The organism is Rhodopseudomonas boonkerdii (genome assembly GCF_021184025.1).
Taxonomy (GTDB): domain Bacteria; phylum Pseudomonadota; class Alphaproteobacteria; order Rhizobiales; family Xanthobacteraceae; genus Tardiphaga; species Tardiphaga boonkerdii.
Genome location: NZ_CP036537.1, coordinates 1431136 through 1882907 on the forward strand (window position 1 = coordinate 1431136; position 451772 = coordinate 1882907).

Genomic DNA, 451772 nt, shown 5'->3' on the forward strand with positions numbered 1-451772 from the left:
AATCACGCCGTAGGTGCGTTCGACCATCGGGCGGATGTCCTGGGGATCGACATCGCCGGCAATGATCAGCGTGGCGTTGTTCGGAGCATAGAAGCGCTTGTAGAAGGCGAGGGCGTCCTCGCGGTCAAGCTTCTCAATCTCCTGATGCCAGCCAATGATCGGGCGGCCATAGGGATGGTTGAGATAGAGCGCTGCCATGATCTGCTCGGTCAGCCGCGCTTCCGGGCTATTGGCGACGCGCATATTATATTCTTCGAGCACGACGTCGCGCTCGGGCAGCACGTTCTCGTCCTTCAGCACGAGGCCGGTCATGCGGTCGGCCTCGAATTCCATCATCTGGCCCAGCCTGTCCTTGGTGACGCGCTGGTAGTAGCCGGTGTAGTCGGTGGAGGTGAACGCATTCTCCTCGCCGCCGATGCGCTGTACGGTCTGGGAGAACTGGCCGGCCGGATGTTTCGCCGTGCCCTTGAACATCAGGTGTTCGAGGAAATGCGCGAGGCCGGATTTGCCGGGCGTCTCGTCGGCGGAGCCGACCTTGTACCAGATCATCTGCGTCACCACCGGCGTGCGGTGATCCTCGATGACGACGACCTGCATGCCGTTGTTGAGCTTGAACGTGGTCGGCGGCTTTGGGCTGTCGGTTTGGGCCCGCGCGACGGAAGTGCTGGTGGCGAAGAGCAGTGCGGCGACGGCAGCATAACGCGCGGCACGGACGAGTTTGGTTGTCATGACAGAACTGGCTGCTCCTCGGCGCAGGCGAGCGATCGCACCGGTTGCGCGGGTGCGCCGGTCGATGGCATCGAGATGATCCTCGAGAAATGGCGGCGCACGGTGTGCGCCGCAAGCAGTGACGGCTGCGACAAAGGCAACCGCGGCGCCGCGATCAATACTTACCCGTCATCGGGTTGATGAAGTATTCGTTGCGCATGACGTCCTTCGGGCCGGTGCCATAGGCATAGGCGCCCGACGGCGTTTGATAGCCGGCCGGTGGCTGCGTCAGCGAATCGCGAGTCGGTTCGCCCTTGAACTCGGCCGTTTCGCCCTTGTTGCCGCCGAACATGTTCTTGAACATGCCGCTGGAGACGCCGAGCTGGCTCGGGCTCAGCACGATGTTCTTGTTGGGGTCGCCGGGATGAGAGTGATCGACGTTAGATGACGAGACCCTGCCGCGCTTCGGCGCCATTTCGGACGGCGTCAGCGTGCGCGAAGCTTCGAGAACTTCCTCGGGACGGCCGGTCTTGGCGGCAGCGGCGGCCTCGCGGCGGCGCTGCACGTCCGGATCCTTCGGCCAGTTGGCGACATTGGCGGTGTTGCTCGCGGCGGCCGGGGTTGGCAGGTCGAGGCGCGGCGGCACCACCAGCGGCGAGCGCTCGCGATAGTCGATGCCGGAATTTTCCATATTGGTGCCGCCAAGACCGGTCATCAGCGACTTGATGGCTTTCTGCTCGAACGACAGGTTGTCATCGTCGTCGTCAGCGGCATGAGCCACCGTCACGGACATCGCAAGGCCGAGGCTGAGCGCCACCGTCGCCAGTCGCAGGGAGCGCTTCAGAGCGCCCGATGAAAGGTGCAGAGGCCAACCGGTCTCGGTCTCGCGCATCGTGTTCATCCTGTTCAAATCTCTGGCGGATCGCCGAAACCGGCGCAGTTCCACCCGCATCGCCCGTGGCCTCGCATATCGGCTGGGATCAGGGCGCTTTTACGGCGGGTGCTCCGAAGAAGGAGTCATACAGCAGAGCCGCCACACCGGCAACGATGGCGACATCCGCAAGGTTAAACACGTACCAGTTGTAGGTTTTTCCCCCGATTTCAGCGTGCAGCAGCGCGAAATCGACAACCGCACCATAGGCGAAGCGGTCGATGGCGTTGCCGATCGCGCCACCGACGATCAGCCCGAGTGCAATTGTCGCAACGCGCGTATGGGCCCGGACCATCCAGACGGTGAGGGCGATCACCGCCACGATCTTGAAACCGAGCAGGAGGATCTGGCCTGTCGGCCCGGAATCCGAGAACATGCCGTAGCTGATGCCGGTGTTCCAGGCGAGGATCAGGTCGAAGAAGGGCAGCACCTTCACCAATCCCCGCCGGCCGAGATCGAAGCTGTGGAGCAGCCACAGCTTGGTCGCCTGATCGAGGATCAGGGTGGTCGCGGCAACGATCAGGCCGGTGCGGGCGGCTGGGCTCACACGGTGACTCCCAGTGCCTTCCATTCGCGCAGCGCCTGGGCGTCGCGCGGGGTGACATCCGGATAGTCCTTATCCTCACCGACGGTGGGCAGGATCTTCCAGGAGCGGGCGCATTTGGTGCCGACGGCCTTTTCGACGACAACGGCGACGCCAGGCACGTCATGGAGCCTGAAGGCATCCGCGGGAGCTTCGCCTTCGCGGACTTCATAGCTCGACGTGATGCAGACCTCCGCAAGATCGATGTCGAACAGCGTCGCGATCAGCGCACGGTCTGCGACATAGATCACCGGCGAGGCTTCCAGCGACGAGCCGATCTTTTTGGCCGCACGCTCCAGCTCCAGCGCGCCGGTGACGACGCGGCGAACATCGCGGATCGTTTCCCACTTCGCGGCGAGCTCATCATTGCGCCAGGCCGCGAGCACATTCTGGAACGGTTGCAGATGGACCGAGGTCTCCGCGGCGCCATAACGCGACAGCCACGCTTCCTCCGCGGTGAAGCTGAGGATCGGTGCGAGCCATGTCACGATGGAGCGGAACAGATAATCGATCACCGTCAACGACGATTTGCGCGCCACCGAGGACGGCGGGTCGCAATACAGCATGTCCTTGCGGATATCGAAGTAGAACGCCGACAGTTCGGTGTTCATGAACGCCGCCAGCGTCGCCACCACGGTCTTGTAGTCGAACTCCGCATAAGCGCGGCGGACGATCGCATTGACCTCGACGAGTCGATGCAGCATCAGCCGCTCCAGCTCCGGCATGTCGTCGGCCTTGATGCGGTCCTCGTCGCGGAAATGCGCGAGGCTGCCCAGCATCCAGCGCACGCTGTTGCGCAGCTTGCGATAGGTCTCGATAGTGTTCTTGATGATCTCGGGGCCGATGCGCTGGTCGTCGGCATAGTCGGTGGCGCAGACCCACAGACGCAGGATGTCGGCGCCCGAATCCTTGATCACCTTCTGCGGCTCGATGGTGTTGCCGAGCGACTTCGACATCTTGCGGCCGTTCTCGTCCAGCGTGAAGCCGTGGGTGAGCACGACGTCATAAGGCGCGCGGCCGCGGGTGCCGCAGCTCTCCAGCAGCGACGAGTGGAACCAGCCGCGATGCTGGTCCGAACCTTCGAGATACATCACGGTGTCGGTGCCGCCATCGATCTTGCGCTTGATGCCGGCAAGGCCCGGGAAGTGCACGGGATCTTCCAGCACGAACGCATGGGTCGAACCCGAGTCGAACCAGACGTCGCAGATGTCGTCGACCTTCTTCCAGTCTTCGTTGGAGAGCGAGCCGAGAAAGCGCTCACGCGCCCCTTCGGCGTACCATGCGTCGGCACCTTCCTTCTCGAAAGCATCGGCGATGCGCGCGTTCACCGCTTCGTCCTGCAAAATCTCGGCGGAGCCGTCGCCATTCTCGCGCACGAATACGGCGATCGGCACGCCCCAGGCGCGCTGGCGCGAGATCACCCAGTCGGGGCGGCCGGCGATCATGCCGGTGATGCGGTTCTGGCCGGTGGCCGGCACCCATTGGGTCACCGAGATCGCCTGCAGCGAGCGGGCGCGCAGCGTATCGCCGGCTTTGGCTTTGCCGCCATCGACGATGTCCTTGTCCATCGCGATGAACCATTGCGGCGTGTTGCGATAGATCACCGGCTTCTTGGAGCGCCAGGAATGCGGATACTGATGTTTCAGGCGCGCACGCGCCACCAGCATACCGCGCGCGATCAGTTCCTTGATCACGGCCTCGTTGGCGTCGCCCTTTTCGCCCTTGTCGTTCAGCACGCGCGTGCCGGTAAAGCCCGGCGCCGCTTCGGTCAGCGTGCCGTTCTCATCGACGGTGTAGGGGATCGTGGTGGCAATGCCGCGCTCGGTGAGCTGACGGCCGTTCGAGGTCCAGATGTCGAAGTCATCGCGGCCATGGCTGGGCGCGGTATGCACGAAGCCGGTGCCGGCATCGTCGGTGACATGATCGCCGTCGAGCAGTGGTACGATGAAGTCATAGCCGCCGGCGAGGCCCTTCAGCGGATGGCGGCATTCGAGATCCTCGAGAATGTCGGACGACAGCTCGCCGCTCTTCTTCCACGACGTCACGCGGGCCTGCTTGAACACGCTTTCGGCCAGTGCATCGGCCAAAATGAGCAGGTCGCCTGTCTTCAGCCAGTTGTCCTCCGGCGCCTCGGCGACCTCGTAGAGGCCATAGGCGATCTTGCTGGAGAACGAGATGGCGCGGTTGGCGGGTAGCGTCCATGGCGTGGTGGTCCAGATGACCACCGATGCCTTGGCGAGGCGACCGAATTCGGCAGCCACCGGGAATTTCACCCACACCGCATCCGAGGTGTAGTCCTCATATTCCACTTCCGCTTCGGCCAGCGCGGTCTTCTCGACGACGCTCCACATCACCGGCTTGGAGCCGCGATACAACGTACCGTTGGCGGCGAATTTCATCAGCTCGCGCGCGATCTGCGCTTCGGCGAAGAAGTCCATCGTCGCATAGCGGCCGGCCCAGTCGCCGATGATGCCGAGGCGCTTGAATTCCTCGCGCTGGATGTCGAGCCACTTGCTGGCATAGGCGCGGCATTCCTGGCGGAACGCGATCATCGCCGCGCCGTCCTTGAAATTCGGCTTGGTCTTGCCCTTGGAACGGTAGTTCTCTTCCTCGATCTTCCACTCGATCGGCAGGCCGTGGCAGTCCCAGCCCGGCACATAGTTCGAGTCGAAGCCCAGCATCTGCTGGCTCTTGGTCACCACGTCCTTGAGGATCTTGTTGAGCGCATGGCCGATATGGATCTGGCCGTTGGCATAGGGCGGGCCGTCATGCAGCACGAATTTCGGCTTGCCCTTCGCGGTTTCGCGCAGCTTGCCGTAGAGATCGATCTCGTTCCAGCGCGCCAGCATCTTGGGCTCGCTCGTCGGCAGGCCGGCGCGCATCGGGAACTCGGTCTGCGGCAGGTAAAGGGTCTTGGAATAGTCGTTGGTCGCTGGCTTTTCGGACATGGAATAAGGGCTCGGGTGCTCTGGCTGGCTCGAATGGCGCAAAAACGCGTCGAAAACGCGATGAAACAGGTCGATCCCGGTCTTGCGCCGAGCGAAGCTCAGGCGGAAGCCGGGCCGATAATGCTTATGATGGGGCGCCGTGCAGACATCGCGCATTCCATAGCAGGGGGAACAGGGATCGCAAAGCGTCCGATTGCCCGGAAATCGGCGGGTCAGACCCGCGGAATGACCGGGCGGGCCGGATTGCCGACCACCGTGACACCCTCCGGCACGTTCCGGGTCACCACAGCCCCGGCACCGATCAGGGCTCCGTTGCCGATGGTCACCCCTGGCAGGATGATCGCCCCGCCGCCGATCCAGACATCCGCCCCGATGGTCACCGGCCGGCCAAACTCCAGCATCTTGCGCCGGGTGGCCGCATCGCGGGGGTGGTCCGCTGACAGGAGCTGAACGCCCGGTCCGATCTGGGTGCGATCGCCGATGGTCACGCTCATGATATCGAGGATGACACAGTTGAAGTTCATGAACACGCCATCGCCGACGCTGATATTGTAGCCGTAGTCGATGAAGAACGGCGGCCGGATCACCACATCTTTGCCGACGCGTGCCAGTTGCTCGACCAGCAGCGCATGGCGATCGGCATTCGGGTCATCCGTGGTCGCATTGTAACGCGTCATCCACGCCTCGGCGACGGCCTCGTCTGCGGCGAGTTCGGCATTGCCCGCGGGATTGTAGAGTTCGCCGGCGAGCATCTTCTGCTTTTCAGTCTTGGTCACGTGACGTCTCCGGGAGGCAGGGCGTTAAGCTGCGGTTGTATTTTGCGAGTAGCGGTATATTTTGTTGAGATCGTGGAGCGAAATCGATGAACCCGCGCACCCGTATCGAGCAATACCAGAATCTGGTGAACCTTCGGCGTCAGGGGCCCCTGCCGGCAGAAGCTCGAGCAGCCTTGAATGATGAGCGTTTGAGTATTCTGGAAATACGTGCGCTTGCAGATCGTGTTTTCGGGGACGAGGCCAAGGCCGAGGCGTGGCTACGCCATCCTAACAGGTCCATGGCGGGACAGACGCCGTTCGATGTGATGCAGGACGACGTCGGCGCTGCAGTCGTACGCGAAACGCTGGAACAGATAGATCACGGCATTTTCTCTTGAGCATCCAGGATGGAGCTCTGGCGGATCTCAAACTATGCCGATTTGTCGGGTGCCGGCGGTTTGCATGCCGGCGGCCGTTGGCATTCGAAAGGCAGACGCATCGTCTACCTTGCGGATCATCCGTCGAGCGCTCTTTTGGAAACGCTCGTTCATCTCGAACTGAACATGATGCCGGCGAACTACCAGCTGCTTCGCATTCGGTCCGAGAAGCCGATAAAGGCTGAGGAGATCGAGGCCGTTGATTTGCCAACGGATTGGTTCAAGCGGATCGATGTAACGAGGCAGATCGGCGATCGCTGGCTGGATCGAGAGTCGAGCGCTTTGCTGCAGGTCCCGTCTGCCCTGTCACCGCACGCAACGAATGTTTTGTTGAACCCTGAACACCGCGACGCGGTGTTGTTGAGTGTCGCCGAGATAATCGTTGCGCCTTTCGATTCTCGCTTGCTGAAAGCGCCATAAGCCTATCCGATTGTTCCCAGCCTCGGAAACGCATCCGGTGCCGCGGTCAGAGCTGCACGCGCCTTCGCGCTGTCGTCGTTCATTTGAACGATCAACGCCTCGACTCCGTCGAATTTAAGTTCGTCGCGAATGTATGCGATGAACGCCACGTCGAGCACCTGTCCATAGAGGTCGCCCCTGAAATCGAACAGAAACACTTCGAGCAGGGGGGCGCCGTTGTCGAAGGTCGGGCGGCGACCGAAGGAGGCGACGCCGTCGAAGCGCTCGCTGCCGCGGCCGACACGCACCGCGTAGATGCCGTGCCGCAGCCCGCAACTCGCGGGCAGGCGGATATTGGCGGTGGGGAAGCCAAGGTCGCGGCCGAGCTTCCTGCCGTGGATCACTTCGCCGGTGATGAACCATGGCCCCTGCAGCATCTCCGTCGCTTCTCTGATCTGGCCTTCGGCCAGCGCCATGCGGATGGCGGTGGATGAGACCGGGCGTTCGTCGATGTCCACATGGGGCTGGATATCGACCTCGATGCCGAGCCGCGGCGCCTCGGTTGCAAGCAGGCTGGGCGAGCCGGTCCGGCCCTTGCCGAAATGGAAATCGTAACCGACAGCGATGCCGCTGATGCCGAGTCGCTCGATAAGATCGTGGTGAATGAAATCATGCGCCGTGGTGCCGGCCCGGCCCTTGTCGAAGGTCATCACCACCGCGCCGGCCAGTCCGGTTCCGGCCAGCAGCCGCAGCTTGGCGGGCTCGTCGGACAGCCGAAACTGCGGGGTGTTCGGGCTGAAGAACAGCCGCGGATGCGGCTCGAAGGTCACTGCCAAAGCGCGGGTCTTGTGCAGTTCCGCCATGCGGAGCGCGGCGCCGATAACGGCACGATGGCCGAGATGCACACCGTCGAAATTACCCATCGCCACCACGCATCCTCTCGGGATGTCGCTTGCGGGGGTGGTGTCGCGGATCACGCTAAAGGCTGACGTCATGATTGGATTCGTTGGTGGTTTTCGGTCTGCGTGGACCGTGGCGCGAGGGCGGCATCCAGTCAAGCCGAGCGCAGGCCTGTCCCAATATGATCATTCCATTCCAATTTGACGGATTTGCCGCCGGCCCCCGGTTAACGGGAAAATAATCGGGACGCCCCGTAGCGCTTTGAAATCGCTGATGTCGATGCGACGTGTGCGCCGGTCTTCTTCCTTCGTTCTGTGCGGGCTTTTGAGAAGCGTCGCTGCACTTCGAGCGCGGCGCGATCGTAGACCTTTGCGGTGGTCTCGGAGCGCGCGCTGTGTCCGACAACCTTCTTGATGTCGTCGGTGAGCACATCTGCTTCGCGGCCCTCAATGACGCCAGATGACAGATTCATCATCGACAAATCTAATACCCGATACGAACTAGACGACCTCAACGTGAATGCTGGTCTTCCGCTGGGCGAGGGGCGGCGGCCTTTTTTCTGGCAACTATAGGCGAGGGTCAACTCAGCGAGAAATATATAGCTGGAGATCTAAACCGGCGTTGTCGACAATGAGTTTCCTATCATCCGTAGAGCTAAATTTTGTAGTATCAACATAAGACGGGGCGGCATCGACGTTGATAGACAAAAATTCTGATACAACAGCCCGAACCTCGCTTGCCATCTGTACCGCTTCATTTTGGAAGTAATAAATGCGAGCGCCTGGGCCCGTAACATCTCCAAGCGGGCCATATCCAGTATTATAAGGACCGCCGATTCCGAATATTCCTAACAGAGGCGTGTAACCTAGCTTCTTCAGTGCACCCAGCAGCTTGCCAAGCTGCTCTTGCGAAATATCACTGTAAATAGTCGGTTGGATGTAGATGTTGATCCACTTCTCGCCTGGGGCTTTCTCAGATTTGTCTTTCCACTTGCCATAATTGAACGTGACGAATTTTTGCTGTCCTAACGTAGGAAAAGCTTGTCGGATCGAGACGTCATCAACTTGCTTTGAGACAATTTGAACTCTCTGTTCGAGACTTTTTCCCATCTCTTCGAGCTTGCTCGAAACCTCGCTCGCTCGCATTTGATAGGCCTCGCCTTTCTTCTGTGCGTCGTTGGCGGCGACTTCAAGACTCGCAAGCTTTTGCGATATTTCACCGCTCCTCTCGCTCACGCGAATTCTTTGAGCTTCGACGTCGTTCGAGACCTGATCGAGTGTTGCTCTTATCGCATCTACCCTAGAAGCTGTCTCCTCGATAGCTTGTTTCGCTGCGACAGCTCTTTTCTCCGCGGCTTGGGCAACTGGTTCAACTCGATCTGCGATGTCGCGGAAAGATTTGATGCCTACGAAAGCAAGGCCCGCCACAAGCGCACCCAAAATTACGCCATACCGGGTCAATCGGTTCCAAAGAATATCCTCTGCTTTATCGCCGAGTTCTCTGACGAGGCTGCTTTGGTCCTTCAAACGGCCCGAAAGTTCGAGGTCCACTTTCTTGCGGAGGTAGTCATCGATGGCAGCGTTCGAAGAGGGCGGCAGGGCTTCGGCACCACAAAAAGGGCAGTAGTTTCCTCCTTCCACCATAGGCTTTGAACAAACTGCACATGACAAAATCTCGGAAATATTTGTCATCCGACACCTAATTATGAATTCTCGGCGCCTTCACAAAGCTGGTGCGAACCGCGTCAACTTTTGCGTCACGGGCCCCAGGCCTTACGGCCTCCATTGAAAGCGATGGCTGCGGCCTCTAGCTCTTCGCCTACTAAAATTGTCTCACCTTCATAACGGAGAGCAGTTGTAGGCACTCGGAGGATGTAATTCTCGATCGCTTGATCGAGAGCCGCTTCTTTTGAGTCGAACGTCTGGAGGCCTGAGAGTGATGCGCCGCTCACTAATTCCCAACTACTCATGTGTGGGTAAATCCCAGTTCGAGATCAGATAGACCACCCGGCCGTCAGAGACGACGCTGGCACGGGAGACGGTTCGGAAGATGGCGTTCGGGTGTTCTTTCCAAACCGCCAGTTCTTTGTGAGAGATCTGCAGGATGCCGTCGAGGTACGGAACCTTGGCAGGCTCTTCGATGTGATTGACATCAGCCCAAGTGATCACGGCGCTAACCCTTTATTCAAGCGCTCGACGGTAAATCCCGCTCAAATGCGTGGGTACAATGACACAAAGGTTAATGAAATCAACGGCCGATCTTTAACGGGAAATTTAACCGGCGCTGCTAAATCTCGACCGAAATCGGTTTGCCGCCCGGCAAACATCATTGCGATGCGCGTATCGTGCCTGAGGGGGACTGAAGATGGCGGTTGACTTGTCGATGTCGGTGCTGGTGGTGGACGATTACAACACCATGATCCGCATCATTCGCAATCTTCTGAAACAGCTCGGCTTCGAACATATCGACGATGCCAGCGACGGTTCGATGGCGCTCGAAAAGATGCGCGCCAAGAAATACGGCCTCGTGATCTCCGACTGGAACATGGAGCCGATGACCGGCTACGACCTGCTCAAGGAAGTCCGCGCCGACCCCAACCTGTCGCAGACCCCGTTCATCATGATCACGGCGGAATCGAAGACCGAGAACGTGATCGCCGCCAAGAAGGCCGGCGTGAACAACTACATCGTCAAGCCGTTCAACGCGGCGACGTTGAAGACGAAGATCGAAGCCGTATTCCCGGACGCCGTGCCGGCGTAAGCGGATCGCAGCTCAGAGAGTTTCGCGAATGCCCGGCCTTGCCGGGCATTTTGCGTTTTAACGACACGCCGATTGTCATCCCCGCGAAAGCGGGGACAGACGTGCTCCCTCCCTCAAGCGGCGAAGCCGCGCAGCGGGGAGGGAGAAGGCGCCTCATTCGCGGGGACGACAGCCTACCACTTCAATTCCCGCATCAGCGCCTTCGGTGGATGCCCGAACAATTCCTTCACTTCGGCCGCATTCATCTGCTCGACTCCGTCGAAATCCCCGGCATGGATGCCGCGGGTGATGAAGACGAGATCGATGCCGTAGCCGTGGGCGCCGGCCAGATCGGTACGCACGCTGTCGCCGATCGCCAGCACGCGCTCCAGCGGCGTGTCTTGACCGCGCCTGGCCTTTGCCAGAGCCATCGCCCGATCGTAGATCGGCTGGTGCGGCTTGCCGTAGAAAATTACCTCGCCGCCCATCTCGCGATAGAGTTCGGCAACGGCGCCTGCGCAATAGATCAGCCGGTCGCCGCGCTCGACGATGATGTCCGGATTGGCGCAGACCATGGTGAGTTTCTTCGCCAACGCCTGGCTCATCATCTCGCGATAGTCTTCCGCCGTCTCGGTCTCGTCGTCGAACAGGCCGCTGCAGACGATGTAGTCGCTCTCCAGGAGCGGGACGAGCTTCACGTCCAGCCCGCGATGGATCGACGAGTCGCGATCGGGGCCGATCAGATGCATGGCCTGACCGGGGCGTTCGGCAACGAAATGGCGGGTCAGGTCGCCGGACGAGACGATGGCGTCATAGCAATCGTCGGGCACGTTCAGCTTGCGGAGCTGCCGCTGCACCGAGTCTGCCGGGCGGGGCGCATTGGTGATCAGCACCACCGTGCCGCCATTCGAACGGAACGTATGCAGCGCTGCGCAGGCATCCGGAAACGACTCCAGCCCGTTATGCACGACGCCCCAGATATCGCTGAGAACGACATCGACGGAGCCGGTGAGGTCGCGCAGACGCTCGGCGAAACGCAATGTGGTCATGAGGTCGAATGCCGATCAGTTCGGGCCGGTGGCGCGGCGGGCCAAAGCAGCAAGGCCGCTATTGCGCGGCGGTTCACCGCGCGGGGCGATGCTGGCTGAGCGGGCCGGGCTCACGGTACCGGTTGGAGCCTTGTTGGACGAAGTGCTGGCGGAAGTCGCCGCGGCTCCGTTAGCAGCCGGGGTTTCCGGACGCAACGGCCGGGGCGCGGCGAACAGGAACCCCTGGCCGAAGCGGACGTCGAAATCGAGCAGATCGACCACCGCGCGCTCGCCCTCGATTCGGTCCGCGATCAGGTCGATGCCGAAGCGGCCGAGTAGGTCGGACAGGTCGGCGGCATGGATGTCGGCGAGCGCGGCCTGTTTCGGATCGAGCAGCAGCGCCGCCGGAACCTTGATGAAGCGCACGCCGCGATCCGCGAGTTCGCGCGCATCGATGCGGAGATCCGTCACGTGATCGATGGAGAAGCGATAGCCGCGCTGGGCGAGGGCGGCGAGATGCTCGCTTTCCACCGGGCCGAGATGGCGGAACGTGCTGTGCTTGAATTCGAGCACGAAAGACGGTGCCAGCGCACGATTGGCGTCGAGAAAGTCGATAAACTGCGCGAAGGCCGTTTTGTCCGACAGCGTGGACTTCGCCACATTGCAGAACACGCCCACATCCTTGTTGCGTACCATCAGGCGGCGCAGCACCTGCATGCTGCGCAGGAGCACGCTGTGGTCGATCTCCTGCATGAAGCCTGCGTCTTCGGCGGGACCGATGAAATCATCGGCCATGATGATTTGATCGTTGTCGTCGCGCAGGCGGGAGATCGCCTCATAGAACCGCACTTTCCGCTGCGGCAGCGTCACCACCGGCTGCAGATAGATATCGATGCGGCTCTCGTTGATGGCGCGGCGGATCGTGTTGACGAACTGCGCATCGTCCTTCGACGGGATGGTCTCTACCGGCGCGGCGGGCATTACGGGCGCCCCGGTGGCTTCCACCGCCGGCGGCGGCAGGTCCGGCATGGTGCTCACAACCTTGATGACGGGGGCCGACGCGACGGGCGCCGGCACAGGCGCCGGCGCTGGCGGAATTGCGGCCAGCATATCCTCATGGTTGGCGACCGAATGGGCGAGCTGCCGCATCATCGTGCCAAGCTCGCCGATCTCGCCGATCACGCCCTGGATGCGGTCCTGATGGGCCGCATTCGACGTGTTCAGCTTGGCTTCGAGGGCAGCGAGGCGACGGCCATATTCGGCGACCTGGCGTGCGAGATCGGTGGTGCCGCGGGAGAGATCGGAAATCTGGCCCGACGCCTCGGCGCGGTCTTTGATGCGCATCGACACCGCATTGTAGAGGATCATGATCGTCAGCGCGGCAAGGCTGACAATGGCCGCTTCCTGGCCGGGGATTTTCGCCACCAAATGGAGCGCCGCGCCGAGCGAGGCGGCGATCAAGATCATGCAGATGCCGATGAATATCGTAGAGATGCGGATCATGACGCGCGCGGGCACCCTGGAAGTCAAATTGTCGTTGCGGCACGGCGGGTTGCCGCCGCCGCTGCAATGCGCGCAAGCTTATCATCATTGCTGATTCGGGAATGCGCCCCCGGAACGATGCCCACCGGAGCTTTTGCGGCGATCGCGGCCGAGGCTTGCCTCAGGCCTTCGCTTTGGCGGGGGCACGCGCCGCGGCGCTCTTCGCCAGGTTGTGCCGGCGGGCCAGTGCCCAGCCGGCCAGCGTCGCTGCCAGCACGAGCCCGGCCTTCAGCGGCCCGTTGCTGCTGTCGGGGACGGCCGCACCCGGGCGCGGGGGCGGTTTGAAGGCCGGCGGCGGGGCTGGGCGCGACACAGCGCCGGAGACCGATGGGGATGGCGTGGCGCGGACTGCGACCCGCAGCCGGCTGCTCAGGCTCGGAAACGGCCGCGACGGCCTCTTCAGCCGCATCGCGGCCAACAAGGCAAAGACGATGGTCAGGAGCAGCAGCAGGCCGCCGGTGGCGCCGAAGGCGGGAAACAGGCCGTATTCCATCTCGATCCAGCGAAATAGCGCCGCGGCGCCGACCAGCAGCGCGGCGATCAGGAAAATCCCGGCCGCCGCATAGAGCCCGGCGGCGGTCGCATAGGCGACGGCGATGCCGGTGCCCTGCTCGCCGCGGTCGCGCAGATAGGAAGATGTCGCGCGTTTGACCTGGTCGAGCTTGAGCGCCAGGCCGGTGCGGGCAAGCGCGCTGACGAGCGGTGGCATGGACGGCCTCATTCCCTTTTCAAATGGAACGGGCGCCGAAAGGGATGGTTCCGCTGCGTGCCGCTCCTTGCCGGTTCCGGCCGGCGCTGGTACCACCCGCCCATGCGAGATACTTCTGAAAAATCGGCCAAACCCAAGAAACCGCAAAAACTGCGCGCACGCCTGCCGCGCGGCCTCGGCGACCGTGGCCCGGCCGACATCGCCGCCACCCGGGGCATGACCGACACCATCCGCGAGGTCTACGAGCGCTACGGCTTCGAGCCGGTCGAGACCCCGACCATGGAATTCACCGACGCGCTCGGCAAATTCCTGCCCGATCAGGACCGGCCGAACGAGGGTGTGTTCTCGTTCCAGGATGACGACGAGCAGTGGATTTCGCTGCGTTACGACCTCACCGCGCCGCTCGCCCGCTACGTCGCCGAACACTGGGACGCGCTGCCAAAACCGTATCGCAGCTACCGCGCCGGTTACGTCTATCGCAACGAAAAGCCCGGCCCCGGCCGCTTCCGCCAGTTCATGCAGTTCGACGCCGACACCGTCGGCTCCGGCTCGCCTGCGGCGGATGCCGAGATGTGCATGATGGCGGCCGACACGATGGAAGCCCTCGGTATTCCCCGCGGCAGCTATGTGGTGCGCGTCAACAACCGCAAGGTGCTCGATGGCGTGATGGAGAGCATAGGTCTCGGCGGTGACGATAATGCGGGCAGACGGCTCACGGTGCTGCGCGCCATCGACAAGATGGACAAGTTTCCGGAAGGCGAGATCAGGAAACTGCTCGGTCCCGGCCGTTGGGATGGCGGCGAAGAAGGGAAGGGCGACTTCACCAAGGGCGCCGGGCTCTCGCCGGACGACTCCGAGACCGTGTTGCGCAGCCTCGATGCCGCGAGCGAAGCAACGCCGAAGCTCAACAGCTCCGAGGCCTACAAGCAGGGACGCGCCGAACTCGACGAGATCGCGAAGCTGATCACGGCTGCCGGCTATGGTGAAGATCGCATCAAGATCGATCCCTCCGTCGTGCGCGGCCTCGAATACTACACCGGCCCCGTTTACGAAGTTGAACTCACGCTGGAGACCAAGGATGAGAAGGGCCGCCCCGTGCGGTTCGGTTCGGTTGGCGGCGGCGGTCGTTACGATGGCCTCGTCTCGCGCTTCCGCGGCGAGCCGGTGCCGGCCACCGGCTTCTCCATCGGTGTCTCGCGCCTGCAGGCGGCGCTGACGCTGCTCGGCAAGATCGATACGAAGCAGCAGGCCGGTCCCGTTGTCGTCACCGTGTTCGGCGGCGAGATCGCGGACTATCAGGCGATGGTCGCCAGGCTGCGCAATGCCGGAATTCGCGCCGAGCTCTATCTCGGCAATCCCAAGCATGCGCTCGGTCAGCAGATGAAATATGCCGACAAGCGCAATTCGCCGCTCGCCATCATCCAGGGCTCGGACGAGAGGGCCGGCGGCAGGCTCTTGATCAAGGATCTGATCGCCGGTGCCGGCCTCACCGAGATCAAGGACCGCGAGGAATATCTCAAGAAGCAGGCCGAGGCGCAGATCGAGATCGCGGAGACGGATCTGGTCGACGCGGTTCGTAAGCTTCTGGATAAGTATGGCGTGAGCTGGAGCGCGTAGGGCGGATTAGCCGACCTGTCCGCCATAGCTCGAAGAGCGACGGCGGAAGGCGTAATCCGCCGGCCGAGATTGTGTGACGAAGGACGGCGGATTACGCTGCGCTAATCCGCCCTACGATGAGCGTGAAAACACAAAAAGGGAAACACCGATGCCTGAGATTACCGTGAGCATGGCCGCCGGCCGCACCGATGAGCAGAAGAAGGGCATGATGCTCGACATCACCCAGGCGCTGGTGAAGAATCTCGGCGTCGCCGCCGATGCCGTCACCATCCAGATCAACGAAGCGCCGCTGCATCACAAGATGAAGGGCGGCAAGACGTTTGTAGAACGCGCTGCAGAAGCTGCGGCGGCCGCGAAGAAGTAGTTTTCTTTTTTCCCCTCTCCCGCTCTAGCGAAGCTTCGCGCGGCGGGAGAGGGGAAGGCCATCACCCGAACACAGCGACATTCTGCCGGCTCGCCATGATCGGCGTGCCCTTGCGATTCCACAGTGTCATCGCCTGGCTCGAATAGCCGCTGGCGATCTGTTCGGCGACATTGTGGATCAGCCACCAGCCATCATCGGTCGTGATCTCGTCGGTGAGCATGTCGATCGCCCAGGTCATGGTCGAGATCGGCGACGGCGTCTTGGAACGCGCAGACGCAGCTGGCGGCGGTGCATCGGCGAGCGCCAGCAAGGATACCAGCGAGGCCGCAATGCCCGGCTCCTTGTGACGCAGCCAAAGCGACATCTGCGGATCGTCGCTGCCGCTGAACGGCGGCGAGCCCGAGACGAAACGCCCGTCGATATGCTGGACAAAGCTCAGCATCGCCGGCGCATTGGCGAAGAAGTTCGGGCAGGTCTCAGGATCCTTCAGCTGGGGCGTGCCGATCGCCACGTGCTTGAATGCCGACTCCCGTGCCGCGCCAAAGCAGAACATCGCGCGTGTCGCGAGCCCGGCTTCGCCGACGAGATCGACATTGGCGAACAGCGTCGACTTGCCCTTGCGCAGCACGCTGGCCTTGATCTGCAGCTGGCCTGCGGCAGGTCCAACGAAAGCGATCTGCGCAGAGCGTAGCGGCGGCACTGCTCCGAATTCGTTCAGCGCAGCCTGCATGCACAGGGCCGATGCGAGGCCGCCATAGACGGTGCGCCCCTGCAACCAGTCGTCGCTGACGCTGACGGCCCAGCCGTCGCCACTGCGTGCCATGCCGGCCATCAATGCGGTGAATTCTGTCATGCCTCGCTTCCCCGAACGTTCCTTGTTGGATGATTAGCATCATCTATAGCGGGGAAAGCGGGGAGGGGGAATATGCGATGGCTGTAGGGCGGATGAGCGAAGCGTCATCCGCCGTTCTTCGTCACACACAGTCGGCCGGCGGATGACGGCTTCGCCTTATCCGCCCTACGGATCCGCAAGCCGCTTATTTCGGCTGCCCCGCCCGCATCTTCTGCATGTCGGTGATGTTCATCTTCATGCCGCCAGGCATCAGGATGTCGCCGGGCTTCTGGTCCGCCTTGCAGGCGCCGACCCACTTGGCCTGGATCGTCGTCACCATCTCCGGCGGCAGGTTGCCGCCGCTCGATTTCGCGGTGGTCTTCACCGAATAGGCGGAATTGAAATCGCCGGTGGCTTCTGAGTGGCTCGTCACTGTGGCGTCACCGATGGTGCAGACGCTGTCGCCGACGTAACTGTTGCCGGACTTCGTCATTTCCTGCTTCGAACACTTCATCGCATCCGACGACATCTTGTTCATCTGCCGGTCGACGCTCTCGTCGGTGCATTGCTGCATCACCATCGGCGGCGTCGCGGTCTTCGACACGCCGGAGATCTGCGTCGTCAATTCCCACAGGCCCGCTTTGCGGATCGGCATTTGAACATTGTCCGCGAGCGCCGGTACAGCGCCGCACAAGAGGGCGAAAGCGATCAGGCTTGCGCGCTGAATCATGTAGTGGCCTCCGATGTCGTGTCAGGAATAACGCGTTAGATGGTCGAGCGCTTGCGCGCTCGCTTCTCCTAGGACACCGGATTATGTCTTTTGTGTTATCGCGCGTTTGTCGATGACGATCGGCGCAGCGATGGCCCGTAGCGCGGTTGTTTAGTAACGAACGCTCAGCGGGCGTTCGTTTGCGCCATAGGGCACCCAGCGGCAGGAGAACGAGACATAACCGCCATATTCGTTCTGCGCGCCGAGGAATTTCACGACCTTGCCGTAACGCGCACAATGATCGATGGCGAGGGCGCGGATGTCGGTCTGGCCGATAAGCGACGTGGAGATGATGCCGCCCGTGTCGTTGCCCTTGAACGGGGGTACCCAGTCGGCCTTGGCTGCGGAGCTCATCGCCGCGCTCACACCCATCGCCAGAATTGCCAGCCGAATCGTCTGCATCACCGTCTCCTTATTCGCGAAGCGGCACCTTAGAGCGCGAAAACGACGCTGGAAAGAACGCACGGTGCGATCTGACGGAGTTGTGCGCGGGGTGTTGCCGCGGTGCACTTGACCCCGCACGGCCTTCGCGGCACGGTCCCGGAACCTTTTTCCAGCCGGCGGATTCCCCATGCGCACCCTCGTTTCATCCTTGAAGAAAGCCGCTTTCGCCGCCGTCGCCGGCTTGGCGCTGTTCAGCGCCGCGCCGAGCGCACAGGCCGCCAACCTGCTCGAACTGAATTTCGGCCTGTTCGGCCCGAATTACGAAGGTCGCGTCGGCTCCTGCGAATCCGCGCTCTGGAAGATCACCTACCAGTTCAAGGACAAGGAAGCGGATTTCTGGAATTCGTCGCTGCAGTTCACCGGCTTCAGCCACGTGCGCGAGACAGCCTTCCGCCCCTGGACCTCCGACAACATTCCGCGCCGCTACTGCAGCGCCGATGCGATGTTCACCGACGGCAAGCAGCGTCAGGTGCATTACTCGATCATCGAAGACGGCGGGTTGGCCGGCTATGGCGATGGCGTCGAATGGTGTGTCACCGGCCTCGATCGCAACTGGGCCTACGGTCCGAAGTGCCGCGCCGCGAAGTTCTGAGCGAGCGCCTTCCATAGCCCGGAACGACCGCATCGTCCGGGCTATTTCTTTCGCGACATTGTTCTTGAATTGTTCTTTGGGTCTGACTAGGCTCGCGCCGGTCAGGGGTGGGGCGCGTCATGGTTCAGGTATTCCGTTCGGTCGTCACGCTCGGTGTTATTCTCGCCGCGCTCATAGCCGCTCCCGCCGCCGCGCAGGACCGCAGGCAGAATGCGCCGGGTGAGTTCGACTTCTACGTGCTGTCGCTGTCATGGTCGCCATCCTTCTGCGCGGCGGCGCAGGAGCGCGGCAACGCATCGCGCAGTCAGCAGATCCAGTGCGGCGGTCGCCCCTATGCCTTCGTGGTGCATGGCCTGTGGCCGCAATATGATCGCGGCTTCCCGAATTACTGCGAGCGTCCGGCGCCGCGGCTGCCGCGCAACATCATGACCTCGATGCTGGATCTGATGCCGGCGCCAGGTCTGATCTTCAACGAATGGGACAAGCACGGCACCTGTTCGGGGCTCGGCCCGCGCGCCTATTTCGAAACCACGCGCAAGGCGCGCGCCGGCGTGAAAATTCCGGACGAGTTCATCGATCTTCAGCAGGCGAAGACCGTGTCGCCCGCGGCCGTGGAAGACGCATTCATCAGGGTCAATCCGGGCCTCAGCAACGCCGCCATTGCCGTGACTTGCGATCATAACCGCCTGAGCGAAGTGCGAATCTGCTTGAGCAAGGATCTGCAGTTCCGCGCCTGCGAGGAAATCGACCGCCGCGCCTGCCGGCGCGACAAGGTCGTGATGCCGCCGGTGAGGGGCGGGTAGTTTCGCCCTACACTTTGCTGCCATCGAGCTCCGCTGTCATCGCCCGACTTGATCGGGCGACCCAGTAGACACCGTCGCCAGTGCTTCAGCCAAGATACCAGTGTCTACTGGATCCCCCGCTTTCGCGGGGGATGACATTCGAAGCTGACCGGCGGCTTTGCGCCTTACGCCCGTTTGGCGTACTCCATCCCCATGAACTATCGCCACGCCTTCCATGCCGGTAATTTCGCCGACGTCATCAAGCATCTCGTGCTGGTCCGTATCCTGACCCATCTGCATGAGAAGCCGACGCCGTTTCGCATCATCGATACCCATGCCGGCGCCGGCCGATACGATCTCACCGGCGATGAGGCGACACGTTCGGCCGAATGGACCACCGGTATCGCCCGCATGATGCAGGCGCGCTTCACCGAAGCGACCGAGCCTTTGGTCGGCGCCTATCTCGACATCGTGCGCGCGTTCAATCCCGGCCGCGATCTCGTTGCCTATCCCGGCTCGCCGCTGATCGCGCGCGCGTTGATGCGCCCGCAAGATCGCATGGTGTGCTGCGAACTCGAGCCTGCAGCGCGCAAGCAGCTGATCTCTGCGCTGCGCAATGACGAGCAGGCGCGGGTGGTCGATATCGACGGCTGGGTCGGTCTGCCCGCCTATGTGCCGCCGAAGGAACGCCGCGGCCTGGTGCTGATCGATCCGCCCTTCGAAGCGAAGGACGAGTTTGCGCGTTTGGCGACGGTGTTCGCGCAGGCCTATGCGAAATGGCCGACCGGCATCTATATGCTGTGGTATCCGGCCAAGAGCCGCCGCGCCACCGACGATCTCGCGCGCAGCGTGGCCGCCGCCACGGCGTCGTCGGCGACGCCCGGCAAATGCCTGCGTCTCGAATTCAGCGTTGCACCGCAAAGTGCGGACGGCCCGCTGACGTCTACCGGGCTGCTGATCGTCAATCCGCCGTGGAAATTGCAGGATGAGCTGCGGGCGATCCTGCCGCAGCTGGAAAAGCCGCTGGGCCTCGGCGGTATGGCACGCTTCCGGCTTGAAAACGCCAGGGCGTAGCTGCCCGATCAACGACCGGTGCGGCAACTATCCGAACGCGTTTCCAAAAACGGTAGTCACCTCCAGGGAACCGTATTAAGCTGACCATCGTGACTGGCTTTACGTTCCGCTTCCGCGAATGGTTGCGGCGGAGTGACGAGGCCCGACCAACGACAAGAAGACTACAAAAAGAAACGGCCAAGCCTTCTGTGGAGTGAATGTCCGGTCGGTCGCGGTGCAAAGTGCGCCGCTGCGGAGCATTGCGGGGAGGGAGTTTCCCGATGGGCATGAGCGGTACGGTCAAGTTCTTCAATGGCGAGCGCGGCTACGGCTTCATCAAGCCGGATGATGGCGGACGGGACGTGTTCGTTCACATCACCGCCGTCGAACGCGCGGGATTGAAGGATCTGACCGAAGGACAGCGGATCACGTTCGAGGTCGAGCCCGACAAGAAGGGCAAGGGCCCAAAGGCCGTCAATCTGGTGATTACGGGATAGCGGCGCACGTGCGGCAGGAGGTATTGCCGCTCAAAATCACTGGGCGCCCGCAAAGAAAATCCCGGCCGCAGGGCGGCCGGGAGTGGGGTATCTCGGTTTCTTTTAACTTGGAGCCGGGTCTGACCCGATCGGATCAGAAGTGATAGTTCACGCCAACGCGGACGGTGCCGAAGGACAGCGCGCTGTCGGTGCCGGTGAGCGTGTAGGTGTTCCTGGACAGGTCAACGTAGAGATATTCGATCTTGGCGGTCCAGTTCTGGTAGATGCCGACTTCAGCGCCGACGCCCGCGGTCCAGCCGACCGATGTCTGCGATTGCTGCAAGCCATTGGCTTCCGCCTGCAGGCTGCCGAAGGACAGGCCGGCGGTGCCGTAGAGCAGCACATTGTTGAAGGCGTAACCGAGGCGGCCGCGCGCGGTGCCGAACCAGGGGTTCGAGAACTTGTAATTGGCGAAGCGGTCATCGGCGCCGGTGCCCGAAATGTCGCCTTCGATACCGAACACGATCGGTCCGCTCTGCCAGTTGTAGCCGGCGGTGATGCCGCCCACGATGCCCGTCGGCTTGACCGGAGTGTTGGAAACGCTGCCCCATTCGTAGCCAAGGGTGGCACCCAGATACGGGCCTGCCCAGCTATAGGCGTTCAGCGGCTGATTGACCGTATACGGCGCGCGCGACCGATAGGGCAAATCCGCCGCCTGGGCCGCCGTCGTGCCAGCCACCATGACCGCGACTGCCGCGAACGCATACTTGCTCATCTCAACTCTCCACAACGCGTTACTGCCGCTTCCCTGCGATGCGCTGCACAAAGGCTTAGGGTTACGGAATTTCATCATTAATCGGGAGGATTTATCGATAGTTTTAGATTAAGCGGTTCTTAACGCGCTGGGCCGGCGCCGTATTGACGTTAAAAGAGTCTTACTTGGGGCGGGCGCGGGCTTTTTCCGGACCGGATGTCCTCCGCAGGATCGCCGCAAGCCTGCCTCAAAGCTGCCGCACCGAATGCCGCCGAATGCTGGCAGCAAGCCGTCGTAACGCTTAGATTGGCGGCATGATTCAAGACCCTTCCGATCCCCGGACGGTGCCGGCCGAGGCGGCGACCGAGCCCGGTTCTGCACCCGTGACGAAGCCTCAAGTTCAGTCCGGCCTGCAGGCACCGCCGGATGTCGAACCCGATTTGCCGGACGACGAGGAAGAGCCAGGGCTTCCGGACCAAGTCGAGGATGTCGCCGAGGAAGTTCCCGAAGGCACGCTTGCGGTCGGCCGGGCGGCCATCGAACAGGCTGTGCGCCTCGCGCCGACCTCGCCGGGGGTCTACCGCATGCTGAATGCGGCGCATGACGTGCTCTATGTCGGCAAGGCCAAGAACGTCAAAAAGCGCCTGTCGTCCTATGCGCGCCCGACCGGGCAGGTGATGCGCATCGCGCGCATGATCGCGGCGACATCGGTGGTGGAGATCATCTCCACATCCACCGAAACCGAGGCGCTGTTGCTCGAAGCCAATCTCATCAAGCAGCTACGGCCGCGCTTCAATGTGCAACTGCGCGACGACAAGTCGTTTCCCTATATCCTGATCACCGGCGACCACTGGGCGCCGCAGATTCTCAAGCATCGCGGCGCGCAGTCGCGGCCGGGGCGCTACTTCGGTCCGTTCGCATCGGTGGGCGCTGTGAACCGCACCATCACGGCCTTGCAGCGCGCATTTCTGGTGCGCTCCTGCACGGACTCGTTTTTCGAAAGCCGCACGCGGCCGTGCCTGCTGTATCAAATCCGCCGCTGCTCCGGTCCGTGTACCAATGAAGTCGATTTTTCCGGCTACACCGAGCTCGTGCGCGAGGCGACGGATTTCCTGTCCGGCAAGAGCCGCGCCGTGAAGCAGCTGCTTGCCGACGAGATGGAGAAGGCAGCGGAAGAACTCGCCTTCGAGACCGCGGCGCTCTATCGCGACCGTCTTGCGGCGCTGTCAGCGATCCAGTCGCAGCAGGGCATCAATCCGCGCACGGTTGAAGAAGCCGATGTATTCGCCATCCATCAGGAAGGCGGCTATTCCTGCGTCGAAGTATTTTTCTTCCGCACCGGGCAGAACTGGGGCAATCGCGCCTATTTTCCGAAGGCGGAAAAGTCGTTCACTCCGGAGGAGGTCCTCGGTTCCTTCCTCGCCCAATTCTACGAGGACAAGCCACCGCCGAAGACGGTGCTGCTGTCGCATGCGATCGAGGAAAGAGAGCTGCTCGCCAGCGCGCTCAGCGTCAAGGCCGGCTCCAAGGTCGAGGTCATCACGCCGCAGCGCGGCGAGAAAAAAGAACTGATCCTCCACGCGCTGACCAATGCGCGCGAGGCGCTGGGCCGCAAGCTCGCCGACACCGCGACACAGACGCGCCTGCTCGAAGGCATGGTGACCACGCTCGGCCTGCCGAAGGTGCCACAACGCATCGAGGTCTATGATAACAGCCACATTCAGGGCAGCAATGCCGTCGGCGCAATGATCGTCGCCGGGCCGGATGGCTTCATCAAGAACCAGTACCGCAAGTTCAATATCAAGTCGGCCGAGACGACACCGGGCGATGACTTTGCCATGATGAAAGAGGTGCTGCAGCGCCGCTTCAAGCGCCTGCTCGCGCCGCCGGCTGAAGCCGAAGCGCCAAAGCGAAAGGACGACGAGGTGCCGCTGTGGCCCGACCTGGTCATCATCGATGGCGGCCGGGGCCAGCTCAATGCCGTGAAAGAGATTTTCGATGAGCTGAAACTGACCGACGTCACATTGATGTCGGTGGCCAAGGGGCCGGAGCGCAACGCGGGCCGCGAGACGCTGTTTCTGCCCGGCCGCGACGCCATCAAGCTCGAACCGCGCGATCCCGTGCTCTATTTCATCCAGCGGCTGCGTGATGAGGCGCATCGTTTCGTCATCGGCTCGCACCGCACCCTGCGCAAGAAGGACATCCGCGAGGCCGGTCTGCAGGAAATTCCAGGCATCGGGCCGACCCGCAAACGGGCGCTGTTGCATCACTTCGGTACACTGAAAGAGATCGAACGCGCCTCGGTCGGCGATCTCGGCAAGGTTCCGGGCATTTCCACCGAGAACGCACGCAAGATTTTCGACTTTTTCCATCCCCAGCCAGGCGCCCGATAAGCAGGGCGCCCAGTCCAGGACGTCGCATCTCGGGCGCCCGTTTTGAGGTAAACTGACTTAGACCGCTTCGCACCGGTTGACCTGCGGGCACCGGCAGTATTGGTAAGACGCATGACAGTGACCACACGACGGGCCGGGACTTCAGCAATGACCCTGCCGAATATCCTGACCTATGCCCGGATTGCCGCCGTCCCGGTGGTGGTTGGCTGCATCTACTGGCAATCGTCCATGGATGGCCCGCTATGGCTGCGCTGGGTGGCCGTTGCCGTGTTTCTCGCCGCGGCGATCACCGATTTCCTCGACGGCTATTATGCCCGCATCTGGAACCAGCAGTCGTCCTTCGGTCGCATGCTTGATCCCATCGCGGACAAGCTGCTGGTGGCGTCTTGCCTGCTCATGCTGGCCTCCGATGCCACCATCAATCGCTGGACGCTGTGGGCGGCCATCGTGATCCTGTGTCGTGAAATTCTCGTCTCGGGCCTGCGCGAATATCTTGCCGGTCTGCGCGTCAGCGTCCCGGTCACCAAGCTCGCCAAATGGAAGACGGCGGCCCAGCTCGTCGCCATTGGCTTCCTGCTCGCGGGCGAGGCGGGCGATGTGCTGTTCGGTTACGTGACCTTCACCGGCATCGTGTTGTTGTGGCTGTCGGCCATCGTGACCATCTATACAGGGTATGATTACTTCCGAGCCGGCGTCCGGCACCTCTTCGAGGAGGATGCATGAAGCTGATGTACTTTGCCTGGGTCCGCGAGCGGATCGGCAAGGCCGAGGAGACCATCGAGCCGCCGCCGACCGTGAGCACGGTCGGCGATCTGATCTCCTGGCTCTCCTCGCGCGGGGAGGAATATGCCCATGCTTTCGAGACGCCGAAGGTGATCCGAGCGGCGATCGATCATACCCATGTGCGGCCTGACACAGCGATTGCCGGCGCACGCGAAATCGCCTTCTTTCCGCCGATGACGGGCGGCTGAGATCATGTTGTTGTCTCTTGTCCCGGGCGCGATGCGGCGCGGAGTGCCGCTTCGCAGAACCGGGATCGCACAAAACTCCGGCGTCTGGCACGGCCCCGGCTCTGCGGAGCAGCGCAGCGTACACCGCGTCCGGGGCAAAAGAGATGAGTTATGAGCGATAACGTCACCATCCGGATTCAGACCGCTGATTTCGACATCAACAGCGAAATCGCAGCGCTGACGGCGAGCCGGACGGACATCGGCGCGGTCGTTACCTTCAGCGGCATCTGTCGCGGCGGCGACGGGAACGATGCGACGACGGCGCTGACGCTCGAACATTACCCAGGCATGGCTGAAGCCGAGATCGGCCGCCATGCGGAAGAGGCGATGACGCGCTGGCCGCTGACCGGCGTGACCATTATCCATCGTACCGGCCGTATCCTGCCGGGCGAGAACATCATGGTGGTGCTGACCGCCTCGGCACATCGGCAGGCGGCATTTCAGTCCGCCGAATTCCTGATGGACTATCTCAAGGCTCACGCGCCGTTCTGGAAGCGTGAGGAAACCGCCGCCGGTACCAGCTGGATCGCGGCAAAGAGTGACGACGACGACGCTGCGGCGCGCTGGGGCAAGTGATGGCAAAGAAGACTGTGAAGAGCGCCGCGAAGAAGGCGGGTAAGGCCTCTGTGAGCAAAACTCCGGCAGCCAAGTCAGGTTCTTCTGCGAAGACCAAGGCTTCCGTAAAGAAGCTCGCTGCGGCGAATTTGCCGAAGGTCGGACCGGGCGAACTGGTCTCGCTGCTGGACTATGTACGCTATGCCACAAGCCGCTTCATCGAGGCAAAGCTTGCCTTCGCGCATGGTACCACCGACCCCGTGGCCGAAGCGGCCTTTATCGTTTGCGAGCTGCTGCACCTGCATCCCGATCAATTCGAGAATTTCGCGACAGCACGTGTAACCGCCGCCGAGGGCCGCAAGATTCTCGACGTCATCCATCGCCGCGTCTCCACGCGGAAGCCGGCGGCCTATCTTGTCAATAAAATCTATATGCGGGGTCTGCCGTTCTATGTCGACGAGCGCACGATCGTGCCGCGTTCCTTCATCGGCGAATTGCTCGATACGCATTTTTCAGGCGATGACGGCGAGGGCGCTTCGCTGATCGACGATCCCATGGAGGTCGCAAGCGTGCTCGATCTCTGCACGGGCTCGGGCTGCATCGCGATCCTCGCAGCGCAATCGTTTCCCAATGCGCAGGTCGATGCCGTCGATCTTTCGCCCGCTGCGCTCGCAGTTGCGATGCGCAATGTCATCGACTACGGGCTCGACGAAAGGCTGACACTCTACAGAGGCGATCTCTTCGAGCCGCTCGGTGGCAACCGCTATGATCTGATCATCACCAATCCGCCCTATGTGGACGCGCAAGGGATGGCCGATCTGCCGGATGAATGCCTGGCCGAGCCGAGCATGGCGTTTGATGGCGGCGTCGATGGTCTCGATATCGTGCGGAGAATCATCGAGCAAGCAGGCGATCATCTCACCCCGCATGGTGGATTGCTGTGCGAGGTCGGCCGTGGTCGCGCCAATGTCGATGCCGCGTTCCCCGACCTTCCGCTCATCTGGCTGGATACGGAAGATTCCGAAGGCGAAGTGTTCTGGGTGTCCGCGGCTGCGCTGCAAGGTCGCAGCGGGATCTAGCCGCAAATCTGGCCAAATCGGCGCGCAACTACTAGGTCTCCAACTTGCGCGCTATCGCGCATGATTGCCTGACATTGTTGTCGGCACAAGCCGCTGCATCATGGATGCGCCGGCTTTCATAATTTTGTCAAAGGTGTCCCATGCTGCCGGCTAGCGAGCAGAATGCATCAACACGTGCCCTCTGGCTCGCCGAACTTCGTGCCACCCTCTTACTCGGCTGGCCGCTGATCCTGACCAACCTCGCGCAGATCGCGCTGACCACGACCGATGTGATCGTGCTCGGTCGCGTCAGTGCACAGGCACTGGCGGCGTCGGCGCTGGGCGTCAACGTCTATCTGGCCATCCTGATCTTTGCCATTGGCATCGTCACCGCGACGTCGCCGATGATGGCAGAGGCGATCGGGCGCAAGCTGCATGCGGTGCGCGATGTCCGCCGTACATTTCGACAAGGGCTGTGGTCGGCCGTGATCGTTTCGATTCCAGCCTGGATCGTGCTCTGGCACACGGAAGCGATTCTGCTGCTATTCGGTCAGGAGGCACAGGCGGCCGCAGACGCACAGAGCTTCATGCATATGCTGCAATGGGGCTTTCTGCCTGCGCTCGGCTTCATCGTGTTGCGCTCCTTCGTGGCTGCCGTGCAGCGACCGCTCTGGGCGCTGCTGGTGACAGCGGTTGCGATCCTGTTCAACGCCGCCGCAAATTGGGTGCTGGTATTCGGTCATCTCGGCTTTCCCGCAATGGGATTGGCCGGATCAGGCCTCGCGACGGCGTTGTCGAACACGTTTCTGTTCATCATCTTCGTCGCCGTGGTGTTGTGGCATCCAAAATTTCGACGCTACGCGCTGTTCGGTAATTTCTGGCGTGCGGACTGGCCGCGCTTCCTCAAAGTCTGGCAGATCGGCCTGCCGATCGGCGCGACGCTGGCCTTCGAGATCACGGTTTTCAACGCTGCAGTGTTTCTGATGGGGCAGTTCGGCACGGCAGCAATCGCAGCACATGCGATTGCGATCCAGATCGCGTCGATTTCCTTCATGGTGCCGATGGGATTGAGCCAGGCGGCGACAGTGCGTGTCGGTCTCGCCAAAGGCGCCGCGGATATCGATGGCATCACGCGTGCTGGCTGGACAGCTTTCTTGCTGGCGGTAGGCTTTATGGCATCGATGAGCGTGCTTCTGCTTGCCGCGCCGCGTCTCCTGATCGGCGCCTTCATCGATCTTGGCAACCCCGCCAATGCGCTTGTGATCGATACGGCGATGTCGTTCCTGTTTTGCGCGGCAGCGTTCCAGATCGCCGACGGCGCGCAGTCAGTGGGGGCGGGCATGCTGCGCGGGCTGCAGGATACGCGCGTGCCCATGATCATTGCCGGTCTCGGCTATTGGGGCTTTGGCATGGGGCTCAGCCTGCTGTTCGCATTCAAGCTCGGCTTCGGGGGCGTAGGAATCTGGATCGGGCTTGCGGCCGGTCTGGCAGTCGTTGCACCGGTGATGTTGTGGCGATGGACGCAGCGGGAGCGGCTTGGCTTGGTGCCAGCGACCTGATCAACCCCTGTCTGTCATCCCCGCAGAAGCGGGGATCGGGTACACGGCGGCGTTTCGCTTCTATCTCTGCTGCTGGGACACCCGGTCAAGCCGGGTGATGACAGGTGAGAGGCGTGCAAGCGTCCTAAGAGAAAGCCGCAGCTTCAGGCTGCGGCTTTCGTGTCTCAGAGCACTTTACGGATCCAGTTGTGTGGATCTGGCGCACGGCCGTACTGGATATCGACCAGCTGCTTGCGCAGGCTCATGGCGACCTTGCCGGCTTCGCCGCCATTGATCAGGAATTCGCCCGAGGTCGCGCGCACCTTGCCTATTGGCGAGATCACCGCAGCGGTGCCGCAGGCGAAGGCTTCCTTCAGCTTGCCGCTGGCGGCATCGGCACGCCACTGGTCGAGCGAGTAGAGCTCTTCGCGCACGGTCACGCCTGCAGTCTTCGCGAGCGTGATGATGGAATCGCGGGTGATACCCGGGAGGATGGTCCCGAGCGGCGGCGTCGAGAGCGAGCCATCATCGAACACGAAGAACACGTTCATGCCGCCAAGTTCTTCGATATATTTGCGCTCGACCGCATCGAGGAAGACGACCTGGTCGCAACCCTGCTCGATCGCTTCGGCCTGCGCGCGCAGGCTGGCGGCATAGTTGCCGCCGCACTTCACGGCACCGGTGCCGCCGATGGCAGCGCGGGTGTAATTCTCCGACGCGTAGATCGACACCGGAGCCGGGCCGCCCTTGAAGTAAGAGCCGACCGGCGAGGCGATCACGCCGAACATATATTCGGAGGACGGCTTCACACCGAGGAAAGTCTCGTTGGCGATCATGAAGGGGCGCAGATAGAGGCTGCCTTCGCCGCCGGGAATCCACGCACGGTCGATGCGGACGAGCTGCTCGACGGCCTCGATGAAGACGGGTTCGGGCAGCGGGGCCATGGCCATGCGAGTCGCCGAGTTCCAGAAGCGTTTGGCGTTCGCATCGGGGCGGAACAGGTTCACGCCGCCATCTTCGCGGACATAGGCCTTCAGGCCTTCGAAGATCTCCTGCGCGTAATGCAGGACGGCTGCCGCGGGATCGAGCTGGAAGTTCGAGCGGGCTTCGACGGTCGCGTTGTGCCAGCCCTCGCCGGCGCTGTAGCGCACGATTGCCATGTGATCGGTGAATACACGGCCGAAGCCGGGGTCCTTCAGCTTTGCCACGCGCTCCGCTTCCGGAACGGGGTGTTGGCTGTGGCGGATGTCGAAATCCAGCCAGACTGCGCCATCGACCTTGTCGAATGAAACGCCCATGGACCTATCTCCTGCTTAACTCGCGCCGTGCGTCGGCGACGGCGTCCTGTTCTACGTCGAGTCCGGATGGGCCGCAAAAGCTGACTGCAATGCGCGGCCAATTGCCCGATGGTGGGCTATGGCCGCCTGCCAAAGTCCGGTATGGTTCTCAAATCGGACCTATCGGCCCTTCCCGCGAAGGTTATAAAATTTCGCTGGGACGGCCAAGTTTGTAAGATTGAACCGAAAATATGTCAATATGGCTGACGTAAATTTCAATGCTGCCATGCCGCGACCGCTGGAGGTTGCTGCCCAGGCAGCCGCGCCGCTGCGATGGGAGATCATCGAGCTGTTATTCTTTGCCTATCGCGACTTCGTCGGCGATCCCGACCACGTGCTGGACCAATTCGGCTTCGGTCGGGCACATCATCGGGTCGTGCACTTCGTGCATCGTTATCCCGGACTGAAGGTGGCGGATTTGCTCGATGTGCTGCGGATCACGAAGCAGTCGCTCGGCCGCGTGCTGAAGCAATTGCTCGACGAGGGCTATATCGTGCAGAAATCCGGCGAGATCGACCGTCGCCAAAGGCTTCTTTTCGCCACGACCAAGGGGGAGGCTCTGGTCGCACAAATGGCGGGGTTGCAGACCACGCGCATCGATCGCGCGCTCAAGGATTTCACGCCAAACGAAATCGCAGCGATCACGCGCTTTCTGAGCGGCATGATCGATCGCGACGATCCGGACAAGGTGCTGCAGGTGATCCTGGGCACGGATAGCGGGACCAAGACATGATACTTGCCCAGGCCGCCAAGAAAGTGCCGGTGCAGCCGGCCGACGATGCGCCGCATCTCTTGCTGGTGGATGACGATCGCCGTATTCGCGATCTGCTCTCGCGCTTTCTCGCCAGTGAAGGCTATCGTGTGACGACTGCGCCGAGTGCGAAAGAGGCGCGGGCCAAATTGCTTGGGCTGCATTTCGATCTGCTCATCCTTGACGTGATGATGCCCGGTGAGACCGGTTTCGATCTTGCGCGCTTCATCCGCATCTCCTCGCACGTGCCGATCGTGATGCTGACCGCGCGTGCGGAGTCGAACGATCGCATCGAAGGCCTGCAGATCGGCGCCGACGACTATGTGTCGAAACCGTTCGAGCCGCGCGAACTGGCACTGCGGATCGCCAATATCCTCAAGCGCAGCGCACCGGTCGTCGTCGAACGTGCGGAGCAGTTGCAGTTCGGGCCTTATATCTATCACCTCGCCCGCGGTGAGCTGCGGCAGGGCGACGAGATCATCCACCTTACCGATCGCGAACGCGACATGCTGCGTATTCTCGCCGAGACTCCCGGAGAAACCGTGCCGCGCGGGGCGTTGACCGGCGACGGGACGGTCAATGAGCGCGCGGTCGACGTGCAGATCAACCGCCTGCGCCGCAAGATCGAGGTAGATCCGGCCAATCCGCTGTTCCTGCAGGCTGTGCGTGGTATCGGTTATCGGCTGGTGGCGTCGCCGTAGTGATGACGTTCAGCGCATGAGTAGTTTCGACACCGGTATGACCATGTTGCGCTCCGCATCCGAGCGGATGTCGGCGGCCAACCGCGTGATGGGCAGGCGCTTCAACGAGCTGATGCCGAAGGGCCTCTACGCTCGCGCGTTGCTGATCATGATCGTGCCGATGGTCGTGCTGCAGTCGGTGGTTGCCTTCGTGTTCATGGAGCGTCACTGGAACACGGTGACGCGGCGCCTGTCTGCGGCGGTGGTGCAGGACATCGCGGCGCTGATCGATGTCTACAAGACTTATCCGCAGGACAAGGACCGCACTCAGATCAAGGCGATCGCGCAGCAGCGCCTTGGCCTTGTCGTGGACTTCCTACCCCTCGGCGACATGCCGCCGCCCGGGCCAAAGCCGTTCTTTTCGCTGCTCGATCAGACATTGTCGGTCCAGATTGGTCGGCAAATCCCGCGGCCGTTCTGGATCGACACCGTCGGCCGCTCCAATCTCGTCGAGATCCGCATCCAGCTCGACGATGCTGTCATGCGTATCTTCGCGCAGCGCAGTGCGGCCTATGCGTCAAACTCCGAGATATTCCTGTTCTGGATGGTCGGCACGTCATCGATCCTGCTGATCGTCGCGATTCTGTTCCTGCGCAACCAGATACGGCCGATCCTCAAACTCGCCGACGCGGCGGAGAGTTTTGGTAAAGGCCGTGAGGTGCCCAATTTCCGGCCGCGTGGTGCGCGGGAGGTGCGGCGTGCGGCCAATTCCTTCATCGAGATGAAAGCGCGCATCGAGCGTGCCATGGAGCAGCGCACGGCGATGCTCGCGGGCGTCTCGCACGATCTGCGGACCATTCTCACGCGCTTCAAGCTCGAATTGGCTCTGCTCGAGGACGGGCCGGAAGTGGAGGGCATGCGCAAGGACATCGATGAGATGCAGGCGATGCTCGAGGCCTATCTTGCCTTCGCGCGCGGCGACAGCGGCGAACCGGCGCAGCCCACCGATATGTCCGCGGCGCTCGAAGAACTGCGTAGCGATGCCGAGCGTAACGGCCACAAGGCGACGGTGACGTTTCACGGCCTGCCGATCGTCACGGTGAAGCCCGCCGCTTTCAAGCGTTGCCTTGGCAATCTGGTTTCAAATGCGGCACGCCATGCCAACGACATCGCGATTACGGGGCACCGCGATCACCGCTATCTCACGGTGACCGTGGACGACGATGGGCCCGGAATTCCGACTGCGATGCGCGAGGAAGTGTTCAAACCGTTTCTGCGACTCGACGATGCGCGCAACCAGGACGAAGGGGGCACCGGCCTCGGCCTGGCGATCGCGCGCGATATCGCCCGCTCGCACGGCGGCGACATCACGCTGGCCGACAGTCCGATGGGCGGTCTCCGCGCGGTGGTGCGGGTACCAGTGTAGTTACTTCGCCAGTTCTTTCGAACGGGCCGTCGCGGCAGCGATCGCGCGCGTCAGCAGCGGTTCGAAACCATCGTCTGCCATCAGCACGCCGAGCGCCGCGGCCGTTGTGCCGCCGGGCGAGGTGACGTTCTTGCGCAGGGTTGCGGCGTCGAGATCGGATTGACGCAGCAATTCGCCGGAGCCGGAAACCGTTTCGCGGGCGAGTTTCATGGCAAGCTCTGGCGGCAGGCCAGCCGCAATGCCTGCGCGGGCCATTTCCTCGGCGAGCAGAAATACATAGGCCGGGCCAGAGCCGGAGACGGCGGTGACCGCGTCGATCAGGCCTTCGTCCTCGACCCATTCCACCGATCCGGTGGCGCGCAGCAGCGCATCGGTGAGGTCGCGCTGCTGCTTCGACACGTCGCTCGCGGCAACGGCGACGGTAATGCCGCGGCCGATGGCAGCCGGCGTGTTCGGCATCGCACGGACCACCTTGCCGCCGCAGGTCTTCGCAATCCCGGCGATGGTCGTGCCGGCCATGATCGAGACGATGAGCGCATCGCCGGCGACGGCGCGCAGCGTCGGGCCGACCTCGGCAAACATCTGCGGTTTCACGGCGAGGATCAGCGCCGAGACCGTACCGATGTCGTTGAGATCCGGATTGAGGCGAACGCCTTTGCCCGCCAGCGTCTTGATCTCATCGGAGAGATAGGGGTCGATGACGGCCACGCGTTCGGGATCGAGTCCGCCGGCCAGCCAACCCGTCAGCATCGCGCCGCCCATCTTGCCGGCACCGGCAAGGATGATATGGCCGTCGAGGGTCTGGAGGGCGGATGAGGTGGCGGTCATGGCGGAATCCCGGCTGGCTTGAGGCGCGGGACCTTAGCACTGTGTATCGGGGGCGCAATGCGGCGAGCGGGGTGCTCAAGCCTCGTTTTTCGTCGCCCGCGAAAGCGGGCGATCCAGTAAGCGTTGGCTTATCGGCTTGAAGCTTGGATGCAGCGTTTACTGGGTCACCCGGTCAAGCCGGGTGACGACAATGGTGTGTGGATCACACCAAGCTTTTCTTCAGAAAATAACGCGGGCCGCCGCGCGGATAGTCCGGCAGTTCTCCGAACACTTCGTAACCCTGCTTTTCGTAGAAACTCCGCGCCTGGAACCAGTAGGTATCGAGCCAGAGCCCGATGCAGCCGCGCTCGCGCGCGATGTCTTCGGCGAGTTTCAGGACCTTGGTGCCGACATCCTGACCGCGAAACTTCTCCGGCACGACGAACAGTTCGACGAAGCACCAGTTATAGGCGGTCTTGCCCCAGATGCCTCCGGCCGGCTCGCCGGTTTCGGGATCGTGGATCAGGATCGACAGCGGCTGGTAGTTATTCGGTCCGACGGACTCGTTGTTGTAGGCAAGCAGTGCGTTCCAGACCGCGAGGCGCTCGGTTTCACCGGGCGTATGGGGAACGCTGATCCGCGGCGCGCTGCTCACGCTTCGCCTGCGGTGTCGAACATCGCTGCGCTCATCGCCTGCTCGGCGGTCTTGCCCGCCCATACGACGAACTGCATGGCGGGGTAGTAACGTTCGCAGGCATGGATCGCGGAAACGAGCATCGACTCGCATTGTGCGGTGGAGGCCGTCATGCCGTCCGGTAGCGGGATCGCCTGTCGGTACATGATCATGCCGGATGCGGTCCAGATGTCGAAATGGCCGACCCACATCTGTTCGTTTACTGCAGCGATCAGGCGCTGCACCTCGCTGCGGCGCGCAGCGGGAATCTTCATGTCGAAGGCGCACGCCAGATGCAGTGCTTCGATCTCACCCATCCATGTGAAGGAGAGCTGATAGTCGGTCCAGTCACCTTTGGAAATGATCGTAACTTCGTCTTCGCCTGAACGCTCGAACGCCCAATTGTGATCGGTGGCAATGTCCTCGACGACTGCAAGCGGATTGGCGCGTGAATCGAGAGTGCCTTCGAGAAGTGACATGCTGTCGCGACCTTGCCTTGGAGAGTCATGGTGCAATCGACTGGCCGGGTACGCGAAATTTCGGGCGCCGTTGCAGGGCTTTAAATTCAAATCGTCCAGAACTTGCGAAACCGAAGTGATGTGATTTGCGGAATCGGCGCAACGTCGCCCCGACTCCGTCCACAGACAAACCGAAATTCATCCACAGTTGATCGTGTCGCGACGAGAACAAACCGGAATCGGATTCCCGGAATGCGAGTCCGGATGAATCCCGTGCGCGCAGGGAGAGTCCGGTGCCGGGGAGTTAATGCGCAGATCAGCGACATGTAATCCGCTGGCCGATTCCGTGCGGTGAGGAATGGCGGGTTACGGCTTCGTCCCGACCCCCGGCTGCCGGTCGGTGCTCTTGCTGGCGCCCGGGTGCTTCGGCATAGTTTGGGCAACACACGGAAACAGCAGCTATGACCGAAACATCTCAAGCCGTCAGTCATCCGCAATTCGCGAGGCCCCAGCGCGTGGCCTTCGTGCAATCGTCCTGGCACCGCGACATTGTCGCGCCGTGCTGGGAGTCGTTTCGTGCCGAGATCGCGGCGCGGCATGTCGATCCATCGCAAGTCGATCTGTTCGAGGTGCCGGGCTCGTTCGAAATTCCGCTGCATGTGCAGGTGCTGGCGAAGACGCGGCGTTACACGGCGATCGTGGCAGCGGGGCTGGTCGTCGATACCGGCGTGCACAGCTATGTGGCGGACACGGTGATCCGCGCGCTGATGGATGTCCAGTTGCGGACGGAGATCCCGGTTTTCTCTGCGGTGGTTACGCCGGGCGAATTCCGCGAGACGGATGAGGGCGCAGCGTTCTTCCGCCAGCATTTCGCCCAGAAAGGTCTTGAAGTCGCGGTCGCCTGCGCGGAAACGTTGCTCAGCCTCGAGCGGCTGCGTGGCCAGGTGGCGGCCGGAATAGTGTGAGGCCTCGAGGCCTTGGAGCATGATCCCGGAAATGGATTCCGGTTTCCGGATCGATCATGGGTCCAGCACAACAGGTTTCTGGATTCTGCTTTATCGATGTGAAGTTAGAGCAAATTCATTTTGAGATGAATCAGAAGCTTACACTCCGCCCTCATCCTGAGGAGCGGTCGTTTTCGACCGCGTCTCGAAGGATGGCCTCACGCGTAGAAGCTGAACATCTCATGGTTCGAGACGCGCGCCAAGCGGCGCGCTCCTCACCATGAGGGTAGTGGATCGCTTCAATATAAAAACGCTCTAGTCGAACAGGCTCGACACGGATTCTTCCGCCGCGGTGCGCTCGATGGCCTCACCGATCAGGGCGGCGATCGACAGCGTGCGGATGTTCGGCGTGTTGATCACGGCCTCGGTCGGCTGGATCGAGTCCGTAATCACCAGTTCTTTCAGCTTGGAGCCGCCGACGCGTGCGGCTGCGCCGCCGCTCAGCACGCCGTGGGTGAGGTAGGCGTAGACATCCTTCGCGCCGTTCTTGAGGAGGGCGTCTGCTGCGTTCACCAACGTGCCACCGGAATCGACGATGTCGTCGATCAGGATGCAAGTATAGCCGGCGACGTCGCCGATCACGTTCATCACTTCGGACTCGCCAGCGCGTTCACGGCGCTTGTCGACGATCGCGAGCGGCGTGTTGATGCGCTTGGCGAGGCCACGGGCGCGGACTACGCCGCCGACGTCAGGCGACACGACCATCACCTTGGTGAGATCGAATCTCTCCTTGATGTCGCGCACCATCACTGGTGACGCGAAAAGGTTGTCGACCGGAATATCGAAAAAGCCCTGAATCTGTCCGGCGTGCAGGTCAAGCGTCATGACGCGATCGACACCCGCATGGGTGATCAGGTTGGCGACCAGTTTGGCCGAGATCGGCGAGCGCGATCCGACCTTGCGGTCCTGTCGGGCGTAGCCGAAATAGGGGATCACGGCGGTGATGCGGCGCGCGGAGGCGCGGCGGAGCGCATCGGTGATGATCAGCAATTCCATCAGATGATCGTTCGTGGGGAACGAGGTCGACTGGATGACGAAGACGTCGGAGCCGCGGACATTTTCCTGGATCTCGACGAAGATCTCCATGTCGGCGAAGCGGCGCACGCTGGCCTTGGTCAGCGGCATCTTCAGCCAGTCGGAAATCTCTTTGGCGAGCGTCGGATTGGAATTGCCGGCGACGAGCTTGATGGAACCGTTTTTGCCCGACATCGACGCGTCTCCCCGCGGTTTGGTGGATACAACGTTCAGCATATCGGGTTACCCACAACAACTAGTCCAGCTGAGCGAGGTGATATCAAGCAGATGTCACAGTTTGCAACCCGCAGATGGCGGTTTTCCTGCGCAAAATCGGGACTGTGTCTTAAAGCGTACTGAACTTAGCGCACGTCGGCGAATGCAGTCGCCTGTGACGGCAACCCATCGGCGCCGGCCATGGCGGGTCCGCGCGCCGCGGGCGCGGGTTCGGGCGTGCTTTCCGCTGGCGCGGTGCCGTTGATCATACCGCCGAGACCGGAGAGGCCAGCTTGGGCGATCCGGCGCAGGGTGAGATCGTCGGCGGTGCCCCAGGCGTCGCGGCTACCTTTGCCGGTGGCTTCCTCGCCGCTGAGACGGAAGGCACGATTCTGGTCGCGGTCATAGACGTCCCAGACCCAGGCGATGGACGTATTGGGGCCGCGTACCTGCGCCGACAGATAACTACGGACGCGGAAGGCGGCGCTGTCCTTGCGAGAGACAACCGCAATGCTGCGCAGCTTCGCTTCGCTGTCGAGCACATTGACCATGCGCTCGAACACCTGCGGTGGCGGGCCGTCGATAGATTCGAAGGCCACGGTTGCACCGCCGGCGGGAGGCATGCTGGCCTGGGCGTTCATTGGTCCGCCGCCGGAGTTGCTGACGCAGCCGCCGAGACCGAGCGTCGCGCCGAACAGAACGATGGCCGGCAACAGCTTGGTTCGAGCGGCAAAAACGGCAGGAAATCGCATGCAGTATCGTCCGACGTGAAGCGGCGCGTGAGCGCCGCCGGATGGTCGAGCGATATCGTTAAAATGCGTTAAGGTCTAGGGCGGGAGCGTCGCAGTTCTTACCAAGGTGGATGGCTTGATGCCGGGTTTTTCGTAATTTTCTTTAAATTTAAATAGTTACGCGTTGCGTCGAATGCCCGATATGGTTAACGCGCGAGCACGATGGCGTGAATCTGACGGCCGTAGTCCGGCTCCTTGCGGTGAACCGTGCGGCGATAGGAAAACAGTTGTTCGTCCGGATAGGTATCGATGCCGGTGTCGTCGATGTCGACGATGCCGGCGCGCTGCAGTCGCATGCGGATGAAGCCGGCAAGGTCGAACATCGCGTGGCCCTCGCGTGCCGACGGAATGAAGAAGCGCGCGAAGGCGGGATCTGCCTCCGTAAAACGGGCGACGAATTCGGCGCCGACTTCATAGCTGGGCTGGCGGATCAGCGGGCCGATGGCAACGGTGATATCCGCGCGATTGGCGCCCAGCTTTTCCATCTCGTTGATCGTGTTTTCGAGAACGCCGGTAAAAGCGCCTTTCCAGCCGGCATGGGCTGCGCCGATCACCCGTGCCTTGGCGTCGGCAAACAGGATCGGTCCGCAATCGGCCGTGGTGACGCCGAGCGCGAGGCCGGGTGTCGCTGTCACCATCGCATCGACGCGGGGGCGGGCTTCCGGACTCCATGGCATGGTTGCCACGGCGACATCGGGGGAATGGATCTGATGTGCGGTCAGGAAATGAGCGACATCAACACCCATGGCCTCTGCCATGCGCCGGCGGTTCTCGGCGACGTCGGCGGGATCGTCATTGGAGCCGATGCCGCCATTGAGGCCGGCATAGATACCCTTGGAGACGCCGCCATCGCGGGTGAAGAACGCGTGGCGCAGACCGGGAAGGCCGGAGAGAGCAGGCGAGGTGAAGGTCTTCATGCGGGAATCTCCGGCGCATCGCTGAGCGCCACCAGCGTCTCGATCTTCGGGTCGGAAATGCCGATCACCTTGAACATCGAGCCCATGCCGCCGCGGCCCGAGTCGATCAGGCGCTTGAGCGCGCTTGAGACGGTTTCGGACGCTTCCGGCGTGGCCTTGGCCATCAATGTGAGAGCACGCGTCTCGATACCGAGGCGCTTGAGGAATTCGCCTTGCGTCACCGGGCCGTGCACGCGAGCGCCGACATCCTCGGCGGCGCGGGCGAGCGCCTGGAAATCCACGTGCGCCGTGATATCCGCCTGGCCGGGATTCTTCAGCGGGTCAGTATAGTTGTGTTTCGCGATGGCCTGAAACGTATCGCCGGCATCGCTGCGCACATGACCATAGTCGATGATCACGGCAGCGCCTCCCTGATCGCGGACGCGTCGTGCGATGGTCATGGCTTCGCTGTCCGGTCGCCATTCGAAGATGGCGCCAGTCGGCGCTGCACGTACCAGGGGCGGCAGCAGCAGTTCGAAGCGCGGGATCGGCTCGGCCGATGCGCCGAAGATCAGTTGTCCGTCGGCGCCGATATCGACGGTGCGTTCGTGCCAGCCGCCATCGCGCTTGATGGCCTGGTGGATCGGCAGCACGTCGAAATACTCGTTGGCGAAGATGACCGAGGGCCCCTCCGGGATGTTGGCAAGACTATCGTGCCAGCTCAGGTGGCGTAGCGCCGGCAGCGATGCCTTCTGCCTCTCACGCAGCACCGGATTGATTTCGACCAGATGCACATGCAGTGCCTGATAGAGATCCGGCAGCACCCGCATGGCGCGCAATGCGTCCGCCATCATGGTGCCGCGGCCGGGGCCGAGTTCGATCAGGTGCAGTTCCGCAGGCGAATCCATGCCGCGCCAGACGGAGGCCGCCCACAGGCCGAGCAATTCGCCGAACATCTGGCTCACTTCCGGCGAGGTCGTGAAGTCGCCCTCGCGGCCGAGCGGATCGCGCGCGATGTAGTAGCCATGGCGCGGATGTGTCAGGCACAGCTCCATGTATCGCCACACCGGCATCGGGCCGGTGGAGCGGATCAGGCGCTTGATCTCGTCGAGCAGCGGCGATGCTTGATCTGTCACGGTCAGGCCCCACCCGGATTGAGTGCGCTACGATCGGGCAGGCGCCACGCGCGCACGATCAGCACGAGGCCGATGACGATCATCGGGACTGACAGCAGTTGCCCCATGGTCACCTGACCGAAGACGAAGCCGGTCGGCGCGTCCGGCTCGCGGAACAGCTCGCCGACGATGCGCGCACAGCCATAGACGATCGTGAAGGCGCCCAAAATCATACCCTGCCGCTTCAGCGCGCCCATGCGAACCATGATGGCGAGGACGACGAACAGAAGCAGGCCTTCGAGGCCGGCTTCATACAGTTGACTCGGATGGCGTGGCTGCGGTCCGGCATGCGGGAAGATGACGGCCCATGGCAGGTCGCCGTCGGTGACGCGCCCCCACAACTCGCCGTTGACGAAATTGGCGACGCGGCCGAGGAAAATTCCGATCGGCGCCACCGCGCAAGTGAGGTCGCCGAGCGACAGGATCGAGATGCGCTGCGTCAGCGCGAATGCGATCACCGCGACCGCGCAGCCGAGATAACCGCCATGGAACGACATGCCGCCGTTCCAGAGCTGGAAGATTTCGAGAGGATGCGCGTAATAATAAGGGAAATTCCAGAACAGCACTTCACCCGTGCGACCGCCGATGATGATGCCGAGCGTCACCCACAGAATGAAGTCGTCGAACTGGATGAGCGAAACCGGTGCCGGGCCACCCCAAAGCCTCTCCCGCTTGATCAGCGCGCGCGCATAGATCCAGCCGAGCACGATACCGACGATATAGGCCAGCGCGTACCAGCGAATGACGATCGGGCCAATCGCAACGGCAACGGGATTGAAGTTGGGAAAATCGATCGCGAGGATGGGCATGGCGTGGACTTACGGCTCCCGATGATCGCAGTAAAGCACAAGGCTATGACGAATTAAGGGATATTCGCGTTTGTGACTGTGGAAGCCGGGCGAGGCTTGAACTAAACGGCGGGGATCGCCATTGTCGGTGCGGCCGCCCGATGCGGTTCTCAAGTTATTCGACCGGAGTTCTTGCCATGACCCAGACCAGCAATCGGTTATTCGACGAGATCGGCCGCTTGATGAACGAAGCCGCCGGCGCCGCCCAGGGCGTCAAGCGTGAGGTGGACACGGTCGTCCGCACGCAGGCTGAGAAGATTCTCCGTGACCTCGACCTCGTGAAGCGCGAGGAATTCGAGGCGGTGAAGGATATGGCGCGGCTTGCCCGCGAGGAGAACGAGGCGCTGAAGGCGCGAATTGCCGCGCTGGAGGCGAAGCAGGGCGGCTGAGGCTGGAGCCAAATCCGGGTTCCGTCGATGCCCGGGGGCCGAAAAGGCCTGACATTTCCTTGTCATTTCGGTCCGATGGCGCTAAAAGCCGGCCACGTCTGCGGCCCCCGCACCCCTGGAGGCTTGCCGTGACGTAACGATGAGGCCGCCGTGGCGGCCTTTAACTTTTTCAAAAACAAGGACTTAGACGATGGCGACCGTGAAGGAATTCAAGGCGACCGCACGTCCGGTGAGCGGCAAGGGGGCCGCACGGGCAGAGCGTCGCGCCGGCCGTATTCCGGCTGTGATCTATGGTGACAACAAGCCCCCGCTGGCGATCTCGGTGGACGACAAGGAACTGCGCCAGCGCATCAACGCCGGCCGCTTCCTGACCACCATTTTCGACATCGAACTCGACGGCAAGAAGCACCGCGTGATTCCGCGCGACTTCCACCTCGATCCGGTCAAGGATTTCCCGATCCATGTCGACTTCTTCCGCCTCGGCGAAGGCGCGACCATTCGCGTCAGCGTTCCGCTGCACGTGAATGGCGCTGAAGTCGCTCCGGGCGTGAAGCGCGGCGGCACCATCAACATCGTCGCCCACACGATCGAACTCGAAGCCGAAGCCGACAGCATTCCGCAGTATCTGGAAGTTGACGTCTCGACGCTCGACATCGGTTCGTCCCTGCACATCACCGACGTCAAGCTGCCGAAGGGCGTCAAGACGCTGGCCCGCGATGCCGATATGACCCTGGTTACCATCGTGCCGCCGTCGGGCTACGGCGAAGAAGCGCCGGCTGCGGGCGCTCCGGCTGCTGCCGCGGCTGCTCCCGCTGCTGGTGCCAAGGCGCCGGCCGCTGGTGCGAAGGCTCCGGCTGCTGCCGCCGCTCCGGCGAAGAAGAAGTAAGCCAGCGCGGGAGACCGCGTCATGCGCCTCTTTGTTGGCCTCGGAAACCCCGGTGCGAAATACCAGGGCAACCGGCACAATATCGGGTTCATGGTTCTCGACGAGATTGCACGGCGTCACGGTTTTGCACCGTGGCGCCGTCGCTTTCAGGGCGAGACCTCGGAAGGCACACTCGGTGGCGAGCGCGTCATTCTGCTGAAGCCGATGACCTTCATGAACGAGTCCGGCCGCTCCGTGCAGGAGGCCGCCGCGTTCTTCAAGATTTCGCTCGGCGATATCGCCGTGTTTCACGACGAGCTCGAACTGCCTTTCGCCAAAGTGCGTGTGAAGGTCGGCGGTGGTATCGCAGGTCATAACGGCCTGCGTTCGATCTCCGCCCATGTCGGCAATGACTATCGTCGCGTGCGCCTCGGTATCGGACATCCCGGCGCCAAGGAACTCGTGCATGGTCATGTGCTGAACGATTTCGCCAAGGCCGAACGCCAGCAGCTCGAGGCATTCAACGATGCGGTGTCCGATCATGCCGGGCTGCTCGTCGGTGGCAACGACTCGTCGTTCCAGAACAAGGTGCATCTGACGATGCAGGCCAAAGGTTTTACGTAAAAGCTGGGTTTCACGTCGAAGGACGACAACGGCTCCGCCGAGAAGCCGTCGAAGAATTAGGACAGGGTCATGGGATTCAAATGCGGTATCGTCGGGCTGCCGAATGTCGGCAAATCGACGCTGTTCAATGCGCTCACCGAAACCGCCGCGGCGCAGGCCGCGAACTATCCGTTCTGCACCATCGAGCCGAATGTCGGTGAGGTGGCGGTGCCCGACAAGCGGCTCGACAAGCTTGCCGAGATCGGCAAGTCGCAGCAGATCATCCCGACCCGTCTCACCTTTGTCGATATCGCCGGCCTCGTGAAAGGCGCGTCGAAAGGCGAAGGCCTCGGCAACCAGTTTCTAGCCACCATCCGTGAAGTCGATGCGGTCGCCCATGTGGTGCGCTGCTTCGAGGATGGTGACATTACCCATGTCGAAGGCAAGGTCGATCCGCTCGCCGATATCGAGATCATCGAGACCGAGCTGATGCTCGCCGACCTCGACAGTCTCGAGAAGCGTGTCGATAACCTGACCAAGAAGGCCAAGGGCAACGACAAGGATGCTAAGGAGCAGCTTGAGCTCGTGCAGCGTGCGCTGGTGCTGTTGCGCGACGGCAAACCGACCCGCGGTATGGAGCGCAAGCCGGAAGAAGAACGCGCATTCCGCATGCTGGGCCTGTTGACGTCGAAGCCCGTGCTCTATGTCTGCAATGTTGAGGAAGGCTCGGCGCAGAACGGCAACACGTTCTCCGAAAAGGTGTTCGAACACGCCAAGAAGGAAGGCGCTGAAGCCGTCGTCATTTCGGCGAAGATCGAATCCGAGATCGCCACGCTGTCACGTGAAGAACGCGCCGAATTCCTCGATACGCTCGGTCTCGAAGAAGCCGGCCTCGATCGGCTGATCCGCGCCGGTTACACGCTGCTGCAGCTGATCACCTATTTCACCGTCGGTCCGAAGGAAGCGCGCGCCTGGACGATCACGCGCGGCACCAAGGCGCCGCAGGCGGCCGCGGTCATTCACACCGACTTCGAAAAGGGATTTATCCGCGCTGAAACTATCGCTTATGACGATTACGTCAGGCTGAATGGTGAGGCTGGAGCCCGCGACGGTGGCAAATTGCGGCTGGAAGGCAAGGAATACGTCGTTGCCGATGGCGACGTGCTGCACTTCCGGTTTAATACGTAGTCGCCTCACACTTCGCCCTCATCCTGAGGAGCGCGCACGTCTCGAAGGATGGCGGCAGGGCTCCGAGCCCAGCCGTCTCATGGTTCGAGACGCGCGCAAGATGCGCGCTCCTCACCATGAGGGACCGGAGATCGGGAAGCGACGCAGCGATCCAACGGCGCCAATATTACAAGCCGCGCTGCTCACCCTGATCGCGGATCGCGCCGAGGTGCTCGTTGATCCGGAACACGATCAGCACGAACTCGGCGCTGATACGTGCGGCAATAACACCGACAACGACACTGGCAAGACTCGACAACAGCAGGATAAAGCCGCCAAACGGGCTGATCGCCATTGTGGCGAGGCCGGAGAAGATGCCGGAAATCCCGAACAGGATGATCAGGGCGATCACCAGCCAATAGAACGTCTTGATGATTGTGGGCGTGATGAAGCGGTCCCACTGAAACAGGTCGCGGAATTCGAACATTCGAAAATCTCCCCCAGTACTACGCGTGAAGTCTCAAGGTCGCTCGCATTATAGGCTCGTTCCCCCTCCCGTCAGTTACGGGCAAGCCATGCAGGTGACCGGGTTGAGATTGCCCCAAATAACGGCCACAATCAGGCTCCTTTGACGGCATTTCCCATCATGATCCTGACATTCGAAGATTTTCAGCCGGGCCATTTCGGCAGTTTCGGGCCCCGTCTGGTCACCCGCGACGAAATTGTCGCCTATGCCAAAGAATATGATCCGCAACCGATGCACCTTGACGAAGAGGCCGCCAAGGCCTCGATGCTGAAGGGGCTTGCCGGGTCGGGCTGGCACATGTGCTCGCTGATGATGCGCATGGTCTATGATGGCTTTCTGCACAAAACCGCATCTCTGGGATCTCCCGGTGTCACCGAGATGAAATGGCTGATGCCGTTTCGCCCCAACGACGAACTCGTGCTCGATGTCGAGGTGCTGGAGACGCGGCTATCGCAGTCTCGCCCCTCAATGGGCTTTGTGACCTTCCGGTTGACCACGCGAAACGCGAAGGGGCAGACCGTCTCCGAGATGACCGTGCCGATCATGATCAGCTGTCGTGCGACTGCGGAGCAGATGTAACATGCCGTTTCTCGAAGACATGAAAGTCGGTCGTCGCCGCGAACTCGGCACGTTCACGTTCACTGCGGAATCGATCGAGACATTTGCGCGCGAATTCGATCCGCAGCCGTTTCATCTCGATGAAGAAGCCGGCCGCAATTCGCTGTTCGGCGGGCTTGTCGCATCGGGCTGGCACGTCGCATCGGTCTGCATGAAGTTGATCGTTGCAGATGGCGTTCGCGCGCGTCAGGAAGCCGAAGCGCGCGGTGAGGAATTCGGAACCGGAGGCCCTTCGCCTGGCTTTCGCGATCTGCGCTGGCTCAAGCCCGTTCTTGCGGGAGACACGTTGAGTTATTCCAGTGAGATCGTTTCGGCGCGTGCTACGGCTTCGCGGCCCGGTTGGGGTATCGTTCAATCGAAGAACGTCGCCGTGAATCAGCGAGGCGAAGAAGTTTACTCTTTTCTCGGATCGGTATTCTTGCCCCAACGCAGCGGCCGCAATTAACCCAATCCAACTTTGCCGGTGGAACCGGCCCAACGTTAATGTGTTTTGAACTTTGTGAGGTTGATGTGCGACAGACGCACAACGCTCGGAAATGACTGGGGACTACTATGGCTGATCGCGCGGGATTGAAATTTGTCGGCTTTATCTTCGCGAGCGTCACGCTTGCGGTGATGTTCGGCACCTGCATGGTCGTGAAGGGTTATGCCGACGGTGCCTACACGCTGGAGAACAGCGCGTCCGTCAGCGAGTAATTCCGCCGCCCGAACACGGGCGGGAGGGTCGAGTTTCGACCTCAGACTTGCCGCTTAAATCAGCGGCTCCAGGCGAAGGCCAGCAGCGCCACGGCCACCAGAAGCAAAGCCGAAAATCGAACGATGATGGTGCCCATTTTGGGGGCGGTGGCGCGCGCCGGGATCGGCGCCGCCGTATTCGGTCGTATGGTTTGCACGGTTGTCTCCCCAGACCCCTGACAGTTTTCTGCCTTGGAGCATGATCCCGAAAGGCGAATGCCGATTTTCGGACGAAATCAGGCTCGGCAAGGAAAATCGCGAGAGCGAGATTCATCGAAGAGGAAATCTGCCCTTCGAACTTGGTCGGGGAGAGGTGGTTAAAGTTCAATTGAAATTGTGCCCAAGAAACTGAAATTTCAATGAAAAACGCCGCCCCGGACCGGAGCGGCGTTTGAAAACACTAGCTGTTTACCGATCAGTCGTGGCGGAGATTGTCTGCTGCGCGCTTCCACTGAGCGACATTGTCGGCAATCAGGCGGGTGGATTTCATGGCGGCCTGGCTGAGCTGGGCGTAGCCTGAGATCTCGCGCTGGACGCGCTGGCCTTCGGCATGCAGCAGGTCGCGGAGGCTTTCCAGTTCGCCGATCAACTTCTCGATTTCCGCCAGCGAGGTGCCGGCGACGCGCTGGATCAGCGAGTTGACGCTGTTCACCGTCGCTTCGGCCGAAGAATCGAGGGAGGCCTCGGAGGCGGCAGCCGTTTCGGCGGTCGAACCGTTCGCAGCGTTCGCGCCGGGGCGGCGGAGATAGGCGATGTCGTTGCGGACGAAGTCTCGGATCCCTGCTTCGACTTCCGAAACGGCAGCGAGGTTGCTGTCTTCGGCGGTGGTTTCGGTCTGTTCTGGGCGTGTCGCGTTCATAGGGTTCTCCTGATCGACGCATGACGCGCGGATTGTCCCCCGCACGGCGCAACAATATTGTCATCTGCGCAGTCGATTCTGACAGGATAGCGGCCAATCTGCGGCGTGCGCTCGTTCTTTGTCTGAAATTCGCAGACAAAGTGTATGTAAACTTAAATTACCAGCTGTGCTTAAACCCGGCGGTAAGGCTCTTATTGGTCACGCCAGTCGTAGTCTCGCTAAGGGCGCCGGTGACATTTATACCGCCGAACAGCTTCTGCTCCGCGCCCACCTTCCGGAGCCATTTGTCGTCGGTGGTCGCCAAAGACTGTCCAGCCATGAAGCTTGTGCCGGTTTCCGAGATATTGAAGCGCGCGAGTTGGTCGGTCTCGTAGGTTCGCGTTGGGCGGCCGTTATAGCCGACCATGGGAATAGCGCCTTGCTGGATCACATTGTAGCCGCTCTGCAGCGTCAGCGAATACTGGTTGCCGGCCAAAGGTACCGACTTGCTGATCGAGGTGCCAAATTTGGTCTGGTCGGCGTAGGGATCGACACGCGCTTCGATAGAGGTCTGATCCCAGATCGAGCCGACGCCCGGCGCCGTCATTGCAGCCCAGGCCGTGCCGTTGGACGTGGCCTGCGTCCCGTCGCCGAACTGGTTGCGATAGGCGTCCTGCGCGCTTCGTGCGACGTCCTGATGCGCGACGTTCATGTCGGCGCCGATGCGGGTATCCCAGAACGGCAGCACAGACTGTTTCACGGAGACGGCCGATGCGCCCTCACTGTCATGCACGGTCCAGGATGAAGTCTGTTTGCCGACGATCAGCGATGACTTCCTCTCGCGGAGCGAGCCTTTGGCCGTCGGCGAATCGTTCACGCTGAGCGAACTCCAGTCCGGCTCCGCCGGATCGTTCTTCGCAACAGGCGACGTATCGACCGGCTCGATCTTGCCGGGCGGCGGCGCAAGATCGTGGGTCTGGACATCATTGATGCCGGCCCACGGATTTTGCGCGCAGGCCGGCCACGTCGTCGCACCCGTACAGACCGCTACAATGAAGCCAAGTCGATAAAAATAAGCCGATATCGCAGCCATCATGCCCATGCCCAGCAGATCGCGTCGGTCCAAATTGTACCGTCGCGGCAGGCAAAATTATGGCACTGCAACATTGAGCGCCAGCTGCCTTGAAGGTCAAATGTCGTGCTGGGAGCGGAAGGCGGCGTGGTCGTTTTGCCGAAGATGCTCGGCGCTCAGCTTCTGCGGGCGGGCGGCGGCGATGCCGAACAAGATGGCTCCGGCAACGGCGCCGAGGAGAGCGCCGATGGGCATGAAGGTGAAAAACACCAGCATGGCGTTGTAGCCTTCGAAATTCGTTGTTTTGAACATTTCGACCCATGCGACCCCCGCCCCCAGCCCCAGAGCGCCACCGCCGAGGAGGCCGAGGAGGAGGCCTAGCAGAATTAACAAAATGACTTTCATGCGGAATTCCCCGACGACCTGAATGCGTCAGGCGAGGGCGTTCGAAGGTTCAATGATCCGCCGACATTCGCGCGAGGAAAACCGGAACGCGGGCCATGGCGCCGCGTTGGTCCAGCGCTGCACGCATGGAGGGCCTATGACCAAGCATATCCAGCCTGTCCCCGACCAGAACCGTAGCGACAAGGGGCCAGCGAACGTGCCGAAAGTGCCGCTCGACGATACCAAAGGCCATCGCGACGACGAGAAACACAATATCCGCGAACAGGCCGCGCACGGCAATCTCGTCCAGAATACATCCAGCCGCCGGTCCGGATGATCGCAACCGAGAGCCCGTGATCGCGCTTACGCCGCGGGCTTGACCGGCAATCCGTCCAGCGGCACGCGTTCCATCTCTTCGCCGAAGGCGATGGGGTGTGCCATGGCCTCATGCAGCTTGTGGCGGTCGAGTTCGCCTTCCCAGCGGCTGATGACAATGGTGGCGACGCCGTTGCCGATCAGATTGGTGAGGGCGCGGCATTCGCTCATGAACTTGTCGATGCCGACGATGATCGCGAGCGAAGTGATCGGAATGTCGGGAATGATCGACAGCGTCGCCGCCAGGGTCACGAAACCCGCGCCGGTAACGCCCGATGCGCCCTTCGAGGTCAGCATGGCGACGCCGAGCACCGCGGCCATCTGACCGATGGTGAGATGGGTGTTGGTCGCCTGCGCCAGGAACAGCGTGGCCAGGGTCATGTAGATATTGGTGCCGTCGAGATTGAAGCTGTAGCCGGTCGGAATAACGAGTCCGACCACGGGCTTCGATGCGCCGAGCGCTTCCATCTTGGTGATCATGCGCGGCAACACGGTTTCCGACGACGAGGTGCCGAGCACGATCAGCAGTTCATCCTTGATATAGGCGATGAAGCGCAGGATCGAGAAGCCGAAGGCGCGCGCGATGCCGCCGAGCACCAGCAGCACGAACAGCAGCGATGCCGCATAGAAGGTGACGATCAGGTAGCCGAGATTGACCAGTGCACCGAGACCGAACGAACCGATGGTGAAGGCCATCGCGCCAAAGGCGCCGATCGGCGCCACCCTCACGATCATGCCGATGATGCGGAAGAACATCTTGCCGGCGAGGTCGATGCCTTCGGCGATCTTTTCGCCGGGCTTGCCCATATGCGAGATCGCAAAGCCGGACAGGATCGCGACCAGCAGCACCTGCAGGAGATCGCCCTTGGCTAGCGAGTCGAAATAGGAGGTCGGAATGATCGCCAGCAGATGCGAGACGAAGCTCTCCTCCTTGGCGCGCGTCACATAAGTCGCGACCGACTTCGCGTCGAGCGTGGCCGGATCGATGTTGAAGCCGGCGCCGGGCTGCAGGACGTGTCCGACCACAAGTCCGATCAGCAACGCGGCAGTGGAGACCACTTCGAAGTAAAGTAGTGTCTTGCCGCCGATGCGGCCGACTTTGCTCATGTCGCCGATGGAGGCGATGCCATGCACCACGGTGCAGAAGATCGCCGGTGCGATCATCATCTTGATCAGCGCGATGAAGCCATCGCCGAGCGGCTTCAGCGCCTTGCCGGCATCGGGATAGAAGTAACCCAGCGCCACACCGATGATGATGGCGATGATCACCTGGATGTAGAGGACCTTGTACCAGGGTTGTTTGGTCATCGCTGTTTCCATCCCGTTGCGAGGTGCGTGCAGGCGGCCGGTGGCCGTCGAGACTATCCGACTTAACTGCGACGGAACATCGCAGCTTGTACAGTCCTGCGTTAAAAATCAGGTGCAGCCCGGCCATGTCCGATGCGCATACAGCACCGCCTACACCGACGGAACGGTGTCATTTGCGGATGTGGCGGTGCCGCAAATGTGAGTTGCTCAGGGAGCGGGGGTTTACGGGGCAGGCATCGCAGCAATGCGTCCGGCCCGCATTGCGGTTGAGGGCAACGCGATCGATCGCCCCGTCGAGCAAATGTGCCGGGAAGGGCTTCAATATGTGGGCGGTGTCAGCGCGCTCACGATCTCGCAGGGATCGCTGGCGATATTGCGGTAGCGATGCGGCAGGCGGCTGTCGAAATAGAAACCGTCGCCCTTGCGCAGGATCTGCTTTTCGCCATCCACCGTCAGTTCGATCGCGCCGCGAATGATCATGCCGGCTTCCTGCGCTGCATGGGTGATCGGCTGCGTGCCGCCTGCGCCTGGACCATAGGTCTCGTGGCACATCAGCAATTGGCGGTTCGGGAAACGGGCGCCGATCATACGATAGGAGATGGCGTTGCCGTCGCCGATCTCGACAAAGTCTGGCTTGCGGTAGAACGGACTCGACGTTTCCGCCTTCAGCTCGGAGAAAAAACCGATCAGCGTCGTCCCCAATGCGTCGAGCACTGCACTTAAAGTGTCCACGGACGGGCTCGTTCGGTCGCGCTCGATCAGCGAGATGGTCGAATGGGATGTGCCGGAGCGATCGGCCAGTTCACGCACGCCCAGCTTCCGGCGCAGGCGCAGTTCGCGGAGCTTTGATCCGATTTTGGTCACGCGGCGTCCTTTCAAGGAGCAATGCTGCGTCTATTATAATAGACGCAGTGGTTAGGCGCTATTGCCGCCGCAGCGCGAACCGGCAATCATCGCGGCTAGGCGTGTCATAGCCGGGGAGCGATCGCATGCAGGAGCAGTTTCGAGGTGGGGCCGCCTTTTCGCGCGGTGCGTTCGTGCCGGTCGCGGAGGCCAGTGTCTCTCCGCTGGACTGGGCGTTCACGCGCTCCGATGTCGTCTATGATGTGGTGCATGTGTTCGAGGGCGGTTTCTTCCGGCTTGCCGATCATCTCGACCGCTTCGAGGCGTCGATGCGCGCGCGCCGGCTGGCTCCGCCGGAGACGCGCAGCGAAATGGAAGCCATTCTGCATCGCTGCGTCGCGCTGGCCGGCCTCGACGATGCCTATGTGGCGATGGTGGCGCTGCGCGGCCGACCGCGCATTGCCGGTTCGCGCAGGATCGAGGATTGCGATAATCACTTCATGGCCTATGCGGTGCCGTGGATCGATGTCATCCCGAAGGATGCGCAGGCGCGCGGCGCGCATGTGTGGATCGCGACCAGGCCGCGGGTGCCCGATGTGTCGGTCGATCCCACCGTGAAGAACTATCAATGGAGCGATCTCACCAGCGGGCTGTTCGAGGCGCAGGATCACGGTGTCGATACGGCCATCGTCTGCGATGCCGACGGTTTCGTCACTGAGGGACCGGGCTTCAACGTGTTCATGGTGAAGGACGGCAAGGTAAGGACGCCCGATCGCGGCAGCCTGCATGGCATCACACGCAGGACGGTGCTCGAATTGTGTGGCCAGATGGGCATCGATGCAGCGGTGGCTCCGATCCGGCGCCATGAACTGGAAGACGCCGACGAGGTGTTTCTCGCCACCACGGCCGGCGGCGTCATGCCGGCCGCACGCGTCAATGGCACGATCCTCGGCAACGATCGTCCCGGTCCGATCTCGCTGCGGATCAAGGATGCCTACTGGCAGATGCACCGCGACGGCATTCATCGCACCGACGTCATCCGCGACGCATAGCGGGAAGCGCTTCCGAACCGACGCCGACTGGAGAACGCCATGGCAGATTCCGATTTCGACAATGCGCGTGGTCAGCGGCCGGGTGGCGACCGGCTGGCCTCGGTGATCTCCGGGCCACGCCGGGGCGCACGCGAGACGTGGGTCGAAATCCCGTCGCGCGACGGCGAGAAGGCTGCGTGGTGCTATTCGAACCGTCGTGCCTACAGTCCGGGCGACACCGTGACCCTGCATCTGTCGACGACGGTCGCGCGGGTCTCGCTGACGATTGCGCGCGATCCCGGCGGCGGCGACGCGGTGTTCGCTTCGGGCATCCAGCAGGCTGCGTTTCATCCAGTGCCGGAGCAGGTCTATGCGGCGGGCTGCGGCTGGCCGGTGTTTCTGAGCTGGACGATTCCGGACGATCTCGCATCCGGCGGCTATGTCGTGGAGATCCGCGACGAGACCACGGCGGCACGCGAGGCGATCGGCCATCATCTGTTCTTCAACCGCCGCCGCACGCGCACACCCGGCGCGCTGGCGCTGGTGGCGGCGACATCGACATGGTCGGCCTATAACGATTGGGGCGGCGCCAATCATTACTACGGCATCAACCCGGCCCTCCCGCGCGGCCGCTCCGCGCATCTGTCGGCGCTGCGGCCATGGGCACGCGGCCAGGTCGCGCTGCCCAAGGGCGCCCCGCGCTCGGTCAATCAGGTCCGCCCCGGCAAGCCCGGACCGGCGCGCTATGACAGCGTCGAATGGGCCTTCATCAACGGCTATACGCGCTATTACGCATTAGCCGGCTGGGCGTCGTATGAACGGCCGTTCCTGCAATGGGCCGAGGCCAACGGCTATGCGTTCGATGTGATCACGCAGGACGAGCTGCATGACGATCCCGACGTGCTGAAGGATTACCCGTGCGCGGTGTTCGTCGGTCATGACGAATACTGGTCGCGTGAGATGCGCGATGCTGTCGATGCCTATGTCGATGGCGGCGGCCGTGTCGCGCGCTTCGCCGGAAACTTCCTCTGGCAGATCCGGCTGGATCGCGCAGCCCAGACGCAGATCGCCTGGAAATACGACGCGCGGCGTCTCGATCCGGAAGCCGGCACGTCGCGCATGACGAGCGCGTGGGAAGATCCGCAGATCGATCATCCCGGCGCCAGAACCTTCGGGGTCAATGCCCTGCGCGGCATCTATGCGGCCTTCGGCGGCATGGCCCGCCGCGCGGCCCGCGGCTTCAACGTGTTCCGGCCGGAGCACTGGGCCTTTGCCGGCACCGGTCTCGGCTATGCCGACATGTTCGGTGACGAGGCCAACATCTTCGGCTTCGAGATGGACGGTGTCGAATACACATTCGCAGACGGCGTGCCGGTGCCGACCGGCGAAGACGGCGCACCTGCAGGGTTGACCATTCTCGCCATGGGTTTTGCGACGCTGGCGGAGAGCGGCCTGCCGGAATTCGACAGCTCGTTGATGCTGGGCGATGGCGATGCCCAGTTTCGTAATTCGCTGCTCGGCGAACCCGGTGCGGAAAGCCTCGAACGTCACAAACGCGGCAGCGGCATGGTCGTGCATTTCGCACGCGGCGCTGGCGAGGTGTTCACCGCCGGCACCTGCGAATGGGTCAATGGCCTGATCGAGGGCGATTGCTATACCCAGCAGATCACGCGCAACGTGCTCGACAGGTTCGGCAAGCGGAGCTGATGCTCGCTCGACCTGTTCCGGCTTCGCTTCAACGCTTGGGAGACTTCCTTGCGCAAAGCATTTTGGTCTTTAGTTGTTGTGTTGTCTTGCTTGGCTTCTTCCGCCGACGCTGCTGGCATTCAGCTTTTCAACCATGGCCCTAACTTAACGGGTGCGATCTGGTATCCGTGCGCGGCCAAACCGAAAGATGTGCAGCTCGGCGGCCTGGGGGTGGGCGTCGACTATGGTCTCATCGGGGTGAAGGATTGCCCTGTGACTGGCGCAAAGCTGCCGCTGGTCATCATTTCCCATGGCTATGTCGGATGGTTTGGCGGGCACCATGACACGGCAGCTGCGCTAGCGGATGCCGGATTCGTTGTCGCGGCAATCAATCATCCGGGCGATAACGCGAACGATTCCTCGAAAAAAGACGATCTGTCATCTTTCGTGCTGCGTCCGACAGACATGGTCCGTCTGCTCGACTTCATGCTTCAAGCCTGGACAGATCGGGCCGTCATCGATCCCGCGAAAATTGGTCTGTTCGGATTTTCCAAGGGAGGCTACACCGGTCTGGCACTGATCGGTGCTGCACCGGACTTCGGCCGTTATGCGCGCGGTTGCACGAATGCCTCGAAATTCTGTGAGCAACTGAGAGGCGGCGACATTCCTACTTTGGCGCAGGATGCGCGCATTCGCGCCGCTGTGATCGCTGATCCGATACCGGGCTTCTTTACGCAATCCAATCTGGCTGCGATCAGGATTCCGGTACAGTTCTGGCGAGCGGAGATCGGAATCGGGATTATTGATCCGGAGGGCACGGCGCGGGTTGCCCGTGCGCTACCGGGAAAGCCGGAGATTCGCAGCGTGCCTGCCAGCCACTTTGCGTTCCTAGCGCCATGCTCGCCGCAACTCAGGGCCGCGCTGCCTCGCATCTGCACCGACACGCCCGCGGAATTTGACAGGTTGGCGTTTCATCGCGAATTCAATGAGAGCGTTGCGCGGTTCTTCCTTGAGCGACTGGCCGACGATAACTGACGGCAACCGCCAAGGCTTTGGCGGATAAGTCGGGTTCTGGTCGATAGGCGCTGCCGCGGGAACTCGGTCGCTACAGGACCAGAGTGATCAGCGGTCATCGGTCCATGCCCTCGCTCGAGCGAGCCTCATCAGCTTACCTGGTAAGGCTTCAACTAGGTCGTGAATCCATAAATCGGAAACTGCCGAAATGGACGGGCAACGGTTAGCTCAAACATTGATTTTGAAACCCAAATCGATCTCGCTCGCAGGCTTTCCACGCAAGCCCCAATTGACGGGGTCGCTCTCTATAAGGACCGTTTTGATATCGGACGCAGGCACGTCGAAGGCAGAAAGCTCATCAACGATTGCTTGATAGAGCCGGCGCTTGGCCTCGACCGACCTGCCTGAGAATAGTTTGATTTCGATGACGATATAGCATGGCCCCTTGTTCGGCGGCGCAATCATCGCGTCGTCATCGAACTCTTGCAAGAATATGCATCTATCGTCGTCAGGGATCTGCAATCCTGCGATCAAGGCACGCTGAACGGCCTCAATCAGCTCGCGCCTTCTAACACCAATCCAGCCACGTCGTGTCTCTATCCGCGTCGATGGCATCTGCCTCTCCAACCTGGTCAGAGTATGACTTTGACTACAGCGGTGGGGTCCGCAATGGCTTGAGAGCCGCCTGACGACTTTCATGGTGCGCGACAAGCCATGATCTGATTCAGCATCGGTATGAGCCGATATGATCCGGACGCCATTAGAAGCGTGCAAGTGCCGGCGCGTCGCGTGCATGCAAGCGGGAATTCCATGCCTCGCAACTTTGTGATTGCCTCCGTGTTGACCTGCGTCAATCTGTCATGTGCAAGGTTGGAATGATTATAATTCGGAAAACCTGACGATGACCGACCGTCTCCGGGAAGTGCAGCTGTCCCGGCGCTCGCTGCTCGCATCCACAGCGGCGCTTCTCGTCGCAGGCGCAACATCTGCGCGTGCGCGTACGCTGTCCGGTGCAATGCCGTGGGAAAAAGGCACGGCATCGCCGCCTGTTCCGGTTCGTCCTGGCCCCTGGCAATTCTTCACTGCCGACGAAGCCGCTGCGGTCGAAGCGATCGTCGATCGCCTGATCCCGGCCGACGACCTCGGCCCTGGTGGAAAGGACGCTGGCTGCGCCGTCTATCTCGACCGCCAGCTCGCCGGTCCCTATGGCCGCAGCGAAGGCCTCTATATGCGGCCGCCATTCATGAACGGCACGCCCGGCCAGGGCTATCAGGGCGCCGATGCGCCGGCCACGCGCTATCGCAAGGGACTCGCCGCCATCGCCGATTACGTGAAAGCGAATTTCGGCGGCAAGGTGTTTCGCGATCTGTCACCCGCCGAGCAGGACAAGGTGCTCACCGATATCGAGAAAGGCACCGCGAAGCTCAAGGACGTCAATGGCGTCAGCTTCTTCTCGCTGCTGCTGCAGACGACGCAGGAAGGTTTCTTCGCGGATCCGATCTATGGCGGCAATCGCGACATGGCGGGCTGGAAGCTCGTCGGATTCCCGGGCGCCCGCTACGACTTCCGCGACTGGGTCGAACGCTACAACGAAAAATATCCCCTGCCGCCGGTGAGCATCATGGGCCGCGCCGACTGGACAGTGAAAGACTAAGCGATGGCACGCAAACTTCCCCGCAAAGACGTTGTCGTCGTCGGTCTCGGCTGGACCGGCTCGATCCTTTCCTACGAACTCGCCAAGCAGGGTCTCGATGTCGTCGCCATCGAGCGCGGCCCGTGGCGCGATACGGCCTCGGATTTCCCGCCGGGCTATGGACAGGACGAGCTGCGCTATGGCGTGCGCCTCGACATGTTCCTGCGGCCGGAGCAGGAGACGCTCACCGTTCGCAACAAGATGAGCGAGACGGCGCTGCCGGTGCGCAAGTTTGCCGGCTTTCTGCCGGGCAACGGCGTCGGCGGTGCAGGCCTGCACTGGAACGGACAGACCTGGCGCTTCCTGCCCAGCGACTTCAATCTGCGCACGCATATCACCGAGCGCTACGGCGCCAGCAAGATTCCGGAGGACATGACGATCCAGGACTGGCCCGTCACCTATGACGAGCTGGAGCCCTATTACGATCGCTTCGAGAAACTGGCCGGCATTTCCGGCAAGGCCGGCAATCTCAACGGCAAGATCCAGCCGGGCGGCAATCCGTTCGAAGGCTGGCGCAGTTCCGAATATCCGACGCCGCCGCTGAAGCAGAATTACGGTTCGGCGCTGTTTGCCGAAGCTGCGAAGAAGATGGGCTATGCGCCGTTCCCGCGCCCGTCCGGCAATATCAGCGAGGGCTACACCAATCCGCTCGGCGTCACCATGGGGCAGTGCACCTATTGCGGTTTCTGCGAGCGCTTCGGCTGCGGCAACTACTCGAAGTCCTCGCCGCAGGTCTGCGTGCTGCCGGCCTTGATGCGGCTCCCGAACTTTGCAGTGCAGACCGAGTCCGAAGTCACCCGGATCAATCTCGACAACACCGGCAAGAAAGCGACCGGCGTGACCTATGTGGATACGTCGGGCGAGGAGTGGGAGCAGCCCGCCGATCTCGTGCTGGTCTGCGCCTTCTCGCTGTTCAATGTCCGGCTGCTTCTGCTGTCCGGCATCGGAGCGCCTTACGACCCACAGTCAGGCAAAGGCGTCGTCGGACGCAACTACGCCTATCAGACCACCTCGGGCGTGTCCGTGATCCTGAAGGACAAGGTGCTCAACAATTTCATCGCCACCGGCTCGGGCGGCATGATGATCGACGAGTTCAACGGCGACAATTTCGATCATAAGGATCTCGACTTCATCGGTGGCGGCTATATCGGCTCGGGCCAGACAGGTGCGCGCCCGATCACCACGCGGCCGGTGCCGAAGGGCACGCCGCGCTGGGGTTCGCAGTGGAAGAAGGCCACCGCGGAGACCTATAACCGGGCCTACAACATCGGCACCCATGGCAGTTCCTACAGCTACAGGGACTGCTATCTCGATCTCGATCCGACCTATAAGGACCGGCTCGGCCGGCCGCTGATGCGCATGACGTTCGATTTCCACGACAACGAAATCAAGATGTCGCAGTTTCTCACCGACAAGACCGCCGAGATCATGAAGACGCTCGATCCGGTGGAACTGACGGCGAGCCCGCGCAAGGGACCGTGGAATTCCACCATCTACCAGACCACGCACAACACCGGCGGCACGGTGATGGGCAACGATCCGAAGGACTCGGTGGTCAATCGTTATTGCCAGAGCTGGGACGTGTCCAACGTGTTCGTGCCCGGCGGCGCTTCGGTGTTTCCGCAGAACGCCGGCTACAATCCGACGGGCACCGTCGGCGCGCTCGCTTACTGGACCGCGGATGCGATCAAGAATCGCTATCTGAAGAATCCCGGCCCGCTGGTTTGAGAGCGCACATGATGAAACGCTCCCTCCTTGTTTCCGTCGTCCTCTCGCTGTCCTTCGCCGGCGCCGCGCGCGCGCAGGAAGATCCCAAGGGCTATGACCGCGTCGAGAAGGGCCGCTATCTGTCGGTGCTCGGCGATTGCGCCGGTTGTCACACCGCACCCGGCGGCAAGCCATTTGCCGGCGGCCTCGCGCTGGACACGCCGTTCGGCAGATTGCTCGCGCCGAACATCACGCCCGATCCGGAAACCGGCATCGGCAGGATGAGCGACAGCGATTTCGTCGCCGCGCTGCATGAGGGCCGCGGTCATAACGGTCGCCGGCTTTACCCGGCGATGCCCTATCCGGCCTACACGAAAATGTCGCGCGACGACGTGCTGGCGCTGCGCTCCTATTTCAGGACGGTGCAGCCGGTGAGCAACGCGGTCGAGCCGAACCAGCTGCCGTTCCCGTTCAATATCCGCCTGTCGATGGCGTTCTGGAACTGGCTCAATTTCACGCCGGGCCGTTTCCAGCCAAACCCGCAAAAATCCGACGAATGGAATCGCGGCGCCTATCTCGTCGAAGGGCCCGCGCATTGCGGCACCTGCCACACGCCGAAGACGGCGCTCGGCGGCGACAAGACCAGCGTGGCGCTGTCCGGCGCGACGCTGCAGGGCTGGTTTGCGCCTGATATCACGGCCAACAATCACAAGGGCATCGGCGCGTGGACGAAAGAAGAGCTCGTCGCCTATCTGAAAACCGGCGCCAACAAACATACACTGGCCTCGGGGCCGATGGCCGAAGCGATCACGAATTCGACCTCGCAGATGTCGGATGAGGACCTCAACGCCATCGCCGCCTATCTGAAGGACAGCAGGCCGAGCGACGGCAGCAAGCCGCAGGCGCTTGCGGCCGGCGATGCAACGATGCGCGCCGGCGCCGCGATCTACAAGGATGCCTGCGCCGCCTGCCACAAGGATAACGGCTCCGGCGAGACGCATCTGTTTCCGAAGCTCGCGGGGAGCGCCATCGTGCAGTCCGACGATCCGGCGACGCTGGCGCATGTCGTGCTGAACGGCGCGCGTGCCGTCGGCACCGCCGGCGCTCCGACCGCGCCGGCGATGCCGGGCTTCGACTGGCGCCTGAGCGATGCGCAGATCGCCGCCGTGCTCACTTACATTCGCAACAGCTGGGGCAATGCCGCGCCGGCCGTCGCTGCGAGCGCGGTGAAAAGCCAGCGGGAATCGTCGGCGCATTGATCGTCGTTATTGTGACTCGATAGAACCGTGTCCCGGGCGCGCTGCAGCGTCAGGCGATGCGCCGCATCGCCGCCAACGCTGCTGCGCAGAACCGGGACCGTGCAAAGCTCGGTGTTTGTTGCGGTCCCGGCTCTGAAGCGGCACTTGCGGCGAAGCTTCGCTTCGCCTGAGCGCCGCATCGCGTCCGGGACACGATGTCATCGCTGCAAGGCGTCCGGCCTTTTGCATGATGCATGGGCTGGCTTCCTGAGGGGCAGTTATCTGATCGCCAACTGGAAGTCTAAACTGAGCAGTTTCTATGCTCGTCTTTCCGTTGAACGCCTCACTCCCATACCCCGCGCTCGCGGTGGCAGCATTCGAGGCCGTTGAGTTTGGCGGCTGTTCAATACTGACCACCATAGCGCCATGTTTTCGGGCATTCTTCCGTCCCGACGCGCGTTCTCGCTGCATATGGGGATCAGCGAGCGCCATGGCGGAGCGGCGGGTTCAGCCCCCGCCCGCCGTGGTCGCGTGGCCGAAGCTCGTTCCAGCGGATAGAACATGGCTCTTGTCCCGGGCGCGCTGCAGCGTGCAAACGCTGCTGCGCAGAACCGGGACCTTCATAAGCTTCGGAGTTCGATAAGGTCCCGGCTCTGCGAAGCAGCACGTCGCGCCGCATCGCGTCCGGGACAAGAATTCCGACTTTGCAGATCGATGTCTATCGTAAGCGAGCCGCCGTTCGGCTCACTTCTTCTTCCAGCCACCCCGCCGCCCCGGTGCGCCCGCGCTTGATCGCGGTGCGGGTCCGAATTCGGGGCCGGACTCGCGGCTGTTGGTCGGCTGGAAGATTTTGCTCTCCATGCCCGGGCCCATTTCATCCAGCGTCGGCTTGCGCGCCTTGCTGGCAAACTTGCCACGGGCCTTGCCTTGCGCGGCCTTGTCGAGACGGGCCGGCAGGTTTGCGGCATCGCCGTATTTCTTCGCGCCCTGATAGGCGCCGCCACGCGCGGCGACCCCGCGCTGCTTGATGGTGGGATCGTCCACGACGGCAAGCTCCGTGGCGCGCAGGCGTTTCACCTCGTCGCGGAGGCGGGCGGCTTCCTCGAAGTTCAGGTCGGCGGCGGCCTCGCGCATGCGGGTTTCGAGATCGGCCAGCACCGTCTCGAAATTATGGCCGATGGCGATGGCGTCGTCGGCCATGCCGCCGTCGCCGATCTCGACCAGCACGCGGTCGCCCTCATAGACGGAGTTGAGGATGTCGCCGATGGACTTCTTCACGCTCTCCGGCGTGATGCCGTTGGCGACATTGTATTCGACCTGCTTCTCGCGGCGCCGGTTGGTCTCGGCCATCGCGCGCTCCATGGAGCCGGTGACCTGATCGGCATAGAGGATGACGCGGCCGTCGACGTTGCGCGCGGCGCGGCCGATGGTCTGGATCAGCGAGGTTTCCGAACGCAGGAAGCCTTCCTTGTCGGCATCGAGAATGGCGACGAGGGCGCATTCGGGAATGTCGAGGCCTTCGCGGAGCAGGTTGATGCCGACCAGCGCGTCGAAGGCACCCAAGCGAAGATCGCGGATGATCTCGATGCGCTCGATGGTGTCGATGTCGCTGTGCATGTAGCGCACGCGAATGCCCTGTTCGTGCAGGAATTCGGTGAGGTCTTCGGCCATGCGCTTGGTCAGCACGGTGATCAGCGAGCGATAGCCCGCCGCCGCGGTGGCGCGGACTTCGCCGAGGAGATCGTCGACCTGCGTACGCGCGGGGCGGATGTCCACGGGCGGATCGACCAGGCCGGTGGGGCGAATGACCTGTTCGGCGAACACGCCGCCGCTTTCCTGCAGCTCCCAGCCGGACGGCGTTGCCGACACCGCCACGGTCTGCGGACGCATCATGTCCCATTCCTCGAAGCGGAGCGGTCGGTTGTCCATGCAGGAGGGCAGGCGGAAGCCGTATTCCGCCAGCGTCGCCTTGCGGCGGAAGTCGCCCTTGAACATGGCGCCGATCTGCGGAATCGAGACGTGGCTCTCGTCGGCGAAGACGAGGGCGTTGTCCGGGACATATTCGAACAGGGTCGGCGGCGGCTCGCCCGGCCGGCGGCCGGTGAGATAGCGCGAATAGTTCTCGATGCCGGCGCAGGAGCCGGTGGCTTCCATCATCTCGATGTCGAAGGTGGTGCGCTGTTCGAGGCGCTGGGCCTCGAGCAGGCGGCCCTGATTGTTGAGCTGGTCGAGCCGCCATTTCAGCTCGTCCTTGATGGACTTGATGGCCTGCAGCAGCGTCGGGCGCGGCGTCACATAGTGCGAATTCGCGTAGATCTTCACGAATTCCAGCTCGTCCTGCTTGTGGCCGGTGAGCGGGTCGAACTCCTCGATGTTCTCGACGGTGTCGCCGAACAGGTTGATGCGCCAGGCGCGGTCTTCATAGTGCGCGGGGAAGATGTCGATGACGTCGCCGCGGACGCGGAAGGTGCCGCGGGTGAAATCGTGCTGGGTGCGCTTGTACTGCAGGGCGACGAGATCGGCGATCAGCTGGCGCTGGTCGATGCGCTCGTTCTTCTTCAGCGCGAAGGTCATCGCCGTATAGGTCTCGACCGAGCCGATACCGTAGATGCAGGACACCGAGGCGACGATGATGACGTCGTCGCGCTCCAAGAGGGCGCGCGTGGCGGCGTGGCGCATGCGGTCGATCTGTTCGTTGATCGACGAGTCCTTCTCGATATAGGTGTCGGTGCGCGGGACGTAGGCTTCGGGCTGGTAGTAGTCGTAGTAAGAGACGAAATATTCGACGGCGTTGTCGGGGAAGAAGTTCTTGAACTCGCCATAGAGCTGCGCGGCGAGGGTCTTGTTCGGCGCGAGGATGATCGCGGGCCTTTGCGTGGCCTCGATCACTTTCGCCATCGTGTAGGTCTTGCCGGAGCCGGTGACGCCGAGCAGCACCTGCGTGCGCTCGTTACGGTCGATGCCCTCGACCAGCTCCTTGATCGCCGTCGGCTGGTCGCCTTTCGGCTCATAGGCCGATTTCAGCGCGAAGCGGACGCCGCCTTCGGATTTGTCCGGGCGCGGCGGGCGATGCGGCGTCCACACATGGCCGCTGCCGTCCTTCTTGCGGAATTCCGGTCGGCCGTCGCGGATCAGCGCTTCCAGCGCGTCGGCGGTGGCGCGGACCCCGAGCGCTTCCATCTTGTTGCGCACGGGGCGGGCGAGTGTCGTGTCCTCGTCGTCCTCCGCCGTGGGCAGGCCGAGCTGCTTCGCGAGTTCCGGATCGAGCGTCGGGATCGAGGCCGAGGTGCCGTAATTGGCCTGTGGCGCTTCCTCCAGACCTTTCTGCTCGCTCAACCGCGGCGCATAGGGCGCGACCACCGGCTGCGGATAAGGCTGCAGCGGCGTCGGGCGCGGCGTGTCGTCGCCCTCGAAACTTTTCGGGGTGGATTTGCGGGCGCGATGCACTGCGGCCTCGCCGCCGGAGCGGCGGTCGCGCGAATTGTCCGGCGGCGGCTGCAGGCCGGTGCCCGAGCCCATGCCGGCATCGCCGCGATTGATGGCGGGATTGAGCAGTTCCGCCAGCGCCGGCCCGATCGGCTTGACGTCGGGACGTCCCGCACCGGGCTTCGCCTTGGGAGTCTTGGTCGATCTTGCGGGCTTTTTCGGAGTGTCGGGTTTTTTCGCCATGGCCGGAATATGGGGCGAGTCCCGGGCGGATGAAAGGTCGGCCCGCTTGTCGGCGGGGGCTCGATAGCGACTAAGCACGTGTTTTGCTTCGCTGCGCGACCGCGCGAGCTGGACGATAGGCCTGCCGCTTGTTGCCTCCCGCGCAACGTTGCGGCGTAATCGATCGTCGCTTCCCGATTGATGTGGATAAGGTCTTAGAAAATTGCCGCCCGATAGAAAGCAACTTCTGGATGTTTCGGGAATCTGGCGAGTTCCGCTGATTACAAATCCAGAGATTGCTTGGGGGCGATCATGTTTTCAGGAATGGCAACGCGCATATTTGCGCGAATGATAGCGCTTTGTCTGGTGGCGTCGTTATTGGTCGGGTGTGCTGAGGTTGATCGGCGCGGCGGTGTCGCCGATCAAATTCAAGACTATCTTTTCAAGGCCGACAGCAAATCGCATCGTCTGTTGCGGTCATATCTTCTGGTCGGCGTATTGTTGGCGGTAGCGCAGCGCCAAGGCGTCAACGATGTCGACCGTACTGCCATTAAAGGTGCGCTGGAAGGCGCGCTAAGCGTGGCTAACGAGGCATTTAGTTGCCTGTATCCCGGCACCTTCGAGAGTAACTATGAAGGGCATCCGCCGGAACTGGAGATCATCGACTGGACGGTACAACCCGCGGTGCTGACATCGACCCATCAGTTACCGAAATGGTGCCAGTTCTTCGACGAGAAGATGGCGCGGCTTGACCATGCGATCTTTCGGCTTGCAACAGTGACGCTGTTCGGCGTTCGAGATCGAGACCAGTTCGTTGAAATTCGAGATCGCATGATCGGTCGGGTGCCGGTCCTGAGCGATACCCTGAAGGCTGCCATATCTGCCAATCGCGTCGTCAATCAGACCACCACATTGATCGACGACCTGCTTAATCTCAGTTTTGCGAGTCTTGGCCCGGTCACGACGTTGTTGCCGCTTTACCGCGACGCGCTCGAACTGAATTCGTGGATCATTGTCGACTCCATGGCGATGGCCTGCGTCGTGACGCGCGGCGAGACATCGATGGTGCTGCCTGCTGCTCCGGCGTCAGGAGTGCTCGATTTCGATCGCAACAATCCATGCGACGCTTATCGTTACGCGGTGCTGATGGCGGCGGAAGGAAATGCCGAGCCGGCCGCGCTCAGGGCTTTCATCACCTATATGTATCAGGTGCCCGTAAGGGTGGAGGCCTATCGGCCGCACTTCTACGTTGTCAGCCGGTTGATCGGCAGGTCGTGCCTTTCGGTTCTAGGCAAGGAACAGTGCGATACCGCGCTCACCTATGCCCTGGAGAAATCCGCGCTCTACATCAACAACGCCTACAGCCAGCCGCGCGGAAAGATCATCGCGTCGCTTTTCCCAGGTTCGATGATTGCGTCAAACCGGCCGAAACCCACGCGAACCGTGCGCCGTCCGGCGACCGACCCTGTAGCTACCGGTACCATCACGCCCGCGCCGGCCGCGCCCTCGGCGCGCTAGCCGTTGTCGCTGCCGACCATGTCGCGCGCCCGGCACATCATTCTCGGTGTGCAGGGCGGCGTTGCGTTTTGTCGTCCCGTGGCGATTGACTTGTCAGGAGCCTTCTGGCGGACTTGTGGTGAAACAGTCTATCAGCCACGCAGGGCCGCCGCATGATCGACCTCTACTACTGGTCCACCCCGAACGGTCACAAGATCACGATCTTTCTCGAAGAGACAGGGCTGCCCTACAAGATGATCCCGGTGAACATCGGCAAGGGCGATCAGTTCAAGCCGGAGTTCCTGGCGATCGCGCCGAACAACAGGATCCCGGCGTTGGTGGACCATGATCCGAAAGGTGGCGGCAAGCCGGTTTCGGTTTTCGAGTCCGGCGCCATGCTGCTCTATCTCGCCGAAAAGACCGGCCGGTTCCTGTCGGCCGATCTCCATGCGCGCTACGACACCATCCAGTGGGTGTTCTGGCAGATGGGTGGGCTCGGACCCATGGCCGGGCAGAACCACCACTTCCGCAACTACGCGCAGGAAAAGATCACCTACGCCATCGATCGCTATGTCAACGAGACCAACCGACTCTACGGTGTGCTCAACAAGCGGCTCGCGGATCGTGATTTCATCGCTGGCGAATATTCCATCGCCGACATGGCGAGCTATCCGTGGATCGTGCCGTTCAAGAATCAGGGGCAGGATATCGACGACTTTCCGCATCTCAAGCATTGGCTGGAGCGGATCGCGCAGCGCCCGGCGGTGCAGCGCGCTTATGCGGTGGCAAAACAGGTCAATCCGAATTTCGGTCAGCCGCCGGCCAAGACCGACGAGGAGCGCAAGATCCTGTTCGGGCAGACATCGCGTGTGGTGAAGGACTGATCGAACGGATCGGGCCAGCCTGTCCTCTCCCGCAAAAGCGAAAGTTTCCGTTGGCGCCGCGGCGTCGGTGCTGTCACTGCTGTCTGCGTCTGCCGGATCGCCCGACAAGCCAGGCGAGAACAACGGAGAGCGCAGCGAAGAACATCGATCGGAGAGCATATGACCCTGCAATTGTTCGAACTCGTCGGTACCGAGGAGAATCGGCCCTTTAGCCCCTATTGCTGGCGCACGCGCATGGCGCTCGCGCATAAGGAACTCGAGGCGATCTCGATTCCGTGGCGCTTTACCGAGAAGGAGGCGATCGCCCGGCACAAATCCGAGAAGGTGCCGGTGCTGCTCGATGGCGAGCGTGCGATCAACGACTCATGGAGCATCGCGACCTATCTCGAGGACGCTTATCCGGATCGCCCGTCGCTGTTTGGCGGTGACGGCGGTCGGGCTATGGGGCGAATGATCAACTGGTGGGGCGATGCCGTGATGATTCCCGGCATGGTCTCGCTCATCATCCTGGATATCTACAACCACCTGAGCCCCATCGATCAGGCGTATTTTCGGGAGACACGCGAAGCGCGGTTCAAAAAGACTCTGGAAGAAGCTTCCGCGACCCGCGACAGGGACGTGGAGACATTTCGCAAATCGCTCGATCCGGTCAGGCTCACGCTCCGCTCGCAGCCGTTTCTCGGCGGCGAGCAGCCGAACTATGCCGATTATATCGTGTTCGGTCCGTTCCAATGGGCGCGTGCGATCTCCGGATTTCAGCTTTTGCAGCCGAACGACGCGATCTATGTCTGGCGCGAGAAATTGCTTGATGCATTTGGTGGCATGGCGCGGAAGTCGGCAGGTTACGACGTATAGTCATTGCAATGATGCCGGCACTGTTGTTCCTTCGCAGGGGGAGTTGCATTAAAACGCACTGCTTGTTCACACGAATCCAATTGCCAGGTCGCCATGTCTTTTCAACCTATCGATGACGACTCCGCCATGTTCGATCTCGCGCCGGTGTCGTTGTGGATCGAGGATTTCAGCGATGTGAAGGCGCTGTTCCAGCAATGGCAGGAGCAGGGCGTCGACGACATGGAGACCTTCCTGCTGGCAAATCCGGAGCGGGTGCGTCAATGTTCGCAATCGATCCGCATCATCAAGGTCAACCAGAAGACGCTGTCGATGTTCGGCGCGCGCGACCTCAATCATCTGATGGTCAGTCTCGGTCTGGTGATGCGCGACGACACCTTCAAGAGCCACGTCTCCGAACTGTCGCAGCTGTGGAGCGGCAAGACCGACTTTTCCAGCCACACCGTCAATTACACGCTGAAAGGCGACCGTCTCGACGTCCAGCTGCACGGCCGGGTGCTGCCCGGCTACGAGGACAGCTGGAAGCGGGTAATGATCTCCATCGAGGACGTCACCGAGCGCGAGACTGCACGGCGACGCCTCGCCAAGAGCGAGAACTACGCTTTCGGCCTGTTCGCGCATTCGCCCGTGTCACTCTGGGTGGAGGACTTCAGCGGTGTGAAGCGGTTGATCGATGAGGTGCGCGCGCGCGGCGTCGAAGATTTTCGCGTTTTCACCGACGTCCACGAGGAGTTTGTCGAACGCTGCATGAGCGAGATTCGCGTGCTGGACGTCAACAGCCGCACGCTGGAGCTGTTCGGCGCACCCGACAAGCAAACGCTGCTGCTCAGCCTCGCCGAAGTGTTTCGTGACGAGATGGGGCCGCATTTTCGCGAGCAGCTGATCGATCTGTGGGAAGGGCGTCTGTTCCAGCAGCGCGAGGTCGTCAACTATGCGCTGGACGGCACGAAGCTGCATCTTCTCCTGCAATTCTCGGTGCTGCCGGGCTATGAGCGCGACTGGTCCCAGGTCCAGGTCGCGCTTACCGACATCACCGCGCGCAAGAAGGCCGAGGCGTATCTCGAATTTCTCGGCACCCATGACGTGCTCACACGGACCTATAACCGCGCCTTTTTCACCGAAGAGCTCAATCGGCTGGAGCGCAAGCGCAAGGCGTCGCATCCCGTCACCATCATCGTCGCCGATCTGAATGGGCTGAAAGCCGCCAACGACCAGCTCGGTCATGGTGCAGGCGATGCGCTGCTGCGCCGAGCCGGCGAGGTGTTCGGTTCGCTGGTGGAGAAGCCAGCCACCGTGGCGCGCGTCGGCGGCGATGAATTCGCCGTCATCCTGCCGCTGACGGATGAGGCCGGCGGCGATGCGGTGATCGCGACGCTGGAGGAGCTGATCGAGCTCAACAATCAATATTATCCGGACACGCAGCTCACGATGTCGGTAGGTGTTGCCACCAGCGCGACGGGCGAGCAGCTGGTGGATGTGGTGAAGCGCGCCGATATCGAGATGCTGCAGGCCAAGCGCAGCTATTACGAGCATCCGGAGCGCGACCGCCGCAGCCGGACGGCACGCAATCTGTAGCGCCGTCACACCGCGCAGCTGAGCTGTCGCCCAGCTCAGCCTCGCGATCAGTCTTGCGATCAGCTTTGGCGACCGCGCATGTCGGCCTCGATGGCCAGCACCGGGCTGCCGAAGCGGGAGCGATAGACCTGCAGGTTTTCCAGCACGCGCTGCACGTAGTTGCGCGTCTCCGCATAGGGAATGCGCTCGACCCAATCCACGACATCGACATCGGCCTGACGCGGATCGCCGTAGCGCGCGATCCACTGGCGTACGCGCCCGCGCCCGGCATTATAGCCGACAAAGGCAAGGACGTGGTTGCCGTCATAGTCGCTGAGCAGGTTCGCTATCTCGGCCGAACCGAGCTGCAGATTGTAAGCGGGGTCGTTGTGCAGACGCTCGTTGTTGAAGGTGAAGCCCATCCGCCGCGCCAGCGTCTGGCCGGCGGCGGGCGTCACCTGCATATAGCCGGTGGCAAGAGCGCCCGAGGTGATGCGCGGATTGAACGCGCTTTCGGTGCGGGTGATCGCATAGACCAGGCTCTTGTCGGTCTTCGCGCCGATCGGTGCGAAGTCGGGCAGGCCGGTGGCTGGGAAGGCATAGCTGTCGAAAGCGAGACCGCGATTGAGCGCGGCGCGTCCGACCGCCAGCATGGCGCCGGGGTCACGGTGTTTTCGCGCGGATTCGGCGACCATCGCGAGCAGGGCGGTGTCGTTGCTGCGGTGGAGGTCGCCGACGAACGGGACAACGAGGCGACGGTTGCCGCTGGCATAGAGAACTTCGACGGCCCGCACGAGGTCGCGGTTGGCGAGCGTCGTGCGTTGCGCCGGGCTCAGCGCTGGCGGCGTGCGCAGCCGGGTGTGGCGGCAGCCGATCCGGGCGCAAGCGAGCTGGCCGTAATAGGTGGTGCCATGCTGTGAGGCGAGGGCGTAATGCTGCTGCGCCGCCGCGCGATTGCGGCCCGCGTCGGCGGCGCGGCCGAGCCAGTATTGCGCACGCGCCAGCGCCGTGGGGCCGCGGGTGAGGCCGGGAATTTCGTTGAAATGACGTGTGGCCGTTTGCGGATCGCGCAGGAAACGGAGCGCGATCCAGCCCGCCATGAAAGAACGATCGACGCGATAGGTCTCCTTCTCCGGCGCTGCGTCATGCGCGAGACGATAGGCAAGCTTCGCTTGACCGTCGTCGAGGAGCGATCGCACCAACGCGCGGCGTTCCACCCACCAGATGTCAGGGCTGTTGATGACACTGGGATCGCGCGGCGCCGACAGCATCAGTTTGGCGGCTTCACTGTCGCGGCCGCTGCGGCGCAGCCACTGGATACGGGTGAACTGATAGGCGGGATCGCTGCGGACATTTGCCGGCACGGCGGCGAGCAGGGCCGCGGCTTTCGGTTTCTTGCCGATCACGGCGGCGCGTGCGGACACGATGGCGACGGCGCCCGGGCCGAGATGTTTTGCGGCGCGCATCGCGGTGTCGAAATCGTTGGCATAGAGACGGCTGTGCATACGCGCGGCGTGATCGGCTTGCGTCAATCGTGCGCCGAACAGTTTGAGCACCTCGGCCTCGGTGCTCGCCGAGAAGCCGTCGCTGCGCCAGGCGGCGCTGGCAAAGCGAATGGCCCTGCTATCGCCGAGGGAGGCGAGTGCGCGGGCCATCGCCAGCTGCCCGAGGGCCGTGCGCGGTTCACCGCCGGAGAAAAACGTGCGCACGGTCGCGGCATCGGCGCGCTCGATCCACAGCCGCGCCTCCGCGCGCCGCTGCAGCAGCGTCATGCCGGGCCAGGCGGGGTTGGCCCGGATGAATTCGGCGTAGCGCGCGAATTCGTTGTCGCCATCGGAGCGCAGGATCACCCATTCGGTAACCTTGCGGCCAAGCGGATCGCGGATGTGATCGCGTGTCCGCGTCGCGGCGTCGAGCTTGCCCGCGCCAGCGAGACGGGTTGCTTCAGAGATGGTCTTGAGATCGGCATGCGACAGCAGATGCTCTGCGGCATGCGATGCGCGCGCATGGGCGGCCAAGGGGTGGCTGACGACGATGACTGCGACGCTGGCCGGAAGCAGCACGCGCCGGATGGAAACGGGTAGATCGATCACAGGGCTTTCCGATGCAGGCGGACGACATCCGCATGTCTTGCTCTCGCTCAAAGTCGAGGGAAAACCTTCATGAAATGCAAAGCACCGATCGCCGCAGCGTGTGGTGAAGATGGCTGATCTGTAATGTCGCGGGTTGCGTGGAAGATATGGCCGCGTGCGGCGCCGCGGGACGCAACATTTTGCGGTGGTCCATTCGCGCGCAGCGTCGAAATGTCTCGAAGAAATGATGCGCGACGCCTGCTCACATCGACGTCGCGCGGGCGTGCGCCGCGGCGGCCCTGCGCAGGCAGTCGCGGCACAGGCAGTCGCCGCCGGCAGCGGGCATCGGCAGCTTCGCGGGTTCCTCGGCGCACCAGCAATTGCCGAACAGGTCGCAACCGAATTCGGTGCCGCAGGCCTGGCAGGTCAGGCAGCGGCTCTGCGATACCTCGCCGGGCAAGCGGTCCGTTCCTGTCCGATTTGTCATCCAGACGGCCTCAATTTCAGTTCGATCTTCATGCAGCGTTCATCTGCCGCAGTCGTATAGTCGCCCGATATCGCGCGGCCGCATCATAGGCCGGCGATGAAGCGAGGGAAACCCGATGGCCCGCGACCCGCAAGGCGCGCTGATCGCGCTGAATCGTTTCGGCTTTGGCGCCCGGGGCGGCGCATCGGGCGACATCGTCAACGCCGCGTCCGACCCCCGCGGCTATGTGAAGGCGGAGCTCGCGCGTCCGCAGGCGGTCATGCTGGAGCTGCCGGGCCTGCAGACGACACCGGAACTCGCCCAGGCCATGTTCGCCTATCAACTCGAGGTGAAGACGGCACGCGAAGCAGCCGCCAAGGCGCCTGTCGAGCCCGAGAAGAAACCGGAAGCGCCGGCTATGACGGGCAATACGATGATGACGGTGCAGCCCGACGCGGCCAAACCCGCGCCCGTCGCCCAGATGCCGCCGAATGTGGTGCAGAAGACCTTTCGCACGGAGGCGCTGGCACGGATCCAGCGGGCCACCATCGCGGAATGCGGCTTTGTCGAGCGGCTCGTCGTGTTCTGGTCGAATCACTTCTGCATTTCGGCGAACAAGGGCGAGCCGGCACGGATGTGGGCGGGCTCGTTCGAGCGGGAGGCGATCAGGCCGCATGTGCTCGGCAGATTCGCCGACATGGTGAAGGCGGTGGAGCAGCACCCGGCGATGCTGTTCTTCCTCGACAACCAGCAGTCCGTCGGCCCGAACTCGCGCGCCGGACAGAACGGCAAGCGCGGGCTCAACGAAAACCTCGCGCGCGAGATCATGGAACTGCATACGCTGGGTGTCGGCGGCGGTTATACGCAAGCCGATGTGACGTCGCTGGCGCGCATCATCACGGGCTGGACCTTTGCCGGACGCGAAGGAAAGATCGGCACGCCCGGCAGCTTCGCCTTCAATGCCAATGCGCATGAGCCCGGTCCGCAACAACTGCTCGGCAAGACCTATGACGATACCGGCGTCGCCCAGGGCGAGGCGGCGCTCGCCGACATCGCGCGGCATCCCTCGGCGGCGAAGTTCATCGCCCTCAAGCTGGCGCAGCATTTCGTATCGGATGCGCCACCGCCGGCGCTGCTGGCGCGTCTGGAAGGCGTGTTCAGGAAGACCGACGGCGATCTGAAGGCCGTCACGCTGGCGCTGCTGGATTCGAACGAGGCCTGGCAGGCGCCGATCAGTAAGCTGCGGACGCCCTACGAATACCTCATTGCTTCCGGGCGATTGCTTGCGCGCATCCCGGAGGATCCCGGCCGTTACTTCGCGGGCCTGCAGACGCTCGGACAACCGCTCTGGACTCCGTCGGGGCCGAACGGTTTCCCCGACGGCAACGCGGCATGGGCCGTACCGGAAGGCATGAAATTGCGGCTCGATATCGCGGCTCAGGTGTCGTCGCGCATTCCCGACAGCATCGATCCACGCGAATTGCTGGAGGTCGTGGCGGGCGAGGCTGCCTCCACCGAAACGCGCCAGACGATCGCACGCGCGGAGACGCGGCAGCAGGCTTTGGCGCTGCTGCTGATGTCCCCTGAATTCCAGAGGAGATGACGATGGATTGTTGTGAAAGCCGGACGCTCTCTCCGACACGCCGTTCGCTGCTGCTCTCCGGCGCAGCCTTTGCGGCATGGGCCTATCTGCCGAAATTCGCGCGTGCCGCCGACGGCCGCGATCCACGGCTGGTCGTGGTGATCCTGCGCGGCGCTCTCGACGGTCTCGCCACCGTCGCGCCGCTTGGCGATCCCGATTACGCGGGGCTGCATGGATCGATCGCGCTGCTGAAAGACGGACAGAATGCGGCGCTGCCGCTCGATGGTTTCTTCGGCCTGCATCCGGCGATGCCGGAATTCGCGCGGATGTATCGCGACCGGCAGGCGGCGATCGTCCATGCGGTGGCGACGTCCTATCGCGAGCGTTCGCATTTCGATGGGCAGGATGTGCTGGAAAGCGGCTATCCCGGTCCGGGCCGCGTGCAGTCCGGCTGGCTCAACCGGGCCATCGAGGCGCTGCCGCGCGGCGAGCGCGTGGCTGCGGGTCTCGCGGTCGGGCCGACCACGCCGCTGGTGCTGCGCGGTGCAGCGCCGACCGTCGGCTGGGCGCCGGTCGATCTGCCGAATGCAGCGGACGACACGGCGATGCGGCTGCTGCAGCTCTATCGGGATCGCGATCCTGCATTGGCGACCGCGCTGTCGCAGGGGCTGAAGCTCGATAAACTCGCGGTGGGCGACGACATGAAACCGAAAGGCGGCAACCCCATCGTGGCAATGCGCCAGGTCGCACGCGGTGCGGCCAAGCTGATGGCCGCCGATGACGGGCCGCGTGTTGCCGCGCTCGCTTTCGATGGCTGGGATACGCATGCGCAGGAAGGCGGGCCGGTCGGCCGCCTCGCGCAGCTGCTCGGCGGCCTCGATGGCGCGCTGGCCGAATTCCAGAACGGGCTCGGCGCACACTGGCGCGACACCATTGTGGTGGTCGCGACCGAATTCGGCCGTACGGCGAAGATCAACGGCACCGCGGGCACCGATCACGGCACCGGAACGATCGCGCTGCTCGCGGGTGGCGCGGTGAAGGGGGGCCGGGTGATTGCGGACTGGCCGGGACTCGCCAACGGCAAATTGTATGAGGGACGCGATCTCGCGCCGACGACGGATTTGCGCGCGGTGCTGAAGGGCGTGTTGCACGATCATCTCGGCGTCAACGAACGCGCGCTGGCGGAGCGGGTGTTCCCGGACAGCGCGCAGGTGAAGCCGGCGAAGGGATTGGTGGCTTAGTCCCTCCCCAGTCGCTTCGCTCCGGGGAGGGAGAAGAACCGTCCACTAGCCCAGTGTGATCCTGTCAATCTCCGCCATGTCCTCCGCGCTCAGCTTCCAGCTTGCGGCCTTCACATTCTGTTCGATCTGTTCCACGCGCGTCGCGCCGGCGATGACGCTCGCCACCTGCGGCCTCGCCGCGAGCCAGGAGAAGGCGAGTTCGAGCAGCGTGCGGCCGCGCTGCTGCGCGAACAGGTCGAGCTTCGTCGCGATCGCCTCGTTGCGCGGTGTCGCGGAGCGCTCGCGCAAGGCTGGCGCCTTGGCGAAGCGGCTGTCGGCCGGCGGTTCGGCGCCCGGCTTGTATTTGCCGGTGAGCAGGCCATTGGCGAGCGGGAAGAACGGCAGCAGGCCGAGATTGTACTGTTGCGCGGCAGGGAGCAGGTCGCATTCGATGTCGCGGACGACGAGGCTGTATTCGTCCTGAGAGGAGACGAAGGGCGTGACGCCCATCTGGCGCGCGGTGAATTCGGCCTCGGCGATGCGCCAGGCCGGAAAATTCGAATGGCCGATATAACGCACCTTGCCTTGGCGGACGAGATCGTCAAGCGCGCGCAGCGTTTCCTCGATCGGCGTGCGGTCGTCGAATTCGTGCTGCTGATAGAGGTCGATATAATCCGTCTTCAGCCGACGCAGGCTGGCTTCCACGGCGTTCATGATGTAGCGGCGCGAGGCGCCCTGTTTGGTGCCGTCGGTGCTCATCGGCTTGGCGTATTTGGTCGCCAGCACGATGTCCTTGCGGCGATCGCCCAGCACTTCGCCGAGCACCGTCTCTGAGCCGCCCATGCCGGCATAGATGTCCGCGGTGTCGAACAGCGTGATGCCGAGATCGATGGCCTTGTGGATTACCTTTCGCGAGGTCTCGAGATCGGTGCGTTGGCCAAAATTGTTGCAGCCAAGACCGACGGCCGAGACGCGCAGGCCGGAGCGGCCGAGATTGCGGATTTCCATGGGAGTTGCCTTGTGAACGAAGCGAGGGCGCGAACTATTGCGCGGCGCAGGCGAGGCTGCAAGCAGCGGTCGTAGGCGGATGAGACGTAGGGCGGATGAGCCAACGGGGCGCGCGAAGCGCGCCCGTTGATAAACTTCGCGTCATCCGTCGGCCGAGCATGTGTGGCGAAGACCTGCGGCGGATTACGGCTTCGCCTCATCTGCCCTACGGGAGTTCAGTCAGGCAATCGCCGGTGCAGCTTCGGTGGCGGGTGCGGTCTGCACCTTCTTTGGCGGACCGGCGCGTAGCGCCGCCGTGGTCATCTGGCGCACGGCGTTCTCTGCATCGCGGGCGATTCGCTTGCGATCGGCGGATATGTCGTAGGCGACGGCTTCGCCCCAGGTGACGGTGACATCGATGGCGCCGGAGGTCAGGATGCCGACCAGATGCGGGATGAGATCGACGTCGCCGTACCAGGCGATTCGCTGGTGCAGCGCGCGGCCGACCGGAAGGCCGCCAAAGCCGACATAAGCAAGGGACATCGGCTGCACCACGACCTCGTCGTGATGCATGGACTCGCCAAGCGCGTGATGCACGGAGCCGACCAGCGCCGAGCGGAACGGCAGCACGCGGATGCCGTCGCTCGACGTGCCTTCGGCGAACAGGACCACGGCATCACCGGAGACCATGCGGTCGCCGATCTCGCGCGCGGTGGCGCCGGTGCTCTGGCGGCGTTCGCGCTCGACGAAAATGGTACGTTGCATTCTGGCGAGCCAGCCGAACAGCGGCCACTTGGCAATCTCGCTCTTGGCGACGAAAACCACCGGCGTTTTCGCGCCGATGACAAGGATGTCGAGCCAGGAGGCGTGATTGGCGAGGATCAGCAGCGGGGCGGTCCTGCTGCGCTCGCCAACCTCGTGAATGCGGATGCCGATCACCGCGCAGAGCACGGTGTGGAAAATATGCGGGATGACCTGCTGCAGGCGCCAGCCAAAGGCAATGCTAATGAGCTGGAGCGGCGCCAGCAGCACGATCATCGTGAACATCGTGAGGGCGACGGCGACGAGACGGATCATGGACTGCTTATACCGGCGCTGGCTGCTTCAGGCAAAAAGAAGCGGTCCCGGTCAGCGCGGCAACTGACGGAGACCGCTGGGGAAGCAGCCCGTCGGCGACGGGGGGAAGCGACCGGCTGCGCGGAAAACCTAGCTGCAGCGGGTGACACCGCCATGACAGAGTTAACGATCCGCAGTCTGCAACTTGAGCTTATTCCGCCGCGTCCAGCCGGCTGTCGAACACGTCGCCGTCGCGCAGCGCGAGGTAATAGTCCCGGTCGGCCGTGTCGTCGTCATGGCGGATCAGGTCGTTCACCGGCGTGTAACTCAGCATCCGCCCGCCATCGGGCAGCACGGCGCAGCTCAGCCGCAGCACGCGGCCATTGGCGAGGCGCAACGTCTCCGGGGCCGGATTACCGGCGCGGATCTGCTCGATGCGACGGGCGATGAAGTGATCGATCTCGTCGTTGGGGATGGTGTAGGCGTTGGTGTCACGTGCATGATACATCAGCGCGATCAGCGGTGGCTTGCTGTCGGCCTTGGCGTCGGGCAGCGCGAAGTAATCGCGGAAGGCGCGGTTGATGAATTCGGCGCGGGTGTCGGCGTTGAGCAGCACGATACCGATATCGATGCGATCGAGCGCTGCGGTAAGGCGTTCGGCCGTGGCGTGCTGCTGCGCCGCTCGTTGCCGGGCCTGATAGCGTTGGCGGCGCAGGCGAACGGCCAGCGTAATGCCGAGGGCCGCGATCACGACGATTGCGGTCTCTGTTCCCGGACTGAGAAACATGGGCCAGTCGATCTGCATCGGGCTGCACCATTAGCCGTACGAAGGTACTAATCCCACAGTGACGTCTGGTTGCGCCAGCGCCCACCGTTTCCCTGTGTCATCGCTAAAGTGGTGTGGACGACGGCTACGGCATTTTCCCCGTGTTCGCTTCAAATGCTATCGAAGTCGTGGGAACCGGCGGCCGCCGCCGGATGTTAGCGCCGCGCTTCGACAAGGATAATCACCGGATGCCGACTTTCATTTCGCCGCTGCTGCTGCCGATCCTGATGCTGCTGGCTTCGAACATTTTCATGACCTTCGCCTGGTACGGGCATCTCAAGTTCAAGGATCACGGGCTGCCCCTGGTCATCATGGTGAGCTGGGGCATTGCCTTTTTCGAATACTGGCTGGCGGTGCCCGCCAACCGGTGGGGCAGCGAGGTCTATAACGCCGCGCAGCTGAAGACCATGCAGGAGGTGATCACGCTGGTCGTGTTCGCCGCCTTCTCGGTGCTCTATCTGAAGGAGCCGCTGGGCTGGAATCACGCGCTTGGCTTTGCGTTCATCGCGCTCGGGGCGTTTTTCATTTTTCACAAATGGTGAGTGCGCAGATGTAGGATGGGTAGAGCAAAGGCGCAAAGCGCCGGAGCGAAACCCATCATTCTGTCGTTGCGGTAAGCTCCGCCGATGGGTTTCGCTTCGCTCTACCCATCCTACGCGTCTGGAGTGTCACTTCCCCGCCGGCGTGATCCGCAGCACGCGCCCTGACGAACTGTCCGTCAGCAGCCATAGGGCGCCATCCGGCCCCTGCCTCACGTCGCGAATGCGCTCGCTGAGGTTCTGCAGGATGCGCTCTTCGGACGTCACGGCATTGCCGTTCAGCTGCAGGCGCACCAGAAACTGACCGGCGAGGGCACCGGTGAACAGACTGCCACGCCAGCGCGGGAAGAGGTCTCCGGTATAGAAGGCCATGCCCGATGGGGCGATCGACGGCACCCAGTATTTGACCGGCTGCTCCATGCCGGGCTTCGACGCGCTTTCATGAATCTTCGCGCCGGAATAGTCGACGCCATAGCCGATCACCGGCCATCCGTAATTCTTGCCCTTGCCGATGATATTGACCTCGTCGCCGCCGCGCGGGCCGTGCTCGATTTCCCACAGCTCGTCATTCGCGGGATTGATCGCGAGGCTCTGCGGATTGCGATGGCCGTAGCTCCAGATCTCGGGCCGGGCACCTTCGCGGCCGATGAAGGGGTTGTCCGGTGGAGCGGTGCCGTCAGTCGTGATGCGAACGATCTTGCCGAGATGATTGGCGAGATTCTGCGCCTCGTTGCGACCGCTATAGTGCTCGCCGAGCGTGACGAAGAGATTGCTGTCGCCGGCCTGGACGATGCGGCAGCCGTAGTGGTTGCCGGTGGAGAGCGGACCCTCCTGACGGAAGATGACCTTCAGCTCGTCGAGTCGGGGGGCGGCGTCATCGACGAGTTTGGCGCGCGCGACGGCGGTGCGGCCGCCGCTGCCGGCGCGCTCGGAATAGCAGAAGTAAATCGTGTTGTTCTGCGCAAAGCCCTTGTCGGCGATGACGTCGAGCAGGCCGCCCTGGCCGCTGGCCATCACCTCGGGGACGCCCTTGACTGCCGGAGAGAGCGGGCCCTCCGGAGCAACGATGCGCATGCGGCCCTGCCGCTCGGTGACGAGGACACGGCCTTGAGGCAGGAAGGCGAGGGCCCAGGGATAGGACAGGCCGGATGCGACGGTGTGCACCTCCAGCCGGCCGGCGGACGAGCCGAACGAGGTCGGTTCGCCGCGGCTGGTGGTGGCGATCAGGAATGTCGTCGTGACCAGGATCGCGATCGTCAGCGAGGTCGCGACCCAAACCACCGGCCTTTTCATCGGGCACTCTTCATCGCGCAGGCTCCATCACGGAGGGGTGTTGACGATGCGATGTATGACGGCATCGCGATAGGGACTATGGTTTTTGCGGCGATCAGAACGGCATCGCCGACGCACTCCGGATCGACAGCACGGCGAGCGTGAGCACGACGCAGAGCGACAGGCAGCCAACCGCCAGCGATGCCGCGACGGCGTGGGTCAACCGGTTAGATGCAACGGGCGCGGGGCGTGCCTGAAATCCAACTGCCCCGCGAAGCGACCGTATCATGGCCGTAAATCCTTCAAATCGCGGACGAATCAGCCGCGTACTAAAATTCAGGGTGCTCGCGGGCAAGATTGCGGCGCAAAACGCGGCAACTGTGGCGGGACGGTGGCTTTTCAGCCTTTTGTGCTCACGACTATGCGAGTTTAGGCCCCGGCGATAACGTCGATGGTATCATATTCCGACGATGTTGGATGCCAATCCATGGCGACGAAGCCGGACTGCTGCTCCACATGGCGTAACCAGCGGCGCACCGACGGGAAGCTGGACAGGTCGAAGTCACATTGCTCGGCCACATGCGTGTAGGCGTAGAGCGCGATATCGGCGACGGTGAGCTGGTTGGCGGCGAAGAATTCATGGGTCTTGAGGTGATTTTCCATCACCTGCAAGGCCGCATAGCCGCGCTCCATCCAGTCGTCGAGCGCATGGGTCTGCAGCTCGCGGCCGCCGCGCACCAGGCACAGCCAGAAATAGGCGGCGCCGAGATTGGGCTCCAGCGCATGCTGTTCGAAGAACATCCACTGCAGCGCTTCGGCGCGGTCCATGCGCGATTCCGGCGCCAGCGGCGTACCGACCGCGACATACCAGAGGATGGCGTTGGATTCGGCGAGATAGCGGCCCTCGGCGATTTCCAGCAGCGGCACCTGGCCGCTCGGATTCTTGGCGAGGAATTCCGGTGTCCGGCTCTCGCCCCGCAGAATGTCCACCTCGATCGCGCGATATGGCGCATCGATGAATGCCAGCGCAAGGCGGACCTTGTAGCTGTTGCCGGAGCGCTGCATCGAATAGAGCTTGTACATTCGCCGGGGTCGATCTTTCAGGTGATGCGGGGCGGCGACCTCAGCGTCGCATTGCGCCTAGACAATGATGCCGCAAGGAGGCGCTCGCAAGAGCCGGACACTGGAAAAAGTCGAAAACCACCAAGGACTTTTGACATCCGGCAAATTGAATCTGTGCAGCCCCGCCGATGTGGAAGATCACGTCGCTGCGAGATCGCCGTGATGGTGCGATGCGCTGAGATCGAGGACAGCGCGCCAGATCACGATCAGATAGAGCGCGATCATTGTGAGGAGGCCGAGAGGCAGGTGGATGAGGCCGGCCATACTGCGCGTCAGCAGCGGGGCGATCCAGGCAATAGCGAGGATGGTGATTTCGTAGCGCCTGAAGCCGTGCGTGAGGCCGTGCCGGGTGAACCAGGCGATAGTGATCGCCAGCACGACGAGGTCGTAGTCGAGGACATAGGGCGTCGCGAGCAGGCTTGCGATCGCCAGCGCCGCGGCTTTCAGTGCAAAGGCGGCGTTGCTGCGCCACAGCCAGATCAGGCTTACTGCGAGGCTTGCGGCGAGCAGGCCCTGCGCAGCGTAAGCGAGCGGAAGGTCCGCTCCCCACATCCGCGCCGCCGAGAAGATCGACTGGATCTTCGCCCAGCCGGTGCCGCCTTGCTCGAGCACGACGTCGCGTGTGAAAGCGGTCGATGCCATGAAAGCATGCCAAATTCCGGTGCCGAGCATCATGGTGCTGATCGCGACGAGCGCGAGCACCGTGAGCGCCGCGCCAGCAATACTGCGCCAGTGTCCACCGGCCATGAATGCGAGGGGGATCAGCACGCCGAATTGCGGTTTGTAGGCGATCAGGCCGATCAGGATGCCGGCAACCCATGGGCGTCGATGAAGTTGCAGCAAGGCGCCGCCAAGTAATGCGGTGGTGAGAAAGCCGTTATGGCCGTGGCCGACATTGATGAAGACGGCGGGGAAGGCGGATGCGACGAGCAGCGTCTCACGGCGTGGCAGGATTGCAACCATCGCAGCGCAGTAGGCGATGAAACCCGCGACCTGCCAGAGTGCCAGACCCCAGAGATAGGGGACCGCAGCCACCAATGCGGCGATGGCGAGGAAGAAGGGCGGATAGTGCCAGCCATAGAATGGCACGTCGCGGCCGCCAAACACGGCGATTTCGGCTGCATGCTGCAGCGGCGGATCATAGGCATCAGCGGCCTTGCTCTGCCGGACGAGTGTGCCGGCGGCATAGACATTGGAGAAGTCGGTGCCGAGCGGCTTGCCGTTGCGGTCGATTGCGCCATCTGCAAGCGCAACCCATGCCGCGATGGCCAGTACGGCCAGCGCAAGCACGATCGCGCTATAGATGCGGATGCGTTCCGCGGTGAGCCAGGCGCCGCTCTCGATCTGTTGCCGGATACCGGACATTTTCACTCGAAATCGTCGTTGGCGGCTGCCAGCTGACCTATCACGCTCACTTTAAATTTCCCTGAAATTGCATGGCTTCCAGATGCGTTTCCAGCCCAACCGCCTTGCGATGCAAGGTCGCACGCACTAGGGTGCGCCGATCCCGAGCAGGATCGTAATTTTATCGCCGCGGACCGCGGGTCTCCGGCTGTTGTCCTAAGGAGAAGATGATGTCGTTCTTGTCTACCGCTCTCGACCGCGTGAAGCCGTCCGCAACGATTGCGGTCACGGATAAAGCGCGCGCGCTGAAAGCGGCCGGCCGCAACGTCATCGGCCTTGGTTCGGGCGAACCCGATTTCGATACCCCGGCGAATATCAAGCTGGCGGCGATCCACGCCATCGAGGCGGGCAAGACCAAGTACACGGCGGTGGACGGTATCCCCGAGCTGAAGGACGCGATCATCGCGAAGTTTCAGCGTGAGAACGGCCTGACCTACAAGCCGAACCAGATCATTGTCGGCACCGGCGGCAAGCAGGTGCTGTACAACGCGCTGATGGCGACGCTGAACCCGGGTGACGAAGTTATCATCCCGGCGCCGTATTGGGTGAGCTATCCGGAAATGGTGTCGCTGGCCGGCGGCACGCCGGTGTCGGTGACCTGCACCGCGGAATTCGGCTTCAAACTGCAGGCCGCAGCGCTGGAGGCGGCGATCACGCCGAAGACCAAGTGGGTGATCCTGTGCTCGCCGTCGAATCCGACCGGCGCGGCCTACAAGAAGGCTGAGCTGAAGGCGCTCACCGACGTGCTCGTGAAGCACCCTCACGTTTGGGTGATGACCGACGATATGTATGAACATCTGGTCTATGACGATTTCGAGTTTACCACGGTCGCGCAGATCGAGCCCAAACTCTACGATCGCACGCTGACCGTGAATGGCGTGTCGAAGGCCTATTGCATGACGGGCTGGCGTATCGGTTATGCCGGTGGCCCGGCGAACCTGATCAAGGCGATGTCGACCATCCAGTCGCAGTCGACCTCGAATCCGTCGTCGATCGCGCAGTGGGCGGCCGTCGAAGCGCTGAACGGCCCCCAGGATTTCATCGCGAAGAACAATGCCGTGTTCAAGGAGCGCCGCGATCTCGTGGTTGCGATGCTGAACCAGGCCAGCGGCATCGAATGCCCGCGGCCGGAAGGCGCGTTCTATGTCTATCCGTCCTGCGCCGGTACCATCGGAAAGACTGCGCCATCGGGCAAGAAGATCGAGAATGACGAGGATTTCGTCACCGAATTGCTGGAGACCGAAGGTGTCGCGGTGGTGCAGGGCTCGGCCTTCGGCCTCGGTCCGGCGTTCCGCATCTCCTATGCGACCAAGACCTCCGACCTGGAGGATGCCTGCAAGCGCATCCAGCGCTTCTGCGGAAACCTCCGGTAACACACAGGCCTCGAAACTTTTGACAGTTTCGAGGCTTTATTCGGGAAGCGCCATGTTTTCGACACGGCGCTTCCTTCTTGTTCCCCGCACTATCAAAACCCCAGAGTGGAGTTAAGACTATGCGACTTTCCAAGATGTTCGGCCTCTCGGCCGTGGCGCTCGCGGCGTCGGTTGCGACCGCGAACGCCCAGCAGCCTCCGCGCGTACAGGCTGGCGTGCTCGAGTGCCGTGGCGGCCAGAACGTCGGCTTCGTGCTCGGCTCGAATGCGACGCTGCAGTGCGTCTTCCAGGGCGCCGGTGGCCGTCCGGAAGGTTACGTCGCCAACATCCGTCGTTTCGGCGTTGACCTCGGCTTCACCGACAACACCACCGTGCAGTGGGCGATCTTCGCGCCGTCCGTACGCGTGCCGCGCGGTGCGCTCGCCGGCAACTACGGCGGTGTCGGTTCGAACGCGGCGGTCGGTGTCGGCTTCGGCGGCAACTTCCTCGTTGGCGGTCCGGGCAACGCCTATGGTCTGCAGCCGGTCAGCGTTCAGGGGCAGGTCGGCCTGAACGTCGCTGCCGGTATCGTGCAGGTCGAGCTGACGCCTGCCGCGCCGCAGCGCCGCGCGCGTCGTCATCATCGTCACCACTAATCGCTGTCGATCGTTCAACGATCGGCAAGGTTAACGAAAGGGCTCGCGCAAGCGGGCCCTTTTTGTTGTATCGGGCGCGCGTTGGTCCGCTGTCATTAGGTGGTGTCATTGGCTATGGATAGTGGATCGACATCCTCGCTTCCGTTCATGACCCGGAGACCATCGATGATCCGCCTGTCCGCGCTTCTTCTCGGCATTGCCACCACTGCTGTTCTTTCCGCATCGCAGGCGCAATCGCAGCAGGGTGTGCAGCTCGGCGTGCTGAATTGCCGTGGCGGTGCCAGCACAGGTTTCGTCGTCGGCTCGGTGACCAATCTCGGTTGCGTGCTCACCGGCACCGGCCGGCCAGACCAGCCTTATGTGGCGACTATCCGCAAGGTCGGTCTCGATCTCGGCATCACCGAACAGACCGCGCTGTCCTGGGCGGTGTTCGCGCCGGTGAATTATACTGGCCCCGGCGACATCTCGGGCAACTATGCGGGCGCGCAGAGCAGCGCGTCGATCGGTGTCGGTGTTGGCGCCAATGTTCTCGTCGGCGGTTCGCAGAATGCGATCTCGCTGCAGCCGCTGAGCCTCCAGGGCTCGGTCGGGCTGAATGTTGCTGCGGGTCTGCAGAGCCTGGAGCTGCGCCCGGGGCGTTGATCCCGGCCGTCGAGCGGATTGGCTAACGTTCGCGCGAGGCGACTGCTGATAAACTCGGCGTCATCGGCCGTTCTTCGTTCCGCGCACTCCGCTGGTGGATGATGGCTTCCGCCCTCGCTCTTCGAGCGTTGGCGGACAAGTCGCCTCATCCGTCCTTCGGCTGCGTGCGCCGCAGCGCAGCGACGTTTTCGACTTGCCAAATTTACGAACCGGGCGGAGCATCCCTGCGCCGACCCAATCACGGGCCGAGCTCCAGATCAGGAGGCGGCGTATGGGACAAGACCTGAGAAGTCCCCCAATCCCTTTTAAACCTGGTGGTCCACGGTGTATTGCACTCGTGGGCCCTTTCCAGAGCGGGAAAACCACACTTCTTGAAGCGATTTTGGCGCGAACCGGGTCGATCCCGAAAGCCGGGACTGTCGAGGCTGGTACGACCGTCGGCGATGCGAGCGCCGAAGCCCGGGCACACAAGATGGGTGTCGGTCTCACCTCCGTGACGACCAGTTTCATGGGCGATCACTACACCTTTATCGATTGCCCAGGCTCCGTCGAATTCGTGCAGGACATGCGCGCGGCGCTGCCGGCGGTCGACGCCGCCGTGGTGGTCTGCGAGGCCGACGAGCGCAAGCTGCCGCAATTGCAACTTATTCTGCGCGAGCTCGAAGACCTGGGCATTCCGCGCTTCCTGTTTCTCAACAAGATCGATCGCGCCCACAAGCGCGTGCGCGAGACGCTGGCGACGTTGCAGCCGGCTTCGCGTGTGCCACTGGTGCTGCGACAGATCCCGATCTGGAACGGCGATCTCGTTGCCGGCTTCGTCGATCTCGCGCTGGAGCGCGCATTCGTCTATCGCGAACACAAGGCTTCCGAAGTCGTTGCGCTGGATGGCGGCAATCTCGATCGCGAGAAGGAAGCACGCTTCTCGATGCTGGAGAAACTTGCCGATCACGACGATGCCTTGATGGAGCAGTTGCTCGACGACATCGTGCCGCCGGCCGATGCTATATTCGACGATCTCGCCCGCGAGCTGCGCGAGGGGGTGATCTGTCCTGTGCTGATCGGTTCGGCGATCCGCGAGAACGGCGTGTTGCGGCTGATGAAGGCGCTGCGCCATGAAGCGCCGGATGTTCGCGCGACTGCGAAGCGCCTCGGAGTGGCGAGCGGGGATGCGCTGGCCTACATCTTCAAGACCAGTCATCTCCAGCATGGCGGCAAGCTGTCTTACGCGCGCGTGCTGCAGGGACGCATCGAGGACGGTGCGATGATCGTCGCCTCAACGGGCGAGGGCGCGCGCGTGTCCGGCATTTTCAGCCTGACGCCAACGAGCGAGAAGCGCTCCAGCGCCGAAGCTGGCGACGCCATTGCGCTGGGCAAGCTCGATCCCGTCAAAACCGGGGATATGTTTGCCGTCGGAAAGGCCGCACCCGAAATCCTGCATTTCGGCGAGCCGCTATCGCCGGTGCTGGCAGTGGCGCTGGCATCGATCGATCGAAAGGACGACGTCAAGCTCGGGCAGGCCCTGCAGCGGCTGACGGAGGAAGATCCGTCGCTGACGGCCGTCAACGATCCGCAGAGTCAGGGCGTCGTGCTATGGGGGCAGGGCGAGATGCATCTGCGCGTCGCCATGGAGCGGCTGCGCGACCGGTTCGGTATCAATGTGAAATCGCATCCTCCCGCAATCGGCTATCGGGAGACCATCCGTAAGCCGATCACGCAACGCGGCCGGCACAAGAAGCAGTCCGGCGGCCACGGCCAGTTCGGCGATGTCGTGCTGGAGATCGGTCCGCAATCGCGGGGTGAGGGGTTTGCATTTCGGGAAAAGGTGGTCGGCGGTGCCGTGCCGCGTAACTACATTCCCGCGGTGGAGGAAGGCGTCATCGACGGCCTCACGCGCGGGCCGCTCGGCTTCCCGGTCGTGGATGTCAGGGTGACGCTCACGGACGGCTCCTATCACAGCGTCGATTCGTCGGATCAGGCGTTTCGAACGGCGGCACGCATTGGCGTCAGTGAGGCTCTGCCGCAATGCCAGCCGGTGCTGCTGGAGCCGATCCATGCGGTGGAGATCGTCTGCCCCAGCGAGGCAACCGCGAAGGTCAATGCCATTCTCTCCGGCCGGCGAGGGCAGATCCTCGGCTTCGACACCCGCGAGGGCTGGACGGGATGGGATGTGGTCCGCGCGCAGTTGCCCGAGGCAGAGATCGGCGATCTCATCGTCGAGCTCCGCTCCGCAACTGCAGGCGCCGGCAGTTTCACCCGCAGCTTTGACCATATGGCCGAAGTGAACGGCCGAACGGCCGATCAGATCGTTGCCGCGCATCGGGTGGCGGCTTAGTCACGTGAGCCGATGAGCGCTGAACCTGCGAGTCTTGTTACGAATCTCGGGCCGCGCATTGCCGTCATTGGCAATAGCGGCTCGGGGAAGAGCGCCTTGGCGCGGCGACTGGAACGCCGCATCGGCGGCACCTGGACCGATCTCGATGATATCCACTGGCTGGACAAAGTTGGTGTGAAACGGGACGAGAAGGAAGCCAAGGAGCTGGTTGTCGCCCTTGCGGCAAAGCCTCACTGGATCATCGAAGGCGTTTATGGCTGGTTGGCCGAAGCGGCGTTGCCGCGCGCCACGGCGTTGATCTGGCTCGATATGAGTCCGCAGGTCTGCCGTGACAGTCTCGCCGCGCGTGGTCCTTGGCGTGGCGCAACAGCAGAGCAGCATGCCGACCTTATCGGATGGGCGGAGAACTACTGGCAGCGAACGACGTCCACATCCCATGCCGGGCATCTGGCGTTGTTTACGCAATTCCCGAACATGAAGATCAGGTTCGGTGATCGAGCCGCCGTTGACGATTTCGTCGCGAAGCTAGGCAGGGTCAGTCCGTAGGCGCACGTTTTCAGGTCGCCGCAGATTGTCTGGCTATCCCGAACACGCCTTGCCCTCAGTAGAGACGGTTCAGAAAAATGCTGACGTCGCGACGTGACCCTGCGCTCGCCTGCGCGCCGGACAGGTGGGCGGACAGTATCGGTTCCAAGGGCTCGATGATATTTTATACATCATTGAAGCAGTTTCATATTTGATATAAGACTCTCTAAACAGGAAGATTAGCTTGATCACATCGTTTCAGATGCGCGCGGCGCGGGCGTTGTTGGGGATCGATCAGAAGCGGCTGGCGGAACTGGCCGGCGTTTCGCTGCCGACCATTCAGCGCATGGAAGCGAGTGACGGCAATGTCAGGGGCGTAGTGGACTCGCTGATCAAGGTCGTCGATGCCCTGGATCGCTCAGGCGTCGATCTGATCGGCGAGAACGTTCGCAGCGATTCCGGCGGACGAGGGGTGAGGCTGAAACAGCCCGGTCCACCGCCAAAATTTGAAGAGCCGAAGCTGACGGATTGAGAACGGGCCGCGGCCTCCATCGAGTGCCGTGGGGGTGACGGGGGCGAGTCGGGAATGGACGTTTCCAGAAATCGCGGGTGGAAGGCGCATCAGCCGACCTTCGCCGAACTGTTCACGCCCAAATTGATCACGGTGCTGCGCGAAGGTTACAGTATCGCCGATCTGCGCGCCGACATCCTGTCCGGTTTGACGGTGGCGATCGTGGCGCTTCCGCTGTCGATGGCGATTGCCATTGCCTCGGGGACGTCGCCGGATCGCGGCCTCATCACCGCAGTGATCGGCGGCTTCCTCGTGTCGGCGCTGGGTGGAAGCCGCTTTCAGATCGGTGGCCCTGCCGGCGCCTTCATCGTGCTGGTGGCTGCCACCGTGAGCCGCCACGGGATCGACGGACTGATCCTCGCCACCATGATGTCGGGCATTTTTCTGATGGCGGCCGGCTATCTCCGGCTCGGCACCTACATCAAGTTCATTCCCTATCCGGTCACGGTCGGTTTCACAGCCGGCATCGCCGTCATTATCTTCGCCAGCCAGATCCGGGATCTGCTGGGCTTGACGCTGACTGGCAAGGAACCGGGAGATCTCATTCCGAAGCTGGCGGCCCTGGGTTCGGCATTGCCGACGGCGAACGCCGCAGCCATTGCCGTGACCATCGTCTCGCTCGTGATTATCGTCGGGCTCCGGGCGTTGCGGCCATCGTGGCCCGGCATTCTGATCGCGGTGGTCGTGAGTGCTGTCGCGGCAGCTTCGCTGGCGCTGCCCGTGGAAACTATCGGCACCCGTTTCGGCGGCATTCCGCAATCGTTTCCGCTGCCGATGCTGCCCACGATGTCCTTCGCCAAATTGCAGGCCGTCCTGCCCGATGCCATTGCCTTCGCCCTGCTCGGCGCCATTGAATCGCTTTTGTCGGCGGTTGTTGCCGATGGCATGACCGGGCGGCGGCATCGGTCGAATTGCGAGTTGGTGGCGCAAGGCGTCGCCAATATCGGCGCAGCCCTGTTCGGAGGCATCTGCGTGACCGGCACCATCGCCCGGACCGCGACCAATGTCCGGTCCGGTGCACATGGGCCGGTCTCGGGTATGCTGCATTCCGTGTTCCTGCTGGCGTTCATCCTGATCGCAGCGCCACTGGCGAGCTACATTCCGCTCGCGTCGCTGGCCGCCGTGCTGGCGGTGGTGGCGTGGAATATGGCGGAGAAGCATGAGTTCATCATGCTGCTGCGTTCGTCATGGGGCGATGCGCTGGTCGTGCTGGCGACGTTCCTGCTGACAATTTTTCGCGATCTCACCGAGGGCATCCTGGTCGGCTTCGCGCTTGGCGCCGTGCTGTTCATCAACCGTATGGCAGAGATCACGGGGATAGAGGCCGATGGGCCATTGGTCGCTGCCGATCGTGCGGACGATGCCAATGGCGACCGCGCACCCTATGATGCAAAACTGGCGAGCGATCCGGATGTGCTGGTCTATCGCATCACCGGGGCTTTCTTCTTCGGCGCCGCCTCGACCATTGGTTCGGTGCTCGACGGTTTTTCGGATCGCCACAAGGCTTTCGTCATCGATTTTGCCGCGGTGCCCTTCCTGGATTCCACTGCTGCGAACGCGATCAAGGGCATTGCCGAGAAGGCAAAGCGACAAGGTGTCCGTGTCATCCTCACCGGTACTTCGCAGGGCGTGCGCCGGGCACTGCTGACCCACGGCGCGCGACCGCCGCTGGTCAAATACCGTGCCGACGTTGCAGCAGCCGTCAGCGAGATCAAAACTCGACGGGTTGCAGCGATCCAGGAGGCGTCAAGCTTGCAGTGATGGCATGGCCAATGGCTACCGGTTGCGGGAGGTGGCCATTGGCACGCTGATCTATGGGCACCTTCATCCTGAAACAGTGTGATTTACCGCAGATGCAGCATTGATGGTCTGCGATCATGCTGTTGCAGCGCAGCGCGAACGTATCTGATTATTTACAGTCCCTGCACAATTCCCGTACTACGACCGCTTCTGTCTGAAGCGAAGGACCGATGATGCCGAACGAGACCCAGCCCCGCGCCGCCTGTTTGATCGGTTGGCCTGCAGCGCATTCGCGCTCGCCGCTGATTCATCATCACTGGCTGCGCAGCATGGATATCCCGGGCGGTTACAGCATCGAGTCGATTCCGCCGGAAGGCGTCGCCGAATTTGTGATGAACCTGTCGAAGCACGGCTATATCGGCGCCAATGTCACCATCCCGCACAAGGAGCGCGTGCTGAAGCTGACGGCGCCGGATCGTCGTGCGCGCGCTGTCGGCGCTGCCAACACGCTCTGGTACGATCACGGCACGCTGCGTGCGACCAATACCGACGTGGAGGGGTTCATCGATAATCTCGATCACTCTGCGCCGGAATGGGATCACGCCGACGATGCGCTGGTGCTCGGCGCCGGCGGCTCGTCGCGGGCAGTGGTGTTCGGTCTGCTCGAGCGCGGCATCAAGCATGTCTATGTCGCCAATCGCAGCATCGAGCGCGCGCAGGATCTTGCCCGGCTGTTTGGGGAGCGTGTCATTCCGCTGGCGTGGGAAGCCGCTGCAAGCAGGCTGCCGCAAGTCTCGCTGCTCGTGAATACGACGTCGCTCGGTATGAAGGGGCAGCCTGAACTCGCCATCGATCTCGGGCTTCTGCCTTCGGAAGCGGTGGTGGCCGATCTGGTCTATGTGCCGCTCGAAACGCAGTTGCTTGCAGCGGCGCGCGCGCGGGGTCTGCGAACGGCAGATGGGCTTGGCATGCTGCTCTATCAGGCGGTGCGTGGTTTCGAATTGTGGTTCGGTCAACGGCCCGAAGTGACGCCGGAGTTGCGCGCCGAGGTCGAAGCCGATCTCACAGTGACGTGAGGTGGGAATAGCTATTTGTCCCTGGGGTTTCCATGTCAGGCGGCGGGCGCTGTCTTCAAAGGAAATTTCCCCATGGTTCAGATTATATCGACTTCAGCTCGCTTGTTCGCGGGCTCTCTTCTCGCTGGTTCGTTACTGACCTCCATTGCACTCGCGCAGCAGCCGCAACCCACGCGCATTCGCGGAGCTATCCAGGCCGTCGATGGCGCGGTGCTGACCATCAAGACGCGCGAGGGTGACGAGCGCAAAGTGAAGTTGACCGACAATGCGACCATCACGGGGATCGTCAAGACGACATTGGCCGAAGTCAAACCGGGCTCGTATATCGGCGTCACAGGGATGCCGCAGCCGGACGGCACGCAGAAGGCCATTGCGATCCATATTTTCCCCGAAGCGATGCGCGGCACCGGCGAAGGCTCGCGTCCATGGGATCTGCGCCCCAATAGCAGCATGACCAATGCCACTGTCGATCAGAAGGTGCAGGCTACGGATGGCCAGACGCTGACGGTGAAATACAAGGACGGCGAGAAGAAAGTGACGGTGACGCCGGATACGCCGATCGTCACCTTCGTGCCGGGTAACAAGGATGAGTTGAAAGCAGGCGCCAAGATCATCATCATGGGCGCCAGCAAGCAAAGCGACGGTAGCTACCAAACGGCCAGAATCAATGTCGGCCTCGATGGACTGACGCCGCCGATGTGAACTGGGAAAAACCTATCCCCCGTCGTCTCCGCTTGGTGCAAGCCTCCGGCATGAAGCCTCCGGCATGCCCGGCGGGGGCGACTCGCGGGGGCTGGAGCTTCGATTGGGCAAATCTCAAATCAACGGCGGGTGCTTGTCGATCGTCGCAGTGCTGCTGTTCTGCGCGTCGCAATTCACCGTCGCACCCGCCTTGGCAGCAGAACGCGTCCTTGATCTGCCGCTTCATGGCGGCGATCGACAGCGCGCGCTCTATGTCAGCCCGCCGCATCCGCGTGCAACGATTGTGATGCTGCCTGGCGGCGCGGGCGATGTGGGCTTGACGGGCGATGGCGACATTGCACGCGGTAACAATTTTGTTGTTCGTTCCCGCGCGCTTTGGCTGGCTGCGGGTTTTGCGGTGCTGATTCCCGATGCCGTTGATGGCCGCAATCTGCGTGGCCTGCGCAGCTCGCCTGACTATGCTGCGCTGGTCGGCGATCTCGTTGTTGCGGCTCACGTGCAGGCGCAGGGGCCGGTGTTCCTGCTTGGTACCAGCCAGGGGGCGATCGCGGCGATGAACGGCGCGGCGCATTTGCGCGACGGGGAGATTGCCGGGGTCGTGTTGACGGAATCGGTGTCGCGCTTCGGCGGCAGCCATGAGACGGTATTCGATGCACATCCGGAGCGGGTCAATGTGCCCGCGCTGGTGGTCGCCAATTCGGACGACCGTTGCAATGTCGCGCCGCCGGAGGATGCCGACAAGATTGCCGCCGCAATGAGCGGCTCGCCTAGCGTAAAGGTGTTGCGCGTCAGCGGAGGTGAACAACGCTCATCACGCGACTGCGGATCGCTGTCGCCGCATGGTTACTACGGTATCGAACAGCAGGTCGTGGACGGGATCGCCGCGTGGCTCAACGCGGCGATTGAAAGCGCTTCCCAGAAGCTTTAGCCGGGTCTCAGGACACCAGCACGCGCTTGTCGATCTCGCTGATCTTGTTCACGCCGCAAAGCCCCATGGTGACGCTGAGCTCGTTGCGCAGGATATCGAGCGCCTTGGTGACGCCGGGGCCGCCATAGGCGCCGAGGCCGTAAATATAGGCGCGTCCGATCATGCACGACTTCGCGCCGAGCGCGAGCGCGCGCATCACGTCCTGCCCCGAACGGATGCCGCTGTCGAACATCACTTCGATCTCCGAGCCCACGGCATCCACGATGCCGGGCAGGACCGAGATCGACGACGGTGCGCCGTCGAGCTGGCGACCGCCATGGTTCGACACCACCATGGCCTGCGCGCCGACCTTCACCGCCTCGCGCGCGTCGTCGACGTCATGGATGCCCTTGATGACGATCTTGCCGGGCCAGATGCTGCGGATCCAGTCGAGATCTTTCCAGTTCAGCGTCGCGTCGAATTGCGATGCGGTCCAAGCCGCCACGGATCCGAGATCGGCCGTGCCTTTCACGAAGCCGGCGATGTTGCCGAAGTTGCGCCGCTTGGCTTTCACGGTTCGCATCAGCCAACCCGGCTTGCTGGCAAAGTCGATCACGTTCTTCAGATTGAAGAGCTGCGGCGGGACCGCCAGGCCGTTCTTGATATCGGCATGGCGCTGGCCGATCACCTGCAGATCGACGGTCAGCACCAGCGCGCTGCATTTCGCTTTGATCGCGCGCTCGATCAGCTCCTTGATGAAGCCGCGGTCCTTCATGACGTAGAGCTGAAACCAGAACGGTTTCTCCACATTCTCGGCGAGATCCTCGATCGAATTGATCGACATGGTCGAGAGCGTGTAGGGGACGCCGAAAGCCTGCGCCGCACGGCAGGCGTGAATTTCGCCGTCGCCATACTGCATGCCGGTGGAGCCGACCGGCGCGCAGATCAGCGGCATCGTCGCCTTTTCGCCGAGAATCGTTGTCGATGTGTCGCGATTGGCGATATCGACGAGGATACGCTGACGGAATTTCAGCTTCTGCAAGTCCTCAGTATTGGCGCGGAACGTGTCCTCGCTATAGGAGCCGTGGTCGACATAGTCGAAGAATGCCTTCGGCACGTTGCGCTTGTGTTCGAGACGAAGGTCTTCGATGCAGGTGATATGCTTCATGAAAGCTCCCAGCCGTTCTTGCAATTTCTTGTTGGCGGTCATCTAGCATGGTTGGCCGTTCCGCCACATCTGTCTTGTCGTCAATATGTCGTCGAATCCCAAGGGGAAGAGTCATGACCGGTTCGAAGCCGCACGATGCCAGCAAGACCCGTGACAAGGCCGAGGCCGAGAAACGGCAGCTGGACGATGCCCTCGACGAGGGGCTGGAGGAGACGTTTCCAGGATCGGACCCCGTGAGCGTCACCCAGCCCGCCCATTCGAAAGCGGACAGTCACATCAAGCGTCGTGGATAAGCCGGTCGGTTCCGCGCGCTGTGTGCTTTCACGAAAATACCGCCTGCTCAACGGGTTACGGGTGCCCGAAGGGCGGGTTCGGTAATGATTCATCATATTTTTTGAAGGGAATTTAGGCGCTGCGGCCTTATAAGGCCGTCATACATGCGGCTGCCGTATCACGGCGGGCCGGACAGAATTTGAGCGCCTGCAACGGACAGGCGTGACGGGGGTATCAATGAGCCGCAAATATTTTGGAACCGACGGCATTCGCGGGCGTGCCAACGGACTGATTACGCCGGAACTGGCGTTGAAGGTCGGGCAGGCCGCCGGTCTCGTTTTCCAGCGGGGTGATCATCGCCACCGGGTGGTGATCGGCAAGGATACGCGCCTCTCGGGCTATATGATCGAGAACGCGATGGTGGCCGGCTTCACCTCGGTGGGCATGGACGTGCTGCTGGTCGGCCCGATGCCGACGCCGGCGGTGGCGATGCTCACCAAATCCATGCGCGCCGATCTTGGCGTCATGATTTCGGCGTCGCACAATCTGTTCGAGGACAATGGTATCAAGCTGTTCGGTCCTCTCGGCTTCAAGCTCTCCGACGATGTCGAGCGGCAAATCGAGGAGCTGCTCGACGAGAATCTCGACCGCAGGCTCTCGCAGAGCGCCAGTCTTGGCCGCGCCCGCCGGATCGACGGCGTGCATGACCGCTACATCGAATTTGCCAAGCGCACGCTGCCGCGCGATCTGAGTCTCGACGGTCTGCGCGTTGTTGTCGATTGTGCCAATGGCGCTGCCTACAAGGTGGTGCCCGAAGCGCTGTGGGAGCTCGGTGCGGACGTCATCTCCATCGGCGTCGAGCCGGACGGCTTCAACATCAACAAGGAATGCGGCTCCACCGCCCCGGAAGCGCTCAGCCGCAAGGTGCGTGAGATGCGCGCGGATATCGGCATTGCGCTCGATGGCGACGCCGACCGGGTCATCATTGTCGACGAGCGCGGGCATGTGGTCGATGGCGATCAGTTGCTCGCGGTCATCGCGCAGAGCTGGAAGGATGACGGCCGTCTCGCCAAGCCGGGCATCGTTTCCACCGTGATGTCCAATCTCGGTCTCGAGCGCTTCCTGCAAGGACACGGCATCGAGCTGATCCGCACCGCGGTCGGTGATCGCTACGTGCTCGAGCAGATGCTGCAGCACGGCTACAATGTCGGCGGTGAACCGTCGGGCCACATCATCATGTCCGATTACGCGACGACCGGCGACGGCTTCGTGGCGGCGCTGCAGGTTCTGGCGGTGGTGCAGAAACTCGGTCGGCCGGTATCGGAAGTCTGCCACCTGTTCGATCCGCTGCCGCAAATCCTCAAGAACGTGCGCTATCGTAGCGGCAAGCCGCTCGACGATGCGGACGTGAAGTCCACCATCGCCGCCGCAGAGCAGCGCCTCAACGGTCATGGCCGTCTTCTGATTCGGCCGTCCGGCACCGAGCCTGTGATTCGCGTGATGGGCGAGGGCGACGACCGCGTGATGGTCGAGGAAGTGGTCGACACCATCGTGCATGCGCTCGGGCATGCTGCTGCGGCTTGAGTAGGGTAGGGCGGATTCTCGAAGCGTATCCGCCGTTCTTCGCAACGCAGGGCGGGTCGGCGGATTACGCCTCCGGCTAATCCGCGTTTTGATAGTTAACGATCAGCAAACGCCGCGCGGATGCGCGGCGTTTTTGCGTTGATGGAACTACACAATCGTAAAGCATCGTTAGGAGTTTGGGCGCTCGTGTGACGAATGATGAAGGTCGTTTGCTTTACCGTCATCAACTGTCAACCTTAATTGTTAGGGTTAAGTGCCCCTTAAGATATTGGTGTCATCGTCCGCCTGTGAGTTTCCGAGTGAGAGGCCTCGTTCGTTTGCCTCTCTGGCCCAACAAGGACGAAGCCAATGCGTAGCGTGAAATTTATACTGGCCGCCGGTGCGGCGCCCTTGATGTCGACCGCCGTTTTCGCCGCCGACATGCCCATTGCCCCCCCACCTGCCATGTATGCCCCGCCGCCGGTCGAAGACTTCGGTGGATGGTATCTGCGCGGTGATATCGGTTTCAGCAATCAGCGCGTGAAGAACATCGAGATGGGCGATGGACGAAACGCAAATCTCAATTCGCTGAATCAGACGACTTCTTTCGACTCTGCTGGAATTTATCAGGTCGGCATCGGTTATCAGTTCAACAACTGGTTGCGCGGCGACATCACCGGCCAGTATCGCGGCAATTCAAACTTCAAGGGCACCGATAACGTCACGTTCCCGGCAAGCGGGATCGTTGGCAACGGCGTCAATAACTATAGCGCCACGAAGTCCGAATGGGTCGTGATGGCGAATGGCTATGTGGATCTCGGCACCTGGTGGTGCGTCACGCCGTTCGTCGGTGCCGGTGTCGGCATGGCGCGCGTCAACATCGCGAACTACACCGACAACGGCGCCACCAATGTCGGCTACGACATCAACGGCAACCCTTTTATCGGCGGCCCGTTCCCGAGCTATGCCGGTGCGCCCGCTGCATCGAAATGGAATTTCGCCTGGGCGCTGCATACGGGTCTGGCCTACAAGGTCAATCCGGCGATGACCGTCGAACTCGGCTACAGCTACATGAACCTGGGTAACGGAGCGACCGGACCCGTCGCGACCTATGACGGCTTCACCCGCGGCGTCTCGATGCAGTTCAAGGACATCACATCGCACGATCTGAAACTCGGCGTGCGCTGGAATCTTGATACCCCGCCGGCCTACGCGCCGCCGCCGCCTCCGCTGATCCGCAAGGGTTAAGTGCACATCTGAGATTAATACTACTTAACGGCGCGGGGGCATCCCGCGCCGTTTTGTTTTGAGTGGGCCGCGTGATCGCAACCAACGGTTAAGGTTAACGGCGCATGATCAGGCCAGTTGGTGAGTTGGGGAATTGTCGTGATGCGTCGTCTTGTCATTGTGGCTTTGATGTCAGTTGTCGCTAGTGCTGCACATGCGGCGGATTGGCCAGAGGATTTCCCGGCATTGCGCGGTGGCTTCGCGGAAAGCTCCGGTCGCCGCAACTGGGAGGGCTGGTATGTCGGCGGTCAGTTCGGGTACTCCGCCGCCCAGCTCGATATGGGCAATGCCAACAAGAGCCTGACCGACTACATTCTCCGAAATAGCGTTTTGCAAAACCCGGTCGGTCAATGGTCGCTTCTCGAATCGAAGAATGCGACCGGCACCGGCTTTGGTGGCTTTGTCGGTCGTAATTGGCAGTGGGAAGATGCGGTTATCGGTCTTGAGATCAGCTATTCCAATCTCAGCAATGTTCGTGGGTCGTCGAGCGGCGCGATGGGACGCGAAATCAACTCCGGCGACAGCACGCCGCCACCTAATACGACTTACCTGTACAATGTCGGACTCGCTGGATCGGCGACGACCGAGATCAAGGACATCATGACATTGCGGGCGCGGCTAGGCTGGGATGCCGGCGCGTTCATGCCCTACGCCTTCGCCGGCGTTGCACTCGGACGCATCAACGTCAATCGAGATGCGACCGTCAACGTGTCCAGGCGCGAAATTTACACTGACCCGACCACGGGAGCCACATCCGTGGCGGGGCCGTATGCTATTTCCTACGTTCCCAATACGCGATCCGAAGGGGGCGAAGACAGCATCGCCGGAGGCTACAGCTTCGGTGTTGGTACGGAGTTCAATCTGGTTGGCGGATTGTTCGCCCGTGCCGAGTGGGAGTATGCCCGCTTCGTCAAGGTCAAGGATGTCGCCACCAGCATGAATAGTGCGCGCGTGGGCATCGGCTACAGGTTTTGATCAAGGTCCGGTGTCTGCCAAATAAAAGGCGAAAGAGCAGCAATACACTTGCTGCTCTTTTTTGTTTCGAGACATCGAACGAAGACGCCTGCCGATGGTCGGTATCATGGGGCGCCGCCGTTCTGCGATCTCTTTAACAGTCCGTAAACCAGCACGGCTCCGACGGCGTTCGTTTCGGAACGGTCGGGATTTGGCGACGTATCTATCCACGTCTGGGACGTTGGAATGAGCATGAAAAATTACTCCATTGAGAAAATCGGTACTGACTATGTCGTGAAGGTCGCTGACCAGAGCGTGATGAAGATGGGGAGCAGACGAAGGGCTGCGCAGCTGGTGGTCGAAGCTCAAGAGTTGTTGGAAGATGCGCCGTTGGCGTCCGCTGAACCGTCTCTCGATGACCGGGAAGTTGCCCCTGCGCATCGCGGCCAGGGCGATAGCGTCGCCGGGTCGGTGGAAGGCGCCGTCTGACCGCATCATCAATCGCCCGTGAAGGCTCCGAAGTTGCTTGACGCTTCGGGGCCTTTCCCATATCTGCGGTCCCGGGACACCTCCCCCCAACGGGAGGCTTACTATCTGGAAGGATAGACGATGACTGCAGCGAAGCCCGCTTCGCGGCCGAACGTGCCGCATTTCTCTTCCGGCCCTTGCGCCAAGCGCCCCGGCTGGACCCCCGAAAAACTCAATGATGCCGCCCTCGGTCGTTCGCACCGCGCCAAGATCGGCAAAAGCAAGCTCAAGCTCGCGATCGATCTGACGCGTGAAGTGCTTGAAGTGCCTGCCGATTATCGCATCGGTATCGTGCCGGCCTCGGATACCGGCGCCGTCGAGATGGCGCTGTGGTCGCTGCTCGGCCCGCGCCCCGTCACCACGGTTGCGTGGGAGTCTTTCGGCGAGGGCTGGGTTTCGGATATCGTCAAGGAGCTCAAGCTCAAGGATGTGGTGAAGCTGCATGCCGGTTATGGCGCACTGCCGGATCTGTCCGAGGTCGATCCGAACAGCGATGTGGTGTTCACCTGGAACGGCACCACCTCGGGTGTCCGCGTGCCCAATGCCGACTGGATCAAGGCCGACCGCGAAGGCTTGACCATCTGTGACGCCACCTCGGCCGCCTTTGCGCAGCCGCTCGACTGGGCGAAGCTCGATGTCGTCACCTTCTCCTGGCAGAAGGCGCTGGGCGGCGAAGCCGCCCATGGCATGCTGGTTCTCTCGCCGCGCGCCGTTGCACGCCTCGAAAGCTACACGCCGCCATGGCCGCTGCCGAAGATCTTCCGCATGACCAAGGGCGGCAAGCTGAACGAAGGCATCTTCGTCGGCGAAACCATCAACACACCGTCGATGCTCTGCGTCGAAGACTATCTCGATGCACTCGGCTGGGCCAAGTCGGTAGGCGGTCTCAAGGGGTTAATTGCGCGGGCCGACGCCAATACCAAGGTGCTGTCGGACTGGCAGAAGAAGACGCCGTGGGTGGACTTCCTCGCCGCCGATCCAGCGATCCGCTCCAACACTTCGGTGTGCATGAAGGTGGTCGATCCCGCTATCACGGCTCTGTCTCCTGACGCACAGGCCGACTTCGCCAAGAAGCTGGTCGCGGCCGTCGAGAAGGAGAATGCCGGTTTCGACTTCGCGCATTATCGCGATGCCCCCGCTGGCCTGCGCATCTGGTGCGGCGCCACGGTGGAAGCAAAGGACGTCGAGATCCTGACGCAGTGGATCGACTGGGCGTTCGCCGAGACCAAGGCCGCGCTCGCCAAGGCGGCGTAATCCTTCTCCCTTAACCTCTCCTCGCTCGGGAGAGGTCGAAATTCGCAACGCGAATTTCGGGTGAGGGGCCTTTCGCTCTGACGGAGCGTGTGGCGCCCCTCACCCCGACCCTCTCCCCGGCGGGGAGAGGGAGCCTACGGCGTTTGTCGCTTCTTCATTGGCTCCCATTCTCAGGATCACATCCCATGACCGCCCCAAAAGTTCTCATTTCCGACGCTCTTTCTCCTGCCGCCGTCCAGATTTTCAAGGATCGCGGCATTGACGTCGATTTCCAGCCCAATCTCGGCAAGGACAAAGACAAGCTCGCCGAGATCATCGGCAACTATGATGGGCTCGCCATCCGTTCGGCGACCAAGGCCACCGCAAAGATCATCGAAAAGGCGACGCGCCTGAAGGTGATCGGCCGCGCCGGAATCGGTGTCGACAATGTCGAGATCCCCGCGGCCACGGCCAAGGGCATCATCGTCATGAACACGCCGTTCGGCAATTCGATCACGACGGCCGAACATGCCATCACGCTGATGCTTTCGCTCGCGCGCGAGATCCCGCAGGCCGATGCCTCCACGCAGGCCGGCAAGTGGGAGAAGAACCGCTTCATGGGCGTCGAGATCACCGGCAAGACGCTCGGAGTGATCGGTTGCGGCAATATCGGCGCCATCGCCGCCGATCGTGCGCTTGGCCTGAAGATGAAGGTGATCGCTTTCGACCCCTTCCTGTCGCCGGAGCGTGCAAGGGACATCGGCGTCGAGAAGGTGGAACTCGACGAACTGTTCAAGCGCGCGGATTTCATCACGCTGCACACGCCGCTCACCGAGAAGACGAAGAACATCATCGACGCCGCGGCGATCGCCAAGATGAAGAAGGGCGTCCGCATCATCAACTGCGCCCGTGGCGGCCTGGTCGATGAGCAGGCGCTGGTCGATGCGCTCAACAGCGGGCAGGTCGCTGGCGCCGCTTTCGACGTATTCGTCGAGGAGCCTGCCACCAAGAATGTGCTGTTCGGCCATCCCAATGTGATCTGCACCCCGCATCTCGGTGCGTCCACCAACGAAGCGCAGGAGAATGTCGCACTGCAGGTCGCCGAGCAGATGTCGGACTATCTGCTCTCCGGCGCGATCTCCAACGCGATCAATTTCCCTTCGATCACCGCGGAAGAAGCGCCGAAGCTGAAGCCGTTCATCGAGCTGGCCGAAAAGCTGGGCTCTTTCGCCGGCCAGCTCACCGACAGCGATATCGCCAAGGTGACCATCACCTATGAAGGCGCCGTGGCCGAGATGAAGATCAAGGCGCTGACCTCGGCTGCGCTGTCCGGCCTGCTGCGGCCGATGCTGGGTGACGTCAATGTCGTATCGGCGCCAAGCGTGGCGTCGGCCCGTGGTATGGTCGTCGATGAAGTCGTCCGTGCCGCGCAGAGCGATTATGAAAGCCTGATCAGCATTGCCGTGACCACCGAGAAGCAGGAACGCGCCGTGTCCGGCACGGTCTATGCCGACGGCAAGCCGCGCCTTGTCGACATCAAGGGCATCCGCGTCGATGCCGAATTCGGCAAGTCGATGATCTACATCACCAATGAGGACAAGCCTGGCTTTATCGGCGCCTTCGCCTCGCTCTTGGGGGATGCGAAGATCAACATCGCTACCTTCCATCTCGGCCGGCAGGCCCTGGGCGGCGACGCCATCGCGCTGGTGGAAGTCGATGGGCAGGTGCCGGCCGAAGTGTTGGCCAAGGTCCAGGCCCTGCCGCAGGTGAAGCAGGCGAAAACGCTCGCTTTCTAAGCGCTTCCTGACGGAGTGACGGCTTCCGGAATCCCCGCCCGCAAGGCGGGGATTTCGTGTTTTACGGGCAATTTTGCTCCGAGACCGGCACGGAGAAGCCACGCCGCCGGCAGGGGGTAAGGATTTGGGAACACTACCCGGATACGTTTGATCCAGGAATCAACGGCAGCAGCCGTGTGCCTGGGGGAATGAAGCCGTGAAGCTCGCCAATATCCGTATCACCTACAAGCTGGTCGTCCTGGTGGCTGTCACCGTGATCGGCCTCTGCGCCTCCGGCATTTTCGCAGCTCAGATGATGAAGCGCGAGATGCTTGATGCACGCATGCTGCAGCTGAAATCGATCGTCGAGATCGGGATGAATGTCGCTGCAGACATCCAGAAGGATGTTGCTGCTGGCAAGCTGACCAAGGAGGCCGCTGCGGCCGAACTGGTGCGCCGTATCGAGCCGATGACCTACGATAACGGCAATTACCTCTTCATCTACACGATGGATGGCGAGGTTGTGCATTTGCCGGGCTTCAAGCCGGGCTCGAACCGGATCGATGTGAAGGTCAACGGCGTGGCCATCACGCGTGAATTTCGCGATGGTGTCGCCGCCAAGGGGTCGCATGTCCTGACCTATGAATTCCAGAAACCGAATGAGACGGTGCCGTCACGCAAGATGGGCTATGCGGCAGCGCTTCCCGGCTGGAACATGTTCATTGCCACCGGCGCCTATCTCGACGATCTCGATGCGCATCTGAAGCCGATCATCTGGGCCATCGGCCTTGCAATGCTCGCTATCGCTGCCGTTGCCAGCGCGATCGCATGGCTGATCGGCCGCAGCATTACGGGGCCGCTCGGCCAGCTTGGCGCACGTATGGAAACGCTTGCCAAGGGCGAACTCGATTCAGACATTCCCGGTGTCGGCCGCCGCGACGAAGTCGGTACCATGGCCAAGGCCGTTCAGGTGTTCAAGGATAACGCCTTGCGCATTCGCTCGCTGGAACAAGTCGAGGCGGAGGCCCAGGGGCGTATTGCCGCCGAGCGCCGCGCCGCGATGGAAGCCATGGCGACCGATTTCGAACGCAGCGTCACAGGCATCGTACGCTCGGTCTCCACGGCGGCCGTCGGCATGCAGAGCACCGCGCAGTCGATGACGACGACGGCCAGCGACGCCAGCTCGCGCGCGGCCACCGTCAGCGCCGCGTCGATGCGCTCGTCCGACAATGTCAGCACAGTCGCTTCGGCGGCCGAAGAACTGTCGGCATCGGTGAGCGAAGTGCTGCGCCAGGTCTCGGCATCCAGTGAAATCGCCAACAAGGCGGTGAGCGATGCCGAGCGTACCAATGCAACCGTTCAGATCCTGTCGAGCGGCGCCGAGAAGATCGGTGAAGTGGTGCAGTTGATCCACAGCATCGCATCGCAGACCAATCTACTGGCGCTCAACGCCACCATCGAGGCTGCACGTGCCGGTGAGTCCGGTCGCGGTTTTGCGGTGGTCGCTTCCGAAGTCAAGGCGCTTGCCAGCCAGACTGCCAAGGCGACCGAGGAAATCTCCGCACAGGTTGCCGCCATGCAGGCCTCGACTAGCGAAGCTGTCGCCTCGATCGGCGCGATCACCGGCACCATCGCGCAGATGAGCCAGATCACCAACACAATCTCGGTGGCAGTGGAGCAGCAGGGTGCGGCGACACAGGAAATCGCGCGCAATATCCAGTCCGTGTCCGCGGGCGCGAGCGAGATCAGCAATCACATCGGTGGCGTCAGCAGTGCGGCCGAAGCGACCGGTTCCGCCGCCTCGCAGGTGCTGTCGAATGCACGGGAGCTGGAGAGCCAGTCGGGCATGCTGCGCACGGCAGTGGATAACTTCCTCGCCAAGGTGCGTGCAGCGTAGCCCGCCTTCTCTCCCGCTGCGGCTGCGTCGGGGACACGTCGGAAAAGAAAAGCCCTTCCTTGCGGAAGGGCTTTTGCGTTTCAGGCGCTCGCGCGAGACCGGCTTACTTCGCCTTCAGGAAATCCGCGACTTCGAGCAGGACGAACTCGTTGTCGTCCGCCTTGTTCGGGTCGCGGCTGGAGGAGAACGGCAGGTTGTTGTCGTTGCCGACGATAATGTGCGTGGCATCGACCTGATCGACATTCTCGATGGTGAAGAAGGGGAAGGCCAGCACGCCGTCATTCAGCGGCTTCCTGGCCAGCTTGTTGGGGTCCTGGATCTTCAGCAGGTCGATGAAACCAATCTTGCGGACCGGCTTGCCGACATTGGCGTCATTCATCTCGATCTTGTAGACGCGCTTCAGCTTCGGCAGATCCGGAAAGCAGTCATTGCCGCGCTTGCCGTCGGCGCAGGCCTTGTCCTTGGTACCTTCGCCGTCGTCACGCTCGATGATCAGGCCGTTGTCGGCCGTGATCATGTTGAAGTCGCCAATGGCGTTGCCGTTGGTCTCGAACACATAATACCAGAAGCGGCCGGTGAACTTCTGTGCAGCGACGTCGAATTCGAGGATGCGCGCGGCTTCCTTGCCATCGACCTTCTCCCAGTCCTTCTTATCGGCATCCCAGATCGGGCCTTCGAGCAGGCCATACAGGAACTTGCCGTCCTTTGAGGAAGCGAGGCCTTCATAGCCCTTGGAGCGGCGCAGGTTGACGTTGGTGTAGCTCGCGCCCGGCGCACCCGGCGTTGCCACCTGCCAATGATCGGGCGAGCGAACCGGCTTGCCATCGGCCACGGTCTCGAACACGTCGAGGACCTTTCCGGTCTTGTCGGCCTTGATGATGTAAGGGCCGAATTCTTCGCCGATCCAGAAATTGTCGCCAATGATCTGGAAACCCTCGGTATCCACGTCGGCGCCGGTCAGGTAGCGCTTGGCGGTATCCTCATGGACAATACGGAAGGGCACCTTCTTGTCGGGGTCATGCAGGAAGACGGTTTCCTGTCTCTCGATCTTGCCGCTCTTCCAGTCGATCTTGTGACGGTTGAGATAGATCATGTAGTCCGGCGAATTGGCGCGGGAGCCGGCACCGTTATCGGTCAGCACCCAGAACGAGCCATCGGGCATGGTCTTGATGCCGGAATGTCCCTGCAGCGGCTGGCCCTTCATGGGTAGCGCGATGCCGGTGTCACGTTCCTTCGACTTGCCCATCACGCTGCCGAGCTTCTCGACGCGCTTGCCGGTGGTGTATTTGCCGGACGTCTTCAGATCATTCGGCGCATCGGTGGGTGCCTCGATGGTCGAATCGGCTGGCAATACGGCATGGCCGGCGAGTTTGGCGGGGAATTCGCCTTCCGACTGCGCGAAAGCCGCGGAAGTGAGCATCATGAGGGAAGCGACGGAACAGAGCAAAGTGCTGCGCATGGATTGTCTCCTGAGAGGGGTGGGGACCACGCGCGGTGTTCTGAAGAGGTGCGATTACGATGCCCTGACAGTTCCATGAAGGAGAGATGACAGCGGGGGAAATCCCTGCGACATGCGGTCGCCATGGCTACGGGTTGGCGACCGTTCGCGTCGGAGGCGCGCAGCTTGCTCTCGCTTGTTCCGGAGATACGACGGCGCAGTTCATGGATGCGCCGCCGTTCAAGTTCCTGGGATTGTGAGCGCAGATAGCCCGGATCGTGCGAAAACTCGCGCTACTGTTTCTCGATCCCGGCTTCCTCGATGAGCTTCTTCCACACGACCAGTTGCTCCTTGAGGAAGGCATCGAACTCTTCCGGTGTGCCGGAGAACGCTTCCATGCCGCGACCGGCAAGCTCCTTCTGAATATCGGGACGTTCGACGATCTTGCGGATTTCGGTGTTGAGCTTGACGACGATGTCCTTCGGCAGATTGGCTGGCCCGAGATAACCTTGCCATGAGGTGACGTCGAAACCTTTGACGCCGGCTTCGTCCATGGTCGGCAGGTCGGGCATGATCTTGGAGCGATACTTGGTCGTCACCGCCAGTGCTTTGAGCGATTTGGCATTCACATGGGGCAGGCCGGTCGGCACGTCCGTAAACATCATGCTGACGCGGCCGGCGATGACGTCCGTCATGGCTGGCGGCGAGCTCTTGTAGGGAACATGCAGCAGGTCGAGGCCGGCGAGCCGGGCAAAGGTCGCGCCCGAGACGATCGCGGACGAGCTGCCGCTGGCGTAGCTGTATTTGCCGGGATCTTTCTTGGCGAGCGCGATGAGCTCTTCCACCGAATTGGCCGGAATTTCCGGATTGATCACCAGCATGAAGGGCAGGTCGCCGGTGCGTGCGATCGGCGTGAAATCCTTGATGGGATCGTAGTTCATGTTCTTGAGCAGATACGGATTGGCGGAATGCGTCGTGTTCGTGGTCACGAACAGCGTGTAGCCATCGGCCGGCGCGCGGGCGACAAAGCTGGCGGCGATCGAGCCATTGGCTCCGGCCTTGTTGTCGATCACGGTCGTCACATTCAGCGCAGTGCCGAGTTCCTTGGCGATCAGGCGTGTCGTGGTGTCGGTGCCGCTGCCGGCGGCAAAGGGCAAGACCAACGTGATCGGCCGGTTCGGGTAGGCCGCGCTTTGCGCCACTGCGCCGGTCGGGGGCATGGTGATTGCGCCCATCAGCGTCGCGGCAATCGTTGCGCTGCAAAACACGCGAAGTCCGGTCATATGCTTCCTCTCCTCACATCGGCCTTGTCGGCCATCATTGTTGCCGGCAACCTATCCGAGCTTGCGGAGGGGAGGAAGCAGAAAGCAGCGATTGCAGTTGTGGGGAATGCCCGTCTTGGGCGGCGACATCGCCGGCCACAAAGTGCGGCGCTTGGGTCACAGCCTCGTCCATTGTGACGATTTTGGAGCGGTTCTATTGGCCTATACACGCATGGCCGCCTAACCCCAATGCTCGGGATTCAGCTGATCTGCGACCGCTGCGGTTGGCAGGGACGATGGGGGATCAACTTGAATATCATTGGTTTGTTGCGGCTCGCATTGTTGTCGTCCGCCGGTGCGCTCAGCATGCTGCCTTTCGACTCGGCAATGGCGCAATCGAGCGCCGCCCGGGACGGCGCACAGAACCTGCCGCCCGTGGTGGTGAACCCGCCAGCTCAGCGTCGCCGCACAGCGACAGTTCAGCGCGCACCGCGCGCCGCCCGCACCGCGGTCGCGCCGCGCCCGGTGGCGCAGCCGCCACGCAGCAATGTGTTCGTGGAAAGCCCGCGCGGGCCGATTCAGGGCTATGTCGCCAATCGTTCATCGACAGGCACCAAGACGAATACGCCGATCAACGAGACGCCGCAGGCGATCTCGGTGATCGGCGCCGAGCAGATCCGCGATCAGAAGCCCAACAAGCTCGACGAAGTCCTGCGTTACGCGCCCGGCGTCGCGGCCGGCACCTTCGGCGCGGATTTCCGTAACGACTGGTTCCTAATCCGTGGCTTTAAGTCCGACGACAACAGCGTGTTCGTGGACGGGTTGCAGCTTTTCTACACGTCCTATGCAAGCTGGAAACTACAGCCCTTCAACATGGAGCGCGTGGAAATTCTGCGCGGACCATCCGCAATACTGTATGGCGGTTCCAGCCCGAGTGGCCTGGTCAACGTCGTCAGCAAGATGCCGCAGGCCGAGCCGATCCGCTATATCGAGACCGGCGTCGACAATTACGGCAACGCCTATTTCGGCTTCGACATCAACACGCCGATCAAGCTGGCGCCGGGCAATGGCGAGCTCTATACGCGCTTCGTCGGTCAGGTGCAGAATGGCGGTACCCAGACCGACTTCACGCCCAACAACAATTACTTCATCGCTCCGTCGGTCACATGGAAGCCAGATGCCGACACCAAACTGACGATTCTCGGCTCTGCCTCGTATAACGAAACGCGCCCTGCGAACTTCCTGCCCTATGTTGGCACAGTGACAAATGCGCCGTTCGGTCGTATCTCGACGAATTTCTATGGCGGTGATCCGAGCACGGACTCTTTCAAGCGCGAGCAGGAAATGCTCGGCTACCAGTTCGAGCGTAATCTGTCTGACAACGTCACCTTCCGCCAGAATGCGCGTTACGCACATGTCGACGTAAACTATGCCGCGCTCACCATCGGCAGCCTTGCCGCGCCGTTCAGCAGCTATGCCAATATCAACACGGGGGATCTGTTCCGATACGGCTTCGCTACCCGCGGCATTGCGGATCAGGCCAATCTCGACAGCCAGGTCGAATATCGGTTCACCACCGGCGTCCTCAGCCATACGGCTCTGTTTGGCCTCGACCTGAAGCACTACACGATCAGCGATACGCAGGGGCTGGCTGCCGGCTATCCGAATATCAATGCTGTGAATCCATCCTACGCGACACCGCTGGCACCGATCCGCACTGCGGCCGGTTTCAGCAATTACCGGGATGGTACGCAGACGCAAAACCAGATCGGGGTTTATCTCCAGGACCAGATCAAGCTCGATCGTCTCACATTGGTTCTCAGTGGTCGTAACGATTGGGTTGCTGCCAGCCGTTACGACACCGCTTTCGGTGCTGTCAGCCAGAGCCGCGATGACAGCAAGTTCAGCGGCCGTGTCGGCCTGATCTACAATTTCGACAGCGGCCTCGCGCCTTATGTGTCTTATGCGACCAGTTACAATCCTATCGTCGGTACGAACTCGGCGAACCAGCTGCTGCTGCCTGAGACGGGCGAGCAAACCGAAATTGGTGTGAAGTACCAGCCGTTCGGATTCGATGGGCATTTCGGCATCGCGTTGTTCGACCTGAAGCGCAAGAATGTCGTGACGACCGACCCGAATTTCCCATTACTGCCTCTGCAGACGGGCGAGGTGACGTCGCGCGGTATCGAATTGGAGGCTGTCGCCAATCTGGCGCCTGGCTTCAAGGTGGTCGGTTCGTTCACCAACTACAACCTCTTCACAAGCTACGACGCCAATTCAGCGCTTATAGGGTTGGTGCCGACGAACACGCCGCGGCAGCTGGCATCTGGTTGGGCCGACTATACCTTCCAGGATGGCATTCTGCGTGGCTTCGGCTTCGGAGGTGGCGTGCGCTATGTCGGTGCGTCGTTCGCCGATCAGGCCAACACGCTTGTTGTGCCGTCGCGCGTGCTCGCCGACCTCGCAGTACACTACGATTACCAGAATTGGCGTTTTGCCGTGAACGCAGCCAACGTCACGGATGAAATCTATGTCGCAAATTGCTCGAGCGCATTCGCCTGCTTCTATGGCGATCGCCGCCGCATCACCGGCAGCATCGGCTACAAGTGGTAATCTGACCGACGCAGGCAGACACGGTGGGATGTCCGGTGTCGAATATCCCGCTGTTGCCGCATTGGATCGGGTTGCCTCATGTCGTTTTCGTCACCGCCGGAGACGACCTCGCGTGGCGGCGTCGATTGAAGGAGCGATCCGTTGAAAGCACGTACGGCCCGCATCTGGTCGGTGATTCACACTTGGACCAGTCTGATCTCCACGGTGTTTCTGCTGCTGCTCTGCCTCACCGGGCTGCCACTGATCTTTCACCACGAAATCGATGATGCGCTTGGCTATTCGCCAAAGATGGACGCGCGGGCGCCGGGTGCTTCCAAGCTCAGCCTTGACGCCATCAGCGCTGCGGCGCTGGCCGATCATCCCGGCAATGTCATGCTCTATATGGGGTGGGACAAGGACGAGCCCTGGATGGTTTCGACATTCACCAACAAGACGGTGACCTCCGATCCGCAGACGACGGTGGTGAAAGCCTTCGACGCCTATACGGCCAGGCCCGTCGGCTTGCTCGGCACCGGACCGATGCTGGTGATGCTGCGGTTGCATACCGATATGTATCTCGGTCTGCCCGGCAAATGGTTCATGGGTCTGATGGGCTTTGTATTCATGGTGGCCATCGTGTCCGGCCTCGTGCTGTACTGGCCCTTCACCCGGCGGCTGGATTTCGCGGCGATCCGCAAGCAGAAGTCGCGCCGGATCTGGTGGCTCGACTGGCACAATCTGCTGGGGGTCATCACCGTCGTCTGGGCGCTGGTCGTGGGCGGTACCGGCGTTCTGAATGCTTATGCCGAGCTCCTGCTCGGTGTCTGGCAGCGCAATGAACTCACGGCCATCGCCGCGCCCTATGCCGGCCAGCCCACGCCGGCGAAGCTGGCTTCGCTCGACACCGTGCTCGGCAATGCCATGAAAGCGACGCCCGGCATGGAACCCGCCTTCGTGGCGTTCCCGGGGACGCCATTCACGTCGACGCATCACTTTGCAGTCTTCCTGCGCGGTGATACGCCGCTGACATCGCGTATGGTGAAGCCGGTGCTGCTCGACGGCGAGACCGGAGCAGTTTCCAGCACCAGCGACCTGCCGATCTATCTGAAGGCGGTGCTGGTTTCCCAGCCTCTGCATTTTGGCGATTACGGCGGCATGCCGCTCAAGATCATCTGGGCGTTGCTGACGGTGTTCACGATCATCGTGCTCGGCAGCGGTCTCTATCTCTATATCGCGCGCCGCCGCAAACAAGGGCGGCAGCCACGCGCTGTTGCTGAGGCATCGATCGTGGCGGAGGCCTCGTGATGAACGATCCGACGTTCTCACAAGCTCGCCGTGCCAAACGACCGCAATGGCTGCGCGTTTTCGGCGTGCCAATCGTGATCGGCGTGCTCTCGCTTGCTGGTCTTCTGTCGGCGCTGCTCGCAGGCGATCCCGGCCGCTATTTCTCCTGGTTCGGCGTCGGCTTGCCGGTCGCCATCGCCGCCTGGACCTATTGGCGAAATTCGTAGGCGGGAGCGTTCACCAGCGCGGATTCCAGCCGTTATTGTTCCAACCGCCGTTCCAGTCATTTTGCTGCTCGCGATACTGCCGCCCCTTCCGGCGCGGTTCGCGCTGCTCGCCGAAAGCCAGCACCGGATTTTGCATGCAGTCCCCGCGCTGGCCGCTGACGGTCGCCATGCATTGGGCGTAGGACGTGAACGTGCAGCTGGGATTGAAGCCCGAGGCCGAAGTGCGCGAGCACCATGGATATTCGCGGGCCTCGGCCGATGTCACGCCCATGCCGCCGAAGCCGCCAGCGACGGCGAGGAGGGTGGTAGCTACCAGGATGGCGCGCATGTGGATGCTCCTTTGGAAGGTTCTATGGAGATAATGCGAAGTCTATATCGGTGTTCCCGATCGTGGCAGCGGCGCATTGCCGAGATGCCGGGAGTGTGATGCGCGTCAATCCGTCAATGCGGCGCTCGCGGCATCCAGCGCGGCACGCGCGGCGTCCGGCGCGATCTCGATCTGCAAGCCGCGCTGGCCGCCATTCAGATAGACTGTGGTCTCGGCGAGCGCGGCCTGCTCGATGGCCGTCGGCACGCGTTTCTTTTGTCCGAACGGGCTGATGCCGCCCACATGGTATCCGGTGATGCGCTCGGCATCTGCCGGCCGCATCATCCTGGCCGATTTGCCACGGAATGCAGCGGCCAGTTTCTTCATGCTCACTTCCTTGTCGGAAGGGACCACCACACAAACCGGCTTGCCATCCACTTCCGCCATCAGTGTCTTCAGCATGCGTTGCGGTGCGATACCGAGCGCTTCCGCCGCCTGCAGCCCGATGCTTTCGGCATCGGGGTCATAGTCGTAAGTGTGCAGCGTAAAGGTGGCTCCCAGTTTCGTCAGGGTCTGGGTGGCACGGGTGGACTTGGACATCGCAAGGCTCGTTGAGAGGTCACACGACCTCGGTGACCGGTTGCATGTCGATAGCAAAGGTTTCGAGGAATTTCGAGGTCATGATGTAGAAGCCGACCGATAGCTGCAGTTCGACCAAAGCACCGGACGTTAGTTTTTCTGCGATAGCGTTGAAGGCTGCGTCGGTTGGACGATGCAGTTTCACGATCTCGTCTGTGAAGGCGAGGGCCGCGCGCTGCGTGTTGTCGAAACAGCTCGCGCTCTCCCAGTCGTCAAGAGCCGCATTCTGTTCTTCGCTGACGCCGACATAGCTGCCGATGCGCTTGTGCGCGGCGACCTCATAGGGAGCCTGGCAAAGGATGCCGGTGCGTGTGATCGCCAGTTCGCGGATGACCGGATCGAGCTCCCCCTTGTTGCGGATCGCCCCGCCAAGCCGGCAATACTGCTCGAGATAGCTCGGAGAATGCGCCATCATACGAAAGATGTTGGCGTTGCGGTTCTTGTCGAGCAGCTCGCGCGTGCGTTCGCTGACAGTTGCGGGATCGCTATAGTCGATGCGGGCCATGGCATTTCCTTATTGTGTCGTCTTGTTTTTATCCCGCGTCAACGAAGCGATGCGAGTTTTGTGTGTTGCAGTGGGCGGGCGCCGAGTTGGAGCGGCGCCTCATCCAGGCGGTATTTATGCAACGGCAACTGCATCGATCTCGATCATGAAATCCGGCCCATAGAGCTGCGATACCTCCACGAGCGTCACGGCCGGTGCGGCGCGCGGCGTCGTCTGATCGAGAAAGCAGTTTCGTGCCTCGCGATAGGCGGCAAGGTTCGACATGTCGCGCACGTAGACATTGAGCTTGACCAAATTGGCGGTCGTGCATTGAACGGCGTCGAGAGCGATCGACAAATTCTTGAAAACCTGAGCGGCTTGCGCGGAAAAATCGTTCTTGCCGACCAATTCTCCGTTCGCGTCGAGCGAGGTCTGCCCGGCAATGTAGATCGTCCGTCCGCCGCGTACTTCGACAATCTGCGAATAACCGGGAGGCTCGCCGAGCGCAGGTGGATTAATGTGTTGGATTTCAACCACGGGGATTCCTCCGATAATCATTTCGCCTTGCGGCTCGTTGTTCTTTCCAGTGTAGCGCATGGTCCGGGTTGGTCGCTGGGTTATCCCGCGAGACATCCTGCCCCCCGGAACCTGCCCCATTCCCGCCACACTGCGCTGGATTTTCAGGGGATATCAAAGGTTTGCGCGGGCTTGACGGGGGCGTTTTTCCCGTCCTTGCGCTTGTTTTCACCGCCTTCTTCCTTTATTCCCGGTTTGCATCGCAGACAGCGTCTTCTGGCGCGTTTGGGCGGATGCCTGGGCGTGATCCGGCAAACGGCAGACCGTTTGCCGTGGCGATCACGTTTGAACGCGTGGATTTTCAGAGGACTAGCGCCACATGGCCAATGTTGTCGTCGTCGGCGCCCAATGGGGCGACGAGGGTAAGGGCAAGATCGTTGACTGGTTGTCGGATCAGGCCGATGTCGTGGCCCGCTATCAGGGCGGCCACAATGCCGGCCATACGCTGGTCATCGACGGCAAGACCTACAAGCTGGCGCTGCTGCCGTCCGGCGTGGTCCGTGAGTCCAAGCTCTCGGTCATCGGCAATGGCGTGGTGTTCGATCCGCAGGCTTTCGTCGACGAAGTCGCCAAGCTGAAAGGTCAGGGTGTCGATGTCGGTCCGCACAATCTGCGCGTCGCCGAGAACGTCACGCTGATCCTGCCGCTACATCGTGAACTCGATGCGCTCAGGGAGAATGCCAACAAGGCCACCGCTATCGGCACCACCCAGCGCGGCATCGGCCCTGCTTATGAAGACAAGGTCGGTCGCCGTGCCATCCGCCTGATGGATCTCGCGGATGTGCAGACCCTGCCGCACAAGGTCGATCGCCTGCTGACGCATCACAATGCGCTGCGCCGCGGCCTGGGTCTCGAAGAGTTCAAGTCGGCCGACATTGTCAAGGATCTCACCGCATTCGCGCCGGTGCTGCTGCCCTATGCCGAGTCGGTGTGGCGGCTGCTCGACAGCAAGCGCCGCGAAGGCAAGCGTATCCTGTTCGAAGGTGCGCAGGGCGCGCTGCTCGATGTCGATCACGGTACCTATCCTTACGTCACCTCGTCCAACACCGTGGCGGCGCAGGCCGCGACCGGCACCGGCATGGGCCCGGGCGCGGTCGGCTATGTGCTCGGCATCTGCAAGGCCTACACTACGCGCGTCGGTCAGGGTCCGTTCCCGACCGAACTCACCAACGAGATCGGCGAAGAGATCGGCCGTCGCGGCAAGGAGTTCGGCGTCAACACCGGGCGCAAGCGCCGCTGCGGCTGGTTCGATGCGGTGCTGGTGCGACAGACTGTCCGTACTTGCGGCATCAACGGCCTGGCGCTGACCAAGCTCGACATTCTTGACGGCTTCGACGCCATCGAGGTCTGCGTCGGCTACAAGCTCGACGGCAAGGAAATCGATTACCTGCCGGCTGGCGAGGGCGCGCAGCAGCGCATTGAGCCGATCTATGAAACCATCGAGGGCTGGAAAGAACCCACGGCCAATGCGCGGTCCTGGGCCGATCTGCCGGCGCAGGCGATCAAATACGTGCGCCGGATCGAGGAACTGGTCGGCTGCCCGATTGCTTTGCTCTCCACGAGCCCGGAACGTGAAGACACCATTCTGGTGCAAAATCCATTTGAGGCTTAACGAACTATTACCGTATGGCTTTCAAATTGAGGGGCCCCGCGAAACTGAGTCGAGATGGCTGACTACTATCCCCTGATTGCCCGTGCCATCGCCGGCCTGGACCCCAGTGCCCCCGGCGAGCAGCGACGTGCGCTCTATGAACGCGCCCGTACCGCGCTGATCGCGCAGCTGCGCAGCGTCGAGCCACCGCTCTCGGAATCCGAGATTACCCGCGAGCGGCTGTCGCTCGAGGAAGCCGTCCGCAAGGTCGAATCCGAAGCCGCTCAGCGCGCCCGCGATGCGTCGCGCTTGGCGGACGCGAATCGCCCGCGTGCCGGCGACGCCTTCCGCAGCGCCACCCAGCGGGTTGGCACGCCGCCAACAGACGCATCGCGCGGTCGCCAACCGAGCGCGCCGGCACCATCTTCCCGCACGCCGGAGGAACGCCCGCAGCGGACCTTGCGTGTCGATCCGCCACCGATTCCGCGCGAGCCGGGCGTCACCCGTCCGGCACAGCCGCCGCGCCGTTCGGATCAGGCTGCCTCCAATCCGCCCGGCCGCGACGATCGTGGTGAAGCGGCGATGCGCGGCTTCCGTGACGTGACAGCCGATGTCGACGATCTCGGCCGCGCCGCTGCGCAGGCCAATCGCGCGGCGCGCAAAACCTATGCGAACGTGCCGTCGCCGACGCCGGAATTCGACCGGCTCGAGCCGAGCATGGAAGATCGCGGCGCGGTCTTCGGCTACGATGAGCAGCAGCCTTACGCTCAAGAGGACGCCGAGGCTGCCCCTGCACCCGTCAAGGAGGGCAAGAAGAAGTCGCCGAAGCCGAAGCGCGTCAGTGGCGGATTTCCGTTCAAGACGCTGCTGGTTGTCGGTCTGCTTTTGATCGTTGTGGGCGGCGCCTTCCTTGTGTGGCCGCAGATCTCGGGCATGGTGCGTGGCCTCGGTGGTGGCAGCAGCACGCCGGCTCCGATCAGCGAGAACAAGGATGGCGCTCTCGCGCCACGACCGAAGATCACCGATCGCGTCGGTCAGCCCTCGGATCAGGTTGCGCCGGTGGCGCAACGCGTGGTGCTCTATGATGAGGATCCGTCCGAGCCGAAGGGCAAGCAGTTCGTCGGCACGGTGGTGTGGCGCACGGAGCAGATCAAGGGCAGTGGCGGTCGTCCCGGCGACGTCGCTGTACGCGCTGACATCGATATTCCCGAACGCAAGTTCAAGATGACGATGTCGTTCCGTCGCAACAACGACTCCACGCTGCCGGCAAGTCATACCGCGGAGCTGACCTTCGTCCTGCCGCAGGATTTCAACGGAGGCGGCATCGCGAATGTCCCGGGCATCCTGATGAAGTCCAATGAGCAGGCCCGCGGTACGCCGCTGGCCGGTCTCGCGGTGAAGGTCACCGATGGCTTCTTCCTGGTCGGCCTCAGCAACGTCGAAAGCGATCGCGTCCGGAATCTTCAGCTCCTGAAGGAGCGCTCATGGTTCGATATCCCGCTGGTCTATACCAACCAGCGCCGCGCCATCATCGCGATCGAGAAGGGCTCGCCGGGCGAGCGTGCCTTCAACGACGCATTCGCCGCCTGGGGTGAGTAGCCTAGCTATCGCCGCGTGGCATGCAATTGTGCACCACGCGACGATGCCTGAGGCCAACATGGTTTGACGGGACAACCACGTTCCTGCCAGCGATCATCGTTCATGCAGACGAGGCTTGCCTCTCGCCAGAAAGCGATCACCGCCATCGCTGGATTTATGCGCGCGGGTTGTCGAAATAACGCGGAGGATCGCGCCAGCCTTTGGCTGCGGCATGCACCGCTTTCGCGCGATAATCCATTTCGAGGTCTGCCAGCATACTGCGCATGTCGAGGTCGCTCTCTTGCCGGGCTAACCGGCTGCAATCTTCCGCACGGTCGCGGAGATAGTTTTCAGACATGATCATCGCCGTCTCCATCATGTCCCCAAACACAAAGCTACCACGTAAAAAGACCCCAAGTCGTTGACTTCGGGTCAAAAAGTCACGGTGCAATTTGGCGAAGACATGGCGGCGCCGGTGCGAAATCGCAGCGATGGCTGCCTTTGCGTTGCGAAATTCGACATAGCCCACACGAAACTACCGTTCGAGACGGCTCATCTGCAGGACGGTGAGCTTACGGAGCGCCTGCCGCACCCGCTTGAACGGCATGGTTCACCAGCGCGCTGGTGTCGGTGATGCCATCGGCAGCGTGGCGGACGATGATCTGTGCCATCATGGCCTTGGTGGCTGGTGTGCGATGCTGTGCGGCAATCTGCTCCACGGCGATGTCCAGCGCCTGGCGCAACACGGCAACGCGCTGCGCGTCGAACGGCAGCGTATGCGATTGTGTCGTCGGGGTGGTCGTCATGATGCACTCCATAATCGTAGTGTGCAGCCTGTGTAGTGGCTGTTTAGGGCGCCTCTGAGTCAGCGTGATGAAAGGTGGATGACACGATCTGACATTGTGTTGATCGCCGCGGCTGAACGCGTCGAAATTGTGTGGCCCTGCGCTTCTCGAATGTTGGGAAACATGAAATGCGATGCATTTCTGTTTCGATGGTCGCTATGCATTCGGGAAAGATGCGCGTACAGCACGTCTATAGTCGAACGAAGGGTGGATCAGGTTCAACATTGCGCGCGGCCAGCACCGCATCTGTGCCATCGATGCGGCTTTCCGCGCAACCGCTGCACGTCTAGATGAAAGCGTGGTTTTGATTCGAAGTGGAGACGTTGTCTCCAGGCTCTCGGCCCGGTGTTGAGGCGATTTCTGATGGTGAACTTTTCCGCCAATGGCACAGCAGATGGGCAAACATGGCTTCGTCGCGCTGTGGCGGCGGATGCCGCCGGCGATGTCGTCACTGCAGAACGTGCCTTTCTGCAGGCGCTTTCGTGCGATGGCGGTCTCGTCGATGCCCGCTTCGGGCTCGGCGTTACCTATTTCAGGTCGGCGCGATATGGCGACGCTGCCGCGGAGCTGCAAGCGGTTGTCTCTGCCGGTGCGGCAGATGGGACAACTTATGTGCTGCTTGGAAAGTCACTTTACCTGATCGGTCGCTTCTCGGCGAGTGTCGAAGCATTTGAACTGGCTTTGAGGGCGATGCCGCTTGAAGGGGACAGTCGGCGCTGTCATGCGCGCGCCCGGACTTACGCGTCGTTCATCGCCGGCAAGATCGATGAGGCGCTGACCAACTACCCGGCGCTCGCGGGCATCGAAGCCGAGCCGATCAACATTGTGATCCGCGACGGATTCGGTCTGCTCAGTGCGTACGGTCATCGCGATGCCGCCGCAAGTCTCGGCGAATTGCTGCTCGCGGCGAATCCCGATGATGCGGTGCAACGACATCTCAACGATGCGGTCGCCGGCCGCCCCATCAGTGGCGTGCCGCCCGCCTATGTCGAGGCGCATTTCGATGCCTTTGCCGACGGTTTTGACGACAAGCTGGTCAACGTCCTCGGCTACCGCGTGCCGGAGCGCCTGGCGACCTTGGTTCGGCGCCATCACGCCTCATTCGTTCACGCGCTCGATCTCGGTTGCGGTACCGGCCTCGCCGGCGAATATCTCGAGCCGGTCGTCGACAAACTCAGCGGCGTCGATCTGTCGGCACGGATGCTCGAACAGGCCGCGCGCCGGAAAATCTACGATACGCTCACGCATGCCGAAGCGCTTGCCTATCTCGCAAAGCATCCCGCGACCTTCGACCTCATCTTCGCTGCAGATACGCTGATCTATTTCGGCAAGCTTGATGCGTTGATGGCCGCGGTCGCTCAGGCGATGACGGCCGGCGGCTTGTTTGCGGCCAGTATCGAGAACGCCATGAATGACTTCGAGATTCTGCCGTCGGGCCGTTTCGCGCATGCGGAGGCTTATGTCACGCGCCTGGCCGAGCCGCATTTCGAGTTGCTCAAGAGGGAAGCAACCGATATCCGACTGGAAGCCAACGTGCCCGCAAAGGGCACGTTACTTGTCTGGCGTAGGCGCTAGCGCCTAGTCCTGAGTCAGCGCCACATGTTTGATGATGCGGAAAGGTGTCGTTGCGCTGTCCTGCCGGAACAATGCAATACTATCGATTGCCAATTCGTCAATGTCGAGTTCGGCGAAGCGGTGTTGCAGCAGCGTAAGCACCGCCGCGCCGCGTTCCTCAGTCAGGCGGCTGGTCAGTGTCATGTGGAAGCGAAAATCCTCGAACACATAGGGATAGCCCCAGGCGTCTAGATGCTCGATCTGGCGTGGCGTCAGCGCGTCCGGCTTGCGGCGGGCGCGATCCTCCGCGCTCATCGGAGCACGAAACGAGTCGAAATCGCGCACGCAGGCTTCGGCCAGCAATTGCAGATCGTCATCGGTTTCGTCCGGTACAATGGCTATAAAGCCGCTGATGGTGCGTATAACAGGCGCGACGATCGGAATCTCGCGTGGCTTCGCGGCAAACTCTTCGATGGCAGCGAGCAGGTCTCTTTCGCTCTTGTTTCCGGCAAGCGGGAAGGGAGCTTTCAGAGTGCCGTGAAACCCGTATTTGCGCGGATCGGCGGTGATGCTGGTCCAATCGGGAAACTCGGCGACGACGTTCTTGGGGTGGTCGATCTCGTGGCCGCTATAGGCGTCGTAACCCAAAGTTTCGGCGCCGAACCGGGTCAGTGCGCGGTCGGCGTCGGGCGCGAAATAGATCGCATATCTCGGATATTCACTCATTGCCGCAGCATAGAGTCCGGTTACGCGGCGGCAATAGCCTTGTGCGGCATGGTTGTCGCAGGACGCAGTCGTCCGGCATCGGTGAGATGCGCGAGCTTGCCATCGGCTATGACTGCAACGATGCGCGGGCGCAGCGCCACGCTGTCGTCGATCAGCAGAATGTCCGCGCGGCGGCCGGTCGCGATTTCGCCGCGATCGGCGAGGCCGGCGGCCTGTGCCGGTGCTGCAGAAATCAGCGACCAGGCCTGCGGCAGGGCGAGAATGCCATCATGGGCAAGGCGGAAGGCTGCCAGTAATTGCGCAGGATAATAGTAATCCGACGCCAGCACCGAGCACAGGCCCTTGGCGATCATGTCGGAAGCCTTGGTCCAGCCGGTATGGCTGCCCCCGCGCACCACATTCGGCGCACCATAGACGATAAAGTCGCCGGCCTCTGCGGAAGCGATGGCGGTTTCCTCGTTGATCGGGAATTCCGCAATACGAACGCCGAGATCGCGGAATCCGGCGCGCATGGCGGGGCTGTTGTCATCATGCGATAGTGTCGCCACATCGTTCGCATTGGCAGCCTCGGCGAGCCGCCTGATCGAGGCTGGCACCTGATCGGCGCGGGACAGCACGCGATCGACCAGCTGATCAAAAGCTGCAACGCTGAGGCCGGTGCGCTCGATCATCTTTGCGCGCTTCGCCGGCTTGGAAATGCCGGTGAGATCCATGTGATCGTTGAAGGCGAGGAGGTCGATGCGGCCATCCTTCATCCAGCCGATGATCTCGTCCTCGGCGTCAAGATTGAAAGTTTCCTGCCGCAGGTGAAAGCGGGTATCTGCCGCAAGACGTGGGCGCAATGTCTCGATTGCCGACAGCAAGCCACGGGCGTTCTCGGCGCCACGCAGACCCGGCTCCCAGGACCAGGTGGTGCCGTGAAAGACGGTGGTGATGCCGTTGGCGATGGCCTGTCTGTCGCTGTCGATCAGCGCGACATCGACGGGAAAATCGACGCCGGGGCGCGGCATCAACTGGCGCTCGAACGCGTCGCCGTGGATATCGACGATACCCGGCATCACCAGCAGGTCGCGTGCGTCGATGCCGAGCGCACCATAGGCAGCGTTGCCGACATCCGCGATGCAGCCGCCCGAGATTGCGAGCGTGGTTTCGCCGATCTCCCGGCCGAGCAAGGTCCGTCCGCCTTCGATAGAAAGTTCAGTCATGTCGCGTCCATCTGCTGCGTCGCTTCGACGCCCTTATATTTGCTCAAGAACTCTTCCACCGACAAGGCACGAAAATCCGGCAGCGCCTGTCGCAAGGTTTCGTGGTCCCAGTCCCACCAGGCGAGATCCATCAATCCCTGTTCCACTCTTTCGGGGAAGCGGCGGCGGATGGGTCGCGCTGGATTGCCTGCGACGATCGTATAGGGCGGGACATCCTTCGTGACGATGGCGCCCGCGGCGATGACCGCGCCGGTGCCCACCTGCCGACCTGGCAGCACGACAGCGCCATGGCCGATCCAGACGTCATGTCCGAGCGTGCAGTGGTGCTCGCGACGCCATGTGAAGAACGCCGCGTCGTCGGTCTCACCGGGGAAATAAGCGCTGGCGCGGTATGTAAAATGGGATTGCGACGCGCGTTGCATCGGATGATTGCCGGGATTGATCCGGGTCAGCGATGCGATCGAGCAGAATTTGCCGATGGTCGCGTAAGCGATCTGGGACTCGTGCTCCACATAAGAATAGTCGCTCATCGAGACTTCATGCAGCACGGTGCGCGCGCCTACTTCGTTATAGCGGCCGAACGTTACGTCCTTCAGTCTGGCGCTCGGCTCGATGACGGGATCGAGCGACAACATCTTTCCAACCATGACACATCCATGACTTGCTGCTTGCGGGCACGTCATCAGACCGTTTCGTGACAGCGAGGTGACGTGTGAATGAAATTTTGCATGCGTCGGCTGCAAGGCTGCGGGTTGGGCATTGTGACAGTGACGTCACATCGCTGTCATCCGCGAACGATAGGCGTGCAATGTTTGTTAACGCTGGAGTTACTCATGCTTGCAGTCGAAGGCCTGACGTGCCGCTTCGGCGCCAAGGCGGCAGTCGATCATGCGAACTATACGATTGCGCCGGGTTCCTTTGTCGGCGTGATCGGGCGTTCCGGCGCCGGCAAGTCGACAATGCTGCGCATGATCAATCGTCTGGCCGAGCCGACATCCGGCCGCATCATCTTCGATGGCCTCGATGTGACGGCTCTCAAGGGCCGTGAGCTGCGCAAGTGGCGTGCACGGTCGGCGATGATCTTCCAGCAGTTCAACCTCGTCGGCCGTCTCGATGTGCTGACCAATGTTCTGATGGGCCGTCTGGCCGGCATGCCGCAATGGCGTTCGCTGATCCAGATGTGGCCCGAGCAGGATTGCGCGATGGCGATGTCTGCACTCGAACAGTTCGACATGGCACAGTATGCTTCGCAGCGCGCCGACCAGCTCTCGGGTGGTCAGCAGCAGCGCGTCGCCATTGCCCGCGCGCTGGTCCAGCAGCCCGACATCATCCTCGCCGACGAGCCGATTGCCTCGCTCGATCCGCGCAATACCCGCATCGTCATGGATGCGCTGCTGCGTATCAACAAGCACTTCGGCATCACCGTCATGTGCAACCTGCATTCGCTCGACTTGGCTCGCGCTTATTGCGACCGCCTGATCGGCATGTCGGCCGGTCGTGTGGTGTTCGACGGTGTGCCTGCCCAGCTTACCGAACATATCGCACGCGAACTCTACGATCTCGAAGCCGATGAGGTGATGGGATCGGCGCCGGTGCATGTACCGGCCGGTGCGCGTGTGCCGGAATACGGCGCGGCTGCCGTCGCCTGACCGAATTGGCGCGATGACGTCTGCCCGTATTTCGGGCGCGCGATGTCATCGCGGCGATAGACGTTCCGTCTACCAATAAGAAACTCCGTCACCTCTAGAGACCACGCAGGGATTGTCATGATCAATCGTCGCTCCATCGTGCTCGGCGCCGCCGTGCTCGCCTTTGCTGCCGGTTCTGCCTCCGCGCAGGACTACAAGGCCAAGTATCCGGAATTGACCTTCGCCGTCGTGCCGGCCGAGAACGCCTCGGGCGTCACCGAGCGCTGGACGCCGTTCACCTCCTATCTTTCGAAGGAGCTGGGCGTGAAGGTCAATCTGCGTATCGCCAACGATTATGCCGCTGTCATCGAAGGCCAGCGGGCCGGCAACATCCATATCGCCAGCTACGGTTCGGCGTCGTTCGCCCGCGCCCGTCTCACCGGCGTGAAGACTGATGCTTTCGCCAACGACATCAATATCGATGGTTCGACCGGCTATTACTCGGTGTTCTTCGTCAAGGCGTCGAGCCCCTACAAAACCGTGCAAGATCTGAAGGGCAAGAATCTCGGTCTCGTCGATCCGAACTCGACCTCGGGCAATAACGTGCCGCGCTTCGAGCTCGACAAGATGGGCATCCACGACGCCGACGCTTTCTTCAGCAAAGTCGTGTTCACGGGCAGCCACGAAAACGCGATGCTCGCGCTGTCCCAGGGCACCGTCGATATCGCCGCCAACCAGTGGACCAATGACGCGGATTCCACTCTGCAGCAGATGCTCCACAAGGGCATGCTGAAGAATGCCGACGGCTCGGCGATGAAGAAGGACGACTTCCGCATCATCCATAAGTCGGCTGCGATCATCAATGGCCCTTATGCTTACGGTTCGGACCTACCCGATGATCTGAAAGCCGCGATCCGCAAGGCGTTCGACGAAGCTCCGATCAAGGACAAGGCTGCGTTTGACAAGCTCTCGGACGGTCAGAAGAAAGGCTTCCATCCCGCCACCACCAAGGATTGGGATGCGACCATCGAGCTGATCAAGTTCGTCGACGCCCTGCGCAAGAAGAAGGCGTCGTAAGGCCAAACTCTTGACGGGAGCCGGGTCGGGCATGATCCGGCTCCTTTTCTTTGCCGTCCGAAAGTCGCATCGATGCCCGCCGCAGTCTCCATATTGCCGAGTCAGCAGCTCGCTGCGTTGAACGCCGCCTATCGCAAGGCCGTGTCGCGCCGGCGGCTCCGCACGCTGTTGTCGGTCGCGACCTGTGCCGTCGTGCTGTTCGTGGCAGCCGTCGGCGCCGAGGTGAACGTCACAACATTCCTCGCGAAGATCGGCAACTTTTTCAGCTATTTCGATCGCATCTTCACGCTCGATAGCGGCGTGCGGGTCTGGAACGATATTGCCGAATGGTTCTGGGGCTGGGACAAGTGGCTGAAGCTGCTTGGTGAAACCGTATTGATCAGCTATGTCGGCACGGTCGTTGGCGCGTTGCTGGCCTTCTGTCTGAATTTCCTCGCTGCCGAAAACACCGCGCCGTCGCGCTGGCTGCGGTTTGTCGTCAAGCGCTTCATGGAATTCTGTCGCACGGTGCCGGACATCGTCTTCGCGCTGATCTTCGTCATCGCCTTTGGGCTCGGCCCCATGGCCGGAGTGCTCGCCATCGCCATTCATTGCGTCGGTGCGCTCGGCAAGCTGTATGGCGAGATCGTCGAGAATATCGATATGAAGCCGGTGGAGGGCATTCGCTCCACGGGCGCAAGCTGGATGAGCTGTATGCGTTTCGCGGTACTGCCGCAGGTGACCGCGGGGTTCGCCAGCTACACGCTGTTGCGTTTCGAGATCAATGTGCGTGGTGCTTCGGTTATGGGCTTTGTCGGTGCCGGCGGTATCGGACAGGAGCTCGTGGTCGCCGTCCGAAAGTTTTACTATTCCGACGTCAGCGCCATCCTGCTGATGATCATCGTCACCGTCTTCGTCATTGACATCGCCACCGGCTGGCTGCGTGGTCGACTTTTCGGCAAGGAAGCACGGTCGTGAACAAGCCATCTGACATCGATACCGATGAGCTGCGCGGTCGCTATCCCGGAGTCTTCGATCGCTCGCTGAAATCCCGCGCGGCGGCGCCGACCATTCTCGTCGCGGCGTTGGCGCTGCTGATCTTGGGTCTCAATGAACTCGATTTCTCGCCCGGCCGGATGCTGCATGGTCTGCAGCAGCTCGGTTGGATCACCATGATGATGATCCCGCCAGATCCGGGCTCGTCGCTCCCGGCCTATCTACAGGCGATGGGCGAGACGCTGTCGATCGCTGTACTCGGCACCACGCTGGCTGCACTGCTGGCACTGCCAGTGAGTTTGCTTGCTGCACGCAATGTCATTCCGTCAGCGTGGCTGCGTTTTCCGGTGCGTCGTTCGCTCGACACGATCCGTGGCATCGATACGCTGATCTGGGCGCTGGTCTGGATCAACGTGGTCGGCCTCGGCCCATTCGCTGGCGTGCTCGCCATCGCGGTGTCGGATTTCGGCGCTTTCGGAAAATTGTTTTCCGAAGCCATCGAAGGGGCGGACAAGAAGCAGGTTGAGGGCATTCGTGCTTCCGGCGGCAGCCCTCTGCATGAAATCCGCTTCGGCCTGATGCCACAGGTACTGCCTGTCATCGCCGGGCAGGTGCTGTATTTTATCGAATCCAACACGCGCTCCGCCACCATCATCGGCATCGTCGGCGCCGGTGGCATCGGTCTGCAGCTCGCCGAACAGATCCGCGTGCTGGAATGGCAGAAGGTCTCGTTCCTGATCCTGATGATTCTGGTGGCGGTGGCGGCCATCGACTGGATCTCCGGCCGCCTCCGTTTTGCGATCATCGGTCGGCGCGCGCTGGCGTAACAACAAGAAGCGCATCCCGCGCAATTAAAGCTCCGTCATGCCCGGCCATGACGAGGCAGTTTGGCGAATTGTGGAGTGATCGTGTCGCTGCATCGTCACGCCCTCTTGCGGACTCTTGGAAGCGCGCTGTAGCCGGGAATGCGACTGATCTGGGCGAGCCATCTCTGAATGCCGGGATAGATGGTCATATCAATCGACGCTTCGTCGGCAACGGAAACCAGTGGCGCGCAGGCGATGTCGGCGAGCGTCGCGCGGTTCAGTTCCAGCCATTCATGGGTTTTGAGGCGCTGTTCCAGAACGTCGAGTACAACACGCGCGCGCTTGAGCGGTCCTGTGGGATCTCCAGGCGCGCGAAACGCGATGTGGTTTCGCGCCAAGCCGATGCCGTTGTGAATTTCATTGGCATCGACAAACAGCCATTGCATTACCTGCGCGAGATCGCCGGGATCGTCGTGCCACCAGTCCCGGGGATTGTAGCGTTTGGCCAGGTAGACGAGGATCGCGTGACTGTCGATCAACGTCTTGCCGTCGTCCACCAGCGCGGGTACCTGCCCGAGGGGATTGACGGCGAGATAGCCGTCGCTCCGCTGCTCGTTGGTCAGAAGATTGACGCTCTTGTCCTCGAAGTCGAGATCGAGGATCGACAGCATCAATCGCGCGCGATGTGTGTTGGCGGAATAAGGGAAGCCGTATAGGAGGCGCACCATCAGGTTTGCCCCCTAGGCAGCCGCTTTGTGGCGTGCTTGCTCGGCCTTGAACAGTTTGAACTCCTCGCTAACTGCCCGCACCACGCTTGGTCGTTCGCGCATCCTGCCGTGATAGGCCTTGATCGCCGGCCATTGATGGAGATCGAGCTGCGGGATCACCGTGGTCCAGTTCAGCACCGTGGTGAGATAGGCATCTGCAACACTGAAGCGCTCCAGCAGGAATTCGCGACCTTTGAGATGGTTCTCGAGATAATCGAGCCGCGAGCGGCCGGTCTCCAGCGCATAGGCCTTGGCCTCGGCCGGCGTTTTCTTCGAGAGCTGTGGCTGGAACAGCGCCTTGTGTAGTTCGGTCCCGATGAAGCACAGCCACTGCTGCAGTCGGCTGCGCTCCATGCCCGTTCCGGCCGCGATCGCGGAGTCCGGAAAATGCTCGGCCACATACTGGAGGATCGCCGCATTTTCGGTGAGGATCACACCGTCGTCGGTGCGTAGCGTGGGCACCAGGCCGAGCGGATTGATCGCGTGGAAATCCGAACCGTCCTGCAGCAGCGTCTTGCTCGGTGGATCGACCTCAATGAAGCGGGCTTCTCCTTCTGCCTCATAAAGCGCGATGCGGGTGGCCATAGAGCAAGCCATCGGCGAGAAATACAGATCCATGGGTGCTTCCTTTGCTGACTGGTGCAGTGCAGTGGTGCAGTCGATTGATTTTTGTACTGTCTCGCATAATAATTGGACGGTCAAGGAATTAATTGCGGTATGGTACAAAAAAGAAAGCCGAGCCCTGCGGCGGCAAGCGGGGCGGGAGAGGGTAAGCGCCGAGGGCGGCCGCGGGCGTATGAGCCGGATGTGGCCATCGGTCAGGCACTCGATCTGTTTCGCCGCACCGGCTATGCCGCCACATCGCTGGACGATCTCAGCACGGTCACCGGCATGAACCGGCCGAGCTTGTATGGCGCCTTCGGCGACAAGCGGGCGCTCTACATCAAGAGCTATCAGCGTTATCGCGATGACTACACTGCCGAGGTGATCGCGCTGTTCAAAGCGGATATCGATATCCGCGAACGGCTGCGCCGCTTCTACGCCGCCGCGCTCGATATCTACACGACCGGGGATGTCGATCCGCGCGGCTGCTTCGCCGTGATGACGGTGGCGTCCGATGCCATCGCCGATCCGGAAATCCGGGCGATGATGGTTGAAAGCTTCAAGGAACTCGACGATGCCTTTGCCTGGTGCTTCCGCACCGCGATTGCACGCGGCGAATTGCCGGAAACCGCCAATGTCGATGTGCTGGCAAAAATGGCATCCGCCTTGCTGAACCTGTCGTCGATCCGCGCACGTGCAGGGATTCCGCGGGCCGAACTCGACGCCATCGTGGATGAAGCCATCACCCAGCTCTGCCGCGCATGATGCGGGAACCCGCCTGCGCGTCACGTCACAATAATTTCAGCTAACCTGTCGGCATCGTCTTGCGCGACCCGTCTTTCAATCAAGGAGCACCCATGCTGTACGCCATTCTCTGCTACCATGATGAAGCCGTCGTCGGCGGCTGGTCAAAAGATGAGGACGATGCCGTGATGGCGAAGCTCGCCGTCGTACATGGCAAGCTGGCCCAGCAGGGACGGCTCGGCCCGGTGGCGCGGCTGCTGCCGACCACGGCGGCCACCACGCTGCGCAAGGACGATCCTCCGGTGGTGCTCGATGGTCCGTTCGCGGAGACGAAGGAGCAATTGCTCGGCTTTTATGTCGTCGAGGCGGAGAATCTGGACGGCGCGCTCGAGATCGCGCAGGAGCTCGGCCGCGCCAATCCTGGCGGCGCCTATGAAATCCGTCCGATCGGCGTCTTTCACGGAGCGTTTCAGTCATGACCGATGTCGCCTGGATCGATGCGGCCCTGACCACGGCGCGTCCCCAGGCGCTCGGTGCACTGCTGCGCTATTTCCGCGATCTCGACACCGCGGAGGAGGCGTTTCAGAACGCATGTATTCGCGCGCTCAAGACCTGGCCGCAAAACGGCCCACCGCGCGATGCCGCCGCGTGGCTGATCATGGTCGGCCGCAACACTGCCATCGACGATCTCCGCCGCAGCAAGCGACAGCAACCGTTACCGGACGACGATCGTGCGATCTCCGATCTCGACGATGCCGAGAGCGAACTCGCCGACCGGCTCGACGGCTCGCATTATCGCGACGATATTTTGCGGCTGCTTTTCATTTGCTGCCATCCGCAATTACCGGCAACCCAGCAGATCGCATTGGCGCTCCGCATCGTTTCCGGCCTCACGGTGAAACAGATCGCCCGCGCATTTCTTGTCAGCGAGGCCGCGATGGAGCAGCGCATTACCCGCGCCAAATCCGCCATCGCAAAGAACAAGGTTCCGTTCGAGGCCCCGGGTGCACCGGAGCGGAGTGAACGGCTCGCCGCTGTTGCCGCCATGCTTTACCTGGTTTTCAACGAGGGCTATTCCGCCGGCGGTGAAAGCGCCGGTCTGCGTGCGCCGCTCTGCGAGGAGGCGATCCGTCTTGCTCGCCTGCTGCTCAAGCTGTTTCCCGCCGAGCCCGAGATCATGGGCCTTGCAGCATTAATGTTACTGCAATATGCGCGTTCGAGCGCGCGCTTCGATGCCAACGGCGCAGTGATCCTGCTGGAAGATCAGGATCGCTCGCTGTGGAATGGCAAGATGATCGCCGAAGGTCTGGCGCTGATCGACAAGGCCATGCGCCATCACCGTACCGGCGCCTATCAGATCCAGGCGGCCATTGCCGCGCTGCATGCGCGCGCTGCGACGCCCGCGGATACGGACTGGGCGCAGATTGAGTTGCTGTATGGCTCGCTCGAAATCCTGCAGCCGTCGCCGGTAATCACGCTTAATCGTTCGGTGGCAGTGTCGAAAGTGCGGGGGCCACAGGCAGCGCTCGATATGATTGCGCCATTGGCTACAAAACTCGCCAATTACTTTCACTTTTTCGGTGTGCAGGGCGCTTATCTGCTGCAGCTCGGCCGCAACGACGAGGCCCGGGAAAGTTTCAATCGGGCTATTGCGCTGGCGAACACCGCCGCCGAAGCGGATCATATTCGCAAGCATATCGACCGGCTGATGGAAGACAGCAAGGAAAAGATCGTCGCAAAGCAGTAAAGTGGAGCGGGCCGCGGAGGCCGAGCCTCCACCGGGAACCCCGTCTTGCGAAAATCTTCAGGCGATGTCGGGTCTGGAGGTGCCCATTCGTCCTTGAGGCAGTGTCACGGCATGGCCCCCCGGCGATGCGAGATTGTTGACCAAACCCGAAGGAAACGATCATGCAGATCAATCCCTATCTCCATTACAATGGCAACTGCGAGGAAGCCTTCAAATTCTACGAGAAGGCGATCGGCGCCAAGGTCGATGTCATCATGCATGTGGAAGGCTCGCCGGCTGCCGAACAGATGCCGCCCTCGATGGCAAAAAAGGTTCTGCATGCGCAGATCAGCATCGATGGCGAAGTCATCATGGCATCGGATTCTCCTCCGGACTATTTTGAGAAGATGCAGGGATTCTCCGTCTGCCTGCAGGCCAAAACGCCGGCTGAAGGGGAGAAATGGTTCAACGCGCTGGTCGATGGCGGTATAGCGAAGATGCCGTTCGCCGCCACGTTCTGGTCAAAGGGTTTTGGCATGTGCATCGACAAGTTCGGTGTGCCCTGGATGATCAACACGGCGCAGGACTGTCCCGATCAGTGATGTTGTCCGGCTTCTCCCCGCGATATGCGGGGAGAAGCATCACTGGTTCATATGAACTGAAAAGTAGCTGAAATGTCTTCGTTTGCTCGCAATGCCATCGTGCTCGGTCTGCTCTGTGCCGTCGGTCCCTTCGCCATCGATATGTATCTGCCGGCGTTGCCGGATATTGAAAGCGATCTCGGTGCCACCACGTCGGCGACACAGCTGACACTGACCTCTTACTTCATCGCCTTCGGTCTGTGCCAGATCGCTTACGGTCCGCTCTCGGACGTCTATGGTCGCAAGGCGCCGCTCTATGCTGGCCTCGCGCTGTTCGTTGCGGGTTCGGTCGGCTGCGCATGGGCGCCGACCGTGGAATGGCTGATCGCGTTTCGTTTCGTTCAGGGCCTTGGCGCTGCGGCCATGGGTGTGATCCCGCGCGCCATCATTCGCGATCTGCATACGGGCGTCGAGGCGACGCGGCTCATGTCGCTCGTGATGCTGGTATTCTCGGTCTCACCCATCCTCGCGCCGCTCGGTGGCAGTGCGCTGATCGTGCCTTTCGGCTGGCGCGCGGTGTTTGTTGCCGTGACGGTCGCCGCACTGATCGCTACAGTGCTGCTGGCCACGATGCTGCCGGAGACGCGGCCTGTGCATGAACGCATCCGCGGCGATGTCCGCAGCGTGCTCGGTCATTTCGGTGTGCTGTTTCGCGACTGGCACTTCCTCGGCCTCACTTTTATCGGCGGATTCGGCATGTCCAGCTTCTTCACATTCCTGTCGATGTCGTCCTTCGTCTACATCAAGACCTATGGCCTCACGCTGGCGGAATACAGCGTGGCCTTCTCGATCAATGCTGTCGGCTTTATCGGCGTATCTCAGCTTGCGGGTCGACTCGGCGCGCGTTTCGGCATGGGGCGCGTGGTGATGGGCGCCGTTGCGGCCTATGCTTTCTTCGCGATGTTGCTGCTGGCGCTGACGCTAGCCGGCTTTACCAGCCTTTGGGTGCTGATCCCGCTGCTGTTTACGTCCTTCGCTTTTCTCGGTCTCGTGATCCCGTCGACTATGGTGTTGTCCTTGGAGGAGCATGGGCCGATCGCCGGCAGCGCCAGCGCGCTCGGCGGTACACTGCAGATGCTGACAGGCGGCGTGGTGATTGCTGTCGCCGGCCTGTTCTTCAACGGCACGTCGCTGCCGATGGTCGCGACCGTCGCATTGACGGCAATGGCTGCACTCGCCATCACGATGGTCACACTGCGTCCGCGTGAACTGTCGCCGCAGCTCGCCGAATAGGCTAGGTTGCATCACCCGGGGAAGAGGGATGAAGCGAATGACGTTCGGTCTGGCCTTTGCCGCAGCGATCGGATCGGGGCTCATGGCCGGACTGTTCTTCGTCTTCTCGGTGACGATCATGAGCGCGCTCGGCAAATTGCCGGCGCCAGCCGGTATCGCCGCGATGCAGTCGATCAATACCACGATCTTGAGCCCGCTGTTTCTCACGGCATTCATGGGGACGGCGCTTGTTTGTGTCGTCCTCGCGATCATCGCGATGCTGAATTGGGCCGGGCCGGCATCCGGCTGGCTGGTCGCGGGCGCGCTGCTTTACGTGGCCGGCACATTTCTCGTTACCATCGTCTTCAACGTGCCGATGAACGATGCGCTGGCAGCCTCCGCCGCCGATAGCGGCGAAGCTGCCGCCATCTGGTCGCGTTACCTTTCGGTCTGGACCGGCTGGAATCACGTCCGCACAGTGACTTCGACCGCCGCGCTCGGTGCGTTCATCTGTGCGCTGAGGCAGCTTTAGGTACTGATGAATATCGCATTGTGTCCCGGGCGCGCTGCAGCGCGCAACGCTGCTGCGCAGAATCGGGACCGTGACGAACTCTGGCGTTTGATGCGGTCCCGGCTCAGCAGTGTGCCACTTCGTGATGCACTGCGTCCGGGACAAAGCTCTTTTGATAGGTCAGACTCTAGCCATTAATCCCCTCGCGCCGCAGCGTCGGAAGACCGATGCCGGTGGCGTCGAAGCCGCCATCTACCGCGAGCATCTGGCCGGTGATGTAGCTGGCGCGGTCGCTGCACAGATAGAAAATGGCGTCCGCCAGTTCGTCCTCGCCGCCGTAGCGATTCAGCGGAATCGCATCATGATAATCGGCGCGGATCGCCGGTGTATGCACCGCCTTGGCCATGGCGGTTTCCACCGGACCAGGCGCCACCGCATTGACGCGAATGCCGAGCAACGCGAGCTCGACGGCGGACTGTTTGGTGAAATGAATGATGCCAGCCTTGCTGGTGCCGTAAGCGACGCGCAGCGTGGACGCGCGCAGCGCCGAGATGGAAGCAATGTTCACGATGGCGCCGCCGCCATGTTCGCGCATCAGCGGTGCGGCCGCCTTGGTGCAAAGGAACGGGCCGGTGAGGTTCACGGCCATGATGCGCTCCCATTCCTCCAGCGTTGTTTCGAGCAGCGGCTTGAAATTCGCGATGCCGGCATTGTTGACCAGCGCATCGAGCCGGCCGAAGCGGGCCTGCACGGCGGCGAAAGCCCGCGTCACCGCGGCGGCGTCGGAGACGTCGGTATGCAGTGCCAGCGTGTTGTCGGGATCGTTCAGTGCCTTGGCGCTGGTATCCAGCAAGTCGCGCTCGATATCGAGCAGAGCCACGCGATAACCCTCGCCGAGAAACCGTTTCGCCACCGCGAGCCCGATGCCGCGCGCGGCGCCGGTGACGAGTACGACTTTACGAATGTTGGCGTCAGCTTTGGTCATGTCCTGCCCTGTCATCCTTGATCGTTGCAGGGCTGTTTAGAGAACGCGAACGGCCGGGACAAGCCCGGCCGCAACGTCATGCTGGATCTCAGAACCGATAGGTCGCCGAGCCTAGGACCGTCCGTCCTACGCCCGGGAAGCAGTCGCCGCGGGCGAGGCAGGCGGTCATGTGGCGCTTGTCGGCGAGGTTGCTTGCGTTGATCTGCAGCCGCCACGGACCGGTCTCGTATTTGATCATGGCATCGAACAGCGTGTAATCCGGCGTCTGCAGCGTATCGGTGCCGTCCCAGGACGCGCCGACATAGCGCACGCCGCTGCCGATAGTGACCTCACGCAGGCCGAGGGCCGACAGCCGGTAGGTGCCCCACAGCGACGCCTGCTGTTCCGGCACGATCTCGATGTGCTTGCCGGCATTGTCGCCGCTCTCCACCTTGGCGTCGAGATAGGTATAGGAGCCGATCAGGTTGAGATCAGGCGTCACTTTGGTGATGACTTCCAGCTCGACGCCGCGAATGCGGACCTGGCCGGTCTGGACCGAGATCAGCGGATTGGTCGGGTCGGACGCGAGGCGGTTCTTCTCGACTGTATCGAAGATGGCGCCGTTGATCGCAGTCCCCGGGAACGGATTGTATTTGAAGCCGACCTCGTAAATTTCGCCGCGCTGCGCCTTGCAGATGTCGGCGCAGACATTGGCGCCGAACACGGGATTGAAGGACGTCGCATAGGTCACGTAGGGATTGAAGCCAAACGGCGTCTCATACATCAGGCTGGCGCGGCCGGTGGTTGCCCGCGTGTCCTCGCTGGGGCTCCCGGCGAGGCGGCTGCCGACGAAATCCTGCCGGATGCCGAGGGTTGCGAGCCATGGGCCGGCGCGAAGCTGGTCCTGTGCATAGAGGCCGAGTTGATTCTGGCGCAGATGGGGATTGTCGAACAGCTCGGGGGCGATCGTCGTCGTGTAAACAGGCGCATAGAGATCGAACGGCGTCGGATCGAAGGCGCTCCCGATGCGGCTGCGTTCATTGACCTCGCGATAGTCCGCACCCACCAGCACCTTGTGGCTGACCGCACCGGTGAGGAATTTGAACTGCAGATTGTTGTCGATGGCGATCTGGTCGCGCGTTATCTGCTGATTGTCCAGGAACCGCGCAACCGTCCGGCGCTCAGGATCGAGATAGGGGTTGTCGGGATTCGAGAAACTGTCCGAATAGCCGGTGCGATAGATGCTCTCGATATGAGTGTAGCGCAGATTCTGCGTGAACTTCACAGCGTCGTTGAACGAATGCTCGAAGATGCTGCCGATGCCGGCGGTTTCGGCCTGGTACACGTCGTAGCCGGGATAGCCGGTGAAGCGTGTGATGGGAATAAGACCGTTCGGACCGGGATAGAGCATGCCTTCATGCGGCATGAAACCGGTCCCGGTGCTCGACTTATCTTTCTGGTAAAAGCCCTGAAGGGTCCAGTTGGTGTTGGTGGTCGGCCGCCAGGTCAGCGACGGGGCGAGCAGGATGCGGTCGTCCGGCGTGAAATCGGTCTGCAGGTGACCGTCCCGGAACACGCCGACGAACCGATAGAGCCATTCGCCGTCCTTGGTCAGCGTCCCGGTCGTATCCATCTGAACCTGCTTGCGTCCGAAATTATCGAACTGCACGCCGATCTCATTGAAGCCGTCCGCCCGCGGTCGCTTCGAGATCAGGTTGATCAGGCCGGCTACCGACGTGTCGCCATACAACACCGAAGGGCCGCGAAATACCTCGACGCGCTCCAGCATATAGGGGTCCTGCCGCCATTCGCCGAACTTGAAGGTGTTCACCGCACGGGTGCCGTCGAGGAAGATGTTGGGATCCTGACCGCGGACGCGCGGATAGTCGCCGCGCGAGTCCATGCCATAGGGGTCGGCGAGCACGCCGGGCACATAGCGTATGGCTTCCTGAACATTGGTGGCGCCCTGATCGGTCATGCGATCGGCGGTCACCACCGAGATCGATTGGGCGGTCTCGCGCAGCGGCGTGTCGGTCTTCATGCCGGTGCCGCTCTGGCTGGCGAGATAGCCTTGAACCGGGCCTGTGCCACTTTCGAAGGCTGCGGCTGACGCCACGGCCGCGGGCGCTCTGGTCGCGTTGCGTGCGGATGCGCGACGGCTTGTCGTGGAGCGCGATGCTTGCGTGCGCTGCGGACGGGCAGGTGTGGCCCGAGGCTTCGCCTGTTCGACGACGACGGGAGGAAGCTGGTTCTGCGCCTGTGCAGGAGCTTCGATAGCGAAGGCCGTCAGCACGGCAAAGGACGCTCCGACGACTCGCTGCGATGTACTGAAATTGAACATATTTGCTTGCACCCCCGATTGATCTTCCGCGGGTTCGGTAACAAGCGCGTGAGACGATGGGAACGCGTGGAGGCCATTTCCACAGGCTGCCAGATTAGTATCGCTCTATGTTTGATTGAGAATAATTGGCAGCGAGGCCTGTCGGAACGGTTCGTGTCCGTTCGTCTTCCAGCAACACCATGCAGGAGGAACCATGTCGCTCACGCTTCACTACCACCCGCTGTCATCCTATTGCTGGAAGACGCTGATCGCTCTGTACGAGAATGATACGCCGTTCACGCCGCATGTGGTCAATCTCGGCGACGAGGCTGAGCGCGCGGCGTTGTTGAAACTGTGGCCCATCGGCAAGTTCCCGGTGCTGCAGGACGATGCGCGCAGCGAGGTCGTGCCGGAGTCTTCCATCGTCATCGCGTATCTCGATCGGTACTATCCGGGTAGCATACGTTTTATTCCCGACGGCGATCTCGGTCTGCAGGTTCGGCTGCGTGATCGCTTCTACGATCTGCATGTGCATGATCATGTGCAGAAGATCGTCGGCGACAGGCTGCGTCCGCGGGATCAGGTCGATCCGTTCGGCGTCGAACAGGCGAGGGCGAAGCTGCGTACGGCCTGGGATATGATCGAGCACGATATGGCCTACCATGAATGGGCGATGGGTAGCGCCTTCACGCTGGCCGATTGCGCCGCGCTGCCGGCGCTGTTCTACGGCAACAAGGTGCTGCCGTTTGTCGAGACGCACAAACGCGTGGCGGCCTATCTTGAACGGCTGCTCGCGCGGCCGTCGATTGCGCGCGTCATCGCGCAGGCCGGTCCATACTTCCACATGTTCCCGCAGGAGGCATCCGGATAAGCGATGCGGCTCTGTCCATGCCTTCGCGATGGTCAAGACATGGATGCCCGGTATTCGCTGGGAAGGATGGGGAGTCCGATTTCATCGGCGATGTCACCTTCGCCAGAGCCCGTGAAGCAACCAGACCCGGGTTTCGGGCCAAGCTTTTAGCGGGGATACTCTGCCGATCCAGCAAAAGCTCCCGTGCTGGCCGAACGGGACGTTCGGAATGCCATTACATTCGCGCAGGGCTCGCTAAGGTCCCGCTGATGCGAAATCAGGCAGGCCGTAATGCGGTCCACATCCGGGATCGATGACTGGCAAAGCCTGAATACGTCGGGCGTGCATGCGCGCCGCTGCTGCGGCGTGCCCTGCGACCAAGCCGGCTGGGCAGATGCGGCGGAGGTGAAAACCAAGGCGGCGACGGCGATACGCTGACTCAATGTCATTCTGTGTCTCCAGGCGAGATCGTTACGTGTGATCAGTGTGTGGTTTCCGGCCGCTACGCGTTCCGGGTTGACTGCGCGTGCCGAAGGATCGCCAAGCCATGGCTCGCGGCATGTTGTCGATGCCCGTGCCACGGCAGGCGGAGGCCCCTATGCATCTAGGCCTCATCTACTCTGACCATTAAAGTCATAATGACTAAAAAGTCAATATGAAAATGCAGCCGCATGATCGCCCCGCCGGAACTCGTCCAGAGCGGTAAATTGCGGCGATCAATCTTGAGGAGCGCTGAACTCGGGCGGTATCTTCAGCCGGTTTTCTTCGGGTCGCGCGCTGCCGGGCGTTTGGGCTTCGCCGTACGATCCGGCAGGGCGGGCTGCGCACTTTCCTGCGGCGACGGCAGGGATGCGAGCGCGGATTTCACCTGGCGTGCATCGGCGCCGAGCGCGCGCAGGATCGCGGCGACCGTCGGTTCGCGGTCGTGTCGGGACAGCCGTCCCTCGCCATAGGCCACGGCCAGCTGAACCATGATGCCGACGATAATTTCCAGGCTGAGTGCTGGTGACACGCCGCCGCCGAGGCTCTTCGACAATGCGCTGAGATCTTCGAAGACATACCGCTGGCGCGCGATGACGCTGCCGCTTGCTGATGTGGTGATCATCCGTGCGAGGGCGGCGGCCCATGCCGGATTGGCGATTGCCTTGTCGATCAGGTAGCCGCAACTGAAGGCGATACGCGACGCTGGGTCGCTGCGCGCGAGTCGCCCTGGTTGGAGCGCATCATCGACCGACGCGAGCAGCTCCTCCGCAACCACTGCCGTCAGCGACCGCAGATCGGCGAAATGGACATAGAACGTTCCTTTCGCGACGCCGGCCTCCTTCACCACATCGTCCACGGTGACGGATTCCACCGCCTGACGGGCGAACAGCGCGTGGGCGGCAGCAATCAGCTGGGCCCGCGTCCTCGCCCGTTTCTCCCGGCCGATTTCGGCGCGGCGGACGGGGTCAACATTAGCCATGGCATCACCGGGTGTTCGTTATCCGATTGCCAGTAAGTCAATTTGACCAAAGCGTCTAGTCGCTCCATGGACGCAGATCGGGGGCGGCAGCAGCCTGTCCGCGCCCTAAGCGCGCCTCGGGTCCGGAAATAATTTCGCCGGTCATGTCGGGCCGGCGGCAGCTGCTTCGTCATCATTGCAATCGAATATCACGACGGAGAAAGACCGATGCGTTTCATGGTGATTGTGCATGCGAACCAGGATACCGAAGCCGGCGTGATGCCGTCGACGGAGCTGTTGACAGCGATGGGAAAGTTCAACGAGGAGATGATCAGAGCCGGTGTGATGCAGGCCGGTGAGGGGCTGCACCCGACTGCCAAGGGCACCCGCATTCGCTACAATGGCGATAAACCCGCGGTTACCAATGGACCGTTTCCGCTTTCGCGCGATCTCATTGCAGGCTTCTGGCTGATCGAGACGGAAACGAGGGACGACGCTATTGCCTGGATGAAGCGGGCGCCCTTCGACGATGGCGCCGAAATCGAAATCCGCCAGGTCTTCGCGCCGGAGGATTTCGGCGAGGCATTCACGCCCGAGCTGCGCGAACAGGAAGAACTGATGCGCAGGTCACTCGAAAGCAAAGGCAGTCAGGGTCAGGCGGCAAGCGACATCTTCCGATAGAGCGAGCTGTAGCTCGCCGCCGAAATGTTCCACGAGAAAGATCTTGCCATGGCGCTGCGGCGCATGGAGTTCAGCCGATCCTGCGAACCGAAGGTCGCAAAGGCACGCAGGATACCGCCGAGAAACGACTCGGTGGAGGGCTTGTTGAACAGGAAGCCGGTCTCGCCATCGATGATGGTCTCGGCGAGGCCGCCGGTCTGATGCCCGATTGGCAGCGAGCCGAAGCGCTGGGCGTACATCTGGCTGAGTCCGCAGGGCTCGAAGCGCGACGGCATCAGGGTGAAATCGCTGCCGGCGAAAATGCGGCGCGCTTCGCGGTCGTTGAAGCCGATGGCGACGCCGATAGCGTCGGGGCGGCGACGATGTGCCTCCATCAACGCATTCTCGATGGCTGGCTCGCCGCGGCCGGTGACAACGATCTGTCCGCCGGCCGATACGATGGCATCCGCCGCTGCGAGCACGAGATCGACGCCCTTCTGGTGAACGAGGCGAGCGACCAAACCAAAAATGGGCCCGCGCGAGAGCGCGAGCCCGAATTGCTGGCGGACACCGTCGGCATTGGCGCGTTTGGCTTCCCAATCGCCGGCGCCAAACGGGCGCATCAGCTCCGAGCAGAACCGTGGGTCCCATGTCTCGTCGATGCCGTTGAGAATGCCGGTGAGCTGCGACGCGTTGGAGCGTTTCTTCAACAGGCCCTCCAGGCCGCAGCCGAATTCCTCCGTGGTGATCTCGCGCGCATAGGTCTCGCTCACCGTGGTGAGATGCGTCGAATAGTTCAGGCCGCCCTTAAGGAAGGAAAGCTTGTCGTAGAATTCGATCCCGTCGATATGGAACGAGTTCTCCGGCGCGCCGATCCGGCGCAGCGCGGTTTTCGGAAACAGGCCTTGATAGGCCAGATTGTGGATGGTCAGGATGGTCGGGATTTGGACCTGGCTCCAAGCCAGATAGGCCGGCACCAATGCCCCCGGCCAGTCATTGGCATGGACGAGATCGGCCGCCCAGTTCGGATCGAGATGGCCGCTGGCGAGCAGCGCGGCGGCCGAGGCGAAACGGGCGAAGCGGATGTCGTTGTCCGGCCAGTCGCGCGCGCTCTCGTCGCCATAGGGGTTACCGGGGCGGTCATAGAGCTGTGGGCAGAGCAGAACATAGACAGGCATGCCGTCTCTGGTTGCGGCAAGGCCGAGCGAGCAGGCCGGCATCTCTGCCAGCGCCGGACAGTGACCGACGATCTCGATGGGCCCGCATTGGGAGACGACGTCCCGATAGCCGGGGAGGATGACGCGGACGTCGGTCCAGTTGCGCAATGCACGGGGAAGGGCGGCCGACACGGCGGCGAGGCCGCCGACGCGGACATAGTCGTCGATCTCAGGCGTGACGAAAAGAACCCTCAAGCGCGCCCTCTTGCCCCAGACGCCGCAGGTGAATGGAAACCGGTTCGACGCGTTCGGGTGGAAGACTACCTAACGGTTTTGGAACTCAGTTTTATTACTTGCGGGACAAATCAACTGCCTTTGCATTGCAGTATATCACATCACTTAATGCGGCATTGCAAAAGAGAAATGTGAAGCGCGCGATTTGTCGCGAGTACTTTTTTATGCGTCGGCAGGCTGCTGCACGACGAGCCGCAGGAAGCTCATGATGCAGCCCACGGCCGCAAAGCCTGCCCCGACCGCCAATGCCCAGGTGGCGCCGGCATGGCCGAACAGGCCGAAGCAGAAGGCGGCGAGGGCCGCGCCGGTGCTCTGGCCCGTCAGCCGGGCCGTGGCGACGATCCCGCTGGCGCCGCCGCTGCGGCCGGCGGGGGCGCTGGACATGATGGCCTTCATGTTCGGCGCCTGGAAGAAACCGAAGCCCGCGCCGCAGATCGCCATCCGCCAGACAATATTGGCGATGCTTGGCTCCGGCGGCAGTGTTGCCAGCAGCACCATGCCGATACCGAGCATCGCCAACCCGATGCCGCCAAGCAGACCGGCGGGGTATCGGTCTGATAGCCGGCCAGCGATGGGTGCCATGATGCCCACGACGAGCGGCCAGGGGGTCAGGAAGAAGCCGGTCTCGACCGCCGAACGATGCAGAATTTCCTCGAAGTAGAAGGGCAGCGACACGAAGGCGAGGCCCTGGACCGAGAAAGAGCATACTGCCGTCGCAGCCGACAGAGCGAACAGCGGCCGGCGGAACAGATCGATGGGCAGCATCGGCGCGGGGTGCCCGGCCTGCTTTCGCAAGAGCACCCAGCCGAACAACAGTCCAGCGATCAGTTCGGCAATGACGACCGGTGCGGAGACGTGATGGGCGGCGCTGTCGATGCCGGTGATTAGGAGACCGAGGCAAGCCACGGCCAGCAGCGCGCCGAGATAGTCGAACCGGTGCGTGGCGCGCGGCGTCTTCGGAAGGGTCTTGAGGCTGATGGCGAGCGCTGCGAGGCCGAAGGGCAGATTGATGGCGAACAGCCATTCCCAGCTTGCCACGGAGAGAATAGCGGAGGCGATGGTCGGCCCAAAGGTGAACGACGTCGCGACGATGAGGGCATTGTGCCCGAGGCCGCGGCCGAATTGGTGCGGGGGATAGACGGTGCGTACCAGCGCGGCGTTGACGCTCATGGCGCCGGCGGCCCCGAGCCCTTGCAGCACCCGTGCGATCAGCAGGGTTTCGAGCGACCAGGCCAGCGCGCAGGCGACCGAGGCCGCTGTAAACAGGATCAGTCCGAACAGATAGATGCGTTGATGGCCGATGATCTCGCCCAGCGCGCCGAACGGCAGCAGCGTCGCGACCATGGCGATCTGGTAGACATTGACCACCCAGATCACATCGGCCGGCGTCGCCTTCAACTCCGCCGCGATGGTCGGCAATGCGACATTGGCGATCGCGGTGTCGAGGGAGGCCATGGCCAGCGCCGTGAAAATCGCGACGCGCGCCCAGCGCTGCTGCTGAGGCGTCAGCTTTTCGGTCGGCTGAGGGGCCTGTGCCGCGATGCCATCTGCCATTTTGTGGGGATTCCCGGATGCGGCCAGAGTGGCCGATCCCGGCTATCTAGGCCAGTTCGCCGCTGGCCTGCAGGTGTCCGGTTGCATGTGCCGTATGCGTGCCTCGCCGCCTCGAGAGGTAGGATGGGTAGAGCCAACGGGCCGCGCGAGGTGCGCCCGATGGGTTTCGCTGCGGCGCTGGCGCGCCTGCGCTCTACCTTTCCCACCGCTCAGCTCGTTTTCTTGAACCAGGTGCCGGCGGCGACGGCGGTGACGATAATGGTGCCGTAGATCACCAGCGCCAGCGCGAGGCAGGCGAACAGCCAGGTCAGAGATCCCGTCATTTGCAGCACCAGCCAGCCGCCTCCGATCGAGATCAGCAGACGCAACACCCCGGCCAGCAGCGGATAGAGCATTTTGCCGGCACCCTGCGAGGCAAAATACAGCGACAGGCCGAGGCCGAAGAATCCGTAGGCGGGACCGACGATGCGCAGATAGGTGCTGCCCGTCTCGATCATCTGCGGGTCCGAGCCGAACAGGCCGAGCCACGCTGCCGGCCAGATCGCAGCGGCAAGGCCGATGCTTTCGGTGATGGCGAACACCATGGCGCCGCCGATCAGCGCCGCGCGTAACGCCCGGTCCTGCTGTCCGGCGCCGATATTGGTACCGACCAGCGCCACCAGCGGTCCGCCGAAGCCGAATGCCAGCGGCACCATCAGATATTCGAGGCGCACGCCGGTGCCGAAGCCGGCCACGGCATCGCCGCCGGCAAAGCCGCCGACCAATGCGGTGGTGAGCAGCACGGTAAAGCTCGTCTGCAGCGAGATCACCGCGGCGATGGCGCCGACGCGCAGGATGTCGGCCGAGAGATCCCAGCGCAGCCGGGCCCATTTGAAGTGGACGATGCAGCGCCCCGACAGAATGTAGCCGCCGAGCACCGCAGCGACGGTGAAGGTCGAGATCACCACCGCCCAGCCTCCGCCAGCGATGCCGAGCGCGGGCACCGGCCCCCAGCCGAAGATCAGCAGCGGCGATAGCGGAATCAGGATGGCGACGCCGATACAGATCGATAGCGAGGGCACCAGCATGTTGCCGGTGCCGCGGATGATGCTGGCAAATCCGTTCATCAGCCAGACGAGAATGCTGCCGCCAAACACCACATTGGAATATTGCAGGGCTGCATCCAGCGCGCCGCCGCCGACGCCCATGGCAGTGTAGATGGCGCGGCCGAAAATCAGGAAGATCGCCGAGCCAATGAGGCCAAGCAGGATGTTGATGACGGTGGCATGCAGCACCAGCGCTTCGGCGTCGTCGGTACGCCGCGCCCCGAGCGCACGGGCGATGGCGGAGGAGATGCCGCCGCCCATGGCACCGGCCGAGAGCATCTGCATCATCATGAAACCTGGAAAAACCACGGCCATACCGGTCAGCGCATCGCTGCCGAGATGCGACACCCACCAGGTTTCGATCAGGCCGGTCGAGGCCTGCGCCAGCATCACCAGAAGATTGGGCCAGGCGAGCTTGACCAGTGTGGGGACGATCGGTGCCTGCAGCAGCATGCGCGTGCGCGGGTTCATCTCCGGCACCGGCGTAGGGTTGGCAGCGGCGATCGCCTGGGGTGTTTCGATTTTCATTGTATTCCGTCCTTCTGCGGGCGCGGTTTGGTGAGACGACGCTGCACACGCGCACTGGCAGCAGGACCGGGGGCATTGGCGTGGGTGGCTTCGGTGATCGGCTTGCCGGTCAATCGATCGACCAGGATTGGATCGGCGCGCTGTCCGGTTTCCTTGTCGATGAGAATGACGCTCTCGCCCTCTGGCGCGAAATGCCGGTTGCCCCAGCTTTGCAGCGACCACAATACGGCGCGGAAATCGCGGCCGCGCGGGGTGACGATGTATTCGTAGCGCGGCGGCTTTTCGGAATAGAGCCGTTTCTCCAACAACCCAGCCTCGACCAGCACCGCGAGGCGCCGGGTCAGCATGTTCGGCGCAATGTTCAGGTTTTTCTGAAACTGGTCGAAACGCGTCATCCCGTAGATGGCGTCGCGCATAATCAGAATGCTCCACCACTCGCCGACGCGCTCAAGGCTGCGGGCGACTGGGCACTCCATCTTGTCGAAGCTCTTGCGTTGCATGGCAACAAGGATAGGCAAGTTACTATCATCATGCAAGTTGCTTGGCCAAAAGCAGCCCGGATCGATTTCCCGGCGCTTGTTGCCGGTAACTCAATCCAGGCTAGGGGAACCTACCAGTGGCCGCCGACCTGCAGGCCGGCGACATAGAAAACGGCAAAAGTCAGCGCCATCGCGGCGCCGATGAGCAGTTGCTCGCGAAGCGGAAGCTGGAACCAGGACATGTTGACCCCAAGTGAAAGGCGACGATTTCCGGTAGAGCATCGGCTTGCGCTTGAAAAGTTAAAACGTAGTTCCATGCTCCGAAGCCGGAGGACATGCGAGCGGACATAAAACTCCATCCCCATCCTGAGAGTCTGACTCATAAAGCGGTCGAGGTGGTTTTCGGCTGCTTTGGTTCGGAATAATGCCCGTTCAGCTCAGTATCTCGCTTCTCCGCCCCTCATCCTGAGGAGCCGCGTAGCGGCGTCTCGAAGGATGGCCGAAGAGCGCCGAACCAAGCTATCTCATGGTTCGAGACGGCGCTACGCGCCTCCTCACCATGAGGGACAGAGCTTGTTGCGTTCCGCCTGGGCGACCAACAGGGCCAAACTACGGACCACATTTCCAGTCAGGCTCTGAGGAGCGGCTTCTGGCCGTGTCTCGAAGGATGGCCGTACACTCGAGCCCAGCTATTCATGGTTCGAGACGGGCGCTCTCAGCGGCGCAATTGCGCCGCTAGGCCTCCTCACCAAGAGGGCGGAGTAAGCGAAGCCGCTTTCCTCACCCCACCATTCGTTCCCGCCCGATCCAGAAGCTCGCGCGCAGCGCCTTTTTGTCGATCTTACCGACGCCGGTCATCGGCAGTTCCGTCACGAACTTCACGTGCTTCGGCGCATGAGCCGAGCCTTTTTGAGCCTTCACGAGATTGATCAACGCGTCCGCATTTGGCTCTGCGCCATTGCGCGTCACCACGACAGCCGTGACCGCTTCGCCCCATTTGTCGTCGGGAATGCCGATCACGGCGCACATGGCGACGTCGTCATGTGCGGTGAGCACGTCCTCGATCTCGCGTGGAAAAATATTGAAACCGCCGGAGACGATCATATCCTTCTTGCGGTCGAGAATGAACATGTAGCCGCGCTCATCCATGCGTGCGATATCGCCGGTATGCAGCCAGCCGTTCTTCAAGGTTTCCGCTGTCTGCTCCGGTCGCTTCCAGTATTCCAGCATCACATGCGGTGCGCGCACGCAGATCTCGCCGGCTTCGCCCGGCGCGACCTCCTGATCCTCATCGTCGAGAATCCGCACGTCGCACATGGCGACCGGGAAGCCACAGGACAGGAACAGGTCCGGCTGCTTCACGTCATGGTCGGACTTGCGCAGCACCGAGACCGGGTAACATTCGGTCTGTCCGTAAAGCTGCGAGAACACCGGTCCGATCCGTTCGATGCCCTCCACCAACCGGCTCGGCGACATCGGTGAGGCGCCGTAGAGCACGAGATCGAGGCTGGAGAGATCGGTCTTGCCCATCGCCGGATGATCGAGCAGGACATAGATCATGGTGGGGACGAACAGTGTAAAATTGATGCGCTCGCGTGCGATGGTTTTCAGTACCGCCTCTGGATCGAAGCCCTTCAGCATATGCACGGTACCGCCGCGTATCAGCGTTGGCAGCACCTTGGTCCCGGCCACATGGCTGATGGGTGCCACGGTGAGATAGCTGGGCGTATCGGGAATTTCGAAATCCGAGAGAATTGCATTGGCAAAGCCCGCAATCTCGCGATGCCGGCGCAGCGCGCCTTTCGATTTTCCGGTGGTACCGCCAGTGTAGTTCAGCACCGCGACGTCATCGACCTCTGCGAAATCGCGCGCAGTCGCGGTGCCGTTCTTCTCGATCACCTGCAGCAGGTCGACGCCGTAATCCGCGCGGCCAAGCGTGAACACATGGCGTAACCCCTGCGCCTTCGCCGCCAGTTCGCTACCGCGTTGGCCGAAATTGTCGGCATCGATCACCAGGATCGCGGCTTCGGAGTCCTCGATCTGGTCGATCTGATCCTGCAGCGATCCCAGCGGATGCAGCCACGTGATAGCGAAGCGCGACAGCTGCGCGGCAACGCCGGTACACCAGGTCTCCGCGCGATTGGCAGTGAGAAGCGCGACCTTGGTGCCAGGCTGTGCACCGAGGGTCATGAATACCTGCTGCACCCGCCCGATCGTCTCGGTCGCGCCGCGATAGGTGAGGGAGCCGCCGGGCCAGCTGAAAGCGATACGATCCGGATAGCGCGCCAGTGCGCGCAAGGTTTGCAGGCCCACCGTCGGAAACGTGTTGAGCACGTCCGTCATCGCATCCTCCCGTTTTGTCTCGGCCTCTGCGGGCCGATGATGTTCGTCAGGCTAGCAACGATTTGGGTGCGCGCAAATACAATCCGATGTGCGCACTGCAACATGGCTGCGCAAACTTGCAGCTGCCGCCGCGATGACCCCATGCTAGAAACCGGTCGAAGCTTCGGCTCGTCACAGGAGACAAAGATGCGCAAGTTCTTGACCGTGCTGGCAGCGCTGGCGACCCTCGGCCTGTCCGGTTGCGGCTACAACGCGATCCAGACCAATGACGAACAGGTGAAATCGGCCTGGTCGGAGGTGGTGAATCAGTATCAGCGCCGCGCCGATCTGGTGCCGAACCTCGTCAACTCCGTGAAAGGCTTTGCTCAGCAGGAGAAGGACGTGCTGCTCGGCGTCACCAATGCCCGCGCCAAGGTGGGCTCGGTGCAGGCGACTCCTGATGTGGTCAACGATCCCGGAGCACTGCAGAAATTCCAGGCTGCGCAGGGCGAGCTCTCGAGCGCGCTGTCGCGCCTCCTCGTGGTCACCGAAAACTATCCGCAGCTGAAGTCGGATGCGCTGTTCAAGGATTTGATGTCACAGCTCGAAGGCACCGAGAATCGCATCACCGTGGCGCGCAACCGCTATATCAAGGCGGTGCAGGAGTTTAATGTCGGCGTGCGTACCTTTCCGAACAACCTCACCGCCATGCTGTTCGGCTTCAAGGAAAAGGCCAACTTCTCCGTCGCCAATGAAAGTGAGATTTCCACGGCGCCGAAGGTCGATTTCAACCCGACGCCGGCGCCTGCCAAGTAAAGCGCCGCGATGAGGCTCGTCAAAGCCGGCCTGCTGGCGCTGCTGCTGTTCTGCTGCAGTGTCAGCGTGTTTGCGGAGGTGGCCGTTCCGGTCCTGAGCGGCCGGGTGGTCGATCAGACCGGCACGCTCACGGCGGCCGAGCAGGCGACGCTGAACGATACGCTCGCCGATTTCGAAACCCGCAAGGGCAGTCAGATCGCCGTGCTGATCGTGCCGACCACCGATCCCGAAAGCATTGAGCAGTTCTCTATCCGCGTGGCCGAAGCCTGGCAGATCGGCCGCAAGAAGGTGGACGACGGGGCCATCCTGCTGGTCGCCAAGAACGATCGCAAGCTGCGTATCGAGGTCGGCTATGGCCTCGAAGGTGCGCTCACGGATGTCACCACCAAGCGCATCATCGACGAGACCATCGCGCCGCGCTTCAAGTCGGGCGATTTCGCCGGCGGAATTTCCGCCGGCGTCGATCGCATGATCAAGGTGATCGACGGCGAGCCGCTGCCAGCGCCCGTCGAGTGGAAAGGCAATACGGACCTCATCGATCTCGTCATGGAATACGCGCCGTTCCTGCTGTTCGGTGTGGTGATCGCCGGCGGCATTCTGCGCAGCATCTTCGGCCGATTGTTCGGTTCGGCGGCGACTGGAGGCCTCGTCGCGGCGGTGGTCTGGTTCATTGCAGGCAGCCTCCTGGTTGGCGGCATTCTAGGTATCATCGCGTTCATCTTCACGCTGATCAGCGAGGCCTTCATGACCGGGGGCGGCGGTGGGCGTCGCGGCGGCGGGTATATTGGCGGCAGCGGCGGATCGTGGTCGTCAGGAAGCTCATCGGGCGGCGGCTTCAGCGGCGGTGGTGGCAGTTTCGGCGGCGGCGGGGCCTCTGGGAGTTGGTGATGAGCCTCAAACGCATCGGCAAACATCTGGTCGTCCGCCGCGCCCGTGTGCGCAAGGCATTTCCGCCAAAGTCGCTGGCGGCCATCGAACAGGCCATCAAGGCGAGCGAGGCCACGCATGCCGGCCAGATTCGTTTCGTCGTCGAAGCCGCGCTCGACGGCGCGCCGCTGTTCCGCGATCAGTCGGCACGCGAGCGCGCCATCGATGTGTTCGCGCAGCTGCGGGTATGGGACACCGAGCATAACAATGGTGTGCTGATCTACCTGCTACTGGCCGATCGCGACGTCGAGATCGTCGTCGATCGCGGTATCGACAGGCATGTCGGCACCGCGGGATGGGAAGCGATCTGCCAGATGATGGAAACCCATTTCCGTGCCGGCCGCTTCGAGCAGGGCGTCATCGCAGGGATCGCGGCGGTGACGTCGCATCTCCAGCGGCATTTTCCCGGAGACGACACCAACGCGAACGAGCTACCCGACGCGCCGGTGGTGCTGTAACTCCCTATCATTGCGAGGAGCGTAGCGACGAAGCAATCCAGAAGGCCGAGAGAAGGAATGCTGGATTGCTTCGCTGCGCTCGCAATGACGGCTGAAAGGTCAGGGCTTCACGCCTTCGCGGACTCCCGTGCTCCCACCCGCTCGAACCACGCCGCGATCTTCGTGAGCCCGCGGTCCCAAGGCTGGCCGACCTTGTCGGCGAAATCGAGCCAGCAATAGAGCACGATATCCGCCATGGTGAAGCGATGGCCGGCGATGAACGGCTTGTCGCCCATCTGGCCGTCGAGCCATTTGAGCCGATCCATCGCGATCTTCTTTAGCCCTGGTGCGCCTTCGGGCACGCAGACGATGCGTGTCTCGAACCGCTTGAGGCCTTCGGCGAAACGATAGCCATTGGCGATGTGCTGACAGATATTGAGATCGATACGCTGCCGCCACATCCGCGCCTCCGCGCGGTCGACCGGCGTGGTGCCGATCAGCGCCGGCTGCGGCTGCATTTCTTCGAAATATTCGCAAATCGCCACCGTTTCCGACAGGAAACTGCCGTCATCCAGCTCGAGCGTCGGCATCTGTCCGTGCGGATTGCGCGCCAGATGCGCAGCCTCGCGGTTCTCGCCTGCAGCAAGATCGACGGTCTGCACGGGTAGGCTGATGCCCTTTTCGGCCAGAAAGATGCGCACCACGCGCGGGTTCGGACCGATGGAATCGTAGAGTTTCATGGCATTTCCTGTGGTTTCGCTGCGTCCCTTGTGCGGCGGGCTTGCGGCAGGGTCAAGCGTCGGAACCGGCCCGGACGAGAGGTGAAATTTTCGTAAGCGGGCGCGCGGGTAAGAATTTGGCAAGCAATGAAAGTTACCAAAAGGTTGAACGATTCTGGAGACTTTTACCGTGAGCGAGCACAGCGCCGATTTCACCTCCGACCTCAACGGCGATCACGCCGGCGACAAGCATGTGGAGTCGCCGAGGCTGGCGCCTGGGCAAGGTGCAGACGGCGAGAAGAAAGAAGCGCCGAAACTCGGGGCACCCGGCCGGATCACACTGATGGGACCGACGCTCGACAGCGCGCAGCGCGACGATCACAAGCGCGAGCGTTCGTGGGAAGACATGGTCAATGCGGAGCCGCGCAGCGAGCAGGAGCAGAAGACCGGTACCGCGCGCATGCTGGCGATCGCTGCGATGATCGCGATCGGCATCACCGTCGGCGCAGTCGGCGGCTCGATGGCAACCTCCGGTCTCGGCAAGCTGCTTGCCGTGGATGACGGCAAGTCGGCCACCAGCGCGCTTGAGGACCACATCAACCGTCTCGAAAGCGAGGTCGCGGCGCTGAAAGCCGAGGCCGACAAGGCGGGCAAGGCCACCGTTGCCGCGCGTGCCAAGTTCAACGACCGCCTCGACAGACTGGAGAAGGCGCAGGCCGAGCCGAATGCGAAAATCGCCAAGCTCACCGAAGCCGTCGAGAAGCTGCGCGCGCCGCCACCGGCTGCTCCGGCGGCAGCTCCCGCCCCGGCCCCCGTTGCCTCCGCTCCGGCCAAGGAAGTGACGGGCTCGATCAACACCGCGCCGACACCGGCGCCGAAACCCGAAGTCGCGCGTTTGCCGACAGTGGAAGGCTGGCGCATCCTCGATGTCGCCGCCGGCGGTGCCACGATCCAGGGCCGGCAGGGCGTGTTCGAGGTCTATCCTGGCGATCCCGTTCCCGGTCTCGGTCGCATCGACGCGGTGCGCAAGCAGGACGGCCGCTGGACGGTGGTCACCAGCCGCGGATTGATCGTCGCGCGCTGATCTGTGCCCCATTGATTTCCACAAAGGCCGCTGCCCGTGCAGCGGCCTTTGTTTTGCGCTAGCCTCGCCTCCTGACCTGTCGGGATGGTGCCGTGCGACGTCGTTCTCGCCTGTTTGCCCTGCTGCTGTGCCTCGCGCCCCTGGCCGCGCGGGCGGAGGGGCAACTGGCCGTCACCGATGCGACGGCCTTGCACGCGCTGGAAACGTCGCGTTTCGGTCTCGCGCAGATGCTGGCGCCGCAGATGGCCGCGCCGATCGCCAACGATGCATTGTTCGCTTTGCCCGGAATGGTGCCGGTGCGGGGGGCGCTGGACGACGCCTTCACACGTTATCTCGCCGATCACCGCAACCGCGCACCGGGTGAAAGCATTGGCATCGGCGCCGGCCACGACGTGCTGCTGTTCGACCGGGCACTGCTCACCTCGCCTGAGGTTCGTTTCGTATTGGCCGGTATCGTCAATCGTATGGACCGCGCTTATGTCGCACCGGAAACCTGCGGTGAAATCCGGCTGATCTACCGGCTGACGCGGACCGACGCCGGCAATGTGCCGCCGCGCCTCCCGATGACGCTCAATCTGGTGCTGCATGCGAAGCTGCCGGATGAGCGCGTGACCTGCGCCGATCTTGCCGCACGCTGGCTGGCCGCATCGGGTTTCATGGAAACGGGTGCTGCGCTGGCCGATCGGCTGATGGCGAGTGACGGCCCGCTGGCGAAGATCGATGCCGCGCAGATCGATCGCATCGAGACCAATCTGCAGATAGCGCATCGGCCGAAATCCGAAGTGGCGGAGTTCCGTACCGACTATCTGCAGAAGGTGTTTCGCCGCGAGGCATCCACGCAGATGTTCCGCGAAGTCCCGATGGAAAACCAGATCGACCGCGAACGGCTGCTCGCGGATGCAGCGCTCGGCCGCGAATTTCGCGACTGGCTGCTCGCTCCCGCCAATCTTCGTGCGTTCGATCGTGGCACGGTGCTGTTCCCCGAAAAATTTCTCGCGACGACATCGCTTGCCGCGACCCCGGTCGGCTTTGCGCCCTCGGCACTGCAGCCGGCTTTCGGCCTGATGGTGGATGGGAAAGGGAAGGGCGTGTTTACCGAGAGCGATGTCGTCGCGGCGCTGGCGCAGGCCGCGAAAGGCGGCGCGCTGGAGAATATCCGCTCGCCGGCTGGGTTTGCGCGCCGCCTCAGCGACATCACCTGCGGCGGCTGTCACCAGATCCGCGGCATTGGCGGTTTTCATTTCACCGGCGTGGATTCGCTGGCTGCGCAGGCGGTGCAGGGCGCGGTGCCCGCATCGCCGCATTTCGTCGGCGATCAGCCGCGCCGTCGCGCCATCGTCATATCGATGCGCGATGGGAAGACGCCGGACTTTTCACGGGGCTTCTCCGATCGGCCGCAGATGCGCGGCAGCAGCGAACTCGCGGGAAATTCGGTCAATGATGGCTGGGGCGCGACCTGCTATCGCCGCGATGCGAAGGGGAGGCTCGATGCCAGCTTCGCATCATGGACCTGTGCCGAGGGGCTATCGTGTCAGCCGGTGGGCGACGATGCGGCGTCGCGCATCGGCATGTGTTTTGTGAAGTGACGGGGACTGGACGATGAATGAGACGGACAAAGAGATCAAGGACCGGGAAGCCGTCATCAATGAGAACGAAAGCAAGAAGCAGACGGTGAGCGACATCCGTGTGAGCGTATGGGCGGTGGCCGTCGCGGTGCTGCTGGGGCTCGGTTTCTTCGGGTGGCTGCTGGCGAGGTAGTACGCTCTCTTCCCCCTCTTCGCGTACGGCCGGGCTACCGCATATGAATCGCGAGAAGCGTCCTGTGGCCGTGCCTTGCGAATGGCTACGCCATCCTTCGAGACGCGGCCGAAGACGGCCGCTCCTCAGGATGAGGGCAGAGTATGGTGCGATAGAAGACCCTCATGGTGAGGAGCCCGCAAAGCGGGTATCTCGCACCATGCAGGCCGAGCACTATCCGCATCGCTTTAACGGCAGATGTGCAAGCCCTCCGCAAGCGGGGGCTTAGGAACTACTGCACGGCTCCTGCGGCGCGGAGTTTTTCGATCTGGTGATCGTCATAGCCCATGCTGCGGAGAATCTCGTCGCTGTGCTGACCGATCGAGGGCGGCAGGCGCGGCTTGCGCTTGGTCTCGCCACCGACCCAGATCGGGCTGTTGATGGTGAGGATGTCCGAATTCTCGAACGGCACCAGCACGTCATTGTCTTTCATCTGCTGATCGTTGGGAATGTCGTCGAGAATGCCGACAAAGCCGAACACCAGGCCCTGGCCGTCGAGACGCTGGCGCCAGTCGGCCAGATCGCGCCTGGCGAAAACCTCGTCGAGGATCTTGATCAACGCGACCGAATTGGCATGGCGATCCGGCTTGGTGGCGAAGCGGGGATCGTCGCGCAGGTCCTCGCGTTCAATGCATTTGGTGAAAGCGGGCCATTGCCGCTCTTCGGCCAGGAGCGACAGCATGAGCCAGCGGCCGTCGCGGCACCGATAGTGGTTGGTCACGGCATTCAGTGCCTCGTGGCGCCCGCGGCGCTTCTCGAAGGTGGCGCCGCACAGTTTCGCCTGCGCCAGCACGCTGGAGGACCACACGCCATTGGCCATCAGGTTGGATTTCACTTGGCAGCCCTTGCCGGTCTTTTCGCGCTTGTAGAGCGCGGTGACGATGGCGCCATACAGCGCCATGGCGCAGGGATGATCGCCCATGCCGGCGACCGAACGTGCCGGCACCGTGTCTTCATCGGCGCGGACGAGATCCATCATGCCCGAGCGCGCCCACCAGGCGGTGGAGTCGAAGCCGGGCTTGTCGGCCTCGGCGCCTTTGTCGCCGTAGCCGGTGAAGCAGGCATAAATGAGCTTGTCGTTCAGCGGCGCGATGTCCTCATAGGCTATCTTCAGTTTCTTGCGCACCGGCGGCGGAAAGTTGGTGATGAAGACGTCGGCTTCGGCGATCAACTTGTAAAGCACCTCGCGGCCTTCCGGCTTGGCAAGGTCGAGCGCGAGGCTCTTCTTGTTGCGGCTTTCCATCATCCAGGCGTAGTTGTGCTCGCTCCTGGGATAGCCGGGAAGGTTGGGCAGATTGCGATAGGGATCGCCGGCGCCGGGCGGCTCGATCTTGATGACGTCGGCGCCGAAGTCGGACAGTACAGTGGCGGCGGCCGGTGCAGCGATGAAACTCGCGCAATCCAGAACCTTCAGCCCCTTGAACAAACCGTCTTCCATCGCGTCACTCCCAAAACCAATTGTTGTTTCTGCCGCCTGCCGGAATTTAATTCCACGACGACTCCGGCGGCGCATTTGAACCATCTTGCATGGGGGATGCAACGGCCGGAAACGGGATACTGTGCTGCCATCTCGTGCTCCGTCCCTCATCCTGAGGAGCCGCGTAGCGGCGTCTCGAAGGATGGGCGAAGAGCGCCGAGCCAAGCCATCTCATGGTTCGAGACGGCGCTACGCGCCTCCTCACCATGAGGGATGGAGTCTGCTGTGCTCCGTCTGGGCGACCAGCAGCGCCAAACTACGACTGCATTTCCAGTCAGACTCTCAGGATGAGGAGAAGAGATAAACCATTCAGCTATTTGTCCCGGTTCTGCGCAGCAGCGTTTCGCGCTGCAGCGCGTTCGGGACACGAGGCCGTCTACTCTTCCGCCGTCATCAATGCCGCATTACCACCGGCTGCGGCGGTGTTGATGCTCACGGTCTGCTCGGTGGCGAAGCGCGTCAGGTAATGCGGGCCGCCGGCTTTCGGTCCGGTGCCCGATAGGCCAAAGCCGCCGAAGGGCTGTACGCCCACCACGGCGCCGATGATGTTGCGGTTCACATAGACATTGCCGACAGGCAGGCGCGCGATGGTCCGCTCGATCATGTCGTCGATGCGTGAGTGGATGCCGAGGGTGAGACCGAAGCCGGTGGCGGCGATGTCGTCCAGCACGCGGTCAAAATCCATGACGCGATAGCGCACGACATGCAGGACCGGGCCGAACACTTCCTCGGTGAGTTGTTGGGCGCTGCTGAGTTCGAATATATGCGGTGCAACGAAGTTGCCGGATGGCGCGACACCGGCATGAAGCAGGCGCGCTTCCTGTTTCAACCGCGCGATATATGTATCGAGTTTCTGCTTCGCCTCTGAGTCGATGACAGGTCCTATATGGACTGCGGGATCGGTGGGATCGCCGATCTTCAGCTCGCGGGCGGCGCCGACGATCATCTCGATCACGCGCTCGGCCACGTCTTCCTGCAGAAACAGCAGTCGCAGCGCCGAGCAGCGCTGGCCGGCGGAGCGGAATGCGGAGGTGACCACATCGTCGGCGACCTGTTCGGGCAGCGCGGTGGCATCGACGATCATCGCATTGATGCCGCCGGTCTCGGCGATCAGCGGAACGATCGGGCCATCCTTGGTCGCGAGCGTGCGGTTGATGGCGCGCGCCACGTCGGTCGAGCCGGTGAACACGACGCCAGCCGCTGCGGGATGCGCGACCAGCGCCGCGCCGATGCGGCCGTCGCCCTGTACGAGATGCAGCGCCTGCGCCGGTACGCCGGCTTCATACAGCAGTGCGATCGCCATGGCGGCCACGCGCGGTGTTTGCTCGGCGGGTTTAGCGACCACGCTGTTGCCAGCCATCAGCGCTGCGGCGATCTGGCCGAGAAAGATCGCAAGCGGGAAATTCCATGGCGAGATGGCGACGAACACGCCGCGGCCGCGCAGTGCCAGCACGTTGCTCTCGCCGGTCGGGCCCGGCATGACTTCACCGGTGCCGAACAGCCTGCGGCCCTGCGCGGCATAATAGCGACAGAAATCGACGGCTTCGCGGACCTCGCCGAGGGCGTCGTCCAGCGTCTTGCCGCCTTCGTGCTGCAGCAGCGCAATGAAGGACGCACGGCGCTGTTCGAGCAAGCCGGCAGCGCGCGTCAACATTGCGGCACGCTGGTCCGCAGATGTTTGGTTCCAGGCCACGAAACCCGCTATGGCATCGGCGATGGCCTTGCTGGCCTGCTCCGCCGTTGCATGCGGCGTCTGCCGGCTTGCCGGCTTGCTCGCCGCGACATCTGCCAGCAGCCGATCCAGTGCCTTGCGTTCGCCGAACTCTATCCCGGACGAGTTCGCGCGTTCAGCGCCATAGAGATCGCGCGGCAGCGGAATATGCGCATGGTTCGCGCGGCCTGCGCTGCCGATCAGGTCCTCCGGCCGCTGCAGCAGGGTCGAGACAGGTATGGTCTCATCCGCTGCAAGGGCCACGAAGGACGAGTTGGCGCCATTCTCCAGGAGTCGCCGCACCAGATAGGCGAGCAGATCGCGGTGGCTGCCGACCGGCGCGTAAGTGCGCCAGCGGACGTCCGGCCGGTCCTTGCCGAGCTGCGCATAGAGCGCATCGCCCATTCCGTGCAGACGCTGGAATTCGTAGCCGCCATCGTCCGCAAATGCGAGGATGGTCGCCACCGTCAGCGCATTATGCGTGGCGAATTGCGGAAAGACGCGCGGCCGCAACGCGAGCAGCTTCCGGGCGCAGGCGATGTAGTTGAGATCCGTCATCGCCTTGCGGGTGAAGACCGGATAGCCGTCCAGCCCGCGCTCCTGCGCGCGCTTGATCTCGGTGTCCCAGTAGGCGCCCTTGACGAGCCGCACCATCAACCGACGATCATGCTTGCGCGCCAAAGCATCGATATGATCGATCACATCCGCGCAGCGCTTCTGATAGGCCTGGACCGCGAGCCCAAAACCGTCCCAGCCCGTGAGCGAATCCTCGGCGAGGACGGTGTCGATCACGTCGAGCGAGAGTTCGAGCCGGTCGGCTTCCTCTGCATCGACGGTGAAGTTGAGATCATAACGCTTCGCCTGCTGCGCCAGCGCGATCAGGCGTGGCACCAGTTCGGTCATCACCCGCCCGCGGCTGATGGCCTCGAAGCGCGGATGCAGCGCGGAGAGTTTTACGGAGATGCCCGGCCGATCGGGCAAAGGCTTGTTGCCAGCCGTGCGGCCGATGGCGTCGATGGCCGCGGCATAGGAATCGTAATAACGCTGCGCATCGTCCGCCGTGCGGGCGCCTTCGCCGAGCATGTCGTAGGAGTAGCGCGGCGCACGCCCGGCGCTTTTGCGCGCCCGGTCCAGCGCGTCGCCGATGGTTTCGCCGAGCACGAAATGACTGCCCATCAGCCGCATGGCCTGCCGCGTGGCCGCGCGCACCGCGGGGAGGCCGATGCGTTTGGCGAGACGGCCGAGCGTGCCCTGCGGCGTTTCGCCAGGCTGGATCGCGCGTTGCGACAGGCCGAGCGCCCAGGCGGAGGCATTGACCAGGAATGCGCTCGATCTGGTTTCATGATGGATGAAATCGCCCTCCGCCAGCTTGTCCTCGATGAAGGCATCGGCCGTGCGCGCATCCGGCACCCGCAGCAGCGCCTCGGCCAGCACCATCAGTGCGAGGCCTTCTCTCGTGGAGAGCGCATATTCCCGCAGCATGTCCTCGACGCCGCCGAACCGGTCGTCGCGGGCGCGGACTGCCGCGATCAGCCGTACCGCCGAGGCGTCGATGCGGGCGTTCTGCTCCGGCGTCAGACTGGCCTCAGCCAGAAGCCGTGCGGCGATGATGGTATCGTCGGGCGCGTAAGGAGCCGAGAAAACGGGCATCATGCACAGCCTCGAATGCGGAATCGTCGGAGAAAGCCCGGGCGCTTGGCATCATAGGAGCCCTCGGCTAGTTTCGGCAAAGGCTTCGATGGGGCAGTGACGGATTGATGTCGTTCGGGAATTTTCAACGTGGCGCGCTGGTCGCGGCCGGTCTTCTGTTCGGTGTCGCACAGGTGTCGCCGGCCCGCGCCATCGAGATGTCGCGTGAGATCGCCGATCTCTATACGTCGGTATCTATCTATCCGCCCTCGGCGAGTTCCATGACGGTCTGCTACGGCTTCGTCTGCCGGCGCCGCCATATCTTCGATTTCTCGGCGGGGGATCGCGCGGCGCTCGGCAAGATCATGGCCGCTGGCAAGGCCTCCGCGGCAGCCGAGCGCGCGGCCGTACAGAAAGCAGTGATCTGGTTCGACCGTCGTCTCGGTCCGGTGCTCGGCACCGACAAGCGCATCGCCAAGGCGGATTTTCGCTATTTCGACGATAAGCACAATTACGATTGCTGGGACACGACGCGTAACGTCACCAGCCTGCTGCTGGTCATGCAGGACTGGGGTTTGTTCAGGCATCACACCGTCGGCAATCCGCGATATCGCGGCAATGCGCTGGTGCTGCAGACGCCGCACAACACCGCGGTGCTGCGCGACAGGGCGACAGGTACCGAGTGGTCGGTGGATATGTGGACCCAGGCCTATGCGCAGCCGCCGGCGGTGATGCCGGTCGCGCAATGGGTCAAAGAGGATTGAGGGGCAGGGACGACCCGGAGGGCGTGGAGGCTGAAAAGGGGCTGGCTGCTGCGAAAACAGCTCCATCCGCGCGTCGCTGCCTCGTTCGCAGCACGCAACACACACCACGCAGGGGAGGCCTCATAGCCGCCCTGCCAAATGCATTTCCGATCGATGGCGTTCTTGATTTCGCCCGTGCTGGCCGATACAGGCCAGCGACCCCAATCACGCCCGTTTCAGATCCGGATCAGACCTTGAGATTCTCGGCCGAGGTCTTGCCGCGGTTGGCGACTTCCTCGAATTCGATCGTCTGGCCTTCGTTCAGCGACTGCAGGCCAGCCTTCTGGACCGCAGAGATATGCACGAACACGTCCTTGCCACCGGTCGCCGGCTGGATGAAGCCATAGCCCTTGGTCGCGTTGAACCACTTCACAGTACCTTTAGGCATCACGTCGTCTCCGCGGGATCTCATGCAAGAACGAATGACCAATCCCCGCCCACCGGTCGATCCGACCCGCACAGCTTACGCGCGGGCAACACAGCTTGACAGCACAAAGGGTAGGCGGCAATCGCCAATTTTGCGCTCTGCGCGAAATCGCGCGACACCGATGGTCGCATGCGCCAGCGCGGCGTGGCGGAAAGTCGCGAAACGGCAAGTGTAGCTTGGCTGCTGCATGGCGTGACGCATGGCGACAGCCCTCGCCGGCGGGCGGGGGCTCGTCGCCACGGCGCGGCGATCAGTAGCAGCGATTGAAGGTGCGCCAGCGCAAGCCATAGGGGGTCATCACGCGGCGGGTGACATAACAGCCCGGGCCGGGATCGACAAAGCCGACGCGGAAGCCGGGGCCGTAGAAGCCGCCGTGATAGTGATGATGATAGCCGTGCCAGCCCCAGCCATGGGCGGAAGCGGCGGAAGGGGCGAGCGCGGCGGCGCCGAGCGACGCTGCGGCGACGGTTGCGAGAGCAAGTTTGCGAAACATGGTCGGTCTCCTGGCTTGGTGCGCGATGCGCTGGTTACAGGATCGGATGTGATCCATCGCTCATTCGTCGCGCCCTTTTCAGGCCGGGTTCGAGGTCATTTCGCAGGAATTTTCTGAAGATCCATTCAGGCGTCGGCGGTGTCAGGCTGTGCGGCATCGCGTGCAAGCTGGCGCGTGTCGGCGATGGCGCGCACCTTGATCGACGCGCTGCGGCCGCGCACGGCAAGCTCATGCGCAGCAAAGCTGTCGGCATCGAACTGTGCTGAAGCGAACACATCGTCCGAGACGACCGCCGCGCATGACAGCCCCTTGGTCATGTCCTGCAATCGCGCGGCGACATTCACGGGATCGCCGAGCGCGGTGAACACCATGTTGTCGCGATAGCCGATATCGCCGACGATCACCTCGCCGCCGTGGATGCCGATGCCGAAGCGGAGCGGCTGTGGCAGATCGTGGCGCAAAGCTTGATTCAATTCGTCGATATTGTCGGCGATCTGCGCGGCGGCCTTGAGCGCCTGACGGGATGCGGTCTGCGGATCGCAGTTCAGCCCAAACAGCGCGAGCTCGCCGTCACCGATGAACTGGTTCGGCCTGCCGCCGCAGGCAACCACCGCCTGCGAGACAGCGGCGAGGAAGCGGTTGACGATGAACACCGTGTCGTAAGGCAGTCGCTTTTCCGCCAGCATCGTCGAGCCGCGCATGTCCACGAACATGCAGACGAGATAGCGCTCCTGGCCGATCCGCGCGGGATGCGTGGCATGGGCGTTGGCGCTCGATACATGCGGCGCCAGCAACTGCACGAATGCGAGGTCGGCGGTGGGATGCAGCTGGCAGGCGAGGCGGATGGCGGGATCCCCTTCGCTGCCGAGCCGGCTCAGCACGAAGCTCTCGCGTGCCGAAGGCGCGGGCAAAACAGCGAGGTCGCTGGTGATGCGGATGCGGCAGGTCGAGCAGCGCGCCCGGCCGCCGCACACGCTGGCATGAGGCACCTTGTGGCGCAGACTTGCTTCGAGCACGCTGAGTCCGACCGGCACACGCACGGTCCGTCCGTTGCCGTAAGCGAGACTGATCATGCCGGCGCGTCGCTCGAGGATGATGCGGATGCCGCGGGCGGCGAGCACGAGCAGCAGCAGTACGACATAGCCGATCAGGAGATTGTCGGTGATGGCCGCCAGCATGTCCTGTTGCGCGGGTGTACCGACCTGCCCCGGTCCGAGATTGGCCGCCTGCCATTCCGGCGCCGCGATATTGGCCGCGACAAAGCGCTGACCCTGGAAGATGCCGAGAAGCGCCAGCGTAGGGAGTGTTGCAGCCGCGACAAGCAGCCATGGTGCGACAGTCCGGAACCACGTCTTGAGCCGGAGCCAGAAATACAGGCCGATGCAGCCATGGATCCATGCCACCAGCACCACCGTATACATGCTCCACAGACGGAGCGGCGAGGCGACCCAGGCGGCAAACACCTGCGGATAGCTGCGGTTGATGCCATAGATGTTTTCGCCGAGACGCACCGCCACCACATGGGCGACGATCAGAGCGGGAATGCTGAGGCCCAGCACCAGCTGTAACGGCTCGACGGTCTTCCACTGGAACTGGCGGCGCTCATACAGAGCCCAGATGCCGAGCGACGCGTGGATCAGAGCGGAGGTATAGAAGATCACGGCCACCGGGAAGAACTGCCAGATGCCGGCATGGATGATGACGCCGGCCTGCAGCGCGTCCATCGAGATGTTGCCGAGGGCGTGATTGATGAAATGGCTGAGCAGGTAAGCAAACAGCACGAGCGCGCAGGTCAGCCGGATCTGGCGCAGGCCAATGCCCCTCCACCAGGATGGCGCGGCCGCATGCGAGACGGGAAGTGGAACGGCAGTCCGGGGCATCGGGAAACCATAAAGCGCAGCGGCGGTCGTAGGATGGGTTGAGCGCAGCGATACCCATCACGTCCTGCGCTTGGGGGTGATGGGGATCGCCACGATCAACCCATCCTACACGAGCGGGGGCAACAAGTTGACACCATGGCGTGACCAGCCCAAAAGCCCGGCATGACGCCATTCGCTTCCGGCCCCCTCAGCCGTAATCTTTCGCGCCGGTCGCTCGCTGCTGTGGGCGCGCTGCTGCTTGCGCTTGCGGTCATGCGGCTGGCCTATGCCGGACTGTTCGAGCTGCGTACTGACGAGGCCTATTACTGGACTTGGTCGAAGGAGAGCGTGCTGTCTTTCCTCGATCATCCGCCGATGATTGCCTGGTTCATTCGTGCCGGCACGGCGATCTTCGGCGACACTGCCTTCGGCGCTCGTTTCGCCGGCATCGTGGCGCTGACCGTCATGCAGTTGCTGCTGGTGGATATCGTCCGTCGCGTCACCCGGGATTTGCGGGCGATGGCGGCCACCATGCTGATGACCGAGGCCGCACTGTATTACGGCCTGCTGATGGCCAAGGTGGCGCCTGATGTCGCGATGATCCCATTCGCGACGGCGATGCTGTGGTCGTTGGTGCGGCTTGCCGAAAGTAATGACGGCCGCTGGTGGCTGGCAGCCGGCCTGTTCGGCGGGCTCGCGCTATTGTCGAAGCTCACGGTGGTGCTGATCATTCCCGCCATTCTCGTCTTTATGCTGTTGCCGGACTGGCGGATGCGCTGGCTGAAAAGTCCGTATCCGTGGCTGGCCATACTGGTCGCGCTCGCGGTGTCGTCGCCGGTCATGATCTGGAATGCGACGCATGACTGGGTGTCGTTCAAGTTCCAGTTCGTGCGTGTGATCGCGCCGCACGCCTTCTCGCTGAGCACGTTCGGCGACTTCTTCGGCCTGCAACTCGCACAGGTCGGTTTCGTGCTGTTTCCTGTGCTGGTGTCGGCCTGCGTGCTGACGCTGTGGCGCGGCGTCCGTCGGCGCGATCCGGTGGAGCTGCTGCTGTCGCTGAGCGTGCTGGTGCCTTTCTCCTATTTCCTGTGGCGCTCGCTGACACTGCGTGTCGGCGATACCTGGCCGATGTTCGTGTGGCCGCCGGCCATTGCGGTGGCCGCGATCAATGTCACTCGCCTTGCGGAGGATGGCTGGTCGGCGAAGGTGGTGCGCGCCGGCCATCGTTGGATCGCCGTTTCGATTGCCGTCGGCATTCCCTTCGTGGTGCTTGCCTTCCTCTATTCCGTCGCCGCGCCGTGGAATCTGCTCGGCCGCAACGATCCCATCGGCACCGAGGCCGGTTATGACCGCCTCGCGGCGCGCGCCGTGCAGGAGATGCAGGCCACCGGCGCCACCTGGATCGCGACGACCAACTACCGCGTCTATGCGATGCTGCGCTGGCATTTGAAGGACCGCGTGCCGGTGATCCAGGTGAACGAGCGTGCGCGCTTTCTCGGCTTCCGCGATCCCGGTATGGATCGCGTCAGGGGGCATGCGGGACTTTATATTGCGCAGCCGGACGATCAGGACCGCGCATTGTTGCTGAATGCCGGCGCGACGCTGCAGCCGCTGGATCAAATGAACACGGAGTGGCGCGGCACACCGATGCGTTCGTTCCAGATCGACAAGATCACCGGCTGGACGCCGGAGCTCAATCCGCTGCCGGATACGCCGTTCTATCGGCCGCCGGCGCTGGCACTTCTCGTAGGGCGGATGAGCGCGGCGTAATCCGCCGACGGGAGCATGCGGCGAAGAATGGCGGATTACGCTGCGCTCATCAGCCCTACGCTTCCTCGTCGTCCTTCTTTCGCACCAGATCTTTCGCGAGATCCGCAAGCTGCGGCCGCGGCAAAGCCGTGAACGGCAATGGCCGCGTTACGTCGATGGCGGCGAGTCCAAGTCTTGCGGTGAGAAGGCCGTTCAAAATGCCTTCGCCAAGGCGTTGCGAGAGCTTTGCCGCAATCCCGTGGCCGAGCATCTGTTGGATCATGCTGTCGCTGGCGGCCATGCCGCCGGTGATGGCGAGATGGCCGACGACCTGTCGCAGCAGGGCGATCATGCCGAGCGTGCCTGGGCGCCCGCCATAGAGTTTCGCCAGTTGCCGCACCAGCCGGATCGCGGCGGCGGCGACGAACAGCATGTCCACCAGCGCGCGCGGCGAGATGGCGGTGACGACGGACACGCGCTGAGCTGCGACGGAGACCAGCCGGCGTGCCTCCATATCGAGCGGCGACATCAATTCGCGTTCGGCGAGACGGATCAGATCGGCGCCGTCGATGATCTCGCCGGCATGCGCCTGCAATGCGCTGCGCGCGCGGGCAAGACGGGGATTGTCATGTGCCAGCTTGAGCAAATCGGCGAGCACGGCGCGGCTTTCGCTCCGATCGTCGCTGGCGATCACCGCGATGGCGCGGGCATGCAGCTTCTCGATGGTGGCGAGGCGCATCAAAGCGAGCGCCTCGCGCGCGATGATCACGATCAGCGCCAGCGCCACCAGCGCGGCGAGGCCGAGACCGAGAAAGCCGAGGCCGTCATTGATGGTGAAGAGATCGCGGATCAGATTGGCGACGCCGAGGCCGACACCGAGCAATACCAGGCCACCGAGTGCGCTCCAGAACAGCGTGCCCCAGCCAAAACCCTTGCGCGTCGGGCGCAGCGGCTCCTCGATGGCGACAGGCAATTGCGGTTCGGGCTCCGGCGTGATGCGGATGGCGCCACGGGCAAGGCGGCCGATATCGTCGTCGCCGTCCATGACGGTGACATGGGGATCGTCGAGCCGGAACGTGGCCGGGCGGCGCGTGCGGTCGGTCATTGCAGGCGGTCTCCGATCAGGAACTGGAGCGCGCGGTCGAGGCGGATGTGAGGCAGCACCGGCTCCGCACCGTCATCGCGCGCGAGCAGCGGCGGACGGAATTTGAGGAAGCGGTAGTCCGCCTTGTCGGCGCTGGCGCTGGAGAGGCCGGTGAAGGCGCCGCCGTCGAACAGGCCGTCGAGATTGGTCGGCAGATCACCGGGGAAGGTCGCGACTTCGGTCTCGCCGTCGAAGATTTCGCCATTGGCGGATTCGCCGGCCACCGGCGTGCCGAGGATCGATGGCAGTTTTTCCCGCCCGCGCTGCACCAGCGCCTCCTTGGTCGCGCGTACCGCCGCGATGGCGACGACATCGACGGCGGCGCCCGCAAGCTCCGAACGCGCCAGCGCCTTGCGCACGATCTGCTTCAGCACGTCTTCCAGCCGGTCATGGCTGAGATGATGGAGGTGATCGGCCTTGGTCGCCGCAAACAGGATGCGATCGACGCGCGGGCGGAACAGCGTGCTCAGGATCGAGCTGCGGCCGATGCGGAAACTGTCGAGGATGCCGGCCAGCGCCGCTTCGAGATCGTGCAGCGCTTCCGGCCCCGCATTGAAAGCGGACAGCGCATCGACCAGCACGATCTGGCGGTCCAGCCGCGCGAAGTGATCGCGATAGAACGGCCGGACGACCACATCCTTATACGCCTCGTAGCGCCGCTTCATCATCGCCCACAGCGATCCGTCCGGTGCATTGCCGCCTTCGACGACATCGAGCGGCGCGAAGGTGAGGGCAGGTGATCCCCCGAGATTGCCCGGCATCAGGAAACGGCCGGGCGGGAGCAGGCTCATGGCGAAACGTTCGTCACGGCAGGCGCGCAGATAGTCGGTGAACAGCCGTGCCGCCGTCAGCGTGAACGGTTCGTTCTCCGGTGCTTTCGGATCGAGCGTCGCGAGATGGGCGAGGAATTCCGCCGCGATGGCCGCACGCGGGCCTTGCCGCGACAGCGCGAGGCTTTCCGCCGACCATTCCTCGTAGCTCTTGCTCAGCAGCGGCAGGTCGAGCAGCCATTCGCCGGGATAATCGACGATGTCGAGCGTGAGTGTGCGCTCCGCGCCGCTCTTGCGCTGATAGTCGATGACGAGGCGCAGCTCGCTGATATCGGTGGTCGAATTCGGCCAGCGCCGCTCGTCGATCAGCGTCGCAAGATGCTGCTCATAGGCGAAGCGCGGCACGGCGTCGTCCGGTTGCGGCGCGAGGCGAGCCCTGGCGATGCGCCCGGTCGCCAGCGATTCAAACACGGGAAACCGGCCGCCATGCGTCAGCCCGTGGACCAGCGCAGTGATGAATACGGTCTTACCCGCACGCGACAGGCCTGTGACGCCAAGCCGCACAGTGGGATTGAACAGACCATCGCCATAATCGAGCAATGCGCGCGCGGACAGCCGGGCTTCTTCGACGAGTTCGGACAGGCTGGCCATAATGCGCAGGGGTGCTCCCAGCGCATGATCCCGAAAAGTGGATACCGGTTTTCGGCCTAGATCATGCGCGAAAAAGAAAAGTCAGCACCGGATCCATCGAAGATGATCCGGTGTTGATGGCGAAACGCGATCACAAGGTGGCGATGTTCGGGCCGAAATCAAGCTTAACGCGAAGTGTTACAGCTCTGTCACTCAGCTTTCATTGACCTTCCGCACCGCATCATCTATCGCGGGACGAGGGGAAGTCGCGGTGTGCTTGGGGCGGGCACGCCATCTGCATCACCAGCCGACCGGCCAGCATTCGTCATGACCGTTTTCCGCCTGAAGCAGCTCACTGCCAATTCCGCCCATATGGTTGCCGGCGCGATTCGCTGGAACTACGACCGCGCCGAACTGATCGCCGACGGCATCGTTCATGGCCTTGGCGTCTTCGCCGGCCTGATCGCCCTGACGGTGCTGATCGTGCTGACGGCCGTCTTCGCCACGACCACCGAGATTGTCACCGTCTCGATCTATGCCGCGGGGCTGCTCGCGATGCTCGGCTTCTCCGCCGCGTACAATATGTGGCCGGTGTCGCCGCGAAAATGGTTCCTGCGCCGCTTCGATCATTCGGCGATCTACCTCCTCATCGCTGCAACCTATACGCCGTTCCTCGCGCAGATGGAGAATGGCTGGCTCGCCGCGGGCCTGCTCGCATTCGTGTGGAGCGTTGCCGCTGCCGGCATCGTCATCAAGCTGCGCTATCCCGGCCGCTTCGACGGGCTTGCGGTGGTGCTCTATCTCGCGCTCGGCTGGAGCGGCATGATGGCCTATGACGCCGTGTTCACGCCGCTGCCGCCGATGACCATGTGGTTCGTCGCCGCCGGTGGCACGCTCTATACGCTCGGCGTCATCTTCCACGCCTGGCGCCGCCTGCGATTCCAGAATGCCATCTGGCACGCATTTGTCCTGCTTGGCGCCGCATGCCACTATACCGCGGTGCTCGACATGGTGCTGAGCACCGCGGCGTAAGCCGTCAAGAAAATGCAGGGAGTGAAGGCATGCAGGTGGGCGGCAAGATCGTGGTCGTGACCGGCGGCGCCAATGGCATCGGTCAGGCGTTGTGCGAGACGTTCCACAAGGCCGGGGCAAAGAAAGTCGTCGTCGTCGATCTCGATGGCGAGCGCGCCAAAGCAGTGGCCGACGGCATCGGCGGTGCGTCATTCAAATGCGACGTCGGCCGCGAGAACGATATCAAGCATGTGATCGACGAGACCGAGCGCCAGTTCGGGCCGATCGACCTGTTCTGCTCCAATGCCGGCATCGGTGGCGGTTTCGATCCGATGAGCCCGAACGCCGGCGGCACGAGTGACGAGCCGTGGATGAAGAGCTGGGCAATCCATGTGATGGCCCATGTCTATGCCGCGCGTCATCTGGTGCCGCTGATGAAGGAGCGGGGCGGCGGCTATTTCCTCAACACGATTTCTGCTGCCGGCCTGTTGTCGCAGGTCGGCAGCCCCGCTTATTCGACGACGAAGCATGCGGCGGTCGGTTTCGCTGAAAATCTCGCCATCTCGCATCGCGCCCATGGCATCAAGGTCTCGATCCTGTGCCCGCAGGGGGTCGATACCAATATGCTGAAGAATATCCCGAAGGGCCCGCAGTCGAATGACGGCAACCTGTCTCCCGAACAGGTGGCTGCGGATGCGCTGGCCGGGATCGAGGCGGAGACGTTCCTGATCCTGCCGCACAAGCAGGTCATCGATTACATGCGGAAGAAGACGGAGAATTACGATCGCTGGATCGGGGGGATGGCGAAGATCCAGGCCAAGATGCGGGAAGAATTCGGGAAGTAAGAGAGCGCGCGCAAAGCTCTCCCACAACTTGTCATCACCCGCGAAAGCGGGTGATCCAGTAGACACCGGATTCTCGATTCAATCGCTGCTGTCAGTGTTTACTCGATCGCCCGGTCAAGCCGGGCGACGACAATGGAGCGTAGTGGTTACTCCGCCGCTTCCAGCCGTGGCGGCTTCGGGCGTTCCACCGGCACCGGCGGGTCGTAGCACTGGATCGGCGGCAGGTTGCCGGTGAATTTCTCCACCTGCACCACCGTCAATTGGCCCGTGCATCCCTGCGCCAGGCTCGACGTACCCACATCGCGCGTCAGAACATTCGGATTGCCGTGCACGCAGAGCGGCTTGTCTTCGTTGACGTCTTCGGGGTCGTAATAGGCGCCGGTCGGCAATTGTACCACGCCGGCCATCACATCCTCGGTGACGACCACCGAGGCGAGACACGCGCCGCGTTCGTTGAACAGCCTGATGATATCGCCATCCCTGATCTCGCGTGCCTCCGCGTCGACCGGATGCATCCGCGCCACTTCGCGTCCGCGGCGCTTCTCGGCGGCGCTGTGGCCGCCGAAATCGAGCTGGCTGTGCAGGCGCGAGGCCGGCTGGTTGGCGACCAGATGCAGCGGTGTCTCCGCCGTCGGCACGTCGAGGGGAGGCAGCCAGGTCGGATGGCCCGGGCAGTCCGCATAGTTGAAGCCGGCGATGGTGGCGGAGAAGATCTCCACCTTGCCGCTCGGTGTCGGCAGCGGGTTCGCGTTGGGATCGGTGACGAAAGCGCGCAGTGTGCCGCCGTCGAGCGGCTTCTGCGGCAGCAGGATTTCACCGTTCTTCCAGAAGGTTTCGAAATCCGGCGCCTCCAGCCCCTTGGCGGCAAGTCCGGCGCGGGTCGGCTCATACAGATGCGCGAGCCATTCGCGCGCGGTGCGGCCTTCGGTGAAGGCCTGGCCGGCGCCGAGGCGCTCCGCCAGTCCCGAAAAGATATCGTAATCGTTGCGCGCCTCGCCGAATGGCTCGGCCATCCGATGCATTGCGACCATCAGATTGTCGGTCTGCGCGCTGCCGATATCCTCGCGCTCCAGCGACATGGTGACGGGCAGCACGATATCCGCATGGCGCGCCGTGCCCGTCCATGCCAGCTCGTGCACCACCAGCGTATCGATCTTGGCGAAAGCGCTGCGCAGGCGGTTGATGTCCTGATGATGGTGGAACGGATTGCCGCCGGCCCAATAGACCAGCTTGATGTCCGGATAGGTCATCCGCTTGCCGTTATAGTCGAACGGCTGGTTCGGATTGAGCAGCATGTCGGAGATGCGCGCCACCGGGATAAAATCGGCGACACCGTTCTTGCCCTGCGGCAGGCCGGCGATCGGCACGTCATTGTAGCGGCGTCCGTAATTGGCGATGGCGCCCAGCGCGTAGCCGAAGCCACCGCCGGGCAGGCCGATCTGACCCAGCATGGTCGCCAGCACCGCCGACATCCACACCGGCTGCTCGCCATGACGCGCCCGCTGCAGCGAATGCGCCACGGTGAACAGCACGCGCTTGCCGGGCAGTCTTCGCGCGAGCTTGAGGATGGTGTCTGCGGAGAGGCCGGTGATCGGTGCCGCCCAGGCCGCGTCCTTCGGCTGGCCGTCGCTGCGGCCCATCAGATATTTTTCGAATTCATCGAAGCCGACGCTGCAGCGATCGATGAAGGCGCGGTCATGGGTGCCGTCCATCACCAGCGTATGCGCCAACGCCAGCATCAGCGCGACGTCGCTGCCCGGCGTCGCCTGCAGCCAGTCCTGATTGACCTCGTCGGGCAGGTCGGTCTTCAGCGGCGAGACCAGCACGAATTCGCCGCCGCGCTTGCTCACCGCGATCATGTCGCCATGTTCGGTGTGCTTGCTGATGCCGCCGCCGGCGACGCGCGAGTTCTTGGTATTCATGCCGCCGAAGGCGACGACGAGATCGGTGTGCTCGACCACTTCATCCCAGCCGATATTGCGGCGGGTCATGTCCTCGTAGTCGCCGAGGATGCGCGGGATGATGACGGTGGAGGCGCCGGCCGAATAGGAGTTCACCGAGCGCACATAGCCGCCGAGCGCAAAGTTCAGGAAGCGATGTACCTGGCTCTGCGCGTGATGGAAACGGCCCGCGCTGGACCAGCCATAGGAACCGCCGAACACCGCCTGCGGGCCGTGCTGATCCCTGACGCGCTTCAGCTCGCCGGCGAGCAGATCGAGTACTTCGTCCCACTCCATTTCGACAAAGCCGTCGCGGCCGCGCCGGTCGCTCGGGCCCGGTCCGTGTTCGAGCCAGCCGCGACGGACCATCGGCTTGGCGATGCGCGCCTTGTGACGCAGCGCCTCGGGGAAATTCTGGATGATCGGATTTGGATCGGGATCGATCGGATGCGGCGAGATCACGAGCTGGTCGCCCACCCACTCGCCTGAAAAGGCGCCCCAATGCGAGGAGTGGGTCATCTTGCCTTGCGGCCTGATCGTGCGCTTGTTCGCCTGCGTCATGCGTTCCAATCCGTCATGGCATCGTCATCAATGCTTTTGTCCATAAAGCACGGGAACCGCGGAGTCGACGACCACCTCGACAAGGCTGACGCCTGGATGCTGCAGACTATGCTGGAAAGCCTTTTCAAGTTCCGAAGAGGTGCCGACGCGTGCGGCATGCACGCCCATTCCTTCGGCAATTTTGACAAAATCTATTCCGGGCAGATCGAGACCCGGAACGTTTCTCACCTGCATCACCTGGCTGAAAGAGCGCATCGCGCCGTAGCCGGAATTATTGATGACGACCACGGTGAGCGGCAGCTTGCGCTGGGCAGCGGTCCACAACGCCTGGATTGAATACATCGCCGAGCCGTCGCCGATCAGGCAGACCGTGCGGCGGCCGGGATGCGCGAGGGCCATGCCGACCGAGGCCGGAAGCGACCAGCCGAGACCACCCGATGACATCGTGTAGAACGAATTGGCGCCGCGCATCGGCAGATATTTGTGCATCGCCGGGCGATGCGAGGGCGCTTCTTCCACCAGCATCGCATCCGCCGGCATCGCCTGCGAAAGCGTATGTAGCAGATAGTCGACCGGGATTGGATCGGCGGCGGCGGGCGCCGGCGGCAGCACGCGACCCTTCGCGATGTTTCGTTGTGTTTCCGGCAACAGAGTGCGCAGCATCGTCAGCGCCGGCTTCATGGTCGCGACGATGCTGGTGCCGATCGGGGCGACGGCCGCGGAGTCTGCATCGTCCGTGATCTGGAAGATGGCCGTGCTGCCATCGAAGATCGGCGCATGGCCTTCCACATGGAAGGTGAAGACCGGTGCGCCGATAACCACGACGAGATCGTGCTCCTTCAACGCATCGGAGAGCTGGGCAGGCGAGGCGTGCAGGAAGCCGTGGAATTGCGGATGCCGTTCCGGAAAACTGCAGCGTGCCGAGAATGGCGCGACCCATACTGCCGCCTTCGCCTTCTCGGCTACCGCGACCATCTCATCCACGCAGCCGGCGCGATCCACACCGGGACCGACGACGAGAGCGGGATTCTTGCTGTTGCCGAGAGCAGTCACGAGTTGCTGCATCGCTTCCGGCTCCGGCCCGATTTCGCGGCTCACATGCCGCGCTTCGATGAGATCGGCTGGATGCGTCCAGTCGTCGATCGGCACCGACACGAAAGTCGGCCCGCAAGGCGGTTGCATCGCGACATAATAGGCGCGTGCGATCGCCGCCGGCACGTCCTCGGCGCGGGCGGGTTCGACGCTGTATTTCACATAAGGCCGCGGAAATTCGGACGCGCGGTCGGCGTAAAGAAAAGCCTGCAGCGGCAGGATGCTGCGTGCCTGCTGGCCGGCGGTGATCACCATCGGCGTCTGGTTGCGATGCGCGGTGTAGATATTGCCGAGCGCATGGCCGACGCCGGCGGCGGAATGCAGATTGACGAAGGCCGCATTGCGGGTCGCCTGCGCATAGCCGTCGGCCATGCCGACCACCGAGGCCTCCTGCAGGCCGAGCACGTAATCGATGTCATCCGGCCAGTCGGACAGAAACGGCAGTTCGGTAGAGCCGGGATTGCCGAACACTTTGGCGATGCCAAAACCGCGCAGCAGATGCAGCGTGGCGTCCTTGACGGTGGTGGATTTGGATTTCGGAGTGTGGGCCAAGGCGATTTCCTCACGGGTCGGGCAGTTTTCCTGCCGTGTCTTGTTGACTCATCAACGGCTGAAAGCCGGGGAGAGTCAACTGTGAGGAGGGATGAGAAAGACGGCGCTCCACTTCTCCCTCCCCCAAGCGGTGCAGCCGCGCAGCGGGGAGGACGGATTGAAGCGAGCGTTCAGCGAGATTCAAGACGGGTGGGGTGCTTCTCCAAGCTCGATGTCACGTGGGGCCCCACCCGACCGCGCTACGCGCGGCCACCCTCCCCACAGGGGGGAGGGATGATCGGAGCTTCACCGCCTACTTCTTTTCAAATGCCGCGATCAGCCGCTCCAACTGTTCGCGCTCACCTTCCGCTTTCTCCCCCGGATCAAACAACACATTCCGGAGCAGATAGTACTCCGTCTCCTCCTCGATCCGCCCGCGCTTCATCACCCGTGCATAGACCCGCGAATAGCGTCGGCGCAGTTCGGAGAGGGAGGGAATGTCGTGTAGCCGGAGTTCGCTGTCGAATTTGGCGACTTCCATGGGCGTGAATTGCAGCGACATGTCCATGCAGTCGCTGATGGCGTCGTGCAGTGCTGCGGGCGTCATCGTCTGTGCGTCGATCAGCAGCTTTTCGGCAGGCCGATATTTTCCCGCGAAGAAGGACAGGAATGCCTTCAATCTGATGTCGTCGATATCGGTCTGGTCCGGCATGTTAATTCCCCGCGCCACTACTCCATCCCTCATCCTGAGGAGCGCGCTTCTCGCGCGCGTCTCGAAGGATGGCCGCAAGCTCGGCGCCAGGCCAGCTCATGGTTCGAGACGCGCGCAAAGGCGCGCTCCTCACCATGAGGGGGGGAGTGGGTAGCGGCAAGCCTACCAGCTCGCCGTCGCCTTCATCGTCGGTGCGCCCTTGTCATTGGCGGTCCAGACTTCGAGCCCGCCATCGATCTCGTTCGCGTTCACCGTGAAATCGGCAGCATCGAACAGCGGCGACACGCCGCGATAGCTGAACTTCGCCGGCGCTTTGCCGCCCTTGAGCTTCGCCGCGAATTCCACCAGCAGCGCCGCCTGCAGCGGGCCGTGAAAGACGAGGCCGGGATAGAACTCGACCTTGGTGACATAGTCGCGGTCGTAATGGATGCGGTGGCCGTTGAAGGTCAGCGCGGAATAGCGGAACAGCAGCACGGGATCGGCATAATGCGTTTCCTGATGCTTCGCCTGCGGCACTTCCTTGGGCGCGGGAGCCGGCGGCGCCATGCTGGTCGGCATGGCGCGATAGACGATGTCCTGCCGCTCGCGGATGGCGATGCCGCGCGGCGTGGTGATGACATGTTCGACATTGACGAAGCACAGCGTGCCGGTGGAGCCGGTCTTCACATTCACATCGAGGATCTTCGATGATCGCGTCACCTCGTCACCCACGCGGAGCGGTGCGATGAACTGCACCTCGCCACCGGCCCACATGCGGCGCGGCAGCGGCACCGGCGGCAGGAACCCGCCGCGGGCCGGATGGCCGTCCGGGCCGAGCTTGTCCATGGCGGCGACCGGCTGCGCGAGGCACCAATGGGTGGTGAAGGGCGCGGCGTCACCAACCTTCGGCGTGCCGATGTCCAGAAACAATGTGGCGCGCAGGCCCTTCACGAGCTGCGCGGTGATGACGTCGGATTGCTCGTCGGTGCGGCCGATCCACTGCCTGAGATGATCGATGTCGAGTGTGTCGGTCATGTTGCGATCTCCACTTATTTCTGCACGTCGCCGATGCCGGGCACCGCGCCATATTTGCGTTCCGCATCCACCCAGATCGCACCGGGGGCGGGATAGGCGACCGGGCCGTTCGGCGTGTCCACGGTGATGCGGCGCAGATGCGGATGTTTTGACAGGTCCGCCATGGTGTTCACTTCGGCGAAGGCGATGTCCGCATCGCTCAGGCGTTTCAGCAACTCCTCGCGGGTCAGCGAGCCAAAGATATCGCCGACCATCTTGTCGGTATAATCGCGATTGTGCACGCGCTCGACATTGTTGGTCATCTTCGCGTCGGTCGCGAGATCGGCATTGCCCAGCACCTTCGCGCACAGGATCTTCCATTCGCGCTCGCTCTGGATCGAGATCAGGATGCCCTTGCCTTCCCGTGAATTGAACACGCCATAGGGCGCGATGGAAGGATGGGCGAGGCCCATGCGCTTCGGCTCCTTGCCGTTCTCGGCATTGAGCAGCGGCACCGCGAGCCAGTCCGCCATCACGTCGAACATCGAGATGCGGATGTCGGCGCCTTCGCCCGATACGCTGCGCCCGATCAGCGCTTCGAGGATCGCCGCATGGGCGGTTGCGCCGGTGGCGACATCGACGATGGAGACGCCGACGCGCGACGGACCTTCGGGGCCGCCGGTGATCGACGCCAGCCCGCTCTCGGCCTGGATCAGGAGGTCATAAGCCTTGCGATGCGCATAGGGGCCGCTGTCGCCATAGCCGGTGATGGTGGCGCAGATCAGCCGCGGATAATCCTTGCGTAGGCGCTCCAGCGTGAAGCCGAGCTTGTCCATGGAGCCGGGCTTGAGATTCTGGATCAGCACGTCGGCGGTGGCGATCAGTTCTTCCAGCTGCTGACGGCCTTCGGGTGTGGCGAGGTCGACGACGACGGAATCCTTACCGCGGTTGAGCCAGACGAAATAGCTGCTCTGGCCTTTCGCGGCGGCGTCGTAGCCGCGGGCGAAGTCGCCTTCCGGTCGCTCGATCTTGATCACATGGGCGCCGGCGTCCGCCAGGCGCGAACTACAATAGGGCGCCGCCACGGCCTGTTCGACAGCGACGACGGTGAGACCTTTGAGCGGCAGCATGAATGTTCTCCGGTTCACCTCTCCCCCCGCGCGAAGCGAAGCTTCGCTAGAGGGGAGAGGTCGCGCGCACTTGCGCGCGGGTGAGGGGTCTTTGTGACGGAGCGTGTGGCGCCCCCTCACCCGCCGCTAAGAAGCGGCGACCTCTCCCCTCTAGCGAAGCTTCGCTTCGCGCGGGGGGGGGGGAGGTGAAACAAGAAGCTCAATACGACCTTGGCATCCCGAGCACATGCTCGGCCACGAACGACAAAATCAAATTGGTCGAGATCGGCGCCACCTGATACAGCCGCGTCTCGCGGAATTTGCGTTCGACATCGTATTCCTCGGCGAAGCCGAAGCCGCCATGGGTCTGGATACAGGCATTGGCCGCCTCGAACGACGCATCGGCCGCCAGCATCTTGGCCATATTGGCCTCGGCGCCGCATTCCAGGCCGGCTTCATACTTGCGCAGCGCTTCCTTCACCATCAGCTCGGCCGCGCGCATGTTCGCGTAGGCCTTGGCGATCGGGAACTGAATGCCCTGGTTCTGGCCGATCGGACGGCCGAACACCTGGCGCTCCTTGGCGTAGGCTGACGCCTTGGCGATGAACCATTTTGCATCGCCGACGCATTCGCTCGCGATCAGGATGCGCTCGGCATTCATGCCGGAGAGGATATAGCGGAAGCCCTTGCCCTCTTCGCCGATCAGGTTTTCCTTCGGCACCTTCATGTCGGTGAAGAACACTTCGGTGGTCGCATGATTCATCATCGTGCGGATCGGGCGGATTTCGAGGCCCTTCTTCTTGGCCTCCTTCATGTCGACCAGGAACACCGACAGACCGTCGGTGCGCTTTGCGGCCTGTTCCTTCGGCGTGGTGCGGGCGAGCAGCACCATCAGGTCGGAATATTCGGCGCGGCTGGTCCAGATCTTCTGGCCGTTGACGACGTAGTCGCCGTTGTCGTCCTTCTTCGCCACCGTCTTCAATGAGGATGTGTCGGTGCCCGAGGTCGGCTCGGTGACGCCGAAGGCCTGCAGGCGGACTTCGCCGGTGGCGATCTTCGGCAGCCACTTGGCTTTTTGCTCGTCATTGCCATGACGCAGCACCGTGCCCATCGTGTACATCTGGGCATGGCAGCCGCCGCCATTGCAGCCGGCGCGCTGGATCTCTTCCAGGATCGCTGCTGCCGCCGACAGCTTCAGGCCTGAGCCGCCATACTCCTCGGGGATCAGCACCGAGAGGTAACCCGCTTCCGTCAGCGCATCGACAAAGGCCTTGGGATAGGCCATTTCGCGATCGAGCTTGCGCCAGTATTCGCCGGGAAACTGCGCGCAAAGCTTGGCGACGGCGTCGCGGATATCAGCAAATTCGTCCGCTTCAGCGGCAGCATGTTTCGTCAAGGAGGCTTCTCTTCTTGAGGGGAAATTACGTAATCCTGACCGGCTGCGAAATTCTCGGCCTTACGTAATTCTGACCGGAAGATGCTCGTAGCCTTTGACGAAGCTCGAATACACGCGCTTGGGTTCCCCCACAACTTCGATGTTTTCGAACCGTTTCAGTATTTCCTCCCAAACGATCTTCAATTGCAACTCCGCCAGGCGCATGCCCACGCAGCGGTGTATGCCGAAACCGAATGACAAATGGATCTTGGGCCGTTTGCGGTCGATGATGAATTCGTTCGGCCGCTCGATGACTTCGTCGTCGCGGTTGCCGGAGACATACCACATGACGACGCGGTCGCCCTTCTTGATTTCCTTTCCGCCCAGATTGGTATCCTGCAGTGCTGTCCGGCGCATATGCGCCAGCGGCGTCTGCCAGCGGATCACTTCGGGCACCATGGTTTCGATCAGCGCCGGATTGTCGCGGAGCTTCTGATACTGGTCGGGATTCTCGTTGAGCGCGAGCACCGAGCCGGTCATCGTGTTGCGGGTGGTGTCGTTACCGCCGACAATGAGCAGGATCATGTTGCCCATCAGGTTGTCGGGATCCATGAAGCGCGTCGCGTCGCTATGCGCCATCATGGAAATCAGGTCGTTCCGTGGTTCGGAATTTACCCGCTCATTCCAGAGAGTCTGGAAATAGGCGAAGCACTCGTTCATCTCCCGGCGGCGCTCTTCTTCGGACGAGACGATGCCGCTCTTGGGCAGCGCGGTGGCGACATCCGACCAGCGCGTCAGCTTGCGGCGCTGCTCGAACGGGAAGTCGAACAGGGTCGCCAGCATCTGTGTGGTCAGTTCGATGGAAACGCGATCGACCCAGTCGAAGGTTTCGTTGCGGGGCAGGCCGTCCAGCACCTTGCAGGTACGCGTGCGAATGAGCTTTGCCAGTTCGTCGAGATGTTCGGGGGTGAACATCGGCGTCACGGTCTTGCGCTGCGGCGTGTGCTTCGGCTCGTCCATGGAGATGAAGCTCGGCCAGCTATAGCCTTCGGGCTCGTCACGAATGCCGATGCCACCGAGCTTTGAGTCCGACGAGAAGATGCCGTGGCTGGTGTCCACCTTCATGATGTCGTTGTACTTGGTCACCGACCAGTAGGGTTCGATGGGCGCATTGGTGCAGTAATGCACCGGCTCCTCGGCGCGCAGGCGCTCGAAGAACGGCCACAGCGTATCGGTCGCGAACAGCTTCGGTGCGCCTGGATGGAAATCCTTTAGCGGCATCGAATAGGCCAGCTCGCGCGCGATGCGGTCGCGGGTCGCTTTATCGGGATCGATACGGTTCTGGATGTTCATGGCGGCGGCTCTCTCGCGTGTCGTGTGAATGGATTAGCTGGGGATACGGACGGGCAGCGTCTCGTAGCCCTTCACGAAGCTGGAAAAGACCCGGTGCGGCTCCTCCACGACCTCGATGCGCTCAAAGCGTTTCATGATTTCCTCCCACACGATCTTCAATTGCAGTTCGGCAAGGCGCAGGCCCACGCAGCGGTGGATGCCGAATCCGAAGGAAAGGTGGCGATTGGGCCGTTCGCGGTCGATGATGAACTCGTCCGGTCGCTCGATCATCTCCTCGTCGCGATTGCCGGAGACGTACCACATGACGACCTTGTCGCCCTTCTTGATCTGCTTGCCGCCGAGCTCGGTATCGGCGATCGCCGTGCGTCGCATATGCGCGAGCGGTGTCTGCCAGCGGATGATCTCCGGCACCATGCTGTCGATCAGCGCGTGATTGGCGCGCAGCTTGTCGTACTGCTCCGGAAACTGGTTCAGCGCATAGACGCCGCCGGACATGGAATTGCGTGTGGTGTCGTTGCCGCCGACGATCAGCAGAATGATGTTGCCGAGAAAATTCTCCGGATCGAGATTCCGGGTGGCTTCGCTATGCGCCATCATCGACAGCAGGTCGCTCTTCGGCGGCGCGCTCATGCGCTCCTGAAACAGCCGGCCGAAATATTCGCCGCATTCGCGCAGTTCCTTCTGGCGCTGTTCTTCGGCCTCCGCTGTCGGCGGCAGCATGGTGGCGACGTCGGACCAATGGGTGAGCTTGCGGCGGTCTTCCCACGGGAAGTCGAACAGGGTCGCCAGCATCTGTGTGGTCAGTTCGATCGAGACGCGGTCGACCCAGTCGAAGGTCTCGTTGCGGGGCAGGGAGTCCAGCACCCGCGCGGTGCGCTCGCGGATCATCCCCGACAGTTCGTCCATGTGGTGGGGCGCGAACATCGGCGCCACGGTTTTGCGCTGGGCGCTGTGATGCGGCGGATCTGTGGCGATGAACATGGGCCGGCGAAATTTCACGGGGGCATCGCGAATGGTGATGCCGCCGAAAGCCGCGGCAGACGAGTAGGTGGCGTGATTGGTTTCCACCGACATGATGTCGTTGTATTTCGTCACCGACCAATACGGCCCGAACATGCTGTCCTTGCAGTAATGCACCGGGTCTTCGCGGCGGAGCCGTTCGAAATAGGGCCAGAACGTATCGTCGCGGAACAGTTCGGGATTGCCGGGATCGAAATCTTCGAGCGGCGTCGCGTAAGCGGCCTCGCGCGCGTGGCGCTGGCGCAGCGCATGATCGGATTCGAGCTTGCGTTCGGTCTCAATTGTCCCGTGCATGACAATCCCCGGTTTCGTTTCGTCCCTGGTGCACACCGTCTTGCGTCGCGGTGTCTTTATTGCGTCCAATTAGATGCCGGAATGCCGAACGACGCAAGTACGGCTACAACTTTCGGACGAACCGAGATGGTTGATTTGCCAATGTATTTGCTGTCTTCAATGGGACAAACACGCGCATCGCGCGCAATAATATCGACGTGACCGGAGGCTGTCCCATGATCCCGAACGCCCAACCCATGTTCAACTTCGATCTCGGCGAGACCGCGGAAGCGATCCGCGAGACGGTGCGCGATTTCGCGCAGAACGAGATCGCGCCGCGCGCCGAGGCCATCGACAAGAGCAACCAGTTCCCGATCGATCTGTGGCCGAAGCTCGGTGATCTCGGCCTGCATGGCATCACCGTGGAGGAAGAATATGGCGGGGCCGGGCTCGGCTATCTCGAACATGTCATCGCCATGGAGGAGGTTTCGCGCGCGTCCGCATCGGTAGGCCTGTCCTATGGCGCGCATTCCAATCTCTGCATCAATCAGCTTCGCCGTAACGGCAATGACGCGCAGAAGCGCAAATATCTGCCGGGGCTGATTTCCGGCGAGCATGTCGGCTCATTGGCGATGTCGGAGCCCGGCGCCGGCTCGGACGTGGTGTCGATGAAGACACGCGCCGACAAGAAGGGTGATCGCTACGTCCTCAACGGCAGCAAGTTCTGGATCACCAATGGCCCGGTGGCGCAGACGCTGATCGTCTATGCCAAGACCGATCCCGATGGTGGCCCGCGCGGCATCACCGCTTTTATCGTCGAGAAGGGGATGAAGGGATTTTCGACCGCGCAAAAACTCGACAAGCTCGGCATGCGCGGCTCGGATACGTCCGAGCTGGTTTTCGTCGATTGCGAAGTGCCGGAAGAGAACGTGCTGGGGCAGGTCGGCAAGGGCGTCAACGTGTTGATGTCCGGCCTCGATTACGAACGCGCGGTGCTGGCGGCCGGGCCGCTGGGCATCATGCAGGCCTGCATGGATGTCGTGATGCCCTATGTCCACGAGCGCAAGCAGTTCGGCGAGCCGATCGGCAACTTCCAGCTCGTGCAGGGCAAGGTGGCGGACATGTATGTGACCATGAACGCCTCGCGCGCTTACGTCTATGCGGTGGCGAAAGCTTGCGACCGCGGCGAGACCACGCGCGAGGATGCCGCCGGCGCCATCCTCTATGCCGCCGAACGCGCCACGCAATGTGCGCTGGATGCGATCCAGCTGCTCGGCGGCAATGGGTACATCAACGACTATCCGACCGGGCGGCTTCTGCGCGACGCCAAGCTGTACGAGATCGGCGCGGGGACGAGCGAGATCCGCCGCATGCTGATCGGGCGTGAGCTGTTTGCGAAGAGCGGCTAGGGGCGACGCGCGCGTCCTCCTGGGGCGCTCGCGATAGCGAGCGAACCCGGAACCTCGAAGTGAGGATCACCTCCCTCCTCGCGCGAGGGCAGAGGTGACCGCCACTGCAGGATGCCGGGCTTCGCCCCGCCGCCGGCGGCGCCGGTTCGTCCCCGGAATGACGCAGCATGTCGTTCCTGTTTTGTTCTTGACAATATTCCTCTCATTGCCCTATATCCCTCCCGTCTTGTTCGCGAGGGGCGCTCTCATGAGGCGTCTTTGAGCGGGACAGGATGCGGCGCCTGCGGGCGGGGGAGGACGTATCCCTCGCACTCGGGAGGCCTGGGGTCACCGTCCGGGCCCACTACGGGGCTCTGCCGCTTGCGGCTGGACGGGTGCGGATGACGGCTGGCGAAAGCCGGTCCGATGGCAGGGCACCTGCCAGCTTCCAGTACCCGGAAGCACGGTCCCTCGGCCAAAAACCGTCGCGGTGGCACGCCGTCAGGCGTTGCGCGGCTCAGGTTTGCCGGCGATCCGGCAGGCAGGAGCAGCGTCAGAAACCACCCCTCGCGCCTGGCGGCGTGCCGCCTCCTCTCATGTCTTCGAGGGGAGACCTGCTCACACCTCGGACGCGCAAGCGCCGCGAGAATGCGAGCGCATGATTTCAGACATCACGGGGCTGTTTGACATGTTGATCAGGATGTCACGCCCGCGCAGCGCGTGATCTGCCTCTCCATTCAGAGAGAGAAGCAAGCATGCCGTTGTTCCGACACATCCATCGTGCCACATTTGCGCGGTCATACTGGATCACCGCAACCGGGCAGGATTTTCATGTCGTTTCGCCTCGCCGCCATTGCCGCTCTATCGATTGCCTCAGCCGCTATCGTCACGCCGTCTCACGCCGCCAGATGTGGCGGCGATTTTCAGGGCTTTGTCGCGCAGATGTCGCAAGAGGCGGCCGCAGCCGGCATTTCACAGGGCGTGATCCAGCAGGCTTTTGCCGGCGTCACCCAGGACCAGGCGGTGCTGTCCTTCGATCGCCGCCAGCGCGGCACCTTCAACAAGACCTTCGAGCAATATGTGGCGACGCGCGTCGGTGCCGGGCGCATCAAGATGGGCCTGCAGATGATGCAGCGTCATGCCTCGCTGCTGTCGCGTATCGAACAGCGTTTCGGCGTGCCGCCGCAGATCGTGGTGGCGATCTGGGGTCTGGAGTCGGATTTCGGCAAGGGCGACCTCGGCAAGATGCCGGTGATCCGGACGCTCACCACCATGGCGCATGACTGCCGCCGTACCGAACTGTTCCAGGGAGAGTTGCTGGCGGCGCTGAAGATTCTGCAGCGCGGGGACCTGCCGCAGTCGGATCTTGTCGGCGCCTATGCCGGCGAAATCGGACAGACGCAATTCCTGCCGTCGAGCTACATCAAATATGGCGTCGATTTCGACGGCAACGGCCATGTCGATCTCCGGCACTCCGTGCCGGACGTTCTGGCCTCGACTGCGAACCTCCTGAAGACCGCGGGCTTCAAGAACGGTCAGCCTTATGGTGAAGGCACTGCCAATTTCGAGGCCATGCGCGAATGGAACAGGGCCACGATCTATCGCAAGACCATCGGCTACTTCGCCGATCGCCTCGCGGCCGGCGGTTGATCAAGCAGCTGTTTTTTTCTTGCGCGGCCAATTACTTGGCATCGCATGTGATCGCCTGGCGAACGCGCCGGCGTGCCGTGGTTAAGGAAAGGTTGCTTCTGCTCCTTCATCCTTTCCCAACCACGGTGTGGATTATCGCGTGCCAGTGAGACTCCGTTAAGCCTCGCGGTCGCAATTTGCGGCTTCATTGGAACGGCAGATCTGCGGGATGACAGCGATCAAACTCAGCCTATGGAAACGCGCCGTACAGCCAGTGGGGATGCCTCCATGCTGAACGTACCGACGCTGCTCACGGTGTTCGACGTCAATTTTCTCGCGTTGGGAGTGGTGTGGACCTATGTGGCCCGCAGCTATCCCAACCTGCCGTCGGCCCGCTACTGGGCCGCGGCGGCGTTCATTGCAGCCGTCGGTATGGCGATCTCGCTGTTGCGCACGTTCGGAGTCCCTCCGATTGTCCCGATCGTCGTCGGCAACGGGCTGCTGCTGCTCGCCACCAGCCTTGCCGTGATGGGCGTCAGCCGTTTCTACGACCGTCCGCCAGGCTGGCGGCTGCAATTTGCGCTGATCGGTACTGGCGTCGCCGGCCTCGTGCTCTTCACGATTTGGCACGACAGCATCGCCATGCGTATCGCCATCTATGCGGCAGTGCAGTCGATCTCGGTTGCCGGCACGATTCCGCTGACATTGACACGCAGCAATGGCCGTCGCACCGCCGGCGGCTGGCTGTCAGCCACGCTCGCCGTGCTGGTGATCGTAACCCATGTGGTCCGCTCTTTGTGCGGTCTTCTGGAGTCGGGCGGCTCGATCGGCTTCGTCGAGCTGAACGAGGTGCAGGCCGTGCTTCTGCTGGTGCTGGTCTTCCTCACGATGTCTTGGAATTTCGGATTCCTCGTGATGGCCATCGACCGCCTGCGCGACGAGGTTGCCGAGCTCGCGCTGGTGGACGATCTCACCGGCGTCGCCAATCGTCGTCATCTCGTGCAGCGCCTTGCGGAAGAATGCGCGCTCGCGCATCGCACGCAAAAGCCGTTTGCGCTGCTGGCGATCGATCTCGATGGCTTCAAGGAAATCAATGACGGTCACGGCCATGCGGCCGGCGACGATTGCCTGCGTCACTTTACGCTGATGACCCAGAGCAAGCTGCGCCCCGGCGATCTGCTGGCGCGCTCCGGCGGCGACGAGTTCTGTGTCGTATTGCCGTCGACGACGCTGTCCGAAGCCGCATCGATCGCGCATCGTATTCTCGATGCCTGCCGCGCCGATGCGGCCGCCTGCATGCCTGGCGAAGCTCAGATCGCGGCCTCCATCGGCGTCGCGCAATGGGGGACGCGGATCGGCCAGTATCCGGAACGCTTGATCGCCGCCGCTGATCAGGCGCTTTATGTGGCGAAGAACGACGGCAAGAACCGCTATGCCGTCTACGAGACCGACTCGCCGTCGATGGCGCCGGATTTCGACATGGATGCCATGATCGAGCGGGCCCGCATCAGCGCCGCATGAGGCCGGGTCCGATCCAATAGAGGCATCAGTTCATCGCCTTGTCGTGGGTAATGTCGATCAATGCGCCGGGAAAGCGCACCGGGCGGCCATGGCGATCGAGCGTGCAACTGCCGCGGGCCAACACCCAGTGGATTCGGTCGTTTCGGATCAGCCGGTACTCGCATTCGAAAATGCCGCCGAGCCGCATGGAGGATGCGACCGCAGCCTGCAAGCGTGCGATATCGTCGGGATGAATGGCGTGGAGATAGTGCTCATTGGGCATGCCGCGCGCTGCGCGTTCCGGGTCCACACCGAAGAAATTGGCCGCGCTGGCATCGAGATGGTTGCGGTTGTTGCTGATGTCCCAGTCCCAGATCCCGGCGATCAGTTCGCGTGCCGCCAGCTTGCGCGCCATCGGCAATTCGAATGCATCGTCTTCGGCGGCGGATTTGTAGGCCTCGGCAGCCGCCAGGCGGAGAATGTAGGACAGGAATTCGTGCTTGCGCTCCCGCGCAAAGCTGGCGATGTCCAGGCATACGTCCCCTAACGGTCGCCGCATTGTCAGCCCCACGTCCTGTGTTTGTCTGAAGTTCGCCCCGGCAGCAAAAACATACCGCGATCGCAGGCCAGTTCAATGTTCGCCAAGCGATTTCCCGATGCGCGACGCCTCGATAAGGCGCGACGCGATGCCGCTTGCGTCGCCTGTTGAACGCTCCCATGTGAGTGCCATGTCGAACGAACGCACCTTCACACAATCCAAAGGTCCACGGGCCGCTGCGGCCGGCCATGGTCCGATCATCGATCAGGACGGGCGCGAAATCCGTCCCGACGAACTCGGTTTCGGCGGGCAAGGGTTTAACGGGCAGGGATTCCGCTTCGATCTGGGGCAGGGTGGCGCCAATCCGTTTCAGCCGCTGACGCGTGAACAGCGCATTGCGCAGCTGGAGGCCATTGCGCAGCTGCTCGATGTGGCATTCATCGTTCCGGGAACCAAGATTCGCTACGGCATCGACGGTCTGATCGGCCTTATCCCGGTCGTAGGCGACATTATCACAACGGCCATCTCGCTATGGCTGGTGCGCGAAGCGCGCGCGCTCGGCGCTCCGTGGCACATCACGGCGCGGATGTTGGGCAATGTCGCGATCGATGGTGCGGTGGGCATCGTGCCGTTTGTCGGCGATGCGTTCGACGTCATGTTCCGCGCCAATGTCCGCAACGTCAAAATGCTGCGGAACTGGCTGGATAAGCAGCCGAGACTCTGAGGCCGATATTCGCCCGGTCTCGGCGCAGGGGCGCGTCGGATTGATTTACGCCGCGTCGGCGTCGTTCGTCTCTTCCGGGCGTGCACGACGCTCGAGCGGGAAGTGCTCGCTTTCATAGAGGGTGCGGATGCCGCGCTGGTCGAAACGGGCTTCATCAACCTGCAGATAGGCGCCGTTCAGCGAATCTGCCGGCAGCTCCTCCATTGCGAATTGAACCGCAGCTGCAGCCGTATCGAAACGACGATAGGCGAAACCCGCACGCTTCTTCTTGCGGATCGCAGCGGGAAAGAGTTCTGCGGAGGCATTGTAGCTGAATGCTGCCATGGTGGGGGACCTCATCTGTTACGCAACGAAAATGGCTGTCACTCGCGAGGCGGCCAACTTTGACGGCCGGGCCGAGGCGGACAAGATGTCAGGACAGGTTCGTATATAAGCACGTTTCGCGGGAAAGCGACACCCGGAACTGCGCATGGCACAGCTCGCACAGGTAAAGGTAATCGTGTAATAATCGTTTATTCGCAGTAGTTTAGGTGAAGTTGAGCTGCGGGCGTTAAGCCTGCCGGTTCTCAGCATGTTCGATCATTGGCCGGTCGTGTCCGGCAGCGGCACGACCTTGAGCGGCGTGGTATAGGGTTCCACGCGCAGTGCGTCATTGGAAAACAGCCCAATCTGGCGCAGCGGGGCCTGTTCGAGCGCGCCGGCCTCTGCTTTACGGACGCCATATTGCCAGGCGGTCAGCGTGCCCTTCTCCGCGAGGTGCTTGGCAACGCCACCGGCATTCTTCGCATCGAAAGTCGCGAGCTGATCGTCGTCAAGACCGATAACGATCTCGTCCTTTGCGGTGATCACCTTGAACAACGAGACTTTCGAAGTCGCGAATGCAGGATGCGACACCACGCTCTCAAGAATGAGACCCGCAAGTGCGATACCAAGCAGCAGACGGTTGGAGCGGACAGACATCGGATTTCAGTTTCTTGGGATTTCTTGTGCTTAACGTCGTGCATGCCGAAACGGCATGGGCAGATTGAAGGCAGTGATCGGGGTTCAGGACAGAAGCGCCCCACGTCTCCTTTGGGTGACGCGGGGCGAACATGTCTTTCAATGATGTGTACTTAGTTACTTCGGCTGCAGTTTCAAGGCAGCGGAGTTGATGCAGTATCGCAACCCGGTGGGGCCGGGACCATCGTTGAACACGTGTCCGAGATGTCCATCGCACTTGGAACACAGCACTTCCGTGCGGATCATGCCGTGGCTGTAGTCCTGTTCTTCATCGACATGACTTTCTCGTGATGGCTGCGTGAAGCTCGGCCAGCCGCAGCCAGAATCGAATTTCGCATCCGACTCGAACAGCGTCTGTCCGCAGCCCGCGCAGACATAGGTGCCTGGCGTTTCGGTGAACTCGTATTCTCCACTGAACGGCCGCTCGGTCGCCTTCTCGCGCAGGATCGCATACTGCATCGGCGTAAGCTGGGCCCGCCATTCGGCTTCGCTTCTGACAATCTTGTCAGCAGTGGATTTGGTATCGGACATCATGCCTCCAGTTCGACCGCTCAGTGCGGAGCCACGTCAGTTCGTGGCCTTTGCCGCATTCACCAGTGTCGGCTTCTCGATGAAATTCCCGGCGAAGATCTTCTTGAGATTCTCGATCTTCGGCAGGTCGTTGTAGACGATATAGGGTTGATTGGGGTGAAGCGTCAGGTAGTCCTGATGGTAGGCCTCGGCTGGATAGAATGCCTGCAACATCCCCAGTTTGGTGACGATCGGCTTCTTGTAGACTTTGGCCGCATTCAGCTGAGCGATATAGGCTTCCGCAACCTTCTTCTGTTCCGGCGTGGTGGCGAAGATTTCCGAGCGATACTGGGTGCCGGTGTCCGGGCCCTGGCGGTTCAGCTGGGTCGGATCATGAGCGACCGAGAAATAGATCTGGAGGATCTTGCCGTAGCTGATCTGCTTCGGGTCGTATTTGATCTCGACGGCCTCGGCATGGCCTGTGGAGCCGGAGCTCACGGCGTTATAATTGGCGTTTGCCTTGCTGCCACCAGAATAGCCTGACACAGCGCTGACCACGCCGCCCGTATGCTGGTAGACGCCCTGCACGCCCCAGAAACAACCGCCCGCGATCACGGCGGTCTGGATGCCATCCGCCGCCTGCGCATCCGTGGCGGGAGCGGGAATGACCACGGCCTCTTCGGATGCAAAGGTTGGCGTAGCCAGAGCGGAACTGGCGGCAAGGGCGCCGGCCACGGCGGCGAACGTGAGACGGCTGAACAGAGAGCGCATAGCGGATCCTCTTGGTGTCGTGTGCCGGTATCGGCAGTCTAGCCCGACGGCACCGGCTGGCAATGGTCAGCGCGATGGGCGGTCACTGGAGATACGAACACCGGCCGGGCGCGTTACAGGCTGTGGCACACGGTTTCGTGAGACACTCTATCCTCAATCCGCATTGGCAAGAGATGGAGACCAGTAGGCGGCCGGACAATGAAAAAGCCGCGAGACGGGCGTCTCGCGGCTTCGTCGGATGGGAAACGTCGACGGGTCTTACGGGCAGGCGTAACGCATGCCGTTCTTGTTGAGATAGGTGCCCGAGGCTGGATCATAGGATCGATAGCGCTGCGCGCAGTAGGCATGGTTCTGTTGCTGCTGGGCGGCCTGCGCCTGACTGGCTGCAATGGCGCCGCCGATGATGGCGCCTGCGGCAAGGCCGCCGATGACGGCGCCGGCACTCGGGCCGCGGCGATAGCCGCCGTGATAACCGTGATGATGGTAATGGCGGCGATAATACTGCACCTGCTCGACGGCCGGGGCGTTATGGCTCACAGCGGCCTGGCTGATCGCGCTCTGGGTCATCAAAGGCGCGGACGCGGCGGGAGCCGCGAACGACACGGCGGTCATGCCGGCAAGAACGACGGCGGCGGCGGACTTCATCAATCGCATTTCGACTCCTGCATGGAAGGTGAGAAGTGAGATCAACGTCTTAAGGACGCGACGGTTTCAGGGCAAAGACATTTAGTTCCTGCGGCATTCGCGCGCAGTTCGCGCGGTGGTGGTCATACCACGATGCTCAATCGCTTGGCGGCGCGCGTGATGCCCGTATAGAGCCATCGCGCGCGGCTGTCCTGGAACGCAAAGCTCTCGTCGAACAGCACCACATCGTCCCATTGCGAGCCCTGGCTCTTGTGCACGGTGAGCACATAGCCGTAGTCGAATTCGTCGTAGGGCTTGCGCTGCTCCCACGGCAGCGTCTCGACACCGCCGGTGAAGCAATCGGCACGCACGGAGACCTTCGTGACCTTCCCGCCAAAATCCTCATCCGGCATGATGCGCATGGTGACGATGGCAGACTTCGACGTCGCCCGGGCACGCACGCGCCATAGGCCGCCGTTAAAGAGCGCCTTCTTGCGGTTGTTGCGCAGACAGACGAGTTTATCGTCGGCAACGGGCAGGGGGTCGGTGAGGCCGAGCTTTTCGCGCACGCGCATATTGTAGGCGCGGCGCGTATTGTTGCGGCCGACCAGCACCTGGTCCGCCGCCATCACCCGCTCCGGATCGAGCGATTTTCGCGAAACGACCTCGCTGTCGCCGAAGGTGCCGAGCGAGAGCGGCCGGCCTTCGCGCACATCCATCGACATGCGCACGATCGGATCGTGTTCTGCCTGGCGATGTACCTCGGTGAGCATCGCGTCCGGCTCGCTCGCGGTGAAGAAACCGCCGCCCTGGATTGGCGGCAGCTGCGCGGGATCGCCGAGCACCAGCAGCGGACAGTCGAAGGAAAGCAGGTCGCGGCCGAGCTCGGCGTCCACCATCGAACATTCATCGACGATGATCAGCTTGGCCTTGGACGCCGGTGCGTCGTCCCAGAGTTCGAAATTCGGCGTTTCCTCGCCGCTCTCGCGGGCGCGATAGATCAACGAATGGATGGTTGAGGCCTCGTGGCAGCCCTTGTTGCGCATCACCAGCGCCGCCTTGCCGGTGAAGGCGGCGAATTTCACATCGCCATCGACGCCCTCGGCGATATGACGTGCCAGCGTGGTCTTGCCGGTGCCGGCGAAGCCGAACAAGCGGAAGACCTGCGGTGTGCTGCCAGTACCGGGCTTGGCTTTCAGCCAAGCGCCTACGGCTTTCAGCGCGGCATCCTGATGCGGGGTGAAACTGGTCATGGTATCTCGGAAGGGGCGCGACGGATCCGGCCGCGACTCAAACCCAGAAGCTAACCATTCGGGCAGCGGGTGCAAGCGCGTCGGTTCCGGCGGCAATATGCCCGTCCTGACGGCTTGCCCGGACGCCTGCGATGTTCCAGTTATGGGCGGTTGAGTGAGGAGACGGCCCTTGGAACGCAGACTGCTTCAAATCGCGCTGGCGATCGTCGGCCTCGTTGCCATGCTGTTCGGTCTTTCCGGCGTCTTGTTCGGCACCAGCCTCGCGGGTATCACGGTCGGTGTCACTCTGGAAGGCTACGTGCGGTTCATCAAGGGCGTGCTGATCGCCGCCGGCTTGATCTATTGGTCGGCGATCCCGCAGGTCGAGAAGCGCGGCGAACGGATTGCTGTGGTCACCTTCATCCTGATGTTCGGCGCCGTCGGGCGTCTCCTGGCGGTGGTTGGCCATGGCTTCCCGACGGTGGGCCTCTTGGTTAGCCTGATCGGGGAATTGATCGTCGTTCCGCTGATTTGGTTGTGGCACCGCCGTCTGGTGCGGCGTGGGGCGCTGGCGTGAAGCGTTTCGGTGTCTGGGCAATCTATATCGTCGGTGCGCTGTCGATCGCCTATCTCGCGCTGTTCGCTTACAATATGTGGCGCAAGCCCGATCTGATGCCCGGCGATCCCATCAAGATCTTCCGCAAGCAGGATGCGCCGAGCTATTCGTAGCTGGCTGCACGATTCGTCGTCGTCCGGTTTGACCGGACGATCCAGTAGACATTAAAGGTCGTGATAGAGCTGGAACGTCGCCATGTACTGGATCACCCGCTTTCGCGGGTGATGACAAGGTGAGGATCAACGGGCGCGGCAACGAGTATTATGCCGCCCCCATCATCCCGCGATAATCGCCGCTGCCGGCACCTGCCGGAGTGATCGGTAGACCGCCATCGGCATATTCATTGAGCTTGTTGCGCAATGTGCGGATCGAGATGCCGAGGATATTCGCTGCATGCGTCCGGTTGCCGAGGCAGTGCTTCAGCGTTTCGAGAATAAGGTCGCGCTCCACATCCGCCACCGTGCGGCCGACCAGCGCGCGCGTCACCTGTTCGGCGGCCATCGTTGCGTGTGCCACCGCCGGCGAGGCCTTGGTGTGATCGAGGCGATCGCCGTCCGGGGTCAGGATCGCATCCGCGCCGATCTCGTCGCCCGACGACATCAGCACCGAGCGGTGAATGGTGTTTTCCAGCTCGCGTACATTGCCCTGCCAGCGATTGCCAGTGAGGATGCGGCGCGCTTCCGCGGAGAGCGGACGCACTGGCACGCCATTGGCCTCGGCATACTTCTTCGCGAAATGCTGGGCCAGTTCGAGAATGTCAGCCGGGCGATCGCGCAGCGCCGGGATCTTCAGATTGACGACGTTGAGGCGAAACAGCAGATCCTCGCGGAACGTGCCGGCCTTCACGGCGTCGGAGAGATTGCGGTTCGACGTCGCGATGATGCGGATGTCCACCGGCACCGGTCTGGTGCCGCCGACGCGGTCGATCACCCGCTCCTGGATCGCGCGCAGCAGCTTGGACTGCAGGCGCACGTCCATTTCCGAGATTTCGTCCAGTAGAAGCGTGCCGCCGGTGGCTTCCTCGAACTTGCCGATACGGCGCGCGATGGCGCCGGTGAAGGCGCCCTTCTCATGGCCGAACAGTTCGGATTCCAGGAGATGCTCGGGGATCGCCGCGCAATTGATGCTGATGAACGGTTTCTTGGCGCGGTTGGAGCGGTTGTGCACGTAGCGCGCCAGCACTTCCTTGCCGGTGCCGCTTTCGCCGGTGATCATCACCGAAGCATCGGAGCCCGCGATCTGCTGTGCCAGTTTCACCACACGGCCCATCACCTCGTCGCGGAAGATCAGGTCGCGCGAGTCGTTGGCGACCGCCGCGAGCACGGCGGCGATCAGCTCGGGCTCCGGCGGCAGCGGGATGTACTCCTTGGCGCCGGCATGGATCGCCGCGACGGCGGCGCGTGCATCGTTGGTGATGCCGCAGGCCACGATCGGCACATGGATATGCTCGGCTTCGAGCCGCATGACGAGATCGCGGATGTCGAGCGCGACATCGACCAGCAGAAGGTCGGCGCCCTTGCCCGATCGCAGGACGTTCATGCTCTGATCGAGGCTCTCGGCATGCACCACCGAGGCACCGTTATCCATGGCGATCTTGGTCGCTGTCGTAAGCTGGCCCTTCAATGTGCCGACGATGAGAAGCCGCATGGTGATCTCCTGTTATCTCTCGCTATGCGCCGCAGCCGCGGGCAAGAATCCGTTAATTGTCGGCCTTGATGATTTCGGTCATGGTGACGCCGAGCTTTTCCTCGACCAGCACGACTTCGCCGCGCGCCACCAGGCGATTGTTCACATAAATGTCGATCGCTTCGCCCACGCGGCGGTCGAGTTCGAGCACGGTGCCGGGTCCAAGCTTGAGCAAATCGCCCACGTCCATCTTGGAGCGCCCGAGCACTGCAGAGACCTGCACAGGCACGTCGAACACCGCTTCCAGATCTGCGGCGATGCGCGTGACATGTTCCTCGTCGGCGTAACCGACATCGCCGGTCACCATCGGATCGCCGGCATTGAGATCGGGCAGCGGCACCTGCGGATCGCTCATGGTTCAGTCCTCTCGGCGCTCAGGCCTGATTGCGGGACGCCATATAGCGCCCGACGAGTTCATTGATCTTGACGTCGATGGAGGCACGGTTCAGCACCACGCCACCGTCTGCCCATTCGATCTTGCAGTCGCCGTTCTCGATCTCGGGAGCCGCAAGGATAACGAGGCGTCCGGCGAAACCGCTCTGCTTCGCCTGCTTCTCGATCCGCTCTTTTGCTTCGTCGTACAGGGCATCATTGACGCGAATCACGAGATGCGGCGTGGCGACCAGGTGGCGGAAGCAGTCATGCACCAGTGCCATGATCTCGGTGAGCGGTTCTCGCGCCATCAGTTCGGTGCACAGTTTTCGCGCGACGGCGATGGCGACATCGACCGCCTCAGTCTCCATTTTAGCCTCGATGCCGTCCACGCTTTGCGCGACGGTCGTCGCGGCAATGCCGATCTGCTCGAGCGCGAGAGCCATGCGGCGGTCTGCTTCGATCTTCGCTTCGCGCTGTGCGGCATCGAAGCCGGCGCGATAGGCATTGGCTTCCGCCTGGGCGATCCTTTCGGCCATCTCCGCCGGCGTGATCACCGGAGCACGGCCGCGATCCGGCACCGCGAAGTCGGTATCGAACAGGAATTTTGCGGGAGCGGCCATCAATACACCAGCTCGTCGTCGGCACGGTTCTTGGTCAGCACGATTTCACCCTTGGCGGCGAGATCCTTGGCAAGGTTCACCAGCAGCGCCTGCGCCTCGTCGACATCGCGCAGACGCACCGGGCCGAGTGCGGCCATGTCGTCGGTCAGCATCTTGGCGGCGCGCGACGACATGTTGCTCATGAAGAAGGCGCGGACTTCTTCATTCGCGCTCTTCAGCGCGATGCCGAGCTTGTCCTTGTCGATATTGCGCATCAACGTCTGTGCCGAGCCGGCATCAAGCTTGATCAGATCGTCGAAGGTGAACATGAGCGCCTTGATACGCTCGGCAGCCTCTCGGTTGTCTTCTTCCAGCGAGGTGATGAAGCGTGTCTCCGTCTGGCGGTCGAAATTGTTGAAGATTTCGGCCATCACCTCATGGGCGTCGCGGCGGCGGGTCTGCGACAGGTTGGACATGAATTCGACGCGGAGTGTCTGCTCGACGCGCTCGATCACTTCCTTCTGTACGGCTTCCATCTTCAGCATGCGGTTGATGACGTCGAGCGCCAGTTCTTCCGGCAGGATGCCGAGCACGCGGGCGGCATGTTCCGGCTTCAGCTTCGACAGCACCACCGCAACGGTTTGCGGATATTCGTTCTTCAGATAGTTGGCGAGCACCTCTTCCTGCACGTTGGAGAGCTTCTCCCACATGTTGCGGCCGGCCGGGCCGCGAATTTCTTCCATGATGCCGGTGACGCGCTCAGCCGGAAGATACTGGGTCAGCAGCCGTTCGGTGGCGTCGTAATTGCCCATCAACGCACCGGATGCCGACATGCGCGACACGAATTCGAGCATCAGGTCTTCGACCGTTTCCGGCTCGATAGTGCCTAGGCTCGACATGTGGGCGGAGAGTTCGCGGACTTCGTCGTCATCGAGCAGCGACCACACCTTGCCGCCATATTTCTCGCCCAGCGCCAGCATCAGGATGGCGGCGCGCTTGGGGCCGCTCAGCGGCTTGGTCGGCGCGCGCCCCGCCTGACGCGCGGCAAGGCCGGCGACGACGCTCTGGATGTCGCTGGTGTTGTCGCCTGTGGTTGCGGGAACAGCTGCCATCGGGGTTATGCCGGCTCCTGCAGCCACTGACGAATGATAGCTGCGGTTTCATTGGGATTGCGGTCTGCCAATTCACCGACGCGGTGCACCGACTGGGCATGAACCTGGCCCTGAATGGTGGCGACGTCGATCATGTTGGTGCCGGTTGCGGCGACGAGAGTCTGTCCGTCCGCGCCTACCGTGACATTCTCGGGCAGCGCCATCATGCCGGGGGGCGGCGCCAGAGCGGTAGACGGTGTCTCCGGGGTGAGGATGCGGCGGACCAGCGGGCGGACGACCATGAAGACGACAACGAGGCCGAGCAGCATCATCACGCCGAGCTCGATGACGTTCATCACGTCATCCTTGGTGAATTGCAGATTGCCGAACAGGCCGGTGGGTTCGGCCGCCGGCGGCATGGCAGGGCCTTCTGCGAATTTCAGATTGACCACTTCGACCTGGTCGCCGCGCTTCTGGTCGAATCCGATGGCGGAGCGGACGAGGGCGGCGATCCGATCGAGCTCTTCCTTTGGGCGCTGCGCATAGATCAGCTCGCCCTTTTCGTTCCTGCTGTAGCTGCCGTCTACCAGCACCGCCACCGAGATGCGATTGACGCGGCCGGCTTCGGTCACCTCGGTCTTGGTGATGCGGGAGATTTCGTAGTTGTTGGTCTCTTCCGACTTCTTGCTCTGGTCTTTTGCATTGTTGGGCGCGTTGCCCTGGGGCTGATTGCCGGGAAGCTCGTTGTTGACCGTGACCTGACCATCGCGCTCGCCGGTGACCGATTGCTCCTCGCGAGTCTGGCTGGAGCGCAGCACCCGGCCTTCAGGGTCGAACTTGTCGGAGGTCTGGGTCACCTTGTTGTAGTCGAAATCAGCGGTGAGCTGGACCCGGGCGCGGCCGGAGCCGACCACCGAGGAAACGATCGCCTCCACCTGGTTGCGCATCCGCTTCTCGAAGGCGGTGCGGCGTTCGTCGCCGGTGGCACCCTCCGAGGTGGGATCGGCGGCGCCGTCGGCAAGGAGTTGGCCGGCCTCGTCGACGATGGAAACGCGGCTCGGCTTCAGTCCGTTGACGGCCGAGGCGACCACGTGACGGATCGCTCGGACCTGCTGTTGGTCGAGCGTGCCGCGGACGCGGACGACAATCGAGGCCGAAGGCTCAGGAGCCTCGCGCGAAAACAGCGGACGTTCGGGAAGTACCAGATGGACACGGGCGGACTGCACCCGGTCGAGCGCCCGGATGGTGCGGGCGAGCTCACCTTCCAGGGCACGCAAGTGATTGATGTTCTGGACGAAACTGGTTGTGCCGAGGGAGTCCGACTTGTCGAAGATCTCGTAGCCGACGCCGCCGCCTTTGGGCAGGCCGCCTTCGGCCAGTTTCATCCGCAGACGGGTGACCCTGTCCTTCGGCACCATGATGGCCGCGCCGTCATTCTTGATCTCATAGGGGATGGCCTGGCGTTCCAGGTCCTTGATGATCGCCGACGAGTCCTCGACTGTCAGGTCGGTGAACAGCGTGGTCATCTGTGGCGTCGTCACGCGCATGATGATGAAGGCGAAGAAGCCGACCAGCGCGACTGTGACGGCGAACATCGCTGCCAGGCGCGCGGCGCCGAGACCTTTGAGAAAACTGATCAGACTCTGCACAACTGGCCCCTGAGATTCGGTCTCCGAGACCGACTGGGCAAATTTTGCCGAGGTATGGTTTCCAGTTGGTTAACGTGGGTTAACGTCTCGCCACATATTCGCCAAACGGCAAAAACCGGCTTCCCAAGAGAAAGCCGGTTTTCATCGAATTCGAACCGTTAAGATGTTGTTTACTGGCGATACTGCTGGATGCGGGTAGTCCGCAGGCCGGCCAGACCGTGCTGGTCGATGGAGAACTGCCAGGACAGGAACTCATCCACGGTCAGCGTGTAGCGGCTGCAGGCTTCTTCCAGAGAGAGAAGGCCACCGCGGACAGCGGCAACGACTTCGGCCTTGCGGCGGATCACCCAGCGCTTCGTTCCCGGCGCGGGCAGATCGGCAATAGTTAATGGGCTGCCGTCAGGCCCGATGACGTATTTGACCCTCGGGCGATGGGGTTCTGTCATGGCTTACTCACACTACTCTTAACCACTGAACTCACAGAAACAAACTACGCCCGCCGGCTTAAAATATGACTAATCCCACAACTCCAATGCGAATAGACTTTATGAAAGGGTTTGTTGACGATTTGGCAAAGGGGAGGGCGGTTGCTCGCAACCCGGCCGTATACCGTAGGGCGGATTAGCGAAGCGTAATCCGCCGCGGAAGTTCAGCCATGACCTCGGTCGGCGGATTACGGCTTGGCCTAATCCGCCCTACGATCGCGTTAGGATTACGTGGTCGGGGTTGGCGTCGTCGTCGGGCGCACCACGCGCTTGATCTTGTCGACGGTATAGTTGCTGCCATTGATCGACAGCAGCGCCGGACTGGCTGACAGATCGACGGAGTCGACAATGCCCTGCACCTCTGTCGAGATCGCGACGTCCTTGCCGTTGTTGTCCTTGCCGGTCGCCGTCAGCGTGTATGAGCCTTCGGGATATTGCACGCCGTCATTGCCCTTGCCATCCCAGACGAAGCTCGCATTGCCCTGTTTGATCGAGTAGTTGCCGGAATAGACGACGCTGCCGGCCGCATTGGTGATGCTGATCTGCGCCGTGGTGTCCTTGTCCGCTAGCAGGTTCCAGGTCGCCGAGGTCTTGAACTGTGCGGTCGAACCATCGACGGCGACATTGTTGCCGACATAGACCAGCGCCTGTGTCGCTTGCGTCGACTTCTCCATCTCGACCAGCGACTTCATGTAGTCGTTCGACTTCAGTTGTTGTTCGACCTGGGCGAACTGTACGAGCTGCTGAGTGAACTGGTTGGTATCGAGCGGGTCGAGTGGGTTCTGGTTCTGCAACTGCGTGGTGAGCAGCGTCAGGAAGGTCTGGAAGTTATCCGCGATGCCTGTTGTCGCGCTCGCGTTGGTGCTCGAACTCGTGTTCGTCGAGGTACCGGAGACGACGGGGCTGGAGATCGTTGGGTCCACTGCCATGGTTCACTCCTCAGATACTGATGTCGACGCCGCCATTGGCGCCATACATGCGGCCGTAACCACGTGCTGAAGGGGCCACGGTGACGGTGTCGTCGTCATTGATGGTCAGGCGGTGCGCATGGCGGCTGGACTGATCGCCATTCTGTTGCTGTTGTTGCTGCGGAGACTGATCGCGCAGCGAGAACTGCAGGCCGCTGTCATTGGTCTTGAGGCCGGCCTGTTCGAGCGCGCGCTGCAATTGCGGCGCATCCTGGCGCAGCATGGTCAGCGTCTCCGGTTTCTCGACCGTGAGATGCGAGGTGACATTGCCATGCTTGTCCACTTCGAGGCGGACATCGATGCGACCGAGCTCGGCGGGATCGAGGCGGATGTCGAACGACGTCTTGCCGGCCTTGGCCGATTGCGCGATCTCGACGGCGACGCCGGATAGCGGCACTGGTGGATTGGCGGCGACTTGTGGCTGAAGCTGCTGAGCGGCGGCGATGTTGTTGGTTGTCTGCAGATGCGTTGGCTGCGGCAGCGGCGCGGCCTGATCGAGTAAAGCCGTCTGCGGCGCCTGCTCGATGCGATGCGTGTGGGTTTGCTCCGCCGTGGGCTTCGTATCGGTCTTTGCCGTAGCGGTGGCATCCGGTTTCGGGGCCGGGTTTGCAGGCTGATCTGTCTTGGCTTCGGTCGTTGGCTTTGAAGCGACGGCGCCATCGGCAGGCGTAGCTGATGCAGAAACGTCAGTCTTGCCGTCTGGCTTTGCGTCACCGGCGGACGTGATCGCAGTCTTTGTCGTTTCGCCGCCTTCGATCTTCTTCAAACCCTTGGCGGCAGCCGGCGTCGCGCCCGCGATCATGGCGGCGAATTTCGCTTCGGCTTCGGCGGGAGCCTCAGCCGGCAGAGCGCTGGCCTCGGGCGCGGCGGCCTCACCGGCGTCGAGCTTGGCTTTCAAAGCAGCGGCAGCGGCGATGGCGAGCGGTTGCGAGTTGCCGGTCGTGTCGGGCGTCACGCCGGCAGCAGCGGTCGCATCGGTGGCCGGTGCGTTGGAGGCTGCGACGGCAACCGGCACGATCTCAGGCGCCACTGTCTGTGCGACGATGTCCGAATCCGCGTCGTCGGTCGCGGAGGAGTCGTCGCTTGCGGCATTCTTGTGACCTTCAGTCGAATCGGCTTTTGAATCAGAGGCTTGATCGGATTTCGACGGCTTGTCGTCTTTGCGTGAGGTTTTGTCGGTTCGCGTCGCGCCCGTTGCGGCTTCCGTGCGGCGGTCTTGCGGCGACGATGTGGCGCGATCATCGCGACGATCGGCGGCTTTCGGGCGATCCGCAGCTGGGCGATCGTCGCGTCGAGCGGGGGCCGGGACGTCAGGGCGGGCCGCCGGGGCAGGGGAGATGTCTGCACTGGGGCTGTTCTGTTCGACCAGCGAACCGAAGTATCCCGATACGGACGGCGTCTCGTCGCGTGCAGATTTAGCGCGCGCGGACTGCGGCGAGAGGTTCGAGGCGATATCGGACGAGACGCTAACCACGGGCGGCCTTTCGAGAACGGTTCCAGCTCTCTTTCAGCAAGGACCGGGCCAGCGATCTGCCACTACACATATTTCATATATTTCAATAGGTTATGTCGGTTCCGACATCTGTTCCGGGTGTCAGTCCGCCCCTCCGTTTCTGCCCGGCGGCAAGATTTGCCGTTCGCAGACGGCCTGCCGCGATTGATTGAGATCAAGGCCGCCTATATTAAAGTGCATCATTCCAGCCATCGTCGGACTTCAGTTAAGTTCCGGGATTGCCTCATGTTTTCCCGATCGTCTCGGTTTTATCCGGGGCGGTCACAGCTCATGGCCTTGAACCATGCTCAACAGTCTCGATCTCGAAGGTCGTCCGGAGGACACGCGGGTTGTCGTCGCCATGTCCGGTGGCGTCGACTCGTCGGCCACGGCGGCGCTGTTGAAGTCGCAAGGTTATGACGTCGTCGGCATCACCTTGCAGCTTTACGATCATGGCGCCGCGATGCATCGCAAGGGGGCGTGCTGTGCCGGGCGGGACATTCACGATGCGCGCGATGTGGCGGAGCGGATCGGGATTCCGCATTACGTGCTGGATTATGAGTCCAAGTTTCGCGAGCAGGTGATCGACAATTTTGCCGCGAGCTACGCACTCGGCGAAACGCCGGTGCCGTGCATCGAGTGCAATCGCTCGGTGAAGTTCAAGGATCTCCTGGCGACTGCACGAGAACTCGGTGCGCAGGCGCTCGCCACTGGACATTATGTAGCGTCGCGTCGTCTCGCCGATGGATCGCGCAGCATGGTTTGCGCGGCCGACAGCGATCGCGACCAGAGCTACTTCCTGTTCGCGACCACGCAGGAGCAGCTCGACTATCTTCGCTTCCCGCTCGGCGACATGAGCAAGCCGCAGACGCGCGAACTCGCGCGGCAATTCGGGCTCTCGGTTGCCGACAAGCACGACAGTCAGGACATCTGCTTCGTACCCACCGGCCGCTATACCGATATCGTCGAACGCCTGAAGCCCAATGCCATGGAGCCTGGTGACATCGTCGATACCGACGGGCACGTGATCGGCCGCCATCACGGCATCGCTCATTTCACTGTCGGCCAGCGCCGCGGCCTCGGCATCGCGTCCTCGGCGCCGCTCTATGTGATCCGCCTCGATGCGGAGGCGCGCCGTGTCGTGGTCGGTCCGCGCGAGGCGCTGCGCATGCACCGGATCGCGCTGCGCGACGTCAACTGGATCGGCGGCGGTTCCATCGACGCGGCCATCGGCAACGGCCTCGAAATCTTTGTTCGCGTGCGTTCGACACGCCCGCCACAGCCGGCCTGGCTGCGCGTCGTCAATGGCGGTTACGAGGTCGAGCTGGTCGGCGGCGAGGAGGGGGTGTCGCCCGGCCAGGCCTGTGTGTTCTATGACGCGCAGAGCGGACAGGCCCGCGTGCTCGGCGGTGGATTCATCAAGAGCGCTGCGGCGAAAAGCTCTTTAGGCGCGGCCAATCGCGATGCTAATGTCGCCGACGTCGCAGCGATGCGCGTCTAAGAGTTTCAAGGCAGGGGCATGGCTGGCGATATCGACCGCGCGGGGGTCGCGAAGGCTTACGGGCGCTGGGCGCCGGTTTACGACATGGTATTCGGCAAGGTGTTCGATGAAGGTCGTCGCTCGACCATCAGCGAAGCCGATCGCATTGGCGGCCGTGTCCTCGACGTCGGTATCGGCACCGGCCTGTCGCTGCTCGACTATGCCCGCACCACGCAGATCTGCGGCGTCGACATTTCCGAGCCGATGCTGCGCCGGGCGCATGAGCGCGTCCGCAAGCACAATCTCACCAATGTCGAAACGCTTGCGGTGATGGATGCGAAGAATCTCGCATTTCCCGACAATCATTTCGACGCCGTGGTGGCGCAATATGTGATCACGGCGGTGCCGGACCCGGAAGCGACGCTGGACGATTTCATCCGCGTGCTGAAGCCGGGCGGCGAGCTCATCCTCGTCAATCACATCGGCGCTGAAAGCGGCCCGCGCAAACTGTTCGAACTGGCCTTCGCGCCGCTGGCACGCCGTCTCGGCTGGCGTCCGGAGTTCCCGTGGGCGCGACTGGCGAACTGGGCTCGGGCTCATGGCGGCGTCACGCTCGCCGAACGCCGTCCGATGCCGCCGATGGGGCATTTCTCGCTGATCAGGTATGTGAAGGGCTGATCGTCTTTTCCCTCCCCACCCGGCGAAGCCGCGCCCCATTCGCTTCGCTCCGGGGAGGAAGACCGCTGGCATCGGTGTCCTTTTTACGGAACATCCTTCATCGCCTGCCGTTGCCACGGCATGAGGATGAATCGCTCGCTGCTCATTGCAGGTTTCATAATCGCCGGCGCCCATGCTGCGTTGGCGCAGGCGCCGCCTGCGCCATCGACGCCTCCAGCGCAGACTGCGCCGCCCGCGGTCGATCGCGCCAACACCAATTGCACGCCGACGCGGACGGATTCACAAGGCGTCATCACGCCGAAGGGCAGCGGCAAGAGTACGGAAAATCTCGGCGACAAGCTCGCCAAATCGGATGGTGTGCTCTGTCCGCCAAGCAATGTCGATCCGGCCATGCGCGCACCGACGCCGAAGTCGGATGACAGCAATACGCCGGTGATCCCGCCGCCGGGAAGTCCGGGCGGGGATCAGAGCGTCAGGCCGAAGTGATGCGTCTCCCCCGCAAGCGGCGGGGCTATCGCACATGAAATGCGAGAAGCATCTTGAAATGCGAGAAGCATCTTGCGGCCATCCTTCGAGACGCGGCCAAGCGGCCGCTCCTCAGAGCCTGACTCATAAAGCGGTCGAGGTGGTTTTCGACTGCTTTTGCTCGGAACAATGCCCGTTCAGCTCAGGATCTAGATTCTCCGCCCCTCATCCTGAGGAGCCGCGAAGCGGCGTCTCCCAGCGAATGGCGTAGCCATTCGCAAGGGATGGCCGAAAAGCGCCGAGCCAAGCGATCTCATGGTTCGAGACGGCGCTGTCAGCGGCGCAATTGCGCCGCTAGGCCTCCTCACCATGAGGGATAGAGTCTGTTACGCTCCGTCTGGGCGACCAGCAGCGCCAAACTACTGACTGCATTTCCAGTCAGACACTCAGGATGAGGACCGAGTATGGCGCTATAGAAGACCCTCATGGTGAGGAGCCCGCGAAGCGGGCGTCTCGAACCATGTAGGCCCAGCACTATCTCCATCTCTCAAACGCCATATGCGATAGCCATGCCGCAAGCGGGCGAGCTTGGAAGCTACACCCTCGGCACCGACACCGGCCGCGCTTCGCGTGCCTGCGCGGCCAGCCTGATGCCGGCATTCGGTGCGCCGAACCCCTGATAGTTACGCCGCTCCACGATCTCGAAGAAGAAGCGCTCGTCGAAGACATGCGTGTAGATCTGGAAGAACTCACCGTCGCCTTCGCGGTCGTAGAGAATCCGGTTGTCGCGCAGAATTGTCATGAGTTCGTTGTCGAGGCCGTATTTGGCTTCGAGATCGTCGTAGTAGTTGTCGGGGATGCGCAGGAAGGTCGCTCCGCGGGCGCGCATGGCGGCGACGGTCCTGAAGATGTCGTCGCAGACAAACGCGATGTGCTGCACGCCGGAGCCGAAGAATTCCGAGATGAAGCGGTTCGACAGCGTACGTGTCGCCGACGAACCGTTGAGCACCATGCGCAGCGACCGGTTTGGCGCAATCAGGGCCTGACTCTGCACGAGACCGACAGGATCGGGCACCTCCATCTGCGGCAGACGCTGCAAATCGAGAATGCCGGTATAGAACAGCAGCCAGGACAGCATCTCGTCATAGGGCATGGATTGCGAGATATGATCGACGGCGATCAGGTGATCGGCGCCGGCATCGCTGCGCAGAGGCTCGAAATCCGTGTCCCAGTTGTTGCCGGCGGCGTCGAGGAAATAAAGCAGGCTGCCGCCGACGCCGTGAATGGCCGGGATTTCGAGTTCGCCGGGGCCGACCGGTTGGTAGAAAGTGCGTGCCTGCAATGCCTCGGCGCGCGCCATGGTCTGCCTGGCATTGCCGACATCGAGCGCGATGGCGCAGACACCGGCGCCGTGCGTCACGTAGTGCGAATGCGCGAAGCCGTCGGGCTCGCTGTTGACCACGAGATCGATCGATCCCTGCGACCAGCGCTCGACATCCTTGCTGCGATGGGCGCCGGTCTTGCGGAAACCGAGCTGGCCCAGCCAGCGCGATAGTTCCGCGGCCTTGGTCTCGTTGACGGCGAATTCGAGGAAGCCCGTGCCGAGCGTCGGCGATTTCGGCGCCAATGCCTCAGGAGCCTGCGCGAGTTGATCCTGCAACAGGATCAGCGAGCGTAGGCCATCGGTGGCGGTACGCACGGCGGAGCCGGCGCGGAACTGGTCGTTGAAGATTTCGAGAGACCACGGGCCGCGATAGCCGGCCGCCTGTACAGCTTCCATGAATGTCACCACCGGCAGATCGCCCTGGCCGGGGAAGCAGCGGAAATGCCGGCTCCATGACAGCACGTCGAGGCCGAGCTTCGGTGCATCGGCAAGCTGCACGAGGAAGATCTTGTCGGCGGGGATCGAGGCGATGGGGCCGGTGGGAAAGCCGGGGGCGAGCGCGTGAAAACTGTCGAGGATGACGCCGATATTCTTGTGATCGGCGCGGCGCACGATTTCCCAGGCGTCGCGGTAGTCGTTCACATGCGCACCCCAGGCGAGCGCTTCATAGCCCACCTTGATGTTGTGTTTCGCAGCGAGGTCGCCGAGTTCGCGGAAATCAGCGGCCGCGCGGTCGATACCGCCGAGCGATGTGGGCGAGATGTTGCTGCAGACCAGCATCAGGTCGGTGCGCAGCTCGTGCATCAGCGCGAACTTGCGCTCGGCGCGGGCAAAGTTGCGGCTGCGCTGCGGCTCCGGCATGCCTTCGAAATCGCGAAACGGCTGGAAGGCACAAATCTTGAGGTTCAGTTCGCCGCAGAGATCGCTGACATCGCGGGGCGAGCCGTTGAAGGAGAGCAGGTCGGCCTCGAAGATCTCGACCTCCTCGAAGCCTGCCGCCGCGATGGCGCGGAGCTTTTCATCCAGCGTGCCGGAGAGCGAGACCGTCGCGATCGAGCGGGTATTCATGCTGCCGTCTCCTCCATGGCAGCTAGGCTGCCGTTTCTTCCATAGCGCCGCCCAAGAAGAGTTGTCCGATGCGGGGATCGTTCAGCACCTTGTCGGCGCGGTCCATCAGGCGGGTCTGGCCGAGTTCGAGCACAATGCCGAAATCGGAAATTTCCAGCGCCGAGCGCGCGTTCTGCTCGATCATGAGAATGGAGACACCTTTGTCGCGCAGCTCCTTCAGGATGTTGAAGGTCTGCTGCACCATCAGCGGCGACAGGCCGATGGAGGGCTCGTCGATCAGCACGAGCTGCGGATTGAGCAGGAGGCCGCGGGCGATCTCGAGCTGCTTCTGCTCGCCGCCGGAGAGCGTGGAAGCTTGCTGGGTCGCCTTGGCGCGAAGCACCGGGAATTTGTCCAATGCAGATTCGATGCGCGCGGGCAGATCGGTGATGTCGCGGCCGGCGGCGACGGCGCCGAGCTCGATATTGTGGCGCACCGATAGTTCCGGGAAGATGTTGCGGCCCTGCGGCACATAGCAGATGCCGGCGGACAGCAGCGCGCGCTGGCTGAGGCCGGTGACGTCGCGGTCCTTGAAGATGACCTTGCCGTCGCGAAGTTTGAGCAGGCCGAAGATCGCCTTGAACACGGTAGATTTGCCGGCACCGTTCGGCCCGATGACGGTGGTGATCGATCCCGCCGGCACCGAGAATGTCGTGCCGTTGAGGATCGTCATCTTGCCGTAGCCGCCGACGAGGTTCTGGACGTGGAGGATGTCGTCGCTCATGGGATGCTCCTTTATGTCCCGGGCGCGCTGCAGCGTGTAACGCTGCTGCGCAGAACCGGGACCGTTCCAGACACCGGAGTTTGATACGGTCCCGGCTCTGCGAAGCAGCACTGCGTGCTGCATCGCGTCCGGGACAGGATTTTGTGTGAAACACCCATTCTCAATGCCCCAGATACGCTTCGATCACGGCGGGATTGGCGCGGACCTCATCGGGCCGGCCCATGGCCAGCACCTTGCCTTCGGCCATCACCATCACGCGTGTGCACAGCGACATCACGAATTCCATATTGTGCTCGATGACGACGAAGGTGGCGCGCTTCTCCTGATTGATGGCGCGCAGGCGATCCTTGAGATCGGCCAGCATCGTGAGATTGACGCCGCCGGCGGGCTCATCGAGCAGCACCAGACGCGGCCCGCCCATAAAAGCCATGGCGGCGTCGAGCAGTTTCTGCTGGCCGTAAGAGAGGCCGCCGGCGGGCTCGTCGGCGAGATGGTCGAGCTTGAAGAAGCCGATCATCTGGTTGGCGGCCTCCGTGAGGCCGGCGTCGGAGGGACCGATGAGCCGCGTCAGCATGTTACCCTGATGCTCCTGGCCGGCGAGGATCAGGTTCTCGCGCACCGAGAGCTTTGGAAACACCTGCAGGAGCTGGAAGGTGCGGCTGACCCCGAGCTTGTTGAGTTCGGACGGACGCAGGCCGGTGACGCTGCGGCCATCGAGCTTCACCTCGCCATCTGATGGGGTGAGCTGGCCGAGGATGCAGTTGAACAGCGTGGACTTGCCGCATCCGTTCGGGCCGATCAGGCCGAGGATCTCGCCCTCCTGCACATCGAAGGACACGCCGTTGACCGCGGTGATGCCGCCAAAACGCTTGCTGATATTGGAGACTTCGAGGACGGCGCTCACGGCGTCACCTCCAGCTTGGCTGTCGCGGTTGCACGTTTGGCCGAGGCAGCCTTGGTGCGGCGCTCGGCGATGAAGCGATCAAGGATGCCGAGAATGCCGGATGGCGAGTAGATCAGCAGGCCGATGACGGCGACGGCATAGAGCATCAGGTAATAGCCTTGCGTGAAGCGCAGCCATTCCGGCAGCAGCACGGCGATCATCGCGCCGAGGAACGGGCCGAAGAAGAAACCGGATCCGCCGACGATCACCATCATCAGCAGATCGAGCGACAGCGACAAATGGAACGGCACGGGATCGACATACTGCGTCAGCGGCGCATAGAGCACGCCGGCAACGCCGCCGAGCGCCGAGCCGATGGCAAACGCCATCAGCGTGTAATGGCGGGTGTCGATGCCGAGCGACAGCGCGCGAACCGGGTTTTCGCGCAGCGCCACGAAAGCGCGGCCCCAGGGCGAGCGGATCAGCCACCAGACGGCGAGCGAGACGAGGCCGAGCGATCCCAGGCAGAAGTAATAGAACGGCAGCGGCCGCCGTGTGGGGTAGCCGAAGATCTCAGGCCGCGGGATGTTGCTGATGCCGTAGATGCCCTTGGTGAGCCATTCCTCGTTGCGGAAGACGAGGAAGGCCAGGGTCGAGAAGGCGAGGGTGACGAAAGCGAGATAATGGTGCTGCACGCGCAAGGCGGGGTAGCCCAAAATCCAGCCGACGGCGAAGCACAGCACGATGGCGACAGCGAGAGCGGCGATCAGCGGGATGCCTGATGAGGTCATGATCGCCGCCGTATAGGCGCCGATGCCGACAAAGGCGCCCTGCGCCAGCGAGACCTGGCCGGCATAGCCGAGGGTGAGATTGAGGCCCATGGCGGCGATGGTCATCACGGCCCACTGGCTGAGGATGAACAGGCCGTAGCGGTTGAAATTCATCGGCACGACGATGAGGGCCGCGATGACGACCACGCCTAAGCCGAGCTTGAGCAGTTTGGTGTTCATACGGTGCGCTCCTCGGGACGGCCGAGCAGGCCCTGCGGGCGGAACAGGATGATCGCGATCAAGAGCACCAGCGGCACGGCGGCGCGATATTGCGTCGAGACATAGGCGGCGGCGAGATTATCGACCACGCCGATCAGGAGGCCGCCGGCGATGGCACCGCGGATCTGGTTGAAGCCGCCGACGATGGCGGCGATGAAGGCGGCTTGCCCGAGCACTTCGCCGTTGGAGAATTTGGCGAGATAGATCGGGGTGATCAGCAGCGAAGCGAGCGCGACCAGGAAGGCGTTGATCAGGAAGGTCAGCAGGATCATGCGCTCGACCGGCACGCCGATGATGCGCGCGACGGTCGGATTCTGCGCGGCGGCCTGCATCTGGTGGCCGATGGAGGTGCGGTTCAGCAGCAGCGTCAGCGCGACCACGGCAATGACGGCGACGGCGAGCACGCCGAGGCTCTGCAGCGCGACGGCACGGCCGAGGATGAGAATGTCACCGGTGGGCACGATGGACGGGAAGGGCGAGGCCTCCGCGCTCCAGAACTGTTTGGCGGATTCCTTGATGCCGATGGCCAGCGCCATGGTGGCGATGGCGAGCGGCAGCACGCCATGGCGCAGCATCGGATCGACCAGCAGCAGCTTGAAGCCGAGGCCGAGCAACAACATCGACAGCGCGATGCCGACCAGGATGGCGACCCAGAACGGCGCACCGACATGCAGCACCCCGAGCATCAGGAAGGCCGGCAGCATGACGAATTCGCCCTGGGCGAAATTGATGGTCTGCGAGGTCTGCCACAGCAGCGTGAAACCGACCGCGACGATGGCGTAGATGGCGCCAGTGGCGAGACCTGCGATCAGGAGGTCGAGAAGATTGGACATGGTGGCGTTCCAGATTTAACGGCGCATCGATGCGCCGACGGTGCGCTCCCTCTCCCCCGATGCGAAGCGAAGCTTCGCTAGAGGGGAGAGGGCGGGGGTGAGGGGGCGCCACAGGCGACGTCGGTTGTGGGAGCCCCCTCACCCGGCGCTACGCGCCGACCTCTCCCCGGAGGGGAGAGGTGAAGGAAGAAAGGGCCGTCAGTTGCTCAGCTTCGGCAGCACCTGCTTGACGACCTGCTTGCCCTCGACGATCTCCACGAGGAATCCCTGGCGGTCGATGTCGCCATTGGCGTCGAAGGTGGCGTCCATCAGGATGCCCGGCTCCTTGGCGGCGGTGATGGTGAAGCCGTGCAGGGCATCGGCAAAGCCCTTGCTGTCCACCTTGCCCATCTTTTCGGTGGTGGCCTTGATCATGTAGATGGCCAGCCAGCCCTTGAGGCCGTTATGGTCGGGGACGTAATTGTACTTCTTCACGAATTTTTCGCGGAACGCCTTGATCAGTTCGACCGGCGCGTCGGTGGTGAGGCCGACATGGCCGCGGGCGCCGTTGGCCGCATCGCCGGCGAGTTCGACCACCTTCTGGCCCACCAGCGTGGTCTCGCCGACCAGCGGCACGGTGATGCCCTGGCGCTTCAGCTCCTTGAGCATGCGCGCGCTCTCTTCCTCGTTGACATAAACGAAGACCGCATCCGGCGCCGCCGCCTTGATCTTGGTGACGTCGGCGGCGAAGTCGGCTTGTCCGGCTTCGGTGGAGAGATCGGCCGCGACCTTGATATTGTACTTGGCGAATTCCTTGATGATGGAATCGCGCCCGCCCTTGCCGAAGTCGTTGTTGACCCAGACGACGGCGACCGATTTGGCCTTCAGCTCGTCATTGATGTATTTCGCGACCTTCGGCATCGAGGACTGCTGGCCGAACGAGGTGCGGAACAGATATTTGTTGCCGGCCTGGGTGAGTTCGGCCGCTTCGCCGCCCATGATCTGCGCGATGCCGGCTTCCGCCGCGAGCGGCGCCGTCACCTTCACCGAACCGGAATAACCGGGACCGAGCAGTACATAAGGCTCGGCATCGAGCGCCTTCTGCACCTGGGCGCGGGCGACGCCGGGATTGGACTGCGAGTCCGCATGCGTCACTTCCAGCTTGCGGCCGAGCACGCCGCCCTTGCTGTTGATCTCCTCGATGGCGAGGTCGATGCCGTTCTTCCAGTTATTGCCGACGGTGGCGCCGCCGCCCGAGAGTTCGGCAACATTGGCGAGCTTGATCGACTGCGCGGATGCGGGGATGGACAAGGCGGTGGCGAGCAAAACGCTCGCCCAGAATACGGGCTTCATGGTTTCCTCCGGTGTGTTGTTCGTTCGATTGTAGCTGCGGCCTTATGGTGACCGCTTGGGTTGGTCAGGCAGCGCTTGGCGGATACCTCTTCCTCATGATGTCATCGAAAGCAATTCCCATTTCGGAGGCTGACGGCGCCATGCCGGTGAACAGTTCGAAGGCGTCGGCCGCCTGATAGATCGCGAGGTCGCGGCCGGTCATCACCTGCGCGCCCCGTGCCTTGGCGGCGGTGAGCAACGGCGTCCACAGCGGCGAATAGACGGCGTCGGCAACCCACAGGCCGGCATGGAGCAGCGCGTCCGGCACCGGCGTGCCGAGATTTGGCAACATGCCGATGGGCGTGCCGTTGACCAGGCCGGCGGCGCCGGCGACGGCATCCTCGACGCTTCCGACGCGGCGTATGGGCTGACGATCTTCGAGCTGGGCGACGAGCTGGTCAGCCTTGGCGAGGTCGGTGTCGAAGACACGGATCTCGGCGACGTTCAGACTCGCCAGCGCGAAGGCAATGGCTTTGCCAACGCCGCCGGTGCCGATCACCGCCACCGGGCCGCGCTGCGAGCGAGCGACGAAATCCCGGGCCGCGCGGGCGAAGCCGGAGGTGTCGGTGTTATGGCCCGTCAGCCTGCCGCCGCGTACGACGACGGTGTTCACGGCGCCGATGGCGCGGGCGCCGGGAGAGAGGTCATCAAGCAGCTCGACCACGGCCTCCTTATAGGGGAAGGTGACATTGATACCGGCAAAGCCGAGCTTGCGAATGCCGTCGAGAATACCGCGCAACTCGTCGCGTCCCGCACCGGCGATCTCGATGAGCTGATAGTGGCAGCGCGCGCCCAGCGCCTCGGCCGCCCGCTCATGCATCGCGGGCGACGCGGAATGCGCGATCGGCGCACCGAGCAGGCCGGTAAGGAAGCGGGCGGACGGGACAGAAGCGTTCATGGCGATAACGGTCTTGGTGTTAAAAGTCCTGGCGAACCTCGTGTTGACAGGACAACCGGGGAAAAGATAGCGCCGGCGGCGTCTAACACAATTATCCTGTTATCCCCCAAACATAACATCATGTTAATTTCTTGCGGGCCCGCGTGGCGGCCTTGCCAGCGGCGTTGGCGCCGGGATTGACCGCCTGCATCTCGGCGCGCAGGCAGGCGATGAAATGCTCGATATGAAGCGAGAGCGGCGCCCCGCGTTTCACGGCGATATAGGCGTTGAATACGGTGGGCTCGGCGATGCGGATGATGTGCACGCCGGGATAGCCGCCATGGGCCACGGTGAACTGGTCGATGACCGCGATGCCCAGCCCGGCCTTGACCAGCGCGCAGACCGTGGTGCCGAAGCGTGCGCGGATGGTGATGTTGTATGTGAGCTTATTGCGGGCGAAGATTTCGGCCATGATGCGGCCATACGGATCGTTCGGATCGATGCCGATCAGCGGGTATTTGATAATCTCCCTGGCCGAGACTTCCTTGCGGCCGGCGAGTTCATGGCCTTCCGGTACGATGCAGAACAGCTCGCCCGAGGCCAACGGCAGGAAATCGAGCCCGGAATGCTCGAGCCGGTAGCTCATGGCGACGCAGTCGCCGCGACCGAGCAGCAGATAGTCGATGGCTTCCTCGAGCTTGAGGATGTTGATGTCGATGCGCAGATCCGGATAGCGGCGGCGCACCTGCTCGATAGCACGGGGCACCATCACCTGCGAGATCGACGGCACAGAACCGATGCGCAGTTCCGAAAACGTACCCTGGCCGATCTTGGAGATGATCTCGGTGAGGTCGTCCACTTTCTTGTAGACGCCGTTGATCTGCTCGAAAATGCTCTGTGCTTCCGGTGTCGGAAAATAACGACCGTTCTGACGCTGGAAAAAGCGGATGCCGAGCGACTTTTCCGTGTATTTCACCAGACGGCTGATGCCCGGTGCAGACACATTCAGCAATTTTGCAGCGCCGCCGATGGTGCCCGTCACCATCACGGCACGGATCACTTCCACCTGGCGCAGGGTCATCATCGGCAAAACCTCGGGTTACCTTAATAGGGCAGAGATGCGGGGCATTCTGGCGAAAACAGGTGCGTGGCAACCGTCGGAGGAGGCCGTATTGCCGGCAGTTCGGTGTCGCTCCTGCATTCTCGCGCGTCAGTTGCGGAGAAGATTACTCAAATTTTACGAATTGGTCGTGCTCCAATTAACGCAAGTTGTAGCGGCTCGATTGTAGAACGTCTCCGTTGGTCTATTTAAGGGGTCTGTCGCTATGGTCACGATCCAGTTCGAGGTTCAATGCGCGTCGCTGTCGTACATGATTGGCTCTATACGCTGGGCGGCGCCGAACAGGTGTTACGCGAAATCCTGCGATGCTATCCGACCGCGGACGTGTTTACGCTGTTCGACGCGCTGACACCCGAGGATCGCGAGAAAATCGGTTTCAAGAAAGCGCGCACCAGCTTCCTGCAGCGCATGCCGTTCATCAAGACGAAACATCGCGCCTATCTGCCGCTGATGCCGATCGCCATCGAACAGTTCGATCTGTCGGGTTACGATCTGGTGATCTCGTCGAGCTACGCGGTGGCCAAGGGCGTCATCACCGGCCCTAATCAGCTGCACGTGTCCTATGTGCATTCGCCGATGCGCTATGCCTGGGATCTGCAGCACGAATATCTCAACGAAGGCGGCTATACCGCCGGCATCAAGAGTGCATTGGCACGTGCGCTGCTGCATCGAATTCGCATCTGGGACACGCGCACGGCGCACGGGCCCGATGCGATGATGGCCAATTCCAACTTTGTCGCCAAGCGTATCAAGAAGGTTTACGGCCGCGACGCCAGGGTGATCTATCCGCCGGTCACCATGTCGTCGCTGCCGAAGGATCTGCCCGTCGGCGACCATTTCCTCGCCGCGAGCCGGCTGGTGCCTTACAAGCGCATCGAGGCCGTCATTGAGGCCTTCAACAGCATGCCCGATCAGAAGCTGGTTGTCGCCGGGGATGGCCCCGAAGCCGAGCGACTGAAGGCATTGGCAGGGCCGAATGTGACCTTTGCGGGCTTCGTCAGCGATGAGCGCTTGCGCGAATTGATGGCAACGGCGCGGGCTTTCGTATTCGCGGCGGAAGAGGATTTCGGCATTATCGTCGTCGAAGCGCAATCCGAAGGTGCGCCGGTGCTGGCGCTGGGCCGCGGTGGCGCGCGCGAGACGGTGTCGGCCTCGCCCGAGCTGCGCACCGGCATGTTCTTCGATGCCAATGAACCGGGGGCGATCGCCGAATGCGTGCGTGCCTTCATTGCGCGCGAGCACGAATTTTCCCGCGATGTCTGCCGCGCCCACGCGCAGAAATTCTCGGCCGAGCGTTTTCGCGGCGAACTCGTGGGGTTCGTCAACGACAACATGAAAGGTTTTACCGGCGAGCGGCGCCGCAATCGCGGGCCGGCGCCGGACGGCAGCAATTTCAAGCGTCGCTGGAGCGACACGCAGGACAATGGACGCGCGCTGGATGAAGGTGATCGCAGGGCGCAGGGGTGAGGTTCTTACCTCTCCCCGCTTGCGGGGACAGGTCGTCATTCGCATGCGAAGCGTGTGAATGGCGGGTGAGGGGGACTCTCCGCGAACTCTGCAGCGTGTGGAGAGTCCCCCTCATCCATCGCCGCTTCGCGGCGCCACCTTACTCCCCACAAGCGGGGAAGAAAGGATTTACGCACTCGCCTGCGGCCTGTAGTCGGGAAAACGCGACAGAAAGGCTTCTTTCACGGCTTTGAGCTGCGCGATGCTGCCGGCGAGTTCGCGGATCCGGCGCTGGCCGTTCTTGATCTCGGTCTCGAACAGATCGAGATGATGGCTGTCAAGGCTTTCGCGGGTCAGATACTCGTCGTCGCCATTGCCGAACGTGACGGCGGCGCGGGCTAGCACGTCATCGACGCGTTTGGTGAGGCCGGCCTGTTCGGCCTCGGCCCCAGCCAGCGCCTGCTCGATGGCACTCATCACGGCATCGAGGCGTTCGCGATCGGTCTCGGCATCGCGCTCCGGTGAGCGTGCGCGGAACTCGCGTTCGCCGACGATGCTGCGCAGATAGGTCTGGGCGCGTGAACGCAGGAATGTCTGGAACATGGCGTGCCCGTCCGGTCCCGCGCGGCGGCATGCTGCGCGATGGCGCAGTGTGACCGGCCATGGTGAGCAATCGGTTAAGAATGGGGGAACTCCGCGCCCTTCATGGTGAGGAGCGGCCACAAGCCGCGTCTCGAACCATGAGATGGCCTGGCTCGGAGCCTTTCGGCCATCCTTCGAGACGCCGCTGCGCGGCTCCTCAGGATGAGGGACGGAGAATAGAGATACAGAGTTGAACGCGGCATTGTCCGAGCAAAAGCCGTCGAAAAGCGCCGCCAACCGCTTTATGAGTCGGACTCTCGGGGCGAGGGGCGGACGAGATCGTAGGATGGGGTATCGCTGCAGCGCTGCGTACCTCCGCTCCACCATTTACGGGTTCGGAGCGTCCTCACAAAATGTCGCGATCACGATATCGATCCGTTTGTTCAGCGCGCGGCGGTTGATGCGATAACTTCCGTCCACCATCAGGCGAAAATGGTCGTTGCTGAACACGGCGCCCAGCATCATGTCGGCCACGGTCTGGATCGGCGTGTCGCGCAGCGCCGGTTTCAGCTGCACGCGCCTGACGCAGGTGATGATACCCTCCGAGCCGCTGTTGAAAATCACTTCGCTGAAAATGGTGGCAAGCGCAGGTGACTGCCGGCGCTCGGCGATGAGGAGGCGATGCAGCGCGATCTCATCCGGGGCGAGGACGATATCGGCGATCTTCCGCAGCGCGCGGCGCAAGTCTTCAATGGCCGATGCATGGGTCTGCGGCGCATCGAGAAACGCGAAGCGTTGCAGATTGGCAGTCAGCATGGCGCGGAACAGGTCGCTCTTGCTGTCGAACAGCTTGTACAGCGTCTTCTTCGACATGCCGGCGGCGCCGGCGATGTCGTCCATGGTGGTGGCGGCAAACCCCTTGTCGCCGAATGTCGTCTTGGCGACAGCCAGAAGATGCGGGATACGCTCGGCAGACGGATTGGTCATAGGGGCAGGCGATGTCATGCGCTGGTCATTTTGCTGCGGCAAAACGCGCCCCCGCGGTTTCCTGGCGCCGGCCGATGCAACCATTGAACGTCTACTCCGTTATACGAGCCGCCTCACAAACGCTTGAGCGGAACTGACCCGCCGGGCGCTTGACTTCGCGGGAGGAAACTAGCAAGTTTCCTAAGCGGAAACCAGAGAGTTTCCCAAAATTTCCTACAGCCACTGCACCGTGCGGGATTGCGCGATGTCGTGCGCCGTTTTTGCATCGGTGATGGTAATGGCATCTGGAATTGGTCGTCCTCTTGTCCTGATCGGTCTGCTCGCGCTGGTGGGGTGCGGCAAGCCTGCATCGGAAGCCAAGGCTCCGCCTCCGCCGGAAGTCGGCGTGATGACGCTGAAGCCGCAGGAGGCCGTGGTGTCGACCGTGCTGCCCGGTCGTGTCGTTGCCCATCAGGTGTCCGAAGTGCGTCCGCAGGTGACCGGCATCCTGCAGCGGCGTGTCTTCACCGAAGGCGCCGAGGTCAAGGAAGGCGAGCTGCTCTACCAGATCGATCCGGTACAATACCAGGCTGCGCTCGAAAGCGCGGAAGCAGCCGTGCTGAAGGCGCAGGCCAATCTCGCGCTGGTGCGACTGACCGCGGAGCGCAAGACGCAATTGCTGAAGACCAATGCGGCGAGCCAACAGGATGTGGACAGCGCGATGGCCTCCTTCAAGCAGGGCGAAGCCGATCTGAAATCGGCGGAAGCCAATCGCGACACGGCAGCGATCGCGCTCGATCGCACCAAGGTGCTGGCGCCGATCTCGGGTCGCATCGGCAAGTCTGCCATCACACCGGGCGCTTTGGTCACTGCGAGCCAGCAGAACGCGATGACCACGATCCAGCAACTCGATCCCGTCTATGTCGATCTCGATCAGGCGACGTCGGAAATGGATCGTATCCGCAGTGAGATCGCCGGCGGGCGGCTGAAGCGCCCCAGCGGCGGGGTCGAGATCGAACTGGTGCTCGAAAATGGCCGAACCCATCCGCAAAAGGGCAAGTTCGGCTTTACCGATTCCAGCGTCAACGAGACCACGGGCTCGGTATCGACGCGAGCGATTTTCGCCAATCCCGAACGCAACCTGCTTCCGGGCATGTATGTGCGCGCGCGTGTTGTCGCCGGCGTCGATCCGAAGGCGATCCTGATCCCGCAGCGCGCGGTATCGCGCAATCCGCGCGGTGAGGCGGTGGCGATGTTCGTGGACAAGGACGGCAAGGTCGAGCAGCGCGTGCTGAAGGTGGCGCAGGCCATCGGGCCAAACTGGTTGGTCGATGACGGCGCGCGGGAAGGCGACCGCGTCATTCTCGACGGGTTGCAGAAGGCGAGGCCGGGACAGGTGGTGAAGACCATCGATGTGACGGTGGACCCGGCGACCGGTCTGACCCGGACACCGGGCAGGGAAGCCAATGCGGCCGGCGTCGGCGAGACGCGCAAGGACTGATCGATCATGTCGCACTTCTTCATCAAGCGGCCGATCTTCGCCTGGGTCCTGGCGATCCTGATCATGTTCGGCGGCGTGCTGGCGATCTTCAAGCTGCCGATCGCCCAGTATCCGCAGATCGCGCCGACGGTGATTACCATCACCGCGAATTATCCGGGCGCGAATGCGACCACGGCTGAGAACTCGGTGACCAAGGTCATCGAGCAGAACATGACCGGCGTCGATTATCTGCAATACATGTCGTCCTATTCGACCTCGACCGGCGTGGTGCAGATCTCCATCACCTTCACCAACGAGGCGAATGCCGACATCGCGCAGGTGCAGGTGCAGAACAAGCTGCAGCTCGCGATGCCGCTGTTGCCGCAGGTGGTGCAGCAGCAGGGCATCCGCGTGGTCAAGTCGTCGTCGAGCTTCCTGATGGTGCTCGGCTTCGTCTCCGAAGACGGCTCGATGAATGCCAGCGACATCGCCGATTACGTGGCAAGCACGATCAACGAGCCGATCAGCCGTGTCTCCGGCGTCGGCCAGGTGCAGCTGTTCGGTGCCGAATATGCCATGCGCATCTGGCTCGATGCCGACAAGCTGACCAAATACAATCTGATGCCGAGCGACGTCACGCAGGCGATCCAGGCGCAGAACACGCAGGTGACCGCGGGCCAGCTCGGCGGGTTGCCGGCGGTGGACGGGCAGCAGCTCAACGCCACCATCACGTCGCAAAGCCGTTTGCAGACCATCGAGCAGTTCCAGGACATCATCCTGCGGACTTCGACGTCCGGCCAGACCGTGCGCATCAAGGATGTGGCGCGGGTCGAGCTCGGTTCGAAGAGCTATGACGCGGTGGCGCGTTACAACGCCAAGCCGGCGGCCGGCATGGGCATCAGTCTTGCGACCGGCGCCAATGCGGTCGCGACCTCGGAAGGCGTGAAGGCGCGGATCAATCAGCTCACGGCGAACATGCCGGCGGGACTGAAGGTGATCTATCCCTACGACACCACGCCCTTCGTGAAGCTTTCCATCGAGAAGGTCGTGCACACGCTGTTCGAAGCCGTGGTGCTGGTCTTCCTGGTGATGTTCCTGTTCCTGCAGAGCTGGCGTGCGACCATCATTCCGACCATCGCGGTGCCGGTGGTGCTGCTCGGCACCTTCGGCATCCTCTCGATCGCGGGGTACTCCATCAACACGTTGACCATGTTCGCCATGGTGCTGGCCATCGGCCTGCTCGTCGACGACGCCATCGTCGTGGTGGAAAACGTCGAGCGCGTGATGGAGGAGGAGGGACTGTCGCCACGCGAGGCGACCGAGAAATCCATGAACGAAATCACCGGCGCGCTGGTCGGCATCGGTGTCGTGCTCTCCGCCGTGTTCATTCCGATGGCGTTCTTCTCGGGCTCGGTGGGCATCATTTATCGGCAATTCGCCTTGACCATCGTATCCGCGATGGTGCTCTCGGTGCTGGTGGCGCTGATCCTGACGCCGGCGCTCTGCGCGACGATTTTGAAGAAGCCGGAAAAAGGCCATCACGAGAAGCGCGGCTTCTTTGGCTGGTTCAATCGCAATTTCGATCGGACCTCGCGTGGCTATCAGTCGACCACCGGCCGCTTCGTCAAGCGACCTGCAGGTACGCTGCTGGCTTTCGTCGCTGTGGTCGTCGGCATGGTGTTCCTGTTCGTGCGGCTGCCGTCGTCGTTCCTGCCCGACGAAGACCAGGGCACGATCATCACGCTGGTGCAGTTGCCGGTCGGCGCCACGGCCGGTCGGACGTTGGATGTGATCAAGCAGGTCGAGCATCAGTATATGGAGAACGAGAAGGACGCCGTGCAGGGCGTGTTCGCCGTGCGGGGCTTCTCCTTTGCCGGCCAGGGCCAGAATGTCGGCCTCGCTTTCGTCAGCCTGAAGCCGTTCGCGCAGCGTGAAGATCACGAGAAATCCGCGCAGGCCGTGGCGCGGCGCGCGATGGGCGCATTCTCGAAGATCCGCGATGCGATGGCCTTCGCGGTGCTGCCGCCGTCATTGCCGGGTTTCGGTAACGCCTCGGGCTTCGACTTCTATCTGCAGGATAGCGGTAATGCCGGCCACGAGGAGCTGTTGAAGACGCGCAATCAGTTGCTGGGTGCCCTCAGCGGCGATCCGCGGGTCGCGCAGGCGCGGCCCAATGGTCAGGACGATACGCCGCAATTCAACCTCGATATCGATCAGGCCAAGGCGACGGCACTGGGCGTCAACCTGAACGATCTCAACACGACGCTCTCGGCAGCGTGGGGCGGCGCCTATGTGAACGACTTCATCGATCGCGGCCGCGTCAAGCAGGTCTATGTGCAGGGCGATGCCGCCTTCCGCATGGATACCAATGACATCGGTAAATGGTATGTCCGCAACTCGTCGGGCGCGATGGTGCCGTTCTCGGCTTTTGCCACCAGCCGCTGGAGCTACGGTTCGCCTCGCCTGGAACGCTACAATGGTGTCGCGGCCGTACAGATCCAGGGCCAGGCCTCACCGGGCACGAGCTCCGGTACGGCGATGCTGGCGGTGGACGAGCAGATGAAGAAACTGCCGGCCGGCTATACGCATGAATGGACAGGCCTGTCGTTCCAGGAACGCCTTACCGGTAGCCAGACGCTGTATCTCTATGCGATCTCGGTGCTGATCGTGTTCCTCAGCCTGGCGGCGCTCTATGAGAGCTGGTCGATCCCGTTCGCCGTCATGCTGTCGGTGCCGATCGGTATTCTCGGCGCGCTCGGTGCCGCGACCTTGTTCGGGCAGAATAACGACGTCTATTTCCAGGTCGGCCTGCTCACCACCATCGGCCTGTCGGCGAAGAACGCGATCCTGATTGTCGAATTCGCCATCGAGCAGCAGCAGAAGGGACTGTCCTTGATCGAGGCGACGTTGCACGCTGCGCGGCAGCGCCTGCGGCCGATCCTGATGACCTCAATGGCTTTCGTGCTCGGCGTGCTGCCGCTGGCGCTCGCCACGGGGGCCGGCTCGGCAAGCCAGAACGCCATCGGTATCGGCGTCGCCGGCGGCATGGTGACGGCCACGGTGCTCGGCGTGTTCTTCGTGCCAGTGCTCTATGTGCTGGTGCGCAAGGTTTTTCCGGGTGGTTCCAAGTCCACAAGTGCGTCAAGCGCACATCCGGCAGCCACTCCGGCAGCCACTCCGGCAGAGTGACCCAGACTATTGTTTGGCGCATGATCTTGTCCGAAAACCGGTATCCACTTTTCGGGATCATGCTCCAGCGTGTACATCATCCCGAACACATGGCTTCGGGATGAGACATGCAGGGGCTGGACTGGGATCTGCTGCGCACCTTTTCCGTGATCGCGGGGGAAGCGAGCCTTACGCGCGCCGGCGCACTGCTCAAGGTCAGCGCACAGACGGTGAGCCGGCGGCTCGCCGAGCTCGAGGCGATCACCGGCGTCCGGCTGATCGCTCGGTCGCTGGAGGGATATTCGCTCACACCGGCTGGCGAACGGCTCAGCGTACAGCTCGAGAATATGCGGCTTGAAGCGGTGCGGATCGAATCCGTGATCGCCGAAATTCGCGAGCAGCCGGTCGGCAATGTCAGGCTCTCGATCACCGAGGTGCTGTCCGGCCCGTGGCTGATGGGCGCCATTGCCGAATTCAATCGCCGCTATCCCGACATCATGCTGGAGATCCGCGTTGACGGCTGGCCGGCCTCGGTGCGGCGGCGCGAGGCCGATATCGTGCTGCGGCTTTTCGGGCCGGGCAATGAAAATCTGGTCGGCCGCAAGGTGGGACGGCTGGGCGTGGGCGTATTCGCATCGAAGGCCTATGCACGCGCGCACGGGCTGCCGAAAACGCGCGAGGAATGGGAGGGCTACAGCTCCATCGGCCTTGTTGGCGAGAGTCCGCTGATGGAGTGGTTCGACAGCGTCTCGCGCCATTCGCGCCGTGTGCTGCAGTGCTCGTCGCATACGGACTTGATGGCAGCGGCGCGCGCCGGCCTCGGCTTCGCGCCTTTGATGTGCATTTCAGGCGATGCCGACAAATCTCTGGTGCGCGTGCTGCCCGAAAAACTGCGCAGCTCCACCGAGATCTGGATGCTGTCGCATCCCGATCTGGTGGATGCGCCGCAGATCCGAGCGGTGCTGGATTTCATCGCGGAGCAGGCGAAGAAGGATCAGACGAGACTGTTGGGGTAGGCACTCTGCCCTCATCCTGAGAGTCTGACTCATAAAGCGGTCTGGAGCGCTTTTCGACTGCTTTTGCTCGGGACAATGCCGGGTTCAACTCAGTATCTCGCTTCTCCGTCCCTCATCCTGAGGAGCCGCGCAGCGGCGTCTCGAAGGATGGCCGCACACTCTGAGCCAGGCGAGCTCATGGTTCGAGACGGCGCAAGTGCGTCTCCTCACCATGAGGGACCGAGTGTGGTGGCTTCCAAATATGGCGGACAGCATCTCCATATTTGAAGCTCTCCGCCCCGGCGTTTCCCGCTATCATCCGTCCCAATCAAAACCGGGATGGAACACTCATGTCGCTGCCGTCGATCTTTCAGAACCGTCTGTCCGTGCCTGTGATGGGCTCGCCGCTGTTTCTCGTCTCGGGACCGGAACTTGTCATCGCCCAGTGCAAAGCAGGTATTGTCGGCTCATTCCCCGCGCTCAATGCGCGCCCTGTCTCCGTGCTCGGCGAGTGGCTGACGCGGATCGAGAACGAACTCGCTGAATATGCCGCAAAGAATCCGCATCTGCCGGTCGCGCCCTATGCGGTGAACCAGATCTGCCATCCCTCCAATGATCGCCTGCATGCAGATATGGAAATCTGCGTGAAGCATAAAGTGCCGGCGATCATCACCAGCCTGCAATTGCCGCAGTCGGTCGTCGATGCCGCGCATTCCTATGGCGGCAAGGTGTTTCACGACGTCACCACCATCCGGCATGCGCGTCGCGCGGCCGAGATGGGCGTGGATGGCCTGATCCTCGTCTGTGCCGGGGCGGGTGGCCATGCCGGCACGTTGTCGCCTTTCGCATTGCTGCGCGAAGTGCGCCAGTGGTTCTCGGGTACGATCCTGCTGTCCGGCTCCATCGCGGATGGTTACGGCATCGCCGCCGCGCAGATGATGGGTGCCGACATGGCCTATATGGGCACGCGCTTCATTGCCACGCGGGAAGCCAATGCGGTTGAGGGCTACAAACAGTCGCTGATCGACTATGCCGCCGGCGACATCGTCTATACCAACCTGATCACCGGAGTTCACGGCAATTATCTCGCGCCGTCGCTGGCCGCAGCCGGGCTCGATCCCGCCAATCTGCCGGTGTCCGACAAATCGAAAATGAATTTCGGCTCCGGCGGCAACACCAAGGCCAAGGCCTGGAAGGACATCTGGGGCGCGGGACAGGGGCTCGGCTCGATCAAGGACGCGCCGGACGTGGCCACCGTTGTCGAGCGGCTACGCGACGAATATGCGCGGGCCATCGCTGATTTCGGCGGCAAGCAGATCGCCGTGCGGCGGGCGGTCGCGGCCTGATGGCGGATCGTCTCGGCAAAGCTGCCGCGGCGTGGTTTGCGGAGAAGGTGCGCCCGCGGCTATCGGTGCCAGTGATTGCGGCGCCGATGTTTCGCGTGTCGGGGACCGATCTTGTCATCGCGTCCTGCAAGGCCGGCGTGATCGGCGCGTTCCCCACCGCGAATTGCCGCAGCGATGCGGAATTCGCCGGATGGCTGCAGCGGATCGCCGATGCGTTGGGACCGGACGACGCGCCGTATTGCCCGAACCTGATCATCCGCCGCGAAACGTTGCAGGAGGATGTCGCCGCGGTGATCCGGCAGGGCTGCGAGATGGTGATCACCAGCGTTGGTCCGCCCGACGCCGTCGTGGGTCCGCTGCACGAGGCCGGCTGCATGGTATTTGCCGATGTCGCGTCGATCCGCCATGCCAAGAAGGCGATCGCGGCGGGCGTCGATGGCCTGATCCTGCTCACCGCAGGTGCGGGCGGACAGACCGGTTGGGTCAATGGGTTCTCCTTCACCCGCGCGGTGCGCGCGTTCTGGGACGGGCCGATCGTGCTGGCCGGCGGCGTATCGGACGGCGAAGCAGTGTTTGCCGCCGAAGTGCTGGGCTGCGATCTCAGCTATATGGGGACCAAATTCATCGCGACCGAAGAGAGCATGGCGGAGCCGGACTACAAGGCGATGCTGGTATCGTCCGAACTCGACGACATCCTGCTGTCGCGCGCCTTCACTGGGCTCGAAACCAATACGCTGATCCCGTCCATCGTCGCCGCCGGCCTCGATCCGAAGAACCTGCCGACCGACATGACCAAGGAGCGCGCCGACGCCCTGTATGGCCGCAACGGCACCTCCGGCGTGAAGCGCTGGCGCGATACGTGGAGTGCGGGGCATTCGGTGTCGGGCGTGCATGCCATCGAACCGGTGGCGACGCTGGTTGCGCGGACACGGGATCAATATGAGGCGGTGCGTGAGGCGACGTTGAAGACGTTGGAAAAGAAGTAGGATGGTAGAGCGTAGCGAACCCCATCATTCCGTCGATTGTCGCGGACTCGGCTGATGGGTTTCGCTCCGCCGCTAACGCGCCTGCGCTCTACCCTCCTACGAACAACGAATAAAAAACAGGGCGGAACGCATGAGCGTACATGAATCTCCCACCAATTTCGCGCTGACGACGCGGGCCTTGCTGCGCCACGGTCGCGGCATTGCCTTCAAGACCAAGACCGTGGAATGGACCGGCGCCGCAACGCTGGAATTTGTAGCGCGTGCACAGAGGCTGCTCGCGGCGAGCGGCGTGACGCCGACCTCGACGGTCGCGCTGCTCACCTCGAACCGCGCAGAGACCTGGTGCTTTGGCATCGCCGCGCAGGGGCTCGGGGCGAAGGTCACGTCGCTTCATGCGCTGGGTTCGGCCGAGGCGCATCGCTTTCAGATCGAGGATTCCGAAGCCGTCGTGCTGGTGCTTGATAGCTCACACTATCTCGCACGTGGCGCCGAATTGCAGGCCGGGCTGCCGGATCTGAAAATCCTCACGCTCGGACCTGCGCCTTACGGCACCGATGCACTCGCAGCCATCGAAGCGGGCGGCACGTCCTCCATCACCGATCTCTCGCAGCCGCATATGATCGCATCTCTGAACTATACCGGCGGGACCACCGGCCGCGCCAAGGGCGTGCTGCGCTCGTCCGGCGCCATGGCGGCGATGGCGGCCAGCGTGCTCAGCGAATTCGAATTGCCGAGCATTCCGCGTTATCTCGCGGTGGCGCCGATCAGCCATGTGTCCGGCACCAACGTGGTGCCAACTCTGCTGCGCGGCGGCACCGTGCATCTGCTTGACAGGTTCGATCCCGAAGTCCTGCTCGCCACCATCGCGAAGGAGCGGATCAACTTCACGCTGATGGTGCCGACCATGATCTATGGCGTGCTGGATCATCCCGACATCGACAAGCATGACTTGTCGTCGCTCGAACTTCTGCTTTACGGCGCCTCGGCGATGTCGCCGAACCGGCTGCGCGAAGGCATCGAGCGGCTAGGGCCCGTGTTCTCGCAGCTTTATGGCCAGACCGAATGCTATCCGATCGCCACGCTGCCGAAGCGCGACCATGACTTGAGGCGGCCTGAACTGTTCGAGGCCTGCGGTTTTCCGACGGCGATCTGTCAGGTGCGCCTGCTCGACGACGACAACAATGATGTCGAACCCGGCCAACCCGGCGAGATCTGCGCGCGCGGGCCGCTGGTGATGTCGGAATACTGGAAGCAGCCGGAGCAGACCGCGCAGGCGCTGAGCGGCGGCTGGCTGCATACCGGCGACATCGCCCGTGCCGACGAGGAAGGCCGGCTCTATATCGTCGATCGCAAGAAGGACATGATTGTCTCCGGCGGCTTCAACGTCTATCCGCGCGAGATCGAGGATGCGCTGTCGGCGCATCCGGCAGTGGGCATGACGGCTGTCATCGGCGTGCCCGATGAGAAGTGGGGCGAGAGCGTGTTCGCGCTGGTGGTGCGGCGACGGGACAGCAATGCGTCGGAAGAGGAACTGATCGCGCTGGTGAAGGAGCGCAAGGGCAGCCTCCACGCGCCCAAGCAGATCGCCTTCGTCGATGCCCTCCCGCAGACGCCGCTTGGAAAAATCGACAAGAAGGCGATCCGCGCCAGCTATTGGTCGGATCAGAAACGCCAGGTCGGCTGAAACAACGATTGCCGTAAAGGGCAGCAACACAAGGGAGAGACAGGTGACAGGACAGGCAAATATCGCGCGCGGCGCAATCGCGGCGATCGCTCTGATGGGCAGCGTGACGGCAAGTTGGGCGCAATCGCCGGGTGTCACCGACAAGGAGATCACGCTCGGCACGATCCTGCCGTTCAGCGGGCCGGCGTCGTCCTATGCGACCAGCGGCATGGCCGGCATCGCCTATTTCGACAAGGTCAATGCCGAAGGCGGGATCAATGGCCGGACCATCAAGGTGATCTCCTATGACGATGGCTATTCGCCGCCGAAGACGGTGGAGCAGGCGCGCAAGCTCGTGGAAAGCGACGAGGTGCTGATGCTGTTCTCCACCTTTGGCACGCCGACCAACGTCGCCATCATGAAATACATGAACATCAAGAAGGTGCCGCAGCTTTTTGTCGGGACCGGTGGCACGATCTTCGGCGACCACAAGAAGAATCCATGGACCATGGGTTTTCGCACCAGCTACCAGACCGAAGGGCAGATCTATGCGAAGTATCTGCTGAAGACGAAGTCCGACGCGAAGATCGCGGTGCTTTATCAGAATGACGATTTCGGCAAGGATCATCTCACCGGCCTGCGCGTGGGCCTCGGCGAGGCCGGCAAGAAGATGATCGTGGCAGAGACCGGCTATGAGGTCAGCATGCCGACGGTGGATTCGCAGGTGATGAATCTCAAGGCGTCGGGTGCCGATGTGCTGGTGCTGTTCTCGTCCAACAAGTTCAGCGCCCAGGCGCTGCGCAAGAGCGCCGAAATCGGCTGGAAGCCGCTAACTTTCATCGCGGGCGCCTCGTCATCGGTGGCGGCGGTGATGAAGAATGCCGGCTTCGAGAATGTGCAGGGTGTGATTTCCGGCGCGTTTCAGAAGGACCCGGATGATCCGCAATGGGCCAGGGACGAAGGCGTCGCGCGCTGGCGGGCCTTCATGGAGAAATACTATCCCAAGGGCGACCAGCACGATCTGAATGTTGTGAGCGGCTATAATTCGGCGCAGGTGATCGAGCAGATCCTGAAAGGGCTCGGGAAGGACGTCACCCGCGCGCGCGTGATGGAGGCCGCGAGCAGCCTGAAGGACGTCAAGCTCGATATGCTGTTGCCGGGCATCACCGTCAACACGGCCATAACCGATCACTATCCCGTCGAGCAGCTGCAACTCGTCAAATTCGAGGGCGAACGCTGGAAGCTGTTCGGGGATATCATCGACGGCGGCAAGATCGAGATCGCCGACTGAGCCATATGGCAGTGCAGCATTGGTCCAGCACGGGCGGTGCCGGGAACGGCGCCGCCGTGCCTTTTTGCGTGGCACGGGATGGACGACATTTGCTCGCGGAGGTCCATTCACAAATGCCCGCCCGGGATGTATTGGGGGCGCAGACTGTGGTATACCAACTCTACGAGGACCATCATGCGTGACTTCATGGCCGTTGCCCGTTCCGTCGCCGTTGCCGAGCACGGGATGGCCGCAACCTCGCACCCGCTGGCGACGTTGGCCGCGGTGGAGATGCTGAAGTCAGGCGGCAATGCCATCGACGCGGCGCTGGCGGCGGTGGCCGTGCAATGCGTGGCCGATCCGGCCATGACCGGTATCGGTGGCGACTGTTTCGCGCTCTATTCGCCCAAGGGGGGCGCCCCGATCGCGCTGAACGGTTCCGGCCGCACCCCGGCGAAGATCGATTCCGAGAAATATGCCAATAGCGGCGCACGGGACATTCCGGAAACCTGCGTCGAGACCGTCACCGTACCCGGCGCGATCGATGCATGGTGCACGCTGAGCAAGGATCATGGCTCAAAGCCGCTGGCGGAGGTTTTTGCCGCGGCGATCAACGCTGCCGAGAACGGTTTTATCATCACGCCGCGCGTGGCTGCCGACTGGACTAAATGGCGCCGCAAGCTGGAAGCGCATGCTGACTGTGCCGCGCAATATCTGCCGGGCGGCCATGCGCCGGCCGTCGGCGACAAGCGCGTGCAGCCAGCGCTTGCTGCCACACTGCGCCGTGTCGCCCGCGAAGGGCGCAACGGTTTCTATCAGGGACAGGTGGCCGACGACATCATCACCACGTTGCGCGCCGTCGGCGGCGCCCATGAGGCCGACGATTTCGACGCACAGCGCTCGGACTACGTGACGCCGATCTCGACCAATTATCAGGGCTATGATGTCGTCGAGTGCCCGCCCAACGGTCAGGGGTTGGCGGCGCTGATGATCCTGCGCATGCTGGCGGGCTTCGACATCAAGAGCTTGAGCGAGGCCGACCGCATCCATGTACTCGCCGAGGCGACCAAGGCGGCCTATCGCACCCGCGATGCCTATTTCTGCGATCCGGCGATTGCGCCGACCGATGTGGAACGCTTCCTGTCGGACAAGTTCATCGGTGACCTCCGCGCCAAGATCGACATGAAGAAGGCATCCCCGGAAGAGGAATGGGATTCCGTGATCCACAAGGACACGGTGTATCTCACCGTGGTCGACCGCGATCTCAATGCGGTGTCGCTGATCAATTCGCTGTTCGGCCCGTTCGGCAGCGGCATCTATGCCAAGAAGTCCGGCGTGCTGCTGCATCATCGCGGCTGGAGTTTCCGCGCCAAGCCCGGTCACGTGAATTCGCTCGGCCCGCGCAAGCGGCCGATGCATACGATCATCCCGGGCATGCTGATGAAGGATGGGCGCGCGGTGATGCCGTTCGGTGTGATGGGCGGGCATTATCAGGCCACCGGCCATGCCCAGTTCATCTCCAATGTGCTCGACCTGAAGATGGACATTCAGGAGGCAGCCGAGGCGCCGCGCTCATTCGCAACCAACAATGTGCTGCAGCTCGAAAAGACCATCTCCGAGGCCGTGCGCAACGATCTCGTGGCGCGCGGCCATACACTGCAGATGATGGATACCGGCATCGGCGGCGCCCAGGCGATCCGGATCGATTATCAGCGCGGCGTTCTTCTTGGCGCATCGGACCACCGCAAGGACGGTATGGCGCTCGGCTTCTGATCGAAAGCAATATTCGTCGAGGATGGAACAGCTGATCGGTAAGAACGTTCGCCAGATTCTCAGTTCAGGGCGGCGTCCGGCCTTCACCCGCGTTCCATAGTGCATCGAGTCCGCTGCGGTAGTTCGGGTTCCGCAGGCCGATACCCAGTTCGTTCTTCAGCCGTGTATTGGAAATACGGTTGTTCGATGCGTAGAAGCTGCGGGCCATCGGGCTGAGATCGGCGGTCTCGAAGGCCTGTTCGGGAGGCGGCGGAATCTGCATGAGGCCGGCCGCGTAAGTGACGATATCCTGCGGCGGCGCTGGTTCGTCGTCGCAGACATTCCAGATGCCGGCATGCGGATGTTCGGCAGCGGCTGCGATCGCCCGCACGATGTCGTCGACATGAATGCGGTTGAATACTTGCCCCTGTTTAACGATCCGATGCGCGCTGCCGTTGGCGAGATTGACAAGCGCGTTACGACCGGGGCCATAGATGCCGGCAAGGCGAAGAATGCGAAGGCGATCCCCGCACGTGTTTTGCCACGCCGTCTCCGCGCGAACGCGCAGGCCGCGACGGGTGTCGTCATGAACAACGGCCGCGGTTTCGTCGATCCACGCACCGGCATGATCGGTGTAGATGCCGACGGTCGAGAGATAGATCACGCGCGCTTGGTTCCCCGCGATCTGCTCTCCGAATTGCGCCAGCACGGGATCACCGCTTTTTCCGGGTGGGACCGAAGTCAAAATCAGATCGGCGCGCGCGATACGCTCCGTGATTTCTGGGGCGGCATGCGCATCGTCGAATAGAAGTATATCGAGCGGCTCATCTGCGAGAGATGCGTGGCGCTCTTCGGTGCGTACTGTGCCGGCGATCTCGGCAAAAGCAGCGGCATGCATGCGGATGAAGTAAAGACAGCTATAGCCAAGTCCGAAAACGAACAGACGTTTGCGCAAGATAAGTATCCATATTTGGTCGTCATCGCCGGATGACGTGCTGACGACAGCAATGGCACAAGGACAAGACGAGTGTGTCTTCTCCGTCCGTCTTTGTCATCTGATTGTCATTTAATCCAGATTTCTATTCCGGTGTTGTGGTGCTTGCTGCCGTTGGCTTGCTTCGATAAGAACGACGCAATGCAGCATCGCACAATCGCGACGTTGTGTCGGGTTGTTTCATTCGAAGTCCGCAGGATGCGTCTCAGTCAGCGTTTGGGTGACCTGAATCCGGGGAGGGGCTTCGATGCGTTGGCACGGGGTCTTGGTCGCTTGCGCTCTGGATGCCGCATTCAGGCGTTGATGGTGATCGCTGCCATCCTTGCAGGCGGTGCTATAGTGTCGGCGATCGCGGCGAATGACGATCCACATCAGCATGCATCGATCAATTTCAAGATTCCGAGCCAGCCGCTGGCGGCCGCACTGCAGACCTATAGCAAGGTCACTGGCGTGCAATTGCTCTATGAGAGCGATGCTGCCGGGAAGCGTCTCTCGGTACCGGTCGAAGGCGAGTATACGCGCGATGCCGCCTTGCGCATGCTGATTGCGGATACGGATCTGGTGATCCGCTATACGCGTTCCAACTCCATTACGTTGGTGCCGGCGTCTGCCGATCCCGACGCCCCGCCGGAAGCCGTATTCGGCGGGCAGGTCGATCTCACCCTCGACACCCTGGTGGTGCGCAGGCAACGACCAAGCAGCGATCCGTCGCAGTTGCGTGCTTATAGTGGCATTATCCAGTCCGACATCCAGCACGCGCTGCGTAAGGACGCGAAGACACGCAACGGCGCTTACAGTGCGGGCATCAAGCTGTGGATCGATAACCCGCGCACCGTGCGCAAGACCGAATTGTTCCGGTCGTCCGGCGATCAGGAACGCGACGAGACCATCGCGCGTGTGCTCGAGGGCATGCAGGTGAGCCAGGCGCCGCCAGCCAATACGCCTCAGCCCGTCACGGTCATGATCACGGTACGCTAGAGATGGCGGGCAAGCGATCATCGACGATCTGGCAGAGATCCGGAGATGCAGGATTGGATCCTGATTTCGATCTCTATACGGACTCCACATCCGGCACGTGGCGCTGGTTCGTCGGCAGTGCGGTGCTCGTGCCTGTGCTGGTGGTGGCGGGCGTCTACTGGCTGCATCAGGTGCCGGTCGGTCCGGCCGCTCGGCAAGGGCACTCGACGATACAGGTCGAGCTGATTGCAACGCCGTCCCCTGCAATGGAGGTCAGGCAGGCGTCGGTGCAACCAAATCCGCCGATTGTCGATTTCCAGACGGAAGCCAAGATCTCGGAGCAGAGTGTCGCGCCGGTTGAGCAGGAGATTGCTCCGCCGCAACCGCTGATGCGACCGCAACCGGCTGCTGCCCCGGCCCAGAGACCGGCAGGGGGCGGACAACGGCAGGCGATTTCTGCAGGAGCGGCATCGCGCTTTCAGCAGCAGTTACAAACGCATATCGAACGCTACCAACGCGATCCCGGCGCGAGTGGGAAGGTGCTCGTGCTGTTTGCTATGCGTCGGGATGGCACGCTGGTCCGCCTCGACGTGAAAACGAGTTCAGGACGGGCGCTGCTCGATCAGGAAGCGATGGAAACGATTCGGCGCGCGCAACCGCTACCGCGTATTCCGGCCGAGATGCCCGATCTCATTACGGTGTTGCTGCCTGTTGCATTTGATGCACGCTGAACGAAATCCTGCCGCCCCGGGAAATTGGTTCGTTGTTCCGTAATCAATTTGTCATGAGCGGACGGTAACACCCTGCCTGCTGAGGTCGTGATCGGTTCGTGTACAAGGCGGTAACCGTTGAGTGGGGTAGATCGTACAACGTTGCGCGACGTCCTGGCGGCCGATTATACCGGCCTTTTCAGACGTTTGACGCGAAAGCTCGGCTCCTCGGAGCTAGCGGGCGATGCCCTGCAGGAAACTTTTCTGCGCGTCGAACGGATGTCGAATGCTCCGGCGGTCCAGAGCCCGAAAGATTATCTGTTTCGCATCGCGCTCAATGTTGCCACCGACCGTCGCCGAGTCGAACAGCGTCATCTTAGCCTCGATGCTGTCGACGCATTGCTCGACATTCCGGATGATACGCCAGACGCTGCCGCAGTCATGGAGGGGCGTCAGGATATCGAAGCCCTCGATCGTGCGCTGGCGGAATTGCCGGCGCGTGCGCGCCAGGTGTTCATGGCTGCAGTTGTGAAGAAGCAGCCGGACCACGAAATCGCCGCGCAATTGGGCGTGAGTGTCAGAACGGTTGAAATCGATCTGCGCAATGCGTTGAAGCATTGTGCGCAGCGGCTTGACCGCACTTTGATCAGACGGACCGGGGGGCCCCGCCCGCGCTAACGATCGAAGGACCTGCCGCTCATGGCAGGCGAGGACTCCGGCAAGATTTCTCTTTACGGGTTGTTGCTGGAGTTGGCTCGAAACTATCGGGCCACAAAAATCTGTGCCATTAAGCGACGATTCGGCTGCGGGATAGCGTGGCCTCAACCGTCTATTAATCGAGAAGGCACTGTCATCCATTTCGATTCGTCACGTCGGAAACCGCGACATCAATGATCCGCATCATTTCTTCAGTCCAGTTTCTAAACGTCTCAGCGCGAGAGGCTATCGCGTTGATCGTGGGCTGCTGGTTGTGCCCGGGTGACTGAGACGAAGGACGATAACGATTTGCTCGATCGGGCAATCGACTGGGTTGCATTGTTGCGCTCGGGGCGAGCGACCGTTGGTGATGCCGAGCGGTTGCAGCGCTGGCGTGCGCTGAGTCCTGCGCATGAGGCGGCATTCCGGCAGGCTGCGCGCATTTATCGCGATCTTGGCGTTATGGGGACAGAGCTCGAGCGCCGGAAGGTTCGGCCGTTCGTGGCCCGGCGCGTCGTCACGCGGCGCGCATTGATCGGCGGTGCGCTGGCTGCTTCCGTTGCGGGCTATATGGTGGTGAAGCCGCCGCTGGAGCTGTGGCCCTCGCTGGCGGAAATGTCAGCGGACTATCGCACGGCGAAAGGCGAACAGCTTGATGTCGCGCTGACGGATAATGTGTCGCTCAAACTCAATACGCAAACGAGCGTGGCGGTTCGTGGTAGCGGTATCAATCCCCGCATCGAGTTGATTTCCGGAGAAGCTGCAATCAGTTCACGGCGTCTCGTGTCAGAGCCGCTGGTGGTGATTGCTGCGGATGGCCAGATCGCGTCATCGGCGGGGGAAGTGAATGTCCGCTGTATTGATGGTGTCGTGCTCGCCGTCTGTATTCAGGGTTCGATCACTGTGAGTCATGGCGGACGCAGCGTCGAGCTGACCAGCGGCCAGCAGATTGCATATTCAGCGTCGGAGCCGCTCGGTAAGCCTGTCCCCGTCGCCGATCCCGATATGCTCGCGGCGTGGCGGGATAAGTTGTTGGTTTTCAAGGACGAGCCACTTGCAGCGGTGGTCAGCGAAATCAATCGCTATCGTCCCGGCAAGATCGTTGTGACCAGTACTGAGCTGGGGCGACGCTTGGTCAATGGCACCTTCCATATCGATAAGCTTGACGATTTCGTCGCTCAGGTTCGTCAGCTCTACGCGGTGAAAGTGCGGGCGTTGCCCGGCGGCCTCGTTCTGCTCAGCTGACAGTGCGCTGAAATTTTTTGCCGTTCGTTGGCGACGCGGCCGGCGGTGTGGCATTTCTATCACCTTTGTCACCAAGCGATTCGGTCTGCACGTTCTTCTTAATTTTCCTTTGCGGGTTGAACGTCGCCCAAACGTCTTCAGGACGTAGGGACCTGATTGCGAGCGCGCGGCTCGTCGTCCGTGTGCCCTCTTATGGGCTTGATACATGCTTTTTTTTCTCCGAGACGATGTCGGTGCGAAGCTGCCGAAGTGGCGGTTTCTGCAATCTTCGGCTCCGGCAGTCCTGATGCTTGCAAGCATCAGCGCATTCTTTGGCGCTTCTCAGTCGGTTTGCGCGGCGCCAAGCCCGCAGGCGGAAACGAAATCTTCCGATGCGAAGGCGGGCGGTGGCAGGGCTGCCGGTAACAAAACCACGGCCGAAACTCCGCTGGCTGCACCTGCCGCGCCGCTGCAACGTTTCGATATCGACGACTTTGCCGTGCAGGGAGCCGACAAGCTGCCGCAGATCGACGTCGAAGAGGCGATCTATCCCTTCCTCGGCCCTAACCGTACCGCAGACGATGTCGAGAAAGCTCGGGCGGCGCTCGAAAAGGCCTATCACGACAAGGGCTTCCAGACTGTCAGCGTATCGGTCCCACAGCAGAATGCGCTCACCGGTCGAGTGATTCTGAAGGTTACCGAGATGAAAGTCGGCCAGTTGCGCGTGAAAAATTCGCGCTACTTCGATCTCGACAAGGTCAAGGACAGGGCGCCGTCGCTGAAGCCGGGGACCGTGCCGGACTTCAACGCGGTCACCAAGGATATCGTCAGTCTCAACCAGTGGCCAGATCGTCGCGTGACGCCGGCGCTGCGGGCGGGTATCACGCCGGGCACGGTCGATGTCGATTTGAATGTCGAGGACAAAGCGCCGTTCCATGGCAGCGTGGAACTCAACAATCGCCGCTCGCCGAATACGACGGGGTCGAGGCTCATTGGCACGGCGCGTTACGACAATCTGTGGCAGCTCGGCCATTCGTTCAGCTTTACCTATCAGGTCGCGCCGGAAAATTCGAAGGATGCCGAAGTCTTCTCGGCGTCGTATCTCGCGCGTTTCGAGGACATCGACTGGCTGACCGCGCTCGTCTACGGCGTGAAGTCGAGCAGCGATGTCGCCACCGTCGGTGGTATGAATGTTGTCGGCCCCGGCGAGATCATCGGTGCCCGCGCCGTCATGACGCTGCCGGCTCGCGAAAACTTCTTCCATACGCTGTCCATGGGTGTGGACTACAAGCATTTCGGTCAGACGATGCGGAGCACGGCGCCGACCGTCGATGGCATCAACAATTTCAGCACACCGATCACTTATTTCCCGGCGGTCGCCAGCTATGGCGCGACGTTCCAGGGCGAGAAGTCGCTGACCCAGCTCAACGCGTCGATCACCGCGGCCATGCGACCAGCGGGCGATGACTGGCGCCAGTTCGACAACAAGCGCGCCTGGGCGTCCGGCAGTTTCACGCATCTGAACGTCGATCTCGCCCATACGCACGAGCTGCCGGAAGGATTCCAGTTCTGGACCAAGGTCGCGGCGCAGGTCTCCGACGGTCCGCAGGTCTCGAGCGAGCAGTTCAGCGTCGGCGGCATGGATACGGTTCGCGGCTATCTCGAATCCGAAGTGCTCGGTGATGACGGCATCGTCGGAAACATCGAAATCCGCTCTCCCGATGTCGGCAGCATGCTGCAGAAGGAAATGAAGGATGAGACAGGGCAGGGCAATCCACGTTTCACGACTTTTAACGAGTGGCGCTTCTTCGGCTTCGTCGATGCCGGTCATGTCCGCGTGCAGCGCCCGCTGCCCGAACAGCAGACGCGGTTCGACGTCTGGAGCTACGGCGCTGGCACTCGGTTCAAGGTCTTCGAAGGCTTCAATGGCGTCATCGCCTATTCGGTGCCGATGATCAGCCAAGCTTACACGCATGCCAATTCTGGGCGCGTGAACTTCCGTATCTGGGGTGAATTCTGATGACGATGGGGAACGGTCACATGAGCATGGGCGTCTCGGATTTGCGCCGGCGAATGAAGAATGCGGCTGCGGGCCTCGTGCTCGGGTTTGCCGCGGCGATGACGTTGTTTCCGTCCACGGCGAATGCCTGGTGGAACGATGAATGGCAGCTGCGCAAGAAGATCAATATCGATGCGAGTGCCACAGGTGCCAACATCACCGATCCGATCGGTACAGTCCCGGTGCTGGTGCGCCTGCATTCCGGCAACTTCCGTTTTAGCCTTGCCAAGGATGACGGCAGCGACCTGCGCTTCGTCGCCACCGACGATAAGACCCCATTGAAGCATCACATCGAGAAGTGGGATGCGTTGCTCGGTGAGGCGCTGGTCTGGGTGTCGGTGCCGAATGTGGCACCAGGCGCCAAGTCGGATTTCTGGATCTACTACGGCAACAAGAAAGCGGCGGCCGCCAACGATTCCAAAGGCACTTACGATGCCGACACCGCGCTGGTCTATCATTTCAACGAGCGCGGCACGCCGGCGATCGATGCATCGGTCTGGGCCAACAACGCGCAGAGTGTCGGCCAGCCGGCTGACGGTTCGCTGATCGGCACCGGCCTGCGCCTCGACGGTCGCAACATTGTCACGCTGCCGGCTTCGCCGTCGCTGGGCATGGCGGAGGGGGCACCGTTTACCCTGTCGGTCTGGATCAAGCCGGCTGCGGTACAGCCGAATGCTGCTCTTTACAGTCGTCGTGACGGCGCCAACGGTCTGGTGATCGGCATGGACAATGGCGTTCCCTTCGTCGAAGTGAGCAACGCCGCTGGCACCCAGCGTACCGGCGCCGGCGCTCCGATTGCTGCCAATTCCTGGAATCACCTGGCGGTCGTGGCCGCCAGCGGCACCGTCACCCTGCATCTCAACGGCGCCTCCTACGCAGTACTCAATGCGTCCGTCCCGGCCCTGACCGGTGTTGCACGGCTCGGCGGCGATGCCCCGCCGCCGGCCGCCGCTCCGGCAGCGCCAGCAGCTGACGCGGCAGCGCCACCGGCGGACGGCGGGACTCCAGCTGCCGAAGCTCCTGCTTCAGTTCCGGTCGCTGCAGCGATGGCCGGTTTCGTCGGCGACATTGACGAACTGCAGATCTCCAAGATCGCGCGTTCGCCGGGCTTCATCAAATTCACTGCAGTCGAGCAAGGCACCGAGCCCGCCAAGTTGATCGCCTTCAGTAATGATGAAGAGACCGCCAGCTGGCTGTCGGGCCACTTCGCCATCATCCTGAAGGCGGTCACCATCGACGGCTGGATCGTGATCGCGCTCCTGATCGTCATGGCCATCGCGAGCTGGATCGTGACCTGGGACCGCGTCAGCTATATGAAGAAGCAGGCGAAGGCGAACGACCGCTTCATGAAGAGCTTCCGCCAGCTTTCCGACAACCTCACCGCGCTCGATCGTGGCGAGATTGACGAGAATGCCGCCGTGCTCGGAAGCAAACTCAGCGAAGAAGAAGCGCAGATGGTCCGTGCGTCGTCGCTGTACCGCATCTACCACGTCGGCTCCGAGCAGATCAGTAATCGCTTCGCCAATAGCGACATGATCCGCCTGAACGGTGCATCGATCTCGGCAATTCGCGCCGCGCTCGACAGCATGTTCGTCAAGGAAAGCCAACGCCTCAACAAGCTGATGGTGGTGCTGACCATCTCGATTTCGGGCGGCCCCTTCCTCGGCCTGCTCGGCACCGTGGTCGGCGTCATGATCACCTTCGCGGCCATCGCGGAAAGCGGTGACGTCAACGTCAACGCCATCGCGCCAGGTATCGCTGCCGCGCTCGTCGCCACCATCGCCGGCCTGTTCGTCGCTATCCCGGCGCTGTTCGCCTACAACTATCTGGTGACGCGTATCGGCGAGCTGACCTCGGACATGCAGGTGTTCATCGACGAGTTCGTGACCAAGATGGCCGAGTTCTACTCCAGCGAGTCGATCGCGGATCATCGCCAGGCTGCGGAGTAAGTGGCGATGCAGCTCCAGAGCAAAGGTAAGCCGTACGATGATATCAACATCACGCCGATGTTGGACCTCGCTTACGTGCTGCTGATCATTTTTATCGTGATGACCACCGCGACGGTGCAAGGGCAGAAAGTCAATCTGCCCAAAGCATCTGCCGCTCCGAGCCTCGCGACGCCGACCACGAAGGCGATCACCGTCTCCAACGACGGCAAGATCTTCCTCGACACCATTCCGGTGACGTTGCCCGAGCTTGAGCAGCGTCTGGTGCAGCAGAAGGCGCTGACGCCGGAATTCCCAGTTGTGCTGCGCGGCGATGCCCAGACCCAGTACCAAAGCGTGATGGACGTCCTCGATCTGCTGGGCCGCATCGGCCTGTCGCAGGTCGGTCTCGCCACCAAGCCTCTCGTGAAGTAACGCCGTAATGCAGACCGTCAGCCACATCGACGATCATACCAAGGGCGTCTTCGCGACTCTTTGGGGCTGGCTGCGTCGCGGCGTCTCCAGGATGATCGTCGAGCCAGCGGTGCAGGAGAGTGGCGCGCTATCGCCAGCCAATGCCAGTCTTCCTCAGGAGCAGGGCATTGTCCTGCCGTTCCCGTTGCGGGGCGAAGCATTGCTGGTTCGGCTCGCCGAGCTGCTGCGCCGCCGTGTCGGAGAACTGGTGCCGCGCAGCGAACGTCTGTCGCTCCTATTGTCGCATCATCCAGCGCTGCGCCTGTCCATCGACGAAAGTGCATTCGTCGAGTTCGACGCGCCGACCGCCGAGTTCAATCTGGTGATCGAGGCGCCGAGTGGCACGCGGATGATCATCCAGACAACGGATTTCGATGCTGTGGTGAAATTCGTTTTGCAATATGTCGTCGAGAAACTCTCCGATGACGCCGTGCTGGAGGCCGCATCGTGAAGAAGCCGCCCGGAAAGATTGCGGACACCGAGGCCGGCAATCGCGGCGCCTATCTGCATTATGGTGCAGTGGTCGTCTTCGTCATGCTGATGTTCGCAGGTGGTTGGTACCTGGTGATGAGCGGCAGCGACATGCCGGCTCCAAAGCAGGTGCGCGAGTTGACGGTGGTCAACATCGTACCGCCGCCGCCTCCACCTCCGCCGCCCGAACAGAAGATGATCGAGCAGCCGAAGGTCACTGAAGAGACCAAGATGATCGAGCAGCCGCTCGATGAGAAACCACCGGAAAAACCGGCCGACGAGCCGGTGAAGGACGCCAAGAGCGAGGAGCCTCCGGGCCCGCTGTCGCTCGATGCCAAGGCCACGGGTCCGGGCGACCTGTTCAATCTCGGCAGCAAGGTCGGCGGCAGCCCCTATGGCGGCCGCGGTGGAGGCGGCAGCAAGTTCGGCTGGTACGCCTCGATCGTGCAGACCCAGATCGAAGCGGCGATCCGCGCCAACGAGAAGACCAAGAATGCGGTGATGCAGCTGCAGTTCCGTATCTGGGCTGACAATACCGGCCGCATCAATCGCGTCGAGCTCGTCAATTCGAGCGGCAGCGCCGAGGTCGACGCCGCCATTCGCAACGATGTCATCGGCAGGCTGACGCTGCGGGAGCCGCCGCCGAACGACATGCCGATGCCCATCAATGTCCGGGCGACCGGACGCAAGCCAACCTAATTCGCGCGGCCGGGGGACGGCCAAGCGACCACTTCGACTAGCAGGGGACTTGATCCGATGTTCGACAGAAAGACCGATACCGCCCGGCGCGTGCTGCCGCTCGCAGTATCGATGTGCGCGCTGACCCTCGCCGTGCCGGCGCTGGCACAGGACGGCGAAGCGACGGGCAAGGCCAAGCGTCCCCAGGTGTCGCGTGCAAAGCCGGTCGCGCCGAACTCGACCACGAGTCTGGTCAACCTGCTGATCAAGCAGGGAGTGATCACCGAGGAGCAGGGCACTGCGTTGATCAAGCAGGCCGAAGACGAGGCCTATGTGCAGCGTGAAGCTGCCAAGGGGGCATCGGCCCGTGCCGAGGAAGCCGCGAAGGCGGCCACCGCGGCGGCGGCCGCCGCCTCGCCTCCTGGCACCAAGCATGTCACCTACGTTCCGGAGATCGTGAAGCGTCAGTTGCGCGACGAGATCAAGCGTGAAGTGATGGCCAAGGCCGAGAAGGAAAACTGGGCTTCGCCAGGTAAGTATCCGGAATGGGCACAGCGCATCCGCTTCTACGGCGATCTGCGTGCGCGTTATGAAGGTCAGTTTTTCCCGACAGGAAATGATCCACGTCTGGTCAATTTTAACGCCATCAATACGGGCAACCCGTACGAGCTATCGGAAAACAATCCGTACTTCGCACCTACTCTAAATACTAGTCAGGATCGCGATCGCGCTCGTATCCGTCTGCGCGTCGGCGCCGATATCGATGTCGCAGACAGCGTGGTCGGCGGTTTTCGTTTAGCCAGCGGCGACAGCAATTCGCCGGTATCACTCAATCAAAGTCTTGGTGCCAATGGCGGAAACTTCTCGAAGTATGCGATTTGGATCGATCGGGCGTTCGTGCGTTACCAACCGTCGAGCGATTTCAGTTTTTCAGTGGGTCGCTTTGATAATCCGTTCTGGTCGCCGACTGATCTCGTCTGGTATCGCGATCTTGGCTTCGACGGTTTTGCCGCTCAACTGAAGCATGAGGTGGCTCCGGGGGTGACACCGTTCATTGTGGCCGGTGCGTTCCCGACCTTCAACAGCGACCTAAATGCCGGTTACAATCTCGACCAAAAGGATTTCAGAGACGGGCTGCCTGGCAAGTATCCGAGCAACGACAAGTGGATGTACGGCATACAAGCTGGTGTAGGCGTGAAGTTTGACCCGCAGTCAAGTTTTCGTTTTGGTGTTGCCTACTATGACTTTACCAACACTCAGGGCCGCGCATCGTCACCCTGTTTCGATGTCGGCCCTGCGGATGTCTGCGATACCGATATGACCCGTCCGTCCTTCGCGCAGAAAGGGAATACCTACTACACACTGCGTAACATTCTTCCGGATCTCTCGCTCCAGAATCCCGCTCAGCAGCCGGCCTATCAATATTTCGGCTTGGCCAGCCAGTTCCGTCCGGTCGTGGTCAGCGGTCAGGTTGATCTGGGCGACTTCCATCCTGTCCACATCGTCATCGACAGCGAATACGTGAATAATACCGCTTTCAACCGCAATAGCTTGCTCGGTCTCGAACGTTACAACCCCTATACTGCTCGAACCATTGCTAATAATACCGCTCCGACATCCGATGGCACGACCGGCCCCTTCAATGGCGGCAATCAGGGCTGGATGACCCGCCTGACTGTCGGTCACAAGCAGATCAAGACTCTGTGGGACTGGAATGTCCACGTTGGTTACAAGTATCTCGAATCCGACGCCATGATCGATGCCTTCGTCGACTCGGACTTTGGCCTCGGCGGTACGAATCTCAAGGGATACTTCATCGGTGGCAATCTCGGCCTCTCCGACAATGTCTGGGCGTCGCTCCGCTACATGAGCGCCAACAACATTGCCGGCGGTCCGTACTCGGTTGACATCGTTCAGTTCGACCTGAATGCGAAGTTCTGATCATGCGCAAACAGATCCTGACGATTGCTGCGATCGTTGCGTCACTGGCCAGTGTCGAGGCCCGTGCGCAATCGGAGACCGACAAACTGCGCGAAGCGCTGCGCAGCCTGACCGCCCAGACGCGCTCGCTGGAAGACCAGCGGGCGTCCCTCCAGGGCAAGGTCGCCGAAGCCGAACGCGAGAAGGCTGCGCTCAATTCGCAGATCGCGGCGGCCAAGGCCCAGGTCAAGGAGACCGAGAAGATGCACCGCGAGGCGGTGGACGAGTTCAACCAGCGTCTGGAAGATCGTAACCAGACGCTGGAAAAGTGGAAGGCGGCCTATGAAGAAGCCGCAACGGTGGCGCGCGCCAAGGACGCGGAGCGCGCCAAGTTCGAGGGAGAAGCGACGGCGTACAAGGCCAGCACCAAGAGCTGCATTGCCAAGAACAGCCAACTTATGAAGGTGGGGCGCGAGCTGCTGCGTCGCTATGAAGGGGTGTCCTTCGGCGACATCGCGGTGATCAATGAGCCTTTGACCGGTGTCCGCCGTGTCGAAATCCAGAACATCCTGCAGGACTACGAAGACAAACTCCTTGAGCAGAAGGTTACTCAATAATGCGTTTGCGCTCCTCCCTCATGCTCGCGACGGCAACCGGTGTTGCCGCCGTTTCGGTTTTCGCTTTGTCGCTGGCCCACGCGCAAACGGCGCACCAGCCGGCGCAGCCGCGTGTCGCGCAGGCACCAGCTCCCGCTCCCGCGAAACAGCCGGCCCGTCCGGCTGCGGCTCCCGCTGCTCCAGCGGCCGCAATTCCCGCAGCATCAAACACCGTCGCTACCGCAAAGGCGTCAGGTGAAATCGTAGCGCGTGTCGGCAACAATGATGTCAGCGCCGATGATATGCGCACCTTTATCGCGACACTCGGCCCGCGTGAGCAGGCCGCCTTGGCCCAGGATCCAGCCTTGCTCAGCCAGGCCGTGCGCGTGATGCTGTCGAACCGCCTCGTCATGCAGGAGCTCACTGCAAAAAAGTGGGATAAGCAGCCGCAGGTCGAAGCGCAGCTCGAGAAGGTGCGCGAGAGCGCGCTGGTCGAGCTGTATTTGCAGTCCGTTTCGAACCCGCCGGCGAATTTCCCGAGCGAGGACGATCTGCAGAAAGTCTATGATGCCAACCGCGCCTCATTCCAGGTTCCGCGGCAATATCAGCTCGGCCAGATCTACATTGCGTTGCCGAAGGATGCCGACAAGGCGACCGCGGATGCTGCCCGGAAGAAGGTGGCGGAAGTGCAGCAGAAGCTGAAGGCGCCGGGCGCGGATTTCGCGGCCATCGCCCGAGCGGACAGCTCGGCGAAGGAAAGCGGCGAGCGTGGTGGAGACCTTGGCCTTCTCCCTGAAGACCAGATCCGCCCGGAAATCCGCACGCAGATCGCGGGTCTCGCCAAGGGCGCAGTGTCCGAGCCGATCACGCTGGACGACGGCATTCACTTCATTCGTCTGATCGACACAAAAGTGCCGTATACACGCACCCTGCCGGAAGTCCGCGATGCGCTCGTTCGCCAGATCCGTCAGCAGCGCGCTGCCCAGTTGCGGCAGACCTATCTCGCCGAATTGCTGAAGCAGCAACCGCCGATCATCAACGAGCTGGCGCTCGCCAAGCTCCTCGATGGCAAGAAGAACTAGGGATTATCAGCATGTCCGATACCAATCTCGCCAGCCTGACGCTGGAATCGTTGCGCGATCTGATGCAGAACTCGGGTTACCGGGTTGAGCTCGTGTCCGATGCCGCTGCCAATGTCGCATTACTGCGTTCGTCGACCGCCGGTTTCGCTTTCGATATCCGTCCTGGAAATCGTCTTGCGGCCGATGAGAAGAGCTTCGTCGATTTCACCTTCAGCGCCTGGTTGAACGTCGAAGGCGAGCTGCCGCTCGACATTGTCAACCGCTGGAACGCGCTACGCCGCTTCGGCCGCCTGCAGCTCGTGCCGGGTTTTCTCGCGATGACCATGGATGTCTCGCTGATCGGTGGCGTCGCGCCGAACTATGTGCGTGCGCAGGTCGAGATATGGGATCATCTGGTGCAGGCACTGGTGCCCTATCTGCGTGAGGAGCTTCAGAAGATCTCTTCGCAGAAGCCCGCCGATGTCGCTCCGGCGGCACCGGAGGAGGTGCCTACCGAAGCCAAGGTAGCTTGACGGGCGTGGATTGATGACGGCAGACCGTTCCGCTTTCGGCATTGATCGTGGCGCCCTTCGTTCGGGCGCTGCGTCTATGCTTGCCGCCGGCTTGCTGTCGGCCCTCGCTGTCGCGGCTCAAGCGGAGCCGGTCGGTAACACGATGCGGGTGGCCTCCGTCGAGACCGTCCAGCAAGGTCAGCCAGACGCTGTAAAGCCCGATGCTGTAAAGCCTGAGGCCGCGCGCGCCGATGCACCGCCATCCTCTCCGACGGCTCTATCGACGCCAGTCAGCGCTGCCAGTCCGCGCGCGCTGTACCGTGCGTTGATCGAGCGCGAGGTGCGTCACACCAGTCTCCCGGCCGATGTCGCCGAGGCCGTCATGGGCGTGGAGAGTGGTTACAATCCGGCTGTGATCGGTGCCGATGGTGAGATCGGTCTGATGCAGGTAATGCCGCCGACAGCGCGGATGCTGGGGTTTACCGGTTCGATGACGGAATTCGCCGCGCCGGAAATCAACATCAAGTATGGGGTGATGTATCTTGCGCAGGCCTGGGCAAAGGCTGGCGGAGATCTCTGCACCGCGCTGATGAAATATCGTGCCGGGCATGGCGAGACGCGGTTCTCCCAGCTGTCGGTCGATTACTGCGTCAGGGCCCGCGCGCGCCTGGCCGCCAAAGGTTATCCTTTAACCGGCACGGTGCCGGTCGCGACTTTTGGTTTCCGTCCAGGCGGCGGAGGCAGCGCGCTCGCCATGGCGAGCTGCCGCAAACGATGTCTGACCGTCGGTGGCGTCGGCCGGGTCGATTTCGCCACTCTGAACAACCGCCTCGCGCAGGTTGCCATTCAGGTCAACACATCACGAACGCCAGGAAAGTGATGCGCCATGATTGCTCGGCTCTCAGCGCTGTTGTTGGTGGTCGTGGTAACGCCAGCCGTGGCGCAGCAGCAGCCGCCAGCTGCGGAGCCGAAGCCAGAACTGATCATCGGCGGTCAGCAGGCTCCAACGCGCACTTTCGAACGTTGCGTCGATGTCGAGATCGGCGGAGCACGCAGCTATGGTTGCCTCAACGAGACTTTGCGCCGCGATGTCGACAAGGTCGCTCCGAGCCTGAACCTGCCGCCGATCGACGCCCGTTCGTCGGATACGAAGCTGGGTATCGTCAATATTCCTGCGGTCCAGCAGCAATATGGCTCGAATTTCGGGCGCTCGGTAGTGCCATTCCGCGTGCCACAGCCGGTCTTCGGCACGACGCCCCGGCAATAGATCACCGATGTCCGTTCCAGCGCCGATCAGAATCGGGCCGATGTGCGGTGATGCACCCACGGGTGGTCCGAGCCTGTATCAATGGCGCCATGTTTGCGCGTTGGCGGCGGCCGTGGTGATCGTCTCCACGACATCGCCGGCATCGTCGCAATTCCTGTTGCCGACGAGTACTGCAGTGCCATCGTTGGCGGCGCCCAAGCCGCTGACGCGTGCTGACCTGCCGCCAGCCGAACGCGGCGAGCGTGCAGGTACGGGCTTCTTCGTGGATGACATAGGCCATCTACTGACCGCGCGGCATGTGGTTCAGGGCTGCGGCCGCATCGTCGTGCTCAAGGAAGGGCGTAGCATGACTGCACGGTTAATCGCGGCATCTTCGCCTTATGACCTCGCATTGCTAAGGACACCGAAGACGCGCGGTATCGCCGCGGTGTTCCCGCGCACCGTCACCTCATCAGTCAATGACATGGTGTTTGCCGCCGATTATGCGAGCTTGCCGACAACGGTGACACGGGGCGGCACGCTGGCTAATGCATCGGTGAGCAAGACGTGGGGCGGCGAGGAAAGCGGGCATATTGCCCTTACATCCGCCATTACTTTCGGTGCCAGCGGCGCTCCAGTACTGGACTCGCGCGGTCTGGTTGAAGGCGTCATCAGCCGTAAGACCAACGTCAATCGAGTTCTGGCGGTTGCTGCTGCCGGCGCCAAGTCGTTCCTGGCTTCGAACAATGTCCGGCTGCAGGAAGACGATCGTCCGCAGCTGAGCGGTTCTGCCTCGCGTGCGCACCGGGCGGCGAGCATCTCTGCGCGTGTTGTTTGTCTGAATTAGGGGATCCATTGCGATGACACGATTGAACGGTTTATCCGCTGCCACGGCGAAGCCGGGAAAATTTCGCACATTGCTCGCATCTCTTGGCATGGTCTCCATCGCGGCGACGCCGGTTGTCGCGCAAGCGCTTGATTACCGCAGCCCGGATGCGGCGCCGCCGTCCTGGGGGCAATTCTCCAAGCTGGTGAAATATCGCTTCGAGGAATGGATGGGAGCCGACGAAGCGGTCGCCAACCGCTTTCGTGCCTGGCTGAAAGAGACCGGCGGCACTGCGAATGGCGCGCCCGCTTCCATCGTCGTCAAGGTCTGGCTCAATCCGGACGGAAGCGTCGAGAAGGTGTCGTTTGCGCCGTTCAAGGACGAGCGCGCCACCAGTGACTTGCGCACCGTGCTCACCCGCGGCAATGTCGGTGAAGCGCCGCCACCGGAAATGCTGCAGCCGATCAATCTGCGGTTCTCGCTCAATCTTGCGAAGGATTGATCTCGGCCCACTCCGGTCCGTGAACTCGGACCGGAATGCGTGCAAGCTGCCTTCGTCAGAGCGGAGCGCTCCTCCTGTTCTCCAGGAAATCGAGCAGCAGTCGGCTCACTTCATCGGCCTGTTCCTGTTGCACCCAATGACCGGCACCGTCGATCAGATGTACGGCGCGCATATCCGTACAGGCGCTGCGTTGCATCGTATCGATGGCGCCGGGGCGCTGATAGATGCCCCAGTCCTGTCGGCCGGAGATGAAAGCGGACGGCACATCGATGGTGCGGCCGGAGAACAGCTCGTAGTCGGCATTGAACGCGCTGGTTGTGTTGCAGCGATACCATTGCAGGGCGCCCTGGAAACCCGTGCGGGCATATTCGGCGCTGTAGTATGCGAGCTGGCTGTCGGGTAACCATGTATTGGCGGCGATGACGTCGCGCGATGGCATTTCCTTCGCCACCGTTTCAGCCATCGTCTCGTTGTAGTCCATCACATAATAGGTTGGAAGTTTGGCAAGTTCGCTCGCCGTCCAGGCCTGTAACGGTTCCGGTCGGTTGCCCGGCCAGTCAGCGCTCTTGTGATGGTAATAAGCACGCAGAAAATCATGCACGCCTTGCGGTGCATGCTGCATATGATCATTAGCCTCGCGTGTCGCATAGTACCATTGATAGTGTTTTCGCGGACGCGGGAGCGCGGCGAGATCGCGATGGACGGGATCTTCGGCCTTCGGTACGGCTGGCTTCGCTATCGTATCGAAGGGGAGGGGTGGCGGGCCCGAGAAGGGCGCGCTCATCAGCACAACGGAACGGAACACATCGGGGCGCGTGAGCGCGCACCAGGCGGCGACGGAACTTCCGAAGTCGTGGCCGACAACGGCATGGACATGGCGAAGGCCAAAGGCCGAGATGAGGCCGAGCGCGTCGCGGACGAGATTGAGCAGATTGAACGGACGCAGATCGCCGTCATAGTCGGCGCTCCAGCCCGTGGTGCGACCATAGCCACGCTGATCCGGCGCGATGACGTGATAACCGGCGGCGGCAAGTTGCGGCATCACCTTGCGCCAGCTGTAAGCGAGTTCGGGGAAGCCATGGAGCAGCAGCACGCATGGCCGACCGGAGCTCTCGAAGCCGGCTTCCAGCACATGCATGCGCAGGCCGTTGATATCATCGACGAAACGGGAGCGAATGCCGGGAGGCAGAATGTCGGAGCTGAGGGGATCGAGAACGGTCACGTTGCCTCCAATGCTGCTCTTGTACGGCAGCGTCACCGTTACTCCAGCGCAGCACGAGCGAAATGGCAACTATCTCGTGAAGCGGGCCACCAATTCGATATGCGGCGTGTGGCGGAATTGATCGATCGGCGTGACATTCTGAAGCGTGTAGCCGCCGTCGATCAGGATTTTCGCATCCCGCGCAAACGTCTGCACGTTGCAGGAAACGGCAACCACGAGCGGGACCTTGCTGCCAGCGAGCCGTTCTGCTTGCGCCTGCGCGCCGGCACGTGGCGGATCGAACACGACGGCGTCGATATCGCGCAGTTCCTGCGCCACCAGGGGGCGGCGGAACAGATCGCGGGCCTCGGCCTTGACCGGCTTCAGGCCTTTGGTGTCCTTAATAGCCTGCTGCAGCGAGGCGATGGCCTTTGCGTCGCTGTCGAGCGCATGAACCCTGGCCTTGGTTGCAAGGCGCAGCGCAAAGGGGCCGATGCCGCAGAAGAGGTCGGCGATGGTCTTGGCGCCCTTGCAGTGCTGCAGCACGAGCGTAGCGAGCGCGTCTTCTCCGGCCGTCGTTGCCTGAAGGAACGAGCCGGGAGGCAGGGGCACGCGGGCGGCGCTCATGGTGAGCACCGGCGGCGCGCGCATCAGAACGAGTTCACCATGTCGCGTGAGCCGTGTGAGCTTGTGCTCGGCGGCGAGAGCGGAGAGCTCTGAGATCAGTGCAGTCGAAATCGGTCCGCTGCCACGGACGTCGATATCAAGGCCGTTGTCTGCTGCCGTGATCTGGATATCGAGTGGCTTGGCTATGGGCTTCAGTAACTCGGCGATGGCGTGTGCCGCATTCAATGCGCCGTCAAGCGCGGGATCGAGGATCGGACAAGCATTGATCGGGACAATGGCGTGACTGGCAGCTTCGGCGAAGCCAACCAGGGTATTGCCGTCTTTGTAGCGTGCATGGAGCGTGACGCGGCGGCGGCCGGCGCCGTGGGCGTCCACGATCGGATCGACCGGACAGTCGATCTTGGCCAGTTGCAGCGTGTCGATGACGATCTGGCGCTTCCACGCCTGATATGGCGTTGGCCGCCAATGCTGGATGGCGCAGCCGCCGCAACGTGTGAAATAACTGCAGAACGGATCGATACGGTCGGGGCTGGGCTGCTCGATTTGCACGAGACTGCATCTGCCGTCGTCACTTTCGGCTTCGACCACTTCGCCGGGCAGAGTGAACGGCACATAGGCTGGCGGGCGGTCGATGCTGACGCCATCGCCGCGATGGCCGACATGATCGATCGTGATCCGCTCAGCCACGCCGCGCGCCCATGAAGAATTCGATATTGCCATCACCGCCCTTGATCGAGGACGGGAAGACCTCGATATCGGTACAGCCGAGTTCTTTCGCGAATGCGGTGATGTCGTCGCAGATCGCCTGATGCAGGTCGGCATTCTTGATGATGCCGCGCTTGGATTGTTTGCGGTCGGCTTCGAATTGCGGTTTGATCAGCGCGAGCAGGCTCATCGGTGCGGCCGCAAGCGAGAGCGCGACAGGCAACACGGTCTTCAGCGAGATGAAGCTGACATCGATAACGACCACATCAGGGCGCGCAGGCAGGCGTCTATTCTCGAAACTGCGGATATCCGTTTCCTCCATCGAGACGATCTTCGGATGACCGTGCAGCGACGGATGCAACTGTCCGGTTCCGACATCGATGGAGAACACCATGCTGGCGCCGTTGGCGAGCAGCACCTCAGTAAAGCCGCCGGTAGAAGCTCCGACATCGAGACAGATGTGATCTTCGATCTCGATCGGATAATGCTCGAGCGCACCAGCCAGCTTGACGCCGCCGCGCGAAACCCATGGATGTGCCGGCTCGGCTTCGATCTCGGAATCAGGTTGCAGCAGCTCCGAAGCTTTCGTGACCAGTTTGCCATTGGCGATCACGAGGCCAGCCTCGATGGCGGCCTGGGCGCGGGCGCGGCTTTCAAAAATGCCGCGTTCGACGAGGAGCATATCGGCGCGCTTCTTCGAAGCCGCGGCTGAAGTCGGGGATTTCGTCATGTCAGTCGAGAACAGTGTCAGTACGAGGCAGCGAGTTTCAGACAGGCTTCGAAGCTGGTGAGATCTTGCCAGACATCCGATGGGGCTTCGCGCGGGACGATCAGCGGCGACCCATAGAGGTCGAGTGCGTGAATCACCATGAGATTGTCGGTGAGGCCGAAATTCTCGACGGCGAGGCCGTCTTTGTCGGTGAGGTGGCCGTCGTTGTCGTTAATTGCGGTCATGCGGCGCACGCGATCCACGTAGGGGGCGGGGTCGTTGCTGTAGCCGAAGCACAGTTTGCCATGACCGGCCATGAAGCCGAGCTCGAATACAGTGCCGGAATCGGCGCTGGGTCCGCGGAAGGGCGTGAGATTGGCGATGACGATGTCGCAGCGGGTCATCATGGCTTCATTGCCATGGAAGATCTGGCGCGAGGCGTCGCCGGCTTTCACGTCCACGTCATTGTCGAGTGGAAAGAATCCGTGTGCGCCATAGCGCTTGCAAAGCGCAACCTTACGCCGGCCGATCTCGGCGGCGTTGGGCAGGAAGACATCGGGGCCTGCAAGGTAGATATTCATGAAATCCCCGTCGTGATCGCAAAGCGGGCCGACCTTGGCACGCCAATTCAGACGAGAACGAGGCAATTCGTGTTTGGATTGCGAGGTGCCTCGTTTCCTTACCGCTTGTCGTCACCCGGCTTGACCGGGTGACCCAGTATACGCGGAAGGTGCGGTGTGTACTGGATCGCCCGGTCAAGCCGGGCGATGACAGAAGAGTTTGTGTCAGGCGAGCTTGACGGTCTCGGCGGCAAAATCCTTGCCGAGGGTCTCGAACACCTTCTTGACGATGCCCTTGGAGTCGAGTCCCGCCTGGGCATACATCGCTGCAGGGGTGTCGTGGTCCTGGAAAATGTCGGGCAGCACCATGGAGCGCATGCGCAGGCCGCCGTCGAGCATCCCGTGCTCAGCCAGCGTGTTCATGACATGCGAGCCGAAGCCGCCGATTGAGCCTTCCTCGATGGTCAGCAGAATCTCATGCTCGCGGGCCAGTTTCAGCAGCAGCTCGACGTCGAGCGGCTTCATGAAGCGCGCATCGGCGATGGTTGCCTGGAGGCCATGGGCAGCGAGTTCGTCGGCGGCCTTTTCGCATTCGGCGAGGCGGGTACCGAAGGAGAAGAGCGCAACCTGCTTGCCCTGACGGATGATGCGGCCTTTGCCGATTTCCAGCGGAATGCCGACTTCCGGCATCTCGACGCCGCGGCCTTCGCCGCGTGGATAGCGAAGCGCGCTTGGCTGGTTGTTGATGGCGACCTGGGTCGCGACCATGTGGACCAGCTCGGCTTCGTCGGAAGCGGCCATGATGATCATGTTCGGCAGACAGCCGAGATAGGCATTGTCGAACGAACCGGCATGGGTCGCGCCGTCGGCGCCCACCAGACCAGCGCGGTCGATGGCAAAGCGCACGGGCAGGTTCTGGATCGCGACGTCATGAACGATCTGGTCATAGCCGCGCTGCAGGAAGGTCGAATAGATTGCGCAGAACGGCTTGTAGCCCTCCGTGGCGAGACCGGCAGCGAATGTCACCGCATGCTGCTCGGCGATACCGACGTCGAAGGTGCGTTTCGGGAAGGCCTTGTTGAAGATGTCGACACCGGTACCCGACGGCATGGCCGCGGTGATGGCGACGATCTTGTCGTCCTTCTCGGCTTCCTTGACGAGGCTCTGGCCGAACACATTCTGATAGGCCGGGGCGTTCGGCTTGGACTTCGACTGGGTGCCGGTGGCGACGTCGAACTTGACGACGGCGTGGTACTTGTCAGCCGCTGCTTCGGCCGGACCGTAGCCCTTGCCCTTTTGGGTGACGACGTGAACCAGGATCGGGCCGGTTTCCATGTCGCGGACATTCTGCAGCACCGGCAGCAGGTGGTCGAGGTTGTGACCGTCGATCGGGCCGACATAGTAGAAGCCGAGTTCTTCGAACAGCGTGCCGCCATTGACCATGAAGCCGCGCGAATATTCTTCCACGCGCTCGGCGCGGTCGGCGATCAGCTTGGGCAGATGCTTGCCGAGCTGCTTGGCGGCATCGCGCAGACCGCGATAGGTCTTACCCGAATACATGCGCGACAGATAGGCCGACATGGCGCCGACCGGCGGTGCGATCGACATGTCATTGTCGTTGAGAATAACGATTAGGCGGGAATTCATGGCGCCGGCGTTATTCATGGCCTCATAGGCCATGCCTGCCGACATCGAACCATCGCCGATCACTGCGATCACGTTGTTCTTGCCGCCTGACAGATCGCGGGCCACGGCCATACCGAGGCCGGCCGAGATCGAAGTGGACGAATGCGCAGCACCGAACGGATCGTATTCGCTCTCGCTGCGCTTGGTGAAGCCGGAGAGACCGCCAGCGGTGCGCAGGGTACGGATACGGTCGCGACGACCGGTCAGAATCTTGTGCGGATAGGCCTGATGCCCGACGTCCCAGATGATGCGGTCACGCGGCGTATCGAAGACGTAGTGAAGTGCGGTGGTTAGTTCGACCACGCCGAGACCCGCGCCGAAGTGGCCTCCGGTGACAGAGACTGCGTCGATGGTTTCCTGACGTAATTCGTCGGCGACCTGACGAATCTTCTCGACCTTCAGCTTGCGCAGATCTTCCGGTGTCCGGATGGTATCGAGCAGCGGGGTCTTACTAAAATTGGTCACGGCACTATTCCAATTTGACATGTCCGGAGTTGCGGTAGCTTCCAGTTCGTCGCGCGAAGGCGCCAGACGGTTCGGACTACCGCATCCCCCAGAACCGGGAAGCTTGTTTCGAGGCCTTATAATGGGCTTCGATTTTTCGTCGTGGTATCTAGCATGCTTGATTGCTTCTTCATCCGAACATTTTAGTCAGATGGTTGAAGCGCTTATCACCGTTAACGACCGGCGTCGCCGCCTGGTTCACTGCAGATGAACCTTGTCCCTTTACACCAAAGCCTTAGCCAAAGCCAACCATGGAGGCCTTCGGGTTCCGGCTGCACATTCGCGTAGCTGGGTTAGCCGAGCCGCCGGACTGCCGGTCGACTATCGCTGGACGACGGCGAAATGGCACTTCTTGGGCCCAAATCAAGCTCCTTCCATGCATTTTCGCGGGTTGTGAGGTCGCCGTTCACCAATGCGAGGGTTGCGGCAGGCTGAGCCATACGTTCACGGAGAGGAACCGGGCCGCAAACGATCATAAAAAAATCGTAGGGGTGCGGCCGTTCGTTGGCCATTACGAACTGGAAATGAACGCGGAAGAACTTCCAGCGGAACCGGTGGTAATGATCGGAGCGTACGATTTCGCGAAATCTCACCGGTACTATGATCGGGTTTCGCTTTTCGGGCCCGACATGGATTCCGTGTCCGGCAACCGGGTCGAAAGGATAGAAATTCATCACGTCCTTGCGTGACTGGCAGTCGATCCAGTCAATCGACGGTTCTATAGCCAGTCGTCGCAGATTGTCGCGAAATTCCCGCGCGCCCTTATGGAAGCCGACGATCGGCATGTTGCCGCCGAGCGTCAGCAGCACGATACGCGGACCGTGGCGCCCAAGATCGGGATCAAGCTTCAAAGCGCGGGCGAGGATCTCCGAGCCGAGAAACGAACCGGAGCTATGGCCGACCAGTACTATCTCCTGCGCATCGGAATTTTGCGCGACTTTCACCAGATGCTGGGCAAACCGGTCGATACGCGCATCCCATTCGGGCCGGTTGCCATGCGAGAACTGCCACGTGAAAATGGTGTCGGCCATCAGATAGAGCAGATAGGTGCGCTCTTCGGTGTATTTCACCAGCGAGCCGAGCACGGCGATAAACACGGCTAAGGCGGCGCAGCCGACCAGAAAGCTGTGTATCCCGAGCATCTTGAGCGCCCAGGCCACCAGCCACGCGACCGCAGCCGACCAGATGGCCTCGTTCAGCAGCACAAAGTGGGGCCAGCTGATGAAGGTGGCAAAACGCCAATGGGCACGCCAGAAGCGGCCCATGGTGCCGGAAAACACCAACCCCCAATAGATCAGCATGCCGTGGGCAATGGTGCGCCAGATCGGCGCCGCGAGATCCCGCTGAATCAGGTCTTCCCAGCGAAGGAAGTCGTAATTGGTCCTTGTCTGCCAGCCGTCGCCGGCGGTCTCGATGGTCCAGGAGGCGGATTCGTGAGCAAATTCGCCGCCCGCGTGTTCCTTCGGACGCCCGACCGTGGTCGTCAGGCCATACAGGCGGCCAAACTTGCGCAGTTCCGTGCGGAACATGCGGTAATATTGCGCGAGGCCCCGCGGGTCGTATCCCTGCACATAGATGACATGACGGTGCTCGACGCGCACGCTGGTTCCCCGAACTGACAGCGGACTATAGCAGGGTGCGCCACAGGCCAAGCTCTAAAATCGACGCATAACGCCGTCTGAGGGTTGTGGGAGGTTGCACGAACTCATCCGGGCAGCTGGGCGGCGGCGCGTCTATTCCACGTCCAGCGGCTCCATGCCGACCGGCTGGCCGTTCGCATTGGTGGTGATCTTGTCAACGCGTGCTTCGGCCTGGCGCAGTAACTCGTCGCAACGGCGTTTCAAAGCTTCGCCACGTTCATAGATCGCGACCGATTCCTCGAGTGGCACCTTGCCTTCTTCCAGGCGGCGCACGATCGATTCGAGCTCTTCGATCGCCGTCTCGAAAGTCAGTTTCTTGACGTCGGCGTGGATGTTCTCGGCCATTCGCTCTTCCGTGTGCGTTCGGGACGCGCAATTCTATAGAGATGTTTGCGGGCGCAATGTGGCGACCCGGTTGCATTGCACACGCGCTATGCCGATGTTGGCTTGCCCATCAGTGCAGTCACATGCGCTGCAACCGATTCCTGCAGACCCTGTAGATCGTAGCCGCCCTCGAGCACCGAGACAATGCGGCCGCCGGCGGTCTGATCGGCAAGATCAAGTAGCTTGCGCGTCACCCAGCCGAAATCGGCCGCATCGAGTTCGAGCGAAGCGAGCGGATCGCGGCGATGCGCATCGAAGCCGGCCGAGATGATGATCAATTCGGGAGAAAATTTCTGAAGCTGCGGCAGGATCAGGTTATCGAAGGCCGCGCGGAATTTGGCGCTGCCGTCGCCGTCGCGCAGCGGAGCATTGACGACAGTGTCGTGCTCGCCGCGTTCCTGCGTGGCGCCAGTGCCGGGAAAGAGCGGCATCTGATGAGTGGAGCAGTACATCACGCTCTTGTCGGCCCAAAAGATCTCTTGTGTGCCGTTGCCGTGATGCACGTCGAAATCGACCACTGCGGCACGGCTGATGCCATACGTGCGCTGCGCATATCGCGCGGCGATGGCGGCCTGATCGAAAAAGCAGAAGCCCATCGCCTTGTTGCTCTCGGCGTGGTGACCGGGCGGACGCGTCGCAACGAAGGCGTTGCTGTGCTCGCCCTTCATGACAGCGTCGGTGGCCGTAATGGCCCCGCCGACCCCGCGCATCACGGCCTCCCAGGTGCCCGGCGAAAGCGATGTGTCACCATCGATATAGACCAGGCCGCTGGCTGGCGCGATGTGCCTGAGTTCATCGATATAGTGATTGTCGTGGCAAAGGCTGACGTGATCGAGGCTGCCTTCAGGCGCGTCCGCCCGTACCAGCGCATCGAAGCTGGTATCGCCGAGCGCCTGTGCAACCGCGCGCATGCGGTCCGGCCGTTCGGGATGGCCGGGTGGCGTGAGGTGATTGAGCGAGGCCGGATGCGAGAGAAGGAGCGTCGTCATGCAATGGTCCCGGTGCGGGAGATGTCGGTTGCGACAACCTAACGCGTCAGGACGAGTTCCGATAGCCTTCTAGTCCGGCAACTCATTTACCTTGCTCACCCACAGGCGTACGTCTGCGAGGACCTGAGGCAACAGGGCACGCACCTGCTGCACCGTCATGCCCGCCTTGATCCGCGGATCGTACAGGATGTTGAGCAGATACTGGTCGTAGATGTCGAAGAAGCCCATCGAGACATTGTCGTTGAACATCGTCCAGGGGACGGAATTGGTGTCGTTGATGGGGCCTAGCGACTGCAACATCTCCTCATAGGCGCAGTCGTAGAATGTGAAGTCGCCGTTGTCGGTGGTGAGGATCACGTCGGAACGTTCGATCTCGAATTGATCGTTCTTTCGAAAACCCGACAGGCACTGCGGATCGAGCGAGGTGCGAATCTCGTTGGCGCGATCCTCGCCGTAAAACGAAGCAAGGGTCGGGTACAGGTCACGGTCGCGCACCAGCTTGACGGTGACATTGGCTTCCGCGCTGCTCTCCACCATGGCGATATTGAGATGCTGCACGCGGCGGCCGATATCGGCGACGACCTTGCCGATCTGCTTCTTGCGCACAGCGGTACCGCCATCGGCGAAGACACGGACCGGAATCTCATATTTGCGAATCCGATCGACCCGTCCGGCGAGATGATATTCGGCGCCGAAGGCGGTCTTCAGAAAGCCGTCGATGATCTGACTGTCGGTAAAACTCTTCTTCTGGTGCTTTTGATGGGCGGCGATGATCGCAGGCTCGCCGGCGCCGGCAGGCAAGGGGACGACAACGAAACTCAGGCTCGCCAGGGCGAGGAAAGCAGGCCGAAGGCCGCGCTGGAATGGAGAAGGGTGCATTGCACCGAAACTCGCGCACAAGGCGCAGGGGCGCAAGCGTTCAATGGCCGCACCCACGCATAATTGAAGGTCGAGCCCTGAAGGTCTCGCACCGAGGCGAGACCTTCAGGGCGGCCGATCAGTTCTTGACGATCACCGTCGCGCCGACCTGGACGCGATTGTAGAGATCGGTGACGTCCTCATTGGTCATGCGGAAGCAGCCCGACGATACGGCCTGTCCGATGGTCTCTGGCTCGTTGGAGCCATGGATGCGGTACAACGTTGACCCGAGATAGATAGCGCGCGCGCCGAGCGGGTTGTCCGGGCCGCCTTCCATGAAGCGCGGAAGGTCGGGGCGGCGGCGAAGCATCTGTGCCGGCGGCGTCCAGCTCGGCCATTCCTTTTTGGCGGTGACGCGGTGTACGCCGCCCCAGCGGAAGCCGTCGCGGCCGACGCCGATGCCATAACGCAAAGCGCTGCCCCCCGGCTGGACGAGATAGAGACGGCGCTCCGCGGTGTTCACCACGATGGTGCCGGGTGCGTAATTGCTCTGGAAACCGACGGTCTGGCGCGGAATCGGGCCTGAACTGTTACCGTTGCCGAAATTGGAGAAGAAATTGGATAGCGATGGGCCGTCATCGACCACAAAGTCGGGGGCGGCTTGTTGATTGCGGGTGCGGGCTTCCGCAGGCAACGCAACCGCAGTAATTGCGGTCAAAACGGACAGGGCAGCTAGAATACGCTTCATAGTCTCCTCGCCAGATGGAAAATTGAGCCGCAGAGTGGCCATAATTCACGCTGCTCCGCAACCCACTGCTTGGTGAGAAGCGCTCGAAGTGCAGGGCGGCACTGGCGCAATCGTTCGGCGGCGTTGACCGCTTGCTGCGCATGTCTTGCGACGAAGCGTTGCGTGCGCCCCCTTTGACGGGCCCTCCGAACAATGGTTGATCAACTCCGCGATTTCGCAGGAAAACTTGGAGCTGGATAATGAACGGTGCGGAGAGCCTGGTACGGACACTGGTGGCAGGCGGGGTGGATGTCTGTTTTGCCAATCCGGGAACGTCGGAGATGCACTTCGTCGCGGCGCTCGATCGTGTCGAAGGCATGCGCTGTGTGCTCGGCCTGTTCGAAGGCATCGTGACCGGTGCGGCCGACGGCTATTATCGCATGAAGGGCACTCCGGCCTCGACCCTGCTGCATCTCGGCCCTGGTCTCGCCAACGGTCTCGCCAACCTGCACAATGCCAAGAAAGCTAATTCGGGCATCGTCAACATTGTCGGCCAGCATGCCGTCTATCACATCGAGCACAATGCGCCGTTGACTTCGGACATCGAAGGTCTGGCCCGTCCGATGTCGCAGTGGGTGCGTACCTCGCCGAGCGCCAAGACCGTGGCTGCCGACGGTGCTGCCGCGATCGCCGCTGCGAGCGGCGCCCAGGCTCAGATCGCCACTTTGATTCTGCCGGCCGACACCGCCTGGAACGAGGCCGACGGCATCGCCAAGGTACCGGCACCGGAGCAGCGCGCCAATTTCCACGCCCCGGCAGTGGATGTCGCCGCCAAGCTCGCCAAGGAGGGCGAGACCACGCTGCTGCTGCTGACCGGTTCGGCGCTGACCGAGCAGGGCCTTGCGCTCGCCGAGCAGATCGCCGGCAAGACCGGCTGCAAGGTGATCAGCCAGACCTACAACCCGCGCATGGCCCGTGGTCAGGGCCGCTTCTTCGTCGAGCGCGTGCCCTACGTGGTCGACTCGGCGCTGCCGGTGCTGAAGAACTTCAAGAACATCGTGCTGATCGAAGCCAACGACCCCGTGGCGTTCTTCGCCTATCCGAACAAGCCGAGCGTTCTGAGGCCGGAAGGCTGCAACGTGCACCGCTTGACGGCGAATGGTGAGAATTCTGTGGCCGCACTCGAAGCGTTGGCCAGCGCCGTCGGCGCGAAGTCATCGGACGTCAAGCCGCAGAAGCATGCCGAACTGGTCAAGCCGACCGGAGCGCTGAACCACGCCACGGTGGCTGCGGCGATCGCCTGTGGCATTCCCGAGAACGGTATCGTCGTCGACGAATCCATCACCACTGGCCGCGGCTTCTTCGCCCCGACCGCTGCTGCAAAGCCGCATGATTGGCTGCAGAACATGGGTGGCTCGATCGGTTTCTCGACGCCGGTCGCCACCGGCGCCGCTGTGGCCTGCCCGGACCGCAAGGTAATCTGCATGGTCGGCGACGGTTCGGCCATGTACACGCCGCAGTCGCTGTGGACCCAGGCGCGCGAAAACCTCGACGTTACCACCGTTGTATTTGCCAACCGCAACTACCAGATTCTGAAGGGCGAGTTCGACAATGTCGGTGCCGGTGCCATGGGCAGCCGCGCGCTCGATATGCTGACACTCGATCGCCCGCATCTCGACTGGGTGTCGCTGGCCAAGGGTATGGGCGTCCCGGGTGTGGCGGTGACCACTGCCGAGGACTTCAACAAGGCGCTGGACAACGCCAACGCCTCGCAAGGTCCGAAGCTGATCGAAGTGATCATGTAAGCGCACGACATTGCTTTAAGCGAACGAAAGGCTCCGGAGCGATCCGGAGCTTTTCTCTTTTAGGGATGTTTCAGGGAGAAGCGTCAGTCAGCTTTGCTAGTTGCCGCTACCTGCACCGCCAGCGCCACTTGCGCCTCCGCTGCCACCGCCGGACGTTCGGCCTTGATCGGCATTGCGGCCGCCCATGCCGGTCGTGCCTGCGGCCGAATTTGGACCACCCATGGAATTCGAGTTGTTACCTGCTTGCGAGCCTTTCGCACGCGGCATCGTCTTGGCGCCGCTTCGCTCAGGCACATCGACGGCAGTGCCGCGGCTGTTGGTGCCAGGCTGGGTGACGCCGGTTCCGGTGGAATTCATCTGCGGTGCATTCGGATTTGCGCCGCTCTGAGCGAAAGCAGGAGCCGCCATCAAAAGGGCTGCGGTTGTTACGAGAATCGTTTTCTTCATCGGGTTATCCTCTATGTAGGTTATCCCCCTGCACCGCCAACGTTGGGCTTGGCGACACGTTCCGGATCAGAAACATGCATCGGTTCTTTGGCGCGGCATGAGCCTGTTGCGGAACTCGCACGGCGTCGGGGGCGATATCGTTTCCGCCATAATTAGAACTCGGGGCGCATGCGAAGTGAGAGACGGCCGGGAGCTGAATCCCGGTGGAAAAAGGAAATTCTGCCGACGTGACGAGTGCTATCCAGGTGGTTGTCGCCGCCTATGTTCAGACCAATCAGCTTGATGCTCTGCTCGATCTCAAGGCGCATCGCGAACAGCTCGCCGCCTCGATCCGCGATCGCGACGATTTCGATTTCGGGGTTCTGCTCGGCCAGCTCGAAGGGGATATCGGTGCCATCGAAGCGGGTATCCGTCGTCTTCGCGCGGGGGCGGACTCGCGGGTGGATACGGATCTCTAGGGTCGCGCTTGAGGTGGGCTTCCGATTTTGAGCAATTCCACTGGGGCATGGCTGCAATTGCCAGCATCATTGCTGATGGCGATGGTGCGGCGTGAAACTTGCTAGTTCCTCTCCACCGGTCAGGGGCGCGCAACCGCGACGTTCACTCTCGGCCGTGATCAAGGGGAACGGGAATGAACAGACGTGAATTTGCGAAGCTGCTGGGGTTGAGTGCGGCCGCCTTGTCCGGCATTCCGCTTGGAGTGACCCGTGCCGTCGGCCAGACCAAGGGCGGCACGCTCAACACCATTATCCAGCCCGAACCGCCGATCCTTGTAACCGCACTGAACCAGCAGCAGCCGACCCTCACTTTGGGCGGCAAGATTTATGAAAGCCTGCTGCGCTACGGTGCCGATCTCAAACCGATGCCGGGTCTTGCACAATCCTGGGACATGTCGCCGGACGGCCTCACCTATACTTTCAAACTCTTTCCCGGCATCACCTTCCACGACGGAAAGCCGCTGACATCGGAAGACGTAGTGTTTTCGGTGACAAAGGTGCTGACCGAAACCCATGCACGCGCTCGTGGCACCTTCCTGCGCATCGAAACAGCAGAAGCCCCGGATCCGCTCACGGTGGTGTTCAAGCTGAAGGCGCCTTTCGCGCCATTTCTCGGCTCTTTCGATTGCACAACCGCACCTATCGTGCCGAAGCACATTTATGAAGGTACTGATTTCCGCAAGAATCCAGCCAACGCGCAGGCCATCGGCTGCGGTCCGTTCAAACTGAAAGAGTGGGTGAAGGGATCGCACGTTCATCTCGTCAAGCATGAAGGCTACTACCGCAAGGGTGAGCCATATCTGGACGAAATCATCTATCGCGTGATTCCGGACGGCGCATCGCGCGCCGTTGCGCTCGAGCAGGGCAAGGTACAGCTGACGCAGTGGACCGATGTCGAACTCTTCGATGTGGCGCGACTGTCGAAGCTGCCCAATGTGACGATGACGACGAAAGGCTACGAATTCTTCGCGCCGCATTTCTGGCTGGAGTTCAACCTCCGCGTCAAGCCGATGGACGACAAGCGTTTCCGTCAGGCTGTAATGTTTGCGATCGATCGCAAGGCGATGCTGCAACGGGTTTTCTTCGGGCTCGGGAAGGTTGCGACCGGCCCTGTGTCGTCGAAGACGCGTTTCTATGAAGGGGACGTCAAGTCCTATGACTACTCGCTTGACAGAGCGAAGACGCTGCTCGACGAAATGGGGCTCAAGCCCGGTGCGGACGGCAAGCGCGTCACGCTCAAATATCTGGTGCCGCCCTACGGTGAGTTGTGGCAGCGCAGCGCCGAGTACTTCAAGCAGTCTCTCGGTCGTGTCGGCATCGACGTACAACTCGAGAATCTCGATATGGCTGGCTGGGCGGAGCGAGTCAGTAACTGGAATTACGAAATGACCAGCAATCTGCTGTATCAGCTCGGTGATCCCGCATTGGGTGTAGCGCGCAGTTATGTATCGTCAAACATTCGAAAAGGTATCCTGTTTTCAAATGTCGCGGGCTATTCCAATCCTGAGGTAGACAGGCTATTCGAGGAAGCCGCCGTGGCGACCTCCGACGCCAAACGCCAGGAACTCTACACGGCCGTGCAAAAAATCATCGTAGAAGAAGTCCCGATCGCATGGATGATCGAGCAAGACTTCCCGAACTTCATCGACAAGCGGTTGAAGAATGTCATCACCTCCGGCATCGGCGTGCATGAAACATTCGGAGCCGTCACACTCGGTTGAAATCGAAAGTCAGGATAGGGCGGCGGTCGCCGGGCGTACCGCGCCTGGCGATCGCTGTTATAAAAAGGAAAAGACTATGAACAGGCGTGAATTCGCAAAGTTGATGGGTGTCAGCGCGGTGGCTCTCTCGGGCATTCCGTTGGGCATAACGCGAGCTGCCGGGCAGACCAAGGGCGGTACGCTCAACACCATCATCCAGCCGGAGCCGCCGATTCTGGTCACCGCGTTGAACCAGCAGCAGCCGACCCTCACGCTGGGCGGCAAGATTTATGAGAGCCTGCTGCGCTACGGCCCCGATCTCAAGCCGATGCCCGGACTCGCGCAGTCCTGGGAGGTCTCGCCAGATGGCCTGACCTATACATTCAAGCTCTTCCCCAACATCACTTTCCACGACGGCAAGCCGCTGACGTCGGAAGACGTTGTGTTCTCCATGACCAAGATGCTGCCGGAGACGCATGCCCGTGCGCGTGCGATTTATTCGCGCATCGAAAGGGCCGAGACGCCGGATCCGCTCACTGTGATCTTCAAGCTCAAGGCCCCGTTTGCTCCGTTCCTTACCGCGCTCGACTGCACCACCGGTCCGATCGTGCCGAAGCATATCTATGACGGCTCGGATTATCGCAAGAATCCGGCGAATGCCCAGGCGATCGGCTCGGGTCCGTTCAAGCTCAAGGAATGGGTCAAGGGCTCGCATGTTCATCTCGTGCGCCACGAAGGTTATTATCGCAAGGACGAACCGTATCTCGACGAGGTCATCTATCGCGTTATTCCGGACGCCGCCTCGCGCTCGGTGGCGCTGGAGCAGGGCAAGATCCAGCTTACGCAGTGGAACGATATCGAGTTCTATGATGTCGCACGCCTGTCGAAGCTGCCGAATTACGAGATGACCACCAAGGGCTACGAGTATTTCGCCCCGCATCAGTGGCTGGAGCTCAACAACCGCGTCAAGCCGATGGACGACAAACGTTTCCGTCAGGCCATCGCCCATGCGCTCGATCTGAAGTCGATGGCAGCACGCGTTTATTTCGGCATGCCGAAGATCGCAACCGGCCCGGTGTCGTCGAAGACCAGGTTCTACGAGAAAGATGTCAAGCGCTACGACTACTCCGTCGAGAAAGCCAAGGCGTTGCTGGACGAAATGGGTCTCAAGCCCGGTCCCGACGGCAAGCGCGTTACGTTGAAATATTTGATCCCGCCTTATGGCGAGGTCTATCAGCGTGCCGGCGAGTTCATTCGTCAGTCGCTCGGTCGCGCCGGCATCGACATCCAGTTGGAGAACACCGATGTTGGCGGCTGGGCCGAGAAATTCTCGAATTGGGATTACGAGATCACCGGAAATCTCGTCTATCAGTACGGCGATCCGGCGCTCGGTGTGTCGCGCACGTACATCTCATCAAACATCAAGAAGGGCATCCTGTTCTCGAACACCGCCGGCTATTCCAATCCTGAAGTCGACCGACTCTTCGACGAGGCTGCGTCGACTATCGACGAAGCGAAACGCCAGGAACTCTACAGCAAGGTGCAGAAGATCCTGGTCGAGGACGTGCCTGTGGTCTGGATGTTCGAAGCAGCTTATCCGACCTTCATCGACAAGCGCCTGAAGAACGTCACTTCGACCGGCGTCGGCGTGCATGAGTCGTTCAGCTCGGTGTATTTCGGATGAGTTCGGCTGCAATCAACAAGGGCGGCCGTGCTGGCGCGGTCGCTCTCGCCCTTGCGAGTTGGGTAGTGAAATTCGTCGCGGTGGTGCTCGTCATCGCGACGTTCAACTTCATTCTTGTTCATGCAGCCCCTGGCGATCCCGCTCAGGTCATCGCGGGTCAGAGTGGCGCGTCTGACGAAAAATTGCTGGAGCAGCTCCGCGCCGAATACGGTCTGGACAAGCCCTATCCAGTGCAGCTCGCGAACTATCTCGGGCGTGTGCTCACCCTGGACCTCGGCTATTCCTATCGCCAGCAACGCACGGTGGCGTCGCTGATCCTGGAACGTTTGCCGGCCACGCTGCTGCTCACGGCGACCGCATTCATTCTGGCGCTGATCTCGGGCATCTTTCTCGGCACCCTCGCTGGCATTCGCGCCGGCAAGTGGTCGGATACGCTACTCACTATCGTGTCCCTTCTGCTGTATGCAACGCCCGTATTCTGGCTTGGCCTGATGCTGGTGCTGCTATTCGCTGTCGAACTCGATTGGCTACCGGCATTTGGCTACGCCACTATCGGCGTGCAGATGACGACGTTCGAGCGCATGCTCGACATTGGCAAGCACATGATCCTGCCGGTTGTCTCGCTGGCCGCCGTGTATCTGGCGATCTATACGCGCCTGATGCGTTCGTCGGTGCTTGACGTCACCCATCAGGACTTCATCAAGACCGCCAAGGCTAAGGGCCTGAAGCAGGGCGCCATCATCATCCGCCATATTCTGCGCAACGCGATGCTTCCGATCGTGACGGTGGCCGGCATGCAAGCCGGTGCGTTGGTCGGCGGGGCGGTGGTGATCGAGACCGTGTTCGCCTGGCCTGGACTCGGCCGTCTCATCTATGACGCGCTGCTGCAGCGCGATTATCCGGTGCTGCTCGGTGTGTTCCTGGTGATGTCAGTGATCGTGATCGCACTCAACCTTCTGACCGACGCGATTTACCGGATGATCGATCCGCGTGTCTCCGTGCGTGCGGCATCGTGAACGGAAGCTGGCAATGACGACCTTCAAAGCTTTTCTCCGTCACCCCACCGGAATGATCGGCCTGTTCATTCTGCTCTGCGTGGTACTCCTCGCGGTGTCTGCGCCATGGCTGTTCCCCGACGATCCCTGGGATATGGTCGGTGCGCCGTTCCAGCCCCCGCTCAGCGAGGGACTCTGGCTTGGCTCCGATATGCTCGGCCGCGACGTCGCGGCCGGCATCGCCCATGGTGCCCGCATCTCGCTGATCATCGGCGTGGTGTCGACCCTGACTTCCTTGATCATCGGCGTCACCATCGGCGCCATCGCGGGTTATTTTGGCGGCAAGGTCGATGAGGTCATGATGCGCCTCACCGAACTCTTCCAGACGATTCCGGGTTTCGTGCTGGCGATCCTGCTGGTGGCGACGCTGGGACCGAAGATTTCCAATGTGATCTTTGCGATCGGCATCGTCAGCTGGCCGCCGCTCGCGCGCCTGACGCGTGCGGAATTCATGCGCCTGCGTGGCCGTGAATTCGTGCAGGCCGCGGTGTGTCAGGGGCAGCGTGCGATCACCGTGGTGCTTCGCCGTATCCTGCCCAACGCGATCTCACCGATCATCGTCACTGGTTCGCTAGCTGTCGCCAGTGCAATCCTGATCGAGAGTGCGCTCAGCTTCATGGGCCTCGGCGATCCCAATCTGATGTCCTGGGGTTTCATGATCGGTGCCGCGCGCACGGTGATCCGTCAGGCATGGTGGATGAGCGTGTTTCCCGGCCTCGCCATCCTGCTCACCGTGCTCGCCATCAATCTCGTGGGTGAAGGTCTCAACGACGTCATGAACCCGCGCATTTCACGTAGGCGATAATCCCGATGACCGATAACACTCTCCTCGCCATCGAGAACCTCGCCATCAGTCTGCCGTCGGGCGCGGATCGCGCCTTCGCGGTCGAGGGCGTGTCCTTCAACGTCAACCGTAACGAGATCGTTTGTCTCGTCGGCGAGTCCGGCTCGGGCAAGTCGATGACGGCGCATGCGATCCTGCGCCTGCTGCCGGATCGCACCGGCATCGCGCAGGGCTCCGTCAAGTTCGATGGTCAGGACGTCGCAAAGGCCGAAGAAGCCACCATGCGCAAACTGCGCGGCGGTGCGATCTCCATGATCTTCCAGGAACCGCTCAGCGCGCTCAATCCGCTTGCCCGTGTCGGCCAGCAGATTGCAGAGTCGATCGTCACACACGCCAAGCCAGCCCTATCCAGGGAAGCCGTCGATGCTCGTGTGCAGGAACTGATCAAGGCCGTCGGTCTGCCGGATCCCGTGGCGCTCGCGCGCAGCTTCCCGTTCCAGCTCTCGGGCGGTCAGCGTCAGCGCATCATGATCGCGATGGCCATGGCGAACAATCCGGCGCTGCTGCTGGCGGACGAGCCGACCACCGCGCTCGACGTCACCACTCAGAAGCAAATTCTCGCCTTGGTGAAGAAGCTGCAAGCTGAGCGCGGCATGGGCGTGCTGCTGATCACCCATGACTTCGGTGTCGTCGCCGATGTGGCCGACCGCGTCGTCGTGATGCGCAATGGTCGCGTCGTCGAGCAGGGCACGGTGGATGAAGTGCTGCGCAATCCGAAGGACGATTACACTAAGAGTCTGATCGCAGCCGTTCCCGGCGGCCGCTCGCTCAATGCGGCCGACCGCAAGATCACGGGCGAACCGATCCTGGATGCGGTCGGTCTCAACAAGACCTTCATCACAAAACAGGGCATGTTTCTGCCCCCGCGTCGTACGGACGCCGTGCAGAATATCTCGCTTGCGTTGCAGGCGCGCGAGACGGTGGCGATCGTCGGCGAGTCCGGTTCGGGCAAGTCGACCCTTGGCCGTCTGATCATGCGTCTGGTCGAGCCGGATACCGGATCGGTGAAGTTCTCCGGTTCCGATCTGTTGGCGCAACGTGGTGAAAATCTTCGACAGATGCGCCGCAAGATCCAGATCGTATTCCAAGATCCGTTTGCGGCGCTCGATCCGCGGCAGAAGGTGGGGGATGCCATTGCCGGCGGTCCGATTGCCTATGGCACGCCCGCCCGGCAGGCGATGGCGGATGCCAAGAAGCTGCTGGTTCGCGTCGGTCTGCAGGAAAGTGCGGCTGAACGCTATCCGCACGAGTTCTCGGGCGGCCAGCGCCAGCGCATCTGCATCGCGCGTGCGCTAGCCCTGAAGCCGCAGGTGCTGGTGGCGGACGAAGCGGTATCGGCGCTCGACGTGTCGGTACAGGCGCAGGTGCTCAAACTGCTCGCCGAGCTGCGCGAGGAGATGAATCTGGCCATGATCTTCATCACCCACGATCTCCGCGTCGCCGCCGAAATTGCCGACCGCATCGTCGTGATGCGTCGCGGTGAGATCGTCGAGCAGGGCCCGACGCAGACGATCTTCGAGAATCCGGGCAACGACTATACCCGTGCATTGCTCGATGCGATCCCGGGACAGCGCATGTTCGCCGGCCCCGGAATGAAAGCAGCCGCGATCGCCTGAGCGGCCACGGCTCCAAGTCAGCAGACTATATAAGGCAATCAGACCATAGAGGCCGGCTCAGTCCAGTTTGACGCCGGCCTCTGTCACGACCTTGCGCCAGCGGGCGACATCGGCTGAGACCATTTTACCAAATTCCGGACCGGCGACATCCGGCACGTCGGAGCCGTTGCGCTCCCACGCATCCTTGATCGCCGTTGTCTGCAGCGCTTCCTTCAGTTCCTTTTTCATGCGCTCGATGATGTCTGCCGGTGTGCCTTTCGGCGCGAACAGTCCGTACCAGGTAGCGACTTCGTAGTTCTGCAGTCCAGCTTCTGCGGCTGTCGGAATATCAGGGAAAGCCGGCACGCGCTTCGGCGCGGCGATGGCGAGGGCGCGCAATTGACCGGCACGGATCGGGGCAGCCGATGAGCCGAGGCCGTCGAAAACGACCGGGACATGACCTGCGATCAGATCCTGCATGGCGGGGCCTGCGCCACGATAGGGGACATGCTGGATCTTGGACTGGGTGAGGATCTTGAACAATTCACCGGCGAGATGATGCGTGGTGCCGGCGCCGGCAGAGCCGTAAGAGAGCTTGTCCGGATTGGCCTTGGCAAAGGCGATGAATTCGCCGAGCGTCTTGGCCTGTACCTTGTCCGGATTGACCACCACCACCTGCGGCGGCCGTGAAATCAGCGCCACCGGGATGAAGTCCTTTTCGATATCATAATCGAGATTGGGATAGAGTGATGGCGCGATCGCATGGTGCGCCGCACCCATGAAGAACGTATAGCCGTCCGGTGCCGCTTTTGCCGCAGCGGATGCGCCGACCGTGCCGCCCGCGCCAGCGCGGTTTTCGATGATCACCCGCTTGCCGAGCTGGCTATCGAGCTGGGCGGCGAGTGGCCGCGCAAACGCGTCGGTTCCGCCACCAGCTGCAAATGGCACGATAAAGGTGATCTGCTTTTGCGGCCAGCCCTGAGCGTGCGCATTGCCGGCAATGGTTGAAAAGCCAGCCATGGCAGCGAGCATGGCGATATGAACGGCTTTGATCCGCACGTTAATCCTCCCGATATGCTGCGCCATTGGTGGCGCTTGTGTGCATGTTCGGCGAGATTTGACCTTCATGCAAGCCGGTCAGCCCTGTGCGGCGCGTCAAACGGGCTTGCGGGAGGCGTTTCCAAGTGCTGTGAGCACCGCATCTCCAGTCTTGCGCGTATGCTCGCTGAGCGCCGCCGAAAACCCGTCGGGGTCGCGTGCGCGCATCAGTTCCATGAATGCTTCATGTTCCTGCACGGATGCGTCCCATCGTCCCGCATCGGTGTTGGCTGCGGCACGGGCACGATAGATATTCACATTGAGCGTGGTCCAGATATTGAGAAGGACCGGATTGCCGGCGAGTCTTGTGATCTCGATATGGATGTCCTGATTGAGCCGGAAGTAGGCGACGCGTTCGGCTGCGCGATGCAGTTCGACCAGCTGTCGATGCATATGATCCAGGCGATCGATGTCGGTGTCCGTTGCCAAGGTCACCGCCGCATGGCCGGCGATGCGGTCCAGCGCCACCATGACCGAGAAACTGTCTGCGATTTCGTTGCAATCGATCGGGGTCACCACCGGTGTACGATGCGGGCGCAGTTCGATGAGCCCTTCGGACGCCAGAATTTTGAAGGCCTCGCGTAGCGGGGTCCGCGACACGGCGAATGTCTCACACAGCATCCGTTCGGGGAGTGGCGCACCGGCCTGCAACTCACCTTCGACGATCATTTCGCGAACCCGGGCGAGCAACTGGTGATGCAGCGACATCCGATCGAGTGGGCGCGCAGGCGTATCGGCGGCAAGCTTCAGCCGCTTGGGCTTGAAGCGCGTGCGGAGCACAGGGCGCGACGTGACGTCATTCATCATTCAATTCCAGCGTGTCCGTTGCCTTGGAAACAGTCCGAGCGCTTAAAAAAAGTGCGTTGTAAGCGCACATAAAATAATATCTTCTAATTGAAATTACTAGATAAAATAATGATTGGATATCGTATTAAATTTGGCACGTTGCTTGCTCTCCTGGGTGGGACTGCGAATTCCCCGCTTTCCTTCAGGAGATTGCGATCATGCGGAAGTTCATTTCTGGTCTCTTTGTCTTGCTTGCCTTGTCGTTGTCGGCTCCGGCCGCGTTTTCTCAATCCGAGCCGGTGATCAAGGTCGGCTTTGCGAAATGTGCGCATTGCACGCCGATGTCGCTGACGCCGCAATATGCCAAGGGCGTGAAAATCGACGCGATCGCCTTCAACACGGGAACCGATGCGCTGACCGCTTTGGTGTCGAAGAATATCGACGTCGCGCAGGCCACCTACCTGCACTATGCCATTGCGCTCGATAAGGGCTTCGATGTCGTGGCCATTTCCGGGCAGGTGAATGGCGGCTCGGCCATGCTGGTGGCCAATGATCTGGCAGTCACGCCGAATGACTGGGCGTCGCTGAAGAAGGCCATCGCGGATTTCAAGGCGGCCGGTAAGCCGTTCCGCGTCGCTGCCTCGCGGGGCAATGCGCAGGACATCCATATGCGCGGCGCCTTCGCCAAAGAAGGCATCGACATCAACAAGGATGTGCAGTTCGTCAATATTCCCAATCCGTCCGATCACCTGCAGGCGCTGCGCCGCGGCGAGGTCGAGCTGATCTGCACGGTCGAGCCTTTCGCGACGCAGATCCTGCAGAACAAGGCGGCCAAGCTGTTCGGGCTCCCTTACGATCAGGCGGCCGGCAAGCTGACCAACATCATTCTCACCCGCTCTGATGTCGTGAAGGACAAGCCGAAGCAGCTTGAGGAGGTCGTGCGCGCGGTCGTCAAAGTCGGTGATTTCATTGCGGCCGACAAGCCTGCCCTGATCGACGTGATTTCGAAGATCACCGGCCTCGACAAGAGCGTTGCGGCCGGCGCGGTCGACAACCTCGATCCGGATCCGAAGCTGTATCGCGCCTCGGCCCGCGCCATCGCCGTCATGATGCGCGACCTGAAATACATCAATGCCGACGTGTCCGCCGCGGTCGAGAAGAACATGGACTACCAGTTTCTCGAAGCCGTGACCGGCAAGCCGAAGACCGCGCTTGGTTACTGAGGCAGGTCATGCAGCAGGTTCTCTCGATGGTCAGGCGGCTGGATCGGTACATCGTGCCTGTATTAATCCTGGCGGGCTGGGAAGCGTTTTCGCGCACGGGCGCGTTGCCGGCAGCATTGTTGCCGGCGCCGTCCACGGTGCTGTGGGCCTGGGCTGACTGGGTGTTCGGCACCGACGGCAATGCGCAGACCTATAGCGGCCGCTGGCTGTTCGACATGTTGTCGAGCGTGCTGCGCGTCATCGCAGGCTTTTCCATCGCGACGGTGCTTGCAGTGTCGCTCGGCGTGGCTATCGGCTGGTCGCGCAGCATCGAGGTGATCATCGAGCCGACGCTGCAGACGCTGCGCCCGATTCCCCCGGTGTCGTGGATTCCGCTGGCGATCATCTGGTTCGGAATCGCCGACAAGCCGGCGATCTTTCTGGTTTTTCTTGGTGCCTTCTTTCCGATCCTGCTGAATACGATTCACGGCGTGAAGTCGTGCGATCGCAATCTCATTCGCGCCGGGGCGATGGTCGGCGGTGGCAATCGGCAATTGCTGCGCTTCATCGTTTTTCCGGCGGCGCTGCCGAGTATCTTCGCCGGTCTACGCATCGGCATCGGTTCGGCATGGATGCTCACCGTGACCGCGGAGATGGTGGCGGTGAAGAGCGGCCTTGGCTATGTGCTGTGGGATTCCTACTACTTCCTGCGTTACGACCTGGTCCTTGCTGCCATGGCAAGCATCGGTCTGCTTGGCTTTCTCAGCGACTTCGGCATTCGACTGTTGATGGCACGCGTGCTCCACTGGCAGCGCAACACCACGATCCGCAGCGGGGAGGGCTAGCCATGGCGACGATCCAGATCTCTCACGTCTCCAAGGTGTTCAAGGACGCCAAGCGCAAGACCGATGTCACGGCACTGGACGACATCAATATCGAGGTGGCGAAGAACCAGTTTCTCTGCCTGCTTGGTCCGAGTGGTTGCGGCAAATCGACTTTGCTGAACATGATTGCCGGCTTCGAGAAACCGTCGTCGGGATCGGTGACGGTCGATGGCCAGCCGATCACGGCGCCCGGCGCAGATCGCGGCGTCGTGTTCCAGCAAGCCAATCTGATGCCCTGGCTGCCAGTCTGGGAAAATGTCGGTTTCCATCTCCTGCTGCGCGGTGGCCAGAAAGCGGTGCGCCGTGAAATCGCGCAGCGCTATATCGACATGGTGGGCCTCACCGGCTTCGAGAACCATTACCCTTCCGAGCTTTCCGGTGGCATGAACCAGCGTGTCGGCATCGCGCGGGCGTTGCTGATGAATCCCCAGGTCATCCTGATGGACGAGCCGTTCGGCGCGCTCGACGAGCAGACCCGCATGGACATGCAGAACGAACTCGTCCGCATCTGGCAACAGCATCAGGGGACCATCGTCTTCGTAACGCATGGGATCGATGAAGCGCTCACGCTCGGCACGCATGTGGCTGTCATGAGCGCGCGCCCTGGCCGCATCCGCGAGATCATCCCGCTGGATCTGCCGCGGCCCCGCGACATCACGAGCCCGCAGTTCAATGAGATCAAGCGTCACATTCTCGATCTCCTGCGCACCGAGCGCGCAGCGCCCTCTCTCGCAACACTGGATCACCCATGACCAAACGAGTTCTGCTTGGAATGCTCACACCGTCGTCGAACACGGCGCTGGAGCCCATCACCACGGCGATGCTGAACGAGTTGCCGGAAGTCTCCGCGCATTTCTCGCGCTTCAGGGTGACCGAGATTGCCTTGTCTGATCGGGCGCTGGCCCAGTTCGACAACAGCGAGATCCTACGTGCGGCAGAGCTTCTGGCGCATGCCAAGGTCGATGTCATCGGCTGGAATGGTACCTCGTCCGGTTGGCTCGGCTTCGAGGCGGATCATCGCCTCTGTGAACAGATCTCAGCGGCGACCGGTATCCCCGCGACAACTTCTATGCTGGCGCTCAATGAAATTCTCGACGAGAAAAAAGTGCAGCGTCTCGGTTACGTCACGCCTTATCTGGACGACGTGCAGGCCCGCATCATCGCCAATTATGAAAAGCTGGGATTCCCCTGCCATAGTGAGCGGCATCTCGGCTTGCAGGATAACTTCTCTTTCTCGGAAGTGCCGCTTTCGCAACTCGAACAGATGGCACGCGATGTGGCGCGTGACGGGGCAGACGCCATCACCGTCATCTGCACCAATCTGCGCGTTGCGACATCGGTCGCCAGGCTGGAGAAGGAGGTCGGCGTGCCGATCTACGACACCATTGCGACCGTGGTCTGGAAGAGCCTGAAGATGGCGGGAGTCGATACGCGGCGCATCACCCAATGGGGCTCGTTGTTCCAGGAGTTTTGATCGTCCTCAATCGTCAAGGCGCTGCATCTGCGCAGGAGAGTTCTGATGGCTGCTTTCGATACCGTCATCCGTCACGGCACGATCGCCACGGCAAGCGAAACCTACAAGGCGGATGTCGGCATCCGCGACGGCCGGATCGTTGCCATCGGCGAGGCACTGACCGACGCGACGGTCATTGTCGATGCCGCGGGACTTCTGGTGCTGCCTGGCGGCATCGATAGCCATGTCCATATCTCGCAGCCATCCGGCGAAGGCATCGTGATGGCGGATGATTTCGAAAGTGCCACCCGTGCCGCGGCATTCGGCGGCAACACCTTTGTGATGCCCTATTGCCTGCAGCAGAAAGGGCAGCCGATCCGCGAAGCGCTGAAGGAATACCACGCGCTGGCCGATCGGAATTGTTACGTCGATCATTCCTTTCATCTGATCGTCGCCGATCCCACCGATGCCGTGCTGGGTCAGGAGCTTCCGGCGCTGATCGCCGATGGCTATTCATCGCTGAAGGTCTTCATGACCTATGCGGATCTCGCGCTCAGCGATCTGCAGATACTGAACGTGCTGTCGGTGGCGCGTGAATCCGGTGCGTTGGTTCAGGTGCACGCAGAAAATTACGACGCCATCCGCTTCCTGGTCGACAGACTCGAACGCGACGGCAATGTCGGGCCGTATTTTCATGCCAAGTCGCGTCCGATCCCGGTGGAACGCGAAGCCACGCATCGCGCCATATCATTGGCTGAGCTGGTGGATGTTTCGCTGGTTGTCGTTCACGTCTCCAACCGTGAATCGATGGAGGAGATCCGCCGTGCGCAAATGCGTGGATTGACGATCTACGGCGAGACTTGCCCGCAATATCTCGTGCTGACGGAAGAGGACCTCAAGGACCTCGGGATGCAAGGCGCGAAATATGTCTGCTCGCCGCCCCCACGCGACTTCGCGTCGCAGCTGGCCTGCTGGGAGGGCTTGCAGCAGGGCGTTTTCACGTTGTTCTCATCCGACCATTGTCCGTTTCGTTATGATGATCCGGCTGGCAAGCTGACGCCGCGTGCGCGCACCAGTTTCCGCTGGATCCCGAACGGCATTCCGGGCGTCGAGACGCGATTGCCGATCCTGTTCTCGGAAGGTGTCAGCAAGGGACGCATCACGCTGAACCAGTTCGTCGCACTGACATCGAGCAACCACGCCAAAACCTATGGATTGAAAGGCAAGGGGGCGATCGCTGTCGGATACGATGCCGACATCGCGTTGTGGGATCCGAAACGCAAAGCGACGCTGACGCAGGCAAACCTTCATCACGGTGCGGACTACACACCTTACGAGGGCATCGAGATTACAGGCTGGCCAGTGGCAACCATGTTGCGGGGAAATTTCGTTGTGCGGGACGGTCAATTGGTCGGAACCAAACTGGGCGGACACTACGTCAACCGCGCGCCACGCTAGCATCTCGGTGGCATGGACATTCCCGTGCCATGACCCTTGCGTGACATAAGCGGATACGGTGCAGTGAAGCACCGGTTCGCACCGCGAGGGTGGAAATATGATTATCAGCGGCGACCGGCGCATCGACTAGCCCGGCATCATGTAGCGTATCGCCAAAGCGGCGACTGGATTTCAGGCACTTGGCGCGGGGCGGGACGCGCCCGGTCGCCATGATGCTGCGCAATGATTTCGCGCTGTTCGAGACTGGATTGCTTCGTCGCTGCGCTCCTCGCAATGACGACCTGTAACAAAAAAGAAGGCGCGGGGCTTATCATCCCGCGCCTCATTCGTTTCATCCGCCAGGGATCAGGTGTTGATCCAGACCGACTTGACGTTGAGATACTCGTCAATGTGGTGGACACCCGACTCGCGGCCGTAACCGCTCATCTTGTACCCGCCGAACGGCACGGCGGGGTCCATCGCTTGATAGCAGTTCACCCACACCGAGCCGGCTTGCAGGGCCTTGGCGAGGCGATGCGCCTTACTGACATCCTTGGTCCAGACGCCGCTGCCGAGGCCGAACATGGTGTTGTTGGCGCGCTGCACGAGGTCGTCCATCTCCTCGAAGGCGATGGCCGAGATCACCGGCCCGAAGATTTCTTCCTGCGCGATCTTCATGCTGTCCTGTACGTCGGCAAACACTGTGGGCTGCACGAAGTAACCTTTGGCCAGATCGCCATCGGTGAGGCGGCCGCCGCCGGACAGTGCCTTGGCGCCTTCGCCGGCACCGGTGCTCAGATAGCCGGTGACGCGGTCGAGCTGTTCCTTGGAGACCAACGGTCCGAGCTGAATGCTGGGGTCGACGCCGTTGCCGACCTTCAGCTTCTTGGCGAATTCAGCCACCTTGCCGACGAATTCGTTATAGATTTTTTTCTCGACGAACAGGCGGGTGCCGGCGCTGCAGATCTGGCCGGAATTGGCGAATACCGCCATGGCGGCGCCGGGAACGGCGGCATCAAGATCGGCATCGGCAAACACGATGTTCGGCGATTTGCCGCCGAGTTCAAGCGACACGCGCTTGAGGTTGCCGGCCGAGGCGCGAATGATGGACTGACCGGTGAAGTGCGAACCGGTGAAGGCGACCTTGTTGACGTCCTGATGGGAAGCCAAAGCCGCGCCGGCGGTCTCGCCATAGCCGGGCACGACATTGATCACGCCGGCCGGGAAACCGGCTTCGAGTGCGAGCTCACCGAGGCGCAGTGAGGTCAGCGGTGCTTCCTCGGCGGGCTTGAGCACGACAGTGCAGCCGGTCGCGATGGCAGGGCCGATCTTCCAGACGCTGGCGCTGAGCGGCGAATTCCAGGGAATGATCGCGCCGACGACGCCGACGGGCTCCTTCAGTGTGTAGGAGAAGATCTGGCCGGGCAGCGAGTTTTCGATGGTCTCGCCATAGATCAATGTGGCCTGGCCGGCATAGAAGCGCAGCATGCCGAGGATTCGTTGTTTGCCGGCGAAGGTGCGACTGACCGGTGCACCCATGTCGAGGGTGTCTAGCAGCGCGAGCTCGTCAAAATGTTTTTCGACGAGATCGGCGAATTTCAGCAGCAGGGCCTGGCGCTCATAGGGCTTGGCCTTGCTCCAAGGACCTTCGAAAGCGCGGCGGGCGGCGGCAACTGTAAGATCGATGTCCCTGGCATCGCCTTCGGCGACGGTGGCGAGCAGCTCACCGGTAGCGGGGTTGTGTGTCTCGAATTTTTTGCCGGACTGCGCATCGACCCATTTGCCGTCGATCAGCATCTGCTTGTAGGAGCCGTTCGCATACGGGTGCGACGTGGCGGAGATTGGCTGCATCAAGCCCATGATGATCCTCCCGGGGACTGAATTGTTCTGCCGTTGTGGCGCGCGGAATATATCGTTTCCGCCGGATGGGTAAAGCTTGGGAACACGCGCTGGGCTGCATGGGAGGTCTACGCACGCTATTCATCAGCGTGAATTCGCGCTGGGACTCATTCAGTCGAGCGCGCGACGCCGGAATCGCGCGCATGTCGAAGGGATGCTATAGGCAACGATCGCGTGCGATTTGCGTCGTGTATATCGGTGATGATCGCTTGAAGAACGCTGCAGGAAAGATCGTCGCAGCTGCACCCGAGCGTGTCGATGTGATGATAGCCAATGTCGATGTCGGCGATTTCGCTGCGATCTGCTACTGAACGATACCGACATCCAGGTGTCGATATTTTCGCCGAGTTCGTGAAGATCGAATAATCAGTCAGGGAGCGGGTGTATGGATTACGTCAAATTCGGAAATACCGGTCTTGAAGTTTCGCGGTTGTGTCTGGGATGTATGACCTACGGCGTTCCGGATCGCGGGTCCCATGCGTGGACGTTGGATGAGGAAAAGAGCCGGCCGCTGATCAAGCAGGCCATCGAACTAGGCATCAATTTCTTCGATACCGCGAATGTTTATTCCGACGGCACCTCGGAAGAAATCGTCGGTCGTGCGCTGAAGGATTTTGCCAGGCGTGACGATGTCGTCATCGCGACCAAGGTGTTCAATCGCATGCGCCCGAGGCCGAACGGCGCCGGCCTGTCGCGCAAGGCGATTATGACTGAGATCGATCACAGCCTGCGCCGCCTTGGCACCGACTATGTCGACCTGTATCAGATCCATCGCCTCGACAAGACGACGCCCATCGAGGAGACGATGGAAGCGCTGCACGATGTGGTGAAGGCCGGCAAGGCGCGCTATATCGGCGCTTCGAGCATGTATGCGTGGCAGTTTGCCAAGGCGGTCTACACGTCGCGGCTGAATGGCTGGACGCAGTTCGTCAGCATGCAGAACCACGTCAATCTGCTCAACCGCGAGGAAGAGCGCGAGATGCTGCCGTTCTGCGCCGATCAGGGCATCGCGGTGATGCCGTGGAGCCCGCTCGCACGCGGTCGCCTGACCCGCGCATGGGACGAAACCAGCGAGCGCCAGAAGACCGACGAATTCGGCAAGGGGCTCTATGTCCAGGCCGAAGCGGCCGACCGCAAGATCGTCGAACAGGTCGCCGTGGTGGCAAAATCGCGTGGCGTCCCGCAAGCCCAGGTGGCGATGGCCTGGCTGCTGCAGAAACCCGTCATCACCTCGCCGATCATCGGGGCATCCAAGACGGCGCATCTGACCGATGCGGTTGCGGCGCTCTCGCTCAAGTTGACCAGCGAGGAGATCGCGTCGCTTGAGGCACCTTACGTTCCGCATGCAGTAGCTGGCTTCGGCTAGCAGAAATATTTCGCCTCCATGCCGATCATGCGGGCGCGGAGGCTCTGTACCGGCATGCTGCAGTAATGCCTGTAAATCTCTGGTCTACATCGCTTATTCGGAAATTGGAGCCGCGTGGCTTTGTTCGGCAGGTGTGCTGGATAGCCGAAAGTACCCTTGTGGATTCTGCAATCCCTGAAAGAAGCCCTTAACCGGTATTCATGCACGCTCAGGATGCAGCCGAGGACTCCGGTATTGTTTAATATTGATGCAAGACCTAGCCGATAATTGAAGCCATCCGAAAGCGTGGCAGGAGAATTTTGTGACCCAGCTCGATTCCGAAATCGACGATCTGATTGTTGCCTGCCATGGTGATATCCGCGGCGTCGTTGGTGCGCTCATCATGGTCAATCGTCAGCTCGAAACTGAATTGGCCGAGCTGAAGGCGCAGCTGATTGCCGCGCGGGCCGTCGAGGCGCCAGGTCCTCACGCGGTCCTGCACTGATCGCCGTTAGGATCGAAAGTCTTGCTGATAGCTTAGTAGTAAGCGCTGATCGCAGCAGGCGCGGAATACGTGGGAAACCTACTTCTCATGTATGTTGATGGCCCGGAGGCCCGCTCTGGTCTCCCGGATTCCAGGGAAGTGACGCCCCAGCTGGCGGGCCATCTTTTGCACCGAAGCAGTGTTACGGTTCAGAGCGCCTGCCGCGCGGATCAGGGATGAGCCCTGTTCGGACAGCTCGATCAATCGGCCGATGTCTTGGTCGGTCCATTTGCGTGTAATTGGGCGGGTCATGAGCCTTCCTTGGCGTAGTTGATTCAGGAAATTGAGATCGGCGTGCGACCAACGCGTTCGGGAACTGCATCGCAGAGCCGGGCACATGCCATGCACTGTGGGCTGAGTAGGAACCGCCCGCTTGCTTACGGCGTCATCGCCATGTCTCGATAGTTGCCGCATGGGACAACGGGCAGGGAGTGCCCTGGTTCAGCTGGAACAGCCAAAAGGTCTCGCGAGAACGGTTACGAAATGTGGCGCGATTGTTTCGCCTGCAAGCTGCCGAGGCACGTCATCTGCATTCGCAGATGTTCGCGACTGCAGAGCAGTAGTGCGCTGCGTCGAAACCGATCGTGCGCTGACAACTTGCCCCTCATCGAAGGAGCGGCAGCGGCAATGTCATTTGCGATCTGGAGAACAGTGAACTCCGCCGCTCCGCGCAACATCAAATAGGACGAGGGGCTGGAGACTTAGATGGTGGGCGCACAAGGGATCGAACCTTGGACCTCTCCCGTGTGAAGGGAACGCTCTCCCGCTGAGCTATGCGCCCGGACGTCGCGTGCGGCGTCAGTTATGAAACCGGACCGGAAACCAAAAGGCCGGGCGGGGCCCGGCGGTGCGTGACGTCAGTGGCGCGATTTAGGGAATTGGAGGTGGGGGTGTCAAGCACGCCCTGCCAGTTGGGACCACATTGTTGTCCCCCAGGGGTAAAACCGGGCCGGTTCAGCTTCAGCCCGGCTGGCGAACCCGGGAAGCATGGGATTGCAGCGCCCGGATACGGTCCGCAAGGGTGCTGTTGGGGGCAAAACCGGCGTCATTGGCCGGGCGTGGCTGGCTGGCGGTGGGATCCGCGGCCAGAATGGCCTCGATGGGAGAATTTGGTCCTTCCAGCGCCATCGCCATTTTGGCGACTTCGGCAGCGATGTCGTTGATGCGCTCGCGGAGCAGGGCGTTTTCCATCCGCTCGGTGGCCCAGGCGCTCTCCGCCTGCTGGTGGATGGTGTTGAGGTCGCGTTGCAGCTTGCTACGTTCCTCGCGCGCGAGGCGAAGTTCCTGTTCCGCGCTCGCCTTCTCCGCCCGCAGTTGTTCGACCAGCGGAGAGCCCTTGCCGCCGGCATTGGCGGCAATCTCGACACGCAGGTTCCTTGCCGTCTGCTCTGCGGCTTCATTGGCCTGGCGGAGCTGTGCATTCTCGAAATCGCGTTCGGCAAGCAGTTTGGTCTGCTCCAGCAATTGGGTTTCGAGCTGATCGACGCGGGTGCTGAGCAGTTCCGCCTCATGCACCTGGATCGTCAGCTGCTGATCGAGATCGGTGACGCGGTGATTGAGGCTTTCAACGCGGGCGCGCGCTTCGGCGAGGTCGCGCGTGGCTGTCGCGGACTCGCCGCGCTGCAGTTCGAGCTTGTGCTGGGTCGATGAGAAGTCCTGCTCCGCAAGGCCGAGGCGGCTCTTCAGCTCCTCCACCTGCATGCGCACGGCCGTCAGCTCGACCTGCCGGCCCTCGGCAACCTGGGTGCGGTCGTCGCGTTCGGCGGTGATGCGCGCGAGTTCGTCCTGCTTGTCGGCGAGGGCACGCTCGGCAGCAGCGAGTGCTTCTGTCTTGGCTGCGAATTCGCTCTCCGTCGTCGCAAGCTTTTGCTTCACCGCCGCTTCGCGATTCTCCAGATCGAATATCGCAGCCGTCTTCTCGCTCAGCTCGACTTTCATCCGGTTGATGGCGTCGGTCTTCTTGCCGAGCTCGGCGAGCTGACCCGTCGTCTTGCCCTTGAGTTGTTCGACGCTCATTTCCAGGCGTCGTGCCGACATGGCGAATTCGGCGCGCAGCTGGTCCTTGTCAGCCTGGATCTCGGCCATCGACAGCGGCGTCGCGGCTTCCAGGCGGCGGGTGGTGAGGCGCACAGCCCGGTTATGCACCAGTGGCATGATCAGCAGGCTGCACAACATCGCGGCCAGAAAACCGATCGCCAGATACATGATCGGTTCGACCATGGCAGTATGCTCCACGCTGAAAAGTCGCGGTTAACATGCCATGCGTGCGCAGGCAAAGACAGCGTAACGCTTCGTTAACCTTGATGTCGGCCGCGTTCTCGCGGGATCAGAACGGGTTCCAGGTCGCCGTCGGCGTGTACTTGAGATAACCGATATTGGCGCCGAGGCGCAGGCCGAGGCCGGATCGGATCGGCACCAGCACGATATTATTGGCGGTCAGCGCGGTCATGCCGAAACCGCCGATAATGTAGGCGGAGCCGTCGATGCCGCCGAAACGCTGATAGATCGCCTGGGTCGCTGGCAGGTTATAGACCAGCGTCATGGTGCGGGCACCATCGCCGCCCCAGTCGAAGCCGAGCGAAGGACCCTGCCAGTAGACGCGCAGATCACCGGCATTCTTTGTGTAGAGCGTGCCTTCGCCATATCGGAGGCCCGCGACGATGGCGCCGGAGCCCTCCTCGCCCAGAATATATCCGTTCGGCAGACCCCACTGGCTGACCGCCTTTTCGATCACTGAAGCGAGGCCGCGCGAAACGTTGCCGAAGAAGCGGTGGCCGGCAGTGACAAGTTCTTCCGACCGGTAGGTGTCGGGCGCCTCACGGCCGCGTTGCTGGGCCGAAGCTGGCGTGACCGCAGCCGGAATCGTGGCGAGTGTGATCGCGGCGAGCGCCACCGCTGCCAGGCGTGATGCGAAGGTCATGAAAAGAACCCCTGGTATTCAATCTGAGGACCGCAGCTTTAACCTGATGCTGAGAAGCACCACGTTTAATCGGCGGTCAGTGTCCCCGAGTTTGCATAATATCGGTATCAACTATGACGGCACAACGGCGGGATTGGTGCGGGGGCGGCCGCGGAATTGCCTTGATCTTGCTCGTCTTGGGCCTTTGCACTCCGTTATGGGCTGGGACCAATGAACGCGTGGTCACCGACCGGTACAGCGGTTTGGCGATCGGAGGCTTCGATCCCGTCGCCTACTTCACTGATTCGGAGCCTTTGGCTGGCCTGCCGGATTTCGAGCTGACGGAGGACGGCGCGGTCTGGCGGTTCCGTAATGACGGTAATCGCACCGAGTTTGCCAGGCACCCCGACATATATGGTCCGCAATTCGGCGGCTACGATCCAGTGGACATGGCCCGCGGCGTTGCCGTTGCCGGCAATCCGCGTCTCTGGCTTGTTGCCAGTCAGAGACTCTATCTGTTCAGCCGTGAGGACAATCGGGACGCCTTCAAAGCGGCGCCGGTGACTTTTTTACCTGCCGCACGGAAAAAATGGCCTGACGTTCAGGAGACGCTGGCGCGCTAGCCTGGTGCGACACGATTACCCCAGGCGATGAACTCCGGAACGATGAAGTCTTCCCGCCGACCGCCGAAATGCAGCGGATGGCCGTGGCTGTCGGCGACATGCCCGCCGGCGGCGACGACCACGGCGTGGCCGGCGGCCACGTCCCATTCGCAGGTCGGCGACAGGCGGGGATAGATGTCGGCCTGACCCTCGGCGATGCGGCAGAACTTCAGCGCCGAGCCGAATTCCTGGCGCACCGCACCCGGCCGGCTGGAGATGAATGCTTCGCTGCGAATGTCGCCATGGGAACGGCTGACCGCCGCGATCCACGGCTGGCCGGCGGCAGGCATCCGGCGCGTCTTGATGGGGGTCGATTTGCCGATGGAACGGTCGGCCTTGATCTCGAGACGTTCGGCGCCGCGCCCGACAAGACCGCGCCAGACCAGCCCGAGCGCCGGAGCACCGACAATACCGAGCAGCGGCACGCCATCAGCGATCAGAGCGATATTCACCGTGAATTCCTGCCGTCCGGCAATGAATTCCTTGGTGCCGTCGAGCGGATCGATCAGGAACAGGGCGCCGGCATAGGGCGGTTCGGCAAGATGCAACCGTTCCTCGGACAATGTCGGGATGCCAGGGAATAGACGTGTCAGACCCTCGCAGATCACCCGATCGGCGGCAAGGTCGGCGAGCGTCACGGGAGAGCCGTCGGATTTACCTTCGACCGCCATCGCGTTGCGGTTCACGGTGAGAATGGCCGCGCCGGCTTGCACAGCTAGCTGTGTCAGGGGCTCCAGCAGCGCGGCGGCGTTCTCCATGTCGAGATGCGGAAGCGAATCGGTGGTCATGGCAAGCTTTCGTGTCTCGCTCGTGATTATGGTTGTATCGTCTGTCCTGGCGGGCCCACGGCCCGGTGTGGCCGGGCTGATTTCTGCAGTGTATCAAACCAAAGAGCAAATGTTTGATTCGCCGTTCATGTCGCGCGGCTTCAGGAGCCTATCCCATGTCTGATGCAACTTCGCCCGGTTCGGCACCCGACGCTCTCGAACTCGCCGCACTGCTGTCGTCGCGCGTTTGCCACGATTTGATCAGTCCGGTCGGCGCCATCGTCAACGGGCTTGAAGTGCTCGACGACAATCCGAAGCCCGAGGATAAGGAGTTCGCGCTCGACCTCATCCGCAAGAGCGCGAAGACGGCGTCGGCGCGTTTGCAGTTCTGCCGTCTCGCTTTCGGTGCCGCCGGTTCGGCAGGCGCACAAATCGATCTCGGCGATGCGCAGAATATGGCGCGCGGTCACCTCGAAGATAACAAGACCAGGATCGAGTGGAATCTGCCGCGCCTCTTGTTACCGAAGAACAAGGTGAAGCTGCTGCTCAACATGCTGATCATCGCGCAGCAGACGATTCCGCGCGGCGGAGTGCTCAAGGTCGATCCGGTCGGGGAAGGCGAGCCGACAGGTTTCCGTATCACTGCCACGGGCATCAATGCGCGCCTGCCGCAAAACATCGTCGATATGCTCACGGTCGAACAGGTCGGTAATATCGACGGACATGCCGTGCAGCCCTACTATACCCGCCTGCTCGCGGAAGGCACCGGCCTGAAAGTGACAATGGTTCTGGATAACGAGGCCGCAGTGGTGACAGCGACCTGATGACGCGCCGCTGCAGCTAACTTAACAAACTCTTTACGGGCCGCTCATTTGGGCGGCCCGTTTTCGTTTTCGTGTGTTGGTTCGATACCAGTCGCTCGGTCTTTCTCGGAATGCTCAACCAATATTAAACGCTTTATGGCGAGAGTAGCACTACTTCGATAAGGGCGCGCGACGGCGCGGGCTCCGATTGTGTGAAGGCCTGGTTCATGGATGATCTTCTCCGCGAGTTTCTGACCGAAACCAACGAAAGCCTGGACACGGTTGACAACCAGCTTGTCCGTTTCGAGCAAGACCCGAACAACGCGAAAATTCTCGATAATATCTTCCGTCTTGTTCATACGATCAAAGGGACTTGCGGCTTCCTCGGCCTGCCTCGCCTTGAAGCGCTGGCTCACGCCGCCGAAACGCTCATGGGCAAATTCCGCGACGGAATGCCCGTGACGGGAGAAGCGGTGACGCTCATCCTGACCACCATCGATCGCATTAAGGACATCCTCGCCCAGCTCGAGGCGACCGAAGCCGAGCCGCACGGTGTCGACGAGGACCTTATCGGCGAGCTTCATCACATGGTCGAAAGGGGCATGGAGACGATGAACAATCCGGCCCCTCCCATCGCACCGGACGTTGCGCCCGAACCCGTCGTGGAGTCGCCTCCGCTGGTCGTACAGACGCTGGAGCGAGAGCTGCGTCCAGGCGAAGTTTCGCTCGATGAACTGGAACGCGCCTTCCGCGAAACCGAAACCGAAGTGCAGCCGGTCGTTGCGGCTCCGGCGCCCGTGGCCGCATCCGCTCCTGCGCCGGTCGCCGAAGCCCAGCCCGCGGCGAAGCCCGCGCCCAAGCCGGCAGCCAAGAAGACCGTGGTCGAGGTCGAACAGGCAGAGGCCGACAAGGTCGCCAACCAGTCGATCCGCGTCAATGTCGACACGCTCGAACATCTCATGACGATGGTCTCGGAGCTGGTGCTGACCCGTAACCAGCTGCTCGAAATCAGCCGTCGCCACGAAGACACCGAATTCAAGGTGCCGTTGCAGCGCCTGTCCACCGTAACGGCCGAGCTGCAGGACGGCGTTATGAAGACGCGCATGCAGCCGATCGGCAATGCCTGGCAGAAGCTGCCGCGCATCGTTCGCGATCTCGCCGGTGAACTCGGCAAGCAGATCGAACTCGAAATGCACGGCGCCGACACCGAACTCGATCGCCAGGTGCTCGACCTGATTAAGGACCCGCTGACGCACATGGTGCGCAACTCGGCGGATCACGGCCTCGAAACCCCGGCCGAACGTGCCGCCATCGGCAAGCCGGAGCAGGGCACGATCCGGCTCTCCGCCTATCATGAAGGCGGTCATATCCTGATCTGCATCGCCGACAACGGCCGCGGTCTGAACACCGAGCGCATCAAAGCGAAGGCGATCCAGAACGGTCTCGCCACAGAAGCCGATATCGAAAAGATGTCGGAAGCACAGATCCACAAATTCATCTTCGCGCCGGGCTTCTCCACCGCGGCGGCTGTCACCAGCGTTTCCGGCCGCGGCGTCGGCATGGACGTGGTGCGCACCAATATCGATCAGATCGGCGGCACCATCGACATCAAGTCGGTGGCCGGCGAAGGTTCCAGCGTCACCATCAAGATTCCGCTGACGCTTGCCATCGTCTCGGCGCTGATCGTCGAAGCCGGTGGTGATCGCTTCGCGATTCCGCAGCTCGCAGTGGTGGAGCTGGTGCGCGCGCGCGCCAATTCGGAACATCGTATCGAGCGCATCAAGGAGACCCCCGTTCTTCGCTTGCGAAACAAGCTGTTGCCGCTGATGCATCTGAAGAAGCTGCTCAAGATCGACGACGGCTCGTCAGCCGATCCGGAGAACGGATTCATCGTCGTCACGCAGGTCGGCAACCAGACCTTCGGCATCGTGGTCGATGGCGTCTTCCACACGGAAGAAATCGTCGTGAAGCCGATGTCCACCAAGCTGCGCCACATCAACATGTTCTCGGGCAATACCATTCTCGGCGATGGCGCGGTGATCATGATCGTCGATCCCAACGGCATCGCGCAGGAACTGGGTGCGCAAGCCTCCAATCTGGGCGAGATCGCCGACGAGCACGCTGCGGCCCGCGCACTCGGTGCCGAGCAACTCACCTCGTTGCTGGTGTTCCGCGCCGGCTCGTCGCAGCCCAAGGCTGTTCCGCTCGGTCTGGTCACCCGTCTCGAAGAGATCGGAATCGACAAGATCGAACTGTCGAACGGCCGTTACATGGTCCAGTATCGCGATCAGCTGATGCCGCTGGTGCAGATGGAGAACGTCTCCGTCCGCTCGGCCGGCACCCAGCCGATCCTGGTGTTCGCCGACGATGGCCGCTCCATGGGTCTCGTGGTTGATGAAATCGTCGATATCGTCGAAGAGCGCCTGCATATCGAAGTGGCCTCGAGCCGCGATGGCATTCTCGGTTCGGCGGTAATCAAGGGTCTTGCCACCGAAGTCATCGATGTCGGTCATTTCCTGCCGCAGGCCTTTGCGGACTGGTTCTCGCGCAAGGAGATGCGGGCGTCGTCTACGGCCCAGTCGGTGCTGCTGGTCGATGACAGCGCGTTCTTCCGTAACATGCTGTCGCCCGTGCTCAAGGCGGCCGGCTACAAAGTCCGCACCGCGACCAATGCCCACGAAGGCCTCACCGTTCTGCGCTCCGGCCAGGAATTCGATGTCATCCTTACCGACATCGAGATGCCGGATATGAACGGTTTCGAGTTCGCTGAGACCATCCGCGCGGATCAGAAGCATGGCCAGACGCCGATCATCGCGCTCTCTGCCATGATCTCGCCAGCTGCCATCGAACGCGGCCGTCAGGCCGGCTTCCATGATTATGTCGCGAAGTTCGATCGGCCCGGCCTGATTGCCGCGCTCAAGGAACAGACGGCAGACGTGCAGCAGGCGGCTTAAGGGAATTCGCACATGACCACCACCAACGTGACCCACACCGCCGACGGTGCCGTTACCGAATATGTCACCACCATGATCGGCGGACAGCTGTTCGGCATGCCGATTTCGCGTGTGCAGGACGTCTTCATGCCGGAACGTTTAACCCGCGTGCCGCTCGCCTCCAGCGACGTCGCGGGTGTGCTCAATCTGCGCGGACGCATCGTCACAGCGATCGACATGCGTTCTCGCCTCGGATTGCCCAAGAACACCGACGGAAAGCCGCCGATGGCGGTTGGCGTCGAACTACGCGGCGAGTCTTACGGGCTGCTGATCGATTCCATCGGTGAAGTTCTCAAGCTCGCCGATGAGAGCCGTGAGGTGAACCCGGTCAATCTCGACCCGCGCATGGCGAAAATGGCCGACGGCGTTCACCGCCTCGATGGCCAGCTGATGGTTGTGCTCGACGTCGATCGCGTGCTCGAAATCCCGACCGACAAGCTGGCTGCCTAATGCGATCCCGAAAAGCAACGACCGCTTTTCGGGATCGGGTCGATACTCGGGAAATGGTTCGGCAACTGGACGATCCTGTCCACGGAGGAAGTGTCCCGCCAGGGATATGACAAGTGAGGCTCACATGAAGACATGTCTGGTTGTCGATGACTCCAGCGTCATCCGTAAAGTCGCCCGCCGCATTCTCGAAGGTCTCGACTTCGAGATCACCGAGGCGGAGGACGGCGAGAAAGCGCTGGAAATGTGCAAGCACATGCTGCCCGATGCGGTGTTGCTCGACTGGAACATGCCGGTGATGGACGGTTACGAGTTCCTGCGCAATCTGCGCCGTATGCCCGGCGGCGACGTGCCGAAAGTCGTGTTCTGTACCACCGAGAACGATGTCGCACATATTGCGCGCGCGCTGCACGCCGGCGCGAACGAGTACATCATGAAGCCGTTCGACAAGGACATCGTCTCTGCGAAGTTCGCCGAAGTCGGCCTGATCTGATTTTTCGCGCCGGTACCGGATTCAGGTACCGGCGCGATTCTTTTTGGTTAATGCCTTTCTGTTGAAGTGTGTACTCGTTGCGTGTGTTGCGTCTGGTGAGTTGATGAGTGTTGCTGTGATGAGCCCGGCCGCGGCCGATTCGCGTTATGAGCCGCTGCGTGTCATGCTGGTGGATGACTCCGTGGTCATCCGCGGCCTGATCGCGCGGTGGATCGAGGCCGAGCCGGACATGACGGTGGTCGGTTCGCTGCGCACCGGGCTCGATGCGGTCAACCAGGTCGAGCGCATCAATCCGGACGTCGCCATTCTCGATATTGAGATGCCGGATTTGGATGGCATCACGGCGCTGCCTCAGTTGTTGGCGAAGAAGCGTAGTCTGATCGTCATCATGGCCTCGACGCTGACGCGTCGCAACGCCGAGATCAGCTTCAAGGCGATGTCGCTCGGTGCCGCCGATTACATTCCGAAGCCGGAGAGCACTCGCGAAATTTCCGCGGCCGACATCTTCAAGCATGATCTGCTGCAGAAGATCCGCAATCTCGGTGCTCGCGTTCGTCGCCTGAAGTCTGTGGCAAGTCCTTCGATCGCTCCGGCCACGCAAGCAACGCCTGCTTCCGTTGCGCGTCCCGCGCATGTCGCTGCCACGCCCAGGCCGGCGACGCGTCCGTTCAGCGCGAGCGTGCCGCGCGCATTGCTGATCGGCTCCTCCACCGGAGGTCCGCAGGCGCTGATGGCGCTGGTAGCCGAGATCGGCCCGGTCATCGATCGCGTGCCGGTACTGATCACCCAGCACATGCCGCCGACCTTCACTACCATTCTCGCCGAGCATCTCGCCCGCGCCAGCAAGCGCCCGGCGCATGAAGGCATCGACGGTGAACCCGTCAAACCCGGCACGATCTATCTGGCGCCGGGTGGCAAGCATATGCGCGCGGCGAAACAGGGAGCCAATATCGTCATCGCGCTCGATGACGGCCCTCCGGTGAATTTCTGCAAGCCCGCGGTGGATCCGCTGTTCACGTCCGGCATCGATGTCTGGCAGAGTGGGGTGCTCGCCGTCGTATTGACCGGCATGGGCTCGGATGGCATGCGCGGCGGCAAGGAAGTCGTCGCCGCCGGCGGCAATGTGATTGCGCAGGATGAAGCCACCAGCGTCGTCTGGGGCATGCCCGGCGCTGCCGCCAATGCCGGTATCTGTTCCGCTATTCTGCCGCTCAATCAGATCGGTGCGAAAATCACCCGCCTGTTCTCCGGAGATCGTTCATGACGCCTGCCGATTACGATTTCCTCCGCAAATTCCTGAAGGAGAGATCAGGCCTCGATCTGTCCGCGGACAAGCAGTATCTGGTCGAGAGTCGCCTGGTGCCGCTGGCGCGCAAGGCGAATCTCAATGGCATCGACGATCTAGTACAGAAGGTCAGGACCGGCAATTCCGTGCTTGGCGCGGACGTCGTCGAGGCGATGACGACCAACGAAACGTTTTTCTTTCGCGACAAGATGCCGTTCGATCATCTGCGCGATGTCGTGCTGCCGGAGATGATCCAGGCGCGCAGCGCCCGCCGCAGCTTGCGCATCTGGTGCGCGGCTGCATCGACGGGGCAGGAGCCGTATTCGATCGCCATGGTGATCAAGGAAATGAGCGCACAGCTTTCCGGCTGGCGCATCGAGATTATCGGCACGGATATTTCGCAGCAGGTGCTGGAGAAATCGAAGGCTGGCATCTACACCCAGTTCGAGGTGCAGCGGGGCCTGCCGATTCAGTTGTTGGTGAAGTACTTCAAGCAGATCGGCGACATGTGGCAGATCGCTCCCGAACTGCGCGCCATGGTCCAGTACAAGCCACTGAACCTGCTTGCCGACTTCTCACATCTCGGCAAGTTCGACATCGTGTTCTGCCGCAATGTGTTGATCTATTTCGATCAGGAAACGAAAACGCAGATTTTCGGCCGGCTCGTCAGATGTATGGAGGCTGATAGTTTTCTTGCGCTCGGCGCGGCCGAAACCGTCGTCGGCCTCACCGACGCGTTCAAGCCGCATGCGGACAAGCGTGGTCTGTATCGTCCGGCAGCCATGTACGCTGCACCGTCGATCGTACCGCCAATGGTGCCGGCGGGCTCAAAAATCGCGATGCCTGCGCGATAGTCGTCGGGCGGATTCGGCCAAGCCGTCATCCGCCGGTATCGTCATCGAAATAGGCCGGCAGCAGGTTGGGATGGTTCGGAAACATCGTCCTGAGCGGCGGCAGGATGCCCTTGTTGGAGAGGATCGCCTTCCATGGCGGCTCGATTGATCTGCCGTTCGATGGCCTGTTCAAGCCAGGTCCATTGAAGGACGGCGGCTTCAAACAGCGATGCCGGCTTGTCGGCATTGTATTCGTCTCGCCCGGCATGGGGAGAGTTCACGCGTGCAAACAAAAACCCCGCCTTGCGGCGGGGTTTTCGTGAGAACGTTCGGGGAGAAAAGATCAGGCCGGGATGCGAATCTCGTCATCGCTGGGTTCGCGGAGCACGTAACCGCGGCCCCACACCGTTTCGATGAAGTTGCGGCCTTCTGAGGCGTTGGCCAGCTTCTTGCGGAGCTTGCAGATGAAGACGTCGATGATCTTCAGCTCGGGCTCGTCCATGCCACCATAGAGATGGTTGAGGAACATTTCCTTGGTGAGGGTGGTGCCCTTGCGGAGCGAGAGCAGCTCCAGCATCTGATATTCCTTGCCGGTCAGATGGACGCGCTGACCGCCGACTTCCACCGTCTTGGTGTCGAGATTGACCACGAGATCGCCGGTCTGGATGACCGACTGGGCATGACCCTTGGAGCGGCGCACGATCGCATGGATGCGGGCAACCAGCTCGTCCTTGTGGAAGGGTTTGGTCATGTAGTCGTCGGCGCCGACGCCGAGACCCTTGACCTTGTCCTCGATGCCGGCGAGGCCCGAGAGAATGAGGATCGGGGTCTTGATCTTCGACACCCGCAGCTGCTTGAGCACATCATAGCCGGACATGTCCGGGAGATTGAGATCGAGCAGGATAATATCGTAATCGTAGAGTTTGCCGAGATCGACGCCCTCTTCTCCGAGGTCCGTCGTGTAGACGTTGAAGCTCTCGGATTTGAGCATCAGCTCAATCGACTGCGCAACAGCGCTATCATCTTCAATTAGCAAAACGCGCATGCCAGTCCCCTTTGGTCGCCGCTGCGGGCGTCAGGTCGGCCGCCATACTTGCGGCACCAATAAACGCCTACGAACAACTGATTCGGATCCTGACGAGATATGGTTAACAAATGCTGATTCTTCTCCGCAAGCGCTAATCGTGCAAATTTTGCCGAATCGCCGTAAGATGTTGCGTCAAAGACTCTTTTTGTACCCGTATCCGCTCAAGTTCCACATGAGGAGAAGGCCGCGACCTGCTCCATCGATTCACACCGTCTTTCTGCCGGCGCGAATGCTCTCAGTCATCCAAGACAGTGTGGGAATGATTAACGATGCGGGTAAACACAGGGTTAAGGGCCCGGCGGCAATGAGGCGAAACTTTAAAGCTTTCGCTACGAAGCATTCACGTTGAAGGCGACGATAAGGCAGTAAAGGCCGGACTTCCTTGAAAGCGCATTGCTCGTGAAAGCACTTGCCGAACAGATCGCCGATATCGACGGCGTCAACATCTACGGACGCGTGGTCGGCGTGCGCGGTCTCATGGTGGAGATCGCCGGCCCCATCCACGCCATGTCCGTCGGCGCGCGTCTCGTCATCGAGACCGGCACCAACCGTTTCATCCCAGCCGAGGTGATCGGCTTCTCCGGCGACAATGCTGTCGTGATGCCCTTTGCCGGCCTCGAGGGCGTCCGCCGTGGCTGCCGTGCAGTCATCGCCAATGCTGCCAGCATGGTGCGGCCGTCGATCGGCTGGCTCGGCCGCGTGGTCAATGCCATGGGCGAGCCCATTGATGGCAAGGGCCCGCTGCCGCAGGGCCCGGCGCCGATGCCCTATCGTGCAGCGCCGCCGCCGGCGCATGCGCGCAAGCGCGTCGGTGCGCCGCTCGATCTCGGCGTCCGTTCCATGAACACCTTTCTCACCTGCTGCCGCGGTCAGCGCATGGGCATTTTCGCTGGTTCGGGCGTCGGTAAGTCGGTGCTGCTCTCGATGCTGGCGCGCAACGTCGATGCGGATGTCTCGGTCATCGGCCTGATCGGCGAGCGTGGTCGCGAGGTGCAGGAGTTCCTGCAAGAGGATCTCGGCGAGGAAGGTCTCGCCCGCGCGGTGGTCGTGGTGGCGACCTCGGACGAGCCGGCGCTGATGCGCCGCCAGGCTGCCTATCTCACTTTGTCCATCTCGGAATACTTCCGCGACGAGGGCAAGGACGTCATGTGCATGATGGACTCGGTCACCCGTTTCGCCATGGCGCAGCGCGAGATCGGCCTCTCCGTGGGCGAGCCGCCGACCGCAAAAGGTTATACGCCGACGGTCTTCACCGAATTGCCGAAGCTGCTGGAACGGGCAGGGCCCGGCACCGACGAAGGTTCCATCACAGCGATCTTCACGGTGCTGGTGGACGGCGACGATCACAACGAACCCGTGGCCGACGCGGTGCGCGGCATTCTCGATGGCCATATCGTCATGCAGCGCGGCATCGCCGAGCGTGGGCGCTATCCGGCCATCAATATTCTCAAATCCGTTTCGCGTACCATGCCGCGTTCCTGCGATCCGGCCTATCTGCCGACCATCACGCGCGCGCGCCAGATCATGGCGACCTACTCGGATATGGAAGAGCTGATCCGCCTCGGCGCCTATCGCGCCGGTTCCAGCCCGGAGGTGGACGAGGCCATCGCGCTGCACGAGCCGCTCGAGGCGTTCCTGCGCCAGCGCAAGGACGAGGTATGTGGATTGCTGGAGGGATACCAGCAACTGCAACAAATCGTTGGTAGTTTGGCAACGGAACGCTAACTTTGTCGCGGCATCATGATCGCCAGAGATGGAATTCGGCCGGCTGCTCCCGTTCGGGCTGCTGGCGTTGTCCCGCTTTGAGACCGGGACTTCTGGGGAGTATGAGTCGATGAAGTCACGTGACACCCTGATCCGCCTGAAGAAGTTTCAGGTCGACGAGAAGCGCCGCCGGGTCAATCAGATCGAAGGCATGATCGCCGACTTCCAGCGCATGTCGGTCGATCTGGAGCGCGAGATCCAGACCGAGCAGGACCGCGCCGGCATTCAGGATCCGTCCCACTTCGCCTATCCGACTTATGCCAAGGCCGCGATCCAGCGCCGCGAAAACCTGACCCGCTCGGCCGACGAATTGCGCGTCCAGCTCGAAGACGCCAAGGCGCTGCTCGCCGAAGCCTTCGAAGAGCTCAAGAAGGTCGAACTGCTCGACGAGCGCGACCAGGCCCGGGCCCGCGAAGAGGAGAATGCCCGCGAGCAGGCCGATCTCGACAGCATCGGCCTGATGCGCGCCCGCATCGGTGCGGTCGCCTGAGACCGGATTACTTCGGTACGAAGCTTTCAAGCCCGGGCTGCAAGGTCCGGGTTTTTCATTGGCCTGTATCCACAGCGCGAACAACCATCATGGCTTGCGCGCCGGTATTCATGTTACGAGTCGGCAATACCGCTTCGCGAAGCCCATCACGTAGCAAAAGATATTTCCAGGTCGAGGAGACGGGATGCTCACGCCGGCAGAACTGGTCTGGCTCATCGCAGCGGTTGCAAAGGGCGATGAGGCTGCATTCGAGCGCCTTTATACCGCCACGCGCGCGAAACTGTTCGGTGTCGTTCTCCGTATCTTGCGCAGACAGGATCTCGCGGAGGAAGTGATCCAGGAGGTCTATGTCAAGATCTGGAACAGCGCCGGCCAGTTCAACCCCGGCGTCGCGTCGCCAATCACATGGATGGCTTCGATAGCGCGCAATCGCGCGATCGATGTCGTGCGCAAGAAGGGCGAGGTGTCGATAGAGGAAGAGCCGGCCGCCATGGACGTCGCCGCCGATACGCCCGATCCGCTCGCGCGCCGCGAGATGACCGAAGAATTGCGGCGCCTGCTCGAATGCGTCGGGCAGCTCGAACCGGAACGGCAGAAGCTGGTGCTGCTCGCTTACTACAACGGCTGGAGTCGCGAACAGCTTGCGGCCAAATTCCAGACGCCCGTGAACACCGTAAAGACATGGCTGCGCCGAAGCATGTTGGATATCCGCGCATGTCTGGGGCTGGCATGATGGACTACAGCGAAGATCATATCGTACTCGCCGCGGAATACGCGCTCGGCACGCTCGATGCCGACGAACGCGCGCAGGTCGAGCAGATGATGGTGGTCGACAAGAACTATGCGGCTGTCGTCGAGTCGTGGGAGCGCGCGCTCGCCGTGCTCAATCACATGGTCGGTCTTGTCGAGCCGCGTCCGCAGGTGTGGGACAGCATCCGCAGCACCATTGGCCTGTCGGGTCAGCAGGCGCCCCTCGTGCTGCCATCGGTGCCGGAGCCCGCAGCGGCGCCCGTTGCCGAAGCCGTGCGCGAGCCTGTGCAGGCCGACAGTTCCAATGTCATCGTCCTGATGCGCCGCGCGCAGCGCTGGCGCGGTATTGCTGCCGCGACGGGGGCCATTGCTGCCGCGCTGATTGCCCTGATCGGCGTGCAGGCGACGCGTCCGGATCTTTTGCCGGCCGGTCTTCGTCCAAAGCCGATCGTGCAGGTCGTCCAGCAGGCGCCGGCACCTCAGCAACTCGCCGCGCAGTCGCAATATGTCGCTTTGCTGCAGACCGATGCGTCATCGCCGGCCTTCATTCTCACCGTCGATGCCGTGACCAAGAATTTCACGGTTCGCCGTGTCGGCGCCGAACCGCAGACGGGTAAGAGCTACGAGCTCTGGATCGTGTCCGACAAGTTTCAGAGCCCGCGTTCGCTCGGCGTGATTGGCGGCGATGAATTCACCACCCGCGCCGCGCTTGCGACCTACGATCCGGAGACGGTCAATCAGGCCACCTACGCGGTGACCATCGAACCGGAAGGCGGCTCGCCGACCGGTTCGGCGACGGGCCCGATCGTGTTCACCGGCAAGCTGATCGAAACGGTACCGCCGCCGAAGTGAAACTCGAACCCTCATCCTCAGTGTCTGACCGCAAACTCGCCCCCTCATGGTGAGGAGCGGCCACAGGCCGCGTCTCGAACCATGAGATGGCTTTGCAGGACCGTCTCGAAAGATATTTCGTAGGATGCCGGAGCTCCCGGTCCATCCTTCGAGACGCCATTTCTGACGAAATGGCTCCTCAGGATGAGGTTTGGGGCTTTTTCGGTCAGGTTCTGAGGAGCCGGGCAGAGCGCGGCGTCTCGAAGGGTGGCGGCCCTCTGGAGCCAAGCCAACTCATGGTTCGAGACGGCGCTCTCAGCGGCGCAATTGCACCGCTAGGCCTCCTCACCATGAGGGATTGAGTACGTAGTGCTCAACTACACAAACAGAGCACCCCACAAAAGAAAAACGCCCGTGGGGAGCGGGCGTTTTCCATTTAGCAGTCCACTTGGGGGGAGTGGGGTCTGCTGCGTCCGCATGACGACCTTGGGGGACATCGGCATGCGAATTCATAAAACTCTTAGCGGACCATGCTCGCGTTCGACGTTGCCGTCGTCACCGGTGCGCCGGCCTTGATGGTGCGCGCGGTCTGCGTGAAGCTCTGATCCGAATTGATGCGCGACGAGATACCGACACCCGCCACGAAAATACCTGCCACGAGAGCCACGACGACCACTTTCAGGTGGGTCATGCGATCCGCGCTGTAAATCGAGTGGTTCATCGAACGCTCCTGCCGTTCTCTTCCTGACGACTCGTTGGTGTCGAGCTTCTGCCGTCAGGTTCACAATCTGTGTTGCAAGAAACGTAAAATCGAGGGCTGACGTTCCGGATTGACGATCACAAGGCGGTGAGATTCCGTGATTGCATGCCCCGCAAACGGGCGGGTAAACCTGGATTTTGTAAAATATTCTCTATTTATCAAGAAGATAGATTGTTTTGTCGCAGCTTGTGGTGATCTGCCGGTGAAACATTACGAATCGGCAAGCCTCTTGTGTGTGATGAATTTGCATCGCCGGTCCTGAGGTGATTTGCCGGCCAGCAGCGTTTTCGAGCCGAGTAGCTATGGGTTTCTGCCTCGGATCGCGTCCGGAAGACAGGACTGAGCTCAGACGCTTCCGACCGTCTTCAGCCGGGCGCGGGGATGGATTTCCGCCTGCGACAAAACGGTCGTCTGCGAGCGGAAACGCTCGACCAGCGAGCGCACGAACGGCCGGATCGCGGCCGAGGTGACGAGCACCGGCGCTTCGCCTTCACGTGCGGCCTGTTCGAAACTGTTGCGCACCGCGACCATGAATTCCGACAGCTTTGACGGCTGCATCGCGAGGCTGCGTTCCTCGCCGTTGCCGATGATGGACTCCGCGAAAGCTTGCTCCCAATGCGCCGAGAGCGCGATGAGGGGAAGATAGCCGGCATAGGACGTATTCTGCGCGCAGATCTGGCGAGCGAGGCGGGCCCGGACATGTTCGACGATGGTCGATGGATTGCGCGAATAGGCAAGTGCGTCGGCGATGCCTTCGAGAATGGTCGAGAGGTCTCGCACCGAGATGCGCTCGGTGAGAAGGAGCTGAAGTACGCGCTGGATGCCGGAGACGGTGATGAGCGCGGGAACGATGTCCTTGACCAGCTCGCCCTGTTCCTTCGGCAGATCCTTGAGCAGCTTCTGCACCTCGCCATAGGAGAGCAGGTCCGACATGTTGCCCTTGAGCAGTTCAGTCAAGTGCGTCGACAGCACGGTGGCGGCATCGACAACCGTATAGCCCTTCAAGGAGGCTTCTTCCTTCAGCGCGGCATCGACCCAGGTGGCGGGCAGGCCGAAAGTCGGCTCTGTCGTGTGGATGCCGGGCACGGTGACCTGCTGGCCGCCGGGGTCCATGACCATGAACTGGTTCGGCCAGATGCGGCCGGTGCCGGCTTCGACTTCCTTGATCTTGATGACGTAGGTGTTTGCCTCGAGCTGGACATTGTCGAGGATGCGCACCGATGGCATCACAAAACCCATCTCGACGGCCAGCGACTTGCGCAATGCCTTGATCTGTTCGGTGAGACGATCGGTGCCGTCAGGTCCGTTGACCAGCGGCAGCAGCGCGTAACCGAGTTCGATCTTGAGGTCGTCGATCTTCAGCGATGCGGAAATCGGCTCTTCGGCAGCAGCAGCGCCCTGTGCGGCGCCGGCGGCAGTGGCCGGCCCGCCGGCGCTACCGGCTGCGGCTTGCTGAGCAGCTGCGGCCTTCTGCACCTTGTTGCGCTTGCTGGCGGTGTAGGCGAGCCAGCTGGCGCCACCGCCGAGGGCGATGAAGGGCAGCATCGGAATGCCCGGCAGCAATGCCAGCGTGAACATGACGCCGGCGGACATGCCGAGCGCCTGTGGATAGCCGGAGAACTGCCTCATCAGCGTCTTGTCAGCGGCGCCGGTGATGCCGGCCTTGGAGACGAGCAGGCCGGCTGCGGTCGAGACGATCAGGGCAGGGACCTGAGTGACGAGGCCGTCGCCAACGGTCAGCAGCGTGTAGGTGCGGCCGGCTTCGGAGAACGGCATGCCTTGTTGTGCAACGCCGATGATGATGCCGCCGACCACGTTGATGGCGGTGATGAGCAGGCCGGCGATGGCGTCGCCACGGACGAATTTCGAGGCACCGTCCATGGCGCCGAAGAAGCCGCTTTCGTCTTCCAGCTCCTTGCGGCGTGCCTTGGCGGTCGCTTCGTCGATCAGGCCGGCGGAGAGGTCGGCGTCGATCGCCATCTGCTTGCCAGGCATCGAGTCGAGTTGAAAGCGCGCGGCGACTTCGGCGATACGGCCTGAACCCTTGGTGATGACGATGAAGTTCACGATCAGCAGGATCGCGAACACGACCACACCGATGACGAAGTTGCCACCCATCACGAAATGGCCGAACGCCTCGATGACATGGCCGGCGGCGGCGGTGCCTTCATGGCCGTGCGAGAGGATCAGGCGGGTCGAGGCGAGGTTCAGCGACAGCCGCAGCATGGTCGAGATCAGCAGCACGGTCGGGAACGATGAGAATTCCAGCGGCGTCTGGGTGAACAGCGCCGTCATCAGGATCAGCACCGACATGGTGATGGAGATCGCGAGAAAGACGTCCAGCATGAATGCCGGCAACGGCATGATCAGCACGATCAGGATGACCAGGACGCCGAGCGCGAGCGCGATATCGCCGCGCATGATCGTGCTCTTGAGCTTTTCGAGATCGAAGCCGCCGCCGTTCGGGCTGCCGATGCCTTGACCCGCCACCAAATCCGTCATCGTCACCGCTTCCCCGCGCGCATGACGATCATGCGCGCCGAACGTAGGCCTGGCAGCCGGAGGGCCGCCGATCCGCAAGTGAGGCACCGCACTGGCATCCACGGGCATTCCCCCGATCGGCTGACGAGACGCGATATCACTCGGCAATTTTTGCCGTGTGTATGGTTAGCAAAGGGTTAATTTCACTTAACCGGAGGGAAGTTAGGGCAGCGTGACGCAGGGGTGCGGAGGCAGATCTGCTACCTCTCCCGCTTGCGGGAGAGGGCTGGAGCCGTGTGCCGCGGTGAAGCTCGAAGAGCGAAGCCGGGAGCGGGGCCTCGCGGACGTACGAGTTGGGAGACACCCTCTCCCTGACCCTCCCCCCGAGCGGGGGAGGGGACACCGCGGCCGTCGTGGGAAGAGGGGAAGAATGTTCTCCGCTCCCCCACTTCCGCATGCCTAATCCTTCAGCAGGTCGGCTTGACCCAGCAGGAACTCCCCTTCAGTTTGCCGGCGTGACGCCAGAAACTGCCATTCCGGAAACGCCTGCCTTCCAGCCCGACAGCCGTCAGGCATGGACCCGGCTTGCCTTGGCCCTCATCGTGGGCTCGCTTGGCTCGGTCGGCATGTGGTCGGTCGTGGTGATCCTGCCCGCCGTGCAGGCCGATTTCGCGGCCACCCGCGGCGCGGCGTCGTTGGCCTTCACCATGACCATGGCCGGCTTCGGCATCGGCGGCGTGATCGGCGGCAGGCTGACCGACCGCTTCGGCATCGTCGCCACCATCGCGCTGGCCACCGTCCTGATGGCGGTGGGCTATGTGCTGTCGGCGCGGACCACGGCGCTGTGGCAGTTCAATCTCTTGCATATCGCCATCGGCGCAGGTTCATCCGCCACCTTCGCGCCGCTGATGGCAGAGGCCTCGCACTGGTTCGAGCGCCGCCGCGGCATCGCCGTCACCGTCGCGGCCACCGGCAGCTATATCGGCGGCACGTTCTGGCCGCCGCTGGTGAGCTGGTTCATGCTCACTTACGGCTGGCGCAGCAGCCAGATCGGCATCGCCGCCGTCGCTCTCGTATTCACGCTGGTCACGCTCGCGATCCTGCGCGCGCAGATGGGCGCCAATGAGCGCCGCAACCATGTCAACGCGCCGCCGCCGAAAGTCGATCTGCGGCTCGGCGACAATACGTTGACCGCGCTGTTGTTCGTCGCCGGCATCGGCTGCTGCGTCGCCATGGCGATGCCGCAGGTGCACATCGTCGCCTATTGCGGCGATCTCGGTTACGGCGTCGCCCGCGGCGCCGAGATGCTGTCGCTGATGCTTGCACTCGGCATCGTCAGCCGCGTCGGCTCGGGCTTTCTCGCCGATCGCATCGGCGGTCTGCGCACGCTTCTGGTCGGCGCCATCGCGCAGGGCGTGGCGCTGACCTTCTATCTGTTCTTCGACGGCCTGACCTCGCTCTATGTGATCTCCGCGATGTTCGGCCTGTTCCAGGGCGGAATCGTGCCGGCTTACGCGATCATCATCCGCGAGGCGATGCCCGCCGCGCAGGCCGCGACGCGGGTCGGCATCGTCATTCTCGGCACGGTGCTCGGCATGTCGCTCGGCGGCTGGCTGTCCGGCGTGATCTTCGATGCCACCGGCTCTTACCGCGCCGCTTTCGTCAACGGTGCCGCCTGGAACGTCTTCAACGTCGCCATCGTGGGCTGGCTGCTGCTGCGCGCCCGCAAGCGGGCGATGATGACGCTCCGCGCGGCGGAATGAGCCTACAGCCAGGCTTCGTCGCTGGTGAATTCGATATTGAGCCAGTGGCTCGGCGGCACGGCCTCGAGTCTCTCTGCGATCTCGCGCCGGATGCCGTCGAAGAAATCCACCTCCCGCGGCCCGAGATCGTCCGGCGCGAGGAAGGTGATATCGACGAAACGCGCGCGCCCCATCTTGGCGACATAGCTCGAAAAATTCTCGAAGCCGTAACGCTTCTGGATGTCGCGCGCGATCTCGCGCACCTCTTCATCGAGATCCACCGGCGCGACCTGGATGATATCCTTCACCGACCGCCAGCACGCCCGCAGCGGGAGCGGCAGCAGCAGCAGGCTGAGTGTCGCGAGTACTGCGGGATCGAGATAGGGCACGAGATGATCGTAACTCGTCCCATGCATCCGCGCTGCGATCCAGAAGCTGATGCCAAGCGCCACGCTGACGAGGCCCGATGCGAACCAATTGCGTGCGTCCATCAGCAGCAATTCGGAATCCAGTCGCTTCGCGCGCCGCCCAATGACATAGGCCATGAGCAACGCAAGCAATCCCGCGACGATGCCATAGGCGGCGCCGGGCCCGAATGACACGGCACGTCCAACGCTGAACAAGTCGTTCAAGGCGCCGAGCAGCGCATAACCGCACGACAATGCCAGCACGACGCTGTTGAGCAGCACCAGCATCGGTTCGAACTGCCAGAAGCCGAACTGGAAGTAGCGAGTCGATCCTCGCGTCAGCAGTAGCGAGACGCCGACGGACAGGCCGGTCATCGCGGCGTCGATCACGGAGTACACGCCATCGAACACGATTGATGATGAATTGATGACAAGCCCCACCGAGATACCGACCGCAGCGTCGAGCGCGGTGACGATAATGGAATAAACGAGGGTCCTGCGCTCCTCGTGGCTGTCGGTGTCTTGCTGCAAGTTTGTCATGGTGGGGACGCAAGAAGGCCACAAGGATATATTGAAGAATCTGCCGAAACTAACGCATTTCGGCTATGGCGTCAGGTCCTGGACCGGCGGCATCGCGTGCGATCCATCGCGCGGCAGATCCTGCGGTTTGCGACTTTCCGTGCCGCTGCCGAACATGCATTGCATGGTCGGTTCGGCAATCGCCGTCATGGTGCCCTCGATCAGCGGCCATTTCTCAGCCGGCAGCCAGGCGCGGCTGAGCGTCGGCACGCCCCGCTCGGTGACACCGTAAAGCAGGGCGTCGAGAATTTCGGTGTCCTCGATCCGATTGAACATCGCGTTGCGCAGACAATCGCACACTGCTTCTGGACGCGCGTAGCGTGCCGCCATGAACGGCGCGCACAAGCGGATGAATTCGCCGCGTGGATCCGGCATCAGCGACAATTGCCGCGCGTCGGCCCGTGCCGGTCCGGGTAGTGTACAGGTCAGGACGCCGCACAGCAGCGCCTGAATCATCCAGATCGAACCGGAAATGTGCTTCGCAGTCACCAGAGACCAATCTGTGGGTGAAACCAGGTGAAGCTAACATGACCTGCACGGGCGCGCACCCGCAGCTGATCCGCGAGTCATCACATCACCCATGCGGGTGAAGCAAGTCTTGCACGACGGGCGTCTATTGCCGCGCCGCACGGTCATAGGACTCGACCGTTTTCCGCGCGGTCGCGCGCACCTCCGCGGTTGTCATTCCGGGGCGGTACAGGCTGCTGCCGATGCCGAAGGCCTGCACACCGGCGGCGACATAGTCGGAGAAGTTTTTGTCCGATACGCCACCGACGGCCCCGATCACCGTGTCGGGCGGCAGCACGGCGCGAATGGCGGCGATGCCGGAGGCGCCAAGCGTGGAGGCGGGGAAGAATTTCAGCGCGGAGGCACCGGAGCGCAGCGCGAGAAACGCCTCGGTCGGCGAGAACACGCCCGGCATGGTGACCATGCCCCGGCTCACGGCCATTGCCAGCACGTCTACGTCGACATTCGGGCTGACCATCAGGCGGCCGCCGGCATCGGAAACCCGTGCGCAGTCGGCTGCCGTCAGCACCGTTCCGGCGCCGATCAGGCTGTCCTTGCCGAAGCGTTTGCAGGCGCGTTCGATGGAGACGAACGGATCCGGCGAATTCAGCGGCACCTCGATCATCTCGAAGCCGCCGTCGATCAAGACGTCGACGATGCCCTCCACTTCATCGGGTTTCACACCGCGGAGGATGGCGACGAGCGGCCGTTTGACGGTGGGCCAATGGATCGGTTGTGTCATCAGAATTGCGTTCCCCAGAGATGGATGGCGGCCTTGACGAGGCCGCGTCGTGACGCCTGTTCGGCATCGATCAACGTGGCTTTGAAACCGATGTCGGCAAGCGCTGTTGCGTAGAGCTGGCCGAGCGTGCCGGCGCCGATCAGGCGCACCGGGTGCTCCCTGCCGTATTGCATCACTGCGTCGGCAAGTTCGGCGCCGATCAGCAGGCCGGACAGGTGCGCGGCGCCGTCGGTATGTTGTTCGAAGCCGAGCAATTGTCCGGCACGCAGACCGAACAGCGATGACGTCAGCCGCGTCGGCGCGCGGTACGCACGCTGCAGGCCGTCGCGGAAGGCGCTGCCCGTTGCGCCGAAGGGTGCGTCCGCCACGACCGCGTGTTTAAGAATGCTGTGCAGGGCGATGACCGAGAACAGTTCGCCAGTCATATACGTCGCGAACGACGTTACGCTGCCGGCATCGATCCGGATCCATTTGCTGTGGGTGCCGGGGATACAGACGAGGCCGGTGAAATCCGGTTCGGTGACACCAAGTAACTGGGTTTCCTCGCCGCGCATTACGTCTGGCGCCGCGGCATCGGCTTGGGCGATACCTGGCAGGATACGGATGTCGCCGGCTGTTTCGACGCGGCGCGCGCCGCTATGCAGCGCATCGAGCCTGGTCGGTGTGTGCAGATAGGGCGCTTCGATCCAGCCCTGCCGTGCGCCGGCCATGCCGCAAATCAGCACGGGCAATTCCCGAGCTGCGCCGAGCCTGGCGAGATGATCCGCCAGCACCGGGGCAAAGCCGGACGTCGCGCAATGGAGCATGCCTTCATGCCCGCGCGTTTCCGCGAGCGAGGTGCCGTCGACCGTCATCAGCCAGCCACGGAAGCTGCTGGTCCCCCAATCCACCGCGACGAAAGCGGGTCTGCCCGATGTCACGTTCCCACCCCGATCTGCCATGGCACGAATTCGTCCTGACCATAGCCGAACGCCTCGCTCTTGGAAGACTTCCCGGACGCGCGATTGATCATCATGCGGAAGATCTGCCCGCCCAGGCCGTCAATGGTTGCAGTGCCGTCGATAATGCAGGCGCAATGATTGAGGTTGTGGTGGGCCCGGCAGGACTCGAACCTGCAACCAGACCGTTATGAGCGGTCGGCTCTAACCATTGAGCTACAGGCCCGCCGGCGTCCCGTGGTCGGGAGTTGGGACGGCGGTGCCTGCTTTCCTTATATGGCTCGCCGCTGCCATTCAATGGCGGTGCGATATGCCACCAGACTTTGGCGATCCGGAGACGTTTTCGTTCGCTGTTTCGAGGCCGTCATTGGTATCGTGAGATCGTTGACGGGTGCTGCGGGCGCTGGTGGCGGCGAGGGTTTAACGTATGATGGACGCCATGAAAGCCATGACGCTTGCCCTTGTCCTGTTTCTCGGTGGCACCGCATTGGCGCAACAAGGAACCGCGCCGATGTCGCGCTCGGAAAATCCCGCCACCACCCTCAGCCTCGGCACCGCGACGCCGGGCGGCGGCTTTCCGCTCTATGGCGAGGCCTTTGCCGAGGTGATGAACGCGGCCGATCCGGGGCTGCAGTTGCGCACGCAAAACACCAAAGGCTCGACCGAGAACATTCCGCTGCTGGAAGAGGGCAGGCTCGATCTGGCGCTGGTGGCGGGCGAGCCGGCCTATGAGGCCTTCAAGGGCATCAAGCGGGTGCCAACCAGGCTGAAAATCCTGACGGCGTTGTATTCCAATCCCGGCATGTTCGTGGTGCGCGCCGATAGCCCTTACAAGACCATCCGCGATCTCGTCGGCAAGCCGGTGGCCTTCGGCGCGAAGGGCTCCGGCCTTGTCTTCCTGTCGCGCTATGTGCTGGACGGGCTTGGGCTCGATCAGGACAAGGATTTCCAGGCCGTCTATCTCGACCGCGCAGGCGACGGCCCGGCGATGGTGCTGGATGGCCGCGTGGCCGCGCTATGGGGCGCGGGCATCGGCTGGCCCGGTTTCAAGACGATGAGCGAGAGCCCTGGCGGCGCGCGCTTCATCGCACCGGATGCCGCTGAGATCGCACAGATCCGGGCCAAGCACAGTTTCCTCAAGCCGCTTCTGATCGGCGCGAACAGTTATCCGAACCAGCCGGCGCCCATCGCATCGGTGGGCTCGTGGAGTTACATCCTGACGCGCGAAGCGCTGCCGGATGATGTCGCCTATCGGCTCGCGAAAACACTGCACGGGGCGGAGGCTTCGCTCGGTGCGAAGCTCGCTCAGGCGAAGGAGACGACGGCGAGCAATACCGTCGCCGCTGCGCCCGAGCTGACGATGATCCATCCCGGCGTGCTGAAATATTTTCGCGAGATCGGGGCTGTGAAGTAGCTCTTACTTCTTGATCAACCCGCATGCCGGGTCCGGTGGGCCGAAGGCATCCTCGCCGGAGATTTTGGCGAGTATCTTGTAGTAGTCCCACGGATACTTCGACTCTTCCGGCGATTTCACCTGCACCAGCATCAGGTCGTGTACCATCAGCCCGTCCTCGCGCAGTTTGCCGTTGCGTGCGAAGAAGTCCTCGATCGGCTTCTCGCGCATCTTGGCAGCCACCTTCAGAGGATCGTCGGTGCCGGCCTCCTTGATGGCGTTGAGATAGACCATAGTGGAGGAATAGACGCCGGCCTGCCACATGGTAGGCATGCGCTTCGTCTTGTCGAAAAAGCGCTTCGACCATGCGCGCGTCTTGTCGTCCATGTCCCAATAGAACGACGTCGTCAGCAGTAGGCCCTGTGCGGTCTGCAGGCCGAGCGAGTCGATGTCGGTGATCAGCGCCAGCAACGCGGCCATCTGTTGTCCGCCCTTGAATACGCCGAATTCGCCGGCGGTCTTGATCTCGTTGATATTGTTCGGCGGGCCGCCGGCGATGCCGATGATCTTCGCCTTTGAGGCTTGCGCCTGCAGCACGAAGGAGGAGAGGTCGGACGCGCCGAAGGGCGGACGCACGGAGCCGATCACCTTGCCGCCGGTCTTCGTCACGACCGCTGCCGCATCGCGCTTCAGCGCATGCCCGAAGGCAAAATCGTCGGTGATGAAGAACCATGTGTCGCCGCCGCGCTTCACGACTTCCTGCGCGGTACCGACGGCAAGGGCGCGGGTATCGAACACCCATTGCATCGTGTAGGGCGAGCAGAACTTGCCGTGGAAATCAGCCGCGCCGGTGGAATGGGTGATGAAGAGACGCTTGCGGTCGTTGGCGACATTCTGCACGGCAAGGCCGACGGCGGAGACGGGCACATCGACGATGATGTCGACCTGATCGACATCGTACCAGCGCCGCGCCAGCGAGGCGCCGACATCGGGCTTGAGCTGATGGTCGCCGACGATCACGCTGATCGGCTTGCCGAGCACGCTGCCGCCAAAGTCCTCCACGGCCATTTGCGCAGCCGTGACGGATCCCTGACCGGAGGGCGTGGCCGCCGGACCGTTCATGTCGGTGAGCACGCCGATCTTGACGACGTCGTCGGAGATTTGCGCTGATGCGGTGGAGGTGAAAAGGGCAAAGGCGAGCGACGAGATCACGGACAGGCAGGTGCCGCGCATGAAAATCCTCCCGATTTAGCGCGGCACTTGCGACCGCGTATTGGAAGGAAGCTTAGGTCAGCCCTTGTCGTCTAGCAATGCGAGGCGTTCGGCCTCGATGAGGTCATCGGCCGTGTTGGCATTGAAGAAGGGATCGAGGGGGGCGGTCGGCCAGTCGACTTTGGCGAGCCTATAGCGCGCCATGAAACGGCTGACCTGGCGGAGTTGTTCATTCATCAGCGCATGTCGCAGATCATGGCGCAATGCAACGTCCCATAGTCCGACGACAGGGTGAGTTTGTCCGGCCGAGGCGGCCACCGCCAGCTCCGCATCTTCGTCGCTCCGTGCACGATGCAAACTTGCAGCGAGATCGCGCGGCAGGAACGGGCAATCGCCCGGCGCGCTGAGCATCCACCTGATGTCAGGCCGATGCTGCGCTGTCCAGTCGAGCCCTGCAAGAACGCCGGCAAGAGGGCCGGGAAAATCCGTAATGCTGTCAGCGACGACCGGAAGGCCGAATACCGCAAACCGGGTCGTATCGCCATTGGCGTTAAGCACGAGCGCGTCGCATTGCGGCGCGATACGATCGATGACGCGGGCCATCATGCTGCGGCCGGCGATGACGCGCATTGGCTTGTCGCCACCGCCCATACGGCGGGCGAGACCGCCGGCAAGCACAAGGCCAAGCGTGAACTCACGATCCTTCATCGTCATAAGCCTGCATATGACATTTGGCGTCGTCGGGATATATAACCCGCCGCATCACCCGGAACCTATGTGTGGCCGTAACCAAGCTCGATCTCACCGGACTGAAATGCCCGCTGCCTGCGTTGATGACGCGCAAGGCAATGAAGATGCTTGCGGTCGGTGAATATATCGAAGTGCGCTGCACGGACCCCATGGCAGTGATCGATATTCCAGTGCTGGTGCAGCAGATCGGCGACCGCATCGACTGCTCGGAGCGATCCGGCGATGTGATGATATTCGTCATTCAAAAAATGAATGCTGCGATAGCAAATGATGATTGAGTCCCTGGTATACCACTGAGATAATTGAGAAATTTCGTAGATTGATACTTTTTCCCTATCGACTCCGGCGCCGGTCTTTGGTCCTGTCCCCAACAGCTGACGCGCGAGAATCTGTCGTCTGCACGCAGCCGGGGAATGAATTGACGACGCGACTGTTTCGTTAACGCAGGGCAGCTCAGAAGGGCTGACTGCTGGGGAGAATTTTAATGACAACTGTTGGCAATGCCGGAAGTCTGTCTGGCGCAAGGCCAGGTTTGTTAGATCGCGAGCGCATTATCGCGACGGCAGGATTCAATCGCTGGCTGGTGCCGCCGGCGGCGCTTTGCATTCATCTTTGCATTGGCATGGCCTATGGCTTCAGCGTGTTCTGGCTGCCGCTGTCGCAGGCAATCCCCAATCCAGCATCGAAGGAAGTTTGCGACGGCATGTCGCTGATGACCGAATTGTTCACCACCAGTTGTAACTGGAAGGTCGCCAGCCTCGGCTGGATGTACACCCTCTTCTTCGTGTTGCTCGGTGTTTCCGCTGCCATCTGGGGCGGCTGGCTGGAGCGCGTCGGTCCGCGCAAGGCTGCCTTTGTCTCGGCGCTGTGCTGGTGTGGCGGTCTCGTGCTCGGCTCCATCGGCATCTATACGCATCAACTGTGGCTGCTGTGGATCGGCTCGGGCGTGATCGGCGGTGTCGGTCTTGGTCTCGGCTACATCTCGCCGGTGTCCACCCTGGTGAAGTGGTTCCCGGATCGCCGCGGCATGGCGACGGGCATGGCCATCATGGGCTTCGGCGGCGGCGCGATGATCGGTTCGCCGCTTGCCAACATGCTCATGAACTATTTCAAGACGCCCACCGATGTCGGTGTATGGCAGACGTTCCTGGCCATGGGCGTGATCTATTTCGTGTTCATGACCATCGGTGCATTCTCCTATCGCATCACACCCCCGAACTGGAAGCCGGATGGCTGGACGCCGCCCGCCACAACCAACAAGATGATCACCACCGGTCACGTGCATCTCGACAATGCGCACAAGACCAAGCAGTTCTGGCTGATCTGGGGCGTGCTGTGCCTCAACGTGTCGGCAGGCATCGGCGTCATCGGCATGGCGTCGCCGATGTTGCAGGAGATCTTCGCCGGCAAGCTGATCGGGCTGCCCGATGTGTCGTTCAGCCAGCTCACCGCTGCGCAGAAGACGTCGATTGCCGGCATTGCCGCCGGTTTCGCGGGCCTGATCTCGCTGTTCAACATCGCCGGGCGCTTTTTCTGGGCGTCGCTGTCGGACAAGATGGGCCGCAAAAACACCTATTACACGTTCTTCATTCTCGGCATCGTGCTCTACGCTCTGGTGCCGACGCTGGCGGCGACGGGCAACAAGGTGTTGTTCGTGTTCGCCATCGGCATCATCCTGTCCATGTATGGCGGCGGTTTCGCCACCATCCCGGCCTATCTCGCCGATATCTTCGGCACCCAGTTCGTCGGTGCCATCCATGGCCGTCTGCTGACGGCCTGGGCGACAGCCGGCATCATCGGCCCGGTGGTCGTGAACTACATCCGTGAATTCCAGATCGCCGCCGGCGTGCCGCGGGCGCAGGTCTATGACTTCACGATGTACATCCTCGCCGGCATGCTGGTGGTTGGCCTGATCTGCAACATGCTGGTGAAGCCTCTGGCGCAGCACTGGTTCATGAAGCCGGAAGAGGTCGCGGCCTTGCAGGCCAAGGGCGCGGAGGCCGCTTCGATCGGTGGCGGTTCCTACGGCATCGGCAAAGGGGGGCTCGATGCGTCCGCTGCGGCCTTCTGGCTGTTCGTCGGAGTCCCGCTGATATGGGGCGTCTGGCTCACGCTGCAAAGCGCCATCAAGATCTTCCAGTAAGATCATCAGGGACCGGCGGCGAAAGCTTCCGGTCCCTTTCTCTTTTCGGCATCGCGGTTCTCGCGATAACGAACATTCGGAGAAAAGGTCAAAGGAATCTCCAGAGCTGGTCCACCATTGAAAACTGCAAGGGCAAGAGCTGAGCCATGTACGCGGAGCTGCGGTTCTTTATGCCGTGCTTATGATGCGGCAGGGCGATCCCTCTCGCATTCCTATGGCTTTGTTCGCATCTTTGAAGTGTCCTGGTGTGTCTGGCCGGGGCACCTCATCAAGGCGGACAGCAACATGATAATGTTCCACAATCGCGAGACGCAGGCGCACGATCTCTCGGCCGATGGCGCCTATCGGGCCTATCTGATCAGCCGGAGCCAGACGCCGATCGCCCATCATTCCAATGGCGTGCGGTGGAAGCGCTTCTGCGTGGCCATACGCCGGGTGCGGAACGACATCAGGAGCTGCTTCGCGTCGATCCGCATGGCCCTCGTAGCCGACAAGATGCAGCGGGCACGGCATGAGCTGGCGCGCGTCGGCATGCGTCATGTGGAGACGCCGGCACAGCAGGATCGGAGACGCGTTTCATGATGGCGCGCGTGCTGGCATTGCTGGTGCAGATCTGGCGGATTGTGATCGGACCGGCGGTTTATCACCCGGCTGCTCATTATATGCGCGGCCCCGGCCCGAAAAGCCGTGAGAAGATGGAAAAGACGTGTCCGCCGGTTTAGCGCAAGCTTCCTCCGACCGAGTCCTTCAAATCGCTCGGGACCTCACCTCGTCCGGCGAGGCCCAAATCGCTGCCAGGGCTGTCTCAACGCGGCGTTGCCAGGTCTCATCGAGCGGAGTGCGTGGCAGCCTCACATCGGCGTTTCCCAGGCCGCGTAAGCTCATCGCATATTTGATCACGGACGATACCTGCGCTGACGACAATATGTCGGCGAGCGGCATCAGCATGTCCGAGATCGTGGTCGCGTAGCGCGGGTATCCCTTGCGGGCGGCGTCGTACATGCCGCGGCAGAGCTTCGGCGCAACATTCACAAGCGCTGAAATCACCCCATCGCCGCCGGCGAGCAGATAGGACAATGCCGTCGCGTCGTGTCCCGCGAGAAATCGGAATTCTGACGGCAGCAGTGATCGCAGGCGGGAAAGCCGCAATGCATTATCAGTATCATCGCGCAGGCCGATCACCCGTGGCGAGGCCGCAAGATCGATAATGACATCGTCTGTCAGGTCGCGCGCACAGCGTGAAGGTGCGTCATGCAGGATGATCGGCAGCGTTGTCGCGCCGAGAATGGCGTGAAAATGCGCGGCAATGCCGTCGGCTGTCGGTCTGTTGTAGTAGGGCACGACGGAGATCGCGGCGGCGGCGCCCGTGGATTGTGCCATGCGCGTCCATTCGATCGCTTGGGCCGTGCAATTCGATCCGGCGCCGACGATGACGCGCAGGCGGTTGCGTGCAACGCCGACCGCCGTGCGGATCAGCGTCGTTCGTTCGACATCGGAGAGAGTATCGCCTTCTCCGGCGGTCGCGCCGATCACGATCGCGCTGGCTCCGGCGCAAACCTGACGTTCGCAGAGACGCGCGAAAGTGAGGAGATCGATCCTGCCATCGGAATGGAATGGCGTCGGCAGATCCGCGATCATGCCGTGCAGCCAGCCGTTACTGTGAAAGACTGCATGAACCGGGACGGAGAGTGCAGACATGATGCGCGATCAGGCCGCGTGTCGTTGCGGCGGTTTGGCCGGCTGCGCGGATATGAAAGATGGTGCGCTCATATTGAGCTCGACAAGGTCAGCAGTTTCCACAATGGCCTTGGCGTCGTTCCCGGTCTCAAACATCGCATAGCGCAAAGCATGGATACGATTCTTGAACAGGCCTCCAAACAGGCCGCGTTGTTCTTGTGCGACCCACTGGCCGCGGCTGTTCTGGCCAATCACAACAAGGAAGAATTCAGGCAAGGGAGGTTCAAAACGGCCCACGGTAGTCTCCTGCAACGTTACGCTCGCAAGCGTGTGAGTCCAACATGAACGGCAGGGCGTTTGAAAACGAGACAGGAGAAAGAACTGCATTATAAACGTAGCATAAAAGCCGGATTGCTGCAGGCGTGACGCGCTGGGCCGGAACCATCGTTTGGAATCACGGTTAAAATCTCTGGCAATGTAAGGGAGCTTGTAATGGCGAAATATTCCAGGAAAGCTGCGAAGAAAGTCGCGCGCGCCGTGAAGAAAGCCAAAGCTGGTACGCTCAAAAGTGGACGTTCCGGGAAGAAGGTCACGAGCCGAAAACAGGCGATCGCTATCGGCCTGTCAGAAGCGCGCGGCGAAGGCAAGAAGGTGCCAAAGGCACCCAAGAAAACAGTGAAGAAAGCTGCGGCCGGAAAAAAGACTGCGAAGAAAACGAAGAACGTTAGAAAAACAAAGAAGAAGTCATGATCGTGAGGGAAGGAAAACGGCGTTGAGAACGTCACTTCGTTTGCAGCGATGCCCTCAACAAGTGATCCTTGCACTCGTCCGTCTTGCCCAACGCCATTTTCTCGCTGGCAACGCTGATCTCATCCGATGCCGTTTGTTTCGGCCTGCCGTCCGGCATCTTCGATATGGCCTCAGCCACGAAGGCAATGTTGGATGCATTGCATTCGCGGGCTTGCAGCTGCTGCGCTTGTATGGCGGATGCATACGGGAGTGCGGCTATCGCAATCACCGGACCCAGTGCTTTCATCATGATCAGCTGGCCTTGCGATGACGCGCTGCAGAATGCCTGACCTTCTTGCCGGGCCGCTTGCGCGCCGTTGGCCGGCGCGCGGCGACGGCGCGCTTGGTCGGTGTTTTGCCGCCTTTGAGGCTGGCCTTCAGTGCGTCCATCAGATTGATCACGTTATCAGGCTTCTCTTCCTTCGCCACGGCCTTCACCGGTTTGCCGGCTGCCTTGCGTTTCACCAGTGTCTTTAGTGCCGCTTCGTATTCGTCCTTGAATTTGCCGGGATCGAAATGCGATGCCTTGCTGTCGAGGATATGTGTCGCGAGCTCGATCATGTCCTTGGCGATCTTCGGACTCTTGATGTCGTCGAAATAGTCGGTCTCGTCACGCACCTCGTAAGGATAACGCAACGTGGTGCCGAGCAGGCCCTTGCCGAGCGGCTCGAGGGCGATCACATGCTCGCGATTGGTCAGCACGATGCGCGCCAGGGCCACGCGATCCTGATCCTTCATCGCATCGCGAATCACCGCAAAGGCATCGGCCCCGGCCTTGCCGTCCGGCGCGATGTAGTAGGGATGGTTCAGGTAGCGGCGGTCGATCTCGTCGCGCGGGACAAAGCTGTCGATGTCGATGGTGTGATTGCTTTCGATCTGTACGGCTTCGAGTTCTTCCTTCTCGATCTCGATATACTCGCCTTTGCTGATCTCGTAGCCGCGCGCTTTCTGATCCTTCTCGACCACGTCGCCGGTCTCGGAGTCGATCATCTGCTGTTTCAGACGATTGCCGGTTTCGCGATTGATCATATGGAATCGGGTTTTCTCCACGGTGGTGGAGGCCGGATAGAGTACGACCGGGCAGGTCACCAGCGACAGTTTGAGAGAGCCTTTCCAATAGGCGCGGGGCGGAGCCATGCGTCCTCCAACTCGGTACAATTGCTTGCAACGCCGATCGTTTGCGCGTGTGGAACTTCAACGGAAGCTCTCCGTTTTGGTTCCATCCTACCCGGTGGCCTTTGGAGTATGCATCGTGGCCGATCGCCAACTATCGATTTACCGCAAGAAGCGCGATTTTGCGCAGACCCGGGAGCCGTCCGGCAAGATCGTGGTCACGCCGGCGAAGCGACCGCGCTTCGTGATCCAGAAACACGATGCCACGCGGCTGCACTATGACCTGCGGCTGGAGATGGATGGCGTGTTCAAGTCCTGGGCGGTGACGCGCGGGCCCTCCCTCGATCCTGCCGACAAACGGCTGGCGGTGGAGGTCGAGGACCATCCGCTCGATTACGGTGATTTCGAAGGGACGATCCCGAAGGGACAGTATGGCGGCGGCACGGTGCAGCTCTGGGACCGTGGCTATTACGACGCGGAAGATGCGGCCAAGGGTCTTAAGAAGGGCGATCTGAAGTTCACGCTGGACGGCGAGAAGCTGCATGGCGGCTTCGTGCTGGTCCGGATGAGGCGCGACCGCAATGGCGGCAAACGCGCCAACTGGCTGCTGATCAAGCATCGGGACGACTATGCCGTGGATGGCGACGGAGAGGCGATCCTGGACGGGGACGCGTCGGTCGCTTCGGGGCGCAGCATGGAAGATATTGCCGAAGGCAAAGGACGTGCGCCAAAACCGTTCATGATTGGCAAGCGCGCGAAGATCAGAAAAGATGCCGTCTGGGATTCCAGCGAGGGCGAGGCGGCAGAAGCGCGCACCCGGAAGGGAGGCCGAACCAAAGCAGGTGTGGCGAGGAAGGCGAAGAAGGCGGTGACGATACCGGGCTTCGTCGCTCCGGAACTGTGCATTTCGGTGGACCGCCCGCCCGCGGCCGCGGGCTGGGTGCATGAGATCAAGTTCGACGGTTACCGCATGCAGCTTCGCGTCGAAACCGGCGAAGCGACACTGAAGACACGGAAGGGACTCGACTGGACCGACAGTTTTCCGGTTATTGCGGAGGAAGCCGGCAATTTGCCGGATTGCATGATCGATGGTGAGATCGTGGGACTCGACAGCGGCGGTGCACCGGATTTCGCTGCATTACAGGCGGCCCTGTCCGATGGTGAAACCGATACGCTGATCTTTTTCGCATTCGACCTGTTGTTCGCCGATGGCGAAGACCTGCGCAGACTGCCGCTGTCGGAACGGAAATCGCGCTTGAAGACATTGTTGTCGCAAGCGCGCGGTCGCCGGAAGGAAGGCTTGATTCGTTATGTCGATCATTTCGAATCCGGCGGCGATGCGATCCTGCAATCGGCCTGCAAGCTGTCGCTGGAAGGTATCGTGTCGAAGAAGCTCGCCGCTCGCTATACGTCCGGCCGCTCGTCGAACTGGACCAAAGCCAAGTGTCGTGCAGGACATGAGGTGGTCATCGGGGGCTGGAAGACCACCAAGGGCAAGTTCCGTTCACTGCTTGCCGGGGTCAACAAAGGCGATCATCTCGCTTATGTCGGCATTGTCGGCACAGGTTATGGTGCCGACAAGGTCAAACGTATCATGCCGGCATTGAAGAAGGCTGCCGCGGAACGGTCGCCGTTTGGTGGCGAGAATGCGCCGGCGGGCGGGCGTGATGTGCATTGGCTCAAGCCGGAACTCGTGGCCGAGATCGAATTCGCCGGCTTCACCGACTCCGGTATGGTGCGCCAGGCATCGTTCAAAGGATTGCGTCAGGACAAGCCGGCGGAGGAAGTCGAGGCCGAGAAGCCGAAGAAAACAGCGCTCGCTGAGCCCAAGCCGAGGCGTGGCAGAACCAGGAAGGCAGCCAAAAAAACAGTGTCGAGATCGGTCGCGGGAAAATCCGCGGAGGTGATGGGCGTCACGCTCTCGCATGCCGACAAGGCGCTTTGGCCGGACATCGATGACGGGGGAGCCGTCACGAAGCGGGATCTCGCCGAATATTTCGAGGCGGTGGGCGGCTGGATGATGCCCCATCTGAAGGGGCGGCCATGCTCCGTGGTGCGCGCGCCCGACGGGATCGACGGTCAACAATTCTTTCAACGCCATGCCATGGCCGGCACATCGAGTTTGCTGGAGCTCGTGAAGGTGTCGGGCGATCGCAAGCCGTATCTGCAGATAGACCGTATCGAGGGGCTTGCGGCGGTCGCGCAGATGGGCGGGCTCGAGCTTCATCCATGGAACTGCGCGCCAGGCGAGCCCGATGTGCCCGGCCGTTTGGTCTTCGATCTCGATCCTTCGCCGGAGGTGACGTTTACCGACGTGATCGCTGCAGCTCGAGAGCTGAACGAGCGACTATCCGCACTGGGCATGGAAAGCTTTTGCAAGACCACCGGCGGCAAAGGTCTGCATGTGGTCGTACCGTTGAAGTATGGTGTGCGAGATCGCGTCGACTGGAAGATCGCAAAGACATTTGCTCAGACCATCTGCCAGCAGATGGCGGGAGATGACCCCGAGCGCTATCTCGTCAACATGTCGAAAGCGAAGCGGAAGGGGAGGATCTTTCTCGATTATCTGCGCAACGATCGCATGTCGACAGCGGTATCGGTGCTGTCACCACGGGCGAGGAAGGGCGCCACGGTGTCGATGCCGGTGACGTGGGCGCAGGTGCGCGGCAATCTCGATCCGAGAAAATACACGCTGCGCAGCGTGCCGGGGCTGCTAAAAAGGAGCAAGGCCTGGATGGATTACGAGAAAGCCGCGTCGTCGATCAAGGCAGCGATCGGGAAGATGAAGTAGTCGCGCCCGGACTATGCTGCTTTCATCCGGGTTACAAAGGCGCGGTTCAGAGATGACCGCGCCTTCGAACGCGATTTCCGTCGTTTACAGCCGACCAAGCAACAAAAGGATCAGCAGAATCACGATCACCAGGCCGAGGCCGCCGCCGCCATAATAGCCGGTGCCGTAGAACGGGCCACCGCCGATGCCGCTGAATCCGCCAAGCAGTGCGATAATTAGAATGATCAGAATGATGGTACCGATAGACATGTTGTTCTCCTCAGCCGTCGCATATGTCAGCTATCACCTGCGATAAAACGTCCGGACAACGGCAAGGTTCCCGTGGTGAAACCGCATACGGAGCTGTCGCTTCACCGTCGATGTCACTATCTAACCGATGCGAGGATTTGTGCGATGTCTGCACCGCTCACTGTATCCATTCCCCATTCGCTCGGCCGCGAGGAGGCGGTGCGCCGGCTCAAGGGCGGTCTCGCACGCGCCGCCGCCGGCGTCCCGATCGTGAAAGTGGAGGATGAGCGCTGGGATGGAGATCGGCTGGATCTTCGCGTGCGCGCGTTAGGGCAAGTGGCATCCGGACATGTCGATGTGCTCGACGATCGGGTCAATGTCGAAGTGACACTGCCGTGGCTTTTGCAGCGCTTTGCTGAAGCCGCGCAGGCTGTGATCAGGTCACGTGGAAAATTGTTGCTCGAGAAGAAGTAATGCGGAGGTGGGAACTGAGGAATCTCCGGGCCAGCACGACATCCGCCAGCGTCCGATATCAATTCGGGGCGGCTTTGTCATTACTGCAGCCGTGTCGAACGAATCCGTTTCGGTGCCGCCTTGGTCTTGATGATCGCCGCGGGAAGATACTGCAGGTACTTGGAAACGGTGATCCCCGTGACGTCATAACCAGGCGCGTGCACGGTGGCGTCAAGCTTCGATCCGTCCAGCCATTTGCGACCACCGTCGGTAAAGTCTGCAAGCGTGCGTCCGACGATGACGATGGCCGCGTCGCGCTGATGGCGACGTGCGAAGGCGATGATGTGAGCTGCATGCGGGCCGGTAACATCGAGCGGATCATAGTCGCCATCGGTGAAGACATCGGCAAGCTCGCCCCGTAGTTTCAGAAGCTCACGCGTCCAGGCGAATTTGATATGGCCGTTAGACCAGATTTCGGACAGCGCTTCCCAGTCGGGGGTTCTCGTCTTTTCCAGGATCGCGACGCGTCCGGCGAAATCCACCGGGCGGCGATTGTCGGGATCGACCAGTGACGTATCGAAGAATTCGGTGCCTTGATAGAAGTCCGGCATGCCGGGGATCGTCGCCTTCAGCGTAATCTGGCTGAGTGAATTGAGTGCGCCGATCAAGGCAGTGCGCCGGGCAAAGGCGTCGATCTGATCGATGAACTCCCTTGACGCGAGGGGATCGAGAATCCGGGCGAGGAAATCCTGCAAGCCTTGCTCATAGGCGGCATGTGGATTGAGCCAGCTCGTCTCTTCCTTGCCCTCGCGGGCGGCCTTGAGCGCATAGGCTTGCATGCGTTCGAGGAAAGTATGGTCGTGTTCGTCCAACGGCCAGGCACCGATCAGTGCCTGATACAGCATGTATTCGAATGCAAACGAGGGTGAACGCATTTCGCCATCCACGATGATATGCGGTGCGTTGAGAACTTTCCAGCGGCTTGCCGCGGTGGCCCATTCACCCGGCAGTTCAGCCAGAGCCAGCAGGCGTGCGCGAGCATCTTCGCCTCGTTTTGTGTCATGCGTGGCCGTAGAGGTCATGCCATGCGGGAATTCGTTGACGCGCTGGATCATCAGCTTGTGGAAGCGTTGTACCGGCATCGCCCCGGCGGCCGGCTCGCCGCCTACCTCGTTGAATGCGAGCAGCTTATGATAGCGATAGAAGGCGGTGTCCTCGAGCGATTTCGCCATGGTCGGGCCGGTGAACTGCTGCACCTTGAAGGCAAAACGGCGTACGCGCAGCTTGCTGTGCGTGGGGCGGCCCGGCTTGAGAAGATCGAGCGTTAGTGCATCGCGCAAGAAGTCGAACAGGCCTTCGTCGGTGCCAAACCATTCGGCGCGTGCTTTGTCGATCGTGTTCGAGATAAGCGCGCGGTCGAGGGGGGAGGGACCAGCGGCGGTCAGATAGGTCCGATAGACCGGGAAGTGAAGGACGTAGAGTTCAAAAGCCTGGCGGAGCGTGTCGGCAGAGAAATCGCGCGTCGAGTAGTGGCCGTTCGCGATGCGCGCCAGCAAGCGTGTTAATACGGTGAATTCGGAGAGCAGCAGTGTATTGAGCACGCGGCGCTTGGCTTCGACTAGCAATGGTTCAAATGTCGGCGACGTATTGCTGACCTGCCGCCACGTTTCGCCGAGCGGTTTCAGGCCTTCGTCATCGGCCAGGACCTGGGTGATGGCATTGAGCCATTCGTAGCCTGTGGTGCCGTGCACTCCGGCGAAGGGCACCAGCTTCTCATCTTTACCGAGGATTTTCTCGACGACGAGATAGAACGGTTTGACCTTGCCCTGCGCCTCTCGGATCAGGCGGCGCAGACGCTGAAAATATTGCGAGGGATCGCGCAGGCCGTCGATGTGATCGAGCCGCAAGCCTTGCAGCTTGCCCTCGGCGATCAGCCGTTTCACCTGGGTGTGGATGGCCTCGAAAGTGTCACTATCTTCGACACGGAGGCCGGCCAGCGTGTTGACGTCGAAGAAGCGGCGATAGTTGATCTCGCTGGAGGCGAGGCGCCATTGGCCGAGCTTGTAATGCTGGCGCTCCAGCAGCATGTGCAGGGCCTGTATCTGCGCGGGACGATCCGGCGCGGCACGATAGGCATCGAGGCCGCGGGCGATGACGGGGGCCGCCCCCTCGATTGCGGCGAGCTGCTTTTTGAAAGCCGGCGCCTCGTTGCGATTGGGATGGCGCAAGCCTTTGTGTTTGCCGGCCAATGTCAGGATCGCACGACCGGCGGCGGTGTCGCCAGCGCCGGCTTCCTTGACGATCGCGTGCAGCATCTCGCTATAGCGTTCGGGTGCAATAGGTAAGCGATGCTCATAATACCAGGCTGAGAAACTGCCTTCGGAAGCATCGTATTTCAGCTCGATCTCACCATTCTCCAGCGCCTGGCCGTAAGAAGAGCCGATGATCGGCAGCAACAGGCCGCCACGGGCGCGATATGGCAGTGTCTCCCAATCGATGTCGAAAGAGACGGCGTGGGGCGAGGCTTGCCCCCATTCAAGGACGTCGAGCCACCACGGATTGTCGGCGTAATGCACGCCGACATGATTGGGTACGAAATCGAGGATGAGGCCGAGGTCGTTCCTCTTCAGGGCGGCGCTGAATCGCTCGAATCCGGCATCGCCGCCGAGCTCGGGATTGAGTTCTGTATGGTCGACGACGTCGTAGCCATGAGTCGAACCGGCGCGTGCCTTCATAAAGGGCGAGGCGTAGACATGGCTGATGCCGAGGGCCCTGAGATACGGGGCGATCAGCGCGGCGGCGTCAAAATCGAAGTCTTTCGTGAGCTGCAGGCGATAGGTGGCGGTCGGGATGGCCGGCGGCATTCACTTGTCTCCCATCCACCACTGGATTGCCCATGGTGCGAGCACGTCGCCTTGACGGCCCCAGATCAAGGTGCCGCTGGTTGTGGATGCGGTAACTTGCTTGTCGGAGAGATTGGCGCGCAACAGCAGTCGTGTATCGTCGCCCATTCTCCAGTCCGCGATGAGCAGGCCCTCGATCTCCTCGACCTTCCCGAAGCGTGCGCCGACACTGCGCGGGACGATGTGTTGCTTGCGCATCCGGAGCAGGTCGCGGACCATCGCCCAGCGCCGCCTGCCGGCGCCGCCTCGCATCTCCCAATCGATCTTGGCATGCTCGAAGGTCGCAGCATCGAGCGGATCTGGAACGTCGTCACCGTACTGCTCATAGGCGTTTGCGAATTCCTCGCGGCGGCCGCTGCGCACCGCATCGGCAAGATCGCCACGGAAATCGCAAAAGAACGGGAATGGCACCTTCGAGCCCCATTCCTCGCCCTGAAACAGCATCGGCACCATCGGCGCCAGTAGAGTGATAGCGAGCGCGGCCTCGATGGCCAGTGGCTCGGCAATGGCCTCCAGGCGTTCGCCGAGGGCGCGATTACCGATCTGGTCGTGGTTCTGCAGGAAATTGACGAAAGCGGACGGCGGTAATGCGCCGCTCGGCTCGCCGCGCATCGCGCCATCACGGTGAGCTGACGGCTGGCCCTGATAGGAGAAGCCGGAGCCGAGGGCCTGCACGACATGGCCGACCGGTGTCGGCACATAGTCGCTGTAATAGCCTTTATCCTCGCCGGTTAGCAGAACGTGCCAGGCATGGTGATAATCATCGTTCCATTGGGCACGATACTTGCCGCGCGGGGGATTGGTGGCTGGATCGAGCAGGGTGGCGCGGTTGTCGTCATTCTCCAGCATCAGATGAATCTGGCGTCCGGTATCTGCGGCGAACTTGCCGACTTCGCGGCTCAACTCATGTAGCATCGGGATCTCGCCCGGTTCGGCAATGGCATGCACGGCGTCGAGGCGCAGGCCGTCGAAGCGATAGTCGCGCAGCCACATCAGAGCGTTTTCGATGGCATAAGCGCGCGCTTGCGGCACGCGATAGTCGATCGCCGAGCCCCACGGCGTATCCGCGCCGCAGAAGAAGGTCGGCGCGTACAGGCCGAGATAATTCCCTTCCGGACCGAAATGGTTATAGACCACATCGAGAAACACGCTGAGGCCGCGCAAATGCGCTTCGTCGATCAGCGCTTTCAGGTCGTCCGGCCGGCCATAGACGTGATCCGGCGCATACCAGAGCACACCGTCATAACCCCAGTTGCGCGAGCCCGCGAAATCGGCAAGCGGCATCAATTCGAGCGCGGTGATGCCGGTTTTGACGATGTGATCGAGCTTGTCGATCATGGCGCGATAGGTGCCGTCAGCAGTAAAGGTTCCGACATGGGTTTCGAGCAGCACGGTCTCGTCCCACGGTCGGCCGCGCCAGTCCGGAGCGCGCCATTGATAGGCGGCGTGATCGACGATCTCGCTGGGGCCGCTGACGTCCTGGGGCTGGAATGAGGAGCCGGGGTCGGGTACGTCGATTCTGCCATCGATGCGGAACCGATAGGTGGCGCCTGCGGAAACACCGGGCACGTCGATGCCGTGCCAGCCATCCCCCTGCGGCGTCATCGGATAGGGTTTGTCGACGATGACTTCGACGCGGCCGGTCGCTGGCGCCCACAGACGGAATGTGGCGCCTTTGTCGGTGAGTTGCGGCCCGAAGCTGCGCGTGCTCATGCCGGCGTTCCCGCGAAAGCAAGCACGGAACGCGGCGGCGCGTCGACATCGGCGCCGGGCGGCATGATCGCAAGCGAGAGTTTGTCGTCGGCAGTATTCAGCACCTGGCGCCAGCTCTTGTATTCGGTGAGTTTGGGCAGCTTGAAGGGAATGCCCTCAGGCGCCGCGTTCAGGACAATGAACAACGGATTGCCGCCCTTTTCGTTCGAGCTCAGCACGTATGAGAGGAAGCGGCCATCCGGGAACGCCCAGTCGGTTTCGGTCATTTCCTCAGCGGAGGGCGTCAGCCAGAGGACGCCATAGCTGCCATCGGCGCGGCGACCGTCGAGCCATGTCTGCGATGTGATCTGCGGGAAGCGTTGGCGCAGCTGCGCCATGCGACCGATGAAATCTGTCAGATCGTCGTCGTTGCCCAGTCCATCCCAATTCACCCAGCCGATTTCGTTGTCCTGGCAATAAGCGTTGTTGTTGCCGCCCTGGCTGTTGCCGACTTCGTCGCCGGCCAGCAGCAGCGGCACGCCCTGGGCGAGGAACAGGCATGCGAGCTGATTCTTGCGGAGTTGGCGACGCAGCGCATTGATCGTGGGATCGTCGGTGGGCCCTTCGACGCCGAAATTGTTGCTATGATTGTCGTTGGAACCGTCGCGATTATCCTCTCCGTTGGCCTCGTTATGTTTCTCGTTATAGGCGAACAGATCGGCGAGCGGAAAACCGTCATGCACAGTGACGTGATTGATGCCGGCACGCTGCCTGCGGCCGTCATGGTTGAACACGTCGGAGGATCCGGTCATGCGACTCGATACTTCACCGATCAGCGAACCTTCGCCCGCCCAATAGCGACGCATGGCGCTGCGATATTTGTCGTTCCATTCCGACCATTGCGATGGATAGGCGCCCACCTGATAGCCGCCCATGCCGAGATCCCATGGCTCGGCCACCATCTTCACGGTTGCGAGCACGGGATCCTGTCGAATGGCCGTGAGAAAGTTGCCATTACGGTCGAAGCCATTCGGGCCGCGCGCCAGCGTGGTGGCGAGGTCGAAGCGGAAGCCGTCGACATGGCAGACCTCGACCCAGTAGCGCAAGGAATCCATCACCATCTGCAGCACGCGTGGATGGGTGAGATTCAACGATGAGCCGCAACCGGTGAAGTCATCGTAGTAGCGCGGATTGCCCGGCATCAGCCAGTAATAGGAGGCGTTGTCGATGCCGCGATAGCTCAGCGTCGGGCCGAGGTGATTGCCTTCGGCCGTGTGATTGTAGACGACGTCGAGAATGACCTCGATGCTGGCATCGTGCAACCGGGCCACCGTCGTGCGGAAGGCGTCGAGCGGATTATCGGGACCATAGCGCGCTTCGGGAGCAAAGAAGCCGAGCGTGTTGTAACCCCAGTAGTTGACGAGTTTCATTTCCACCAGGCGGCGATCGTCGACGAAGGCATGCACCGGCAGAAGCTCGATGCTCGTGACGCCGAGCCGCTTGAGGTGGTCGATCATCGCCGGCGCCGCCAGGCCGCGATAGGTGCCGCGAAGACCCGCGGGGACATCCTGACGTGTCTGGGTCAGGCCCTTGACATGCGCTTCGTAGAAAATCGTATCTTCCCAGGGGATGCTCGGCCGCGTCTCGCGGCGGCCCCAATTGAAGGTTTCATCGACGACGACGGCCTTCGGCATGCCGCGTGCATTGTCGCGGCGATCGAAGGACAGGTCCTCGCGCGATGAGCCGGTGCGATAGCCGAAATGCGCATCGCTCCAGACGAGGCGGCCCGCGAGCTTCTTGGCATAGGGATCGAGCAGAAGTTTGTGCGGATTGAACCGATGGCCGTGCTCCGGCTCATACGGTCCGTGCACACGATAGCCGTAGAGCTGGCCCGGGGAGACGTCGTTAAGATAGCCGTGAAAGACGTGCTCGTTATATTCCGGCAACTCGATGCGCTCGAGTTCGCGGCGGCCCTGGCCGTCGAACAGGCATAGCTCGACCTTCCTGGCATGTGCCGAGAACAAGGCAAAGTTTGTCCCCCGCCCATCCCAGCTGGCGCCGAGGCGGGAGGGCGTTCCGGCTGAAAGGCGCATCGATCAGGCTTCCGGTATGAGAAAGATCGCGGCGAGCGGCGGCACCGTGAGGCTGAGTTCGGGCACGAGTCCGGCGGCGATCACTTCGCCGGAATTGCCGACATTGCTGCCGCCATAGATGCCGGCATCGGAATTCAGGACCTCGCGCCACTTGCCGGGGAACGGCACGCGAACGCGATAGTCGCGATAGACGTTCGGCGAGAAATTGACGACGACGAGACACTGCGCGCGCGGATTGTTGCCCTTGCGCATCCAGGCGAACACGTTGCGGTCGGCATCGTCGGTGATCAGCCATTCGAATCCGGCTGCATCGCAGTCGAGTTCGTGGAGTGCCGGCGTGCCACGATAGAGTTGGTTGAGGTCGCGGATCAGAGAATGGATGCCGGCATGCCTGTCCTGTTCGAGCAGATGCCAGTCAAGCGAATGATCGTGGTTCCATTCGCGTTCCTGCGCGAACTCACAGCCCATGAACAAGAGCTTCTTGCCGGGATGGCCGAACATGAAGGCGTAATAGGCGCGCAAATTGGCAAAGCGCTGCCAGTCGTCGCCGGGCATGCGGCCGAGGATCGAACGCTTGCCGTGAACCACTTCGTCATGCGACAGCGGGAGGATGAAGTTTTCCGAAAACGCGTAGTGCAGGCCAAACAGGATCTGGCCGTGATGATGCCGGCGGTGGATCGGGTCCTTGCCGATATAGTTCAGCGAGTCGTGCATCCAGCCCATATTCCACTTGTAGCCGAAGCCGAGGCCGCCGAACTCAACCGGGCGTGACACCTGCGGCCATGCGGTGGACTCCTCCGCGGCGGTGGTGGCATTGGGAAACTTACCGAATACTTCGCGATTGAAACGGCGCAGAAATTCGATGGCCTCGATATTCTCGCGGCCGCCATATTTGTTCGGAATCCAGGCGCCGGCGGCGCGGCTGTAGTCGAGATAGAGCATCGAGGCCACGGCATCCACACGCAGCCCGTCCACATTGTAGCGGTCGAGCCAGAACAGCGCGTTGGAGACGAGGAAATTGACGATTTCAGTGCGGCCGTAATTATAGATCAGCGTGCCCCAGTCCATGTGCCGGCCCTGCAGCGGGTTGGCATGTTCGTAGAGCGCGGTGCCGTCGAAAAAGCCGAGGCCATGCGCGTCGTCGGGGAAATGGCCGGGGACCCAGTCGAGCAGAACGGCGATGCCTTCGGCGTGGCAGGCATCCACAAGCGCCGCAAAATCCGCCGGCGGGCCGAAGCGGCTGGTCGGCGCATACATGCCGGTGGGTTGATAGCCCCATGAACCGTCGAAGGGATGCTCGTTCACCGGGAGAAACTCCACATGGGTAAAGCCCATGTCGCGCACGTATTTCGGCAGCGTCTCGGCAAGATCGCGATAGGTGAGCCATTCGTTGTCGCCCTTGCGGCGCCACGAGCCGAGATGCACCTCATAAATGGACATCGGCTTGCCGAGCGCGTTGATCCCTTCAGGCGCCGGTCGCGGATGCGGGATCTTCTTCTCGTCGATCACGATCGACGCGGTTGCAGGCCGCATTTCCGCGGCAAAAGCGAACGGATCGGATTTCTGCGTGATTTGCTGGCCGTGCGGGCCGACGATGTCGAACTTGTAGCGGCTGCCGACATGGACGCCGGGAACGAACAATTCCCAGTAGCCGACGCCACGCACGCGCATCGGGTGCCGGCGAGCATCCCAGAAGTTGAAGTCGCCGACAACGCTGACACGTCTGGCGTTGGGTGCCAGCACCACGAAAGCAACGCCTGCGATACCGTCGAGCACCATCGGATGCGCGCCCAGCTTGTCGTAAATGCGCTGATCGGTGCCTTCGCCGAGCAGATAGAGATCGAAATCGGTCAGCAGTGGCGGAAAGCGATAAGGGTCTTCGAGATCGACGACACTGTCGCCGAAGCTGGCGCGGAGCTGGTACTTCGTTGATCCGTTGGCAAGCGTCCCGACGAACAGGCCAGCATTATGCACACGCTCCAGCGGCGTCGTGGCGCCGTGATCGTCGATGGCATCCACGCGCGCCGCATCAGGCAGGAAGGCCCGCACGATGGTGCGGTCGTTCTCCTTGTGCGGCCCGAGATAATGGAAAGGATCGGAATGGCGGCCTTCGATAATCTCATAGGCTTCGGCAGGAAGATTGATCATACGGATTCCTTCGGGCTGCCGTTCAGGATGCGCAGCAGACCGGCGAGCGGCACGCGCAACCAGTCCGGCCGATGAGCAAGCTCGTATTCGATCTCGTAGAAGGCCTTCTCAATCAGGAAGAATTTGAGCATGTCGTCGGCAGCCTTGGCATCGGCCGGCCACAGCCGCCTGTCGGTCATGGCTTCGCGATAGGCCTCGAGGAAAGCGTCGATGGCCCGGTCGCGCCACGTGGTCAGTGCGGTGGCGAGCTTGCCGTTCTCATCGGGTGCGATCTTTTCCGCGCGTTCGAGAGCGGCAGTGGCCGAATAGTCGATCGAGCGGATCAATCCTGCCACGTCCCGTGCGGCCGGCGCTTTGCGGCGACGATCCTCAATGGAACGGCGTGGCTCACCCTCGAAGTCGATGATGAAAATGTCGTCCTTGACGATCAGCATCTGACCGAGATGGAAGTCGCCATGATGGCGGATTTTCAGCCCGTCGATCCGGTTCGGCAGCAGGGTGTTGAGCGTCCCGCGCAGATCGTTGCGCAGCGCCAGTACGGCATCGATCAGATTGCGGTCGCCGTCGCGTGCGGCGTTGCGGCGCTGGGCGAGAAGGCTGAACACCGGTTCTGCACGGGTGACGATTTCATCAATCCACCGCCGGATGTCGGCATCTGTCGTCGGCTCCGGCTTGAAGTCGGGAATGTCTTCACGGCTTGCCAGCGCCATCTGCATTTCGGCGACGCGCAGGCCCGTCTGCGTCATGTAGCGGAGATATGCGATCTGGTCCTCGCTCATCTCGTGCGGTGCATCGGAGGCGATCAGGCGCTCTTTCTCGATGAAGCGATCGAGATAGCCTGAGCTGACGGTCCAGGCATCGCCCTGGTTCTGCACGAAGGCATGAACGATCGAGATGGCGCTGCGATCCTCGCCCTCGATCAGTTCGACGCTGCCGAGCAGGGCTGGCGTGTTGGCGAAGCCGGCGATCTCCGTGAGGAAATGGCCGACCTCGATCTCCGGATTGATACCGGTCTGCAGCTTGCGATAGATCTTGACCACATAATCGTTGTCAACCAGCGCGGTCGAATTGGACTGTTCCGTTTCGACGGCGCGGATGTTTTCCAGTTTATGCTGAGGCTTGTCGGTGAGCTTGCCGGTCGGACGGAATTCCAGCTTGGTGCCTTCGATTTCTTCCACCGTCACCGAATTCTGAAGATTGTAGAGCAGCAGGGAGATGAAGATCTCATCGGTCGCGACGTCGAGCAGCGTTCCTTCGCGCGCACCCTGGCGCACGGCGGCAAAAGCCTTCGGATTGTATCGATCGCGGTCGAAGCGCACCCAGTCGATCTGCATCGGCAGCACGTAACGGGACGTGACCCCGCGCTGGGTGGTCTCGAAGAAAGCGAGCCACGGCCGGTTGTCGCCAATCAGGCAGAACGGCGTGGCGGAGGTCAGGGTCGGCTGAATGGCTTTGGCATTGCGTTCAGGATACCACCGGGAGCGCGACAGGAAGCCGGGCAGCACATCGCGTTCGAACACGCTGCGGGTACGCGCGAGCGTCATCCAGGTCGAGCCGAGCGGCACCACCAGCGTTTCGAATTCAGGCGCGACAGCGGGCCGCGAATGTTCGGAGATATCGCGCTTTTCCAGCTGGAACCAGTAGAAGCCATAGGGAGCCAGGGTGATCATGTAAGGCAATTCGCCTATCGGCGGAAATTTGGTGCGGCCGAGCATTTCCAGCGGCACACGTTCCTTCCACGGCGACAGATCGAGCTCCGTCGCCTGCGCTGCGCGCGACAGGTTGGCGACGCAGAGAATGACCTCGTCGCCGAACTGCCGCACGTAGCACAGCACCGAGCGGTTTTCCGGGCGAATGAAGGTCATGGTGCCGCGGCCGAAAGCGAGCGTCGATTTGCGCACGGTAATCAGGCGTTTGGTCGCTGAGAGCAGTGACGACAGGCTGCGCGACTGCGCTTCTACGTTCACCGATTCATAGCCGTAGATCGGATCCATGATCGGCGGCGCATAGAGCCGCGCAGGGTCGGCGCGGGAAAAGCCGCCATTGCGGTCCGGCGTCCATTGCATCGGCGTGCGCACGCCATTGCGGTCGCCGAGATAGATATTGTCGCCCATGCCGATCTCGTCGCCGTAATAGATAATCGGCGTGCCCGGGAATGACAGCAGCAACGAATCCATCAGCTCGATCTTGCGGCGATCGTTGTCCATCAGCGGCGCGAGGCGCCGTCGGATACCGACATTGATGCGTGCCCGCGGATCGTTGGCGTAGGTGGACCACAGATAATCGCGCTCGACATCCGTGACCATTTCCAGGGTCAGTTCGTCGTGGTTGCGCAGAAACATCGCCCACTGGCAGTCGTTCGGGATATCCGGCGTCTGCCGCATGATGTCGGTGATCGGGAAACGATCTTCCTGCGCCAACGCCATATAGATGCGCGGCATCAGCGGGAAGTGGTAGGCCATATGGCATTCGTCGGAATTGCCAAAGTACTCCTGCACGTCTTCCGGCCACTGATTGGCCTCGGCGAGCAGCAGGCGGCCCGGCGCGTAGGCATCGAGCTCCGCGCGCAGGTGTTTGATGACCTTGTGGGTTTCCGGCAGATTCTCGTTATTGGTGCCGTCGCGTTCGACCAGATAGGGGATCGCGTCGAGGCGGAAACCATCGACGCCGGCGTCAAGCCAGCGCTTCATCACCTGCACGACAGCAGAAACGACGCGGGGATTGTCGAAATTCAGGTCCGGCTGGTGCGAGAAGAAGCGGTGCCAGTAATAGGCTTTGGCTTCCGGATCCCAGGTCCAGTTCGACTTCTCGGTATCGGTGAAGATGATGCGGGTGCCGTCATACTTCCGATCGGTATCGCTCCAGACATACCAGTCGCGGGCACTCGATCCCGCCGGACTGCGGCGGGCGCGCTTGAACCAGTCGTGCTGGTCGGAGGTGTGGTTGATGACGAGTTCGGTGATGACGCGGAGGCCGCGGCGCTTCGCTTCGGCGATGAAGCGCTTGAAATCCTTCATCGTGCCGAAGTCGGGATGAATGCTGCCATAGTCGGCGATGTCATAGCCGTCGTCGCGGCCGGGCGACGGATAGAACGGCATCAGCCACAGCGCCGTAACGCCGAGCTCCTGCAGATAGTCCAGCTTTTCGGTGAGGCCGATGAAATCGCCGACGCCGTCGTTGTTGCTGTCGGCGAAGCTCTTCACGTGCAGCTGGTAGATAATGGCGTCCTTGTACCAGAGCGGATCGATCGCATTGACGGGTTGGTCGACAGTCGGTCTGGTCTTGATATCGGTCATCACGTTCATAACGGGGCTTTCAGGCGAGGCAGCGGAACAGGGCGGCGGGGTCGCGTTGCGGATCGATACGCAGGCGAATGCCGCCCCATTCGACACCGTGGCGCTCGCCGGTGATGATGTTCTCGACAGCAGCCACGTTTTTCTTTTCGCCAGCCACCGTCACCTGGGTGTCGATGGGCAGCCAGAATTCATAGGGATCGCGCGAGATCGCAATGGCGCCGGCGACCGCATTGCTGCCGTCCACTGACGTTTTGACGAAGCCGATGATGTTGTCGTTGTCCACCGGCATGAAGCGGAGGTTGGCGGTTTGCTGCAGCGCCGGATTGGCGCGGCGGGCAGAATTCAATGCGGTGATATACGGAATAATGTTGCCGGGCTTGTGCCAGTCCCGAGTCTTGATCTCGTATTTTTCGGAGTCGAGATACTCCTCCTTGCCGGGAATAGCTTCGTGTTCGAGCAGTTCGAAGCCGTTATAGATGCCGTAAACCGATGACAGCATCGACGCCAATGCGACGCGCGACTTGAACATCCAGGGTTCGCCCGACTGCAGGTGATAGGGCAGGATGTCCGGTGTGTTGACGAAGAAATTCGGGCGATAATATTCACGTTCGGGATAGCCGCAGAGTTCATTGAGATACTGCTCTATCTCCCACTTGGCCGTGCGCCAGGTGAAATAGGTGTAGGACTGCGAGAAGCCGAGCTTCGCGAGACCCTTCATCAGCTTCGGCCGCGTGAAGGCTTCCGCGAGGAACAGCGCATCGGGATGCTTCAACTGCACTTCATGAATTGCCCATTCCCAGAAGCGGAGCGGTTTGGTGTGCGGATTGTCGATCCGGAAAATCCTCACGCCCTGATCGCACCAGTACAGCAGCATGTCGCGCAGCGCGTTCCACAGCGAGCCGGCGTCGTCGCAGTCGAAATCGGGGTTGTGGATGTCCTGATACTTCTTCGGCGGATTCTCCGCATATTTCATCGAGCCGTCGGGCCGGCGCTTGAACCAGTTCGGATGCTGCTTGACCCATGGATGGTCCGGCGAGCACTGCACGGCGATATCGATCGCAACTTCCATGTCATGCTGCTTGCAGGCTGCGATGACGGCGTGGAAATCTTCCAGCGTGCCGAGATCGGGATGGATCGCGTCGTGGCCGCCTTCCGCGCCGCCGATGGCGTAGGGGCTGCCGACATCGCCGGGCTCTGCGGTCAGCGCATTGTTCTTGCCTTTGCGGTTGGTGACGCCGATCGGATGTATCGGCGTGAAATACAGCACATCGAACCCCATCGCCGCGATGTCCGGCAGGCGTTCGATGCAATCGCGAAAGGTGCCGTGCTGGCCGGGCACCTTGCTCTGGCTGCGCGGGATCATCTCGTACCAGGCGCCGTTGCGCGCGCGCTCGCGGTCGATCATTAGTGGCAGCAAGGCCGAACGGGTCAGATCGGGCCGCGCCTGTGCTTCGGCCATGGCCTCGCGCAGTTTCGGCGAGCGCAGCGGCTCGGTCTCGCCGGTCCGCAAATAGGCCTCGCATTGCTTGACGATGAAAGCCGATGCCTCGGCGCCGCCTGATTGCGCCTTGGTCATCAGCTCCGCGCCTTCCAGTGCATCGAGCGTGACGTCCTGTCCGGCTTTCAGCTTCAGGTCGAAGCCATGGCGCCAGGTCGCGAATTCGTCCGTCCAAGCTTCGATGGCATAGACATGGCGACCGAGCTCGCTCGGCGTGAACGTGCCGTGCCAACGATCGTTGACGTCCAGGGTCATCGGGACCCGCTGCCACTCGCGATCCTGTTCGCGGCGCCAGACGATGGCGGCATCGATGATCTCATGACCATCGCGATAGATGTCGGCCCAGACCTCAATGGCTTCGCCCCGAATACGTTTGACGGGAAACCGGCCGCCATCGATGATGGGGAAGATGTCCTCGATATGAAACGCGCCGCTCATCGCGGAGGTCAGGGTGGTCTGGGATGTTCTGTTCACGGTGATGCCATCGACAAGAGAGATGTCAGGACCCGCGTGTGACGGGATCGCTGCAATCCTATAAGAAGCTTCGTGACAGGGGTTTGGTTCCCCTCGGAACCGAGCTTAAGTCATAGCGTTGGAAGTCGGCTATCCTCTTCTGTCATCTCATGAAATTTAGCGACAAACCTGCGATCGCCCTGGGGTTGTTGCCTTGCAAACAGCGTGCCGAATGGACCTCTTCGCCCAAGCTGCCGAACGCGACATTCAAACCGGTTTTCACGATGGACAAGGCCAGTGGCACACCACGGACGCTGCTGCGCTGGAGATGATCCTCGCCGCGTTGCCGGCGCGTGTGCCGCGCCGTTTTCTCGATCATGTGGTTGTCCTGCGGGCGGGTGAGGGTGGACGGACGCAGCTGACCGGAGCGGCGACATCGCCACTGAAATGGGAAGTGTGGGATCGTGATCGGCTGATGGCCGAGGGCTCGGCCAATGGCGGAGAGATCGTCTGGCCGGCAGAGCTGCCCGTCGGGGTGCATCGCCTGCGGCTTGCCGACGCATCCCTCTATTCGGAAGAAGCTGCGCTCGTCGTCGCGCCGGGCAAGGCCTATGCGGGGACGTTCGACCGCACGTGGATGCTTGCGGTCCAGCTTTATGGCCTGCGCTCCGAGCGCAACTGGGGCATCGGCGATTTCACCGATCTGCAGAACCTGCTTCGCATTGCCGCCGGCCTTGGCGCCGGCGGCATCGGCCTCAACCCGCTGCATGCGTTGTTCGACGATCGCCCGGCAGAATGCAGCCCGTATTCACCGAATAGCCGGCTCTTTCTCAACCCGCTCTATCTGGATGTCGAAGCGCTACCCGAATTCGCCGGTGCCGCCGACAGCGAACTCGCGCCGCTCCGGCGCTCGATGCTCGTGGATTATCCCGCGGTCGCCGCCGTCAAGTGGAAGGCCTTGCGTGCGGCATTCCAGCAATTCCAATCCGATCCGGCGTCGCCGCGGCAAGCCGCCTTTGCCGCTTTCCGCAAGGAACGTGCGCCGCTGCTGACGCGGTTTGCCTGTTTCGAGGTGTTGCGGCATCGCTACGGCACCGCCTGGTGGGATTGGCCCGCCGAATGGCAGCATCCGGATGATGTCAAATGCGCCGAACTGCGTGCAGGGCCCGATGGCGCTGAAGTCGCCTTCTTCGAATATGTGCAGTGGAATGCCGATCAGCAGCTCAGGGCCTGCTTCGAATTGGCCACCGAACTGAAGATGCCCGTCGGCCTTTATCTCGACGTCGCCGTCGGCGTTCAGGCCGGGGGGTTCGACGCATGGAATGAGCAGGTCGCCATTTCGCGGCATCTGTCGGTGGGAGCGCCGCCGGATGCATTGCAGCCGGCCGGGCAGAATTGGGGCCTTGCCGGCTTTAACGCCGCCGGCCTCGAAGCCCAGGGCTTCGCGCCGTTCACGGACATGCTGCGCGCCTCCATGCGTTATGCCGGGGCGATCAGGCTCGATCACGTGCTTGGCCTGAATCGTCTCTATGTCGTGCCGCACGGCTATCGCCCGGATAACGGCGCTTATGTCAAAATGCCGCTGGAAGCGCTGCTTGCCGTCACTGCGCAGGAGAGCGTCGCCAACAGATGCGTGGTCATCGGCGAGGATCTCGGTACCGTACCGGAAGGCTTTCGGGACCATATGGCCGCATGGGGCATTTGGTCCTACCTGGTCATGATGTTCGAGCGCGATGAACGCTATGCTTTCCAGGGCGTCGATCACTACGCGCCGAATGCGCTTGTCACGTTCAATACCCACGATCTGCCGACTTATACCGGCTGGCGCAGCTACCATGATCTGCAGCTCAAACGTTCGCTTGGCATTGACCCCGGCGAAAGCGACGACGCACGGCGCTATGCCATCGAGATGCTCGATGCGGCGTTACGCCATCAAGGTATAGATCGCGCCGACTTCTTCGGTGTCGCTCACTTTCTCGCGCGCACGCGAACCCGTCTCGAGGCTATTGCGTTGGAAGATCTGCTCGGCGTCAGCGATCAACCGAACATTCCCGGCACAATCGACGAGCACCCGAACTGGCGGCAACGGTTGCCGGCGACTGTGGAGACGCTGGCCGGAGCGATTGATCGTGACGCGCTGCACGTTGCGACTGCGGACAGGAGTTCGTCCGCATCGACGTAAATTTGGTCAGATGGCGGAGAGAACTTGTACAGCAACATCGAAGATTACGCTCTGATCGGCGATTGTGAGACCGCCGCTCTCGTCAACCGGAACGGATCAATCGACTGGCTGTGCTGGCCGGCCTTCGATTCCGATGCCTGCTTCACGGCGTTGCTCGGCACCAAGGATCACGGCCGCTGGTTGATAGCCCCGGCCGCCCCGATCAAAGCCTCCAGGCGGCGCTATCGTGGCGACTCGCTCATTCTCGAAACCACGCTGGAGACGGACGACGGGATCATCACACTGATCGACTTCATGCCGCCGCGCGGCGCCGCCTCCGATATCGTGCGCATCGTCCGCGGCGACCGCGGCAAGGTCAAGATGCGGATGGAGCTGATCATCCGTTTCGGCTTCGGTGCGGCCGTCCCCTGGGTCAAACGCGACAAGGATGGCGCGGTGCTCGCCATTTGCGGGCCCGACATGACGGTACTGCACACGCCCGTGGAGACACATGGTGAGAATCTCACCACCGTCGCCAAGTTCGAGGTCGAGGCGGGCGAGAGCATTCCGTTCGTGCTGACCTATGGACCGTCGCATCTGAAAGTGCCGGCGCCGATCAACGTCGATGAAGCGTTGAAGGATACCGAGGAATTCTGGAAGGAATGGAGCTGCCGCTGCACTTACAAAGGCGAGCATCGGGACCTCGTGATGCGCTCGCTGATCACGCTGAAGGCGTTGATCTACGCGCCATCGGGCGGCATCGTGGCTGCGCCGACGACGTCGCTTCCCGAAAAACTCGGTGGCTCCAGAAACTGGGATTATCGGTTTTGCTGGTTGCGCGATGCGACGTTCACGCTGCTGGTGTTGATGAACAGCGGCTACACCGACGAAGCACGTGCCTGGCATCGCTGGCTGCTGCGCGCGGTCGCAGGTTCGCCCGCCGAGATGCAGATCATGTATGGCATCATGGGGCAGCGCCGCCTGCTCGAATGGGAGGCCGACTGGCTGCCGGGTTATGGCGGCGCGCTGCCGGTGCGCGTCGGCAATGCCGCTCATGCGCAGTTGCAGCTCGATGTTTATGGCGAGCTGATCGACGCCTTTCACCAGACCCGTGTTGCCGAACTCGATCTCGAGGATGGCACCTGGGCAGTGGAATGCGAGATTCTCGAACATCTCGCCTCGGTCTGGAGCAGACCCGACCATGGCATCTGGGAGCGCCGGGGCCCCGGCAAGCATTACGTGCTGTCGAAGGTCGGTTGCTGGGTCGCTTTCGATCGTGCGATCAAGAGCGCAGAAAGCTTCAATCTCGAAGGCCCCGTTGAAAGATGGAAGGAGCTGCGCGACGAAATCCATCGCGACGTCTGCGAGAAAGGATTCGATCCCCGCGAAAATACATTCGTAGAATCCTATGGTTCGGACGTGCTCGATGGCGCGATCCTGCTGCTGCCGCTCCTTGGTTTTCTCCCGGCGGACGATCCTCGCGTGACAGGCACGATTGCTGCGGTCGAGAGACATCTAATGCGCGACGGCTTCGTGCTGCGCCACGACCCGCGCGAGGTCACCGGTGAGGTGCAACCCGCCGAGGGGGCCTTTCTTGCGTGCAGTCTGTGGCTGGCCGAGGCTTATATCAAAATGGGGGAGATTGCGAAGGCGGAAGAGCTGTTCAATCGTGTGGTGGCGATCGCCAATGATGTCGGACTGCTGGCGGAGGAATATGACAGCGGCGTCCGGCGCCAGACCGGCAATTTCCCGCAGGCGCTGACCCACATTGCCTTGGTCGCGGCGGCGCATAATCTGGCCAACGCAAAAAGGCCGCAGGAGAAGAAGGTTGAGAGGGCGAAGTGATGCCCTAAGCTCTGCCCTCATGGTGAGGAGGCGCGACTTATCCGCCGAAATTCGAAGAGTGAAGACGCGCGCTAAAACGCGCTCCTCTCAAAAAGAGGTCTGGGGCGCTTTTCGACTGCTTTTGCTCGGAACAATGCCCGTTCGGCTCAGGATCTCGATTCTCCCTCATCCTGAGCAGCCGCGCAGCGGCGTCTCCCGGCGAATGGCGTAGCCATTCGCAAGGGATGGCCGAAAGCGCCGAGCCAAGCCATCTCATGGTTCGAGACGGCGCCGTCAGCGGCGCAATTGCGCCGCTAGGCCTTCTCACCTCAGCCTGAACGCAACTGCGTTCAGGTGGGAGGGACAGAGTCTGTTGTGCTCCGTCTGGGCGACCAGCAGCGCCAAACTACGGACTGCATTTCCAGTCAGACACTCTCTCTCAGGATGAGGCGAGCGTTTGAGGTTGCGGTGCTAAGAAGCAGCATTCCTCTTCAGGATCATCTCCACCGCCCCCGCAAATCCCTCATCCTCGTTCGAGGTCGTCACCGCCGACGCCTTGCTTTTCACCGCGTCGCTCGCATTCCCCATCGCCACCGAGAACCCGGCGACCTCGAACATCGGCAGATCATTCTGCATGTCGCCGACGGTTGCGATGGCGGCCAGAGGCAGGCCCAGTCGCTCTGCCATCGCCTTGACGAACGTCCCCTTGCTTTGCGCCGGCGGTGTCACGTCGAGATAGTAGTTCTGCGACCGCACCGCGACGGCGCTGTCGCCGAGCGTCTGCTGCATTTCCAGTTCGCAGCGTTCCAGCATCGCGAAATCCGCGCTGGCACCGACGATCTTGCAGGCTTTGGCGAGATAGGGCGTAAAATCTTCGACCATCAGCGGCGCATGCTGGATCGTGTCGCGTTCATGCGGCACATATTTGCCGTCGTCGCGCTTGATGACCCAGTCGTCATTGGTGAAGATCCAGACATCGACGCCGTATTTGCCAAACACGTCGAGGCTCTGTTTGGCCGCGGCCTCGCCGATCAGATGCTGTGTAATCGGCTTCAGGTCGCCGTCTACCATGGAGCTTCCGTTGAAGGGGCCGATCGGCAGTGTAATCGCCAGCGGAGCGATCAGGAAGCGCATGCCGACCGGGGGGCGGCTCGAAGTGATGGTGAAGCCGATGCCGTTGTCTTCCAGTTTCTTCACCGCGGCTTTGGCCTTGTCGGTGAGGCGCTTGTCATGGGTCACCAGCGTGCCGTCCACATCGGACACGACGAGGGCGATCTTGGTCATGATGCGGTCCTTCAGGTCGGCAGTTGCTTGGCGATGGCATCCACGATGCCATCGATGTCATCGTCGATCGACACCGTAATCGGACGCTCGTCGGGGCCGGGCACTTCCAGCGTCCTGAACTGGCTGTCGAGCAGCGACGGCGGCATGAAGTGATTCTTCCGCGCTGCCATCCGCTTGGCAATCAGTTCCTTGGAGCCGTTGAGATAGATGATGCGAATATCGTGCCGCCCGTGCAGCAGGAGATCGCGATAGACGCGTCTGAGCGCAGAACAGGCGACCACGAGCTTGCCGCCGTCGGCAATGACGCGGTCGATCTCGTCGGCGATGCTTTGCAGCCAGGGCCAGCGGTCGTCGTCGGTGAGCGGCTGGCCGGCGCGCTGTTTCTCGATATTGGCTTTGGGGTGGAAGTCATCGCCATCGGCGAAACGCCAGCCGAGCCGGTCCGCCAGCGCCCTGGCGATCGTGCTCTTTCCCGAACTCGACACGCCCATCACCACCAGCGCGTTGGGGGAACGATCAGACACTGTCGCCCTCCGGCAGTGCGGCGCGGTCGCAGAGCCAGACGGTTTCGCCGTTGGACCTGGCCCGATTGGCGGGCAGGTCCTCGCCGGCCAGCACGCGGCCGAGAATGGCTCGTTTGTCCTCGCCGCTCATCAGGAATAGCATCTCGCGGCAGGAGGCGAGCGGTGGCAGCGTCAGGCTGACGCGCGGCACGAATGGTTTGACATGCGCTTCGGGCACGCCGACCACCCAGCGATCGGTAACCGCGATGCCCGGATATCCGGGAAACAGCGAAGCGATATGGCCGTCCGGTCCGACGCCGAGCAGCACGAGATCGAATAGCGGCCTGGCCGGATCGAGCCGGCCGCTGCCGTGGAACGCCTGCAGCTCCCGCGCATAAAGCGATGCCGCTTCGTCGGGGTTTGCGGCATCGGTCCTGATTGCATGGATGTTGGCAGCAGGCGCGCAGCGATCGAGGAATGCGCCCTTTGCCATGGCCATGTTGTTGAGGACATCGTTCTCGGGCACGAAACGATCGTCGCCGATGAACCAGTGTACGCGCTCCCACGGGATGCGGTTGCGATAGGTGTCGGTGGCGAGCAGTTCGTAGAGCCGCTTCGGGCTCGATCCGCCGGTGAGACAGATCGCGGGTCGGTCCTTGTTCGCATCGATGCGTTTGATCAGCCGCTCGGCGGCGGCTGCCGCGAGAGCCGCCGCGTCCGACACTTCGATGATGGTGCGGTGCCCGGCCATGATACGACCCCCGTGGCTCAGCTCAGCACGCGCCAGCTGCGCCCGTCGCGGGTGAGGAGTTCATTGGCTTCCTCCGGCCCTTCGCTGCCGGCCTGGTAGATCTTGAGCCCGTCCTTGCCCGCTTTCTTCCAGGCGTCCAGGAACGGCTGTACCGCACGCCAGCCGGCTTCGACGCTGTCGGCGCGCTGGAACAGGATATTATCGCCGATCATGCAGTCATAGATCAGCGTCTCATATCCGGTGGCCGGCGACGCGTTGAAATAGTCCTTGTAACGGAACTTCATCTCGACCCCATCGATCTCGACGGCGGGGCCGGGCACCTTGGTGTTGAACTTCAGCGAGATGCCTTCATTCGGCTCCACCGCGATCACCAGATAGTTCTCGGCAAGGCTCTCCATCGACATATCCCGGAACATCGCAAAAGGGGCCTGCTTGAACTTGATCGCGACTTCCGTGCGCTTGATGCCGAGCGCCTTGCCGGTGCGCAGATAGAATGGCACGCCGGCCCAGCGCCAGTTGTCGATCATCAGCTTCAGCGCCGCGTAGGTTTCAGTGGTTGAGCCCGGCTTGACGTCTTCGGTCTTGAGATAGTCGCCGATATCGGTGTCGCCCACATGGCCGGCGACATATTGCGCGCGCACCGAATTCTTCAACGCCTCCTGCTCCGTCTGGATGGTGACGGCAGCCAGCACCTCGGCCTTTTCCGAGCGCACCGCATTGGCCTCGAAGCGCGACGGCGGCTCCATGGCGACCAGCGAGAGTAGCTGGAACAGATGGTTGGGCACCATGTCGCGCAGCGCGCCGGTGGCATCGTAGAAGCTGCCGCGATGGCCGACGCCGATTTTCTCGTCCACGGTGATCTGCACGTGGTCGATATGGTTGCGATTCCAGATCGGTTCGAACATGCCGTTGGCGAAGCGCAGAACGAGAATGTTCTGCACCGTTTCCTTGCCGAGATAATGATCGATCCGGTAAATCTGCTGCTCGTTCATCAGGTCGAGCAGTTCCTTGTTCAGGGCCCTGGCTGAAGCGAGGTCGGTGCCGAACGGTTTCTCGACCACCAGCCGGCGCCAGCAGCCGTTCTCCTTCAGCATGCCGGTGCGGCCTAGCTGGCGCGCGATCGGTGCGAACGCCGTCGGCGGCGTGGCGAGATAGAACAGGCGGTTGCCGCCGGTGCCGCGCGCTTCCTCGAGCTGGTCGAGTTGCTCCTTCATGCGGTCGAAGCTCTCCGGTTCACTCGGATCGGCCTCGATACAAGTGACGCAGTTCAGGAGCTTCTGTGCGATGGCATCGTCGACCGGCCGTGTCGCATATTGCTTGAGGCCCTTGAGCAGATCCTCGCGGAGCGCCGCGCCGGTCATGCCTTTGCGGGCGATGCCGACCACGCAGAATTTCTCCGGCAGCAGGTCGGAGGCCTGCAGATTGTACAGCGCCGCAATGACGAGGCGATGGGCGAGATCGCCGGTGACGCCGAAAATCACGAAAGCGCAGGGGTCCGGCTTTTTGGTCTTGTCGTTGGGTGTGGCAGTCACGGAAAGCTCCGTCGTTTATTTGACGATGTCTGGCGCGTCCTGCCGCTTCGGATCCGGATGCTGATCGGGCTCTTTGTGGCCGCCGAAACCGGCGCGCATCGCGGACAGAATCTTTTCTGCAAAAGTATGCTCCTGCCGCGAGCGGAAGCGCGCGAACAGGGCGGCGGTCAGCACTTCGGCCGGCACCGCCTCGTCGATTGCGGCGTTCACCGTCCAGCGGCCTTCGCCGGAATCCTCGACGAAGCCGGAATATTCCTTCAGCTCGCCGCTCTTGGCCAATGCCGATGCCGTGAGGTCGAGCAGCCATGATGGAATGACGCTGCCGCGGCGCCAGACTTCGGCGATGTCGGGCAGGTTGAAATCGAAGCGATGTGCTTCCGGCAGCGCCTCGATATTTGCATTCTTGAGAATATCGAAGCCCTCGGCATAGGCCTGCATCAGCCCGTATTCGATGCCGTTGTGGATCATCTTCACGAAATGCCCGGCACCGACCGGCCCGGCATGGATGTATCCCTGTTCGATGCGCGGATCGCGGCCGTCGCGGCCGGGCGTGCGCGGGATATCGCCGATGCCCGGCGCCAGCGTTGCGAAGATGGGATCGAGGCGATCGACAACCTCCTTTTCGCCGCCGATCATCATGCAATAGCCGCGATCGATCCCCCATACGCCGCCGGAGGTGCCGACATCGATATAGAACAGACCCTGCCGCTTCAGCGCCTGGCCACGGCGCACGTCATCCTGCCAGAAAGTATTGCCGCCATCGATGATGGTGTCACCTGGTTCCAGCAGCTTGCTCAACGCGTCGATGGTGGTCTCGGTGATACGCCCGGCCGGCAGCATCACCCAGATATGGCGGGGCTTGTCGAGCTTCTTGACGAAATCCTCAAGGGACGATCCGCCCACGGCGCCTTCGCCGGCGAGGGCCGTGACGGCCTTGGCGTCCTTGTCATAGACCACCGCGGTGTGGCCGTTCTTCATCAGGCGGCGGACAATATTTCCGCCCATTCGGCCGAGGCCGATCATGCCGAGCTGCATTGGTGATGTCCTTGTCTTGATTGCACATGGCCCGGAGCGATGTCCGGGCCACGTGGGGTCTTGGTCAGTTCAGAGCGGCGGCGATCGCCTTGTCGAGCATCGCGAGTCCGGCTTTCACGTCGCCTTTCAGGTGCACGCGCAAAGCGCGGCGGCTGCGGTCGGTCAGCACCTCGAAATCGCCGCGCGCCTGCGCCGCCTTGATGACGCCGAACGACGCGCGATAGTCGGGGATCGCGAGATCCTTGGCGTCGTCGGCGGTGATCTGCAGGAACACGCCGCTATCCGGTCCGCCCTTGTAGGCCTGCCCGGTGGAATGCAGGAAACGCGGGCCGAATTCGGCACAGGTCGCCACCTTCTTCTTGTCGCGCACCGCCATCCGCATCGTCTGCAATGCGTCGATATGCGCGGCATCGCGTTCGACATAAGCGAGCAGGGCCACATAGTCGCCGGGCGTGACACGGCGGAAATGCGCCTTCAGCCACGAGGTCAGGTCGCCATTGGCGCCGGCCTTCTTCAGCAGGTCGGCGTTGCTGTCGTCGGTGTAGAGATCGGCGCCGTCCGATGACGCCACCGGCGTCTCCGGCGGCAGCGAGCCCGTTTTCTCGAAGGCTGATGTCAGTTCGCGCGTCTTGATCTTGGCGTCTTCCACATCCGGCTGATTGAACGGATTGATGCCGAGCACGCTGCCGGCCACGGCCGTCGCGATCTCGAAACGGAAGAACTCCTGGCCGAGATGATCGATGGAGGGCAGGGTGATGCGCGTCACCGGGTGGCCGGCCTTTTCGAGTGCGGCGAGCTTGTCGTCATGCGCCTTGTCATTTTCACCGTCCGTGCGCAGGTCGATGAAGAAGCGATCGTCGCCATAGACCGACGGTGCACCCAGGTCCTCGCCATCGATCGGGATCAGGCCCTTGCCGTCCTTGCCGGTGGACTCGGCGATCAGCTGTTCGGCCCAGGCACCGAAGTCGGCGATGGCCTTTGACGAGAGAATGGTGACCTTGTCGCGCCCGTCGAGGCCGGCATGGCCCATCGCAAGGCCGAGCTGCACGCCCGGATTTTCGGATGGCGGTACGTCGGGCCCGCAGGAGCGGACCATCGACAGGGTGTGTTCCAGCAGCTTCGACAGATCGAGTCCCGCAGCCGCCGCCGGCACCAGACCGAAGGGCGACAGCACCGAATAGCGTCCGCCGATGGCGGGATCGCCGAAGAAGATGCGTGCGAATTTCTGCTCCTTGGCGACCTTCTCCAGCGATGAACCGGGATCGGTCACGGCAACGAAATGCGCGCCGGCCTTGTCAGCGCCGACAGCCTTGCTCACCTCGCCGAAGAAATAGTTCTTCATCACATTCGGTTCGGTGGTGCCGCCCGATTTGCTCGAAACGATGAACAGCGTCTTGGCGATATTGACCGTCTTCGCCATGGTCGCGACCTGCGCCGGATCGGTGGAATCCAGCACATGCAGTTTCGGAAAACCCGCCACATGCGGGAAGGTCACGGCGAGCACCTCCGGCCCGAGGCTCGATCCGCCCATGCCGAGCACGACGGCGTCAGTGAAGCCCTGATCCTTCACCCATCGCGCGAAGTCGGCGTAATCGGCGAGCTTCGCCGTTTCGGCGAAGGCGACATTCAGCCAGCCCAGCCACTTGGCTTCGTCGGCGCCGGTCCAGACCGACGCATCCTTGTGCCAGAGCCGGCGGATTTTCGCAGATGCGCGCCAGTCCTCGGTGGATTTGTCGACCGTCTTCTTCAACGTCTCGTCAAGCGCAATCACCAGCGTGCCGAGCGCCTTGCCGAGCGAGGTGGCGCGCTTGTACGCGACGGCGCCATAGAGCTTGTCGGCGGCATCGGCGAACAGCTTGACGCCGTCGATCACCAGTTCGGCCGTGATCTTGTCGAGCGAGATCCCGGTCTTGGCGAAATCCGCCAGCACCTGCTTCGCTGCGTCGATATTCTCTTCGAGGCTGTCGCGCACCTCGCCGTGGTCGCGGAAAGCGTCGAGGGTCGCCGGCGGCACGGTGTTCACCGTATCCTTGCCGATCAGCTCCTCCACATACATGGTGTCGCGGTAGTCCTTGCTCTTCACGCCTGTGGAGGCCCACAGCAGCCGCTGCGGTTTCGCACCCTTGGCCTTGAGCTTGTCCCAGCGCGCGCCGGCAAACAGCCTCAGGTATTCCTGATAGGCAAGCTTCGCATTGGCGATCGCCACCTTGCCCTTCAGCGCCTTCAGGCGTGCCTTTTCGGCTGGATCGTTTGCCGCGGCGATCTTCTCGTCGAGCTGCTTGTCGGCCTGGGTGTCGATGCGGCTGACGAAGAACGACGCTACGCTGGCGATATGCGAGGGATCGCCTCCGCCGGCGACGAATTTCTCGAGCCCGCGAAGATAGGCTTCGGCCACCTCCACATAGACCTTCTGTGCGAACAGCAGCGTGATGTTGACACTGATGCCTTCGCCGATCAGGTGCTCGATGGCCGGCAGTCCCTCGGGCGTCGCCGGCACCTTGATCATCAGGTTCGGGCGCTTGACGCTCTTCCACAGCCGTTCGGCCTCGGCGATGGTGCCCTTGGTGTCATTGGCGAGATAGGGCGAAACTTCGAGGCTGACAAAGCCATCATGCCCCTTGGTCGCATCGAACACCGGCTTCAGCACGTCGGCGGCGTTCTGGATATCCTCGACGGCGATGTGCTCGAATAGCTCCAGCGGCGACTTGTCGCCCGATTTCAGCGCGGCCGCGATCGGCGCGTCATATTCGTCGGAAGAACCGATCGCCTTCTCGAAGATCGCCGGGTTCGACGTCACGCCCTTCACGGCGTCGGTGTCGATCAGCTTCTTCAGATCGCCTTTGGCGACGAAACCGCGGGCGAGAAAGTCGAGCCATACGGCCTGACCATGGGATTCGAGTGCTTTGACGGGATTCATGATGCTCTTCGGTTCAAATGTGTCAAAGGCTCCGCGCGCAATGTCGCGCAGGCGGGTTCCAATGATCACCCCAAAGCCCTACGCATGGCAAGGCGAAGGGTTCCATTTCCGCGTGATCGCAATGTCGTGTGCGGAGAAGGATGACGATTGTGTAAATTTTAGGCGACGGTCTTTCCCTCGCCCCGCTTGCGGGAGAGGGTGGCCGCGCGAAGCGCGGTCGGGTGAGGGGACTCTCCGCGGGCTCGGAGCGCGTGGAGAGCCCCTCACCCGACGCCCTCCATGCTTCGCATGGAGACGTCGACCTCTCCCCGCAAGCGGGGCGAGGTTACGAAAGGTCTGCCTTCGCCAGATCCCACATCAGCCGATAGCTGCCGCTCGAAATCAGTTCGGCCCCCGCCGCCAGAATGGCCGCCTCGAAACGCCCGGCCATCGTCTTGCTCACAGCCTGCACATCGGTCCCCTCGATCAGCACGTACCAGTCGCGTGCCGCCGGGTTCGGCGCGGCGGGATCATCGGTTAGCGGCTTCGATAGCCGCGGGTCGCTTTCCATCAGATGCATCGAAATGATGTCGTGGATCATGCCTGGATCGAGTTGGGCCCGCAGGGCCTCGCGCAGCACACTTGCATCGCCTTCCTGCGGGCGGATGCGGACGAGGCCGAGAGCGGCTCCGCGGCCGACGCCGCGGCTGATGGTAATCCGCGCCACCGAGCGCAGCATATTCTTGAAGCGGCCGATATTGGCGAGCGACCAGGCGGTCTGATTGGCCAGCGCCTTGCGATAGGCATCGCTGTCCAGCACGTCGAATGTCGCGGTCGAATACAGGCCGAGATATTTTGGCGCGGCATTCACGGCGACATAGCGCCTCGCTTCGAGAAAACCGTCGATGGCGACGCGCTCGGCGAGATGCTCGCGGTCGTACCACTGGTTGAACTCCTGTTCATGCGCCGGGTCGATGTCCATCGACGTCATCAGCATTCCCGTTCCGGCCATAGGCATAAGACGTTCCTTCCGTAGGGCGGATTAGCCGAAGGCGTAATCCGCCGCCGACCGAGTGTGACGAAGAAGGGCGGATTACGCTCCGCTAATCCGCCCTACGTTTCGACGCCACGTCTGCGATCGCTCTCATCACGGCGTCCCGCACGCCGGGATCGTACAGGCTGTGTCCCGCGCCTTCGACGATCCGCACCTCCGCGTCGGCCCAGCGCGCGGCGAGTGCATGCGAATTGGCCGGCGGGCAGAGCAGGTCGTAGCGGCCCTGCACGATCACGCCGGGGATGCCGTTGAGCTTGTCGGCATCTTCCATCAACTGCCGGGGGCGCATAAAGGCATCGTGCACGAAGTAGTGCGCTTCCATCGCCGGCGTTGCCGGCATCGATCCGGTGCTGCTGGACAGCGTCGCGCGGTCGAGCCGCGTGCGCTTCGGCGCGACTTCGGAGAGGATCGCTTCGGTGCCGCTCCAGGCGCGGATCGCGGGGATATGCACGGCCGGATCGGCATCAAGGATGCGGCGATAGAAATTCGGCAGCGGCTCGGCGCGCTCCTCCTCCGGCAGCACGCTCAGATAGTCTTCATGCAATCCGGGATAATGCCGCGGCAGGATGACATTGAAGACGTCGTGCAATTCTTCCCGCGTGCCGAAAAAGGTCGCGCGCAGCACGATGCCGGAGACGCGCTCCGGATGCGCCTGCGCATAGGCCAGCGCGAGCGTCGCGCCCCAGGAACCGCCGACCACCATCCATTTGTCGAAGCCGAACTTGCGGCGGATCGTCTCCATATCGGCAATCAGATGCGGCAGCGTGTTGTGCTCGCGACCTCCCTTCGGCCTGCTGCGGCCGGCGCCGCGCTGGTCGAACAGCACGGCATGAAAACGCTGGGGATCGAACAGCCGGCGATGATCGGGCTGGCAGCCCGAACCCGGCCCGCCATGCAGATAGACGGCCTGGATGCCGTCGGCGCGGCCGACGCTTTCCACATGGATGGAATGGCCGTCGCCGACGTCGAGGTGTTCCGACGTCAGCGGCGCGAAGGCGTCCCCCGTGACGGGAGCAGGGGAGTCAGCGGCCATGCGTCTCGTCCGTTTCCAGCGTCCCGCCCTTGAAGTTGCGATAGAGGAAGCGGTCGGCGCCTGCGCTGGCTTCCGTCTCTGCCAGTTTGAAGATGTTCTCGTGCTGCGGCGAGAAGGTGCAGGCCGGATCGGTGTTGCCGGCGTCGCCGGTCAGCGCAAAGGCCTGGCAGCGGCAGCCGCCGAAATCCACGTCCTTGAACTCGCAGCTCTTGCACGGCTCCGGCATCCACGAGGTGCCGCGATAGCGGTTGAAGGCTTCGGAATTCTGCCAGATCCAGGCGATCGAGCGATTGCTGCGCACGCTTTCGAAATCGAGCCCGGTGATGGTCTCGGCGGCGTGGCAGGGCAACACCTTGCCGGCGGGCGAGATGTTAAAGAACTGCCGCCCCCAGCCGCCCATGCACTTCTTCGGCCGCAGCGCGTAGTAGTCCGGCACGACGTAATCGATATCGAGAATGCCCTTGAGACGGATGCGCGCCTCGTCGACGATGCGGCTGGTATCATCGATCTGTTCGACGGTCGGCATCAGGGCGGCGCGGTTTTTCAGCGCCCAGCCGTAATATTGCACATTCGCCACTTCCAGCCGGCCGGCGTCGAGATCGACCGCCATCTCGATGATATCTGCGAGCTGATGCAGGTTCTGCCGGTGCATCACCGCATTCACCGTCAGCGGCAGGTCGAGCGCGCGCGTCCACCGCGCCGCCTCGATCTTCTTCGCATGCCCGCCGCGATAGCCGCCGACGCGATCGGCGACGACAGGCTCATTGCCCTGGAAGCTGATCTGCACATGGTACAGCCCGGCATCGGCCAGCGCTTCGAGTTTTTCGCGCGTCAGCAGAACGGCGGACGTAATCAGGTTCGAATACAGCCCCACATCGGTGGCATGCTGTACCAGCTCGACGATGTCCTTGCGCGCGGTCGGCTCGCCGCCGGAGAAATGGATCTGCAGCACGCCGATCTCGGCGAGTTCGCTCAGCACCTTCTTCCATTCCTCGGTGGTGAGTTCGCTGTTGGCGCGGTCGAGTTCGACCGGGTTCGAACAGTAAGGGCATTGCAGCGGGCAGCGATGCGTCAGCTCGGCCAGCACGGCCAGCGGGATGCCATAGGTCTCCGCGACCGAGCGGTTACGCTCCATCACCGCGAGGCTGTCCGTAGTGATCGGTGCGGAATCAGTGACCGCGGAATCTTGAACAAGGTCAGTCATGCCGTCTTCTCCCGCGGTTGCGTGAGAAAGCCCTTGTCGGCGAGGTCCTGCAGCATGGCGATGACATCGGTGCCGATGTCGTCGCGCGGCGCGTTATATTTCGCGGCGAGCAGATCGACGATGTCGGCGACACTGCGTTGTCCATCGCAGAGCTGCAGGATCTCCACCGCAATCTCATCGGGCGCCAGCACGCGCTCGGGAGCCAGGATCACCCAGACCTGACGCGTTTCGTCGAATTTCAGCCGGGCGTGGCGCGGCAAGATCGGTTTGCTCGCCTCGCTCACTTCCATCCGACGGCTGCGCGGCTGCTCCGTCATGCTCGATCCCTAGTCCGCCGCGGGCACGAAGGCGCCCGGCGGCACATGGCCATCCACATAGGCATGATATAGCGCGTCGAGCTGCACCCACAACACATTGGTCTTGAAGATCAGCGCATTGGCGACCAGCCGGCGTTCTGCCGGTGTGGTGGCGTGCTGCTTCACGTAATCCAGCGCAAAACCGGCGTCGCGCGGCGCCTGGGTCAGCCGGCGGCTGAAATAGCTCATGATGTCCGGATTGACGAAGTCGTAGTGTTTCAGCATGCCGGAAATCCGCTCTTCGTGCAGGTTCGGCGCGAACAGTTCCGTCAGCGACGAGGCGATGGCTTCCAGCGGCGAGCGGTCGCGGACATAGTGCACATAGGCTTCGACGGCGAAGCGCGTCGCCGGCAGGATGCCCTCGGTGGATTCCACATAGGCGGTGTCGAGCCCGAGTCCTTCGGTGAGCTTCAGCCAGCGCTCGATGCCGCCTTCGCTGCCGATATCGCCGTCGTGGTCCTCGATGCGATGCCGCCATTCCAGCCGCGTCGCGCGGTCGCGGAAGCGCGAGATGACGACCGCATCCTTGATGGGGATGGTGCTCTGATAATAGTAGCGGTTGAGCGCCCAGGCCTGGACCTGGCCTTTGTTGAGCTGGCCGCCATGCAGCAGTCGATGGAAGGGATGCAGGCTGTGATAACGTGTCGCGCCGATCTCGCGCAGCGCCGCCTCCAGTTGCTCGGCGGTGTCGAGCGGCACGCCAGGATCGATCGAGAGCGCGGACAGTTTCACGGCCTGATCTCCATCAGAGTGTAATCTCCATCCCGTTGTGGGGGATTGTCCATCCGGTTGTCGTCAGTGCTGCGCGCTCGGCCGAGTCGTGCAGCAATGCGGGATTCGAATTGTTGATGTGCAGAAAGAACTTCTGCGCAATGCCGGCGTCAGCAAGCGATGCGATCGCGCCATCTGCGCCTGACATCGCGATGTGGCCCATGCTCTGTCCCGTCTTCTGGCTGAGCCCGGCAGCGATGAGCTCGTCGTCGCGCCATACGGTGCCGTCGAAGAACACCAGCGGCGCCCCGCGCAGGCGCTCCTTCAGCTCCGGCGTCACGCGCGCGCAGGCGGCGATGAAGTAGAAATACTTGCCGCTGGCGGGCTCGCCGATGCGCAGGCCCAGCGTATCGCCGTCGCCATCCTCGCCGGCCGGATGAGCCTGTCCCTCGAGATACCACGCGCTTTTGCCGGGAACGGTGAAGGGCAGCAGTTCGAGGCCGGACGCTGTGCCGTCCTGCAGCCGCAGCGCGAAGCTTGTCTCGATGGCGATGGCTTCGCGCTTCACGGTCGCGTCCGACAGCACATTGAAAATGCTGTTCGCCTTCAGGATCGCCAGCACGCGCTGATGCGCGTAGATCGTGAACGGTGAGCCTTCGCGCATCGAGAGCAGCCCGGCCACTGCGTCCACTTCGCCATTGGTAAGGATCACGCCGGCGATGGGCGAATGCCGCAAGGTGCCGTCCTGCGGGTGCAGCTGCGGCGTTGCCGTGACCTGTTGCCGCAGATCGGGCGATGCGTTGATCAGAAACCAGTTGCGGCCATCGGCGGTGACGGCGAGGGATGCCTGGCCGTTCTGCAATTCAGGCCGGTCGTCGCGTGCTGCACGGCATATCGGGCAACCGCAATTCCACTGCGGGACGCCGCCGCCCGCTGCAGCTCCGAGAACGACGATACGCAACATCAGATCGCCCCAGGCGCCGCCGGATTAAAAGAAAGCAGCAGCAACTTCAAACAAAACTCAGCCGAAAAAGGCGCCTTTCCGAACGATCCGGAAGAGGCGCCCTGATCGGCACTATGAAACCGGGTCTTACTTGCGCGCTGCGCAGGCATACATGTTGATTTCCATGCCGACGGCAACTTCGACGATCTTCGGTGCTTTCCAGGCCACGATTCTCTCCCGCGTTGAATGCAGCAGATGCTGCAGAAGGTAACTCTAACCGCTTGCCAATGGTTCGCCAACAGCCTCGTCATCACAATGTGAGGGAAGGCGTGCAGGTTCGGAAACGGAGGTCACTTTTGCGTGCGCCGCAAAATCAATCGCAATGCAACATTGCAATGCTTGCAGCGTTCCTTAACCTCTCATGAGTCTTTGCGGCAAAGCCATCGCCCGTTGTTGACGGCAATTTCAGGAAGTCGGGGATCGTCATGCCACGCTATTTCTTCAATACCCGTCTGGGCAACGAGGTCGTCGATGACCCGGACGGCGAGGTGCTGCGCAATCCCGATCATGCCTGGGAAGTCGCGCGTTCCATGATCATTCAACTGTTGCGCTCGGAAGGCACGCAGCGCGATCTGCTCGCGGCCGTGCTTGAAGTGACCGACGAGCAGGGCGAGATCGTGCTCGAATTTCCGTTCACTGAAGCGCTGCTCGATTCCGCGGATTCGACGACGCGGCACTGAGCCACGGCGGGTCGATGTTTCGATTGCGTATGGGCGGTAAAATATCTCAAACTGCGCCCAGGAAAGCCCGGAGAAGCGCGGCAGGTGTTTGCCGCGATCGAGAGAAGGCTTCCTGCGAAAGGGAAACACTCATGACCGTTTATGCGTCCGCCCGTCAGGCACTGCTTGCCGGCGTGTTTATTGGCGTCTTGGCATCGGGGGCGGTTGCGCAGCAATCGGATTCTGCCCCGGCCGCGGCATCGCCGCCCGCCGCCGCTCCTGCAGCGACTCCTGCTCCTGCTCCTGCTCCTGCACCCGCTCCCGCACCGGCATCAGCTCCCGCGCCGGCAGCGCCGCAGGCTGCGGCTCCTGCACCCGCCGCTGCGCCGGCGCTTCCGCCGGGCTCGCCGCTGATCGGCCGCCCCGCCGGTGCTGCTGCCGCGAAGCTCGCACCGGTCGCGCCGCCGCCGATTCCGTCCGCGCCGGACAAGCTGCCGCTCGCCAAGCTCAAGGTGCCGCAGGGCTTCAACATCGAGGTCTATGCCGCGGGCATGGCCAATGCGCGCTCGATGCGCGAGGGCGACAAAGGCACCGTCTTCGTCGGCTCCCGTCTGGTCGACAAGGTGTATGCCGTCGTCAACAAGGACGGCAAGCGCCAGGTGAAGGTGCTGGCCTCGGGCCTTTATCGCCCGAACGGTCTCGCCTTCAAGGACGGCACGCTCTACATCGCCGAACTGTCGAAGGTCTCGAAGATCGACAAGGTCGAGGACAATCTCGATAATCCGCCGAAGCCGACCACGATCTACGACAAGCTGCCGAAGGACGAGGCCCATGGCTGGAAGTTCATCGGCATCGGCCCGGACAACAAGCTCTATGTCCCGGTCGGCCAGCCCGGCAACAATGTGCTGCATGATGACGAGCATGGCCAGATCCGCCGCATGAATCTCGATGGCTCTGGCGCCGAGGTCTATGCCGTGGGCGTGCGCAACACCGTCGGCTTCGACTGGAATCCCGAAACCAAGCAGATGTATTTCACGGATAATGGCCGTGACTGGATGTCGGAAACCGTGCCTGAGGACGAGCTGAATCGCGTCACCAAGGCTGGTGAGCATTTCGGCGCGCCCTATTGCTTGCAGGGCAATATCACCGATCCGGAATTCGGCTGGGACAAGTCCTGCGCCGATTACACCGCCCCGGTCGGCCTGCTCGGCGCGCATACGGCGGCGCTTGGCATGCGCTTCTATACCGGCAAGATGTTCCCCGCCGCCTACAAGAACGCGATCTTCATCGCGCGCCACGGCTCCTGGAACAAGTCGAAGAAGCTCGGCGGCGACGTGGTGGTGGCGAAGCTCAACAAGGACGGCACGGTGAAGTCCGTCGAGCCGTTCCTCACCGGTTTCCTCGAGGACAACAAATATGTCGGCCGCCCGGTGGACGTGCTGCAGATGAAGGACGGCTCGCTGCTGGTCTCCGACGACTGGAACGGCGCGATCTATCGCATCACCTACGGCAAGCCGAAGGTCACGGGGAAGAAGTGATGTTCGCTGACCTCTCCCCGCAAGCGGGGAGAGGTCGACCCGGCGAAGCGTAGCGAAGCCGGGGCGGGTGAGGGGGACTCTCCGCATACTCCGAGCGTGCGGAAAGCCCCCCTCATCCTAACCTTCTCCCCGCAAGCGGGGAGAAGGAATTCGGCCGCCGCTTGTCGCTGCTATCTCACTCTTCAGAAAGTCCTCAGCCGATGCGCCTGTTTGCAGTCATCGTTGCTCTTCTTCTTTTATCCTCCCCCCTCGCGGCCGCCGAGCCTGTCGCTGAACGCGCGGCGCCTTGCCTCGCCTGTCATGGCGAGAAAGGCACGTCGGAGACCGAGATCACGCCGTCGCTCGGCGCGCAGCAGCCGGCCTATACGCTGATCCAGCTCTATATGTTTCGCGAGAAGTTGCGCACCTTCGAGCCCATGAACGAGATGGCGAAGGATCTCACCGACGACGATCTGCGCACATTCTCCGACTATATCGCGACGCTGCCGAAGCCGGTGGCTGTCGATGGCGGCGACCCCGCGCGCATGCAGGCTGCGAAGGCATTGACCTCGCAGTTTCGCTGCGACAGCTGCCACAATGCCGACTTCGCCGGCCGCGACAACATCCCGCGCATCGCCGGCCAGCGCGAGGATTACCTCGCCAAGACCATGCGCGAATACAAGGACAACTCGCGTCACGGCTACGACGCGACCATGGCCGATGTGATGCAGCCGATCACCGACGCGCAGATCGGGGAGCTGGCGTATTTTCTGGCGAGGGTGAAGTAGGCCGTAGCCCGTAGGGCAGGCCCCACTCTCCGACCTCATCCTGAGAGCCTGACTGGAAATGCAGTCCGCAGGTTGGCGTTGCTGGTCGCCGAGACAGAACGTAACAGACTCTGTCCCCTCATGGTGAGGAGCGCCCTTGCACGCGTCTCGAACCATGAGATGGCTTGGCTCGGAGCCTTCTTAGCCATTCGCAAGGGATGGCGACAAACTTGGAGCTCCATCATCTCATGGTTCGAGACGGCGCTTCCGCGCCTCCTCACCATGAGGGGGACCGAGATTGTTCCCATTTCGTTCTTGACAAAATTCCCATGATCGTCCATATCCCTCCCGTCTTGTTCGCGAGGGGCGCTCTCATGAGGCGTCTTTGGGCGGGACAGGATGCGGCGCCTGCGGGCGGGGGAGGACGTATCCCTCGCACTCGGGAGGCCTGGGGTCACCGTCCGGGCCCACTACGGGGCTCTGCCACTCAGTGGCTGGACGGGTGCGGATGACGGCTGGCGAAAGCCGGTCCGATGGCAGGGCACCTGCCAGCTTCCAGTACCCGGAAGCACGGTCCCTGGGCCAAAAATCGTCGCGGTGGCACGCCGTCAGGCGTTGCGCGGCCGGCCAGCACTGGCGATCCAGTGCGCACCGATCGCGTCAGAAACCACCCCTCGCGCCTGGCGGCGTGCCGCCTCCCCTCATGTCTTCGAGGGGAGACCTGCTCACACCTCGGACGCGCAAGCGCCGCCAGAATGCGAAGCCGCGTTCGCATTTGGCATTCCCTGCACATGCTGCGATAAATCCCACCGCAAATACGGGAGCATTGCATGAACGATCTCTGGCGTCTGTCGGCCTCTGAACTCGCTGCACTCATCAGAAGCCGCAAGGTGTCTGCGAAGGAAGCCGCGCAATCCGGTCTCGACAGGCTCGATGCTGCGAACCCCGCGATCAACGCCGTGGTCGAACATCGTCCCGAAGAGGTGCTGGCACAGGCCGAGGCGGTCGATGCCGCGCTCGCACGCGGCCTCACTGTCGGCCCGCTCGCCGGTGTGCCTGTCACCGTCAAAGTGAATATCGACTACAAGGGCTATGCGACGTCCAACGGCGTGAAGATCCAGAACGGGATCATCGCCACCAGCAACAGCCCGGTGATCGACAATCTCATCAAGGCCGGCGCCGTCATTCTTGGCCGCACCAATTGCCCGGCCTTCTCATATCGCTGGTTCACCACCAACCAGCTCTATGGCGACACCAAGAATCCGCGCGATCCCTCGCTGACGCCCGGCGGTTCGTCGGGCGGCGCAGGCAGCGCCGTTGCGGCCGGCATCGGCCACATCGCCCATGGCACCGACATCGCCGGCTCGATCCGTTATCCCGCCTATGCCTGCGGCGTGCACGGCCTGCGTCCCACCGTCGGCCGTATCGCCGCCTATAATCAGGCGCTGCCCGAACGCATCATTTCCGGCCAAATCACGGCGGTCTCCGGCCCGCTCGCGCGCACCATCGCAGATATCAGGCTCGGCCTCGAAGCGATGTCGCAGCCCGATGTGCGTGATCCCTGGTGGGTGCCGGCGCCGCTGATCGGCGAACCTCGTGAAAAGCGCGTTGCCATGTGTCTGCGGCCGGACAATCTCGACATCACCGCCGACGTCGAGGCAGCGGTGCGCGACGCCGGCAAGCGGCTGCAGGCCGCGGGCTGGATCGTCGAGGAGGTCGAGAACACGCCCGCGCTGCGAGAGGCCGCCGCGCTGCAAACGACGATCTGGTTCGGCGACGGCTATCAAGGGCTGCTCGACGCCGCCGAGCGCGAAGGCGATCCCGCCGCGCTGGTCTGTCTGCGCGGCCAGAAGGCAAAGGTCGCCAATTTCAGCGAGGGCGGCCTGTCTCACGCGCTGGTGCGCCGCTCCACCTTCGTGCGCGATTGGGAGCTGTTCCTGCAGCGCTATGCGGTGGTGCTGATGCCGATGTCCGGCGAGCTGCCGTTTCCCGATCATCTCGATTTGCAGGGCCAGGAGGGTTTCGATCGCGTCTGGGCCGCGCAGATGCCGCAGATCGGCATTCCCTTCATGGGATTGCCGGCGCTGAGTGTCGCCACCGGCCTCAAGGGGCGCGTGCCAACCGGCGTGCAGATCGTCGCCGGCCGCTACCGCGAGGATCTCTGCCTCGCGGCCGGCGAAGCGATCGAAGCAGGTGGCACGCCGCCGATGCCCTGCGATCCCGTCACGGCGTGAGCGTCATGAGCAGCATCGCCGATTTCACCGCCCAGTCGCTCGCTGGCGCTCCTGTCGCGCTGAAGGACTTTGCAGGCAAGGTTTTGCTCATCGTCAACACCGCGAGCGCCTGCGGTTTCACGCCGCAGTATGAGGGGCTGGAGCAGTTGCAGCAGGATTATGCGGCGCGCGGGTTTTCCGTGCTCGGTTTTCCCTGCAACCAGTTCGGCGCGCAGGAGCCCGGCGATGCGGCGGCCATCGCCGGCTTCTGCGAAACGAATTACCGGGTGACGTTCCCGCTGTTCGCCAAGATCGACGTCAACGGCGCTCATGCTCACCCATTGTATAATTTCCTCAAATCTGAGAAGTCGGGGCTGCTCGGGCCGGCGATCAAATGGAATTTCACCAAATTCCTGGTCGATCGTTCCGGCCACGTGGCCGGGCGCTTTGCGCCGACCACGAAACCCCAATCCCTGCGAGACAAGATCGAGGCGCTGCTATGACCGAGACCATCGAAAATCCCCCGCTGCCGGACCGTCTCTCGGTCGATCCCCGCAGCCCCTATTACAACGAGGCCGTCCTCCAGCGCGATGTCGGCATCCGCTTCAAGGGCGCGGAGAAGAGCAATGTCGAGGAATACTGCGTCAGCGAGGGGTGGGTACGGGTGCCGGCCGGCGCCGCCAAGGACCGCTTCGGCAATCCCTTGCTCATCAAGCTGTCCGGCGAGGTCGAGCCGTATTACCGCGACTGATTGCGGTGCAGCACGGCTGATTAGCAAAAAGGCGGCGTCCGGCTAAATTTGAAGCTTAAAATAATGGCCGGTTCTGGCTATGGTGGAGCAACGCTGTCATGGCTCATGAAGGACCGGGAATGAAAGTGGCAACACTGCGCTCGGACGCTCCGACCAAGCTCGAACCGGTTGCCGGCCGCAAGGCTTCCAACGTCGGGGCAGTCGAGCCGATGATCGAAATCGATCACGTTTCGCAGCGCTTCCAGACGTCCGGGCGGCAAAGCCATCTCGCACTGTCGGACATCAACCTGTCCATCGAGGACGGCGCCTTCGTGTCGATCCTCGGGCCTAGCGGCTGCGGCAAGTCCACGCTGCTCTATATTGTCGGCGGCTTCGTCAAGCCGACCGAAGGTGTCGCGAAGGTGAAAGGGCGAGCGATCACCGGTCCCGGTCCCGATCGTGGTCCGGTGTTTCAGGAATTCGCGTTGTTTCCCTGGAAGACCGTGCTCGGCAATGTCATCTACGGCCTGCTGCAGCAGGGCATCAGGAAATCCGAAGCCGATGCGCGCGGGCGAAAACTGCTCGAGATGGTCGGTCTCAAGGGCTACGAGAAATTCTATCCGAAAGAACTCTCCGGCGGCATGAAGCAGCGCGTCGCTATTGCGCGCACGCTGGCTTACGATCCTGCCGTGTTGCTGATGGATGAGCCGTTCGGCGCGCTCGATGCGCATACCCGCACGCGCCTGCAGAACGATCTGCTCGATATCTGGGACACCCAGCGCAAGACCGTGCTGTTCGTCACGCATTCGGTCGAGGAAGCGGTGTATCTCTCCGACAAGGTGATCGTGATGTCACGCTCTCCGGGCAGCATCAAGGAGACCGTCGAGATCGATCTGCCGCGTCCGCGCAAGCGCGCGGACCTGCTGCTCGATGCGCGATTCCAGAAATATGTCGTCGATATCGAGAAGATGATCGACGACCGTCCGGAAGACATGTGATGAGCGCGCGCAGTGCGCTGAGGGCGCTCTCGCCGCTGTTTGCCGTCGTCGGTCTGCTCTGTGTCTGGCAGCTCGCGTCGATGCGGCTCGGGACCGAAAGTTTCCCCACGGCGATCGAGACTCTGAAAGCGGTGCCGGCGATCCTCACCGACAAGGAATCCATCCGCAACATCCTCGATTCCCTGCGCCGCATGGCGATCGGTCTGTCGCTGGCGGTGGTGTTCGCGATTCCGCTTGGCCTTCTGATGGGCCGTATCAAGGCGGTGGCGGATTTCTTCAATCCGTTGATGATGATCATCTATCCCGTGCCAAAGGCAGCCTTGATGCCGATCATCATGCTGTGGCTCGGCGTCGGCGATGTCTCCAAGACCCTGGTGATCTTCCTCGGTGTCTCGCTGCCGATCATCTATCATTCGTTTCAGGGCGGCAAAGCGGTGGAAGAGAAGATGTTGTGGTCCGGCGCGGCCATGGGCATGTCGGCGCCCTCGCGCATGCTGCGCATCGTGCTTCCCGCAGCATTGCCGGAAATTCTCACCGGCTGCCGCACCGGCCTCGTGCTGGCATTGATCACCATGATCACCTCGGAGATGATCGCGCGGCAGAACGGCGCCGGCAACATCCTGTTCAATGCCCTCGACATGGCGCAGTACGACACGGTGTTCGCGATGATTCTGATCGTCGGTCTGCTCGGTATCGTCTTCGATGCGGTGTTCGAGCGTATCCGGCTGTATCTGGTGAAGTGGTCGCAGCCGCGCGACGACATGCCTCTGAGTTTCACGTGAGGAACGGGGCATGACCGAACGCGTCAATTCCTTCCTCGTCGGCCTCATTCCCATCGCGCTGTTCCTGGCGCTGTGGCAGTCGCTGGTCTCGTTCGGCTATGCTCCAAGCAATCTTTTGCCGGCGCCGGGCGCCGTGTTCGGCCGGCTGGCAACCCAGTTCTTCACCGCCGATTTCCTGCACGATCTCGCCGCGACGCTGATCCGCCTGTTTGCCGGCTTTGGCATTGCCGTCGTGCTGGGTGTGTTGATCGGTCTTGCCGCCGCGGTCAGCCCGGCGATCAATGCCGTGGTGAAGCCGGTGGTGCGCGTGCTGGCGCCGATCCCGAAAGTTGCGCTCTATCCCGCGCTGCTGCTGATCCTTGGCTTCGATCACGCCTCGAAGGTGACGCTGGTTACCGCCGATGCATTGTTTCCGATCCTGCTCTCGACTTACTACGGTGCGTCGATGGTCGAGCAGAAGCTGATCTGGTCGGCGCAGGCTGCGGGCACGCCGCGCTGGCAGATCCTGTTCAAAGTGGTGTTGCCGGCCGCGATGCCGTCGATCCTCACCGGCTGTCGCATCGGGCTCGTCATCTCCTGCATCGTGGTGTTTCTGGCCGAAATGATCACCTCGACCGATGGTCTCGGTCACATGCTGGTGCAGGCCGCACGCACCTTCCAGACCGTGGACATGTTCGTGCCCCTGATCATGATCTCGCTGCTGGGCCTGATCCTGAACAGCTTGCTGCACGCGCTGCGCGGGTATCTGCTGCGCGGTTTTCCGGAAGTGTGAACTCCGGCCCCTCATGGTGAGGAGGCGCGAAGCGCCGTCTCGAACCATGAGATGGCCGTGCCTGGAGATCGCGGCCCTTCGAGACGCCGCGCTTTGCGCGGCTCCTCAGGATGAGGGGGTGTGTATGGCGCCTCAAAGCACTGGCGGCTTCTGCAGCTGAAAGTGCTTCAGCAGATCCACGAAGGCCGACAGCCGTCCTTCGCGATAGGCGTCCACATCGAGGCCTTCGTAATTGAGGAAGCCTTCGCCGGTCCGCAGCCCGATCTTCCCTTCGGCCATGTTGCGGCCGATGATCTCCGGCGCCGCATAGCGTTCGTTGTTCAGTGCTGAGGTCATATACTTGCTGGCGTAATACAGGATGTCGCCGCCGCCCCAGTCGATAAACTCGAGCAAGCCGAGCACGGCAAACCGGAATCCGAAACCATATTTGATCGCCTTGTCGAGTTCTTCCGGCGAGGCAACGCCTTCCTCGACCATGCGCGCGGCCTCATTCATCGCCAGCGCCTGGATGCGAGGCACGATATAGCCGGGCGAAGCCGAGCACACGACCGGCACCTTGCCGATGCTTTCGAGCAGTTCTTTTACTTTCGCTGTGACCGCGGGATCGGTCTTCGCGCCCGGGGAGACCTCGACCAGCGGCACGAGATAAGCGGGGTTGAGCCAGTGCGCATTGAGGAAGCGTTCAGGCCTCTCGACGGCACTGGAGAGATCGTCGACGAGAATGGTGGATGTCGTCGATGCGATGATGGGCTCCGGCCCGGCAAGCTGGGATGCACGCGCCAGCGCTTCGCGCTTCTGGTCGAGCACTTCGGGAACGCCCTCCAAAATGATCGCCGACCTGCTCAGCGCGGCACCCGCGTTGGCTTCGGAAATCACGCGGATACGCGCGACCAGCGTCTCGATGTCGTTGTCCTTCAGCAGGTCGAACCGTGCCATGCTGGCAAAGGTTTTTCGGACTTCGCCAAGCGCTTCCGCTGCCAACGCGGCGAACCTGTCGGCCTCGCGCTGCTTGAAGTCAACGATGACGACATCATGCCCGGCATAGGCAAAGGCAACTGCGATGCCGCGGCCCATGCGGCCTGCTCCCAGGCAGGCGATCACTGGCCGCGTACTCATGCGGTAAAGCCTTCGCGCAGCAGCTTCTGCAGCGGGTCACGCTTCAGATCGCCGAAGCCGAGCGAGGTGAGCGTGCGACCGCCCTGAAAAAAGTTCTCACCGCAGATGGCGCCGCCGATAGCGAGGAAGGCCTTCACCAGCGGTGTTTCGACGCCGGCGAGCTCCGCGCAGGAGAGGAAGAAGGAGAGGCCGGTACGCAGATCCTCGCGCATGTAGCGGTGCTCGGTGAGCACGATATTCTCACGCCAGTCGCCGCTGTCGGTGAGACGATCGTGCGAGCCGCGGCCGTACATCCATTCTTCGCCTTCCCTGGCGTAGTGATGCGCCAGCGGGAAATGCGGGCCCGTATAGCCAAGCGCTTCGCGAATCGCGATGCGCTCGCCGTCGAGCAGGTCGGTCACGCGGCGGATCGAGGCTTGCGTGCCTTCCTTGTGGATGTCCCATTTCGGAAAATGCTCGAGCGGTCCGGCATTCATGACGATCAGCGGCGGATGGATGATCGGCCCGGCATTCATCAGCGCGCCCGACAATGCATCGCCGCAGGGCTCGATGACGCCGGGGAAGGCTTTGTCGATCACCTTGCAGGCATAGTCCGACATCGACAGCGGAAACACGCCGGTCGGCAGCCGCCTGGCGCGGATGGTGATGGCGACCTCGAATGGGCCATGTTTGCGCGCGAGCCAGGGCAGGGTGCCGGTTTCGGCGAAGGCGACTTTCGCCTTGTTGCCGATGTCATGCGCCGCCTTGGCAAAGATCATCGCGCCGAAGGTGGCGGGCGGCAGATAGACAACCTGGCCATCCCTGAGATGCGGTGCAATCTGTTCTGCGATATCGGGCTGCGCAAAGGCAGGTGCCGGGCAGAGGATCAACTCGACGCCATCGATGGCTGCGGCGATATCCGTGGTGACGAGCGCAAGCCGGGTGTCATGCGTCCCTTGCGCATTCTTTACGGTGATGCGCGCACCGGCCGCCTTGTGCGCGGCCACGGCCTCGGCATCGCGGCGCCACAGGCGCACGTCATGGCCCTGCAGTGCGAAATCGCCTGCGGCTGCGAAAGAGCCGTTGCCGCCGCCGAGTACTGCGATCTTCATGTGTATCCCCTAACTCTGGCCGTAGGATGGGTAGAGCGAAGCGAAACCCATCGATTTCGTGCGTGTGAATGATGGGTTTCGCGAAGGCGCTCTGCCCATCCTACGAAGAAGCGTCTTGCTTCAATTTGAAATGTTGCACCTTGCCGAGTGCGGTACGCGGCAAATCGCTGACGAAGATGATGTCGCGCGGGTGTTTGAAGCGTGCAAGTTGCGTCGCGACATGCGCCTTCAGGAGCTCGGCCGTGCAATCGCAGTCCGGGCGCAACACCACATAGGCGACCGGCACTTCCTGCCATTTCGGATCGGCCACGCCGATCACGCCGACATCGGCGACGTCGGGATGTTCGAGGATCACACGCTCGATCTCGGCGGGGTAGACGTTCTCTCCGCCGGAGATGATCATGTTCTTCTTGCGGTCATGGACCCAGAAATAGCCATCCGCATCGCGCGTGCCGATGTCGCCGGTGCGATACCAGCCATCATGCAGCGCATCGCGCGTCGCGGCTTCATTGCCCCAATATTCGTAGAACACATTGGGGCCGCGCACGACGATCTCGCCGGCGGTGCCGGCTGCGACTTCAGCGCCGCTGTCGTCGATCACCTTGGCTTCGCAGCACAGACCCGGCAATCCCGTCGATCCCGTGCGGGCTTCGCCGCCGAGCCGCGTATAGACGGATATCGGGCAGGTTTCCGTCGAGCCGTAGACCTGCAGCACCGGAATGCCGCGATCGGTGAAGCGCGCGATCAGATGCGGCGGCACGATGCTGGAGCCGGTGCAGATCGCTTTCAGGCAGGACAAGTCGGTGCTCGCCCAGGCCGGATGCTCGCTCACGGCCTGAATGGTCGCAGGCACCAGCACGGTCAGCGTCGGTCGCGCTTGGGTGATGGTCGCCAGCGTCGAGTCCGGCGTGAAGCGCGCATGGATGGTTACGGTAGCGCCGTGATGCAGCGCGGGCGTGGTCTGGATGTTGAGCCCGCCGACATGGAAGAACGGCAGCACCGTCAGTACATGATCGTCGGAAGTGAGGCCATGCATGTGTTGGCTCATCACGCCGTTCCACAGCAGCGCCTCCTGACGCAGCACTGCACCTTTCGGGCGGCCTGTCGTGCCGGATGTGTAAACGATCAGCAGCGGGCAGGATAGGTCGGTATGCGGATTGCTGCCATCGCCGGAGGCCTTGGCGAGCAGTTCTTCAAATGTCTGCGCAGGAGCTGGCGGCGTGAAATCGAGCGCGACGACACGGGTGTCCGGAAGCTCCGTCGCGAGCTGGGGCAGGATGGCCGCGAAGCCTTCTTCCAGCACCAGCACTTTGGCGGACGCATCGGAAAGGATGAAGAGCTGTTCTGCCACGGCGAGCCGCCAGTTCAGCGGCACCAGGATCGCGCCGAGCCTGGCGCAGGCATAGAGCAGGACGAGATAATCCGGCCGGTTGAGGCTGAGGATCGCCACGCGATCGCCGCGACCGACGCCACATTCTGCTTTCAACGCCTTCGCCGCTGCCTCGATGCGCGCGTTGAATGCGGCATAGGTCAGCGTCGTGCCCTCGAAATGGATCGCTGGCTTGCTGGGGGTGAAAGCCGCGTTGCGGGCGATGAGGCTGGAGAGATCCAAAGCGGTGATCCAATGTCGTCTTTGCGAGGTCTGGAAAAGCCTTTGGCTTTTCCCTGTGCGGAGCGACGAAGCAATCCAGAGCGGCGAGCGAAGAAAGAATTGGATTGCTTCGCTTCGCTCGCAATGACGTAGTATTAGTCGTCCTTCTCACCCGGCTCGTACAACGCTTCGCGGCCGATGCGATCGAGGCACAGCTCGGCGGTCCAGGGCAGCATCAGCGCGCCGCAGCGGCTGTCGCGATAGATGCGTTCCAGCGGCAATGTCTTCAGCATCGACTGGCCACCGCAGGTGCGGATCGCCAGCGCCGCGAGTTCATTGGCGCCTTCCATCACGGTGTACTGTGCCGCATAGGCGCGCAGCACCTGCTCCTTGGTCGGATTGGCGCAGGCTTCGGTCACGGCCTGGAACCAGATGCCCTTGATCTGCTCCAGCTTCACCTGCATCTGTGCGACGGCAATCTGCTTGGTCGGATACATGCGGCGCTTCACCGGCGGCATGCCCGGCACTTCGCCGCGCAGATATTTCACCGTGAAATCATAGGAAGCTTGCGCGAGCCCCATATAAGTCGGCGACAGCGTCATGAACATGTGCGGCCAGCGCATCGCCGCCTGGAAATACACGCCGCGCGGCATCAGCGCCGCATCCTCCGGCACGAACACATCCTTGAAGATCAGGGTGCGCGAAACGGTGCCGCGCATGCCGAGCGGGTCCCAGTCGCCGACCACCGAGACGCCTTCCGACTTCGCGGCGATCGCCAGATACAGCGTATTGCGGCGCGAGGCCTTCTCGCCTTCGACAGTCTCGGTGCACAGCACGCCGTAGTAGTCGGCCGAACCGGACAGCGACGCAAAGATCTTCTTGCCGTTGACGATCCAGCCGCCTTCGACAGGCTTTGCTTCGGTGCCGAAGGCTACGCCGCCAGCAGCAGCCGCGCCGCCTTCGGAGAAGGGCTGCGCATAGATCGCGCCGTCTTCGAGAATGCGCTTGTAATGCACCGCGCGGCGGCGCTCGTGATCGGCGCGGGTTGACGCATCCATGTCGAGGTCGTCGGCGAGCGGGCCGGACCACAGCGTCGAGCAGACATGCATGTTCCAGGTCAGAGCCGTGGCGCCGCAATAGCGGCCGATCTCGGCAGCAGCCAGCGAATAGGTCTGGTAGTCTGCGCCTGATCCGCCATTGGCCTTCGGCACGGAGATGCCGAGCAGGCCCGCCTTGTGCATATCCCGATAATTCTCCATCGGGAAGATCGCCTCGCGATCCCACTTCGCAGCGCGCGGCGCGAAATTGGTCTGCGCCAGTTCGCGCGCCTTGGTGATCAGAAGGGTCTGTTCGTCATTGAGACGATAGGCCTTCGGATCGAACATTGGTTTATCAAGATCGGGCTTGTCGAGCACGATGCCGTCGAGATTGCTGGCGGGCGCGTTCATGAAGTTGATCCCGAGAGGTTGTGACAGGTCTTGAGGAAGTCGGCGAGCACGTCGTTGAACTCGCGCGGGCGTTCGAAACTGGCGAGATGGCCGACGCCTTGGAGCTCCACATAGGTCGCGCCGGGCACCATGGCCGCCATCTTCGCCATGGTCTTGGCCGGGGCATTGTTGTCCTTGGAGCCCGACAAGAGCAAAGTCGGCACCTTGATATCGGCGATCTCGTTGCGCAGGTTAAAGCCGATCATCGACTTCATCGACGCGCGATAGGTATCGGGCTTCACCGCGGCCATGCAGTCGCGTGCGAGGTCGAGGCCCTTCGGATCAGGATCGTCGCCGATAAGGCCGGCGACGAGCTTCGGCGCCATGCTCGCCATGGTCTCGCCGCGATCCAGCGGTCCGAGCCGGGCATCGATGAAGTTCTTCTGCCATTCGCCGTCGGAGCTGCCGAATACCGACGTCGTCTGGGCCAGTACGGCGGCGCTGGCGAGATCGGGATAGTCATGCAGGAAACGCTGCACGATCATGCCGCCGATGGAATGGCCGACCAGCACGGGCTTCCTGGCGCCCACCTGTGTCAGAAAGTCCTTCAGCGCGGCAGCAAAACCGGGAATGCTGGGCTCATCGAGCTGCTTCGATCCGCCATAACCCGGCGCATCCCAGCCAATGGTGAAATAGCGATCGCCGAACGTGTCGATCTGGTTGCGCCAGCCGCGGCCGGCACCGCCGATTCCATGCAGAAACACCAGCGGCGTCATCGACACATCGCCTTTGGCTTCATAGCCGAAACGGCCGTCCTTGGTTGTCAGGGCTTGTGAGTTCGGCACGTGGTGGCCTCCTGTACGATCGGACATGATGATCCTAGCATGACCCAGATATATGAAAAGCGATAGTTTTAGACTTAAAGGGTCTAAGCCTGCCTAGCGTCCGTGCAATGCAGCACCAATTTTCAGCGGTTTGATGTCGCGTGTGTTTTCCGCGATGCGGCACGTGAGATAAAGCGCGGGTGGTGGGCATCCTTCGAGACGCGGCCGATGACGGCCGCTCCTCAGAGTCTGATTGGAAATGCAGTCCGTAGTTTGGCGCTGCTGGTCGCCCAGGCGGAACGCGACACACCGCCCCTCATGGTGAGGAGGCGCGCAGCGCCGTCTCGAACCATGAGATGGCTTGGCTCGGCGCTCCTCGGCCATCCCTTGCGAATGGCTACGCCATTCGCCGGGAGACGCGCTACGCGGCTCCTCAGGATGAGGGGCGGAGACGCGAGATACTGAGTTGAACGCGGCATTGTCCCGAGCAAAAACAGTCGAAAAGCGCCTCAGACCGCTTTATGAGTCAGACACTCAGGATGAGGGAAGTGTATCGCACAATAGAAGACCCTCATGGTGAGGAGCCCGCGGAGCGGGCGTCTCGAACCATGCAGCCTGTGCTCTCTCTCTCTGCGCTTCGGTGGTGGCGCATTATCCGCCCTGCGAGGGGCTTGCCGGAAAATTCTTTAGGTTTAAAACAATCGCCAGACCGCGAGACAGGGAGTCCGCCATGCCCGACACGACTTTTCTCACCTGGCCTTTTTTTGAAGATCATCACCGCAAGCTGGCAGCCGATCTATCGCGCTGGGCTGCGGAGCATGTGAACGGCCTCGTCGATCATCACGACACCGATGGCTCCTGCCGCAGACTGGTGAAGGCGCTGGGTGAAGCCGGCTGGCTACGTGCTGCCGTGCCGGCCGCTTACGGCGGTCTCTACGAAAACTTCGACGTGCGTGCGCTGTGTCTGATCCGCGAGACGCTGGCCTATCAGAACGGCCTCGCCGATTTCGCCTTTGCCATGCAGGGTCTCGGCACCGGGCCGATCACGCTTTATGGCTCGGACGAGATCAAGCAACGCTATTTGCCGCGTGTCGCCAAGGGTGAAGCGATTGCTGCCTTCGCGCTGTCGGAGCCCGATGCCGGTTCGGACGTCGCAGCGATGAGCACGACGGCGGTGCCGGACGGTCCCGACCATGTGCGCATCAACGGTCTGAAGACGTGGATTTCCAATGGCGGCATCGCGGATCAATATGTGGTCTTCGTCCGCACGGGTGAAACGGGCGCCCGCGGCATCAGCGCCTTCGTGGTCGATGCCGACATGCCCGGCTTCGCCATTGACGGCCGCATCGATGTCATTGCGCCGCATCCGCTGGCGACATTGAAGTTCGAGGATTGCCGTGTTCCGGTGAAGAACCGCATCGGCAAGGACGGCGAGGGCTTTAAAGTCGCCATGGCGACTCTCGATGTATTCCGCTCCACTGTCGGGGCCGCCGCGCTCGGTCTCGGCCGTCGTGCGCTCGACGAAGGCCTGCATCGGTCGGTGACGCGAAAAATGTTCGGCCATACATTGGGCGATCTGCAGCTCACCCAGGCCGGTCTCGCGGAGATGGCAACCTCCATCGATGCCTCGGCGCTGCTGGTCTATCGCTCCGCCTGGACCAAGGATCGCGGCGTACCGCGTGTGACCCGCGAAGCCGCCATGGCCAAGATGTACGCGACCGAAGCCGCGCAGAGCGTGATCGACCGCGCCGTGCAGATCTTCGGCGGGCTCGGCGTGCAGTCGGGTGTCAAGGTCGAGGAACTCTATCGCGAAATCCGCGCGCTGCGTATCTATGAAGGCGCGACGGAAGTGCAGAAGGTCGTTATCGGCCGCGATCTGATCAAGTCGGCGCAGGCAGCTCAGTAACACACTCCAACTGGAATCCCCCGCGAAAGCGGGGGATTCCAGTTGATACTCACCGCAGAGAGCCACATGACCGCTGTCGTATACTGGATCGCCCGCTTTCGCGGGCGATGACATGCGGAGAGCGAAGCAAGATTAGGCCACTGCCGATTCCACCTCGCCGACCGGTACCACCGTCACCTCCGCTTTATAACCTGGCGCCGACGCCAGGAACCGCGCATAGGCATCCGCATCCGGCGGCAAGAACTTTTCCGCCAATGCGCCGCGACGTTTCATCGTCGCTCCCATATCGTCGAGCAATTCATCGAAATGCCTGAAGTGATAGGGCGCCACGCACAGCCCGCCATAAACGCCTGCCGCCGGGCGTTCCGTCCGCTTGAAGCGTAGCATCATATCCATATTGATCTGCATGTCCCTGGCTGTCGGCTGTTTCGCCAACTTGCCATCGGCATAGCGCACCAGCCAGTTAGCGGCCATCTCGGCCGTCAGCACCGAGCAGAAGCTCGAGTTAAAGCCGACGAAGCCCAACTCCGGCAGGTCGGGATTGGCGATCACGCGATAGAGACGATACTGCCCGTCGGGCTGGATCAGCCTGTCGCGATAAGCCCGCGGCAGAAACGGTACATCGAGCTTGAAGCCGATGGCGAGAACCGCGATATCGGCATCGACGCGCTGGCCGCCAGACATCACGACGGTCTTGCCGTCATAGTGATCGAACGTGCCGCGGATCGCCGTGATGCGGCCGTCGGCCACCATCGGAAAGAAGCCCGGCGTAGCGATCGGCACCGAACAGTTCACGCCGTCCTCGATACGGCCCTCCGGCACCATGTTGCACGCGCTGAGCTTGAGTTGGATCTTGAGCAGGCTTTCCAGCCCGCGCCAATGCGCCCAGACGAATGGTTTTGCGATGGCATGCTTGATGCGCGAAAGCGCGCTCAGTCCCCAGCCGGGAAACATCTCTTCCTGTGCACGGATATAGAGGATGCGCTTGAAGTTGATGAGGCCGCCGACAAAATAGGGGATGCGCCACACCGGTTCGCGATAGACGAAGGTGACGGCGCTGGCGCCGGCCTTCACCGAATGCACGGCGATATCGGTGGCGGATTTCGAGCCGCCGAGCACCACGATTTTCTTGCCTTTGACGCGCGACGGATCGGTATGTTCGGCCGAATGCAGGATTACGCCGCCGGCGGCCTTGAAGCCGTCCTCACCAGGGTGATGCAGTTCCTTGCGCTCGTTGAACTGACCGGTGCAGACGGCCACGAAATCGTAGCTCGTCTCGCTGGTGACGCCGGTGTTGTCGGTTGTCGTGAGCGTCCAGCCGGGCTGACCGTCATCGCGCCGCGCCATGCCGACGACCGTCGTTCTGAACTGCATCAGCGGCAGTAGACCATGGTTGTGAGCATAGTCGGTGAGATACGCATGAACCTGCGGTCCCTTCGGCCACTCGGGATAATTGGCCGGCATCGGCATGTCAGTGAAGCGATAGAGCTCCTTCGGACTCTGCGTCTGCACCTCCGGATAGGATCGTGCCGGCTCCCAGACGCCGCCGAGATCGCCGCTGCGTTCGACAATGGTGACCCGGTGGCCATGGCTCGCAAAGGCCTTGGCCGCCGCAAGACCGGCAATGCCGGCACCGATGACGCAGACGTTCTTTTGCATGACCATGATCGTGTCTCCTGTTGTCGAATTCGGGACGTGCGATCCCGCCCGCGCAAACGAATGCCTGCGCGATGGATCAGTGATTGAGCTGTGGAGCGACCGTTAGTCGTTGGCTTCCGGCGGGAGGAAGTCGACCTCGTGCTCGGCGGAAATACGCACGATCTCGGCAACGTCGGTGAGATTATCGAGCTTCTTGAACAGAGCCTCGAGCTTCGCCGCCGGCGACACCCAGAACAAAGCGCGGCACGGCTTGTCGGATTTGTTGAAATAGCCATGCGGAATGCCGCGTGGCATGCGCACGAGATCGCCGGCATGGGCGCGCACCCATTTACCGTCCAGCTTGAGGTCGAGCGTGCCTTCCTGCACCAGGATGAATTCCTCCTGGGTTGGATGGATATGCACCGGTACGAACTGGCCGGGATCGCTATTGGTCTCGAACGCAAAGGTCGAATCCGTCACGGCCTTGGGATAGTAGACCTGGCCCAGGATGTTCCAGGTTACGCCGCCATATCCGGTGCCGTTTTCGGTAATGCCCTTCTCAAGCTCTGCCATCGCTCGCTCCTCCATTGTCTCGCTGGGAAGATGCTGCGTCGGATGCAACGCCTTGGCTAGCCGCTTAACGAAATCCCTGTCCGGTTGACGAAATAATCGATTACCGGGATGTGCCGTTCTGCAGCAAATCTGCCCCTTGATTGTGCAGGGCGGCAAAAATTGCAGCGGCTGGGTTGCTTGTTCGGCGTACTGCGCGTTGACTAGTATCAATTCCCGACAGTGCGAGTGATCGGGCCATGATGACGGGTGGAACGGTTTCGATGAGCGGCAGCGCGGCGCCTGATCGGCTCGCGGCGTTCTCGCGCGTATGGACCGATGATGTCGACGAGGCTGCCGACGCCATTGGCCGTATTTTCTGTCCGCACGCGCTGACGCCGGTCGCGCGCACCGCACCGTACTTTCACGCCCGGCACAACAGCGCTGGCTTTGGTGACTTCTCGGTCAACTATGTCTCCTATGGCGGATCGGTGGACATCGATCCCGGCTGCCTCGACCGCTTTTTTCTGCTGCAGGTGCCGCTACGTGGCCGCGCCCGTGTGAACTGTGGCGGGGGCGTCGTCGATGCCGCACCGGAACGGACGGCATCGTTGCTGTCGCCGACGCTGCCGACGCGTATGGCTTGGCAGGACGACTGCGCCAAGTTGATCCTGCTGATGGATCGGCGCGTGGTCGAGCAGCGCGCCGCAGCGCTGGCGGAGCGCGGCGCGCGCGTCATCGAATTCGATCCTGAGATCGATCTGTCGTCATCCTTCGGTCGCGCCTTGCGCGCGCAGCTCGACTATCTCGTCGATCTCGCCGAGCATGCCGGGCCGGAGCAGGCGTTTTCTCCGACACTCACTGCCATGCTGCGCGAGGCGGCGCTGAGCCTGTTGCTCACCGGCCAGCGCCACAGCTTTACCGATGCCATCGCGCAGATGGATCTTCGCCCCGCGCCATTGCCTGGCGTGCTGCGCAAGGCTCGCCATTATCTTGAGGCCCATGCCGCCGAGCCACTCGATCTGGAGCGCATGGCGCGTGCCGCCGGCATCGGTATCCGCTCCCTGCAGCTCGGCTTCCAGCGGCACTTCGGCACCTCTATCTCACAGATGCTGCAGGACATCCGCCTGACGCATCTGCATGCGCGTCTCACCGCCGCCCAGCCTTGCGAGCGGGTGATCGATATCGCCTTCGATCTCGGTTTCACCCATCCGAGCCGCATGGCCAGCGCCTATCGCGCGCGCTTCGGCGAAAGCCCGTCGGACACGCTGCGGCGCGGCGGGTGATGTTGCCGCTTTTGGCGTCAGTGCGCTTTCTTGCAAAAGCTTGAAGTTTAAAATATATCCGGCAGGCGCATCCAAGCTGGAAGGCCTGCCATGTCCTTGTCTCGTTCCTCCCACGCTCTGGTCACCGGCGGCGGCCGCGGCATCGGCCGCGCGATTGCCGCTTCGCTGGTGCAGGCTGGCGCGACCGTCACCATTATGGGCCGCAATCGCGCCGTGCTCGACGAGGTGATTGCCGCGGGTGACGCTCATCATGCGCTGTCCGCCGATGTCTCCGATCAAGCCGCGATGCAGGCGGTCATAGCTGAAGCTGCGAACCGCCAGCCCATCGACATCCTCGTCGCCAATGCCGGTGCTGCCGAGTCCGCGCCTTTCCTCAAATCCGACGCCGCGTTGTTCCAATGTATGATGGATGTGAATTTCATGGGCGTCGTTCATGCGGTTCATGCCGTGCTGCCGGACATGGTCGCACGCAGGCAGGGCCGTATTATCGCCGTCGCGTCCACCGCCGGCCTCAAGGGCTACGGCTATGTCAGCGCCTATGTCGCTGCGAAACATGCCGTCATTGGCCTTGTGCGTTCGCTGGCGCTCGAAGTTGCGACGAAAAACGTCACCGTCAATGCGGTGTGCCCGGGTTTCACCGAAACCGATCTGCTCGAAGGCTCCATCGACAATATCATGAGCAAGACCGGTCGCACCCGCGAGCAGGCCATCGCCGAACTCGCGAAGCACAATCCACAGGGCCGTCTCGTGCAGCCCGCTGAAGTTGCTGATGCCGTGTTGTGGCTTTGCGGCGCGGGCGCGGGTTCCATCACCGGGCAGAGCATCGCCGTGGCCGGCGGCGAGGTGTAGGCTCGGATCAACGAGATAAACGAATATCAGGGAGACGTCATGACCGCACTCGTCAAGAACACCATCGCCAATCCCGTCACGCTGCCGCTGACAAGCTATAGGCCCGAGCATTTTCTGCTCAGCGTGGATGGCAGCGTCGCGACGGTGACACTCAATCGCCCTGACAAGAAGAACCCGCTGACCTTCCAGAGCTACCGAGAACTCACCGATTTCTTCCGCGCCTGCGCTTTCGATGATCAGGTCACCACCATCGTCGTCACCGGCGCCGGCGGCAATTTCTCGTCGGGCGGCGACGTGTTCGAGATCATCGGCCCGCTGATCGAGATGAACACCAAGGATCTCACCGCGTTCACGCGCATGACCGGCGATCTCGTCAAGGCCATGCGCGCCTGCCCGCAGCCGATCGTCGCCGCCGTCGAAGGCATCTGCGCCGGCGCCGGCGCGATCATGGCGATGGCATCCGACATGCGCCTCGCCGCCACCGGCGCCAAGGTCGGCTTCCTGTTCAACAAGGTCGGCCTCGCCGGCTGCGACATGGGGGCCTGCGCAATCCTGCCGCGCATCATCGGTCAGGCGCGTGCCTCGGAGCTGCTTTATACCGGCCGTTTCATGGGGGCGGAGGAGGGCGAGCGCTGGGGCTTCTTCAGCCGCATCGTCGCGCCGGAGGAGGTGCTGGCCCAGGCCCAGGCGCTGGCGAAATCGATCTCCGAAGGCCCGACCTATGCCAACACCATGACCAAGCGGATGCTATCGATGGAATGGGCGATGTCGGTGGAAGAAGCCATCGAGGCCGAAGCCGTGGCCCAGGCGCTGTGCATGACCACCGAGGATTTCTCGCGCGCCTATCATGCGTTTGCGAACAAGCAGAAGCCGAAATTCGAGGGAAATTGAGGCCTTGCGGTCGTCACTGCGAGGAGCGTAGCGACGAAGCAATCCAGCTCCCGGCTTTCTGGATTGCTTCGCCCAAACGAATTGCTTCGCAATTCGTCAGGGAGCGCAATGACGACGGACATGACCTTTTGATAGGCATCAAGGCCTGCGGATTGCCGGTTTGTCGGGCTTGCCAGAAATTACTTTAGGTTTAAAATATTTCCCATCAGTCACGACTGCGGAGGCGGACATGAAGATCGCGATCATCGGGGGCGGGCCGGCTGGTCTCTATTCTGCAATCCTGCTCAAGAAGCAGCGGCCGCAAGCTGACATCACGGTCTATGAGCGCAACCGTGCCGACGACACGTTCGGCTTCGGTGTCGTGTTCTCCGATACCACGCTCGACACCTTCGAGAAGCACGATCTTCCCAGCTATCAGCGCATCACCCAGGAGTTCGCCTACTGGGATGATATCGCCATCCACTTCCGCGGCACCCGGCACCGCATTGGCGGAAACGGTTTCTGCGGCTGTTCGCGCCGCACGCTGCTCCTGATCCTGCAGGATCGTGCGCGCGAGCTTGGGGTCCATCTGATCTTCGAAGCCGACATCACGGATGAAACGCGTTTCGCCGATTGCGATCTCGTTCTCCTTGCAGACGGGATCAACAGCCATTTTCGCAACAAGTATGTTGAGCACTTCTCGCCTGAGATCGATTGGCGCACCAACAAGTTTGCATGGATGGGCTCGACCAAGCCGCTCGATGCCTTCACCTTCCTGTTCCAGGACACCGAGTGGGGTCCCTTCATCGCCCATGCCTATCAGTATGAAGTCGGCCACTCGACCTGGATTTTCGAGACCGATGCCGAGACCTTCAAGCGCGCGGGCCTCGAAGGCCTTGGCGAACAGGAGTCCGCCGATCGCATGCATGCGATCTTCAAGGACTTTCTCGGCGACCACAAGCTGCTGATCAACCGTTCTATGTGGCGCAATTTTCCGATGATGCGCAACAAGCGCTGGGTGAAGGACAATATGGTCCTGCTCGGCGACGCCAAGGCGACCGCGCATTTCTCCATCGGCTCCGGCACCAAGCTGGCGATGGAAGACGCCATCGCACTCGCCGATGCCATGGCGAAGGCACCGACGGTGGAAGCCGCCTTGCTCGCCTATGAAACCGGCCGCCGCGAGGAGGTGGAAAAGATCCAGCATTCCGCTGACGTTTCGCTGGTCTGGTTTGAACACGTCGATCGGTTCTGGGATTTCGACCCCGTGCAATTTGCATTCGGCGTGATGACGCGTTCCAAGGCGATCACCTATGACAATCTCGCCATGCGCGCGCCGGATTTCGTCAGGCAGGTGGACAAGGTGTTTGCCAAGCAGGTGCGGGCAGCCGGCTTCGATGTCGATGTCGAAAAGCCGGAAGTGCCGATGTTCCAACCGTTCAAAATGCGTGACATGGTGCTCGCCAATCGCACCGTCGTGTCGCCGATGTGTATGTACTCGGCCAAGGACGGCATGCCGAACGACTTTCATCTCGTCCATTATGGCGCGCGTGCCATGGGCGGTGCCGGTCTCGTCTTCACCGAGATGGTCTGTGTCGGCAAGGATGCCCGTATCACGCCCGGTTGCGCCGGCATCTGGACCGACGAGCAGGAAGCGCAGTGGAAGCGCATTGTCGATTTCGTGCACGGCAATTCGGCGGCCAAGATCTGCCTGCAGCTCGGCCATGCCGGGCGCAAGGGAGCCAGCAAGCTGATGTGGGAGGGCATGGACCGTCCGCTCAAGGAAGGGGCATGGGACATAGTTTCCGCGTCGCCGCTGCCTTATTTCCCGGACAGCCAGATCCCGGCTGAACTCGACCGCGCCGGTATGGACCGCATCAAGCAGGAATTCGTGGAAGCCACGATCCGCGGCGATCGCGCCGGCTTCGACATGCTGGAGATGCACACCGCGCACGGCTATCTGCTCGCAAGCTTCCTGTCGCCGCTCACCAACCACCGCACCGACGACTATGGCGGCCCGCTGGAGAACCGCCTGCGCTTTCCGCTCGAAGTCTTCCACGCCATGCGTGAGGCCTGGCCGAAGCACAAGCCGATGTCGGTGCGCATCTCGGCGACCGACTGGGCGGAAGGCGGTAACACCGGCGATGACGCCGTGGAGATCGCGCGTGCTTTCGCCGAGGCCGGCGTCGATCTCGCCGATGTCTCGACCGGCCAGACGGTGAAGGAATCGCGCCCGATTTATGGCCGCATGTTCCAGACGCCATATTCCGATCAGGTCCGCAACGAGGCCCATGTCGCGACCATGTGCGTCGGCAACATCACCACGGCGGATCAGGTGAATACGATTTTGGCCGCGGGCCGTGCCGATCTAGTCGCACTCGGCCGTCCGCATCTGACGGACCCGTCCTTCACCATCAAGGCTGCGGCCTGGTATGGCGCCAAGGATGCCTATGCGCCGCCGCAATATATGCCCGGCAAGGACCAGATCTTCCGCAACAGCGTGCGTGACAGACAGGATTTCGACGACCTGAAAATTAAGGCTAAGCCGAAAACCCGCGCCGAAATGCGTGCCGAAGCGGCAAAGTCGCTTGCCGCCGAATGATTGGGCATGCGACGTTAACCGGTACTTGTAGGATGGATTTCGCTGCGGCGCGATGCGCCTGCGCTCTACCCATCCTACGATCTGAGTGTGGAGAGTGTGATGAAAGCGATCATCGTTGGCGGCGGCATCGGCGGTTTGACCACGGCATTGATGCTGCGGGCCCGTGGCATTTCATGCGAGCTGTTCGAGCAGGCGGACACGATCCGCGAGCTCGGCGTCGGCATCAACACGCTGACCCACGCGATCCGCGAACTCACCGGCCTCGGCTTGCTCGACAGGCTCGATGCCGTCGCGATCCGCACCGACGAACTGCATTATCTCAACCGTCACGGCCAGGAAGTCTGGCGCGAGAAACGCGGCTATGGCGCCGGCTTCGACGTGCCGCAATTCTCGATCCATCGTGGCCGTTTGCAAAGTGTGATCCACCACGCGGTGGAAGAGCGTCTCGGCACCGAAGCGATCCACACCGGCTGCAAGCTCGGTTATTTCACGCAAGATGAAGGCGGCGTCACTGCCTATTTCTTCGATCGCAACAACAACCATGTCGAGACCGCGCGTGGCGATATCCTGATTGGCGCCGACGGCATTCACTCCAAGGTGCGCGCGACGCTCTTCCCGAATGAGGGCGGTCCGATCTGGAACGGTCTGATGCTGTGGCGCGGTGCGCGCGACTGGCCATCCTTTCTCACCGGCAATTCGATGATCGTGGCCGGCGGCCTGCATGCCAAGGTGGTGGTCTATCCGATCGCCGAGGGCGACACTCCTGGCAATCGCCTGACCAACTGGGCCGTACTGGTGAAGACCGGCGAGGGCGGCTCGCTGCCGCCGCGCCGCGAAGATTGGTCCCGGCCGGGCAAGCGCGAAGAGCTGATGCCCCATGTGGCACGCTTCAAGGTGCCGCACATCGATGTGCCCGCGCTGATATCAGCGACACCGGAATTCTGGGAATATCCCTGCTGTGACCGCGACCCCTTGCCATACTGGTCGAGCGGCCGCGTGACGCTGCTTGGGGACGCCGCGCATCCGATGTATCCGGTTGGCTCCAACGGAGCCTCGCAGGCGATCCTCGATGCCCGCGCGCTGGCGGACTCGCTGGCCCATGCGGAGCATCCGCGTCAGGCGTTGATGGCCTATGAGCGCAAGCGTCTGCCGATGACGGCGGAAATCGTGCGTGCCAATCGCCGCGGCGGGCCGGAAGGTGTCATCGATGCGGTCGAGCAGATCGCGCCGGACGGCTTCGACAATATCGACAACGTGCTGAGCTATGCGCAGCGCGAGGCCATCGTGAAGGGCTACGCGCACAAAGCGGGCTTCGGCGCGCAGCCGGGATTGCAGGTGGTGAACGGCTGATCTTTCTTGCTCCCTCTCCCGCGAGCGCAGGGCTATCCCATATGGTTGCCGAAAGGAGCCTGCGGCCATCCTTCGAGACGCGGCCGAAGACGGCCGCTCCTCAGGATGAGGGGAGAGTATGGTGGCGCCGTCGAAGACCCTCATGGTGAGGAGCCCGCGAAGCGGGCGTCTCGAACCATGCAGGCCGAGCACCATCCTCACCCATATGTGATAGCCATGCCACGCAAGCGGGGATAAGTCTCACGCTCCCGGAGGCGGCGGCAGGAAGTGGATGTTGTAGGTCGCAGCCAGCGCCACCACGTCCTCGGGCTTCTGCTCCTTCATGTTGTGGATCGCCCAGAACAGGTCATAGAGCCGGCGGCTTGGCGACACCCAGAACAGCACTTTCGCAGTCTGGTCCGACTTGTTGAAAATTCCGTGCGGAATGCCGCGCTCGAGGCGCACCAGATCGCCGGGCGTGGCCGAGGTCTCGTTGCCGCCGAGGAAGAAGTCGAGCTTGCCTTCGAGGATGTAGAGATACTCGTCCTGATCCGGATGGATATGCGGCGGCACGAAGGTGCCGGGCGGGAAGGTGGCGTGCCATGAGAACGAATCCTCGGTGCAGTTCTTCGGCACATAGGTCTGGCCGAGGATGCTCCAGGTGATGCCCTGCATGCCCTCATTGGCACGGGTGATGCCGGCGGATTCGGTTTTTGTCATGCTCATTTCCTTTCATTCAAAAACGCAGAATGACGTTTGTGGTTATCAAACATGAAGAAAGCGATCCTTCACCGTGGGATCGCTCTTCAATTGCTCGGATGTCCCCGTCCACACCACGCGGCCTTTCTCGATCACCACATGACGATCTGCAAACGCCGCGAGCGCATCGACATTCTTGTCGATCACCAGAATGGACTGCTTCTCCGCCTTCAGCTTCTTCAGGCAATTCCAGATCTCGAGCCGGATCAGCGGCGCGAGGCCTTCGGTGGCTTCATCGAGAATGAGCAGTTTTGGATTGGTCATCAACGCGCGGCCCACAGCGAGCATCTGCTGTTCGCCGCCCGAAAGCTGCGTGCCGAGATTGCTGCGTCGTTCCTTCAGGCGCGGGAAGAGGCCGTAGATCTTGTCCAGCGTCCAGCGCGCGGGCGGATGCCGCACGGCGGCGGTGGCGATCAGGTTTTCCTCGACGGTCAGCGTAGGGAAAATCTGCCGGCCCTCCGGAACGAGGCCGATGCCCGCCTGCGCGATGCGATAGGAAGGCTGGCCGGCCATCGGCTTATTGTCGAAGGTGATGGTGCCGCCGGTCGGATGCAGCAGGCCCATGATGGCATTGATGGTCGTCGTCTTGCCCATGCCGTTGCGGCCGAGCAGGGTCACGACCTCGCCGGCGTTGATGTGCAGCGAGATATCGAACAGCACCTTTGCTGCGCCATAGGCGGCCTGCAGATTGGATACGGCGAGCATCAGGCGGCCTCCTCGCCGAGATAGGCGGCGCGCACCTCCGCATTGTCCCTGATATCCTGCGGCTTGCCACAGGCGATGATGCGGCCATAGACCAGCACCGAGACACGGTCGGCGAGTGCGAACACTGCATCCATGTCGTGTTCGATCAGGATGATCGGCAGCTCCTTGCGCAGCTCCTGCAGGATGTTGATCAGCCGCTGCGATTCATCGTGGCTGGTGCCGGCGAGCGGTTCGTCGAGCAGCAACAGTTTCGGCTTCGCCGCGAGCGCGATGGCGATTTCGAGCTGACGCTTCTCACCATGCGACATCTGCCCGGCCGGTACGTGCGCCCGCGCGCCAAGGCCGAAGCGGGTGAGCAGGCCCATTGCGATGTCGTTGAGTTCTTTTTCGCCCGCCGCATTGCCAAGGAACCGAAAGCTCGATCCGTCGCGCGCCTGCGCGGCGATCGCGACATTCTCCAGTGCCGAGAAGCGCGGCAGGATCGATGTGATCTGGAACGAGCGCACGAGGCCGCGCTGGGCACGCGCTGCCATCGGCAGCGGTACCATGTCCTCGCCATTGAAGATGATACGGCCTGAGTCCGGCTTTGCATGACCCGAGATCTGGTGGATCAGCGTGGTCTTGCCGGCGCCATTGGGGCCGATGATGGCATGCAGCTCACCGGGCCTGACGTCGAAGGTGACGTCGTCGGTCACGCGTAGCGCGCCATAGTTCTTGGTCAGATTCTGCAGCTGAAGGAGGGCGCTCATGATTTGCCTCCGAGCAGGCTCTGGATGCCGCCGCGGGCGAACAGCACCACGAGGATCAGGATCGGGCCAAAAATCATCGCCCAGTTTTCGGTGTAATGCGACAGCACGTCGGCGAGGATCGTGAAGGCTGCCGCGCCCAGAATCGCGCCATGCAGCGAGCCGAGGCCGCCGAGCACCAGCACGAAGATCAGTTCGCCAGACCGTTGCCAGGCCGTATAGGCCGGGCTGACGAATTCGGTCTGGTTGGCAAGCAGGAAACCGGAAATGCCGGCAATCAGGCCGGCGATCACATAGGCCGTGAGCTGATAGCGATAGGGCGCAAAGCCGATCGCCTCCATACGCACCGGATTTTCGCGGATGCCGCGCAGCACGCGGCCGAAGCGCGAGGCGACCACGGCGCGCAACAGGATATAGAATCCGAGCAGCGTGCCGAAGGCGACGTAATACATCGCCAGATCGTTCTTGAGAAACCTGCTGCCGAAGAAGGTGCTGCGCGCAGCGAGCGTGAGACCGTCGTCGCCGCCATAGGCCGCGAGCGAGGTGGTGAGGAAGAACAGCATCTGACCGAAGGCCAGCGTGATCATGATGAAATAGACACCCTTCGTGCGCAGCGAGATTGCGCCGGTGACGAGCGCGAAGACGATCGAGGTCCCGATCACGGCCGCGAGCTGGACGAAGCCATCGGTGATGCCGTGGCTTGCCAGGATTGCGACGCTGTAGGCACCGAGGCCGATAAAGGCGGCATGGCCGAACGAGATCATCGCGCCATAGCCGATCAACAGATCGAGCGACATGGCGCCGAGAGCGAGGATCATAATGCGGGTTACGACGGCCAGCACGTAGCTCTGCGGTCCCAGCAGGAGTGTCAGCGGCACCAGCGCGAAAATCGCAAAGATGAGCATGGGCAGGATCAACGCGCGACCCATGCGGGGCGGCGCCGCAACGGCGGGGGCGGCGTCGAGATTGACGAGATTGTTCATCGGGCGCTCCCGTTACTTCTTGGCCGGGAACAGGCCGGAAGGCCGGAAGAACAGCACGGCAGCCATCAGGATATAGATCAGCATCGGCGCCACCGCGCGGCCGGTCTGGCTCGCGGCGGAGGGATCGAGCAACGCGCGCAGCAACGTCGGCGCGAAGAAGCGGCCGAGCGTATCGACAAGGCCGATCAGGAGTGCCGCGATGAAGGCGCCGCGGATCGAGCCGATGCCGCCGATCACGATGACCACGAAAGCGAGGATCAGCACATTGTCGCCCATGCCGGGTTCGACCGAGAGGATGGGCGCGATCATGGCGCCGGCAAAGCCCGCCAGCATGGCGCCGACGCCGAACACGATGGTGAAGAGCAGGCGGATATTGACGCCAAGCGCGGAGACCATCGGCGCATTGCTGGCGCCGGCGCGCACCAGCATGCCAAGCTTGGTCTTGTTGACCACGATATAGAGCGCGAGGCCGACCAACAGGCCGACGGCGATGATGACGAGACGCCAGACCGGATAAAGCAGTCCGTCGGCGATCTCGACGGCACCCGACAGCGCGTCGGGAATCGGCACATTCAGCGGCGCCGCGCCCCAGATATATTTGACGGCCTGGTTGAGGAAGATGATGACGCCGAAGGTGGCCAGCACCTGATCGAGATGGTCGCGGTCATAGAGATGCCTGAAGATCAGCAGCTCCAGTACCAGCCCGAAGATCAGCGCGGCGGGCAACGCCAGCGCGAGGCCGGTGAAGAAACTGCCCGTCATGGCCGTGAAGGCGGCGACGAAGTAGGCGCCCACCATATATTGAACCCCGTGGGCGAGGTTGATGAAGTCCATCACGCCGAACACCAGCGTGAGACCGGCGGCGATCAGGAATAGGATCAGCCCGAATTGCAGGCCGTTGAGAACCTGGACGAGGGCGAGGGTCAAAGTCATGCAGCTGGGTACCGAGATCTAACAGGTCGAAAGATTAGCAGCGACGCTCCCTAACCTCTCCCCGCATCTTGCGCGGGGAGAGGTCGTCCGGCGTAGCGTAGCGAAGCCGGGCGGGTGAGGGGCGTGGCACGATCGTCGTATCAAACTCGGGATGAGCGGGTGGATAAACCCCTCACCCTGACCCTCTCCCCGCAAGGGCGGGGAGAGGGGACACTGCTGTCCAAGCCTTATTGCGCGGCGCAGTCCTTCGCGTAACGGTCGGCGTAATTCGAAAACACCTTTTCGGCGATCTCGGTCTGGAACTTGCCGTCGGCGCGCTTGGCGACCTTGGTCAGGTAGAAGTCCTGGATCGGATAGCCGTTATTGCTGAACTTGAAGCTGCCGCGGATCGAAGGGAAATCGGCCTTCTTCAGCGCCGCCGCCACCTTGGTCTTGTCGGAGAGGTCGCCCTTCAGCGCGGTCACGGCGCTGTTGATCAACAGCGCGGCATCATAAGCCTGAAAGGCATAGGTGGCCGGCACGCTGTTATAGGCCTTTTCATACTCCGCCACGAACTTCTTGTTGGCCGCATTATCGAGATTCGGCGCCCAGTTCGAGCCGCCGAACATGCCGATGGCTGCATCCTGCTGCGCCGGCAGCGTCGATTCATCAACGGTGAAGGTGGAAAGGAACGGGATGCGGTCGAGCAGGCCCGCCTGCTTGTACTGCTTGACGAGATTCACGCCCATGCCGCCCGGCATGAAGGTGAGCACGGCGTCCGGCTTCATCGATGCGATCTTCGACAGCTCGGCCTGGAAGTCGAGCGTGCCGAGCGGCATGTAGCTCTCCTCGACGATCTCGCCCTTGAAGTCCATCTTCACGCCGGCCACGAAATCCTTGCCGGCCTGATAGTTCGGCGTGATCAGATAAATCTTCTTGTAGCCGCGCTTCTGCGCAACGTTACCTAGGATCTGGTGGATCTGATCGTTCTGATACGACGTCACATAGAAATACGGATTGCACTCTTTCCCCGCATAGCTGGACGGGCCGGCGTTCGGCGAAATCAGGAAGGTCTTGTTCTCGGTGACCGGCTTGTGGATCGCCTGCAGGATGTTGGAGAAGATCGGGCCGACCACGAAATCGACCTTGTCGCGCTCCAGCAGGCCCTTGACTTTGGTGACGGCGACATCGGGCTTCAATTCGTCATCGACGACGACGACCTCGACATCCTTGCCGCCCATCTTGCCGCCGAGATCCTTGACCGCGAGGTTGAAGCCGTCTCTCGCCTGCTGGCCGAGCACGGCGCCGGCGCCGGACAGCGACACGATCACGCCGACCTTGATCTTCTCTTGAGCCGCCGCACTTTGGGACAATACCGACATGGCGGTCGCGCCCATCAATGCGGCAAATCCTGCCAGTTTGAGATGCTTCTTCATCAACGTCCTCCTCCGATCGGCGGCGACAGGCGGCCGATTAAACGTGTCAACCCAACCGAGTTGTGTTCTTTTGCCCGCAGCTTAAGCTGAGCGCGGCAGCTGCCGCAAGCAATGTTGCTCAGTCTTTGGGCGCAAACACGCGATGCCGTGGACTATGCAAGGGGCAGGCCAATTTACTTGAAGCTTAAAGAATTATTTGAAATCAAGGATCGGTGGACCTGCGGCGTTTTGGCTTGCGGTTGTGTGAAAATTGCTTGAAGGTCAAAAGATCGCAGTTGCAGCATGACGTTTGTGGATGGACGGCGGCAATATCCGCTGCCGGGCGACCGGACTGGTAAGATTGCATCATGATTCTCGACTCCGAGACCAAGGCTGTCGAACTTCCCGAAGATCACGGTGACGAGCTGCGGCTCTGGCTGCGTCTTCTGACCTGCACCACTTTGATCGAGGGCGAGGTGCGCAGTCGTCTGCGCGAGCGCTTCGATGTCACCCTGCCGCGTTTCGATCTGATGGCGCAGCTCGACAAGGTGCCTGACGGCATGACCCTGTCGGATGTCTCCAAGCGCATGATGGTGTCGAATGGCAATGTGACGGGCCTCGTCGAACGTCTCGTCGAATCCGGCCATGTCGATCGCCGCACCTCGGACACCGACCGCCGTGTTCAGGTCATCCGCTTGACAAAACTCGGTCGTGCTGAATTTCGCCGCATGGCGGAGGAGCACGAGACCTGGATCGCCGAGATATTTACGGACCTGACGCCGAAGGATGTGCGCGAGTTGATGCGCCTGCTCGCCAAGACCAAGGCCTCTGCACAAAAGGCAGCCCAGAAAGCCAGCGACAAAGCACCTTAATTCCGATGCTCGATCTCGAAGCCGAATACAACAACCGGGCCCGTGTGCCCGAAAGCGGCGAGCTCATCGCCGGCTGGGCGCGCGATGCAAAAGCGTATCGTGCACAGGGCCACGCGCCGCAGGTCATCCCTTATGGCGCGGGCGCGCGCAACACGATCGATTATTTCACCGCGGCCGATGACAAGGGGCCGATTGTGCTCTTCATCCATGGCGGCTACTGGCAGGCGCTTGATGCCTCCTTCTTCAGCCACCTGTCGCGCGGGTTGACCACCCATGGCATCAGCGTCGCGATGCCGAGCTACGATCTCTGCCCGCAGGTTTCCGTCGCCGACATCGTCGCGCAGATCCGGGCCGCCGTGTGCCAACTCGCGAAGTTCGGCCGGCCGCTGGTGATCTCCGGCCATTCCGCCGGGGGGCATCTGGCCGCCTGCATGCTGGCAACCGACTGGAAATCCGTCGATCCCGCATTGCCCAACAACACGGTGACTGCGGCTTACGCCATTTCCGGTCTGTTCGATCTGCCGCCGCTGGTAGCAACCTCCATCAACAAGGCGCTGCAGATGGACGAGGCCAGCGCCCGCGCGGCCAGCCCGCTGTTCGGTCCTGTACCGACCCATGGCAGCCTCGATGCGGTCGTCGGCGGCGAAGAGAGCGCGGAGTATTTCCGCCAGAGCCGCAGCATCGTGGAGGCCTGGGGCGAGGCGATCCCGACGCGTTATGACTCGGTTCCCGGCGCCAATCATTTCACGGCGATCGCGCCGCTGGCCGATGCGGCATCGTCGATGGTGCTGCGGTTGAAGGCGCTAACGGGGCTGTAGGTCGTTTCGCTGTAGCACCTGCGGCCATCCTTCGAGACGCCACTGCGCGGCTCCTCAGGATGAGGGCTGGGGTGTGTTGGCGCTGTAGAGGTCCCTCATGGTGAGGAGCCCGCATCGCGGGCGTCTCGAACCATGCAGGCCGAGCACTCTCCCCACGCTTCAGCTTCCAAGCCCCCTCAGATTACTCCTTAAGCCGTCTGCCCAAACTATCCGCTTCAATCCCGGTGCCTCGCCAAAAATTTCAGCGTGCCCCCAATTTCCGCAGTTGCGCCGATATGTTTTAAGTCTAAAATGATTTCCAACGACGCCTCGACGCGTCCGGACGCAGGAGCATGTCATGGCCGCTGCCGATACACAGACGGGGAAGCGTTACACCGCGCATGTGGACACCTTCGCGTGGGACAACATGCCGCCGGCCGATCAGTTGCCGGAATTCACCTTCACGCGTCCCGAATTTCATTATCCCGATCGCATTAATTGCGTGGTGCCGTTCCTCGATCGCTGGGTCAACGAGGGGCGCGGCGATGCGATCTGCATGATCGGTCCTGACGCGAGCTACACCTACCGCCAGCTTTATGAGCTGGTGAACAAGATCAGCAACGTGCTGGTGGGCAAGCTCGGCCTCGTGCCCGGCGGCCGGGTGCTGCTGCGTTCTGCCAACAATCCGATGATGGTCGCTGCCTATCTCGCTATCATCAAGGCTGGCGGCGTCTGTGTCGCCACCATGCCGCTGCTGCGTGCGAAGGAGCTGATCTATCCGATTCAGAAGGCGAAGATCTCGATCGCGTTGTGCGATGGCAAACTGTCCGATGAACTCGACAAGGCCGTCGCCAGCGCGCCCGAAATGAGGCGTGTGGTCTATTGGGGCACCGGCAAGGATGACTCCTTGGAAGCGCTGGTCGCCGATGCGAGTCCTGAATTCAAGGCCATCGATACCGCAGCGGACGACATCTGCCTGATCGCCTTCACCTCGGGCACGACGGGCGATCCGAAAGGCACCATGCATTTCCATCGCGACATGCTCGCGGTGTGCGACGGCTTCGCCCGCAACGTGCTGCGTGCCTCGCCGGATGATCGTTTCATCGGTTCGGCGCCGCTCGCTTTCACTTTTGGCTTCGGCGGTGTGCTGTTCCCGCTGCATATCGGCGCGTCTTTCGTCGTGCCGGAAAAATCCACGCCGGACGATCTCGCGCTTGAGATCGCCAGGCACAAGGTCACGGTCTGCTTCACCGCGCCGACCGCCTATCGCGCCATTCTCGGCAAGATTGAGAAGTACGACCTGTCGTCGCTGCGCAAATGCGTGTCGGCCGGCGAGACGTTGCCGAAAGGCACCTTCGACGCCTGGTACAAGGCGACCGGCATCAAGCTGATGGACGGCATCGGCGGCACCGAGATGCTGCACATCTTCATCTGCGCCATCGAGGAAGAGATTCGCCCAGGCTCCACCGGCAAGCCGGTGCCGGGCTATGAAGCCAAGATCGTCGATGACAACGGTCATGACGTGATGCCCGGCACCATGGGCCGTCTCGCGGTCCGCGGTCCGACCGGCTGCAAATACATGGCCGATCCGCGCCAGACCAAATATGTCCAGAACGGCTGGAACCTGACCGGCGATACATTCGTGATGGATGAGGACGGCTACTTCTGGTACCAGTCCCGCTCCGACGACATGATCGTCTCGTCCGGCTACAACATTGCCGGTCCCGATGTCGAAGCTGCATTGCTTACCCATGATGCGGTAGCGGAAGCCGGTGTGGTCGGTTGTCCGGATCCCGATCGCGGTATGATCGTGAAAGCCTATGTCGTTCTGGCGGCGGGGCATGCGGCGAGCGATGCGCTGGTGGCGGAGTTGCAGAACCACGTCAAACGTGAGATTGCGCCGTACAAATATCCGCGCGCGATTGAATTCGTGCAGCAATTGCCGAAGACCCAGACGGGCAAGCTGCAGCGCTTTGCGCTGCGCAAGCTGGCTGCAGAGACGGCATCCGTCGCCGCGGCCTGAACGAAGACTTGAATTGAGGAGTATGCCCGGTGACGTCACCAAAGGGGCCGACATTGACCGTGGTGCCAGGCGCGAAGGCTGACAGCATGCTTTCGGGCGTGCGCACGCTGCAGCCGTCAGGCTGGCCGAAGCCGAAGGGCTACGCCAATGGCATGACCGCTGACGGCCGCATCGTCGTGACCGGTGGCGTGATCGGCTGGGATGCCGAAGAAAAGCTGCACCCGGACTTCGTCGGCCAGGTCCGCCAGGCGCTGCAGAATATCAAGGACATCCTCATCGAAGGTGGTGCAAGACCCGAACATCTGGTGCGGCTTACCTGGTATGTCGTCGATATCGAAGAATATATGGGCAGCCTGAAGGAGCTCGGAAAAGCGTATCGCGACGTGTTCGGCGCGCATTATCCGGCGATGGCTCTGGTGCAGGTGGTGCGGCTGGTGGAGCGCGCCGCGCGCGTGGAGATCGAAGCCACCGCAATCGTGCCGCGCTGAATTTGTATGCTCGTAGGGCGGATTAGGCGAAGCCGTAATCCGCCATTCTTCGCCACATGCAATCGGCACGCGATTACGCAGAGTTTATCATCGGGCGCTCATCCGCCCTACGGCCACGCGTCTTTCGCTGTCGTTGCCCGGCTCGACCGGGCAACCCAGTAGACACTGGCCGCGCGGCTCGAGCCGCACGGCCGGTGTCTACTGGATCCCCGCTTTCACGAGAATGACAGGTTGCGCGTCGCGCAAGTATTGTTCTTCCTTTGTTCTTGACAATATTCCTCTCCTGTCCCATCCTCCATCCCGTCCCGCCTCACTGAGAGGGGTGGTTCGCGATCGTCACGATCTGCGAGGTGGGATGCGGTGACGCTCTTAGGCGTCAGGCGGGGAAGGGCGTGACAGGGCGGTGCCGAGAGGTGCTGTGAGTTGCGATCCGGAAGCGCTGATGACGACGCCGCGAGCGCCGGCCAAGTCGTGCCGTCCCGTGCCTCAGAGGCACGAAGGTGGAGGGTTCTCAGGTCAACCGGCCTTGAGAAACACACTCAACCGAGGGTGACCAGTCAGCACCCGGGAGAGCACGAAGCAACCGGAAGCACCATCGCGCGCGGAACGCTGGGCACTTGCCTGGGGTCTCCGGAAGTCCTGGGCGCATTCCATGCGGACGACCGCATCAAGCGCACAGGCCATGGGTGCTTTGGGCACCCGGCGTTCCGTGCGCCCTCTTTTAAGGAGAGGGTGAAAGGAATGCTCACACCTCGGGCGCGCAAGCGCCGCGAGAACGGGATCGCATGGGTTCAGGACATCACGGGGCTGTTTGACATTCGCATAGCAGCGACGCGCCGAGAGTAGTTCTCCCTCTCAAGCGGGAGAGGAGACACTGCTGCCACTGCCTCTCACTTCGTCGCCGCAAATTCCGTCGGGCTCTTCCCCGTCACTTGCCGGAACGCATGCGAAAACGCCGGAAAGCTCGCATAGCCCAAATCCGACGCCAGTTGCTTCATTGAGACATTGCCGTTTACCGACAGCCGCTCGATCGCCGCGGCGATGCGCGCGCGCTGGCACCAGCTCTTGAAGCTGAGTTGCGTCTCCGCCGAAAACAGACGCGACAGCGTGCGGGTTGAGGTCCCGACCATCTGCGCCAATGTTTCGATCTCGTAATTGCGTGTGGGATCGGCGAGCACGATTTCCGCCGCGCGGCGGCTGCGCGGCTCCTGCGGCAGCGGCATGAAGGTGGTGGGATCGCTGGCCTGTTGCAATTCCAGCAGCGCCAGCCGGATCAACAGGTCCATGCGCCCGGCATCGTTGCGCCCGTCGAACAGCGCGAGAATAGCTTCATGCAACAGGCGCGACACGCGAACGACGAACTCGGACGCAAGCGCGGCGTTGCGGTCCTGCGCCAGCCGTTCGGTGTTGAAATAGAGTGAGCGCATCTCGATGTCAGCGAGCACGTCGATGGCGTGCGGCAGCTGCGCCGGCACCCACACCGCCCGGTCCGGCGGCACCAGCCAGCGCCCTTTTGGCGTTGTCACCTGCATGGTGCCGGCCGCGGCATACACGAGCTGGGCTTCGCGATGGGCGTGGGTGTCGAGGCGGGTGCCCTTGGGATAGCGGGTCGCCAGCATATGGGTGCCATCGTCCGTGGACCGGCTGCGGTCCGGGAGCGGCAGAATTGGCGTTTCCACGATAGTCATTGGCGACATCCCGATGTGCTCAATGCTTATAACGGCATCACAGGTCACCTTGGAAATCGATTCATGAATTCACCAGCCCGCGTCATCACTCTCGTCAACGTTGCCCATTTCATCGATCACTATGCGATGCTGATCTTCGCAGCTGCGGTGCTGGTCATGGGGTCGTCCATGAACATGACCTATACGGAACTGCTGCCTTATGCGACGCCGGGCTTCATCGCGTTCGGCGCGGGATCGCTGTTCACCGGTTGGTTCGGCGATCGCTGGAGCCGTCGTCACATGATGGTGATCTTCTTTCACGGCATCGGCCTGTCGATGATCGCTGTCGGCTTGGTGCAGACGCCACTGCAGCTCGGCGTGGCCCTGTTCGCGGTCGGTCTATTCGCCTCGATCTATCATCCCGTCGGTACCGCCATGATCGTCTCTTATGCCGACAAGCTCGGCCGCGAGATGGGCATCAACGGCGTGTTCGGCAATTTCGGCGTGGCGTCGTCGGCGCTGATCACCGGCGCGATCGGTCAGTTTCTCGGCTGGCGCTGGGCCTTCATCATTCCCGGCATCCTCACCATCGCTGCCGGCGTCGTTTTCATGATGCAGGTCGCGCATGAGGATCGCTCCGGCTTCAAGCAGGCCGCCGCGCAGGCGCGCGTGGCGAAGTCCGACATGTGGCGTGTCATCGTCGCGCTGTTGGTGACGGTGGTCGCGATCTCCACGGTGTTCAACGCCATCACCATCGCCTTGCCGAAGCTGTTTGCGGAAAGGCTTTCGGAATTGACGCACAACCCGGCTACACTCGGCGTTATCGCTGCGGGCGTCTATGTGTTCGGTGCGCTGACGCAGTACAATATCGGCTGGCTGATCGATCGCTATTCGCTGAAAGCCGTCTGCCTGCCGCTGTCGCTGCTGCTCGCGCCGTTCCTGTATTTCGCGGCGACCATGTCGAATGTCTCCCTGATTCTCGTGGCCATCGGCGTCATCGTCGGGCTGTTCGGCCAGGTCACCGTCAACGAGACCATCGTCGGCAAATACACCGCGGAGGAATGGCGCTCGCGGGCCTATGCGGTGCGTTATTTCGTCGGTTTCACAGCTGCCGGCGCATCGGTTGGCCTGGTTGCATGGCTCTACGAACTCGGCGGCTTCATGCTGATGTTGCATGCCTTCGCGGGTCTGTCGGTGCTGGTCATCATCGCTTCCCTGATCCTGCCTCCGGAACTGCCGACGGAGACATCCGCATAACTGCTCTCGACTCTGTCCGGCATGGTGCCTTGACGAGAAAGATACAGGCCGGCGGGAAGCCGGCCTTATTCGTGGAACGGCCGCTCAAAAGCTTTGCATGGCGGTTCGTGGAAACGGTAATTTACAACCGCAACCAGATAAACAAAATCGGATACTCACGTATCCAAGCAGGCTGCTGCGCGGTACGAAACGTCGCTAATCCGGGTGAGACTTACAGAATTATTTGACGGAGCGTCGCCAGCCGATCACCAGGGCCTGTACGAGATCGCCCGTCACCGCATTCCGCCATTGTCCGTCGGCGTGGGTGCAGACAAATGGCAGCAGATAGGTGCCGCTTTTGTCTTCGCACAGGACCTGGACGGGCTCGCCGGGGGCGGGGGCGCCTAGACCGTCGAACTCGGCCAGCCGTTGATCGCGTGTCACCATGGGATGCTCCTGTGGAAGAAACGGCGCGTTGCCTGCGTGGTTCACGTCGGGGCCGATTGACAGCCGGTCACGAACACCGTTGCTCTCATGGTCCGACGTTGACGAAAGGACAGGCAATGCGCGGCTCTGCATTTTTCACTCTGATTTTCGTGGTCTTGGGCAGCAGCGTAGCGGCGGCGCAGGATATACCTGGCATCGAGATCTGCACGGCCGAGAAGACCATGGAGCGACGCACCGGTTGCCTGCAGAGCAACGTCAACTTTCTGCAGCAAACCGTGGGCAAATTGCGGCTGGACCACCAACAGCGCCTCGACGCTGCCAACCGCCAGATCGAGGCGCTGAAGGCAACGGTGGCAAGCCTGCAAAAGACGGTCGAAGAACTGCAGGCGGCGCAGAAAGCCACGCCACCTACCACGAGCGCGCCGGCCCCCGCGAAGGATGCAGTGCCGGCGACGAAGGACGGTACAAAATAGCCGCTGCCGCGCCTACGATTCCTTCTCGCCGGACATCAGCGGGCCGAACAGTTCCCAGCTTTCGCCCTTGAAGCGCATCATCTGCAATTGCTCGAGCGGGCTGAAATCGGTCGGGCTGGTCTTGATCTTGGTGCCCGGCAGGTAGATTCCGATTTCCATGTTCAGGTTGGCCGCCTGCCGCATGATATTTTCACGCGTGAGATCGTCGCCGCATTGCTTGAGCACCTGCACGATGCCTTGCGAGACGCCATAGCCGAACACGGTGGCTCCGTCATCCTTGTCGCCTTCGGGGTAATACTTGTCCATGAAGGCGCTCCATTCCTTCATGCCCGCATCGTCCTTCCATGTCGGATCCTTGGGGTCCTTCATATAGGCGGCGCTGAGGACATCCTGCGAATTGGCGTAACCGGCCGGCTTCATCACGCTGCCGACCGAGGCCGAGACATTGGTGACGATATGAATCGGCTTCCATCCCATCTCGCCGACCTTCTTGATCGCCTGCGCGGCAAATTTCGGCGTAGCGATATTGATGAAGATGTCAGGATTGGCGGCCTTGATCTGTACGATCTGCGAATCCACCGTTGGTGATGCCGTCTCATAGGGGACTTCGGCGACGATATAGTCCTTGGCCTTGTCGCCGAAACCTTCATGCAGGCCGATGATGTAGTCTTTGCCGAAATCGTCGTTGGCGAAGAGCACGCCGACTTTTTTGCCGGGATGGTTCTTCATGATGTATTGCGCGTAGATGCGCGCTTCGGCCTGGTAGCTGGGTTGCCATCCCATCGTCCACGGAAAATTCTTCGGGTCGGCCCATTTCGCGGCGCCGGTGGAGACGAACAGCTGCGGCACCTTCTTGGCGTTCATGTATTTCTGGATCGCCGTGTTTCCCGGCGTGCCCAGCGGGTTCATGATGAACAGAACTTCGTCATTCTCGACCAGCTTGCGCGCCTGCTCGACGGTCTTCGGCGGTGAGTAGCCATCGTCATAGGAAATGAACGTGATCTTGCGGCCGTTGATGCCGCCCTTCTCGTTGATCATCCTGAAATAGGCCGCTTCGGTCTTGCCGATGGTGGCGTAGGACGATGCCGGCCCGCTATAGGGCATGATATTGCCGATCTTGATCTCGGTATCGGTGGCGCCGGTGTCGTATTTCTTCTGTGCGTGGGCGGTCGTAGTCAATGCCAGGGATACAGTCGAGGCGAAACAGGCGAGCATCAAAGCCCGCAGGACTTTCAAGTCATGCATGATGATTTGTCCTCCCTTTGCTTCGATCAACCGCACCGCCCGTCTGCGCGGGCTTGCATGATGCGGCTCGAATACGGGGAGTATGCACCAAGACTGAAAGTTGGAAAGTGAGCCGTCAGCGCAATCGTCGCCGCGGCGCACAAGCGCCGCGCTGCCGCGCTGCACGGGTGCCTAGCGGCCCTTGAAGTCGGCGGGGCGTTTTTCGAGGAAAGAGGCCATGCCCTCGCGGAAATCTTCCGTGCGGAACAGCGGTAGCAGTTGCAGAAAGACGTGATGAACGTGTTCGCCGAAATTCTCGGAGAGGCCGGCGCGCATCATGCGCTTTGCGGCTTGCACGGCGAGCGGTGCATTGGCTGCGATCTCGGCGGCAAGAGCGCGGCCGCGCGCATGCAGATCTGCGTCAGGCACCACCTCATTGGTCAAACTCATCTCCAGACTCTCGCGCGCCGACAGTGTGCGGCCGGTGAAGATCAGTTCGGCCGCCTTGGCCCAACCGATCATGCGTGGCAGAAACCAGGTCCCGCCGGATTCCGGCACCACGCCGCGCTTGACGAAAGCGGCGGCAAATTTAGCGCTCTCCGCCATGATACGGATGTCGCAATTGAGTGCGATGTCCATGCCATACCCCGCGGCCGCGCCGTTGAGCAGACAGATGGTCGGCTTTTCCATATTGAACATCACGACGGGTTGTGCCGTCTTCATGTCGAGTGTGGTGCGCGTGCTGTTGGCGTCGTTGGCAGAGCCGATGCCTTTGCCCTGGGTGGCGCTGACCATATCGAGCCCGGCGCAAAACATGCGGCCGGCACCGGTCAGCACGACCACGCGCACGTCGGGGTCCGCATCGGCCTTCAGAAAGAGGGTGCTGAGCTGTGCCAGCATCTCACGCGAAATCGTGTTCATCCGCTCGGGACGATTGAGTGTGATCGTGGCAATGTGGTCGGCGACGGCATAAAGCACTTCATCGGATGTCGACGGTGCAACAGCGGGCTCGGACATGGTTTCCTCCTGGCGTTTCTTCTGACGTTCTTCTTGTGGACATCAGCTAAGGCGGAATGGCGATGGCGTGCAAGAGGCCATGCATTTGTGCGCCTTGGCAGGGCGAGGCCGGTTTGCTCTACTTCGCGCATCCACGCGCCGGCAGCGGCCGGTGAGACCAAGAAAAGCCAAGGAAAATCCAGAGGGAGTGCTTGCTTATGTCTGCCCCGAACATCCGCGTTCTCGCGACTGATCTCGCGTTCCCCGAAGGCCCAGTGGTGATGCCTGACGGCTCGGTGGTGCTGGTCGAAATCCGTGCGCAGCAATTGACGCGGGTCTATCCCGATGGTCGCAAGGAAGTCGTCGCCAAGATCCCGGGCGGCCCGAACGGCGCTGCTCTCGGCCCGGACGGCAAGATGTACATCACCAATAATGGCGGCTTCAGCTGGGTGCCGTCGCGCGGCACCTTGATGCCGCATGCGCCGGAGCCGCATGAGTATATCGGCGGCGCGATCCAGCGCGTCGATCTCACCAGCGGCAAGATCGAGACGCTGTTCACCAAATGCGGCGAGCACAATCTGAAGGGCCCGAACGATCTCGTTTTCGACAAGCAAGGCGGGTTGTGGTTCAGCGAACTCGGCAAGCGCCGTGCGCGCGACATGGATGTCGGCGGCGCCTATTACATCAAGCCGGGGATGAGCGAGATCACCGAACAGGTGATCGGCGTGCTGCCGGCCAACGGGATCGGTCTCTCGCCGGACGAGAAGACCATGTATATCGCGGAAACGCCGACCGGCCGTCTATGGGCTTATAATGTCGGCACGCCGGGCGAGGTCGTTCCGGGCGACACGATCTATCGCGGTGAACGCGGACGGCCCATCTGCGGTCTCGGCGGCTATCAGATGTTCGACTCGCTGGCGGTCGAAGCCTCCGGCAATGTCTGCGTCGCAACGCTGGTGAGCGGCTGCATTTCCGTCATTGCGCCGGACGGGAAATTGGTCGAACAAGTCGAGACGGGCGATCGCGTGACGACGAATATTGCTTTTGGTGGTCCCGAGCTGAAGACGGCGTACATCACGCTGTCGGGCAAGGGCGAGCTGATTGCGATGGACTGGCCGCGCGGTGGCCTGCCGCTGAATTTTCTGAACAAGTAACCGTAGTCGTCATTGCGAGCGTAGCGAAGCAATCCAGCTCTGCTTTTACTTGGCCCTGGATTGCTTCGTCGCTTCGCTCCTCGCAATGACGACAAACAAAGGACTGACCAATGCCGTGGCTTGAACCCGTTACGCTTTCTGGACCTCACGCCCGGCTCGAGCCTCTTGCCAAGGACCACTGCGACGGCTTGATCGCAGCCGCGCAGGACGGCGATCTCTCGAAGATCTGGTACACCGCGATCCCGTCGCCGGAAAAGATGGCCGCCGAGATCGATCGCCGTCTGGCGCTGCAGGCTTCGGGCGCGATGCTGCCTTTCACGGTGAAGGACGCCACCGGCAAGATCGCCGGCATGACCACTTACATGAATGTCGATGCCGCCAATCGCCGGGTCGAGATCGGCTCGACCTGGTACGGCAAGTGGGTTCAGCGCACGGCGCTCAATACGCAGTGCAAGCTGATGTTGCTGGGACACGCTTTTGAAAAGCTCGACTGCATCGCGGTGGAATTCCGCACGCATTTCTTCAACCACCAGTCCCGCCGCGCGATCGAGCGTCTCGGCGCCAAGCAGGACGGCATCCTGCGCAATCATCAGATCGCGCCAAACGGCACGCTACGCGACACGGTGGTGTATAGTATTTTGCCTGGTGAATGGCCGACCGTGAAGGCGCATCTCAATTATCAGCTGGATGAGAAGCCGCGGTAACGATCATTATACCCGGCGGGCTTAGCGCGGTTTTGCTCCGCCCTCATCCTGAGGAGCGCGCGTTGCGCGCGTCTCGAAGGATGGCTGCGTACTCCATTCATGGTTCGAGACGCGCGCAAGAGCGCGCTCCTCATCATGAGGGCGGAGGGTGGTGCCTATGCTGGCGGATAAATCCGGTCGATCAATTGTCGGCAATAGTCCGGCGTTGGCGGCTCCTGGCTGATCAGGATGCGATAGACGATGGGTGCGACGACGTGATCGATGACTTCCTCGATGTCGAACGGCGTCTCACCGCGTGCCTTGGCGCGTTCGGTGAGGGTCGTCAGGTGGTCATTGGTGAAACTGCAGCAGACACAGGACTGCCCCTCGGCTGCGTCCAATGTCCCGTCCCGCAGCAGCGCGCGGCCGACCGGCGATGACATTTCCTCGGCATATTGTTCGATGAAGGTGCGGAGGTCGGTTTCGATGGCGCCGGTATCGTCTGGCTCCCCGATCGGCCGGAGCCGGGCCACGGCGACGTCGGCCAGCAGCGATTGCAGGTCGCCCCAGCGGCGATAGATGGTCGAGGGCGTTACACCGGCCTCGGCGGCGATCTGTGGAACGGTGATCTGGTTTCGGGTGGAAAGGCCGCCCAATTTACGGACAGCATCGTGCACCGCGCTCTGGATGCGCGCGCTCCGGCCGCCTGTTCTGGTCCGCTCCTTTGTCGTCATGTCGTCTCCAGCGGATGAGCCATGCGAAAATGCTTAACGCAAAACATTTGCATTAAGCGCGCAGGCGTCCTAGTTTTGTTAAAGCGAATAATTAGCCTTTAGGAAGCCGCCATGCAAGGAAGCTCCGGAGATACCTGTGTTGGCGCCTCGCCAAGTGCAGAGCCCGCCAAGAAAGCGCCGCTCTGGGCGATGACGGCCTTCAGCTTTGTCTCTGCGGCCACGGTGGTCGGCAGCAGCAGCGCCGCGACGCCGCTCTATCGGCTCTATCAGGAGAGCATGCATCTTACGCCGCTGATGATCACGCTCGTCTTTGCGGTCTATGCGATCAGTCTCCTCGCGGCGCTGCTCACGGTTGGCGGCCTGTCGGACTATGTCGGACGGCGCCCTGTGATCCTCGGCGGTCTGATCGTCAATGCCGTGGCGATGATGCTGTTCTCCTACGCGGCCGATGTCGGGGACCTCATTCTCGCCCGCGCAGTGCAAGGGCTCTGTGTCGGTGCCTCGACGACGACGCTCGGCGCCGCCATTCTCGATAGCGACCGCACGCGCGGACCGCTGCTCAACAGTGTCAGCGCCTTTGTCGGCCTGATGGTCGGCGCGCTGGGCGCCGGGCTGCTCGTCACCTTCGCGCCCGATCCTTTTCACCTCGTCTATGAAGTGCTGTTCGTCATTACGGCGGTGCTGATCTTTCTATTGTGGTTCATGCCCGAGACGGTCTCGCGGAAGCCGGGAGCACTTGCGTCGTTGTGGCCGAATGTCCGCGTGCCAGCTCAGTCGCGTGCGGCCTTGATGCTCGTCACGCCGGCGAATGTCGCGAGCTGGGCGCTTGGTGGCTTTTATCTGTCGCTGATGCCGACCATCGTTGCCGTCACCATGGGTGTCAGTGCGCCATGGATCGGCGGTATCGTCGTGGCAACCTTGATGCTTGCAGGCGCGGTGTCGGTGGGCGTGCTGCGGCACTTGCCGGCCCGTCGGTTGCTGATCATCGGGACCACCGGCCTATCGATCGGCGTGATGGTCTCGCTGTTCGGTATCCAACAGCACAGCACAGTGCTGCTCTTCGTCGGAACGACGATCGCCGGCATTGGCTTTGGATCGTCCTTTGCGGGAATCCTGAGCTCCTTGCTACCGACCGCCGAAGCGCATCAGCGCGCGGGCCTGCTGGCGACGTTCTACGTGATTTCGTATCTGGCCTTCAGCCTGCCGGCGCTGGCGGCCGGCGTCTCGGTACCATTCGTGGGTTTGGCCACCGTAGCCTACGTCTACGGAGCCGTCGTCATCCTGCTCGCAATCATCTCGCTGGTCGCGACGCTGCGCGGCCCGGCATCGCGTCAGATCGCATCGGCGCGATAGAGCGTATCGACCGTCACGGTGCCGATGGCGCGCGATACGCAGGGGCAGATCTTGGCGTTGTCCAGCTTCTGATGGGCGCTGAAGAACACGTCGCGATGGTCGATTTCGCCGTCGATCGCGACCACGCCGATGGCGCAGATGCCGCATTCGCCGCGCTCACAGTCGGAGATCACCTCATGTCCGGAGTCGCGGAGTGCTGCCAGCATCGAACGGTTCTGCGGCACGACGATTTCAGTGCCGGTGCCTTTCAACCGGACGCGGAATTCCGTGGCCGGCAGCAGGCCGCTCGAGCCGAAGGTCTCGTAGCGCAGATCGGTTGGACGACGGCCGGCCGTCTGCCAGGCGCGGCGGGCGTCTTCGGTCATGCGCATCGGCCCGCAGATGATGGCGATCGCGTCGGCTGGCAAGGCTGCGAAGGTCTCCGCGAAATCGAGGCGATGGTCTTCGTCGCTGGCATGAATATGCAGATGGTCGCCGAGCAAGGCTGCCATATCGTCCAGATAGGCCGCATCGTTTCGCGTCTTCACCGCATAGTGCAGAGCTGCGTTCACGCCACGTTGGCATAGCGCATGCGCGACGGCAGAGATCGGCGTGATGCCGATGCCGCCGGCGATCAGGCAATAGTTGTCACGAGTCCAGTCGAGATCGAGCAGGGTGGAAGGCGCGGTGAAATCCAGTCGTGCGCCCGGCTGCAAGGCCCACATGGCTTGCGAACCTCCGCGGCTGTCCGGCGCCAGCCGCACGGCGATGCGCAACCGGTCCAGGCTGCGTGCGCCGACGATGGAATATGATCTCGTCTGCGGCTGTCCGTCGATCAGCAGGCTCACGGTGATGTGGCTGCCGGGCGGGAAGGCCTGCAGCGGCGCGTCCGGCTTCAGCGTGAATTCGCGGATTCCCGCCGTAAGATCGCGGATCGCCTCGACGGTGCCCGATGTCCAGTGATCGGCAAAGCGCATGGGGCGTCTCCTCAGTCCGTGGGCGATGTGGTGATCAAGGTCAGTGCAGGCAGCAGATCGAGATTGGTGCGGCTGCGCAGCGCCAGGCGCAAATTGCGCACCGCAAGCCGCGCGTGCTCGCGCATGATCGCCTCCGCCCGCGCGCTTTCACGGTTCTCGATGGCATCGACGACGATGCGGTGATGCTCCTGTGCGATGAGCAGGATGTTATGCGCTTCCGGCAGCGCCGACTGCGCCATCACGAAGGCGCTTGGCGATGCAAATGGCATGGCCGCAACACGATCGATCTGACGCACCACCGGCGGACTGCCGGACAATTCGGTGAGCAGCGCATGAAAGCGCGCATTGAGCGTTACATAGGCCGAAAAGGCTTCAACCGAAATCGGATCCTGCCGCACGAGCTGATCGAGATCGGCGAGACATTCCTTCAGCGGTTCGAGATGGCGCGCGCTGGCGCCGCGTTCAGCAGCAAGGCGGGCGGCCAAGCCCTCCATGGTACCGCGCAGCTCGATGGAATCGAGGATGTCGCGTTCCGAAAAGGCTTTCACCATAAAGCCGCCTGAGGGAATCGCCTGCAGCAGCCCTTCGTCCTCGAGCCTTACCAATGCCAGACGCACCGGCGTTCGCGATACGCCGGTGATATCGACCGCCTGCAGTTCCGAGATGCGTTCGCCCGACCGCAGCTGGCCGGACAGGATCATGTCGCGCAAGGCGAGCTGGGCGCGGACGGTCTGTGACACCGAGCGTTCGGACTCGCGGTCGCTCATGTTGCTACTCCGCCGCCTGCAGATGTGACCCGGTCTCCCGCGCGACCATCCGATCGATGAGGCGCCGCGCCCACATGGCGCCGGCGTCGATATTGAGATTGTAGAAGATGCGATCCGGATTTTCGTCCATGGCCCGCTGCTGGGCTTCGAGGACGAGTTCGTCTTCATGGAAAATGCCGGCGACGCCGTCGCGAATCTCTGTTGTCAGGCGCTGTTCGTGGCGACGGTAATTGCGCATGAACGACCAGAAATAGTGGCAGGTGGTCTCGGTTTCCGGCGTGATCGTGTTGAGCACGAAACCGTTGACGCCTTGGGACCGATCGCCTTCGGGTGCGCCGGTGTTCGCCGGTGCCACGCCGACATCGATGGCGATCGTGCAGGGCACCTCAAAACGGATGATCTGCCAGCGATCGACCGGTCCGGGCTTTTGCAATTGCGCGGCCCAGAACGGCGGCGCCGTGATGCCCTTCATCCAGCGCGTCACCGTGACGGTCTTGTCGCCGTGGCTGACGTCGAACGGTGCCTCGGCGACATCGTCCTGACCGATGCTGGAGCCGTGCACAAAAGTCTCATGGGTGAGATCCATGAGATTGTCCAGTACCAGCCGGTAGTCGCATTTGACGTGGATGGTCTTGCCGTCGCCGGCCCATTCCGGGTCGTCGTTCCAGTGCAGGTCGGGTACCAGCGAAGGATCGGCGAGTGCAGGGTCGCCCATCCAGAGCCAGACATAACGATGTCGCTCCACCACCGGATAGGAGCGCACACGGGCTGACGGGTTGATGGTTTCCTGCGAGGGCATGAAGGTGCAGCGGCCCTGCGCATTGTATTTGAGACCGTGATAGCCGCAGACGACGGTGTCGCCTTCGAGCCGGCCCTTGGAGAGCGGCACGAGCCGATGCCAGCACGCATCCTCCAGCGCGCTCACCCCACCATCGGCGCGGCGATACATCACCACATGCTTGCCGCAGATGGTGCGCGGAAAAAGCTGGCGCTTGATCTCCGTATCCCAGGCCGCGACGTACCAGGCATTCATCGGGAATGAAGCGGGCATGGTAATCCTCCTTCATGCTGTTCTGCGTTCCGCCTGTATACATTGGTGGCGGTTTGATCGGACGATATCGCATTATTCAGCTATTTTGGAAGATTAATGTATACAGAACTTCCGATTTCTTTTGATTGAGGTAACAAAAAACCGCCCAATCGGGCGGTTTTTCCGTCGCCTTGTATACTTGACCGTCAGACTTCCCGGCGGTTCAGGAATGCCAGCCGTTCGAACAGATGCACGTCCTGTTCGTTCTTGAGCAGCGCGCCGTGCAGCGGCGGAATCAATTTTCGGGGGTCACGCTCGCGGAGCTGTTCCGGCGACATGTCCTCGTTGACCAGCAGCTTGAGCCAGTCGAGCAGTTCGGACGTTGATGGCTTCTTCTTCAGGCCGGGCACGTCGCGCACTTCGAAGAAGATACGCATCGCTTCCGCGACCAGGCGCTGCTTGATCCCCGGGAAATGCACCTCGACGATCTGTGCCATGGTCTCGCTGTCGGGGAACTTGATGTAGTGGAAGAAGCAGCGGCGCAGGAAGGCGTCCGGCAATTCCTTCTCATTGTTCGATGTAATGATCACCACCGGTCGCTTCGAGGCCTTGATGGTCTCGCCGGTCTCGTAGACATGGAATTCCATGCGGTCGAGCTCGAGCAGCAGGTCGTTCGGGAATTCGATGTCGGCCTTGTCGATTTCGTCGATCAGCAGGACCGGGCGCGCGTCATGGGTGAAGGCTTCCCAGAGCTTGCCGCGTTTGATGTAGTTGGCGATATCCGAGACGCGGGGGTCGCCCAGCTGGCTGTCGCGAAGGCGCGAGACGGCGTCGTACTCGTAAAGGCCCTGCTGCGCTTTGGTGGTGGATTTGATGTGCCAGGTCAGCAATGGCGAGCCAAGCGCCTTGGCGATCTCCTCGGCCAGCACGGTCTTGCCGGTGCCAGGCTCACCCTTCACCAGCAGCGGGCGCTCCAGCACGATAGCGGCATTGACCGCGACCTTGAGGTCATCGGTGGCGACGTAGTCTTTGGTACCGGTAAATTTCATAAGCTGGCTTGCCTTGTTGTTCTTGCCGCGCGGCGACGCGGAGCAATGGAAAGATCGCGGGATGGGGGAACGGCTAGCGCCGGATCAGTGAGAGCACGACCAGGACGATGACGGCGCCCACGGTGGCATCGAGGATCGAGCCCAGCGTGCCGGTGGCCAGCGTGACATTCAGTTTTGGCAGCAGCCAGCCGGCGACCAGCGCGCCGATAATGCCGACCACGATATTGCCGAGCAGGCCGAAGCCGGCGCCGCGCACGATCAGTCCGGCGAGCCAGCCGGCAATGGCACCGATCACCAGTGCTGCGAGAATACTCATCCATTCATCCTTGGGCGCACCGGCGAATGCCGTGCATCGCTTGGAAGTTTAATTGAATTATCGGGCAGGTCCAGCCGGGCTGTCCGGGCCGGTGGGTGTAAATGCCACGACGCGGAACGTTGTGGCGGTCAACCCTGCTGCTCAAATTTCCGGCTGAAATCGTCCTGATCGAGCGCGCTCGATGCGACGACACAGTTGCGGCCGCGCCGTTTGGCCTCGTAGAGCGCAAGATCGGCTTCACCCAGCAACGCGTCCTCGCTGGTCGTCCGTGCATGGCGGCTCGCAACACCCACGCTGATGGAGAGATAGCCGCGTGCGGCGGCCTCGTTGGCGATATCCAGCGCGCGTACCCTAAACCTGACTGCCTCGGCGACGGTTACAGCATCCGCTTCCGCAGTACCGGGCAGGATGATGGCGAATTCCTCGCCGCCATAGCGTGCGGCGAGGGCGGACGTGTTGATGGTGGCGTCAGCCAGCACCGAAGCGACGCGCTTGAGGCAGCCGTCGCCAGCCTGGTGACCCATGCTGTCATTATAGCTCTTGAAATGGTCGATATCGATCAACAGCACCGAAAGCCGGTCGTCCTGTGCGAAGGCGCGGCTGAGGAAGTTGTCGAGGGTGCGGCGATTGGCGAGCCCGGTGAGGCCGTCGGTGGTCGCGAGTTCGGCAAGCCGCTCGTTCAGCGCGGTGAGTTCGTCCTGCATGACCTTGCGCAGGGTCACGTCGCGCAGCACACCGACAATCGCGATCCGATCGTCGGAATCCTCCGCTCGTTCGGCGCGTTTGAAGTTGATCTCGACCCATGCAGTCGATCCATCGTCGCGATAGGTGCGGAAGACGATGCTCTGCATGGTGGACGAACCGGTCAGCTTGGCATTGGCCTCACGGACAGCAGGAATGTCGTCTGGATGCACGAGTTCGAAACAGGACCGGCCGATCAGCGCAGCCGGATCGAGGCCGAGCACGAACTCGACCGAGTGCGACACATAGAGAAAATTGCCGTCCTGGTCGAGCAGGATCACCACATCGGCAATGTTGTCGGCGAGCAGACGATAGCGCGACTCACGCTCGCGCAGCGCCTTCTCCATGTTGAGGCGGAAGCGGAACTGGGTCGACAGCAAGGCGGCGAGCAGGATCACGCTGCACAGAAGGACGGCAGCCACGGCGATGTCAGACCAGAGGTGCTCGCGCCAGTCAGCCAGTACCAGTTTCTCCGGAACGGCGACGGTGACGATGACGGGGTAGGACGCGCTTTGCTCATAGCCGATATACTTGGTGACGCCGTCGAACGGCGACGTGACCCGATAGTAGCCGCTGTGGGCTTCCTTCAGCTTGTTCTGGAACAGTTGCGTACCTGACAGGTCTTTCCCGACATCGAGCGATGGCCAATGGGCCAGCACGATGCCGTCATTACGCAGCAGGCTGATGCCGGCTTGCTCGCCGAGGTCGAAGCTCTTGAAAATATCGTTGAAATAATCGCTCGCGATGGCCGCGATCACAACGCCGTTGAATCTGCCCTCCTGGTCGTTCAGGCGTCGCGTTAGCAAGATCGTCGTCTGATCTGTGAGGTGCGACAGCAGCGGATCGTTGAGGCGCAGGCCGGGATCGTCATTCTCCCTGTGAAAGATGAAGGCGCTACGGTCGGAGTCGTTGTGCGGCGGCATCTTTGGCAGAGAAGAGTAACGCCATTCGCCGGCAGCATCGAGGACACCGAATCCGCGTATTTGCGGCAGCGATTTGATGACATTGACGAGAAACTGGTTGAACCGGTCGGGACGTGGGTTCTGATATTTCAGCAGGTCGACCATGCCGGTCATCGCGACGTCCGCGGCCTGAAACGTATGCGACGTTTGTTCCTGGAGCGAATGCGCGAGATTTCGGACGCTGACCTCGCTCTGCAGCAAAGCGCCGCGCCGCGCATCGATCGTCTTCCACAGGATGAGGCCGAGTACGCAGGCGCTCATCGCCAGCACGAATACCGCAACGATCACACCGGGGGCCGATAGCCTGCTCGGGGAACGTGCTGTCGATGTGGTCGCTATAGCCATGCTTGCTGCATTCAAAGTCGGATCGTCAGCATGATCCGTTGCCTTCATGATAACTGCCGATCCGCAGTGTAGGCGTGACACTCTCTCATGGGTTTGCCGTCGCCGGAAGGGTTGAAGCAAATATCTGCCGCCGCAACGGCCATGTCACAATACCGTTCAGCGGAATTCGGCGTTGGCCTTGAACCGCCGCGAGACGTGGTGGCGCCATATGGCAGGGGATGTGACCTTCCGCGCAACTATCTACCGCCGTACCCTTGACGGACGCCGGGGCTCGGGCAATCTGTCGATTATGTTCCTGCAATTTTTCACTTCGCTGCGCGATGCGCAGGTTCCCGTCACGCTGCGTGAATATCTCACGCTGATGGAAGCGCTCGATGCCAATCTCGCCGATCAGTCGGTTGAGCACTTCTACTATCTCTCTCGTGCTGCGCTGGTGAAGGACGAGCGCAATCTCGACAAATTTGACCGGGTGTTCGGCTCGACCTTCAAGGGGCTCGAGAATCTGCTCGATGCCATGGAGAAGGCGGAAATCCCGGAAGAGTGGCTACGCAAGCTGGCCGAAAAATATCTCACCGACGAAGAGAAAAAGCAGATCGAGGCCATGGGCTGGGACAAGCTCATGGAGACGCTGAAGAAGCGCCTGGAAGAGCAGAAAAAACGCCATCAGGGCGGGAACAAGTGGATCGGCACGGCCGGTACCTCGCCCTTCGGTGCGCAGGGTTACAATCCCGAAGGCATCCGCATCGGGCAGGAGAAGAGCCGTAATCAGCGCGCCGTGAAGGTCTGGGACAAGCGCGAGTTCAAGGACCTCGACGGCAATGTCGAACTCGGCATTCGCAACATCAAGGTGGCGCTGCGCCGGCTCCGTAAATTCGCCCGCACCGGTGCGCCGGATGAACTCGATCTCGACACGACCATCCGCGAGACCGCCAATCACGGCTATCTCGATGTGCATATGCGCCCCGAGCGGCGCAATGCGGTGAAGGTTCTGGTGTTCTTCGACATCGGCGGCTCGATGGACTCGCATATCGAGCAGGTCGAGGAATTGTTCTCCGCGGCCAAGAGCGAATTCAAGCACATGGAGTATTTCTACTTCCACAACTGTCTCTATGAAGGCGTGTGGAAGCAGAACAAGCGCCGCTTCACCGATCGTACGCCGACCTGGGACGTGCTGCACAAATACGCTCACGACTACAAGGTCGTATTCGTCGGCGATGCATCGATGTCACCCTATGAGATTATGGTGCCGGGCGGCTCGGTCGAGCATGTTAATGAAGAGGCCGGTTCGGTCTGGCTGGAGCGCGTCACGCAGACCTATCCGAATACGATCTGGCTCAATCCGGTGGCGCAGCGGCACTGGGACTATTCGGAATCGACGACGATCATCCGCCGTCTGTTTTCCGAACGCATGTATCCGCTGACCATCGAAGGCCTCGAAGCCGCGATGAAGGAATTGGTGAGGAAGGCATGACCCAGAAGATAACCCGTGGCTATAAAGCCCTGCTCGACGAGGCTAATGCGCAGATCGAGACGATGAGCGCCGACGACGTGATCAAGGCTGCGCAGAGCCCCGATGTGGTCATCGTCGATATCCGTGACCCCCGCGAGATCGAGCGCGAAGGCAAAATCCCAGGCTCTTTCTCCTGCACGCGCGGTATGCTGGAATTCTGGATCGATCCGGAAAGCCCTTATGGCAAGCCGATCTTCCAGGAAGACAAGAAGTTCATCTTCCATTGCGCATCGGGCTGGCGCTCGGCGCTTGCCGCCAAGACGGCGGCCGACATGGGGCTTAAGCCGGTCGCCCATCTCGGCGGCGGTTTCACCGCCTGGCGCAATGCCGGCGGCGCGGTGGAAAAGGTCGAATCGAAGGCGCCGAAAGGCTGAGCCGGTCGAAGCTCATCACGATCATTCGTCATGCCCGGCCAGCGCGAGGCAAGCTTCGCTAGACGTGCCGGGCATCCACGTCTTTACTGTCGCCTTATAGAATGACGTCGTAAATGGCCGGGACGGACCCGGCCATGACGCCATGTTGAGAGGTACTCATGACCGACACCGATCCGCTCGTCTCCACCGAATGGCTCGCCGCGCATCTCGGCGACTCCAAGGTCAAGGTCGTCGACGCCTCCTTCAAAATGCCCGGCGTGCTGCCGCTGCCGATCGAGGATTATCTCGCCGCGCATATTCCCGGTGCGGTGTTCTTCGATGTCGATGCGGTGTCGGATCATTCGGTGGACCTGCCGCATATGTTTCCGAACGAGGAACAGTTCGCGCGGGACATCGGCGCGCTCGGCATTTCGTCGGATGACACGGTGGTGCTTTATGACGCTGGAGGCTGGGTCGCCGCGCCGCGCGCATGGTGGATGTTTCTGTCTTTCGGCCACGCGAATGTCAGGATCCTCGATGGCGGGTTGAAGAAGTGGCGTGCCGAAGGTCGCTCGGTGGACGTCGGCCAAGTGAAGCCGGCGCCGGGAAGGTTCGCCGCAAAATTCGATCCGTCCTGTGTGCGCAGCAAGGCGCAACTCGTTGCCAATCTCGACAGCCGCACCGAGCAGACCATCGATGCACGCGCCGCCAACCGCTTCGAGGGCAGCGTCGCTGAGCCGCGGCCAGGTCTGCGGTCAGGCCACATCCCCGGCAGCCGCAATCTGCCCTATAACGAGCTGTTCGATGCTGCGACCGGCACCATGAAGCCGCTCGACGATTTGCGAAAGGCGTTCGACAAGGCCGGTCTTGATCTTCGAAGACCCGTCGTCACCACCTGCGGCTCCGGTGTCTCCGCCGCCGTGCTCACGCTGGCCCTGTATCGTCTGGGCGTGCGCGGCTCGGCGCTCTATGACGGCTCATGGTCGGAATGGGGGCTGCAGGATGGGCCACCGGTCGCAACCGGGCCTGCCTGATCCGCATCGGCTCAGCGGAGCTGCGACAATCCGAATGGATCCTGTTGCTGCGCGACCGGCGCCACTGCCGGCATGGCGCGCGCAGCCACACGTCGTTTTCTGACGGCCGGCTTTTTCATCACTTTCTTCACGGGCTTCGCCTTGGGCGGTTCCGCGGTCGGGCGCGAACTGGGGAGCGGCACCGGTTCGGTGTGGATTGTCGGCCCACCGAGCACGGCCACCTTGCTCGACGACAGCTGGGCATCTTCGGCGGTGAGCGTCGCGGTCGGCAATTCCATGATCGTCGCCGTCGGCAACGAGATGCTCGCGGTGGTTTCGGGAACCGGCGCGGTCTGAAGGGGGGCAGGGGCAGGTTCCGACGTCTGGGCCGGTGCGGCTGCCACGACCATGGCGGGCTCGCTCGGCGTCGCGGGAGAAGCTTCGATGGAAACAGGCTTCTCGGCCTCCAACGCAGGCGCAATGATGGCTGTTGCGATCGGTTCGGGAGCGGAGTCGGTCTTGGCCTCGGTTGTCGCGGCCGATGGCGTCGATTCGCCGCTCTGTATGGCCGGCGACAGCGTCGGGTCAGAGACCTCGGTGACGCGCGGTTCGAGCCGCAACATCGCCAGCGAAGGCGGCGGATCCGGCTGCCGGCCGAAATCGGGAACCGGCGGCGGTCGGTGGTTCGGAAGACTGGCGAATTCCTCGTGGGCACTGCGCAGCAGCGCAGCGGCGCCCATGCCGAAAATGACCAGGGAAACCGCAAGGACGACGGCGGCGCACAGGAAACGAATGCCGGGAAGCATGACTGCTGTTCCGCCTTCGACCGATACAAAGGCTTTCGAACCAGGGGAACGCGGTGAAGCACACAGGGGACGGCTGTTTCGCCAGCGCGAATCAGTCCCACGAAGAATACCGCAGCGTCCCGCAAACCGTTTGTTAAAAGATGCGGGGCACAAACGACGCATGGGTTGCTGTGGTGTGAAGAGCCATCGGCGTGCGGCATGTTGGCCACGCCCACCGGCAATCGTGCGAATGTGAAGGAAATGCGGGGCTTTTTCCCGGATTTGTCTTGAATGCGCCGTGATCCTGCGCGATCTGACCTTTCAACCCCGATTTCTGCTCGAAGCTTTGACAAGGGCAATGATGATCAAGCGTTTTCTAACGACGTTCGCGACTCTGGCTCTCAGCAGCGCCGCCGGGCACTCGCTCGCGGTTGCGCAGGGCTACCCGCAAGCATCGCCCAGCGGCTACTCCATTCCGGCAGAGCCCGGCTATCCGCCCGGCGGCTATCCCGCCAGCCCGCGCGGCAGCGCCATGGACGCAATGCCTGATTTCGATTCGCTGGACGAGGACGAGGCTCCGTCGCGTAACGGCCGCCCTCAGGCGGGACTTTCCAGCCCCGGTATCGCCAACCAGGGGCCGGTGATGTCTCCGGACGATCCGCGCTATGGCCGCCCGATGCAGCAGCCGCAAACCTATTCCTATCGCGGCCCGGCCGAATCCTATCGTGGCCCGGCTGAGGCCGGTCCGCGCCCGCCGGAAGGCGTTGGCGCGCAGGCCTATGGCGCCCCGGCTTACGGCGGACAGCCGCCGGCCCCGGTCACCGGCTCGGTGCAGCCGGGTGATCCCGCCATGGGCGCCAATGGTCGCTCGGTGATGGTTGCGTCGCTGCCGCCGGAAGAACAACCCGATGCCGGTCCCGTCCAGTTGCCGCCGAATCTGCGCCGCCAGGAAGTGAACTTCGTCACCAAGGAGCCGCCCGGAACGATCATCGTCGATACGCCGAACTATCACCTGTATTACGTGCTCGGGAACAACCGCGCGATGCGCTACGGTGTGCGCGTCGGCCGCGACGGTTTCACCTGGAACGGCGTGCAGAAGATCACCCGAAAGGCCGAATGGCCCGATTGGCATCCGCCGGCGGAAATGATCGAGCGCCAGCCCTACCTGCCGCGCTTCATGGCGGGCGGCGAGGGCAACCCGATGGGGGCCCGCGCCATGTATCTCGGCTCGACCGTTTACCGCATCCACGGCACCAATCAGCCATCGACCATCGGCAAGTCGGTCTCGTCCGGCTGCATCGGCATGCTGAATGAAGACGTGTCGGACCTGTTCGAGCGCGCCAAGGTCGGCACCCGCGTGGTGGTGTGGCCGGGTAAGCCGCCGGCGACCACCGCGGCGGCGGGGCCGGTTCCGGGCCCAAGTGCCAGTGCCGCCCCGATGCCGGCCGCCAATATCGCGCCGCTGCCGGGCACGCAGCCCTCCGCGGTGCAGCCGCTGCCGGCGCCGGTGACGGTTCGCTGATTTCGAGCGGCTGACGTCCAAACAGAACGGGCGCGGTGTGAAAGCACCGCGCCCGTTCTGTTTGGGAAGGTGATCGCCGGTTAGTTCAACGGGCGCACCGGCTCGCCTTTCAGGAAAGCGCCGATAGCCTCGATCATCTCGGCGTAAATGCGCTTGTAGTTCTCCGCGGTGACATAGCCGAGATGCGGCGTGATCACGACATTGTCGAGCTTGCGCAGCGGGCTGTCGATGGGGAGCGGCTCGTGCGCGTAGGTGTCAATGCCGGCGCCTGCGATCTTCCCGGCCTGCAGGGCTTCGAGCAGCGCGTCTTCGTCCACGATAGGTCCGCGCGCCGTGTTAATCAGATACGCGGTCGGCTTCATGCGTACGAGGTCCTCGCGCGATACCAGCCCGCGCGAGCGATCGCTGAGGACGACATGAATGGTGATGACGTCCGATTGCGAGAACAAGTCTTGCTTCGTCGCATAGGTCACGCCGGCCTCGGCGCAGGCCTCCGGCGTCAGATTTGTGCTCCAGGCCAGCACCTTCATGCCGAGCGCCTGCGCGATTCTGGCGACTTTGGTGCCGAGCTTGCCGAGTCCGATGATGCCGAGCGTCTTGCCTTCGACATCCTCGCCGAGTGTGACTTGCCACGGCTCGCCAGCCTTCATGCGCGCATGTTCGAAGCCGATTTTCCGCGTCAGTTCCAGCATTAGACCGATGGTGAGACCTGCAGTCGGATTCCCCACCATGGCGGTACCGCAGACCGTGACACCATGCGCCTTGGCAGCGGCGAGATCGATCGCGGCATTGCGCATGCCCGATGTGATGAGCAGCTTCAGTTTCGGGAGCGCGTCGAACAGCGTGCGAGGGAACGGCGTGCGCTCGCGCATCGCACAGACGATCTCGAAATCCTTCAGCGCGGCTGCGGCCTCGTCGCCCGAGGCGAACGGCGTGTCGAACACCGTGATATCGATGCGGTCGCCGAGCTTGGACCAGTCGGCCAGTTTCAGGGCCACATTCTGATAGTCGTCAAGGATTGCACAGCGCAGCGGGGTCATGAAGTCGGTCCATCCGGTCAGGTGACGACGAGCAGAGGTCGTCAGGGGATGGAGACATTGCGCGACACGCGAGAGTACGCAAGCGCCGCAGCCCGCAATTCGGGGGCGATCAGCTCAATGTGAGGGCGGCGACTTTTCCTTGGCGCGGCAGGCGGGGCCGGGACCGCGCATATAATGCTGTTCCGGATGGTAGGGATTGAAGGCCGCGACGAAGAACGTCTGCCAGAACTGCCGGATTTCCTTCAGCAGTCCGGCAGACGCGATTTTGGCGTCGGCGCGGGCGGCTGAAGGGACTGATGCAATATTCGCCATGACGGGCTCCGCCTGTCTGCCCACGGCTACGGCCGCGGCGGGCGTGAGGAATCGCCCTGTCCGCACAGTGGTCGCCAGTCGTTAAAAAGCGGTTCGAATTGTCATGATCCGGCAGCGTCCGGAAGCTAGCGTTACCAGATGCTTAAAGCCCCCGGTTGCCCTTTGGGGGCAGCGCCGCTACATCGGTGGCAACCCGATTTCCACGCTTCAGCTCCGGATTCAAGGATCCCACTCCTTTAAGGATCAATATGGCTCGCCAGTTCGTCTATTTCATGCAGGGCCTCACCAAGGCCTATCCGACCCGCAAGGTGCTGGATAACGTTCATCTGTCGTTCTATCCGGACGCCAAGATCGGCGTGCTCGGCGTCAACGGTGCTGGTAAGTCGACCCTGCTCAAGATCATGGCGGGCATCGACAAGGACTATACCGGCGAAGCCTGGGTCGCCGAAGGCGCTCGTGTCGGCTATCTCGAACAGGAACCGCATCTGGATCCGGCCAAGAATGTTCGCGAGAACGTGATGGAAGGTGTCGCCAAGCAGAAGGCGATCCTCGATCGCTACAACGAACTGGCGATGAACTATTCCGACGAGACCGCCGATGAGATGACCAAGCTGCAGGACGAGATCGAGGCCCAGGGCCTGTGGGATCTCGACAGCAAGGTCGACCAGGCGATGGACGCGTTGCGCTGCCCGCCCGACGATGCCGACGTCACCAAGCTGTCGGGTGGTGAACGCCGCCGCGTGGCCCTGTGCCGCCTGCTGCTCGACCAGCCGGAACTGTTGCTGCTCGACGAACCGACCAACCATCTCGACGCCGAATCCGTGTCGTGGCTGGAAGGTCATCTGCGCAACTATCCGGGCGCCATCCTGATCGTGACCCACGATCGTTACTTCCTTGATAACGTTACTTCGTGGATTCTTGAACTCGATCGCGGCCGCGGCATCCCTTACGAGGGCAACTATTCGTCCTGGCTGGTGCAGAAGCAGAAGCGCCTTGAGCAGGAGGGCCGCGAGGACGCCGCGCATCAGAAGACGCTGGCCCGCGAGCAGGAGTGGATCGCATCGTCTCCCAAGGCCCGCCAAGCCAAGTCAAAGGCGCGCTACCAGCGCTACGAGGATCTGCTCAAGCAGGCCAGCGAGAAGCAGAGCCAGACGGCGCAGATCGTCATTCCGGTGGCCGAGCGTCTCGGCGCCAATGTCGTCGATTTCGAACATCTGAGCAAAGGCTTCGGCGATCGCGTGCTGATCGACGATCTCTCCTTCAAGCTGCCGCCCGGCGGCATTGTCGGCGTCATCGGGGCTAACGGCGCCGGCAAGTCGACATTGTTCAAGATGATCACCGGGCAGGAGAAGCCGGACGGTGGCACCATTACCGTCGGCGAGACCGTGCAGCTCGGCTATGTTGATCAGTCACGCGATGCGCTGGATGACAAGGCGACCGTCTGGGAGGAAATTTCCGGCAAGAACGAGCTGATCCTGCTCGGCAAGAAGGAGGTCAATTCGCGCGGCTATTGCTCGGCCTTCAACTTCAAGGGCGGCGACCAGCAGAAGAAGGTCGGCTCGCTGTCGGGCGGTGAACGCAACCGCGTGCATCTCGCCAAGATGCTGAAGTCCGGCGCCAACGTTCTTCTGCTCGACGAACCGACCAACGATCTCGATGTCGACACGCTCCGGGCCCTCGAAGAGGCGCTGGAGGATTTCGCCGGCTGCGCCGTGATCATCAGCCATGATCGCTGGTTCCTCGATCGTATCGCCACGCACATCCTCGCATTCGAAGGCGATAGCCATGTCGAGTGGTTTGAAGGAAACTTCCAGGACTACGAGAAGGACAAGATGCGTCGTCTCGGTCAGGACAGCATTATCCCGCATCGCGTGAAGTACAAGAAACTGACGCGCTAAGGGGAGACGGCGGGATGTCGGACTGGAGCGCGCAGCAATATCTGAAATTCGAGGATGAGCGGACCCGCCCGGCGCGGGATCTGCTCGCGCAGGTGCCGCTGGCAGAAGCGCGCAAAGTCGTCGATATCGGCTGCGGCCCTGGTAACTCCACCGAACTTCTCGTCAGGCGCTGGCCGGAAGCTGCGGTGGTCGGCGTCGATACCTCTGCCGACATGCTTCGCCAGGCCCGCGAGCGGCTGCCGGCACAGACTTTCATCGAAGCCAATATCGCCCATTGGGTGCCGCCGGCCGGCAGTGACGTGCTGTTCGCCAATGCGGTGTTCCAGTGGGTGCCCGATCATCTGAAGCAGCTCAAGCGCCTCGCCACCGGCTTGCCGCCAGGCGGCGTGCTGGCCGTGCAGATGCCGGACAATCTCGACGAGCCCAGCCATGTGCTGATGCGTGAAGTGGCTTACATGGAGCCGTGGCGCAAGCAGCTCTCGAAGGCAGTGGAGCTGCGCGACTCCTTGCCGAAGCCGGGCACCTATTACGATGCGCTGCAGCCGATCTGTTCGCGCGTCGATATCTGGCACACCGTGTACAATCACGCGTTGGCAGACGCCGCGGCGATCGTGGAATGGGTGAAGGGCACCGGCCTGCGTCCCTTCGTCGATCCGCTCGAAGGTCCGGATCGCAAGGCCTATCTTGCCGAATACACCGCGCGCATCGCAGCGACCTATTTGCCTCACGCGGACGGCAAGGTGCTGCTGCGCTTTCCGCGAATCTTCATTGTCGCTGTGAAGTAGGACCGATGCGGCCAGTTGCCGCGCGGTCGGACATCATGATGTCGGGAACCACCCGCTATAAGCCCGCATTGCAGACCGCACCGAAGATTCTCCCGACAACGAGACCTCCCGCATGTCCATGACGCCTGAAACACCGCTCCCGCCGAAGCGCCATGCGATGCGCCCGATCCCGGTGCTGATCTTCGGATCGCGCTGGCTGCAGCTGCCGCTCTATATCGGGCTGATCATCGCCCAGGGCGTCTATGTGGTGCTGTTCCTGAAGGAATTGTGGCATCTCATCACCCATAGCTTCGATTTCAGCGAGCAGCAGATCATGCTGGTGGTGCTCGGCCTGATCGACGTGGTGATGATCTCGAACCTTCTGGTGATGGTCATCGTCGGCGGCTACGAGACCTTCGTGTCTCGCCTCAACCTGCGGGGACATCCGGACGAGCCGGAATGGCTCAGCCACGTCAATGCCAGCGTGCTGAAGATCAAGCTGGCGATGGCTATCATCGGCATCTCGTCGATCCATCTGCTGCGCACCTTCATCGAGGCCGGCGGGCTCGGCAATACCGGTTCGCGCACCACGAATTTCACCGAAACCGGCGTGATGTGGCAGACCATCATCCATGTGGTGTTCATCATCTCGGCGGTGGGCATCGCTTATGTCGACAAGCTGTCGAACAGCGTCGAGGTGAACGGGGCCGGGAAGCACAAGGCCGATCACGGAGCGCACGGGCATTGAAGGCACAACGCAGGCAATCAGCTCTTCGCGCGCTGCTTTGCGGCGCTCTGATCGCCTTCGTGCTGCCTGCATCCCTCGCATCCGCTGCCGACGCAGCTTTCAACAGTTTCATCGCCTCGCTCTGGCCCGAAGCCCAGAAAGCCGGCGTATCGCGGCGGATCTTTGACGACGCGACGCGCGGCCTCGAGCCCGACTACAAGCTGCCCGATCTCCTGCTGCCCGGGCGTCCCGCGACGGGAGCGCCGGCGCAGGCGGAATTCGTGCAGGTGCCGGCCGACTATCTGAAGGAAGCCAGCATCGCACGCCTCGCAGCGGAGGGGCGCCGCCTCTACGATCAACATCGCAAGACACTGCAGGCCATCGAGCGGCAGACCGGTGTGCCCGGCGCCATCATCCTGGCGATCTGGGGCCGCGAGACCGACTACGGCCGTCACAGGCTGCCTTATGATGGCATCCGCACGCTGGCGACGCAGGCCTATGTCGGCCGTCGCAAGGAGCAGTATCGCGGCGAATTCATCGCGGCGCTGAAGCTCATCGAGAGCGGCGTGGTCTCGCGTCAGGATCTGCGCGTGTCGTGGGGCGGCGCCACCGGACTGACGCAATTCCTGCCGTCCGAACTCGAGAAGCACGGCGTCGATTTCGACGGTGACGGCAAAGTGGATATCTGGAAGTCCGTGCCGGATGCGCTGGCCTCGGCTGCTCAGCAGCTCGTCAACAAGGGCTGGCAGCGTGGCCTTCGCTGGGCCTATGAAGTGCGCGCACCGGCCAATGCCGATTGCACCATGGGCGTGCCGGAAGTGACACGACCGATCGGGGAGTGGATCCGTGCCGGCTTCGCACCAGTGCGCGGCGAGAGGGTGAGTGCTGCCGAACAGGCGCAGCAGGCCTCGCTGCTGCAGCCGGAGGGCATCTACGGCCCGGCCTTTCTGACGACGAAGAACTACTTCGTCATCAAGGAATACAATTTCTCCGATCTCTACGTTTTATTCGTCGGCCATGTCGCGGATCGTATCGCGGGCGGTCAGCCCTTCGCCACGCCATGGGCGGCGACCAAGCAGCTCCGGAGTACCGATGTCGAGGCGATGCAGCGCCACCTCACGTCGCTCGGGCTCTACAGCGACAAAGTCGATGGCAAGGCCGGTATGAAGACGCGCGCGGCGCTCGGCGCCTTTCAGAAATCAGCGCGCCTCAAACTCGATTGCTGGCCGAGCGAAGCCGTGCTGCGGGCCATGAATGCGCGATAAGATGACTGCGATAAGTATGCCCCGCATACAAAAGAAAAACCCGGCAGCGTGAGCTGCCGGGTTTTTGATTGAGGCCGTGAGGCTGCGCTTAGTCGCAAACCTCGACCGGGCGGTAGCGCCAGACGCCGCGATAGTCGTCCCAGACGCGCTGACGCACGACGCGGCAGGCCGGTTCGACATACACGGGGGCAGGCGCGTAGCCGTAGCCGTAGACCGGCGCGGGACGGCTGGCAGCGATGGCGCCGCCGAGCAGGGCGCCGCCGATCAGGCCGCCGGCAACGCCGGCAGCAATACGGCCGCCATCGGCCTTGGCGGCGGGCGCCACGGCCACAAGCGAAGCCGCAATCGTCGCAGCGGCAACCAGAGCGGAAACAGTCTTCTTCATTTCAAGTCTCTCCCACAAGGACGCCGCGAGCGGCGCGTTAAAGGTTCTCACGCGAGATTCGAACTGACAGCCATTTCAAAGCCCAACCGTCAATCCGGCGTAAACACTCACGAAGCAGTGGCTCGAAAAAGCGGTTTTTTCGCGCCACTTCAAGCCATGCACACCGGAATTGATCTGGTTCGATGTGCAGTGAATTTCTCAGACCTCAACCACAAACGCGAACGCGGCGGAAGCGCCAGCCATAGCCATCCCAGAAGCGCTGGCGCTGCCAGTAGCAGCCGCCGTAATAGCCGGGGCCGGCGACGTAGGCCGGGCCGCCATAGTAGCCGTAACCGGGGCCATAGTAACCTGGCCCATAGTAACCTGAGCCGGCAGCGATAGCGCCGCCAAGCAGGGCGCCGCCAATCAGGCCGGCCGCGACACCAGCTCCGACGCCGCCGCCGTGATGCCAGTGTTGTGCGCTCGCGGTGGTCGGCGCGGCCGCAACGGCCAGCGTGGCAACGGCGGCAAGGGCCATCAGGGTCTTCTTCATGGCGTCACCTCATTCGCTTCCGATACGCATCAAGTAGCGCAGTATGCGGCCAAAAGTTTCACATCCGACTTGAATGATCAATGAACGTAACCGCGCTGATTTGGCCGCAAATTTATAGCCGGCAACAATTGGACGCAGGGTCGGGCGAACGGGTTCAAGGGTGGGTTTTGCGGTTTTATATTACCCTTGATAAGGCTGCGAAGGCCGAATTTTCCCATGTTTAGATTCGTTCCAGATTGTGCAGGCGGATCAGTAGTTTGGAATAGCTTGAAGGTGCGCGTTTTGGCTTTGCATCCGGGCGGGAGCTTCCATATCCAGAATGTGTACCGACCTGCGAGCGTGCCTTCAGCTAATGATCGTTTGTTCCTGCAACGTCTTTTCAGACCATGATATCCGCAAGGCCGTCGCCGGGGCTCAGCCTCCGCGGACGCCAGGGCAGGTCTATGGTTGTCTAGGCTGCAGCGCCCAGTGCGGGCGATGCGCGCGGACGATCAAGAAGATCATGGACGAGGCGCTCGGCGCTTGTGCCAAATCTTGCTGCGCCGGCTGCCCGCATACGGCGGCTCATGGCTCGGCGGCCGAGATCGAGATGCCCGTACCGGTTGAGATGAACGCTGCTGCGACTCTCGGCGTTGCCGCCTAAGACCCTCTCATCACAAAACAATCCGAATTCTTTTAATTTCGGCGCGTTGCGGATCGCGGCAGGCTTGTCCTCCCTCTGAAACTAATTTAGAAGCATTCTAAATTCAGTTCGGGCCATTTTGGTTTGGCCGGGCAAGAGGAGAGAGTCATGAAAGGCGACCCGAAAGTCATCGATTATCTCAACAAGGGTCTGCGCAGCGAGCTGACGGCCATCAACCAGTATTGGCTGCATTTCCGCCTGCTCAACCACTGGGGTCTCCTGGACATGGCCAAGATGTGGCGCAAGGAGTCCATCGAGGAAATGCACCACGCCGACCGCTTCACCGACCGAATTCTGTTCCTGGACGGTTTCCCGAACATGCAGGTGCTCGATCCGCTGAAGATCGGCCAGAACGTCAAGGAAATCATCGAATGCGATCTCGCCGCCGAGATCGGCGCCCGCACGCTGTATGAAGAAGCGGCGACTTATGCACACAGCGTCAAGGATTACGTGTCGCGCGACCTGTTCGAGTCGCTGATGAAGGACGAGGAAGGCCATATCGATTTCCTCGAAACCCAGCTCGACCTCATCGAGCGCATCGGCATCGAACTCTACACCCAGAAGCACATGGGCGGCCTCGAAAGCGAGTTCTAAGCTCATCAGCATGATCCCCAAAAGTGGGGACCGGCTTTCGGGAACGATCGTGCTTTGCTGAAAGCGTTGCCTGGCGTCCTAGAGCATTTTTGACCTTGGTAGAGCTGTGCCCCGGGCGCGCTGCAGTGTGTAACGCTGCTGCGCAGGACCGGGACCGTGCAAAGCTCGGCGTTTGTTGCGGTCCCGGCTCTGCGAAGCGGCATAAAGAATGCCGCATCGCGTCCGGGACACGATCCATCAAAGCAGAAACTGCCTAATAGATGCCGGGCAGTCTCACCCGTCCCGTCCCGGGATGAGGCGGCGCCGGCATGTCGCAATTCGTGAATGCTGCCCGGATCGCCGTCCATGCGCCGGACACGGGATATTCGACCGCGGTGCGTCCGCCGTCGATCGATCTGATTCTCACATACAGCGTCCGCGCCTTTTCCAGTTCGGCAACGAAGGTGGCAATTGCCTCGCGGTCCTCGATGATGACAACCCTGTTGTTGCGCAGGATGCGCACGGCCACGCCTTCATGGCCGGGCAGGTCATCGAAGCGATAGCCAAGCACGGTGTTCGCGCGGGTGCCGATCCGGAAGTCGAACGCGAAGCGGATCAGAGGCTCCCTGCGTTCCAGACATGTAAGCAGGAGCGACGAGACGCGTGGATATTCGACATTGCTGTTCGAGGCTTCCGCGTAAACGAAAGCGCCTGGCAACTCGGCGCCGCTCACGCGATCGAACTGATGCGTAATCCACCAGTCGTGGACTCTTGTCTCGCCCGCCTCGGTGACGAAGGGATCGCGTGCACAGCCGCAAAGCGCAAGGCTTGCAGCCAAGACAACGCAAATGGACGCCACGCCACGCACAAAAGCTCTCCCCAAGCTGACATAATATGCAACTTTAGGGTGTCATTTGCAATATCGGGTGTGGCGTCAGTCCGGCGGTCGTGATGGACCTGTGGCGGCGGTCGCTACAGGTTCTTTCGGTAGGCGATTTCGATTTCACCCTGGGTCATGGGGGTCTCGCCCGCGGACTTGGTGTCGGCCTTGGTCTGGTCGAACACCATTTCCGAGATCGACGGCATCACGTCACGTTTTACCTGCACGTCCGGTGACCACAGCTTTGAGCGCATCAGCGCCTTGCCGCAATGGAAATAGGCTTCGGTGACAGTGATGCACAGGACCGCGCGCGGCGGCTTGCCGAACTCTTCCATGGTCGCCATCAGTTCCGGATCCTTCGACAGTCTGGCGACGCCGCTGACGCGCAGCGTGTCGTCGATGCCGGGGACGAAGAAGATCAGCTGCACATGGCCGCTGCCGTTCAGCACGTTCTGGAATGTATCGATACGGTTGTTGCCGGGACGATCCGGCAGCCGCAATTCGGTGGGCGAAGCGATCTGCACGAAACCGACACCACCGCCGCGCGGCGACGCGTCGACAGTGCCGTCGGGGCCGGACGAAGCGAGCACGCAGAAGGGCGACAGCGAGATGAACTTGCTGGAATGCATATCCAGAGTCGGCCGCGCTTTCGCGATCACACGCGGATGCGGGGCGGGGTAAATTTCGCGCAGCTTTTCGGTGGTCACGTCGGTCACGGCAGTCTCCGGTCGAAATAATGGTATTTGAGCTAGCACGCAGTCATCGCGCCGCAAAGCATGTCGGCCGCACGCCCGGTCAGGATCGATCGACGATCACCGTGTTAGGCCGGTCGTTGCCGGCGGCCGTCTCCTCATGCCATTTGCCGTTCTCGTCCTCGTAGGAAATCACTTCGGTGCGGCCGGGCGTGCGTTGTTCCGCTGCGGCGCGGCGGGCGGCGGCAAGGGCGCGCTCGCGGGTCGGATAGGGTTCGGAAAACACGGCGCCGACTTTATAGGCCCAGCCGCCATCATGTTCGACGATCACATAGGTCACTTCCGCCATGTCGCTCTCGCTTGTCTTGCGCCGCCCCGCCGGGATCATACCGCATCGGCGGGCACGAAGCAGCTGATGACGACGCCGTCGCCGCGGCGGATATACCAGACCACCGCTTCGCCCACCGGATTGCCGCGATCGCGGATGATGGCGCGATCAGGAACCTGCATCCAGACGCCGTCGATCGGGACCCAGTAGGCGCCGCCGCGCACATCATATTCGGTGCGATGGCCGTCGGAGATATCGCAGCAGGGCACGCCGGTGGGGCTGACCACGCTTTTGAACCAGTTTCGGATATGTTCGGGGACATCGGCGAACTGGCCGCGATCGACGGCATGGGCCGTCGGGGCGATGGCCATCGCCATCGCAAGGAAGACAAGCCGCATTACTGACCGCATGCGAAACCTCACATCGGTTATGCCGGAGCGGCTGCGCCGCGACTCAGTCCGGCACTTCGAATTGTCCCGACAATTAAGCCTGAGCCGTGGCGAAGATGCATGCACAAATGAAAGGCCATGCACCGAAGATCGTTGCAGCGCGGCAGCCCGCAGCGCGCTCCGCACCTTGGCTTGCGCCTGCGCCATGCTAGCATTCGCACAAGCGGCCCGATGAGGCCGTCGCATGGGAGGATCATGATGCCGCCTTATCTGCGCGCCGCCTTGGTCGGCGTCATCGCCACATTTGCGTCCTTTGCCACACACGCAGCTGATTACCCCGCGCCGAAAGAGGCCGACTGGATCGCAAAGGATTTCAAGTTTCACACCGGCCATGTGATGCCGGAGCTGAAGCTGCACTACACCACCATCGGCTCGCCTGCGGGGCAGCCGGTGCTAGTGCTGCACGGCACCGGCGGCTCCGCGCAAAGCATGCTGACACCGGCTTTCGCGGGCGAATTGTTCGGTGCCGGGCAGCCGCTCGATGCGAGCAAATATTACATCATCATTCCCGATGGCATCGGCCACGGAAAGTCGTCGAAGCCGTCCGACGGCATGCGCACGGCGTTTCCGAAATACAATTACGACGACATGGTGGACGCGCAGCATAGGCTGATCACCGAAGGACTCGGTATCCGGCATATGCGCCTGGTGATCGGAAATTCCATGGGCGGCATGCATGCCTGGATCTGGGGCAGCAAATATCCGGACACCATGGATGCGCTGGTGCCGATGGCCGCGCAGCCGACCGAGATGAGCGCGCGCAACTGGATGATGCGGCGGATGATGATCGAGACCGTGCGCGCCGATCCCGACTACAAGGGTGGCAACTACACATCGCAGCCCGGCATGATGAAATATGCGTCCGTCATGTTCGGCATCGCCACTGCGGGCGGCACGCTGGCCTATCAATCGCTGGCGCCGACATCGGCAGCGGCCGACAAGAATGTGGATGATCGATTGAAGGCGCCGTTTACGGCGGACGCCAATGACTTCATCTATCAGTGGGAGTCGTCGCGCGACTACAACGCGTCGAGCGCGCTGGAGAAGATCGCGGCATCGGTGCTTGCCATCAATGCCGCGGATGACGAGCGTAACCCGCCGGAGACGGGATTGATGGATGCCGCGATGAAGCGGATCAAGCAGGCAAAGATGTTGCTGATCCCGGCCAGCGCCGAGACGCGCGGCCATCTGACCACGGGTTCGGCGAAGTTTTACGCGAAGGAACTGCAGGAGCTGCTGCAGACGGCGCCGCAGCGGACGATGTGAGCGACCAACTCACTTGTCGTTGCCTGGCTTGACCGGGCAACCCAGTCGACACCGGCATATGCGGATGATCACTGGCGTCCCCGTTTATTGGATCGCCCGCTCCCAGCGCGCAATTGGGCGCCAGGGCGGGCGATGACAGTTGTCATAATCGGAGGAGCCAGTGCGAAGGACCTCAATCGTCCTTCTTTTTCCGCTTCTTCTTTTTCTTGCCGTCGTCGTCCTCGGTGGGCTCCGCCACGGCGGCTTCCGCTTCGACCATTGCGGCGACGCGCTCCGCCATTTCCTGTTGCTCGCGCAGCAGTGCGGCTTCACGCTCGGCTGCCTCGCGTTCGCGCGTCTTGCGATGGTCCTCCCACGCGTCGAAGATCATGTGCAGCCAGGGCAGGATCTGTTCGAAGCTCGGCAGTGTGCCGGGCGGGCCCTGTTCGCCGCGCGGCCCCGGCTCGCCCCGAATGCCGGTCGGCCCCTGCGGGCCTTGCTCGCCACGCGGTCCCTGCGGTCCGGCCTTGCCCTGCGGTCCGGCAGGGCCGGCCTTGCCAGGTGGGCCTTGATCGCCGCGCGGGCCTTTCGGACCAGCTTTGCCGGGAGCACCTGGCTTTCCGGGGATGCCGGGCTTGCCCTGTGCCCCTTCGGGACCGGGGCGACCGGGATGACCCTGCGGCCCCGGTGCGCCCGGCTCGCCGCGCGGGCCGCGTAATCCGGCCCGGCCGATCGTCTCTTTCGCCACGCTCGTCACTCCATTCGTGATTCCGATTGCGTGGTTTTTAGCAGGGGAAGGATGACGGCATCAATTCGCGGGACATTCCATCTCGACGCGAACCTGTTTCGCTCTGCCGGCGTCAAAGGGGCGGCTCACAGGAAACAGGTCATGCTGCCGTCCACGCGTCTGAAACTCGCTTCGTCATTGTTTGGTGCCCTCGGAGCGCTCGGCATGTTCTGGTGGAGCGGCGCCTATAGCGTCGTCAACGCTTTGCTGCTGGCCTTCTGCGGGGCGGGCGCCGGCTCCGGTCTGTATTGGCTGATGCGCGGATGCATCGTGCGTGGCCGGGTGCCCGAGCACTAGCTGCTGGCCGGCACGTCGATGCCGTCGGCGGAGTATTGCCTGATCTTGTTGCGCATGGTGCGGACGGAGACGCCGAGCACGCGCGCCGCGCGCGTCCGGTTGCCGTCGCAGCGCGCCAGTGTCTGCAGCATCAATTCGCGCTCGACTTCCTCGACGGTGGCGCCGACGAGCATCGGCACCACGTCGCTTGGCTCCGACGCCGGCACCAGCGCTTCGATGGCGGAGGCGTTATCGCAGCCATCAATGGAATCGGTGTCGGGGCATGTCCGCGCAGCGCAATCGTCGCGGATAGAACTCTGGGGCATCGGCAACCTCCCGATCAACGCACGCTTCGCGGGCGCAAAGCGATACATCGAGACCAAACGGCACCCCAGCCGTACCGGCAGGGTGGGCGCGTTTGGTTAACGGGAGGTTAATGAGGGGCTGTTGTCCTCGACGAGGCGTCACCTCCTCGAACCGTCATACGCCGCGGGCCTAGCGCATGCCGAAGCGGGCGATGCTGTTATAGGAATCCACCAGTTGATTGTAGTCGCGCAGCAGCCGTGCCGGCGAGCCTTCCACCATCCAGGCGCTGCCCGGCTGCATCATCATCTTCTGGCCGGATGTATACGGCACCTTGTCACGGATGCGGCGCATCAGCTGTTTGGACGTCACCAGCACCGACTTCGCATTGCTGCCGAACATCGACGAGACCTTGCCGCCATCGGCCGCATTGGCGTCCTCAAACCCCTTCACCGTGGCTTCATAATCGCTCACCGCCTTGGTGATTTCATTGATATCCGGCTTGTCGGTGTCTTGCAGGCGCAGCACGCGCTTGGCGTCGATCATGACGGCTTCGACATAATAGCGCGTCTTCTTGCCTTCCTCGGCTTCGATCTGCTTGAGCTGTTCGAGCTTGCGCTTGTCATTGATGGCATCGACGCCGGCGCGGAGGTTCTTATCGGCGGCGGAAAACGCATCCCAGGCGGCGACCAGTTTGGGGTGCAGGGCCTTGCCCTTCGCCATCTTGTCGTCCTTGTAGTTCTCCTGCGTGTAGTAGTCGTCCGCTTCCTTGAGCAGCGGCCCGAGCGTCGTCACCGCACTGACATAGGCGGAGGCGGCCGCCTCCAGCGCCGCATCGCGCGGCTCCAGCGCATTGGCGCTCTCGACGTTCTTCTTGCAATCGTCGGTATCGTAGATCGTATAGGTGCCATAGATGATCCGCTCCTTGCCCGTGGGACCGGATTTCGCCGCCCAGCTGAAATAGCGCGACTGCGAGTCATAGGCGCGCGCCGACAGCCGATTGATGCAGCCCACATAGGCATTGAGCTTTTCGGTCGCGGTGGATTTTTGCGCAGCGGCGGGCGTAGTATGCGCCGAGGCCAATGCCAGGGTAGCACCGGCAGCAACAACGAATGCGCGAAGTGAAATCATCGATCAGGTCTCCAACGCCTTATAGCGGCATGCTTCGTGATGACGGCGAAAATAGGGGAGGGACGCCCACGCAGCCAGAGCAGGCGCGCATGGCGCTATGTCACTGTCATGACATTGGACGTCGCAAGAGGCGGTGAAGGTTCACGCAATTCGGTCAATTTCGGTGATGGAGAAGCTGCAATCTTCAATTGCATCGCGTGTGTCTGTGGAGCCAATGTGAGACGTTTGATAGATGCTGACGGATGTCCTCAGTTTAGATGGGCCGGTCATCATGTGGAAAAGATACGCGCGCAGATCTGCAGAGGTCGGCAATCATCGCGATTGCGTGGTGTCAGGGCAATGCGGCCGACAGTTTCAGCAAATTCCAAGCCGTGTATCGTTGCGACCTCAGGGAACGCCTCAAGCTCATCTACGTGACAGGTGATCCGGAAAACCCTCTCAACCGGTGTCTTGTGGTCAGCGTGTCGTCCACGATTACGTCCAATGCATTTTCTCTGCACGGAACAGCCGCGTCCGTTGCGAAGCCTCGTCGGGATTCTGGATAACAAAACCGGGCCATGAGCGAACAGTCTACCGGCCCTTGAGAGCCGTCGCCGCGCTGGACAGACTGGGCTTCGACACCAACGATAGGGCCGGCAATTTCCGCATCGACCGCGCCGTCGATGCGGCCGTCGATTTTGCGTCGCTCACCGATCTCACGCTCCGCGCGCTGCATGACGGCTATGGCGCGCGCAGCGACACGAAATTGACGTTCAACGCGCCGTTCGCGCCGAATCGTCCCGCTGCTTGCGCGCCGATTTCCTGACGGTGAGGTGTTCGCTCAAACAGCAGGGCCGGGCGTGAGCCCGGCCCTGTGATCGATTGTGGTTAATAGGACCTGGAGGCCCGAAGGCCTCACAGCGCCTTGTTACTGTCCTTCACCGCCTGTGCCTGGACATAGACCTGTTCGCCCATGTCCTTGAACTTCTGGCTCATGCTGGCCATGCCGTCTTCGATCACGCCACTCATGGTCATGCCCATGCTCGCCTTGCCGCCGAGAGATAGCGCCGCTTTCTCGTTGTCACCGAGCGTCGCTGCGTAGTCGCGGACATCCTGCGTGATCTTCATCGAGCAGAACTTTGGTCCGCACATCGAGCAGAAATGCGCGACCTTGTGGGCTTCCTTGGGCAGGGTCTCGTCATGATAGGCGACGGCGGTTTCCGGATCGAGGCCGAGGTTGAACTGGTCCTGCCAGCGGAAGTCGAAACGCGCACGGGAGAGCGCGTCGTCGCGCAGCTGGGCTGCGGGATGACCCTTGGCGAGATCCGACGCATGAGCCGAAATCTTGTAGGTGATCACGCCGACCTTGACGTCGTCGCGGTTGGGCAGGCCGAGATGTTCCTTCGGCGTCACATAGCAGAGCATGGAGCAGCCGAACCAGCCGATCATGGCGGCGCCGATGCCCGAGGTGATGTGGTCGTAACCCGGCGCGATGTCGGTGGTCAGTGGTCCCAAGGTATAGAACGGGGCTTCGCCGCATTCCTTGAGCTGCTTGTCCATATTGATCTTGATCTTGTGCAGCGGCACATGGCCGGGGCCCTCGATCATCACCTGGCAGCCCTTCTTCCAGGCGATCTGCGTCAGTTCGCCGAGCGTTTCTAGTTCGGCGAATTGCGCGCGGTCGTTGGCGTCGGCGATGGAGCCGGGGCGCAGGCCGTCGCCGAGCGAGAAGGAGACGTCATACTTGCGCATGATGTCGCAGATCTCGTCGAAATGCGTATAGAGGAAGCTCTCCTTGTGATGCGCGAGGCACCACTTGGCCATGATCGAGCCGCCGCGCGAGACGATGCCGGTGACGCGGTTGGCGGTGAGGTGGATATATTGCAGGCGCACGCCGGCATGGATGGTAAAGTAGTCCACGCCCTGTTCGCATTGCTCGATCAGCGTGTCCTTGTAGAGCTCCCAGGTCAGCTTGACCGGATCGCCGTCGCACTTCTCCAGCGCCTGATAGATCGGCACGGTACCGATCGGAATCGGCGCGTTGCGCAGAATCCACTCACGGGTGGTGTGGATGTTGCGGCCGGTGGAGAGGTCCATCACGGTGTCGGCGCCCCAGCGGATCGCCCACACCATCTTGTCCACTTCCTCCTCCACCGACGAGGTCACGGCGGAGTTGCCGATATTGGCATTGATCTTGGTGAGGAAGTTGCGGCCGATGATCATCGGCTCGAGTTCGGCGTGATTGATGTTGCAGGGGATGATTGCGCGGCCGCGCGCGATCTCGCTGCGCACGAATTCCGGCGTAATGAACAGCGGCACTTCGGCGCCAAAACTCTCGCCATCGGCACGCGCGGCCTCGGCGCGCTCGAGCTGCTGCTTGCGGCCGAGATTTTCGCGCTCGGCGACATAGATCATCTCCTTGGTGATGATTCCCTTGCGGGCGAATTCGAGCTGGGTGATCGGCGCGTCGCCGATACCGCGCAGCGGCTTGTGATGCGCCTTGAAGGCGGCGGCGGCATGAGAGGCGCCGACGTTGCCGTTGTCTTCCGGCTTGATCTGGCGCCCTTCATATTCCTCGACGCCGCCGCGCTCTTTCACCCAATCCTGGCGGGTGCGGGCGAGACCATTGTTGACGTCGATCAGCACGTTCGGATCGGTATAGGGGCCCGAGGTGTCATAGACCGGCAGGTTCGGCTCGCCGGCGCCTTCGGACAGAATGATCTCGCGCAGGGGCACGCGGAGGTCCGGTGCGCTCTCCGGGATCGAATAGAACTTGCGTGACGACGGCAGGCTGCCGGTGGTGACGGCGGGAAGGGTGGTATCGGGATTGGAGCGGATGTTCATGGGACGATCCTCCGTTGTGATTGGCGATTAGGCGACGTGTTCGGATAGGCCGAGCCATTGCCGCACGCGGGCATCCGGATCGGAATTCTGGGTGACATCGCTGACCACGGCGATGGAATCGGCGCCGGCAGCGAAGATCTCGGCGGCGTGCTCGAACTTGATGCCGCCGATGGCGACCAGCGGGATATCGCCGACGCGCTTCTTCCACGTCGAGATTTTGGGGACGCCCTGCGGTGCGAAGCGCATTGCTTTCAGCGTGGTGAAGAAGATCGGGCCCAGCGCGACATAGTCGGGCTCGGCGCGCAGCGCGGTTTCGAGCTCGGCCTCATCATGGGTCGAGAGCCCGAGCGTGATCCCGGCTTTCTTGATCGCGGCCACATCGGCATCGGCAAGGTCCTCCTGGCCGAGATGCAGATGTTGCGCCTTCAGGTCGATGGCGACGTGCCAGTAGTCGTTGACCACCAGTTTTGTCTGGGTGCCTTTGGTCACGTCGAGCGCTGCGCGGAACAGGATCATCGCCGATGCATCGTCGAGATCCTTCGCGCGCAATTGCACGGTGCCGACGCCGAGCGCGGCGAGGCGCCGGACCCATTCAACGGTGTCGACGACGGGATAGAAACGGTCAGGATACGGCATGCCAGAACGGTGTCCCGATGACTGGAGTGGAAGGAGAAGCGAAGTCACGTTCGCCCATCAGCCCGGCCTCGAAGCCGGTGCGGCCGGCCTCGACGGCGAGGCGGAAAGCCTTCGCCATGGCGATGGGATCGGCGGCTTTGGCGACGGCAGTGTTGAGCAGCACGGCGTCATAGCCGAGTTCCAGCGCTTCCGCCGCATGAGAGGGGGCCCCGATGCCGGCGTCGACCACCAGCGTGATGTCGGGCAGGCGATCGCGCAGCAACTTGAGCGCGTCGCGATTGATGATGCCGCGTGCCGAGCCGATCGGTGCCGCCCAGGGCATCACCACCTTGCAGCCGGCATCGACGAGCCGCAGGGCGACACCGAGGTCTTCGGTGCAATAGGGGAACACCTCGAAGCCGTCTTTGACGAGAATGTTGGCGGCTTCGACCAGGCCGACCACATCCGGCTGCAGCGTGTCGTTGTCGGCGATCACTTCCAGCTTGATCCAGGGCGTGCCGAACAGTTCGCGCGCGAGTTTCGCGGTGGTGACGGCCTCGCGCACGCTGCGGCAGCCGGCGGTGTTCGGCAGCACGGCGACATCGAGTTCGCGGATCAACGACCAGAACGCATCGCCGGTCTTGCCGCCCGCGGTTTCGCGGCGGACGGACACCGTGACGATGCCGGCGCCGGAGGCGCGGATGGAGTCCTGCATGATCGCCGGCGACGGATACAGCGCCGTGCCGATCAGGAGGCGGGAGGAGAAGTCCTTGCCGTAGAAGTTCACTGCCATATCAAGCTCCCGCAATCTCTGCCCTCATCCTGAGGAGCCGCGTAGCGGCGTCTCGAAGGATGGCCGCTGGTGCCTGGCAAGCATCCTTCGAGACGCGCGAAGGTCGCGCTCCTCAGGATGAGGGTGGAGTGTGTTGCTATATGCATCTTCACCCTCCCTGCCTTGGCGAGATAATCTCGATTTCGTCGCCGGCCTTCAGTGCCGTCTCGGCCCACCGGCTGCGCGGCACCACGTCGTAGTTGACGGCGATGGCGCAGTGCGTGCCTTCGAAATCGAGCTCGCTCAGCAGCGCTGCGACATGCGATGATTGAATTTCGCGCGCTTCGCCATTGACGATCACTTGCATTGCATCACCTCGTTATCGATCGCGCCGCGCTGGACATAATTCAGCGTCAGCTCCGCCAGCGCGGGCGCCAGCAGGAAGCCGTGGCGATAGAGGCCGTTGACCGCGATTCTGTTCTTGTTGCCAACAGGCTGAGAGATCGCAATCTTCGGCAGGTTGTCGGGGAAAGCCGGACGAAGTCCCGAACCGAATTCGAGAATGCGCGCCTCGGCGAAGGCCGGATGCACCGCATAGGCAGCACCCAGCAGCTCCAGCGCCGAACGCACGCTGACGCCGCGATCCTCGCTCTCGATGGAGGTCGCGCCCAGCATGAAGCGGTTGTTGGCGCGCGGGATCACATAAAGCGGCCAGCGTGGATGCATCAGGCGGATCGGGCGCGAGAGCTGAACCTCGTCGGTCTCGACGATGACGATCTCGCCCTTGACGCCGCGCAGTCTCGTCGTCTCGTCCTGCTCGCGCGCATAGAGACCGCGGCAGTCGATCACGAGACCGTCGAGGTCGTCGGCCTTGGCTTCGCAATTATACTTGATGATGCCGCCGGCGGCGGTAATGCGCCGATGCAGTTCGGGCAGCACCAGGCGCGGCTCCACATGGCCTTCGCCGGGATAGAACAGGCCGTCGCGAAAACGACCTTCCAGCGATGGCTCGATGTCGGCCACACCGGCAGCGTCGAGCCGCGTATAGCCCGAAGTCATTTTGGCGAAGCGCTCGAAGTCCGCGCGGTCGCGTGGATGCGCGACGACGAGGGAACCGTTGAACGGCGTGTCGGGCAGCTCCTGCCGCCACAGCTCCAGCGCGCGCAGGCCGAGCCGCGAGATCACGGGTTCGGAGACTTCGGCCTCGCACCAGGGCGCCAGCATGCCGCCGCCCCAATGGGTGGTGGCTTCGCGCATCTCGGCATTGTCGCGCTCATAGAGCGTGACGCTGTGGCCGGCCTTGGCCAGCAGCAAAGCCTGCCACGCACCAGCGATACCCGCGCCAATGATGGATATAGGGGAGTTCGCAACGCCCGATTCGGCGTGCGACGCATACGTCGTCTGATTCATCCCTGTCCCTTCGCCGGCATGACCCGGATCAGGTTCAAAGGGTCACCGCGGTATCGCATCGCTCGGGGATCGAGCATGCAAGCTAGCGGTATCTCAGCTCCTCGTCGGAGCCCCCCTCGGAACGTCTCTAATTTAAACCTCCGGCCGGGCGTGTCAACGCGCCTTCACGGAATGGTCACAGTCAGGGCTTGGGCGCCTCGACAGGCGCGGCGCTGGCCTGCGCTGCCTGTGCGGCTTCCTGCTTCTTCAGCCGCTCGGCTTCCCGCGCGAAAATCGGTTGATGCGGCGGCGCGGAAACTTCCTGGCGCTGACGCTTGGCGACGTAGTAGTAGCCCCCCGCGTAATAGCGCACCGCGCGGTTGTGATCGCCATGGGCGGCGCGATAGGCGCCGGCGAGATATTTGATGCCGTAAGTGAGATTGGTGTTGGGATCGCGCAGACCCTCGGCGGTGCCGCTGTAGCCGACGCCGCGGGCGGTCGCGAGCTTGATCTGCATGAGGCCGATAGTGCCGCCACGGCCGATCAGGCCGGGATTGTACTTGCTCTCGCGCATGATGACGCGGTGCACCAGCGCTTCGGGAACGCCGTTGTCCCTGGCATGGGAGGCCGCCATGGCCTGATAGTCGGCGCGCTGCTGTGCATAAGCGAGTTGCGGAATGGCGGCGAAGGCGCAGGCCGCCGCCAGAATGGCAGGAAAACGGGTCATCAACGGTCTCGAAAATCGCATCGGCGGCGTGTAGCCGGCCGGGCTTTCAGATGGCCTAAACCATCTCGTTCAATTCTCGTCGTTTGAGGCGCGAATTGAGTCTTTCTCGGGGCTAGAAAGCCCAGTTCCGGCAGCGATTTACCTCAAATTATGCCCGTCCGTGGTCCCATGGCTGTATTCGCGGCTGCTGATGCCGTTCTGCCACGGTCGATCCATGACAATGTCGCTCGCTCACGCTCCTTCGTCCCGCAGACTGGACGGCCTGCTCCCGTTCTGGGTCGGCATTGGCGTCTATGCGTTGCTGCTCGCGGTCGGCAGCGGGCTGCTCAACGATCCCGACACCTATTGGCAGATCACGCTCGGGCAGTGGATGCTCGATCACCATGCCGTGCCGCGCACGGACATCTATTCGTTCACGATGCAGGGCCAGCCCTGGATATCGACGCAGTGGCTGGCGCAAGTGGCTTACGCGCTCGCTTATAACCTTGGCGGCTGGGCCGGCCCGGTCGTGCTCGCCGCTGCCTCCGCCTCGCTCGCCATTGCGCTGCTCGCGGGCTTTCTGCATGCGCGGCTCGCGCGCACGCCGGCACTGGTGATTCTCGCCGCCACACTGGCGCTGATGGCCGGCCATATGCTGGCACGGCCGCATGTGCTGGCGATGCCGGTGATGGTGGCCTGGGTCGCCGGTCTCGTCGATGCGATGGATCGCAGGAGCGCGCCGTCCTTCCGGCTGCTGCCGCTGATGGTGCTGTGGGCTAATCTACATGGCGGCTTCGTGCTCGGTCTTGCGTTGATCGGCCCCATCGCACTCGATGCGATCTGGCATGCACCGAAGGAACGGCAGGCGCGCATGCTGCTGCGCTGGATCTTGTTCGGCGTCGCCGCGCTCGCTGCTAGCTGCGTCACGCCCTATGGCTGGGAAGCGCTGCTGGCCTCGCAGCGTATTCTCGGCCTCGGTGCGGCGCTCGCTGTGATCGGCGAGTGGCGGCCGGCGAATTTCGGCAAGGCAGGGCCGCTCGAATTCTCCGTGCTCGCGGCTTTCGCCTTCGTCCTATGGCGTGGCATCACCTTGCCGCCGATGCGCATCGTGCTGGTGCTCGGCTTCGTCTATATGGCACTCGGTCATGTCCGCAATGCCGAGGTCCTCGCGTTGCTCGCGCCGCTGGTGCTGGCAAAGCCGCTCGGCGAACAACTGGGGCAGCCCGAGGCTGCCGCATCTGCACCGAACCGGCTGTTCCTCGCCGGTGTCGCATTGTGCCTGATTGCGGGCACGATCGTCATTGCGTCCAAGCGTCAATACACACCGTCGGAACGCGCAGCGCCCATTGCCGCTGTCGACGCGCTGAAGCAGCTGAATGTCAGTCGCGTCTTCAACGATTACGATTTCGGCGGCTATCTGATCTGGCGCGGGGTGCCGACCTTCATCGACGGCCGCACCGAATTGTTCGGCGAGAAGCTGATGGTCGATCACAACGACGCCAGCGGCCTGGCCCAGCCCGACAATCTGTTCCGCCTGCTGAAGGACTACAAGATCGATGCGACCTTCATGCGCACCGAGAGCGCAGCAACGAAGCTGCTCGATCGTCTCGATGGCTGGGAGAAGGTCTATAGCGACGATCTCGCGACCATCCATGTGCGCAAGGATGGAGCGACTGGGAGGGTGAGGGAGTAGTCCTCTCGCAGGATGGGTAGAGCGCAGCGAAACCCATGCTGTCCGTCGCCTGCGGCAAGCTCGGCCGATGGGTTTCGCTGCGGCTCTGTCGCGCCTGCGCTCTACCCATCCTACGCCTACCACGCCTATGCCGCCGCCTTTCCGCTATCCGGCGCTGGCAATGTAATCCGCACGATCAGGCCTTGCGGCTGGCGGTCCCGCAACGTCAGCTCACCACCATGCGCCAGCGCAATGGCGCGGGCGATGGAGAGGCCGAGCCCAAACCCTGCCGCTTCGTGATCCATGTTCCGCGCATCGTCGCCGCGCACGAAGGGCTGCAGCATCGCGTTCTTCTGTGCGTCGGAAATGCCCGGACCATCGTCGGCAATATCGATCATCGCGCCATCCTTTGACATCACCAGCGTGATCGCCGCCTCGCCGCCGAACTTCACGGCATTCTCCACGAGATTGGTCACCGCGCGATGCAGGTCGTCGGGCCGGGCCATCGCCATCGCATGGGAGGGGCCCTGATAGGTCACCATATGGCCGATATCGGCGAACTGGTCGGCGATCAGTTGCAGCGTAGTGGCGATGTCGGTGAGCGTCAGCTCCTCCAGCCGGCGGTCGTTGCGGAGGAACGACAGCACCGCCTCCAGCATCGCACGCATCTGGTCGAGATCGCGCAGCATGTGCCGGCGATTGCCCTCGTCCTCGATGAATTCCGAACGCAGCCGCAGCCGTGTGATTGGTGTGCGCAGATCGTGGCTGATGGCGGCGAGCATCTTGGTGCGGTCGTCGATGAGCGCGGTGATGCGCTCGCGCATGCGGTTGAGTGCGCGGGCGACGGCGCGGATTTCTTCCGGTCCACGCTCGGGCAGCGGCGCGGCGGTGCCGCTGAGGCTGAATTCCTCTGCCGTCTTCGCAAAGGACGACAGCGGCTCCGCCAGCATCCGCGCAGCCCACAGGCCGAGCAGCGTCAGCGTTATCACGGCGAAGGCGAGAGTGACGAACACCGGGCCGCCCCAGAACGGACGTGGCCGGCGTTCCGGTATTTCGCTCACCGAGAATGCCTGGCCGTCGGCGAGTTCGATGCCGATGCGGTCGCCGGTCAGCGGCACCGCGCGCGCATCGCGCCCCATCAGGCGGTTCATACGGCGGAACGGAAACACCTCGCTGCGCTGGTCGGCATCGGCGCTCGGGACTATACCGCCCGGCTCCCGGCGCAGATCGAAGCCGGGGAAGGTCCGCTGCATGCGCGCAAGCAGATCCGGTCGTTCGCCGGCCGGCGTCGCCGACAGCAGCTTCGCCATGGCCACCAGTTCACCGTGGCCGCGATCCGGCTGTACGGGCTGATCCGGCCGCAGGATCGCGAAGCCCACGCCGATGATAATGTGAATGGCGACGATCGACGCAACCACCAGCGCGGCGATCTGGCCGCTGATCCGCCGCAGGTTGAGGACGTTCAGCAGTTTCATGGTCAGCCCGGCTGGGTGGCGCCGATGGTCTCCACGGTCGGCGTGAACATATAGCCGCCGGAACGCACGGTCTTGATCAGCTGCGCATCCTGCGGATCGGCTTCGATCTTGCGGCGGATGCGGCTCACCAGCACGTCGATGCTGCGCTCGAACGAGCCGGCATTGCGGCCTTGGGTGAGATCGAGCAGGCTGTCGCGCGACAGCACGCGGCCGGGCCGCTCCACGAATGCGCGCAGCAGATCGAACTCGGCCGAGGTCATGGCGATGCGCGCGCCTTCGGGATTGCGCAACTCGCGCATGCGGAAATCCATCTGCCAGCCGAGAAAGGAAAGCGCAGTGGCGTTCGGCGCCGCGCTCGCATTGAGCGCATTGGCCTGTCGCCGCAGCACTGCATTGATGCGCGCCAGAAGCTCGCGCGGATTGAACGGCTTTGGCAGATAGTCGTCGGCGCCCATTTCGAGCCCGAGAATGCGATCGACATCTTCGCCGCGCGCGGTGAGCATGATGATCGGCACCTGCGACTCCGTACGCACCCGCCGGCACAGGCTGAGGCCATCCTCGCCGGGAAGCATGACATCGAGGATCACCAGGTCGATCCGGTTGTCCGCCAGCGCCTTGTCCATTTCGCGCCCGTCCGCGGCGACGGTGACGTTGCAGGCATTGGTACGCAGATACTTGGCGATCAGCGTGCGGGTTTCGCGGTCGTCTTCCACGACCAGGATATGGGACGGGTTTGCCATGCGGACCTTTTGGCCGGGATTGACGTCGTTTGCAGGGAAATTTTGTTTCGGTCTGTTGCTGCGCGAGCGAGGGTAACCCAGCGCAATATCTTGGCAAGCGGGCGGGAAGGTCTCGTTAAGGTGGTTAATCCGAGATGAGGGCACTTATAGGCCAAGCCTCTCGGAGCAGATCATGACGTCCATTTCGGCTGCCGCCGGCAGCTCCACCCAATCTCCTCTCCAGAAGCTGCAGCAGGAGCTGCAGGCCGAGCTCACCTCGGGAAAGATCAGCAGCGGCGACCAGGATGCGTTGTCGGCTGCGCTGGACAGCATCGACCAGTCGATGCAGGCCGATCGCGCCAGCGGCGGCGTGCGGCCATCGCCTGGCGACATGAAGTCGAAGATCGACGACCTGATCGGCGAACAGGTCTCGAGCGGCAAGCTGACATCCGATCAGGCGGATGAACTCAAGGGCGTGTTCGAAGCAGCCTTCGCGCGTGGCCCGGGCGGCGCCAAAGGCGCGGGCGGCCCGCCGCCGGGCGGTCCACCGCCATCCGATAGCGCCGATGGCAGCGATAGCACCGATGGCTCCACGGATATCAATGCCATCATGCAGCAATTCCTCGACTCGTTGAAACAGTCGCTGGAAGCATCGACGTCGAGTTCCTACAGCGCCGGCGGTACGACGGCCACGGGCACAGCCTCGTTCACGGCGCTGCTGGTGGATTACAAGAGCTGATGGTTGGTTGCTTGGCCCGGCCGCGCAGGTCTCTGGCGTGCTGGCTGTGAGCTTTCGACGAGATGTCCATCCGGTCCCTGCTGTGGAAGCTGAAGTTGTCGAAGCTTCAGCAGCCACAAAAGGAACCGGACGAACATCCATCGAAATGCCCGACTCGAGAGTGCCGGACTTGCGCTGCGTGGTCGGCGGCGCCTGGTGCCGTCAGGCGGCCGTGGAGACAGGACGTGCCTTCACACTGCTGCGGTGCGCTTCCCAGACGCCCCATATCAGCAACGCCGCCGTGATCAGCAGGAGCGACAGGCTGAGCGGACGGGAAATGAAGATATCGAAGTTGCCCCGGCCGATCAGCATCGCACGTCGGAAGTTCTCCTCCATCAACGGTCCAAGCACGAAGCCGAGCAGAAGCGGGGCTGCGGGAAAATCACAGACGCGCATGGCATAGCCGAGCGCCCCGAAGATAATCACCGTGATGACGTCGAAGGCGCTGTTATTGACCGTATACACCCCGATGCAAACGAACATGATGATCGTCGGATAGAGGATGTGATACGGGATCATCAGCACCCGCACCCACAGTCCGATCAGTGGCATGTTGAGAACCACGAGCAGGATGTTGCCGATCCAGAAGCTCATCACCAGGCCCCAGAACAGGTCGGGCTTGTCGACGATGAGCTGCGGTCCCGGCGCGATCCCGTGAACCATCAGCACGCCGAGAATGAGCGCCATAGCGGCCGTGCCGGGGATACCCAGCGTCATGGTCGGAATGAAGGAGGTCTGGTCCGTCGCATTGTTGGCCGTCTCCGGCGCCATGATGCCTTCGATCGCCCCCTTGCCGAAACGGGACGGGTCCTTGGCGATCTTCTTTTCCAGCGCATAGGCCATGAAGGCCGCGACGGTCGGGCCGGTGCCGGGCAGGATGCCGAAGAAGGAGCCGATGCTCGAGCCGCGGACCATGGGCATCCATGAGCGGCGCATGTCGTCGCGCGTCGGCAACATCGACTTCATACTGATATTTTTGATGTTGCCGGTTTCGACCGTGCGGATGCTGCCGATGATCTCGGCAATACCGAACAGGCCCATCGCCAATGCGACCAGGCTGACGCCATCCATGAGTTCGGAGATACCGAACGAGTAGCGCTCGGCGCCGGTTTCGATGTCGCTGCCGATCGTGCCGATCAACAATCCGAGCGCAACCATGGCGATGCCTTTGATGGCGGAGCCATCGGAGATGACCGAGGCCGCGACGAGACCCAGCACCATCATGGAAAAATATTCGGCAGGACCGAACTGCAAAGCAAAGGTCACGATCACCGGCGATAGCAACATCATCAGTATGATGCCGACACTGGCGCCGAAGAATGACGCCACGGTGGTCATGAACAGTGCGACGCCTGCACGTCCCTGCTTCGACATTGGGTACCCATCGAGGCACGTGACCGCATTCGCAGGTGTGCCGGGCAGATTCAGCAGGATGGAGGCGGTCGAGCCGCCATAGGTCGTGCCGTACCAGATTCCGGCCAGCATGATCACGGCCGCAGTCGGATCAAGATGGTAGGTGATCGGAAACAGCATCGACATCGCGGCGAGCGTTCCAAAGCCGGGGATCACGCCGATGAAGGTCCCGAGGGAAACGCCGATGATGCAGTAGAGCAGATTGTTGAACGAGACCGCGGTCGTGAGCCCGAGCGCCAGATTGTCATAGAGTCCGGTCAGCATGATATCACCAAGGCCAGTTCACGATGGCGACTGGAATTCCCAGCCCGATCTTGAAGATCAACGCAGCGCCGAACGCGACGCATGAGGCGAGCACGACGGTACTGAGCGGCGATAGCTTGCTGTCGGCGCAGCTTGCGAGCACGGTCTGCACGATGATGGCGGGCACCATCCCGAATGGCCGGATCATCAACGCGAAAGCCAGAATGGATACGAGGATCATCAGGAGCGGACGTCCGTCGATGCGCGGAAACTCGCCGGTGCGGAACAAAGCTGGCAGCAACACCGCTAACCCAAGCGCCATGAGGATGAAGCTGATCGCCGCCGGGAACATTCCGGGCCCCATATGCATGATGGTGCCGACGTTGAGCGTCGTCATCGCATAAAATGCGGCGCAAGCCCCCAGAATGACGAGAAATCCGCCCCCGCAAATATCTCGATAGTCTCGCGTACGCATGCTATCCTCCTCCGCACGTCAGCCGTTACGACAGACGCAATGCCTGCTGTGGCCATGTTGTCAGCGGTGGAGTGTTAGTCAGCGCTCAACGTTAGCGCACCTGTCGAATCCGACAGGTGTTGTATTGTCGCAGTAAAGTTGAAGATGTAGCGCAATGCTCCTACCGAAGCTGGATCAGATGCGCGCGAGCGGCGACACTGTGGACAGGCGTTATGCTGCCGGGATCTATTTGAGTTCCGTGCGCGAGATCGCGCTGTTGATCGGGATCGGTCTGTCGATCATCGCGATTTTCATTTTCGACATCATCGTTGCGCCTGACGATGTGTCGATCGCATTCATATACACGATCCCCATTTTCGTCTCGATTTTACACCGCACCTGCAATGTCTATATGCTGGCCGCACTCACGACTGCGCTATCGATCGCCGGCCTCGTGACCCTGCCGTCAGACGCGGGCGTGAGCCTTTACGTCAACCGTGCCATCGCCATCCTGACGCAATGGGTCGCGGCGGCACTCGTGACGTCGCGCCGCAAGGCTGAGCAGCTCCTGCATCACAACCTGGATGTCGAATGGCAAAAGACGCAGCGGCAGCGACGGTTCCTCGATATTGTGTCGCATGAGATTGGTACGTCACTGACGACAATCGACGGGCAGGCTTTCCGGCTTGCACGCCGCAGTGCTGTGATCGAACCTGCCGAAATGAGCCAGCGCAGCGGCAAGATTCGTGGAGCGGTGCGCCACATCCAGTCGCTCATGCAGCATATTCAGCTTGTCTCCGAAATTGAAAACCAGGCGCTTCGGCCGCAGCGCACCGATGTTTCGCTCGCTGCGCTGGTCAAGGATCTTGTCGCGCAGGCGCGATATACTTATCCGCAAGCGGCGATCGAGGTGGATACGGCAGCGCTGTCCGCAACATTAAGCATCGACGCATTCATGATCAGCCAGATCATCGAGAACATCGTATCGAATGCTGCAAAATATTCGCCTCCCGGCGCGCCTATCACCGTCGTCGGGACGGCGACTGACGATGCTGCGATACTCGTCGTCACCGACAAGGGCCGCGGCATTCCGGCAGATGAGCTTGAACATGTGTTTGCCGTCTACTACCGCGCGCATAACAGCCACGATGTACACGGCACCGGCGTAGGGCTTTATGTCGCGGAACGGTTTGCGGCAGCGCATGGCGGCACGGTCGTAATCGACAGTCGGCTCGGTATCGGCACCGAGGTTACGCTGCGGCTGCCACTCTCGGAGCAGGGGACTGCCCCGTGATCTCTACGACGATCTTGTGCATCGAGGACAATCCCGAAATCAGCGAACTGATCGTCGAAGTTCTCGAAGACGAAGGCTTTGCCGTGTCAGTGGTCGCGAATGGCGCCGATGCGCTGGCGGCCTTGCAGCCGCCTCCCGACCTTGTCCTGTGCGATCTCGATCTGCCGGGCCTTTCCGGCTTCGAAATACTGGAACGCGCGCGCGGAGAGGGCATATTGCCGCTTACGGTGCCGTTTATTTTCATCACTGCCTATGCCCAGCGTTCCAATCAGCTGCAGGCACGCGGGCTTGGCTGCGACGACTTCGTGAGCAAGCCGATCGATTTCGAGATGCTGGTGCCGATCATCCGCCACCGCCTGGCGCTTGCGCGTGTAAGGGCGCCGGTGAAGCCGGCTTTCGCGCTGACCGAACGCGAAAGCGAGACACTTACCTGGGTGGCACGCGGCAAGTCGTCACCCGCGATCGCGACCATTCTGGGCGTGACCGAGCGAACGGTGCAGTTTCACGTGAACAATGTGATTCAGAAAACCGGTGCGGCAACGCGTGCGCAGGCCGCGGCGCAATGCGCCATTTTGGGAATCATCAAGCCATGAGGAATACGTCGCCGATTTGACCTGTGTGATCGACTTTACCGGCAGGCGCAGAATCGTTTTGAACTCGGTCGCTTCTGTCTTTCGGGGACGCTGGCCTGCACCCGTGAGCTCAACACGTATCGGCTTGGCATCGATGACGAGGAACTGCGCAGCGCACGGTTATTTACGAAACAGCGCGATTGAGATTGGGGCGATCGGTCGCAGGGGATGCTCTGCATCGCGACGATGGCGTAGTCCCGTATTGGGGCGAGTTCCAGAGGCTGATCCGTCTTCGATGAATCCTGCTGTTTTCCCTATGGGAGCACGATCTTATCTGGAAACTGGTATCCCTTTTCGGGATCGTGCTCCAACTACACTTCAACGATGAGAATCGCGAACGATTTCGTTCGGGAACCGGAACTGCGGTCGAATCCTGGCGTTGCTTTTTGACAGGTGGCAACAACAGGAGGAACGTATGTTCAGGAAATATATGACGGCTGGTGTTATCGGCTCGGCGCTGCTTGCGACGGCAGCCTTTGCGCAGAGTCCGAGCGCCACGACATCGACGACAGCGCCTGCCGCTGCGCCGGCCACGGCGTCGGACACGACCTTCAACGGCAACTGGCGGACCTCGAAGATCGTCGGCCTCAGCGTCTATAACGAAGCCAATGAGAGTCTCGGTTCGATCAACGATCTCCTCACCGACAAGGAAGGCAACATCAAAGCCGTGGTGATCGGCGTGGGTGGTTTCCTCGGTGTCGGCGAGCGTTTGATCGCAGTGCCGTACGACAAGATCAAGTTCGTGAACGAGCCGGTGCAGACCTCGGCCGCAGCCAGCGGAGGGGCGCGGTCGTCATCGACGTCCAGCGGCATGACCACCGGCGCAGCGACGTCGGGCGGCTCGGCAGGCACCGCTGCAGCGCCAGCCAAGCCGAACCCCTGGTATCCCGATCACGCCGTCATGAGCGGCGCCAGCAAGGATCAGCTCAAGGCGATGCCGGAGTTCAAGTATTCGACCTAACGGTCGCCTGAGATACGGATGATGTCGCGTCAATGACGACCTCATCCGGCGAAGAGGGCCCGTCCGCTTCTCGCGGGCGAGCTCTCTTTTCGTGATCGGAACTAGGATGGGCTTCGCTCCAGCGCTTCGCGCTTTCGCTCTACCCATTCTACAAACTAGAGATTCGGCAGCTTCGTTACCGTCACATTGATCGCACCTTCCGCCTCAGCGATCACACGCAACGTCTTCGAATCGAAGGCGATGCCGCCGAGCCGGAGGGCGGTGATATCTGCGCCGACCCTCAGTCCGTCCTCGTTCTTCTGGAAATCGGCGAGCACGCTTGTGATCTTACGCTGGGCGTTGGTCGCGAACGGCTTCAGATCGATCACGGCATGCTCTGCCAGCGTGCTCTCGAGCAACGGCATCGCCGCGCGCGCCGCAGCGCCCAGCAGGCCGAAAGCGGCTTCGGATTCCACCGCCAGTTCGAGATCGGTGAAGCGCATGATCTGGTTGGCCTGATCGAGCGCGGGCTTGCCCCAGACGTGGATGGTAGCTTCGCCGCCGAGGCCGAACCAGCTCGACTTTTCCTTGGCATTGACCAGCAGTGAGATCAGCAGCCGGTCGCCTGAGGCACGTACCGTCGCCTTCTTGACGGTGACGGACACTGCCCCCGAACCGTCTTCGGGAAACGTCTTCCCGGCCAGCTGTGCCTCGATGATCTTGTTGAGTTCGACAAACGGCATGTCGATGGGCACGCCGATATTGAGTTTGCCTGGCCCAGCCGGGACGATGGCCAGCGTCGCCGGGAACGGACAGGTCGGTGTCGTCTGCGTTCCGGTGACGCGCGTCTCCGCCTCGACGCCGAGGGTCAGCGTGATATTGCTGCCGTCGATGCGTGGCTGCGCGGCGACGGCACGCGTCGGCTTGAGTTCCAGATACAGGTTCTGCACCGAGCTTGCGCCCTGCAGCGGCACCGAACGGCACAGTTTGGCCCATTCGCGCCGCGCGTTCTGCTCGAACGTCGGATCCTCGCGCAGCCGCTGCTGCACGGCGGCGATCTGCTCGTTGACCGCATTGTCGATCATCGGCTTGACCTGCGCCGGCACGTTGACGCGTACGCCGCCGACCGACGCATTGGTGTCGCCGAGGGTGACCTGCGCCGACAGATTGGGATCGATGCGCCAGTTCGGCGTCAGCCGCGGCTGCGACGCCACCACGACACTGCCGCGGATCTCGGCATTGGCGTTGACGTTCTTGATGTTGATATTGCCGATCTGCTTGGCGACGTTGCCGCCGAGCAGGTTGCCGAGTGCGCCGCCGAGCGCCTCACGCACGTTCGACGACAGTTCCCCGCTCACATTCAGCGTGCCGTTGAGCGGGGTGGACAGGGTCAGCGTGTCCTGCGCGCCGGTGGCCGCGATCGGTCCGCGCGCGGCGCTCCATTTGATGTCGGCGTTCTGCAAGACCTGCTGCGCAGGATTGGCGGCGGTGCCGGAAAAGTTTCGCGGTGCACCGCGTTCGGCGACATCGCGGATCGCCGTCAGCGCCACGGCGACCGGCGCAACGATGATGGAGCTGCGTGGCGGCGAGGGCGGCAACGGTGGCAACTCGACCAGCGTCGGGGCGGGACCGCTGGCGCGGGGCGCCACATAATCCATGATCTTGAGCGTGGCTACGAAAAACATGGCGACCAGCGCAATGCCGATCAAAATGGTCTTCAGTCGCATGATGTCCCCGCATGCAATATGCGGGGACAGTACATCAAGGGGCTAAATGGGCAAAGTAAGGCGCCCAGCCCGGGCGAACGCCGGTTCGGGGGCCGGCACTGCAGTTAGAAAACGCCCAGGACGATCGCTCCGACCAGCGCCATGGCCGCATAGGCGGCGACGATGCTCAGCTGACTGACAAATGCTGTCATGGCTTGCCTCCGGCTTGGTGGTTGCCGCACCGGGCAACGCCGGGCCGCGCTTATCGTTCCCCTGAAAGGCGGGCAGGCTGCCTCATTTCCGCCTCCGCTCTGCCGCCGGAGCGCCGCACCAGAAAGAGCGGGACTGCGTCTCTGCGCGGGAAAATGCCGGTGTTGAAGAGTCATTAAAACATTTAGCTCAATTTGCCCGAATGACGCGCGGAGTTCGTTTGTATCTCGTCGGCTCCTTCGTCCTTGTCTCTCTGGCAGGTTGCGGGCGTGGTTTGTTTCAAACCGAGCAGCGCGAGCCCTGGCGAGCCGAGGCCGAAGTCGCATGTCTGAAGTCGGGCGCCGTGCGCGAGAGCGCTGGCTTGGTCCGCATCGAGCCGATCTCCGGTCCGGGCGTCTGCGGCGCAGAATTCCCGCTGAAAGTCGCCGCGCTCGGCGAATCCAGCAGCACGATAGGTTTCGCGGATGAGACGCTGCGGCCGCCAGGGGCGATCGCGGGCGGTCCGTCGCGCTGGCCGGTGCAACAATCGCCGTCGCAGCCGATGGTGCGTGCGACCAGCCAGTATCCGAACTCCTATCCGCAATCGGCTCCGCCGCCGCAGCAACCGTATGGCAGCGGCTATAACGGCAACTATGCCAATGCGCCCGCGAGTAACGGACCGATCTCTCTGAACGCACCCGGCGTTCATGAGGCCGAAGACGATATCAACCTGCCTGCCGAAGGCTCGCCAGAGCAAAGCATGCAGCAGGCGATGCCGCGCAATCCGCCGCCGCAAACGCGCGCGCCTTACGGTCGCTATAGCTCCGGCCCTGCATTGACCCAGCCGCAGCAAGACTACGCACAGCCGCGTCTCGGACCAGGCGCAGGCAATGTTACCGGTTCGGCTGGTCCGGTCGAGCTGAAGCCGACGGCGACTCTCGCTTGTCCGATCGTATCGCAGCTCGACAAGTGGCTCGCAGAAGTCGTGCAGCCCGCGGCGATGCGCTGGTTTGGCCAGCGCGTGGTGTCGATCCGCCAGATTTCCGCCTATTCATGCCGTGGCATGAACGGCAATTCGCGTGCGCATATTTCCGAACACGCTTTCGGCAATGCGCTGGATATTGCAGCCTTTACTTTCGCCGACGGCCGCAACATGTCGGTCAAGAACGGCTGGAAGGGGCTGCCGGAAGAGCAGGGCTTTTTGCGCGACGTGCAGGGTGGTGCCTGCCAGTATTTTACGACCGTGCTGGCGCCGGGCTCCAACATCTATCACTACGATCATATCCATGTGGATCTGATGCGTCGGCCGAAGCGCCCGTCGATCTGCAAGCCGGCGGCGGTGTCGGGCGAAGAGATTGCGTCGCGCGCGATGAGCCGCAGTTACGCCGGCCGTGGTGATGACGGTCCGACCGGTTCGATCAAAAAGTCGGCCAACAGAAACAGCCGCACGACGCCGGATGACGAGGATTTCTACGAGAACGAATAAGCGTCAGTTGCGATAGGCGGCGAGGAACATGCGTACCGCGCTGTTCACCACCTTGTCGATTTCCGCATTGGTCGGAGATGGCTTTGCCTGGAAGATGAAGGGCTGAAACAATGTCGCCTGGCACGACATCATGAACTGTGCGGCCGCCAGCTCCGTATCCTCGATCTTCAATTCCCCCGCTTTGACACGGGCATCGAGATAGCCGGCAAACTGCCGGATCGAGTGGGCAAGCACTGCCTCGTAGAAGCGCTTGCCAATATCCGGCATGCGCTCGGCAATCGCCATCACCGTACGGATCGCCGAGCCGCCGCCAGGACGGCAGAGCAGCTGGATATAAGCCCTGCCGAATTCAGTAAGCGTCGTCTCAGCATCCCGGCCGGGATCGAAACTCAAGACGGCCTTGCCCTGCTCAAGCTTTTCCTGCTCGACGATGGATTCGAACAGGGCGCTTTTATCGGTGAAATAGACGTAGAGCGTGCCCTTCGAGACACCGGCCGCGCGCGCGATCTCGCCCATGCTGGCGCCATCAAAGCCCAGAGTCATGAAGACCTTACGCGCACCGTCGAGGATCTGCCGGCGCTTGGCGCTGTCTTCTTCGCCGACCGCGGCGAGGGGAGCATGGGAGGGCGTAACCATTGTTCAGCCTGTTGGGACGAACCACCGCGACCGGTCGGCCTGGATGGCAATAGCTCAAAATCACGATGGAATGATCATTCTTGTATCTTGACCGAACCGTTCGGTCAATGTACATCATGCCGCACCAGGCGGGAACCGGCGTGTTTCCGCGCGATCATTTCAGGAGGCCGGAATGGCCGGACCACGCGACCAGGCTGCACGTATCGTTCGCGACGATTCCGAGGACGAGGCTGTCTCGGCACGTGTGGTGCCGCTGGAGGAGCCCGCAACACGCGGTCCCGCAGACGCGCCAGACAAGCCGGCAGGTGCTCCAGCGGCGGCGCCCGCCGCAGCCAAGCCTGCAGCGCCTCAGTCGCCGCGCAAGAAGCGCATCCTTATGGGCGTCGGTGCGCTCGCAGCGATCGCCGCTGTCTATTATGGCGTGAACTACTATCTGGTCGGCCGTTTCATTGTCTCCACGGACGATGCCTATGTGCGCGCCAACAATTCGACGCTTGGCGCCCGTGTCTCAGGCCACATCGCGCAGATCGTGCCCGGCGACAATACGCTGGTGAAGGCCGGGCAGGTGCTCTTCAAGATCGACGATGGCGACTACAAGATCGCCGTCGATGCGGCGCGGCGCAAGATCGATACCCAGAAAGCTACCATCGAGCGCATCGGCCGCCAGGTCACGGCGCAGGAAAGCGCCGTCGAGCAGGCGCAGGCTCAACTTGCTTCGGCCGATGCCGCGGCCAATCGTGCGCAGCTCGAATTCGATCGCCAGGAAACGCTGAGCAAGCAGGGCTTCGCTTCGCGCTCCGTCTATGAGACCTCGCAGTCGAACCGCGACCAGACCGCGGCGTCCGTCAAGGCCGCCAAGGCAGCGGTGGATTCGGCCAGGAGCACGGTCGATGTCACCAAGGCACAGCAGGCCGAAGCGCGCGCGCAGCTGCAGGAGCTGGAAAGCTCCCTGGACAAAGCCCGGCGTGACCTCGCTTTCACTGACGTGAAGGCGCCGGTGGACGGCATCTTCTCCAACCGGATGGTCAATCTCGGCGACTTCATCACCACCGGTCAGCGTCTCGCCAATATCGTGCCGCTCGACGACGTCTATATCGATGCAAATTTCAAGGAGACGCAGTTGCGCCGCCTGCAGCCGGGACAGCCCGTGTCGGTTCAGCTCGATGCCGATACCAGTCGCGTCATCGATGGCACGGTGGAGAGCCTGTCGCCCGCGGCGGGTCAGGTGTTCACACTGCTGCCGCCGGACAACGCGACCGGTAACTTCACCAAGATCGTGCAGCGCGTTCCGGTGCGCGTCCGCGTGCCTGCCGATGTCGCCAGGCAGAACGTTTTGCGCGCGGGCATGTCGGTCTATGTCCGCATCAATACCAAGCCGGGCGCTGCGGCTGCGCAGTGAAACTGAGTGAACTTGCTCTGGACGCGCTGCAGCGTGCAGCGCCGCTGCGCAGAGCCGGGATCACCGCGAACGCTGTCGCCTGATGTGGCCCCGGCTTTGCGGCGCATCACGCCGATGTCGGCGCGCTGCGCAGCGTCCGGGACGCGGGAAGTGTATTCGGTCGGTCACTAACTAACGGACCACGTAAATGTCGACGACCACCACCATGTCAGGGGCATCGCCGGCCGCGCCAGCGGATGATCGGATTGCGCCGAAGCGCCTGGTCGCGTTCCTGATCATGGTGTTCGGCATGTTCATGTCGATCCTCGACATTCAGATCGTCTCGGCATCGCTGTCGGACATTCAGGCCGGCCTGTCGGCATCGTCGAATGAAGTCTCCTGGGTCCAGACCGCCTATCTGATCGCGGAAGTGATCGCGATTCCGCTCTCAGGATTCCTGTCGCGCGCGCTCGGTACGCGCCTCTTGTTCGCCATCTCGGCAGCGGGTTTCACCTTTGCCAGCCTGATGTGCGGTTTCACCTCGTCCATCGAGCAGATGATCCTGTGGCGCGCGGTGCAGGGCTTTCTTGGCGCAGGCATGATCCCGACGGTGTTTGCTTCGGCCTATACCGTGTTTCCACGCTCGAAGTTTCACATCGTCGCGCCGATCATCGGTCTTGTCGCAACGCTTGCGCCGACCATTGGGCCGACCGTTGGCGGCTACATCACCGATGCGATGTCATGGCATTGGCTGTTCTTCATCAATGTCGTGCCGGGTATCGGCATCACTATCGGCGTGCTGGCGTTGGTGGATTTCGACGAGCCGCATTTCGAACTGCTCGAACATTTTGACTGGTGGGGTCTCGGTTTCATGGCCGGCTTCCTTGGTTCGCTCGAATATGTGCTGGAAGAAGGGCCGCGCAATGACTGGTTTGAGGATGAGGCCATTGCGCTGTTTGCAGTGATCTGCGCGCTTTCGGCCGTCGCCTTCTTCTGGCGCGTGTTGACCGCGAAAGTGCCGATCGTCGATCTGCGCGCCTTCACCAATCGCAATTTCGCGCTTGGCTCGACCTTCTCCTTCTGTATCGGTATCGGTCTCTACGGCCTGACCTATATCTATCCGCTCTATCTCGCCCAGGTGCGTGGCTATAGCGCGCTGATGATCGGTGAGACGATGTTCGTGTCGGGCGTCGCGATGTTCCTGATGGCGCCCGTCGTCGGCCGCCTGATGACCAAGGTCGACCTGCGCATCCTGATCGGCTCGGGTCTCGTGCTATTCGCGTCGGGAACCTGGCTGATGACGTCGATCACCCGCGATTACGATTTCTACGAGCTGCTCGTTCCGCAGATTCTGCGCGGTATGGGCATGATGCTGGCGATGGTGCCGATCAACAATATCGCGCTCGGCACGCTGACGCCGGAGATGCTGAAGAACGCGTCCGGCCTGTTCAACCTGACACGCAATCTCGGCGGTGCGCTCGGTCTTGCGCTCATCAACACCGTGCTCGATCACCGCACCGACTTTCACATCTCCCGTCTTCACGACAAGGTGACATGGGGCAATGCCCAAGCGGTCGAAACGCTCAACATGCTCACGCAAAAATTCCAGGGCATGGGTGACGCCTCGCGCATGGCGCTGAAGCAGCTCTCGCAGATCACTCATCGTCAGGCTGTGGTGATGAGCTTTGGAGATGCGTTCTTCCTGTTGTCCTGCTTCTATCTCGGGCTCAGTCTGATGGTGCTGATGCTCGACAAGCCCGGTAATCCGGCGGCCGGCGGCGGCGGGCACTAACGAAAGCGCCATCGCCGGCAAGGCGGTTGTCATCGGAATCCGCGCGCGGTGTGTTGCCAAGCCGGATCACCTTATCTATAAAACGCCTATCCATTGCTCGAACCTGAGGGAGAGTCTGCATGAAGTCGATTTATCTGCTCTCCGGAATTTCCGGTTCGGTGCGTATGCGCGGGTTTGTGCGGACTCACTGAGTTCCGTTTCCGTCGCTGCAGACCGGATGTGTTTCGGTCAAATCCAATTCCACTGATCATTCAATTGTTTATGACGCGGAGATGCGGCTTGGCCGTCGCGCGTCAACCATGGAGCCGGTTGCGCAGGGGCGTGACCGGATGACGTCATGACTCTCAAAGATAAAAACCGCCCCGCGGCCATCCGCGTCGTCATTCCCTTTGTGCTGAGACACTGGTTCAAGCAGCCGGGGCGAACGGCAACCGTTGCTGTCGGCCTGCTCGGCGCGACGGTGGCCGATCTGCTCATGCCGCTGTTTTCGGGCCAATTGGTGGATGCCGTCACGAAAGGCGGCAGCGATCCGGCTGCGCGTCAGGCTGCATTCGTCGCTTTCGGCGCCATTGTTGCTCTCGGCCTGGCATCGCTGTTGCTGCGCCAGCTCGGTATCCACGCGATCGTGCCGTTCACGCTGCGGATCATGTCCGATCTGTCGCGCGATGCTTTTGCGCGCGTGCAGCGCTTTTCCACGGATTGGCATGCCAATAATTTTGCCGGTTCGACCGTGCGCAAAATCACGCGCGGCATGTGGGCCGTCGATCTTCTCAACGACACGCTCCTAGGGGCGCTGCTGCCGTCGCTGGTGGTGCTGCTGGGGTCCGTGTTGCTGCTTGGTCTGCATTGGCCGCTGCTTGGGGCCGTCATTGCTGTCGGAGCCTTCGTTTATATCGCGATGACCGTGTGGTTTTCCACGCGCTATATCGCGCCGGCCGCGCGTGTCTCCAATGCGTGGGACACCAAGGTCGGGGGCACGCTTGCGGACTCCGTGACTTGCAATGCGGTGGTGAAGTCGTTCGGCGCGGAGGCGCGTGAAGATGCGCGGCTCGGGCAAGTGGTCGGCCGGTGGCGCGCGCGTGTGCGGCGGACATGGCTGCGTTACAACTACACCAGCACGGCTCAACTGGCCGTATTGCTGTGTGTTCGCGCATCGGTGATCGGCGGCGCACTGTGGCTGTGGCTCGATGGCCGAGCCAGCGCCGGCGATATCACCTATGTGCTGACGAGCTATGTCGTCATCCATGGCTATCTGCGCGATGTCGGCATGCACATCAACAACCTGCAGCGTTCGGTCAACGACATGGATGAGCTGGTCGCGATTCATGACGAGACCATCGGTGTCGTCGATGCCGTCGGAGCGAAGCCGATCACCGTCGATGGAGGGCATATCAAGTTTGATAATGTCACTTTTCTTTATGGCGGCCACATCACGCCGCTGTATCGCGGGCTGTCTGTCGATATCCGCGCGGGAGAGCGAGTCGGTCTCGTCGGCCGCTCCGGTTCGGGCAAGACCACCTTCGTGAAGTTGATCCAGCGGCTGTACGATGTCTCGGACGGGCGCATCGTTATCGACGGCCAGGATATTGCAGGTGTAACGCAGGAATCGCTGCGCAGTCAGATCGCGATCGTGCAGCAGGAGCCGATCCTGTTTCACCGCTCGCTGGCCGATAACATCGCTTATGCCCGGCCCGGTGCAAGCATGGCGGAGATCGAGCGCGCGGCGCGGCTGGCCAATGCGCATGACTTCATCGAGCGGCTGCCCAAAGCCTATGGGACGCTGGTCGGTGAGCGCGGCATCAAACTGTCAGGCGGCGAACGGCAGCGCGTGGCGCTGGCGCGCGCCTTCCTGGCGGATGCGCCGGTGTTGATTCTGGACGAGGCGACCGCAAGCCTCGACTCGGAGTCCGAGGCGCTGATCCAGGAGGCGATGGAGCGGCTGATGAAAGGCCGCACGTCGATCGTGATCGCACACAGGCTCTCGACGGTGCGCAGTCTCGACCGCATCCTGGTGTTCGATCGCGGCGCGATTGCGGAAGAGGGGACGCACGACGCATTGGCGAAGCGGCCGGGGGGCATCTATCGCGGCCTGTTCGAGCGTCAAGTGCTCGAATTCGATCGCACGCTGGCGGCCGAGTGAGGACGTTATTGGGTGATCCGAGATCGCCCTGAAACTGGCGAGGGGCTCGGCGGTGTTGCGCCGGGCCCCTCGTTGTTCAGTATCAGCCGGCCTGTAAGCCGGGTTCTGTAAGGCATCGCAGCTTGCGCGGCGATACGTGACGGCCATTCTTCTGGGACCGCACTCGCATGCGGCCTCAAGCAACCTACCCGGACGGCGGGTTTGACATCACCCTGCAGTGTTATCGTTCGCGAACGAACTTACTGCGACGCCGTCCCTATTCGGTTTTGCTCCCGGTGGGGTTTACCTTGCCGTCTCCGTTGCCGGATCCGCGGTGCGCTCTTACCGCACCTTTTCACCCTTGCTGCCCCGCCCGAAAGTGGGGAGCGGTTCTTTCTCTGTGGCACTTTCCCTGGGGTCGCCCCCGCCGGATGTTATCCGGCACCGTATGTCATTGGAGCCCGGACTTTCCTCCCCCGCAGCCTTTCGACCCTAGCGGGAGCGGCCGTCCGGCCGACTGACGGGGAAGCCATGAGGGCTTACGTGTCGCGCGTCAAGTCGTGTCAACTCGCCGTCGGGGCGGTATCGCGCGACAAGCTCGCCAGCAGCGCCTGCAGCGTTTCCAAAGTCGATCGATCGGCGACACCATCGACACGCTCCGGCCGGAAATGGCGCTGGAAGGCCGTGACGACTTCCGCGGTGGAGGTGTCGTAGACCCCGCTGACCTCGATACCGTAGCCATAGAGGGCGAGGGCCTGTTGCAACGCCTTTACCTCGTCGCCATCCGCGCCTGTGCGCAGGCCTTCGCCCGGCACGATCGGTGCCGGATGCACCCAGTGGCCGACGCCCGAACTGGCGAGCAGATGCCACGGGAATTTTTCGCCCGGATCCTTCTTGCGCGCCGGCGCCACGTCGGAATGGCCAAGCACCCGATGGGTCGGTATTTCGCGGCGCAGCAGGATCCCCCGGCACAGTGCCGTGACGGCTGCAATTTGCCGGGCAGGATAATCCGGATAGCCCCAATCGTGGCCGCGATTGATGATCTCGATGCCGATGGAGCGGGAATTGATGTCATCCTCACCGGCCCAGAACGACGAACCGGCATGCCAGGCGCGCTTCGACTCCTGCACCGTCTGCACGATGCGTCCGTCCTCCAGCACGATGTAGTGCGCCGAAACGTCGGTTCCGTCGCTGCAGAGGCGCGTAATCGCGCCTTCGGCATCGGGCATGCCGGTATAATGCAGCACGATCATATCAGGCACGAGTCCCTTGTTCCGGTCGCCGTAGTTCGGTGACGGGATTACATCCGATACGACGGAGGAGTCCGGCGTGAAGGTCGGAAGATCTGCGACCCCTTTCGGGATCGGCAGGGGGCGCTGGCGTCTGGTCTCGGGTCCGGACAATCTCTTTCACACTCCATAAGGTTCGGCACGACATGGCGACCGCAAGGGGAAGGACACTATTCAGATCGGCACCCGATTGCGCAACGATCACGAATTGGTTTTGCCCTTTTATTTCATGGCTCTATGCGCGATGGGTCAGCACTACGATAGAACCGCTGCAGACGAATTGAGTCGTTTCGTGATCGCACCATCAACGGATTCTTAACGCTAAGCATCGTTACTGAAAGGTGACGTGCCGAACTCATTTGGGGGCGGCCAGAGTTCCATTCGACACGCGTTCCCATGGCAAATTCCTATCATCCATGCGGACAAAGGGTTACCGCGTCGGACTACGCGCGTGACCGGTCGAACCGGTTCGATTTTTGCGCGACGCAGCGGCCTGGCCGCGCGGCGTGCCGGCATTTGAGGCGCCATGGGCCGCTCGGAGTCCGGATTGGTCGGGAGCCTCGTAAGGAAGGAACGGAGTTCGTTGCCCGTTCGCGTGCGCGTATGAGTGATACCCGACATATCTCCGTGCTCGGTCCTGAGGCCGTCGAGATGCTGTCGCCGCGCGCCGGTGGTGTTTATGTGGACGCGACCTTCGGCGCGGGTGGTTATTCGCGCATGATCCTCGCGGCCGAGGGCACGCGCGTGATCGCAATCGATCGCGACAGTACCGCGATCACTGGTGGGGCCGATCTGGTGGCGTCCTCCGCCGGTCGTCTCACGCTGGTCGAGGATCGCTTCTCCAATCTCGCCGATGTCTGCGTCGCGCACGGGATGCCGCTGGTGGATGGCGTCGTGATGGATGTCGGCGTGTCGTCGATGCAGCTCGATCAGGCCGAGCGCGGCTTTTCGTTCCGCTTTGACGGGCCGCTCGACATGCGTATGAGCCAGCATGGGCCAAGCGCGGCCGATGTGGTCGCCAAGGCGTCCGAGGCCGATCTGGCCAACATCATCTATATCTTCGGCGAAGAGCGTCATTCGCGCGCCGTCGCCCGCGCCATTGTCGCGGCGCGCAAGGAAGCCGAGATCACGACGACGAAACAACTCGTCGAGATCGTTTCCAAGGTCGTATGGGCGAAGCCGGGCGAGATCCATCCGGCAACGCGTACGTTTCAGGCGCTGCGGATCTTCGTCAACGAAGAGCTGGATGAATTGCACACCGCGCTTGCTGCTGCGGAGCAGGTGCTGAAGCCAGGCGGCCGTCTTTCGGTGGTCTCTTTCCATTCGCTGGAAGACCGCATTGTCAAGACGTTCATCGCCGAGCGCAGCAAGACTGGCGGTGGCTCGCGTCATCTGCCGGAGGTCGCGCAAGCGACGCCGCGCTTCAAGATTGTCAACAAGCGTCCGATCGTCGCCAGCGATGACGAAACGAAAGCCAACCCGCGCGCGCGGTCCGCCAAGCTGCGCGGTGCCGAACGCACCGATGCGCAGGCACAGGACGCCAGTCCGTTGCCGGGGTGGCCGACGCTGGCTTCCGTGATGCGGGGAGGCTGACGCATGCGGATCATCCATCTCCTCGTCATTGCGGTTCTCGTGTTCGCTGCGGCCTATGTCTATCGGATCAAGATGGAATCCACCGTACGGACCGAGAAGGTGCTGCGTCTGCATGCCGATATTCGCGAACAGCGCGATGCCATCGCCTTGCTGCGCTCGGAATGGGCCAAGCTGGACGCACCGACGCGTCTACAGGGGCTCGCCGAGCGTCACCTCAAACTGCAGCCGATGACGGCGCAGCAGTTCGACAGCCTGAAGAACCTTCCCGATCGCCCGCCGAGCTTCGCCCGGCCGGGCACGCCCGATCCGATCGGCGCCATGCTCAACAGCATCGATCCGGATGTCGTCGTGACCGGATCGGTATCTGAAAAGGCGCAGGACAAGGTGGATGGGCCGGAGGATCGGCAATGACCGCACAGCCCTCCGCTAACCCCAACACGTCAGTCGGGCGCCCGCCGGAGCCATGGCGGCAACGCCTGATCCGTACGCTGCTCTATGGGAAAAACACCGATCGTGCGGCCAAGGCGCGGGCGCGTGTCGGTCTCGCCATGCTCGCATTCGGCGGCATTTACGGCATCATCGCCGTGCGCCTCGTCGTGTTCGCCGTCAACGGCGATACGCATGCGGAGCGCCGAGCCTCGCGCGACGCCATCGCCACCGCGCGCCCCGATATTCTCGATCGCAACGGCGCGATCCTCGCTACCGATGTGAAGTCGCCATCGCTGTTTGGCGAGCCCCGCCGCATCATCGACAAGGACGAGGCGGTTGAACTACTGACCGGCGCCTTGCCCGATCTCGATAGTTCCGAAGTGCGCGATCGTCTCGGCAGCCGCAAGGGCTTTGCGTGGCTAAAGCGCGATATCACCCCGCAGCAACAGCGCGACATCCATCGTCTCGGTATTCCCGGCATCGGTTTTCTGCGTGAGAACAAGCGCGTCTATCCGAACGGATCGACGGTGTCGCATCTGATTGGTCTGACCAATATCGACAACCAGGGTATCGCCGGTATCGAAAAGTGGCTCGACAATAACGGTCTCGCCGATCTGCATCGCGCCGGGTTCGCGTCGGATCGCATGCAGAAGCCAGTCGAACTCGCGCTCGATGTGCGTGTCGAACACGCGCTGCGCGACGAATTGCTCAAGGCGAAGGCTAAATTCAGCGCCAAGGCGGCATCGGGCCTCGTCTCCAATATTCGCACCGGCGAGATCGTCGCCATGGTGTCGCTGCCCGATTTCGATCCGAACAATCCGAAGGAAGTGCACGATCCGGACCGCATCAACCGCCTGACGACCGGCGTGTATGAAATGGGCTCGACTTTCAAGACGTTGACCCTTGCGATGGCGCTCGATAGCGGCAAGGTCAATCTCAACACCATGTTCGATGCGCGATATCCGCTCAGCTACGGCAAGTTCAAGATTCACGACACCCACCCGGTGCCGCGTCCGATCTCGCTCGCCGAAGTCTTCACTTATTCGTCGAATGTCGGCGCTGCGAAGATCGCGCTCGGCCAGGGTGTCGAAGCGCACAAGGCGTTTCTGAAGAAGGTCGGCCAGCTTGATCGCCTGCGCACTGAATTGCCGGAAAGCGCGATGCCCATCGTCCCGAAGCGCTGGGGCGATCTCAATACCATTACCATTTCCTTCGGTCACGGCATCGCGGTGGCGCCGCTGCAAGCGGTCATGGCGGTGAATGCGATGGTCAATGGCGGCAATCTCATTCCGCCGACCTTCATGAAGCGCTCCGAGGAAGAGGCGCTGGCGGTCGCAAAACGCGTCATCAAGAAGGACACCAGCGACAAGGTCCGTTATCTGATGCGTCTGAATGCCGAGGTCGGTTCGGCGCGTCAGGCGGAAGCGCGGGCGAAGGGCTACTATCTCGGCGGTAAGACGGGTACCTCGGAAAAGGTCGTCAATGGCCGCTATTCCAAGAAGCAGGTGTTGAACTCCTTCACCGCCGTGCTGCCGATGGATAATCCGCAATATCAGGTGCTGGTGATGCTGGATGAGCCGAAGGCGCTCCCGGAGACACATGGCTTCATCACGTCGGGCTGGAATGCGGTGCCGACCGGCGGCAACGTGATCGCCCGCATTGCGCCGCTGCTGGGCCTGGAACCGCGCTTCGATCTGGCGCCGTCCGACCGCCTTATTCTTGCGACATCAAAGGTCACTCAGTAACGCCATCCGCGCTTTACAGCGGAGGCAAAATGCGGTTTGCGTCACGCTACGGAGCCCGTCCCGTCCTGATTTGCCCTGTCCGGAGCAGCATGAAACTCGGCGATCTTTTCAGCAACGATGCCTTCGCGATGACGCCGCAGGCTGCGGATATTGCCATCACGGGCCTTGCTGTGGATAGCCGCGCGGTAAAGCCCGGCGACGTGTTCTTTGCGCTCGCCGGCGTCAAAGCCGATGGCGCGCGTTTTGTTGCGCAGGCGATCGAGGCTGGTGCCGTCGCAGTGGCCGGAGAGCATCTGCCGGCAGACATCGCGGTGCCTTTCGTCAAAATCGAGAATCCGCGCCGTGCTCTGGCGCTGGCTGCAGCCCGATTTTATCCGCGCCAGCCGCCGGTCGTCGCTGCCGTGACCGGCACTTCAGGGAAGACCTCGGTGGCGTCTTTCACGCGTGAAATCTGGGGCCGGCTCGGCGATGTCTCTGCGAGCATCGGTACCATCGGCCTCGTTTCGCCCAAACGCACCATCTATGGTTCGCTGACCACGCCGGATCCGATCTCGCTGCACCGGCAGATCGACGAGATCGCGGGCGAAGGCGTCACGCATCTCGCGCTCGAAGCGTCCTCGCACGGGCTCGATCAGTTCAGACTGGACGGTGTGCGTGTTTCCGCGGCGAGCTTCACCAACCTGTCGCGCGACCACATGGACTATCATCCGGACGTCGCGCATTATCTCACTGCCAAGTTGCGCCTGTTCCGCGATCTGGTTGCAGACGGCGGACCGGCCGTGATCTCGGCGGATCATGACTGTTCGGCACAAGTGATCGACGCTGCGCGCGCGCGAAATCTGCGCGTCATGACAGTCGGTCGTGGAGGTGATGGCGTAGGCGAAGGCATTCGTCTCGCCGATGCTGTGGTCGATGGCTTCGAACAGCAGCTCAAGCTCGAACATCGCGGCAGGATTTACGCGGTCCGACTTCCGCTGGTCGGTGAATTCCAGATCGAGAACGCGCTCGTAGCGGCTGGCCTCGTGATCGGCACTGGCGGCGATGTGGCCGCTACTTTCGCCGCGCTCGAACATCTCAAAGGCGCCAAAGGCCGCCTCGAACGCGTCGGCGATCGCCATGGTGCGCCGATATTCGTCGATTATGCACACAAGCCGGACGCACTCGCGAAGGCGCTGCAGGCATTGCGGCCCTATGCGAAGCGCCGGCTCGTCGTCGTATTCGGCGCCGGAGGCGATCGCGATGCCGGCAAGCGGCCGTTGATGGGCGAGATCGCGGCGACGAATGCCGACACGGTCATCGTCACCGACGACAATCCGCGCAGTGAGGAACCGGCCGCCATCCGCGCCGCCATTCTTGCCGCCGCCAACGGCGCTACGGAGATCGGAGATCGCGCCGAAGCCATTCGCGTGGCCGTGCAGAGCCTCGAGCCCGGAGATGCGCTGCTGATCGCCGGCAAAGGACACGAAACCGGGCAGATCGTCGGCAACCAGACGCTTCCATTCAGCGATCACGAGGCTGCGCAGGCGGCACTCGCCAATTCTTCAAGGATACTGGGGAAATCATGAGCGAGTGTCTCTGGACCACAGCTGCGATCACGGAGGCGATGCGCGCGACCGTGCAGGGCGATCTGCCCGCAGGCATCACCGGCATCTCTATCGACAGCCGCACCATCAGGCCTGGCGAAGTGTATTTCGCCATCAAGGGTGATGTGCATGATGGTCATGCTTTCGTCGACGCGGCGCTAAAGAACGGCGCCGCGTTTGCGGTGGTGGAAGCTGCGCAGCGCGAGAAGTTCGCGGCCGATGCCCGGCTGCTCGTCGTCGACGATGTCCTTGCCGGCCTCGTCGATCTCGGTCTTGCGGCGCGTGCGCGGCTTGGTGCACGCGTCGTCGCCATTACCGGTTCGGTCGGCAAAACCTCGACCAAGGAGGCGTTGCTGCGCGTTCTGTCGGCGCAGGGCCCGACCCATGCGTCGGTCGCCTCTTTCAACAATCACTGGGGCGTTCCGCTGACGCTGGCGCGTTGCCCCGCCGATGTGCGATTCGCCATCTTCGAGATCGGGATGAACCATGCCGGCGAGATCGAGCCGCTGGTGAAGATGGTGCGTCCGCATTATGCGGTCATCACCACGGTCGAGCCCGTGCATCTCGAATTTTTCTCCGGCATCGAAGCCATTGCGGATGCCAAGGCGGAAATCTTCCTCGGTGTCGAACCGGATGGTGTCGCCGTCCTCAACCGCGACAACGATCAGTTTGCACGTCTGGAAAAGAGCGCGAAGAAGGCCGGTGTCTCGCACATCGTATCGTTCGGTTCCGATGCCGAGGCGGATGCGCGCCTGATCGATATCTCGCTGCATCCGACATGTTCGGCGGTGCATGCCAATATACTCGGCCAGGACATCACCTATAAATTCGGCATGCCGGGCCGGCATATGGCGATGAACTCGCTGGCGGTGCTTGCCGCAGCATCGCTGATGGGGGCGGATCTCGCCCATGCCGCACTGACGCTGTCGCAAGTCGTGCCGGCCGAAGGCCGCGGTGTACGCCTTATGTTGGAAATCGCCGGCGGTGAAGCGCTTGTCATCGATGAGACGTTCAACGCCAATCCGGCCTCGACCTCCGCGGCGCTCAATGTGCTCGGGACAGCGGCCATTGGCGGGCAGGGGCGCCGGATTGCCGTACTCGGCGATATGCTCGAACTCGGCCTGCGCGGCGCCGAGTTGCATGCGGGGTTGCTGGAGGCTGTGACCGCAAACGCAATCGATCTCGTTTTTTGTTGTGGTCCACTGATGCGCAACCTCTGGGATGCCCTTCCCAGCGACAAGCGGGGCGGTTATGCCGGGGACGCAAAGGGGCTCGAATCGCAGGTCGTAAGCACGATCCGGGCCGGCGACGCGATTCTGGTCAAGGGCTCGAAGGGCTCCAAGATGGGACCGATCGTCACCGCGCTGACCAAGCGCTTTCCCAGCAATGCCGCGCGCGACGACGCTGCGGAATAAGGCAGGCTGAATGTTCTATTGGCTGATCGATTTCGCGGGCACCTTCCCGGTCTTCAATGTGTTCCGCTACATCACCTTCCGCACCGGCGGCGCGGTGGTGACCGGTGCATTGTTCGTGTTCCTGTTCGGGCCGTGGATCATCGACAATCTGCGCCTGCGCCAGGGCAAGGGCCAGCCGATCCGCACCGATGGTCCGCAGACCCATCTGGTCAAGACCGGCACGCCCACCATGGGTGGCTTGATGATCCTGTCCGGCCTCGTGGTCTCGACGCTGCTCTGGGCCAATCCGCGCAATCCCTATGTCTGGATCGTACTGGCGGTGACGCTCGGCTTCGGCTTTGTCGGTTTTTATGATGACTATCTCAAAGTCACCAAACAGAGCCATAAAGGCTTTGCCGGTCGCACGCGTCTTCTGATTGAATTCATCATTGCCGGCGCCGCCTGTTATGCTTTCGTGCGCCTCGGCCGCGATCCGTTGTCGAGCTCGCTGGTGATTCCGTTTTTCAAGGATGTCATCGTCAAGTTCGGCTGGTTCTTCGTCCTCTTCGGCGCCTTCATTATCGTCGGCGCCGGCAATGCGGTGAACCTGACCGACGGCCTCGACGGCCTCGCCATCGTTCCGGTCATGATCGCCTCCGCGAGTTTCGGCCTGATCGCTTATCTCGCCGGCAATGCGGTCTTCTCCGATTATCTGCAGATCAACTATGTGGCGGGCACCGGCGAGTTAGCTGTTTTATGCGGCGCTGTGCTTGGTGCTGGTCTCGGCTTCCTCTGGTTCAATGCGCCACCGGCCTCGATCTTCATGGGCGACACGGGATCATTGGCGCTTGGCGGCATGCTCGGCTCCATCGCCGTCGCCGTGAAGCACGAGATCGTGCTGGCTGTCATCGGCGGCCTGTTCGTGCTCGAAGCCGTGTCGGTCATCGTACAGGTCACGTCCTTCAAGCTCACCGGCAAGCGCGTGTTCCGCATGGCGCCGATCCATCACCATTTCGAGCAGAAGGGTTGGACCGAGCCGCAGATCGTGATCCGCTTCTGGATTATCTCGGTGATGCTGGCGCTGGTCGGCCTCTCCACGCTGAAGCTGCGGTGACGCCGTGACACCCGTCGCCACATTCGCCGGTAAGACCGTCGCCGTCTTCGGCCTCGGTGGCTCCGGTCTTGCCTCGTGCCATGCACTGAAGGCCGGCGGCGCCGAAGTCATCGCTTGCGATGACAGCGCCGACAGGATGGCGGAAGCCGCGCGCGCCGGCTTCATTACCGCCGATCTGCGCACCGTCTCATGGGCGGGTTTCGCCGCCCTCGTGCTCACCCCCGGCGTGCCGCTGACGCATCCGCAGCCGCACTGGACCGTGCTCGCCGCGCGAGCGGCAGGCGTGGAAGTGATCGGCGATGTCGAACTGTTCTGCCGCGAGCGCAAGGCCCACGCGCCGGACGCGCCTTTCATCGCCATCACCGGCACCAATGGCAAATCGACCACCACCGCCTTGATTGCGCATCTCGTGCGCGAGGCCGGCTTCGATACGCAGATGGGCGGCAATATCGGCACGGCGATCCTGTCGCTGGAGCCGCCGCGCAACGGCCGCGTGCATGTGATCGAGATGTCGTCCTATCAGATCGATCTCACGCCGTCGCTCGATCCGACTGTCGGCATCCTGCTCAATGTCACGCCCGATCATATCGATCGTCATGGCACGCTTGAGCATTACGCCGCCGTCAAGGAACGCCTCGTCGCCGGTGTGCAGATGAATGGCACGGCTATTGTCGGCGTCGACGACAGCTGGTGCAGCAAGATCGCAGATCGTCTCGCCCAAGCGGGCAAGCGCGTGCTGCGCATCTCGGTCGAGCATCCGCTCGCCGATGGTCTGACGATCGATGGCAGCAGGATCGTCGAAAATGCCGGCGGCGCGCAGAGCGTTATTGTCGATCTTGCGAATATCGGCTCGCTGCGCGGCCTGCACAACGCGCAGAACGCAGCCGCAGCCTCCGCCGCGGTGCGCGCGCTCGGCGTCAGTCTCGATGTGCTGCAGAAGGGCTTGCGCTCGTTCCCCGGCCTCGCGCATCGTATGGAGCAGGTCGGTTACCTCGGTACCACGCTGTTCGTGAACGACAGCAAGGGCACCAATGCCGATGCTGCAGCAAAGGCACTGTCGTCCTTCACCGACATCTTCTGGATCGCGGGGGGCAAGGCGAAGGAGGGCGGCATTGCCCCGCTCGCCGGGTTCTTCCCGGGTATCAGGAAGGCCTATCTGATCGGCGACGCCGCAAATGACTTTTCGCGCACGCTGGAAGGCAAGGTGCCTTACGAGATCAGCGTGACGCTCGATGTCGCGGTGGCCAATGCCGCACGCGATGCAGCGGAGGCCGGGCTTGCGGCTCCGGTCGTGCTGCTGTCGCCGGCCTGCGCGTCCTTCGACCAGTTCCGCAATTTCGAGATTCGCGGTGACCGGTTCCGGGAACTGGTGCTGGCGTTGGACGGGATCAAGAAGATCTGATTTTTCACGATCTCTTAACCGTCTGGCAACCGTAATGCCGCATCGATAAAAGCTTATCGATCCGCAGGACGCGCCCATGATTTTTCGCGAACAACGTACGCCGCTCAGCGAATGGTGGTGGACCGTGGACCGCTTGCTGCTGGCCGCAATCGTCGCGCTGATGCTGGCGGGTGTGATCCTGTCGTTGGCGGCGTCTCCGCCGGTGGCGACCCGCATCGGCCTCGAGCCGTTTCACTTCTTCAATCGCCACATCCTGTTCCTGATCCCGTCGGTCATCGTGCTGATCGGGGTGTCCTTCATGTCGCCGCGGCAGATCCGTCGCTCCGCGCTGATCGTCTTCGCGCTGTCCGTCGTGTTGATCCTCGCAACGCTCGCCTTCGGCCCGGAAGTGAAGGGCGCAAAGCGCTGGATCACCATTCTTGGCATCAACATCCAGGCGTCGGAAGCGGCCAAGCCATCCTTCATCGTCATCGCAGCCTGGCTGTTCTCCGAATCTATCCGCAAGCCTGGCATGCCCGCCACGTCGATGGCCGTGGTCATGCTGATGATGCTCGTGTCTCTGCTCGTCCTGCAGCCCGATTTCGGGCAAACCATGCTAATCCTGATGGCCTGGGGTTCGCTGTTCTTCATCGCCGGCATGCGCATGGTCTGGGTGGCCGGTCTCGCCGGTGCCGCTGCCGGCGGTCTGTTCCTCGCTTACTTCATGGTTCCGCACGTCGCCGGCCGTATCAAGCGCTTCATGGATCCGGCCTCGGGTGACACCTTCCAGGTCGATACCGCGATGGAGGCCTTTTCCAATGGCGGCTGGTATGGCCTCGGCCCCGGTGAGGGCATCGCCAAGCGCAGCCTGCCGGACAGTCACACCGACTTCGTCTTCGCCGTCGGTGCGGAGGAGTTCGGCATCCTGCTGTGTCTGGCGTTGCTGGCGCTGTTCGCTTTCATCGTCATCCGCGCGCTGTCGCGCGCTTACGCCACCGAAGATCTGTTCTCGCGCTTCGCCGCATCCGGCCTCGCAATATTGTTCGGCGTGCAGGCGGCCATCAACATGGCGGTTAATCTGCATCTCATCCCGGCCAAGGGTATGACGCTGCCTTTCATCTCCTATGGCGGCTCCTCCATGGTCTCGCTCGCTTATAGCGTCGGCATGCTGCTCGCGCTCACGCGCATGCGTCCGCGCACCGAAGTCGAAGCCATCGACGCGCATGTCGCGCGCACTTACGCATGATGAGCACTGCACCACTCATCCTGCTTGCCGCAGGTGGCACCGGCGGCCATCTTTTTCCGGCGGAAGCGCTCGGCGTCGCACTGATGAAACGCGGCCTGCGCGTGCGTCTCGTCACCGATGCGCGGGCCCTGAAATATAGTGGTCTGTTTTCGCGCGACATGATCGATGTGGTGCCAAGCGAGACCGTGCGGTCGCGCAATCCACTGTCGCTGGCGCGCACCGGCGTGATGCTGGCCGCGGGCACGGTGATGGCGGTTAATCTGATGCTGCGTTTGCGGCCCGCCGCGGTGATTGGCTTCGGGGGGTACCCCACGCTGCCGCCGCTCTTTGCTGCGCGCATGTTCGGCATTCCGAGCGTCATTCACGATTCCAATGCGGTGATGGGCCGTGCCAATCGCCTCCTTTCCAATAAGGTCAATGCGATCGCCACGTCGCTGCCCGGCGTGCTCGATCGCGTTCCTGAACTCGCGAAAAAGACGACGACCACCGGCACTCCCATGCGTCCCGCAATTCTCGCGGCGGCTGCCGTACCATATAGCGCGCCCGATCTAACCGCGCCGTTCCGTCTGCTCGTCGTTGGCGGTAGCCAGGGCGCGCGCATTATGGCGGACATCGTGCCGCCGGCCATCGAGAAGCTCGAACCGTCACTGTGGAGCCGCCTCATCCTCACGCAGCAAGTGCGCGACGAGGACATGCCGCGTGTTCGCGCGATCTACGATCAGCTCAAGATCAAGACCGAACTCGCGCCGTTCTTTTCCGATCTTCCGGCGCGGCTCGCCTCCAGCCATCTCGTCATCTCGCGTTCGGGCGCCGGCACTGTCGCTGAACTCGGCGCCATCGGCCGCCCATCGATCCTGGTGCCGCTGCCCGGCGCGATCGATCAGGACCAGCACGCCAATGCCGGCGTGCTTGCCGATGCCGGCGGCGCCATCCGTATCCCGCAAAGCGAATTCACGCCGCTGCGTCTGGCGTCGGAAATCTCCGCGCTCGCCGGCGAGCCGGCCCGCCTCAACGAGATGGCGCGCGATGCGCGAAAGGTGGGACGCCTGGATGCGGCTGACCGGCTTGCCGATCTGGTGGTGAAGGTCGCGAAGATTTCCTAGTCGACAACACGTCATTCCGGCACGCCGGAACGGCCGCAGTCTGCTACATCTGCTGCTTTGGCGTGGAGCGGCAATGGTGAGTGACCGATTGACGAATCTTCCAGAGGCGCAGCGCGAGGCTGTTCGCGCGGCCATGACCGCAGCCTTCGGTTCTGTCCCCATCGATACCGTCAGTCCTGTTCCCGGCGGCGTCTCTGGAGCGTTCGTCTACCGCATCGGCGCTGGCGGCCGACGCTATGTGGTGCGGATGGAAGGCGCTGTCAGCCCGCTCCGCAATCCATATCAGTATGGTTCGATGCGCATCGCTGCCGAGGCGGGGATCGCACCGCGGGTGCATTATGTCGACGAGGTTGCCGGCGTGGCGGTGATGGATTTCATCGCTGACAAGCCCCTGGAGCTTTATCCGGGCGGTCCTAGCGCATTGGTGCGAGCGCTTGGCCAGATGTTGCAACGTCTGCAGGCGACGCCGAGATTCGGACGTTTCCTCGACTATCCGGACGTCGTCTCCCGGTTGTGGAGGCATGTCTGCTCCAAGGAATTGTTCGCGCCGGGGGTGCTCGACGCTCACAATCGTCGCTTGGTAGATCTCGAGAGCCGATATGTCTGGAATCCCGATCATTCGGTATCCAGTCACAACGATATCCTGCCGCGCAATCTGCTGTTCGACGGCAAGCGTCTCTGGCTGATCGACTGGGAGTCGGCCTACTGCAACGATCCCGTCGTCGATATGGCTACGATGCTCGATAACTTTGCGCCAACAGATGAACTCGAAGATGAACTGCTGCGGGCCTGGCTCGGGCATCCGCCGGATGATGTCCTGCGTGATCGCCTCGCGATCATCCGCGCGCTGTCTCGTCTGTTCTACGCAGGCGTCCAGTTCAGCGCTGTTGCGGCCGGGCCGTTGCGGGTGCCAGATACGAATCTCGCGGCTCCAACGCTTGCAGAGCTTCGGCAGGCGTTGCGCGATGGAAAGTTGGCGCCCGATGCCTTGGAGACAAGGCTTGTTTTGGGAAAGATGTATCTCGCTGCATTCTTCACCGACGAGAGGCCGCCGGGATTGCCGCCGCCGATCAGCGCCTTCCGGTTGGCATGTGTGCCCACAGCGCCGACAATTTCGTGACATGGCTCACAATCTCACATTCTCCGCCATGTAGTCGAGAAACGCTCGCACCCGCGCCGGCAGCTGTCCGCCATGGCCGACGAACACGGCATGTATCGGTTCGATGTCGCCGGGGTTGAGATCGTCGAGCACCGGTACGAGACGGCCTGCGGCGATATCCGACTCCACATGAAAGCGCGCCAGCCGCGCGAGGCCCATACCAGCCAGTGCGATCTGATGCATCGCTTCGCCATCGCTGACGAGGGCATTGCCTGACGGCATCACAGTGACGATTTCGCCGCCGCGCAATTTGAAGGGCCAGCCGTCCTTCCATTTGGCAAAGCTGAAATCGAGCAGATTATGCCGCGCCAGATCATCCGGCATTGTGGGCATGCCGTATTCCGCGAGATAGGCGGGTGAGGCGACGATGACCATCCGGCTCTCGCCAAGCTTGCGCGCGAGCAAACGTGACGCGCGCATCAAGCCGACCCGGATTGCGACGTCGGCGCGTTGCTCCAGCAGGTCGACGACAAGATCGGTCAACGTCACATCGACCTTGATGTCCGGATAGAGCCTGGCGAACCCCGGCAGCAAAGGCAGCAGGTGATGCAGCCCGAACGGCACGCTCGTATTGACGCGCAACAATCCGCTTGGCGTCGCGCCAACAGCGGCTTCGCGCTCGGCGGCGGCGATTTCGTCGAGGATGCGAACGGCGTGCTCGTAGAAGACGGTGCCTTCCGGTGTCAGCTGCAATTTTCGCGTCGAGCGGTTGATCAGCCGCACGCCGAGTCGTGCCTCCAGCCGCGCAACCAGCTTGCTCACGGCGGAGGGGGTCATCTGGAAGGCGCGGGCGGCCATGGAGAGCCCGCCGAGTTCGACGACCCGTGTGAACACCTCCATTTCGCCGGAGCGGTTGATATCGAGGCGCGACATCGTGAATTCAGTTCACAAATCTTTTTCCTGATGGATGTCTATCTCATCTATACCGACCGGTCCATATCCTTGGCATCGAACCCCGCATACGGACCTTGCCATGCCCCTTGCACTCTATGCGCTCACCGCCGGCGCCTTTGGAATCGGCGTCACCGAATTCGTCATTATGGGGCTTCTGATCGAGGTCGGCCGCGATCTCGGCGTCTCCATTCCAGCTGCCGGCCTGCTGATCTCCGGTTACGCGCTCGGTGTGGTGGTCGGTGCGCCGATCATGACCGTCGCCACGGCGCGCTGGCCGCGCAAGACGGTGCTGTTGGTGCTGATGGGTATCTTTACCATCGGTAATCTCGCTTGCGCCGTTGCACCCGATTACTGGAGCCTGATGGCTGCCCGCGTGCTGACGGCGTTTGCCCATGGCACGTTCTTCGGTGTTGGCTCCGTCGTCGCCACCACACTGGTGCCGGCTAACAAGAAAGCATCGGCCATAGCGGTGATGTTCACCGGCCTCACCGTTGCAAACATTCTCGGCGTGCCGTTCGGCACCTGGCTCGGCCAGCATTTCGGCTGGCGGGCGACATTCTATGCGGTGACGCTGGTCGGCATGCTCGCTCTCGCGATCATCGCGGCCTTCGTGCCGAAAGATAGCGAAAAGCCCGCGCCGTCGAACCTGAGGAAGGATCTTGCGGTGCTGGCGCGGCCGCAGGTGCTGATGGGGCTACTGACCACGGTCCTGAGCTGGGTTGGTGTGTTTGCCGTCTTCACTTACATTGCGCCGATCCTGACGCGGCTCGCCGGCTTTTCGGATACGGCGGTGTCACCGATCCTGCTCGTCTTTGGCGGTGGTCTGGTGATAGGCAATCTGGTCGGCGGTCGCTTTGCCGATCGCTGGTTGCTCCCAACGGTGCTCGGCAGTCTGCTCGCGCTGACCGTGGTGCTCGCGCTGATGAGTATCGCTGTCTACAATCAGATCGCCATTGTGATCTTCGTCGCTTTGCTTGGTGCTGTCGGCTTCGCCACCGTGCCGCCGCTGCAGATGTGGGTTCTGGACAAGGCGCATGGTGCCGGCCAGAGCCTGGCGTCGAGCTTCAACATCGCCGCCTTCAATCTCGGCAATGCGATCGGCGCCTGGCTTGGTGGCGCGGTGATCGATCATGGCGGGCTCGCCGCCGTGCCGTGGGTTGCCGCCCTGGTGCCGCTGGCGGCCCTCGGTGTGGCGCTCACCGCAATCCGGCTTGATCGTGCGCCGGCGTCGGTTCCGGCAGCTGCTGAGTAGGGCGATTCGGCGGGATTCGCCGAAGCCGCCAATCAAATATCCGTCTTTTTCGTCATGGCCGGGCTTGTCCCGGCCATCCACGTCTGTTTGAAGGAGTCAGGTGCCCGACGCTGCGTCGGGCGTGGCGAGAGACGAGACCCATGAGACTGCCGCGCGAGATCGGACCCATTCATTTTGTCGGTATCGGTGGCATCGGCATGAGCGGTATCGCCGAGGTGCTGTGCAATCTTGGTTATACCGTGCAGGGATCGGACGCTTCCGAGAACGCCAACGTCAATCGTCTGCGCGAAAAGGGCATCACGATTCAGGTCGGCCACAGGGCGGAGAATGTCGCCGGCGCCGACGTGCTGGTGGTTTCCACGGCCATCAAGCGCGACAATCCGGAGCTGATGGCCGCGCGCGCGCAGCGCATCCCGGTGGTTCGCCGCGCCGAGATGCTGGCCGAACTGATGCGCCTCAAGAGCTGCGTCGCCATCGCCGGTACCCACGGCAAGACCACCACGACCTCCATGGTCGCGGCGTTGCTCGATGCCGGCGAACTCGATCCCACCGTCATCAATGGCGGCATCATCAACGCCTATGGCACCAATGCACGCCTCGGCGCTGGCGAGTGGATGGTGGTCGAAGCGGACGAGAGCGATGGCACCTTCCTCAAGCTGCCCACCGATGTCGCCATCGTCACCAATGTCGATCCCGAACATCTCGATCACTTCAAGACGTTCGACAACGTACAGGATGCGTTCCGCAATTTCGTCGAGAACGTGCCGTTCTACGGTTTCGCCGTCATGTGCATCGACCATCCTGTCGTGCAGACCATTGTCGGCAAGATCGAGGATCGCCGCATCATCACTTACGGACAGAATCCGCAGGCCGATGCACGTCTCGTGGATCTCAAGCCGGCCAATGGCGGTTCGAGCTTCAAGGTCGCGTTCCGCGATCGCAAGGCCGGCACCACGCATGAAATCGACAACCTGCTGCTGCCGATGCCCGGTCGCCACAATGCGCTCAATGCGACCGCGGCGATTGCCGTCGCGCATGAGCTCGGCATTTCCGATGCGCAGATTCGCAAGGCGATCTCGTCTTTCGGCGGTGTGAAGCGCCGCTTTACCAAGACCGGCGAGTGGAACGGCGTCACGATCATCGATGACTATGGTCACCATCCCGTCGAGATCGCCGCTGTGCTGCGTGCTGCGCGGGAGAGCACGTCCGGCAAGGTGATCGCCGTGGTGCAGCCGCATCGCTATACGCGCCTGCAATCGCTGTTCGAGGAATTCTGCACCTGCTTCAACGATGCCGATACGGTGATCGTCGCCGAAGTCTATGCCGCGGGCGAAACGCCGATCCCTGGCATCGATCGCGACAACTATGTCCTGGGCCTGCGTGCCCACGGTCATCGCGAAGTCATTCCGCTCGCGGAGTCGGCGGCACTTGCCGGGCTCGTTGCCGGTGTGGCGAAAAGCGGCGACACCGTCGTCTGCCTCGGCGCCGGTAATATCACCCAATGGGCCTATGCACTGCCGGGTGAATTGAAGGCACTCGGATAAGATCGTGACCGGCTTTCCCGACATCACGCCCGATCTCAAATCCGCGATGCCTGATCTCCGCGGGCGCATGCTCGCGAATCAACCGCTGGCGCCGCTGACATGGTTTCGCGTCGGTGGGCCCGCCCAGGTGCTGTTCACCCCCGCAGACGAGGACGATCTCGCCTATTTCCTCTCGAAGCTTCCAGGCGACATCCCGGTCTACGTCGTGGGCGTCGGCTCCAACCTGATCGTGCGGGACGGCGGCATCGCAGGCGTCGTCATTCGTCTCAGCCCGCGCGGCTTCGGTCATGTCACCGCCGAAAAAGACGTCATTACTGCGGGTACTGCAGCCCTCGACAAGCGAGTGGCGGAGGCTGCCGCAGCCGCCAATATCGGTGGGCTCGAATTCTATTTCGGTATTCCCGGCTCCATCGGCGGAGCGCTGCGCATGAATGCCGGCGCCAATGGCGGTGAGACGAAGGACGTACTAGTCGAAGCCACGGGTATTGGCCGCGATGGCCGGAAGCATGTGTTCGACAATGCAGGCATGCAATTCGTCTATCGCAATTCCGGTGTCGACCCGTCGGTCATTTTCACGTCAGCCAAATTTCGTGGATCGATCACCGATCCCGCTGCGATCCGGGCGTGCATGGATGAAGTGCAACAGCATCGCGAATCCGCGCAGCCGATCCGGGAAAAGACCGGAGGATCCACTTTCAAGAATCCACCCGGCTATTCCGCATGGAAACTGGTGGATGCCGCCGGCTGCCGTGGCCTGCGCGTCGGCGGCGCGCAGGTGTCGGAAATGCACTGCAATTTCCTGATCAATACCGGCAATGCGACAGCGACGGATATCGAGCAGCTCGGCGAGACGGTGCGTGCGCGCGTGCTCGCGCAATCCGGCATCGATCTCCATTGGGAGATCAAGCGGGTCGGCATTGTGCTCTAGTTTTCAGGCTTGGGTGCCTGCGGAAGCGCCGAGGCCGGTCCGAGATCCGGCAATGTCAGCAGATGCTCGAGGGGCGTTGTCGCTACCTTGAATGCGCCTTCATAGGGGTGCTCCTGCAGCCCGATCAGGCCAAGCGCAACGATGGCGGCGCTGCCGAACACCACAAGTGCCGTCAGCATCGCGCGCGGCCGGTCCAGATGCACGAGTGCCAGACCCACCTGGGTCAGCAGGCCGAGAATCAGCACCGACACCCATTTCAGGTCGTTGGTTTGATCGGTCGCGATGCTGAGCCGCTCGCTGCGTGCGGTGCCGGCACGGATCGCAGCGCTGATCAGCGCCACCTGCACCGGCGTTCCGGATGAGCGTGCGATGCCGGGATCGCTGACCTCGCGCAATACATCATCATAGGCGGCCTCTGTGCGCGGCGATGGGGCGTTGTTGATCATCGCCGGCCATTCGTCCGTGAGCACCGAATTGACATAGACCTTGAGGGCTGTGCGGATATCGGTCATGTCCGACGCGGACGCGACGCTGAGCGCGTAGACGTTGCGGATTTCGCTGGCCTCGGCCTGCGTGGCGCGCACCGCATGACGGCCACGTTCGCCGACATCGCTGGCGAGGAAGCCGGTGAGCAGGCCGAACAGGATCGCCACCGAGGAGAAGAACGGCGCCACGATGCCGTTCGTCTTCTGGATCGACCGGCGCAGCGGCGACCGGAAGCCCAGATACACCAGCAGGAGGGCTGCTCCGTAGTAGAGCACGGCAAGTGTGGCGAAGATGCCGAAGGTGTTGAGTTCGAGCCAGGCCCTGATCATCTCGTTTTGGTCCCGTTGATCCCGTCGTGCTCTCGCGCTGTGACGTGATGCAAGGCATTATATGAACGCGGCTCCGCATGCCATTGCCTTGCTTGTATGATTAGGATGCCGTGATTCGTATGGAGACCCAATGATGACTGCCTCGATCGATCCGGCGCGGATCACCATCCTGTTCGGTGGCTTGAACAAGGAGCGGCTGGTGTCTGTCGCCTCGGCGCAGGCGCTGCATATGGCGCTGCCAGAGGCTGCGCTGTGGTTCTGGGATGCCGACGATCGGATCTACGCGACGTCGGGCGCAGCGCTGCTCGGCCACCAGCGTCCGTTCGAAAATCCTTTCAAGGCCGATGGCAAGTCGCTCGGTTCGCTGCCGCAGGCGCTCGACCTTGCCAAGGCGGAAGGTCGGGTGCTGGTGCTTGGCATGCATGGCGGCGCCGCCGAAAATGGCGAAGTGCAGGCCATGTGCGAGTTTCGTGGCGTGGCCTTCACCGGCTCCGGCTCGGCATCGTCCAACCTGGCTTTCGACAAGGTCGCGGCCAAGCGTTTCGCCGCTATTTCCGGCGTTCCGATTGCTGCCGGCATTGCACTGGCGGAGATGGAAGCGGCGCTCGATCGATATGGCAAGCTGATCGCCAAGCCTGCGCGCGACGGTTCCAGCTATGGCCTGATGTTCGTGAACGCGAAGCAGGACCTTGTCGCGGTTCGTAACGCCGCAAAGATCGAGGACTATGTCGTCGAGCCGTTTATCGCCGGCATCGAGGCTACCTGTGGTGTGCTGGAGCAGGCCGATGGTTCGGTGTTCGCTTTGCCGCCTATCGAGATCATTCCAGCCGATGGCGGTTTTGATTATGAGGCGAAGTACCTCGCCAAATCGACACAGGAAATCTGCCCCGGTCGGTTCACGCCGGAAGTTACAGCGCAGTTGCAGGATTTCGCCGTCCGCGCCCACAAGGCGATGTCCTGCACCGGCTATTCGCGCTCGGATTTCATCGTGTCGGCCGATGGCCTGATTTATCTGGAAACCAACACCTTGCCCGGGCTGACCAAGGCCTCGCTCTATCCGAAAGCGTTGAATGCGCAGGGGATCAGCTTCGTGGATTTCCTGAATGGACAGATCGAGCTCGGCTTGAGACGTTCAGCCGTAGGGCGGATGAGCGAAGCGTAATCCGCCGTTGTCAGCCACACGCCCTTGACCGGCAGATTACGCTTTCGGCTCATCCACCCTGCCGCGGCGATGAAGCTGCGACCGAACGCCGCTCGTGGCGCGGCGCCACGATTCCTTAACGCCGAGCTGCAACAGTCTCGCTAAAGTCTTCAGAATCCGGGGTAAAATGCCTCCTGATTCCTTCCCCTTTACGTTTTGTTTACCAGGACCGCCGAAGGTTAACGCTGGCGGCGCATGTTGCGCTTGGCTGCCGAGGCGTGAGCTGTGCGGGACTTCCGTAACGACGCGTATCGATGGAAATAAGTGTTTATTCAGACACTTATCCATTCCGGTCTGACCGAGACGTCATCTGCGTCATCGCCAGTGCTTTGGTCCCGCGCAAATGCGGGCGCAACCAGTGACGAGCTCGTGGAATGGATGGTGGAGGACGCCTCTCTCGGTCGGTCGGATCGCTGAGGCCCCAAGCTG

General features: G+C 62.1%; 428 protein-coding genes, 2 tRNA genes, 1 other RNA gene, 4 pseudogenes and 1 riboswitch (2 of these 436 only partly in view). Of the genes and pseudogenes, 221 read left to right on the plus strand and 214 right to left on the minus strand.

The features are described from left to right. The 5 genes from E0H22_RS06650 to E0H22_RS06670 form a co-directional block, all read right to left on the minus strand. On the minus strand, positions 1 to 729 hold the 5' portion of the coding sequence (locus E0H22_RS06650) for a M16 family metallopeptidase (RefSeq protein ID WP_233024858.1). The gene continues 660 nt to the left of window position 1, outside the view; the window shows 729 of its 1389 coding nt (coding positions 1-729); it begins with the start codon at positions 727 to 729; the stop codon falls past the left edge of the window. Positions 730 to 883: 154 nt separating this feature from the next. After that, on the minus strand, positions 884 to 1600 hold the full coding sequence (locus E0H22_RS06655) for a hypothetical protein (RefSeq protein ID WP_233024859.1): 717 nt from the start codon (positions 1598 to 1600) through the stop codon (positions 884 to 886). Positions 1601 to 1688: 88 nt separating this feature from the next. After that, positions 1689 to 2210, minus strand: a complete 522-nt coding sequence (lspA, locus tag E0H22_RS06660) for a signal peptidase II (RefSeq protein WP_430715224.1) — start codon at positions 2208 to 2210, stop codon at positions 1689 to 1691. Further along, positions 2183 to 5170 (minus strand): isoleucine--tRNA ligase, encoded by a 2988-nt coding sequence (gene ileS, locus E0H22_RS06665; RefSeq protein WP_233024861.1) that lies wholly within the window; start codon positions 5168 to 5170, stop codon positions 2183 to 2185. The genes lspA and ileS overlap by 28 nt, the downstream gene beginning before the upstream one ends. 212 nt (positions 5171 to 5382) lie before the next feature. Continuing rightward, complete coding sequence (locus E0H22_RS06670) at positions 5383 to 5946, minus strand: sugar O-acetyltransferase (protein ID WP_233024862.1); 564 nt, start codon at positions 5944 to 5946, stop codon at positions 5383 to 5385. Positions 5947 to 6032: 86 nt separating this feature from the next. Between E0H22_RS06670 and E0H22_RS06675 the strand changes: the two genes are divergently transcribed. Both E0H22_RS06675 and E0H22_RS06680 read left to right on the plus strand, forming a co-directional pair. Next, positions 6033 to 6323, plus strand: a complete 291-nt coding sequence (locus tag E0H22_RS06675) for an MbcA/ParS/Xre antitoxin family protein (protein ID WP_233024863.1) — start codon at positions 6033 to 6035, stop codon at positions 6321 to 6323. Positions 6324 to 6332: 9 nt separating this feature from the next. Continuing rightward, the gene (locus E0H22_RS06680; RefSeq protein ID WP_233024864.1) at positions 6333 to 6782 is read left to right on the plus strand and encodes an RES family NAD+ phosphorylase; all 450 of its coding nucleotides are present in this window, start codon (positions 6333 to 6335) and stop codon (positions 6780 to 6782) included. Positions 6783 to 6784: 2 nt separating this feature from the next. Here E0H22_RS06680 and E0H22_RS06685 read toward each other — a convergent pair whose 3' ends face one another. The 4 genes from E0H22_RS06685 to E0H22_RS06700 all read right to left on the minus strand — a co-directional run bounded on the left by E0H22_RS06685 (position 6785) and on the right by E0H22_RS06700 (position 9829). Next, on the minus strand, positions 6785 to 7756 hold the full coding sequence (locus E0H22_RS06685; protein ID WP_233024865.1) for a bifunctional riboflavin kinase/FAD synthetase: 972 nt from the start codon (positions 7754 to 7756) through the stop codon (positions 6785 to 6787). Between the two features lie 131 nt (positions 7757 to 7887). Then, positions 7888 to 8136: a hypothetical protein gene (locus tag E0H22_RS06690; protein WP_233024866.1), complete on the minus strand. Its 249-nt coding sequence runs from the start codon at positions 8134 to 8136 to the stop codon at positions 7888 to 7890. 109 nt (positions 8137 to 8245) lie between these two features. Beyond that, positions 8246 to 9352, minus strand: coding sequence for a hypothetical protein (locus E0H22_RS06695; RefSeq protein WP_233024867.1), 1107 nt, complete (start codon positions 9350 to 9352; stop codon positions 8246 to 8248). A gap of 270 nt (positions 9353 to 9622) precedes the next feature. After that, positions 9623 to 9829 carry a hypothetical protein gene (locus E0H22_RS06700; protein ID WP_233024868.1) on the minus strand — a complete coding sequence of 69 codons (207 nt, stop codon included), beginning with the start codon at positions 9827 to 9829 and terminating at the stop codon, positions 9623 to 9625. Between the two features lie 196 nt (positions 9830 to 10025). Between E0H22_RS06700 and E0H22_RS06705 the strand changes: the two genes are divergently transcribed. Beyond that, complete coding sequence (locus E0H22_RS06705) at positions 10026 to 10421, plus strand: response regulator (RefSeq protein ID WP_233024869.1); 396 nt, start codon at positions 10026 to 10028, stop codon at positions 10419 to 10421. Between the two features lie 173 nt (positions 10422 to 10594). On the opposite strand, the gene E0H22_RS06710 is transcribed toward E0H22_RS06705, so the two are convergent. The 3 genes from E0H22_RS06710 to E0H22_RS06720 form a co-directional block, all read right to left on the minus strand. After that, on the minus strand, positions 10595 to 11449 hold the full coding sequence (locus E0H22_RS06710; protein ID WP_233024870.1) for a TIGR01459 family HAD-type hydrolase: 855 nt from the start codon (positions 11447 to 11449) through the stop codon (positions 10595 to 10597). Positions 11450 to 11464: 15 nt separating this feature from the next. Then, positions 11465 to 12931 carry an EAL domain-containing protein gene (locus tag E0H22_RS06715; RefSeq protein ID WP_233024871.1) on the minus strand — a complete coding sequence of 489 codons (1467 nt, stop codon included), beginning with the start codon at positions 12929 to 12931 and terminating at the stop codon, positions 11465 to 11467. Positions 12932 to 13091: 160 nt separating this feature from the next. Continuing rightward, positions 13092 to 13691 carry a phage holin family protein gene (locus E0H22_RS06720; RefSeq protein WP_233024872.1) on the minus strand — a complete coding sequence of 200 codons (600 nt, stop codon included), beginning with the start codon at positions 13689 to 13691 and terminating at the stop codon, positions 13092 to 13094. Between the two features lie 90 nt (positions 13692 to 13781). Here E0H22_RS06720 and hisS point away from each other — a divergent pair, with 90 nt between their 5' ends. Then, positions 13782 to 15296 (plus strand): histidine--tRNA ligase, encoded by a 1515-nt coding sequence (gene hisS, locus E0H22_RS06725; protein WP_233024873.1) that lies wholly within the window; start codon positions 13782 to 13784, stop codon positions 15294 to 15296. A 148-nt stretch (positions 15297 to 15444) separates the two neighbouring features. Next, positions 15445 to 15660 carry a tautomerase family protein gene (locus tag E0H22_RS06730; protein ID WP_233024874.1) on the plus strand — a complete coding sequence of 72 codons (216 nt, stop codon included), beginning with the start codon at positions 15445 to 15447 and terminating at the stop codon, positions 15658 to 15660. A gap of 61 nt (positions 15661 to 15721) precedes the next feature. Here the strand turns inward: E0H22_RS06730 and E0H22_RS06735 are convergent, their stop codons facing one another. The 3 genes from E0H22_RS06735 to E0H22_RS06745 form a co-directional block, all read right to left on the minus strand. Continuing rightward, positions 15722 to 16513, minus strand: coding sequence for a thioesterase family protein (locus tag E0H22_RS06735; protein WP_233024875.1), 792 nt, complete (start codon positions 16511 to 16513; stop codon positions 15722 to 15724). Between the two features lie 184 nt (positions 16514 to 16697). Further along, entirely contained in the window at positions 16698 to 17222 is a 525-nt protein-coding gene (locus E0H22_RS06740) for a DUF3617 domain-containing protein (protein ID WP_233024876.1), read from the minus strand. Between the two features lie 150 nt (positions 17223 to 17372). Further along, positions 17373 to 17663 carry a hypothetical protein gene (locus E0H22_RS06745; protein WP_233024877.1) on the minus strand — a complete coding sequence of 97 codons (291 nt, stop codon included), beginning with the start codon at positions 17661 to 17663 and terminating at the stop codon, positions 17373 to 17375. Positions 17664 to 17832: 169 nt separating this feature from the next. Between E0H22_RS06745 and E0H22_RS06750 the strand changes: the two genes are divergently transcribed. The 4 genes from E0H22_RS06750 (at position 17833) to E0H22_RS06765 (ending at position 20629) form a co-directional block, all read left to right on the plus strand. After that, positions 17833 to 18297, plus strand: coding sequence for a hypothetical protein (locus tag E0H22_RS06750; protein WP_233024878.1), 465 nt, complete (start codon positions 17833 to 17835; stop codon positions 18295 to 18297). Positions 18298 to 18416: 119 nt separating this feature from the next. Further along, positions 18417 to 19100 carry a ribonuclease T2 family protein gene (locus E0H22_RS06755; RefSeq protein WP_233024879.1) on the plus strand — a complete coding sequence of 228 codons (684 nt, stop codon included), beginning with the start codon at positions 18417 to 18419 and terminating at the stop codon, positions 19098 to 19100. 192 nt (positions 19101 to 19292) lie between these two features. Next, positions 19293 to 20153 carry a 23S rRNA (adenine(2030)-N(6))-methyltransferase RlmJ gene (locus E0H22_RS06760; RefSeq protein ID WP_233024880.1) on the plus strand — a complete coding sequence of 287 codons (861 nt, stop codon included), beginning with the start codon at positions 19293 to 19295 and terminating at the stop codon, positions 20151 to 20153. A 260-nt stretch (positions 20154 to 20413) separates the two neighbouring features. Then, positions 20414 to 20629, plus strand: a complete 216-nt coding sequence (locus E0H22_RS06765) for a cold-shock protein (RefSeq protein WP_233024881.1) — start codon at positions 20414 to 20416, stop codon at positions 20627 to 20629. 133 nt (positions 20630 to 20762) lie between these two features. Here the strand turns inward: E0H22_RS06765 and E0H22_RS06770 are convergent, their stop codons facing one another. Next, positions 20763 to 21383, minus strand: a complete 621-nt coding sequence (locus tag E0H22_RS06770) for an outer membrane protein (protein ID WP_233024882.1) — start codon at positions 21381 to 21383, stop codon at positions 20763 to 20765. A gap of 455 nt (positions 21384 to 21838) precedes the next feature. Here E0H22_RS06770 and uvrC point away from each other — a divergent pair. The 6 genes and pseudogenes from uvrC to E0H22_RS06800 form a co-directional block, all read left to right on the plus strand. Beyond that, positions 21839 to 23755: pseudogene (gene uvrC, locus E0H22_RS06775) on the plus strand (excinuclease ABC subunit UvrC); the annotation flags it as partial. Between the two features lie 111 nt (positions 23756 to 23866). Beyond that, complete coding sequence (gene pgsA, locus E0H22_RS06780) at positions 23867 to 24478, plus strand: CDP-diacylglycerol--glycerol-3-phosphate 3-phosphatidyltransferase (protein WP_233024884.1); 612 nt, start codon at positions 23867 to 23869, stop codon at positions 24476 to 24478. Then, positions 24475 to 24726, plus strand: a complete 252-nt coding sequence (gene moaD, locus E0H22_RS06785; protein ID WP_233024885.1) for a molybdopterin converting factor subunit 1 — start codon at positions 24475 to 24477, stop codon at positions 24724 to 24726. The genes pgsA and moaD overlap by 4 nt, the downstream gene beginning before the upstream one ends. A gap of 150 nt (positions 24727 to 24876) precedes the next feature. Beyond that, entirely contained in the window at positions 24877 to 25341 is a 465-nt protein-coding gene (locus E0H22_RS06790) for a molybdenum cofactor biosynthesis protein MoaE (RefSeq protein ID WP_233024886.1), read from the plus strand. Then, on the plus strand, positions 25341 to 26399 hold the full coding sequence (gene prmB, locus E0H22_RS06795) for a 50S ribosomal protein L3 N(5)-glutamine methyltransferase (protein ID WP_233024887.1): 1059 nt from the start codon (positions 25341 to 25343) through the stop codon (positions 26397 to 26399). Before E0H22_RS06790 ends, prmB begins: the two co-directional genes overlap by 1 nt. A 140-nt stretch (positions 26400 to 26539) precedes the next feature. Further along, on the plus strand, positions 26540 to 27937 hold the full coding sequence (locus E0H22_RS06800; protein WP_233024888.1) for an MATE family efflux transporter: 1398 nt from the start codon (positions 26540 to 26542) through the stop codon (positions 27935 to 27937). Between the two features lie 164 nt (positions 27938 to 28101). Here the strand turns inward: E0H22_RS06800 and E0H22_RS06805 are convergent, their stop codons facing one another. Next, the gene (locus E0H22_RS06805; RefSeq protein ID WP_233024889.1) at positions 28102 to 29214 is read right to left on the minus strand and encodes a branched-chain amino acid aminotransferase; all 1113 of its coding nucleotides are present in this window, start codon (positions 29212 to 29214) and stop codon (positions 28102 to 28104) included. A 238-nt stretch (positions 29215 to 29452) separates the two neighbouring features. On the opposite strand from E0H22_RS06805, the gene E0H22_RS06810 reads away from it, so the two are divergent. The 3 genes from E0H22_RS06810 to E0H22_RS06820 are packed head-to-tail and all read left to right on the plus strand — an operon-like array spanning position 29453 to position 32110. Further along, positions 29453 to 29986 (plus strand): MarR family winged helix-turn-helix transcriptional regulator, encoded by a 534-nt coding sequence (locus tag E0H22_RS06810; protein WP_233024890.1) that lies wholly within the window; start codon positions 29453 to 29455, stop codon positions 29984 to 29986. Next, positions 29983 to 30705 (plus strand): response regulator, encoded by a 723-nt coding sequence (locus E0H22_RS06815; protein WP_233024891.1) that lies wholly within the window; start codon positions 29983 to 29985, stop codon positions 30703 to 30705. The genes E0H22_RS06810 and E0H22_RS06815 overlap by 4 nt, the downstream gene beginning before the upstream one ends. Before the next feature lie 16 nt (positions 30706 to 30721). Beyond that, complete coding sequence (locus tag E0H22_RS06820; RefSeq protein ID WP_233024892.1) at positions 30722 to 32110, plus strand: ATP-binding protein; 1389 nt, start codon at positions 30722 to 30724, stop codon at positions 32108 to 32110. Here E0H22_RS06820 and proC read toward each other — a convergent pair whose 3' ends face one another. The 3 genes from proC to E0H22_RS06835 form a co-directional block, all read right to left on the minus strand. Next, entirely contained in the window at positions 32111 to 32938 is an 828-nt protein-coding gene (proC, locus tag E0H22_RS06825; RefSeq protein WP_233024893.1) for a pyrroline-5-carboxylate reductase, read from the minus strand. A gap of 202 nt (positions 32939 to 33140) precedes the next feature. Then, positions 33141 to 33572, minus strand: a complete 432-nt coding sequence (locus E0H22_RS06830; RefSeq protein WP_233024894.1) for a GNAT family N-acetyltransferase — start codon at positions 33570 to 33572, stop codon at positions 33141 to 33143. Next, positions 33569 to 34069, minus strand: coding sequence for a type III secretion system chaperone family protein (locus E0H22_RS06835; RefSeq protein ID WP_233024895.1), 501 nt, complete (start codon positions 34067 to 34069; stop codon positions 33569 to 33571). Before E0H22_RS06835 ends, E0H22_RS06830 begins: the two co-directional genes overlap by 4 nt. 440 nt (positions 34070 to 34509) lie before the next feature. Here E0H22_RS06835 and E0H22_RS06840 point away from each other — a divergent pair, with 440 nt between their 5' ends. After that, positions 34510 to 35013: a 6,7-dimethyl-8-ribityllumazine synthase gene (locus E0H22_RS06840; protein ID WP_233024896.1), complete on the plus strand. Its 504-nt coding sequence runs from the start codon at positions 34510 to 34512 to the stop codon at positions 35011 to 35013. 294 nt (positions 35014 to 35307) lie between these two features. Here the strand turns inward: E0H22_RS06840 and E0H22_RS06845 are convergent, their stop codons facing one another. From E0H22_RS06845 to lgt, 5 genes are all read right to left on the minus strand, one after another. Further along, positions 35308 to 36261: a ribose-phosphate pyrophosphokinase gene (locus tag E0H22_RS06845; protein ID WP_233024897.1), complete on the minus strand. Its 954-nt coding sequence runs from the start codon at positions 36259 to 36261 to the stop codon at positions 35308 to 35310. A 167-nt stretch (positions 36262 to 36428) separates the two neighbouring features. Further along, positions 36429 to 37034 (minus strand): hypothetical protein, encoded by a 606-nt coding sequence (locus E0H22_RS06850; RefSeq protein ID WP_233024898.1) that lies wholly within the window; start codon positions 37032 to 37034, stop codon positions 36429 to 36431. Between the two features lie 185 nt (positions 37035 to 37219). Further along, positions 37220 to 37990: a peptidoglycan editing factor PgeF gene (pgeF, locus tag E0H22_RS06855; RefSeq protein WP_233024899.1), complete on the minus strand. Its 771-nt coding sequence runs from the start codon at positions 37988 to 37990 to the stop codon at positions 37220 to 37222. Continuing rightward, positions 37987 to 39105: a class I SAM-dependent methyltransferase gene (locus tag E0H22_RS06860; protein ID WP_233024900.1), complete on the minus strand. Its 1119-nt coding sequence runs from the start codon at positions 39103 to 39105 to the stop codon at positions 37987 to 37989. The genes pgeF and E0H22_RS06860 overlap by 4 nt, the downstream gene beginning before the upstream one ends. Positions 39106 to 39107: 2 nt before the next feature. Further along, the gene (lgt, locus tag E0H22_RS06865; protein WP_233024901.1) at positions 39108 to 39953 is read right to left on the minus strand and encodes a prolipoprotein diacylglyceryl transferase; all 846 of its coding nucleotides are present in this window, start codon (positions 39951 to 39953) and stop codon (positions 39108 to 39110) included. Positions 39954 to 40129: 176 nt separating this feature from the next. On the opposite strand from lgt, the gene E0H22_RS06870 reads away from it, so the two are divergent. From E0H22_RS06870 to ychF, 4 genes are all read left to right on the plus strand, one after another. Continuing rightward, entirely contained in the window at positions 40130 to 40381 is a 252-nt protein-coding gene (locus E0H22_RS06870) for an accessory factor UbiK family protein (RefSeq protein WP_233024902.1), read from the plus strand. A gap of 190 nt (positions 40382 to 40571) precedes the next feature. Continuing rightward, a complete protein-coding gene (locus tag E0H22_RS06875; protein ID WP_233024903.1) occupies positions 40572 to 41267 on the plus strand; it encodes a 50S ribosomal protein L25/general stress protein Ctc in 696 nt (231 codons plus the stop codon). Positions 41268 to 41288: 21 nt separating this feature from the next. Next, complete coding sequence (pth, locus tag E0H22_RS06880) at positions 41289 to 41870, plus strand: aminoacyl-tRNA hydrolase (protein WP_233024904.1); 582 nt, start codon at positions 41289 to 41291, stop codon at positions 41868 to 41870. A 69-nt stretch (positions 41871 to 41939) separates the two neighbouring features. Continuing rightward, entirely contained in the window at positions 41940 to 43037 is a 1098-nt protein-coding gene (ychF, locus tag E0H22_RS06885; RefSeq protein ID WP_233024905.1) for a redox-regulated ATPase YchF, read from the plus strand. Positions 43038 to 43203: 166 nt separating this feature from the next. Here the strand turns inward: ychF and E0H22_RS06890 are convergent, their stop codons facing one another. Continuing rightward, the gene (locus E0H22_RS06890) at positions 43204 to 43503 is read right to left on the minus strand and encodes a DUF4282 domain-containing protein (protein ID WP_233024906.1); all 300 of its coding nucleotides are present in this window, start codon (positions 43501 to 43503) and stop codon (positions 43204 to 43206) included. 159 nt (positions 43504 to 43662) lie between these two features. Here E0H22_RS06890 and E0H22_RS06895 point away from each other — a divergent pair, with 159 nt between their 5' ends. From E0H22_RS06895 to E0H22_RS06905, 3 genes are all read left to right on the plus strand, one after another. Next, on the plus strand, positions 43663 to 44121 hold the full coding sequence (locus tag E0H22_RS06895; RefSeq protein ID WP_233024907.1) for a MaoC family dehydratase: 459 nt from the start codon (positions 43663 to 43665) through the stop codon (positions 44119 to 44121). Position 44122: 1 nt separating this feature from the next. Further along, on the plus strand, positions 44123 to 44605 hold the full coding sequence (locus tag E0H22_RS06900) for a MaoC family dehydratase (protein ID WP_233024908.1): 483 nt from the start codon (positions 44123 to 44125) through the stop codon (positions 44603 to 44605). Positions 44606 to 44712: 107 nt separating this feature from the next. Then, a complete protein-coding gene (locus E0H22_RS06905) occupies positions 44713 to 44856 on the plus strand; it encodes a hypothetical protein (RefSeq protein WP_233024909.1) in 144 nt (47 codons plus the stop codon). Positions 44857 to 44915: 59 nt separating this feature from the next. Here the strand turns inward: E0H22_RS06905 and E0H22_RS06910 are convergent, their stop codons facing one another. The 4 genes from E0H22_RS06910 to E0H22_RS06925 all read right to left on the minus strand — a co-directional run bounded on the left by E0H22_RS06910 (position 44916) and on the right by E0H22_RS06925 (position 47210). Then, positions 44916 to 45053 carry a hypothetical protein gene (locus E0H22_RS06910; RefSeq protein ID WP_233024910.1) on the minus strand — a complete coding sequence of 46 codons (138 nt, stop codon included), beginning with the start codon at positions 45051 to 45053 and terminating at the stop codon, positions 44916 to 44918. A 257-nt stretch (positions 45054 to 45310) separates the two neighbouring features. Then, complete coding sequence (locus E0H22_RS06915) at positions 45311 to 45754, minus strand: hypothetical protein (RefSeq protein ID WP_233024911.1); 444 nt, start codon at positions 45752 to 45754, stop codon at positions 45311 to 45313. A 157-nt stretch (positions 45755 to 45911) separates the two neighbouring features. After that, positions 45912 to 46859, minus strand: a complete 948-nt coding sequence (locus E0H22_RS06920) for a hypothetical protein (RefSeq protein WP_233024912.1) — start codon at positions 46857 to 46859, stop codon at positions 45912 to 45914. Positions 46860 to 46922: 63 nt separating this feature from the next. After that, a complete protein-coding gene (locus E0H22_RS06925; RefSeq protein ID WP_233024913.1) occupies positions 46923 to 47210 on the minus strand; it encodes a hypothetical protein in 288 nt (95 codons plus the stop codon). 136 nt (positions 47211 to 47346) lie between these two features. Here E0H22_RS06925 and E0H22_RS06930 point away from each other — a divergent pair, with 136 nt between their 5' ends. Continuing rightward, on the plus strand, positions 47347 to 47526 hold the full coding sequence (locus E0H22_RS06930) for a hypothetical protein (protein ID WP_233024914.1): 180 nt from the start codon (positions 47347 to 47349) through the stop codon (positions 47524 to 47526). Between the two features lie 26 nt (positions 47527 to 47552). Here the strand turns inward: E0H22_RS06930 and E0H22_RS06935 are convergent, their stop codons facing one another. Both E0H22_RS06935 and E0H22_RS06940 read right to left on the minus strand, forming a co-directional pair. Beyond that, the gene (locus tag E0H22_RS06935) at positions 47553 to 48872 is read right to left on the minus strand and encodes a dicarboxylate/amino acid:cation symporter (protein WP_233024915.1); all 1320 of its coding nucleotides are present in this window, start codon (positions 48870 to 48872) and stop codon (positions 47553 to 47555) included. A 318-nt stretch (positions 48873 to 49190) separates the two neighbouring features. Next, a complete protein-coding gene (locus E0H22_RS06940; protein WP_233024916.1) occupies positions 49191 to 49736 on the minus strand; it encodes a cupin domain-containing protein in 546 nt (181 codons plus the stop codon). Positions 49737 to 49861: 125 nt separating this feature from the next. Here E0H22_RS06940 and E0H22_RS06945 point away from each other — a divergent pair, with 125 nt between their 5' ends. The 3 genes from E0H22_RS06945 to E0H22_RS06955 are packed head-to-tail and all read left to right on the plus strand — an operon-like array spanning position 49862 to position 53467. Next, on the plus strand, positions 49862 to 50767 hold the full coding sequence (locus tag E0H22_RS06945) for an aminotransferase class IV (protein WP_233024917.1): 906 nt from the start codon (positions 49862 to 49864) through the stop codon (positions 50765 to 50767). A 39-nt stretch (positions 50768 to 50806) separates the two neighbouring features. Next, entirely contained in the window at positions 50807 to 52453 is a 1647-nt protein-coding gene (locus E0H22_RS06950; protein ID WP_233024918.1) for a N,N-dimethylformamidase beta subunit family domain-containing protein, read from the plus strand. A gap of 48 nt (positions 52454 to 52501) precedes the next feature. Further along, a complete protein-coding gene (locus E0H22_RS06955; protein WP_233024919.1) occupies positions 52502 to 53467 on the plus strand; it encodes an alpha/beta hydrolase family protein in 966 nt (321 codons plus the stop codon). Positions 53468 to 53674: 207 nt separating this feature from the next. Here E0H22_RS06955 and E0H22_RS06960 read toward each other — a convergent pair whose 3' ends face one another. Continuing rightward, a complete protein-coding gene (locus tag E0H22_RS06960) occupies positions 53675 to 54061 on the minus strand; it encodes a tautomerase family protein (RefSeq protein WP_233024920.1) in 387 nt (128 codons plus the stop codon). Between the two features lie 286 nt (positions 54062 to 54347). Here E0H22_RS06960 and E0H22_RS06965 point away from each other — a divergent pair, with 286 nt between their 5' ends. Genes E0H22_RS06965 through E0H22_RS06975 form a run of 3 tightly spaced genes read left to right on the plus strand, consistent with a single transcriptional unit; the run spans position 54348 to position 58105 of the window. Next, on the plus strand, positions 54348 to 55100 hold the full coding sequence (locus E0H22_RS06965; protein WP_233024921.1) for a gluconate 2-dehydrogenase subunit 3 family protein: 753 nt from the start codon (positions 54348 to 54350) through the stop codon (positions 55098 to 55100). Between the two features lie 3 nt (positions 55101 to 55103). After that, positions 55104 to 56867, plus strand: coding sequence for a GMC family oxidoreductase (locus E0H22_RS06970; protein WP_233024922.1), 1764 nt, complete (start codon positions 55104 to 55106; stop codon positions 56865 to 56867). Between the two features lie 8 nt (positions 56868 to 56875). Continuing rightward, positions 56876 to 58105, plus strand: a complete 1230-nt coding sequence (locus E0H22_RS06975; RefSeq protein ID WP_233024923.1) for a c-type cytochrome — start codon at positions 56876 to 56878, stop codon at positions 58103 to 58105. A 723-nt stretch (positions 58106 to 58828) separates the two neighbouring features. On the opposite strand, the gene uvrB is transcribed toward E0H22_RS06975, so the two are convergent. Further along, entirely contained in the window at positions 58829 to 61753 is a 2925-nt protein-coding gene (gene uvrB / locus E0H22_RS06980; protein ID WP_233024924.1) for an excinuclease ABC subunit UvrB, read from the minus strand. A 291-nt stretch (positions 61754 to 62044) separates the two neighbouring features. Between uvrB and E0H22_RS06985 the strand changes: the two genes are divergently transcribed. The 4 genes from E0H22_RS06985 (at position 62045) to E0H22_RS07000 (ending at position 66540) form a co-directional block, all read left to right on the plus strand. After that, positions 62045 to 63250, plus strand: a complete 1206-nt coding sequence (locus tag E0H22_RS06985) for a hypothetical protein (protein WP_233024925.1) — start codon at positions 62045 to 62047, stop codon at positions 63248 to 63250. A 152-nt stretch (positions 63251 to 63402) separates the two neighbouring features. Further along, positions 63403 to 64113 (plus strand): glutathione S-transferase N-terminal domain-containing protein, encoded by a 711-nt coding sequence (locus tag E0H22_RS06990; protein ID WP_233024926.1) that lies wholly within the window; start codon positions 63403 to 63405, stop codon positions 64111 to 64113. Between the two features lie 159 nt (positions 64114 to 64272). Then, the gene (locus tag E0H22_RS06995; protein ID WP_233024927.1) at positions 64273 to 64968 is read left to right on the plus strand and encodes a glutathione S-transferase family protein; all 696 of its coding nucleotides are present in this window, start codon (positions 64273 to 64275) and stop codon (positions 64966 to 64968) included. Between the two features lie 93 nt (positions 64969 to 65061). Further along, positions 65062 to 66540 (plus strand): sensor domain-containing diguanylate cyclase, encoded by a 1479-nt coding sequence (locus tag E0H22_RS07000; RefSeq protein WP_233024928.1) that lies wholly within the window; start codon positions 65062 to 65064, stop codon positions 66538 to 66540. Positions 66541 to 66599: 59 nt separating this feature from the next. On the opposite strand, the gene E0H22_RS07005 is transcribed toward E0H22_RS07000, so the two are convergent. Both E0H22_RS07005 and E0H22_RS07010 read right to left on the minus strand, forming a co-directional pair. Continuing rightward, positions 66600 to 68612: a lytic transglycosylase domain-containing protein gene (locus tag E0H22_RS07005; protein WP_233024929.1), complete on the minus strand. Its 2013-nt coding sequence runs from the start codon at positions 68610 to 68612 to the stop codon at positions 66600 to 66602. Between the two features lie 241 nt (positions 68613 to 68853). After that, the gene (locus E0H22_RS07010; RefSeq protein WP_430715225.1) at positions 68854 to 69078 is read right to left on the minus strand and encodes a cysteine-rich CWC family protein; all 225 of its coding nucleotides are present in this window, start codon (positions 69076 to 69078) and stop codon (positions 68854 to 68856) included. A gap of 115 nt (positions 69079 to 69193) precedes the next feature. Between E0H22_RS07010 and E0H22_RS07015 the strand changes: the two genes are divergently transcribed. Both E0H22_RS07015 and E0H22_RS07020 read left to right on the plus strand, forming a co-directional pair. After that, positions 69194 to 70660 (plus strand): DUF1800 domain-containing protein, encoded by a 1467-nt coding sequence (locus E0H22_RS07015; protein ID WP_233024931.1) that lies wholly within the window; start codon positions 69194 to 69196, stop codon positions 70658 to 70660. After that, positions 70657 to 71880: a DUF1501 domain-containing protein gene (locus E0H22_RS07020; protein ID WP_233024932.1), complete on the plus strand. Its 1224-nt coding sequence runs from the start codon at positions 70657 to 70659 to the stop codon at positions 71878 to 71880. Before E0H22_RS07015 ends, E0H22_RS07020 begins: the two co-directional genes overlap by 4 nt. A 45-nt stretch (positions 71881 to 71925) precedes the next feature. On the opposite strand, the gene E0H22_RS07025 is transcribed toward E0H22_RS07020, so the two are convergent. The 3 genes from E0H22_RS07025 to E0H22_RS07035 form a co-directional block, all read right to left on the minus strand. Next, entirely contained in the window at positions 71926 to 72867 is a 942-nt protein-coding gene (locus tag E0H22_RS07025; protein WP_233024933.1) for an aldo/keto reductase, read from the minus strand. Between the two features lie 219 nt (positions 72868 to 73086). Next, positions 73087 to 73923, minus strand: a complete 837-nt coding sequence (gene olsA / locus E0H22_RS07030) for a lyso-ornithine lipid O-acyltransferase (RefSeq protein WP_233024934.1) — start codon at positions 73921 to 73923, stop codon at positions 73087 to 73089. Positions 73924 to 74113: 190 nt separating this feature from the next. Next, entirely contained in the window at positions 74114 to 74707 is a 594-nt protein-coding gene (locus tag E0H22_RS07035) for a PAS-domain containing protein (protein WP_430715226.1), read from the minus strand. A 209-nt stretch (positions 74708 to 74916) separates the two neighbouring features. On the opposite strand from E0H22_RS07035, the gene E0H22_RS07040 reads away from it, so the two are divergent. After that, the gene (locus tag E0H22_RS07040; protein ID WP_233024935.1) at positions 74917 to 75270 is read left to right on the plus strand and encodes a DMT family protein; all 354 of its coding nucleotides are present in this window, start codon (positions 74917 to 74919) and stop codon (positions 75268 to 75270) included. A 126-nt stretch (positions 75271 to 75396) separates the two neighbouring features. Here the strand turns inward: E0H22_RS07040 and E0H22_RS07045 are convergent, their stop codons facing one another. The 4 genes from E0H22_RS07045 to E0H22_RS07060 all read right to left on the minus strand — a co-directional run bounded on the left by E0H22_RS07045 (position 75397) and on the right by E0H22_RS07060 (position 79026). Next, the gene (locus tag E0H22_RS07045) at positions 75397 to 76560 is read right to left on the minus strand and encodes a PQQ-dependent sugar dehydrogenase (RefSeq protein ID WP_233024936.1); all 1164 of its coding nucleotides are present in this window, start codon (positions 76558 to 76560) and stop codon (positions 75397 to 75399) included. Between the two features lie 94 nt (positions 76561 to 76654). Then, positions 76655 to 76828, minus strand: coding sequence for a hypothetical protein (locus E0H22_RS07050; protein ID WP_233024937.1), 174 nt, complete (start codon positions 76826 to 76828; stop codon positions 76655 to 76657). A 140-nt stretch (positions 76829 to 76968) separates the two neighbouring features. Then, a complete protein-coding gene (locus tag E0H22_RS07055) occupies positions 76969 to 77622 on the minus strand; it encodes a glutathione S-transferase family protein (RefSeq protein WP_233024938.1) in 654 nt (217 codons plus the stop codon). A gap of 177 nt (positions 77623 to 77799) precedes the next feature. Then, positions 77800 to 79026: a glycosyltransferase family 87 protein gene (locus tag E0H22_RS07060; RefSeq protein WP_233024939.1), complete on the minus strand. Its 1227-nt coding sequence runs from the start codon at positions 79024 to 79026 to the stop codon at positions 77800 to 77802. Positions 79027 to 79235: 209 nt separating this feature from the next. Here E0H22_RS07060 and E0H22_RS07065 point away from each other — a divergent pair, with 209 nt between their 5' ends. The 10 genes from E0H22_RS07065 (at position 79236) to E0H22_RS07110 (ending at position 89589) form a co-directional block, all read left to right on the plus strand. Then, positions 79236 to 80438: a pyridoxal phosphate-dependent aminotransferase gene (locus E0H22_RS07065; RefSeq protein ID WP_233024940.1), complete on the plus strand. Its 1203-nt coding sequence runs from the start codon at positions 79236 to 79238 to the stop codon at positions 80436 to 80438. 119 nt (positions 80439 to 80557) lie between these two features. Then, positions 80558 to 81073, plus strand: a complete 516-nt coding sequence (locus E0H22_RS07070; RefSeq protein ID WP_233024941.1) for a DUF992 domain-containing protein — start codon at positions 80558 to 80560, stop codon at positions 81071 to 81073. Positions 81074 to 81238: 165 nt separating this feature from the next. Next, the gene (locus E0H22_RS07075) at positions 81239 to 81715 is read left to right on the plus strand and encodes a DUF992 domain-containing protein (protein WP_233024942.1); all 477 of its coding nucleotides are present in this window, start codon (positions 81239 to 81241) and stop codon (positions 81713 to 81715) included. Positions 81716 to 81986: 271 nt separating this feature from the next. After that, on the plus strand, positions 81987 to 84047 hold the full coding sequence (locus tag E0H22_RS07080) for an elongation factor G (RefSeq protein WP_233024943.1): 2061 nt from the start codon (positions 81987 to 81989) through the stop codon (positions 84045 to 84047). A gap of 12 nt (positions 84048 to 84059) precedes the next feature. After that, positions 84060 to 84593, plus strand: coding sequence for a P-loop NTPase family protein (locus E0H22_RS07085; RefSeq protein ID WP_233024944.1), 534 nt, complete (start codon positions 84060 to 84062; stop codon positions 84591 to 84593). Between the two features lie 223 nt (positions 84594 to 84816). Further along, on the plus strand, positions 84817 to 85104 hold the full coding sequence (locus E0H22_RS07090) for a helix-turn-helix domain-containing protein (RefSeq protein ID WP_233024945.1): 288 nt from the start codon (positions 84817 to 84819) through the stop codon (positions 85102 to 85104). 54 nt (positions 85105 to 85158) lie between these two features. Further along, positions 85159 to 86904: a SulP family inorganic anion transporter gene (locus E0H22_RS07095; protein ID WP_233024946.1), complete on the plus strand. Its 1746-nt coding sequence runs from the start codon at positions 85159 to 85161 to the stop codon at positions 86902 to 86904. Positions 86905 to 87113: 209 nt separating this feature from the next. Then, on the plus strand, positions 87114 to 87959 hold the full coding sequence (locus E0H22_RS07100; protein WP_233024947.1) for a shikimate dehydrogenase: 846 nt from the start codon (positions 87114 to 87116) through the stop codon (positions 87957 to 87959). 72 nt (positions 87960 to 88031) lie between these two features. Beyond that, positions 88032 to 88661, plus strand: a complete 630-nt coding sequence (locus E0H22_RS07105) for a single stranded DNA-binding domain-containing protein (protein WP_233024948.1) — start codon at positions 88032 to 88034, stop codon at positions 88659 to 88661. Positions 88662 to 88794: 133 nt separating this feature from the next. Further along, entirely contained in the window at positions 88795 to 89589 is a 795-nt protein-coding gene (locus tag E0H22_RS07110; protein ID WP_233024949.1) for an alpha/beta hydrolase, read from the plus strand. 7 nt (positions 89590 to 89596) lie between these two features. Here E0H22_RS07110 and E0H22_RS07115 read toward each other — a convergent pair whose 3' ends face one another. Further along, positions 89597 to 90736: an alpha-hydroxy acid oxidase gene (locus E0H22_RS07115; protein ID WP_233024950.1), complete on the minus strand. Its 1140-nt coding sequence runs from the start codon at positions 90734 to 90736 to the stop codon at positions 89597 to 89599. 113 nt (positions 90737 to 90849) lie between these two features. Between E0H22_RS07115 and E0H22_RS07120 the strand changes: the two genes are divergently transcribed. The 8 genes from E0H22_RS07120 to E0H22_RS07155 all read left to right on the plus strand — a co-directional run bounded on the left by E0H22_RS07120 (position 90850) and on the right by E0H22_RS07155 (position 100246). Further along, positions 90850 to 91029, plus strand: coding sequence for a hypothetical protein (locus E0H22_RS07120; protein WP_233024951.1), 180 nt, complete (start codon positions 90850 to 90852; stop codon positions 91027 to 91029). Positions 91030 to 91246: 217 nt separating this feature from the next. Beyond that, positions 91247 to 92593, plus strand: coding sequence for a phosphoglucosamine mutase (gene glmM / locus E0H22_RS07125; protein WP_233024952.1), 1347 nt, complete (start codon positions 91247 to 91249; stop codon positions 92591 to 92593). Between the two features lie 348 nt (positions 92594 to 92941). After that, complete coding sequence (locus tag E0H22_RS07130) at positions 92942 to 93820, plus strand: outer membrane protein (RefSeq protein WP_233024953.1); 879 nt, start codon at positions 92942 to 92944, stop codon at positions 93818 to 93820. A 141-nt stretch (positions 93821 to 93961) separates the two neighbouring features. Then, positions 93962 to 94834 (plus strand): outer membrane protein, encoded by an 873-nt coding sequence (locus E0H22_RS07135; protein ID WP_233024954.1) that lies wholly within the window; start codon positions 93962 to 93964, stop codon positions 94832 to 94834. A 225-nt stretch (positions 94835 to 95059) separates the two neighbouring features. Continuing rightward, positions 95060 to 95302, plus strand: a complete 243-nt coding sequence (locus tag E0H22_RS07140) for a hypothetical protein (protein ID WP_233024955.1) — start codon at positions 95060 to 95062, stop codon at positions 95300 to 95302. Between the two features lie 120 nt (positions 95303 to 95422). Further along, positions 95423 to 96595, plus strand: coding sequence for a phosphoserine transaminase (locus E0H22_RS07145; RefSeq protein ID WP_233024956.1), 1173 nt, complete (start codon positions 95423 to 95425; stop codon positions 96593 to 96595). 185 nt (positions 96596 to 96780) lie between these two features. After that, the gene (gene serA, locus E0H22_RS07150) at positions 96781 to 98370 is read left to right on the plus strand and encodes a phosphoglycerate dehydrogenase (protein ID WP_233024957.1); all 1590 of its coding nucleotides are present in this window, start codon (positions 96781 to 96783) and stop codon (positions 98368 to 98370) included. 196 nt (positions 98371 to 98566) lie between these two features. Next, positions 98567 to 100246 carry a methyl-accepting chemotaxis protein gene (locus tag E0H22_RS07155; RefSeq protein WP_233024958.1) on the plus strand — a complete coding sequence of 560 codons (1680 nt, stop codon included), beginning with the start codon at positions 98567 to 98569 and terminating at the stop codon, positions 100244 to 100246. Positions 100247 to 100349: 103 nt separating this feature from the next. On the opposite strand, the gene E0H22_RS07160 is transcribed toward E0H22_RS07155, so the two are convergent. Continuing rightward, positions 100350 to 101705 (minus strand): esterase-like activity of phytase family protein, encoded by a 1356-nt coding sequence (locus tag E0H22_RS07160; RefSeq protein WP_233024959.1) that lies wholly within the window; start codon positions 101703 to 101705, stop codon positions 100350 to 100352. 272 nt (positions 101706 to 101977) lie between these two features. Beyond that, a complete protein-coding gene (locus E0H22_RS07165; RefSeq protein ID WP_233026178.1) occupies positions 101978 to 102919 on the minus strand; it encodes a Bug family tripartite tricarboxylate transporter substrate binding protein in 942 nt (313 codons plus the stop codon). A gap of 393 nt (positions 102920 to 103312) precedes the next feature. Here E0H22_RS07165 and E0H22_RS07170 point away from each other — a divergent pair, with 393 nt between their 5' ends. From E0H22_RS07170 to E0H22_RS07180, 3 genes are all read left to right on the plus strand, one after another. After that, complete coding sequence (locus E0H22_RS07170) at positions 103313 to 105559, plus strand: TonB-dependent siderophore receptor (protein WP_233026180.1); 2247 nt, start codon at positions 103313 to 103315, stop codon at positions 105557 to 105559. 141 nt (positions 105560 to 105700) lie between these two features. Beyond that, positions 105701 to 106843 carry a PepSY-associated TM helix domain-containing protein gene (locus E0H22_RS07175; protein ID WP_233024960.1) on the plus strand — a complete coding sequence of 381 codons (1143 nt, stop codon included), beginning with the start codon at positions 105701 to 105703 and terminating at the stop codon, positions 106841 to 106843. Next, entirely contained in the window at positions 106843 to 107049 is a 207-nt protein-coding gene (locus tag E0H22_RS07180; protein ID WP_233024961.1) for a hypothetical protein, read from the plus strand. The genes E0H22_RS07175 and E0H22_RS07180 overlap by 1 nt, the downstream gene beginning before the upstream one ends. A 10-nt stretch (positions 107050 to 107059) precedes the next feature. Here the strand turns inward: E0H22_RS07180 and E0H22_RS07185 are convergent, their stop codons facing one another. From E0H22_RS07185 to E0H22_RS07200, 4 genes are all read right to left on the minus strand, one after another. Further along, a complete protein-coding gene (locus E0H22_RS07185; RefSeq protein WP_233024962.1) occupies positions 107060 to 107377 on the minus strand; it encodes a DUF3551 domain-containing protein in 318 nt (105 codons plus the stop codon). Positions 107378 to 107482: 105 nt separating this feature from the next. After that, complete coding sequence (gene ybaK / locus E0H22_RS07190) at positions 107483 to 107956, minus strand: Cys-tRNA(Pro) deacylase (protein WP_233024963.1); 474 nt, start codon at positions 107954 to 107956, stop codon at positions 107483 to 107485. A 19-nt stretch (positions 107957 to 107975) separates the two neighbouring features. Continuing rightward, positions 107976 to 108500 (minus strand): carboxymuconolactone decarboxylase family protein, encoded by a 525-nt coding sequence (locus E0H22_RS07195; RefSeq protein ID WP_233024964.1) that lies wholly within the window; start codon positions 108498 to 108500, stop codon positions 107976 to 107978. Between the two features lie 114 nt (positions 108501 to 108614). After that, the gene (locus E0H22_RS07200) at positions 108615 to 109136 is read right to left on the minus strand and encodes a RidA family protein (RefSeq protein ID WP_233024965.1); all 522 of its coding nucleotides are present in this window, start codon (positions 109134 to 109136) and stop codon (positions 108615 to 108617) included. Between the two features lie 238 nt (positions 109137 to 109374). On the opposite strand from E0H22_RS07200, the gene E0H22_RS07205 reads away from it, so the two are divergent. Together E0H22_RS07205 and E0H22_RS07210 are read left to right on the plus strand one after the other, a co-directional pair. Then, positions 109375 to 110667, plus strand: coding sequence for an adenylosuccinate synthase (locus tag E0H22_RS07205; protein WP_233024966.1), 1293 nt, complete (start codon positions 109375 to 109377; stop codon positions 110665 to 110667). Positions 110668 to 110721: 54 nt separating this feature from the next. Then, positions 110722 to 112245, plus strand: coding sequence for a hypothetical protein (locus E0H22_RS07210; protein ID WP_233024967.1), 1524 nt, complete (start codon positions 110722 to 110724; stop codon positions 112243 to 112245). A gap of 154 nt (positions 112246 to 112399) precedes the next feature. On the opposite strand, the gene E0H22_RS07215 is transcribed toward E0H22_RS07210, so the two are convergent. Beyond that, positions 112400 to 112753, minus strand: a complete 354-nt coding sequence (locus E0H22_RS07215; protein ID WP_233024968.1) for a hypothetical protein — start codon at positions 112751 to 112753, stop codon at positions 112400 to 112402. 43 nt (positions 112754 to 112796) lie between these two features. Next, positions 112797 to 113030: a hypothetical protein gene (locus tag E0H22_RS07220; protein WP_233024969.1), complete on the minus strand. Its 234-nt coding sequence runs from the start codon at positions 113028 to 113030 to the stop codon at positions 112797 to 112799. Between the two features lie 402 nt (positions 113031 to 113432). On the opposite strand from E0H22_RS07220, the gene E0H22_RS07225 reads away from it, so the two are divergent. After that, a complete protein-coding gene (locus E0H22_RS07225) occupies positions 113433 to 114644 on the plus strand; it encodes a class I SAM-dependent DNA methyltransferase (protein ID WP_233024970.1) in 1212 nt (403 codons plus the stop codon). Positions 114645 to 114647: 3 nt separating this feature from the next. On the opposite strand, the gene E0H22_RS07230 is transcribed toward E0H22_RS07225, so the two are convergent. Genes E0H22_RS07230 through E0H22_RS07240 form a run of 3 tightly spaced genes read right to left on the minus strand, consistent with a single transcriptional unit; the run spans position 114648 to position 117201 of the window. Continuing rightward, positions 114648 to 115349 (minus strand): DUF1045 domain-containing protein, encoded by a 702-nt coding sequence (locus tag E0H22_RS07230; protein ID WP_233024971.1) that lies wholly within the window; start codon positions 115347 to 115349, stop codon positions 114648 to 114650. Between the two features lie 20 nt (positions 115350 to 115369). Then, positions 115370 to 116554: an alpha-D-ribose 1-methylphosphonate 5-triphosphate diphosphatase gene (locus E0H22_RS07235; RefSeq protein ID WP_233024972.1), complete on the minus strand. Its 1185-nt coding sequence runs from the start codon at positions 116552 to 116554 to the stop codon at positions 115370 to 115372. Then, entirely contained in the window at positions 116551 to 117201 is a 651-nt protein-coding gene (locus E0H22_RS07240) for an LbetaH domain-containing protein (protein WP_233024973.1), read from the minus strand. The genes E0H22_RS07235 and E0H22_RS07240 overlap by 4 nt, the downstream gene beginning before the upstream one ends. A 186-nt stretch (positions 117202 to 117387) precedes the next feature. On the opposite strand from E0H22_RS07240, the gene phnC reads away from it, so the two are divergent. The 4 genes from phnC (at position 117388) to phnE (E0H22_RS07260) (ending at position 121061) form a co-directional block, all read left to right on the plus strand. Further along, positions 117388 to 118203, plus strand: coding sequence for a phosphonate ABC transporter ATP-binding protein (gene phnC, locus E0H22_RS07245; protein ID WP_233024974.1), 816 nt, complete (start codon positions 117388 to 117390; stop codon positions 118201 to 118203). Positions 118204 to 118320: 117 nt separating this feature from the next. Continuing rightward, the gene (gene phnD / locus E0H22_RS07250) at positions 118321 to 119259 is read left to right on the plus strand and encodes a phosphonate ABC transporter substrate-binding protein (protein ID WP_233024975.1); all 939 of its coding nucleotides are present in this window, start codon (positions 118321 to 118323) and stop codon (positions 119257 to 119259) included. A 72-nt stretch (positions 119260 to 119331) separates the two neighbouring features. After that, positions 119332 to 120216 carry a phosphonate ABC transporter, permease protein PhnE gene (phnE, locus tag E0H22_RS07255; RefSeq protein ID WP_233024976.1) on the plus strand — a complete coding sequence of 295 codons (885 nt, stop codon included), beginning with the start codon at positions 119332 to 119334 and terminating at the stop codon, positions 120214 to 120216. After that, positions 120213 to 121061 carry a phosphonate ABC transporter, permease protein PhnE gene (phnE, locus tag E0H22_RS07260; protein WP_233024977.1) on the plus strand — a complete coding sequence of 283 codons (849 nt, stop codon included), beginning with the start codon at positions 120213 to 120215 and terminating at the stop codon, positions 121059 to 121061. The genes phnE (E0H22_RS07255) and phnE (E0H22_RS07260) overlap by 4 nt, the downstream gene beginning before the upstream one ends. A 95-nt stretch (positions 121062 to 121156) precedes the next feature. On the opposite strand, the gene E0H22_RS07265 is transcribed toward phnE (E0H22_RS07260), so the two are convergent. Both E0H22_RS07265 and E0H22_RS07270 read right to left on the minus strand, forming a co-directional pair. Then, positions 121157 to 121711 (minus strand): glutathione S-transferase family protein, encoded by a 555-nt coding sequence (locus E0H22_RS07265; RefSeq protein ID WP_233024978.1) that lies wholly within the window; start codon positions 121709 to 121711, stop codon positions 121157 to 121159. Between the two features lie 69 nt (positions 121712 to 121780). After that, positions 121781 to 122425 carry a glutathione binding-like protein gene (locus E0H22_RS07270; protein WP_233024979.1) on the minus strand — a complete coding sequence of 215 codons (645 nt, stop codon included), beginning with the start codon at positions 122423 to 122425 and terminating at the stop codon, positions 121781 to 121783. A gap of 99 nt (positions 122426 to 122524) precedes the next feature. On the opposite strand from E0H22_RS07270, the gene E0H22_RS07275 reads away from it, so the two are divergent. The 6 genes from E0H22_RS07275 (at position 122525) to E0H22_RS07300 (ending at position 127265) form a co-directional block, all read left to right on the plus strand. After that, positions 122525 to 123175: a TetR/AcrR family transcriptional regulator gene (locus E0H22_RS07275; RefSeq protein ID WP_233024980.1), complete on the plus strand. Its 651-nt coding sequence runs from the start codon at positions 122525 to 122527 to the stop codon at positions 123173 to 123175. Between the two features lie 92 nt (positions 123176 to 123267). Next, entirely contained in the window at positions 123268 to 123633 is a 366-nt protein-coding gene (locus tag E0H22_RS07280) for a YciI family protein (RefSeq protein WP_233024981.1), read from the plus strand. Beyond that, a complete protein-coding gene (locus E0H22_RS07285) occupies positions 123630 to 124901 on the plus strand; it encodes an RNA polymerase sigma factor (protein WP_233024982.1) in 1272 nt (423 codons plus the stop codon). The genes E0H22_RS07280 and E0H22_RS07285 overlap by 4 nt, the downstream gene beginning before the upstream one ends. 161 nt (positions 124902 to 125062) lie before the next feature. Further along, positions 125063 to 125482, plus strand: a complete 420-nt coding sequence (locus E0H22_RS07290) for a VOC family protein (RefSeq protein ID WP_233024983.1) — start codon at positions 125063 to 125065, stop codon at positions 125480 to 125482. Between the two features lie 72 nt (positions 125483 to 125554). Next, positions 125555 to 126754, plus strand: a complete 1200-nt coding sequence (locus E0H22_RS07295; protein ID WP_233024984.1) for a multidrug effflux MFS transporter — start codon at positions 125555 to 125557, stop codon at positions 126752 to 126754. A gap of 37 nt (positions 126755 to 126791) precedes the next feature. Next, complete coding sequence (locus E0H22_RS07300) at positions 126792 to 127265, plus strand: anthrone oxygenase family protein (RefSeq protein ID WP_233024985.1); 474 nt, start codon at positions 126792 to 126794, stop codon at positions 127263 to 127265. A gap of 166 nt (positions 127266 to 127431) precedes the next feature. On the opposite strand, the gene E0H22_RS07305 is transcribed toward E0H22_RS07300, so the two are convergent. Then, positions 127432 to 128229 carry an SDR family NAD(P)-dependent oxidoreductase gene (locus E0H22_RS07305; RefSeq protein WP_233024986.1) on the minus strand — a complete coding sequence of 266 codons (798 nt, stop codon included), beginning with the start codon at positions 128227 to 128229 and terminating at the stop codon, positions 127432 to 127434. An 88-nt stretch (positions 128230 to 128317) separates the two neighbouring features. Further along, on the minus strand, positions 128318 to 130549 hold the full coding sequence (locus E0H22_RS07310) for a TonB-dependent siderophore receptor (protein WP_233024987.1): 2232 nt from the start codon (positions 130547 to 130549) through the stop codon (positions 128318 to 128320). Between the two features lie 193 nt (positions 130550 to 130742). Between E0H22_RS07310 and E0H22_RS07315 the strand changes: the two genes are divergently transcribed. Both E0H22_RS07315 and E0H22_RS07320 read left to right on the plus strand, forming a co-directional pair. Further along, on the plus strand, positions 130743 to 131399 hold the full coding sequence (locus E0H22_RS07315) for a glutathione S-transferase family protein (protein WP_233024988.1): 657 nt from the start codon (positions 130743 to 130745) through the stop codon (positions 131397 to 131399). 270 nt (positions 131400 to 131669) lie between these two features. Next, positions 131670 to 131816: a hypothetical protein gene (locus tag E0H22_RS07320; protein ID WP_233024989.1), complete on the plus strand. Its 147-nt coding sequence runs from the start codon at positions 131670 to 131672 to the stop codon at positions 131814 to 131816. A 313-nt stretch (positions 131817 to 132129) separates the two neighbouring features. Here E0H22_RS07320 and E0H22_RS07325 read toward each other — a convergent pair whose 3' ends face one another. Next, positions 132130 to 132840, minus strand: a complete 711-nt coding sequence (locus tag E0H22_RS07325; RefSeq protein WP_233024990.1) for a TetR/AcrR family transcriptional regulator — start codon at positions 132838 to 132840, stop codon at positions 132130 to 132132. A gap of 207 nt (positions 132841 to 133047) precedes the next feature. On the opposite strand from E0H22_RS07325, the gene E0H22_RS07330 reads away from it, so the two are divergent. Continuing rightward, the gene (locus E0H22_RS07330; RefSeq protein WP_233024991.1) at positions 133048 to 133500 is read left to right on the plus strand and encodes a YciI family protein; all 453 of its coding nucleotides are present in this window, start codon (positions 133048 to 133050) and stop codon (positions 133498 to 133500) included. Here E0H22_RS07330 and glgA read toward each other — a convergent pair. The 5 genes from glgA to E0H22_RS07355 form a co-directional block, all read right to left on the minus strand. Next, positions 133473 to 134891: a glycogen synthase GlgA gene (gene glgA, locus E0H22_RS07335; RefSeq protein ID WP_233024992.1), complete on the minus strand. Its 1419-nt coding sequence runs from the start codon at positions 134889 to 134891 to the stop codon at positions 133473 to 133475. The genes E0H22_RS07330 and glgA overlap by 28 nt on opposite strands. Positions 134892 to 135092: 201 nt before the next feature. Further along, complete coding sequence (locus E0H22_RS07340; protein ID WP_233024993.1) at positions 135093 to 136484, minus strand: MFS transporter; 1392 nt, start codon at positions 136482 to 136484, stop codon at positions 135093 to 135095. Between the two features lie 209 nt (positions 136485 to 136693). Beyond that, positions 136694 to 138097, minus strand: coding sequence for an MATE family efflux transporter (locus tag E0H22_RS07345; protein ID WP_233024994.1), 1404 nt, complete (start codon positions 138095 to 138097; stop codon positions 136694 to 136696). After that, complete coding sequence (locus E0H22_RS07350) at positions 138094 to 138597, minus strand: helix-turn-helix transcriptional regulator (protein WP_233026182.1); 504 nt, start codon at positions 138595 to 138597, stop codon at positions 138094 to 138096. Before E0H22_RS07350 ends, E0H22_RS07345 begins: the two co-directional genes overlap by 4 nt. Before the next feature lie 759 nt (positions 138598 to 139356). Then, positions 139357 to 140919, minus strand: a complete 1563-nt coding sequence (locus tag E0H22_RS07355; protein ID WP_233024995.1) for an AMP-binding protein — start codon at positions 140917 to 140919, stop codon at positions 139357 to 139359. Between the two features lie 186 nt (positions 140920 to 141105). On the opposite strand from E0H22_RS07355, the gene E0H22_RS07360 reads away from it, so the two are divergent. From E0H22_RS07360 to E0H22_RS07370, 3 genes are read left to right on the plus strand one after another with little or no spacing between them, the layout of a single operon-like run. After that, positions 141106 to 141714: a LemA family protein gene (locus E0H22_RS07360; RefSeq protein ID WP_233024996.1), complete on the plus strand. Its 609-nt coding sequence runs from the start codon at positions 141106 to 141108 to the stop codon at positions 141712 to 141714. Between the two features lie 9 nt (positions 141715 to 141723). Then, positions 141724 to 142602 carry a TPM domain-containing protein gene (locus tag E0H22_RS07365; protein WP_233024997.1) on the plus strand — a complete coding sequence of 293 codons (879 nt, stop codon included), beginning with the start codon at positions 141724 to 141726 and terminating at the stop codon, positions 142600 to 142602. Beyond that, a complete protein-coding gene (locus E0H22_RS07370) occupies positions 142602 to 143099 on the plus strand; it encodes a TPM domain-containing protein (RefSeq protein WP_233024998.1) in 498 nt (165 codons plus the stop codon). Before E0H22_RS07365 ends, E0H22_RS07370 begins: the two co-directional genes overlap by 1 nt. A 107-nt stretch (positions 143100 to 143206) precedes the next feature. Here E0H22_RS07370 and E0H22_RS07375 read toward each other — a convergent pair whose 3' ends face one another. Next, positions 143207 to 143818, minus strand: a complete 612-nt coding sequence (locus E0H22_RS07375; RefSeq protein ID WP_233024999.1) for a glutathione S-transferase family protein — start codon at positions 143816 to 143818, stop codon at positions 143207 to 143209. Positions 143819 to 143987: 169 nt separating this feature from the next. Here E0H22_RS07375 and E0H22_RS07380 point away from each other — a divergent pair, with 169 nt between their 5' ends. From E0H22_RS07380 to E0H22_RS07390, 3 genes are all read left to right on the plus strand, one after another. Next, positions 143988 to 144881, plus strand: coding sequence for a hypothetical protein (locus E0H22_RS07380; RefSeq protein ID WP_233025000.1), 894 nt, complete (start codon positions 143988 to 143990; stop codon positions 144879 to 144881). A 92-nt stretch (positions 144882 to 144973) separates the two neighbouring features. After that, positions 144974 to 146467 carry a hypothetical protein gene (locus E0H22_RS07385; RefSeq protein WP_233025001.1) on the plus strand — a complete coding sequence of 498 codons (1494 nt, stop codon included), beginning with the start codon at positions 144974 to 144976 and terminating at the stop codon, positions 146465 to 146467. A 13-nt stretch (positions 146468 to 146480) separates the two neighbouring features. Next, a complete protein-coding gene (locus tag E0H22_RS07390) occupies positions 146481 to 146639 on the plus strand; it encodes a hypothetical protein (protein ID WP_233025002.1) in 159 nt (52 codons plus the stop codon). A 271-nt stretch (positions 146640 to 146910) separates the two neighbouring features. Here E0H22_RS07390 and E0H22_RS07395 read toward each other — a convergent pair whose 3' ends face one another. Both E0H22_RS07395 and putA read right to left on the minus strand, forming a co-directional pair. Then, positions 146911 to 148116 carry a CaiB/BaiF CoA transferase family protein gene (locus tag E0H22_RS07395; RefSeq protein ID WP_233025003.1) on the minus strand — a complete coding sequence of 402 codons (1206 nt, stop codon included), beginning with the start codon at positions 148114 to 148116 and terminating at the stop codon, positions 146911 to 146913. A 415-nt stretch (positions 148117 to 148531) separates the two neighbouring features. Next, positions 148532 to 151519, minus strand: a complete 2988-nt coding sequence (putA, locus tag E0H22_RS07400; RefSeq protein WP_233025004.1) for a bifunctional proline dehydrogenase/L-glutamate gamma-semialdehyde dehydrogenase PutA — start codon at positions 151517 to 151519, stop codon at positions 148532 to 148534. Between the two features lie 104 nt (positions 151520 to 151623). Here putA and E0H22_RS07405 point away from each other — a divergent pair, with 104 nt between their 5' ends. Continuing rightward, positions 151624 to 152259 (plus strand): hypothetical protein, encoded by a 636-nt coding sequence (locus E0H22_RS07405; protein ID WP_430715227.1) that lies wholly within the window; start codon positions 151624 to 151626, stop codon positions 152257 to 152259. 226 nt (positions 152260 to 152485) lie between these two features. On the opposite strand, the gene E0H22_RS07410 is transcribed toward E0H22_RS07405, so the two are convergent. The 3 genes from E0H22_RS07410 to E0H22_RS07420 form a co-directional block, all read right to left on the minus strand. Further along, positions 152486 to 152686 carry a cold-shock protein gene (locus tag E0H22_RS07410; protein WP_233025005.1) on the minus strand — a complete coding sequence of 67 codons (201 nt, stop codon included), beginning with the start codon at positions 152684 to 152686 and terminating at the stop codon, positions 152486 to 152488. Positions 152687 to 152975: 289 nt separating this feature from the next. Next, on the minus strand, positions 152976 to 153218 hold the full coding sequence (locus tag E0H22_RS07415) for a hypothetical protein (protein WP_233025006.1): 243 nt from the start codon (positions 153216 to 153218) through the stop codon (positions 152976 to 152978). 125 nt (positions 153219 to 153343) lie between these two features. Next, positions 153344 to 155098 carry an adenylate/guanylate cyclase domain-containing protein gene (locus E0H22_RS07420; RefSeq protein WP_233025007.1) on the minus strand — a complete coding sequence of 585 codons (1755 nt, stop codon included), beginning with the start codon at positions 155096 to 155098 and terminating at the stop codon, positions 153344 to 153346. 162 nt (positions 155099 to 155260) lie between these two features. On the opposite strand from E0H22_RS07420, the gene E0H22_RS07425 reads away from it, so the two are divergent. Beyond that, positions 155261 to 156847 (plus strand): glycosyltransferase family 39 protein, encoded by a 1587-nt coding sequence (locus E0H22_RS07425; RefSeq protein WP_233025008.1) that lies wholly within the window; start codon positions 155261 to 155263, stop codon positions 156845 to 156847. Positions 156848 to 156902: 55 nt separating this feature from the next. Here E0H22_RS07425 and E0H22_RS07430 read toward each other — a convergent pair whose 3' ends face one another. Continuing rightward, positions 156903 to 157931: a YcjF family protein gene (locus E0H22_RS07430; protein WP_233025009.1), complete on the minus strand. Its 1029-nt coding sequence runs from the start codon at positions 157929 to 157931 to the stop codon at positions 156903 to 156905. After that, positions 157928 to 159391: a YcjX family GTP-binding protein gene (locus E0H22_RS07435; protein ID WP_233025010.1), complete on the minus strand. Its 1464-nt coding sequence runs from the start codon at positions 159389 to 159391 to the stop codon at positions 157928 to 157930. The genes E0H22_RS07430 and E0H22_RS07435 overlap by 4 nt, the downstream gene beginning before the upstream one ends. 306 nt (positions 159392 to 159697) lie before the next feature. On the opposite strand from E0H22_RS07435, the gene trhA reads away from it, so the two are divergent. Both trhA and E0H22_RS07445 read left to right on the plus strand, forming a co-directional pair. Next, a complete protein-coding gene (gene trhA, locus E0H22_RS07440) occupies positions 159698 to 160402 on the plus strand; it encodes a PAQR family membrane homeostasis protein TrhA (RefSeq protein ID WP_233025011.1) in 705 nt (234 codons plus the stop codon). Positions 160403 to 160431: 29 nt separating this feature from the next. Next, positions 160432 to 161226 (plus strand): SDR family oxidoreductase, encoded by a 795-nt coding sequence (locus E0H22_RS07445; protein ID WP_233025012.1) that lies wholly within the window; start codon positions 160432 to 160434, stop codon positions 161224 to 161226. 146 nt (positions 161227 to 161372) lie between these two features. Here the strand turns inward: E0H22_RS07445 and E0H22_RS07450 are convergent, their stop codons facing one another. The 8 genes from E0H22_RS07450 to E0H22_RS07485 form a co-directional block, all read right to left on the minus strand. Beyond that, positions 161373 to 163727 carry a molybdopterin guanine dinucleotide-containing S/N-oxide reductase gene (locus E0H22_RS07450; RefSeq protein ID WP_233025013.1) on the minus strand — a complete coding sequence of 785 codons (2355 nt, stop codon included), beginning with the start codon at positions 163725 to 163727 and terminating at the stop codon, positions 161373 to 161375. Positions 163728 to 163754: 27 nt separating this feature from the next. Continuing rightward, a complete protein-coding gene (gene mdlC, locus E0H22_RS07455) occupies positions 163755 to 165371 on the minus strand; it encodes a benzoylformate decarboxylase (RefSeq protein WP_233025014.1) in 1617 nt (538 codons plus the stop codon). A 292-nt stretch (positions 165372 to 165663) separates the two neighbouring features. After that, positions 165664 to 166029 carry a hypothetical protein gene (locus E0H22_RS07460; RefSeq protein ID WP_233025015.1) on the minus strand — a complete coding sequence of 122 codons (366 nt, stop codon included), beginning with the start codon at positions 166027 to 166029 and terminating at the stop codon, positions 165664 to 165666. Between the two features lie 195 nt (positions 166030 to 166224). Beyond that, positions 166225 to 167076 (minus strand): HTD2 family dehydratase, encoded by an 852-nt coding sequence (locus E0H22_RS07465; protein ID WP_233025016.1) that lies wholly within the window; start codon positions 167074 to 167076, stop codon positions 166225 to 166227. A gap of 14 nt (positions 167077 to 167090) precedes the next feature. Next, positions 167091 to 168185: a CaiB/BaiF CoA transferase family protein gene (locus E0H22_RS07470; RefSeq protein ID WP_233025017.1), complete on the minus strand. Its 1095-nt coding sequence runs from the start codon at positions 168183 to 168185 to the stop codon at positions 167091 to 167093. Positions 168186 to 168384: 199 nt separating this feature from the next. Then, positions 168385 to 169560, minus strand: a complete 1176-nt coding sequence (locus tag E0H22_RS07475; RefSeq protein WP_233025018.1) for an acyl-CoA dehydrogenase family protein — start codon at positions 169558 to 169560, stop codon at positions 168385 to 168387. Between the two features lie 60 nt (positions 169561 to 169620). Continuing rightward, positions 169621 to 170892, minus strand: coding sequence for a cytochrome P450 (locus tag E0H22_RS07480; RefSeq protein WP_233025019.1), 1272 nt, complete (start codon positions 170890 to 170892; stop codon positions 169621 to 169623). Positions 170893 to 170925: 33 nt separating this feature from the next. Then, complete coding sequence (locus E0H22_RS07485) at positions 170926 to 172206, minus strand: cytochrome P450 (RefSeq protein WP_233025020.1); 1281 nt, start codon at positions 172204 to 172206, stop codon at positions 170926 to 170928. 215 nt (positions 172207 to 172421) lie between these two features. Between E0H22_RS07485 and E0H22_RS07490 the strand changes: the two genes are divergently transcribed. The 3 genes from E0H22_RS07490 (at position 172422) to E0H22_RS07500 (ending at position 176723) form a co-directional block, all read left to right on the plus strand. Next, a complete protein-coding gene (locus E0H22_RS07490) occupies positions 172422 to 173594 on the plus strand; it encodes an isovaleryl-CoA dehydrogenase (protein WP_233025021.1) in 1173 nt (390 codons plus the stop codon). 810 nt (positions 173595 to 174404) lie between these two features. Continuing rightward, positions 174405 to 175223 carry a lytic murein transglycosylase gene (locus E0H22_RS07495; RefSeq protein WP_233025022.1) on the plus strand — a complete coding sequence of 273 codons (819 nt, stop codon included), beginning with the start codon at positions 174405 to 174407 and terminating at the stop codon, positions 175221 to 175223. Positions 175224 to 175490: 267 nt separating this feature from the next. Then, a complete protein-coding gene (locus E0H22_RS07500) occupies positions 175491 to 176723 on the plus strand; it encodes a GGDEF domain-containing protein (protein ID WP_233025023.1) in 1233 nt (410 codons plus the stop codon). Between the two features lie 25 nt (positions 176724 to 176748). On the opposite strand, the gene E0H22_RS07505 is transcribed toward E0H22_RS07500, so the two are convergent. Then, positions 176749 to 177261, minus strand: a complete 513-nt coding sequence (locus E0H22_RS07505) for a PAS domain-containing protein (RefSeq protein ID WP_233025024.1) — start codon at positions 177259 to 177261, stop codon at positions 176749 to 176751. Between the two features lie 169 nt (positions 177262 to 177430). Here E0H22_RS07505 and E0H22_RS07510 point away from each other — a divergent pair, with 169 nt between their 5' ends. Next, positions 177431 to 177964, plus strand: coding sequence for a DUF4112 domain-containing protein (locus E0H22_RS07510; protein ID WP_233025025.1), 534 nt, complete (start codon positions 177431 to 177433; stop codon positions 177962 to 177964). Between the two features lie 45 nt (positions 177965 to 178009). Here E0H22_RS07510 and E0H22_RS07515 read toward each other — a convergent pair whose 3' ends face one another. The 6 genes from E0H22_RS07515 to E0H22_RS07540 form a co-directional block, all read right to left on the minus strand. Next, complete coding sequence (locus tag E0H22_RS07515; protein WP_233025026.1) at positions 178010 to 178288, minus strand: hypothetical protein; 279 nt, start codon at positions 178286 to 178288, stop codon at positions 178010 to 178012. A 255-nt stretch (positions 178289 to 178543) separates the two neighbouring features. After that, the gene (locus E0H22_RS07520; protein WP_233025027.1) at positions 178544 to 178924 is read right to left on the minus strand and encodes a hypothetical protein; all 381 of its coding nucleotides are present in this window, start codon (positions 178922 to 178924) and stop codon (positions 178544 to 178546) included. A gap of 156 nt (positions 178925 to 179080) precedes the next feature. Next, positions 179081 to 179494, minus strand: a complete 414-nt coding sequence (gene msrB / locus E0H22_RS07525) for a peptide-methionine (R)-S-oxide reductase MsrB (protein WP_233025028.1) — start codon at positions 179492 to 179494, stop codon at positions 179081 to 179083. 36 nt (positions 179495 to 179530) lie between these two features. Further along, positions 179531 to 180244, minus strand: coding sequence for a peptide-methionine (S)-S-oxide reductase MsrA (gene msrA, locus E0H22_RS07530; RefSeq protein WP_233025029.1), 714 nt, complete (start codon positions 180242 to 180244; stop codon positions 179531 to 179533). Between the two features lie 258 nt (positions 180245 to 180502). Then, on the minus strand, positions 180503 to 180898 hold the full coding sequence (locus E0H22_RS07535; protein ID WP_233025030.1) for a BA14K family protein: 396 nt from the start codon (positions 180896 to 180898) through the stop codon (positions 180503 to 180505). Between the two features lie 113 nt (positions 180899 to 181011). Continuing rightward, positions 181012 to 182121, minus strand: coding sequence for an ATP-dependent DNA helicase (locus tag E0H22_RS07540; protein ID WP_233025031.1), 1110 nt, complete (start codon positions 182119 to 182121; stop codon positions 181012 to 181014). A 169-nt stretch (positions 182122 to 182290) separates the two neighbouring features. Between E0H22_RS07540 and E0H22_RS07545 the strand changes: the two genes are divergently transcribed. Further along, the gene (locus E0H22_RS07545) at positions 182291 to 182677 is read left to right on the plus strand and encodes a DUF4345 domain-containing protein (RefSeq protein WP_233025032.1); all 387 of its coding nucleotides are present in this window, start codon (positions 182291 to 182293) and stop codon (positions 182675 to 182677) included. Further along, positions 182674 to 182829 (plus strand): hypothetical protein, encoded by a 156-nt coding sequence (locus E0H22_RS07550; RefSeq protein ID WP_233025033.1) that lies wholly within the window; start codon positions 182674 to 182676, stop codon positions 182827 to 182829. Before E0H22_RS07545 ends, E0H22_RS07550 begins: the two co-directional genes overlap by 4 nt. A 148-nt stretch (positions 182830 to 182977) precedes the next feature. On the opposite strand, the gene flbD is transcribed toward E0H22_RS07550, so the two are convergent. The 8 genes from flbD to E0H22_RS07590 form a co-directional block, all read right to left on the minus strand. Then, a complete protein-coding gene (gene flbD / locus E0H22_RS07555) occupies positions 182978 to 184363 on the minus strand; it encodes a sigma-54-dependent transcriptional regulator FlbD (RefSeq protein ID WP_233025034.1) in 1386 nt (461 codons plus the stop codon). 52 nt (positions 184364 to 184415) lie between these two features. After that, positions 184416 to 184757 carry a flagellar motor switch protein FliN gene (gene fliN / locus E0H22_RS07560; protein WP_233025035.1) on the minus strand — a complete coding sequence of 114 codons (342 nt, stop codon included), beginning with the start codon at positions 184755 to 184757 and terminating at the stop codon, positions 184416 to 184418. 19 nt (positions 184758 to 184776) lie between these two features. Then, positions 184777 to 185397 carry a FliH/SctL family protein gene (locus E0H22_RS07565; RefSeq protein ID WP_233025036.1) on the minus strand — a complete coding sequence of 207 codons (621 nt, stop codon included), beginning with the start codon at positions 185395 to 185397 and terminating at the stop codon, positions 184777 to 184779. Next, entirely contained in the window at positions 185397 to 186488 is a 1092-nt protein-coding gene (gene fliG, locus E0H22_RS07570) for a flagellar motor switch protein FliG (RefSeq protein WP_233025037.1), read from the minus strand. The genes E0H22_RS07565 and fliG overlap by 1 nt, the downstream gene beginning before the upstream one ends. Before the next feature lie 5 nt (positions 186489 to 186493). Then, the gene (fliF, locus tag E0H22_RS07575; protein WP_233025038.1) at positions 186494 to 188116 is read right to left on the minus strand and encodes a flagellar basal-body MS-ring/collar protein FliF; all 1623 of its coding nucleotides are present in this window, start codon (positions 188114 to 188116) and stop codon (positions 186494 to 186496) included. Between the two features lie 170 nt (positions 188117 to 188286). Next, positions 188287 to 188562: a CtrA inhibitor SciP gene (sciP, locus tag E0H22_RS07580; protein ID WP_002714638.1), complete on the minus strand. Its 276-nt coding sequence runs from the start codon at positions 188560 to 188562 to the stop codon at positions 188287 to 188289. Between the two features lie 266 nt (positions 188563 to 188828). Next, entirely contained in the window at positions 188829 to 189530 is a 702-nt protein-coding gene (locus E0H22_RS07585) for a flagellar hook assembly protein FlgD (protein ID WP_233025039.1), read from the minus strand. A gap of 10 nt (positions 189531 to 189540) precedes the next feature. Then, a complete protein-coding gene (locus tag E0H22_RS07590; RefSeq protein WP_233025040.1) occupies positions 189541 to 191043 on the minus strand; it encodes a flagellar hook-length control protein FliK in 1503 nt (500 codons plus the stop codon). A 322-nt stretch (positions 191044 to 191365) separates the two neighbouring features. On the opposite strand from E0H22_RS07590, the gene mnmA reads away from it, so the two are divergent. From mnmA to E0H22_RS07605, 3 genes are all read left to right on the plus strand, one after another. Continuing rightward, the gene (gene mnmA, locus E0H22_RS07595) at positions 191366 to 192562 is read left to right on the plus strand and encodes a tRNA 2-thiouridine(34) synthase MnmA (RefSeq protein ID WP_233025041.1); all 1197 of its coding nucleotides are present in this window, start codon (positions 191366 to 191368) and stop codon (positions 192560 to 192562) included. 18 nt (positions 192563 to 192580) lie between these two features. Then, positions 192581 to 193219, plus strand: a complete 639-nt coding sequence (locus E0H22_RS07600) for a class I SAM-dependent methyltransferase (RefSeq protein WP_233025042.1) — start codon at positions 192581 to 192583, stop codon at positions 193217 to 193219. Between the two features lie 120 nt (positions 193220 to 193339). Further along, complete coding sequence (locus E0H22_RS07605) at positions 193340 to 193705, plus strand: hypothetical protein (RefSeq protein WP_233025043.1); 366 nt, start codon at positions 193340 to 193342, stop codon at positions 193703 to 193705. Positions 193706 to 194279: 574 nt separating this feature from the next. Here E0H22_RS07605 and E0H22_RS07610 read toward each other — a convergent pair. The 8 genes from E0H22_RS07610 to E0H22_RS07645 all read right to left on the minus strand — a co-directional run bounded on the left by E0H22_RS07610 (position 194280) and on the right by E0H22_RS07645 (position 202996). Beyond that, on the minus strand, positions 194280 to 196136 hold the full coding sequence (locus E0H22_RS07610) for a bifunctional sugar phosphate isomerase/epimerase/4-hydroxyphenylpyruvate dioxygenase family protein (protein WP_233025044.1): 1857 nt from the start codon (positions 196134 to 196136) through the stop codon (positions 194280 to 194282). Positions 196137 to 196158: 22 nt separating this feature from the next. After that, positions 196159 to 196899 (minus strand): ABC transporter ATP-binding protein, encoded by a 741-nt coding sequence (locus tag E0H22_RS07615; protein ID WP_233025045.1) that lies wholly within the window; start codon positions 196897 to 196899, stop codon positions 196159 to 196161. Positions 196900 to 197059: 160 nt separating this feature from the next. After that, positions 197060 to 197803 (minus strand): ABC transporter ATP-binding protein, encoded by a 744-nt coding sequence (locus tag E0H22_RS07620; protein WP_233025046.1) that lies wholly within the window; start codon positions 197801 to 197803, stop codon positions 197060 to 197062. After that, positions 197800 to 198792, minus strand: a complete 993-nt coding sequence (locus tag E0H22_RS07625) for a branched-chain amino acid ABC transporter permease (RefSeq protein WP_233025047.1) — start codon at positions 198790 to 198792, stop codon at positions 197800 to 197802. Before E0H22_RS07625 ends, E0H22_RS07620 begins: the two co-directional genes overlap by 4 nt. After that, on the minus strand, positions 198789 to 199664 hold the full coding sequence (locus E0H22_RS07630) for a branched-chain amino acid ABC transporter permease (protein ID WP_233025048.1): 876 nt from the start codon (positions 199662 to 199664) through the stop codon (positions 198789 to 198791). Before E0H22_RS07630 ends, E0H22_RS07625 begins: the two co-directional genes overlap by 4 nt. 198 nt (positions 199665 to 199862) lie before the next feature. After that, a complete protein-coding gene (locus tag E0H22_RS07635) occupies positions 199863 to 200996 on the minus strand; it encodes an ABC transporter substrate-binding protein (protein ID WP_233025049.1) in 1134 nt (377 codons plus the stop codon). A gap of 64 nt (positions 200997 to 201060) precedes the next feature. Then, complete coding sequence (locus E0H22_RS07640) at positions 201061 to 201933, minus strand: shikimate dehydrogenase (RefSeq protein ID WP_233025050.1); 873 nt, start codon at positions 201931 to 201933, stop codon at positions 201061 to 201063. A 118-nt stretch (positions 201934 to 202051) separates the two neighbouring features. Continuing rightward, a complete protein-coding gene (locus E0H22_RS07645) occupies positions 202052 to 202996 on the minus strand; it encodes a LysR family transcriptional regulator (protein ID WP_233025051.1) in 945 nt (314 codons plus the stop codon). Positions 202997 to 203263: 267 nt separating this feature from the next. On the opposite strand from E0H22_RS07645, the gene E0H22_RS07650 reads away from it, so the two are divergent. Further along, the gene (locus tag E0H22_RS07650) at positions 203264 to 204499 is read left to right on the plus strand and encodes a glycosyltransferase (protein WP_233025052.1); all 1236 of its coding nucleotides are present in this window, start codon (positions 203264 to 203266) and stop codon (positions 204497 to 204499) included. Between the two features lie 168 nt (positions 204500 to 204667). Here E0H22_RS07650 and E0H22_RS07655 read toward each other — a convergent pair whose 3' ends face one another. Next, positions 204668 to 205081: a hypothetical protein gene (locus tag E0H22_RS07655; protein WP_233025053.1), complete on the minus strand. Its 414-nt coding sequence runs from the start codon at positions 205079 to 205081 to the stop codon at positions 204668 to 204670. A gap of 366 nt (positions 205082 to 205447) precedes the next feature. Continuing rightward, positions 205448 to 206065: a TetR/AcrR family transcriptional regulator gene (locus E0H22_RS07660; protein WP_233025054.1), complete on the minus strand. Its 618-nt coding sequence runs from the start codon at positions 206063 to 206065 to the stop codon at positions 205448 to 205450. Positions 206066 to 206324: 259 nt separating this feature from the next. Here E0H22_RS07660 and E0H22_RS07665 point away from each other — a divergent pair, with 259 nt between their 5' ends. The 8 genes from E0H22_RS07665 (at position 206325) to ggt (ending at position 218707) form a co-directional block, all read left to right on the plus strand. After that, a complete protein-coding gene (locus E0H22_RS07665; protein ID WP_233025055.1) occupies positions 206325 to 207527 on the plus strand; it encodes an efflux RND transporter periplasmic adaptor subunit in 1203 nt (400 codons plus the stop codon). Positions 207528 to 207533: 6 nt separating this feature from the next. After that, entirely contained in the window at positions 207534 to 210695 is a 3162-nt protein-coding gene (locus E0H22_RS07670) for an efflux RND transporter permease subunit (RefSeq protein WP_233025057.1), read from the plus strand. A 107-nt stretch (positions 210696 to 210802) separates the two neighbouring features. Beyond that, positions 210803 to 211690, plus strand: coding sequence for a LysR family transcriptional regulator (locus E0H22_RS07675; RefSeq protein WP_233025058.1), 888 nt, complete (start codon positions 210803 to 210805; stop codon positions 211688 to 211690). A gap of 329 nt (positions 211691 to 212019) precedes the next feature. Beyond that, on the plus strand, positions 212020 to 213015 hold the full coding sequence (locus tag E0H22_RS07680) for an NAD(P)H-dependent flavin oxidoreductase (RefSeq protein ID WP_233025059.1): 996 nt from the start codon (positions 212020 to 212022) through the stop codon (positions 213013 to 213015). Then, entirely contained in the window at positions 213015 to 214001 is a 987-nt protein-coding gene (locus E0H22_RS07685) for an NAD(P)H-dependent flavin oxidoreductase (protein ID WP_233025060.1), read from the plus strand. The genes E0H22_RS07680 and E0H22_RS07685 overlap by 1 nt, the downstream gene beginning before the upstream one ends. Before the next feature lie 130 nt (positions 214002 to 214131). Continuing rightward, positions 214132 to 215685, plus strand: coding sequence for an AMP-binding protein (locus E0H22_RS07690; protein ID WP_233025061.1), 1554 nt, complete (start codon positions 214132 to 214134; stop codon positions 215683 to 215685). Between the two features lie 94 nt (positions 215686 to 215779). Beyond that, positions 215780 to 216955 (plus strand): ABC transporter substrate-binding protein, encoded by a 1176-nt coding sequence (locus E0H22_RS07695; RefSeq protein WP_233026184.1) that lies wholly within the window; start codon positions 215780 to 215782, stop codon positions 216953 to 216955. Between the two features lie 174 nt (positions 216956 to 217129). Then, positions 217130 to 218707 carry a gamma-glutamyltransferase gene (gene ggt, locus E0H22_RS07700; RefSeq protein WP_233025062.1) on the plus strand — a complete coding sequence of 526 codons (1578 nt, stop codon included), beginning with the start codon at positions 217130 to 217132 and terminating at the stop codon, positions 218705 to 218707. Between the two features lie 64 nt (positions 218708 to 218771). Here the strand turns inward: ggt and E0H22_RS07705 are convergent, their stop codons facing one another. Beyond that, on the minus strand, positions 218772 to 219584 hold the full coding sequence (locus E0H22_RS07705) for a Rossmann-fold NAD(P)-binding domain-containing protein (protein ID WP_233026185.1): 813 nt from the start codon (positions 219582 to 219584) through the stop codon (positions 218772 to 218774). Positions 219585 to 219986: 402 nt separating this feature from the next. On the opposite strand from E0H22_RS07705, the gene E0H22_RS07710 reads away from it, so the two are divergent. The 17 genes from E0H22_RS07710 (at position 219987) to E0H22_RS07790 (ending at position 235537) form a co-directional block, all read left to right on the plus strand. Further along, entirely contained in the window at positions 219987 to 220658 is a 672-nt protein-coding gene (locus E0H22_RS07710; protein ID WP_233025063.1) for an STN domain-containing protein, read from the plus strand. Between the two features lie 53 nt (positions 220659 to 220711). Continuing rightward, a complete protein-coding gene (locus E0H22_RS07715; RefSeq protein WP_233025065.1) occupies positions 220712 to 221368 on the plus strand; it encodes an energy transducer TonB family protein in 657 nt (218 codons plus the stop codon). 186 nt (positions 221369 to 221554) lie between these two features. Next, the gene (locus E0H22_RS07720) at positions 221555 to 222025 is read left to right on the plus strand and encodes an RNA polymerase sigma factor (protein WP_233026187.1); all 471 of its coding nucleotides are present in this window, start codon (positions 221555 to 221557) and stop codon (positions 222023 to 222025) included. 300 nt (positions 222026 to 222325) lie between these two features. Further along, positions 222326 to 223288, plus strand: a complete 963-nt coding sequence (locus E0H22_RS07725) for a FecR family protein (protein WP_233025066.1) — start codon at positions 222326 to 222328, stop codon at positions 223286 to 223288. 205 nt (positions 223289 to 223493) lie between these two features. Next, positions 223494 to 225287: a ShlB/FhaC/HecB family hemolysin secretion/activation protein gene (locus E0H22_RS07730; RefSeq protein ID WP_233025068.1), complete on the plus strand. Its 1794-nt coding sequence runs from the start codon at positions 223494 to 223496 to the stop codon at positions 225285 to 225287. A gap of 20 nt (positions 225288 to 225307) precedes the next feature. Then, a complete protein-coding gene (locus E0H22_RS07735; protein ID WP_430715228.1) occupies positions 225308 to 227275 on the plus strand; it encodes a DUF2341 domain-containing protein in 1968 nt (655 codons plus the stop codon). Positions 227276 to 227281: 6 nt separating this feature from the next. Next, positions 227282 to 227686, plus strand: a complete 405-nt coding sequence (locus tag E0H22_RS07740; protein WP_233025069.1) for an ExbD/TolR family protein — start codon at positions 227282 to 227284, stop codon at positions 227684 to 227686. Positions 227687 to 227693: 7 nt separating this feature from the next. Continuing rightward, positions 227694 to 228176 carry a hypothetical protein gene (locus tag E0H22_RS07745; RefSeq protein WP_233025070.1) on the plus strand — a complete coding sequence of 161 codons (483 nt, stop codon included), beginning with the start codon at positions 227694 to 227696 and terminating at the stop codon, positions 228174 to 228176. Then, positions 228173 to 228895: a TonB C-terminal domain-containing protein gene (locus E0H22_RS07750; protein ID WP_347340827.1), complete on the plus strand. Its 723-nt coding sequence runs from the start codon at positions 228173 to 228175 to the stop codon at positions 228893 to 228895. The genes E0H22_RS07745 and E0H22_RS07750 overlap by 4 nt, the downstream gene beginning before the upstream one ends. Before the next feature lie 57 nt (positions 228896 to 228952). Beyond that, a complete protein-coding gene (locus tag E0H22_RS07755) occupies positions 228953 to 230815 on the plus strand; it encodes a putative porin (protein WP_233025071.1) in 1863 nt (620 codons plus the stop codon). A gap of 2 nt (positions 230816 to 230817) precedes the next feature. Further along, positions 230818 to 231411, plus strand: coding sequence for a hypothetical protein (locus E0H22_RS07760; RefSeq protein WP_233025072.1), 594 nt, complete (start codon positions 230818 to 230820; stop codon positions 231409 to 231411). Between the two features lie 20 nt (positions 231412 to 231431). Further along, positions 231432 to 232472: a peptidylprolyl isomerase gene (locus E0H22_RS07765; protein ID WP_233025073.1), complete on the plus strand. Its 1041-nt coding sequence runs from the start codon at positions 231432 to 231434 to the stop codon at positions 232470 to 232472. Between the two features lie 11 nt (positions 232473 to 232483). Next, positions 232484 to 232984 (plus strand): YbjN domain-containing protein, encoded by a 501-nt coding sequence (locus tag E0H22_RS07770; RefSeq protein ID WP_233025075.1) that lies wholly within the window; start codon positions 232484 to 232486, stop codon positions 232982 to 232984. A gap of 13 nt (positions 232985 to 232997) precedes the next feature. Further along, positions 232998 to 233843: a lytic transglycosylase domain-containing protein gene (locus E0H22_RS07775; RefSeq protein WP_233025076.1), complete on the plus strand. Its 846-nt coding sequence runs from the start codon at positions 232998 to 233000 to the stop codon at positions 233841 to 233843. Positions 233844 to 233849: 6 nt separating this feature from the next. Further along, positions 233850 to 234230 carry a hypothetical protein gene (locus E0H22_RS07780; RefSeq protein ID WP_233025077.1) on the plus strand — a complete coding sequence of 127 codons (381 nt, stop codon included), beginning with the start codon at positions 233850 to 233852 and terminating at the stop codon, positions 234228 to 234230. Positions 234231 to 234237: 7 nt separating this feature from the next. Then, a complete protein-coding gene (locus tag E0H22_RS07785; RefSeq protein ID WP_233025078.1) occupies positions 234238 to 235056 on the plus strand; it encodes a S1 family peptidase in 819 nt (272 codons plus the stop codon). 13 nt (positions 235057 to 235069) lie between these two features. After that, positions 235070 to 235537, plus strand: coding sequence for a hypothetical protein (locus E0H22_RS07790; RefSeq protein ID WP_430715229.1), 468 nt, complete (start codon positions 235070 to 235072; stop codon positions 235535 to 235537). A gap of 55 nt (positions 235538 to 235592) precedes the next feature. On the opposite strand, the gene E0H22_RS07795 is transcribed toward E0H22_RS07790, so the two are convergent. The 10 genes from E0H22_RS07795 to E0H22_RS07840 form a co-directional block, all read right to left on the minus strand. After that, positions 235593 to 236759 (minus strand): alpha/beta fold hydrolase, encoded by a 1167-nt coding sequence (locus E0H22_RS07795; RefSeq protein ID WP_233025080.1) that lies wholly within the window; start codon positions 236757 to 236759, stop codon positions 235593 to 235595. 69 nt (positions 236760 to 236828) lie between these two features. Then, a complete protein-coding gene (locus E0H22_RS07800) occupies positions 236829 to 238052 on the minus strand; it encodes a class I SAM-dependent RNA methyltransferase (protein ID WP_233025081.1) in 1224 nt (407 codons plus the stop codon). Beyond that, entirely contained in the window at positions 238045 to 238800 is a 756-nt protein-coding gene (locus tag E0H22_RS07805) for a TlyA family RNA methyltransferase (protein ID WP_233025082.1), read from the minus strand. The genes E0H22_RS07800 and E0H22_RS07805 overlap by 8 nt, the downstream gene beginning before the upstream one ends. A gap of 17 nt (positions 238801 to 238817) precedes the next feature. Then, entirely contained in the window at positions 238818 to 239360 is a 543-nt protein-coding gene (locus E0H22_RS07810; RefSeq protein WP_233025084.1) for a nucleoside 2-deoxyribosyltransferase, read from the minus strand. 204 nt (positions 239361 to 239564) lie between these two features. Then, the gene (gene dxs, locus E0H22_RS07815; RefSeq protein ID WP_233025085.1) at positions 239565 to 241490 is read right to left on the minus strand and encodes a 1-deoxy-D-xylulose-5-phosphate synthase; all 1926 of its coding nucleotides are present in this window, start codon (positions 241488 to 241490) and stop codon (positions 239565 to 239567) included. 332 nt (positions 241491 to 241822) lie between these two features. Further along, positions 241823 to 243130, minus strand: coding sequence for an SGNH/GDSL hydrolase family protein (locus E0H22_RS07820; RefSeq protein WP_233025086.1), 1308 nt, complete (start codon positions 243128 to 243130; stop codon positions 241823 to 241825). Positions 243131 to 243262: 132 nt separating this feature from the next. Further along, positions 243263 to 243514 (minus strand): exodeoxyribonuclease VII small subunit, encoded by a 252-nt coding sequence (locus E0H22_RS07825; protein WP_233025087.1) that lies wholly within the window; start codon positions 243512 to 243514, stop codon positions 243263 to 243265. Positions 243515 to 243600: 86 nt separating this feature from the next. Next, positions 243601 to 244542, minus strand: coding sequence for a histone deacetylase family protein (locus E0H22_RS07830; protein WP_233025088.1), 942 nt, complete (start codon positions 244540 to 244542; stop codon positions 243601 to 243603). A gap of 69 nt (positions 244543 to 244611) precedes the next feature. Then, positions 244612 to 245421, minus strand: a complete 810-nt coding sequence (locus E0H22_RS07835; protein ID WP_233025089.1) for a DUF2927 domain-containing protein — start codon at positions 245419 to 245421, stop codon at positions 244612 to 244614. Positions 245422 to 245539: 118 nt separating this feature from the next. Then, the gene (locus E0H22_RS07840) at positions 245540 to 246148 is read right to left on the minus strand and encodes a L,D-transpeptidase (RefSeq protein WP_233025090.1); all 609 of its coding nucleotides are present in this window, start codon (positions 246146 to 246148) and stop codon (positions 245540 to 245542) included. Positions 246149 to 246387: 239 nt separating this feature from the next. Between E0H22_RS07840 and E0H22_RS07845 the strand changes: the two genes are divergently transcribed. Next, positions 246388 to 247932 (plus strand): acetolactate synthase large subunit, encoded by a 1545-nt coding sequence (locus E0H22_RS07845; protein WP_233025091.1) that lies wholly within the window; start codon positions 246388 to 246390, stop codon positions 247930 to 247932. Positions 247933 to 248028: 96 nt separating this feature from the next. On the opposite strand, the gene E0H22_RS07850 is transcribed toward E0H22_RS07845, so the two are convergent. Further along, entirely contained in the window at positions 248029 to 248379 is a 351-nt protein-coding gene (locus E0H22_RS07850) for a hypothetical protein (protein ID WP_233025092.1), read from the minus strand. 227 nt (positions 248380 to 248606) lie between these two features. On the opposite strand from E0H22_RS07850, the gene E0H22_RS07855 reads away from it, so the two are divergent. The 6 genes from E0H22_RS07855 (at position 248607) to E0H22_RS07880 (ending at position 255775) form a co-directional block, all read left to right on the plus strand. Beyond that, on the plus strand, positions 248607 to 248837 hold the full coding sequence (locus E0H22_RS07855; protein ID WP_233025093.1) for a hypothetical protein: 231 nt from the start codon (positions 248607 to 248609) through the stop codon (positions 248835 to 248837). Positions 248838 to 249010: 173 nt separating this feature from the next. Continuing rightward, positions 249011 to 250597 (plus strand): ABC transporter substrate-binding protein, encoded by a 1587-nt coding sequence (locus E0H22_RS07860; RefSeq protein ID WP_233025094.1) that lies wholly within the window; start codon positions 249011 to 249013, stop codon positions 250595 to 250597. Between the two features lie 76 nt (positions 250598 to 250673). After that, positions 250674 to 252260, plus strand: a complete 1587-nt coding sequence (locus E0H22_RS07865) for an ABC transporter substrate-binding protein (protein ID WP_233025095.1) — start codon at positions 250674 to 250676, stop codon at positions 252258 to 252260. Continuing rightward, positions 252257 to 253276, plus strand: a complete 1020-nt coding sequence (locus E0H22_RS07870) for an ABC transporter permease (RefSeq protein WP_233025096.1) — start codon at positions 252257 to 252259, stop codon at positions 253274 to 253276. Before E0H22_RS07865 ends, E0H22_RS07870 begins: the two co-directional genes overlap by 4 nt. Positions 253277 to 253289: 13 nt before the next feature. Next, positions 253290 to 254120 (plus strand): ABC transporter permease, encoded by an 831-nt coding sequence (locus E0H22_RS07875; RefSeq protein ID WP_233025097.1) that lies wholly within the window; start codon positions 253290 to 253292, stop codon positions 254118 to 254120. Positions 254121 to 254125: 5 nt separating this feature from the next. Then, positions 254126 to 255775 carry a dipeptide ABC transporter ATP-binding protein gene (locus E0H22_RS07880; RefSeq protein WP_233025098.1) on the plus strand — a complete coding sequence of 550 codons (1650 nt, stop codon included), beginning with the start codon at positions 254126 to 254128 and terminating at the stop codon, positions 255773 to 255775. A 57-nt stretch (positions 255776 to 255832) separates the two neighbouring features. Here the strand turns inward: E0H22_RS07880 and E0H22_RS07885 are convergent, their stop codons facing one another. Both E0H22_RS07885 and E0H22_RS07890 read right to left on the minus strand, forming a co-directional pair. Continuing rightward, the gene (locus E0H22_RS07885; RefSeq protein ID WP_233025100.1) at positions 255833 to 256813 is read right to left on the minus strand and encodes a Bug family tripartite tricarboxylate transporter substrate binding protein; all 981 of its coding nucleotides are present in this window, start codon (positions 256811 to 256813) and stop codon (positions 255833 to 255835) included. Between the two features lie 96 nt (positions 256814 to 256909). Then, positions 256910 to 257656 carry a GntR family transcriptional regulator gene (locus tag E0H22_RS07890; protein ID WP_233025102.1) on the minus strand — a complete coding sequence of 249 codons (747 nt, stop codon included), beginning with the start codon at positions 257654 to 257656 and terminating at the stop codon, positions 256910 to 256912. A 200-nt stretch (positions 257657 to 257856) separates the two neighbouring features. Here E0H22_RS07890 and E0H22_RS07895 point away from each other — a divergent pair, with 200 nt between their 5' ends. From E0H22_RS07895 to hydA, 5 genes are read left to right on the plus strand one after another with little or no spacing between them, the layout of a single operon-like run. Beyond that, positions 257857 to 258861, plus strand: coding sequence for an ABC transporter substrate-binding protein (locus E0H22_RS07895; protein ID WP_233025103.1), 1005 nt, complete (start codon positions 257857 to 257859; stop codon positions 258859 to 258861). Positions 258862 to 258869: 8 nt separating this feature from the next. Next, positions 258870 to 259685: an ABC transporter permease gene (locus tag E0H22_RS07900; protein WP_233025104.1), complete on the plus strand. Its 816-nt coding sequence runs from the start codon at positions 258870 to 258872 to the stop codon at positions 259683 to 259685. A 2-nt stretch (positions 259686 to 259687) separates the two neighbouring features. Further along, positions 259688 to 260476: an ABC transporter ATP-binding protein gene (locus tag E0H22_RS07905; RefSeq protein ID WP_233025106.1), complete on the plus strand. Its 789-nt coding sequence runs from the start codon at positions 259688 to 259690 to the stop codon at positions 260474 to 260476. Beyond that, positions 260473 to 261198 (plus strand): maleate cis-trans isomerase family protein, encoded by a 726-nt coding sequence (locus E0H22_RS07910; RefSeq protein ID WP_233025107.1) that lies wholly within the window; start codon positions 260473 to 260475, stop codon positions 261196 to 261198. The genes E0H22_RS07905 and E0H22_RS07910 overlap by 4 nt, the downstream gene beginning before the upstream one ends. 45 nt (positions 261199 to 261243) lie before the next feature. Then, on the plus strand, positions 261244 to 262635 hold the full coding sequence (gene hydA, locus E0H22_RS07915; RefSeq protein ID WP_233025108.1) for a dihydropyrimidinase: 1392 nt from the start codon (positions 261244 to 261246) through the stop codon (positions 262633 to 262635). A 345-nt stretch (positions 262636 to 262980) separates the two neighbouring features. Here hydA and E0H22_RS07920 read toward each other — a convergent pair whose 3' ends face one another. Beyond that, a complete protein-coding gene (locus tag E0H22_RS07920; RefSeq protein WP_430715265.1) occupies positions 262981 to 264465 on the minus strand; it encodes an aldehyde dehydrogenase family protein in 1485 nt (494 codons plus the stop codon). A gap of 236 nt (positions 264466 to 264701) precedes the next feature. On the opposite strand from E0H22_RS07920, the gene E0H22_RS25915 reads away from it, so the two are divergent. The 3 genes from E0H22_RS25915 (at position 264702) to E0H22_RS07930 (ending at position 266363) form a co-directional block, all read left to right on the plus strand. Beyond that, on the plus strand, positions 264702 to 264824 hold the full coding sequence (locus E0H22_RS25915) for a hypothetical protein (RefSeq protein WP_283818803.1): 123 nt from the start codon (positions 264702 to 264704) through the stop codon (positions 264822 to 264824). 74 nt (positions 264825 to 264898) lie between these two features. Next, positions 264899 to 265879 carry an aldo/keto reductase gene (locus tag E0H22_RS07925; RefSeq protein ID WP_233025110.1) on the plus strand — a complete coding sequence of 327 codons (981 nt, stop codon included), beginning with the start codon at positions 264899 to 264901 and terminating at the stop codon, positions 265877 to 265879. Between the two features lie 301 nt (positions 265880 to 266180). Beyond that, on the plus strand, positions 266181 to 266363 hold the full coding sequence (locus tag E0H22_RS07930) for a hypothetical protein (protein ID WP_233025111.1): 183 nt from the start codon (positions 266181 to 266183) through the stop codon (positions 266361 to 266363). 745 nt (positions 266364 to 267108) lie between these two features. Here the strand turns inward: E0H22_RS07930 and E0H22_RS07935 are convergent. The 3 genes from E0H22_RS07935 to E0H22_RS07945 form a co-directional block, all read right to left on the minus strand. Further along, positions 267109 to 267183: transfer RNA gene (locus E0H22_RS07935), tRNA-Val, on the minus strand. A gap of 179 nt (positions 267184 to 267362) precedes the next feature. Then, the gene (locus E0H22_RS07940) at positions 267363 to 268622 is read right to left on the minus strand and encodes a coiled-coil domain-containing protein (RefSeq protein ID WP_233025112.1); all 1260 of its coding nucleotides are present in this window, start codon (positions 268620 to 268622) and stop codon (positions 267363 to 267365) included. 106 nt (positions 268623 to 268728) lie between these two features. Next, positions 268729 to 269322 carry a DUF1134 domain-containing protein gene (locus tag E0H22_RS07945; protein WP_233025113.1) on the minus strand — a complete coding sequence of 198 codons (594 nt, stop codon included), beginning with the start codon at positions 269320 to 269322 and terminating at the stop codon, positions 268729 to 268731. Between the two features lie 113 nt (positions 269323 to 269435). Between E0H22_RS07945 and E0H22_RS07950 the strand changes: the two genes are divergently transcribed. After that, on the plus strand, positions 269436 to 269924 hold the full coding sequence (locus E0H22_RS07950) for a YHS domain-containing (seleno)protein (protein WP_430715230.1): 489 nt from the start codon (positions 269436 to 269438) through the stop codon (positions 269922 to 269924). Here E0H22_RS07950 and cysQ read toward each other — a convergent pair. Further along, positions 269921 to 270751 (minus strand): 3'(2'),5'-bisphosphate nucleotidase CysQ, encoded by an 831-nt coding sequence (cysQ, locus tag E0H22_RS07955; protein WP_233025116.1) that lies wholly within the window; start codon positions 270749 to 270751, stop codon positions 269921 to 269923. The two genes, E0H22_RS07950 and cysQ, sit on opposite strands and share 4 nt — an antisense overlap. 155 nt (positions 270752 to 270906) lie before the next feature. Here cysQ and chpT point away from each other — a divergent pair, with 155 nt between their 5' ends. From chpT to E0H22_RS07985, 6 genes are all read left to right on the plus strand, one after another. After that, positions 270907 to 271554: a histidine phosphotransferase ChpT gene (gene chpT, locus E0H22_RS07960; protein ID WP_233025118.1), complete on the plus strand. Its 648-nt coding sequence runs from the start codon at positions 270907 to 270909 to the stop codon at positions 271552 to 271554. Positions 271555 to 271760: 206 nt separating this feature from the next. After that, positions 271761 to 274487 carry a hybrid sensor histidine kinase/response regulator gene (locus tag E0H22_RS07965; protein ID WP_233025119.1) on the plus strand — a complete coding sequence of 909 codons (2727 nt, stop codon included), beginning with the start codon at positions 271761 to 271763 and terminating at the stop codon, positions 274485 to 274487. A gap of 12 nt (positions 274488 to 274499) precedes the next feature. After that, complete coding sequence (locus E0H22_RS07970) at positions 274500 to 274976, plus strand: chemotaxis protein CheW (protein WP_233025120.1); 477 nt, start codon at positions 274500 to 274502, stop codon at positions 274974 to 274976. A gap of 124 nt (positions 274977 to 275100) precedes the next feature. Continuing rightward, positions 275101 to 275466, plus strand: coding sequence for a response regulator (locus tag E0H22_RS07975; RefSeq protein WP_233025121.1), 366 nt, complete (start codon positions 275101 to 275103; stop codon positions 275464 to 275466). Positions 275467 to 275569: 103 nt separating this feature from the next. After that, a complete protein-coding gene (locus E0H22_RS07980; RefSeq protein ID WP_233025122.1) occupies positions 275570 to 276730 on the plus strand; it encodes a protein-glutamate methylesterase/protein-glutamine glutaminase in 1161 nt (386 codons plus the stop codon). Next, on the plus strand, positions 276727 to 277605 hold the full coding sequence (locus tag E0H22_RS07985; RefSeq protein ID WP_233025124.1) for a CheR family methyltransferase: 879 nt from the start codon (positions 276727 to 276729) through the stop codon (positions 277603 to 277605). The genes E0H22_RS07980 and E0H22_RS07985 overlap by 4 nt, the downstream gene beginning before the upstream one ends. Before the next feature lie 37 nt (positions 277606 to 277642). On the opposite strand, the pseudogene E0H22_RS26025 reads toward E0H22_RS07985, so the two are convergent. The 3 genes and pseudogenes from E0H22_RS26025 to ctrA all read right to left on the minus strand — a co-directional run. Further along, positions 277643 to 277756 (minus strand): annotated as a pseudogene (locus tag E0H22_RS26025) (glutathionylspermidine synthase family protein); the annotation flags it as partial. Positions 277757 to 277793: 37 nt separating this feature from the next. Then, positions 277794 to 277865: pseudogene (locus tag E0H22_RS26030) on the minus strand (hypothetical protein); the annotation flags it as partial. A gap of 62 nt (positions 277866 to 277927) precedes the next feature. Beyond that, positions 277928 to 278629: a response regulator transcription factor CtrA gene (ctrA, locus tag E0H22_RS07995; RefSeq protein WP_233025125.1), complete on the minus strand. Its 702-nt coding sequence runs from the start codon at positions 278627 to 278629 to the stop codon at positions 277928 to 277930. A 441-nt stretch (positions 278630 to 279070) separates the two neighbouring features. Here ctrA and fliI point away from each other — a divergent pair, with 441 nt between their 5' ends. The 4 genes from fliI to E0H22_RS08015 all read left to right on the plus strand — a co-directional run bounded on the left by fliI (position 279071) and on the right by E0H22_RS08015 (position 282527). Next, complete coding sequence (fliI, locus tag E0H22_RS08000) at positions 279071 to 280396, plus strand: flagellar protein export ATPase FliI (protein ID WP_233026193.1); 1326 nt, start codon at positions 279071 to 279073, stop codon at positions 280394 to 280396. 109 nt (positions 280397 to 280505) lie between these two features. Beyond that, positions 280506 to 280925 carry a flagellar export protein FliJ gene (gene fliJ / locus E0H22_RS08005; protein ID WP_233025126.1) on the plus strand — a complete coding sequence of 140 codons (420 nt, stop codon included), beginning with the start codon at positions 280506 to 280508 and terminating at the stop codon, positions 280923 to 280925. 184 nt (positions 280926 to 281109) lie between these two features. Continuing rightward, positions 281110 to 281658, plus strand: coding sequence for a sigma-70 family RNA polymerase sigma factor (locus E0H22_RS08010; protein ID WP_233025127.1), 549 nt, complete (start codon positions 281110 to 281112; stop codon positions 281656 to 281658). Then, entirely contained in the window at positions 281658 to 282527 is an 870-nt protein-coding gene (locus E0H22_RS08015) for an anti-sigma factor (RefSeq protein WP_233026195.1), read from the plus strand. Before E0H22_RS08010 ends, E0H22_RS08015 begins: the two co-directional genes overlap by 1 nt. A gap of 499 nt (positions 282528 to 283026) precedes the next feature. On the opposite strand, the gene E0H22_RS08020 is transcribed toward E0H22_RS08015, so the two are convergent. Together E0H22_RS08020 and flhA are read right to left on the minus strand one after the other, a co-directional pair. Beyond that, on the minus strand, positions 283027 to 283227 hold the full coding sequence (locus E0H22_RS08020; RefSeq protein ID WP_233025128.1) for a hypothetical protein: 201 nt from the start codon (positions 283225 to 283227) through the stop codon (positions 283027 to 283029). Between the two features lie 384 nt (positions 283228 to 283611). Next, on the minus strand, positions 283612 to 285768 hold the full coding sequence (flhA, locus tag E0H22_RS08025; protein ID WP_233025129.1) for a flagellar biosynthesis protein FlhA: 2157 nt from the start codon (positions 285766 to 285768) through the stop codon (positions 283612 to 283614). Positions 285769 to 286262: 494 nt separating this feature from the next. Here flhA and E0H22_RS08030 point away from each other — a divergent pair, with 494 nt between their 5' ends. Then, positions 286263 to 287510 carry an MFS transporter gene (locus E0H22_RS08030; protein ID WP_233025130.1) on the plus strand — a complete coding sequence of 416 codons (1248 nt, stop codon included), beginning with the start codon at positions 286263 to 286265 and terminating at the stop codon, positions 287508 to 287510. A gap of 2 nt (positions 287511 to 287512) precedes the next feature. On the opposite strand, the gene E0H22_RS08035 is transcribed toward E0H22_RS08030, so the two are convergent. The 6 genes from E0H22_RS08035 to E0H22_RS08060 all read right to left on the minus strand — a co-directional run bounded on the left by E0H22_RS08035 (position 287513) and on the right by E0H22_RS08060 (position 290888). Next, a complete protein-coding gene (locus E0H22_RS08035; RefSeq protein ID WP_233025131.1) occupies positions 287513 to 288436 on the minus strand; it encodes a cation diffusion facilitator family transporter in 924 nt (307 codons plus the stop codon). Positions 288437 to 288499: 63 nt separating this feature from the next. Continuing rightward, positions 288500 to 288931: a hypothetical protein gene (locus tag E0H22_RS08040; RefSeq protein ID WP_233025133.1), complete on the minus strand. Its 432-nt coding sequence runs from the start codon at positions 288929 to 288931 to the stop codon at positions 288500 to 288502. 157 nt (positions 288932 to 289088) lie between these two features. Continuing rightward, the gene (locus tag E0H22_RS08045) at positions 289089 to 289724 is read right to left on the minus strand and encodes a 2-dehydro-3-deoxy-6-phosphogalactonate aldolase (RefSeq protein WP_233025134.1); all 636 of its coding nucleotides are present in this window, start codon (positions 289722 to 289724) and stop codon (positions 289089 to 289091) included. Then, entirely contained in the window at positions 289724 to 290665 is a 942-nt protein-coding gene (locus E0H22_RS08050) for a 2-dehydro-3-deoxygalactonokinase (RefSeq protein WP_233025136.1), read from the minus strand. The genes E0H22_RS08045 and E0H22_RS08050 overlap by 1 nt, the downstream gene beginning before the upstream one ends. After that, entirely contained in the window at positions 290641 to 290739 is a 99-nt protein-coding gene (locus tag E0H22_RS08055; RefSeq protein WP_233025137.1) for a hypothetical protein, read from the minus strand. Before E0H22_RS08055 ends, E0H22_RS08050 begins: the two co-directional genes overlap by 25 nt. A 73-nt stretch (positions 290740 to 290812) precedes the next feature. Further along, positions 290813 to 290888: transfer RNA gene (locus E0H22_RS08060), tRNA-Ile, on the minus strand. A gap of 222 nt (positions 290889 to 291110) precedes the next feature. Between E0H22_RS08060 and E0H22_RS08065 the strand changes: the two genes are divergently transcribed. Continuing rightward, positions 291111 to 292076 (plus strand): TAXI family TRAP transporter solute-binding subunit, encoded by a 966-nt coding sequence (locus E0H22_RS08065; RefSeq protein ID WP_430715266.1) that lies wholly within the window; start codon positions 291111 to 291113, stop codon positions 292074 to 292076. 3 nt (positions 292077 to 292079) lie between these two features. Here the strand turns inward: E0H22_RS08065 and E0H22_RS08070 are convergent, their stop codons facing one another. Continuing rightward, positions 292080 to 293288: an ABC transporter substrate-binding protein gene (locus tag E0H22_RS08070; protein ID WP_233025140.1), complete on the minus strand. Its 1209-nt coding sequence runs from the start codon at positions 293286 to 293288 to the stop codon at positions 292080 to 292082. 57 nt (positions 293289 to 293345) lie between these two features. Next, positions 293346 to 293981: a molybdenum cofactor guanylyltransferase MobA gene (gene mobA / locus E0H22_RS08075; protein WP_233025141.1), complete on the minus strand. Its 636-nt coding sequence runs from the start codon at positions 293979 to 293981 to the stop codon at positions 293346 to 293348. A gap of 65 nt (positions 293982 to 294046) precedes the next feature. On the opposite strand from mobA, the gene E0H22_RS08080 reads away from it, so the two are divergent. The 4 genes from E0H22_RS08080 (at position 294047) to E0H22_RS08095 (ending at position 296882) form a co-directional block, all read left to right on the plus strand. Continuing rightward, positions 294047 to 294295 carry a sulfurtransferase TusA family protein gene (locus E0H22_RS08080; protein ID WP_233025142.1) on the plus strand — a complete coding sequence of 83 codons (249 nt, stop codon included), beginning with the start codon at positions 294047 to 294049 and terminating at the stop codon, positions 294293 to 294295. Between the two features lie 206 nt (positions 294296 to 294501). Continuing rightward, positions 294502 to 296160 carry an OFA family MFS transporter gene (locus tag E0H22_RS08085; RefSeq protein ID WP_233025143.1) on the plus strand — a complete coding sequence of 553 codons (1659 nt, stop codon included), beginning with the start codon at positions 294502 to 294504 and terminating at the stop codon, positions 296158 to 296160. A 285-nt stretch (positions 296161 to 296445) separates the two neighbouring features. Further along, complete coding sequence (locus E0H22_RS08090) at positions 296446 to 296742, plus strand: hypothetical protein (RefSeq protein ID WP_233025144.1); 297 nt, start codon at positions 296446 to 296448, stop codon at positions 296740 to 296742. Then, the gene (locus tag E0H22_RS08095; protein ID WP_233025145.1) at positions 296739 to 296882 is read left to right on the plus strand and encodes a hypothetical protein; all 144 of its coding nucleotides are present in this window, start codon (positions 296739 to 296741) and stop codon (positions 296880 to 296882) included. The genes E0H22_RS08090 and E0H22_RS08095 overlap by 4 nt, the downstream gene beginning before the upstream one ends. Positions 296883 to 296907: 25 nt before the next feature. Here the strand turns inward: E0H22_RS08095 and dapA are convergent, their stop codons facing one another. Together dapA and E0H22_RS08105 are read right to left on the minus strand one after the other, a co-directional pair. Beyond that, positions 296908 to 297858: a 4-hydroxy-tetrahydrodipicolinate synthase gene (gene dapA / locus E0H22_RS08100; RefSeq protein ID WP_233025146.1), complete on the minus strand. Its 951-nt coding sequence runs from the start codon at positions 297856 to 297858 to the stop codon at positions 296908 to 296910. Positions 297859 to 297867: 9 nt separating this feature from the next. Beyond that, complete coding sequence (locus tag E0H22_RS08105) at positions 297868 to 298134, minus strand: hypothetical protein (protein ID WP_233025148.1); 267 nt, start codon at positions 298132 to 298134, stop codon at positions 297868 to 297870. Between the two features lie 195 nt (positions 298135 to 298329). Here E0H22_RS08105 and E0H22_RS08110 point away from each other — a divergent pair, with 195 nt between their 5' ends. Then, entirely contained in the window at positions 298330 to 298587 is a 258-nt protein-coding gene (locus E0H22_RS08110) for a DUF6496 domain-containing protein (RefSeq protein ID WP_233025149.1), read from the plus strand. A 31-nt stretch (positions 298588 to 298618) separates the two neighbouring features. Here E0H22_RS08110 and E0H22_RS08115 read toward each other — a convergent pair whose 3' ends face one another. Further along, positions 298619 to 298876, minus strand: a complete 258-nt coding sequence (locus E0H22_RS08115; protein WP_233025151.1) for a hypothetical protein — start codon at positions 298874 to 298876, stop codon at positions 298619 to 298621. A 2-nt stretch (positions 298877 to 298878) separates the two neighbouring features. Then, positions 298879 to 299763, minus strand: coding sequence for a non-homologous end joining protein Ku (ku, locus tag E0H22_RS08120; RefSeq protein ID WP_233025153.1), 885 nt, complete (start codon positions 299761 to 299763; stop codon positions 298879 to 298881). Positions 299764 to 299878: 115 nt separating this feature from the next. Between ku and ligD the strand changes: the two genes are divergently transcribed. Next, positions 299879 to 302530, plus strand: coding sequence for a DNA ligase D (gene ligD, locus E0H22_RS08125; protein ID WP_233025155.1), 2652 nt, complete (start codon positions 299879 to 299881; stop codon positions 302528 to 302530). 84 nt (positions 302531 to 302614) lie between these two features. Here the strand turns inward: ligD and E0H22_RS08130 are convergent, their stop codons facing one another. Further along, positions 302615 to 302779, minus strand: coding sequence for a DUF3309 family protein (locus tag E0H22_RS08130; RefSeq protein WP_212392490.1), 165 nt, complete (start codon positions 302777 to 302779; stop codon positions 302615 to 302617). Positions 302780 to 302923: 144 nt separating this feature from the next. Between E0H22_RS08130 and E0H22_RS08135 the strand changes: the two genes are divergently transcribed. Further along, positions 302924 to 303232, plus strand: coding sequence for a polyhydroxyalkanoic acid system family protein (locus tag E0H22_RS08135; protein WP_233025156.1), 309 nt, complete (start codon positions 302924 to 302926; stop codon positions 303230 to 303232). 80 nt (positions 303233 to 303312) lie between these two features. Here the strand turns inward: E0H22_RS08135 and treY are convergent, their stop codons facing one another. From treY to E0H22_RS08165, 6 genes are read right to left on the minus strand one after another with little or no spacing between them, the layout of a single operon-like run. Beyond that, a complete protein-coding gene (treY, locus tag E0H22_RS08140) occupies positions 303313 to 306075 on the minus strand; it encodes a malto-oligosyltrehalose synthase (protein ID WP_233025157.1) in 2763 nt (920 codons plus the stop codon). Continuing rightward, on the minus strand, positions 306076 to 307827 hold the full coding sequence (treZ, locus tag E0H22_RS08145; RefSeq protein WP_233025158.1) for a malto-oligosyltrehalose trehalohydrolase: 1752 nt from the start codon (positions 307825 to 307827) through the stop codon (positions 306076 to 306078). Then, positions 307824 to 309899 carry a glycogen debranching protein GlgX gene (gene glgX, locus E0H22_RS08150; protein WP_233025159.1) on the minus strand — a complete coding sequence of 692 codons (2076 nt, stop codon included), beginning with the start codon at positions 309897 to 309899 and terminating at the stop codon, positions 307824 to 307826. The genes treZ and glgX overlap by 4 nt, the downstream gene beginning before the upstream one ends. 3 nt (positions 309900 to 309902) lie before the next feature. Next, entirely contained in the window at positions 309903 to 312047 is a 2145-nt protein-coding gene (gene glgB, locus E0H22_RS08155; protein WP_233025161.1) for a 1,4-alpha-glucan branching protein GlgB, read from the minus strand. Beyond that, positions 312044 to 315352 (minus strand): maltose alpha-D-glucosyltransferase, encoded by a 3309-nt coding sequence (treS, locus tag E0H22_RS08160; protein WP_233025163.1) that lies wholly within the window; start codon positions 315350 to 315352, stop codon positions 312044 to 312046. The genes glgB and treS overlap by 4 nt, the downstream gene beginning before the upstream one ends. A gap of 10 nt (positions 315353 to 315362) precedes the next feature. Continuing rightward, entirely contained in the window at positions 315363 to 317279 is a 1917-nt protein-coding gene (locus E0H22_RS08165; RefSeq protein WP_233026196.1) for an alpha-1,4-glucan--maltose-1-phosphate maltosyltransferase, read from the minus strand. Between the two features lie 247 nt (positions 317280 to 317526). Here E0H22_RS08165 and malQ point away from each other — a divergent pair, with 247 nt between their 5' ends. Then, entirely contained in the window at positions 317527 to 319476 is a 1950-nt protein-coding gene (gene malQ / locus E0H22_RS08170; RefSeq protein WP_233025164.1) for a 4-alpha-glucanotransferase, read from the plus strand. Positions 319477 to 319500: 24 nt separating this feature from the next. Beyond that, the gene (locus E0H22_RS08175; RefSeq protein ID WP_233025165.1) at positions 319501 to 321300 is read left to right on the plus strand and encodes a glycoside hydrolase family 15 protein; all 1800 of its coding nucleotides are present in this window, start codon (positions 319501 to 319503) and stop codon (positions 321298 to 321300) included. 450 nt (positions 321301 to 321750) lie between these two features. Here E0H22_RS08175 and E0H22_RS08180 read toward each other — a convergent pair whose 3' ends face one another. From E0H22_RS08180 to pqqA, 13 genes are all read right to left on the minus strand, one after another. Continuing rightward, on the minus strand, positions 321751 to 322563 hold the full coding sequence (locus tag E0H22_RS08180) for an HAD family hydrolase (protein WP_233025166.1): 813 nt from the start codon (positions 322561 to 322563) through the stop codon (positions 321751 to 321753). A gap of 11 nt (positions 322564 to 322574) precedes the next feature. Next, on the minus strand, positions 322575 to 323054 hold the full coding sequence (locus E0H22_RS08185; RefSeq protein ID WP_233026201.1) for a gluconokinase: 480 nt from the start codon (positions 323052 to 323054) through the stop codon (positions 322575 to 322577). Between the two features lie 25 nt (positions 323055 to 323079). Further along, positions 323080 to 323817 carry a 6-phosphogluconolactonase gene (gene pgl, locus E0H22_RS08190; protein ID WP_233025167.1) on the minus strand — a complete coding sequence of 246 codons (738 nt, stop codon included), beginning with the start codon at positions 323815 to 323817 and terminating at the stop codon, positions 323080 to 323082. A 17-nt stretch (positions 323818 to 323834) separates the two neighbouring features. Then, positions 323835 to 325349, minus strand: a complete 1515-nt coding sequence (zwf, locus tag E0H22_RS08195) for a glucose-6-phosphate dehydrogenase (RefSeq protein WP_233025168.1) — start codon at positions 325347 to 325349, stop codon at positions 323835 to 323837. A 15-nt stretch (positions 325350 to 325364) separates the two neighbouring features. Next, positions 325365 to 326384 carry a phosphogluconate dehydrogenase (NAD(+)-dependent, decarboxylating) gene (gene gnd, locus E0H22_RS08200; protein ID WP_233025169.1) on the minus strand — a complete coding sequence of 340 codons (1020 nt, stop codon included), beginning with the start codon at positions 326382 to 326384 and terminating at the stop codon, positions 325365 to 325367. 64 nt (positions 326385 to 326448) lie between these two features. Continuing rightward, entirely contained in the window at positions 326449 to 329301 is a 2853-nt protein-coding gene (locus E0H22_RS08205) for a bifunctional transaldolase/phosoglucose isomerase (RefSeq protein WP_233025170.1), read from the minus strand. 325 nt (positions 329302 to 329626) lie between these two features. Beyond that, the gene (locus tag E0H22_RS08210) at positions 329627 to 330298 is read right to left on the minus strand and encodes a DUF4286 family protein (protein ID WP_233025171.1); all 672 of its coding nucleotides are present in this window, start codon (positions 330296 to 330298) and stop codon (positions 329627 to 329629) included. A gap of 85 nt (positions 330299 to 330383) precedes the next feature. After that, a complete protein-coding gene (gene pip / locus E0H22_RS08215; RefSeq protein WP_233025172.1) occupies positions 330384 to 331367 on the minus strand; it encodes a prolyl aminopeptidase in 984 nt (327 codons plus the stop codon). Then, entirely contained in the window at positions 331357 to 332571 is a 1215-nt protein-coding gene (gene pqqE / locus E0H22_RS08220) for a pyrroloquinoline quinone biosynthesis protein PqqE (RefSeq protein ID WP_233025173.1), read from the minus strand. Before pqqE ends, pip begins: the two co-directional genes overlap by 11 nt. After that, a complete protein-coding gene (gene pqqD / locus E0H22_RS08225; protein ID WP_233025174.1) occupies positions 332568 to 332888 on the minus strand; it encodes a pyrroloquinoline quinone biosynthesis peptide chaperone PqqD in 321 nt (106 codons plus the stop codon). The genes pqqE and pqqD overlap by 4 nt, the downstream gene beginning before the upstream one ends. 9 nt (positions 332889 to 332897) lie before the next feature. Beyond that, positions 332898 to 333653 carry a pyrroloquinoline-quinone synthase PqqC gene (pqqC, locus tag E0H22_RS08230; RefSeq protein ID WP_233026203.1) on the minus strand — a complete coding sequence of 252 codons (756 nt, stop codon included), beginning with the start codon at positions 333651 to 333653 and terminating at the stop codon, positions 332898 to 332900. 19 nt (positions 333654 to 333672) lie between these two features. Further along, entirely contained in the window at positions 333673 to 334602 is a 930-nt protein-coding gene (pqqB, locus tag E0H22_RS08235; RefSeq protein ID WP_233025175.1) for a pyrroloquinoline quinone biosynthesis protein PqqB, read from the minus strand. Between the two features lie 126 nt (positions 334603 to 334728). Continuing rightward, positions 334729 to 334809, minus strand: a complete 81-nt coding sequence (pqqA, locus tag E0H22_RS08240) for a pyrroloquinoline quinone precursor peptide PqqA (RefSeq protein WP_089267584.1) — start codon at positions 334807 to 334809, stop codon at positions 334729 to 334731. Positions 334810 to 335066: 257 nt separating this feature from the next. On the opposite strand from pqqA, the gene E0H22_RS08245 reads away from it, so the two are divergent. The 9 genes from E0H22_RS08245 to E0H22_RS08285 all read left to right on the plus strand — a co-directional run bounded on the left by E0H22_RS08245 (position 335067) and on the right by E0H22_RS08285 (position 343079). Continuing rightward, entirely contained in the window at positions 335067 to 335321 is a 255-nt protein-coding gene (locus E0H22_RS08245; RefSeq protein ID WP_233025177.1) for a DUF6894 family protein, read from the plus strand. A gap of 131 nt (positions 335322 to 335452) precedes the next feature. Next, a complete protein-coding gene (locus tag E0H22_RS08250) occupies positions 335453 to 336838 on the plus strand; it encodes a PQQ-dependent sugar dehydrogenase (protein WP_233025178.1) in 1386 nt (461 codons plus the stop codon). Between the two features lie 200 nt (positions 336839 to 337038). Continuing rightward, the gene (locus tag E0H22_RS08255) at positions 337039 to 337605 is read left to right on the plus strand and encodes a c-type cytochrome (RefSeq protein WP_233025180.1); all 567 of its coding nucleotides are present in this window, start codon (positions 337039 to 337041) and stop codon (positions 337603 to 337605) included. Between the two features lie 809 nt (positions 337606 to 338414). Then, the gene (locus E0H22_RS08260; RefSeq protein ID WP_233025181.1) at positions 338415 to 339818 is read left to right on the plus strand and encodes an amidase family protein; all 1404 of its coding nucleotides are present in this window, start codon (positions 338415 to 338417) and stop codon (positions 339816 to 339818) included. A gap of 5 nt (positions 339819 to 339823) precedes the next feature. Further along, positions 339824 to 340300 (plus strand): glutathione peroxidase, encoded by a 477-nt coding sequence (locus E0H22_RS08265; protein ID WP_233025183.1) that lies wholly within the window; start codon positions 339824 to 339826, stop codon positions 340298 to 340300. Then, positions 340297 to 340548 (plus strand): DUF3297 family protein, encoded by a 252-nt coding sequence (locus E0H22_RS08270; protein WP_233025185.1) that lies wholly within the window; start codon positions 340297 to 340299, stop codon positions 340546 to 340548. The genes E0H22_RS08265 and E0H22_RS08270 overlap by 4 nt, the downstream gene beginning before the upstream one ends. A 209-nt stretch (positions 340549 to 340757) precedes the next feature. Beyond that, the gene (locus E0H22_RS08275) at positions 340758 to 341525 is read left to right on the plus strand and encodes an ABC transporter ATP-binding protein (RefSeq protein WP_233026206.1); all 768 of its coding nucleotides are present in this window, start codon (positions 340758 to 340760) and stop codon (positions 341523 to 341525) included. Further along, positions 341525 to 342307: an ABC transporter permease gene (locus E0H22_RS08280; RefSeq protein WP_233025186.1), complete on the plus strand. Its 783-nt coding sequence runs from the start codon at positions 341525 to 341527 to the stop codon at positions 342305 to 342307. The genes E0H22_RS08275 and E0H22_RS08280 overlap by 1 nt, the downstream gene beginning before the upstream one ends. A gap of 10 nt (positions 342308 to 342317) precedes the next feature. After that, complete coding sequence (locus E0H22_RS08285) at positions 342318 to 343079, plus strand: ABC transporter permease (RefSeq protein WP_233025187.1); 762 nt, start codon at positions 342318 to 342320, stop codon at positions 343077 to 343079. Positions 343080 to 343211: 132 nt separating this feature from the next. Here the strand turns inward: E0H22_RS08285 and E0H22_RS08290 are convergent, their stop codons facing one another. The 5 genes from E0H22_RS08290 to E0H22_RS08310 all read right to left on the minus strand — a co-directional run bounded on the left by E0H22_RS08290 (position 343212) and on the right by E0H22_RS08310 (position 349176). Further along, on the minus strand, positions 343212 to 344195 hold the full coding sequence (locus tag E0H22_RS08290) for a 3-hydroxybutyryl-CoA dehydrogenase (protein ID WP_233025188.1): 984 nt from the start codon (positions 344193 to 344195) through the stop codon (positions 343212 to 343214). Then, positions 344192 to 345286: an NAD/NADP-dependent octopine/nopaline dehydrogenase family protein gene (locus tag E0H22_RS08295; protein WP_233025189.1), complete on the minus strand. Its 1095-nt coding sequence runs from the start codon at positions 345284 to 345286 to the stop codon at positions 344192 to 344194. Before E0H22_RS08295 ends, E0H22_RS08290 begins: the two co-directional genes overlap by 4 nt. A 100-nt stretch (positions 345287 to 345386) precedes the next feature. Further along, positions 345387 to 346898, minus strand: a complete 1512-nt coding sequence (locus tag E0H22_RS08300; RefSeq protein ID WP_233025190.1) for a class I adenylate-forming enzyme family protein — start codon at positions 346896 to 346898, stop codon at positions 345387 to 345389. Positions 346899 to 347032: 134 nt separating this feature from the next. Further along, positions 347033 to 348262, minus strand: coding sequence for an acyl-CoA dehydrogenase family protein (locus tag E0H22_RS08305; protein WP_233026208.1), 1230 nt, complete (start codon positions 348260 to 348262; stop codon positions 347033 to 347035). Positions 348263 to 348321: 59 nt separating this feature from the next. Continuing rightward, positions 348322 to 349176 (minus strand): alpha/beta fold hydrolase, encoded by an 855-nt coding sequence (locus tag E0H22_RS08310; RefSeq protein WP_233025191.1) that lies wholly within the window; start codon positions 349174 to 349176, stop codon positions 348322 to 348324. A 682-nt stretch (positions 349177 to 349858) separates the two neighbouring features. On the opposite strand from E0H22_RS08310, the gene E0H22_RS08315 reads away from it, so the two are divergent. Then, a complete protein-coding gene (locus E0H22_RS08315) occupies positions 349859 to 351034 on the plus strand; it encodes an acyl-CoA dehydrogenase family protein (protein ID WP_233025192.1) in 1176 nt (391 codons plus the stop codon). 132 nt (positions 351035 to 351166) lie between these two features. On the opposite strand, the gene E0H22_RS08320 is transcribed toward E0H22_RS08315, so the two are convergent. Together E0H22_RS08320 and E0H22_RS08325 are read right to left on the minus strand one after the other, a co-directional pair. Continuing rightward, positions 351167 to 352699: a flavin-containing monooxygenase gene (locus E0H22_RS08320; protein ID WP_233025193.1), complete on the minus strand. Its 1533-nt coding sequence runs from the start codon at positions 352697 to 352699 to the stop codon at positions 351167 to 351169. 96 nt (positions 352700 to 352795) lie between these two features. Continuing rightward, entirely contained in the window at positions 352796 to 353245 is a 450-nt protein-coding gene (locus E0H22_RS08325) for a cupin domain-containing protein (RefSeq protein ID WP_233025194.1), read from the minus strand. A 260-nt stretch (positions 353246 to 353505) separates the two neighbouring features. Between E0H22_RS08325 and E0H22_RS08330 the strand changes: the two genes are divergently transcribed. The 5 genes from E0H22_RS08330 (at position 353506) to E0H22_RS08350 (ending at position 360178) form a co-directional block, all read left to right on the plus strand. Further along, positions 353506 to 354507, plus strand: a complete 1002-nt coding sequence (locus E0H22_RS08330) for an AraC family transcriptional regulator (protein WP_233025195.1) — start codon at positions 353506 to 353508, stop codon at positions 354505 to 354507. Positions 354508 to 354597: 90 nt separating this feature from the next. Beyond that, positions 354598 to 355356, plus strand: a complete 759-nt coding sequence (locus tag E0H22_RS08335; RefSeq protein ID WP_233025196.1) for an SDR family NAD(P)-dependent oxidoreductase — start codon at positions 354598 to 354600, stop codon at positions 355354 to 355356. 39 nt (positions 355357 to 355395) lie between these two features. Then, the gene (locus tag E0H22_RS08340; RefSeq protein WP_233025197.1) at positions 355396 to 356247 is read left to right on the plus strand and encodes an enoyl-CoA hydratase family protein; all 852 of its coding nucleotides are present in this window, start codon (positions 355396 to 355398) and stop codon (positions 356245 to 356247) included. A gap of 229 nt (positions 356248 to 356476) precedes the next feature. Next, positions 356477 to 358828, plus strand: a complete 2352-nt coding sequence (locus E0H22_RS08345) for a bifunctional salicylyl-CoA 5-hydroxylase/oxidoreductase (RefSeq protein WP_233025198.1) — start codon at positions 356477 to 356479, stop codon at positions 358826 to 358828. 99 nt (positions 358829 to 358927) lie between these two features. Beyond that, positions 358928 to 360178 carry a flavin-dependent oxidoreductase gene (locus E0H22_RS08350; protein ID WP_233025199.1) on the plus strand — a complete coding sequence of 417 codons (1251 nt, stop codon included), beginning with the start codon at positions 358928 to 358930 and terminating at the stop codon, positions 360176 to 360178. Between the two features lie 240 nt (positions 360179 to 360418). On the opposite strand, the gene E0H22_RS08355 is transcribed toward E0H22_RS08350, so the two are convergent. From E0H22_RS08355 to E0H22_RS08380, 6 genes are all read right to left on the minus strand, one after another. Then, positions 360419 to 360877, minus strand: a complete 459-nt coding sequence (locus E0H22_RS08355; protein ID WP_233025200.1) for a cupin domain-containing protein — start codon at positions 360875 to 360877, stop codon at positions 360419 to 360421. A gap of 45 nt (positions 360878 to 360922) precedes the next feature. Further along, on the minus strand, positions 360923 to 361621 hold the full coding sequence (locus tag E0H22_RS08360; RefSeq protein WP_233025201.1) for an ABC transporter ATP-binding protein: 699 nt from the start codon (positions 361619 to 361621) through the stop codon (positions 360923 to 360925). Beyond that, entirely contained in the window at positions 361621 to 362370 is a 750-nt protein-coding gene (locus E0H22_RS08365) for an ABC transporter ATP-binding protein (protein WP_233025202.1), read from the minus strand. The genes E0H22_RS08360 and E0H22_RS08365 overlap by 1 nt, the downstream gene beginning before the upstream one ends. After that, entirely contained in the window at positions 362367 to 363350 is a 984-nt protein-coding gene (locus E0H22_RS08370) for a branched-chain amino acid ABC transporter permease (protein ID WP_233025203.1), read from the minus strand. The genes E0H22_RS08365 and E0H22_RS08370 overlap by 4 nt, the downstream gene beginning before the upstream one ends. Before the next feature lie 12 nt (positions 363351 to 363362). Beyond that, positions 363363 to 364283: a branched-chain amino acid ABC transporter permease gene (locus E0H22_RS08375; protein WP_233025204.1), complete on the minus strand. Its 921-nt coding sequence runs from the start codon at positions 364281 to 364283 to the stop codon at positions 363363 to 363365. 227 nt (positions 364284 to 364510) lie between these two features. Continuing rightward, on the minus strand, positions 364511 to 365698 hold the full coding sequence (locus E0H22_RS08380) for an ABC transporter substrate-binding protein (RefSeq protein WP_233025205.1): 1188 nt from the start codon (positions 365696 to 365698) through the stop codon (positions 364511 to 364513). A gap of 347 nt (positions 365699 to 366045) precedes the next feature. On the opposite strand from E0H22_RS08380, the gene E0H22_RS08385 reads away from it, so the two are divergent. The 4 genes from E0H22_RS08385 (at position 366046) to E0H22_RS08400 (ending at position 369857) form a co-directional block, all read left to right on the plus strand. Then, positions 366046 to 366549, plus strand: coding sequence for a MarR family winged helix-turn-helix transcriptional regulator (locus E0H22_RS08385; RefSeq protein WP_233025206.1), 504 nt, complete (start codon positions 366046 to 366048; stop codon positions 366547 to 366549). A gap of 5 nt (positions 366550 to 366554) precedes the next feature. Continuing rightward, positions 366555 to 367367, plus strand: a complete 813-nt coding sequence (locus tag E0H22_RS08390) for an alpha/beta hydrolase (protein ID WP_233025207.1) — start codon at positions 366555 to 366557, stop codon at positions 367365 to 367367. A 337-nt stretch (positions 367368 to 367704) separates the two neighbouring features. Further along, the gene (locus tag E0H22_RS08395) at positions 367705 to 369369 is read left to right on the plus strand and encodes a benzoate-CoA ligase family protein (RefSeq protein WP_233025208.1); all 1665 of its coding nucleotides are present in this window, start codon (positions 367705 to 367707) and stop codon (positions 369367 to 369369) included. 86 nt (positions 369370 to 369455) lie between these two features. Next, positions 369456 to 369857 carry a RidA family protein gene (locus E0H22_RS08400; protein ID WP_430715267.1) on the plus strand — a complete coding sequence of 134 codons (402 nt, stop codon included), beginning with the start codon at positions 369456 to 369458 and terminating at the stop codon, positions 369855 to 369857. A gap of 890 nt (positions 369858 to 370747) precedes the next feature. Here the strand turns inward: E0H22_RS08400 and E0H22_RS08405 are convergent. Continuing rightward, positions 370748 to 371545, minus strand: coding sequence for an AraC family transcriptional regulator (locus E0H22_RS08405; RefSeq protein ID WP_233025210.1), 798 nt, complete (start codon positions 371543 to 371545; stop codon positions 370748 to 370750). A gap of 63 nt (positions 371546 to 371608) precedes the next feature. Between E0H22_RS08405 and E0H22_RS08410 the strand changes: the two genes are divergently transcribed. Beyond that, a complete protein-coding gene (locus E0H22_RS08410; protein WP_233025211.1) occupies positions 371609 to 372781 on the plus strand; it encodes an MFS transporter in 1173 nt (390 codons plus the stop codon). A gap of 219 nt (positions 372782 to 373000) precedes the next feature. On the opposite strand, the gene E0H22_RS08415 is transcribed toward E0H22_RS08410, so the two are convergent. Then, positions 373001 to 373207 (minus strand): hypothetical protein, encoded by a 207-nt coding sequence (locus E0H22_RS08415; RefSeq protein WP_233025212.1) that lies wholly within the window; start codon positions 373205 to 373207, stop codon positions 373001 to 373003. A gap of 116 nt (positions 373208 to 373323) precedes the next feature. On the opposite strand from E0H22_RS08415, the gene E0H22_RS08420 reads away from it, so the two are divergent. Next, positions 373324 to 373680: a hypothetical protein gene (locus E0H22_RS08420; protein ID WP_233025213.1), complete on the plus strand. Its 357-nt coding sequence runs from the start codon at positions 373324 to 373326 to the stop codon at positions 373678 to 373680. A gap of 12 nt (positions 373681 to 373692) precedes the next feature. Here E0H22_RS08420 and E0H22_RS08425 read toward each other — a convergent pair whose 3' ends face one another. Further along, the gene (locus E0H22_RS08425; RefSeq protein ID WP_233025214.1) at positions 373693 to 374925 is read right to left on the minus strand and encodes an ABC transporter substrate-binding protein; all 1233 of its coding nucleotides are present in this window, start codon (positions 374923 to 374925) and stop codon (positions 373693 to 373695) included. Positions 374926 to 375096: 171 nt separating this feature from the next. Further along, entirely contained in the window at positions 375097 to 375921 is an 825-nt protein-coding gene (locus E0H22_RS08430) for an enoyl-CoA hydratase/isomerase family protein (RefSeq protein ID WP_233025215.1), read from the minus strand. A gap of 197 nt (positions 375922 to 376118) precedes the next feature. Here E0H22_RS08430 and E0H22_RS08435 point away from each other — a divergent pair, with 197 nt between their 5' ends. Both E0H22_RS08435 and E0H22_RS08440 read left to right on the plus strand, forming a co-directional pair. Beyond that, positions 376119 to 377054 carry an SMP-30/gluconolactonase/LRE family protein gene (locus E0H22_RS08435; protein ID WP_233025216.1) on the plus strand — a complete coding sequence of 312 codons (936 nt, stop codon included), beginning with the start codon at positions 376119 to 376121 and terminating at the stop codon, positions 377052 to 377054. Between the two features lie 110 nt (positions 377055 to 377164). Then, positions 377165 to 377758: a GNAT family N-acetyltransferase gene (locus E0H22_RS08440; RefSeq protein WP_233025217.1), complete on the plus strand. Its 594-nt coding sequence runs from the start codon at positions 377165 to 377167 to the stop codon at positions 377756 to 377758. Positions 377759 to 377913: 155 nt separating this feature from the next. Here E0H22_RS08440 and E0H22_RS08445 read toward each other — a convergent pair whose 3' ends face one another. After that, a complete protein-coding gene (locus E0H22_RS08445; RefSeq protein WP_233025218.1) occupies positions 377914 to 378471 on the minus strand; it encodes a TetR/AcrR family transcriptional regulator in 558 nt (185 codons plus the stop codon). 111 nt (positions 378472 to 378582) lie between these two features. Here E0H22_RS08445 and E0H22_RS08450 point away from each other — a divergent pair, with 111 nt between their 5' ends. Next, entirely contained in the window at positions 378583 to 379824 is a 1242-nt protein-coding gene (locus E0H22_RS08450) for an MFS transporter (protein ID WP_233025219.1), read from the plus strand. Here E0H22_RS08450 and E0H22_RS08455 read toward each other — a convergent pair. From E0H22_RS08455 to E0H22_RS08480, 6 genes are all read right to left on the minus strand, one after another. Then, positions 379803 to 380780 carry a PDR/VanB family oxidoreductase gene (locus E0H22_RS08455; RefSeq protein WP_233025220.1) on the minus strand — a complete coding sequence of 326 codons (978 nt, stop codon included), beginning with the start codon at positions 380778 to 380780 and terminating at the stop codon, positions 379803 to 379805. The genes E0H22_RS08450 and E0H22_RS08455 overlap by 22 nt on opposite strands. Positions 380781 to 380791: 11 nt before the next feature. Continuing rightward, entirely contained in the window at positions 380792 to 381547 is a 756-nt protein-coding gene (locus E0H22_RS08460) for a GntR family transcriptional regulator (RefSeq protein ID WP_233025221.1), read from the minus strand. A 4-nt stretch (positions 381548 to 381551) separates the two neighbouring features. Beyond that, positions 381552 to 382598 carry an aromatic ring-hydroxylating dioxygenase subunit alpha gene (locus E0H22_RS08465; protein ID WP_233025222.1) on the minus strand — a complete coding sequence of 349 codons (1047 nt, stop codon included), beginning with the start codon at positions 382596 to 382598 and terminating at the stop codon, positions 381552 to 381554. 185 nt (positions 382599 to 382783) lie between these two features. Continuing rightward, positions 382784 to 383626: an AAA family ATPase gene (locus E0H22_RS08470; protein ID WP_233025223.1), complete on the minus strand. Its 843-nt coding sequence runs from the start codon at positions 383624 to 383626 to the stop codon at positions 382784 to 382786. Between the two features lie 73 nt (positions 383627 to 383699). Next, complete coding sequence (locus E0H22_RS08475) at positions 383700 to 383942, minus strand: GlsB/YeaQ/YmgE family stress response membrane protein (RefSeq protein WP_233025224.1); 243 nt, start codon at positions 383940 to 383942, stop codon at positions 383700 to 383702. Between the two features lie 128 nt (positions 383943 to 384070). Continuing rightward, a complete protein-coding gene (locus E0H22_RS08480) occupies positions 384071 to 385990 on the minus strand; it encodes a sensor domain-containing diguanylate cyclase (protein WP_233025225.1) in 1920 nt (639 codons plus the stop codon). Positions 385991 to 386279: 289 nt separating this feature from the next. Between E0H22_RS08480 and E0H22_RS08485 the strand changes: the two genes are divergently transcribed. From E0H22_RS08485 to sseA, 3 genes are all read left to right on the plus strand, one after another. Further along, positions 386280 to 387461, plus strand: coding sequence for a vWA domain-containing protein (locus E0H22_RS08485; RefSeq protein WP_233026211.1), 1182 nt, complete (start codon positions 386280 to 386282; stop codon positions 387459 to 387461). Then, positions 387458 to 387874: a rhodanese-like domain-containing protein gene (locus E0H22_RS08490; protein ID WP_233025226.1), complete on the plus strand. Its 417-nt coding sequence runs from the start codon at positions 387458 to 387460 to the stop codon at positions 387872 to 387874. The genes E0H22_RS08485 and E0H22_RS08490 overlap by 4 nt, the downstream gene beginning before the upstream one ends. 158 nt (positions 387875 to 388032) lie before the next feature. After that, positions 388033 to 388887 (plus strand): 3-mercaptopyruvate sulfurtransferase, encoded by an 855-nt coding sequence (sseA, locus tag E0H22_RS08495; RefSeq protein WP_233025227.1) that lies wholly within the window; start codon positions 388033 to 388035, stop codon positions 388885 to 388887. Between the two features lie 11 nt (positions 388888 to 388898). On the opposite strand, the gene E0H22_RS08500 is transcribed toward sseA, so the two are convergent. Beyond that, entirely contained in the window at positions 388899 to 389672 is a 774-nt protein-coding gene (locus E0H22_RS08500; protein ID WP_233025228.1) for a hypothetical protein, read from the minus strand. A 337-nt stretch (positions 389673 to 390009) separates the two neighbouring features. On the opposite strand from E0H22_RS08500, the gene E0H22_RS08505 reads away from it, so the two are divergent. Continuing rightward, positions 390010 to 391173 (plus strand): L,D-transpeptidase family protein, encoded by a 1164-nt coding sequence (locus tag E0H22_RS08505; protein WP_430715231.1) that lies wholly within the window; start codon positions 390010 to 390012, stop codon positions 391171 to 391173. A gap of 80 nt (positions 391174 to 391253) precedes the next feature. On the opposite strand, the gene E0H22_RS08510 is transcribed toward E0H22_RS08505, so the two are convergent. Together E0H22_RS08510 and E0H22_RS08515 are read right to left on the minus strand one after the other, a co-directional pair. Continuing rightward, positions 391254 to 392213 carry a D-2-hydroxyacid dehydrogenase family protein gene (locus E0H22_RS08510; RefSeq protein WP_233025229.1) on the minus strand — a complete coding sequence of 320 codons (960 nt, stop codon included), beginning with the start codon at positions 392211 to 392213 and terminating at the stop codon, positions 391254 to 391256. A gap of 114 nt (positions 392214 to 392327) precedes the next feature. Beyond that, complete coding sequence (locus E0H22_RS08515) at positions 392328 to 392525, minus strand: hypothetical protein (protein ID WP_233025230.1); 198 nt, start codon at positions 392523 to 392525, stop codon at positions 392328 to 392330. A gap of 248 nt (positions 392526 to 392773) precedes the next feature. On the opposite strand from E0H22_RS08515, the gene ettA reads away from it, so the two are divergent. From ettA to E0H22_RS08535, 4 genes are all read left to right on the plus strand, one after another. Next, on the plus strand, positions 392774 to 394423 hold the full coding sequence (ettA, locus tag E0H22_RS08520; RefSeq protein ID WP_233025231.1) for an energy-dependent translational throttle protein EttA: 1650 nt from the start codon (positions 392774 to 392776) through the stop codon (positions 394421 to 394423). Positions 394424 to 394437: 14 nt separating this feature from the next. Next, complete coding sequence (gene tam / locus E0H22_RS08525; RefSeq protein WP_233025232.1) at positions 394438 to 395208, plus strand: trans-aconitate 2-methyltransferase; 771 nt, start codon at positions 394438 to 394440, stop codon at positions 395206 to 395208. Positions 395209 to 395320: 112 nt separating this feature from the next. Beyond that, on the plus strand, positions 395321 to 395935 hold the full coding sequence (locus tag E0H22_RS08530) for a TIGR00645 family protein (RefSeq protein ID WP_233025233.1): 615 nt from the start codon (positions 395321 to 395323) through the stop codon (positions 395933 to 395935). Positions 395936 to 395994: 59 nt separating this feature from the next. Further along, positions 395995 to 397179 carry a lytic murein transglycosylase gene (locus E0H22_RS08535; RefSeq protein ID WP_430715232.1) on the plus strand — a complete coding sequence of 395 codons (1185 nt, stop codon included), beginning with the start codon at positions 395995 to 395997 and terminating at the stop codon, positions 397177 to 397179. An 88-nt stretch (positions 397180 to 397267) separates the two neighbouring features. Here the strand turns inward: E0H22_RS08535 and E0H22_RS08540 are convergent, their stop codons facing one another. Beyond that, entirely contained in the window at positions 397268 to 397564 is a 297-nt protein-coding gene (locus tag E0H22_RS08540) for a hypothetical protein (RefSeq protein WP_233025234.1), read from the minus strand. A gap of 205 nt (positions 397565 to 397769) precedes the next feature. Continuing rightward, positions 397770 to 398096, minus strand: a complete 327-nt coding sequence (locus E0H22_RS08545; RefSeq protein ID WP_233025235.1) for a hypothetical protein — start codon at positions 398094 to 398096, stop codon at positions 397770 to 397772. 352 nt (positions 398097 to 398448) lie between these two features. Here E0H22_RS08545 and E0H22_RS08550 point away from each other — a divergent pair, with 352 nt between their 5' ends. Both E0H22_RS08550 and bfr read left to right on the plus strand, forming a co-directional pair. Further along, positions 398449 to 398739 carry a (2Fe-2S)-binding protein gene (locus tag E0H22_RS08550; protein ID WP_233026217.1) on the plus strand — a complete coding sequence of 97 codons (291 nt, stop codon included), beginning with the start codon at positions 398449 to 398451 and terminating at the stop codon, positions 398737 to 398739. A gap of 147 nt (positions 398740 to 398886) precedes the next feature. Next, positions 398887 to 399372, plus strand: a complete 486-nt coding sequence (gene bfr, locus E0H22_RS08555; RefSeq protein WP_233025236.1) for a bacterioferritin — start codon at positions 398887 to 398889, stop codon at positions 399370 to 399372. Positions 399373 to 399625: 253 nt separating this feature from the next. Here the strand turns inward: bfr and E0H22_RS08560 are convergent, their stop codons facing one another. From E0H22_RS08560 to E0H22_RS08575, 4 genes are all read right to left on the minus strand, one after another. Continuing rightward, positions 399626 to 400189, minus strand: coding sequence for a hypothetical protein (locus E0H22_RS08560; protein ID WP_233025237.1), 564 nt, complete (start codon positions 400187 to 400189; stop codon positions 399626 to 399628). A gap of 134 nt (positions 400190 to 400323) precedes the next feature. After that, entirely contained in the window at positions 400324 to 400947 is a 624-nt protein-coding gene (locus E0H22_RS08565; RefSeq protein WP_233025238.1) for an MSMEG_1061 family FMN-dependent PPOX-type flavoprotein, read from the minus strand. Positions 400948 to 401026: 79 nt separating this feature from the next. Beyond that, entirely contained in the window at positions 401027 to 401272 is a 246-nt protein-coding gene (locus E0H22_RS08570) for a DUF2188 domain-containing protein (RefSeq protein WP_233025239.1), read from the minus strand. A 35-nt stretch (positions 401273 to 401307) separates the two neighbouring features. Beyond that, complete coding sequence (locus tag E0H22_RS08575; protein ID WP_233025240.1) at positions 401308 to 401661, minus strand: hypothetical protein; 354 nt, start codon at positions 401659 to 401661, stop codon at positions 401308 to 401310. Between the two features lie 237 nt (positions 401662 to 401898). Here E0H22_RS08575 and E0H22_RS08580 point away from each other — a divergent pair, with 237 nt between their 5' ends. Next, positions 401899 to 402966 carry an alpha/beta fold hydrolase gene (locus tag E0H22_RS08580; RefSeq protein WP_430715268.1) on the plus strand — a complete coding sequence of 356 codons (1068 nt, stop codon included), beginning with the start codon at positions 401899 to 401901 and terminating at the stop codon, positions 402964 to 402966. Between the two features lie 172 nt (positions 402967 to 403138). Here the strand turns inward: E0H22_RS08580 and E0H22_RS08585 are convergent, their stop codons facing one another. After that, positions 403139 to 403693 carry a collagen-like protein gene (locus E0H22_RS08585; protein ID WP_233025242.1) on the minus strand — a complete coding sequence of 185 codons (555 nt, stop codon included), beginning with the start codon at positions 403691 to 403693 and terminating at the stop codon, positions 403139 to 403141. 141 nt (positions 403694 to 403834) lie between these two features. On the opposite strand from E0H22_RS08585, the gene E0H22_RS08590 reads away from it, so the two are divergent. After that, on the plus strand, positions 403835 to 404029 hold the full coding sequence (locus tag E0H22_RS08590) for a hypothetical protein (protein ID WP_233025243.1): 195 nt from the start codon (positions 403835 to 403837) through the stop codon (positions 404027 to 404029). Here the strand turns inward: E0H22_RS08590 and E0H22_RS08595 are convergent. Next, positions 404026 to 404334: a helix-turn-helix domain-containing protein gene (locus E0H22_RS08595; RefSeq protein WP_233025244.1), complete on the minus strand. Its 309-nt coding sequence runs from the start codon at positions 404332 to 404334 to the stop codon at positions 404026 to 404028. The two genes, E0H22_RS08590 and E0H22_RS08595, sit on opposite strands and share 4 nt — an antisense overlap. Before the next feature lie 169 nt (positions 404335 to 404503). Beyond that, the gene (locus E0H22_RS08600; RefSeq protein ID WP_233025245.1) at positions 404504 to 405442 is read right to left on the minus strand and encodes a YiiG family protein; all 939 of its coding nucleotides are present in this window, start codon (positions 405440 to 405442) and stop codon (positions 404504 to 404506) included. 445 nt (positions 405443 to 405887) lie between these two features. On the opposite strand from E0H22_RS08600, the gene E0H22_RS26035 reads away from it, so the two are divergent. Then, on the plus strand, positions 405888 to 406247 hold the full coding sequence (locus E0H22_RS26035; protein WP_430715233.1) for a TY-Chap domain-containing protein: 360 nt from the start codon (positions 405888 to 405890) through the stop codon (positions 406245 to 406247). Positions 406248 to 406336: 89 nt separating this feature from the next. On the opposite strand, the gene thiC is transcribed toward E0H22_RS26035, so the two are convergent. The 6 genes from thiC to E0H22_RS08635 form a co-directional block, all read right to left on the minus strand. Continuing rightward, positions 406337 to 408265 carry a phosphomethylpyrimidine synthase ThiC gene (gene thiC, locus E0H22_RS08610; protein WP_233025247.1) on the minus strand — a complete coding sequence of 643 codons (1929 nt, stop codon included), beginning with the start codon at positions 408263 to 408265 and terminating at the stop codon, positions 406337 to 406339. A 27-nt stretch (positions 408266 to 408292) separates the two neighbouring features. Then, on the minus strand, positions 408293 to 408901 hold the full coding sequence (locus tag E0H22_RS08615; RefSeq protein WP_233025248.1) for a thiamine phosphate synthase: 609 nt from the start codon (positions 408899 to 408901) through the stop codon (positions 408293 to 408295). Continuing rightward, positions 408888 to 409673: a thiazole synthase gene (locus tag E0H22_RS08620; RefSeq protein ID WP_233025249.1), complete on the minus strand. Its 786-nt coding sequence runs from the start codon at positions 409671 to 409673 to the stop codon at positions 408888 to 408890. Before E0H22_RS08620 ends, E0H22_RS08615 begins: the two co-directional genes overlap by 14 nt. 148 nt (positions 409674 to 409821) lie before the next feature. Further along, entirely contained in the window at positions 409822 to 410019 is a 198-nt protein-coding gene (gene thiS / locus E0H22_RS08625; RefSeq protein WP_233025250.1) for a sulfur carrier protein ThiS, read from the minus strand. Beyond that, on the minus strand, positions 410010 to 411062 hold the full coding sequence (locus E0H22_RS08630) for an FAD-dependent oxidoreductase (RefSeq protein ID WP_233025251.1): 1053 nt from the start codon (positions 411060 to 411062) through the stop codon (positions 410010 to 410012). The genes thiS and E0H22_RS08630 overlap by 10 nt, the downstream gene beginning before the upstream one ends. Beyond that, positions 411050 to 411189, minus strand: a riboswitch (TPP riboswitch). (Overlaps the previous gene by 13 nt.) A 54-nt stretch (positions 411190 to 411243) precedes the next feature. Further along, entirely contained in the window at positions 411244 to 411768 is a 525-nt protein-coding gene (locus tag E0H22_RS08635) for a transglycosylase SLT domain-containing protein (protein ID WP_233025252.1), read from the minus strand. A 214-nt stretch (positions 411769 to 411982) separates the two neighbouring features. Here E0H22_RS08635 and E0H22_RS08640 point away from each other — a divergent pair, with 214 nt between their 5' ends. Continuing rightward, positions 411983 to 413440 carry a hypothetical protein gene (locus E0H22_RS08640; protein WP_233025253.1) on the plus strand — a complete coding sequence of 486 codons (1458 nt, stop codon included), beginning with the start codon at positions 411983 to 411985 and terminating at the stop codon, positions 413438 to 413440. A gap of 125 nt (positions 413441 to 413565) precedes the next feature. Here the strand turns inward: E0H22_RS08640 and E0H22_RS08645 are convergent, their stop codons facing one another. Both E0H22_RS08645 and E0H22_RS08650 read right to left on the minus strand, forming a co-directional pair. After that, a complete protein-coding gene (locus E0H22_RS08645) occupies positions 413566 to 414894 on the minus strand; it encodes an ATP-binding protein (protein ID WP_233025254.1) in 1329 nt (442 codons plus the stop codon). A 2-nt stretch (positions 414895 to 414896) separates the two neighbouring features. Next, on the minus strand, positions 414897 to 415634 hold the full coding sequence (locus E0H22_RS08650) for a response regulator (protein WP_233025255.1): 738 nt from the start codon (positions 415632 to 415634) through the stop codon (positions 414897 to 414899). Between the two features lie 172 nt (positions 415635 to 415806). On the opposite strand from E0H22_RS08650, the gene E0H22_RS08655 reads away from it, so the two are divergent. Further along, on the plus strand, positions 415807 to 416352 hold the full coding sequence (locus E0H22_RS08655; protein WP_233025256.1) for a hypothetical protein: 546 nt from the start codon (positions 415807 to 415809) through the stop codon (positions 416350 to 416352). A gap of 201 nt (positions 416353 to 416553) precedes the next feature. Here the strand turns inward: E0H22_RS08655 and E0H22_RS08660 are convergent, their stop codons facing one another. Both E0H22_RS08660 and E0H22_RS08665 read right to left on the minus strand, forming a co-directional pair. Beyond that, on the minus strand, positions 416554 to 418068 hold the full coding sequence (locus E0H22_RS08660) for a tripartite tricarboxylate transporter permease (protein ID WP_233025257.1): 1515 nt from the start codon (positions 418066 to 418068) through the stop codon (positions 416554 to 416556). A gap of 4 nt (positions 418069 to 418072) precedes the next feature. Beyond that, positions 418073 to 418522: a tripartite tricarboxylate transporter TctB family protein gene (locus tag E0H22_RS08665; protein ID WP_233025258.1), complete on the minus strand. Its 450-nt coding sequence runs from the start codon at positions 418520 to 418522 to the stop codon at positions 418073 to 418075. Between the two features lie 154 nt (positions 418523 to 418676). Between E0H22_RS08665 and E0H22_RS08670 the strand changes: the two genes are divergently transcribed. The 3 genes from E0H22_RS08670 to E0H22_RS08685 all read left to right on the plus strand — a co-directional run bounded on the left by E0H22_RS08670 (position 418677) and on the right by E0H22_RS08685 (position 421388). Continuing rightward, complete coding sequence (locus E0H22_RS08670) at positions 418677 to 419795, plus strand: sensor histidine kinase (protein WP_233025259.1); 1119 nt, start codon at positions 418677 to 418679, stop codon at positions 419793 to 419795. Next, positions 419792 to 420388, plus strand: coding sequence for a response regulator transcription factor (locus tag E0H22_RS25920; RefSeq protein ID WP_283818804.1), 597 nt, complete (start codon positions 419792 to 419794; stop codon positions 420386 to 420388). Before E0H22_RS08670 ends, E0H22_RS25920 begins: the two co-directional genes overlap by 4 nt. A gap of 454 nt (positions 420389 to 420842) precedes the next feature. Continuing rightward, positions 420843 to 421388, plus strand: coding sequence for a PRC-barrel domain-containing protein (locus E0H22_RS08685; RefSeq protein WP_233025260.1), 546 nt, complete (start codon positions 420843 to 420845; stop codon positions 421386 to 421388). A gap of 155 nt (positions 421389 to 421543) precedes the next feature. Here the strand turns inward: E0H22_RS08685 and E0H22_RS08690 are convergent, their stop codons facing one another. Beyond that, positions 421544 to 423094: a DUF4403 family protein gene (locus E0H22_RS08690; protein ID WP_233025261.1), complete on the minus strand. Its 1551-nt coding sequence runs from the start codon at positions 423092 to 423094 to the stop codon at positions 421544 to 421546. 391 nt (positions 423095 to 423485) lie between these two features. On the opposite strand from E0H22_RS08690, the gene E0H22_RS08695 reads away from it, so the two are divergent. Continuing rightward, positions 423486 to 424748, plus strand: coding sequence for an extensin-like domain-containing protein (locus tag E0H22_RS08695; RefSeq protein WP_233025262.1), 1263 nt, complete (start codon positions 423486 to 423488; stop codon positions 424746 to 424748). A 3-nt stretch (positions 424749 to 424751) separates the two neighbouring features. On the opposite strand, the gene E0H22_RS08700 is transcribed toward E0H22_RS08695, so the two are convergent. After that, positions 424752 to 425384, minus strand: coding sequence for a TetR/AcrR family transcriptional regulator (locus tag E0H22_RS08700; protein ID WP_233025263.1), 633 nt, complete (start codon positions 425382 to 425384; stop codon positions 424752 to 424754). A gap of 172 nt (positions 425385 to 425556) precedes the next feature. Between E0H22_RS08700 and E0H22_RS08705 the strand changes: the two genes are divergently transcribed. From E0H22_RS08705 to E0H22_RS08715, 3 genes are all read left to right on the plus strand, one after another. Then, positions 425557 to 426783, plus strand: a complete 1227-nt coding sequence (locus E0H22_RS08705; protein ID WP_233025264.1) for an HlyD family secretion protein — start codon at positions 425557 to 425559, stop codon at positions 426781 to 426783. A gap of 187 nt (positions 426784 to 426970) precedes the next feature. Further along, positions 426971 to 428554, plus strand: a complete 1584-nt coding sequence (locus tag E0H22_RS08710) for a DHA2 family efflux MFS transporter permease subunit (protein ID WP_233025265.1) — start codon at positions 426971 to 426973, stop codon at positions 428552 to 428554. 337 nt (positions 428555 to 428891) lie between these two features. Beyond that, positions 428892 to 430694 (plus strand): ABC transporter ATP-binding protein, encoded by a 1803-nt coding sequence (locus E0H22_RS08715; RefSeq protein WP_233025266.1) that lies wholly within the window; start codon positions 428892 to 428894, stop codon positions 430692 to 430694. Between the two features lie 78 nt (positions 430695 to 430772). On the opposite strand, the gene rnpB is transcribed toward E0H22_RS08715, so the two are convergent. Together rnpB and E0H22_RS08725 are read right to left on the minus strand one after the other, a co-directional pair. Then, an RNA gene (gene rnpB, locus E0H22_RS08720) (RNase P RNA component class A) lies at positions 430773 to 431194 on the minus strand. Positions 431195 to 431236: 42 nt separating this feature from the next. Then, positions 431237 to 432076, minus strand: a complete 840-nt coding sequence (locus E0H22_RS08725) for an N-acetylmuramoyl-L-alanine amidase (protein ID WP_233025267.1) — start codon at positions 432074 to 432076, stop codon at positions 431237 to 431239. A gap of 489 nt (positions 432077 to 432565) precedes the next feature. On the opposite strand from E0H22_RS08725, the gene rsmH reads away from it, so the two are divergent. The 10 genes from rsmH to E0H22_RS08775 all read left to right on the plus strand — a co-directional run bounded on the left by rsmH (position 432566) and on the right by E0H22_RS08775 (position 444670). Then, positions 432566 to 433555 carry a 16S rRNA (cytosine(1402)-N(4))-methyltransferase RsmH gene (rsmH, locus tag E0H22_RS08730; protein ID WP_233025268.1) on the plus strand — a complete coding sequence of 330 codons (990 nt, stop codon included), beginning with the start codon at positions 432566 to 432568 and terminating at the stop codon, positions 433553 to 433555. 3 nt (positions 433556 to 433558) lie between these two features. Continuing rightward, positions 433559 to 433966: a cell division protein FtsL gene (gene ftsL / locus E0H22_RS08735; protein ID WP_233025269.1), complete on the plus strand. Its 408-nt coding sequence runs from the start codon at positions 433559 to 433561 to the stop codon at positions 433964 to 433966. Then, positions 433963 to 435729, plus strand: a complete 1767-nt coding sequence (locus tag E0H22_RS08740) for a peptidoglycan D,D-transpeptidase FtsI family protein (protein ID WP_233025270.1) — start codon at positions 433963 to 433965, stop codon at positions 435727 to 435729. Before ftsL ends, E0H22_RS08740 begins: the two co-directional genes overlap by 4 nt. 89 nt (positions 435730 to 435818) lie before the next feature. Then, positions 435819 to 437294 carry a UDP-N-acetylmuramoyl-L-alanyl-D-glutamate--2,6-diaminopimelate ligase gene (locus E0H22_RS08745; RefSeq protein ID WP_233025271.1) on the plus strand — a complete coding sequence of 492 codons (1476 nt, stop codon included), beginning with the start codon at positions 435819 to 435821 and terminating at the stop codon, positions 437292 to 437294. Continuing rightward, the gene (locus E0H22_RS08750) at positions 437291 to 438727 is read left to right on the plus strand and encodes a UDP-N-acetylmuramoylalanyl-D-glutamyl-2,6-diaminopimelate--D-alanyl-D-alanine ligase (protein WP_233025272.1); all 1437 of its coding nucleotides are present in this window, start codon (positions 437291 to 437293) and stop codon (positions 438725 to 438727) included. The genes E0H22_RS08745 and E0H22_RS08750 overlap by 4 nt, the downstream gene beginning before the upstream one ends. 10 nt (positions 438728 to 438737) lie before the next feature. Beyond that, the gene (gene mraY, locus E0H22_RS08755; RefSeq protein WP_233025273.1) at positions 438738 to 439820 is read left to right on the plus strand and encodes a phospho-N-acetylmuramoyl-pentapeptide-transferase; all 1083 of its coding nucleotides are present in this window, start codon (positions 438738 to 438740) and stop codon (positions 439818 to 439820) included. Positions 439821 to 439824: 4 nt separating this feature from the next. Beyond that, positions 439825 to 441222 carry a UDP-N-acetylmuramoyl-L-alanine--D-glutamate ligase gene (murD, locus tag E0H22_RS08760; protein WP_233025274.1) on the plus strand — a complete coding sequence of 466 codons (1398 nt, stop codon included), beginning with the start codon at positions 439825 to 439827 and terminating at the stop codon, positions 441220 to 441222. A gap of 76 nt (positions 441223 to 441298) precedes the next feature. Next, positions 441299 to 442447: a putative lipid II flippase FtsW gene (gene ftsW, locus E0H22_RS08765; protein WP_233025275.1), complete on the plus strand. Its 1149-nt coding sequence runs from the start codon at positions 441299 to 441301 to the stop codon at positions 442445 to 442447. After that, complete coding sequence (murG, locus tag E0H22_RS08770) at positions 442447 to 443550, plus strand: undecaprenyldiphospho-muramoylpentapeptide beta-N-acetylglucosaminyltransferase (protein ID WP_233026219.1); 1104 nt, start codon at positions 442447 to 442449, stop codon at positions 443548 to 443550. Before ftsW ends, murG begins: the two co-directional genes overlap by 1 nt. A 133-nt stretch (positions 443551 to 443683) precedes the next feature. Next, positions 443684 to 444670, plus strand: a complete 987-nt coding sequence (locus E0H22_RS08775) for a phosphotransferase (RefSeq protein ID WP_233026221.1) — start codon at positions 443684 to 443686, stop codon at positions 444668 to 444670. Positions 444671 to 444676: 6 nt separating this feature from the next. Here E0H22_RS08775 and E0H22_RS08780 read toward each other — a convergent pair whose 3' ends face one another. Continuing rightward, positions 444677 to 445582 carry a LysR family transcriptional regulator gene (locus E0H22_RS08780; RefSeq protein WP_233025276.1) on the minus strand — a complete coding sequence of 302 codons (906 nt, stop codon included), beginning with the start codon at positions 445580 to 445582 and terminating at the stop codon, positions 444677 to 444679. Between the two features lie 100 nt (positions 445583 to 445682). On the opposite strand from E0H22_RS08780, the gene E0H22_RS08785 reads away from it, so the two are divergent. From E0H22_RS08785 to murB, 3 genes are all read left to right on the plus strand, one after another. Continuing rightward, positions 445683 to 446855 (plus strand): MFS transporter, encoded by a 1173-nt coding sequence (locus E0H22_RS08785; protein ID WP_233025277.1) that lies wholly within the window; start codon positions 445683 to 445685, stop codon positions 446853 to 446855. Between the two features lie 140 nt (positions 446856 to 446995). Next, entirely contained in the window at positions 446996 to 448399 is a 1404-nt protein-coding gene (murC, locus tag E0H22_RS08790; protein ID WP_233025278.1) for a UDP-N-acetylmuramate--L-alanine ligase, read from the plus strand. A gap of 46 nt (positions 448400 to 448445) precedes the next feature. Continuing rightward, positions 448446 to 449327: a UDP-N-acetylmuramate dehydrogenase gene (gene murB, locus E0H22_RS08795; protein ID WP_233026223.1), complete on the plus strand. Its 882-nt coding sequence runs from the start codon at positions 448446 to 448448 to the stop codon at positions 449325 to 449327. Here murB and E0H22_RS08800 read toward each other — a convergent pair. Further along, the gene (locus tag E0H22_RS08800; RefSeq protein WP_233025279.1) at positions 449324 to 450142 is read right to left on the minus strand and encodes a bestrophin-like domain; all 819 of its coding nucleotides are present in this window, start codon (positions 450140 to 450142) and stop codon (positions 449324 to 449326) included. The two genes, murB and E0H22_RS08800, sit on opposite strands and share 4 nt — an antisense overlap. A gap of 133 nt (positions 450143 to 450275) precedes the next feature. Here E0H22_RS08800 and E0H22_RS08805 point away from each other — a divergent pair, with 133 nt between their 5' ends. The 3 genes and pseudogenes from E0H22_RS08805 to E0H22_RS08810 all read left to right on the plus strand — a co-directional run. Next, positions 450276 to 451304 carry a D-alanine--D-alanine ligase family protein gene (locus E0H22_RS08805; protein ID WP_233025280.1) on the plus strand — a complete coding sequence of 343 codons (1029 nt, stop codon included), beginning with the start codon at positions 450276 to 450278 and terminating at the stop codon, positions 451302 to 451304. A 173-nt stretch (positions 451305 to 451477) separates the two neighbouring features. Continuing rightward, positions 451478 to 451760 (plus strand): annotated as a pseudogene (locus E0H22_RS26040) (D-alanine--D-alanine ligase); the annotation flags it as partial. Next, positions 451718 to 451772, plus strand: partial view of a cell division protein FtsQ/DivIB gene (locus tag E0H22_RS08810; protein ID WP_233025281.1) — the 5' portion only. The gene runs 950 nt beyond the window's last position; only the first 55 of its 1005 coding nucleotides appear in the window; it begins with the start codon at positions 451718 to 451720; its stop codon lies beyond the right edge, outside the window. The pseudogene E0H22_RS26040 and the gene E0H22_RS08810, both read left to right, overlap by 43 nt.

What these genes read in the sequence shown, in the direction of transcription:
- tam (WP_233025232.1), top strand. Translation starts at nt 394,438, where the DNA reads ATGTCGGACTGGAGCGCGCAGCAATATCTGAAATTCGAGGATGAGCGG.
- E0H22_RS06730 (WP_233024874.1), top strand. Translation starts at nt 15,445, where the DNA reads ATGCCTGAGATTACCGTGAGCATGGCCGCCGGCCGCACCGATGAGCAG.
- E0H22_RS06760 (WP_233024880.1), top strand. Translation starts at nt 19,293, where the DNA reads ATGAACTATCGCCACGCCTTCCATGCCGGTAATTTCGCCGACGTCATC.
- E0H22_RS07850 (WP_233025092.1), bottom strand. Translation starts at nt 248,379, where the DNA reads ATGAAGAAAACGATTCTCGTAACAACCGCAGCCCTTTTGATGGCGGCT.
- E0H22_RS08485 (WP_233026211.1), top strand. Translation starts at nt 386,280, where the DNA reads ATGTTCCTGCAATTTTTCACTTCGCTGCGCGATGCGCAGGTTCCCGTC.
- E0H22_RS06750 (WP_233024878.1), top strand. Translation starts at nt 17,833, where the DNA reads ATGCGCACCCTCGTTTCATCCTTGAAGAAAGCCGCTTTCGCCGCCGTC.
- E0H22_RS07515 (WP_233025026.1), bottom strand. Translation starts at nt 178,288, where the DNA reads ATGGCAGCATTCAGCTACAATGCCTCCGCAGAACTCTTTCCCGCTGCG.
- E0H22_RS06715 (WP_233024871.1), bottom strand. Translation starts at nt 12,931, where the DNA reads ATGATCCGCATCTCTACGATATTCATCGGCATCTGCATGATCTTGATC.
- E0H22_RS07365 (WP_233024997.1), top strand. Translation starts at nt 141,724, where the DNA reads ATGAGGCTCGTCAAAGCCGGCCTGCTGGCGCTGCTGCTGTTCTGCTGC.
- treY (WP_233025157.1), bottom strand. Translation starts at nt 306,075, where the DNA reads ATGCCGCCGGCCATCCCGACCGCCACCTATCGCCTGCAGCTCACGAAA.
- E0H22_RS06735 (WP_233024875.1), bottom strand. Translation starts at nt 16,513, where the DNA reads ATGACAGAATTCACCGCATTGATGGCCGGCATGGCACGCAGTGGCGAC.
- E0H22_RS07355 (WP_233024995.1), bottom strand. Translation starts at nt 140,919, where the DNA reads ATGACGGACGTGCTCAACACGTTTCCGACGGTGGGCCTGCAAACCTTG.
- E0H22_RS07170 (WP_233026180.1), top strand. Translation starts at nt 103,313, where the DNA reads ATGCTGCCTTTCGACTCGGCAATGGCGCAATCGAGCGCCGCCCGGGAC.
- E0H22_RS08345 (WP_233025198.1), top strand. Translation starts at nt 356,477, where the DNA reads ATGAAGATCGCGATCATCGGGGGCGGGCCGGCTGGTCTCTATTCTGCA.
- E0H22_RS07395 (WP_233025003.1), bottom strand. Translation starts at nt 148,116, where the DNA reads ATGGAAGACGGTTTGTTCAAGGGGCTGAAGGTTCTGGATTGCGCGAGT.
- E0H22_RS08040 (WP_233025133.1), bottom strand. Translation starts at nt 288,931, where the DNA reads ATGATTCAGGCGCTGCTGTGCGGCGTCCTGACCTGTACACTACCCGGA.
- E0H22_RS07485 (WP_233025020.1), bottom strand. Translation starts at nt 172,206, where the DNA reads ATGCACGGGACAATTGAGACCGAACGCAAGCTCGAATCCGATCATGCG.
- E0H22_RS07650 (WP_233025052.1), top strand. Translation starts at nt 203,264, where the DNA reads ATGCGCGTCGCTGTCGTACATGATTGGCTCTATACGCTGGGCGGCGCC.
- E0H22_RS07830 (WP_233025088.1), bottom strand. Translation starts at nt 244,542, where the DNA reads ATGACGACGCTCCTTCTCTCGCATCCGGCCTCGCTCAATCACCTCACG.
- E0H22_RS07235 (WP_233024972.1), bottom strand. Translation starts at nt 116,554, where the DNA reads ATGACTGAACTTTCTATCGAAGGCGGACGGACCTTGCTCGGCCGGGAG.
- E0H22_RS08545 (WP_233025235.1), bottom strand. Translation starts at nt 398,096, where the DNA reads ATGAAGAAGACCCTGATGGCCCTTGCCGCCGTTGCCACGCTGGCCGTT.
- E0H22_RS07810 (WP_233025084.1), bottom strand. Translation starts at nt 239,360, where the DNA reads ATGAATATCTACCTTGCAGGCCCCGATGTCTTCCTGCCCAACGCCGCC.
- E0H22_RS08015 (WP_233026195.1), top strand. Translation starts at nt 281,658, where the DNA reads ATGGACTACAGCGAAGATCATATCGTACTCGCCGCGGAATACGCGCTC.
- E0H22_RS07745 (WP_233025070.1), top strand. Translation starts at nt 227,694, where the DNA reads ATGCAGACCGTCAGCCACATCGACGATCATACCAAGGGCGTCTTCGCG.
- E0H22_RS08430 (WP_233025215.1), bottom strand. Translation starts at nt 375,921, where the DNA reads ATGTCCGAGCCCGCTGTTGCACCGTCGACATCCGATGAAGTGCTTTAT.
- E0H22_RS08685 (WP_233025260.1), top strand. Translation starts at nt 420,843, where the DNA reads ATGTTCAGGAAATATATGACGGCTGGTGTTATCGGCTCGGCGCTGCTT.
- E0H22_RS07330 (WP_233024991.1), top strand. Translation starts at nt 133,048, where the DNA reads ATGCGTTTCATGGTGATTGTGCATGCGAACCAGGATACCGAAGCCGGC.
- E0H22_RS08420 (WP_233025213.1), top strand. Translation starts at nt 373,324, where the DNA reads ATGCGCGGCTCTGCATTTTTCACTCTGATTTTCGTGGTCTTGGGCAGC.
- E0H22_RS08540 (WP_233025234.1), bottom strand. Translation starts at nt 397,564, where the DNA reads ATGAAGAAGACTGTTTCCGCTCTGGTTGCCGCTGCGACGATTGCGGCT.
- E0H22_RS08750 (WP_233025272.1), top strand. Translation starts at nt 437,291, where the DNA reads ATGAGCGAGTGTCTCTGGACCACAGCTGCGATCACGGAGGCGATGCGC.
- E0H22_RS08205 (WP_233025170.1), bottom strand. Translation starts at nt 329,301, where the DNA reads ATGAATCCCGTCAAAGCACTCGAATCCCATGGTCAGGCCGTATGGCTC.
- flbD (WP_233025034.1), bottom strand. Translation starts at nt 184,363, where the DNA reads ATGCGGCTTCTCATCGTCGGCACATTGAAGGGCCAGCTTACGACAGCG.
- E0H22_RS07780 (WP_233025077.1), top strand. Translation starts at nt 233,850, where the DNA reads ATGATTGCTCGGCTCTCAGCGCTGTTGTTGGTGGTCGTGGTAACGCCA.
- E0H22_RS08090 (WP_233025144.1), top strand. Translation starts at nt 296,446, where the DNA reads ATGATAATGTTCCACAATCGCGAGACGCAGGCGCACGATCTCTCGGCC.
- E0H22_RS07065 (WP_233024940.1), top strand. Translation starts at nt 79,236, where the DNA reads ATGTCGTTCTTGTCTACCGCTCTCGACCGCGTGAAGCCGTCCGCAACG.
- ku (WP_233025153.1), bottom strand. Translation starts at nt 299,763, where the DNA reads ATGGCTCCGCCCCGCGCCTATTGGAAAGGCTCTCTCAAACTGTCGCTG.
- E0H22_RS06905 (WP_233024909.1), top strand. Translation starts at nt 44,713, where the DNA reads ATGGCTGATCGCGCGGGATTGAAATTTGTCGGCTTTATCTTCGCGAGC.
- E0H22_RS08510 (WP_233025229.1), bottom strand. Translation starts at nt 392,213, where the DNA reads ATGACCCCGCTGCGCTGTGCAATCCTTGACGACTATCAGAATGTGGCC.
- E0H22_RS06770 (WP_233024882.1), bottom strand. Translation starts at nt 21,383, where the DNA reads ATGAGCAAGTATGCGTTCGCGGCAGTCGCGGTCATGGTGGCTGGCACG.
- E0H22_RS07020 (WP_233024932.1), top strand. Translation starts at nt 70,657, where the DNA reads ATGACGATGGATTGTTGTGAAAGCCGGACGCTCTCTCCGACACGCCGT.
- rsmH (WP_233025268.1), top strand. Translation starts at nt 432,566, where the DNA reads ATGAGTGATACCCGACATATCTCCGTGCTCGGTCCTGAGGCCGTCGAG.
- gnd (WP_233025169.1), bottom strand. Translation starts at nt 326,384, where the DNA reads ATGCAGCTCGGCATGATCGGCCTCGGCCGAATGGGCGGAAATATTGTC.
- E0H22_RS07910 (WP_233025107.1), top strand. Translation starts at nt 260,473, where the DNA reads ATGACCAAACGAGTTCTGCTTGGAATGCTCACACCGTCGTCGAACACG.
- pgeF (WP_233024899.1), bottom strand. Translation starts at nt 37,990, where the DNA reads ATGAAGACCTTCACCTCGCCTGCTCTCTCCGGCCTTCCCGGTCTGCGC.
- E0H22_RS08705 (WP_233025264.1), top strand. Translation starts at nt 425,557, where the DNA reads ATGGCCGGACCACGCGACCAGGCTGCACGTATCGTTCGCGACGATTCC.
- E0H22_RS08460 (WP_233025221.1), bottom strand. Translation starts at nt 381,547, where the DNA reads ATGAGCGACCGCGAGTCCGAACGCTCGGTGTCACAGACCGTCCGCGCC.
- E0H22_RS07785 (WP_233025078.1), top strand. Translation starts at nt 234,238, where the DNA reads ATGTCCGTTCCAGCGCCGATCAGAATCGGGCCGATGTGCGGTGATGCA.
- E0H22_RS07660 (WP_233025054.1), bottom strand. Translation starts at nt 206,065, where the DNA reads ATGACATCGCCTGCCCCTATGACCAATCCGTCTGCCGAGCGTATCCCG.
- E0H22_RS08400 (WP_430715267.1), top strand. Translation starts at nt 369,456, where the DNA reads ATGCTTTCGGGCGTGCGCACGCTGCAGCCGTCAGGCTGGCCGAAGCCG.
- prmB (WP_233024887.1), top strand. Translation starts at nt 25,341, where the DNA reads ATGGCAAAGAAGACTGTGAAGAGCGCCGCGAAGAAGGCGGGTAAGGCC.
- E0H22_RS08325 (WP_233025194.1), bottom strand. Translation starts at nt 353,245, where the DNA reads ATGGCAGAGCTTGAGAAGGGCATTACCGAAAACGGCACCGGATATGGC.
- E0H22_RS07985 (WP_233025124.1), top strand. Translation starts at nt 276,727, where the DNA reads ATGACGCCTGCCGATTACGATTTCCTCCGCAAATTCCTGAAGGAGAGA.
- E0H22_RS07290 (WP_233024983.1), top strand. Translation starts at nt 125,063, where the DNA reads ATGCAGATCAATCCCTATCTCCATTACAATGGCAACTGCGAGGAAGCC.
- hisS (WP_233024873.1), top strand. Translation starts at nt 13,782, where the DNA reads ATGCGAGATACTTCTGAAAAATCGGCCAAACCCAAGAAACCGCAAAAA.
- E0H22_RS06790 (WP_233024886.1), top strand. Translation starts at nt 24,877, where the DNA reads ATGAGCGATAACGTCACCATCCGGATTCAGACCGCTGATTTCGACATC.
- E0H22_RS07100 (WP_233024947.1), top strand. Translation starts at nt 87,114, where the DNA reads ATGATGCCGAACGAGACCCAGCCCCGCGCCGCCTGTTTGATCGGTTGG.
- E0H22_RS08715 (WP_233025266.1), top strand. Translation starts at nt 428,892, where the DNA reads ATGACTCTCAAAGATAAAAACCGCCCCGCGGCCATCCGCGTCGTCATT.
- ftsL (WP_233025269.1), top strand. Translation starts at nt 433,559, where the DNA reads ATGCGGATCATCCATCTCCTCGTCATTGCGGTTCTCGTGTTCGCTGCG.
- E0H22_RS07690 (WP_233025061.1), top strand. Translation starts at nt 214,132, where the DNA reads ATGAGCGTACATGAATCTCCCACCAATTTCGCGCTGACGACGCGGGCC.
- E0H22_RS08500 (WP_233025228.1), bottom strand. Translation starts at nt 389,672, where the DNA reads ATGCTTCCCGGCATTCGTTTCCTGTGCGCCGCCGTCGTCCTTGCGGTT.
- E0H22_RS07055 (WP_233024938.1), bottom strand. Translation starts at nt 77,622, where the DNA reads ATGTACAAGCTCTATTCGATGCAGCGCTCCGGCAACAGCTACAAGGTC.
- E0H22_RS07765 (WP_233025073.1), top strand. Translation starts at nt 231,432, where the DNA reads ATGCTCGCGACGGCAACCGGTGTTGCCGCCGTTTCGGTTTTCGCTTTG.
- E0H22_RS08640 (WP_233025253.1), top strand. Translation starts at nt 411,983, where the DNA reads ATGACAATGTCGCTCGCTCACGCTCCTTCGTCCCGCAGACTGGACGGC.
- ctrA (WP_233025125.1), bottom strand. Translation starts at nt 278,629, where the DNA reads ATGCGCGTTTTGCTAATTGAAGATGATAGCGCTGTTGCGCAGTCGATT.
- lgt (WP_233024901.1), bottom strand. Translation starts at nt 39,953, where the DNA reads ATGCCCATCCTCGCGATCGATTTTCCCAACTTCAATCCCGTTGCCGTT.
- E0H22_RS07285 (WP_233024982.1), top strand. Translation starts at nt 123,630, where the DNA reads ATGACCGATGTCGCCTGGATCGATGCGGCCCTGACCACGGCGCGTCCC.
- E0H22_RS07635 (WP_233025049.1), bottom strand. Translation starts at nt 200,996, where the DNA reads ATGAAGCCCGTATTCTGGGCGAGCGTTTTGCTCGCCACCGCCTTGTCC.
- E0H22_RS06805 (WP_233024889.1), bottom strand. Translation starts at nt 29,214, where the DNA reads ATGGGCGTTTCATTCGACAAGGTCGATGGCGCAGTCTGGCTGGATTTC.
- E0H22_RS08785 (WP_233025277.1), top strand. Translation starts at nt 445,683, where the DNA reads ATGCCCCTTGCACTCTATGCGCTCACCGCCGGCGCCTTTGGAATCGGC.
- chpT (WP_233025118.1), top strand. Translation starts at nt 270,907, where the DNA reads ATGTCTGATGCAACTTCGCCCGGTTCGGCACCCGACGCTCTCGAACTC.
- E0H22_RS07925 (WP_233025110.1), top strand. Translation starts at nt 264,899, where the DNA reads ATGGATTACGTCAAATTCGGAAATACCGGTCTTGAAGTTTCGCGGTTG.
- E0H22_RS07435 (WP_233025010.1), bottom strand. Translation starts at nt 159,391, where the DNA reads ATGGCCAGCCTGTCCGAACTCGTCGAAGAAGCCCGGCTGTCCGCGCGC.
- E0H22_RS08360 (WP_233025201.1), bottom strand. Translation starts at nt 361,621, where the DNA reads ATGCTCGCCGTATCCAATCTGCAGGCCGCCTATGGCGCAGCAAAGGTG.
- ychF (WP_233024905.1), top strand. Translation starts at nt 41,940, where the DNA reads ATGGGATTCAAATGCGGTATCGTCGGGCTGCCGAATGTCGGCAAATCG.
- E0H22_RS08425 (WP_233025214.1), bottom strand. Translation starts at nt 374,925, where the DNA reads ATGCATGACTTGAAAGTCCTGCGGGCTTTGATGCTCGCCTGTTTCGCC.
- E0H22_RS07775 (WP_233025076.1), top strand. Translation starts at nt 232,998, where the DNA reads ATGACGGCAGACCGTTCCGCTTTCGGCATTGATCGTGGCGCCCTTCGT.
- E0H22_RS07310 (WP_233024987.1), bottom strand. Translation starts at nt 130,549, where the DNA reads ATGTTCAATTTCAGTACATCGCAGCGAGTCGTCGGAGCGTCCTTTGCC.
- E0H22_RS08255 (WP_233025180.1), top strand. Translation starts at nt 337,039, where the DNA reads ATGCGCCTGTTTGCAGTCATCGTTGCTCTTCTTCTTTTATCCTCCCCC.
- mraY (WP_233025273.1), top strand. Translation starts at nt 438,738, where the DNA reads ATGTTCTATTGGCTGATCGATTTCGCGGGCACCTTCCCGGTCTTCAAT.
- E0H22_RS08615 (WP_233025248.1), bottom strand. Translation starts at nt 408,901, where the DNA reads ATGCCGTATCCTGACCGTTTCTATCCCGTCGTCGACACCGTTGAATGG.
- E0H22_RS07275 (WP_233024980.1), top strand. Translation starts at nt 122,525, where the DNA reads ATGGTACAAAAAAGAAAGCCGAGCCCTGCGGCGGCAAGCGGGGCGGGA.
- E0H22_RS08745 (WP_233025271.1), top strand. Translation starts at nt 435,819, where the DNA reads ATGAAACTCGGCGATCTTTTCAGCAACGATGCCTTCGCGATGACGCCG.
- E0H22_RS08350 (WP_233025199.1), top strand. Translation starts at nt 358,928, where the DNA reads ATGAAAGCGATCATCGTTGGCGGCGGCATCGGCGGTTTGACCACGGCA.
- E0H22_RS08660 (WP_233025257.1), bottom strand. Translation starts at nt 418,068, where the DNA reads ATGCTGACCGGACTCTATGACAATCTGGCGCTCGGGCTCACGACCGCG.
- msrB (WP_233025028.1), bottom strand. Translation starts at nt 179,494, where the DNA reads ATGTCCGATACCAAATCCACTGCTGACAAGATTGTCAGAAGCGAAGCC.
- E0H22_RS06765 (WP_233024881.1), top strand. Translation starts at nt 20,414, where the DNA reads ATGGGCATGAGCGGTACGGTCAAGTTCTTCAATGGCGAGCGCGGCTAC.
- E0H22_RS08515 (WP_233025230.1), bottom strand. Translation starts at nt 392,525, where the DNA reads ATGGCGAATATTGCATCAGTCCCTTCAGCCGCCCGCGCCGACGCCAAA.
- E0H22_RS07615 (WP_233025045.1), bottom strand. Translation starts at nt 196,899, where the DNA reads ATGAGCGACGACATCCTCCACGTCCAGAACCTCGTCGGCGGCTACGGC.
- E0H22_RS08285 (WP_233025187.1), top strand. Translation starts at nt 342,318, where the DNA reads ATGACCGAACGCGTCAATTCCTTCCTCGTCGGCCTCATTCCCATCGCG.
- E0H22_RS07705 (WP_233026185.1), bottom strand. Translation starts at nt 219,584, where the DNA reads ATGCATGCCGCTGCTTTTGCCGAGATCGCCGGCACAGTACGCACCGAA.
- E0H22_RS06695 (WP_233024867.1), bottom strand. Translation starts at nt 9,352, where the DNA reads ATGACAAATATTTCCGAGATTTTGTCATGTGCAGTTTGTTCAAAGCCT.
- E0H22_RS08135 (WP_233025156.1), top strand. Translation starts at nt 302,924, where the DNA reads ATGTCTGCACCGCTCACTGTATCCATTCCCCATTCGCTCGGCCGCGAG.
- E0H22_RS08310 (WP_233025191.1), bottom strand. Translation starts at nt 349,176, where the DNA reads ATGTCCGATCGTACAGGAGGCCACCACGTGCCGAACTCACAAGCCCTG.
- E0H22_RS08465 (WP_233025222.1), bottom strand. Translation starts at nt 382,598, where the DNA reads ATGCCCGCTTCATTCCCGATGAATGCCTGGTACGTCGCGGCCTGGGAT.
- dapA (WP_233025146.1), bottom strand. Translation starts at nt 297,858, where the DNA reads ATGTCTGCACTCTCCGTCCCGGTTCATGCAGTCTTTCACAGTAACGGC.
- E0H22_RS07040 (WP_233024935.1), top strand. Translation starts at nt 74,917, where the DNA reads ATGCCGACTTTCATTTCGCCGCTGCTGCTGCCGATCCTGATGCTGCTG.
- E0H22_RS07050 (WP_233024937.1), bottom strand. Translation starts at nt 76,828, where the DNA reads ATGATACGGTCGCTTCGCGGGGCAGTTGGATTTCAGGCACGCCCCGCG.
- E0H22_RS08505 (WP_430715231.1), top strand. Translation starts at nt 390,010, where the DNA reads ATGATGATCAAGCGTTTTCTAACGACGTTCGCGACTCTGGCTCTCAGC.
- E0H22_RS06930 (WP_233024914.1), top strand. Translation starts at nt 47,347, where the DNA reads ATGACCAAGCATATCCAGCCTGTCCCCGACCAGAACCGTAGCGACAAG.
- E0H22_RS07140 (WP_233024955.1), top strand. Translation starts at nt 95,060, where the DNA reads ATGAGCATGAAAAATTACTCCATTGAGAAAATCGGTACTGACTATGTC.
- ggt (WP_233025062.1), top strand. Translation starts at nt 217,130, where the DNA reads ATGCGTGACTTCATGGCCGTTGCCCGTTCCGTCGCCGTTGCCGAGCAC.
- E0H22_RS07145 (WP_233024956.1), top strand. Translation starts at nt 95,423, where the DNA reads ATGACTGCAGCGAAGCCCGCTTCGCGGCCGAACGTGCCGCATTTCTCT.
- E0H22_RS08600 (WP_233025245.1), bottom strand. Translation starts at nt 405,442, where the DNA reads ATGATTTCACTTCGCGCATTCGTTGTTGCTGCCGGTGCTACCCTGGCA.
- E0H22_RS07680 (WP_233025059.1), top strand. Translation starts at nt 212,020, where the DNA reads ATGTCGCTGCCGTCGATCTTTCAGAACCGTCTGTCCGTGCCTGTGATG.
- murB (WP_233026223.1), top strand. Translation starts at nt 448,446, where the DNA reads ATGCCTGATCTCCGCGGGCGCATGCTCGCGAATCAACCGCTGGCGCCG.
- msrA (WP_233025029.1), bottom strand. Translation starts at nt 180,244, where the DNA reads ATGCGCTCTCTGTTCAGCCGTCTCACGTTCGCCGCCGTGGCCGGCGCC.
- E0H22_RS08620 (WP_233025249.1), bottom strand. Translation starts at nt 409,673, where the DNA reads ATGGCAGTGAACTTCTACGGCAAGGACTTCTCCTCCCGCCTCCTGATC.
- E0H22_RS07730 (WP_233025068.1), top strand. Translation starts at nt 223,494, where the DNA reads ATGCTTTTTTTTCTCCGAGACGATGTCGGTGCGAAGCTGCCGAAGTGG.
- E0H22_RS07695 (WP_233026184.1), top strand. Translation starts at nt 215,780, where the DNA reads ATGGGCAGCGTGACGGCAAGTTGGGCGCAATCGCCGGGTGTCACCGAC.
- E0H22_RS07390 (WP_233025002.1), top strand. Translation starts at nt 146,481, where the DNA reads ATGAATGAGACGGACAAAGAGATCAAGGACCGGGAAGCCGTCATCAAT.
- E0H22_RS08180 (WP_233025166.1), bottom strand. Translation starts at nt 322,563, where the DNA reads ATGACCAAGATCGCCCTCGTCGTGTCCGATGTGGACGGCACGCTGGTG.
- E0H22_RS07000 (WP_233024928.1), top strand. Translation starts at nt 65,062, where the DNA reads ATGTCTTTTCAACCTATCGATGACGACTCCGCCATGTTCGATCTCGCG.
- proC (WP_233024893.1), bottom strand. Translation starts at nt 32,938, where the DNA reads ATGACCGCCACCTCATCCGCCCTCCAGACCCTCGACGGCCATATCATC.
- trhA (WP_233025011.1), top strand. Translation starts at nt 159,698, where the DNA reads ATGACCGTTTTCCGCCTGAAGCAGCTCACTGCCAATTCCGCCCATATG.
- flhA (WP_233025129.1), bottom strand. Translation starts at nt 285,768, where the DNA reads ATGACGGATTTGGTGGCGGGTCAAGGCATCGGCAGCCCGAACGGCGGC.
- E0H22_RS06810 (WP_233024890.1), top strand. Translation starts at nt 29,453, where the DNA reads ATGGCTGACGTAAATTTCAATGCTGCCATGCCGCGACCGCTGGAGGTT.
- E0H22_RS08010 (WP_233025127.1), top strand. Translation starts at nt 281,110, where the DNA reads ATGCTCACGCCGGCAGAACTGGTCTGGCTCATCGCAGCGGTTGCAAAG.
- E0H22_RS07895 (WP_233025103.1), top strand. Translation starts at nt 257,857, where the DNA reads ATGCGGAAGTTCATTTCTGGTCTCTTTGTCTTGCTTGCCTTGTCGTTG.
- E0H22_RS07230 (WP_233024971.1), bottom strand. Translation starts at nt 115,349, where the DNA reads ATGAGTGAATATCCGAGATATGCGATCTATTTCGCGCCCGACGCCGAC.
- E0H22_RS07410 (WP_233025005.1), bottom strand. Translation starts at nt 152,686, where the DNA reads ATGCCTAAAGGTACTGTGAAGTGGTTCAACGCGACCAAGGGCTATGGC.
- E0H22_RS06850 (WP_233024898.1), bottom strand. Translation starts at nt 37,034, where the DNA reads ATGCGATTTCCTGCCGTTTTTGCCGCTCGAACCAAGCTGTTGCCGGCC.
- E0H22_RS08305 (WP_233026208.1), bottom strand. Translation starts at nt 348,262, where the DNA reads ATGTTCGATCCGAAGGCCTATCGTCTCAATGACGAACAGACCCTTCTG.
- E0H22_RS08435 (WP_233025216.1), top strand. Translation starts at nt 376,119, where the DNA reads ATGTCTGCCCCGAACATCCGCGTTCTCGCGACTGATCTCGCGTTCCCC.
- E0H22_RS07735 (WP_430715228.1), top strand. Translation starts at nt 225,308, where the DNA reads ATGAGCATGGGCGTCTCGGATTTGCGCCGGCGAATGAAGAATGCGGCT.
- E0H22_RS07940 (WP_233025112.1), bottom strand. Translation starts at nt 268,622, where the DNA reads ATGGTCGAACCGATCATGTATCTGGCGATCGGTTTTCTGGCCGCGATG.
- E0H22_RS07080 (WP_233024943.1), top strand. Translation starts at nt 81,987, where the DNA reads ATGGGACAAGACCTGAGAAGTCCCCCAATCCCTTTTAAACCTGGTGGT.
- E0H22_RS07445 (WP_233025012.1), top strand. Translation starts at nt 160,432, where the DNA reads ATGCAGGTGGGCGGCAAGATCGTGGTCGTGACCGGCGGCGCCAATGGC.
- pip (WP_233025172.1), bottom strand. Translation starts at nt 331,367, where the DNA reads ATGGCCGCTGACTCCCCTGCTCCCGTCACGGGGGACGCCTTCGCGCCG.
- E0H22_RS08470 (WP_233025223.1), bottom strand. Translation starts at nt 383,626, where the DNA reads ATGAAATTTACCGGTACCAAAGACTACGTCGCCACCGATGACCTCAAG.
- E0H22_RS07195 (WP_233024964.1), bottom strand. Translation starts at nt 108,500, where the DNA reads ATGGCCCGCATCGACTATAGCGATCCCGCAACTGTCAGCGAACGCACG.
- murG (WP_233026219.1), top strand. Translation starts at nt 442,447, where the DNA reads ATGAGCACTGCACCACTCATCCTGCTTGCCGCAGGTGGCACCGGCGGC.
- E0H22_RS07740 (WP_233025069.1), top strand. Translation starts at nt 227,282, where the DNA reads ATGCAGCTCCAGAGCAAAGGTAAGCCGTACGATGATATCAACATCACG.
- E0H22_RS06925 (WP_233024913.1), bottom strand. Translation starts at nt 47,210, where the DNA reads ATGAAAGTCATTTTGTTAATTCTGCTAGGCCTCCTCCTCGGCCTCCTC.
- E0H22_RS08410 (WP_233025211.1), top strand. Translation starts at nt 371,609, where the DNA reads ATGAATTCACCAGCCCGCGTCATCACTCTCGTCAACGTTGCCCATTTC.
- E0H22_RS08445 (WP_233025218.1), bottom strand. Translation starts at nt 378,471, where the DNA reads ATGACGACAAAGGAGCGGACCAGAACAGGCGGCCGGAGCGCGCGCATC.
- E0H22_RS07010 (WP_430715225.1), bottom strand. Translation starts at nt 69,078, where the DNA reads ATGACAAATCGGACAGGAACGGACCGCTTGCCCGGCGAGGTATCGCAG.
- E0H22_RS07865 (WP_233025095.1), top strand. Translation starts at nt 250,674, where the DNA reads ATGAACAGGCGTGAATTCGCAAAGTTGATGGGTGTCAGCGCGGTGGCT.
- E0H22_RS08405 (WP_233025210.1), bottom strand. Translation starts at nt 371,545, where the DNA reads ATGACTATCGTGGAAACGCCAATTCTGCCGCTCCCGGACCGCAGCCGG.
- treS (WP_233025163.1), bottom strand. Translation starts at nt 315,352, where the DNA reads ATGAACGTGATGACCGATATCAAGACCAGACCGACTGTCGACCAACCC.
- murC (WP_233025278.1), top strand. Translation starts at nt 446,996, where the DNA reads ATGAGACTGCCGCGCGAGATCGGACCCATTCATTTTGTCGGTATCGGT.
- lspA (WP_430715224.1), bottom strand. Translation starts at nt 2,210, where the DNA reads ATGGAAGGCACTGGGAGTCACCGTGTGAGCCCAGCCGCCCGCACCGGC.
- E0H22_RS07305 (WP_233024986.1), bottom strand. Translation starts at nt 128,229, where the DNA reads ATGACCAAAGCTGACGCCAACATTCGTAAAGTCGTACTCGTCACCGGC.
- E0H22_RS08340 (WP_233025197.1), top strand. Translation starts at nt 355,396, where the DNA reads ATGACCGCACTCGTCAAGAACACCATCGCCAATCCCGTCACGCTGCCG.
- E0H22_RS07975 (WP_233025121.1), top strand. Translation starts at nt 275,101, where the DNA reads ATGAAGACATGTCTGGTTGTCGATGACTCCAGCGTCATCCGTAAAGTC.
- E0H22_RS07835 (WP_233025089.1), bottom strand. Translation starts at nt 245,421, where the DNA reads ATGCACCCTTCTCCATTCCAGCGCGGCCTTCGGCCTGCTTTCCTCGCC.
- E0H22_RS06935 (WP_233024915.1), bottom strand. Translation starts at nt 48,872, where the DNA reads ATGACCAAACAACCCTGGTACAAGGTCCTCTACATCCAGGTGATCATC.
- E0H22_RS07425 (WP_233025008.1), top strand. Translation starts at nt 155,261, where the DNA reads ATGACGCCATTCGCTTCCGGCCCCCTCAGCCGTAATCTTTCGCGCCGG.
- E0H22_RS06895 (WP_233024907.1), top strand. Translation starts at nt 43,663, where the DNA reads ATGATCCTGACATTCGAAGATTTTCAGCCGGGCCATTTCGGCAGTTTC.
- E0H22_RS07405 (WP_430715227.1), top strand. Translation starts at nt 151,624, where the DNA reads ATGTCGTTCGGGAATTTTCAACGTGGCGCGCTGGTCGCGGCCGGTCTT.
- fliN (WP_233025035.1), bottom strand. Translation starts at nt 184,757, where the DNA reads ATGAGCGATCCGCAGGTGCCGCTGCCCGATCTCAATGCCGGCGATCCG.
- glmM (WP_233024952.1), top strand. Translation starts at nt 91,247, where the DNA reads ATGAGCCGCAAATATTTTGGAACCGACGGCATTCGCGGGCGTGCCAAC.
- E0H22_RS07325 (WP_233024990.1), bottom strand. Translation starts at nt 132,840, where the DNA reads ATGGCTAATGTTGACCCCGTCCGCCGCGCCGAAATCGGCCGGGAGAAA.
- E0H22_RS06890 (WP_233024906.1), bottom strand. Translation starts at nt 43,503, where the DNA reads ATGTTCGAATTCCGCGACCTGTTTCAGTGGGACCGCTTCATCACGCCC.
- E0H22_RS06835 (WP_233024895.1), bottom strand. Translation starts at nt 34,069, where the DNA reads ATGTCACTTCTCGAAGGCACTCTCGATTCACGCGCCAATCCGCTTGCA.
- E0H22_RS07060 (WP_233024939.1), bottom strand. Translation starts at nt 79,026, where the DNA reads ATGTCCGGTATCCGGCAACAGATCGAGAGCGGCGCCTGGCTCACCGCG.
- olsA (WP_233024934.1), bottom strand. Translation starts at nt 73,923, where the DNA reads ATGATCCGTCTCGTCGCCGTCGCCCTCACGATGTTCACGATGATCGTG.
- E0H22_RS07180 (WP_233024961.1), top strand. Translation starts at nt 106,843, where the DNA reads ATGAACGATCCGACGTTCTCACAAGCTCGCCGTGCCAAACGACCGCAA.
- E0H22_RS07185 (WP_233024962.1), bottom strand. Translation starts at nt 107,377, where the DNA reads ATGCGCGCCATCCTGGTAGCTACCACCCTCCTCGCCGTCGCTGGCGGC.
- E0H22_RS07600 (WP_233025042.1), top strand. Translation starts at nt 192,581, where the DNA reads ATGGCTGGCGATATCGACCGCGCGGGGGTCGCGAAGGCTTACGGGCGC.
- fliJ (WP_233025126.1), top strand. Translation starts at nt 280,506, where the DNA reads ATGAAGTCACGTGACACCCTGATCCGCCTGAAGAAGTTTCAGGTCGAC.
- pgsA (WP_233024884.1), top strand. Translation starts at nt 23,867, where the DNA reads ATGACAGTGACCACACGACGGGCCGGGACTTCAGCAATGACCCTGCCG.
- E0H22_RS06975 (WP_233024923.1), top strand. Translation starts at nt 56,876, where the DNA reads ATGATGAAACGCTCCCTCCTTGTTTCCGTCGTCCTCTCGCTGTCCTTC.
- mnmA (WP_233025041.1), top strand. Translation starts at nt 191,366, where the DNA reads ATGCTCAACAGTCTCGATCTCGAAGGTCGTCCGGAGGACACGCGGGTT.
- E0H22_RS08375 (WP_233025204.1), bottom strand. Translation starts at nt 364,283, where the DNA reads ATGACTTTGACCCTCGCCCTCGTCCAGGTTCTCAACGGCCTGCAATTC.
- E0H22_RS07085 (WP_233024944.1), top strand. Translation starts at nt 84,060, where the DNA reads ATGAGCGCTGAACCTGCGAGTCTTGTTACGAATCTCGGGCCGCGCATT.
- E0H22_RS06900 (WP_233024908.1), top strand. Translation starts at nt 44,123, where the DNA reads ATGCCGTTTCTCGAAGACATGAAAGTCGGTCGTCGCCGCGAACTCGGC.
- E0H22_RS06815 (WP_233024891.1), top strand. Translation starts at nt 29,983, where the DNA reads ATGATACTTGCCCAGGCCGCCAAGAAAGTGCCGGTGCAGCCGGCCGAC.
- E0H22_RS07805 (WP_233025082.1), bottom strand. Translation starts at nt 238,800, where the DNA reads ATGACGAAATCCCCGACTTCAGCCGCGGCTTCGAAGAAGCGCGCCGAT.
- E0H22_RS08775 (WP_233026221.1), top strand. Translation starts at nt 443,684, where the DNA reads ATGACCGCAGCCTTCGGTTCTGTCCCCATCGATACCGTCAGTCCTGTT.
- E0H22_RS08590 (WP_233025243.1), top strand. Translation starts at nt 403,835, where the DNA reads ATGCTGCCGTCCACGCGTCTGAAACTCGCTTCGTCATTGTTTGGTGCC.
- E0H22_RS08245 (WP_233025177.1), top strand. Translation starts at nt 335,067, where the DNA reads ATGCCACGCTATTTCTTCAATACCCGTCTGGGCAACGAGGTCGTCGAT.
- E0H22_RS06745 (WP_233024877.1), bottom strand. Translation starts at nt 17,663, where the DNA reads ATGCAGACGATTCGGCTGGCAATTCTGGCGATGGGTGTGAGCGCGGCG.
- E0H22_RS08065 (WP_430715266.1), top strand. Translation starts at nt 291,111, where the DNA reads ATGACGCTTGCCCTTGTCCTGTTTCTCGGTGGCACCGCATTGGCGCAA.
- E0H22_RS07160 (WP_233024959.1), bottom strand. Translation starts at nt 101,705, where the DNA reads ATGCGCAGCACTTTGCTCTGTTCCGTCGCTTCCCTCATGATGCTCACT.
- thiS (WP_233025250.1), bottom strand. Translation starts at nt 410,019, where the DNA reads ATGCAAGTGATCGTCAATGGCGAAGCGCGCGAAATTCAATCATCGCAT.
- E0H22_RS07420 (WP_233025007.1), bottom strand. Translation starts at nt 155,098, where the DNA reads ATGCCCCGGACTGCCGTTCCACTTCCCGTCTCGCATGCGGCCGCGCCA.
- E0H22_RS07265 (WP_233024978.1), bottom strand. Translation starts at nt 121,711, where the DNA reads ATGCTGTCGATCCTCGATCTCGACTTCGAGGACAAGAGCGTCAATCTT.
- E0H22_RS06710 (WP_233024870.1), bottom strand. Translation starts at nt 11,449, where the DNA reads ATGACCACATTGCGTTTCGCCGAGCGTCTGCGCGACCTCACCGGCTCC.
- E0H22_RS08635 (WP_233025252.1), bottom strand. Translation starts at nt 411,768, where the DNA reads ATGACCCGTTTTCCTGCCATTCTGGCGGCGGCCTGCGCCTTCGCCGCC.
- E0H22_RS07500 (WP_233025023.1), top strand. Translation starts at nt 175,491, where the DNA reads ATGCTGAACGTACCGACGCTGCTCACGGTGTTCGACGTCAATTTTCTC.
- E0H22_RS07540 (WP_233025031.1), bottom strand. Translation starts at nt 182,121, where the DNA reads ATGACCAGTTTCACCCCGCATCAGGATGCCGCGCTGAAAGCCGTAGGC.
- E0H22_RS07135 (WP_233024954.1), top strand. Translation starts at nt 93,962, where the DNA reads ATGCGTCGTCTTGTCATTGTGGCTTTGATGTCAGTTGTCGCTAGTGCT.
- E0H22_RS07605 (WP_233025043.1), top strand. Translation starts at nt 193,340, where the DNA reads ATGAGGATGAATCGCTCGCTGCTCATTGCAGGTTTCATAATCGCCGGC.
- E0H22_RS07875 (WP_233025097.1), top strand. Translation starts at nt 253,290, where the DNA reads ATGACGACCTTCAAAGCTTTTCTCCGTCACCCCACCGGAATGATCGGC.
- fliG (WP_233025037.1), bottom strand. Translation starts at nt 186,488, where the DNA reads ATGGCAGCTGTTCCCGCAACCACAGGCGACAACACCAGCGACATCCAG.
- E0H22_RS08280 (WP_233025186.1), top strand. Translation starts at nt 341,525, where the DNA reads ATGAGCGCGCGCAGTGCGCTGAGGGCGCTCTCGCCGCTGTTTGCCGTC.
- E0H22_RS07035 (WP_430715226.1), bottom strand. Translation starts at nt 74,707, where the DNA reads ATGCAGATCGACTGGCCCATGTTTCTCAGTCCGGGAACAGAGACCGCA.
- E0H22_RS07520 (WP_233025027.1), bottom strand. Translation starts at nt 178,924, where the DNA reads ATGTCTGTCCGCTCCAACCGTCTGCTGCTTGGTATCGCACTTGCGGGT.
- glgB (WP_233025161.1), bottom strand. Translation starts at nt 312,047, where the DNA reads ATGATCAATCTTCCTGCCGAAGCCTATGAGATTATCGAAGGCCGCCAT.
- E0H22_RS08780 (WP_233025276.1), bottom strand. Translation starts at nt 445,582, where the DNA reads ATGTCGCGCCTCGATATCAACCGCTCCGGCGAAATGGAGGTGTTCACA.
- E0H22_RS07965 (WP_233025119.1), top strand. Translation starts at nt 271,761, where the DNA reads ATGGATGATCTTCTCCGCGAGTTTCTGACCGAAACCAACGAAAGCCTG.
- E0H22_RS08450 (WP_233025219.1), top strand. Translation starts at nt 378,583, where the DNA reads ATGCAAGGAAGCTCCGGAGATACCTGTGTTGGCGCCTCGCCAAGTGCA.
- E0H22_RS07860 (WP_233025094.1), top strand. Translation starts at nt 249,011, where the DNA reads ATGAACAGACGTGAATTTGCGAAGCTGCTGGGGTTGAGTGCGGCCGCC.
- E0H22_RS06960 (WP_233024920.1), bottom strand. Translation starts at nt 54,061, where the DNA reads ATGCCATCGACGCGGATAGAGACACGACGTGGCTGGATTGGTGTTAGA.
- pqqB (WP_233025175.1), bottom strand. Translation starts at nt 334,602, where the DNA reads ATGTTGCGTATCGTCGTTCTCGGAGCTGCAGCGGGCGGCGGCGTCCCG.
- E0H22_RS07375 (WP_233024999.1), bottom strand. Translation starts at nt 143,818, where the DNA reads ATGAAACTCTACGATTCCATCGGTCCGAACCCGCGCGTGGTGCGCATC.
- E0H22_RS08165 (WP_233026196.1), bottom strand. Translation starts at nt 317,279, where the DNA reads ATGAGCGGCGCGTTTCATATCGAGGACATCTTCCCCATCATCGATGGC.
- E0H22_RS08385 (WP_233025206.1), top strand. Translation starts at nt 366,046, where the DNA reads ATGATTCTCGACTCCGAGACCAAGGCTGTCGAACTTCCCGAAGATCAC.
- E0H22_RS06755 (WP_233024879.1), top strand. Translation starts at nt 18,417, where the DNA reads ATGGTTCAGGTATTCCGTTCGGTCGTCACGCTCGGTGTTATTCTCGCC.
- E0H22_RS07565 (WP_233025036.1), bottom strand. Translation starts at nt 185,397, where the DNA reads ATGGCCGCTCCCGCAAAATTCCTGTTCGATACCGACTTCGCGGTGCCG.
- E0H22_RS08695 (WP_233025262.1), top strand. Translation starts at nt 423,486, where the DNA reads ATGACGCGCGGAGTTCGTTTGTATCTCGTCGGCTCCTTCGTCCTTGTC.
- E0H22_RS06740 (WP_233024876.1), bottom strand. Translation starts at nt 17,222, where the DNA reads ATGATTCAGCGCGCAAGCCTGATCGCTTTCGCCCTCTTGTGCGGCGCT.
- E0H22_RS08805 (WP_233025280.1), top strand. Translation starts at nt 450,276, where the DNA reads ATGACTGCCTCGATCGATCCGGCGCGGATCACCATCCTGTTCGGTGGC.
- E0H22_RS08320 (WP_233025193.1), bottom strand. Translation starts at nt 352,699, where the DNA reads ATGGTCATGCAAAAGAACGTCTGCGTCATCGGTGCCGGCATTGCCGGT.
- E0H22_RS07165 (WP_233026178.1), bottom strand. Translation starts at nt 102,919, where the DNA reads ATGGGCGCAATCACCATGCCCCCGACCGGCGCAGTGGCGCAAAGCGCG.
- E0H22_RS08455 (WP_233025220.1), bottom strand. Translation starts at nt 380,780, where the DNA reads ATGCGCTTTGCCGATCACTGGACATCGGGCACCGTCGAGGCGATCCGC.
- E0H22_RS07610 (WP_233025044.1), bottom strand. Translation starts at nt 196,136, where the DNA reads ATGAATACCCGCTCGATCGCGACGGTCTCGCTCTCCGGCACGCTGGAT.
- E0H22_RS07345 (WP_233024994.1), bottom strand. Translation starts at nt 138,097, where the DNA reads ATGAAAATCGAAACACCCCAGGCGATCGCCGCTGCCAACCCTACGCCG.
- E0H22_RS06995 (WP_233024927.1), top strand. Translation starts at nt 64,273, where the DNA reads ATGACCCTGCAATTGTTCGAACTCGTCGGTACCGAGGAGAATCGGCCC.
- malQ (WP_233025164.1), top strand. Translation starts at nt 317,527, where the DNA reads ATGGACCTCTTCGCCCAAGCTGCCGAACGCGACATTCAAACCGGTTTT.
- E0H22_RS08020 (WP_233025128.1), bottom strand. Translation starts at nt 283,227, where the DNA reads ATGAACCACTCGATTTACAGCGCGGATCGCATGACCCACCTGAAAGTG.
- E0H22_RS07130 (WP_233024953.1), top strand. Translation starts at nt 92,942, where the DNA reads ATGCGTAGCGTGAAATTTATACTGGCCGCCGGTGCGGCGCCCTTGATG.
- ftsW (WP_233025275.1), top strand. Translation starts at nt 441,299, where the DNA reads ATGATTTTTCGCGAACAACGTACGCCGCTCAGCGAATGGTGGTGGACC.
- E0H22_RS08575 (WP_233025240.1), bottom strand. Translation starts at nt 401,661, where the DNA reads ATGCGGTCAGTAATGCGGCTTGTCTTCCTTGCGATGGCGATGGCCATC.
- E0H22_RS07845 (WP_233025091.1), top strand. Translation starts at nt 246,388, where the DNA reads ATGAACGGTGCGGAGAGCCTGGTACGGACACTGGTGGCAGGCGGGGTG.
- E0H22_RS07840 (WP_233025090.1), bottom strand. Translation starts at nt 246,148, where the DNA reads ATGAAGCGTATTCTAGCTGCCCTGTCCGTTTTGACCGCAATTACTGCG.
- E0H22_RS07470 (WP_233025017.1), bottom strand. Translation starts at nt 168,185, where the DNA reads ATGCTGCCGCTCAAAGGTCTCACCGTCGTCGCTGTCGAACAGGCCGTG.
- E0H22_RS08335 (WP_233025196.1), top strand. Translation starts at nt 354,598, where the DNA reads ATGTCCTTGTCTCGTTCCTCCCACGCTCTGGTCACCGGCGGCGGCCGC.
- E0H22_RS08595 (WP_233025244.1), bottom strand. Translation starts at nt 404,334, where the DNA reads ATGCCCCAGAGTTCTATCCGCGACGATTGCGCTGCGCGGACATGCCCC.
- ybaK (WP_233024963.1), bottom strand. Translation starts at nt 107,956, where the DNA reads ATGTCCAAGTCCACCCGTGCCACCCAGACCCTGACGAAACTGGGAGCC.
- moaD (WP_233024885.1), top strand. Translation starts at nt 24,475, where the DNA reads ATGAAGCTGATGTACTTTGCCTGGGTCCGCGAGCGGATCGGCAAGGCC.
- E0H22_RS08390 (WP_233025207.1), top strand. Translation starts at nt 366,555, where the DNA reads ATGCTCGATCTCGAAGCCGAATACAACAACCGGGCCCGTGTGCCCGAA.
- E0H22_RS06985 (WP_233024925.1), top strand. Translation starts at nt 62,045, where the DNA reads ATGTTTTCAGGAATGGCAACGCGCATATTTGCGCGAATGATAGCGCTT.
- E0H22_RS08210 (WP_233025171.1), bottom strand. Translation starts at nt 330,298, where the DNA reads ATGCCTATGGCCGGAACGGGAATGCTGATGACGTCGATGGACATCGAC.
- E0H22_RS08330 (WP_233025195.1), top strand. Translation starts at nt 353,506, where the DNA reads ATGAGCGGCAGCGCGGCGCCTGATCGGCTCGCGGCGTTCTCGCGCGTA.
- serA (WP_233024957.1), top strand. Translation starts at nt 96,781, where the DNA reads ATGACCGCCCCAAAAGTTCTCATTTCCGACGCTCTTTCTCCTGCCGCC.
- E0H22_RS07495 (WP_233025022.1), top strand. Translation starts at nt 174,405, where the DNA reads ATGTCGTTTCGCCTCGCCGCCATTGCCGCTCTATCGATTGCCTCAGCC.
- E0H22_RS07415 (WP_233025006.1), bottom strand. Translation starts at nt 153,218, where the DNA reads ATGTTTCGCAAACTTGCTCTCGCAACCGTCGCCGCAGCGTCGCTCGGC.
- E0H22_RS07210 (WP_233024967.1), top strand. Translation starts at nt 110,722, where the DNA reads ATGGCTGACTACTATCCCCTGATTGCCCGTGCCATCGCCGGCCTGGAC.
- E0H22_RS08270 (WP_233025185.1), top strand. Translation starts at nt 340,297, where the DNA reads ATGACCGAGACCATCGAAAATCCCCCGCTGCCGGACCGTCTCTCGGTC.
- E0H22_RS07645 (WP_233025051.1), bottom strand. Translation starts at nt 202,996, where the DNA reads ATGATGACCCTGCGCCAGGTGGAAGTGATCCGTGCCGTGATGGTGACG.
- E0H22_RS06690 (WP_233024866.1), bottom strand. Translation starts at nt 8,136, where the DNA reads ATGATGAATCTGTCATCTGGCGTCATTGAGGGCCGCGAAGCAGATGTG.
- E0H22_RS07295 (WP_233024984.1), top strand. Translation starts at nt 125,555, where the DNA reads ATGTCTTCGTTTGCTCGCAATGCCATCGTGCTCGGTCTGCTCTGTGCC.
- E0H22_RS08055 (WP_233025137.1), bottom strand. Translation starts at nt 290,739, where the DNA reads ATGATGATCAATCGCGCGTCCGGGAAGTCTTCCAAGAGCGAGGCGTTC.
- E0H22_RS08580 (WP_430715268.1), top strand. Translation starts at nt 401,899, where the DNA reads ATGCCGCCTTATCTGCGCGCCGCCTTGGTCGGCGTCATCGCCACATTT.
- E0H22_RS08440 (WP_233025217.1), top strand. Translation starts at nt 377,165, where the DNA reads ATGCCGTGGCTTGAACCCGTTACGCTTTCTGGACCTCACGCCCGGCTC.
- E0H22_RS08650 (WP_233025255.1), bottom strand. Translation starts at nt 415,634, where the DNA reads ATGGCAAACCCGTCCCATATCCTGGTCGTGGAAGACGACCGCGAAACC.
- E0H22_RS07320 (WP_233024989.1), top strand. Translation starts at nt 131,670, where the DNA reads ATGCGGTCCACATCCGGGATCGATGACTGGCAAAGCCTGAATACGTCG.
- E0H22_RS06970 (WP_233024922.1), top strand. Translation starts at nt 55,104, where the DNA reads ATGGCACGCAAACTTCCCCGCAAAGACGTTGTCGTCGTCGGTCTCGGC.
- E0H22_RS08395 (WP_233025208.1), top strand. Translation starts at nt 367,705, where the DNA reads ATGGCCGCTGCCGATACACAGACGGGGAAGCGTTACACCGCGCATGTG.
- pgl (WP_233025167.1), bottom strand. Translation starts at nt 323,817, where the DNA reads ATGGCCGGGCACCGCACCATCATCGAAGTGTCGGACGCGGCGGCTCTC.
- E0H22_RS08415 (WP_233025212.1), bottom strand. Translation starts at nt 373,207, where the DNA reads ATGGTGACACGCGATCAACGGCTGGCCGAGTTCGACGGTCTAGGCGCC.
- E0H22_RS08275 (WP_233026206.1), top strand. Translation starts at nt 340,758, where the DNA reads ATGATCGAAATCGATCACGTTTCGCAGCGCTTCCAGACGTCCGGGCGG.
- E0H22_RS08115 (WP_233025151.1), bottom strand. Translation starts at nt 298,876, where the DNA reads ATGATGAAAGCACTGGGTCCGGTGATTGCGATAGCCGCACTCCCGTAT.
- E0H22_RS07070 (WP_233024941.1), top strand. Translation starts at nt 80,558, where the DNA reads ATGCGACTTTCCAAGATGTTCGGCCTCTCGGCCGTGGCGCTCGCGGCG.
- E0H22_RS06685 (WP_233024865.1), bottom strand. Translation starts at nt 7,756, where the DNA reads ATGACGTCAGCCTTTAGCGTGATCCGCGACACCACCCCCGCAAGCGAC.
- E0H22_RS06705 (WP_233024869.1), top strand. Translation starts at nt 10,026, where the DNA reads ATGGCGGTTGACTTGTCGATGTCGGTGCTGGTGGTGGACGATTACAAC.
- E0H22_RS07880 (WP_233025098.1), top strand. Translation starts at nt 254,126, where the DNA reads ATGACCGATAACACTCTCCTCGCCATCGAGAACCTCGCCATCAGTCTG.
- E0H22_RS06870 (WP_233024902.1), top strand. Translation starts at nt 40,130, where the DNA reads ATGACCCAGACCAGCAATCGGTTATTCGACGAGATCGGCCGCTTGATG.
- E0H22_RS08295 (WP_233025189.1), bottom strand. Translation starts at nt 345,286, where the DNA reads ATGAAGATCGCAGTACTCGGCGGCGGCAACGGCTCTTTCGCAGCCGCA.
- sciP (WP_002714638.1), bottom strand. Translation starts at nt 188,562, where the DNA reads ATGACAGAACCCCATCGCCCGAGGGTCAAATACGTCATCGGGCCTGAC.
- sseA (WP_233025227.1), top strand. Translation starts at nt 388,033, where the DNA reads ATGACCGACACCGATCCGCTCGTCTCCACCGAATGGCTCGCCGCGCAT.
- E0H22_RS07045 (WP_233024936.1), bottom strand. Translation starts at nt 76,560, where the DNA reads ATGAAAAGGCCGGTGGTTTGGGTCGCGACCTCGCTGACGATCGCGATC.
- E0H22_RS07980 (WP_233025122.1), top strand. Translation starts at nt 275,570, where the DNA reads ATGAGTGTTGCTGTGATGAGCCCGGCCGCGGCCGATTCGCGTTATGAG.
- E0H22_RS08130 (WP_212392490.1), bottom strand. Translation starts at nt 302,779, where the DNA reads ATGTCTATCGGTACCATCATTCTGATCATTCTAATTATCGCACTGCTT.
- E0H22_RS08265 (WP_233025183.1), top strand. Translation starts at nt 339,824, where the DNA reads ATGAGCAGCATCGCCGATTTCACCGCCCAGTCGCTCGCTGGCGCTCCT.
- E0H22_RS08630 (WP_233025251.1), bottom strand. Translation starts at nt 411,062, where the DNA reads ATGAATCAGACGACGTATGCGTCGCACGCCGAATCGGGCGTTGCGAAC.
- E0H22_RS07370 (WP_233024998.1), top strand. Translation starts at nt 142,602, where the DNA reads ATGAGCCTCAAACGCATCGGCAAACATCTGGTCGTCCGCCGCGCCCGT.
- E0H22_RS06965 (WP_233024921.1), top strand. Translation starts at nt 54,348, where the DNA reads ATGACCGACCGTCTCCGGGAAGTGCAGCTGTCCCGGCGCTCGCTGCTC.
- E0H22_RS08290 (WP_233025188.1), bottom strand. Translation starts at nt 344,195, where the DNA reads ATGAGTACGCGGCCAGTGATCGCCTGCCTGGGAGCAGGCCGCATGGGC.
- ettA (WP_233025231.1), top strand. Translation starts at nt 392,774, where the DNA reads ATGGCTCGCCAGTTCGTCTATTTCATGCAGGGCCTCACCAAGGCCTAT.
- ileS (WP_233024861.1), bottom strand. Translation starts at nt 5,170, where the DNA reads ATGTCCGAAAAGCCAGCGACCAACGACTATTCCAAGACCCTTTACCTG.
- E0H22_RS08800 (WP_233025279.1), bottom strand. Translation starts at nt 450,142, where the DNA reads ATGATCAGGGCCTGGCTCGAACTCAACACCTTCGGCATCTTCGCCACA.
- E0H22_RS07625 (WP_233025047.1), bottom strand. Translation starts at nt 198,792, where the DNA reads ATGAACACCAAACTGCTCAAGCTCGGCTTAGGCGTGGTCGTCATCGCG.
- E0H22_RS07825 (WP_233025087.1), bottom strand. Translation starts at nt 243,514, where the DNA reads ATGGCCGAGAACATCCACGCCGACGTCAAGAAACTGACTTTCGAGACG.
- E0H22_RS08045 (WP_233025134.1), bottom strand. Translation starts at nt 289,724, where the DNA reads ATGACACAACCGATCCATTGGCCCACCGTCAAACGGCCGCTCGTCGCC.
- E0H22_RS07970 (WP_233025120.1), top strand. Translation starts at nt 274,500, where the DNA reads ATGACCACCACCAACGTGACCCACACCGCCGACGGTGCCGTTACCGAA.
- E0H22_RS08035 (WP_233025131.1), bottom strand. Translation starts at nt 288,436, where the DNA reads ATGACAAACTTGCAGCAAGACACCGACAGCCACGAGGAGCGCAGGACC.
- cysQ (WP_233025116.1), bottom strand. Translation starts at nt 270,751, where the DNA reads ATGACCACCGATTCGCTTCCGCATCTCGACATGGAGAACGCCGCCGCG.
- E0H22_RS07870 (WP_233025096.1), top strand. Translation starts at nt 252,257, where the DNA reads ATGAGTTCGGCTGCAATCAACAAGGGCGGCCGTGCTGGCGCGGTCGCT.
- E0H22_RS08050 (WP_233025136.1), bottom strand. Translation starts at nt 290,665, where the DNA reads ATGGCAGATCGGGGTGGGAACGTGACATCGGGCAGACCCGCTTTCGTC.
- E0H22_RS06845 (WP_233024897.1), bottom strand. Translation starts at nt 36,261, where the DNA reads ATGTCGGGCAAAAACGGTTCCATCAAGCTCGTCGCCGGCAATTCCAAT.
- E0H22_RS07025 (WP_233024933.1), bottom strand. Translation starts at nt 72,867, where the DNA reads ATGGAAATCCGCAATCTCGGCCGCTCCGGCCTGCGCGTCTCGGCCGTC.
- E0H22_RS08475 (WP_233025224.1), bottom strand. Translation starts at nt 383,942, where the DNA reads ATGAGTATTCTCGCAGCACTGGTGATCGGTGCCATTGCCGGCTGGCTC.
- E0H22_RS07950 (WP_430715230.1), top strand. Translation starts at nt 269,436, where the DNA reads ATGACGGCACAACGGCGGGATTGGTGCGGGGGCGGCCGCGGAATTGCC.
- E0H22_RS07300 (WP_233024985.1), top strand. Translation starts at nt 126,792, where the DNA reads ATGACGTTCGGTCTGGCCTTTGCCGCAGCGATCGGATCGGGGCTCATG.
- phnD (WP_233024975.1), top strand. Translation starts at nt 118,321, where the DNA reads ATGATCAATCGTCGCTCCATCGTGCTCGGCGCCGCCGTGCTCGCCTTT.
- phnC (WP_233024974.1), top strand. Translation starts at nt 117,388, where the DNA reads ATGCTTGCAGTCGAAGGCCTGACGTGCCGCTTCGGCGCCAAGGCGGCA.
- E0H22_RS08740 (WP_233025270.1), top strand. Translation starts at nt 433,963, where the DNA reads ATGACCGCACAGCCCTCCGCTAACCCCAACACGTCAGTCGGGCGCCCG.
- phnE (WP_233024976.1), top strand. Translation starts at nt 119,332, where the DNA reads ATGCCCGCCGCAGTCTCCATATTGCCGAGTCAGCAGCTCGCTGCGTTG.
- E0H22_RS06820 (WP_233024892.1), top strand. Translation starts at nt 30,722, where the DNA reads ATGAGTAGTTTCGACACCGGTATGACCATGTTGCGCTCCGCATCCGAG.
- E0H22_RS07585 (WP_233025039.1), bottom strand. Translation starts at nt 189,530, where the DNA reads ATGGCAGTGGACCCAACGATCTCCAGCCCCGTCGTCTCCGGTACCTCG.
- putA (WP_233025004.1), bottom strand. Translation starts at nt 151,519, where the DNA reads ATGATGCCCGTTTTCTCGGCTCCTTACGCGCCCGACGATACCATCATC.
- E0H22_RS08070 (WP_233025140.1), bottom strand. Translation starts at nt 293,288, where the DNA reads ATGCGCGGCACCTGCCTGTCCGTGATCTCGTCGCTCGCCTTTGCCCTT.
- thiC (WP_233025247.1), bottom strand. Translation starts at nt 408,265, where the DNA reads ATGAACATCCGCTCCAATCCCGATACCACCCTTCCCGCCGTCACCACC.
- E0H22_RS07675 (WP_233025058.1), top strand. Translation starts at nt 210,803, where the DNA reads ATGCAGGGGCTGGACTGGGATCTGCTGCGCACCTTTTCCGTGATCGCG.
- E0H22_RS07655 (WP_233025053.1), bottom strand. Translation starts at nt 205,081, where the DNA reads ATGTTCCAGACATTCCTGCGTTCACGCGCCCAGACCTATCTGCGCAGC.
- E0H22_RS07270 (WP_233024979.1), bottom strand. Translation starts at nt 122,425, where the DNA reads ATGGATCTGTATTTCTCGCCGATGGCTTGCTCTATGGCCACCCGCATC.
- E0H22_RS07115 (WP_233024950.1), bottom strand. Translation starts at nt 90,736, where the DNA reads ATGAAGCATATCACCTGCATCGAAGACCTTCGTCTCGAACACAAGCGC.
- E0H22_RS07105 (WP_233024948.1), top strand. Translation starts at nt 88,032, where the DNA reads ATGGTTCAGATTATATCGACTTCAGCTCGCTTGTTCGCGGGCTCTCTT.
- E0H22_RS07900 (WP_233025104.1), top strand. Translation starts at nt 258,870, where the DNA reads ATGCAGCAGGTTCTCTCGATGGTCAGGCGGCTGGATCGGTACATCGTG.
- E0H22_RS07095 (WP_233024946.1), top strand. Translation starts at nt 85,159, where the DNA reads ATGGACGTTTCCAGAAATCGCGGGTGGAAGGCGCATCAGCCGACCTTC.
- E0H22_RS08110 (WP_233025149.1), top strand. Translation starts at nt 298,330, where the DNA reads ATGGCGAAATATTCCAGGAAAGCTGCGAAGAAAGTCGCGCGCGCCGTG.
- treZ (WP_233025158.1), bottom strand. Translation starts at nt 307,827, where the DNA reads ATGAGCACGCGCAGCTTCGGGCCGCAACTCACCGACAAAGGCGCCACA.
- E0H22_RS07640 (WP_233025050.1), bottom strand. Translation starts at nt 201,933, where the DNA reads ATGAACGCTTCTGTCCCGTCCGCCCGCTTCCTTACCGGCCTGCTCGGT.
- E0H22_RS06655 (WP_233024859.1), bottom strand. Translation starts at nt 1,600, where the DNA reads ATGCGCGAGACCGAGACCGGTTGGCCTCTGCACCTTTCATCGGGCGCT.
- E0H22_RS08655 (WP_233025256.1), top strand. Translation starts at nt 415,807, where the DNA reads ATGACGTCCATTTCGGCTGCCGCCGGCAGCTCCACCCAATCTCCTCTC.
- E0H22_RS06675 (WP_233024863.1), top strand. Translation starts at nt 6,033, where the DNA reads ATGAACCCGCGCACCCGTATCGAGCAATACCAGAATCTGGTGAACCTT.
- E0H22_RS07790 (WP_430715229.1), top strand. Translation starts at nt 235,070, where the DNA reads ATGACACGATTGAACGGTTTATCCGCTGCCACGGCGAAGCCGGGAAAA.
- E0H22_RS08645 (WP_233025254.1), bottom strand. Translation starts at nt 414,894, where the DNA reads ATGAAACTGCTGAACGTCCTCAACCTGCGGCGGATCAGCGGCCAGATC.
- E0H22_RS06720 (WP_233024872.1), bottom strand. Translation starts at nt 13,691, where the DNA reads ATGAGGCCGTCCATGCCACCGCTCGTCAGCGCGCTTGCCCGCACCGGC.
- E0H22_RS07510 (WP_233025025.1), top strand. Translation starts at nt 177,431, where the DNA reads ATGTCGAACGAACGCACCTTCACACAATCCAAAGGTCCACGGGCCGCT.
- E0H22_RS07890 (WP_233025102.1), bottom strand. Translation starts at nt 257,656, where the DNA reads ATGAATGACGTCACGTCGCGCCCTGTGCTCCGCACGCGCTTCAAGCCC.
- E0H22_RS07685 (WP_233025060.1), top strand. Translation starts at nt 213,015, where the DNA reads ATGGCGGATCGTCTCGGCAAAGCTGCCGCGGCGTGGTTTGCGGAGAAG.
- E0H22_RS08530 (WP_233025233.1), top strand. Translation starts at nt 395,321, where the DNA reads ATGTCCATGACGCCTGAAACACCGCTCCCGCCGAAGCGCCATGCGATG.
- pqqE (WP_233025173.1), bottom strand. Translation starts at nt 332,571, where the DNA reads ATGACTGACCTTGTTCAAGATTCCGCGGTCACTGATTCCGCACCGATC.
- E0H22_RS07630 (WP_233025048.1), bottom strand. Translation starts at nt 199,664, where the DNA reads ATGTCCAATCTTCTCGACCTCCTGATCGCAGGTCTCGCCACTGGCGCC.
- E0H22_RS06875 (WP_233024903.1), top strand. Translation starts at nt 40,572, where the DNA reads ATGGCGACCGTGAAGGAATTCAAGGCGACCGCACGTCCGGTGAGCGGC.
- E0H22_RS07315 (WP_233024988.1), top strand. Translation starts at nt 130,743, where the DNA reads ATGTCGCTCACGCTTCACTACCACCCGCTGTCATCCTATTGCTGGAAG.
- bfr (WP_233025236.1), top strand. Translation starts at nt 398,887, where the DNA reads ATGAAAGGCGACCCGAAAGTCATCGATTATCTCAACAAGGGTCTGCGC.
- E0H22_RS07225 (WP_233024970.1), top strand. Translation starts at nt 113,433, where the DNA reads ATGGTGAACTTTTCCGCCAATGGCACAGCAGATGGGCAAACATGGCTT.
- E0H22_RS07905 (WP_233025106.1), top strand. Translation starts at nt 259,688, where the DNA reads ATGGCGACGATCCAGATCTCTCACGTCTCCAAGGTGTTCAAGGACGCC.
- E0H22_RS07480 (WP_233025019.1), bottom strand. Translation starts at nt 170,892, where the DNA reads ATGAACATCCAGAACCGTATCGATCCCGATAAAGCGACCCGCGACCGC.
- E0H22_RS07240 (WP_233024973.1), bottom strand. Translation starts at nt 117,201, where the DNA reads ATGGTTGGAAAGATGTTGTCGCTCGATCCCGTCATCGAGCCGAGCGCC.
- E0H22_RS06950 (WP_233024918.1), top strand. Translation starts at nt 50,807, where the DNA reads ATGGCAGATTCCGATTTCGACAATGCGCGTGGTCAGCGGCCGGGTGGC.
- E0H22_RS07205 (WP_233024966.1), top strand. Translation starts at nt 109,375, where the DNA reads ATGGCCAATGTTGTCGTCGTCGGCGCCCAATGGGGCGACGAGGGTAAG.
- E0H22_RS06800 (WP_233024888.1), top strand. Translation starts at nt 26,540, where the DNA reads ATGCTGCCGGCTAGCGAGCAGAATGCATCAACACGTGCCCTCTGGCTC.
- E0H22_RS08185 (WP_233026201.1), bottom strand. Translation starts at nt 323,054, where the DNA reads ATGGGCGTGTCGAGTTCGGGAAAGAGCACGATCGCCAGGGCGCTGGCG.
- glgX (WP_233025159.1), bottom strand. Translation starts at nt 309,899, where the DNA reads ATGCGCCTTTCAGCCGGAACGCCCTCCCGCCTCGGCGCCAGCTGGGAT.
- E0H22_RS08490 (WP_233025226.1), top strand. Translation starts at nt 387,458, where the DNA reads ATGACCCAGAAGATAACCCGTGGCTATAAAGCCCTGCTCGACGAGGCT.
- E0H22_RS08710 (WP_233025265.1), top strand. Translation starts at nt 426,971, where the DNA reads ATGTCGACGACCACCACCATGTCAGGGGCATCGCCGGCCGCGCCAGCG.
- E0H22_RS08095 (WP_233025145.1), top strand. Translation starts at nt 296,739, where the DNA reads ATGATGGCGCGCGTGCTGGCATTGCTGGTGCAGATCTGGCGGATTGTG.
- E0H22_RS06915 (WP_233024911.1), bottom strand. Translation starts at nt 45,754, where the DNA reads ATGAACGCGACACGCCCAGAACAGACCGAAACCACCGCCGAAGACAGC.
- E0H22_RS08665 (WP_233025258.1), bottom strand. Translation starts at nt 418,522, where the DNA reads ATGCGTACGCGAGACTATCGAGATATTTGCGGGGGCGGATTTCTCGTC.
- E0H22_RS06990 (WP_233024926.1), top strand. Translation starts at nt 63,403, where the DNA reads ATGATCGACCTCTACTACTGGTCCACCCCGAACGGTCACAAGATCACG.
- E0H22_RS07360 (WP_233024996.1), top strand. Translation starts at nt 141,106, where the DNA reads ATGCGCAAGTTCTTGACCGTGCTGGCAGCGCTGGCGACCCTCGGCCTG.
- E0H22_RS07200 (WP_233024965.1), bottom strand. Translation starts at nt 109,136, where the DNA reads ATGGGGCAGGTTCCGGGGGGCAGGATGTCTCGCGGGATAACCCAGCGA.
- E0H22_RS07120 (WP_233024951.1), top strand. Translation starts at nt 90,850, where the DNA reads ATGACCGGTTCGAAGCCGCACGATGCCAGCAAGACCCGTGACAAGGCC.
- E0H22_RS07670 (WP_233025057.1), top strand. Translation starts at nt 207,534, where the DNA reads ATGTCGCACTTCTTCATCAAGCGGCCGATCTTCGCCTGGGTCCTGGCG.
- hydA (WP_233025108.1), top strand. Translation starts at nt 261,244, where the DNA reads ATGGCTGCTTTCGATACCGTCATCCGTCACGGCACGATCGCCACGGCA.
- E0H22_RS08085 (WP_233025143.1), top strand. Translation starts at nt 294,502, where the DNA reads ATGACAACTGTTGGCAATGCCGGAAGTCTGTCTGGCGCAAGGCCAGGT.
- mobA (WP_233025141.1), bottom strand. Translation starts at nt 293,981, where the DNA reads ATGACGATGAAGGATCGTGAGTTCACGCTTGGCCTTGTGCTTGCCGGC.
- E0H22_RS08355 (WP_233025200.1), bottom strand. Translation starts at nt 360,877, where the DNA reads ATGACAAAAACCGAATCCGCCGGCATCACCCGTGCCAATGAGGGCATG.
- E0H22_RS08670 (WP_233025259.1), top strand. Translation starts at nt 418,677, where the DNA reads ATGCTCCTACCGAAGCTGGATCAGATGCGCGCGAGCGGCGACACTGTG.
- E0H22_RS07450 (WP_233025013.1), bottom strand. Translation starts at nt 163,727, where the DNA reads ATGACGCAGGCGAACAAGCGCACGATCAGGCCGCAAGGCAAGATGACC.
- E0H22_RS08480 (WP_233025225.1), bottom strand. Translation starts at nt 385,990, where the DNA reads ATGGCTATAGCGACCACATCGACAGCACGTTCCCCGAGCAGGCTATCG.
- E0H22_RS07280 (WP_233024981.1), top strand. Translation starts at nt 123,268, where the DNA reads ATGCTGTACGCCATTCTCTGCTACCATGATGAAGCCGTCGTCGGCGGC.
- E0H22_RS08250 (WP_233025178.1), top strand. Translation starts at nt 335,453, where the DNA reads ATGACCGTTTATGCGTCCGCCCGTCAGGCACTGCTTGCCGGCGTGTTT.
- E0H22_RS08365 (WP_233025202.1), bottom strand. Translation starts at nt 362,370, where the DNA reads ATGAGCGCCCTCCTTCAGCTGCAGAATCTGACCAAGAACTATGGCGCG.
- E0H22_RS07760 (WP_233025072.1), top strand. Translation starts at nt 230,818, where the DNA reads ATGCGCAAACAGATCCTGACGATTGCTGCGATCGTTGCGTCACTGGCC.
- E0H22_RS07535 (WP_233025030.1), bottom strand. Translation starts at nt 180,898, where the DNA reads ATGCGATTGATGAAGTCCGCCGCCGCCGTCGTTCTTGCCGGCATGACC.
- E0H22_RS07340 (WP_233024993.1), bottom strand. Translation starts at nt 136,484, where the DNA reads ATGGCAGATGGCATCGCGGCACAGGCCCCTCAGCCGACCGAAAAGCTG.
- uvrB (WP_233024924.1), bottom strand. Translation starts at nt 61,753, where the DNA reads ATGGCGAAAAAACCCGACACTCCGAAAAAGCCCGCAAGATCGACCAAG.
- pqqD (WP_233025174.1), bottom strand. Translation starts at nt 332,888, where the DNA reads ATGACGGAGCAGCCGCGCAGCCGTCGGATGGAAGTGAGCGAGGCGAGC.
- E0H22_RS07490 (WP_233025021.1), top strand. Translation starts at nt 172,422, where the DNA reads ATGATCCCGAACGCCCAACCCATGTTCAACTTCGATCTCGGCGAGACC.
- E0H22_RS07015 (WP_233024931.1), top strand. Translation starts at nt 69,194, where the DNA reads ATGGCCCGCGACCCGCAAGGCGCGCTGATCGCGCTGAATCGTTTCGGC.
- E0H22_RS07770 (WP_233025075.1), top strand. Translation starts at nt 232,484, where the DNA reads ATGTCCGATACCAATCTCGCCAGCCTGACGCTGGAATCGTTGCGCGAT.
- E0H22_RS08370 (WP_233025203.1), bottom strand. Translation starts at nt 363,350, where the DNA reads ATGAACAATCTCGTCAATCTCGACGCCGCCCCCGCCGTTGCGGCGCCG.
- E0H22_RS08690 (WP_233025261.1), bottom strand. Translation starts at nt 423,094, where the DNA reads ATGCGACTGAAGACCATTTTGATCGGCATTGCGCTGGTCGCCATGTTT.
- E0H22_RS08700 (WP_233025263.1), bottom strand. Translation starts at nt 425,384, where the DNA reads ATGGTTACGCCCTCCCATGCTCCCCTCGCCGCGGTCGGCGAAGAAGAC.
- E0H22_RS07430 (WP_233025009.1), bottom strand. Translation starts at nt 157,931, where the DNA reads ATGACCGACCGCACGCGCCGCCCGGCCACGTTCCGGCTCGACGATCCC.
- E0H22_RS07465 (WP_233025016.1), bottom strand. Translation starts at nt 167,076, where the DNA reads ATGACCGACACACTCGACATCGATCATCTCAGGCAGTGGATCGGCCGC.
- E0H22_RS07945 (WP_233025113.1), bottom strand. Translation starts at nt 269,322, where the DNA reads ATGACCTTCGCATCACGCCTGGCAGCGGTGGCGCTCGCCGCGATCACA.
- E0H22_RS07755 (WP_233025071.1), top strand. Translation starts at nt 228,953, where the DNA reads ATGTTCGACAGAAAGACCGATACCGCCCGGCGCGTGCTGCCGCTCGCA.
- E0H22_RS08570 (WP_233025239.1), bottom strand. Translation starts at nt 401,272, where the DNA reads ATGGCGGAAGTGACCTATGTGATCGTCGAACATGATGGCGGCTGGGCC.
- E0H22_RS08380 (WP_233025205.1), bottom strand. Translation starts at nt 365,698, where the DNA reads ATGAAGAAGCATCTCAAACTGGCAGGATTTGCCGCATTGATGGGCGCG.
- E0H22_RS07075 (WP_233024942.1), top strand. Translation starts at nt 81,239, where the DNA reads ATGATCCGCCTGTCCGCGCTTCTTCTCGGCATTGCCACCACTGCTGTT.
- E0H22_RS06945 (WP_233024917.1), top strand. Translation starts at nt 49,862, where the DNA reads ATGCAGGAGCAGTTTCGAGGTGGGGCCGCCTTTTCGCGCGGTGCGTTC.
- E0H22_RS08260 (WP_233025181.1), top strand. Translation starts at nt 338,415, where the DNA reads ATGAACGATCTCTGGCGTCTGTCGGCCTCTGAACTCGCTGCACTCATC.
- E0H22_RS08550 (WP_233026217.1), top strand. Translation starts at nt 398,449, where the DNA reads ATGATCGTTTGTTCCTGCAACGTCTTTTCAGACCATGATATCCGCAAG.
- E0H22_RS07920 (WP_430715265.1), bottom strand. Translation starts at nt 264,465, where the DNA reads ATGCAGCCAATCTCCGCCACGTCGCACCCGTATGCGAACGGCTCCTAC.
- E0H22_RS07220 (WP_233024969.1), bottom strand. Translation starts at nt 113,030, where the DNA reads ATGACGACCACCCCGACGACACAATCGCATACGCTGCCGTTCGACGCG.
- E0H22_RS07505 (WP_233025024.1), bottom strand. Translation starts at nt 177,261, where the DNA reads ATGCGGCGACCGTTAGGGGACGTATGCCTGGACATCGCCAGCTTTGCG.
- E0H22_RS07665 (WP_233025055.1), top strand. Translation starts at nt 206,325, where the DNA reads ATGGCATCTGGAATTGGTCGTCCTCTTGTCCTGATCGGTCTGCTCGCG.
- E0H22_RS06840 (WP_233024896.1), top strand. Translation starts at nt 34,510, where the DNA reads ATGACCGAAACATCTCAAGCCGTCAGTCATCCGCAATTCGCGAGGCCC.
- E0H22_RS08315 (WP_233025192.1), top strand. Translation starts at nt 349,859, where the DNA reads ATGCCCGACACGACTTTTCTCACCTGGCCTTTTTTTGAAGATCATCAC.
- E0H22_RS06680 (WP_233024864.1), top strand. Translation starts at nt 6,333, where the DNA reads ATGGAGCTCTGGCGGATCTCAAACTATGCCGATTTGTCGGGTGCCGGC.
- E0H22_RS07350 (WP_233026182.1), bottom strand. Translation starts at nt 138,597, where the DNA reads ATGCAACGCAAGAGCTTCGACAAGATGGAGTGCCCAGTCGCCCGCAGC.
- pth (WP_233024904.1), top strand. Translation starts at nt 41,289, where the DNA reads ATGCGCCTCTTTGTTGGCCTCGGAAACCCCGGTGCGAAATACCAGGGC.